This is a genomic window from Photobacterium panuliri (assembly GCF_059920555.1).
On sequence record NZ_CP197192.1, the window covers coordinates 2,589,436 to 3,050,808 of the forward strand.

388 protein-coding genes, 11 tRNA genes, 1 other RNA gene, 2 riboswitches and 2 other annotated features (1 of these 404 only partly in view) are annotated in these 461,373 nt (G+C 50.0%); of the genes, 171 read left to right on the top strand and 229 right to left on the bottom strand.

Features of this window, described 5'->3' with window-relative positions; translation table 11 throughout:
• The 4 genes from ACSF8X_RS11860 to ACSF8X_RS11875 form a co-directional block, all read right to left on the bottom strand.
• A protein-coding gene (locus ACSF8X_RS11860) for a methyl-accepting chemotaxis protein (RefSeq protein WP_240478233.1) crosses the window boundary here: on the bottom strand, nucleotides 1-104 show its beginning. Its footprint begins 1,681 nt before the window's first position; the window shows 104 of its 1,785 coding nt (coding positions 1-104); the start codon lies at nucleotides 102-104; its stop codon lies beyond the left edge, outside the window.
• Between the two features lie 527 nt (nucleotides 105-631).
• Complete coding sequence (locus ACSF8X_RS11865) at nucleotides 632-2,566, bottom strand: methyl-accepting chemotaxis protein (RefSeq protein ID WP_500850053.1); 1,935 nt, start codon at nucleotides 2,564-2,566, stop codon at nucleotides 632-634.
• Nucleotides 2,567-2,736: 170 nt separating this feature from the next.
• A complete protein-coding gene (locus ACSF8X_RS11870) occupies nucleotides 2,737-5,790 on the bottom strand; it encodes an efflux RND transporter permease subunit (RefSeq protein ID WP_500850055.1) in 3,054 nt (1,017 codons plus the stop codon).
• A 3-nt stretch (nucleotides 5,791-5,793) separates the two neighbouring features.
• Nucleotides 5,794-6,906, bottom strand: a complete 1,113-nt coding sequence (locus ACSF8X_RS11875; RefSeq protein ID WP_500850056.1) for an efflux RND transporter periplasmic adaptor subunit — start codon at nucleotides 6,904-6,906, stop codon at nucleotides 5,794-5,796.
• Between the two features lie 212 nt (nucleotides 6,907-7,118).
• Here ACSF8X_RS11875 and ACSF8X_RS11880 point away from each other — a divergent pair, with 212 nt between their 5' ends.
• Complete coding sequence (locus ACSF8X_RS11880; RefSeq protein ID WP_047877060.1) at nucleotides 7,119-7,730, top strand: TetR/AcrR family transcriptional regulator; 612 nt, start codon at nucleotides 7,119-7,121, stop codon at nucleotides 7,728-7,730.
• Between the two features lie 117 nt (nucleotides 7,731-7,847).
• Here ACSF8X_RS11880 and ACSF8X_RS11885 read toward each other — a convergent pair whose 3' ends face one another.
• Both ACSF8X_RS11885 and amrS read right to left on the bottom strand, forming a co-directional pair.
• Nucleotides 7,848-8,156 carry a glutaredoxin domain-containing protein gene (locus ACSF8X_RS11885; RefSeq protein WP_500850057.1) on the bottom strand — a complete coding sequence of 103 codons (309 nt, stop codon included), beginning with the start codon at nucleotides 8,154-8,156 and terminating at the stop codon, nucleotides 7,848-7,850.
• Between the two features lie 100 nt (nucleotides 8,157-8,256).
• Nucleotides 8,257-9,345 (bottom strand): AmmeMemoRadiSam system radical SAM enzyme, encoded by a 1,089-nt coding sequence (amrS, locus tag ACSF8X_RS11890; protein WP_500850058.1) that lies wholly within the window; start codon nucleotides 9,343-9,345, stop codon nucleotides 8,257-8,259.
• 90 nt (nucleotides 9,346-9,435) lie between these two features.
• Between amrS and amrB the strand changes: the two genes are divergently transcribed.
• Both amrB and amrA read left to right on the top strand, forming a co-directional pair.
• A complete protein-coding gene (gene amrB / locus ACSF8X_RS11895; RefSeq protein ID WP_500850059.1) occupies nucleotides 9,436-10,230 on the top strand; it encodes an AmmeMemoRadiSam system protein B in 795 nt (264 codons plus the stop codon).
• A complete protein-coding gene (gene amrA, locus ACSF8X_RS11900; protein WP_047877064.1) occupies nucleotides 10,199-10,789 on the top strand; it encodes an AmmeMemoRadiSam system protein A in 591 nt (196 codons plus the stop codon). The genes amrB and amrA overlap by 32 nt, the downstream gene beginning before the upstream one ends.
• A gap of 69 nt (nucleotides 10,790-10,858) precedes the next feature.
• On the opposite strand, the gene ACSF8X_RS11905 is transcribed toward amrA, so the two are convergent.
• On the bottom strand, nucleotides 10,859-11,149 hold the full coding sequence (locus tag ACSF8X_RS11905) for a putative quinol monooxygenase (RefSeq protein ID WP_500850060.1): 291 nt from the start codon (nucleotides 11,147-11,149) through the stop codon (nucleotides 10,859-10,861).
• Between the two features lie 361 nt (nucleotides 11,150-11,510).
• Here ACSF8X_RS11905 and katG point away from each other — a divergent pair, with 361 nt between their 5' ends.
• Both katG and nfsB read left to right on the top strand, forming a co-directional pair.
• Nucleotides 11,511-13,718, top strand: coding sequence for a catalase/peroxidase HPI (gene katG / locus ACSF8X_RS11910; RefSeq protein ID WP_500850061.1), 2,208 nt, complete (start codon nucleotides 11,511-11,513; stop codon nucleotides 13,716-13,718).
• A 178-nt stretch (nucleotides 13,719-13,896) separates the two neighbouring features.
• Nucleotides 13,897-14,550: an oxygen-insensitive NAD(P)H nitroreductase gene (gene nfsB, locus ACSF8X_RS11915; RefSeq protein WP_500850062.1), complete on the top strand. Its 654-nt coding sequence runs from the start codon at nucleotides 13,897-13,899 to the stop codon at nucleotides 14,548-14,550.
• 69 nt (nucleotides 14,551-14,619) lie between these two features.
• On the opposite strand, the gene ACSF8X_RS11920 is transcribed toward nfsB, so the two are convergent.
• From ACSF8X_RS11920 to ACSF8X_RS11940, 5 genes are all read right to left on the bottom strand, one after another.
• A complete protein-coding gene (locus ACSF8X_RS11920; RefSeq protein WP_500850063.1) occupies nucleotides 14,620-15,765 on the bottom strand; it encodes a DUF3541 domain-containing protein in 1,146 nt (381 codons plus the stop codon).
• A gap of 155 nt (nucleotides 15,766-15,920) precedes the next feature.
• A complete protein-coding gene (locus ACSF8X_RS11925) occupies nucleotides 15,921-16,541 on the bottom strand; it encodes an alpha-ketoglutarate-dependent dioxygenase AlkB family protein (RefSeq protein ID WP_500851186.1) in 621 nt (206 codons plus the stop codon).
• Nucleotides 16,531-17,703 carry a bifunctional 2-methylcitrate synthase/citrate synthase gene (prpC, locus tag ACSF8X_RS11930; RefSeq protein ID WP_500850064.1) on the bottom strand — a complete coding sequence of 391 codons (1,173 nt, stop codon included), beginning with the start codon at nucleotides 17,701-17,703 and terminating at the stop codon, nucleotides 16,531-16,533. The genes ACSF8X_RS11925 and prpC overlap by 11 nt, the downstream gene beginning before the upstream one ends.
• A 76-nt stretch (nucleotides 17,704-17,779) precedes the next feature.
• Nucleotides 17,780-18,913: an endonuclease/exonuclease/phosphatase family protein gene (locus ACSF8X_RS11935; protein ID WP_500850065.1), complete on the bottom strand. Its 1,134-nt coding sequence runs from the start codon at nucleotides 18,911-18,913 to the stop codon at nucleotides 17,780-17,782.
• A gap of 109 nt (nucleotides 18,914-19,022) precedes the next feature.
• Entirely contained in the window at nucleotides 19,023-19,508 is a 486-nt protein-coding gene (locus tag ACSF8X_RS11940) for a hypothetical protein (protein WP_047877071.1), read from the bottom strand.
• A 298-nt stretch (nucleotides 19,509-19,806) separates the two neighbouring features.
• On the opposite strand from ACSF8X_RS11940, the gene mobB reads away from it, so the two are divergent.
• Together mobB and ACSF8X_RS11950 are read left to right on the top strand one after the other, a co-directional pair.
• On the top strand, nucleotides 19,807-20,337 hold the full coding sequence (mobB, locus tag ACSF8X_RS11945) for a molybdopterin-guanine dinucleotide biosynthesis protein B (protein ID WP_500850066.1): 531 nt from the start codon (nucleotides 19,807-19,809) through the stop codon (nucleotides 20,335-20,337).
• Between the two features lie 178 nt (nucleotides 20,338-20,515).
• Nucleotides 20,516-20,995, top strand: a complete 480-nt coding sequence (locus ACSF8X_RS11950) for a MauE/DoxX family redox-associated membrane protein (RefSeq protein ID WP_500850067.1) — start codon at nucleotides 20,516-20,518, stop codon at nucleotides 20,993-20,995.
• A 14-nt stretch (nucleotides 20,996-21,009) separates the two neighbouring features.
• Here ACSF8X_RS11950 and ACSF8X_RS11955 read toward each other — a convergent pair whose 3' ends face one another.
• The 4 genes from ACSF8X_RS11955 to ACSF8X_RS11970 form a co-directional block, all read right to left on the bottom strand.
• Nucleotides 21,010-21,666 carry a DUF3157 family protein gene (locus tag ACSF8X_RS11955; protein WP_500850068.1) on the bottom strand — a complete coding sequence of 219 codons (657 nt, stop codon included), beginning with the start codon at nucleotides 21,664-21,666 and terminating at the stop codon, nucleotides 21,010-21,012.
• A gap of 161 nt (nucleotides 21,667-21,827) precedes the next feature.
• The gene (locus ACSF8X_RS11960) at nucleotides 21,828-22,379 is read right to left on the bottom strand and encodes an MliC family protein (protein ID WP_500850069.1); all 552 of its coding nucleotides are present in this window, start codon (nucleotides 22,377-22,379) and stop codon (nucleotides 21,828-21,830) included.
• Nucleotides 22,380-22,588: 209 nt separating this feature from the next.
• Complete coding sequence (locus ACSF8X_RS11965; protein WP_053062353.1) at nucleotides 22,589-23,575, bottom strand: arginase family protein; 987 nt, start codon at nucleotides 23,573-23,575, stop codon at nucleotides 22,589-22,591.
• A gap of 22 nt (nucleotides 23,576-23,597) precedes the next feature.
• A complete protein-coding gene (locus ACSF8X_RS11970; RefSeq protein ID WP_047877076.1) occupies nucleotides 23,598-24,332 on the bottom strand; it encodes an IclR family transcriptional regulator in 735 nt (244 codons plus the stop codon).
• A gap of 710 nt (nucleotides 24,333-25,042) precedes the next feature.
• On the opposite strand from ACSF8X_RS11970, the gene ACSF8X_RS11975 reads away from it, so the two are divergent.
• Nucleotides 25,043-26,671 (top strand): methyl-accepting chemotaxis protein, encoded by a 1,629-nt coding sequence (locus tag ACSF8X_RS11975; protein WP_500850070.1) that lies wholly within the window; start codon nucleotides 25,043-25,045, stop codon nucleotides 26,669-26,671.
• A 231-nt stretch (nucleotides 26,672-26,902) separates the two neighbouring features.
• Nucleotides 26,903-28,030: a M28 family metallopeptidase gene (locus tag ACSF8X_RS11980; protein ID WP_047877078.1), complete on the top strand. Its 1,128-nt coding sequence runs from the start codon at nucleotides 26,903-26,905 to the stop codon at nucleotides 28,028-28,030.
• Between the two features lie 90 nt (nucleotides 28,031-28,120).
• On the opposite strand, the gene ACSF8X_RS11985 is transcribed toward ACSF8X_RS11980, so the two are convergent.
• Nucleotides 28,121-30,217, bottom strand: coding sequence for a methyl-accepting chemotaxis protein (locus ACSF8X_RS11985; protein WP_047877079.1), 2,097 nt, complete (start codon nucleotides 30,215-30,217; stop codon nucleotides 28,121-28,123).
• Nucleotides 30,218-30,811: 594 nt separating this feature from the next.
• Nucleotides 30,812-31,288: an RNA-binding S4 domain-containing protein gene (locus ACSF8X_RS11990; RefSeq protein ID WP_047877080.1), complete on the bottom strand. Its 477-nt coding sequence runs from the start codon at nucleotides 31,286-31,288 to the stop codon at nucleotides 30,812-30,814.
• Between the two features lie 167 nt (nucleotides 31,289-31,455).
• Here ACSF8X_RS11990 and ACSF8X_RS11995 point away from each other — a divergent pair, with 167 nt between their 5' ends.
• The 4 genes from ACSF8X_RS11995 to ACSF8X_RS12010 all read left to right on the top strand — a co-directional run bounded on the left by ACSF8X_RS11995 (nucleotide 31,456) and on the right by ACSF8X_RS12010 (nucleotide 34,776).
• The gene (locus ACSF8X_RS11995; protein WP_500850071.1) at nucleotides 31,456-31,953 is read left to right on the top strand and encodes an NUDIX hydrolase; all 498 of its coding nucleotides are present in this window, start codon (nucleotides 31,456-31,458) and stop codon (nucleotides 31,951-31,953) included.
• Between the two features lie 205 nt (nucleotides 31,954-32,158).
• On the top strand, nucleotides 32,159-32,320 hold the full coding sequence (locus ACSF8X_RS12000; RefSeq protein WP_157037763.1) for a hypothetical protein: 162 nt from the start codon (nucleotides 32,159-32,161) through the stop codon (nucleotides 32,318-32,320).
• Nucleotides 32,321-32,540: 220 nt separating this feature from the next.
• A complete protein-coding gene (locus tag ACSF8X_RS12005) occupies nucleotides 32,541-33,389 on the top strand; it encodes a TPR end-of-group domain-containing protein (RefSeq protein WP_500850072.1) in 849 nt (282 codons plus the stop codon).
• 79 nt (nucleotides 33,390-33,468) lie between these two features.
• Nucleotides 33,469-34,776, top strand: coding sequence for a rhodanese-like domain-containing protein (locus ACSF8X_RS12010; RefSeq protein WP_500850073.1), 1,308 nt, complete (start codon nucleotides 33,469-33,471; stop codon nucleotides 34,774-34,776).
• Nucleotides 34,777-34,866: 90 nt separating this feature from the next.
• Here the strand turns inward: ACSF8X_RS12010 and torS are convergent, their stop codons facing one another.
• Nucleotides 34,867-37,815 (bottom strand): TMAO reductase system sensor histidine kinase/response regulator TorS, encoded by a 2,949-nt coding sequence (gene torS, locus ACSF8X_RS12015; RefSeq protein ID WP_500850074.1) that lies wholly within the window; start codon nucleotides 37,813-37,815, stop codon nucleotides 34,867-34,869.
• 132 nt (nucleotides 37,816-37,947) lie between these two features.
• On the opposite strand from torS, the gene torT reads away from it, so the two are divergent.
• The 3 genes from torT (at nucleotide 37,948) to ACSF8X_RS12030 (ending at nucleotide 40,755) form a co-directional block, all read left to right on the top strand.
• Nucleotides 37,948-39,015, top strand: a complete 1,068-nt coding sequence (gene torT / locus ACSF8X_RS12020; protein ID WP_500850075.1) for a TMAO reductase system periplasmic protein TorT — start codon at nucleotides 37,948-37,950, stop codon at nucleotides 39,013-39,015.
• A gap of 143 nt (nucleotides 39,016-39,158) precedes the next feature.
• On the top strand, nucleotides 39,159-39,617 hold the full coding sequence (locus ACSF8X_RS12025; protein WP_500850076.1) for a methylglyoxal synthase: 459 nt from the start codon (nucleotides 39,159-39,161) through the stop codon (nucleotides 39,615-39,617).
• A gap of 151 nt (nucleotides 39,618-39,768) precedes the next feature.
• Entirely contained in the window at nucleotides 39,769-40,755 is a 987-nt protein-coding gene (locus ACSF8X_RS12030) for a zinc-binding dehydrogenase (RefSeq protein WP_500850077.1), read from the top strand.
• Nucleotides 40,756-40,810: 55 nt separating this feature from the next.
• On the opposite strand, the gene helD is transcribed toward ACSF8X_RS12030, so the two are convergent.
• A complete protein-coding gene (gene helD, locus ACSF8X_RS12035; protein ID WP_500850078.1) occupies nucleotides 40,811-42,904 on the bottom strand; it encodes a DNA helicase IV in 2,094 nt (697 codons plus the stop codon).
• Nucleotides 42,905-43,261: 357 nt separating this feature from the next.
• On the opposite strand from helD, the gene yccS reads away from it, so the two are divergent.
• The 3 genes from yccS (at nucleotide 43,262) to ACSF8X_RS12050 (ending at nucleotide 48,219) form a co-directional block, all read left to right on the top strand.
• Complete coding sequence (gene yccS / locus ACSF8X_RS12040) at nucleotides 43,262-45,439, top strand: YccS family putative transporter (protein WP_047877089.1); 2,178 nt, start codon at nucleotides 43,262-43,264, stop codon at nucleotides 45,437-45,439.
• Between the two features lie 297 nt (nucleotides 45,440-45,736).
• Nucleotides 45,737-47,350 carry a methyl-accepting chemotaxis protein gene (locus ACSF8X_RS12045; RefSeq protein ID WP_500850079.1) on the top strand — a complete coding sequence of 538 codons (1,614 nt, stop codon included), beginning with the start codon at nucleotides 45,737-45,739 and terminating at the stop codon, nucleotides 47,348-47,350.
• Between the two features lie 92 nt (nucleotides 47,351-47,442).
• The gene (locus tag ACSF8X_RS12050) at nucleotides 47,443-48,219 is read left to right on the top strand and encodes a hypothetical protein (RefSeq protein ID WP_500850080.1); all 777 of its coding nucleotides are present in this window, start codon (nucleotides 47,443-47,445) and stop codon (nucleotides 48,217-48,219) included.
• Between the two features lie 69 nt (nucleotides 48,220-48,288).
• Here the strand turns inward: ACSF8X_RS12050 and ACSF8X_RS12055 are convergent, their stop codons facing one another.
• Nucleotides 48,289-49,350 (bottom strand): succinylglutamate desuccinylase/aspartoacylase family protein, encoded by a 1,062-nt coding sequence (locus ACSF8X_RS12055; protein WP_500850081.1) that lies wholly within the window; start codon nucleotides 49,348-49,350, stop codon nucleotides 48,289-48,291.
• A gap of 281 nt (nucleotides 49,351-49,631) precedes the next feature.
• Between ACSF8X_RS12055 and mltC the strand changes: the two genes are divergently transcribed.
• Together mltC and ACSF8X_RS12065 are read left to right on the top strand one after the other, a co-directional pair.
• A complete protein-coding gene (gene mltC, locus ACSF8X_RS12060; protein WP_047877498.1) occupies nucleotides 49,632-50,789 on the top strand; it encodes a membrane-bound lytic murein transglycosylase MltC in 1,158 nt (385 codons plus the stop codon).
• A gap of 264 nt (nucleotides 50,790-51,053) precedes the next feature.
• Nucleotides 51,054-51,695, top strand: a complete 642-nt coding sequence (locus ACSF8X_RS12065; RefSeq protein WP_047877093.1) for a LysE family translocator — start codon at nucleotides 51,054-51,056, stop codon at nucleotides 51,693-51,695.
• 101 nt (nucleotides 51,696-51,796) lie between these two features.
• On the opposite strand, the gene ACSF8X_RS12070 is transcribed toward ACSF8X_RS12065, so the two are convergent.
• The 5 genes from ACSF8X_RS12070 to ACSF8X_RS12090 all read right to left on the bottom strand — a co-directional run bounded on the left by ACSF8X_RS12070 (nucleotide 51,797) and on the right by ACSF8X_RS12090 (nucleotide 61,437).
• Entirely contained in the window at nucleotides 51,797-52,858 is a 1,062-nt protein-coding gene (locus tag ACSF8X_RS12070; protein ID WP_500851187.1) for a toxic anion resistance protein, read from the bottom strand.
• Nucleotides 52,859-52,887: 29 nt separating this feature from the next.
• Nucleotides 52,888-53,613, bottom strand: coding sequence for a phospholipase D-like domain-containing protein (locus ACSF8X_RS12075; protein ID WP_047877094.1), 726 nt, complete (start codon nucleotides 53,611-53,613; stop codon nucleotides 52,888-52,890).
• The gene (locus ACSF8X_RS12080; protein WP_500850082.1) at nucleotides 53,594-58,576 is read right to left on the bottom strand and encodes a DNA repair ATPase; all 4,983 of its coding nucleotides are present in this window, start codon (nucleotides 58,574-58,576) and stop codon (nucleotides 53,594-53,596) included. The genes ACSF8X_RS12075 and ACSF8X_RS12080 overlap by 20 nt, the downstream gene beginning before the upstream one ends.
• Nucleotides 58,577-58,649: 73 nt before the next feature.
• On the bottom strand, nucleotides 58,650-60,746 hold the full coding sequence (locus tag ACSF8X_RS12085) for a flotillin family protein (RefSeq protein WP_047877095.1): 2,097 nt from the start codon (nucleotides 60,744-60,746) through the stop codon (nucleotides 58,650-58,652).
• Nucleotides 60,747-60,825: 79 nt separating this feature from the next.
• Nucleotides 60,826-61,437: a DUF1449 domain-containing protein gene (locus ACSF8X_RS12090; RefSeq protein ID WP_500850083.1), complete on the bottom strand. Its 612-nt coding sequence runs from the start codon at nucleotides 61,435-61,437 to the stop codon at nucleotides 60,826-60,828.
• Between the two features lie 570 nt (nucleotides 61,438-62,007).
• On the opposite strand from ACSF8X_RS12090, the gene ACSF8X_RS12095 reads away from it, so the two are divergent.
• Complete coding sequence (locus ACSF8X_RS12095) at nucleotides 62,008-63,174, top strand: Card1-like endonuclease domain-containing protein (RefSeq protein ID WP_500850084.1); 1,167 nt, start codon at nucleotides 62,008-62,010, stop codon at nucleotides 63,172-63,174.
• 643 nt (nucleotides 63,175-63,817) lie between these two features.
• Here ACSF8X_RS12095 and ACSF8X_RS12100 read toward each other — a convergent pair.
• The 14 genes from ACSF8X_RS12100 to ACSF8X_RS12165 all read right to left on the bottom strand — a co-directional run bounded on the left by ACSF8X_RS12100 (nucleotide 63,818) and on the right by ACSF8X_RS12165 (nucleotide 74,507).
• Entirely contained in the window at nucleotides 63,818-64,465 is a 648-nt protein-coding gene (locus tag ACSF8X_RS12100) for an OmpA family protein (RefSeq protein WP_500850085.1), read from the bottom strand.
• Between the two features lie 63 nt (nucleotides 64,466-64,528).
• Nucleotides 64,529-64,993: a TadE/TadG family type IV pilus assembly protein gene (locus ACSF8X_RS12105; RefSeq protein WP_500850086.1), complete on the bottom strand. Its 465-nt coding sequence runs from the start codon at nucleotides 64,991-64,993 to the stop codon at nucleotides 64,529-64,531.
• A 1-nt stretch (nucleotide 64,994) separates the two neighbouring features.
• Nucleotides 64,995-65,543 (bottom strand): tight adherence pilus pseudopilin TadF, encoded by a 549-nt coding sequence (gene tadF, locus ACSF8X_RS12110; protein WP_500850087.1) that lies wholly within the window; start codon nucleotides 65,541-65,543, stop codon nucleotides 64,995-64,997.
• Nucleotides 65,543-66,043 (bottom strand): TadE/TadG family type IV pilus assembly protein, encoded by a 501-nt coding sequence (locus ACSF8X_RS12115; protein ID WP_500850088.1) that lies wholly within the window; start codon nucleotides 66,041-66,043, stop codon nucleotides 65,543-65,545. Before ACSF8X_RS12115 ends, tadF begins: the two co-directional genes overlap by 1 nt.
• A 36-nt stretch (nucleotides 66,044-66,079) precedes the next feature.
• Nucleotides 66,080-66,790 (bottom strand): tetratricopeptide repeat protein, encoded by a 711-nt coding sequence (locus tag ACSF8X_RS12120; RefSeq protein WP_500850089.1) that lies wholly within the window; start codon nucleotides 66,788-66,790, stop codon nucleotides 66,080-66,082.
• A gap of 3 nt (nucleotides 66,791-66,793) precedes the next feature.
• The gene (locus tag ACSF8X_RS12125; protein WP_500850090.1) at nucleotides 66,794-67,642 is read right to left on the bottom strand and encodes a type II secretion system F family protein; all 849 of its coding nucleotides are present in this window, start codon (nucleotides 67,640-67,642) and stop codon (nucleotides 66,794-66,796) included.
• Nucleotides 67,642-68,550: a type II secretion system F family protein gene (locus ACSF8X_RS12130; protein WP_500850091.1), complete on the bottom strand. Its 909-nt coding sequence runs from the start codon at nucleotides 68,548-68,550 to the stop codon at nucleotides 67,642-67,644. Before ACSF8X_RS12130 ends, ACSF8X_RS12125 begins: the two co-directional genes overlap by 1 nt.
• A gap of 14 nt (nucleotides 68,551-68,564) precedes the next feature.
• Nucleotides 68,565-69,836: a TadA family conjugal transfer-associated ATPase gene (locus ACSF8X_RS12135; protein WP_047877106.1), complete on the bottom strand. Its 1,272-nt coding sequence runs from the start codon at nucleotides 69,834-69,836 to the stop codon at nucleotides 68,565-68,567.
• Complete coding sequence (locus ACSF8X_RS12140) at nucleotides 69,833-71,074, bottom strand: CpaE/TadZ family protein (protein WP_500850092.1); 1,242 nt, start codon at nucleotides 71,072-71,074, stop codon at nucleotides 69,833-69,835. Before ACSF8X_RS12140 ends, ACSF8X_RS12135 begins: the two co-directional genes overlap by 4 nt.
• Entirely contained in the window at nucleotides 71,075-71,590 is a 516-nt protein-coding gene (locus tag ACSF8X_RS12145; protein ID WP_047877108.1) for a hypothetical protein, read from the bottom strand.
• Nucleotides 71,587-72,930 carry a type II and III secretion system protein family protein gene (locus ACSF8X_RS12150; protein WP_500850093.1) on the bottom strand — a complete coding sequence of 448 codons (1,344 nt, stop codon included), beginning with the start codon at nucleotides 72,928-72,930 and terminating at the stop codon, nucleotides 71,587-71,589. Before ACSF8X_RS12150 ends, ACSF8X_RS12145 begins: the two co-directional genes overlap by 4 nt.
• A 2-nt stretch (nucleotides 72,931-72,932) precedes the next feature.
• The gene (gene cpaB / locus ACSF8X_RS12155) at nucleotides 72,933-73,844 is read right to left on the bottom strand and encodes a Flp pilus assembly protein CpaB (RefSeq protein WP_500850094.1); all 912 of its coding nucleotides are present in this window, start codon (nucleotides 73,842-73,844) and stop codon (nucleotides 72,933-72,935) included.
• A gap of 15 nt (nucleotides 73,845-73,859) precedes the next feature.
• Nucleotides 73,860-74,285 (bottom strand): A24 family peptidase, encoded by a 426-nt coding sequence (locus ACSF8X_RS12160; RefSeq protein ID WP_500850095.1) that lies wholly within the window; start codon nucleotides 74,283-74,285, stop codon nucleotides 73,860-73,862.
• A 6-nt stretch (nucleotides 74,286-74,291) separates the two neighbouring features.
• Nucleotides 74,292-74,507 (bottom strand): Flp family type IVb pilin, encoded by a 216-nt coding sequence (locus tag ACSF8X_RS12165; RefSeq protein WP_047877110.1) that lies wholly within the window; start codon nucleotides 74,505-74,507, stop codon nucleotides 74,292-74,294.
• Nucleotides 74,508-74,856: 349 nt separating this feature from the next.
• Between ACSF8X_RS12165 and ACSF8X_RS12170 the strand changes: the two genes are divergently transcribed.
• Nucleotides 74,857-75,711: a LysR family transcriptional regulator gene (locus ACSF8X_RS12170; RefSeq protein WP_500850096.1), complete on the top strand. Its 855-nt coding sequence runs from the start codon at nucleotides 74,857-74,859 to the stop codon at nucleotides 75,709-75,711.
• 60 nt (nucleotides 75,712-75,771) lie between these two features.
• Here ACSF8X_RS12170 and udp read toward each other — a convergent pair whose 3' ends face one another.
• Both udp and ACSF8X_RS12180 read right to left on the bottom strand, forming a co-directional pair.
• Nucleotides 75,772-76,539, bottom strand: a complete 768-nt coding sequence (gene udp / locus ACSF8X_RS12175) for a uridine phosphorylase (RefSeq protein ID WP_047877112.1) — start codon at nucleotides 76,537-76,539, stop codon at nucleotides 75,772-75,774.
• A 191-nt stretch (nucleotides 76,540-76,730) separates the two neighbouring features.
• Nucleotides 76,731-76,892 carry a hypothetical protein gene (locus tag ACSF8X_RS12180; RefSeq protein WP_500850097.1) on the bottom strand — a complete coding sequence of 54 codons (162 nt, stop codon included), beginning with the start codon at nucleotides 76,890-76,892 and terminating at the stop codon, nucleotides 76,731-76,733.
• A 139-nt stretch (nucleotides 76,893-77,031) separates the two neighbouring features.
• Between ACSF8X_RS12180 and ACSF8X_RS12185 the strand changes: the two genes are divergently transcribed.
• The 4 genes from ACSF8X_RS12185 to ACSF8X_RS12200 all read left to right on the top strand — a co-directional run bounded on the left by ACSF8X_RS12185 (nucleotide 77,032) and on the right by ACSF8X_RS12200 (nucleotide 81,561).
• The gene (locus tag ACSF8X_RS12185; RefSeq protein ID WP_500850098.1) at nucleotides 77,032-77,280 is read left to right on the top strand and encodes a hypothetical protein; all 249 of its coding nucleotides are present in this window, start codon (nucleotides 77,032-77,034) and stop codon (nucleotides 77,278-77,280) included.
• Between the two features lie 135 nt (nucleotides 77,281-77,415).
• Nucleotides 77,416-77,889 (top strand): peroxiredoxin, encoded by a 474-nt coding sequence (locus ACSF8X_RS12190; protein WP_500850099.1) that lies wholly within the window; start codon nucleotides 77,416-77,418, stop codon nucleotides 77,887-77,889.
• A gap of 383 nt (nucleotides 77,890-78,272) precedes the next feature.
• Entirely contained in the window at nucleotides 78,273-80,246 is a 1,974-nt protein-coding gene (locus ACSF8X_RS12195) for a methyl-accepting chemotaxis protein (protein WP_500850100.1), read from the top strand.
• 10 nt (nucleotides 80,247-80,256) lie between these two features.
• Nucleotides 80,257-81,561 carry an ABC transporter substrate-binding protein gene (locus tag ACSF8X_RS12200; RefSeq protein WP_500850101.1) on the top strand — a complete coding sequence of 435 codons (1,305 nt, stop codon included), beginning with the start codon at nucleotides 80,257-80,259 and terminating at the stop codon, nucleotides 81,559-81,561.
• 79 nt (nucleotides 81,562-81,640) lie between these two features.
• Here ACSF8X_RS12200 and ACSF8X_RS12205 read toward each other — a convergent pair whose 3' ends face one another.
• The 7 genes from ACSF8X_RS12205 to ACSF8X_RS12235 all read right to left on the bottom strand — a co-directional run bounded on the left by ACSF8X_RS12205 (nucleotide 81,641) and on the right by ACSF8X_RS12235 (nucleotide 90,792).
• Entirely contained in the window at nucleotides 81,641-84,130 is a 2,490-nt protein-coding gene (locus ACSF8X_RS12205; RefSeq protein ID WP_500850102.1) for a zinc/cadmium/mercury/lead-transporting ATPase, read from the bottom strand.
• A 154-nt stretch (nucleotides 84,131-84,284) separates the two neighbouring features.
• Nucleotides 84,285-84,869 (bottom strand): hypothetical protein, encoded by a 585-nt coding sequence (locus ACSF8X_RS12210; RefSeq protein ID WP_047877118.1) that lies wholly within the window; start codon nucleotides 84,867-84,869, stop codon nucleotides 84,285-84,287.
• A gap of 198 nt (nucleotides 84,870-85,067) precedes the next feature.
• Nucleotides 85,068-85,541, bottom strand: coding sequence for a response regulator (locus ACSF8X_RS12215; protein ID WP_047877119.1), 474 nt, complete (start codon nucleotides 85,539-85,541; stop codon nucleotides 85,068-85,070).
• A gap of 9 nt (nucleotides 85,542-85,550) precedes the next feature.
• On the bottom strand, nucleotides 85,551-86,870 hold the full coding sequence (locus tag ACSF8X_RS12220; RefSeq protein WP_047877120.1) for an ATP-binding protein: 1,320 nt from the start codon (nucleotides 86,868-86,870) through the stop codon (nucleotides 85,551-85,553).
• Between the two features lie 10 nt (nucleotides 86,871-86,880).
• The gene (locus ACSF8X_RS12225; protein WP_500850103.1) at nucleotides 86,881-88,296 is read right to left on the bottom strand and encodes an SLC13 family permease; all 1,416 of its coding nucleotides are present in this window, start codon (nucleotides 88,294-88,296) and stop codon (nucleotides 86,881-86,883) included.
• A 506-nt stretch (nucleotides 88,297-88,802) separates the two neighbouring features.
• A complete protein-coding gene (locus tag ACSF8X_RS12230; RefSeq protein WP_047877122.1) occupies nucleotides 88,803-89,219 on the bottom strand; it encodes a CBS domain-containing protein in 417 nt (138 codons plus the stop codon).
• 274 nt (nucleotides 89,220-89,493) lie between these two features.
• Entirely contained in the window at nucleotides 89,494-90,792 is a 1,299-nt protein-coding gene (locus ACSF8X_RS12235; RefSeq protein WP_500850104.1) for a DUF945 family protein, read from the bottom strand.
• A gap of 190 nt (nucleotides 90,793-90,982) precedes the next feature.
• Here ACSF8X_RS12235 and ACSF8X_RS12240 point away from each other — a divergent pair, with 190 nt between their 5' ends.
• The 4 genes from ACSF8X_RS12240 (at nucleotide 90,983) to ACSF8X_RS12255 (ending at nucleotide 95,551) form a co-directional block, all read left to right on the top strand.
• Nucleotides 90,983-92,923 (top strand): ATP-binding protein, encoded by a 1,941-nt coding sequence (locus ACSF8X_RS12240; protein ID WP_500850105.1) that lies wholly within the window; start codon nucleotides 90,983-90,985, stop codon nucleotides 92,921-92,923.
• A 10-nt stretch (nucleotides 92,924-92,933) separates the two neighbouring features.
• Complete coding sequence (locus ACSF8X_RS12245) at nucleotides 92,934-93,434, top strand: response regulator (RefSeq protein ID WP_047877125.1); 501 nt, start codon at nucleotides 92,934-92,936, stop codon at nucleotides 93,432-93,434.
• A 199-nt stretch (nucleotides 93,435-93,633) separates the two neighbouring features.
• Nucleotides 93,634-94,626 carry a 2-hydroxyacid dehydrogenase gene (locus ACSF8X_RS12250; protein WP_500850106.1) on the top strand — a complete coding sequence of 331 codons (993 nt, stop codon included), beginning with the start codon at nucleotides 93,634-93,636 and terminating at the stop codon, nucleotides 94,624-94,626.
• 376 nt (nucleotides 94,627-95,002) lie between these two features.
• Complete coding sequence (locus ACSF8X_RS12255) at nucleotides 95,003-95,551, top strand: hypothetical protein (RefSeq protein ID WP_047877127.1); 549 nt, start codon at nucleotides 95,003-95,005, stop codon at nucleotides 95,549-95,551.
• A gap of 73 nt (nucleotides 95,552-95,624) precedes the next feature.
• Here the strand turns inward: ACSF8X_RS12255 and dsdC are convergent, their stop codons facing one another.
• Nucleotides 95,625-96,539, bottom strand: coding sequence for a DNA-binding transcriptional regulator DsdC (gene dsdC, locus ACSF8X_RS12260; protein WP_500850107.1), 915 nt, complete (start codon nucleotides 96,537-96,539; stop codon nucleotides 95,625-95,627).
• Between the two features lie 145 nt (nucleotides 96,540-96,684).
• Complete coding sequence (locus ACSF8X_RS12265; RefSeq protein WP_047877129.1) at nucleotides 96,685-97,272, bottom strand: TfoX/Sxy family DNA transformation protein; 588 nt, start codon at nucleotides 97,270-97,272, stop codon at nucleotides 96,685-96,687.
• A 252-nt stretch (nucleotides 97,273-97,524) separates the two neighbouring features.
• Here ACSF8X_RS12265 and ACSF8X_RS12270 point away from each other — a divergent pair, with 252 nt between their 5' ends.
• The 3 genes from ACSF8X_RS12270 to ACSF8X_RS12280 all read left to right on the top strand — a co-directional run bounded on the left by ACSF8X_RS12270 (nucleotide 97,525) and on the right by ACSF8X_RS12280 (nucleotide 100,301).
• Nucleotides 97,525-98,118 (top strand): LON peptidase substrate-binding domain-containing protein, encoded by a 594-nt coding sequence (locus tag ACSF8X_RS12270; protein ID WP_500850108.1) that lies wholly within the window; start codon nucleotides 97,525-97,527, stop codon nucleotides 98,116-98,118.
• Nucleotides 98,119-98,233: 115 nt separating this feature from the next.
• Nucleotides 98,234-99,157: an HDOD domain-containing protein gene (locus ACSF8X_RS12275; RefSeq protein WP_047877131.1), complete on the top strand. Its 924-nt coding sequence runs from the start codon at nucleotides 98,234-98,236 to the stop codon at nucleotides 99,155-99,157.
• A 244-nt stretch (nucleotides 99,158-99,401) separates the two neighbouring features.
• The gene (locus ACSF8X_RS12280; protein ID WP_500850109.1) at nucleotides 99,402-100,301 is read left to right on the top strand and encodes a LysO family transporter; all 900 of its coding nucleotides are present in this window, start codon (nucleotides 99,402-99,404) and stop codon (nucleotides 100,299-100,301) included.
• A 499-nt stretch (nucleotides 100,302-100,800) separates the two neighbouring features.
• Here ACSF8X_RS12280 and ptsG read toward each other — a convergent pair whose 3' ends face one another.
• From ptsG to yceD, 14 genes are all read right to left on the bottom strand, one after another.
• Nucleotides 100,801-102,231, bottom strand: a complete 1,431-nt coding sequence (gene ptsG / locus ACSF8X_RS12285; protein WP_047877133.1) for a PTS glucose transporter subunit IIBC — start codon at nucleotides 102,229-102,231, stop codon at nucleotides 100,801-100,803.
• A gap of 454 nt (nucleotides 102,232-102,685) precedes the next feature.
• Nucleotides 102,686-103,465 (bottom strand): TatD family hydrolase, encoded by a 780-nt coding sequence (locus ACSF8X_RS12290; protein WP_047877134.1) that lies wholly within the window; start codon nucleotides 103,463-103,465, stop codon nucleotides 102,686-102,688.
• A 66-nt stretch (nucleotides 103,466-103,531) separates the two neighbouring features.
• The gene (gene holB / locus ACSF8X_RS12295) at nucleotides 103,532-104,503 is read right to left on the bottom strand and encodes a DNA polymerase III subunit delta' (RefSeq protein WP_500850110.1); all 972 of its coding nucleotides are present in this window, start codon (nucleotides 104,501-104,503) and stop codon (nucleotides 103,532-103,534) included.
• Nucleotides 104,503-105,132, bottom strand: coding sequence for a dTMP kinase (tmk, locus tag ACSF8X_RS12300; RefSeq protein WP_047877136.1), 630 nt, complete (start codon nucleotides 105,130-105,132; stop codon nucleotides 104,503-104,505). The genes holB and tmk overlap by 1 nt, the downstream gene beginning before the upstream one ends.
• A 1-nt stretch (nucleotide 105,133) precedes the next feature.
• Nucleotides 105,134-106,144: an endolytic transglycosylase MltG gene (gene mltG, locus ACSF8X_RS12305; protein ID WP_500850111.1), complete on the bottom strand. Its 1,011-nt coding sequence runs from the start codon at nucleotides 106,142-106,144 to the stop codon at nucleotides 105,134-105,136.
• Nucleotides 106,138-106,974 (bottom strand): aminodeoxychorismate lyase, encoded by an 837-nt coding sequence (gene pabC, locus ACSF8X_RS12310; RefSeq protein ID WP_047877138.1) that lies wholly within the window; start codon nucleotides 106,972-106,974, stop codon nucleotides 106,138-106,140. The genes mltG and pabC overlap by 7 nt, the downstream gene beginning before the upstream one ends.
• Nucleotides 106,975-107,153: 179 nt before the next feature.
• Nucleotides 107,154-108,395 (bottom strand): beta-ketoacyl-ACP synthase II, encoded by a 1,242-nt coding sequence (gene fabF, locus ACSF8X_RS12315; protein ID WP_047877139.1) that lies wholly within the window; start codon nucleotides 108,393-108,395, stop codon nucleotides 107,154-107,156.
• Nucleotides 108,396-108,480: 85 nt separating this feature from the next.
• Nucleotides 108,481-108,717: an acyl carrier protein gene (gene acpP / locus ACSF8X_RS12320; protein WP_007467184.1), complete on the bottom strand. Its 237-nt coding sequence runs from the start codon at nucleotides 108,715-108,717 to the stop codon at nucleotides 108,481-108,483.
• 157 nt (nucleotides 108,718-108,874) lie between these two features.
• Nucleotides 108,875-109,609 (bottom strand): 3-oxoacyl-ACP reductase FabG, encoded by a 735-nt coding sequence (fabG, locus tag ACSF8X_RS12325; RefSeq protein WP_500850112.1) that lies wholly within the window; start codon nucleotides 109,607-109,609, stop codon nucleotides 108,875-108,877.
• Nucleotides 109,610-109,679: 70 nt separating this feature from the next.
• A complete protein-coding gene (fabD, locus tag ACSF8X_RS12330; protein WP_047877141.1) occupies nucleotides 109,680-110,603 on the bottom strand; it encodes an ACP S-malonyltransferase in 924 nt (307 codons plus the stop codon).
• Nucleotides 110,604-110,688: 85 nt separating this feature from the next.
• On the bottom strand, nucleotides 110,689-111,645 hold the full coding sequence (locus ACSF8X_RS12335) for a beta-ketoacyl-ACP synthase III (protein WP_047877142.1): 957 nt from the start codon (nucleotides 111,643-111,645) through the stop codon (nucleotides 110,689-110,691).
• A gap of 5 nt (nucleotides 111,646-111,650) precedes the next feature.
• Nucleotides 111,651-112,673 carry a phosphate acyltransferase PlsX gene (gene plsX, locus ACSF8X_RS12340; RefSeq protein WP_047877143.1) on the bottom strand — a complete coding sequence of 341 codons (1,023 nt, stop codon included), beginning with the start codon at nucleotides 112,671-112,673 and terminating at the stop codon, nucleotides 111,651-111,653.
• Nucleotides 112,674-112,682: 9 nt separating this feature from the next.
• Nucleotides 112,683-112,853 (bottom strand): 50S ribosomal protein L32, encoded by a 171-nt coding sequence (gene rpmF, locus ACSF8X_RS12345; RefSeq protein ID WP_039468809.1) that lies wholly within the window; start codon nucleotides 112,851-112,853, stop codon nucleotides 112,683-112,685.
• A gap of 20 nt (nucleotides 112,854-112,873) precedes the next feature.
• Nucleotides 112,874-113,389, bottom strand: a complete 516-nt coding sequence (gene yceD / locus ACSF8X_RS12350) for a 23S rRNA accumulation protein YceD (protein WP_047877144.1) — start codon at nucleotides 113,387-113,389, stop codon at nucleotides 112,874-112,876.
• A gap of 301 nt (nucleotides 113,390-113,690) precedes the next feature.
• Between yceD and ACSF8X_RS12355 the strand changes: the two genes are divergently transcribed.
• Entirely contained in the window at nucleotides 113,691-114,272 is a 582-nt protein-coding gene (locus ACSF8X_RS12355; protein WP_500850114.1) for a Maf family protein, read from the top strand.
• A 68-nt stretch (nucleotides 114,273-114,340) separates the two neighbouring features.
• On the opposite strand, the gene rluC is transcribed toward ACSF8X_RS12355, so the two are convergent.
• Entirely contained in the window at nucleotides 114,341-115,288 is a 948-nt protein-coding gene (gene rluC / locus ACSF8X_RS12360; RefSeq protein WP_047877146.1) for a 23S rRNA pseudouridine(955/2504/2580) synthase RluC, read from the bottom strand.
• A gap of 619 nt (nucleotides 115,289-115,907) precedes the next feature.
• Here rluC and rne point away from each other — a divergent pair.
• Together rne and ACSF8X_RS12370 are read left to right on the top strand one after the other, a co-directional pair.
• Nucleotides 115,908-119,177 (top strand): ribonuclease E, encoded by a 3,270-nt coding sequence (rne, locus tag ACSF8X_RS12365; protein WP_500850115.1) that lies wholly within the window; start codon nucleotides 115,908-115,910, stop codon nucleotides 119,175-119,177.
• A 331-nt stretch (nucleotides 119,178-119,508) separates the two neighbouring features.
• Nucleotides 119,509-121,065 carry a SulP family inorganic anion transporter gene (locus tag ACSF8X_RS12370; RefSeq protein ID WP_047877148.1) on the top strand — a complete coding sequence of 519 codons (1,557 nt, stop codon included), beginning with the start codon at nucleotides 119,509-119,511 and terminating at the stop codon, nucleotides 121,063-121,065.
• Nucleotides 121,066-121,130: 65 nt separating this feature from the next.
• Here ACSF8X_RS12370 and ACSF8X_RS12375 read toward each other — a convergent pair whose 3' ends face one another.
• Nucleotides 121,131-121,826 (bottom strand): DUF3313 domain-containing protein, encoded by a 696-nt coding sequence (locus tag ACSF8X_RS12375; protein ID WP_047877149.1) that lies wholly within the window; start codon nucleotides 121,824-121,826, stop codon nucleotides 121,131-121,133.
• 135 nt (nucleotides 121,827-121,961) lie between these two features.
• On the opposite strand from ACSF8X_RS12375, the gene ACSF8X_RS12380 reads away from it, so the two are divergent.
• From ACSF8X_RS12380 to ACSF8X_RS12390, 3 genes are all read left to right on the top strand, one after another.
• Nucleotides 121,962-122,729: an adenosylcobinamide-GDP ribazoletransferase gene (locus ACSF8X_RS12380; RefSeq protein ID WP_047877150.1), complete on the top strand. Its 768-nt coding sequence runs from the start codon at nucleotides 121,962-121,964 to the stop codon at nucleotides 122,727-122,729.
• Nucleotides 122,730-122,773: 44 nt separating this feature from the next.
• A complete protein-coding gene (gene cobO, locus ACSF8X_RS12385) occupies nucleotides 122,774-123,379 on the top strand; it encodes a cob(I)yrinic acid a,c-diamide adenosyltransferase (protein WP_047877151.1) in 606 nt (201 codons plus the stop codon).
• Nucleotides 123,380-123,485: 106 nt separating this feature from the next.
• Complete coding sequence (locus ACSF8X_RS12390) at nucleotides 123,486-123,920, top strand: phosphate-starvation-inducible protein PsiE (protein ID WP_047877152.1); 435 nt, start codon at nucleotides 123,486-123,488, stop codon at nucleotides 123,918-123,920.
• 460 nt (nucleotides 123,921-124,380) lie between these two features.
• On the opposite strand, the gene ACSF8X_RS12395 is transcribed toward ACSF8X_RS12390, so the two are convergent.
• Nucleotides 124,381-125,703, bottom strand: a complete 1,323-nt coding sequence (locus tag ACSF8X_RS12395) for an anaerobic C4-dicarboxylate transporter (protein ID WP_500850116.1) — start codon at nucleotides 125,701-125,703, stop codon at nucleotides 124,381-124,383.
• A gap of 319 nt (nucleotides 125,704-126,022) precedes the next feature.
• Nucleotides 126,023-127,072 (bottom strand): metal-dependent hydrolase, encoded by a 1,050-nt coding sequence (locus ACSF8X_RS12400; protein WP_500850117.1) that lies wholly within the window; start codon nucleotides 127,070-127,072, stop codon nucleotides 126,023-126,025.
• A gap of 246 nt (nucleotides 127,073-127,318) precedes the next feature.
• On the opposite strand from ACSF8X_RS12400, the gene ACSF8X_RS12405 reads away from it, so the two are divergent.
• Complete coding sequence (locus ACSF8X_RS12405; RefSeq protein ID WP_500850118.1) at nucleotides 127,319-127,771, top strand: CBS domain-containing protein; 453 nt, start codon at nucleotides 127,319-127,321, stop codon at nucleotides 127,769-127,771.
• A gap of 93 nt (nucleotides 127,772-127,864) precedes the next feature.
• Here ACSF8X_RS12405 and ACSF8X_RS12410 read toward each other — a convergent pair whose 3' ends face one another.
• The 3 genes from ACSF8X_RS12410 to apbC form a co-directional block, all read right to left on the bottom strand.
• Complete coding sequence (locus ACSF8X_RS12410; protein WP_500850119.1) at nucleotides 127,865-130,009, bottom strand: AsmA family protein; 2,145 nt, start codon at nucleotides 130,007-130,009, stop codon at nucleotides 127,865-127,867.
• Nucleotides 130,010-130,157: 148 nt separating this feature from the next.
• A complete protein-coding gene (gene udk / locus ACSF8X_RS12415; RefSeq protein WP_047877157.1) occupies nucleotides 130,158-130,802 on the bottom strand; it encodes a uridine kinase in 645 nt (214 codons plus the stop codon).
• A gap of 210 nt (nucleotides 130,803-131,012) precedes the next feature.
• Entirely contained in the window at nucleotides 131,013-132,104 is a 1,092-nt protein-coding gene (gene apbC / locus ACSF8X_RS12420) for an iron-sulfur cluster carrier protein ApbC (protein ID WP_500850120.1), read from the bottom strand.
• A gap of 164 nt (nucleotides 132,105-132,268) precedes the next feature.
• Between apbC and metG the strand changes: the two genes are divergently transcribed.
• From metG to ACSF8X_RS12440, 4 genes are all read left to right on the top strand, one after another.
• Nucleotides 132,269-134,320 (top strand): methionine--tRNA ligase, encoded by a 2,052-nt coding sequence (gene metG / locus ACSF8X_RS12425; protein ID WP_500850121.1) that lies wholly within the window; start codon nucleotides 132,269-132,271, stop codon nucleotides 134,318-134,320.
• 541 nt (nucleotides 134,321-134,861) lie between these two features.
• The gene (locus ACSF8X_RS12430) at nucleotides 134,862-136,172 is read left to right on the top strand and encodes a dicarboxylate/amino acid:cation symporter (protein ID WP_047877159.1); all 1,311 of its coding nucleotides are present in this window, start codon (nucleotides 134,862-134,864) and stop codon (nucleotides 136,170-136,172) included.
• 267 nt (nucleotides 136,173-136,439) lie between these two features.
• Nucleotides 136,440-137,336, top strand: coding sequence for a hypothetical protein (locus ACSF8X_RS12435; RefSeq protein ID WP_500850122.1), 897 nt, complete (start codon nucleotides 136,440-136,442; stop codon nucleotides 137,334-137,336).
• A gap of 130 nt (nucleotides 137,337-137,466) precedes the next feature.
• A complete protein-coding gene (locus ACSF8X_RS12440) occupies nucleotides 137,467-138,633 on the top strand; it encodes a DUF3103 family protein (RefSeq protein WP_500850123.1) in 1,167 nt (388 codons plus the stop codon).
• 65 nt (nucleotides 138,634-138,698) lie between these two features.
• On the opposite strand, the gene ACSF8X_RS12445 is transcribed toward ACSF8X_RS12440, so the two are convergent.
• From ACSF8X_RS12445 to lrp, 6 genes are all read right to left on the bottom strand, one after another.
• Complete coding sequence (locus tag ACSF8X_RS12445; protein WP_047877162.1) at nucleotides 138,699-140,072, bottom strand: YjiH family protein; 1,374 nt, start codon at nucleotides 140,070-140,072, stop codon at nucleotides 138,699-138,701.
• Between the two features lie 363 nt (nucleotides 140,073-140,435).
• Nucleotides 140,436-141,743, bottom strand: coding sequence for a serine--tRNA ligase (gene serS / locus ACSF8X_RS12450; protein WP_047877163.1), 1,308 nt, complete (start codon nucleotides 141,741-141,743; stop codon nucleotides 140,436-140,438).
• Nucleotides 141,744-141,869: 126 nt separating this feature from the next.
• Nucleotides 141,870-143,210: a replication-associated recombination protein A gene (locus tag ACSF8X_RS12455; protein ID WP_047877164.1), complete on the bottom strand. Its 1,341-nt coding sequence runs from the start codon at nucleotides 143,208-143,210 to the stop codon at nucleotides 141,870-141,872.
• Nucleotides 143,211-143,286: 76 nt separating this feature from the next.
• Nucleotides 143,287-143,901 (bottom strand): outer membrane lipoprotein periplasmic chaperone LolA, encoded by a 615-nt coding sequence (gene lolA / locus ACSF8X_RS12460; protein WP_047877165.1) that lies wholly within the window; start codon nucleotides 143,899-143,901, stop codon nucleotides 143,287-143,289.
• Nucleotides 143,902-144,000: 99 nt separating this feature from the next.
• A complete protein-coding gene (locus ACSF8X_RS12465; protein WP_500850124.1) occupies nucleotides 144,001-147,405 on the bottom strand; it encodes a DNA translocase FtsK 4TM domain-containing protein in 3,405 nt (1,134 codons plus the stop codon).
• Nucleotides 147,406-147,692: 287 nt separating this feature from the next.
• Entirely contained in the window at nucleotides 147,693-148,187 is a 495-nt protein-coding gene (lrp, locus tag ACSF8X_RS12470; RefSeq protein ID WP_047877167.1) for a leucine-responsive transcriptional regulator Lrp, read from the bottom strand.
• 157 nt (nucleotides 148,188-148,344) lie between these two features.
• Here lrp and ald point away from each other — a divergent pair, with 157 nt between their 5' ends.
• From ald to cydC, 4 genes are all read left to right on the top strand, one after another.
• The gene (gene ald / locus ACSF8X_RS12475; RefSeq protein WP_500850125.1) at nucleotides 148,345-149,466 is read left to right on the top strand and encodes an alanine dehydrogenase; all 1,122 of its coding nucleotides are present in this window, start codon (nucleotides 148,345-148,347) and stop codon (nucleotides 149,464-149,466) included.
• Nucleotides 149,467-149,774: 308 nt separating this feature from the next.
• Nucleotides 149,775-150,734, top strand: a complete 960-nt coding sequence (gene trxB, locus ACSF8X_RS12480; RefSeq protein ID WP_047877169.1) for a thioredoxin-disulfide reductase — start codon at nucleotides 149,775-149,777, stop codon at nucleotides 150,732-150,734.
• An 80-nt stretch (nucleotides 150,735-150,814) separates the two neighbouring features.
• On the top strand, nucleotides 150,815-152,587 hold the full coding sequence (gene cydD / locus ACSF8X_RS12485; RefSeq protein ID WP_500850126.1) for a heme ABC transporter permease/ATP-binding protein CydD: 1,773 nt from the start codon (nucleotides 150,815-150,817) through the stop codon (nucleotides 152,585-152,587).
• Nucleotides 152,580-154,301 carry a heme ABC transporter ATP-binding protein/permease CydC gene (cydC, locus tag ACSF8X_RS12490; protein WP_500850127.1) on the top strand — a complete coding sequence of 574 codons (1,722 nt, stop codon included), beginning with the start codon at nucleotides 152,580-152,582 and terminating at the stop codon, nucleotides 154,299-154,301. Before cydD ends, cydC begins: the two co-directional genes overlap by 8 nt.
• Before the next feature lie 88 nt (nucleotides 154,302-154,389).
• Here the strand turns inward: cydC and rimJ are convergent, their stop codons facing one another.
• The gene (rimJ, locus tag ACSF8X_RS12495; RefSeq protein ID WP_500851188.1) at nucleotides 154,390-154,974 is read right to left on the bottom strand and encodes a ribosomal protein S5-alanine N-acetyltransferase; all 585 of its coding nucleotides are present in this window, start codon (nucleotides 154,972-154,974) and stop codon (nucleotides 154,390-154,392) included.
• 169 nt (nucleotides 154,975-155,143) lie between these two features.
• On the opposite strand from rimJ, the gene ACSF8X_RS12500 reads away from it, so the two are divergent.
• Nucleotides 155,144-155,632, top strand: coding sequence for a methylated-DNA--[protein]-cysteine S-methyltransferase (locus ACSF8X_RS12500; RefSeq protein WP_047877172.1), 489 nt, complete (start codon nucleotides 155,144-155,146; stop codon nucleotides 155,630-155,632).
• Nucleotides 155,633-155,707: 75 nt separating this feature from the next.
• Here the strand turns inward: ACSF8X_RS12500 and tyrR are convergent, their stop codons facing one another.
• The 6 genes from tyrR to pspA form a co-directional block, all read right to left on the bottom strand.
• On the bottom strand, nucleotides 155,708-157,243 hold the full coding sequence (tyrR, locus tag ACSF8X_RS12505; protein WP_500850128.1) for a transcriptional regulator TyrR: 1,536 nt from the start codon (nucleotides 157,241-157,243) through the stop codon (nucleotides 155,708-155,710).
• 101 nt (nucleotides 157,244-157,344) lie between these two features.
• On the bottom strand, nucleotides 157,345-158,385 hold the full coding sequence (locus ACSF8X_RS12510) for a YcjF family protein (protein WP_500850129.1): 1,041 nt from the start codon (nucleotides 158,383-158,385) through the stop codon (nucleotides 157,345-157,347).
• On the bottom strand, nucleotides 158,382-159,779 hold the full coding sequence (locus ACSF8X_RS12515; protein ID WP_047877175.1) for a YcjX family GTP-binding protein: 1,398 nt from the start codon (nucleotides 159,777-159,779) through the stop codon (nucleotides 158,382-158,384). The genes ACSF8X_RS12510 and ACSF8X_RS12515 overlap by 4 nt, the downstream gene beginning before the upstream one ends.
• Nucleotides 159,780-159,912: 133 nt before the next feature.
• Nucleotides 159,913-160,299 carry an envelope stress response membrane protein PspC gene (pspC, locus tag ACSF8X_RS12520; RefSeq protein WP_047877176.1) on the bottom strand — a complete coding sequence of 129 codons (387 nt, stop codon included), beginning with the start codon at nucleotides 160,297-160,299 and terminating at the stop codon, nucleotides 159,913-159,915.
• Entirely contained in the window at nucleotides 160,296-160,526 is a 231-nt protein-coding gene (gene pspB, locus ACSF8X_RS12525; protein ID WP_500850130.1) for an envelope stress response membrane protein PspB, read from the bottom strand. The genes pspC and pspB overlap by 4 nt, the downstream gene beginning before the upstream one ends.
• A gap of 72 nt (nucleotides 160,527-160,598) precedes the next feature.
• A complete protein-coding gene (gene pspA, locus ACSF8X_RS12530) occupies nucleotides 160,599-161,264 on the bottom strand; it encodes a phage shock protein PspA (protein WP_047877178.1) in 666 nt (221 codons plus the stop codon).
• A 202-nt stretch (nucleotides 161,265-161,466) separates the two neighbouring features.
• Here pspA and pspF point away from each other — a divergent pair, with 202 nt between their 5' ends.
• From pspF to ACSF8X_RS12560, 6 genes are all read left to right on the top strand, one after another.
• A complete protein-coding gene (gene pspF, locus ACSF8X_RS12535; RefSeq protein ID WP_500850131.1) occupies nucleotides 161,467-162,477 on the top strand; it encodes a phage shock protein operon transcriptional activator in 1,011 nt (336 codons plus the stop codon).
• Nucleotides 162,478-162,610: 133 nt separating this feature from the next.
• Nucleotides 162,611-164,233 carry an ABC transporter substrate-binding protein SapA gene (sapA, locus tag ACSF8X_RS12540; RefSeq protein ID WP_047877180.1) on the top strand — a complete coding sequence of 541 codons (1,623 nt, stop codon included), beginning with the start codon at nucleotides 162,611-162,613 and terminating at the stop codon, nucleotides 164,231-164,233.
• A 1-nt stretch (nucleotide 164,234) separates the two neighbouring features.
• Nucleotides 164,235-165,197: an ABC transporter permease gene (locus ACSF8X_RS12545; RefSeq protein ID WP_047877181.1), complete on the top strand. Its 963-nt coding sequence runs from the start codon at nucleotides 164,235-164,237 to the stop codon at nucleotides 165,195-165,197.
• Nucleotides 165,184-166,071 carry a putrescine export ABC transporter permease SapC gene (sapC, locus tag ACSF8X_RS12550; RefSeq protein WP_500850132.1) on the top strand — a complete coding sequence of 296 codons (888 nt, stop codon included), beginning with the start codon at nucleotides 165,184-165,186 and terminating at the stop codon, nucleotides 166,069-166,071. Before ACSF8X_RS12545 ends, sapC begins: the two co-directional genes overlap by 14 nt.
• Nucleotides 166,071-167,072, top strand: a complete 1,002-nt coding sequence (locus tag ACSF8X_RS12555; protein WP_047877183.1) for a peptide ABC transporter ATP-binding protein — start codon at nucleotides 166,071-166,073, stop codon at nucleotides 167,070-167,072. The genes sapC and ACSF8X_RS12555 overlap by 1 nt, the downstream gene beginning before the upstream one ends.
• A complete protein-coding gene (locus ACSF8X_RS12560) occupies nucleotides 167,069-167,878 on the top strand; it encodes a peptide ABC transporter ATP-binding protein (RefSeq protein WP_047877184.1) in 810 nt (269 codons plus the stop codon). The genes ACSF8X_RS12555 and ACSF8X_RS12560 overlap by 4 nt, the downstream gene beginning before the upstream one ends.
• A 53-nt stretch (nucleotides 167,879-167,931) precedes the next feature.
• Here the strand turns inward: ACSF8X_RS12560 and ACSF8X_RS12565 are convergent, their stop codons facing one another.
• Entirely contained in the window at nucleotides 167,932-169,200 is a 1,269-nt protein-coding gene (locus ACSF8X_RS12565) for an MgtC/SapB family protein (RefSeq protein WP_500850133.1), read from the bottom strand.
• A 276-nt stretch (nucleotides 169,201-169,476) separates the two neighbouring features.
• On the opposite strand from ACSF8X_RS12565, the gene ACSF8X_RS12570 reads away from it, so the two are divergent.
• The gene (locus ACSF8X_RS12570) at nucleotides 169,477-170,235 is read left to right on the top strand and encodes a PhzF family phenazine biosynthesis protein (protein WP_500850134.1); all 759 of its coding nucleotides are present in this window, start codon (nucleotides 169,477-169,479) and stop codon (nucleotides 170,233-170,235) included.
• Nucleotides 170,236-170,303: 68 nt separating this feature from the next.
• Here ACSF8X_RS12570 and ACSF8X_RS12575 read toward each other — a convergent pair whose 3' ends face one another.
• From ACSF8X_RS12575 to ACSF8X_RS12620, 10 genes are all read right to left on the bottom strand, one after another.
• Nucleotides 170,304-171,203 carry an AraC family transcriptional regulator gene (locus ACSF8X_RS12575; RefSeq protein ID WP_500851189.1) on the bottom strand — a complete coding sequence of 300 codons (900 nt, stop codon included), beginning with the start codon at nucleotides 171,201-171,203 and terminating at the stop codon, nucleotides 170,304-170,306.
• Nucleotides 171,204-172,000: 797 nt separating this feature from the next.
• Nucleotides 172,001-172,696 carry an orotidine-5'-phosphate decarboxylase gene (gene pyrF, locus ACSF8X_RS12580; protein WP_047877188.1) on the bottom strand — a complete coding sequence of 232 codons (696 nt, stop codon included), beginning with the start codon at nucleotides 172,694-172,696 and terminating at the stop codon, nucleotides 172,001-172,003.
• Between the two features lie 236 nt (nucleotides 172,697-172,932).
• Entirely contained in the window at nucleotides 172,933-174,102 is a 1,170-nt protein-coding gene (gene lapB / locus ACSF8X_RS12585; protein ID WP_047877189.1) for a lipopolysaccharide assembly protein LapB, read from the bottom strand.
• A gap of 6 nt (nucleotides 174,103-174,108) precedes the next feature.
• Complete coding sequence (locus ACSF8X_RS12590) at nucleotides 174,109-174,393, bottom strand: LapA family protein (protein ID WP_047877190.1); 285 nt, start codon at nucleotides 174,391-174,393, stop codon at nucleotides 174,109-174,111.
• A gap of 199 nt (nucleotides 174,394-174,592) precedes the next feature.
• The gene (gene ihfB, locus ACSF8X_RS12595; RefSeq protein ID WP_047877191.1) at nucleotides 174,593-174,883 is read right to left on the bottom strand and encodes an integration host factor subunit beta; all 291 of its coding nucleotides are present in this window, start codon (nucleotides 174,881-174,883) and stop codon (nucleotides 174,593-174,595) included.
• Nucleotides 174,884-174,957: 74 nt separating this feature from the next.
• Nucleotides 174,958-176,628 carry a 30S ribosomal protein S1 gene (gene rpsA, locus ACSF8X_RS12600; RefSeq protein WP_047877192.1) on the bottom strand — a complete coding sequence of 557 codons (1,671 nt, stop codon included), beginning with the start codon at nucleotides 176,626-176,628 and terminating at the stop codon, nucleotides 174,958-174,960.
• A gap of 101 nt (nucleotides 176,629-176,729) precedes the next feature.
• Nucleotides 176,730-177,413 carry a (d)CMP kinase gene (gene cmk, locus ACSF8X_RS12605; protein WP_047877193.1) on the bottom strand — a complete coding sequence of 228 codons (684 nt, stop codon included), beginning with the start codon at nucleotides 177,411-177,413 and terminating at the stop codon, nucleotides 176,730-176,732.
• Between the two features lie 212 nt (nucleotides 177,414-177,625).
• Nucleotides 177,626-178,906, bottom strand: coding sequence for a 3-phosphoshikimate 1-carboxyvinyltransferase (gene aroA, locus ACSF8X_RS12610; protein WP_500850135.1), 1,281 nt, complete (start codon nucleotides 178,904-178,906; stop codon nucleotides 177,626-177,628).
• 143 nt (nucleotides 178,907-179,049) lie between these two features.
• Nucleotides 179,050-179,733: a DUF5666 domain-containing protein gene (locus tag ACSF8X_RS12615; protein ID WP_500850136.1), complete on the bottom strand. Its 684-nt coding sequence runs from the start codon at nucleotides 179,731-179,733 to the stop codon at nucleotides 179,050-179,052.
• 121 nt (nucleotides 179,734-179,854) lie between these two features.
• Complete coding sequence (locus tag ACSF8X_RS12620) at nucleotides 179,855-181,009, bottom strand: DUF5666 domain-containing protein (protein ID WP_047877196.1); 1,155 nt, start codon at nucleotides 181,007-181,009, stop codon at nucleotides 179,855-179,857.
• Between the two features lie 91 nt (nucleotides 181,010-181,100).
• Here ACSF8X_RS12620 and ACSF8X_RS12625 point away from each other — a divergent pair, with 91 nt between their 5' ends.
• Together ACSF8X_RS12625 and ACSF8X_RS12630 are read left to right on the top strand one after the other, a co-directional pair.
• A complete protein-coding gene (locus ACSF8X_RS12625; protein ID WP_500850137.1) occupies nucleotides 181,101-181,769 on the top strand; it encodes a response regulator transcription factor in 669 nt (222 codons plus the stop codon).
• Nucleotides 181,741-183,018: a sensor histidine kinase gene (locus ACSF8X_RS12630; RefSeq protein WP_500850138.1), complete on the top strand. Its 1,278-nt coding sequence runs from the start codon at nucleotides 181,741-181,743 to the stop codon at nucleotides 183,016-183,018. The genes ACSF8X_RS12625 and ACSF8X_RS12630 overlap by 29 nt, the downstream gene beginning before the upstream one ends.
• A 105-nt stretch (nucleotides 183,019-183,123) precedes the next feature.
• Here ACSF8X_RS12630 and serC read toward each other — a convergent pair whose 3' ends face one another.
• Both serC and gyrA read right to left on the bottom strand, forming a co-directional pair.
• Entirely contained in the window at nucleotides 183,124-184,206 is a 1,083-nt protein-coding gene (serC, locus tag ACSF8X_RS12635) for a 3-phosphoserine/phosphohydroxythreonine transaminase (protein ID WP_500850139.1), read from the bottom strand.
• 209 nt (nucleotides 184,207-184,415) lie between these two features.
• On the bottom strand, nucleotides 184,416-187,043 hold the full coding sequence (gene gyrA, locus ACSF8X_RS12640; protein ID WP_047877200.1) for a DNA topoisomerase (ATP-hydrolyzing) subunit A: 2,628 nt from the start codon (nucleotides 187,041-187,043) through the stop codon (nucleotides 184,416-184,418).
• Between the two features lie 539 nt (nucleotides 187,044-187,582).
• Between gyrA and ACSF8X_RS12645 the strand changes: the two genes are divergently transcribed.
• The 5 genes from ACSF8X_RS12645 (at nucleotide 187,583) to yfaE (ending at nucleotide 192,866) form a co-directional block, all read left to right on the top strand.
• The gene (locus ACSF8X_RS12645; protein ID WP_169753875.1) at nucleotides 187,583-187,729 is read left to right on the top strand and encodes a hypothetical protein; all 147 of its coding nucleotides are present in this window, start codon (nucleotides 187,583-187,585) and stop codon (nucleotides 187,727-187,729) included.
• Between the two features lie 200 nt (nucleotides 187,730-187,929).
• Nucleotides 187,930-188,640, top strand: coding sequence for a bifunctional 2-polyprenyl-6-hydroxyphenol methylase/3-demethylubiquinol 3-O-methyltransferase UbiG (ubiG, locus tag ACSF8X_RS12650; protein WP_047877201.1), 711 nt, complete (start codon nucleotides 187,930-187,932; stop codon nucleotides 188,638-188,640).
• A gap of 478 nt (nucleotides 188,641-189,118) precedes the next feature.
• Nucleotides 189,119-191,386 carry a class 1a ribonucleoside-diphosphate reductase subunit alpha gene (gene nrdA / locus ACSF8X_RS12655; RefSeq protein ID WP_500850140.1) on the top strand — a complete coding sequence of 756 codons (2,268 nt, stop codon included), beginning with the start codon at nucleotides 189,119-189,121 and terminating at the stop codon, nucleotides 191,384-191,386.
• Between the two features lie 53 nt (nucleotides 191,387-191,439).
• A complete protein-coding gene (gene nrdB / locus ACSF8X_RS12660) occupies nucleotides 191,440-192,573 on the top strand; it encodes a class Ia ribonucleoside-diphosphate reductase subunit beta (RefSeq protein ID WP_047877203.1) in 1,134 nt (377 codons plus the stop codon).
• Nucleotides 192,570-192,866: a class I ribonucleotide reductase maintenance protein YfaE gene (yfaE, locus tag ACSF8X_RS12665; protein ID WP_500850141.1), complete on the top strand. Its 297-nt coding sequence runs from the start codon at nucleotides 192,570-192,572 to the stop codon at nucleotides 192,864-192,866. Before nrdB ends, yfaE begins: the two co-directional genes overlap by 4 nt.
• Before the next feature lie 11 nt (nucleotides 192,867-192,877).
• Here the strand turns inward: yfaE and adiA are convergent, their stop codons facing one another.
• The 3 genes from adiA to ACSF8X_RS12680 form a co-directional block, all read right to left on the bottom strand.
• Entirely contained in the window at nucleotides 192,878-195,169 is a 2,292-nt protein-coding gene (adiA, locus tag ACSF8X_RS12670) for an arginine decarboxylase (protein WP_500850142.1), read from the bottom strand.
• Between the two features lie 64 nt (nucleotides 195,170-195,233).
• Nucleotides 195,234-196,544 (bottom strand): putrescine-ornithine antiporter, encoded by a 1,311-nt coding sequence (gene potE / locus ACSF8X_RS12675; RefSeq protein ID WP_500850143.1) that lies wholly within the window; start codon nucleotides 196,542-196,544, stop codon nucleotides 195,234-195,236.
• Between the two features lie 190 nt (nucleotides 196,545-196,734).
• On the bottom strand, nucleotides 196,735-198,024 hold the full coding sequence (locus ACSF8X_RS12680) for a CinA family nicotinamide mononucleotide deamidase-related protein (protein WP_500850144.1): 1,290 nt from the start codon (nucleotides 198,022-198,024) through the stop codon (nucleotides 196,735-196,737).
• Nucleotides 198,025-198,367: 343 nt separating this feature from the next.
• Between ACSF8X_RS12680 and tyrP the strand changes: the two genes are divergently transcribed.
• From tyrP to ACSF8X_RS12695, 3 genes are all read left to right on the top strand, one after another.
• Nucleotides 198,368-199,576 (top strand): tyrosine transporter TyrP, encoded by a 1,209-nt coding sequence (gene tyrP / locus ACSF8X_RS12685; RefSeq protein WP_047877205.1) that lies wholly within the window; start codon nucleotides 198,368-198,370, stop codon nucleotides 199,574-199,576.
• Between the two features lie 200 nt (nucleotides 199,577-199,776).
• The gene (locus ACSF8X_RS12690; protein ID WP_500850145.1) at nucleotides 199,777-200,688 is read left to right on the top strand and encodes a DUF3943 domain-containing protein; all 912 of its coding nucleotides are present in this window, start codon (nucleotides 199,777-199,779) and stop codon (nucleotides 200,686-200,688) included.
• Nucleotides 200,689-200,866: 178 nt separating this feature from the next.
• Nucleotides 200,867-202,837 (top strand): putative bifunctional diguanylate cyclase/phosphodiesterase, encoded by a 1,971-nt coding sequence (locus ACSF8X_RS12695; protein ID WP_500850146.1) that lies wholly within the window; start codon nucleotides 200,867-200,869, stop codon nucleotides 202,835-202,837.
• Between the two features lie 118 nt (nucleotides 202,838-202,955).
• On the opposite strand, the gene ACSF8X_RS12700 is transcribed toward ACSF8X_RS12695, so the two are convergent.
• The 3 genes from ACSF8X_RS12700 to cysB form a co-directional block, all read right to left on the bottom strand.
• A complete protein-coding gene (locus tag ACSF8X_RS12700; RefSeq protein WP_338048455.1) occupies nucleotides 202,956-203,687 on the bottom strand; it encodes a sulfite exporter TauE/SafE family protein in 732 nt (243 codons plus the stop codon).
• On the bottom strand, nucleotides 203,680-204,876 hold the full coding sequence (locus tag ACSF8X_RS12705) for a methyltransferase (RefSeq protein WP_500850147.1): 1,197 nt from the start codon (nucleotides 204,874-204,876) through the stop codon (nucleotides 203,680-203,682). Before ACSF8X_RS12705 ends, ACSF8X_RS12700 begins: the two co-directional genes overlap by 8 nt.
• Before the next feature lie 137 nt (nucleotides 204,877-205,013).
• A complete protein-coding gene (cysB, locus tag ACSF8X_RS12710) occupies nucleotides 205,014-205,988 on the bottom strand; it encodes an HTH-type transcriptional regulator CysB (protein ID WP_047877209.1) in 975 nt (324 codons plus the stop codon).
• Nucleotides 205,989-206,362: 374 nt separating this feature from the next.
• On the opposite strand from cysB, the gene ACSF8X_RS12715 reads away from it, so the two are divergent.
• Together ACSF8X_RS12715 and miaE are read left to right on the top strand one after the other, a co-directional pair.
• The gene (locus ACSF8X_RS12715) at nucleotides 206,363-207,124 is read left to right on the top strand and encodes a hypothetical protein (RefSeq protein ID WP_047877210.1); all 762 of its coding nucleotides are present in this window, start codon (nucleotides 206,363-206,365) and stop codon (nucleotides 207,122-207,124) included.
• A gap of 128 nt (nucleotides 207,125-207,252) precedes the next feature.
• Entirely contained in the window at nucleotides 207,253-208,050 is a 798-nt protein-coding gene (gene miaE / locus ACSF8X_RS12720; RefSeq protein ID WP_047877211.1) for a tRNA isopentenyl-2-thiomethyl-A-37 hydroxylase MiaE, read from the top strand.
• A 52-nt stretch (nucleotides 208,051-208,102) separates the two neighbouring features.
• On the opposite strand, the gene topA is transcribed toward miaE, so the two are convergent.
• Nucleotides 208,103-210,751, bottom strand: a complete 2,649-nt coding sequence (gene topA / locus ACSF8X_RS12725) for a type I DNA topoisomerase (protein WP_047877212.1) — start codon at nucleotides 210,749-210,751, stop codon at nucleotides 208,103-208,105.
• Nucleotides 210,752-211,292: 541 nt separating this feature from the next.
• Between topA and ACSF8X_RS12730 the strand changes: the two genes are divergently transcribed.
• Nucleotides 211,293-211,544: a DUF2498 family protein gene (locus ACSF8X_RS12730; RefSeq protein ID WP_047877213.1), complete on the top strand. Its 252-nt coding sequence runs from the start codon at nucleotides 211,293-211,295 to the stop codon at nucleotides 211,542-211,544.
• A 51-nt stretch (nucleotides 211,545-211,595) separates the two neighbouring features.
• Here the strand turns inward: ACSF8X_RS12730 and ACSF8X_RS12735 are convergent, their stop codons facing one another.
• Nucleotides 211,596-212,015, bottom strand: a complete 420-nt coding sequence (locus tag ACSF8X_RS12735; RefSeq protein ID WP_500850148.1) for a DUF805 domain-containing protein — start codon at nucleotides 212,013-212,015, stop codon at nucleotides 211,596-211,598.
• Nucleotides 212,016-212,027: 12 nt separating this feature from the next.
• A complete protein-coding gene (gene sohB, locus ACSF8X_RS12740; RefSeq protein WP_047877215.1) occupies nucleotides 212,028-213,086 on the bottom strand; it encodes a protease SohB in 1,059 nt (352 codons plus the stop codon).
• Nucleotides 213,087-213,287: 201 nt separating this feature from the next.
• On the opposite strand from sohB, the gene ACSF8X_RS12745 reads away from it, so the two are divergent.
• Nucleotides 213,288-214,049: a YciK family oxidoreductase gene (locus ACSF8X_RS12745; RefSeq protein WP_500850149.1), complete on the top strand. Its 762-nt coding sequence runs from the start codon at nucleotides 213,288-213,290 to the stop codon at nucleotides 214,047-214,049.
• Nucleotides 214,050-214,119: 70 nt separating this feature from the next.
• Here the strand turns inward: ACSF8X_RS12745 and rluB are convergent, their stop codons facing one another.
• The 3 genes from rluB to rnm form a co-directional block, all read right to left on the bottom strand.
• Nucleotides 214,120-215,199 (bottom strand): 23S rRNA pseudouridine(2605) synthase RluB, encoded by a 1,080-nt coding sequence (gene rluB / locus ACSF8X_RS12750; protein WP_047877217.1) that lies wholly within the window; start codon nucleotides 215,197-215,199, stop codon nucleotides 214,120-214,122.
• Nucleotides 215,200-215,416: 217 nt separating this feature from the next.
• Complete coding sequence (locus tag ACSF8X_RS12755) at nucleotides 215,417-216,040, bottom strand: L-threonylcarbamoyladenylate synthase (protein WP_047877218.1); 624 nt, start codon at nucleotides 216,038-216,040, stop codon at nucleotides 215,417-215,419.
• A gap of 25 nt (nucleotides 216,041-216,065) precedes the next feature.
• Nucleotides 216,066-216,929: an RNase RNM gene (rnm, locus tag ACSF8X_RS12760; RefSeq protein WP_047877219.1), complete on the bottom strand. Its 864-nt coding sequence runs from the start codon at nucleotides 216,927-216,929 to the stop codon at nucleotides 216,066-216,068.
• A 115-nt stretch (nucleotides 216,930-217,044) separates the two neighbouring features.
• Nucleotides 217,045-217,138, top strand: a sequence feature (Trp leader region).
• A 77-nt stretch (nucleotides 217,139-217,215) separates the two neighbouring features.
• Here rnm and aroF point away from each other — a divergent pair.
• The 8 genes from aroF (at nucleotide 217,216) to ACSF8X_RS12800 (ending at nucleotide 226,417) form a co-directional block, all read left to right on the top strand.
• Complete coding sequence (gene aroF, locus ACSF8X_RS12765; protein WP_047877220.1) at nucleotides 217,216-218,229, top strand: 3-deoxy-7-phosphoheptulonate synthase; 1,014 nt, start codon at nucleotides 217,216-217,218, stop codon at nucleotides 218,227-218,229.
• Nucleotides 218,226-219,818 (top strand): anthranilate synthase component 1, encoded by a 1,593-nt coding sequence (locus ACSF8X_RS12770; RefSeq protein ID WP_500850150.1) that lies wholly within the window; start codon nucleotides 218,226-218,228, stop codon nucleotides 219,816-219,818. The genes aroF and ACSF8X_RS12770 overlap by 4 nt, the downstream gene beginning before the upstream one ends.
• Nucleotides 219,815-220,435: an aminodeoxychorismate/anthranilate synthase component II gene (locus ACSF8X_RS12775; RefSeq protein WP_500850151.1), complete on the top strand. Its 621-nt coding sequence runs from the start codon at nucleotides 219,815-219,817 to the stop codon at nucleotides 220,433-220,435. The genes ACSF8X_RS12770 and ACSF8X_RS12775 overlap by 4 nt, the downstream gene beginning before the upstream one ends.
• A 13-nt stretch (nucleotides 220,436-220,448) precedes the next feature.
• A complete protein-coding gene (gene trpD / locus ACSF8X_RS12780; RefSeq protein WP_500850152.1) occupies nucleotides 220,449-221,459 on the top strand; it encodes an anthranilate phosphoribosyltransferase in 1,011 nt (336 codons plus the stop codon).
• Nucleotides 221,460-221,461: 2 nt separating this feature from the next.
• Nucleotides 221,462-222,832 (top strand): bifunctional indole-3-glycerol-phosphate synthase TrpC/phosphoribosylanthranilate isomerase TrpF, encoded by a 1,371-nt coding sequence (gene trpCF / locus ACSF8X_RS12785; RefSeq protein WP_500851190.1) that lies wholly within the window; start codon nucleotides 221,462-221,464, stop codon nucleotides 222,830-222,832.
• A 10-nt stretch (nucleotides 222,833-222,842) separates the two neighbouring features.
• Nucleotides 222,843-224,033 (top strand): tryptophan synthase subunit beta, encoded by a 1,191-nt coding sequence (gene trpB, locus ACSF8X_RS12790; protein WP_047877224.1) that lies wholly within the window; start codon nucleotides 222,843-222,845, stop codon nucleotides 224,031-224,033.
• Complete coding sequence (trpA, locus tag ACSF8X_RS12795) at nucleotides 224,033-224,842, top strand: tryptophan synthase subunit alpha (protein ID WP_500850153.1); 810 nt, start codon at nucleotides 224,033-224,035, stop codon at nucleotides 224,840-224,842. Before trpB ends, trpA begins: the two co-directional genes overlap by 1 nt.
• 375 nt (nucleotides 224,843-225,217) lie before the next feature.
• On the top strand, nucleotides 225,218-226,417 hold the full coding sequence (locus tag ACSF8X_RS12800) for a dicarboxylate/amino acid:cation symporter (RefSeq protein ID WP_047877226.1): 1,200 nt from the start codon (nucleotides 225,218-225,220) through the stop codon (nucleotides 226,415-226,417).
• A gap of 44 nt (nucleotides 226,418-226,461) precedes the next feature.
• Here the strand turns inward: ACSF8X_RS12800 and ACSF8X_RS12805 are convergent, their stop codons facing one another.
• Nucleotides 226,462-226,812, bottom strand: coding sequence for a hypothetical protein (locus ACSF8X_RS12805; RefSeq protein WP_500850154.1), 351 nt, complete (start codon nucleotides 226,810-226,812; stop codon nucleotides 226,462-226,464).
• Nucleotides 226,813-227,054: 242 nt separating this feature from the next.
• Here ACSF8X_RS12805 and ACSF8X_RS12810 point away from each other — a divergent pair, with 242 nt between their 5' ends.
• The 4 genes from ACSF8X_RS12810 (at nucleotide 227,055) to gspS2 (ending at nucleotide 228,878) form a co-directional block, all read left to right on the top strand.
• The gene (locus tag ACSF8X_RS12810; RefSeq protein ID WP_047877228.1) at nucleotides 227,055-227,642 is read left to right on the top strand and encodes a septation protein A; all 588 of its coding nucleotides are present in this window, start codon (nucleotides 227,055-227,057) and stop codon (nucleotides 227,640-227,642) included.
• A gap of 14 nt (nucleotides 227,643-227,656) precedes the next feature.
• Nucleotides 227,657-228,055, top strand: coding sequence for an acyl-CoA thioester hydrolase YciA (gene yciA, locus ACSF8X_RS12815; protein WP_047877229.1), 399 nt, complete (start codon nucleotides 227,657-227,659; stop codon nucleotides 228,053-228,055).
• 102 nt (nucleotides 228,056-228,157) lie between these two features.
• Nucleotides 228,158-228,457, top strand: a complete 300-nt coding sequence (locus ACSF8X_RS12820) for a YciI family protein (RefSeq protein WP_047877230.1) — start codon at nucleotides 228,158-228,160, stop codon at nucleotides 228,455-228,457.
• 28 nt (nucleotides 228,458-228,485) lie between these two features.
• Nucleotides 228,486-228,878 (top strand): type II secretion system pilot lipoprotein GspS-beta, encoded by a 393-nt coding sequence (gspS2, locus tag ACSF8X_RS12825; RefSeq protein WP_047877231.1) that lies wholly within the window; start codon nucleotides 228,486-228,488, stop codon nucleotides 228,876-228,878.
• A gap of 75 nt (nucleotides 228,879-228,953) precedes the next feature.
• On the opposite strand, the gene ACSF8X_RS12830 is transcribed toward gspS2, so the two are convergent.
• From ACSF8X_RS12830 to ACSF8X_RS12860, 7 genes are all read right to left on the bottom strand, one after another.
• Nucleotides 228,954-229,349, bottom strand: a complete 396-nt coding sequence (locus tag ACSF8X_RS12830; protein ID WP_500850155.1) for a hypothetical protein — start codon at nucleotides 229,347-229,349, stop codon at nucleotides 228,954-228,956.
• Nucleotides 229,349-229,573, bottom strand: a complete 225-nt coding sequence (gene yidD, locus ACSF8X_RS12835) for a membrane protein insertion efficiency factor YidD (RefSeq protein WP_084722134.1) — start codon at nucleotides 229,571-229,573, stop codon at nucleotides 229,349-229,351. The genes ACSF8X_RS12830 and yidD overlap by 1 nt, the downstream gene beginning before the upstream one ends.
• Before the next feature lie 2 nt (nucleotides 229,574-229,575).
• A complete protein-coding gene (locus tag ACSF8X_RS12840; protein WP_047877233.1) occupies nucleotides 229,576-229,791 on the bottom strand; it encodes a DUF4177 domain-containing protein in 216 nt (71 codons plus the stop codon).
• A 228-nt stretch (nucleotides 229,792-230,019) separates the two neighbouring features.
• The gene (locus tag ACSF8X_RS12845) at nucleotides 230,020-230,964 is read right to left on the bottom strand and encodes a class I SAM-dependent methyltransferase (protein WP_500850157.1); all 945 of its coding nucleotides are present in this window, start codon (nucleotides 230,962-230,964) and stop codon (nucleotides 230,020-230,022) included.
• 61 nt (nucleotides 230,965-231,025) lie between these two features.
• A complete protein-coding gene (locus ACSF8X_RS12850; protein ID WP_084722135.1) occupies nucleotides 231,026-231,238 on the bottom strand; it encodes a hypothetical protein in 213 nt (70 codons plus the stop codon).
• A 152-nt stretch (nucleotides 231,239-231,390) separates the two neighbouring features.
• Complete coding sequence (locus ACSF8X_RS12855; protein WP_500850158.1) at nucleotides 231,391-232,080, bottom strand: TIGR01621 family pseudouridine synthase; 690 nt, start codon at nucleotides 232,078-232,080, stop codon at nucleotides 231,391-231,393.
• A 69-nt stretch (nucleotides 232,081-232,149) separates the two neighbouring features.
• Entirely contained in the window at nucleotides 232,150-233,490 is a 1,341-nt protein-coding gene (locus tag ACSF8X_RS12860; RefSeq protein ID WP_047877236.1) for a sodium-dependent transporter, read from the bottom strand.
• Between the two features lie 363 nt (nucleotides 233,491-233,853).
• On the opposite strand from ACSF8X_RS12860, the gene cls reads away from it, so the two are divergent.
• The gene (gene cls / locus ACSF8X_RS12865; protein ID WP_500850159.1) at nucleotides 233,854-235,314 is read left to right on the top strand and encodes a cardiolipin synthase; all 1,461 of its coding nucleotides are present in this window, start codon (nucleotides 233,854-233,856) and stop codon (nucleotides 235,312-235,314) included.
• A 41-nt stretch (nucleotides 235,315-235,355) separates the two neighbouring features.
• Here the strand turns inward: cls and ACSF8X_RS12870 are convergent, their stop codons facing one another.
• On the bottom strand, nucleotides 235,356-237,119 hold the full coding sequence (locus ACSF8X_RS12870; RefSeq protein ID WP_500850160.1) for an alkaline phosphatase D family protein: 1,764 nt from the start codon (nucleotides 237,117-237,119) through the stop codon (nucleotides 235,356-235,358).
• Between the two features lie 609 nt (nucleotides 237,120-237,728).
• On the opposite strand from ACSF8X_RS12870, the gene ACSF8X_RS12875 reads away from it, so the two are divergent.
• Both ACSF8X_RS12875 and ACSF8X_RS12880 read left to right on the top strand, forming a co-directional pair.
• Nucleotides 237,729-238,157 (top strand): putative pterin-binding protein, encoded by a 429-nt coding sequence (locus ACSF8X_RS12875; protein WP_500850161.1) that lies wholly within the window; start codon nucleotides 237,729-237,731, stop codon nucleotides 238,155-238,157.
• A gap of 22 nt (nucleotides 238,158-238,179) precedes the next feature.
• Entirely contained in the window at nucleotides 238,180-239,292 is a 1,113-nt protein-coding gene (locus ACSF8X_RS12880) for a diguanylate cyclase domain-containing protein (RefSeq protein ID WP_500850162.1), read from the top strand.
• Between the two features lie 61 nt (nucleotides 239,293-239,353).
• On the opposite strand, the gene yiaY is transcribed toward ACSF8X_RS12880, so the two are convergent.
• The 3 genes from yiaY to ACSF8X_RS12895 form a co-directional block, all read right to left on the bottom strand.
• Complete coding sequence (gene yiaY / locus ACSF8X_RS12885) at nucleotides 239,354-240,502, bottom strand: L-threonine dehydrogenase (protein WP_047877240.1); 1,149 nt, start codon at nucleotides 240,500-240,502, stop codon at nucleotides 239,354-239,356.
• Nucleotides 240,503-240,860: 358 nt separating this feature from the next.
• Complete coding sequence (locus tag ACSF8X_RS12890) at nucleotides 240,861-242,102, bottom strand: lytic polysaccharide monooxygenase auxiliary activity family 9 protein (protein WP_500850163.1); 1,242 nt, start codon at nucleotides 242,100-242,102, stop codon at nucleotides 240,861-240,863.
• A 291-nt stretch (nucleotides 242,103-242,393) separates the two neighbouring features.
• On the bottom strand, nucleotides 242,394-243,899 hold the full coding sequence (locus ACSF8X_RS12895) for a lytic polysaccharide monooxygenase (protein ID WP_500850164.1): 1,506 nt from the start codon (nucleotides 243,897-243,899) through the stop codon (nucleotides 242,394-242,396).
• Nucleotides 243,900-243,978: 79 nt separating this feature from the next.
• A riboswitch (cyclic di-GMP riboswitch) is annotated at nucleotides 243,979-244,083 on the bottom strand.
• 629 nt (nucleotides 244,084-244,712) lie between these two features.
• Here ACSF8X_RS12895 and ACSF8X_RS12900 point away from each other — a divergent pair.
• Nucleotides 244,713-245,978 carry a RidA family protein gene (locus ACSF8X_RS12900; RefSeq protein WP_500850165.1) on the top strand — a complete coding sequence of 422 codons (1,266 nt, stop codon included), beginning with the start codon at nucleotides 244,713-244,715 and terminating at the stop codon, nucleotides 245,976-245,978.
• A gap of 290 nt (nucleotides 245,979-246,268) precedes the next feature.
• Here the strand turns inward: ACSF8X_RS12900 and ACSF8X_RS12905 are convergent, their stop codons facing one another.
• Nucleotides 246,269-246,919, bottom strand: a complete 651-nt coding sequence (locus ACSF8X_RS12905) for a GntR family transcriptional regulator (RefSeq protein WP_047877242.1) — start codon at nucleotides 246,917-246,919, stop codon at nucleotides 246,269-246,271.
• Between the two features lie 153 nt (nucleotides 246,920-247,072).
• Here ACSF8X_RS12905 and ACSF8X_RS12910 point away from each other — a divergent pair, with 153 nt between their 5' ends.
• The 4 genes from ACSF8X_RS12910 to ACSF8X_RS12925 all read left to right on the top strand — a co-directional run bounded on the left by ACSF8X_RS12910 (nucleotide 247,073) and on the right by ACSF8X_RS12925 (nucleotide 250,846).
• A complete protein-coding gene (locus ACSF8X_RS12910) occupies nucleotides 247,073-247,402 on the top strand; it encodes a UxaA family hydrolase (RefSeq protein ID WP_047877243.1) in 330 nt (109 codons plus the stop codon).
• Complete coding sequence (locus ACSF8X_RS12915) at nucleotides 247,402-248,577, top strand: UxaA family hydrolase (protein WP_047877244.1); 1,176 nt, start codon at nucleotides 247,402-247,404, stop codon at nucleotides 248,575-248,577. Before ACSF8X_RS12910 ends, ACSF8X_RS12915 begins: the two co-directional genes overlap by 1 nt.
• Before the next feature lie 53 nt (nucleotides 248,578-248,630).
• On the top strand, nucleotides 248,631-249,587 hold the full coding sequence (locus ACSF8X_RS12920) for a DMT family transporter (protein WP_047877245.1): 957 nt from the start codon (nucleotides 248,631-248,633) through the stop codon (nucleotides 249,585-249,587).
• A 116-nt stretch (nucleotides 249,588-249,703) separates the two neighbouring features.
• Nucleotides 249,704-250,846, top strand: coding sequence for a mandelate racemase/muconate lactonizing enzyme family protein (locus ACSF8X_RS12925; protein WP_047877246.1), 1,143 nt, complete (start codon nucleotides 249,704-249,706; stop codon nucleotides 250,844-250,846).
• Nucleotides 250,847-250,926: 80 nt separating this feature from the next.
• Here the strand turns inward: ACSF8X_RS12925 and ACSF8X_RS12930 are convergent, their stop codons facing one another.
• From ACSF8X_RS12930 to ACSF8X_RS12960, 7 genes are all read right to left on the bottom strand, one after another.
• Nucleotides 250,927-251,592: a Bax inhibitor-1 family protein gene (locus ACSF8X_RS12930; RefSeq protein WP_500850166.1), complete on the bottom strand. Its 666-nt coding sequence runs from the start codon at nucleotides 251,590-251,592 to the stop codon at nucleotides 250,927-250,929.
• Nucleotides 251,593-251,946: 354 nt separating this feature from the next.
• Nucleotides 251,947-252,456 carry a general stress protein gene (locus ACSF8X_RS12935; protein WP_240478237.1) on the bottom strand — a complete coding sequence of 170 codons (510 nt, stop codon included), beginning with the start codon at nucleotides 252,454-252,456 and terminating at the stop codon, nucleotides 251,947-251,949.
• A 278-nt stretch (nucleotides 252,457-252,734) separates the two neighbouring features.
• Nucleotides 252,735-252,881: a FeoB-associated Cys-rich membrane protein gene (locus ACSF8X_RS12940; protein WP_084722136.1), complete on the bottom strand. Its 147-nt coding sequence runs from the start codon at nucleotides 252,879-252,881 to the stop codon at nucleotides 252,735-252,737.
• A gap of 9 nt (nucleotides 252,882-252,890) precedes the next feature.
• Nucleotides 252,891-254,894 carry a ferrous iron transport protein B gene (gene feoB, locus ACSF8X_RS12945; RefSeq protein WP_500850167.1) on the bottom strand — a complete coding sequence of 668 codons (2,004 nt, stop codon included), beginning with the start codon at nucleotides 254,892-254,894 and terminating at the stop codon, nucleotides 252,891-252,893.
• A gap of 198 nt (nucleotides 254,895-255,092) precedes the next feature.
• Nucleotides 255,093-255,353, bottom strand: a complete 261-nt coding sequence (locus tag ACSF8X_RS12950; RefSeq protein ID WP_047877250.1) for a FeoA family protein — start codon at nucleotides 255,351-255,353, stop codon at nucleotides 255,093-255,095.
• 1,059 nt (nucleotides 255,354-256,412) lie between these two features.
• Nucleotides 256,413-256,503: transfer RNA gene (locus ACSF8X_RS12955), tRNA-Ser, on the bottom strand.
• Nucleotides 256,504-256,528: 25 nt separating this feature from the next.
• A tRNA-Ser gene (locus ACSF8X_RS12960) sits at nucleotides 256,529-256,616 on the bottom strand.
• Nucleotides 256,617-256,840: 224 nt separating this feature from the next.
• On the opposite strand from ACSF8X_RS12960, the gene mscM reads away from it, so the two are divergent.
• Complete coding sequence (mscM, locus tag ACSF8X_RS12965) at nucleotides 256,841-260,149, top strand: miniconductance mechanosensitive channel MscM (protein ID WP_500850168.1); 3,309 nt, start codon at nucleotides 256,841-256,843, stop codon at nucleotides 260,147-260,149.
• Nucleotides 260,150-260,211: 62 nt separating this feature from the next.
• On the opposite strand, the gene ACSF8X_RS12970 is transcribed toward mscM, so the two are convergent.
• The 4 genes from ACSF8X_RS12970 to ACSF8X_RS12985 all read right to left on the bottom strand — a co-directional run bounded on the left by ACSF8X_RS12970 (nucleotide 260,212) and on the right by ACSF8X_RS12985 (nucleotide 263,738).
• Complete coding sequence (locus ACSF8X_RS12970) at nucleotides 260,212-260,661, bottom strand: L-alanine exporter AlaE (protein ID WP_047877252.1); 450 nt, start codon at nucleotides 260,659-260,661, stop codon at nucleotides 260,212-260,214.
• A 729-nt stretch (nucleotides 260,662-261,390) separates the two neighbouring features.
• Nucleotides 261,391-262,767, bottom strand: coding sequence for a polysaccharide deacetylase family protein (locus tag ACSF8X_RS12975; protein WP_047877253.1), 1,377 nt, complete (start codon nucleotides 262,765-262,767; stop codon nucleotides 261,391-261,393).
• Nucleotides 262,768-263,534: 767 nt separating this feature from the next.
• Nucleotides 263,535-263,625: transfer RNA gene (locus ACSF8X_RS12980), tRNA-Ser, on the bottom strand.
• Between the two features lie 25 nt (nucleotides 263,626-263,650).
• Nucleotides 263,651-263,738 (bottom strand) — tRNA-Ser (locus ACSF8X_RS12985).
• A 232-nt stretch (nucleotides 263,739-263,970) separates the two neighbouring features.
• Here ACSF8X_RS12985 and ACSF8X_RS12990 point away from each other — a divergent pair.
• The gene (locus tag ACSF8X_RS12990) at nucleotides 263,971-264,552 is read left to right on the top strand and encodes a UPF0149 family protein (RefSeq protein ID WP_500850169.1); all 582 of its coding nucleotides are present in this window, start codon (nucleotides 263,971-263,973) and stop codon (nucleotides 264,550-264,552) included.
• 74 nt (nucleotides 264,553-264,626) lie between these two features.
• Here the strand turns inward: ACSF8X_RS12990 and nadA are convergent, their stop codons facing one another.
• Nucleotides 264,627-265,688 (bottom strand): quinolinate synthase NadA, encoded by a 1,062-nt coding sequence (gene nadA, locus ACSF8X_RS12995; RefSeq protein WP_500850170.1) that lies wholly within the window; start codon nucleotides 265,686-265,688, stop codon nucleotides 264,627-264,629.
• A gap of 203 nt (nucleotides 265,689-265,891) precedes the next feature.
• Between nadA and ACSF8X_RS13000 the strand changes: the two genes are divergently transcribed.
• The 3 genes from ACSF8X_RS13000 to ACSF8X_RS13010 are packed head-to-tail and all read left to right on the top strand — an operon-like array spanning nucleotide 265,892 to nucleotide 269,030.
• Nucleotides 265,892-266,767 (top strand): hypothetical protein, encoded by an 876-nt coding sequence (locus ACSF8X_RS13000; RefSeq protein WP_047877258.1) that lies wholly within the window; start codon nucleotides 265,892-265,894, stop codon nucleotides 266,765-266,767.
• An 8-nt stretch (nucleotides 266,768-266,775) separates the two neighbouring features.
• Nucleotides 266,776-267,897, top strand: coding sequence for a BamA/TamA family outer membrane protein (locus ACSF8X_RS13005; protein WP_500850171.1), 1,122 nt, complete (start codon nucleotides 266,776-266,778; stop codon nucleotides 267,895-267,897).
• Nucleotides 267,898-267,917: 20 nt separating this feature from the next.
• Nucleotides 267,918-269,030 carry a DUF4056 domain-containing protein gene (locus ACSF8X_RS13010; protein ID WP_500850172.1) on the top strand — a complete coding sequence of 371 codons (1,113 nt, stop codon included), beginning with the start codon at nucleotides 267,918-267,920 and terminating at the stop codon, nucleotides 269,028-269,030.
• A gap of 123 nt (nucleotides 269,031-269,153) precedes the next feature.
• Here ACSF8X_RS13010 and ybgF read toward each other — a convergent pair whose 3' ends face one another.
• The 18 genes from ybgF to aspS form a co-directional block, all read right to left on the bottom strand.
• Nucleotides 269,154-269,906 (bottom strand): tol-pal system protein YbgF, encoded by a 753-nt coding sequence (gene ybgF / locus ACSF8X_RS13015; RefSeq protein ID WP_047877260.1) that lies wholly within the window; start codon nucleotides 269,904-269,906, stop codon nucleotides 269,154-269,156.
• Between the two features lie 17 nt (nucleotides 269,907-269,923).
• Nucleotides 269,924-270,457: a peptidoglycan-associated lipoprotein Pal gene (gene pal / locus ACSF8X_RS13020; RefSeq protein WP_047877261.1), complete on the bottom strand. Its 534-nt coding sequence runs from the start codon at nucleotides 270,455-270,457 to the stop codon at nucleotides 269,924-269,926.
• Between the two features lie 37 nt (nucleotides 270,458-270,494).
• Nucleotides 270,495-271,841, bottom strand: a complete 1,347-nt coding sequence (gene tolB, locus ACSF8X_RS13025; protein ID WP_500850173.1) for a Tol-Pal system beta propeller repeat protein TolB — start codon at nucleotides 271,839-271,841, stop codon at nucleotides 270,495-270,497.
• An 11-nt stretch (nucleotides 271,842-271,852) separates the two neighbouring features.
• The gene (gene tolA / locus ACSF8X_RS13030) at nucleotides 271,853-272,917 is read right to left on the bottom strand and encodes a cell envelope integrity protein TolA (protein ID WP_500850174.1); all 1,065 of its coding nucleotides are present in this window, start codon (nucleotides 272,915-272,917) and stop codon (nucleotides 271,853-271,855) included.
• A 14-nt stretch (nucleotides 272,918-272,931) separates the two neighbouring features.
• Entirely contained in the window at nucleotides 272,932-273,378 is a 447-nt protein-coding gene (gene tolR, locus ACSF8X_RS13035; RefSeq protein WP_047877264.1) for a protein TolR, read from the bottom strand.
• A gap of 3 nt (nucleotides 273,379-273,381) precedes the next feature.
• On the bottom strand, nucleotides 273,382-274,068 hold the full coding sequence (gene tolQ / locus ACSF8X_RS13040) for a protein TolQ (RefSeq protein WP_047877265.1): 687 nt from the start codon (nucleotides 274,066-274,068) through the stop codon (nucleotides 273,382-273,384).
• Nucleotides 274,065-274,472, bottom strand: a complete 408-nt coding sequence (ybgC, locus tag ACSF8X_RS13045; protein ID WP_047877266.1) for a tol-pal system-associated acyl-CoA thioesterase — start codon at nucleotides 274,470-274,472, stop codon at nucleotides 274,065-274,067. The genes tolQ and ybgC overlap by 4 nt, the downstream gene beginning before the upstream one ends.
• 301 nt (nucleotides 274,473-274,773) lie before the next feature.
• A complete protein-coding gene (gene ybgE, locus ACSF8X_RS13050; protein WP_047877267.1) occupies nucleotides 274,774-275,076 on the bottom strand; it encodes a cyd operon protein YbgE in 303 nt (100 codons plus the stop codon).
• Nucleotides 275,069-275,179 carry a cytochrome bd-I oxidase subunit CydX gene (gene cydX, locus ACSF8X_RS13055; RefSeq protein WP_047877268.1) on the bottom strand — a complete coding sequence of 37 codons (111 nt, stop codon included), beginning with the start codon at nucleotides 275,177-275,179 and terminating at the stop codon, nucleotides 275,069-275,071. The genes ybgE and cydX overlap by 8 nt, the downstream gene beginning before the upstream one ends.
• Before the next feature lie 11 nt (nucleotides 275,180-275,190).
• Nucleotides 275,191-276,327 carry a cytochrome d ubiquinol oxidase subunit II gene (cydB, locus tag ACSF8X_RS13060; protein ID WP_500850175.1) on the bottom strand — a complete coding sequence of 379 codons (1,137 nt, stop codon included), beginning with the start codon at nucleotides 276,325-276,327 and terminating at the stop codon, nucleotides 275,191-275,193.
• Between the two features lie 15 nt (nucleotides 276,328-276,342).
• Entirely contained in the window at nucleotides 276,343-277,926 is a 1,584-nt protein-coding gene (gene cydA / locus ACSF8X_RS13065) for a cytochrome ubiquinol oxidase subunit I (RefSeq protein ID WP_047877270.1), read from the bottom strand.
• A 1,065-nt stretch (nucleotides 277,927-278,991) separates the two neighbouring features.
• Nucleotides 278,992-280,002 (bottom strand): Holliday junction branch migration DNA helicase RuvB, encoded by a 1,011-nt coding sequence (gene ruvB / locus ACSF8X_RS13070; protein ID WP_047877271.1) that lies wholly within the window; start codon nucleotides 280,000-280,002, stop codon nucleotides 278,992-278,994.
• A gap of 11 nt (nucleotides 280,003-280,013) precedes the next feature.
• On the bottom strand, nucleotides 280,014-280,637 hold the full coding sequence (gene ruvA, locus ACSF8X_RS13075; RefSeq protein WP_047877272.1) for a Holliday junction branch migration protein RuvA: 624 nt from the start codon (nucleotides 280,635-280,637) through the stop codon (nucleotides 280,014-280,016).
• Between the two features lie 145 nt (nucleotides 280,638-280,782).
• Nucleotides 280,783-281,304: a crossover junction endodeoxyribonuclease RuvC gene (gene ruvC / locus ACSF8X_RS13080; RefSeq protein WP_047877273.1), complete on the bottom strand. Its 522-nt coding sequence runs from the start codon at nucleotides 281,302-281,304 to the stop codon at nucleotides 280,783-280,785.
• A 175-nt stretch (nucleotides 281,305-281,479) separates the two neighbouring features.
• Nucleotides 281,480-282,394 carry a hypothetical protein gene (locus ACSF8X_RS13085; RefSeq protein WP_500850176.1) on the bottom strand — a complete coding sequence of 305 codons (915 nt, stop codon included), beginning with the start codon at nucleotides 282,392-282,394 and terminating at the stop codon, nucleotides 281,480-281,482.
• Nucleotides 282,391-285,999: a hypothetical protein gene (locus tag ACSF8X_RS13090; RefSeq protein WP_500850177.1), complete on the bottom strand. Its 3,609-nt coding sequence runs from the start codon at nucleotides 285,997-285,999 to the stop codon at nucleotides 282,391-282,393. The genes ACSF8X_RS13085 and ACSF8X_RS13090 overlap by 4 nt, the downstream gene beginning before the upstream one ends.
• 240 nt (nucleotides 286,000-286,239) lie before the next feature.
• A complete protein-coding gene (locus ACSF8X_RS13095) occupies nucleotides 286,240-286,983 on the bottom strand; it encodes a YebC/PmpR family DNA-binding transcriptional regulator (RefSeq protein ID WP_047877276.1) in 744 nt (247 codons plus the stop codon).
• A gap of 116 nt (nucleotides 286,984-287,099) precedes the next feature.
• On the bottom strand, nucleotides 287,100-288,887 hold the full coding sequence (gene aspS, locus ACSF8X_RS13100) for an aspartate--tRNA ligase (RefSeq protein ID WP_500850178.1): 1,788 nt from the start codon (nucleotides 288,885-288,887) through the stop codon (nucleotides 287,100-287,102).
• Between the two features lie 400 nt (nucleotides 288,888-289,287).
• Between aspS and ACSF8X_RS13105 the strand changes: the two genes are divergently transcribed.
• The 9 genes from ACSF8X_RS13105 (at nucleotide 289,288) to ACSF8X_RS13145 (ending at nucleotide 298,333) form a co-directional block, all read left to right on the top strand.
• Complete coding sequence (locus ACSF8X_RS13105; protein ID WP_500850179.1) at nucleotides 289,288-290,202, top strand: DUF72 domain-containing protein; 915 nt, start codon at nucleotides 289,288-289,290, stop codon at nucleotides 290,200-290,202.
• A gap of 183 nt (nucleotides 290,203-290,385) precedes the next feature.
• Entirely contained in the window at nucleotides 290,386-291,114 is a 729-nt protein-coding gene (cmoA, locus tag ACSF8X_RS13110; protein WP_047877279.1) for a carboxy-S-adenosyl-L-methionine synthase CmoA, read from the top strand.
• Nucleotides 291,115-291,129: 15 nt separating this feature from the next.
• Nucleotides 291,130-292,104: a tRNA 5-methoxyuridine(34)/uridine 5-oxyacetic acid(34) synthase CmoB gene (gene cmoB / locus ACSF8X_RS13115; RefSeq protein WP_047877280.1), complete on the top strand. Its 975-nt coding sequence runs from the start codon at nucleotides 291,130-291,132 to the stop codon at nucleotides 292,102-292,104.
• A gap of 88 nt (nucleotides 292,105-292,192) precedes the next feature.
• Complete coding sequence (locus ACSF8X_RS13120; RefSeq protein WP_047877281.1) at nucleotides 292,193-292,966, top strand: ATP-dependent zinc protease family protein; 774 nt, start codon at nucleotides 292,193-292,195, stop codon at nucleotides 292,964-292,966.
• A 21-nt stretch (nucleotides 292,967-292,987) separates the two neighbouring features.
• Nucleotides 292,988-294,493, top strand: coding sequence for an inactive transglutaminase family protein (locus ACSF8X_RS13125; protein WP_047877282.1), 1,506 nt, complete (start codon nucleotides 292,988-292,990; stop codon nucleotides 294,491-294,493).
• Nucleotides 294,494-294,496: 3 nt separating this feature from the next.
• Complete coding sequence (locus ACSF8X_RS13130; RefSeq protein ID WP_047877283.1) at nucleotides 294,497-295,471, top strand: alpha-L-glutamate ligase-like protein; 975 nt, start codon at nucleotides 294,497-294,499, stop codon at nucleotides 295,469-295,471.
• A gap of 75 nt (nucleotides 295,472-295,546) precedes the next feature.
• Nucleotides 295,547-296,704: a MalY/PatB family protein gene (locus ACSF8X_RS13135; RefSeq protein WP_500850180.1), complete on the top strand. Its 1,158-nt coding sequence runs from the start codon at nucleotides 295,547-295,549 to the stop codon at nucleotides 296,702-296,704.
• Nucleotides 296,705-296,836: 132 nt separating this feature from the next.
• The gene (locus ACSF8X_RS13140; protein WP_047877285.1) at nucleotides 296,837-297,364 is read left to right on the top strand and encodes a VC2046/SO_2500 family protein; all 528 of its coding nucleotides are present in this window, start codon (nucleotides 296,837-296,839) and stop codon (nucleotides 297,362-297,364) included.
• A 285-nt stretch (nucleotides 297,365-297,649) separates the two neighbouring features.
• A complete protein-coding gene (locus ACSF8X_RS13145; protein WP_047877286.1) occupies nucleotides 297,650-298,333 on the top strand; it encodes an SDR family oxidoreductase in 684 nt (227 codons plus the stop codon).
• A 114-nt stretch (nucleotides 298,334-298,447) separates the two neighbouring features.
• Here ACSF8X_RS13145 and adhE read toward each other — a convergent pair whose 3' ends face one another.
• Nucleotides 298,448-301,147, bottom strand: a complete 2,700-nt coding sequence (adhE, locus tag ACSF8X_RS13150) for a bifunctional acetaldehyde-CoA/alcohol dehydrogenase (protein WP_500850181.1) — start codon at nucleotides 301,145-301,147, stop codon at nucleotides 298,448-298,450.
• Nucleotides 301,148-301,848: 701 nt separating this feature from the next.
• On the opposite strand from adhE, the gene ACSF8X_RS13155 reads away from it, so the two are divergent.
• From ACSF8X_RS13155 to ACSF8X_RS13165, 3 genes are all read left to right on the top strand, one after another.
• Nucleotides 301,849-302,487, top strand: a complete 639-nt coding sequence (locus ACSF8X_RS13155) for a YchE family NAAT transporter (protein WP_500850182.1) — start codon at nucleotides 301,849-301,851, stop codon at nucleotides 302,485-302,487.
• A gap of 144 nt (nucleotides 302,488-302,631) precedes the next feature.
• Nucleotides 302,632-303,450 carry an ion transporter gene (locus ACSF8X_RS13160; RefSeq protein WP_047877289.1) on the top strand — a complete coding sequence of 273 codons (819 nt, stop codon included), beginning with the start codon at nucleotides 302,632-302,634 and terminating at the stop codon, nucleotides 303,448-303,450.
• A 282-nt stretch (nucleotides 303,451-303,732) separates the two neighbouring features.
• Nucleotides 303,733-306,837 (top strand): cadherin repeat domain-containing protein, encoded by a 3,105-nt coding sequence (locus tag ACSF8X_RS13165; protein ID WP_500850183.1) that lies wholly within the window; start codon nucleotides 303,733-303,735, stop codon nucleotides 306,835-306,837.
• 54 nt (nucleotides 306,838-306,891) lie between these two features.
• Here ACSF8X_RS13165 and glpQ read toward each other — a convergent pair whose 3' ends face one another.
• Both glpQ and cysS read right to left on the bottom strand, forming a co-directional pair.
• Entirely contained in the window at nucleotides 306,892-307,974 is a 1,083-nt protein-coding gene (glpQ, locus tag ACSF8X_RS13170) for a glycerophosphodiester phosphodiesterase (RefSeq protein WP_047877291.1), read from the bottom strand.
• 254 nt (nucleotides 307,975-308,228) lie between these two features.
• Nucleotides 308,229-309,614 (bottom strand): cysteine--tRNA ligase, encoded by a 1,386-nt coding sequence (gene cysS / locus ACSF8X_RS13175; RefSeq protein WP_500850184.1) that lies wholly within the window; start codon nucleotides 309,612-309,614, stop codon nucleotides 308,229-308,231.
• 286 nt (nucleotides 309,615-309,900) lie between these two features.
• Between cysS and ACSF8X_RS13180 the strand changes: the two genes are divergently transcribed.
• Complete coding sequence (locus ACSF8X_RS13180; RefSeq protein WP_047877293.1) at nucleotides 309,901-310,398, top strand: peptidylprolyl isomerase; 498 nt, start codon at nucleotides 309,901-309,903, stop codon at nucleotides 310,396-310,398.
• 41 nt (nucleotides 310,399-310,439) lie between these two features.
• Nucleotides 310,440-311,195 (top strand): UDP-2,3-diacylglucosamine diphosphatase, encoded by a 756-nt coding sequence (lpxH, locus tag ACSF8X_RS13185; RefSeq protein ID WP_500850185.1) that lies wholly within the window; start codon nucleotides 310,440-310,442, stop codon nucleotides 311,193-311,195.
• Nucleotides 311,196-311,259: 64 nt separating this feature from the next.
• Here the strand turns inward: lpxH and ACSF8X_RS13190 are convergent, their stop codons facing one another.
• Nucleotides 311,260-312,159, bottom strand: a complete 900-nt coding sequence (locus ACSF8X_RS13190) for a sulfite exporter TauE/SafE family protein (RefSeq protein ID WP_500850186.1) — start codon at nucleotides 312,157-312,159, stop codon at nucleotides 311,260-311,262.
• 367 nt (nucleotides 312,160-312,526) lie between these two features.
• On the opposite strand from ACSF8X_RS13190, the gene ACSF8X_RS13195 reads away from it, so the two are divergent.
• The 10 genes from ACSF8X_RS13195 to hisIE all read left to right on the top strand — a co-directional run bounded on the left by ACSF8X_RS13195 (nucleotide 312,527) and on the right by hisIE (nucleotide 321,984).
• Nucleotides 312,527-313,750, top strand: a complete 1,224-nt coding sequence (locus tag ACSF8X_RS13195; RefSeq protein WP_500850187.1) for an EAL and HDOD domain-containing protein — start codon at nucleotides 312,527-312,529, stop codon at nucleotides 313,748-313,750.
• A gap of 2 nt (nucleotides 313,751-313,752) precedes the next feature.
• On the top strand, nucleotides 313,753-314,265 hold the full coding sequence (locus ACSF8X_RS13200) for a YchJ family metal-binding protein (RefSeq protein ID WP_047877296.1): 513 nt from the start codon (nucleotides 313,753-313,755) through the stop codon (nucleotides 314,263-314,265).
• Nucleotides 314,266-314,664: 399 nt separating this feature from the next.
• Nucleotides 314,665-314,802 (top strand) — a sequence feature (His leader region).
• Nucleotides 314,803-314,836: 34 nt separating this feature from the next.
• Complete coding sequence (gene hisG / locus ACSF8X_RS13205) at nucleotides 314,837-315,733, top strand: ATP phosphoribosyltransferase (protein ID WP_047877297.1); 897 nt, start codon at nucleotides 314,837-314,839, stop codon at nucleotides 315,731-315,733.
• A 3-nt stretch (nucleotides 315,734-315,736) separates the two neighbouring features.
• A complete protein-coding gene (gene hisD / locus ACSF8X_RS13210; RefSeq protein ID WP_500850188.1) occupies nucleotides 315,737-317,053 on the top strand; it encodes a histidinol dehydrogenase in 1,317 nt (438 codons plus the stop codon).
• A 1-nt stretch (nucleotide 317,054) separates the two neighbouring features.
• A complete protein-coding gene (hisC, locus tag ACSF8X_RS13215) occupies nucleotides 317,055-318,128 on the top strand; it encodes a histidinol-phosphate transaminase (RefSeq protein ID WP_500850189.1) in 1,074 nt (357 codons plus the stop codon).
• On the top strand, nucleotides 318,125-319,195 hold the full coding sequence (gene hisB / locus ACSF8X_RS13220; RefSeq protein ID WP_500850190.1) for a bifunctional histidinol-phosphatase/imidazoleglycerol-phosphate dehydratase HisB: 1,071 nt from the start codon (nucleotides 318,125-318,127) through the stop codon (nucleotides 319,193-319,195). Before hisC ends, hisB begins: the two co-directional genes overlap by 4 nt.
• Nucleotides 319,195-319,830, top strand: coding sequence for an imidazole glycerol phosphate synthase subunit HisH (gene hisH / locus ACSF8X_RS13225; RefSeq protein WP_500850191.1), 636 nt, complete (start codon nucleotides 319,195-319,197; stop codon nucleotides 319,828-319,830). The genes hisB and hisH overlap by 1 nt, the downstream gene beginning before the upstream one ends.
• Nucleotides 319,831-319,847: 17 nt before the next feature.
• Nucleotides 319,848-320,582, top strand: a complete 735-nt coding sequence (hisA, locus tag ACSF8X_RS13230) for a 1-(5-phosphoribosyl)-5-[(5-phosphoribosylamino)methylideneamino]imidazole-4-carboxamide isomerase (protein WP_500850192.1) — start codon at nucleotides 319,848-319,850, stop codon at nucleotides 320,580-320,582.
• 14 nt (nucleotides 320,583-320,596) lie between these two features.
• The gene (hisF, locus tag ACSF8X_RS13235; RefSeq protein WP_047877302.1) at nucleotides 320,597-321,370 is read left to right on the top strand and encodes an imidazole glycerol phosphate synthase subunit HisF; all 774 of its coding nucleotides are present in this window, start codon (nucleotides 320,597-320,599) and stop codon (nucleotides 321,368-321,370) included.
• Entirely contained in the window at nucleotides 321,367-321,984 is a 618-nt protein-coding gene (gene hisIE, locus ACSF8X_RS13240; protein WP_500850193.1) for a bifunctional phosphoribosyl-AMP cyclohydrolase/phosphoribosyl-ATP diphosphatase HisIE, read from the top strand. Before hisF ends, hisIE begins: the two co-directional genes overlap by 4 nt.
• Before the next feature lie 73 nt (nucleotides 321,985-322,057).
• On the opposite strand, the gene ACSF8X_RS13245 is transcribed toward hisIE, so the two are convergent.
• Together ACSF8X_RS13245 and ACSF8X_RS13250 are read right to left on the bottom strand one after the other, a co-directional pair.
• The gene (locus ACSF8X_RS13245; protein WP_047877304.1) at nucleotides 322,058-322,636 is read right to left on the bottom strand and encodes a thymidine kinase; all 579 of its coding nucleotides are present in this window, start codon (nucleotides 322,634-322,636) and stop codon (nucleotides 322,058-322,060) included.
• A gap of 150 nt (nucleotides 322,637-322,786) precedes the next feature.
• Nucleotides 322,787-324,382, bottom strand: a complete 1,596-nt coding sequence (locus tag ACSF8X_RS13250; protein ID WP_047877305.1) for a Na+/H+ antiporter NhaC family protein — start codon at nucleotides 324,380-324,382, stop codon at nucleotides 322,787-322,789.
• Between the two features lie 101 nt (nucleotides 324,383-324,483).
• Nucleotides 324,484-324,668: riboswitch (Lysine riboswitch) on the bottom strand.
• A gap of 360 nt (nucleotides 324,669-325,028) precedes the next feature.
• Between ACSF8X_RS13250 and ACSF8X_RS13255 the strand changes: the two genes are divergently transcribed.
• Entirely contained in the window at nucleotides 325,029-325,427 is a 399-nt protein-coding gene (locus ACSF8X_RS13255; protein ID WP_047877306.1) for an H-NS family histone-like protein, read from the top strand.
• 186 nt (nucleotides 325,428-325,613) lie between these two features.
• Here ACSF8X_RS13255 and ACSF8X_RS13260 read toward each other — a convergent pair whose 3' ends face one another.
• A complete protein-coding gene (locus ACSF8X_RS13260) occupies nucleotides 325,614-326,585 on the bottom strand; it encodes a lytic murein transglycosylase (RefSeq protein WP_500850194.1) in 972 nt (323 codons plus the stop codon).
• Nucleotides 326,586-326,588: 3 nt separating this feature from the next.
• A complete protein-coding gene (locus ACSF8X_RS13265) occupies nucleotides 326,589-326,873 on the bottom strand; it encodes a YcgL domain-containing protein (RefSeq protein WP_047877519.1) in 285 nt (94 codons plus the stop codon).
• A 232-nt stretch (nucleotides 326,874-327,105) separates the two neighbouring features.
• On the opposite strand from ACSF8X_RS13265, the gene minC reads away from it, so the two are divergent.
• Genes minC through minE form a run of 3 tightly spaced genes read left to right on the top strand, consistent with a single transcriptional unit; the run spans nucleotide 327,106 to nucleotide 328,883 of the window.
• Entirely contained in the window at nucleotides 327,106-327,780 is a 675-nt protein-coding gene (gene minC, locus ACSF8X_RS13270) for a septum site-determining protein MinC (RefSeq protein WP_047877308.1), read from the top strand.
• A 20-nt stretch (nucleotides 327,781-327,800) separates the two neighbouring features.
• On the top strand, nucleotides 327,801-328,613 hold the full coding sequence (minD, locus tag ACSF8X_RS13275; protein ID WP_047877309.1) for a septum site-determining protein MinD: 813 nt from the start codon (nucleotides 327,801-327,803) through the stop codon (nucleotides 328,611-328,613).
• Nucleotides 328,614-328,619: 6 nt separating this feature from the next.
• Nucleotides 328,620-328,883: a cell division topological specificity factor MinE gene (gene minE, locus ACSF8X_RS13280; protein WP_047877310.1), complete on the top strand. Its 264-nt coding sequence runs from the start codon at nucleotides 328,620-328,622 to the stop codon at nucleotides 328,881-328,883.
• 62 nt (nucleotides 328,884-328,945) lie between these two features.
• Here minE and rnd read toward each other — a convergent pair whose 3' ends face one another.
• The 7 genes from rnd to yoaA form a co-directional block, all read right to left on the bottom strand.
• Nucleotides 328,946-330,073 (bottom strand): ribonuclease D, encoded by a 1,128-nt coding sequence (gene rnd / locus ACSF8X_RS13285; RefSeq protein WP_500850195.1) that lies wholly within the window; start codon nucleotides 330,071-330,073, stop codon nucleotides 328,946-328,948.
• Nucleotides 330,074-330,134: 61 nt separating this feature from the next.
• Complete coding sequence (gene fadD, locus ACSF8X_RS13290) at nucleotides 330,135-331,823, bottom strand: long-chain-fatty-acid--CoA ligase FadD (RefSeq protein WP_500850196.1); 1,689 nt, start codon at nucleotides 331,821-331,823, stop codon at nucleotides 330,135-330,137.
• Between the two features lie 96 nt (nucleotides 331,824-331,919).
• Nucleotides 331,920-332,840: an alpha/beta fold hydrolase gene (locus ACSF8X_RS13295; protein ID WP_500850197.1), complete on the bottom strand. Its 921-nt coding sequence runs from the start codon at nucleotides 332,838-332,840 to the stop codon at nucleotides 331,920-331,922.
• Nucleotides 332,841-332,854: 14 nt separating this feature from the next.
• Nucleotides 332,855-333,409, bottom strand: a complete 555-nt coding sequence (locus tag ACSF8X_RS13300) for a Slp family lipoprotein (RefSeq protein ID WP_500850198.1) — start codon at nucleotides 333,407-333,409, stop codon at nucleotides 332,855-332,857.
• A 79-nt stretch (nucleotides 333,410-333,488) separates the two neighbouring features.
• The gene (locus tag ACSF8X_RS13305; protein WP_047877314.1) at nucleotides 333,489-333,767 is read right to left on the bottom strand and encodes a hypothetical protein; all 279 of its coding nucleotides are present in this window, start codon (nucleotides 333,765-333,767) and stop codon (nucleotides 333,489-333,491) included.
• 135 nt (nucleotides 333,768-333,902) lie between these two features.
• Nucleotides 333,903-334,604 (bottom strand): tRNA (adenosine(37)-N6)-threonylcarbamoyltransferase complex dimerization subunit type 1 TsaB, encoded by a 702-nt coding sequence (gene tsaB, locus ACSF8X_RS13310; RefSeq protein ID WP_047877315.1) that lies wholly within the window; start codon nucleotides 334,602-334,604, stop codon nucleotides 333,903-333,905.
• Nucleotides 334,605-336,563, bottom strand: coding sequence for a DNA repair helicase YoaA (yoaA, locus tag ACSF8X_RS13315; RefSeq protein WP_500851191.1), 1,959 nt, complete (start codon nucleotides 336,561-336,563; stop codon nucleotides 334,605-334,607). It abuts the gene before it with no gap.
• A gap of 210 nt (nucleotides 336,564-336,773) precedes the next feature.
• Between yoaA and purU the strand changes: the two genes are divergently transcribed.
• Complete coding sequence (purU, locus tag ACSF8X_RS13320; RefSeq protein ID WP_047877316.1) at nucleotides 336,774-337,607, top strand: formyltetrahydrofolate deformylase; 834 nt, start codon at nucleotides 336,774-336,776, stop codon at nucleotides 337,605-337,607.
• Nucleotides 337,608-337,686: 79 nt separating this feature from the next.
• Here the strand turns inward: purU and ACSF8X_RS13325 are convergent, their stop codons facing one another.
• The gene (locus ACSF8X_RS13325) at nucleotides 337,687-338,277 is read right to left on the bottom strand and encodes a VOC family protein (protein ID WP_500850199.1); all 591 of its coding nucleotides are present in this window, start codon (nucleotides 338,275-338,277) and stop codon (nucleotides 337,687-337,689) included.
• Nucleotides 338,278-338,686: 409 nt separating this feature from the next.
• On the opposite strand from ACSF8X_RS13325, the gene argS reads away from it, so the two are divergent.
• Entirely contained in the window at nucleotides 338,687-340,417 is a 1,731-nt protein-coding gene (gene argS / locus ACSF8X_RS13330; protein ID WP_047877318.1) for an arginine--tRNA ligase, read from the top strand.
• 127 nt (nucleotides 340,418-340,544) lie between these two features.
• Here argS and ACSF8X_RS13335 read toward each other — a convergent pair whose 3' ends face one another.
• Entirely contained in the window at nucleotides 340,545-341,150 is a 606-nt protein-coding gene (locus ACSF8X_RS13335; RefSeq protein ID WP_047877319.1) for a DUF924 family protein, read from the bottom strand.
• 189 nt (nucleotides 341,151-341,339) lie between these two features.
• Here ACSF8X_RS13335 and ACSF8X_RS13340 point away from each other — a divergent pair, with 189 nt between their 5' ends.
• Nucleotides 341,340-341,771, top strand: coding sequence for an HIT domain-containing protein (locus ACSF8X_RS13340; protein ID WP_047877320.1), 432 nt, complete (start codon nucleotides 341,340-341,342; stop codon nucleotides 341,769-341,771).
• A gap of 91 nt (nucleotides 341,772-341,862) precedes the next feature.
• Here ACSF8X_RS13340 and ACSF8X_RS13345 read toward each other — a convergent pair whose 3' ends face one another.
• The 6 genes from ACSF8X_RS13345 to znuA form a co-directional block, all read right to left on the bottom strand.
• The gene (locus ACSF8X_RS13345) at nucleotides 341,863-342,108 is read right to left on the bottom strand and encodes a FeoC-like transcriptional regulator (protein WP_047877321.1); all 246 of its coding nucleotides are present in this window, start codon (nucleotides 342,106-342,108) and stop codon (nucleotides 341,863-341,865) included.
• Complete coding sequence (feoB, locus tag ACSF8X_RS13350) at nucleotides 342,105-344,384, bottom strand: Fe(2+) transporter permease subunit FeoB (protein ID WP_047877322.1); 2,280 nt, start codon at nucleotides 344,382-344,384, stop codon at nucleotides 342,105-342,107. Before feoB (ACSF8X_RS13350) ends, ACSF8X_RS13345 begins: the two co-directional genes overlap by 4 nt.
• Nucleotides 344,384-344,611 carry a FeoA family protein gene (locus ACSF8X_RS13355; protein WP_500850200.1) on the bottom strand — a complete coding sequence of 76 codons (228 nt, stop codon included), beginning with the start codon at nucleotides 344,609-344,611 and terminating at the stop codon, nucleotides 344,384-344,386. Before ACSF8X_RS13355 ends, feoB (ACSF8X_RS13350) begins: the two co-directional genes overlap by 1 nt.
• 176 nt (nucleotides 344,612-344,787) lie before the next feature.
• Nucleotides 344,788-348,348, bottom strand: a complete 3,561-nt coding sequence (locus ACSF8X_RS13360) for a hybrid sensor histidine kinase/response regulator transcription factor (RefSeq protein WP_500850201.1) — start codon at nucleotides 348,346-348,348, stop codon at nucleotides 344,788-344,790.
• A gap of 416 nt (nucleotides 348,349-348,764) precedes the next feature.
• Nucleotides 348,765-350,117, bottom strand: coding sequence for a murein DD-endopeptidase MepM (gene mepM / locus ACSF8X_RS13365; RefSeq protein WP_500850202.1), 1,353 nt, complete (start codon nucleotides 350,115-350,117; stop codon nucleotides 348,765-348,767).
• Nucleotides 350,118-350,125: 8 nt separating this feature from the next.
• Nucleotides 350,126-351,088 (bottom strand): zinc ABC transporter substrate-binding protein ZnuA, encoded by a 963-nt coding sequence (gene znuA / locus ACSF8X_RS13370; RefSeq protein WP_500850203.1) that lies wholly within the window; start codon nucleotides 351,086-351,088, stop codon nucleotides 350,126-350,128.
• Nucleotides 351,089-351,181: 93 nt separating this feature from the next.
• Between znuA and znuC the strand changes: the two genes are divergently transcribed.
• Together znuC and znuB are read left to right on the top strand one after the other, a co-directional pair.
• Nucleotides 351,182-351,964 (top strand): zinc ABC transporter ATP-binding protein ZnuC, encoded by a 783-nt coding sequence (gene znuC, locus ACSF8X_RS13375; protein WP_047877327.1) that lies wholly within the window; start codon nucleotides 351,182-351,184, stop codon nucleotides 351,962-351,964.
• Nucleotides 351,957-352,742: a zinc ABC transporter permease subunit ZnuB gene (gene znuB / locus ACSF8X_RS13380; RefSeq protein WP_047877328.1), complete on the top strand. Its 786-nt coding sequence runs from the start codon at nucleotides 351,957-351,959 to the stop codon at nucleotides 352,740-352,742. Before znuC ends, znuB begins: the two co-directional genes overlap by 8 nt.
• Before the next feature lie 64 nt (nucleotides 352,743-352,806).
• On the opposite strand, the gene ACSF8X_RS13385 is transcribed toward znuB, so the two are convergent.
• The 9 genes from ACSF8X_RS13385 to sdhC form a co-directional block, all read right to left on the bottom strand.
• Nucleotides 352,807-353,118 carry a VF_A0006 family four-cysteine protein gene (locus ACSF8X_RS13385; protein WP_047877329.1) on the bottom strand — a complete coding sequence of 104 codons (312 nt, stop codon included), beginning with the start codon at nucleotides 353,116-353,118 and terminating at the stop codon, nucleotides 352,807-352,809.
• 93 nt (nucleotides 353,119-353,211) lie between these two features.
• A complete protein-coding gene (gene sucD / locus ACSF8X_RS13390) occupies nucleotides 353,212-354,084 on the bottom strand; it encodes a succinate--CoA ligase subunit alpha (RefSeq protein WP_047877330.1) in 873 nt (290 codons plus the stop codon).
• Nucleotides 354,084-355,250, bottom strand: a complete 1,167-nt coding sequence (gene sucC, locus ACSF8X_RS13395; protein WP_500850204.1) for an ADP-forming succinate--CoA ligase subunit beta — start codon at nucleotides 355,248-355,250, stop codon at nucleotides 354,084-354,086. Before sucC ends, sucD begins: the two co-directional genes overlap by 1 nt.
• A gap of 127 nt (nucleotides 355,251-355,377) precedes the next feature.
• Entirely contained in the window at nucleotides 355,378-356,595 is a 1,218-nt protein-coding gene (odhB, locus tag ACSF8X_RS13400) for a 2-oxoglutarate dehydrogenase complex dihydrolipoyllysine-residue succinyltransferase (RefSeq protein ID WP_500850205.1), read from the bottom strand.
• Nucleotides 356,596-356,622: 27 nt separating this feature from the next.
• Nucleotides 356,623-359,436: a 2-oxoglutarate dehydrogenase E1 component gene (sucA, locus tag ACSF8X_RS13405; RefSeq protein WP_500850206.1), complete on the bottom strand. Its 2,814-nt coding sequence runs from the start codon at nucleotides 359,434-359,436 to the stop codon at nucleotides 356,623-356,625.
• A 109-nt stretch (nucleotides 359,437-359,545) separates the two neighbouring features.
• Nucleotides 359,546-360,256, bottom strand: a complete 711-nt coding sequence (locus ACSF8X_RS13410) for a succinate dehydrogenase iron-sulfur subunit (RefSeq protein WP_047877334.1) — start codon at nucleotides 360,254-360,256, stop codon at nucleotides 359,546-359,548.
• 14 nt (nucleotides 360,257-360,270) lie between these two features.
• Nucleotides 360,271-362,037: a succinate dehydrogenase flavoprotein subunit gene (sdhA, locus tag ACSF8X_RS13415; protein WP_500850207.1), complete on the bottom strand. Its 1,767-nt coding sequence runs from the start codon at nucleotides 362,035-362,037 to the stop codon at nucleotides 360,271-360,273.
• A complete protein-coding gene (gene sdhD, locus ACSF8X_RS13420; RefSeq protein ID WP_047877336.1) occupies nucleotides 362,038-362,385 on the bottom strand; it encodes a succinate dehydrogenase, hydrophobic membrane anchor protein in 348 nt (115 codons plus the stop codon).
• Nucleotides 362,379-362,759 carry a succinate dehydrogenase cytochrome b556 subunit gene (gene sdhC, locus ACSF8X_RS13425; RefSeq protein ID WP_047877337.1) on the bottom strand — a complete coding sequence of 127 codons (381 nt, stop codon included), beginning with the start codon at nucleotides 362,757-362,759 and terminating at the stop codon, nucleotides 362,379-362,381. The genes sdhD and sdhC overlap by 7 nt, the downstream gene beginning before the upstream one ends.
• A gap of 407 nt (nucleotides 362,760-363,166) precedes the next feature.
• On the opposite strand from sdhC, the gene ACSF8X_RS13430 reads away from it, so the two are divergent.
• Complete coding sequence (locus tag ACSF8X_RS13430; RefSeq protein ID WP_047877338.1) at nucleotides 363,167-364,456, top strand: citrate synthase; 1,290 nt, start codon at nucleotides 363,167-363,169, stop codon at nucleotides 364,454-364,456.
• Between the two features lie 78 nt (nucleotides 364,457-364,534).
• On the opposite strand, the gene ACSF8X_RS13435 is transcribed toward ACSF8X_RS13430, so the two are convergent.
• From ACSF8X_RS13435 to ACSF8X_RS13445, 3 genes are all read right to left on the bottom strand, one after another.
• Complete coding sequence (locus ACSF8X_RS13435) at nucleotides 364,535-367,288, bottom strand: cation-translocating P-type ATPase (RefSeq protein ID WP_500850208.1); 2,754 nt, start codon at nucleotides 367,286-367,288, stop codon at nucleotides 364,535-364,537.
• 445 nt (nucleotides 367,289-367,733) lie between these two features.
• Nucleotides 367,734-368,492, bottom strand: coding sequence for a Nif3-like dinuclear metal center hexameric protein (locus ACSF8X_RS13440; RefSeq protein WP_047877340.1), 759 nt, complete (start codon nucleotides 368,490-368,492; stop codon nucleotides 367,734-367,736).
• A 162-nt stretch (nucleotides 368,493-368,654) separates the two neighbouring features.
• A complete protein-coding gene (locus ACSF8X_RS13445) occupies nucleotides 368,655-368,867 on the bottom strand; it encodes a DUF2517 family protein (protein ID WP_047877341.1) in 213 nt (70 codons plus the stop codon).
• Between the two features lie 141 nt (nucleotides 368,868-369,008).
• Between ACSF8X_RS13445 and ACSF8X_RS13450 the strand changes: the two genes are divergently transcribed.
• Entirely contained in the window at nucleotides 369,009-369,797 is a 789-nt protein-coding gene (locus tag ACSF8X_RS13450) for a DUF1853 family protein (RefSeq protein ID WP_500850209.1), read from the top strand.
• 64 nt (nucleotides 369,798-369,861) lie between these two features.
• Here the strand turns inward: ACSF8X_RS13450 and pgm are convergent, their stop codons facing one another.
• On the bottom strand, nucleotides 369,862-371,508 hold the full coding sequence (gene pgm / locus ACSF8X_RS13455) for a phosphoglucomutase (alpha-D-glucose-1,6-bisphosphate-dependent) (protein WP_047877343.1): 1,647 nt from the start codon (nucleotides 371,506-371,508) through the stop codon (nucleotides 369,862-369,864).
• A 36-nt stretch (nucleotides 371,509-371,544) separates the two neighbouring features.
• Nucleotides 371,545-372,093, bottom strand: a complete 549-nt coding sequence (seqA, locus tag ACSF8X_RS13460) for a replication initiation negative regulator SeqA (protein WP_047877344.1) — start codon at nucleotides 372,091-372,093, stop codon at nucleotides 371,545-371,547.
• A 102-nt stretch (nucleotides 372,094-372,195) separates the two neighbouring features.
• On the opposite strand from seqA, the gene ACSF8X_RS13465 reads away from it, so the two are divergent.
• From ACSF8X_RS13465 to fldA, 3 genes are all read left to right on the top strand, one after another.
• Nucleotides 372,196-372,963, top strand: a complete 768-nt coding sequence (locus ACSF8X_RS13465; RefSeq protein WP_500850210.1) for an alpha/beta fold hydrolase — start codon at nucleotides 372,196-372,198, stop codon at nucleotides 372,961-372,963.
• A 77-nt stretch (nucleotides 372,964-373,040) separates the two neighbouring features.
• Complete coding sequence (locus ACSF8X_RS13470) at nucleotides 373,041-373,262, top strand: DUF2788 domain-containing protein (RefSeq protein WP_047877346.1); 222 nt, start codon at nucleotides 373,041-373,043, stop codon at nucleotides 373,260-373,262.
• 142 nt (nucleotides 373,263-373,404) lie between these two features.
• Nucleotides 373,405-373,932 carry a flavodoxin FldA gene (gene fldA / locus ACSF8X_RS13475; RefSeq protein ID WP_047877347.1) on the top strand — a complete coding sequence of 176 codons (528 nt, stop codon included), beginning with the start codon at nucleotides 373,405-373,407 and terminating at the stop codon, nucleotides 373,930-373,932.
• Between the two features lie 70 nt (nucleotides 373,933-374,002).
• On the opposite strand, the gene ACSF8X_RS13480 is transcribed toward fldA, so the two are convergent.
• Entirely contained in the window at nucleotides 374,003-374,521 is a 519-nt protein-coding gene (locus ACSF8X_RS13480) for a DUF4442 domain-containing protein (protein ID WP_500850211.1), read from the bottom strand.
• 216 nt (nucleotides 374,522-374,737) lie between these two features.
• Between ACSF8X_RS13480 and fur the strand changes: the two genes are divergently transcribed.
• On the top strand, nucleotides 374,738-375,184 hold the full coding sequence (gene fur, locus ACSF8X_RS13485; protein WP_047877349.1) for a ferric iron uptake transcriptional regulator: 447 nt from the start codon (nucleotides 374,738-374,740) through the stop codon (nucleotides 375,182-375,184).
• Nucleotides 375,185-375,287: 103 nt separating this feature from the next.
• Here the strand turns inward: fur and glnS are convergent, their stop codons facing one another.
• The 3 genes from glnS to nagE all read right to left on the bottom strand — a co-directional run bounded on the left by glnS (nucleotide 375,288) and on the right by nagE (nucleotide 381,697).
• The gene (glnS, locus tag ACSF8X_RS13490; protein WP_500850212.1) at nucleotides 375,288-376,952 is read right to left on the bottom strand and encodes a glutamine--tRNA ligase; all 1,665 of its coding nucleotides are present in this window, start codon (nucleotides 376,950-376,952) and stop codon (nucleotides 375,288-375,290) included.
• Nucleotides 376,953-377,298: 346 nt separating this feature from the next.
• Complete coding sequence (locus tag ACSF8X_RS13495) at nucleotides 377,299-379,965, bottom strand: beta-N-acetylhexosaminidase (protein WP_500850213.1); 2,667 nt, start codon at nucleotides 379,963-379,965, stop codon at nucleotides 377,299-377,301.
• A gap of 241 nt (nucleotides 379,966-380,206) precedes the next feature.
• Nucleotides 380,207-381,697 carry an N-acetylglucosamine-specific PTS transporter subunit IIBC gene (gene nagE / locus ACSF8X_RS13500; RefSeq protein WP_047877352.1) on the bottom strand — a complete coding sequence of 497 codons (1,491 nt, stop codon included), beginning with the start codon at nucleotides 381,695-381,697 and terminating at the stop codon, nucleotides 380,207-380,209.
• A gap of 251 nt (nucleotides 381,698-381,948) precedes the next feature.
• Between nagE and nagB the strand changes: the two genes are divergently transcribed.
• From nagB to asnB, 5 genes are all read left to right on the top strand, one after another.
• Nucleotides 381,949-382,749: a glucosamine-6-phosphate deaminase gene (gene nagB, locus ACSF8X_RS13505; RefSeq protein ID WP_047877353.1), complete on the top strand. Its 801-nt coding sequence runs from the start codon at nucleotides 381,949-381,951 to the stop codon at nucleotides 382,747-382,749.
• 14 nt (nucleotides 382,750-382,763) lie between these two features.
• Nucleotides 382,764-383,900: an N-acetylglucosamine-6-phosphate deacetylase gene (nagA, locus tag ACSF8X_RS13510; RefSeq protein ID WP_047877354.1), complete on the top strand. Its 1,137-nt coding sequence runs from the start codon at nucleotides 382,764-382,766 to the stop codon at nucleotides 383,898-383,900.
• A gap of 2 nt (nucleotides 383,901-383,902) precedes the next feature.
• Nucleotides 383,903-385,120 carry a DNA-binding transcriptional regulator NagC gene (nagC, locus tag ACSF8X_RS13515; RefSeq protein ID WP_047877355.1) on the top strand — a complete coding sequence of 406 codons (1,218 nt, stop codon included), beginning with the start codon at nucleotides 383,903-383,905 and terminating at the stop codon, nucleotides 385,118-385,120.
• Nucleotides 385,121-385,312: 192 nt separating this feature from the next.
• Nucleotides 385,313-386,902 carry a cation:proton antiporter domain-containing protein gene (locus ACSF8X_RS13520; protein WP_500850214.1) on the top strand — a complete coding sequence of 530 codons (1,590 nt, stop codon included), beginning with the start codon at nucleotides 385,313-385,315 and terminating at the stop codon, nucleotides 386,900-386,902.
• A 308-nt stretch (nucleotides 386,903-387,210) separates the two neighbouring features.
• A complete protein-coding gene (gene asnB, locus ACSF8X_RS13525; RefSeq protein ID WP_500850215.1) occupies nucleotides 387,211-388,884 on the top strand; it encodes an asparagine synthase B in 1,674 nt (557 codons plus the stop codon).
• A 72-nt stretch (nucleotides 388,885-388,956) separates the two neighbouring features.
• On the opposite strand, the gene ACSF8X_RS13530 is transcribed toward asnB, so the two are convergent.
• The 5 genes from ACSF8X_RS13530 to htpG all read right to left on the bottom strand — a co-directional run bounded on the left by ACSF8X_RS13530 (nucleotide 388,957) and on the right by htpG (nucleotide 395,036).
• Nucleotides 388,957-389,496 (bottom strand): outer membrane beta-barrel protein, encoded by a 540-nt coding sequence (locus ACSF8X_RS13530; protein ID WP_500850216.1) that lies wholly within the window; start codon nucleotides 389,494-389,496, stop codon nucleotides 388,957-388,959.
• A gap of 219 nt (nucleotides 389,497-389,715) precedes the next feature.
• The gene (locus ACSF8X_RS13535) at nucleotides 389,716-391,020 is read right to left on the bottom strand and encodes an inosine/guanosine kinase (RefSeq protein ID WP_047877358.1); all 1,305 of its coding nucleotides are present in this window, start codon (nucleotides 391,018-391,020) and stop codon (nucleotides 389,716-389,718) included.
• 155 nt (nucleotides 391,021-391,175) lie between these two features.
• Nucleotides 391,176-392,171 carry a ferrochelatase gene (hemH, locus tag ACSF8X_RS13540; RefSeq protein ID WP_047877359.1) on the bottom strand — a complete coding sequence of 332 codons (996 nt, stop codon included), beginning with the start codon at nucleotides 392,169-392,171 and terminating at the stop codon, nucleotides 391,176-391,178.
• A gap of 142 nt (nucleotides 392,172-392,313) precedes the next feature.
• Nucleotides 392,314-392,958 (bottom strand): adenylate kinase, encoded by a 645-nt coding sequence (adk, locus tag ACSF8X_RS13545; RefSeq protein WP_047877360.1) that lies wholly within the window; start codon nucleotides 392,956-392,958, stop codon nucleotides 392,314-392,316.
• Between the two features lie 179 nt (nucleotides 392,959-393,137).
• Entirely contained in the window at nucleotides 393,138-395,036 is a 1,899-nt protein-coding gene (htpG, locus tag ACSF8X_RS13550) for a molecular chaperone HtpG (protein WP_047877361.1), read from the bottom strand.
• Between the two features lie 236 nt (nucleotides 395,037-395,272).
• On the opposite strand from htpG, the gene ACSF8X_RS13555 reads away from it, so the two are divergent.
• Together ACSF8X_RS13555 and ACSF8X_RS13560 are read left to right on the top strand one after the other, a co-directional pair.
• Nucleotides 395,273-396,148 carry a winged helix-turn-helix domain-containing protein gene (locus ACSF8X_RS13555; protein ID WP_500850217.1) on the top strand — a complete coding sequence of 292 codons (876 nt, stop codon included), beginning with the start codon at nucleotides 395,273-395,275 and terminating at the stop codon, nucleotides 396,146-396,148.
• Entirely contained in the window at nucleotides 396,139-396,687 is a 549-nt protein-coding gene (locus ACSF8X_RS13560; RefSeq protein ID WP_053062364.1) for a regulatory protein ToxS, read from the top strand. The genes ACSF8X_RS13555 and ACSF8X_RS13560 overlap by 10 nt, the downstream gene beginning before the upstream one ends.
• A 148-nt stretch (nucleotides 396,688-396,835) precedes the next feature.
• On the opposite strand, the gene ACSF8X_RS13565 is transcribed toward ACSF8X_RS13560, so the two are convergent.
• The 6 genes from ACSF8X_RS13565 to ACSF8X_RS13590 form a co-directional block, all read right to left on the bottom strand.
• Entirely contained in the window at nucleotides 396,836-397,879 is a 1,044-nt protein-coding gene (locus tag ACSF8X_RS13565; RefSeq protein WP_500850218.1) for a porin, read from the bottom strand.
• A 402-nt stretch (nucleotides 397,880-398,281) separates the two neighbouring features.
• A complete protein-coding gene (gene recR / locus ACSF8X_RS13570; protein ID WP_500850219.1) occupies nucleotides 398,282-398,884 on the bottom strand; it encodes a recombination mediator RecR in 603 nt (200 codons plus the stop codon).
• 3 nt (nucleotides 398,885-398,887) lie between these two features.
• Nucleotides 398,888-399,217: a YbaB/EbfC family nucleoid-associated protein gene (locus ACSF8X_RS13575; protein WP_047877366.1), complete on the bottom strand. Its 330-nt coding sequence runs from the start codon at nucleotides 399,215-399,217 to the stop codon at nucleotides 398,888-398,890.
• 27 nt (nucleotides 399,218-399,244) lie between these two features.
• The gene (gene dnaX / locus ACSF8X_RS13580; protein WP_500850220.1) at nucleotides 399,245-401,542 is read right to left on the bottom strand and encodes a DNA polymerase III subunit gamma/tau; all 2,298 of its coding nucleotides are present in this window, start codon (nucleotides 401,540-401,542) and stop codon (nucleotides 399,245-399,247) included.
• Between the two features lie 116 nt (nucleotides 401,543-401,658).
• Nucleotides 401,659-402,204, bottom strand: a complete 546-nt coding sequence (gene apt, locus ACSF8X_RS13585) for an adenine phosphoribosyltransferase (protein WP_047877368.1) — start codon at nucleotides 402,202-402,204, stop codon at nucleotides 401,659-401,661.
• A 161-nt stretch (nucleotides 402,205-402,365) separates the two neighbouring features.
• Nucleotides 402,366-402,752: a YbaN family protein gene (locus ACSF8X_RS13590; RefSeq protein ID WP_047877369.1), complete on the bottom strand. Its 387-nt coding sequence runs from the start codon at nucleotides 402,750-402,752 to the stop codon at nucleotides 402,366-402,368.
• Nucleotides 402,753-403,244: 492 nt separating this feature from the next.
• On the opposite strand from ACSF8X_RS13590, the gene ACSF8X_RS13595 reads away from it, so the two are divergent.
• Nucleotides 403,245-403,607, top strand: coding sequence for a TraR/DksA C4-type zinc finger protein (locus ACSF8X_RS13595; protein WP_047877370.1), 363 nt, complete (start codon nucleotides 403,245-403,247; stop codon nucleotides 403,605-403,607).
• A 115-nt stretch (nucleotides 403,608-403,722) separates the two neighbouring features.
• Here the strand turns inward: ACSF8X_RS13595 and ACSF8X_RS13600 are convergent, their stop codons facing one another.
• Nucleotides 403,723-404,364, bottom strand: a complete 642-nt coding sequence (locus ACSF8X_RS13600; protein ID WP_047877371.1) for a YccT family protein — start codon at nucleotides 404,362-404,364, stop codon at nucleotides 403,723-403,725.
• A gap of 196 nt (nucleotides 404,365-404,560) precedes the next feature.
• Nucleotides 404,561-405,547 carry a porin gene (locus tag ACSF8X_RS13605; RefSeq protein WP_500850221.1) on the bottom strand — a complete coding sequence of 329 codons (987 nt, stop codon included), beginning with the start codon at nucleotides 405,545-405,547 and terminating at the stop codon, nucleotides 404,561-404,563.
• Nucleotides 405,548-406,088: 541 nt separating this feature from the next.
• Between ACSF8X_RS13605 and dinG the strand changes: the two genes are divergently transcribed.
• From dinG to rsmS, 5 genes are read left to right on the top strand one after another with little or no spacing between them, the layout of a single operon-like run.
• Nucleotides 406,089-408,161 (top strand): ATP-dependent DNA helicase DinG, encoded by a 2,073-nt coding sequence (gene dinG, locus ACSF8X_RS13610; protein WP_500850222.1) that lies wholly within the window; start codon nucleotides 406,089-406,091, stop codon nucleotides 408,159-408,161.
• A gap of 31 nt (nucleotides 408,162-408,192) precedes the next feature.
• The gene (locus ACSF8X_RS13615; RefSeq protein ID WP_500850223.1) at nucleotides 408,193-408,966 is read left to right on the top strand and encodes a sulfite exporter TauE/SafE family protein; all 774 of its coding nucleotides are present in this window, start codon (nucleotides 408,193-408,195) and stop codon (nucleotides 408,964-408,966) included.
• Nucleotides 408,967-408,984: 18 nt separating this feature from the next.
• A complete protein-coding gene (locus tag ACSF8X_RS13620) occupies nucleotides 408,985-409,536 on the top strand; it encodes a primosomal replication protein (RefSeq protein ID WP_047877375.1) in 552 nt (183 codons plus the stop codon).
• On the top strand, nucleotides 409,536-410,471 hold the full coding sequence (locus ACSF8X_RS13625; RefSeq protein WP_500850224.1) for a histone deacetylase family protein: 936 nt from the start codon (nucleotides 409,536-409,538) through the stop codon (nucleotides 410,469-410,471). The genes ACSF8X_RS13620 and ACSF8X_RS13625 overlap by 1 nt, the downstream gene beginning before the upstream one ends.
• 10 nt (nucleotides 410,472-410,481) lie before the next feature.
• Nucleotides 410,482-410,643, top strand: coding sequence for a pleiotropic regulatory protein RsmS (rsmS, locus tag ACSF8X_RS13630; protein ID WP_047877377.1), 162 nt, complete (start codon nucleotides 410,482-410,484; stop codon nucleotides 410,641-410,643).
• Between the two features lie 97 nt (nucleotides 410,644-410,740).
• On the opposite strand, the gene ACSF8X_RS13635 is transcribed toward rsmS, so the two are convergent.
• The 5 genes from ACSF8X_RS13635 to copM all read right to left on the bottom strand — a co-directional run bounded on the left by ACSF8X_RS13635 (nucleotide 410,741) and on the right by copM (nucleotide 418,223).
• The gene (locus tag ACSF8X_RS13635; RefSeq protein WP_047877378.1) at nucleotides 410,741-411,229 is read right to left on the bottom strand and encodes a hypothetical protein; all 489 of its coding nucleotides are present in this window, start codon (nucleotides 411,227-411,229) and stop codon (nucleotides 410,741-410,743) included.
• A 354-nt stretch (nucleotides 411,230-411,583) separates the two neighbouring features.
• The gene (locus tag ACSF8X_RS13640; RefSeq protein WP_500850225.1) at nucleotides 411,584-413,548 is read right to left on the bottom strand and encodes a methyl-accepting chemotaxis protein; all 1,965 of its coding nucleotides are present in this window, start codon (nucleotides 413,546-413,548) and stop codon (nucleotides 411,584-411,586) included.
• Nucleotides 413,549-414,092: 544 nt separating this feature from the next.
• Nucleotides 414,093-416,069 carry a methyl-accepting chemotaxis protein gene (locus ACSF8X_RS13645; RefSeq protein ID WP_500850226.1) on the bottom strand — a complete coding sequence of 659 codons (1,977 nt, stop codon included), beginning with the start codon at nucleotides 416,067-416,069 and terminating at the stop codon, nucleotides 414,093-414,095.
• A 591-nt stretch (nucleotides 416,070-416,660) separates the two neighbouring features.
• Complete coding sequence (locus tag ACSF8X_RS13650; protein ID WP_500851192.1) at nucleotides 416,661-417,260, bottom strand: sugar O-acetyltransferase; 600 nt, start codon at nucleotides 417,258-417,260, stop codon at nucleotides 416,661-416,663.
• Nucleotides 417,261-417,608: 348 nt separating this feature from the next.
• Complete coding sequence (gene copM, locus ACSF8X_RS13655) at nucleotides 417,609-418,223, bottom strand: CopM family metallochaperone (RefSeq protein ID WP_500850227.1); 615 nt, start codon at nucleotides 418,221-418,223, stop codon at nucleotides 417,609-417,611.
• A gap of 199 nt (nucleotides 418,224-418,422) precedes the next feature.
• Between copM and ACSF8X_RS13660 the strand changes: the two genes are divergently transcribed.
• The 3 genes from ACSF8X_RS13660 to ACSF8X_RS13670 all read left to right on the top strand — a co-directional run bounded on the left by ACSF8X_RS13660 (nucleotide 418,423) and on the right by ACSF8X_RS13670 (nucleotide 423,296).
• Nucleotides 418,423-419,559, top strand: coding sequence for an efflux RND transporter periplasmic adaptor subunit (locus ACSF8X_RS13660; protein WP_047877381.1), 1,137 nt, complete (start codon nucleotides 418,423-418,425; stop codon nucleotides 419,557-419,559).
• Between the two features lies 1 nt (nucleotide 419,560).
• The gene (locus tag ACSF8X_RS13665; RefSeq protein ID WP_047877382.1) at nucleotides 419,561-422,710 is read left to right on the top strand and encodes an efflux RND transporter permease subunit; all 3,150 of its coding nucleotides are present in this window, start codon (nucleotides 419,561-419,563) and stop codon (nucleotides 422,708-422,710) included.
• 136 nt (nucleotides 422,711-422,846) lie between these two features.
• Nucleotides 422,847-423,296: a MarR family winged helix-turn-helix transcriptional regulator gene (locus tag ACSF8X_RS13670; RefSeq protein WP_047877383.1), complete on the top strand. Its 450-nt coding sequence runs from the start codon at nucleotides 422,847-422,849 to the stop codon at nucleotides 423,294-423,296.
• 507 nt (nucleotides 423,297-423,803) lie between these two features.
• Here ACSF8X_RS13670 and ACSF8X_RS13675 read toward each other — a convergent pair.
• From ACSF8X_RS13675 to ACSF8X_RS13690, 4 genes are all read right to left on the bottom strand, one after another.
• The gene (locus tag ACSF8X_RS13675) at nucleotides 423,804-424,574 is read right to left on the bottom strand and encodes a hypothetical protein (protein WP_053062367.1); all 771 of its coding nucleotides are present in this window, start codon (nucleotides 424,572-424,574) and stop codon (nucleotides 423,804-423,806) included.
• A gap of 312 nt (nucleotides 424,575-424,886) precedes the next feature.
• Nucleotides 424,887-426,377: an SNIPE associated domain-containing protein gene (locus ACSF8X_RS13680; protein WP_500850228.1), complete on the bottom strand. Its 1,491-nt coding sequence runs from the start codon at nucleotides 426,375-426,377 to the stop codon at nucleotides 424,887-424,889.
• A gap of 442 nt (nucleotides 426,378-426,819) precedes the next feature.
• Nucleotides 426,820-426,916: signal recognition particle sRNA small type (gene ffs / locus ACSF8X_RS13685), an RNA gene on the bottom strand.
• A 149-nt stretch (nucleotides 426,917-427,065) separates the two neighbouring features.
• Nucleotides 427,066-427,800, bottom strand: coding sequence for a VP0952 family biofilm-associated protein (locus ACSF8X_RS13690; protein WP_047877401.1), 735 nt, complete (start codon nucleotides 427,798-427,800; stop codon nucleotides 427,066-427,068).
• A gap of 100 nt (nucleotides 427,801-427,900) precedes the next feature.
• Between ACSF8X_RS13690 and ACSF8X_RS13695 the strand changes: the two genes are divergently transcribed.
• The gene (locus ACSF8X_RS13695; RefSeq protein WP_047877526.1) at nucleotides 427,901-428,206 is read left to right on the top strand and encodes an MGMT family protein; all 306 of its coding nucleotides are present in this window, start codon (nucleotides 427,901-427,903) and stop codon (nucleotides 428,204-428,206) included.
• Between the two features lie 22 nt (nucleotides 428,207-428,228).
• Here ACSF8X_RS13695 and ACSF8X_RS13700 read toward each other — a convergent pair whose 3' ends face one another.
• Nucleotides 428,229-428,648: a YbaY family lipoprotein gene (locus ACSF8X_RS13700; RefSeq protein ID WP_047877402.1), complete on the bottom strand. Its 420-nt coding sequence runs from the start codon at nucleotides 428,646-428,648 to the stop codon at nucleotides 428,229-428,231.
• A gap of 170 nt (nucleotides 428,649-428,818) precedes the next feature.
• Here ACSF8X_RS13700 and tesB point away from each other — a divergent pair, with 170 nt between their 5' ends.
• Nucleotides 428,819-429,694, top strand: a complete 876-nt coding sequence (gene tesB, locus ACSF8X_RS13705) for an acyl-CoA thioesterase II (RefSeq protein ID WP_500850229.1) — start codon at nucleotides 428,819-428,821, stop codon at nucleotides 429,692-429,694.
• A gap of 91 nt (nucleotides 429,695-429,785) precedes the next feature.
• Here tesB and ACSF8X_RS13710 read toward each other — a convergent pair whose 3' ends face one another.
• The 3 genes from ACSF8X_RS13710 to ACSF8X_RS13720 all read right to left on the bottom strand — a co-directional run bounded on the left by ACSF8X_RS13710 (nucleotide 429,786) and on the right by ACSF8X_RS13720 (nucleotide 433,946).
• Complete coding sequence (locus tag ACSF8X_RS13710; protein ID WP_500850231.1) at nucleotides 429,786-431,582, bottom strand: ABC transporter transmembrane domain-containing protein; 1,797 nt, start codon at nucleotides 431,580-431,582, stop codon at nucleotides 429,786-429,788.
• Nucleotides 431,582-433,321 carry an ABC transporter transmembrane domain-containing protein gene (locus tag ACSF8X_RS13715; RefSeq protein WP_500850232.1) on the bottom strand — a complete coding sequence of 580 codons (1,740 nt, stop codon included), beginning with the start codon at nucleotides 433,319-433,321 and terminating at the stop codon, nucleotides 431,582-431,584. The genes ACSF8X_RS13710 and ACSF8X_RS13715 overlap by 1 nt, the downstream gene beginning before the upstream one ends.
• A 151-nt stretch (nucleotides 433,322-433,472) precedes the next feature.
• On the bottom strand, nucleotides 433,473-433,946 hold the full coding sequence (locus ACSF8X_RS13720) for an Lrp/AsnC family transcriptional regulator (RefSeq protein ID WP_500850233.1): 474 nt from the start codon (nucleotides 433,944-433,946) through the stop codon (nucleotides 433,473-433,475).
• 130 nt (nucleotides 433,947-434,076) lie between these two features.
• On the opposite strand from ACSF8X_RS13720, the gene ACSF8X_RS13725 reads away from it, so the two are divergent.
• Both ACSF8X_RS13725 and queC read left to right on the top strand, forming a co-directional pair.
• Nucleotides 434,077-435,144 carry a PLP-dependent cysteine synthase family protein gene (locus ACSF8X_RS13725; RefSeq protein WP_500850234.1) on the top strand — a complete coding sequence of 356 codons (1,068 nt, stop codon included), beginning with the start codon at nucleotides 434,077-434,079 and terminating at the stop codon, nucleotides 435,142-435,144.
• A gap of 260 nt (nucleotides 435,145-435,404) precedes the next feature.
• Complete coding sequence (gene queC, locus ACSF8X_RS13730; protein ID WP_047877408.1) at nucleotides 435,405-436,103, top strand: 7-cyano-7-deazaguanine synthase QueC; 699 nt, start codon at nucleotides 435,405-435,407, stop codon at nucleotides 436,101-436,103.
• Between the two features lie 82 nt (nucleotides 436,104-436,185).
• On the opposite strand, the gene prmB is transcribed toward queC, so the two are convergent.
• A complete protein-coding gene (prmB, locus tag ACSF8X_RS13735; protein WP_047877409.1) occupies nucleotides 436,186-437,118 on the bottom strand; it encodes a 50S ribosomal protein L3 N(5)-glutamine methyltransferase in 933 nt (310 codons plus the stop codon).
• A gap of 54 nt (nucleotides 437,119-437,172) precedes the next feature.
• Between prmB and smrB the strand changes: the two genes are divergently transcribed.
• Entirely contained in the window at nucleotides 437,173-437,703 is a 531-nt protein-coding gene (smrB, locus tag ACSF8X_RS13740) for an endonuclease SmrB (RefSeq protein WP_047877410.1), read from the top strand.
• Between the two features lie 72 nt (nucleotides 437,704-437,775).
• Here smrB and ACSF8X_RS13745 read toward each other — a convergent pair whose 3' ends face one another.
• Both ACSF8X_RS13745 and sixA read right to left on the bottom strand, forming a co-directional pair.
• Entirely contained in the window at nucleotides 437,776-438,129 is a 354-nt protein-coding gene (locus ACSF8X_RS13745; RefSeq protein WP_240478239.1) for a hypothetical protein, read from the bottom strand.
• 82 nt (nucleotides 438,130-438,211) lie between these two features.
• A complete protein-coding gene (gene sixA / locus ACSF8X_RS13750; protein WP_500850235.1) occupies nucleotides 438,212-438,685 on the bottom strand; it encodes a phosphohistidine phosphatase SixA in 474 nt (157 codons plus the stop codon).
• A gap of 346 nt (nucleotides 438,686-439,031) precedes the next feature.
• Between sixA and ACSF8X_RS13755 the strand changes: the two genes are divergently transcribed.
• Nucleotides 439,032-441,794, top strand: a complete 2,763-nt coding sequence (locus tag ACSF8X_RS13755) for an insulinase family protein (RefSeq protein ID WP_500850237.1) — start codon at nucleotides 439,032-439,034, stop codon at nucleotides 441,792-441,794.
• Nucleotides 441,795-442,055: 261 nt separating this feature from the next.
• Nucleotides 442,056-442,340 carry a hypothetical protein gene (locus ACSF8X_RS13760; RefSeq protein WP_500850238.1) on the top strand — a complete coding sequence of 95 codons (285 nt, stop codon included), beginning with the start codon at nucleotides 442,056-442,058 and terminating at the stop codon, nucleotides 442,338-442,340.
• A gap of 45 nt (nucleotides 442,341-442,385) precedes the next feature.
• On the opposite strand, the gene fadJ is transcribed toward ACSF8X_RS13760, so the two are convergent.
• Together fadJ and fadI are read right to left on the bottom strand one after the other, a co-directional pair.
• Nucleotides 442,386-444,515: a fatty acid oxidation complex subunit alpha FadJ gene (gene fadJ / locus ACSF8X_RS13765; RefSeq protein WP_500850239.1), complete on the bottom strand. Its 2,130-nt coding sequence runs from the start codon at nucleotides 444,513-444,515 to the stop codon at nucleotides 442,386-442,388.
• On the bottom strand, nucleotides 444,515-445,825 hold the full coding sequence (gene fadI, locus ACSF8X_RS13770) for an acetyl-CoA C-acyltransferase FadI (protein ID WP_500850240.1): 1,311 nt from the start codon (nucleotides 445,823-445,825) through the stop codon (nucleotides 444,515-444,517). Before fadI ends, fadJ begins: the two co-directional genes overlap by 1 nt.
• A gap of 533 nt (nucleotides 445,826-446,358) precedes the next feature.
• Here fadI and ACSF8X_RS13775 point away from each other — a divergent pair.
• The 5 genes from ACSF8X_RS13775 to ACSF8X_RS13795 all read left to right on the top strand — a co-directional run bounded on the left by ACSF8X_RS13775 (nucleotide 446,359) and on the right by ACSF8X_RS13795 (nucleotide 451,753).
• The gene (locus tag ACSF8X_RS13775) at nucleotides 446,359-446,931 is read left to right on the top strand and encodes a sigma-70 family RNA polymerase sigma factor (RefSeq protein ID WP_500850241.1); all 573 of its coding nucleotides are present in this window, start codon (nucleotides 446,359-446,361) and stop codon (nucleotides 446,929-446,931) included.
• On the top strand, nucleotides 446,924-447,640 hold the full coding sequence (locus ACSF8X_RS13780; RefSeq protein WP_047877415.1) for a DUF3379 domain-containing protein: 717 nt from the start codon (nucleotides 446,924-446,926) through the stop codon (nucleotides 447,638-447,640). The genes ACSF8X_RS13775 and ACSF8X_RS13780 overlap by 8 nt, the downstream gene beginning before the upstream one ends.
• A gap of 303 nt (nucleotides 447,641-447,943) precedes the next feature.
• On the top strand, nucleotides 447,944-449,209 hold the full coding sequence (locus ACSF8X_RS13785; RefSeq protein WP_500850242.1) for an outer membrane protein transport protein: 1,266 nt from the start codon (nucleotides 447,944-447,946) through the stop codon (nucleotides 449,207-449,209).
• A 349-nt stretch (nucleotides 449,210-449,558) separates the two neighbouring features.
• Nucleotides 449,559-450,863 carry an outer membrane protein transport protein gene (locus ACSF8X_RS13790; RefSeq protein ID WP_047877417.1) on the top strand — a complete coding sequence of 435 codons (1,305 nt, stop codon included), beginning with the start codon at nucleotides 449,559-449,561 and terminating at the stop codon, nucleotides 450,861-450,863.
• 245 nt (nucleotides 450,864-451,108) lie between these two features.
• On the top strand, nucleotides 451,109-451,753 hold the full coding sequence (locus tag ACSF8X_RS13795; protein ID WP_047877418.1) for a trimeric intracellular cation channel family protein: 645 nt from the start codon (nucleotides 451,109-451,111) through the stop codon (nucleotides 451,751-451,753).
• 73 nt (nucleotides 451,754-451,826) lie between these two features.
• Here the strand turns inward: ACSF8X_RS13795 and aroC are convergent, their stop codons facing one another.
• The gene (gene aroC / locus ACSF8X_RS13800; RefSeq protein ID WP_047877419.1) at nucleotides 451,827-452,912 is read right to left on the bottom strand and encodes a chorismate synthase; all 1,086 of its coding nucleotides are present in this window, start codon (nucleotides 452,910-452,912) and stop codon (nucleotides 451,827-451,829) included.
• Nucleotides 452,913-453,171: 259 nt separating this feature from the next.
• Between aroC and ACSF8X_RS13805 the strand changes: the two genes are divergently transcribed.
• Nucleotides 453,172-453,789, top strand: coding sequence for a DedA family protein (locus ACSF8X_RS13805; protein ID WP_047877420.1), 618 nt, complete (start codon nucleotides 453,172-453,174; stop codon nucleotides 453,787-453,789).
• A 58-nt stretch (nucleotides 453,790-453,847) separates the two neighbouring features.
• Here ACSF8X_RS13805 and rluF read toward each other — a convergent pair whose 3' ends face one another.
• From rluF to ACSF8X_RS13820, 3 genes are all read right to left on the bottom strand, one after another.
• Complete coding sequence (gene rluF, locus ACSF8X_RS13810) at nucleotides 453,848-455,014, bottom strand: 23S rRNA pseudouridine(2604) synthase RluF (RefSeq protein ID WP_500850243.1); 1,167 nt, start codon at nucleotides 455,012-455,014, stop codon at nucleotides 453,848-453,850.
• 207 nt (nucleotides 455,015-455,221) lie between these two features.
• Nucleotides 455,222-458,350, bottom strand: coding sequence for a multidrug efflux RND transporter permease subunit (locus ACSF8X_RS13815; RefSeq protein WP_047877422.1), 3,129 nt, complete (start codon nucleotides 458,348-458,350; stop codon nucleotides 455,222-455,224).
• A complete protein-coding gene (locus ACSF8X_RS13820; RefSeq protein WP_047877423.1) occupies nucleotides 458,350-459,435 on the bottom strand; it encodes an efflux RND transporter periplasmic adaptor subunit in 1,086 nt (361 codons plus the stop codon). The genes ACSF8X_RS13815 and ACSF8X_RS13820 overlap by 1 nt, the downstream gene beginning before the upstream one ends.
• A 234-nt stretch (nucleotides 459,436-459,669) precedes the next feature.
• On the opposite strand from ACSF8X_RS13820, the gene ACSF8X_RS13825 reads away from it, so the two are divergent.
• The 7 genes from ACSF8X_RS13825 to ACSF8X_RS13855 all read left to right on the top strand — a co-directional run bounded on the left by ACSF8X_RS13825 (nucleotide 459,670) and on the right by ACSF8X_RS13855 (nucleotide 460,680).
• Nucleotides 459,670-459,754, top strand: a tRNA-Tyr gene (locus tag ACSF8X_RS13825).
• An 81-nt stretch (nucleotides 459,755-459,835) separates the two neighbouring features.
• A tRNA-Tyr gene (locus ACSF8X_RS13830) sits at nucleotides 459,836-459,920 on the top strand.
• Between the two features lie 67 nt (nucleotides 459,921-459,987).
• Nucleotides 459,988-460,072, top strand: a tRNA-Tyr gene (locus ACSF8X_RS13835).
• Between the two features lie 67 nt (nucleotides 460,073-460,139).
• Nucleotides 460,140-460,224: transfer RNA gene (locus ACSF8X_RS13840), tRNA-Tyr, on the top strand.
• Nucleotides 460,225-460,291: 67 nt separating this feature from the next.
• Nucleotides 460,292-460,376 (top strand) — tRNA-Tyr (locus tag ACSF8X_RS13845).
• Between the two features lie 67 nt (nucleotides 460,377-460,443).
• Nucleotides 460,444-460,528, top strand: a tRNA-Tyr gene (locus ACSF8X_RS13850).
• 67 nt (nucleotides 460,529-460,595) lie between these two features.
• Nucleotides 460,596-460,680 (top strand) — tRNA-Tyr (locus ACSF8X_RS13855).
• Nucleotides 460,681-461,373: the final 693 nt, after the last annotated feature.

Genomic DNA, 461,373 nt, shown 5'->3' on the forward strand with positions numbered 1-461,373 from the left:
TTGGCACGATTCGCTTCCACCATTGGATTAAGGCGGCTATCAAAACCTAATCCATAAATCGTTTCAACACGACTGCTATCTATGCTCTCCTGAAATGCACGCATATGACGGTTAAATTCAATATAATCGTTTACATGATTAGTGTTATCCCTAACACCAGCAAGCATGTTTTGATTTACCAATATCACTATGATGAAACACAGGATGGCAAAACAAGATGAAAGCGAAAGCAATACTTTAAGCGGGATGTTTTTTATGGCTTTATTTACTTTTTTTATCATTATCATTTACTGCACAAATCAACATATGAGTCTGTTTTTTTGGGCAGCGGATTATATTCACAAAAAGCATAAATGGCTACAAATAATAACCTCGATGGAATAACTTAAAGCAAAATAAATAAAAAACCCTTTAAATCATAAACATATAAACAAGATAGCACTCTGCATATAACGTAACCGCCATTTTCCAACCAACAAAAACAGTCACTAGCGAATAACAACCTCGAGAGAACTTAAAAGGATTCTAAATATATAGACACGATAGGCTTTTTTAATTTTTAAACAAATACAAAAAAGCCCGCCACATTCCTGTGGCAGGCTCACTTACCGATCTTTATTGGGATATACGATTATCTTGGTTCAGCTACCGTTACTTTAAAGTAACTCACTTCGCCTTTTAGTTCGTCCACCAATTGGGCCATTTCAGAGTTAGATTCTATTGCTTCTTTGGCCCCCATAAGGTTATCGCCAACCATCACTTTAATCTCATCAACACTGCGAGATACTTCTTGGTTAACGATATATTGCTCTTCAGAAGCCCGAGCCATCGCTGAGTTGATATCTGACAGCTGAGAAACTTTTAACGATATTTCATTAAATGCCACTTCAATTTCTTCAGAATTGCTAGATAGTCGGCTTGCCAGCTGTAAATTGCCGTTCATCGCTTCAACCGCACTCTGCGTACTCGCCTGCAAGGTCGTAATAATACTCTGAATACTGACTGTTGATTCTTGAGTTTTTACTGCCAGTGCTCTGACTTCATCCGCAACTACCGCAAAACCACGCCCCTGCTCACCAGCTCGTGCGGCTTCAATCGCCGCATTCAGTGCTAACAAATTCGTTTGGTCTGAAATATTACCAATGACTTCAACTACCGAGCTAATATTGTCTGAAAGCCCTTTTAACTCGTTTAGAACCCTTGATGACTCTTTAATCGATAGAGTTACCTGATCTACGATGCTTGTAGAGCGCTTCAATGTCTCAAGACTAGCTGAAGATAGCTTCAGTGTTGATGACGTTTCTACATCAGCAGCTTGTGCACTTTCTGCAATATCATTGGCTGTTGAAGCCATTTGAGAGATAGCATTGGCAACTTGTTCAATATTCGCCAATTCAGATTCTGAACGAATAACATGCTGCGATGAAATATCCGAAATCTGTTGCTGATGCTCAGATAGGCTTTTCATTATTACCTGTGCTGAATTCAGCACATTACTAATACGCGCCTGCATGGTAACCAGCGACCCAGATATGTTATCAAGTTCATTGCTGGCCTTTGGTATATTGACTAAATGAAATTCGCCCTCAGCCATATTACCGATCGTACTCACGACTCTCGGAATATTTGCCAACTCACGTCGTACGATCATATAGATTGTTGCTGTCAGCACCAATCCAATCGTGACCAGCAAGACGATCAATGCAGATAAGATATTTTGCGCATTTTCGACTGTTTGTTTTTGATTAGTAAACACATACGCATAATAATCAGCACCAATTGATTCTCGAGACATGCTAAAGACACTTCCTGCTGGGCTGACAATAATCGACGGCTCTTCAGTAATGCTTCTGTATGTCGGACGTACATCGAAAAGATTTTGGTTCAACCAGTCAATCGACTGACTATCAACCGCAACAATCATCCCGTCTTTCGTTGTAATTGCAAACTCAACACCGAGTTCTGGCATAATCTGATTTAAATCAACATCGATTGCCACAACACCCACCGTCCTATCGTTAAGGGTCAGCGGGGCGCTCACTGTAATCGTCGTTGTCCCATCTATTGACTGGTACGGTGCGGTAGCATGCCCGACTTTATGATCCACAATAATCGCCGTAAACCATTCGCGACCACTTTCTTTGGCATTCAGATCTTTCGACCAACCATTAGTGGCTGTAGAAAAAAAACGTCCATCAGGGGCGGCTACTGTCATCGCCTTATATGTATCGTTTGTATTAACGATATTCATCATATTTTGTAAAACAGATTTCTCATCAAATGGCTTAACGGGATCCAATAGCATTGCATGACCCAGCGATTCAGTAGAAGAAATCAATTCATTAATGGCAGCATTAAAACTACCTGTGATGGTTTTAGTGGCGAAATTATCTGCATATAGGATATTTTCATGTCGAAACTTATCCAAAAAATGATTCGAAACTAAAACAGTAATAGCGAGAATAGAAAGAATAACAAGTAAAAATACGAGACTGATTTTCTTTAGCATGTGAGAAAGTACAGGTAATAATTTGCGCCAATTATATTCACAATTAGAATTCAGCATGATGAAATTTATTTATTACATGCATTTACAATACACCATAAACATAGAGTCACTATTGCATAATTCGCAAACCTACCCGAGACCGACTCCGGAAATAGAAAACCCATTTCAAACAAAAAGCCCGCCACTTTTCAGCGGCGGGCTTTTACAGCAAATAAACATGCTTTGCTTTAGTTTACGGCATCCAATTTGACCCTGAAGAACATCGCATAAAACAATGGAATCACTACCAAGGTCAGGATTGTGGCAAACAACAAACCAAACATGATGGTTACAGCCATGCTCTTGAAGAAGGGATCAATCAAAAGCGGGGCAACCCCCAGTATCGTAGTCAATGCCCCAAGCAGAACCGGACGAGCTCGACTCAAAGCCGCGTCAATAATAGCTTGATACGGCGATTTACCGTCTCTAATTTCAACATCGGCCTGATCCACCAGCACGATGGCGTTTTTCACCATCATCCCGATCAAACTGAGGAAACCGAGAATTGCCATGAACTCGAACGGGGTCTGGAAAATAATCAACCCCACGGTTACCCCGATCAACGCCAATGGTGCCGTCAACCAAATCACCAAAGGCTGGCGCAACGCATTGAACATGAAGATCACCGACAATATCATCGCCGCAAAGCCGTATGGCGCAGAAATCACCAGCCCTTCGTTGGCGTCCTTCGAAGCTTTGTATTCACCGTACCAAATCAGTTCGTACCCTGGTGGCAAGTCAATCGCCTCAATCTTGCTACGCACAGAGGCAAATGCATCGGCGGTTAGCACACCAGGGGCCGGATCGGCTTGAACCAAAATCGTCGGCATCCGGTCGATACGACGTAAAATCGCATCTTCCCATACCACGTCGACCGACTCGACCAACTGACTTACCGGAATGAAACCGCCCACGGTGTGGCTGTACACTTCAGTATTCTCAATGGCGCGCTGATGGTTGCGCTCATTTTCCGGCGAACGAACCACAATCGGGATAAGATCATCACCTTCACGGTAAACGCCCACATTACGCCCCGAGAGTGTCTGGGCAATCGCCTGATTGATCTCCTGAGTAGTCAAACCAAAACGCTGGGCTTCCTGCGCCGAGTATACTGGACGTAGTACCGGCACTTGCTGGCGCCAATCATCCTGTACCGCAATCAGTTGATCGTCACTGAGCATGATGGCCTTAGCCTGCTCAGCCAACTGGCGCAAAACATGGCTATCCGGCCCTTTAAAGCCAGCTTCAATCTTCTTGCCGCCCCCACGACCTAGCATGAACTTCCACACTTTAATTGAAGCATCGGGGTACTTGGCATCCAACTCAGCCTGCAACTCACCCAGTAATGGGGCGATCTTGGTGTAGTCATCAATATCAATCAATAACTGGCCATAGCTTGGGTTACGCGCTTCCGGTGAATAGGTCAGCATGAAACGAAGGCCGCCACCACCAATAAAGCTAGCAATATTCGTTACCCCTTCTTTGGCTTTCACATCCTGCTCGATGCTGGCGACAACCTGCTCAGTACGCTTAATGTCCGAACCTTGCGGCAAGTAAACATCCACCACAAACTGCGGGCGTTGCGAATCTGGCATGAAGCCCGGCGGGACAAACTTAACTCCCCACATGGCGGTCGCCAAAGTCGCGAGCAGCAGACCACAGCTAATAAGGCGGTACTTCAGAACCCAAGTCAGCAGGCCTTTGTACGCCGTCACCATAAAACCAGGTTTGCGATCGGCTGGCACCGCTTTAACTTTCATAAAGTCATAGCAGAGCATCGGGGTGACAGTAACCGCAAATACCCAGCTCAAAAACATCGAGTACAAGATCACCCAGAACAGCGAACCAGCATATTCCCCCATGTCCGAAGGCGAAAGACCGATAGCACTGAATGCACAGATCCCCACCACGGTACCGCCCAGCAATGGCCACTTGGTAGCATTCACCACCTCAGAGACAATCACTTCGCGATCTTCCTCTGGGTTAGTCTGCATCCTGACCAAAATGCCATCAGTTACCACAATGGCGTTATCCACCAGCATGCCGAGCGCGATGATCAGCGCCCCCAGAGAAATCCGCTGCATGGCAATGTCTTCAATCAGCATGATGCATAACGTACCAGCAACGGTCAGCAGCAACACAAAGCCGATAATTACCCCGGAGCGGACACCCATAAACAGCAGCAAGACCACGAAAACAATAGCAACAGCGGCAATCAGGTTATCAATGAAGTTCGCCACCGATGCTCGCACCGAATCTGACTGCATCGAAATAACATGGAGCTCAATACCCAAAGGACGCTGGCCTTCCAGCTCGGCAATCCGCGCCTTGACCGCATCCCCCATATCCACCACGTTGCCGCCAGTGACATTGGAAATACCAAAACCAATTGCCCGCTCGCCGTTATAACGCATCATCATGGACGCCGGTTCTTGATAACCGCGGGTCACGTTGGCTATATCACCCAACCGCAAAACAGTATTGTTGCTGCCAACCCCCACCTGCAGGTTCTTCAGATCATTGAACGAACGGATGCTCGCACTCGGAATAACAGGGATCCTCATAGCATCAGTTTCAATGCTCCCCGCCACCGTTACCAAGTTCTGCTTTTGCAGTACTTTGAACACGTTCTCTGCTGAAACACCAAACTTGGCTAGCTTCTCACTGGAGATTTCAACAAAGATTGTCTCTTGCTGTTCAGCCAATGTTGCTGTCTTCGCCACACCCGATACAAGAACCAGATCGCGGCGCAAGCTATCGACATAGTCTTGCAGCTGCTTATCGGTAAACCCTTCTCCGGTTACCGCAAAGAACAACGCATAAACATCCGAAAAGTCATCATTGACAATCGACGGACCCGCCCCTGGTGGCAATTGGCGCTGAACATCACCGATTTTACGCCGCAGTTTGTCCCAAACTTGCTGGAGATCGGCCGAGCTTTTCGCAAACTCCAGCTTGATCTCCACAGTAACCTCAGACATTCCCTGCTTCGAAACCGACTTCACTTCCTTAAGCTCTTGCAGCGACTGGACAGCCCCTTCAATCACATCGGTCACTTCGTCCGACACTTCCTGAGCCGTCGCACCGGCATAAGGGGTGTTGATCACCGCCTGGCGGATCACAAACTCCGGGTCTTCAAAGCGCCCCAACTTCAGGTAACTGATATAGCCACCTAACAGTACCAACGCGATCATCACCCAAACACTGGTTCGCTTGGCGATTGTATAACGTGCAATATCCATCGATTATGCTCCGTTGTTATCGCTATAAGGACGTACTTCCATGCCCTCACGCACACTCGACACGCCAGCAATGATCACTCGCTCACCCGGCTTAAGATGCTGTTCAATCACAATACGATTCTTCACCAACGCACCGACTTCAACGTAGCGTTTCTCCGCCTTGTTCCCTTCACCAATCACCCAAACAAACTGCTTGCCTTGGTTATCAGGGACAATGGCAGTCAACGGCACAGTAATTGTCGACGATGATGCCATTTGCTCATTCTCTGCATGTGCGGCAACAGGCAGCACTTTCACAGCCATACCCGGCAGAACACGAAAACCCTTCAGGTCATCAAAACCCAGCACCACCGCATACGTCTGAGTCACCGGATCGGCTTGGGTGGCATAGGTCCGCAATGCCAACGGAAACAGCTGCCCCGGAATAGCCGACAGTTCGGCCTGTGCCTGAGTACCACGCAGCGGTGACAGCATCACGCTGTCCGGGATATTAATCACGACCTCGAGATCACTAAGATCATGCAAGGTAAGCACAGGGGAATTAGCTTGGATCTGAACGTGGTTATCCACCATTTTTCGACCAATGATGCCATCGAACGGTGCTTTTAGCTGGGTGTACTCCAGCTGGCGCTTGGCCTCTGCCAAACGGTTTTTTGCCAAGTTATAACGCGTTGCCAACGTATCGAGATCGCTCTTGGCTATCGCCTGGCTCTTCTCATAAATCGCCTTTGCCCGTGAATACTCAGCTTTGGTGTTATCCAACTCCAAAGAAGCAGACGCAAGGGCAGTTTGAGCATCGCGAGGATCCAGCTTGGCAAGCAACTGCCCCTGTTTCACTTCATCCCCTTCTTTGACAAGGATCTCAGTGAGGCGCCCCCCGACCCGAAATGCCAAATCAGCACGTTCCGCCGCGCGAACCACACCGTTGAAACTCAAATCGGCACTGGTTTGGGTTGATACCACCTCCGTTAATGCCGGTTTTACAACTGGCGCCACGGTTTGCTGCGGCTGCTCTTCACCACAACCACTCAGCAGCAACACGGCCACAGACAGGCTGGCAGCAATGGCGCTTTGTTTAAATGACGCAAATGCAGGCTTGCTCGAATACGTTTTCACCTTGTTCTCCATTAAAAGATTGGTCAGGCGCGACCCGTGTTGTTCAGACATGGCATGGGTGCCGGTTCATTGCTAATACGTGCGGGGATGCATAAAGTAAACTCGCAAGTTTATTTTATAGCAGCGCAAAACCGAAAGTAAACTCGCGCGTGTACTTTTTGACAGAGATTTGATAAAGTTCAAACAAGGCAAATAGAAAAGAACGAACACCGATGACACGTTCAGAAAGAAAACGCTTGGCAATCATCGAAGCCGCAAAAGAAGAATTCATTCAGCACGGCTTTATTGCCGCCAATATGGATAGAGTCAGTGCTACCGCCGAAGTCTCCAAACGGACGCTCTACCGCCACTTCGAAAGCAAAGAATGCCTATTCGAATCCGTCCTGACGATCATCCAGCAATCTGTCGACAGCCACGTTCAGTATCCCTTTGACGAAAAACGCAGTCTCCACGAACAACTGACAGACATCACCTACCAAGAAGTCGATGTGCTATATAACACTTACGGTATCGACCTATCTCGCACCATCGTCATGGAATTTCTCCGCCAACCAGAAATGGCACAGAACCTAATAACCACCCTATACAGCACCAAGGCGGTTACCCAATGGTTCAAAGCGGCTATGGAGGCAGGAAAACTCAAACACACCGATCTCAAAACACTGACCAATATCTATGTCAGCCTTTTCCAAGGATTATTGTTTTGGCCGCAAGTCATGCACCTTGCCCCAACGTTTGATGGAAAGATTCTTGAAGAAAAGATTGAAACTGTCGTCTCGGTACTACTGGCATCCTACGGACAAGCAAACCAACCGGCAGCCTAAGTCCCTGCAGACTCAAGACTGATACCCCATAATGAATAACGGGTCATTCTAGCCAGTTAAAAAACACGCATAAAAAAAGCAACCAACAGGCTGCTTTTTCTATGCATTAACAAGACATTATAGCTCGAAGTCACCGAACGCATCGTTCTCGACCTGACGCTCGAGAAATGCGACAAGATCGTCATGCCCACCAATGTATTGGCCATCAAGGATAATTTGCGGCACCGTACGTACTTGGTTGCCCGTCGCTTGCTCAATGAAATCAACCATTGTTGTCTTCGCAAGATCGGTACCCAACACCAAAGTGGTGTATTCCGTACCACGCTCGTCCAAGATCGCCTTGGCCTTTACGCAATATGGGCAATTAGACTGGGTAATTACAAGGTTCTGGTAGCTTGCCAACTGTTCCATTGTCATATCAGACATGTTTTCTATCTCATGGTATCAAAATCACTCAGGCCGCTAAGATATCGGATCGCCCTTATCCCTGACAAGGACTGTCTGTCATAATCGCCCGCAGCCAATCCTAGGCACTGGTAATTTGCACGGGAATGCGACGCCGGCCAAAGGCATGCGCTATACGCTTAAAGCGTCCGGCCAATTGGTAGCCGCAATAATGGCAAGCCCCCTTGGCAGTTAAATGGCACTCCCCAAGCTGGTACCAATTCCGAGACAACACCTTGTGACCGCACCCCGGACAATAAGTGCTGTCTCCTGCCTCATCGAATACATTACCGACATAGGCATAGTGCAGACCGTTGGCGATGGCAATCTCCCTAGCCTTAATCACTGTCTCCGACGGCGTGCGGGGCTTGTCCAACATTTTGAAATCCGGGTGAAACGCACTGAAATGAATAGGTATATCTGGGCCAAGTTGGGTATAGATCCAACGTGTCATCGCATCCAGCTCGCGATGGCTATCATTCTCCCCAGGGATCAACAAGGTGGTAATCTCAAACCACACCGTCGTCTCATGGCGCAAATAGAGCAAAGTATCGAGCACCGGTGCCAAATGACCACTGCAAACCTTGCGATAAAAACGCTCGGTAAACGCCTTGAGATCAATATTGGCGGCATCCATATGATGGAAAAACGCGCGCCGGGGCGCATCACACAAATAACCGGCACTAACCGCAACACTGTTTATCCCCTCAGCCCGACAGGCAATTGCGGCATCAATGGCGTACTCCATGAATATCACCGGATCATTATAAGTGAAGGCAATACTGTCACAGCCATAACGCTTGGCCGCTGCTGCCAATTGCTCGGGCATGGCTACCGCTCCCAAGGTATCAATTTCGCGAGATTTGCTAATGTCCCAGTTCTGGCAAAACTTACACCCCAAATTACAACCCGCAGTTCCAAATGAAAGCACCGATGAACCGGGATAGAAATGATTAAGCGGTTTCTTTTCAATAGGATCGATGCAAAATCCGCTCGATCGTCCGTAACTGGTCAGCACAATCTCGCCGTTTTTCGCCATACGAATGAAGCAAGCTCCTAATTTCCCTTCCCGTAACTGACAGTGGCGCGGACAGACATCACACTGCACCCGTCCATCATCGAGTTGATGCCAGTAGCGAGTGGGATAATACCGAGGGGGCTTTTCCATCATAGTCACCTGAGTGAGTATTTATTCCTATAATGAGTATATAAGCTCGTATTCGGCAAGGCTTGCCGATTACACGACCTCAGGGAAATAGTTATGAACATCCGACCGCCGGCCGTTGCCGGGCGCTTCTACCCCCATTCTCCAGAACAACTACAAGGCCAACTCGATCAATGGCTGGATACACCCGTTCCATCTTGCCGATCTAGCATTCGCGCTATTATTGTCCCCCATGCCGGCTATATATTTTCCGGCGAGGTAGCGGCTCAAGCCTACCGCGAAATCAAAATGCAGGCTGCACATATCCGCAAAGTGATCCTCATAGGACCAAGCCACCGCTACTATTTCAAAGGCTGCGCCGTACCTGATGCTGAATATTTCGCCACTCCGCTAGGCAAGATAAAAATTGACCGACAATCTATTGAAATACTCAGGGAAATGAATGATATTGAGGTATCAGATCAGGTACATGCTCAGGAACACAGTCTTGAAGTCCAGCTGCCTTTTCTGCAGTCATGCCTGCATGACTTCACCCTGTTACCGCTCTTAACCAGTAATGTATCCTCAGGTACTGTCGCCACGCTGCTCGACCAGCTGTGGCGCGATGAAGACTGCCTGCTTGTCATCAGTAGTGATCTCAGCCATTTTCACAACTATGACCAAGCCTGCAGCCTCGATAATGCAACCTGTTCGCTTATCGAAAGCTTCGAACCAGTCCTGACCCCCGAACAAGCCTGCGGCTCAACCGGTATCAATACATTACTTTTGCTAGCCAAACAGAGGGGATACCAACTTACCCGTAAAACACTAATAAATTCCGGCGATACCCAAGCCGGAGATAAGGAGAGAGTCGTAGGATATGTCAGTTACCTCGTGTCAGAGCCTCAATAAAGGCGAATTAACCCAACTACTGGATGTGGCACGTGATGCTATTCATGGCCATTTTTCGTCAGGCTGCCCTCAGCCCCCACAGCTCGATCTTTATACACGCCGCCTTCTTCAGCCAGGCGCTTGTTTTGTTACCCTTACCGTCAACGGCCAACTGCAAGGCTGTCTGGGCACGATCATCGCACGCTCACCGTTAGTGATGGAGGTGTACAACCGTGCCCGTGCCAGTGCATACCAAGATCGCCGCTTCATGCCATTAACAGAAGACCAGTTGGACGACCTGCAAATCGAGGTCTCCGTTCTGTGCCAACCAGAAACCTTAACGGTCAGCTCAGAGCAGGAGCTCATCAATTATCTCGGCAATAACAAAGTGGGCCTGATCTTATCTGATGGTCACCAACAAGCACTATTCCTCCCGCAAGTGTGGCAAAGCCTGCCAAAAGCCGAACATTTTGTTCGCCAATTAAAACTCAAAGCAGGCTGGAATGCGTCTTACTGGTCGCCGACCATGAAAGTGCAAACCTTCACGGTCAATAGCATCAAGGGCAAGTACTACTTCTAAATCCCATTACTGTTCTCAAAAAAAACGGCAAGCGATACATCGCCTGCCGTTTTTATAGATACCTGTATTTCAGCTATTCAATGGCGCCAAATCAACTATCTCGATAGGCGCAGCCAGCACATCCGGCAGCATCGCCAACATGGCTTGGGTATAAGGCTGTGCCATATGGGCCTCGAATGCTATCTGATCCTGCCAGTGCTCAATAGCAATAAAGGTATCCGGATGCTCACCATCTGTATAAAGATGCATTCCACAACTGCCCGGCTCCGACTGTGTTCCCTCAAAATTACGCTGCAATGCGTCTTGAAACGCTTCTTTCTGCTCTGGCTTCACTGTGAATTTGACAATTTTACTGATCATTTCCAACCCATATCGTTATATGCGGCAAACACAGGTTAGGTACCTGCGGCTCACAACTCACTGTTCAATATGTATTATCATGACACCCCTTCCTTCGCCGAAACATCCCCCTAGCCTCCATGCATTATGGAGCTATTCGTCCATAATCAGTGTCGCAATCAAGGGGCATTTATCTCATGCGCGCTCACTACTCCCTTCCCTACAACACCGACAAAATCAAAAAACCGATAAATAAACACACAATCAACCGAAAAATACGATTGTAGATATTGATAAATCCATCGGTGAAAGCCTGCAAGCCCGTCTATATTCATAACGTGTCCATTTTCTGCGATAACGCATGACCTGATAGGAGTGATCCATGAGCAATGACAGTAACTCTGCAGGAAAATGTCCGTTTCTGCACGGCAGCCATACCCACCTCGGTGGCAGCGGGACCAAGAATGTTGACTGGTGGCCAAACCAACTCAATCTAAAAATCCTTCACCAGAACGACACCAAAGCCAATCCAATGGCAAGCGACTTCAACTATAAAGACGCTTTCAACAAACTGGACCTCACCGCCGTCAAGAATGATATCGAACATGTATTAACCCATTCCCAAGACTGGTGGCCCGCTGACTACGGCCATTACGGACCGTTAATGATCAGGATGGCTTGGCATGTTGCCGGCACCTACCGTACCGGTGACGGGCGCGGCGGTGCAGGCACAGGCAACCAACGTTTTGCCCCCCTCAATAGTTGGCCCGATAACGGCAACCTCGATAAGGCACGTCGCTTGTTGTGGCCGGTGAAACAAAAATACGGCGACAACCTGTCATGGGCCGATCTCTTTATGCTCACGGGCAACGTGGCTCTTGAATCAATGGGCTTCAAGACATTCGGATTCGGTGGCGGCCGTGCGGATATCTGGGAGCCAGAAGAGGATATCTACTGGGGCGCGGAAGACGAATGGCTCGGCAACAACCGTTATTCCGGCGAGCGCGATCTTGAAAACCCATTAGCTGCAGTACAAATGGGGCTGATATACGTCAATCCCGAAGGCCCAGATGGCAACCCCGACCCGTTGGCATCTGGCCGCGACGTCCGCGAAACATTCGCAAGAATGGCAATGAATGACTACGAAACCGTTGCTTTAACCGCGGGGGGACATACTTTCGGTAAATGCCACGGTGCCGGAGATGCCGCCCTTGTAGGGGCCGAGCCCGAAGCGGCTCCGATCGAACAGATGGGGCTTGGTTGGAAAAGTAGCTATGGCAGCGGTAAAGGGCGAGATGCGATTACCAGTGGACTGGAAGGCGCATGGACCCCGACACCAACGCAGTGGGATGACAGTTATTTCAACATGCTACTGGGCTATGAGTGGGAACTAACTAAAAGTCCGGCTGGCGCCCACCAGTGGGCTCCGAAAAATCTGGCGGGCGAGAACCATGCCCCGGATCCAGAAGACAGCGCCAAACGGGTTAGCATTATGATGACCACCGCTGACATGTCGATGCGCGAGGATCCCGAATACCGCAAAATCTCTGAGCACTTTCGAGCCAATCCCGATGAGTTTGCCGATGCCTTTGCCCGTGCATGGTTCAAACTGACCCACCGTGATATGGGGCCAAAATCCCGTTACCTTGGGCCTGAAGTACCCGACGAAGATCTGATCTGGCAAGATCCCGTTCCCCCAGTAAATCATGGTTTAATCGATAGCAACGATGCCGATGATCTCAAACGTATCATTTTGGCATCAGATCTCAGCGTCTCTGAACTGGTCTACACCGCATGGTCTTCGGCGGCGACCTTCCGTGGCTCTGATAACCGTGGGGGCGCTAACGGTGCGCGAATAAGGCTTGCGCCGCAAAACAGCTGGGAGGTCAACCAACCCGATCAATTACGTGCGGTATTGAGTACCCTTGAAGGCATCAAAAATGACTTCAATAACGGTCAATCGAGTAACAAGCGCGTTTCCCTTGCCGATGTTATCGTCCTCGGCGGCTGTGCTGCCATAGAAAAAGCCGCCAACGATGCTGGCCTCTCGGTAGATGTGCCATTCTCGCCAGGCCGAACCGATGCGACCAACGAACAGACCGATGCCAACTCTTTCGGGGTACTGGAACCCCTTGCTGACGGCTTCCGTAACTACAGCAAGCAAACCTATGCCGTATCCGCCGAGGAAATGCTCATTGACCGCGCCCAACTACTCACCCTAACCGCACCGGAAATGACCGTGCTTATCGGTGGGATGCGGGCACTCAACGCCAATTTCGGCCAATCGCAACATGGTGTATTTACAGACAAACCCGGTACATTGAGCAACGACTTCTTCGTCAACCTGCTCGATATGGGAATAGAATGGTCCCCAACCTCGCCAGAAGCCCAGACCTTTGAAGGCCGTGATCGCAACAGCGGCGCCGTAAAATGGACCGCAACCCGGGTTGATTTGGTCTTCGGCTCCAATTCCCAATTACGGGCAATCGCCGAGGTATACGGCAGCAATGATGCCAAAGAAAAATTCGTCCATGACTTTGTCGCCGCATGGTCGAAAGTAATGCATGCGGACCGCTTTGATCTCTCATGATTTTGCGGTGATCAACTTACCACCGACTCATCGAGGATTCAGAGAATTCGAGACTTCAGTCTGATAGCACCCCTCGGGGTGCTATCTATCGCTAAGGCCATCGCGCTATCCCCCCTTGCCATCTTCCACCAGCGTTCTATGATACCCTCAGCCTTTGCATTCCATGGAGACGCCTGCAATGAACCTGAATGATATTGCACAAACTCGTTATTCCACCAAAGAGTTTGATGCAACCAAAACCATTCCTGCCGAGTTGTTCGAGCAAATAAAAGCCCTACTGCGTTTTAGCCCATCCAGTGTCAACTCCCAGCCTTGGCACTTTATTCTGGCTGATAACGACGAAGCCAAACAACGAATCGCCACAGGAACTCAGGGACTTTTTATCTTCAACACTCCCAAGGTACTCAATGCCTCCCATGTGATCCTGTTCTGCGCCAAAACCGACATCAACGAAGACTACATCCGCCATTTGCTTGAAACCGAAGAGCAAGACGGCCGCTTCCCGGATCCGGCATTCAAAGAGACGGTCAACAAAGGACGGACGATGTTCGTCAACATGCACCGCTTTGATCTCAAAGATGCCCAACATTGGATGGAAAAACAGCTCTATCTCAATATGGGTACGGTACTGCTCGGAGCCGGAGCGTTAGGAATTGATGCCGTGCCGATCGAAGGGATTGATACCAAGGCTCTTAACCAAGAATTTGGTCTACTTGAAAAAGGTTACAGCGCAGTAGCCCTCGTGGCCTTGGGCTATCGCAAAGAGACGGACTTCAACGCCTCCCTGCCCAAGTCCCGCCTGCGTGAAGAAGAGATTTTCACGATTCTCTAACCCTAGCTACACCACAAAGCAGAACAGGGCTACATGATGTAGCCCTGTTCTATCATTGGTATCGTACGCCTATTGGCTTACCAAACCATATGGCAAGTTATCGAATATTTCAGGATCTTGCTGAATAGTCGGCCCCTCTTTGGCCCCCCGCCAGTCAAGCAGCATCACAGCCAAAACATTACGGTGCTCACCATCGAGTAGATCTGTACTTCCTGTCGTTGATGGCACCAACCCAGCTTTGCGATCCATTGCTTGCTGAATATCCTTGCGAGCCATGCCCACAACAGGATCGTGCTCAAGCCCTGCCAATAAAAAGTTAATGCCCACCTCAGCAACCACATCCTCTTTCGCTCGGGTCAATATCATATTGATATTTTTACGGTAATAATCGTAAATCCACTGAAAATCAGATTCCTTCACCGGGTGCTGGTAGTACTCCGCCGCAGCAAAGATAATATGGGTCATCCCATAAATCTTATTCATGAACTGCTGGTCCGTCAGCTCTCCATCCTTACTGTCGGGATATGTTTTACGAAATGCCTCAATAAAATTATCAACAACATCTTGCTCGCCCAATTGACGCAACCAATATACTTGGTTTGCCAACTGCGCGGCCCAGGCGCGAATCATAGCCGGATTGGTTGCATAGACATTAAAGTCATAACGGCGTAACACATCGCGTAATTTACTATCTTCTCGATGCTTTAGGCCGTACTCGTTGGCACGAGCCATCGAACCGAGCAAATCCACCCCAAGGTAAAAGTACTCAGGGGTAGCCTTGGTTGCCTCATAGCGCAAATCACTACGAATATCGTCTTTGTGATCGTAGCGAGACAAGCGGTCGGCTGAATATGCTTGTATCTGCGCAGGTGTATAGACTTCAGTTGCGAAATAATTCAGACGGCTGGCAACCCGCGCCATATCAGACCATATCGCTGCATGATATTTAGGATCGTGAGTTTGACGATACATGCGCAGGCCATAATGGCCCATCTTGAAAGCCGGCAGGGTAAAAAGTCGACTCTCGTATGTATGACGGATAGTTGCCGCGTCTTGCTGGTAACTCGTAACAGCAACAGCCAAAGATGGCTGTGCTGTTTTTGATGCCGCTTGCGATGACGACTGATCAGGCAATGGCTCTCCCAGTAATGGGGCGGACAACAACAAGCTGGCAACCAAAGCGGATGTACCAAAGCCTTTCCAAACCCTTATCATTCCTTACTCCATGTGGTTGGCTATCACATGCTAGATACGTCAGCGTATTTAGCGATTGCGGGGGTATATCATACTCCTGAATATGCCACCACATTAACAAAAGCAACTATACGCTCAGTCAAATTACAGTAAGAAAGCCTACCGCCCCAGACTATCTAGCTCTGCTGCCCTCCACCATCAATCCAACGATACGTCAGGTTGATACGAGGTTGCTTATCTTGCCGGGTCTTAGGAATAGTGTGCTGCCAATATTGCTGCAAATCCCCCGCCATCACCAACAAAGAGCCGGGGGTCAACTCAAATTCACGTTTCTGCCTGGAATGTAAATGCCTGAGCACAAACCGACGCGTTTCCCCCAAGCTAACCGAAGCGATGATCGGCTGATGACCAAGCTCCGTTTCGTTATCTTGGTGCCAGCCCATATAGTCGCTCCCATCACGGTATTTATTGGCCAATACCGTGTTGAACCGGCAGCCCAACAATCGATGTAACTTATCCCTTATCTGTTTTAGGCCCGGAGTCCAAGACGCAGGCTCCATCCTCAGGCCTGAATAGGTGTATGCCTCCTCGCCGCACCAAGCCTGAAGACGGGGTTGCAGCACCTTGCGACCATACATGAAAATAGCCTTTTGCTGCCATTCCAACTCGGCTTCCAATTGATCGTAGAGCCTATCCGCCTCATCGCGACTCAGAAAATTAGGCAACCAACACAACTGCCCTTGGGGAATATTCTCCCAAGCATTGCTTTCCATGGCAGGAACGATATTAACGTTCATCAATAGGCAGCCACTCCTGGTGTTCAGGCCCGATATAATCGGCACTCGGACGAATAATCCGATTATGTTCTCGCTGTTCGAAGACATGGGCCGCCCATCCGGTCAGGCGGCTCATCACAAAGATCGGAGTAAACAACTTGGTCGGAATTCCCATGAAATGATAGGCAGAAGCATGGAAAAAATCAGCATTACAAAACAGGTTCTTCTCCCGCTTCATCACCGCCTCAACCCGTTCTGATATCGCGTAGAGCATGGGGTCATCAGCCTGCTCGGCCAGTTTTTCCGACCAGCTTTTAATGAGCGCATTACGTGGATCCGACTCTCGGTACACTGCATGGCCAAACCCCATGATCTTTTCTTTGTCAGCCAGCATCTTCAATATGCCCGCTTCCGCTTCATCGGGGGTTTGCCATTGTTCAATCATCTCCATTGCCGCCTCATTGGCACCACCATGCAGCGGCCCCCGCAGCGTACCGATCGCCGCACACACACATGAATAGATATCGGAGAGCGTAGAGGCACAAACTCTAGCGGCGAATGTCGAGGCATTGAACTCATGCTCGGCATAGAGGATCAAGGAGCAGTGCATCACTTGCTTGTGAAGTTCACTGGGCGGACTGCCCGTGAGCATATGCAGGAAATAACCGCCTATTGTGTCTTCCTCACAATAAGTTTCAATACGAACGCCATGATGGCTGTATCGGTACCAATAGCAAATAATGGCTGGAAACAAAGCCAGCAGGCGATCGGCTTTGTCATATTCCTCGGAGAACCCCTGCTCCTGCTCCAAATTGCCCAACATAGAACAGGCCGTACGCATCACATCCATAGGATGAGCATCCGCAGGGATCTGCTCCAGCATCATCTTCAAAGCCAAAGGCAGCCCACGAAACGAAACCAATTTATCTTTGTAGGCTAACAGTTCGGCCTGCGTCGGCAACTTGCCCTTGAGCAACAGGTAAGCGACTTCTTCAAACTCAGCATGATAGGCAAGATCCGAAATGTCGTAGCCTCTGTAGGTCAGCCCCGTTCCGGATTTGCCCACCGTACACAGCGCCGTTGTACCTGCCGACTGCCCTCGCAGACCCTCCCCACCCAGTGGTTTGGGATTTGAATGATGATCATGTTGGGGGGGATTGAGTTCTGGGGCTGTTATTTTCATCTCAGGCATCTTGCCTTCTCCATATTGCGTCCTGTTCTACAAGCGTAGGACACAAAAGGCCAGATACCCAAGCACCTCAATTCACGGCGATATCAACCCATACTAGGCGGTGATCCGATCCCGCCTGCGCACGCTCACGGCCACGCTCATCGGTAATCAACATGCGCAGTGGATCCTTCCTGTCTGGCCAAAATACACCGCTTCCCACGACATTCAAGCTTGCCGATGGCAACACATAATCTAACCGCAAACCGGCAATATGAGTCCATTCCGATGCTCTGCCTGTCCTCGTCTGCCACGGGCGTACAAATCGCCCCCCTAGACTTTTGGGGGTCTTACGGCCACTGGCAACCGCACGGTTGATCCTAGAATCCAGCAATAACTGGGAAATGGCCGATTTCATGCCGTCACCGTCAACCCGGTCAGCATTGAGATCCCCCATCACCACAAAATCAGATCCCGACTTGAGCCCGCCTCGGCATCCCGTATCGTCATACAACCAATCGGCGTCATCAATAATGCCGCGCACCATTCTCAGCTCATCGTGGTTACGACGGGCATTGCGTTTTTCTTCACCATCAAACACCGGAGGGGTCGGATGACAACCAATCACATGCAAGGTTTTTCCTTGCAACCGGATCGGTACAAGCACATGATTTTTCGATGACAACCTGAGAACTTGACGAGCTTGAGGCGAAAAATACCCTTCGGGCAACAAATTGTCTGGCATGTCCTGCCATAAAAACTGCTGCCAAGAACGAATACCAGCCGTATCAATCGGATATCGAGAGAGCAACACAAAACCAAACTGCCCATGATGAGAACCAAAGCCCTGGGCATCGCCCGGCAGGCTGACCACACCATCACCATCGAGATCATGCTCTACCGCCAAACCGGTATTGGATGGCGGACAATAACGGTATGGATAATCAATCGGCGGCTGACCATACTGTGAGTTAGCTAAATAGTATTCACAAAAACGGGCAAGAGCACCATCATCACCACCCTCGCCGGGGTGGTCAAACTCACACAACATCAAAATATCAGGAGCGGCCTGCTGGATAATGGCTGCCAGCTTAGAAAAACGGGTATTTTCATCTTTCATTAACTGATGAAAAATAGCGCCAGACTCAGGCTCAGACATAGAAATATTGAACATTGCCAAACGCGCAGTATTAACAGATGGTAATGAAGGTGAAGGTGAAGTCAAATGAGGTTCCGGACGGCATTCAGAAAAAGGCAAGGTCTTGACCGGTAGAGAAAACAGGCTGCAAGTATACCACATCGCGGGGACTCGCAGCCTTAATATATACAGCAGGCTATTCCATCAACTGATTGAGTGCCTTGCGAATTTGACGGGCATCTGACTCTGCGCGGTGCTTAACAGGGCCTAGTGCGTCCATTGTCTGGTGAAAGTGCGCCCGCTCCATTCCGTTTTCCTGTACCAGCCAAGAGCCGATCTCGGTCAACATAAACGATGGCCGCATATGGGCGGCGTGGTACAACCGACCAAGCCAAAACAAATCCCACTGGCTATCGCAAAATACCCGTTCAAATTTACCCAATACCGCATTGAGATGCTGGCAGACCTCAACGACTGGGATACCGTGAGTACACAGTTCCTGTCGGGTGATCTGATGGATTTCATTCTCTGCAAATTCATCCCAATACTGCCAGACATCACTGGCGGTTAGAGGATTAATCAACAGGCTGTTTCCGGTTCCATCGGGTAATGAATACCCAACTTCAATAGGATAAGACTGATCAGATAAACCTGATGCTTCAAAATCTAACGTTGCCCACATTGTACTCTCCCTGCTGTGGTTATAGGGTGCCCTCTTTCGGAACAACGACTTCCTGTCAAACTTCACCGAAAGTGGAATGCGATATATTCATATGTACATACTGGTAGTAACAGATACCGTTGGTACACACAATAAATGTAGTCGGAAACATGACCTTGGTGGGGAAAATATCCTCTCCCCTCAGTTTTAATACAAATAGACCTCGGCAAGATCCCCCTATCCTTAGGGACTCATTTCTTTGACAATCAAAGCGCAGGTATAATACGACACCTCAATCCCCCAATAGGATCAGCCTCCAATGAGACATCTTCATATGCCCGCAATGCTAGGGTTTGCAGGTTACAGCGGTTCCGGCAAAACCACCTTGCTAGAACAGATTATTCCACGCCTCAAAGCTCACGGATTACGACTCGGCATCATTAAGCACAGCCACCATTCCATCGATCCCGACAAACCGGGCAAGGATAGCTATCGTTTAAGGCATGCAGGCTGCGCCCAAACCTTGCTGGCAACTAAAGAACGCCACATGCTTTATTTCGAATACGATCACGTCGAACGTCAGGAACCCACACTGGATGAGTGCCTAGAGCAACTGAAGCTCAACGAATTAGATCTTGTATTAGTAGAAGGGTTTCGTGACCAGCCTTTTTCAAAAATTGAAGTTTTCCGCCCTAGTTATGGCAAACCACTGCTTTTCCCCAATGATCCCCATATCATTGCCGTTGCCACTGACGGTGAGCTAAATCAAGAGCATTCACTCCCGCAGCTGGATCTTAACCAACCGGAGGCTATTACCCGTTACATTTTAAACTGGATGGATAACCAATAATCACAGGAATGAAAAAGGCCAGCTACTGAAGGATTGATATCTTAGATACAAGATAAAATAATGCGAGCTAGTCGTGGTATCAGCTTAGAAAAAGGTGATATTTCGCACTGAATATTATCTCTGGGTCTCATAGCATGACGGTGCAAGCAACTGGATGCATTTTCTAGGAATACAACGGATGAAGACCCAAGGCCCTATTCACCATTTCAGCACCTACTTGGTATTCGCCTACTCCGGTACGCTGATGTTCAAAGGGTTAGTTTTCCCTGAACAGCATAGCCGCTTGCTCAATGATACCAACCTCGCGCCTTGCTATATCATTGAACCTCTGGCCTTTTTACTACCAATGATGCTGGGCGTAACTCTTTTACTCAACGGCTTGGCATTGACCAGCTTACGTCCTGTGATTGCCAGCCTAGCCTGCCACCTACTGCTGCCAGGTATCGCACTCACCCAAGGCTTGCACCTCGACCGTGCAAACCTCTTGCCCGGCTCTCTATCATCCAACCTCTACAGCACCATAGAACCACAATTTTTCATCATGTTAACCGTGTTTATTATTGCCAACATGCTGCACATCAATAATAAAAGCCGCGCAACTACATGCGATCATAATTCAGCAACGGTTCCCCCCATAAAACGGCGTAACCCCCAATAACCACCTCTTTGAACTTAACGGTGCTCAACCTCTGATATTTCCATTTGGAGGTAATATTTATCGCTAGGTGGAACCGTAAAGGCGATGTCTTTACCTTCTTTCTCTACACCTGAACGCAGATAGGTTTCAGGCATACGCTTAATTGACGTCCATACCGTTTGATTGTCATTAAGCAGCAAGTGACCGTTATGATCATAGAGTGATAGCTTTAACGAAACCAAAATAACCGCTTCACTGCCATTGTTGCTCATTCTGGTTGGCAACCTAAGCTGACCAGCAACAAACTGCGGAGCCAATACTGTTAGCGTTACCCCTCCGTATTCATACATACCCACATCTTGCTGTTGTCCCATTTCAATCACATCACTAGCAGGTACAAGCAATGTTGGCTTGGCTTGCTGAGTTGAAACAATATTCGAGGACACATCAGCAGGTGCCGGTAAGGGAGCAGCAGGAAGGATAGATTGAGAATGGGTAGAAGGAGTAACAGGTTGGCGATGTTTGAGATCTGCAGGCCCATCGACTGGCTCCCAAGTCATGTCATCATTCAAAATGGCTTTGCGCCCATCAGGCAGGATGACTTCAACAGGTTTGGCCTGAACAAATTGAATAAAGCCAAACACCATCCCCACAATGATCACATGGATCACCGTCTCTTTGTTTACTTGCATAACCAACCCCTAGCGTGATGGCCAAGTACACCCCAAATGCTTGTGTCAGCACAGCTCTATATCAAATACGTTTAAAATACGTATCATTTCATCAGGTAATTCCCATCTCCTAAACATACTGATGTCACTGTGCATCCTGCATATGAAAACTTGGCCTTATATTATTGCCTCGTCCGGCATAGTAATTTACGATCCTGCCATGTGATCGTGATCTCCCCTTGATGCTCAATAAACCTGACATTTTGGCCCAAATATTTACTGCCACTTGCCGTCGGTTTAGCCAACGTAATTTGTTGTTGGTTTCCCCATGTCAATACCATACTCGCCGGATCTGTTTGGTTATAAAATACCGCGGTAACGGGCTCTTTATTGTCTTGGCAATCAAGAGAAACCGGCTGTGGTACTTCAAGCTGCCCACTGATAATCTGTAATTCAGCAATCCGGCTTTTATAGGCAAACTCCGTACACTTCCTCACATCATTGGCTTTCCAACAATCATTTCGCCCCTTTATCCACCCTCGCTGGATAGCCTTTTGTAGCTTAGCATCATCAAATGGCAACGCTGGCAAGGCTGTTTCAAACACCCGTTGCATCTCATGATCCAGTGCCGCCAAACCACTATCATTACAAATTAATTTTTCAACTTCTCCTTGGGCTTTTTTGCAATCAAAAGCGGGTTTTCCAGCACTGGCAACCGTTGATAAGCCAATCAATCCGATAGCGACTATCCATGTATAATTGGGCATTGCCTGTCTCCTTTACATTAGTCCACCCCACCCCTTACTTCTTTTTCAAATGTAAGAGGCAACATCGCAATTATAGTCAAGTAATTGGTTTCGATGTGTTTTTACTAAATAGCAGGCAAAAATGAAAAAGGCCTCATAACGAGGCCATAGACATGATAATAAGGAAGACGCGGGGATCAGATATTTTTGAGGCTGTGCTGAATCAGCTTCGCGGCGAGTCTTGCAGTCTGGCCTTGATAATCATATTCGGTATAAAGACCAGCAACATCCATAATTCTCACTTTTCCGCTAGCCATTAACTGTTTGAGAACCATCTCAATCACCGGCAGGCTAACACCATAGACTCGAGACATATTGACCCCTTCGGCTACCGCTGATGAAAACACGGCCAAGTCCAAACTTAAATGAATATGATCAACCTGCTCAACAAAGGCATCAACCGTAGCTTGAATTTTCCGCCGATATTTCATCTTCATTTCGCTATCTAGCAACCACTTTGCCCCTAATTCGCTGGCATAGGCAAAACTGGATTGAGAATTAGTATGGTCACAAATTCCCAACCCCAAATAGCGAAATTCACGCTGCTGTGACTGACAAAAGCTAGCAACAGAATGAAATGCCGATCCCGATCTTACGGCAAGAGAACGGCGTAACTGGAAATTAGCGTCAATATTGACAATACCCACACGTGACGCGCAAGGGTTAGGAAGTGGCGCAATCACTTCAGGCTGAGCGGCATCATTTACCCGGTTTACCGTATCAGACAACGCCCGGTAACTCGCAATTGCCACTTCGTGGCCTCCACCTAATACCACGGGGAAATGACCTGCTTGCAAAATTTCACGTACTTTCTGGTACTGCATCGACTGCAACACATCAAACGATGACCATTCCATCGATTGCTCATCGATAACACCAGCATCATAGAGCGGTACATTAAGCGTCAACGGATACTTGGCTAACATCCGACGAATACTGTCTGGCCCTTCCTTCGCGCCAATTTGTACATCATAGGCATTGAGACTCAAATCTGTCGCTACGCCAACCAATACCGCCCCTGATTTACGCTGTTCGGCGTAAGGCTCAATCATTGCTGGAAGCGGATTGATTTCATTCTGTGTGGTTAGGCGGGTAAATGAAAACCAACGTTTGAAATCCAGCATGCTTGCTCCTTATCTATCAAAATCAGGCAGCGGGTGGTAACCCTCGAGCCGCCTGCAGAACACTAAAAATAATGGCGTGTTTACGCTTTTGAACCCGGTCTTCCGGCGCCATAATACTCACGGCTCCGACAATTTTATTGCCGGAAAAAACAGGTGCTGCAACCCCAGACACACCTGGGTCATACTCAGAAGTACTGATGGCATAGCCCTCTTCTTTTATCTGGGCAAGCTCTTTCAACCACTGCTCAACAGCATCGGGCTCGGTGATCCCAAAATGATAGAGAGTACCGAGAATCCGAGACTCGGGCAGATGCGCCAAAATAACCTTGGCTGACGCCCCTCGCACCAACGGCTGGCTTTGGCCTTCTTCATAGGCACAACGCAAGGCATGGGGACTATCAATCCTAGCCATACACAGCGCCCTAAAACCTACTGGCACCAAATAAGCCGCCATTTCTCCCGTCTGCTGCTGTAAACGCTGCAAGACTTGATGGACACCACTTGATAATGGCGAGAAACGCTGAAAATTACGAAGCAACTGCAATGCGGCAGGTCCGATGGAATAGCAGCTTTGACGAGGGCTTTCTTCAATTAAGTTCCAGTTTTTCAAAATGACCAAGTAACGATAAACACTGCTTGACGGCATTCCTGTTTGCTCGCTGAGCACATGCGCTGTCAGTGGCTCGTCTGCCGATGCGATGTGCATCAATAACTGAATCAGCTTTTCATTCGCATTGGGTTTAAATTTCGTTGTCATGCTTTCATCCTCTGCTGCCCCTATTTACCCACTAAGCGTCAATACACACAAGGGCAATTTCCATAATGTGATAACAACCGCAAATTAAAACACATTAATTATCACATTACGAGAATCGAAAGGAGAATACTGAGAATCAAGGACTTTCTTTCGGTAACATTTTTCACCAAAATAACGAACTTAAACATACACAAAATAAGACAACACCTGCATTAAACCTCTACTTTTTAGGATAAATTCCCATTGAATCAGAGAGTTATTCTGTATTGATTTTCAGACTAATCATAAATGATGCAGGTAGATAAATATTTCTTGTAAAAACAAAGATTACCAACCCAAATGCGTATAAAGAAGTCGTCAATAAAATGGCGTGGGATTATTATTGCTGTCATAAAAACACCAGTATTGATATATATCCTAAAGAATAAATATTGCTTTTAAATAATGTTTTTAATTGAAGACTGTTCTTTTAGATAAAGATCTTCACCTGCCTAACCAATGAGTCAAAATCCACCCAAAAATAGACAAACAACACGTACCGTTTAGAAAAAATGCTTAAATGGCACTCGTTTTTCCGTAAAAATGTGCCATAAACGGATAATTTTGCATGGAACCAGCCACATCTCGCTTAAATAATAATATTGTTAATTTATAAATTTAATAGTACATTACTACCCTACCGTTTTTCTTTAGTGATTGAATACCTCGCCATGTTTAAAAATCTTTCTGTCGGAAAGAAAATCGCTTTTATATTTTCTATTATTGCCGCTCTACTGATCGCATTTGCTATATTCCTACGTTCAGAAGTGCAAGTAGTTAGAAGCACCATCTATAACCTGACCGACTCAACAATTCCAAGTGTGTTGCAAGTTGAAGACATGCGTTACGAAATGTCGTACGCGCGACGCACCCTGTATGCGCTGATTACCTACGCTGATATTGAGCAAATCCGCTCTCGAATCGACAAAGTAGATCGTCAACACCAAAACATAAAATCAATGCTAGATGCCTACGGCGCAACCGTCGCATCACCAAGTGAACAGCAGGTATTTGACCGCGTTAATAACGGTTGGAATAAATATATCCAAGACCTTAAAGCTTTTGAGCAGGCAGCATATCAAGGCGATATGAAAACAGCTCAGCCAATTCTGGTTCGTACACTTGGCGTGTACAGCCAAATTGAAACGGCGCTGGATGACCTACGCAAGATGAATACGGGTTTTGTTACCAAGAACCGTACTGACATTCTGAGCAGCGTATCCATCATGATGGACATGGCGATTGGAGCTATCGTTGCAATCATTGCCTTTATGATTGCGATGACTATCTTCCTGACCAATCAGATCTGCCGTCCGCTTAATCTGGTAATGGAACAATCTGTTCAAATTGCTGCCGGTAACCTGACTCACTACTTAGACCGTGATCAAATCGGCAATGACGAACTAGGTAAACTGGCTGACAGCAGCATCACCATGCAATCTGACCTGCGTGCTTTGATCGAACAGATTATTGCTGCGGTAACTCAGTTGAGCTCCGCTGTTGAAGAAGTCAGTGCCGTTGCAAACCAGACATCGGGTGGTATGGAAATCCAACAGTCGGAAATCACTACCGTTGCAACCGCTATGGACCAAATGCGAGCAACTGTTGCCGAAGTCGCCAACAATACCGAGACAGCGTCAACTGCGGCGCAAGAGGCCAACCAAGAAGCACAGCAAGGCGCACAGGAAGTCAACCAAACGATTGACCAGATCCAGCGAGCTTCCAACGAAATCGAAAATGCCGGCGTATTGGTTGCCCAACTTGAAAAAGAATCCGCTAACATCAGCATGGTTGTAGATGTGATCCGCGATATCGCAGAGCAAACAAACCTGTTGGCGCTAAACGCGGCGATCGAAGCAGCCCGTGCCGGCGAGCAAGGCCGCGGATTTGCCGTTGTTGCTGATGAAGTTCGCACATTGGCAGGTCGTACCCAGCACTCAACAGGCGAAATCATCACTATCATCGACAAGCTACAGCAAAGTGCCAACGAAGCACGCGAGGCGACCACGGTCAGCTGCAGCTTGATTAACTCCTGTGTTCAGCAGAGCCAAGAGACGGGTGAAAAAATCCGTTCGATCGAATCGACGGTTAGCCAAATTGCCGATATGAGTGTGCAAATTGCCAGCGCATGCAGCGAGCAGGATTCGGTTACCGAAGAACTGCAATGCAGCGTAACGCGTATCAACGAATCATCAACTGAAGTTGCACAGGGCTCGAACCATACCACTCAGGCTTGTAATGAGCTAAGTCAATTGGCGGCGAACCTACAGCAAACCATGATGCAGTTCCGCCTGACCTAAAACGGCGTGCAATCAACATCATTCGAATGAAAAGCCAGCATACCCATGCTGGCTTTTTTATGCTTCATCAATACCCTGCCCTTCTTCATCTCTATTGATCCTTGCCGCAAAATCACCCGAAATAAAACGCCCATCACCTTATCTAGATATAGATCACTGTTCCAATCCCTCCTTGTTCGATACAAAAGACCGGAAATAAACTCATCATTAACAAATACGCAGGATGTTTTAATGAAACACGGAATTTTCCACCTCGGGCTAGCCGTTACGCTTACGCTCACAGGATGCAACATAAACATAGGTGGCAGTGACGACGATGAAAACCAAGGAACCAGCGGTAAGGCAACACAATATTTAGTCGAAATAGCCAGCGCCACCGAAGGAATTGGCGCACGTGAAGCAAGCACAGAACAAGAAGTGAGAGCCGGAAACTGGATCTACGACAAACTAACCGGATTTGGCTACGACGTCACTGTTCAGCCATTTTCATACCAACAGAATGGCATGATGCTGTCATCAAAAAACTACATCATCGAGAAAAAAGGCAAGATAGATAAAACTATCATCCTCGCGGCACATTATGACTCTACCGGTTCCGAACATGATTCACTGGGCGCAACAGATAATGGGGCCGGGCTTGCTGCGGCAATTTCTCTTGCCGAGCAATTAAAAGGGAAATCCCTACCGTACAATGTTCGTATCCTATTGCCGGGGGCCGAAGAAAACGGACTAAACGGCTCACTCCATTACGTGAAACAAGCACTGAAAACAGGCGAACTTGAAAATGTCATCGGAATGATCAATTACGATACCATCGGTGGGGGGGACATTGTTTACGTTCATGCTGCCCACTCTGATTATGATGAATATGATGGTATCTGTAAAAAACTCTCACTAGATAAAACCGATTACAGTGCGGCAACAACAATGCGAGATGCCATGCTAGAAGCCTCTATCGCAGTCAAAGGTGAATCGGGCAAGTTTGTAGTTCATCCCGCTTTTCCTGGCTACCCTGAGGGAGAAACGGGTTCTTGGTCCGACCATGCTGGCTTCGCTTGTGCCGGGATCCCGATTGCCTATGTCGAAGCCACCAACTTCAATATCAACGGCAAAGGGGGATATGACGGCTATTCTCAAACCACCCATCCTGACACATGGGATTGCTATGAAACCTGGACAGCTTCAGCCTGTGATAGAAAGACCGAAACACAATGGGGACGCATTTGGCATACTGGCTATGACCGCCTCGAAAAACTCGAAGAGCTCTTCCCTGGTCGAGTAAACGAGCAGCTGAATAACAATGTGGCTATCGCCCTTGAGTTACTCACCAACGAGAAATACATCAAGACCGCCCCATAATCTAAACTTCCTTCGATCGAGACATAGATAGAGACATAAAAAAAGGGGCGGAATATATCCGCCCCTACTGACTCTATTTAGGATTATCGCTTATCGTGTTTTGAACTGTTCCAGTTCATCACGCAACTGAGCGGCCTGACCGGCAAGCTCATCGCTCATAGCGACAGATGCCTGCATGGTTTGCATCACACCGTTAGTCGCTTCATTAATATTCACGACATTGCGGTTAACCTCTTCGGTCACCGAGCTCTGCTCTTCTGCAGCGGAAGCAATCTGATTGTTCATGTCATTGATCACATTAATCGCTTCGTTTACCTCTTCCAGTGCCAGCTGAGCAGCCTGCGTTTCCTCACAAGTATCGCGAGCCTGTTGCTGACTCTGGGCCATCAATGCAACGATAGACTGTGTTTCTTCCTCTAGTCGACTCAGCATGTTACGGATTTCCTCCGTTGAGCTCTGGGTCCGGTTTGCCAGATTACGTACCTCGTCGGCAACAACGGCAAAACCACGTCCCTGCTCACCAGCGCGTGCCGCCTCGATGGCCGCATTCAGTGCCAGCAAATTGGTTTGCTCTGCGATACCGCCAATTTCAGAGAGGATCCCCTGAATCGCCGCACTTGAATCAACAAGCGTCTGAGTCTGTGCTTGAGCCGAGTTGATCTGTCCTGCAAGCTCCGTCACAGCCTTGGCGGCATGGCCCATCTTTTCGGTACCATCCAGGCTACTATTTTGCACCTGAGCAGCAGCGGCTGCAGCCTGCACTGCCGAACTGGCCACCTCTTGAGCCGTAGCGCTCATCTCGTTAATCGCGGTTGCCAGCGAGCTCACTTCATTTAACTGCCCCAGCAATTGGTTAGACACATCCTCTGCCTGCCCACGACCAGCCGTCGCATGGCTGTCGACCTGCTCAGCCGCATCAGTCGCGGTACGCAATGTCCCCTGAATACGTTCCAAGAAAGTATTGAACCAAAATGCAAGCTGACCCGTTTCGTCTTGGCTATCCAGTTGGATACGGCGAGTCAGATCACCCTCTCCTTGTGCGATATCCTGCATGCGATCGACCAATTGTTTTAACGATGCGCCAATACGGGCCGCGAGTAGGAACATTGCAGCAAGGCCGGCCAACGCGGCAAACAAGCCCGCCATGATCCCTTCACCAATCGCTTCCTCGCTGAGTGATTCACTCCATTGCGTAAAGTCTGTCACGTCTTTTGTCACAACAGCTGATGGAATAGAAACCAATACTACCCAAGGCTTACCGCTTGTTTCTACCGTAGACACGGCAACCATCTCTGAACCAATAGTCAACAAACGCTGGTTGTCACCGCGAGCCATCGACACAATCTCAGACCAACGGCTCGACAGTTCACCTGTCACCTTCTTGCCGATATTGGCGCCGTTACGGCTGTCAGCCATCACCATTCCACTACTGGTTAGGATCATGACATGGCCTTGACCATTGTACAGTTGACGGGCCAATTGTTCCGACTGCCCCTGAAATGCCACCAACGACCAGTCAAAACCCAACGAACCAACAATTTTGCCATTCACTTTCAATGGCTGGCTAATCGTTGTAATCAGCTCCTGATTACCCCTAACGTTGTAGTAATAAGGCTCCATAACGAAGGTACGTCCGTTTTCGAACGGCGCAAGATGCCATTCATCAATACGCTCACCATTATTGTTGAGGTTTTGATTTCGAAATGAGGCCATCGCCGTTGGATCAAACGAACCATTTGGCAGAGGTGAGAAAAACGGAGCCAAGATCCCCTCAGGGGTCACAGACTTAATCCCATTGGCCGTTACTGGCGTTGTCCACGGCGAGGATTCCCACACCATATAACCCGCAAATACCGTTTTATCTTGGATTTCCAGCGCATTGATAAACTGCTGTACCAGTACATCCGCACTGACATGCTGCTCGCCGCCCAGTTCCAAGATTGAACGTAACAAAGAAAGGTTCGCTAGTACCGGGGCTAATTGCCCATTTAACTGTTGGCTCTGCTCGTTGGCAACTGCCAGCAAGTTCTGTGTCGTAGATTCTTTCAACTGTGCAGACACCTCTTGGGCTGTCATGGTCTGCACCTGAGTAAACGAATTAGTCGTAAACCCCATTGCGATTACTAATGTGAATACCAGTGCGACCCCTGCACTTAAGGCAATTCTGGTCTTAATCGTTTTGAACACGCCACCCTCTCTACAGATAAAATTTTAATATGTTACACGTTGCTATGACTTTTTTAATTCTATTAACAACATCCATTTTCAGAATCAGAGTCAAATAAAATCGACTTGTTCTAGCCGGTTGCAATCATCACCCTCGACCTAAGTACAACCTTATCAACGTAACATTATCTAGTTATGTCATTTAATTATCGGTCAAACCCGACCTAGACTTAAGCAGATTTCAAAAGATTTTAACTTGTGAAATATAGTGAACAAAAAATAGCACTTATTTACTTCTGAACTGTTACTAATTAATCAACAAGGGGAAATGAAAGCAATTTAATATGACTGAGACCCTATAAAACAATAATAAGATTAAGTAAAAGAATATCGAAAGCCAGGGTAGCCTTCACTTAATAATGAAAAATGAAACGGGCACATTCTCAATTGTCTTTATTTTTAGTGAACGATTTAATATATATTCACAAGCGCATACACCAATGTTAACTCAAGATACAATATTCAGATGGATTCAATCCAAGATCATTACAAATAAAAAACCGCTGTTTTTTACAACAGCGGTTTTCTTTTCCAAGGATTCTATCTTTAACGACATTAGAAGCTAAGCAGTTTACGGCCTGTCGTTTTATCTGCTGGCCCAGAAACAGGCTTACCCTGTTTATTCCCACCTCGGGATTTGGCCGGTTTCGCCGCTTTGTTCGTATTCTTATTCTTTGCCTTATTCGTCGCAGAACCTTTTGCCCCACCCTTCGCTTTATTTGACGCTTTAGGCTGTGGGCTGACCGATGGTTTCACCGTTGGTTTTTCTACCGCTTCAGTAACGGGCTTATCGCAGATGACCAAATAATACTCTTCGTTGAACTCAATAACATCGCCATCATACACCTTGCGGCGCTTACGCTGTTCAAGCTCACCATTAACCGCGACATAACCCTCGGCAATGGCAAGCTTTGCTTCCCCACCGCCGCTCACTGCATTGGCAATTTTCAGCACCTTGTACAACTCAATCGGCTGACAATCAACCTCAATACCCAGTGCTTCTACTTCATACTCTTCGTGTTCTTGCGACATCTTGTACCCACCACGGGTTATATAATATTACCGTGATTTTAACCCAATGCCCGAGAGTATTCACCATATAGCCTCGTTATCCCCTTCTCGGAGGTTTTATCTACCTTGAGGCTACCTGACTAACAGTATATTCTCGCAAGCATTACTCACCGAGATGCTTAATAACCATGACAGCTATCCAATATTGCCCATCATGTGGGTCATCAGCACTAAGGCATCATGAAAAACACGTCAAATGCGACCAGTGCGATTTTGTCTACTACCACAATACCGCCTCTGCCGTAATGGCAATTATTCGTTGTAACGATGAAGTGCTCATTGCTATTCGTGGACGAGAACCCGGTTTAGGAATGTGGGATTTCCCCGGAGGCTTTGTCGACTACGATGAATCACTTGAACAAGCCCTATACCGCGAACTTAACGAAGAACTGGGCTTCACACCGTCCCACTGCCGTTATGTCGGCTCATCGCCAAATACCTACTTATACAAAAATATCACTTATAAAACATGCGATTGCATTTTTATCATCGATCTTGTGAACAAGCCTAACCTTATTGCCGCCGATGACGTTGCCGAAATTTTGTGGGTACCGGTTACTGACATTTCCCCTGATCGTTTTGCATTTGACTCTACCCGTCAAGCTCTTAACTTCTTACAAAAATAACCAATCTTATTTTTCGCACCGTGACATTCATAATGAACCAAGAGACAATGCACCAATATTGATATCAATTCCAACGGAGGGGAGTAGCCAGATCTACGCCTTAGCACTCCGCCCTAAATTACCACACCAAGGATGATGATTTTTTAACCGACCCGATACAGGATGTCCTCTAGAAACGACATGATGACTTCGAGGGTATAACGTCATGCTTATTTTTGATAAAGACTATGCTTTTAGCGCTGAATCACAGTGGGTTACCGAAAATTCGGCACCAACAACCCATGCTGACACTGACAACGAATATGCACAAAAACGCAAGGCACTTGTCGCAGCAGCCCAAAAGAACGGTGGCCTAGTCGCCGACTAATCGCCTCTCCGCACTGGTGGAACAAGGGGCCGGGCCGCCAACTCGCCCCCTCCTAGTACATCACTAAGCAATCATTAGATGTACTAGGCCATCAGTGCACCTTTTATTCTTCTTGCCATCGTTCAACCCAACCAAATAACACTTGTTCTTCGTGCAATGCCTTTTCTTCTGCTATCTCTTAATGGGTAACCATAATTGACTTGTCAATAAGGATGATGCCATGTTCAAACGCCTGCTCACCCTACTCATTGTCCTGCTCCCCTTGCAACTTGTCGCCGAAGAACCACCATACAGCCGAATGGATATGTTCGACAGGCCTCTGATGGAGCGCTATGTTCTCGACGAACTCAAAGCCCTACGAACCGAACAGCAAGATCTCGAACGCAGAATGACAGTCGCAATCACCGACCGAGAACTGTCAGTCGCCGACAAATCAATGAATTATGCCAATGTCACCGTCACCTACTTCTTCTACTTAATTGCCGGTGCTGCCTCGCTTTTTGCCCTAATTGGCTGGCAGTCATTGCGTGAACTGCGTGACAACACAAAAAAAATGGCAGACCAACAGCTCCAGGAAATTACCGATCAATACGAAAGTAAATTCCGCCAACTAGAACAAGACCTCAAGCGCAAGACCCGGATCATCGCCCAAAATAACCGCGAAATTGAAACGATTAACGAAATCCACAACCTCTGGCTACGTTCGCAGAGCCTGCAAACCCCAGAGCAGCGGATCGAAGTGTACGATGAAATATTAAAAATCCGCCCCGGTGATTTAGAAGCACTGACCTACAAAGCCGATGCGGCAATGGAAATCCGCGAGTTCCATTGGTCACTGAGCCTCTGCAACCGAGTCCTTGAACTGGATGTCAATAACGCTCATGCCCTCTACCAGCGCGCCTGTGCCTATGCTTGTTTAGGCTCTGAAGAGTTAGCCATCAATGATCTTGAACAAGCGATTGCAGGCAGTGCCTCGCTAAGAGAGCTAGCTGCCGAAGAGAACGACTTCGAATCTCTATGGGGTAATGACCGTTTCGAAGCGCTAATCACCCAAAACGAACAACCATAGGCATTACACATTTAAATCAAGGAAAAGATATGCAAGTGATATACAATGCCGTGCAATAATCACATAAGCTAGTAATCAAATGAAAACACTACTAAATGCAGCTTTTTGTACTGCAATCGCCTTTACTCCCAAACTTTCGGCGGCTACCTTTGATCAGTTAGTCGCCGATAAACAACCCGACCGACAGATCATTGACTGCCGCTCGAGCAATTATTACAACGGCTGGCCAGAGGCCGGACAGCACAAGGGTGGGCATATCCCAGGAGCGATCAATTTCGATAGCGACTGGCTCAGCACACTCCGACCGCAAGTCGTACGAAGCGAGCTCGAAAGCCGTGGCATCGATTTCAAGCAACGAACAACCCTTTACTGCAGCACCACCAAAGCTGCAGCCTTAAAATCTCAGCTCAATGCACTCGGCAAATATGATGTCGAGGTGATCACTCAGCCAGTTGAACAGTACCCTGGCAAACTGGTTGCCCTCGAGAACTACCAACAATTGGTTCCGGCCAGCTGGTTACATCAGCTTATTGAAGGCCAATCCGTAAGCCACGCCCCCGCCAAAGGGTTCAAAGTCGTGGAAGTCGCATGGGGGCCTCCAGCAAAATACCTCGCCTCACACATACCGACAGCCTTGTATCTCAATACAAACAATATTGAGTCAGAGCCATGGTGGAATCGCGTTGATAACGATCAACTCGGCGAATTACTGCGTGAGCTAGGCATTAGCCACGACACCACCGTGATCCTGTACGGTCGTGACAATACCGCAGCAGCACGAGCGGCCAATATCATGATGTACGCTGGCGTCGAAGATGTTCGCCTGCTCAATGGTGGGTGGAAATCTTGGATCAATGCTGGCTACCCAACCCAAGCCTTGCTGAACAGCACCGAGCCTGTCGATTTCGGGCGCCCGATCCCGGCTCATCCGGAGTATATTATTGATATACAGGAAGCCAAAGAGATTCTGGCTGATCAGGATAACCAGTCACTGGTCAGCATCCGCAGTTGGGCCGAATACATCGGCGAAACCAGCGGATATAAATATATCGATCCCAAAGGTCGCATAAGCGGTTCAAAATGGGGACACGCAGGCTCTGATGCCTACAGCCTAGAAGACTTCCGCAATCCGGACGACACCATGATCAGCGAAGATTTGATCACCAAATTCTGGAAAGATTGGAATATCCATAAAAGCCAAAATGTCTCATTTTATTGTGGCACCGGCTGGCGAGCCTCTGAAGTCTTCTTTTATGCCCATGTCATGGGCTGGAAGCACATCAGCGTATTTGATGGCGGCTGGTTTGAATGGAGCGGAGACCCTGCCAACCCAGTAGAACACGGCGAGATCCCTAATGCGCCAATCTCAACGCATCATACTCGCTAACCCATACCGTACCTCCTCTACTTAAGTGTGAGATATAAAAAAGGCTGCGATTAACGCAGCCTTTTTACCGAATATATAACCTCTTCGTGTCTATGCGTCTGAACCACCAAAAGACTGGTTCAGGGCCTCAATTGACGCACGATAGACAGACTCCAGCTGCTCAACGGAAAGATCGCCAATATCACCCTCTTTGGCTGATTTCTCAAATGCCTGACAAACCTGATGAAGTCTCGTCAACCCCATTGTACCCGCAGCCCCCTTCAGGGTATGTGCCAAGTTGGCAACATCAGCCAACTGCACGTCCTCAATCGCCGGGATCAACTTCGCCATCGTGTCTGCCGACGAGTCGCTGAACAGACCGATCATCTTATTGACCAGTTCCGCACCCAGTACCTGCAAATCACTGCCAAGCACCTTTTCATCCAAAATCGGCATATCACTATTCACCACTTTCTGCTCCGCATTATCAATAGCTTGTTCCAAATCGACGTTCTCATCACCACACGCAAGGCATGATAGATTCACCCTTTCTCGCCCAGCCAGAACCTTAGCTATGGTATCAACCAACTGGTGCTCCACCAGCGGTTTCGGCAAGAAACCAGAGAATCCCGCATTGAGGTAAAGCTCCACCTCTTCATTAAAGACATGGGCCGAAAATGCCACCATCGGGGTCTCATGGGATGTTGAGCTATCCTGTTCTATCTGCTTGAGATCCCCTAGCAAGGTCACCCCATCGGTATCTGGCAAGTTAATATCCAACAAGGCCACATCAAAACGCTGCTCAGCAAACACGACCTTGGCCTGCGCGCCATCCTCTGCCACTATGACCCGATGGCCCAGACGACGCAAAAAGCCCTCAGCAACCAAGCTATTAACCGGATTATCTTCGACCAGTAACACACAGGCCGAAGGAATGTCATCTTGAGCCACGGCTTCGGCGGCGACTTCGCATTCACCAGAGGCCAAGTTCAGACTGAACCAGAAACAGCTCCCTTCACCCGGCGTAGAGTCCAGCCCAATCTCACCGCCCATTGCTTCCACAATTCGTCGGCTAATCGCCAGGCCAAGCCCGGTTCCGCCCATGGTCTGGCGGCCATCGCTAGACTGCTGGAAAGCATCGAACATACTGTCCTGCTCATCGTACGGAATACCTATGCCAGTATCTTCAACCTGAAAATCCAAGCGTCCAGGATGCAACGGGGAAGAGGATACCCAGACACTGACTTGGCCCTCATTGGTAAACTTGATTGCGTTACCCACTAAATTCACCAGTATCTGGCGAATACGGGTCGCATCACCCACCCAGAACTCCTCCAGTTGCTCGTCAATTTCAGTGACCAAGACAATTCCCTTGGTGGCGGCCCGATTATTCAACAAGCTGTAGACATCCTGGACCAACTCACGCAACGAGAAATTGGAAGGGCGAATATCCAAATGCCCAGCTTCAATTTTCGAATAATCCAAAACATCATTGAGGATATCAAGCAGCGTTTCGCCACTACGGTTAATCACCGCAAGGTACTCAGCCTGCTGCTTGTTCAGACCAGTATCGGCCAGCAGCGAAGCTGTACCCAATACCCCATTCATTGGCGTCCTAATTTCATGACTCATTGTCGCCAGGAAGGCAGACTTGGCGCGGTTGGCGCGCTCGGCTTCAGTACGCGCCTCTGCGTGCTTTTTCACCTCTTGGTTCAGTTGGCTGTTAGCCTCTTTCAACTGGCTGGTACGTTCTGCGACCAAGCGTTCAAGACTGGTCTTATGCTGTTGCAACTCTGAACGGATTTTCGATTCAACCTGTGCCAAGCGGTGACGCTCATAGGCGGTGTCGCGAGCCACCATGATCGCCCGCCCCATCTGTGCCAGTTCATCGTCGCCATGAGAAATTAGGCGAATTTCCAAATCCCCTCTTGCCAGTGACATCAGCGCCTGACTGTAGTCGTTAATCCTGCGGATAACCCTCGCGTAGACGAAACGCCACATGATCAGCACCAAAGCGATCATCCCCAACGCAGAAATCGCAATCAAGCTATTACGGGCTACGGTCAGTGTTTGATCAACCTGCGTCACGGCCTGCTGGGTACCAAGGTTGGCAGCTTGGATAATTTCATCCACTGTCTGATTCAGTTGCTGGAACATCACCAAGTTCTGTTGTTCCATCCGCTCAACGTCCTGCCGCGCATGGATCAAGGCCTCCAACTTATGGAAAAAGTCCCCGCTTTGGTTGAGTACCTCGCCCAATTCAACCAATTGCGCCGAACGACTCGGATCCTCAACCGACTTGACCCGTTGCTGGATCACGGTCACCGCATAGGTATAGCGCTTTTTTAAATTATGAAGTTCATCAATTCGGTTTATCTGGATACTGTCATCCAGCATGTTGATCACTTGCAATGACAGAAAACGAAGCTCGAACAAGCGCTCGCTCAAATCCATGTCCACTTCAACCAAGCTATCAAGGGCCTTGAACACCGCACTGGTATTGCCCTTCTCAACCAAGTCATAAATGCGTGACACATTCGCCACCGCAATAGTATTGGCGTTGGAAACCTGCGATTGCGACAGTGAGTCAATCTGCATCGTCGCCGATGTCATCTGCTCATTCATTGACTCAACCTTATCGGTCAACTCTAATTTTCGCCCAACCAAAATACCGAGCATGGCCAAATTATTAATGATGTTTTCAACATCTTTGGTCAACTGCTTAACCAATGCCGGCTTAAAGGAGTACCGCTCAAGTGATTTAAGGCTGCTGTGCAGAGCCTGAATATGAATCGTCAGTGACTTACCTTGCCGTTCACGCTCCTGCTCGTCCTTGGACTTTGCCAAAACCTGGGCATTGAAAATAATACGGGAGCTAAGATCCGACAGCTGCCGAGCCTCAACCAGGGCAGGTACTGCCGAATTGATCACATTGCGCTCGGTTTTGGCAACCAACGAAAAACCTGCAACGCCAATCACAACCGCGATAATCATCAAACCGGCCATCATCGAGAAGGCAATCAGCAGCTTTTGGCCAATTCCACTGGGGGTAAACGTCATAATTTATCAACCATCGTGCAGGCTTTAGCTATATATAAAGAGAAAACAGCCTGATAGACGCAAAAAATGGTATTATACCCAAACACCATATTTTCACCCAGCCTTAAGCAGGCGAATCAGTACAGATTGAACATGATAAATAAATGGCTCCTCCCTTTGCTGCTTTGCGCCAGCGTCACCCAGCCGGTACAGGCCATCGACGTATTAGCAGGCAAACCCGGCCAGAGCATGGAAAAAATAAATTATCAGCCTCTGAGCCATGCAACAAAGCCGTGGAAACTCTGTACTGTTTATCCCCACCTCAAAGACTCCTACTGGCTCTCCATTGACTATGGAATGGTCGAGCACGCCCGCAAACTAGGGGTCCAGCTCAAAGTCCTTGAGGCAGGCGGCTACCCCAACCTTGCAAAACAAAAAGCACAACTGACCGATTGCCGAGAATGGGGAGCAGACGCCATTATCCTCGGCACTGTGGATAGCCATGCCTATGAAAACCAACTCACTGAGCTTACCGGTAATATCCCGGTATTCGCGACGATCAATGAACTGGATACATCCACAACCGACAGCGCCAAGAAGATCATTGCTCGAGTAGGCATCGACTGGTATTACATGGGTCAGGCCGCTGGCGAGTATCTTGCCAAGCGTCATCCAAGGGGCAGTGGCATCGTCAATATTGCGCTACTGCCAGGCCCGCTAAAACGCGGTGGGACAAAACCGGTTGTCCAAGGCTTCATGGATGCCATTGCCGATAGTGATATCAATGTCGTCACCAAACTCTGGGCCGACAACAGCAAAGAACTGCAACGCAATCTTATCCAGCAACTGTTCACCAGCGGCCACCATATTGATTACATCGTTGGTGGAGCCGTGGCGGCAGAAGTGGCTATCAGCGAATTGCGCACCAATGGCAAGAGCAACGACATTAAGCTCGTCTCGACCTATCTCAGTCATGGCGTATACCGTGGATTGCTACGCAACAAAATCCTGTTTGCCCCTACCGACAAAATGGCTCAGCAGGCAATGTTGTCTGTCGATCAGGCCGTTCGCTACTTGGAACATAAACCGATCGAGTTGGAACTGGCCCCTATTGTTGAAGGCCTGACCCCGACACACCTGCCCGACAACGTGATTATGGAATCGCTCTCTCCGGCGGAGTTTCGTCCTGTATTCAACGTACCGGCGCCGCCCCGCCCGTAATACGTACAAACCATGTTGATTGTTTAACCTAAGCAAATGAAATGGGGTGACTTACTTACAAGTTTCACCATTTTCCTTTGTACATCATGCTGCGGCTCTGGTTTGATATAGCCAGCTTCGTTCTCACCTTTTTGGAGCATGACATGCACGCAACAACTCGTACTATGGCTAAGGCCAAACATATCGCCCTTGTTGCCCACGACAACTGCAAGCAGCAACTGTTACGATGGGTAATGGAACACAAGGAAAAACTGGCAGGCCATATTCTGTATGCCACAGGAACCACCGGTCATATGATCGCCAAGGCCTCTGGCCTTGAAGTCAATTGCCTACTAAGCGGCCCAATGGGGGGCGACCAGCAGCTTGGCGCTCAGATCTCCGAAGGCAATATCGACATGATGATCTTCTTCTGGGATCCACTCAATGCCGTTCCGCACGACCCTGATGTCAAGGCTCTACTGCGGATCTCAGCGGTATGGAATATACCGGTAGCCACCAACCGTGCCAGTGCCAATTTTATGATTTCATCTCCGATGCTCGATGAAGAGGTGGAAATCGAAATCCCCGATTATGACGCCTATATCAAAGAACGTTTAGGCTGACAGAAAGAACCTAGCCCCCAGCCACCGCGCAGGGGGTTAGGTTATCCAAAATCCAACAATGCAACATTCCCTTCCCCTTACCACTTGGGTATAAATCGCAACTTGGGTATATAGTTATCTAAAAATAACGATAATTTACTCGGTGGCGATAATGAAAGCATGGAAACTGACACAAGCAGAGGGCATAGACAGCCTCTCTCTGAGCAAGGCTGCCAAGCCAACACCTGCAGCAGATGAAATCTGTATCCGCGTCCATGCCGTTGGCCTAAATCCCATCGATTACAAACTCGCTCACTGGGGGTATGCCACCTGGCACTATCCGCAGATTATCGGGCTGGATATCGCAGGCACCGTCTCGTTCGTCGGCAAAGATGTCAAACATTTCCACCCCGGAGACCGGGTCATGGTCTTTGTCGATCCCCGCTATGCCGGTGGATTTGCCGAATATGCCGTTGCCAAAGCCTACGCCGTCAGCCGCCTCCCGGATAATGTCAGCTTCACCGATGCTGCCGCCCTTCCTTGCGCAGGCTATTCGGCCTGGATAGCCCTGTACGACAAACTGAGGGTAACCGCAGGACAAAGCATAGCGATCACCGGCGCAGGAGGTGGTGTCGGCGGCTATGCGGTCCAGTTGGCAAAATTAGCCGGTGCGACCGTCTATGCGATTGCCCACCAGCAACACCATGAACGGCTTCGGCGCTACGGGGCCGACGCGGTCACCGATCCCGAACGCGATAATCCGGCAATGCGCCTTATCGAACTGACTGAGGACAAATTGGTCGACGCCGCCATCGACTGTGTTTCGGCCAAATCCGGCAGTATTCTTAGTGCCTTAATCCGCTACAACGGCCATATCGTAATGGTTGCCGACCAGTTCAATCAGGTTCCCCTGCTTGCTTCAACCAAAGCCATCAGCATCCACGAGGTCGCATTGCACGGCACCTATGCCCACGGACACATCGAGCATATTCAGCACCTTGCCGATATCGGCAACCAACTGGCAACGTTAGTCAGCGAAGGCCGCCTCGACCCGATGGTCGAACAGGTACTCCCTTTTGCGCAGCTAACCGAGGGATTGCGAATTCTCAAGGCAGGGAGCCACAGCGGCAAAATTGTCAGCAGCATAAAAGAAGAATAAAAAAGCCCAGCCAATAAACAGGGCTGGGCTTGGGTGGTAGCGTTACCAAGGTCGTTTATTTTGCCTTGGCCTTGCTCTTAACTCGCTTAATCTTATTCATAACCGGGTACGCCTCATCGATGAGCTCATTGACAAACGGCGAGGTCTTCTCAGGATCAGCACACACCCATACATGCTGCTTGGCACGCGTCAAAGCGACATAAAACAAACGGCGCTCCTCGGCATCGGCGTATGATTCCGTTTTAGCCTGCAAGGCCGCAGCCAGCCCTGTATCACGATCAGGCGCAGGGAAGACACCACGGTTTACGTCCAATATAAACACGTAATCTGCTTCGCGTCCCTTGCTGGCATGGCAAGTCATAAACGTTAAACCCAACTGTGGCCATTTATCCTGCCACTGCTTGAGTTTCTCTGGCCGCTGGTTGTTATTACGCCCCAACAATAGCGTTGTCGACGAATCCTTTACCTGTGCCGCCAACTGCGCCAACTCTTGATCGATTAAATCCTGACACAACAAAGTAACGGCTTTGCGCTTTTGTTTTTTGAAGCTATTAAGCGTTTTCGGTAACTGTGCTGGGTTTTGCTGAATAAAGTGATTGGCAACCTCACCAATCATACTGTTGAAACGGTAAGTCGTGTCTAGCTCGGTGATATGACAAGCGCCGAACCGCTGTTCAAAGCCCGTCGTCAAATTCAAATCAGCACCGGCGAAACGGTATATCGCCTGCCAATCATCACCCACGGCAAACAAAGTTGGGCGCGCCCCATCCTTGCCATCTCGACATAGTGCCTCTATCAATGCCAAACGATGCGGTGAGATATCCTGATATTCATCGACCATCACGAAGCGCCACGGCGATACGAATTTATTCTCCCTCACGTACTCAGTCGCTCGCTGGATCATCGAATTGAAATCGATATGCTTACTGGCTTTGAGATGCTGTTCATACGCTCGGTAACACGGCCAAAGCAACGCGAGTTCGCTCTTCATCCGAGCCTTTGCCGTATCCAGATGGTAGTTCTCAATACTGGCAACTAACTGCGACTTATTGCCGCCCCGCTGCCCGATCAATTCAATATGTCGCCATACCCAACTGGCCAGTTGTTCGTTACGGGCCTGTTTTTCCTGCGAGTTATCGGTTTTAACGCCGGGGATCCGCCACTGGGACAAATGCCGCTGCCAACGCTTGGCCGATGCTTCATTGCTCCACTGCTCAGTCAACACGGTAGCAATCCAATCAGCCCGGGCCTTTTCATCCAAGGTCAATGGCGATACGCTGGGCATTTCGCCCTCAACCGCTTTAATAATCTGGGTGCCAAGGCTATGGAACGTTGCCACCTTGATTTGACGGCTCACTTTTTCAGCCATCCGCTCGCCCATTTCCTGCGCCGCTTTTCGACCAAACGCCAACATCAGGATCTGCTCGGGTTGAGCCGTCTGGCTCGATAACAGATAACCGGCGCGAGCCACAAGTACGCTGGTCTTACCGCTACCTGCACCGGCAAGCACCAGATTATGATCCTGATTGAGCAAAATAGATTCCCGCTGGGAGGTATTCAGTGGCGATGACTCAAACGTATCGAACCAGGAGGCCCACTTTTCCTTTTCCTTCTCGAGCCAAAGCTGGTTGGCATTATCAATCCACTCGCTATTGTCACCCAGCCACGGGGTGATCTGCTCAAATGCCATCGGACGGAATGATGCGGCCAATTCGTTCGTCAACCCAGTAGAGACCAGCGACTGCTCAAGATAATGGCACAGATCCCGGTGATCGGATTCTCGCAAGTATGCGTCTTTTTCGGTCAGAGTTCGAATCTGGCCCAGCATCTCTGGCAACAGACCATCGAGTTTCTCTACCCGTCCCTGCGCCCAACTCCGGTAAGCGTCAAGCAATACATTGGCAAAAGCCTTGCACTGCTGCCAAGGCAGGCCGTGAACCGTCCAGCAATACTTCTGATCTGCCGATGTCAGCTCAAAGCTGCCCCAAAGGACACCCCGTTGCACATTGATCGCACCGTCCCAGTCATCAAAGGGGATCTCTTCTGTCTCAAGCTGACTATCCAAAATCAGGGCGTTGTCACCAAGCGCAATACTGCAATAATCACCTTGGGCAAGCCACTGGGCCAACCACCCCGCTGTCAAACGCATCACATCACCAAATAAAAATTAAACGCTGTATAGAGCCAAGTTGCCTAACAATACAAGATTCATGCCTGTATATATACCCAGTCATATAGAGAAACTGGATACAAAAAGTGCATTCTCGCTCAAACAAGCTGCTCGAAGCGGCTTGGGTATCAAAATCACTGTCGCCCAAAGAGTATCAAGAACTGTATTTTGACCATAGCGGCAACGACCTATTTTGCGTAAAATTTCTGCTAAAAAATTCCTATACGTGTCATTTTTAAAGGGTTTTATATCCAACAGGTAACGAGTTTGTTATCTTTGGTGGCTAACGCATATTTTCTGTATTTCTGTTGATCCCCTCGGAACAGACTTTTCATCATGCAAACCAATCGACTTATGCTTCGCCGTTACTGGGCCAACGACCGTATCAACTACAGCATTCGTGTATTCATCGCTTTAGTTGGTGTCGCCCTGCCTTGCTGGTATCTAGATGCCAAATCAGAAATCACCCCCTTAGTTCTTGGTATCATTGCTTCTGCCTTGGCCGAAACCGATGACAGCTTCAGCGGCCGAATAAAAGCCCTGCTCATGACCCTGCTCTGCTTCTTTATTGCTGCATTGTCCATTGAGTTGCTGTTCCCCTATCCGCCACTGTTCGCCATCGGGCTGTTTGTCTCGACATTCGGCTTTATCATGCTCGGTGCCATGGGGGCCCGTTACGCCAGCATCGCTTTCGCCTCACTCTTGCTGGCGGTCTATACCATGCTGGGAGCGGCAGAAAGCCCGAATCTATGGTACCAACCGACACTGTTATTGGGCGGAGCCGCTTGGTACGGGCTGCTATCGTTAACCTGGCACTTACTGTGGCCAAATCAGCCGGTTCAGCAAAGCCTTGCCGCCGTGTTTACGGAATTCGCCTGCTACCTCGATTGCAAAAGCCAGTTATTTGAGCCCGTTGCCAACCTCAACCCGCAACCACTGCGACTGGCTGCGGCGAGTCAAAATGCCCGAGTGGTCAACGCATTGAATAATGCAAAATCGACGTTGCTGCACCGTGCCCGACGCGGCCACCCAAACCATACTGGCGACAAATTCCTCAAGATTTATTTCCTTGCCCAAGATATCCATGAACGAGCAAGCTCGTCACATTACCGCTACCAAATTTTGGCCAAGGAATTCCAACGCAGTGATGTTCTGTTCCGGTTCCAGCGCCTCCTTGCCCGTCAGGCTAATGCCTGCCGAGAAATTTCACACGCACTGGCCATGGGCAAGCCCTATCAACACGGCGCCCAAAGCGTACTCGCTCTGGATGAACTTCAAGAATCACTGCTGTACCTTAAAACCCAAAGTAATCCGCAGCTTCGCAGTTATGTCAGCCAGCTGGAATACCTATTCAACAACCTCGCGACTGTTGAAAGGCAACTGTCCAACGTCAGCAACCCCGACGTCGCTGCCACCAGCAACGAAACCGAACTGGCCGACAACGAGGCACGCAGCATCAAAGACCATTGGCAGCGTATAGCCAGCCAATTTACACCGCAATCGATCCTCTTCCGCCACGCTTTGCGCATGGCTATTGCCCTGACTGCCGGCTACGGCTGTATCCAAGCGCTGGATCTCGAGCGGGGATTCTGGATACTGCTGACCACCCTGTTTGTCTGCCAACCTAACTATAGTGCGACCCGCCAGCGCCTAAAACAGCGCGTGATCGGCACATTGGCAGGCCTGCTCATCGGGATGCCGCTACTGTACCTCTTTCCCGGACAAGAAGGGCAACTGGTGTTGATGGTACTGGCAGGCGTCTTGTTCTTTGCCTTTCGGATGGCTAACTACGGTTTGGCAACCATGTTCATTACCTTGCTGGTCCTATTTTGTTTCAACCAGCTCGGCGAGGGCTTCGCGGTGATCCTGCCTCGACTGGGCGATACACTTTTGGGCTGCCTGCTGGCAGTATTGGCCGTTAGCTATATTCTTCCCGACTGGCAAGCAAAACGCCTCCACAAAGTGATGGCAGCAGCCATTCAAACCAACCGCGACTATCTGGCTCAAATTATCGGCCAGTACCGCATCGGCAAAAGAGACAGCCTGAGCTATCGTATTGCCCGGCGCGAAGCACACAATACCGATGCCCAACTCAGTACCGCCATCAGTAACATGCTGTCGGAACCTGGTCGCTACCGAATGGCAACAGATGAATGCTTCCGCTTTCTAACCATCAACCACGCCATGCTAGGCTATATCTCGGCCTTGGGGGCACACCGTACCCAACTAGACGATGAATATACCCACCATCTGGTCGCTCAAGCCCATAGGCTGATCCACAGCCATCTCGATTGTCTGGCCGCTCAGCTCGATGGCAATCAGTGCGCTCAAGCACCGGAGTCTGACAGTGAACTGGAGCAGCGCTTGGCCCAATGGCGAGACGAAGACTGTACCTCTGCCAAAATGGTGCTCCAACAGCTCCATCTGATCCAACGGATGCTGCCAGAACTACACTCGCTAGCCAACAAACTGGCAGCCCGTACCAACCGTCCGCAACCATCATCGGCGCAATAGCCTTCCAGCAGAGAACAAAAAGGCCAACGCAGTGCGTTGGCCTTTGTTTTTCTGACAACTGAAAAACACTTAATACAGAGCATTTTATCACCACATGAGAGGCAATCTGCTCAAACTGCGCCCACCAAACATACGCAAAAGGAATTAATTAAAATCTATTAATGACAACAATGAATAAATTTAATTAAATTTTTCAAGCATATGGTCGCATTAATACATATTGCATGTGCGCATATTTACAACCAAAAAGCACATAGCAATACCTCTAACTCTCTTTTATCAGCCTTCGGAGCGTCAATGAAAACCAAAACCACAGCACGGTATATCCAGGTTTACCTACTGTTTGTGCTTATCATGACTGGTGCCGCCTTCTTTTCAGCACAAAGCGTTAAAAACACGATGGAAATCAAGAACATCGATCGCTTAACCAACCTTCTTACTAATGCACTGGCCACCGTCACTTACTTCGAAAAGCAAGCCCAAGAAGGCAAACTGCCTCTGGCTGTTGCCCAGCAACATGCGATGGATGTCTTGCAAAGCTACAACTACGCCCCTGATGAATATATTTGGGCGACCAATGCACAAATGACCTTTGTCGCCGCCCCACTTGATCCGCAAATCATCGGACAAGAGTTCGCAGCAGTGGTCGGCCAGCAAGCTCTTAGTGCCGTCAAATCTGAACTGCAGGGGAAAAGTGGCCAAGTCGTACATTACATCTGGTCCACAACCCGTGGTGACGTAACAACCGACGTTCAATCCATTGCCGTAAAAAGTCCGGATTGGGGCTGGTATCTGGGAAGCGGTGTACAAAATCGCAAAGTTGAACAAGCTTTCTACCAAATTCTTATCGAAAACCTCTCTGTTGCCTTGTTCGCCTGCCTTTTTGTCGGCGTGGGGATGTTCATCGCGCTGAAGCGCTACCAGCAGATCGTTGGCCATGAGCCATCAGAAATCCTGACTATCCTCGAACAGCTGTCAAGAGGCGATCTTAACCGAAGCTTCGAGCTAAACGGCAAAGAAACGGGGATCTACAAAGGCGTGTTGGAAACTGGTGGTGCATTGAAACACATGGTCGCCGAAATCAAGCAAGTCACTGTCGAGCTCAACAACAGCTGCGCCCAGATGGCCCAGTCAACGGAAACGGTATCTGGCAATACTGCGGTACAGGCCGACAAACTCAGCCAAGCCGCAACCGCTATGTCGCAAATTATGACCAGCGTCGAAGAAGTTGCGGAAAAGGCCAACTCCACCTCAAGCAATACCCAGGATGTAGAGGCAAATACCCAAACCTGCGCGGCAACAATGAGCCACGTCAATGAACAAATGGGGCTACTGACCGTTAACCTTGCCGAAAACCAGCAGCAGCTTGACCACCTACAAACTCAAGCAAACCGAATCTCCTCTCTGGTCGAAGAAATTCGGGCGATTTCAGAGCAAACCAACCTATTGGCGCTCAATGCTGCCATCGAAGCGGCACGAGCGGGCGAAGTAGGACGCGGGTTTGCCGTCGTTGCCGACGAAGTACGGGCACTGGCCGATAGAACCCAAAAGAGCACCGTTGAAATCGATAATCTCGTTTCGTCGCTGCGCAACGATACCCAGCTATCGGTCAAGATGCTGCAGGCAAACAATGACAATATCAGCCAGATCCACCAGCAGAACAGCCAGAGCCTGAACGATGTTAACTCCGTTTTCTCAACACTGGGCAACATCAATCATGATTGCGAACAAATTGCCGTGGTGACGGAAGAACAATTCGCAGCAACCGTATCGATGAACACCATCATCGAGAACTTGCTCGTCACGGCCGAAAGTACCAATCAGGAGATGGCATCAGCCAATGCGGTCCGCCATGATTTACTGCTAAAAGCCAACGGGCTATCAGAAATTGTTGCCGGTTTTAAGATCTAAGGCACAGGAAGCGAACCGCACACCGCGGTTCGCTTCACCTTCATCTGTAGTTGCTGTATACCTGCCTCATCAATCAGATTCGGGTATGCCTCATGGATGACTATTGTGACAAACGTAGCCTCGCCGCCTATTTCGAAGCACAGTGGCTAGACAAAATCAGGGAAATGGGTGATTCCACCCTCCTAAATTCGGCTTCACGTACGATTCCCGATAATTTCGTACAGTCCCCTTTCTACCTTCAGGTATGTGATTTTATCCATAGCTGCATTGCACAAACAGGCTCTTCTCCGCGCAGTTTCCTTGAGGTTGGCCCAGCACTTGGCCGAGTGAGTTACGAGCTCGCCCGCAGCTATCCTAGCCTAGAAGATGGATGGGTTGTCGAACCCTCTCACCGACTGATGACCCACTTTCGCCGACTGCTGCTAAATGCAGAGGGCTATTATTTCCCGTTTATCGAAAGCCTCCACCGACAAGGAAGCATCCACCTCAACACTGCCCCCTTGGTTCGTGATTGTCAGCACGTTTCCTTCCATTGCATCGAATCTCGCTATGATCACAACAGCATTCCAACGCCTGTTGATATAACCCTTTGCCTCAATGTGATCGACCAATGCGAATCACCCTCTCTCATTGTCGATGCCCTCAAAGAGGATACCCGGCATGGCGGCATTGTTTTTCTGGCCAATACCTACCAGTGGCAGAAGAAACACCTCAAAGAGGCCTGCGAAGCCGTCAACGATATCAACCAGTATTTCACCGAAGATGGCTGGCAGCCGTTGGGAGAAGCCGAAATCCCCTATCACTTCCGTTTCAACGAACGCTTCTCCAAGCTCTTCCTATCACACGTCGTTGCCTACCGTAAGCGATAACCTCCCCCGATTTTGGGATAAAAAAACGGGTAGCCAAGCTACCCGTTTGTATTCGGTCTCAAACCAATATTATGATGAAGCCATGCCCCACTTAAGGTCATCATCAAGCACTTCGATCGCATCATCCAGATAAGATTCAACATGCTCTTCGACCAAATCATCCGGTTCTTCAAAGAAGGCAATATGGAAAATAGCATCCCCTTCATTTACCAACGGCAACGTCTGCTGGCCGATCACAATCCCCCCTTGGGGAGCGACCACGCTTTGCTCGGCGCTACCGGACGGGTCACTGATTGTCGCGATAACCTGATTTTTGGACACTCTCGCCCCCAATGCGACATGGGAGCGCAGCAAACCATCAAAATCAGCCCGTACCCAGCGTGTTGCTCGTGGCACCATTGGCTCAGGCAGTTTCTTGCTATGGCCAGTACGCAACATTTCGAGATGGCGCATCACACGCAGCACGCCGCTAACCCCAGCCCCAACAGCATGAGGATCAAGGCGCAGAGCCTCACCGGCTTCCATCGTGATTACCGGAATATCAAATTCCTCAGCGGCCGCGCGCAGTGACCCGTCACGCAGGGTCGCGTCAACGACCACCGGCGAACCAAATGCCATCGCCATCTCTCTAGCGGCAGGATTCTCCAAATTCGCCCGGATTTGCGGCAAATTGGTGCGATAGATTGCTGCGGTGTGCAAATCAACCACATGAGTACAGCGGCGCACAACCTGATTGAAATACTGATAAGCCATCCGCCCGGCAATCGAACCACGCTCAGATCCCGGGAAACAACGGTTTAGATCCCGACGATCAGGAAGATAACGTGATTTATGGATAAAGCCGAATACGTTAACCACCGGCACAGCAACCACAGTGCCATGCAGCTTCTTAAGATCAATCTTGTCAATCACCTGACGGGTAATTTCAATCCCGTTGAGCTCATCACCATGAATGGCTGCATTCACCAACAATACCGGCCCGGGATGCTTGCCGTGAAGGATTTCCACCGTTACCGACAATGGCGAGTGAGTGTACAAACGGGCAATCTCAAGCTCGCAGCTTTTGCGTTCACCCGGACTAACCGTCACACCGCCTAGCTCAAAATCGACATTCATTGATTTCTTAGGCATGTAAAAATCCTTTTGTCATCGTTCTATTGGTTCGCAGGGTATGAAAAAAAACGTTGCCAAAACCCAACCCACATCACAAAATCACAGTCACTAACGTGAGTTAAACCAGAAAGCCACGATTTTCCACAACGTATTGATTAAATTATTAAAAACAATAAAATACTCTCATCGTCACCATGAAAACATTGGTTTCTAACGCTTAAACGCATCTCTTATTATCAGTGCTATCAGCAAAACCGCACCCATTCATGGTTTACTCACGCAGCACTTTCTGGTTCATTATGAAAACTATACCGCTTTTGTTCGTCAGCTTGTTGCTAACGGCATGTTCCATCGCTCCGCCGCCACCGCCGCCGCCATGCGATTGCAGCACGGTTAACCGCCCGCCTGTGGTTACTTTGCCACCAGCAGTGGTTATCCCACCACCGTCCACTGGCTCATCTAACACCCAGAACGAAAACCTCAACAAGCTGTTTGTCCTTCTCGCCCAGCACGTTAAAAAACAATGGGGGGATGACGAATACCTCGAGGCCGGCAAGCACCGTTACGTAAAATACCTTGATGGCTATAAAACTCGCGCCCATATCGACTTCGATACCGGCAAGATTTATGTTTCCACCATTGCTCGTAACCTGCCGATGGAAAAACTCCAGCACGGTATCGTACAAACCTTGCTAATGCCTGCCGATCCACAGCATGCAGAGCTCTTCAGTGACAAAGAAGCGGTACTGAATGGAAAACCCTTCCTACTTGGCCAGGTTTTAGATCAAGATGGCAAACCAATAGAGTGGCAATGGCGTGCCAACCGCTATGCCGAGTACCTGATTGAGAACAAGCTTCAGAAAAAAGCACTCAAACGTGGAACGGCCTACTATGTTGAAATCAACATGGCAAAGGATCACCTTAGCCAGCGTGAATACCAGTATGCCCACTTAATCCGTGACGCGGCAAAACGCTACGATCTACCAGAAGATTTACTCTACTCGATAATCAAGACCGAAAGTAGCTTCAACCCTTATGCTGTCAGCCATGCCGGCGCCTACGGCTTGATGCAGGTGATCCCAAAAACCGCAGGGGCCGATGTCTTTAAGCTCGTTAAAAACAAACCGGGAATTCCGACAAAAGACTACCTATTTGATCCGGCAAACAATATCGATACCGGTGCGGCCTATTTCTATATTTTGAAAAACCGCTACCTGCGGGAAGTTAAGAATCCAACATCCTTGCATTTCAGTATGGTGTCGGCCTACAACGGTGGTACGGGGGGCGTATTAAGCACCTTTGACTCTGATCGCAAACGCGCCATGACAAAACTGAACAGTCTGAAGCCGACTCAGGTCTACGATGCTCTGACCACTAAACACCCGAAAGCAGAAGCCCGACGCTACCTGCAAAAAGTGCTTTATTTCCAAAAGGACTTCAACAACGGCAAACTATAGCCATTTCAGGTTGTAGCCTGGCAAAGGTGGGATCTGAACACCACCTTTGCCAGCCGCGTCATCTTTAGCAGCTCTTCTCCTACAAGAAGCAGCTGCTACATTAATTCAACAATCCCCTTTAAACAGAAACATTACGCCATAAATCACCCACAACTTGGCGTAAGTTATCGCCACAAGCACAAATTTAAGTTCAACTTACCAACAAGAACCGCTAGAATCCGCCCCTCTATAGACATTTCCACCCGAATTCAATAGCCAAACATCATGATTGATCTATCCATATTGCCTGTTTACCTTACTGCCGTACTGGCCCTGTTGTTGATCCCTGGTCCAGACATGTTGCTGATTGCCAGTTCTAGCTTAAGCTATGGAAAAAAAGTAGGGGTTTTTGCTAGTCTCGGCAACGCTACATCTGGCCTGATCCTGACAATGCTCGCAGCTATGGGTGTATCTGCACTGATTGCAATGAATCCAATCGCACTTGAGGTACTCCGTATTATGGGCGGTGCCTATTTGCTGAAAATGGGCTGGGACTGCATGCGCACCAAACCTTCCGATGCGCCAGAAGTCGAGCAGAGCAACAGCCTTGCCGCAACACTCTACCGCCGTGCCGTAATCAGTAACTTGCTCAATCCCAAGGCTCTGATCTTCTTTGTTCTGTTCCTGCCACAATTTGTCTCTACCCAGATACAAGCCACTTCTGGCGAGCAAATGCTGGTACTTGGCCTGCTATTGAACGTACTCGGGCTTCTGTTCAACCTATTTCTAGTCACAACTGTCGGCAGTCTGGGGCAATCGCTACTGAAGAACGAAAAGTTCCGTACCAACCAGCACAAATTCATGGGCTTGGTGTTTTTCCTACTGGCTATCTGGCTATTGGCCTCGCAAGTACCCAGCGTAAACTAACAGATAAAAAAGGCCGCAGTTCTCTGCGGCCTTTTCGTTATTGTCCTCTATATCGCCAACCAGTGCCTTTTTTTGCACGCACAGCAGCACGAATATCACAGCTAACTATCAAATGTGTCCTGCAACGCAAGCTTGAGCTCCTGCTCGGCCTGTGCCAGTGCTTTGTCAGCCTGCTGGCGCTTAAGGCGACCTTCCTTAACATGCTTGAGCGTATTGTTGAGCGTCTCAATCGTTAGCTGGTTCACTGTCTGAAGAGACTCAACATCCAGAATACCCCGTTGATAGTTTTCGGCGATCTGCTCTTCCAATGCCTTGAGCTTCTCGGCATTTTGCACATACTGCTTGTTGGTGTAGTCCTTCACCGCGCGCGTGACTTTCAATGCCTTTTCTTTCTCGTAATTGGAAATCGCAATCAGGAACTGGCGTTTCCATAGCGGCAAAGTGTTGTGCACAATATCTTGAATGTCCTCCATCAACATCTTGTTGCCTTCTTGCGACAACCGGATCTGCGGAGCGGCCTGAATTGCCGCCATTCTAGCCAAAGCCAAATTATGCACCCGCTTTTCCAAGCGCCCCATTACCTGCACCGCATCGCGGTAAGCCTGGCTATCAAGCGGATCATCGCTTTGCTCTGCCTTCAATCTCAACGCCACCAGCTCCTGATCCTTCAGCACCGCCAGCCGCAACTGCCCCGCATAAATATAGATATCCAGCTGTTGCAGCAACGTCAGGTTTTCCTCATACAGCCCATCAAGCTGATGGATATCTATGGCAAGTTTTACCTCTTGGGCTTCAAGCCTGCTCGCCAGCTCATCTAGATGGCTTTTGACTGAATCAAACCCTTTGACAAATTTTCCAAAGGACTGAAACAGCTCACCGATCAACGGAAGCCGCGATAAAAAGCTCGATTTACCCAGCTCATCAAAGCTGGCGCTGCTCATATTAGAGACCATCGCGTGGAGTATATCCCCGGCCTCCCCTGTGTCTTTCGCCCTAACACCGGCGAGTACCCGATCCGAAAAATCGGTAATGCCCTGCAGTGCCTCCTTGCCGAAAACCAACGTCGACACGGTATCAAACGGATTGAACGCCTCAGCAATCTGCTTTGCCTGCGCCTGCTCGCTCTCGCTAAGACGGCTGGCGACGTTCAGTTCTTCCGACATTTGTCTTTCTGGTATGCTGACATCCTGTTTCATAACGTCTCTCCCAAAGCTGACTCTCGACCATAAAGCGGGAAATCCCGCCAAAGTTGGTCAAAATGCTGGGTAAACGCCGCCAAGTGGCGGCTGTCATTAGTCATGGTCAAATCTTCAGAATTGAATTTAGATGCACTACGGGTCCAGTTGAAACTACCGTTTATCAATCGAGAATTGTCAAAAATCGCAAACTTGTGGTGCATGTGATACTGCGTTTCATCAACCTTCACCATCACACCGTGACGAGCCAGATAATCAATATCACTCCCCGAGTCATTCACCTTATCGTTATCGGTAATAATCCTGACTTTAACCCCGCGATGATGGGCGGCAAGAATAGCGTCAGTCAAGTTGTCATCGGCAATAGTAAACACGCAGATATCCACGCTATTACGGGCAAATTTCAACTGATTACGAATTCCATCAATACAGCAGTTACCCGGCGAAAACCATGACTCGGCAACCACAACCTCATTCCCTCCTCGCGCCTTGTCTAACTGCTTCATGACCTGCTCAAGCCACTTGAGTCCTTTCTGCCCGTCATCCCCATCACGGATACTCTGCTGTACCAGCGAAAAGGCCCGGTTGCGCAGGTAAGAAATACCATCAGCCTTGAGATCCGCCTCTTCGAGAGCGTCGGCCAAATCGCGACGCTCGTGGTTATCAAGTTTGGCATCGTCAAAACTGCGTACCAGCAACGTTTCAATATCCCTTTTTGCCATTATTACTCTCCTTGTCTAGCTCTGTATGCCCTTCGTTAGAGATCGCATACCGGTGTCCCTGGGTTAAGCTCTTTGCTACCGACGCGACGCTCTGGTTCAGTACCAGCATCTGCTGGACAACCTGTCCAGCCCGGTCTTCCCCATCGCCCAGTTGCTGGCGACGGCGGTAGCCCTCGGTAATTTCATGCCACCTCGCTTGCTGATCGCTATCCATCGCATTGCGCAGCTGTGACAGTTTGAGCAGGTTCTCCTCGGTACCGGCCGTCAAGGTCTGGGCCTCCCCTTGGTAATGGTCAACTAACAAGGTCTGGAGCTCATCGTCAGTCATTACCGGCGAGATCTTCTCACAGAGCTTATTCATGTTCCGGTAAGAACCTTGCAGCTTGAACGGCGGCTCAACCCGGTATTCGTCGGCCATCGCTGCCGAGGCAATATATTGCTGGTTGACCCTGAGCACTGTCTGTTGGACCTTCATCAACTTATCGAGGGTTGCGGTGATCTCCCCCGCTTCAGTGGCCGAATAAGGGTGGGTCAAATCACTGAGCGCAATCTCTTCGCCGCGAGCCATAGCAATCAACTTGTACAAATCACCGAGGTCACGGGTTGCCAGAGGAGCCAGTACCGGATTAGACGTCAACGAGTTCTCAATAAATGACAATTCGAAGGCCTCTCGCTGGTCCGACAGCATATCGCCCAAGTTGTAGATATCCGCACGGTTGGCCAACATATCCGGGATCTTGAACACTTCGCCCGACTCGGTATACGGGTTACCCGCCATCACGATGGCAAACTTCTTGCCCCGCATATCGTAGGTCTTGCTCTTGCCTTTCCAGCTACCCTCAACGCGACGGGTACCGTCACAGAGTGATATGAACTTCTGCAAGAACTCCGGATGGGTATGCTGGATATCATCAAGGTAAAGCAACACGTTGTTGCCCATCTCAAAGGCCTGGTTGATCTTCTCTACTTCGCGGGCAGCATTCTGGTCCGGCGCATCTGCCGGATCAAGCGAGGTCACCTCATGACCAATCGACGGCCCATTGATCTTCATAAAGACCAAGCCGAGTTTATGGGCAACGTATTCGATCAACGTCGTTTTACCGTAACCCGGAGGTGATATCAGCAATAGCATCCCCATCAAGTCGGTACGCTTGGCATCCCCCATCGCGCCCATTTGCTTCGCCAAGTTATCACCGATTAACGGCAAGTAGCTCTCGGAGATCAGCTTGTTCCGCACAAATGATGTTAATGGCCTAGCCTTGAAATCACCCAAGCGCAACGTTTGCTTGGCCTGCTCCAGCAAGGACGCACGCTGAGTAATGTACGCCTCATAATTTGGCAAGGTATGGTTATTATGGTGATACCCTCGCAGCAAGAAGGTATCTAGCGTCAGCGTCAGGCTGCCCTGCTCAACAAGCGGGTGCTCCCCCAACAAGCCATTAACCGTTAACTGCAGAGAAAAATCCACCGGATTGAGCAATAACATGCCGTTATCCCGCATTGTCGCCAAAGCCGCCGCCTCGATCACAAATGGCTGCCCCTCTCCCTGCTTGGCCGTATATGCCCCCAGCCAGAGCAGATGATCCGTGAATTGGGCTCGCCACTCCTCCCCTTCCGGCTGCCAGCCCAAGCTGCGCCGGAAGCTCAGGTAACTGTCACATAATTCAACGGCATCTCGGCTGGTTTCTGCCTGCAAACGTTCCTGTCCGAGCAAATGAATCGCATATTCGGCACAAACATCGGCAGCTTCATCACCGCCCAGCAAGCTCTCGCAACCTTCAAGGCTCACACTCTCTATTTGCAGAGCAAGCTGCTGCTTTAGGGCATCAAAAGCAACCTGCGAAGCCAAATGCTGCAACATAAGCAATGCATTACGAGCCTGTTTGCGCCATTGTTCCAATGTATCTTGCGGCTGAACTATCAACCATAACCACACACTGGCCCGTACTGCCTGCGAATAACGCAACAACCCAGCCTGTTCGAAACACGGTAAGAGTGCCCTCAATAACCGCTCGGCATCATGGTCATGAACCCCTTTTACATAGCCCTCGCGGTATTTCGGGGCGGCGTAGTCCTGAACCAACTTGAGCAAGGTTCCCTTTTGACTCGCGTCAACAAGTGCTGCCAGCGTGATCCCCTCCCGCTGCTGCTCAGCGGCATGCAATAGGCTGAAGGCCAAGTATTCAGCGCGGTATAGGGTGTCTGTTTCCGAGGCGACATCAAGCCGGGAGGCACTTTGCAAAGCCAGAAATTCATCATCTGTTACTGGCTCGTAAAAGTCCGTCCCGCCAATGTGCAAACTCAGCTGGCTGGCGTGTTCAACCAGACTGACCTCCAACGGCTGCTGGTTGACGCTGAAACGGTGCTTGCCAAGACGCAGTACTTTGCCGCCCTGCTCAAAAATATCCTGATTATCACGCAATGCGCGCAATGCCTGATCCTGAGCAGCTTTGATCCGACCGTCTAGGGCATCAGCCTTGACGCTATCCCCCAGCTCACGAATCGTACCCGACAGCTTTTTAAGTTTGTGCACCATGTTGTCGGTAGCAAAATAGCTGTTAAGCTCAGCGACATTCTCAAACCGGGCCACCCGCTTTTCGATACTCTTGAATGTCACATCGGCCGCTTGGTACAGATTCTGGATCCGGCGCTGCTGGGCGGTGACCAATTGCTGCTTGTGACCTTCAAGGGTCGACTGTATTTCTTCCCGCTTGGCATAGATCTCAGCAAGGAACTCGTCGTAATCGGCAAACCTGGATTCCAACTTCTCCAACTGCCCAATCAGCTTGGCCAGCTGCTCATCGCACTGTTCGGGGGTTGTGGCCTGCTCCATCGCACTGTTAACCGACTGTGCCAACAACTTGAACTGGGCGCTGAACTCGGCCTTTGCCTCGCCCCCACGCAGGGACTGGAACTGCTGCCGCAGCCTTGCCGACAATGCATTGAGCTTGGCGGTAACCTCAGTTGTCAGGTCGAGAATACGTGTCGACATCGTCGGATCGTCTGTCTCGATATCCGCCACTTCTTCAGTAACCAGCGCAATCGCTGTACGCACCGACTCAGCTTTGTTCTGCAACAACGCCAAATCGGTCGTTTTCTCTATCGAGCCTAACTGCTCTTCGATGGCCGCGATATCTTGCTTGTAAGGCAAATAAGCCTTTTCGTTCTGCAATAAATTAAGCAATACTCTGTTAAGCTCAACCCGCTGCTCATCGAGTGATTGCTGAAGCGTATCGACCGCAGCCTCTTCCATGTAACGGTACTGACGAAGCGCCATCACATTACCGATCTCAGCCTTCACCTTGGCCAGTAACGACAGCAATACGGTCGCATCATCCTTCGATGCGAGTTTCAGCTCGCTTACCACCGCCTGAACAACACTCTGCTGCTGCTCTAACGCACTTTCTGCATGCAGTTGAAGCTGGCGAACCTTAGCAAACTCATCGATGATCAGGTTGGCCGTTTCCATCAACTGATTGACGGCAGCCCCCATCTTCAATGCCGATGGATGCATCAGCCAATCATAATGATCAAGCGTGGTCTGGCATGTTTTCAGCAAGGACTCGTAGATCGCTTGACTTACTTCTTCGGTACGAGACAACTGGCAAATAGACAGCAAGGCCGACAACGCCCTGACCAGCTCGGTATTGCCTAAATTAGAAAGAAATGAATCTGCTCCGGGCCTGTCTTGCCGGGCATAATGCTCCGCATCGGTAAACGGGGTCTGCCAAATGCGTAGAGGATGGATTGTTGCTGCTTCGGCATTTTCCGACACCCGGAACATCAGCATTCGGCCATCAGGATACAGGCTATAGCCATGGCTATGAATTGGGGCAGAAAAGGCCTTGTCGATCAAGTTATAGGTGTAGATGACATAGGAGCCTTTATCGACATCAAAAAAGAAATAAAGCTGGTCTTCACCGTTTGGCGATGATACCTGTTTGAAAAAACGCAGCCCCTGCCAAGGCTCATCAAATTGTTTGTCCTCTCCATGAGCCAACACATAACCATGCGAGTATAAGATACCGTGCTCTTCAGGCAACAGCTTGGCACAATGACCAATAGCATCAGCACGAACAACCTGATCATTCAGTGAGTTATAGATAAAATAACGATACTGCTTCTCGCGATTCGGCAGTACCTTCAGCACAATTAAATCCCCAAGATCGGCATAGGCAATCTCAGCGTCAATAATGGTCTGGTAGGGGTCATCGACTAACTCCCGGTAAATACCCAGTCCTTCATCAGTATTGTTTTCGACCTTGATCGTGAGATCACCGCCGATACATTCAACAAACAGGCGATCTTTCACCGAGACGTGTGAATGGGTACCAATAACATGGTCGGCGCGCGTGGTCGACACCCACTCAAAGTCATGCTGGACGGCACCGATGAGATCCTGATTACCCAGGGCGTCGAGATAGCGAACGGAGGTCTTGCCAATATCAAACCGGAATACCTTTCGGTCCTCGGCACGCATGCCGATCTGAAAAGCGATATAAAGCATGCTTTCGCGTCGGGAAATCTGCGAGAGACGCGCATCTTTATAATATGTAAACAGCTCATTGAATTCATGCACGAACTGGGGGTCATTAAGGAACGAACCTTCCAAGCCCACTGGATCCATGCGATAAGTCCCGTCATTTTCTGACAGGCTGTACAAGCCAAACACATCATCAAGCGACGGCTGGCTCTTTAATCCGATATAGACCTGATAGCCAAACAGCAGCTGGCCGTTGACCTGGGCCATATCAACAGGCATGCACCGAGTATCTGTCTGGACATTCGCTTTGCCAATCAGGGTAAACTCACTGCCGCCGAATGTCTCCTTGCGTGACTGGTTAAAAGTATCTGCCAGTCCTCTCAGGGCTTCACCCTGCTGGTAAAGCCGAGACTTGAGAACCTCATAGGCTCCACCCTCGCTGACTGCTTTGTCGACCGTATTTTCTGTAATCTCTGTCATTCTATGCCCTCCTCAATCAAACACCCCCGTGCCAATGCAATGACACAGGGGTGCTTAATGGTTTACCTACCCATCAACTATCCAGTGTTTCGCTATCATCACCAGACAGTGTCCGTTTCAGTTTGGAAAGCACATCATTGCCAGATCCCGCCGCTGAATTCAGCAAGTTGGCCAGTGCAATATTGCTAACGTCCCCTGATTTAAGATCCGTTTTCTCTAAAATATCCTTGATATCCTGTGGCAGGCTGCGACTACCATTGCGGTACTCATTGACCAGTGGTGCTAGGATCTCCGAATCAGTAAAGCGGCTATCCAGCATCTCGGTATTCAGAACAGTACGGCGCAACTGCTCCATACCCTCACCACCAAATAGTTTGATATCCGCAGCCGCCAGTGCCTGGGCCAACGCCTTGGCACTTTCGCTATTCACTGTACGCTGGGCGTCAATACGGGCAATCTCCAGCTCTTTCTGCTGCTGAAGCTGCATAACCCACTTATCGTGCTCTCGTGTTTGGTCATCGTACTGACGGGCAGCTTCAAAGCGTGCTGTTTGTGCTTCAGCTTCCGCCAGCCCCTTGGCACGCATTGCATTGGCTTCAGCTTCACCGGCAGCCTGCAACGTGAAGGCTTCGGCCTCACCACGCTCGCGAATCACTTGAGTCTGCTCGCGGTCCACCTCTATTTGAGCCAAGCCAGTTGCACTGATGTGCTCTTTCTCAGCCTGAGCCATCCGCTCTTTCGCTGCCGCCTCACGCTCAAGACGGAAAAATTCCGCCTCAGCTTCCTTGGATTTCTGCGCATATTCTGCTTCGGCCAAACGGCTCTTCACCGCAAGCTCGTTCTCTGCATCTCGAGTACGCACCTTCATCTGCGCTTCATTCTCAATCAGCATTCTCTCGGCACGCTCTTTGGCTGCTTCTTTCTCAGCCTTGGCCGCAACAATCAATTCAAGCTGCTTGGCTTCCGCATCTGCCTCGGCCTCGATCATCCGAACTTTCTTGGCACGGTTTACTTGCTCGGCCGTACGCAGGTTCTCGGTTTCTTCTTCTTCGCGCGCAATCTTACGCTCAATTTCCACCCGCTGAGAGCGGCTTTCAGCCAACGATTTACGAGAATCTTCAATCGTGGTTTCTTTTGCCATATCACGCTGGGCAACTTCAGAAGCCGTACGTACTTTCTCAATCTCGATACTGCGTGTAAGCTCTTCATCCTGAATTGCAATCTGGCGCTGGTTGGCAATTCGGATCAGCTCAACTTCCATATTGACGCTTTCTTGCTTCTTACGAACCTCTTCTTCTGTCTCCAACTCAGCCAGACGAGCCACTCGCTCATACTCATGGCGCTTCTCTTCAGACAGGGCATGCTCTTGTGCCTTGATGATAGAGACTTCACGCTCAGTACGCGCGATACTTTCCTGCTCTTGCTTCTCTAGCTGCAGGCGGTTGGCTTCAGCTTCGACATTTTTCTTCTTGATAGACGTCTGCTCATCCTGGCGGATTGCATTAGTCTCGGTATTTTTCAGCGAAGTAATTGAGGAAATTTTACGGATCCCCTCAACGTCGAGGATGTTGTTCGGATCGTGGGCATCAAGCTGTGTTTGATCAACTTTATCGATAACCACATCGTAGATCTTGAAGCCATCCATCTCGCTGCCAATAACATCAACGACAGCATCACGGAAAGCACGGCGATTAGTCAGCAACTCTTCAAAATCAAATTGCTTTACAGCCGTCTTCAATGCTTCTGAAAATTTTGGCTGGAAGTGTTCACGAAGGCGCTCCTGATCCGAAGCCCCTAACGTTGTGAATAACTTTGCAACCCTGACAATATCGTCTTCTTCATGGTTCACCCCGATATAGAAATCAACCTTGAGGTCAGCTCGGATATTATCCTTGCAGTGCAGGCCCTCGTACTCTTCACCCTCCTGATCCTTGCGGCCACTGCGAATAACTGAAATCTTTTTACGGGTGATATCCATGTATTCGGCGCGGTTAACAATCGGCCATACAAACGTACCGGTTAAGGAAGCACGGGTTCGGTCAACGCCATTAACAATCAGCGCCTCACCTTCATTTCTTACTTTTTTATACCGAGATGTCAGGAACAACAAAATAATCAACGAAATTCCGACACCCGCAAGAATAAATATCATGCTTGGTGATATAGCCATTACATAACTCCTTAACGTTTAAATAGCAGAAGTGACGTTGATAGCCACTCTGCAAAATCTGATAAACAATGCGTATTTTTTATAACTTGGCAACAAGAAACTTATTTTCATCGGGATGTTTGGCTACAATAATTACCTCATCGCCATAATTAATATCTTCATCCCCACAACTATATACATCCAGTTGTATTTCACTCGCGCCTTGATATAAAACGACTTCCCCTTTCTCTGAAGAAACCTTACTGCTCCTGACTGTAGCTCGCATTCCTTCATAGTTAATCGTCACAAAGGCTTTATTGGTATCGAAAACGACGGCGAGTGGCTTCAATGTCAATGCCGCTATATATAAAGCACTATAGAAAACGACAAAAAGAGAAGGAATCGTCACAAGATAGGAAAAACTTTCAGGAAGAATGCTAAATAGGTATATTTCCAGATAATAGGCAATTATTGTGGCAAAAAACGTGGTAATAGTCAGTGCAATAAAGATAGGAACCTGAGAGACAATCGGGGGCAGAAACAACCTTGTCGCCCAACCTGCATCGACATCAACAGCATCCGTATCTCCTAAACTTCCATCAGAAAGATCAAACATTAAATCGATGATCATCAATAGAGAAAATATACAAAACGGAGCAAAAAAAACAATAACCGGAAATCCGGTCAATACCGCAAAAAAATCAATCAACATTGACATCCTTGATTATATTTACAGCTTGATGTTAAGCCATATTAATATGATTCCTTTTGTAACATAACGCCTAAAATAAAACAATTGAACAATTGCGGTTCACATCACACCCATAATGCTATGGATAAACAAAATAAACCTATACTCTTTCACTGAAGCTCCTTTGATATTGAGTTGATTTCATTGAAAACAATGCAAGCGACGCATAATTACTCAAAACAAGCCACTAGTGTTGTTTTTTGAACCACCTGATACATGCTTAACCCTCTCGAGGGGAACATTTGTCTTGTTATGCTGACAAAGTATGACAGAACACAGACATTCACACGGGCAGATTAGTGTTATATATCCAAGTTGCTTCAAAAAATGGATTAAGCATGTGTACAGCATACTGAAGTCCAACCGTTATCAGTGATAACTGTAATCGGAACCTTGAATTACAATTTCACTGTCCATATATAGTTATAAAGACAACTGACAGCGTGTACACAAAGACGTTGTTGCCCGGGCCCGACTTTTGAATACACTTTTAATGAGCTGGCACGAGTCACACACACGCTAAGGATAATTATGATTACTCATGTTGGCATCATCGATCAGGACCCAGTAAGACTGATCACCCCGCTTCTTGACCATGGTATCCCTGCGGACAAGATGATTTTTCTAGGTACAGAATCACAGCGCGAGCAATACGATCGACTGGCATCCATTCTGACCCCCCGCGATATTGACGCAGAGTTCTTCGTTATTCCGGATTCAATCAATATCAGCTGTATTCGTAGCAAAGTCATGGCGCTAGCTGAACACCTTAAGCAGCAAGAAGGTGACGTGTGGTTCAATGCCAGCTGTGGCCTTCGCCACCGTCTGCTCTCTGCCTACGAAATTTTCCGAACCTACCACTGGCCGATTTACGTCATTGAGCCGTTTAGCGACGAGATGTGCTGGCTTTACCCGGCTGACCGCAAACAACAACAGGTTGAAGACCGCATCCAACTGACTGACTATCTCACCATCTTCGGTGCGCGCTGCGAGTTCCCGGAATCAGAAGTCCCTGAATCACTCAACGAACAGCTTTGGGAACTAGGCCAACGCTGGGCAAGCTCTGCGCTTGAACTTGGCCCTGGCCTTGCGACGCTCAACTACCTTGCTACAACCTGCCGCAAAGAACAAAAACTCGATGTCGAACTAAGTGACAAGCAGCAAGGCTACAAAGAGCTTGCGATGCTAATCAATGATCTCGAGGAGACTGGCCTAGCCACCTACAACAACGGGGTGCTTACCTTCAAACATGAAGAAGCCCGCCGTTTTGCCAATGGTGAATGGTTGGAAAACCTTGTCCACAGTACGGTTCGAGCTATTCAAAATGACCTACCGACAATTCAGGACCACTCTCTAGGCGTTCAGGTCTACCGCAAAATTGGTGACCGTGAGGTGCGCAACGAGCTTGATGTGGCAACGGTGGTAAACAACAAGCTCCATATCATTGAATGCAAAACCAAAGGTATGAGAGACGATGGCGATGACACTCTGTACAAGCTCGAATCTCTGCGAGACCTTCTGGGCGGACTGCAGGCACGTGCTATGCTCGTTAGTTTCCGCCCTCTACGCCATCACGACCTGATGCGGGCACAAGATCTTGGACTCGCCATCATCGGCCCAGATCAACTTGGGGAGCTGCAATCCTACCTACACGATTGGTTTATTGGTGCCGGCGGCCAAAGTCATAATATTGCATAGACAATAAACTAACCATCTAGAAACAGGAGCCGCTTTATGGCTCCTGTTTATTATTCCAAAGACCTTCTTACACCACATTTCCACTCTCATCTATATACTAAGAAAATAATAGATTTATCAACTATTGCCCTTTACCCTGTTAACCTTCGCTGACCGTTACATTGTCATTATTTATCCGTCGCATTTTCACCATATCTCGCTACCATACATATGACACTCATTACCACTACATGTAAGATGATCTAATTCCCCCCTCTCTTTGGAATATGTAATGACAACAAGGATGATTATATTTCTGTTATTCCTATCTATAAATTACACCATAGTCCAAGTGATATTGAATACCAATGGCGAAGTCGTATCAGATACATCTGATAGCCTCTGGGGATTTATATTCGCTATCAGTATCGCGATATGGGCGAAAAAAGAGGCCGCTATAAAGAATTATGGGCCTCCATTCAATTTTGGTGCTTTTATGTTTTTTGTATGGCCAATAATTTTGCCACACTACTTGATAAAAACCAGAGGCAGCGATGGCATTATTATGTACCTCGGTTTTTTAGGCATATACTTAATGCCATTCCTCTCCGGCCTTGTCGCATATGTTTATCTCGCACATTAGCGTATTCTTATACCCTTATTGCTACTTATCGTTCCCAAATGAAACATCAACACGCCGATTTAACTGCCGTCCTTGCTCACTAGAGTTAGTCGCAATGGGATGAGTCTCGCCATAGCTTTCAATATGTAACTGCGGCCCATCAACGCCCGCTTTCTTCAAATAGATCGCAGCACTGTTCGCTCGCCTTAAACCTAGCGCATAGTTATACTGTAATGATCCCACGCTATCGGTATGTCCATCTAGCGAAATAATCCTCGGGGACTGTCGTAACCTTTCAGCGACTCGAGAAAGAATAGTTTCTGAAGCCGGAGTTAAGCTTACCCTATCAAAATCAAAATATATACGAGCCAATAGTGATGCAGGAATTCCATCCTGATCAATAGTCAAAAGCTGTTTGCCATTAAGATATTCAAGGCATTTATTCGGTAATCCAAGCTCTTCAGATAAAGATAATAAGTATACAGCAATATCAGGATCATCAGATTCTTGGCTTACTAACAAAAAACCATTGCGATGATGACCTAATCCCACCACATCATCAATTATTACTTCGTGCTGAACGGAATAAGTAGATGTGTTGCAGTATTCAACCAACGTTTGTTCCATGCTCTCTTCAGCAAAAGCATAGAGAGCAAAGCAAGTTGTCAATATCAATATTAATGTCTTCATCGTACTGTCATCCCTATTATTAAGTTTTACAGTTTCGTACCCTCATACCTATCTTATTCATTCCTATTTGGTTATGGATACGCTCTTTATGGCTTGTGAAGACCCTTTCACGGTTTGTTTTTCCGGAAAAGATGGAATGATGTCACTATGAAACCACGACTGGTGCATCGTTTGTGCTGTCACTGTGTATCGCACCCTTGAAGATGCTTGCAATCCAGGATTAGCCGGCAACACATCACGCTCTATCACCACCTTCAGATCATCAATATCACGTACATAAGCTCGAATATATTCCTGAGCCATCTTCGGAGCAGATTGCACGTTATCTTCAAGAATCAGCGCAAATGCTGCCATTTCCGTAGCATCTTCAATACGACTTTTTTCATGAATATACCTTGTGCCCTCCACCGCTAAAATCACAAATCCCATAATGGGTACTAACAACAAGATTAACCATATAACCGCAATACCCCGTTGATAACACCTTAATGCTCGGCTAATCCTCTGTTTATGAATGTATATTTTCATTTCACCATCCTGCACTAACCGCACTTGAGGTAATAATCTTCGAATCCTTTTGGCCACTGACAAAAGGCAGGTACCACCCATCATGACGCACACACAAAGTTAGCTGATAAAGCGGAAAGTAAGAGCCATCATCTTTTCGAGGTCTTAATGCATCATGTTCATTGATCAAGATTGCTGGCTGACACCCCCAACGATCAAAAACATCATTACTTAGCTGCTGAATATCATTATCAACGTTGGATTCAAGGCTTAATGCAACGTTTTGCTCGGGAACATGCAGTACTCGTGATGCTAATAACTGCATTTCTTTCAAATCATTGTTATTCAATATGTAACGAACAAATTGAGTATTACCTGAAACAACCGAATAATAACGCGTCCGTTCTTTTAATATATTGACTAAAGAAAAAGCCGCACTATCTAACTGCGAGCGTAGTAAGAGCCGTTGACTCAAATCGGTAGCAAAAAAGCATATCGAGCACAGAGCTATCAAGACAAAAACAAACTCGATGACAAAAGATCCTCGTGCTCGATAGTTATGACGATTCATCACTTCCCCCTTCCACTGTCGGCTAAATTCACAACCACTGTACGCATAATGGAGGATGGTGAACTTTCTGATAGCGATAACATGGGTTGATATTGATACGTTAATGTTACCTCAGCTAAAGGAGAACTTGGGTTTTGAGATTGGTAATCATTAATAAAATCTGGATACGAATAAAAATAGTCAATCTGGATGTCATAATTATTTTTATCAATCATGAAGTGCCAAAGCCTACTTTCATCTAAAAAGACTTTGTTGATGCTATCATGAAAGAGATTATTTTCATTATATGGTTCTCCTTTTTGTATTGGCTCTAATATCTTCTGTTTTGCTTCCCTGACCGTTTCACGTAATGCATGTTCGGTTAGTGTTGTAAGAAAAATTTGATAGCATACTTCAAAGATAAAAAAAGTTGTAAAAACAAGGATAAGAAAACACAAAGAAACCTCTATGGCAATCACTCCCTTCTGTAGTGCCCGTTTCTTCGCGACTTCCTTAACCATAACGACTAACCTCATTATTAAAATGACATTATTTGATCACACATTTTTCATCTCTTTAATCATACGAAATAGTACTCGTAATTGCTCGTCACTATATAATGGCTTCAATATATCGTATGCTTGCTTGTCTTGTCCTTGCTTAATCAAAGCAATAGACAAATTAATTTTCACTTTGTTATTGTCTCTAGCTTGAGACAGCAATGGTAACAATATCTCAATAGCATCCTGGTATTTCGCTTGCATCAAATACAGTACAGCAAGATTATTCTTTATTGTAATGTCATCATCCCCTCGTAATCTAGCAATATTAAATTGCTTCTCTGCTTCGGAATACTTACCAAATTTACTTAAAACTATACCATAGCGAATATAGAATTCGGGTGTTCCCTCTCCCAATGCCTCTGCTTGCTCAAAAAACCTAATAGACATCGAATAATCACCTAAGTCATCATGAATTCTCCCTTTCAAATACAGGATATCTTTATCTTCACTTACAATACTGTCATAATGATTGGCATAAAACATCGAAGATTCGAGGTCGTCTGATTTATAATAGAGTTCTGCCAACATTTTCAATAAATGATAATTATCCGGTTGAGATTGCAACTGCTCTTTATAAGAGGCTATCATACCCGTCACATTCCCGGCCTTTTCCATTTTTTCTAAGAATAACTGATTGTCACTCACTCCCGATTGACTACATCCAGACAAAAAAACGAACAACATAATTAAAATTTGTTTTTTCATTTTTCATTGTCCTATACCAAGAGATAATTGCATCACTTCCGGAGCTAATATAATGATCACAATTGGAAACATAATCAGCAAGATAAGTGGTATACTGATTTTAGCCGAAAGTTTTCCCATCTTTTCTTCTAATGTCAGCAATTGCATTTTCCGCATATCTTCTGCAAGATCGCCTAATATCATTGCTATTGATGTACCATGCTGCAGATTCTGTATAAGGGTTAGCGCAAAGCTACGCACTTCGGGAGTCGGAAGCCGGTGGCTAAAATCATTTAATGCTTTTTCTAATCCATGAACTTTGGCTGAATCAGATGTTTTTCTGATATGAAAGCATAAATCTCGGTCAAATGCCTCTAGCTCCTCACCCAGAAAACCTAATGCAGCCTCTAATGTCATACCGGTTTGCACACACACTGCCATCATGTCCAACATGTATGGTAACTGACGAGACGTTTTCTTTACCAACGCCCTTTTCCTTGCTGTTAGGTACATATCTGGAATAATAATAACGGCAATCAATATACAGAGTGCTACTATCATTTTAGTCATCATGACGTAGTCACTAAATACAATCATCAACCAACATATACATACAACACCAACTTTAAATGGGAAATAAAAACGTACTAATTGTGTATTGTATATACCTGCATCTAGCATTTTATCTTTAAGGTCTTTATGATAACGCCTTCCAAACCCCATTAACATTTTGTTTATCTTATCAAATTGTGTGCTGTATTTCTTATTGAGTAAATTGGCAACAGTTTTTTCTCTGCGCTTATAATTATAATGGATCATAATTAACGCAGACAGTAAAACACAACATAATAAAAGAGATAATAATGCCAACATTAGCGAACCCCTCTCATTATCAGCCAAATAATAATAAACCCCAAACATTCACTCCCCAACGCATAATAGAGAATGAATCTACCATCTTGATGATTAAGAATGAAATCCACATTTTGTGGTTTAATTTCATTAATAATGATCAAAAATATCAATGGTATTGCTGCAACTATCTTTGCAGAAATTCGAGATTCCGATGTGATTGCCATCTTCTTTTTTTCCAGTTTTCTGGCATCGATCAATACGCGTATTAAACGTGCTAATACATTTTTTAATGAGCCACCTCGGCTGATATTGGCTCGTATCGTTACAACAAAAAATAAAAAGGCGGGATAAGGATAGTTTTTACACGCACGTTCAAATATAATGTCTGGACTCTCACCGAGTTTAAATCTTTCTCCCATCGTTTTGAATTCTTTACCAATACGATTTTCGACATTATCGCCGACATAGCAAATCGCCTGCATGAGGCTATCACCCGCTGTAATCGCACTCATCATAATATTCAAAACATCAGGAAATGTCTGTTCAAAATCACTTCTACGTTTGTTTACCAGCCAACACCAGCCTAACCAATAGAATATACATGGCACCAGAATACTCACCCACTGTGAGTCAATATCCAATAGCGTATAATTTACGTACCATACAACTAGCAATACGGCAGTCACATATGAAAAAACAACCCATTTTGCTCTCTCCCCTAACATTGCCAATACTGGCCTTACCTGATTTTGCACCCTTTGCCACAACGTAGGCTGCTGAAAGGCTTTTACATTAACGGCTTGACGCATGTTTTTTAATTCAACAATGCTCATCTGCTGAAAATATGCACGCTTGTTGTCTTCCGCTTTCTCGTCCAGAAAAAATAACGCAAGACAAAACAGGAAAAATGATAATGCAATCCACATAGTTGGCTCCTGCCTTAGTGCTGAAATGCCGCCATCAATTCACCGTATAAACCACAAAATTGCGCCTTTTGAACAATAACAGAACGCTGCATGATACCCTGTGTGACAAATTGGCCTTGCAACGGATTACCTGCCATTTCTGATTCTCTCTGTTGATAATGGAATAGCTCTTCCATAACAACCTGATCCCCTTCCAAACCTATAATTTCAGAGATATGGGTGATCTTCCGCGTTCCATCACGCATCCGGCTCACCTGAATAATGATATTCACTGCACTCACAATAGTTCGGCGTATGGCATCAATCGGCTGATTCAAGTTTGCCATCATCACCATCGACTCAACACGCGAAATCGCATCTCGTGGAGAATTAGCATGCAGCGTCGACATCGACCCATCATGCCCTGTATTCATGGCCTGCAGCATCTCAAAGGCTTCAGCGCCACGGCACTCACCAACAATGATACGATCCGGACGCATACGTAATGCGTTAATCACCAAATCCCTTGGAGTAACCTCCCCGGTCTGCTCGATACTTGCGTGGCGCGTTTCTAGTCGCACCACATGCGGTTGCAATAAGCGCAACTCCGCAGCATCTTCAATGGTGATCACTCGCTCATCATCCTCAATATACTGAGACAAAGCGTTTAACAGCGTCGTTTTACCTGACCCTGTCCCTCCGGAAATGAGGATATTAAGTCGGCAACGAGCAGCTATCATCAGCACTCTCGCCATGTCTACTGACATCGAGCCTAAGCCGACCCATTCCTCTAACCCCATCTTTTGTGAACGGAATTTGCGAATAGAAATCGTGGTGCCATCAAGAGAAATAGGCGGAATGACAATATTAACCCGACTCCCATCTTCAAGGCGGGCATCCACCATCGGAGACAACTCATCCACCCTGCGGCCCACCCGCGAAGCAATCCGTTTGGCGACTTCCAATAATTGGTACTCACTAACGAACGAGATCTCGGAGCGTTGCAACTTACCATTGCGTTCAAAGAAGATATGTTCAGGACCATTGACCATGATATCGGTGATCGTCGGGTCATCGATTAATGGCTGTAAAGGACCTAAGCCGAGCAACTCATCCAACAGGCCTTTCACCAGTCCCTCACGTATCATCTTCGTCATTGGCTGGGTCCGGCTACGAGCAAGAATATCAACCGCATTGGATATTTGTTCCTGCAATTCCTCACGGTTCATTTCCTGGATAGCTTCTACGTCCAGCGCTTCGAAGATGTGCTGACGAAAATCCATATATATTGATTTTTTAGCACTCATCGCATCATCAACCTCTTCAGCCAATTCGTTGTCTTCGCTTTGGCTTTACCATTAATGAGTAAAACTAAATCATTAAATGCCCGTCCCATGGATTTATCACATTGGCTAACACGCCTTCCCTCTATAATCCAATGTGAGACCTGTTTGCTAAATGCTAACGATATAGGCACCTTCGTTTCCAAATAATGCTCAACTTCCTTGTGATCCAATTCATAGGAGTCCACTGCACGGTGGCGATTAACAATAGGGATAATGCGAATTTTACGCCCTCCTGCCATTGACATATTCTGAAGTGATTCAATGAGATAACGAGCATTTCTGACCGAAGAGATCGAGGGTTCAATAACCAGAATTACGACATCGCTATGCTCCAACAGCTGCATAGCATCGACCCAGAAACTGATACTGGCGGAATAATCCTCAACGATAAAGTTGGTCTGCCGATCCAACATTTGGCATAAATACTGACATACTTCCAATACATCCGTATCGGCCTGCTGGCTTTCCATCGCGAGGAGACGCAAGTGGCTCTTCACTGGCTGCAGATATAGGCTTGCACTCTCATCATCCAATTCAAGCAAAGGTGTTGCCATTTCACTTATGTTGTAACGCTGTAATGTCTCCATACCCAGCATCACATCGATATTGCTGCCTCGATATTGGTGATCAACCAATATGGTGTCGGCACCTTGGTTTGAAAGAATAAACGCCAACTCACAAGCGATGAAGGTTGTTCCAATCCCCCCCTTAGAGCCGACGACAGCAACACGTTTTGCTTTGCGGCTTTTATACAACCCGGATATATCACTGACGTTTTTATTCACATGAAGGATAAATTCAGCCAAATCCTGTTTTTCAGTCGGCCAAAATAAATAGTAAAACCCCATCTCTTTAAGCGTACGCAAGGTGGATATCGCATCTTCCTTCGCTATCACTATCACGCCTTTGTGAGGCGGGATCTGGCTGGCAAAATACCTCGCATCCTCAACCACATCATCAGAATGATTCAGCTCTAACAAGACGATATTATTCAGATCAGCATGATCTATCTGGTTGGAGTATATCGACTCTTTTATGATGGTCGGCTCTGGCCACCCTTCGAAAAGGAACACTTCTTCAATAAGCGTACGAAAATCCTCTGACTGATAAATCAGCGTACAGCTTGCTGGCCCTTTATTGATCGCGTAGGCCGGTTCAGCGGCCGATGGCGAATTCACCGCTTTTGCTAGGTCAAACATTTAATGCTCTCCCCATTTATTGTTGCCCGGATAGTGCGCAGGCCGGGCCACTTGTTTCATTCGTAGGGTGTCAACAAAACACCCTATACGATGGGCAGGTTGCTCAATCTCTCTGGGGTAACACGTTTCGGTCATGAAGCGGGTCAATTCGATATCCAGCATCACGTCGCTCGGCAATGAGGACTGATACTCCGCCCGATACTGTTGGGGAGAAAGCCCCCACCACTTCCACGTAGCCAGCTGCCGCTTCACAAAAGCTTGCCCTTGCTGGGAGCGGTAACGGATAGTAATACTTGCATCAAAATCTAGCTGCCTCGCCTCCCTGACAATACGCTCAATCTCATCCTCTGCGGGCTTTGAATTAGGTGTCAGCGTAAATTGGTAGGAATGAGAGACGGTGTACAGTAAGGCTTCTGCCCCCTTGGGAGTGCTAACATCTTGCGCGCAGCCATTACCCCAAAGTAATACACTCACTACACACGCGTTAATAACGCTGCCATGCATCCATTCTTTCATTGCATGAACCCTCCCTGAGACAATAAATCAATCCCCAAAGCCTGCTCTGCATCCGTGGTCTTATCCCGATTAATATTGAACCAACGTTCAAGTGTCGCCGTTTTATTGATGTAGGGAAGTTGCACCTCTTGAGGTGAGGTTGGACGCACCAAATTCACCGTAGCAACAATCACCAGTTCAGATTTTTTCCGTTCTGTCACCGATTTTCTAAATAAAGCCCCCAGTACAGGAACATCACCCAATAATGGGATTTTCTGCAATTGTTCAAAGTCATGATTGTTCATCAACCCAGCGAGAATAAAGCTCTGCCCATCTGCTAGCTCAACGGTTGTCATCGCTTTTCGTGACGCAAACTGTGGCACTTCTAATCCGGCGGATTTGATATATTGCTCAACCTCACTCACTTCCGGCGCAATAAGCATACGTACTTTTTCATTGCTCATGACTTTCGCCGTTAGATCTAGTTTGATCCCGAATTCTTTGAAGGAAATATTCACATTATTATTAGTTGAAACAATAACGGGTACCTCCCCCCCAACCAAGAAACTAGCAGACTCTCCGGATAACACCGTTAAATTGGGTTCAGCTAACACTTCCGCCATGGTCTCATCACCCAATGCGGTAATTAAGGTTGTTAAATCAGCGGCTTTCAATTCGGCAAAAGCAAACTGACCAATACCAACACCGACGGTTCCCCAATCAACACCTATGGTATTGGCAAAAGATTCCGTTACTTGTGCAACAGAAATCTTCACATTCACTTGCTGGACAGACAGCACCTCAATGTTTTCAACAATACCCTTCCAGCGATTATTTCGTGCAAAAATCAAACCTTCAGGTTCTTCTAAGTCACTATCAGGAAAGGTAAATTTATCTATTTCTTGATATCGAGCTACTGTTTCACGGTTAAGCAAGGTGGCAACCAGGCGATAGACATCATCACGTTGTTGTTCTGACTCCACCTGACCACTGACCGAGACCTGCTCGCCGACTGATTCCAATTTGATATCAAGTTGGGGGAAATGTAGTTTCACCTGGCGGCGAATTTGGCTGAGATCGATATCAACCAATATCCGCTGAGACAATAGAACCTGATTATCTAACCCATAAACGATCAAACGAGCTTGACCCACTTCTTTGGCAAAGACGACCAACGTTTGATCATCTATCACCTGGTAGTCAGCAATATCCGGCGTACTAATAAACACCGTACTGATTGGCGCAGGGAAATTAAAATGGCGCGCATCATTCAACGTTATATAGGTATCTCCTGCCTGACAATAAGCAGCGAAATAACCACTTATGAGAACCACTATTATTTTCAAATATTCCTTTATCATTGTTAGCGTTCCTCTTTGTATCCCAAAAGTTTTTCGATACTAAGAATGCCATCATCGCCATCATGACTTTCATCCGCTAAATTCGATGATACTTTGCTACTGCCTCGCAACTCTTCAACATCAGTATAATTATTAATAATACTGCGTAGATCCGCATGAAGAGGTGACTGGTACTCATAGCTACGATACATTTCAATATGCATAGCCCGTTGTGCCAATGATAAACGGGCTATATCAGAAGGCTTCACTTCAAGTACAACTGTCATTTTTTGTTCATTATTAACAGCATGTTGTGCATTGACATTTTCACCTATGTCATTTTTTGAAAATATCTGCTTGCTCCCTGATGCAATACTCATCACTTTGACATGATGAAGAAAAATTGTTGCTTCTGTACCAGCAAAATACGGTAATACTTCTTTGACTGTTGCGAGATTTATCTTTGGTGAGCTAATAGAAAGAATATCGACATAATCACCAGGATGAATAAAGTTAGTGATTAAATTTTTGGCGCTGACTTGCAGAGGAAATAACGTCATTCCTTCTGTAATCATCAAATCAATATAACCGGGCTCTCCAGGCTTGGTCTGGTATTCTTCCCATATCCATTCTCCTTTCTTAATTGGGCTATTAAGCAATACAGTAGGAGAAAAATCGAGTTTAACATCACTCTTAAAACCCAGAGCAGCAGCCTCCTGCAACTCGACTTGTTCACGAACAACCTGTGCAGGTGTTATCGCCATCCCTTTGGCCAAATTAGTATTTGAACGCCAAAGTGTGACATATTGCAGAGCTGGGGCTTGCGGTAAGTTAGCCGTCGATTCTGAGACAGCTGGGCGTAAAATATCAATCACTCCATATACGCCTGAAATTACTGCCATCAAGGCTATCACGAATACTTTTTTTCCATTCATAACCGCCCCTTAACCCTACAGAAGTTGAACAATAATCGGGATATAAAATCCAATTGCTATTGCTAAACCATAAGGCAAGCCAGGATCCATCCCTTTCAATTTTCTTTTTATCAAACGGTATTTCAGCCAATAAAAAACAGCGAGCCCCCCCCCAACCATTACTGTTAACCAAAGCGCAAATGGTAGACTTGACAACGGTAATGCCAAGGCCAATACCGTTGCCAATTTACTATCCCCTGCACCAAATACATTAACCTCAACCAAGATCGCAGTCATACCAAACACAACCAAGGCTGTTAGCCAACCGCTATATATGCCCATTACAATATTAATGATTAGCGTATTCCCTAATAGAACAAGTAGCCATCTATTAGGGATACGTCTAACAGTCACATCGCAATAGCAAATATAAACAAGACAACAGGTTAATATTAATAACATTTGAGGCTAAGGTGTAAACACACCAATTTTCGCAGCAATGGTTGCGAATGCAGCTCTCAACTCACCCAAAAATGTAGTTGGTTCAGAAACATTTAAAACTATGGCCAACATCGATGCCATTGCGACACCAATCAAACCATACTCAATCGCCGTTACCCCGCGTTCATCTTTCTTATAAGTAGAAAGGAATGCATCGGTTTTTGCATACATTGAACGTAACATTGTAACCTCCAAATCCATTTTAAATGTTGTAGGCACCGCGCCTTACAATGCAAGATTACTTGGCGAGTTTAATAGATACAAAATAGTCAATATTGAAAAAATCAATAATGGGATTATTTTATAAAACCTTGAAGAATAGAATAAATTTCAAAAATAAGAGTAAATATACTAACTTTCAGCCAGATAGATGAAGACAAGGTACAACGTATAACTCTTATTGCTAACTTAAATGACGAAAAAACATGTTCACTGCTCATGATGTATCTTTGATCCGACTCACAATATTTTATTTGCCACCTGCCACACTAGATATGAAACAGTATGAAAATTAATCACTGAGCATAAGGATATGATAAAACTACATTTAGACAGTATCGCTGCATTTGTCTTGGTTGCTGACGAAGGATCATTCAGTGCCGCAGCGAGAAAGCTCAATAAGTCGCAATCCACGGTCAGTATTGCAGTTCGGCACTTGGAGGATGAAATTGGCGAACTTTTATTTTCGAGGGAAAGAAAACAACCGCAACTAACAGAGAAAGGGAAAATACTCTACCAAACGGCAAAAACATTCATGGATAAATACCATGAGATAGTTTCTATCGCGAGCACCATAAATAATGACAAGCCTATTACTATACGGCTTGGTATCGATCCGTTGTTATACAGCCGCCACGTCTTAAGTTTACTTTCAGAATTATCACTATCATTTCCCAATATTGATGTGATTTTAGAGCATGCATCAAGCAACATCCTGTGTGAAAAAATAGTCAACGGAAATCTAGATCTTGCTTTTGGTTTTCTCAGTAATTCAAAGGTTTTGGATATTGAATACAGTGATATTTTTTCTGTTAATTATTCATGGGTAAAATCACCAACTTATAACTTACACTCTTCACTACTACGACTTTTGCTTTTGAATAATGATATTGAACCTACCTGTATTTCAAAAGGTGTTAACTTTAGTATCTGGAAGTTTGATGACGTCACAACATTAATCATGATGTGTCTTCAAGATAAAGGGATTGCGCTACTCTCAGAGGAGATTCAGTCGACCTATCTCGATACCGGACAACTAGAACCCGTCAAAAATGATCAGCGATTCTTCGGGCAGCAACGTAAAGCCAGCCTATTTTGGCGTACCGCCCCCTACTATCCGCCCGCAGTTAAATGGTTACTGGAAAAAGCCAACCAGCAGGATATATAGATACAAAAAACCAGCGCCTCGGCACTGGTTTTTTATGTCTATCACTAACGAGTCAGTGAATTATTCAGCAAGCATACGGCGAGCAGCATCTACAACCACTTTGATTGAACGAGCTTCTGTCTCTTTCAGCGTTGCGTGATCTGGGATCTCTTTTTGTGTGCGGTTGATGATAACGCCTGCAACACAACCTGCGCGTAGGCCAGAACTTGCACACATGGTCAGCAATGTTGCTGATTCCATTTCAAAGTTCAATACGCCCATTTCCTGCCACTCTTTCATTGAGCCTTGGAAACGACGAACAACACGACCAGTGAATGTATCGTGACGCTCCTGACCTGGGTAGAAGGTATCACTTGATGCAGTTACACCCGTGTGAACTGTTGCACCGTCAGCATCACAAGCCGCTTTCATCGCTGTTGCCACAGTGAAATCTGCTACCGCAGGGAATTCCATTGGAGCAAAGTGCAGGCTTGCACCGTCAAGACGCACAGAACCGGTTGTTACGATCATATCACCTACGTTGATATGTGGCTGAATAGCACCTGTTGTACCTACACGCAAGAAAGTACGTACGCCTAGTTGCGCCAACTCTTCTACTGCGATAGACGTAGACGGACCACCGATACCGGTAGAACAAACAACGACAGATTTACCATCCAACTTGGCGCGGTACACAGTGTACTCACGAGAACTTGCCAAGAATTCAGGGTTATCCATTAGGTTAGCGATTTTCTCAACACGAGCTGGATCACCAGGGATAATCGCCAACTCGGCACCATTTAGATCCGCTTTATTTACACCAAGATGGAAAACTGCGTTGTCTGACATAATGAGTTCCTTACTATTTGTCCGCCGATTAGGGTTTATGAGGTTCGACGGCTAATTATCAATTATTGTTTTATAAATGTACTCGATCCACACCGAACATCATTTGTAAAACACAAACTAACGATAGCGGATCGAAAAACACTTTTAAGTGATGACTGTCACACCGCAGGGAAAATTATAAATTTCAATTCTCATAAAAAAGTGACCAACATCACAGGAAATGGTTTGCTTTTGCGGTTTGTCACAATAATTCTTACAGTTATGCCTGCTTTATCAAGCGACATTTTATCGGATTTAGCCCTTTCAACATCAACCATTCCCCCTTGATAACGAAACTGTACTTGCTCATTCACACTCTTGTCCCATCTCCATTTCGCGCAAATATACAAGCCAAGACATCGAGTAACTATACTCAGTCAAAGTTCTCAGCCCGAGCATACTTTCACTTAACAATATAGAAAGAACGCTCGGTAAGTTAACGGCAGCTATCCTATGTCTTATTCAATTAACGCAGAATCAGTCAGGAGGCAGGCAGTCGAAATTTTCATCAATTTCGAGATTGCCATCAACTCAGGGAACGATCGTGAAGTTAGAGCCTCTTGGCGTGAATTAATGGATTTTCGCGCCACCATAAGTGCCATTGAGCCTCCCCCACAACCACTTACAGAGCAGCTTGAAGGTTATATCCAGCAATTACAGCCAGCCTATGACTTCTGGTGTACCAACCACCCGGTGCACTAACCACATATTTTAGCCACGAGTGATAATCAAGTAATCGGTAAAGACCAGCTAGACTTGTAAAACCCGTGGCTCCTTTTGCTCTCCACCAGCAGCTCGTAAACGGGGCACTTCGCACTCAAACAACAAGGGCATACCATGATCAAACAAGGCGACACTCTACCCGATGCAACGCTGAACCAACTGACATCTGATGGCATGGTCACTCATAGCACACATGAATTATTTGCTAACAAAAAAGCCATTCTTTTCGCTGTTCCCGGCGCTTTTACCCCAACCTGCTCCGAAGCCCACTTGCCAGGATTCGTTGTACTGGCTGATCAACTCAAAGCCAAAGGTGTCGATCTGATTTGCTGCATTGCCGTCAACGATGCATTTGTCATGGATGCATGGGGCGATGCCCAGAATGCCAGCGAGATCATGATGCTGGCTGATGGTGATGCCAGTTTTACCAAAGCCATCGGCCTTGAAATGGATACCGATAAATTTGGGGGAATACGCTCCCAGCGCTACGCGATGGTGCTCGACAACGGCACCGTGACAACACTCAACATCGAAAAAGGCGGCGAGTTCGATGTCAGCAAAGCGGAAACAATCCTAAGCACCCTTTAACCACTATTACCAGCACATCAAAATCGGAAGAGAGGCTTCCGGTTTTGATGCACATCGTTATTTATCCCCCCTGCGACTCTCACCCTTACGAAAAGCCAAAATGCCTAAAAAACCATACAGGAATACATAAAAACCCAAAAATACAGCCAAGGAATTTAATGAAATTTCATGTTCATACCGATTATTTCTCATCCCGAAATATTTGTGCGCCGGATAGCAATTTTCCAATAACAATCTTATAGATAAGATGCCAATATCTTCGATTGATGTCACAATCCCTCAAACAATTGGGCTTACTATGACTCATTATTTCATGGAGTGAAAATAGAAGCCTCTGCACCGCACTGCCTAATTATCGCAACACAGTTGTAGAGTAAAAAATAATGACGTTGTCAGTTGTACAAAAAACCGTTGTCGGTTTTGCCATCATGTTTGCCCTTATGGCATCGCTTAGCGGTGTCAGTCTATTCAATGCCACAACCTTACAAAGCAAAGTTGAGCAAATTACCGACCAATCCACCCCGATGGTTGTCGCCTCCGGCAACCTGATAACCCAACTAATGCAGAGCAACTTGCTGGTCAGCACGTTCCATACCGATCCTACGTCGGCATCGCAGATCGACACGACGTTCAAGCAACAGAAACAGCAATTTTTCCAGATTCTGAACGAGACAGAACAGCATGTGCGCCAACCCGCCGAGCAGCAACGGATCAACGCACTAAGACAAAACTCAAGGCAATATTTCATCCAGGCCGAAGCATTGATCCAGCTCCAGCAGCAGTCACTCAACCTGATTACCCAACGGCAGGCATTGGCGCTCCAGTTCCTACGCCTTGAAGATACTTACCAATGGGCAGCAAACTTGTTGCTCCAGAAAGCCTCGGCTAAGCGCTCTCTGCACAACCGCGCAGAGCTTATCACCAGTGGCATCGCCCGCGATCTCAAATCGCTTCGCCGGGCAGATCAGCACACGGATCTTGCCAAGCTGCGTGCGGTTCTGTCCAAAGACATTGAAATGGCATTCAAACGTCTTGAACGCATTGCTGTCGAAGACGATGTGAAAGCCCGCTATTCGCGCAACCTCAACAAAGTGAAATCACTCACTCTTGGCAATAACGGTCTACTTGATGTTTTGGTTAAACAACAGGAGATCAACCAACAGCTGGTAGAGGCTAAAACACAAACCTCGAAGCAGCTCAATAATATCCAAAACCAGCTTGTCAGCTATGCTGAACATGCTCAGCAAATTGCCCACTCAAGCCGAGCCGATGCGGAATCTGCGGTTAGCAAGGCGTTCTTTTACGTCGTCATTATGATCGCAGTCTCCGCCAGCGTCAGCCTTTGGGTCGGGTTCAGCACAACCCGAAGCATTCAAAAGCCCCTCGGCCTCATCAACGCCATGCTGGTAAAAATGGCCGACGGTGACATGAGAAACCGCGCCAACTACCAGGCTGACGACGAATTCGGTGAACTTAGCCGCTCTATCGACATGCTGGCCGATACCATGTCACACACCCTCGACAAATTCGGCAACGGCGCACAACACCTGCTCGAACAAGCGAGTCGTTCAGCATCGGTCAGCGAGCTGGCAATGAGCCGTGTCGAAGATCAGAAAAACCGTACCGATCAAGTCTCCGCCGCTATTTTAGAAATGGAAATCAGTGCCAAAGAAATTGCACGCTCAACCGAAATGACCGTCACCGAAGTTGACAGTACCAATCAAGCCGCCAACGACGGGCGCAGCCAAGTCTCCCGTAGCCGTCAGCTCACAGAGCTGCTGTCAGAGAACATCGAAGAAGCCGTTTCCAATACTCAGCAACTCAACCAGTATTCCAACAATATTGATTCGATCTTGCATGTTATTCAGGATATTGCCGAGCAAACCAACTTGCTGGCGCTCAATGCTGCCATCGAAGCCGCCCGAGCCGGAGACCACGGTCGAGGGTTTGCCGTTGTCGCCGATGAGGTTCGTGCATTGGCAACCCGCACCCAAAGCTCAACCGAAGAAATCCAACAAATGATCAGCAATTTGCAAAACAACGCATCAAGCATGGCCAGCACCATGAGCATCAGCCAGAAACAAATGGAGGATTGCCTCATCCAAACCCGCCTGACTGATGACATCCTTCAGGATATTGCCGGCCGAATGGCCTCTATCCAACAAATGACAATGCATGTTGCCCACGCCACCGAAGAACAAATCAAAGTTTGCCATGACGTTGCCGAACATATCCATGACATTGCCAATGTAGCAAGCCAAGCGGAGCAAGATGCCCGTGAGTCTGCCTCAAGCAGCGACTCGCTAGCTTCTCTTGCCCAAGAACAACAACGCCTGATCGCCAACTTCCGTGTGTGAGAATGTAACAATGATAAAGTCGACTGTTTTCCCTATTGCTGCATTATTACTGGCAGCCACTTCATACGCTCATGCACAGCAAACCGTGGTTATTGAATCATGGCGCGCAGACAATGCCATCTGGGATCAGAAAATCATCCCGGCATTCAACAAGCACTACCCCGACATCACGGTGAAGTATGTCGCTCCCCCTGAGGCTGAAATTGCCCAGTGGAACGCCAACCCGGTCGGATACCTCAAGCAGCGGATCGAAAGCGGCAAGGCTGGCGATCTGCTGGCATGTCGCCCGTTCGACGGCGCGCTGCCGCTGTTCAAAGACGGTTTACTCAAGGAAGTAACCGAAATGGAAGGGATCGAAAACTTCCCGAGCTTCGCCCTCGCCCCGTGGCAGACAGACTCCGGTGCACAGACCTTCTGCCTGCCGATGGCGTCGGTCATCCATGGTTTCTTCTACAACAAAGATATTTTCAAAACATTAGGGGTCAATGAGCCTGTCACTCGGGCTGATTTCTACTGGGTGCTGGAAAAGGCCAAGCGCGCCGGTTATTTGCCACTGGCACTTGGGCTCAAAGATCGCTGGGAGACCGATGCTTTGGCATTTCAGAATATCGGCCCAACCTATTGGCAGGGCGAAGATGGCCGCAGCGCCCTTATTTCCGGCGAGGAACGGATGGACAGCCAGGCTTACCGCGATACCTTTGCCGAGCTAGCCAAATGGGCAACATATATGGGAGATGATGCCACTCAACGTGGCTACGGTGACTCACGCCAGCTTTTTGCCGAGGGCAAGGCCGCCGTCTTTCCGGCCGGCTCATGGGATATCATGACCTTCAAAGGCAAGCTGAATATGGGCGCCTTCCCTCCACCAGTGAAGAACAAAGGCGATGCCTGCTACTTCAGCGACCATACCGATCTGGGGATGGGGATCAACGCCAAGGCCAAGAACCCTGAGGCGGCACAAATCTTCCTGACCTGGATGGCTTCCGCAGAATTTGCCGAGTTGCTCACCAATGAACTATCCGGCTTCTTCTCCCTATCCAACCACTTCTTCGAGGTCAACGATCCTATCGCCCAGAAAATGATGTCATGGCGTGATCAGTGCGACTCGACCATTCGCAGCTCCACCCAGATCCTGTCTCGCGGCACCCCTAATCTCGAACAAGAGATATGGAGCACCAGTGTCTCCGTCATGGAAGGTAAGATGACACCGAAACAAGCAGCAAGCCGTCTCCAGCAAGGCCTTGAGGCATGGTATCCACCACAGCAGAATAGCAACAAGAACAGCGCCGAAAACTGCGACTGCCAGGCTCAATAACCCTACAGCCACACGCAGATAGAAAGCCCCAAACGGCACAAAAAAAGCACCCGAAGGTGCTTTTTTTATACTCACAAGATTAGTCCTTGTAATCGAACTTGAGTAACCGAAGCGCATTGAGTGTCACCAACGCCGTCGCACCACTGTCTGCCATAACGGCTACCCACAGGCCCGTCATACCCAGCAAGGTGGTTACAAGGAAGACCCCTTTCAGGCCCAGCGCAATCACAATATTCTGCTTGATATTGAACAATGTCGCCCGTGACAGCGCAATCATCATCGGCAGCTCAGCAACCCGATTATGGGTCAGTGCGGCATCGGCCGTTTCCAACGCCACGTCGGAGCCGCCCCCCATCGCAATACCAATCGACGCCGTTTTCATCGCAGGGGCATCGTTGATCCCATCACCGACCATCGCCACATGGCGGTTCTGGTTGGCCAGCTCCACCTCGCGCACCTTGTCTTCAGGTAACAAACCTGCGCGGAAATCAATGCCGATTTCGCCAGCAATCGCGGCTGCCGCACGTGGGTTGTCACCCGTCAACATCACGGCATGGATCCCCATTTTTTTCAGGTTGGATACGGCCTTGGCACTGTCTTCGCGCAAATTATCACGCCACGCCAGCAGACCAACCGGTTGGTTGTTACGCAATACCACTACTAGCGTCTTGCCCTGATCCTCAAGAGCAAAGACCGCTTCGCGCTGGACATCATCCAACACAACCCCTTCTGGCAACCGGTCAGCAGCAAGCAGCATCACGGTATCCCCTTCGATCTCCCCTTTGATCCCTCGTCCCGGCAGAGCCTCACGATGCATCGCATCCACAACAGTAAGCCCTTGCTCCTGCGCAGCCGAGATAACGGCCTGTGCCAACGGGTGAGCCGAGCCCATTTCAACCGCAGCACTCTGGCGTAGCATGCGGGATGTATCGTTATCCCAGCACACGGTATCCGTCAGCACGGGCTTGCCCTGAGTCAAGGTGCCTGTTTTATCAAATGCAACGGTCTGAATCCGTCCCAACTGCTCTAGGGCCGCACCGCCTTTGATCAAGGCACCACGGCGAGTCGCAGCCGCCAAACCAGAGGTAATCGCTGCCGGAATAGAGATAACCAAGGCACAAGGACAAGCAATCAACAACAACGTCAACCCCTTGTAGAGCCACTCATCCCAGCTTTGAGCGAACAACAGCGGCGGGATCACCACCACCATTGCTGCCAACACAATCATGGCAGGCGTATACCAACGACTAAAGCGATCAACAAAGCGTTCAAGCGGCGCCTTACGGGACTCTGCATCCTCAATCAGATGCAAAATACGATCAATCGCATTCTCGCCCTGCTGGGACACGATACGCAACCGCACCACCTTATCCGCCACCAACGCTCCTGCCATTACCTGCTCACCAGGCTGACGCTCAACGGGAACCGATTCACCGGTCAGCGCGCTTTCGTCAAAACTGGCGGCAATATCAAGCAATTCCACATCGGCTGGCAATCTGCCACCAGGGGCAACCTCGATAACATCACCCGGTTGCAACGCGCTGGCCGCCACCAATTCCTTGCTGCCATCAGCCAAAATGCGTGAAGCTTTTTCCGGCACCAATGCCATCAAAGCCTTCACCCCACTGCGTGCCTTGGCCGAGGCAAAACCCTCTAGCTGCTCACCGATCAAAAACAGCAGCAGCACCATCGCAGCCTCGGCGGTTTCGCCCAGATACAGCGCACCAATCGCGGCGACACTCATCAAGGTCTCGATAGAGAACGGTGAACCGTTCTTGGCAAGGCGCACAGCCTTACGGGCAATAGGCAGCAGGCCAACCAGGGTCGTTGCCGTAAAGGCGGCAAACCCAAGTGACTCAGAATGTTTGCTAAGCAAAAACGACACCAGCATCAGCGCCGAAATCAACAAAACCGATAGGTGCTCCCGCCAAAAACTCTGCGGCTTCACCTGCTCATCCTGACTGTCGGAGGTGATCAGCAAGAAACCCGTTTCGCGAGTCTTGGCAATAATGGCATCAGACAATGCCGTTGAATCACAATTAACCACCAACTTTTCGGTGGCAAACATCACTTTCGCCGAAACAACCCCCTCAAGCGAGGCAATCGCCGTTTCCAGCTTCTTAGCACAGCTCGGGCAATCCATCCCGCCGACTTTCCAGCTCAAAGTCGTACTATAGCTCCCCGGTGCTATCTCTGGCTCGCCTTCATCATGGGATACAGAGCTACAACAATGGCCACCATCACACGCGGGGCTCTCTGCCGACGGCGGTAATGGTTCTGAAGATAAATGGATGTTGGATGTATTAGCTGCCTCTGCGGAAGTGATTTTATTTATCGAAAATCCATGGCGTGGGCGGGAGGCAGGATCATCATCACCGGAGAGCTCGCCATCAGTCGTAGGCCCATGAGTCGCCACGGCGGATGCCGAGGACGTCGAGGCTTGGCAACTGCCTGTGGCGCAACAAGCCTCTGTATGGGTGTTATTCTCGACAACGACAGAGGCGGATGAAGCCGCCTGTGACGCTGCCGCATGAACGTGGAACTTCTTGTTATTGCATTGTGCACACATGGGCACGCTCCTTGTAGTGAATACTGATGAGACATTTCATCATTACAATCACTATAAACCTTGGAGCTATATCCAAGGTCAAGGCCCAAATGCGAATTTTTCTCTGTTAGCTTCTATGAATCAGCATGGTTACGAGGGATGCTTGCTGACACAATTAAGCGGCTAATGCGCGCTTTTTCTTTTTGGCTTCTTTTTCCAAGTAATCAATGTAACGAATATTGATTGCATTTTTCACATCGCTACTTTTACATTCCAGCCAATTTAAATCAATAATTACTGACTTGCCATGAATAAGCCTATGGCAAAAAGAGCATTTAATTTTTTCCTTAAACTCCGAGTCATTAAAGTAGATAACAATATAATTCGCTCTATCCGCTGATCTGACCGATCCAACAATATCGCCGTCTTCATCATGAAGTAGATTGAAGTTTGCAAAATTAAAATGCTTGAATCTACTCACAGCAGACCACGGAATAAACTTCACACCATGGGCTTTTTCTATCGATTCATAATAGATACCATCTTTATTGATCGTTAAAGGAGACGCGTTTTGAGTTATTCGCCGAAGCAAATATAAGCTGAGAAGGAACAGCGGCACCGACATGATTAAAGTTAAGAACCAAAGCTTATCTTCAAGTAAGCCCATAAAAAATACAATAATAGAGGCTAAGCCTAAACACACACAGTTTAGCTTCGCTTGTCCGTATACTTTCGGTTTGAATTTGATACTACTCGACATGGTTTATAGTTTTATTATTAAAAAGTAAAATGTATTTTACCCGCAAACATCTTCTTGTCTATCAATCATAAATGGAGGCAAGAAGCGGCAGGTAACAGATAATCTCGTCACCAACAAAAGCAGAACGAGTAAAAAAACAAAAAAGCAGGCCGAGGCCTGCTTTGCTATCTGTATGCTCTTTCTGTCACACCGTGTTGTTTAGCTCAAACGGCGAAACACCACGCTATTGTCGAGAATGTCGATCCAAGGCTGGTAATCCAACCCCATATCGAACACGTACTCAGTGATCAAACTACGGGCTGCCGTCAGCAGGCTCTCCGCCTTCCACGGCTTTTCGAAATAACTTTCAATACGGGCACGATTAATCGCCGCAATCGTATCTTGGTGGGTCGCCTGCCCTGTCAGCAACACTTTCTTTGTTTTAATAAAACGGGGATCTTGGGAGATTTCTGTCAGCAGTTCTACACCGGTCTTGCCCGGCATCACATGGTCTGAAATCACTAAGGCAATATGCTCACCCTCAGCATCCAGTTCGTCCATCAGCTCCAACGCCTCATCCGCTGACTCGCAGTCTTCAACATGGAAGAAATCGTTCAGCGGAGCCAAATCCTTCAATACCGCACTGAGCACTTCCCTTTGATCATCGACACAGATGATATTTAGTTTTTCCATAACCATCCCTTACGCGATTGGCAGTTTAATACGAAACTTGGTTTTCTCGGGGTCACTCTTCAATGCAATTGTACCGCCGTAGCTATGCACAATACGCTGCACGATAGAGAGCCCGAGCCCGAGGCCAAACGACAGGCCCCCCTTTTTGGTGGTGAAGTTTGGCTGGAACACCTTGCGCCGCGTCGCTTCGTCAATCATCGGCCCGTTATTGCTAATCGTAATCAGCAAACGGTTCTTGGAATGGCGCGTAATGATCTCTATCTGGGGATCATCAGTTCGCTCCATTGCATCGCAGGCATTCTTGATTATATTCACCCAGACCTGCACCAACTCAGTGGCACTGGCCGTAATGCACGGCAATACTGCCGGGCGCAATACCACGTTCACTCGACGCAGGTTGCTTTGCAGCAAGGCCAACGACTTATGAATAGTATCATTGACATCGACATCCGGCTGACGAGCCGTATCGGTTCCCCCCAATTGCTTGACTGAACGCACAATACTGGCGGCATGCTTGGCAGCAATACGCATATCATGAATATCACGGCCAATATCCCAGTATTGCAACGCCTCATCGAGGTTATCCAACCAATAAGCCGGCACCTCCCCTTCGGGCAGCGCCCGCGCCAATTGCCGAGCCTGCTCCCGTTCAAGAGAATGCGCTAATTGCAATTCCTTAGCTCGGGCTCGAACCTCGGCAGACGTCGCCGACTGGCCGGTATAAATCCCCAAATCAATGAATGGGCTGACATGGGGCTTGCTCTCCTCAAGCAACCGACAAATCCCCTGCTGTAACCCTTCGGTCTTGCTGCTGATCACACCGACAGCGTTATTCAGCTCGTGGGCAATACCGGCCGCCAACTGGCCAAGCGTCGTCATCTGCTCTGCCGCATAGAGCTTCTGCAACGCCTTTTCTTTTTCAATGGCCTGCAAGCCGGTCATCATCTGGCGCTGAGCCAGCTCATGAACCATGACCGGCATAAACTGCTCGGCCAACGAGCCGTATACCTCTGGCTCTACGGGACGGGTTTCCAAATCAATCCAAGCCAGTTCGCTGTCTTTTTCGGCCACCACCGTGGTCGAGGCCATCAAAGTCTGGGCAAAGAAGCTATGGACACCGAAGAACATCCCCTGACTTACCTGAAACACCTTGGTTTTCATCCCGCCATTGTCCAGATAGCCATAGAGCTCCCCTTTTTTTACCCAGTAAAGCCTGTCGTTATGGCCATCTTGTACCAGTACTTGCGTTCCCGCCTTCACCAACGTGGTTCGGGCAGGATCACGAAAGTAAACATCAATAATACGTTGCATGGCCTTTGGCTGGTGCATAGCGGCTCTCTTAAATATGATCAATCAGGTGTAGCAGCCAAATCATTGCAAAGCTCAATGCCACACCGACGACACCAATAATAACGCCGACTCGGGCCATCTGATTACTTTCAACATGTCCGGTAGCATGAGCAAGGGCGTTCGGCGGCGTACTGATCGGCAGCGACATACCAAGCGAAGCCGCAAAGGTAACCACCAGAATCAAGGTAATTTCCCCCCCCAACGGCACCAGCGATGCCATCGACGTACCCAAGGCCGCCATTATCGGCATCAACAAGTTGGCAGTGGCGGTATGAGACATAAAGTTAGCCATCAACAAGCACAGAGTTGCCGCCCCCACCAGCACCACATACGGTGAATAACTGTCAAAAGGAATGCTGTGTACCATCAGCTTCGCCAGTCCCGTCTGATCAAGGGCCAGACCAAGCGCAATACCGCCAGAGACCAACCACAACACATCCCATGAAATTTTCTTCAAGTCTTCTTTGTTGATGATGCCGGTCAGTGAAAAAACAGCCACTGGGATCAATGCAACGGTATACGAGTTCATGCCATGCGTTGAGCCCATCAGCCACAAGATAATCGTCAGGGCAAATGTCACATACACGGTGATCGCCTTTGGCGTTTTCAGGAACTTCCCTTTGATACTCAGCTCGATCTTCTCTTGCTGGGCCGGATACAGGGCGTTAATCAAAAACCAAGCAAAAACCAGCAGCACCGCAACAAACGGTACCCCAAAGAACATCCACTCACCGAACGTAATCAGGTTCTCGCCAGTCAGGTATTTCAACGCGATGGCATTGGGAGGGGTACCGATTGGGGTACCAATACCACCAATGTTGGCCGCGACAGGAATACACAGCGCAAAAGCTATCTTGCCGGGATCCTTGGCTCCGAACAGTGCAATCACGGGGGCCAGAATCGACAGCATCATCGCCGTCGTAGCGGTATTGGACATGAACATCGAGAAAATCGCCGTGATCAGCATCAAACCGAACATGACGTATTTGGGCTGGTTGCCAAACGGCTTTAGCAGCACCCGTGCCAAGTTGACATCCAACCGGTATTTGGTTGCGGCCATCGCCAGAAAGAAACCGCCGAGGAACAGCATGATGATCGGACTGGCAAAGGTTGCCATGATATCGCTGTAATTAAGCAACTCACCAAAATGCGGCTCTCCCTCCTCAGCACGAAACAGAAAAAAGCCCTTATTGGAAAGCAGTAGCAATTCAAGCACGATAATCACCACCGATGTGGCGTAGATCGGAATGGGTTCGAGCACCCAACACAAGGCAGCCAACAGGAAGATCGCAATCACCCGCTGCTGGATCACCGTTAGCCCCTCAACGGGAAACGCACTTGCCGGTAGCAAGATGATAATGAGTGGAATGAGGATAGGCACTATGTACCTGATATATTGACGCATGCTGACATTATTCCCTTAAAACACAAAAACTGGCGTCTGCTACCACCGGCAAGCAATGTCAATGAAAGGAGCACCGCAAACCCGTTGGAACAGGGGGATCCAGAAGCGCGCTATCCTGCCTTCCGGATTGATTCCGATTTGGGCAATTCTGCTAACAAAAGGGTGTAATTTCACCGAGTTAGATCAATAAAGCAGTCAAATATCAATATTTTTATGAATAATCAGAGCCCGATCTTATAACGGACAGAACCGCTTAATGCCGGCATTATTTGGCACAAAATATCGAGGATTATCACAGATGATGCCATGATATTCTACACCAAAGGGATGGTGCAATAGAGTGAATCTGCCAACTAACGCCAAGAGAGAGGGTTGTATTGCAACGACTTAGCTAAACAAAATACCGCCACTGAGCAATACAAAGCAAAAAGGCGCATAATGCGCCTTTTTATCTTATTAATCTCAATGAGCAAACGGGGATGACCCGTTATTTACGATGCGTAGTATTACACTGGGTGTTTAAAACAATCCCCAATCTGGTTGCTAATCGCCGTCAGCACATCGCGACGGGTGATCACACCCACTAACTGGCCGCGTTCTACTACCGGATAGATTTTGGGCTTTTGCCCTGCCATCGTATCAGCCAACTCAATGATCGAATCCTCGGGTGATACTGTTAACACGTCAGGGCGCATTACCTCCTCGACGGTGTAGGTATCTTGGCAATAGTAACCAACCTTGAGCAATTTATGGATCATGTCCTGCTCGGACAAGAACCCAACGACCGCTCGGCTCTCATCAACCACCGGCCCACCAATTTGCTTGGAAGTAAGCAGCTTATCCAAAGCTTTCGAAAGCGACATTTTAGGTTCAAATGTCACTGGGCGCGCATTCATGTAATCTTTAACTTTTAACGACTCCATGCATCCCCCTAACTTCACGAGTTTTGGCCAGAGCAAGCATTGACTCTATTAATGCCACACTAACCTTTGGATTCAATTCTAGCCACTCTCACCGTGACTACCTTTTGATTTAAGTGTCGTCTATTTCGTTGAAATTACTAAATTGAAATTGCCAATTTCATCAATAGGCCGTTTCGATAACGCGACAGCCAATAGCAGAATGTCACAAGCACAGGCCAAACATAATAAAAAAAGCCGCCTTTACTGGCGGCTTTCATTGCAACAATCTATCAAGTTACATGAACAGCATGAAAAGCATGTGCAGCGGCAATTGATCGCCAGAGGCCAAAATGATCTTGTCCCCGTCGATCTTCATATTAAGCAAATAATGACTCGCATTTCGCTCGGCAATTGCACTTTGCTCCAATATCGTAGCTCGTTCATGCAACGCCGGATTGCTCTCAACAAGCTCAACGGGCAGCTTAATACTGATCTCGCCAGCCAGTTGCTCGGCCAATCGTTCGATATTATTAGATACCCCTGTCATGCCCGGCTCGATAGTAAGACGCAGGTGGCTGTCGATATCACCTTGTGGTGTATCGACACTCAGATCGCCGATCGAAAAGGTCAGCCCTTTCTCAACGAGCATATCCAGCGCCTGTGTCGCGGCCTCAATCTGTTGCGGGTCCAGGGTATCATCCAACTTATCGGCCATGCTACCCAGCGTTGACATTGACGGATAATCCAAACCGGAAAACGACATGGCAAAATTGAAATTATTAAACTCACCACCATCCAGTGACACCAGCTGCTTAATTTTAATGCTATTGCTATTGGTCAATAGCGTTGCTGGCGATGCTCCCGGCTCAGTCAGTTTATTTTCCATGCCTACCGACAAGCCATTAATAGATACCTGCTGATCGGACGACGCATCTTTGAATGTCAGGCTATTTACATCAAATGTTTGCGTACCAATCCAATATTGACCATCTAGGTGGCCCTTGCCGCCGCCGCTCAAGCCTTTAACCACCATCGCTTCTTGCGCGACTGTCGTAACAACGGCTGACGGTAACTGGTAAGCAAATTCTCCTGCGCCATCAGCATCCACGTTACCGCTCATGCTAAAGCCAGCAAAATCCATTTCCGTGCCATCAGCATTCTCTGCTTTTGCTGGTAGCACTTCAAAGGTGAAATCAGTCTTGCGGGTCAGTGCGGTATCAGTCGTAAATACCACCGGAGACACGCCCTGCCCCCACATTTTAGCAACAATAGGCTGCAGAGCAGGATCAACCACCAACTCGCTGTCTGTCGATACACCAAACAAACCATGCTGAATGTGGTGTCGGACTTCCCATACCGTTGGCAGGCCTTCATCTTCAAAATACAGTTTGAGCTCATCTTTGAGCGTGATCTTAGACAGGGCTTCCGACGACAAATAGCCCCGCTGGTAGCTCTCGTTGGTCACGGCCAGATATGGGTTATCATATTTGGCCACGGTATCTAAATAAATTCGCTCACCGATCTGACCGGTTGCAAATGGCCAACATAACGCAATAGCTACTGCACCACCAGCAGCACCGAGTTGTTTCAGCATGATCCTATCACCCTAATTCCTTTGCATATTTCGGCTATTCTACCACAGCTCTACCGACACGCATTGACTATCATGGATTTATCGCGATCTGCGCCCAGCAATGCCAAGATGCTAGCCGCTTCTCAGTCTGAAACGGATGATTACTATACACTCGAATTTGCTAAGGTCTTGGATTAAAGAAGGAATAAGGGTGAATAATTTTGCCATTGTCTGTCTCGACGACGATCCACTCGTTGTAGAATGCCTGAACAATGAATTGGCTCCTTTCGCCGAGCTATTCGACATCTACAGCGCCTTCAGTACCGATGACGCACAACGCGTTTTGGCCGATATCAGCACTCAACATCAGCGAGTGGCAATGGTGATATGCGACCATGAGCTCGGCACCGATAGCGGGGTCGAATTTCTGATCAGCCTTGACCAGTATCCCGTTACCCAACAAGCCCGCACGGTACTAATCAACGACAAACCCCAGCTCGACAGCATTGTTCAGGCTGTCAACGAAGGCCGACTGCATTACTGTTTGACCAAACCTTGGAATCCCCACGAACTCCAGCAGGTACTCATCAAAGAGCTGACCAACTTCATTCTCAAGTACCCCGATGAAGACTGGCTCAGATACAGCCAACTACTTGACCACCGAAGAATTCTCAACGCCCATATCGAAAACCAGATGTCACGTTTTCGCTCGGGGTTTATACGCGATACCAGCACCCTTGACGACGCCACCCTCGCCAAACAGGTTTCCGATGCGTTGCACGAGTTTTTCGCCCTCAATGATGAAAGCCAGGCCTGCCGAACCTACAGCAAGCAACATGTCTTGACCCAAGAAGGGGAAGCCAATCACTTTCTGTGGTTTATCACCGAAGGTGAAGTGGCGCTCTACAAGAATGATGAGCACCAATGCCAACACGAGGTCGTCAAAGTTGGCCCGGGGCATCTCGTTGGCGGCATGTCCTTTGTCACCGGCGAGCGCTCGTTCTCAACCGGGATCACTCTGTGCAAAACCTCAGTGATCAAGCTGGACCGTACCCTGTTCAACCGGGTGATGAACTCCAAAACCGATCTCCTGCCCTTGTTCACCAACCTGCTGCTGCGCAACTTCAACCGTCGGCTGCAGGGCAGTATCCAAACCGAACTCCGGCTGCAGCAAACCCTAACGTCACTCGACAACGCCTACCATCAGCTGATCGAAAAAGAAAAAATGGCCATGCTCGGCCAACTGGTGGCAGGGGTCGCCCATGAACTCAACAACCCCGTTTCGGCTATCCTGCGCGGCAGCGATACATTGAAGCAGACCATCAGCAAGCTCACCAATACCCCGCTTAGCCATGAAAACCAAATCCGGGGCAACCATATCCTCGAACAGGCGATGGAGTCGCGACCGCTTTCAACCTCTGAAGCCCGCCAGCGTGCCCGCCAGTTGGAATCGATCCTGGGTGATCGCCAGCAGGCCCGCAAAGTCGTTCAAATGGGTATCGACTCGGCGGATTACCTCGAAAACTGGTTGCTCCCCCAGAAAAAGCAACTCGGGCCACTGCTCAACGAGTGGGACAACTACTATCAGATGGGTAACTTCCTGCGATCAATTAATGTCTGCGCCCAGCGAATTGCCGATCTGGTCAAGAGCCTGAAAAGCTACGCCCGACAAGATGATGAAACCCTGCATTGCGTCGATATCCATGAAGGGCTGGAAGACACACTGGTCATTTTCGAGAACAAGCTCAAGCGGCACCGGCTGATCAAAGATTATGCGCCTCTCCCCGAGCTATGCTGCCAGCCCATCGCCCTACAGCAGGTATGGACCAATCTAATTTCAAACGCCCTTGATGCCATCGATCAGGAACCCGGTGAAATAAGGGTGACGACACGCCTCGTCTCAACCAGCAATAACGCACCGGCCATCGAGGTCGAAGTGAAAGACAACGGCAAGGGGATCCAGCCCGACCAGCAGAAGAAAATATTCGAACTCAATTTCACTACTAAACGCGAAGGTAATTTTGGTTTGGGTATCGGCCTGTCGGTTTGCCAGCAGATCATCCACCAGCATCACGGCAACATCCGGGTGGACTCAGAGCCCAACCGCTACACCAAAATGATCGTCACATTACCTTTGGACAACGCCATATAAGGAGGCGCCGATGAACAAATATCTGATCCTATGCGTGGACGATGAGCGGGAGGTCCTCGACAGTGTCATCAACGATCTCAGCAGCCTCGAGGAATATTTTATTATTGAAGCAGCCGAGTCGGTCGACGAAGCCAAAGAGGTACTGGCGGAATCTATCGGTGATCATATCCCTCTCGCCTTGATCCTGTGTGACCACATCATGCCGGGCGAAACGGGCATCGAATTTCTGATCGAGCTAAAACAGCAAGACGAAACTACCCATGCCCGCAAGGTTTTGCTTACCGGCCAAGCCGGACTTGAAGAAACGGTCAAAGCCGTCAACAATGCCAGCCTTGATTACTATATCGCCAAGCCGTGGAATGGCGATGAGCTCAAACAGATTGTCATCGAACAACTCACAAGCTACATCATCGACAATGAGCAAGATTTAATGCCGTGGATCCAAGTTCTCGATACCACTCGAATCATGGAAGCATTAAGCGACAGGCGGCTTTCGTTGTCAGATATCTAACCGCTCGGCTGGTCTGCTTTTACAAAACCGACCAGCCCAATTTATCACACAATTAACTTTCCGCTTGCCCGTTAAAATGTTATCTTGATCACAAATTAAAATGATTCAACGATACTATCGTGCGGCAGCCCGTCCAGGGGCATATGGAAAATTGCCTCTTTATATCGGTGTCGCCGATGGCAAACCGGAAAGGTGACCGATGAAAGTTGCAGTCTTCAGTACCAAAAAGTACGACCAAAAATCCTTCGAGCTGATCAACCAGCACTATGGCCACCAGCTTGATTTCTTCGACTTCCGCTTGACCGAACAAACAGCAAAAATGGCCCACGGCTACGATGCGGTTTGTGCCTTCGTCAATGATGATCTCAGCCGTTCAGTCTTGGAAAAGCTCGCCGCCAGTAATGTACGTCTGGTTGCCATGCGTTGTGCTGGTTTTGACAAGGTGGATATTGATGCCGCACAGGATCTAGGTATCCAAGTCGTCCGTGTACCCGCCTACTCACCGGAAGCCATTGCGGAACATACCCTTGGCTTGATGCTAAGCCTAAACCGACGAATCCACCGAGCATACCAGCGTACCCGTGATGCCAACTTCTCCCTTGAAGGGCTGACGGGCTTCAACTTCCACGGACGTACTGTCGGCGTTATCGGCACCGGGAAAATCGGGATCGCAACCATCCGGATCCTCAAAGGTTTGGGCATGAATATCCTCGCCTTCGACCCGTTCGAAAATCCACTGGCCATCGAACTGGGTGTTACCTATACCTCCTTGGAAGAGATCTACCGCCAGGCTGATGTCATCACCCTGCACTGCCCAATGACACAGGAAAACTTCCACATGCTTAACGCCAATGCCTTCGCGCAAATGCGTGATGGGGTGATGATCATCAATACCAGCCGTGGCGAGCTGCTCAACTCCAAAGATGCGATTGAAGCCCTAAAAGTGGGCAAAATTGGTTCGTTGGGGATCGACGTTTACGAAAATGAAAAAGACCTGTTCTTCGAAGACAAATCAAACGACGTCATCACCGATGATGTCTTCCGCCGCTTGTCTTCCTGTCATAACGTACTATTTACCGGCCATCAAGCATTCCTGACCGAAGAGGCATTGGGTAATATTGCCGATACAACGTTAAACAATATTGCACAGTTCGAAGCAGGCAAGACCTCTGGTAACGAGCTGATCAAGTAATTCACATACAGGCCGCACCATCAGTGGCTACCTTTCAATCTTTCAACAATAAGGCAGGTACTCAACCTGCCTTATTCCCCCCTCATATCCCGCACGCTTTTGAGGTCACCTCTGCAAAGACACTGCTTGAGATAATGCAGAAATATGACCCTTTGGCCTTACCGGTTTTTGTCTTTATTTGTCATGATATGTTTCCCCGTATAACCAAGAATCACATTTAAAAACTTGCTTATCATTGCTGTGAAAGGGATTAAAAAAGAATGCACTAATAACTTTTTTACACACAAAAAAGCACTAGTGACCGCAAATTTCTATGCTAATAGGCTATTGTCCAGTAAAATACGCCCATTATTTTAAGACCTTCATGGATTCTATGATGCGTAAAATTCTTCTTGCGACTAGCTTAATGCTAGCGTCAATTTCTGCAGCCCACGCTGACACATCATCAACAATGAGCAACTTCAGCTACGATTATGCTGAGGCTCGTATTGGTATCAGCCCACTGACTTATGGTGCGGGCTTTAGCAAATCAATCCACCCTAACGCACACATCATCGGTAGCATTGATACAGAGTTCGACAGTGACTGGGACGCGGCACTAGGTGTGGGTTTCCATGCGCCTATCAATAACTGGGCCGATATCACCGGTGAGCTGAAAGCACGCAATGCCAAAGACAGCGGCCGCTTTGATACCTCAGCAGGCAGACTCGGTATGGAAGTTAACCTAGGCGTTCGCCAATGGTTGGGTCCACAGCTAGAAGTCGGCGGCCAGATCGGCCACCTGAACATTGATGACTACGAAAAAACTATCGGTAACGTCTACGCACGTTTCCACGCCACCGAGCTATTCTCAATTGGCGTAACAGGCCGATTCAACGAAATCTACGGCGATCAAATGTTAGTAACAACACGCTTCAAGTTCTAATTAACGCGCACCGAAATCCAAATACTCAACGCCCCGCGATATTCGCGGGGCGTTTTTGTATGGGAAACCAAAATCAGCTCACTTTTTTCATCTCTTCCAGCCAATCGATAAATGCCTTAATCCGTGGTGACGTCGCCATCTCCTTGCGGCAAACCAAATAGTACGTCAAAGGCGATGGCACCGATAAGGTAAACGGTGCGACTAAACGACCGCTCTCGAGCTGCTCGGCGATAAAAGAAGCACGCCCCATCGCCACCCCAATCCCCCGCTCTGCCGCCTGCAGCGACAAATCTGCACGGTCAAAGGTACAACCGGTCCCATCAGGCAGCAAAACCCCATTTTGCTGTGCCCAGTACTGCCATTCGTCATTGCGGCCGGCCTTGGCCCAAGGGGCGGCATCATGAAGCAGCATACAAGCGGTTAAATTTGCCGGATTGCCATACAAATGATGACGCTGCGCATAATCATGGCTGCAGACCGGCATCATGCTCTCGTCCATCAGCTTGACCACATGCAAACCACTGTGCTTACCGTTACCAAAGTAGATTGCGCAGTCAAACGACTCAGTCTGGAAATCCACCAGCTCGTTGCGGGTACGTAAATGAATACGCAAAGAAGGGTATTTATCAATAAAACGCTTCAGGCGCGGCAACAACCAGCGCTGGGCGAATGTCGGCGGTACCGAGATATTGAGATCGCCGCAAAGTTCTTGGGTACGCAACTCGCGCAGCTCATTGGCCAAATCGCCAAAATTCTGGGCAACGACCTCTTTGAGGCGCTTCCCATCATCCGTCAGGCTCAAGCGTCTTGGCTGACGAATAAAAAGCGTAACCCCCAAAGCTTCTTCGAGGTTTTTGATTTTATGACTGACCGCACTTTGTGTCAGGCATAAAATTTCGGCAGCACGGGTAAAACTCATTTGATCCGCTGCAATAAGAAAACAGTGGAGTCCTGAAAGGATTGAGCCGGTTAGTCGAGGTAATTGCATGGCAAGTTCAGAAAGTGGGTCTGTAAGTTATGAGAGGGATCATACAACAAAAACACCACCAAGAGGATCGGAGCTAGGGCCTATTACGCTGATCTCCACCAAACGTTTTAGACCCTAATACTCTGCAAAAAATATGTGCTACCTCTTATTCAAGAGCACGTAATAACTTTTGCTTATCGTCGTCTTTAAGCAAAGACCAATGACAACCGTCAATCGCCCCTGCAAACATCCAAAGTAATTTTACATCCAAATCTTTACCTTGGCTTTGGCGAACCTTGCGGTACACCTCTGCAGCCCCCAATGAAAGGAAACTGCTTACATCAGGAATGCCGGCCTTTTTAACCATGCGCTCCAATGTTAGGCGCATATTTGGCAAGTCCCTGATCCTTTTACTTTTATCTGATAATTTATCAGCTTTTTCTAAGACTGATACATTAATTGATTGATTAATTAGATCTGATGAGAGAGCCTTATCACTGACGTACAAGGTAGTAATGTCGTAGTAGTTAACGACAGCCGTTGTACTGCGTTTGATATGCCTGAATTTCTCGCAGCCTAACTCAACCAGTTGATGATCCAACTCATCGCCACCGCGAAGGTAAATAGCCTTATCGGTGATAATCGCATACATGGCACCGTTCAGGAAAATACCTGTTCCGCCAAACATCGAGCGTTTGTCAAACTCACCAAATTTTTGAAGAAAATTAAATAACTCTTCCTTGAATAAATGCACAATATTTCTCCTGTTAAACGTTATTGGTTGATTTTCCAGTAACGCCAAACACCAAGCGTCAACAAATTGACAATGACACACCCCGGAAATAATTGCTACATATGAAACAATGAACATGCCAAAGTGAGATTTCAGACATATTATGGATTGCGAATTAAGCGTTTTGTGACAAAAGCGACCTTAATGTGAGCAATAGATTCTGGAGCAAAATCACCTAAACTGATCTTAGAAATCCACGATATTTGCGAAAATATGCCTAAAGAGAATGCAAGTGACAGAGTTTCCCTCTTTCCTTCTGCCAGTCATTTATTGCCAGAGGGGAAGACCGAAATAAATATTGTCGAAGAGCGGCACATCAGAATGATGAAGATGTCGCTGGCTCAAATACGTCCTTTTGCTTTATGCATGCTCAACGAAGAGGCCATTAATAACGAAATCGCCAAAATTCCGGCTATTGCGACTCTCTGCACTATTACCGATTTCGACCAAAATGATAATGGCGGCCTGAAACTCCAGATCATAGGCACTCAAAAAGTTCGTCTTACCCAAATCCATGTCGAATATGACGACTTACTCAGTGCTGAGTACACGGAATATCCCAACTGGCCAACCAGCCCCGTCGAAGAAGAAGACTGTGAGTTAGCGGATAAACTCCAGCTGTTTTTTGAAACCATGCCAGAAATCGGTGCTTTGTACCCAGATCCCCACTATCAGAACCTCAGCTGGATCTGCCAACGATGGATAGAGGTCTTACCGCTAGAGGTTCATTACAAACAATTGCTAATTACCCAAGATGGTCCAAAACTCACATGCCGATTCCTTCATAGACTTTTTTTCGAAGAATAAGTAACCAATTCTGAATAAATCTAACAAAATTTACTGTTTATAGAACTACCTTTACGCTTCATGACTAGTTAAACTAGCCCCGTCATCTTACTGTAAGAGTATGTATCTATTACTCATGTCTCATGTTTCATTTTTTTGGCTCAAACCTGAGCACGATAAGCTTGTTAAAGGGCTAGAATCCGAATTTTGCACCTTGGTTAAGTCTGCGATAACTAAAAATCGCCTGACCTTACCCCCGGTGCCAAAAGTTCTCAATCAATTGCATAAATTATGCAACCGAGACGATACGACGATTCATAAAGTCGCCGCGCTCCTATTGGAAGATCCGGGTATGGCAGCCTATATCCTGAAAATTTCCAATACGATGCTGTTTAATCGCCGTAATGTCATTTGCCACGATATCCATACCGCCGTAGGCCGGCTTGGTATTGTTCGAGTCAGGGATATTGTCACCGCCAAGGCTATCGAAGACCTCAAAACACGGCATAACTTTAGCCAGCATTGCAATCAGCTACTAATGCAAAGTGCTGTCCGCTCTCGTCAGCTCGCGGCAACAATGGGGCTTATTGCGGCCGGTCTGGCCAAACATGATGAATTTCCCAAGGCCATCGAACCGGAAAAGGCATTACTGGCAGGCTTGTTTGCCGATATCGGCCTATTTAGCCTTGTCCACGAATACCAGCTCTATCTCGATAGCGGTAATTTCCTCGATATCGAAATTGCAAAGTACGTTTTCGAGCACTGCTGCCAACAGGCGAGCCTGCTGGTTCTGCAGCACTGGGGATTTGACGATGACTATCTAGAGGTCGCGTCCAATATGCCGGTACCGTTCCGCTCTGCGCTATGCGAGCACCTGTATCTTGACACCGCACGAATGGCTCACCATCTGCTGATGTACAAAAACAACGATGAGGCCATCGAAGAGCACCATGTCGAAATGGATCTGGCAGCCGCGGAGGTTATGTACGATCTGACTAACCTTCCCGATGACGTATTCAATCAGCACCTCAAGGCAGTATTTAAAACAGGAGAACTCTGATCATACCGTATCGACCAACAGAAGATTGACACACCGATAGAATCTGCGATAAACACTATAGACTCAAGACCCCTCAAGATGCTCGTCACAACGAGCCATCGAGAATGCAAGACCACCGTGCCGGAGTCACTCTGTGCACGGGCACGCCCTATATACGCACCACATATACAATAGGTAGTCTCACCCTAGGTAAGACAGCAAGGTAACAGGACATATACCGCGGTAACGCTGTTTAAGGATGATTATGTTTTCAGGCATGCTCTATATTTTCCTCCCGCTGGTGATCGGCTATCTGATCCCGATAAATAAACCCTCGGTACTGAATTTTATCAATACCCAAACCAGCCGCTTAGTACTGGTTATCTTGGCCTTAATGGGATTGAGTCTGGCGGGGCTTGATAATATTGGCCAGAATCTCAATCAGATTGTAATTTACACCTTGGTCTTCTTCTCGCTGATCAGTGGCTGTAATTTGCTGGCTCTGCCACTTTTAGACAAGCTACTACCAACAGAAACCGCTCAACAAAACCAAAAGCTCCCCTTCCTCACCATGATGATGGAATCAGTCAAACTCATTTTCGTCGTTGCTGGCGGCCTTGTTGTCGGTCTGATCGCGGGCATCGATCTTGGATGGGTCGACAAGGCCAGCGAAGCCATTTTGCTACTCCTGCTGTTCATGATCGGGATACAGCTGCGAAACAGCGGTATGACCCTAAAGCAAATCCTGCTCAACAAGAAAGGGATGCTCATTGCTTTGACAATTGTTACGACATCGCTACCTGGCGGCCTCATTGCCGCTTGGCTGCTTGACCTGCCTTACCAACACGGTCTAGCGATGGCTTCCGGCTTTGGCTGGTACTCGTTGGCCGGTATTCTGATTGGTGACAGTCTCGGCCCTGTGATGGGCGGGGTGGCTTTCCTCAACGAATTAATGCGCGAGCTCATTGCATTGAGCCTGATCCCGATGATCATTGCACGCTACCCCAGCACCGCTATCGGCTATGCCGGAGCCACTGCTATGGACTTCACCCTACCGATCATCCAAAGCTGTGGCGGTATCCGCTGTGTGCCTATCGCCATTGTCAGTGGGTTTATCCTTAGCTTGCTAGTACCGGTACTTATCTTGTTTTTCCTTTCGCTGTAACGCCAGCAGGTGGGCGATACCAGTGCCAGATATGCTCGTATCAGCGAGCATATCTGGCTACTAAGCATCACTAACCATACTTACTACAGTGATACCGAACAGCCTTTTTCTTCCGATTCCTCCCCCCAATTGAACGCACTGAGCTCGCTCTGTATACGCCATCTTCCAATAGCACCTATCTATCAAGAGCACCTATCTATCAAGACCGCTTCTCTAACAAGGCCATTACTCTATCGAGACAAAGAGTTGGAATCCCCGACACGCCCAGCATCGAACACTGCTCTTCGGATAAGCGTTGGGAGTCGCTCAAATACGTCATAGGATTCCCGACACAGCCTTTAATCAGTCTCTGGTGATCTATACAAGGAACTTACACTCTTTGCCATATTCACCTCAGCGTGCACTGTAACTTGGCTGACCGATCATTTCTCCGTATCGCCCTAACGCAAAAAGGGGGAGCCGAAGCTCCCCCTTTGATAACACAGTTCAGTAATTCGTATTAGTTGTTACGAATCCACTCATCCATGTCAGATTTCAGGTTGTCAGACTTAGTACCGAAGATAGCCTGTACACCGCTACCCGCGACAACAACACCTGCTGCACCTAGTTGCTTCAGACCAGACTGGTCAACTTTCTCAACGTCGGCTACTGATACACGTAGACGAGTGATACAAGCGTCAAGACCAGTGATGTTGTCTTTACCACCGAATGCCATTACTAGGTTTTTCGCTAGCTCAGAACCTTCAACGGCTGCGCCTGCGTTCTTATCTTCTTCTTCACGACCAGGAGTCTTCAGGTTCATCGCTTTGATAACTGCGCGGAATACCACGTAGTAAACAACAGCGTAAACAAGACCTAGGCCAACAAGCAGAAGCATGTTTTCAGCGCGTGGAGACTGTACGATAAAGTCAATGAAACCATTCGAGAATGTGTGACCGTGAACGATACCCAGTGCGTTAGTCAGCATGTATGCCACACCAGCCAGTACAGCGTGGATAGCGTACAGAACAGGCGCTACGAATAGGAATGCGAACTCGATTGGCTCAGTGATACCTGTTAGGAAAGACGTCAACGCAGCTGATGCCATGATACCCATTACTTTTGCACGGTTCTCAGGTTTTGCTGAGTGAGCAATCGCGATTGCAGCAGCAGGAAGACCGAACATCTTGAATAGGTAACCACCCGCAAGCTGACCGAAACCATTACCCGCTGCGCGAGAAGCGTCATCAGCAGTTAGGAAACAAGTCATGATACCGTTTACGTGCTCACCAGCATTGTTCACACAAGAACCAGCTTCGTAGAAGAACGGTACGTTCCAGATATGGTGAAGACCAAAAGGAATTAGAGAACGTTCAATAACACCGTAGATACCGAATGCAGCTACAGGGTTCTGGTGTGCAGCCCAGTCAGAGAATGCTGCAATTGCGCTACCGATTGGAGGCCATACAACAGACAGGATTAGACCTAGTGCGATAGATGCGAAACCCGTTACGATTGGCACAGCACGCTTACCAGCGAAGAAGCCTAGGTATTCTGGAAGCTGAATACGGTAGAACTTGTTAAATGCCCAACCCGCGATACCACCAGCAAGGATACCACCAAGAACGCCTGTCTCGATGCCATCAACGCCCATTACGGTTGCCATTACTTTTAGCGTAGCAACCATGATGCCGTAACCAACAACGGCTGCAAGACCCGCTACACCGTCATTCTTAGTAAAGCCAAGTGCTGTACCTACCGCAAATAGCAGAGCCATTTGACCGAAAACAGAGCCACCAGCTTGCTCCATTAGGTGAGAAACTACGTCAGGGAGGAAGCTAAAGTTAGCAGCACCAACCCCCAATAGAATACCGGCTACCGGCAAAACCGATACAGGCAACATCAGCGCCTTACCGACTTTTTGCAGGTTTGCAAAAAGGTTCTTGAACATAATCAGCTCCTGAGTGAGAGATATAATTAGATTTATATTGTCAGTATCAACGACCTACCCCCGTAGCCTGTTGCCGATACCAACCGTTTTAATACAGCATAAGTATAAGATGCGGGGCTAAATATAACTTGATGGCTATCAAAATTACCAATAGCGAGTGAAATAAAATTTCAAATTTCAATATAGATCACAATTGACTTTTGTATTAAACACCGCCAGAAACACACCTAAGCAATTGAATAAGATGGGTTTTAATCTAAGCAACTAGCCAGTGAATAACGTGTAATTATCTTACATTACTGTAAGCAACGTTACTTAACGTTACAAAATTAGAATTCAACTTTTTATTATGTTTTTTATTTTTACATTGCAGAAAAAGTTGATATGGATATTTAGGCAGAGGGATAAATAATCAAGTTGATAAAAAAAAGGAGCTTTCGCTCCTTTTTTGTACTTATTTTTGTTTGGCCTGCGAAAAAAGCCTAAAGAAGTTCTCAGTGGTCGCTTGTTCAACCTCCTGCACCGAAACGCCTTTAAGCAAGGCAATATAATCAGCAACTTCACGCACATAAGCTGGCTGGTTCTGCTTGCCGCGGTAAGGCACTGGCGCCAAATACGGGGAGTCAGTCTCAATCAACAAACGCTCTAATGGCACTTTGCTAACCACATTTTTCAACTCACTCGCCTTGTTGAACGTAACGATACCTGAAATTGAAATGTAGAACCCCAGCTCCATTGCTGCCTGAGCCATTTCCAAGCTCTCGGTGAAGCAATGCAACACGCCACCACATTTCTCTGCACCTTCTTCACGCAAGATTTGCAGGGTATCCTCGCGAGCCATTCGGGTATGGATGATCAGCGGTTTATTGAGCTCTACCGCCAAACGCACCTGCTGGCGGAAAATCTCTTTTTGCTGCTCGGCCAATTCGGGCTGGTAATGATAATCAAGCCCCGTCTCACCGATCGCCACAACGCGATCATGCTGGGCATACTGCTTCAGCAGCTCAAAATCAAAACCTTCCTCGATATCGAGCGGGTGAACGCCGCATGACGCAAATACGTTTTCATGCGGCTCAATCATCGCCATCATTGACGGAAAGCTCTTTAAGGTCACCCCTACAGACAAGAAATATTCGACACCACGGGCCTTCGCCTTAGCCAGTACATCATCGATCCCTGTATGCAGCTGTTCATAATCCAATTTATCCAGGTGACAATGTGAATCAACTAACACGTTAACATCCTCGGTTTTTCAATCGACACCGATTTCACGGTGTTCAGTACAGTTTAACGATTGGCTTTACAACTTCGGCTGGGGCATAAACCCCATCAGCCAATCCATGATCAACAGCTCGGTATTCAAGCCGGTATGGGTATCCAATTGACGATGCAAAGCATTTGCCTTGCGGATCTGATTCATCAACAAAGGGGATGTCACAGCCGCCGCAGCCTGCTGAACAAGCGGCAGCGACTCGCTATGTACCAAGAAAGAACCGGCCCCTTGCTGGAGTTTCAGGCAATCCACCAAAAAGTAGCTGACCCATGACAGGCTATGATGCCCCTCTTTGGCAAACATACCCACCAGTTCTTGCAATCCCAAATGAGGCGGCTGCAAAAAAGCCGCAAAAGCTGACAGCAAATTACCGTAACGAATATCCTGCCCTTGCTCGATAAACGCTTGCGTTGCCAATGGCGCGCAACCATTGATCCGCACAATTTCAAGCTTAACATCCTGCATCAACTGCCGGCCGACCCAACGGCGGGTATCCTGTTCATCAGGCATAGCCAAACGCCATTTGTTACAACGACTGTTAATCGTCGGCAACAATTTGTCCAACGACTCGGCCATCAGTATAAACTGGCATCCGGCTGACGGTTCTTCCAAGGTTTTCAACAAGGCATTGGCAGCCGCCTCCCCCATCGCATCGGCAAAATCAATTTGCATGATCCGCTGCCCCCCTAACTGGGAGGTTTCCACAGCCAGACGGGTGCATTTACGGATGGTATCAACGCCAATCTGTTTACCGGCTTGCTCGGGGGCGACTTGATGGTAATCAGGGTGATTGCCTGCCTCGAAAAGTCGGCAACTATGACAGACCCCGCATGGTTCGGTAATACCATTGCTACACAGCAAGGTTTTTGACAATTGCTGGGCTAGGGCCTCTCGGCCGCTGCCTGCCGGGGCAAGCAACAAAATCGCGTGGTGCAGGCGCTCTTGATCCAAAAGCTGCTGCCATTGTTGCCATAAGGATTCTTGCCACGGATACAGCATTATTGCTGCTCCAACCATTGCTTGACGGCCTGACGCACGTCAGCAGTGACGGCTTCCAGCGATTGCCCAGCGTCAACGATCACCACGCTTGGATCAGCCTCGGACAATTCAAGAAAACGGGCACGGGCACGGTGGAAAAAATCAATATTCATCTGCTCGATACGGTCCAGCTCACCGCGGCCGCGGGCACGCTCGAGACCTAGCACTGGGTCGATGTCCATATAAATAGTTAAGTCCGGTCGAAAATCACCTAACACCGTATCACGCAGGCTCGCCATTACTTGCTTGTCAAAGCCCCGGCCACCGCCCTGATAGGCCTGTGACGACATGTCATGACGGTCGCCAACCACCCAGCTATCACGCGCCAGGGCCGGCTTAATCACGTTTTCCACCAGTTGCGATCGTGCCGCGTACAGTAGCAGCAACTCAGCCATATCGGTTAACGGCTCATCGGGATGGCCTTCTTTGACCAAAGTACGCATCTGCTCAGCCAGAGGTGTTCCTCCCGGCTCACGGGTCGCCGTAATATTTTCAATACCGTGAAGTAGCAGCTCCTCGGTCACCTGCTTGATAGCCGTGCTTTTCCCTGCCCCTTCAAGCCCTTCAATTACAATAAATTTACCAGTCATCTTATTTTCTTAGCGATTTTAGGTACACCCGAACGGCACGATTATGCTCAGCCAGTGTACGTGAAAAAGTATGGCCACCCTTGCCATCGGCAACAAAGTAAAAGTAGCTGCTCTGATCAGGCTTCACCGCAGCCAGCACAGAAGCCTTGCTCGGCATGGCAATCGGCGTTGGCGGCAAACCGAAAATGGTATAGGTGTTGTATGGGGTCGGTGTACGCAAATCGCGCTTACGAATATTGCCATCGTACTTGTCACCCATACCGTAAATCACCGTAGGATCGGTTTGCAGGCGCATCCCCTTGTCCAAACGGTTCATGAATACAGATGATACCACCCCGCGCTCACCGTCCACGGCGGTTTCTTTTTCGATAATAGACGCCATGATCAATGCCTCGTAAGGCGTCTTGAGCGGAATCGACTGATCTCGGCTCTTCCAAGCGCTATCAAGCAGCTCTGCCATATCACGGTAGGCCCGGCGCAACACATCCAGATCACTGGTTCCCGCCGTGTAGTGGTAGGTTTCAGGCAGCAGGTAGCCTTCTAGCTTATTCACATTGGCACCGATTGCCTTAGCGACCTCGGCCTCACTCATCCCTTCACTGGCGTGAGTAATAAACGGGGCCTCGGCAAGCTGCGCGCGCCAGTCAGTGAAGCGGTCACCTTCAACCAAGGTAATAGAGAACTGGTGTTCCCGACCAGATGCCACCAGCGCCAATACATCGCGCAGCGTCATTCCAGGTGCAACAAGATAAGTACCACTTTTCAGACGGGTCAACTGAGGCTCCAACTTGGGAATCCAACGCGTCCAAGGTGATACGGGTATGATATCATCGCTGTCTAATTGAGCCAGCAGCCCCCGAAACGAGGTACCTGACTTGACCGCCAACAAAACCGGTTCGCTGTTCGCAACCGGGTCATTCAGTGATGATTTGACTTGCTGATATGACCAGCCCAACGCTCCGGCCGCCATAACCCCCAGCAAGACGACTAGGATCACCAACTTCTTTAGCACGTATACAACCTCTTGTTCAGCTCAACCAGCGCACTGCGCTCGCGAAAAGATATTCCATTGATTTCATTAATCGGCACCAAGGCCATCAGGGCATTGGTAATAAACACCTCATCGGCCGCTAATACGGTTTCAATCGGCGCTTTAACCAGCCGCGTATGATACCCCATTGCCTCCAGCAATTCGATAACATGGCGGCGCATTACTCCTTCAACGCCCGACGTATCAAGCGCCGGCGAATACACCTGATCACCTTTGCGCCAAAAAATATTCGAGGCGACGGTTTCCACTACATACCCGTCCACATCACACACTAGGGCATCGACCCAGCCATGCTGTTCTACCTCACGCTTAAGCATTACCTGCTCCAAACGGTTGAGGTGCTTTAATCCGGCCAGCATCGGCGCTTTAGCCAATGACTGCCGACACACCCCCAGTGCAATTCCATCATGTTGCCATTGAGTATAATGGGCAGGCCACGCAAACGTCGAAATCACCACCTGCGTATCGTTGCAACCAGCTGCGCTGTAACCACGCCCACCACTGCCACGGCTGATAAGAATTTTGATACCCGCTTTACTACTGCTATTAACCGCCTCTTGCGGAGGGCACAGATCGGCAGCCAACTGATGGACACTCTCCGTTAGTGCCCCCCAATCAGGAGCGCTAATCGCCAGCCTTTCCAGAGCAGTCTGCAAACGCGCCAAATGATACGGCCATAATCGAACCTTGCCTTGTTCCACCAGCATCGTGGTGAAACACCCATCACCATATTGCATCGCCCTGTCGCTCACCGCGACCGATGACGCTTTCACACCATTGATTAGGATCATCCACCACCCTATTTGCGACATTTGCGAAAGACCAGCCAGTGAGGCCAGCTCGGCAAAAAATAAGACCTATCACCGCCTGTGTTCAGACATAGCACAGAGATAAAAAAACGGCCCAACGCAATGCGTTGGGCCGTCTATCATAACAGGTCACATAAAAGATTATGATAACCGGTTATCCATTAGATTTTCTTGAATAGCAAAGAGCCGTTGGTTCCACCGAAACCGAACGAGTTACACAGTGCGTATTCCATATTTTTCACTTGGCGTGCTTCGCCTGGAACGTAATCCAGATCACAACCTTCATCCGGGTTATCCAGGTTGATTGTCGGCGGTACCGCCTGCTCGCACAGTGACAGAGCTGTGATGATCGCTTCAACTGAACCCGCAGCACCCAATAGGTGGCCGGTCATAGACTTAGTAGAAGAAACCATAACCTTGCTGGCAGCCGCGCCCATTGCGCGCTTGATGCCAAGTGTTTCTGCAACGTCACCAGCAGGTGTCGATGTACCGTGAGCATTCACATAGCCGATTTGGTCAGCATTGATACCCGCATCACGGATAGCCGCTTCCATTGCCAGTGCGCCACCAGAACCATCGGCACTTGGTGAAGTCATGTGATAAGCATCACCACTCATACCAAAGCCAACAACTTCTGCATAAATTTTCGCACCACGTGCTTTCGCATGCTCGTATTCTTCAAGCATCATCATACCGGCGCCATCGCCTAGTACGAAACCATCGCGGTCTTTGTCCCAAGGGCGAGATGCCGCCTGTGGGTCATCATTGCGAGTAGACAGTGCCTTCGCAGCAGCGAAACCACCCATACCCAATGGAGTTGATGCTTTTTCAGCACCACCGGCCAGCATGGCGTCTGCATCGCCGTATGCAATCATACGTGCGGCATGGCCAATATTGTGCAGACCCGTTGTACAAGCAGTCGAAATAGCAATATTCGGACCACGCATACCGTGCATGATAGACAGGTGACCAGCGATCATGTTCACGATTGTAGACGGAACAAAGAATGGGCTGATCTTGCGCGGGCCTTTTTCAAGAAGTGCCTGATGGTTTGTCTCGATAAGACCTAGACCACCAATACCAGAACCAATTGCCACGCCTACGCGCGGGCCGTTCTCTTCAGTAATTTCAAGACCAGAGTCTTTAATTGCTTGTACGCCTGCTGCGATACCGTACTGGATAAATAGATCCATTTTACGGGCATCTTTCTTGGACATGTAGTCTTCACAGTTGAAGTCTTTGACCAATCCAGCAAAACGGGTAGCAAATGCGCTAGCATCAAAATGTTCAATAGTGCAGATACCGCTGGTGCCGGCAAGTAGAGCATTCCAAGAAGACTCAACTGTATTGCCTACCGGTGATAGCATACCCATGCCAGTAACAACAACGCGACGCTTAGACACGATTCATTTCTCCGGGACTTGAGGATAAAACAGATTGCAAAAGAAATCAGGCGGTCATGGAGACCGCCTGGAGGGAGTTCGTCAATTACTCAGATGCGCCAACAACGTAGTCGATTGCAGCTTGAACTGTAGTAATTTTTTCAGCTTCTTCGTCAGGAATCTCAGTGTCGAATTCTTCTTCAAGAGCCATTACTAGTTCAACTGTATCTAGAGAGTCTGCGCCTAGATCGTCAACGAAAGATGCTTCGTTCTTAACTTCTGCTTCGTCTACACCTAGTTGCTCAACGATGATTTTCTTTACGCGTTCTTCGATGTTGCTCATTAATCTATTTCCTTAAAACAAGAATTCGCTAATGCGATTTGCTGTAGTTTATTCAATACTGCAAAAGTTGCAATACTCAACTCGCTGGTCAAACCACGATTTACCGTTAAATCAAGTTGAGTTTGACTTGCATCAGCAAGTTATGCAACTTTTTTGATTAAATCATATACATGCCGCCATTGACATGTAGGGTCTCACCGGTCACATAACCAGCATCATTAGAGGCTAAGAAAGCAACAGCTGCTGCAATTTCACGCGGATCACCCAAACGGCCAGCCGGAACATTAGCCAATGTCGCGGCACGCTGATCGTCATTTAGGGCTTTGGTCATATCTGTTTCAATGAAACCAGGCGCTACTGTGTTCACAGTAATACCACGAGAAGCCACTTCACGAGCCATCGACTTGGTAAAACCAACCAAGCCCGCTTTCGCAGCCGCATAGTTAGTCTGACCAGCATTGCCCATTGTACCAACAACAGAGCCGATGTTGATGATACGGCCGTAACGCTTCTTCATCATGGAACGCAGTACCGCTTTTGACAAACGGAATACAGAGGTCAGGTTGGTATCAAGGATATCCTGCCACTCATCATCTTTCATGCGCATCAGCAGATTGTCGCGAGTAATACCTGCATTGTTAATCAGAATATCGATATCGCCGAATTCTTCTTTGATTTGCTTAAGTACTGACTCGACAGACTCAGGGTCAGTCACGTTCAATGCCAAGCCCTTGCCGTTGCCGCCAAGATATGCACTGATCGCTTCAGCGCCGCTTTCAGAGGTTGCAGTACCAATAACGGTTGCGCCACGCTCAACAAGAATTTCAGCAATCGCACGGCCGATACCACGGCTAGCGCCCGTTACCAGAGCAATTTTACCTTCCAGGCTCATTGTTATTCCTCTCAAATGGGTATGGAGTCCCTGCCAGAATGCCTTGTGGCTCCCCTAGCAGGTCACATTATTATTTTGCCGCTTCTAGGCTAGCAGGATCGTTCACTGCAGCACCGCCCAGCGAGCGCTCGATACGCTTGGTCAGGCCAGTCAGCACTTTACCCGGGCCAAACTCAAGCAGAGATTCGATACCCTCGCCAGCCATGCGCTCAACAGACTCAGTCCAACGTACTGGGCCGTATAGTTGCTTAACCAGTGCCAACTTAATAGCAGCAGGATCAGTCTCCGTCGCCACATCGGCGTTGTTGATCACAGGGATCGCAGGCGCATTGAACTCAATGGCTTCCAATGCAACAGCTAGCTTCTCGGCAGCAGGCTTCATCAGCTCACAGTGAGATGGCACAGAAACCGGCAGCGGCAATGCACGCTTGGCACCCGCTTCCTTACATAGCGCGTTAGCACGCTCTACCGCTTCTTTGTTACCGGCGATAACCACCTGACCAGGTGAGTTAAAGTTAACCGGCGAACAAACCTGATCCTGAGCAGCTTCCGCACACGCCTTGGCAATCGCGTCGTTGTCCAAACCGATAATGGCAGACATTGCGCCAACACCGGCAGGAACCGCTTCTTGCATCAGCTGACCACGAAGCTCAACAAGCTTCACAGCCTCTTTGAAATCAATCACACCAGCACAAACCAGTGCTGAGTACTCACCGAGGCTGTGACCAGCAAGAACCGCTGGCTGAGCGCCGCCCTGCTCTTGCCATACACGCCAAATCGCCACTGAAGAAGTCAGTAGTGCAGGCTGGGTACGGTGAGTTTGGTTCAGATCTTCGACTGGGCCATTTTGTACCAGTGCCCACAGGTCGTAGCCTAGGGCATCAGACGCTTCAGCAAAAGTCTGCTTAACAACGTCAAACTGCTCGGCCAGCTCAGCCAGCATACCTACTGTCTGAGAACCCTGACCCGGGAAAACAACTGCGAACTTAGACATTCGAGAATCCTTATTCTGTTTCTGGCACCCGCCAGATTTAGGGGGAGTCAATAACACTCCCCAAATAACACAATGATAAAATTCGTTAGAACTTCACCAGGGCAGAACCCCAAGTGAAACCGCCGCCAAAGGCTTCCAGAAGAAGCGTCTGGCCACGTTGGATGCGACCGTCACGAACGGCTTCGTCCAATGCTGTCGGCACGGTGGCCGCCGATGTGTTGCCGTGGCGGTCAAGCGTCACAACCACCTGATCCATCGACATAGACAACTTTTTGGCCGTCGCGGTAATAATACGCATATTGGCCTGATGGGGAACCAGCCAGTCTAGTTCTGACTTGTCCATATTATTGGCGGCCAATGTGTCCTTCACAAGGTTAGACAGTTGGGTAACCGCCACTTTGAACACTTCGTTACCCGCCATATACAGCCACTTGTCGTCGCTGAACGCTTGACCGTGATCAGGCACGGCAAGGCTTAGCAAGCCACCGAAATGACCATCAGCATGAAGATGGGTGGAAATAATGCCAGGCTCTTCGCTCGCCCCCACAACTACGGCACCCGCAGCGTCACCGAACAAAATGATCGTGGAACGATCATCTGGGGCACATTTATGAGAAAGCGCATCAGCACCAATAACCAGTACATTTTTCGCCATACCGGTTTTGATGTGCTGATCGGCAATACTCAAGGCGTACACAAAGCCTGAACACGCCGCGGCAATATCGAAGGCTGGGCAGCCCTTAATATCCAGCATTCCCTGCACCTGACAGGCAGCCGAAGGGAATGAATGGCTGGCGCTGGTTGTCGCGACAATGATCAGATCAATGTCTTCCTTATTAATGCCAGCCATCTCGATGGCATTAAGGGAGGCCTGATAGCCCATCACAGCCACGCTTTCGTCAGCATTGGCAATGCGGCGCTCACGAATACCGGTGCGTGCAACGATCCACTCATCGCTAGTGTCAACCATTTGCTCTAGGTCGGCATTAGTACGGATTTGTTCCGGCAGGTAACTGCCAGTACCTAAAATTTTGCTATACATGAAGACTAATAATGCCTCTCGAGTAAGACTTCTTCCAAACGGTCACTGATTTTAGTCGGTATTTGCCGCTTGACCTCGTTCACAGCCTCGCCAATCGCATTGGTAAATGCTGTGATGTCAGCACTTCCATGGCTTTTTACCACGATACCGCGCAATCCTAACAGACTCGCGCCATTATACTGGTCGGGTTTCAGCTGGTTTACCGTCTCAAATAGGTCACGAAACAGCCATTTGGCGACAAGTCGCTTAACTGGATGCTCCGCAATCGCTTTTTTCAAGCTCGCGATAAACAGGTTGGCGACGCCTTCGCTGGTTTTCAGGCTAACATTGCCGACAAAACCATCGCAGACGATAACATCCGCTTTGCCCGTATAAATTTGGTCACCTTCCAAGAAGCCAACGTAGTTGATATCGTCCAAATCTGCCAACATTTCAGCACAACGACGAACTTGATCGTTCCCCTTGATGTGCTCCTCACCGATATTCAGCAAGGCCACGGTAGGATTCGGTGTGCCTTGCTCGGCCAGCACCGCCCCCATCACCGCAAACTGAAACAACGTATCAGCATCGCAAGATACATTGGCACCAAGATCAAGTAGCCAAGTTCGCTTGCTGCCCAACGTCGGGATTGCAGAGACCAACGCCGGACGATCAACACCAGGAAGTTGCTTGAGAATATAACGGGACAATGCCATCAACGCACCGGTATTGCCCGCACTCACGCAAGCATCTGCCGTTCCGTCTGAAACTGCATCAAGAGCAGCACGCATCGAGGAGCCTTGACTTCGGCGCAGAGCCTGAGAAGGACGCGTATCGTTTGCGATAACGTTATCGCAATGGACGATCTGGATTCGAGGGTGATTCGTTTGGTTCAGGAGAGATAATTGGGATGTGATCGCACTTAGATCACCGAATAGGACTACTTTTAGCTCAGGGAATTGCAACAGTGCCTGCACGGAGGCAGGCACTGTTACTTGAGGACCGAAGTCCCCGCCCATTGCATCAAGTGCAACGGTTAGACCACTCAAGGCTCAACCTTACTTGTTGATAACCTTACGGCCACGGTAGAAACCGTCAGCAGTTACGTGGTGACGTAGGTGAGTTTCACCACTTGCAGAATCTACAGATACAGCTGCAGTTGTTAGTGCATCGTGTGAACGACGCATACCACGTGCTGAACGTGATTTTTTGCTCTTTTGTACGGCCATTAACCCTACTCCTGTTAAAATTACTTACTTAGATTTTTCAATACTGCAAACGGATTTGGACGCTCATCAGCAACGGGGATCTCACCAAAAGTCATGTTTCCACTGGCTTTACAGTCAGCGTCATCATGCATAGCGACTTGAGGTAATTCCAGAATCAACTCGTCTTCAACGATTTGAATCAGGTTGATCTCACCATTTTCGTCGACGTCAGCCGGCTCATAAGCTTCCGGTAAATCATCTGCTTCTTCAGGCTTGAAGAGCGGACTATAGCAGAACTCAACACTGTATTCGTGATTGAATTCTTCCTGGCATCGCTGACAGGTTAGCACCACTTCAACATCCGCGCGTCCGCGCACGAACGCGACATGGCGCTGGTCCAAGTCAAATGATAAGGTGACGTTTGCATCACGTGTTACGCTCTGCGTTGATTCAGCCAGACGCTCAAGAAGCTCGGCCTTGATGATACCATCATAATCGAGTTTTTTCTGAGCTGCGCGGACCGGATCAACCGTACGCGGCAATTTTACCTTTTGCATAGGGCGCGAATATTAGCCTTCTAATCAGTGTGAGTCAAAGGAAATGTGTGCGAATTAACAGCATTTAGCCATTTCGTCGCCTCCTAACCAGAGACAGACGAGTTCACACAGCTACTTCCACCATTTTGTCTGCTATCTGTTTGTTCAGCAACACAATGATAACACTGCTTACACCGCACAAATAACGCACAAAAAATGGCGAAAAGGCCACCAACCCCATCACATCAGCTACCAGTATAACGTAGCCATCGCAAACCCGGACGCGTAGACTACCACAACCCTAATTTAATCGGAAAGCACCATGAACCAACCTTTGCTGCTGGCCTCGACCTCTCCGTATCGCCAAATGCTCCTCAACAAACTGGAATTAACCTTCTCCACCGCCAGCCCCAATACCGATGAAAGTGTCTACCCTGGGGAATCTGCCGAACAACTGGTATGCCGCCTTGCAGAAGCCAAAGCCAAAGCGTGTGCCGACCAGCATCCCGAACACCTCATTATCGGTTCAGACCAAGTCTGCGTTATCAACAATGAGATTGTCGGCAAGCCGCATACCACGGAAAACGCCTGCAAGCAGCTTGAGGCAGCCAGTGGCCAAACTGTCACCTTCTATACAGGCCTATGTCTTCACAACGCCAAGACCGGCCACAGCCAAGTTATTTGCGAGCCCTTCCACGTCCATTTCCGCCAGCTAACCAGCGAGGCTATTCGTCGCTATGTCGAACGAGAGCAACCCCTCAACTGCGCCGGTAGCTTCAAAAGTGAAGGGTTGGGGATCGCCCTGTTCGACCGCTTGGAAGGCCGTGACCCCAATACCCTTGTTGGCCTACCGCTGATAACACTGTGCGAGATGCTCGCCGCCGAAGGCATCGACATACTTTAACCGGCACCAGATACAAAAACGGCAGTCATGATGACTGCCGTTTTTGTCTTGTAGTACGACGAACCTTGTTAGCCTTTAAGGCGCAGTTGCTCAATGGCCTTATTGAGCATCGGTTCCATCGGTGCCGATATATCCATAGCCTCATCGGTATTCGGATGGGCAAATTTAATATTGGCCGCATGGAGGAACAAGCGATTCAAGCCCACCTTTTTAGTAAAGGCATCAAAACGCGGATCGCCATAACGATCGTCCCACGCAATCGGGTGTCCAGCGTACTGGCAGTGAACCCTGATCTGGTGGGTACGACCTGTCACCGGACTTGCTTGGATCAACGTGGCCTGTTGCAAACGCTCAATGATCTTAAAGCGGGTATCTGACGGCTTACCGTTCGGGTTAACCCGAACAATGCTATTCACCTCATTTTTCAAAAGCGGGGCCGTCACTTTCTTGCAGCTGGCTTTCCACTCGCCCATTACCAACGCAAAATAATATTTCTGCACGGTCTTGTTACGAAACTGCTCTTGAAGCTTGCGCAACGCAGAACGCTTCTTGGCCACCAGCAAAATCCCCGATGTATCGCGGTCAATGCGGTGTACCAATTCAAGGAAACGGGCATCAGGACGCAGAGCACGCAATGCTTCGATAGCACCAAACTTCAGGCCGCTACCACCATGCACCGCGGTACCCGATGGCTTGTTCAGAATCAGCATGTGGTCATCTTCATAGATGATGCACGACTCCAGCTCAGCAACCTTGTCCAGCTTGGTGCTAACAGGTGCCTGCTCGTCCTTTTCAGGTAGCGTTACCGGCGGCACACGCACCAAATCGCCGTCTTGCAGCTTGTACTCTGGTTTTATACGCTTTTTGTTTACCCGTACCTCACCTTTGCGCAAAATACGGTAAATCATACTTTTTGGTACATTTTTAAGCCGCGCCCGAAGGAAATTATCGATTCGCTGGCCTGCAAAATCATCAGAAATCTCGATGAACTGCACTTTTGGTTTATCATCTTTCATGGGCGGCATTCTAACACGCCTCTATAACCAAGTAACCTCAAGATACTCGTAGCACAGTGATTTTCCCTCCTCGCCCCATACGGGCTCTTTTATCTCGGCAAATTTGTCAATACCGCTTTGGTAACATATCTTTCCCGAGCACAAAACCTGACTATTGCCTCCAAGAATACGGCATCTTGCGCCCACTAAGAGATAAAGCAGATTGCCGCAAAAAAGTCACCCTGCTATGATTGGCGTGCAAGAGTAGAAAAAATTGCCTACCTTGCCAGCGAGGCGAGCAAAAGACCGCCTGCTTGATTGTTTTACATGCAACTCTGACGAGAAACGCAGCACGTGGCGTAAGACGTTAACTTCCTCAGAGTGATTTTTAGTGCATTCCAGTTTTGTTTTTATCACTGATGTGAAAGATACCGCCGCAGAAAGTCGGTGTGCCAGCTGTACAGAATAAGATCTAACCATCTTGGTACAGTTGGATGATATGTGTTGCCAAAAAGCACCCCTGAATTCCAGCCGTGAGGCTGCATCTTCGATCAGACTTGGGGTCAGGCACCATCAGGACGAACACATTACCGGAGGCACTTGCTGACTATAAAAAACGAGTACAATAGAAATGAAGAGAATGTTGATTAACGCAACTCAAAAGGAAGAGTTGCGCGTCGCATTGGTTGATGGGCAGAAGCTCTTTGATCTTGATATCGAAAGCCCTGGCCACGAATCTAAAAAAGCAAACATCTACAAAGGACGCATCACACGTATCGAACCAAGTCTGGAAGCAGCGTTCGTTGACTACGGTGCAGAGCGCCACGGTTTCCTCCCTCTTAAAGAAATCGCCCGTGACTATTTCCCTTCTGATTATTCTTACCAAGGCCGCCCTAACATTAAGGAAGTGCTGAAAGAAGGTCAGGAAGTAATTGTTCAGGTTGACAAAGAAGAACGAGGCAACAAAGGCGCAGCCCTTACCACTTTCATCTCCCTTGCGGGCAGCTACTTGGTTCTGATGCCAAACAACCCTCGTGCAGGCGGTATCTCCCGTCGTATCGAAGGTGAAGAACGCACCCAACTGAAAGCCGCACTAAGCACTCTGGAACTGCCTCAAGGCATGGGCCTAATCGTGCGTACCGCAGGTGTTGGCAAGTCAGCCGAAGATCTGAAATATGACCTAGACTACCTGCTAAACCATTGGGAACGCGTAAAACACGCATCAGATTCAGCGCCAGCACCTTTCCTAATCCATCAGGAAAGTAACGTCATTGCTCGTGCTATCCGTGACTACCTTCGCCGCGATATTGGCGAAATCGTCATCGACAGCAAGAAGATTTATGACCGTGCACGCAGCCATATCGAACAAGTACGCCCTGACTTCCTAAGCCGCGTAAAACTTTACGAAAACAACGATACCCCGCTGTTCAATCACTACCAGATCGAAAACCAGATCGAATCCGCCTTCCAGCGTGAAGTTCGTCTGCCATCCGGTGGCTCTATCGTTATCGACCCGACCGAAGCACTTACCTCTATCGATATCAACTCAGCCCGCGCAACCAAAGGCGGCGACATCGAAGAGACAGCGCTTCAGACTAACCTTGAAGCAGCCGATGAAATCGCTCGCCAGCTACGTCTTCGTGACCTTGGCGGCCTAGTCGTTATCGACTTCATCGACATGACACCAGTACGTCACCAGCGCGAAGTAGAAAACCGCCTGCGCGAAGCTGTCCGCATGGACCGTGCCCGCGTTCAGATCGGTCGTATTTCTCGCTTCGGCCTGTTGGAAATGTCTCGTCAGCGCCTGAGCCCGTCTCTGGCAGAAGCGAGCCACCACGTATGTCCACGCTGTACCGGTACCGGCGTGATCCGTGATAGCGAATCACTGTCGCTGTCTATCTTGCGTCTGATCGAAGAAGAAGCACTGAAAGACAACACCTCTCAAGTACTAGCGGTTGTACCTGTCGCGATTGCTTCGTACCTGCTTAACGAAAAACGTCGTTCGGTACAGTACATCGAAAAATCACACGATGTACGCGTTATCATCGTACCTAATGCCAACATGGAAACTCCGCATTTTGAGGTTGTCCGTGTTCGCGCCGGTGATGAATTCGACGCCCTGTCCTACCATTTGCCTAACGCACTTGAAGCGCTTCGCGAAGCTGAATCCGGTGAGACAGCACAAGAGCGAGTGCCGACCAGAAAACGTGAAGAACCTGTACTTCAAGGTTTTGCCACACCGCCAGCACAACCTGCAGCAGCGGCACAGCCAGCCAAGGCCAAGCCACAATCTGCAAACGTTGCTGCTAGCAATGAAAAGCCAGGCTTCTTTAGCCGTATTTTCTCTGCCATTGCGAACTTCTTCTCAGGCAACAAGCCAGAAGTAGAAACCAAGCAAGAAGAGAAGAAAGAAGGCAACAAGCGTAACCGCCGTGATCGTCGCGACACCCGTCGTAATGGCGAACGTCAAGACAACCGTCGTGGTGAGCGCCAAGAAGGCAACCGCCGTGGTGAACGTCAGGAACGTGGCGAACGTCAAGAGCGTGGTGAGCGCCAGGACAACCGCCGCAATGCGAAAGACAACCGCCGTGGTCGTCAAGATCGCCAAGAGTCTGAAGCAAAGCAAAACACCGAGCAGCAGCGCGAACAACGTGAACAGCGTCAGTCTCGCCGCCGCGGTGAGCGCAACGAAAAAGCCAAAGACAATGCCGAGCAGCATGCTGAGAAGCAGAGCCAGCAGCCTCGCAAAGAGAAAGAGCAAAAGCGCCAATCTCGCCGCGAAGACGTTCAGGTTCAAAAGCAGCGCCGCAACGAAGAGCAGCCAGCCAAAGCTGAAAAGCCAACTGTAGCCGTTGAGGAAAAGCAAGAGCAGGAAAAAACAACCAAAGTGAAACAGCGCCGCCAACGCCGTGATCTTCGCAAGAAAATCCGCGTGACCGACGATGCAGAGCTAATGGCTGTAGCACCTGTAGATGCTCCAGTAGCAGAAGAGACAACAACCCCTTCTCCACTGGCCGAAATGGGTACAGCAATGGCAATGGCTGCCAAAGCGGAAGCCTCTGACCAAGACGTAGAGAACAAAGACGACAAGCAAGCCGAGCAAGACGGTAACCAGCGTCGTAACCGCCGTTCTCCTCGTCACCTTCGTGCCAGCGGCCAGCGCCGTCGCCGCATCCGTGACACACGTCCGGAGCAACAGGGCGATGTTGAGCAGCTTGTTACCGATGCTGTTGGTCAGGCCGTAGAGGAAGCAACCGATGTACTAAACGACATCGAGAATGTTGTGACTATCGTTGAGAAGCCAAAGGCTGCACCACGCCAACTAACAGGTGTTGCATCACCTGAGATGGCAATGGGCAAAGTATGGCCGTCAGCGCCTAAGTTGCCGGTTGAAGCACCTGTTGAAACAGCAGATGCTGAAGCAAGCGATACAGCAGTAGAAGCACCAGCAAGCAATACTCTTGGTGGCGTTGCAATGCCTGAAATCGCAATGGGTAAAGCATTCCCGCTGCGTGAGCGTGCACCTAGCCAAGAAACGGCTGCAGTTGCTGCCGACAACGCACCTGTTGTTGATGGCGAAGCTGAGCAAGTTGCCCAAGCCGTTGCGGCAGCCCAAGCAGCTATGACAGCAATGAATGTCAGTGAAGAGCCTGCTCAAGATGCAGAGATCGTAGTGGAAGCCCCAGCGAAAGCTGCGGTTGCAGCAACGACAGCGCCAGTAACAGCAACTAGCCCTCGCGGCAACCATGCTGTTGCCCAAATGGCTAAAGCACCTGCACCTGCATCATCAGCAGCTCCGATTGTGGTAGCAGTTGCACCGATGCGCGAACAGCGTCTTACTGCACGCCAAGCTGGCAGCCAAACAGCAACCAGCCTTGCTACAGCGCCAATGACCAAGCCTACAATGTAATGTAAGCGGGTTATTCCACGCTAAAAAAAGCCATGCAGTTTCTGCATGGCTTTTTCTTTATCTATACTAATACCCATCTAAACGCCTCAATAAACGCGCAGCTAGTCACATTCAAAATGCGGCAATCTATGCATCCTCATTAACGTCGCCATGAAACATCCATAATCATTGTTTTTTCATGATTCATGTTACTTTCATCAAATTTATTTATACTCATAAACAAATTTGACGAAATCAAGCGATTGAAAGTTGAACTAAATCACATATTTCTGTAGGATGCGCAACTTTATATCTACACCCATCCATCATCACCGGAAGATAACTGAGTAAAATGTTTGAGTTCCCACAATTTTCGAAGCAATCCGTCAAAAATGACGTTCTTTCCGGGCTTACGGTGGCCCTCGCCCTGGTTCCAGAAGCCGTGGCGTTCGCCTTCGTAGCAGGTGTTGACCCAATGGTTGGCCTGTATGCGGCCTTTATCGTCGGATTTGTAACTGCCGTTCTTGGCGGCCGTCCGGGCATGATTTCTGGTGCCACCGGTGCTATGGCTGTCGTCATGGTTAGCCTTGTTGCTGAACACGGTATCCAATACCTCTTCGCTGCTATCATGCTTGCAGGCGTCATCCAAATTTTGGCTGGGATATTTAAGCTGGGCAAATTCATCCGGATGGTTCCCCACCCGGTGATGATCGGTTTCGTCAATGGTCTGGCTATCGTCATCTTTCTGGCCCAGCTCGGCCAGTTCAAAGTCCCTGACGCCACCGGCGCATTGGTATGGATGCAGGGCCCTCAGCTCTACATCATGCTTGGGCTGGTACTGCTGACAATGGCGATTATTCATTTCTTGCCTAAGTTGACCAAGGCCGTTCCGTCATCGCTGGTTGCTATTATCACCGTAACCTTGCTGGTTCATGGCCTCGGCCTTGATACCCGTACCGTGGTAGATTTCGTCCGCACTATGAGCGGTGATGCCAACGCTACTCTCGCAGGCTCATTGCCGACCTTTGCTCTACCTGAGGTTGGCTTCAATATGGAAACCCTGCGCATCATCCTACCTTACTCAGTGATCCTCGCCGCTGTCGGCTTGATTGAGTCCCTGTTGACCCTAACTGTTATCGATGAAATGACGGGTACTCGAGGCCAAGGTAACCGAGAGTGTGTTGGCCAAGGTATTGCCAACATGACCTGTTCGGTATTTGGCGCTATGGGTGGCTGTGCGATGATCGGCCAGTCGATGATCAACATCAACTCGGGTGGCCGAGGCCGCCTGTCCGGCATCACGGGGGCCGTTGGCCTGCTGCTGTTTATCCTGTTCGGCTCATCACTAATTGAGATGATTCCGCTGGCTGCCCTAGTTGGGGTAATGTTCATGGTTGTTATCGGCACCTTTGAGTGGGCAACTTTCAAGCTAGCTCGTAAAGTTCCAACCCATGATTTCTTTGCGATCTTGCTGGTTACAGGCGTGACTGTGGCCTTCGACCTTGCTCTGGCCGTTATCGTCGGTGTGATTTACTCAGCGCTTGTCTTTGCCTGGGAACATGCCAAGCGTATCTACGCCACCAGCCATACCGATCAAAACGGCTCGAAAATTTATGTCGTCAATGGCCCGCTATTCTTCGGCTCGGCATCGCACTTCCTTGAGCTATTCGATGCCAAAAACGATCCGGCCAATGTCATTATTGATTTCGCCAATTCGCGTGTTGCCGATCACTCCGCCATCGAAGCGATTGATACCGTTGCCGAACGTTACACCAACCAAGGCAAGACCCTGCATATTCGCCATTTGAGCCCTGAATGTCGCTCTTTGCTGAAAAAAGCCGGCAACTTAGTGGAAATTAACATGCTAGAAGATCCAACCTACAAGGTTGCGACCGATACGCTAGGCTAACTACACCCTAGACTTACCGACAAAAACGCCCGCAACTGCGGGCGTTTTGTTTTTGGTCTCGGGGCTCAGCCCAAATGACGAGGCTTGGTGTTCTTTTCTGCCTCATAAACAGTGAGCCGAATGAAATGGACAATATCTTGGGTAAACTGATCGACTATCTCTTTGATTTGCTGATATTTGAGCAGCTCGGTGTCGTTTTCCAAAATATCTTCAGCCAGCAGGACACTCACCCGTTCGGCAAGTACCTCCCCACTTTGGCTGTCCAGCAATTGCGATTCCACCAACAAACGAACATTCCGATCACGCGTTCCAAGCAGCGCTTTGGTAGCACCAATCAAAGCCCCATATGGTAGCACCTCGGTGATTTTCAAATCCTCCATGTCGGTACTGGCCCGGCTGATTTCAACCTGCAACCGTGCCGCCTTCGGCCGAGAAGAATCAACAATATCAATCCCCTTACCCAGCTCATCATGAAGAATTTGGGTCAGGCGCAGCGATACCCTATCCAACACGCCCGCCGGCACTTGCGCGACATTTTTGGCCTGAGGGTGCACACCAACCGGATCGATCATCAACGTGTCATAGTGCGCTACCGTCAACGCCGGAGAAACCCATTGCAACCCAGTCGCATCCTCAATATAAGCAACTTCGCTTAATGCATTCGGGTTGGCAATCCGGCTGAAATTCTGCTCTTCCTCAGTCGGTAATCGGCTTGAGCACCCAGCCAACAAAACTAACAATCCACATATTATAATTCGCATAGCAACCTCCCTCACTTAAATGAAATGGTATACCGTATAAAACGGTATTACCAGAGTGGTTATAGCTTTATCGTCGAATATTGAGTAACTTATACCCACTTTGCGATTTGTCTCCCGTCCTGACCCGGAATCATTATGTTCAAGCACCAATGGCACCTCTTTCTTATCGCCCTCGCTTTCTTTACCCGGATCCCCATTCCGGCTTCCGTACCCTACTCCCCCGAACTGCTCAACAGTGCCAATCGTTATTTTGCTCTGGTCGGTATTATCGTCGGGGGGATTTGTGCTGCTGTCTTTGGCGTGAGCCAATGGCTGCTCCCAACCGAAATCGCCATCTTGCTATCCATGGTTGCAGGGTTATTGATCACAGGTGCTTTTCACGAAGACGGGCTAGCCGATGTCTTTGACGGGTTCGGCGGTGGTTGGGAGACAGAGCAAAAGCTCAAGATCATGAAAGATTCCCGCCTCGGCACCTACGGGGCTGCCGCCCTCATTCTGGCCTTGCTGCTAAAGTGGACCAGCCTCTCGGCATTGGCCGGGCATTCTGTCACACAAACCATGCTGGCCATTGTTTGCCTGCACGGCCTGAGCCGCGCCGTTGCAGCTAGTCTTATCTTCAGCTATCCCTATGTCAGGCTTGATGCAGAAAGCAAGGTCAAGCCGCTGGCCAACCAACAAAGCCCGCAGGATTTGTGGGTTTTAATTTTCACCAGTTTGATTATATTGCTGGTTCTACCCATGACGACAGCCGTGCTCCTCGCCGTTACTCTGGTTATTGTTCGCTACCTCTGCGCGCGGTGGTTCGTTCGCCAGCTCGGCGGCTACACCGGTGACTGCCTTGGCGCTGCCCAACAGCTCTCGGAGCTTAGCGGCTATCTGGTACTGCTTGCGTTATGGCATTAAATCACGGTCAAAAGATCCAGCTACCAAAGAGAACAAGGAAACCTATGGCAGAACAAAACCCAAAAAACGAACGTTACAAAGCCAGACAGGAAAAAGTGAAAGCTGAAATCGATGCCCGTATCGATGCCGCTCAGGAAGAAAAAGGCCTATTCCTTATCATTACCGGCAACGGCAAGGGAAAATCGACGTCGGGGTTTGGCACTATTGCCCGCGCCGTTGGCCACGGCCAGCAATGCGGCGTCGGCCAGTTCATCAAGGGGACGTGGGACTGTGGCGAACGATCTCTGCTTGAACAGCATGGTGTTGACTTTGCCGTTATGGCTACGGGTTTTACTTGGGAGACCCAAAACAAAGAGGCCGACACAGTCGCCGCCCAAACCACTTGGACTGAATGCAAACGCATGCTGGCCGATCAGCGTTACGATGTCGTCCTGCTCGACGAGTTGACCTACATGATCACCTACGGCTATATCGAGCTTGAGGAAGTACTCAGCGCCATCACTAACCGACCGCCGATGCAGTCCGTGATCGTCACTGGCCGAGGCGCCCACCGCGCTTTGATCGAGCTGGCCGATACCGTATCAGAAGTGCGCAATGTCAAACACGCTTTCGAAAGCGGCGTCAAAGCACGCAAAGGCATCGACTGGTAAGATTCCGATGCCCAATCCTATTGGGCATCACCCCTTGGCATATCCCTTCATAACAACCACGCTTAAGGTTATAATTCGCAAAATTTTATTCCTATAAGGGTTAAGTATGCCTTCACATTTACCCAAAAAATTCAGTCAGCCATTTTTAAAACTTTTCCACGTCATGGAAGCCGTCCTGCTTGTAGCCATTACGATGGCGACCCTCGCGGCGATGATCACCGAATTTATTCATGTCTGGACCAACAAGCAAATCCTGCTGACCGATATCCTGCTCATGTTTATCTACCTCGAGGTCTTAGCTATGGTGCAGCAATTCGTCACCAACGGTAAGATCCCGGTGCGCTACCCGATTTACATTGCCATCATGGCCATTGCCCGCTATATCACTCTGGGCATGAAAGAACTAGATGGAATCTACGTTGTATGGCTATCAACGGCGGCATTTATTCTTGCTGCCGCAACACTGATCATCCGTATCGGCCACCATTACTGGCCCTATGAAGAAGTCAATATTCCTGGCCGACGCCAGTCTGATGACTAACGGCCCTGCTGGCGCTAAATATAAAAAAGGAGCGGTTACCCGCTCCTTTTTCTCTTTTCGCAACGGCTTAAGCCAATGCATCAACTTATCGTTTTCGGACGACTAAACTTCTTTTTGTAATACGCCACTGCTTTTTTCAAAGCCTTGCCATGCATTCGCATTCTGAGTTCGTCAAAATCAACTTTAATCATTACACCCTCAGTAAAAAATAAAACTATCTAATGCCTTACTGATATGCAGAGATGCTATTTCAAAAAACAATAATATCTTTAATCACAAAAATGAGTCGTGCTTTCCCAGCGCCACACCTTGCGACCCGGCAAATCATACCGGCCAATATCGCCAATGCCGCTTCAGTTTCTAGTAATAAAAGCCAATAGCTATGAGCTATTGGCTTTACCATCACAACATACTGATTCTGTGACTATTCTAAAGAAGATAGTACAATCACTAATGATCTTTATACGATAATTTGCGCAATCGTGTAACCTATCGCACAAGCAGATACCACACCGATCAAACCAGGCATCATGAAACTGTGATTAAAGTACCACTTACCTATTTTAGTCGTTCCTGTGACATCGAAGTTGCAAGTTGCAATATCCGATGGGTAATTAGGGATAAAGAAGTAACCGTATGTCGCAGGCATCAGACCAATTAGCAACGCCGGGCTCAGCCCCATTGCCATACCGACCGGTAGCATCATACGTGCAGTCGCAGCCTGGCTGTTAACCACCACAGAAACGGTGAACAGAGCCAGTGCGAATGTCCACGGGTACTGCTGAACCATATCAGTGATCCCAGACTTGAACGATGGCATCGCATACTGGAAATAAGTGTCACTCATCCATGCAATACCAAAGATAGCAATAGCAGCCACCATGCCTGATTTGAACACGACGCCTTCTGGCACCTTCTGAACATTGGTACGGGTCACCAGCAAAATCAAGCCACCGAAAGCCAGCATCATCATCTGGATAACGACAGACATTGAGATTGGCTTACCTTCACCAATAGTGCGAATTTCCGGCACCATTGCCACAATCACAATGACAACCAATGCCATGATAAATAGCAAAACAGCATGCTTGGCTGACTGCGGCAGTTTTTCATCCAGCGAGGTAGAGGTTGTATGCAGAATTTTATCTTTCCACAACGGATCATTCAGACGGCACTGGTATTCAGGATCTTCGCTCAAATCAGCACCACGGCGCAAACTGTATAGAGAAAGCAGCAAGGTACCCAACAACGTTGACGGCACAGTCACCATCAGGATCGTCATCAGGCTAATACTTTCCTGCACGCCAGACAGCTGTGACAAGTAGTACACAACGGCCGCTGAAATTGGGCTGGCAGTAATCGCCAACTGCGATGACACCGAAGAGGCCGCCATCGGACGTTCAGGACGAATACCGTTCTTCAGCGCGACATCACCGATAATCGGCATGATTGAGTAAACCGCATGGCCGGTACCTAGCATAAATGTCATGACGTAAGTGACCAATGGACCAAGGAAAGTGACACGCTTAGGATTGCTACGCAAAATACGTTCAGCAATTTGAAGCATGTATTTCAAGCCACCCGCAGCTTCCAGAATAGAGGCACATGTCACCACAGCCAAAATGATCAGCATCACCGTGATCGGTGGCGAAGTCGGAGGCATTCTGAAAATAAATACTTCAACTAACAAGCCAAGGCCAGAAACAACCCCTAGACCAATACCACCAAATCGGCTTCCTGCATATAAAACGAGTAAGAGGAAGAGAAATTCCAAGTACAGCATTTTGCTATCTCCCTATATCAATAATGTATTCCGGTGTCGGAATGAGAAATGAAACTGTGAGCAGAGTGCCAGTATGCTAATAACCAAAATTTGATACCTGTCAATTTCTCCAAGCCTAATTTTACTGGTATAGCGAACTGTGAGTTGCCACTTGAAAACGCCGTACTATAAACAATGAAGCACTACATCAAAGACACTATTAACAAACCCGTTTTTTACACCAAAATTACATACGTTTGAAAAACAAGCAAATAAAAGCCCCGTAGTAAGATAACCACAGGGCGAAAAATAAAGCCAAGCCAAACACCAACAATATGTGCTACATATTCACAACACTCGCCGTGATGTCGGGGCACTCAGATATATGACAAAGGTTGGCGTCGATATCTTGATTACCCAACAGCCTCAGCCATAAGGCGGGTAAATGCTTCGGCTGTACATTTGGGCTTTCAAGCTGTCGGGGATCCCTCCACTGCCAATCCCCCTGTGCGCTTTGAGTCGCCAACGCAAATTGAAATGGCAAGTAATCCACCATTCCCAGCCGAAGATCAGAAACTACCAAGATATTGTCGCGCTGTTCATACTTGATAAATCCAGACGTAAAATGATCCAACATGTTTATATGCTTCGACGGTTGGAGTCCTTCTGGAAACGTCCCTTTAGGCTTGGCGATCAACGCTATCTCGTTGCTCTCGTCAAACAACGAAACCAACCCTTCCCAGTAAGTATGATCACCTTTCACAACCACACGCCACAATACCGTATTCAACGGCGTGGGGGCGATAAATACCGGCTTCCCCTCCAAATCGGTCGAGGCGGTATACTGTTCTACCCGCTGTTCAATCATCTGATACGCAATCAATGACCACGAGAGATAGATCGTCGATAACCCTAAGCCCACCATACATAACTTCGCCGCCCGTCCACGCCAGAGCAATGCTGCCACGACAGTCAGCAGCAACGGCAACGTATATAGCGGGTCAATAATGAAGATACTTGAAATAGAGACCGGATAAGGGATCGGCCAAAACAGCTGGGTACCATAGGTTGTGCATGCGTCAAGCAATGGGTGGGTGATCAGACATGCCGCCACCAGCAACCATAACCTCATAAACGAAAAAGGGATCGGGCGCCATCTCTGCCATAGCCAGCTCAGCAACAACGAAAATGGCAAAAGCACGAACAAAGAGTGACTGAATCCCCGGTGCTTGACCATATCGGAAACAGGATCACCATAACTGATCAACACATCCAGATCCGGCAGTGTGCCCAATGCCGCCCCGGCCAACAAAACTTTCGGCGAACATTGCCTACCGGCTATGGCCCCGGCGACCGCCGCTCCCAATGCAGCTTGTGTTACTGAATCCACATCCTACTCCTCTCGTCCATCGAACTGCCGCCACACATTAACAAAAAATGCTTTGGTAAGTTAACGCATTTTGCCCCCCTACGTTGAGGCGACTCGAAGATAAAAACATACAATAATTGTTACCATTTTGTTTTGGGCATCCTCTATATACTGGCCAAAACACGGAGCAGATCGCAGCGGGATCCGCCAAGATCCGCTAGGGTAGAAAAGAGACAGAGCCATTCATATACAAAAAAGGATGATGCGATGCCCCAAAAAGTGTCAGAGTACATGACCCAGAAAGTCATCACGATAGCCCCCGATGCCGGGATTCGAGAAGCTTTTTTCCTGATGAAAGACGAAACCATCCGCCACCTCCCGGTCGTTGACGGTAGTGGCGAACTGGTAGGAATTGTCAGCGATAGAGAGCTAAGACGGCCTGGCTGGGTCGATGAGTCCCCAGATGTAGGCCATGAGTACCACCTCACCGATGACCTCCACATTAGCGATGTCATGTGCAAAGATGTTATCCACGTTCGCACCTACGATACTCTCACCAAAGCCATTGGCACCATTCTCGACAACCATATTGGCGCGGCTCCGGTGCTCAACAAAGCCGGGGAACTGGTCGGAATGCTCTCGGCTATCGACCTTCTCGCTGCTTACCGGGATAGTCTGGAACGGCAAAAATCCCTGAAGAAGAAAAAGTCAGCCGCCTAAGAAAGTCCTCTCGGCAAGCTAAGTAGCTGAGTATCAGGCATAAAAAAGCCCGCACACAATGTTGCGGGCTTTAACGTTCGCACCAGTTCAACCTTAGTTAAACAGGCCCTTTAGCAACTTGTCGGCTGCATTTTTGATATTCTCGTCATCAGCCTTGTCGCCGAACAACTTCTTCAACCCGCGCTCAACCTCACGCTGAGCCTTCTCTTCCAGCTCATTGTTCTGCTTGAGCAGCTGTGCAATATTAAGAGCGAACTTAGGCTCATTCCAGTTGCCGGTTACATTAATAGGAACCGTAAGATCTGCCACTTCATCAATTTCCTTGCCACCTTGGCCTTTGCTGGTTGCAACTACCGAGGTATTGATCAGAAATGCCAATTTCTCCGACACCAAATTGGTCTCACCTTGGCCGCCAATACGCAGCAGCGGCGAATTGATATCCAAATCACTGGTCGATGCAATACCGTTGCCCAGCTTCATTGTCGCCTTCATGGAAGAGAAATCGGTTTTCTTTTCTTCCTTGATATACTCCGCCTTGTGGCCTTTTAACGTCGCCTTAGCTTCACGGATCATCTCGGGAATATTCACGCCATACACCGCACCATCGGCAAAATTCACTGCAATCGTACCGTTAACGTTCTTGCGGATCCTTGATTCGGTCAACCCCTTACCAGACAGTGCGATATCGATACTCCCCGTACCAGCAAGAACATCGTTACCCGCAATATCAACAAGCATAGGTTGGATCTGAACTCCGTTGAGATGCTTGCTGACACGATAAGTCGGCAACGCCCCCCGTGCATCAATCGTCGCCGATGCGTTCAGGTGGCCTTGATAAAGATCGGCATCGAGGCCCTTCAGCTTCAACACCCCGTCTTTCACGGTAACCGACAAGACGACATTGCTCAGCTTGGCATTGGCGGCCTTCAGCTCACCGATAGCGACCTTGCCTGCCACATCCACTGTCTTAAATACCGATAGGTCAGGTTCTTGCTCTTCAACAGCAACCGACGGATCACTCCCCTCCGCCTTGGTGCTGGTAGTGCTCTCGCTACCCGACTTTGGTGCCGGCTGCTCGTCTTTCCCCATAAAGGCATCAACATCAATCCTGTCGGACGCCAAATCAAAGCGAATGACGGGAATATCAGCAGATTTAAACGACATTGAACCAGACACCGCAAGCTCATCGGCACTGGTTGCAAAAGCCGATACCGTCGCTAATGCAGCCGGAATATCATACGTTGCATCGGCTTTTACTGATACCTTCATTGACGGGCGAGGCAAAGCCGAACCGCTAAGGGCCGCATCAAGCGACAGCCCGTCAAGACTAACCATCTTCACATCAGATGATACATTAAGGCGGGTGTTGCCTTTGCTGTCAAAAGCCAGCTCAGGCAACTGCCCCTTGGCAGAAAACTCAATGGTCGACCACTCGCCCAACTTGAAGCTGTCCAGCGATAGGCTTGCAGACTTAATCTCAGTATTGCCGTCATTGGCCGACAGATCCAGCGCAAGCTGCTTGAGCTCGGCACCGTCTAACTTCTTGTTTATCAGTAACTGAGTCTGGCCCTTTGCGGCAAACACCATCTTGTCAGCTTGACCATTAATGTCGAATTTGGCCTCGGTCCACTCCCCTGGCGCAAAACGGCTCAACGAGAAATCAAACTGAGAGATGTCCGTTTTATTGCCACTACGATCGTCTCTAATCACCGCACTGGCATCGACAATCTCAATGCCATCAAGGCTCATCGCCCAAGGCTGAGCAGGTGTTGACGACTCTGGCTGCTGGTTATCCGTTTTTTTAGCAATATCCGCCGGCTGTTGTTCCCCGGTGGAATCTCCAGCCTGCTTGCCCAAGCCGTCAAGGTTGCTCACACCAGAAGGTAAGGTTTGGACAAAAATCCGTCCACCTTGCAGGCTGACCTTGCCGACATGCAGTTCGCGGGAAAAAAGAGGCATTACAGACACTGACAGCTCGGCATTGTCAAACTGTACCAAATTTGGCTCGGCGAACCCCTGAGGGTTGCGAAACGCCGTCTGACCAATGTCAAAACCAATACTAGGGAAGAACCGCCAACCGATGTCCCCCTCAATCACCAAATCACGGCCCGTCGCCTTTTTGACTTGTTCGGCAATCATGGGTTTGAACTGATTTGGATCAACCAAGGCCAGTAGAGCTGCGATAGCTATAACCACGGCAATTACGACGCCCAGCAGGGCAAAGGCTATCTTTTTCATTGAGTCCCCAATTTCTTCATGCTCCGATAAGCATATCCTATCAAACAGGCCGCTATAAATTCGAGCGGTGATCACCCGTTTACAGTCATAGGCCTATAAAAAAAATAGGCAGCTTACGCTGCCTATTCTGTCATTCGGTTTTCGCGGCTTAAGCGCGAAGCAATTTGGCAATATGCGCCTTTAGAACGTCAATCGCAATTCGGTTCTTACCGCCTCGAGGAACGATAATATCGGCATACTGCTTAGACGGCTCAATAAACTGCATGAACATTGGGCGTACGGTTTTCTGGTACTGACCCAGTACAGATTCCATAGTACGACCGCGCTCTGCAACGTCACGCTGTAGACGGCGCAGCAGGCAAATATCCAGTGGAGTGTCCATAAATACACTCGCGTGCATCAGTTCACGCAGGCGTGGATCAGTCAACAGCAGAATACCCTCAAGGATAATCACCTTCTTAGGTGTCAGCGTTGATGTTTCAGTCATACGCGTGTGTTCGCTGTAGCTGTACTGAGGAACCTCAACTGCTTCGCCACGCATTAGTTTTTCTAGATGATCACAAAGCAAGTCGTGATCAAGGGCATTTGGGTGATCGTAGTTCGTCTTAACCCGCTCTTCCATGCTTAGGTGACTTTGATCGTTGTAGTAACAATCTTCCGTGATGACACCGATCTGATGATCGCCGACTTTTTCTTTTAGCTCTTTGTAAACAGTACTGGCAATCAAGCTTTTACCGGATGCAGAAGCACCTGCAATACCGATAATTACGCATTGGTGTGAGTTTTCAGACATATCAGAAAGCACCTGTAAAACAACGTGGCGAGGTGGATCCCATTATTGATGTCAACCACAGGCTTACCCTTAACCCGGCAGACAACAAAATGGATAATTAGGCTTAAATAAACCGCCTGATTATAGGCAGATGTATAGGCAGATGCCAGTAAAAATGAGGCATCTGCCCTATTTGTCTAAATCCTCTGCGATTTAGCCTAACGCAATGGTTTACATTGTACGAATTGTGATCTGCTCTACAACGGGAGTGCCGTGCCAGAATAGACGACTCGCAACGGAACCGGCCAATTCAATATAAGCCTGACCATGATCCGATTCGGGCGCGGAGGCCACGGTAGGCTGCCCGTTGTCGATATCCTCGCGGATCTGGATATGCAGCGGAAGCTGGGCGAGCAACGGTACCGCGTACTCGTGCGCCATCTTCTCAGCTCCCCCCGTGCCGAAAATAGCTTCGTGATGACCACAGTTACTACAGATGTGGTAGCTCATGTTTTCGACCACCCCCAATACGGGAACATCGACTTTATTGAACATATTCACACCCTTAATCGCATCCGCCAGAGCCAGATCTTGCGGGGTGGTCACCACTACCGCCCCGGTAACAGGGATTTGCTGGGCCAGGGTTAGTTGGATATCACCCGTGCCCGGCGGCATGTCGATCACCAAATAGTCCAAATCCGGCCACCAAGTCTCGGTGATGATCTGCGACAGAGCCTTGGAGGCCATCGGACCGCGCCAAATAGTGGCACTGTCAGCGGGCACCAAATACCCGACAGAATTGGTATATAGGCCGTGGGCTTCGATTGGCAACATCATTTTACCGTCGGCCGAGCTCGGCTTTTCGTCCACCGTCCCCAGCATCATCGGAACAGACGGGCCGTAAATATCGGCATCGAGCAAGCCGACCTTGGCCCCCTGTGCTCGCAGACCCAACGCCAAATTGACCGATGTCGTTGATTTGCCAACGCCCCCCTTGGCCGAGGAAACAACGATAATATTCTTCACGCCGCGCAACGGCGATTTGTCACCTGTAGCCAGCGGGGCGACCCGAATCTTGACATCAAAACGACTGTCGCTCGGAATATGGTGCAGCTGTTTCTGGGTCGCGATCCACTGCTCAAGCAACTCGGCCATGGTCGCTGCGGCAAAGGGCAAATTAACCGATACCGTTCCATCGGCCGACACCGACACCAAATGAGGGGTATCTGCCCATTCTTCATGCAGCCAAGGATGTTCGAACTGATTCAACCAGCGGGTTATATCGGCAACACTTTCGAAGCGGGTCATCGCATCACTACTCATGTTTTAGCGCTCCATTTTTGTACTTTCTTTTCATCCTATCACCAATGCCCGTTTATCGCTTTCTATTTACCTTGATAAACAACAGATCCTCCTAGGCAATGCCGACTCCATCAGGTAGTATCTAACCTTACGTTTTTTTACCCATCATGAGCGAAACAAGACATATGGCTGCAAATCCAAGAAAAATTCTGGTGACCTGCGCCCTACCGTACGCTAACGGTTCGATCCACCTTGGACACATGCTTGAGCATATCCAAGCGGATATCTGGGTGCGCTATCAGCGCCTTCGCGGCAACGAAGTTCATTTCATCTGTGCAGACGATGCACACGGCACTCCAATCATGCTTAAGGCCCAGCAGATGGGTATGGAACCTGAGCAGATGATTGCGGAAGTGAGCAAAGAGCACCAAGCTGACTTTGCTGGCTTCGATATTAGTTTCGACAACTACCACAGCACACATTCCGACGAGAACCGTGAGCTGGCTTCTTTTGTCTACAACCAGCTAAAAGAAAAAGGCTTCATTACCAGCCGCACCATTTCTCAGCTGTTTGACCCAGAAAAAGAAATGTTCCTGCCTGACCGTTTCGTAAAAGGCACCTGCCCGAAATGTAAAGCGGAAGACCAGTACGGCGACAACTGCGACAACTGTGGCGAAACCTACAGCCCAACGGATCTAATCAACCCGAAATCTGCCGTATCTGGTGCGACGCCGGTGATGAAGGATTCCGAGCACTTCTTCTTCGACCTGCCTCAGTTCGAAACCATGCTGAAAGAGTGGACCACATCAGGTGCCCTTCAGGATGAGACCGCCAACAAGATGCAAGAGTGGTTCGAGTCTGGCCTACAACAGTGGGACATCTCTCGTGACGCACCTTACTTCGGCTTCGAGATCCCAGGCGAGACCAACAAGTACTTCTACGTTTGGCTAGATGCCCCTATCGGCTACATGGGTTCATTCAAGAACCTGTGCGACAAGCGCGATGACCTGAACTTCGACGAGTTCTGGAACAAAGACAGCCAAACTGAACTTTACCACTTCATCGGTAAAGACATTGTTTACTTCCACAGCCTATTCTGGCCAGCAATGCTGGATGGCGCAGGCCTACGCAAGCCAAGCAACGTATTCGTACATGGCTACGTAACCGTAAACGGCGCGAAAATGTCCAAGTCAAAAGGTACGTTCGTGAAAGCCGGTACTTACCTGCAGCACTTGGATCCAGAATGCCTGCGTTACTACTACGCAGCCAAGCTGAACAACCGTATCGACGACCTTGACCTGAACTTGGAAGACTTCACCCAGCGCGTAAACAGCGACGTGGTGAACAAGATCGTTAACTTGGCATCTCGCAACGCCGGCTTTATCGCCAAGCGTTTTGACGGCATGCTATCCGAGCACTGTGCAGAGCCTGAGCTATACGCAGAGTTCGTTGCCGCTGCAGATCGTATTGCCCAGCTTTACGAAAACCGCGAGTTCGGCCGTGCTATCCGTGAAATTACGGCTCTGGCTGACAAAGCCAACCAGTACGTGGACGAGAAAGCACCGTGGGTTGTGGCGAAAGAAGAAGGCAAAGATCAAGAACTACAGGATATCTGCTCAATGGGCATCAACCTGTTCCGCGTTCTGATCACCTACCTCAAGCCAGTTATGCCTCAGCTTACCGAGCGTACTGAAGCATTCCTGAACGAAACCCTGACTTGGGAAGGTATCGCACAGCCGCTAACTGGCCACGAAGTGACTAAGTTCAAGGCGCTGTTCAACCGTATCGATCCAAAGCACGTAGAAGCCATGATTGAAACATCTAAAGAAGACGCTGCAGCTGAAATGGCAGCAAAAGAGAAGGCTGAAGCGGCGAAGACCGAAACTGAGCTAAGCAAAGAGCCAATCGAAGCAGAGATCGAATTTGACGATTTTGCCAAGGTTGATCTGCGTATCGCCAAGATCGTGTCATGCGAATCTGTGCCAAAAGCTGACAAACTGCTGAAGTTCCAGCTGGATATCGGTGGCGAGATGCGTCAGGTATTCTCAGGTATCAAAGCGGCATACACCCCAGAAGAGCTTGTAGGCAAACTGACGGTTGTTGTTGCTAACCTAAAACCACGCAAGATGAAGTTCGGCATGTCTGAAGGCATGATCCTAGCTGCTGGCCCCGGTGGCAAAGATCTGTGGATCCTTGAGCCACACGAAGGTGCACAGCCAGGTATGCGTGTAATGTAAGTCCTCTTACAACGACACTTCAAAAGGGGCCTCTCGGCTCCTTTTTTATTGCCGCCACATTCTATCCCTTCCTATTATTTCCAATCACACCAGTGAGTTATTCATCATTTATTCAACAATATGAATTATGGGGAAACCATAGAATACGAACAAAAACACCCTCCAAGCAAAAAGAATCAACAAAATCATTACACGCAATATCACGCACCCCTGCCTCCCATCGAATATGCCAACTTTCAATATGTTAACAAGCATTATTCTCTTTATTTGATAACTGCCATTTTCAATAGGAAAAAACCGATATATCACTACATGCGCAATTCAACCAGTATAAAAATCACTCGCAAACATGGTGATTAGTTAATGGAAGGTTAATTTTATTGTTTTCAGAATATCATCCTGTCTAAAAAAACGTGATCTGAAACATAACTTTGACCATCGAACACTATTTTACTTCGCATTAACACCAAAGAGACTGATAACCTGCTCCGCACTCGGACAATGAATATCCGAGTGAATAATTATATGGAGTGTTTTATTCATGCAAGCACAGCAGAAGAAAATGTCGCTCACCGGCCGAGTTATTCTCGGAATGGTACTCGGCATCCTAACAGGGTTTATTATTCGCTCTCTTTTTGCGGAATCCTCTTTTGTCCACGAATACATCGTCAACGGCCTGTTTGAAGTTGGCGGGAAAATCTTTATTGCCAGCCTGAAAATGCTGGTTGTCCCTCTCGTATTCGTCTCACTGGTGTGTGGTACCAGTACCCTGAAAGACATCAGTACACTTGGACGCCTAGGTGGTAAAACCCTAGCCTTCTACCTGACCACCACGGCCATCGCCATTACCCTAGCGCTGAGCATGGGTAACCTGTTCAAGCCCGGTGCAGGGGCCGACCTGTCCGCCGCGACAACCTTTGCAGCCAAAGAAGCACCATCGCTAGGTCAGGTTATCATCGACATGTTCCCGACCAACCCGATCAGCTCAATGGCCAACGGCAATACCCTTCAGATCATCGTGTTTGCGATTTTGTTCGGCATCGCTATCAGCGCCGCAGGCAAACCCGGCGAGCGCATCGCCGCTGTGTTTGCTGATCTCAATGACGTGATAATGAAATTAGTTGCGCTGCTCATGAACATTGCCCCGTACGGCGTGTTCTTCCTAATGGCGAAGCTATTTACCGGGCTGGGGTTGGATGCCATTTTCAACCTATTGGGCTATTTCCTTGTCCTTAGTGCCGCACTATTGCTCCACGGCCTTGTCGTCTACGGTGCCATGTTCAAGCTATTTACCGGACTGAGCGTCAAAACCTTCTTCCGTAAAATGGAAGACGCGGTAATGTTCGCCTTCTCGACCGCATCATCCAACGCAACGATCCCAGTGACTATGGAAACGGCCACAAAACGCCTTGGGTCAAACAACCGCATCGCATCATTCACAATCCCTCTGGGAGCCACCATTAATATGGACGGAACGGCGATCATGCAAGGCGTAGCGACAGCTTTCATCGCCCAAGCCTTCAATATCGACCTGACTATGGGGGACTACCTGACGGTGATCCTGACCGCAACCCTGGCTTCTATCGGCACTGCAGGTGTACCGGGCGTCGGACTTATCATGCTGGCAATGGTACTGAACCAAGTTGGCCTGCCGGTTGAGGGGATCGCACTGATTATGGGCGTCGACCGCCTGCTGGACATGATCCGCACCGCCGTGAATATCACCGGTGACAGTTGCGTAACCTGTATTGTCGCCAAATCCGAAGGGGAGCTGGACGTGAACCGCTTCAATGACCCACATGCTGGCGAAAAAGACGAGGAAGTACACCTACACCCAGCCACCAACCACTAACCCCGGCGTCTCAAAAACAAAAAGCTCCCACTGGGAGCTTTTTGTCTATCTACTCTCTACCCTCTCCCTCAGAGCTGCTCCTGCACATTAATGGCGCATTCATGCACCATAAACAGGCACACCCTATTAGCTACTTCTTGGGCATAGATGTAATACATTGGTAATTAATAACTTTTAAACCTAAATATATAACCAACAAAACGGCCTGACACTTGCAGATTAAACCTATACCCAAACATCCTACATTCACTTGGGTAGGAATGTTCTATGACTGGAGGGATTCCTATGACCGCATCGGTTACGCTTATCGTCCTTTCGCTAGTGGCACTGGCTACTTACTTGCACTATCGCCACCAACAACGTCTCACTCTAAATAACCGGTTCACTATCATTATCGGCTTACGGCAGCTTATTTTTTTACTGCGCTTTCACCGCCGACATACTCACGAACTCCTACTAAACGGGAATAAAACGGCTAATCACAATGACATCCCAACGCCTCTGACCGAATCGATAGCCATCGAAGCTCTCGGACACAGCTTGCTCAATCAAGCAGAAACCTGTAACAAGCCAATGTATCGCATCACTCTCAAGCAATTTAAAACCTTAACCAAAGAATGGCAGCGCTACTCATTACAGCGAAATCAAGCTGCGCATGGTAAAGCTATTCGCCATGTGATGTACCTCATTGACGATACCTTGACCCAGTGCCTGCTCAGCAACGACAACAACCAGCTCTTCCAACGCTATCAATCAATATGGCCAGTTACCCTCAATGCCCTCGATAGCCTTAGCCGCTTTAGATTTGCTATCCAGCAGTTCAGCCACAAAAGTCCAGCCATGCAGCGTGAGCTGACGCACCAGATGGATATTCTGAAACGACGGATGAATCATCTGGCGATAACGGCAGAGCACCATGAAGCAGTGCCTCTTCTCGATACTTTGTTTGATCAGGTCAGCCACATTGAGAATTCAAACAACAACGACCAACAAACGCAGTCAATGCTTTACCATTTCTCGCTAGAGGTCTCGGATACTCTGTTCATGCTGTTTGATGAAATACTCCAACAACTCGGCGATGAACTTGCGATCAAACTGCCCGAAATGAAGCACAAGCACTGCGCAACCATCGTCCCTATTCAGCAAATGCGTTCGGGGCATTAATTGATCCAAGACAAAACACATGCAATCACAAGCGATTGCTCTCTCAAAGTTGCATAATGTTTTTAAGTGATTGATATTTTAGACGCTTATTAAAAGTGAACACTTTCGTTCACTTTGATAAGGGATTCTCATGAAACACTTCAAAGCATGCGGCCTACTGCTCGCAATCTGTCTAGGGCTTATTGGTTGCCAAGAGCAACATAGCCAATCAGACACCACAACGAAAAACGATACTGGCTCACTGAATATCGAAGCGCAAAACCAGCGTCAGATTGCCCAGCAACTGGGGGCAAACTATGCGCAGATCTCAAGCCAATTACAACACCAGATCAACGTTGAAAATACCCATGTGCCATTAACGATGCTCGTCGATACAATTGATATCCCAGAGCTCACAACCCAAGTGGCCAACACTGAAAAAATGATCATTGCCAAGCATGGTCTGTCTGTACAACCAGAGAAACTACTCACGGTTTCTCTTGCTAACCCTGCCATGTTGCCGGGTGTCGAAGCAGGCCAGCAGCCCCTGTTTACCTATCAGCAAGACAACGTAAAAGCCGGCGATAGCATCGATCTCTTTGATAGCCACGGTGAGTTAGTCATCGGATCAGCCGATATCATGCCTGATCAGCCCGTATTTATCGTCGGGGTCGATGAGCAAAAAGCAATGCGGGCAGGTCTTGCCACCATGCAATCAATCTTCAACAACCAAGATATGGTGACTACTGGCTTCCAGCCTAAACTGGCCAGTGCACCCAAAGCTAGCGAAGATTTCCTTTCAACGACGGTTCTGAAGAAATTCAGCGTACAAGATGACCAAGAACCTTGGATCTCAGGCAAAGCCGAGATGTATGCCTTTGTGAGCAGGGTCAACCCAAGCCGCGACGAGCCGACCATCGATGTCGTTGAAATGCCTTACGCGCACTACCAGGAACAAGTCTACTACCCGAACCAAATCATGATTTACTGGCCGCGCTACCGCTGGGGAGCCGCAAATATCATCATTATGGAGCATGATAGCAACACCAACTACCGTGAGCTGGCAGAAAGCATTATCAAGGCAGCAACAGGCCTTATCACCAGCCAAATTGACGGTGGCGCAGCGAGCCTGCCAATCGTTAACCAACTGGTTGATGCGATTCTAAAAGCTATTCCGGATGAAGCCTTCACCAACAACGATGACATCGTCGACTTTTACTACACCATCATGCAAAACGATGAATTGATTGACCAACCGGGTGCTTCAAACAACGCGACCGCAACATTCGCGCCGTTGGAAATTCCAATGACCCAATAGCACAAACCCTTACATAAAAAAGGCCACCCTTCGGGGTGGCCAGCAGAGAGTGAGATAGATAATTATTAGAATATGAGATGTGCTACCATGACGATAATCGGCAAGGTAATCAAAGTCCTTAGCAAGAAAATAGCCACCAACTCAAAGAAGTTAACCGGTACTTTACTGCTTAAAATAACAGAGCCTGTTTCTGACATGAAAATTAGCTGAGTTACCGATAACGCTGCGACAACAAACTTCGTCATCTCGGTATCGATTGTCGAAGCGGCAATGATTGACGGTACATACATATCAGTAAAACCAACTAGCATCGTCTGGGCTGCTGCCTGAGCTTCTGCAACATGGAGCAACTCCAATAGCGGTACAAATGGCGCACCAAGCATCGAGAACAACGGCGTTGTTTCGGCAACAATCAATCCCAAAGTACCAATCGCCATCACTACCGGCAAGACACCGATCACCATATCCAATGCATTATGGATACCTTCTTTGGCAACTGCCCCCAAACTGTCGATTTTACTCGCCCGCTTAAGCGCCAGATGCATACCATACTGCATCGATGACTGGCCTTCTGGCACCAATTCTTCATCACGGTTTGGCGCCGATCCGTCAATATACAGATCCTTTTTGTAACTCAGTGGCGGCAAGTACTGAATCACCACAGCAGCAGCAACACCTGACAAACAAACTGACAGATAAAAAGGAACAAAGTAATTCGCCAAACCCACCTGAGTCAGTACCACCAGCGAAAACGAGATCCCGACAGGCGAGAACATAGTCGCCACAACTGCCGCCTCACGAGCGGTATACTTCTTCTGCTCGTACTGCTTGCTAGTAAGAATCACGCCCACGGTTCCGTCACCCAGCCATGATGAAATACAGTCAATGGCAGCACGGCCCGGTAAGCGGAATACCGGCCGCATGAATTTGCTCATCATGGTTCCGAGAAGCTCCAGCAGGCCAAAATTGAGCAGCAACGGTAATAGCAAGCCAGCAAAGAAGAAAGTCACAAAGAGCGAAGGCAGCAAATCATTCAGCACCAACCCACCGGTATTGCCATTCCACACCACCTCTGGGCCCACTTGATATAGAGCCAGCACGGTAAATGCCGCACCAATACCACGGATCGCCAACCATGTCGGAGATAGCACAAACAAACGAACCAACAATGGTGAGTTTGTTACAAAGCGCGGCTTAGCAATACTGGCCGCCAACGACAACAGCGACGACGCACAAATCACGACAGCCACTGTCGGTAACAAAGCCTCCCCCATCAGACTCTTAAAGCCTTTCGCCATCAGGGCCAAGGGAAACGTAAAGTCGCCATTCACCGTCAACGGGGCAAGAAAAAAGAACAATCCCAACAATGATGGGATCGCGAACATCAGCATATTCCGGCTGGTTTTATGGTTATCCTGGGCTAGTACTGTATCCGTCATCCTACTACTCTCTGAATGATTAAATCCAAACGACTAAAAAATCGATAAAAGTGCATAATTCCTTAATAAGGCCATTATATCGACAATCGTATACGACGCAACCATGAAAGCAAAAACAATCACAAAAAACGAATATCAATTCACAATTTATAATTCTAATCTAATTTATTCATTGAGATAGAAGCACCAGTGACAATAAACATACATTTAGCACACCAGTAAACCATGCCATACTCATCCAATCCCCAATGAAAAAAAGTACAATTCCAGCCCCCTTCTATGAAAGGCAACGAGAAGGCGATCAGTTTACGGCAGACATAAAAAAACCCGGCCGAGGCCGGGTTTCAAAACAAATAGCGGTGATTAACCGATGTGAGTCACGCCACCCATGTACTTACGCAGTACTACAGGAATGCGGATACGGCCATCTGCTTCTTGGTTGTTCTCAAGAATAGCAACCATTGTACGGCCTACAGCCAAACCTGAACCGTTCAGGGTGTGAACCAATTCTGGCTTCTTCTCGCCTTTACGACGGAAACGCGCTTGCATACGGCGAGCCTGGAAATCCCACATGTTAGAGCATGAAGAAATTTCACGGTACGTCTCTTGTGCTGGTACCCAGACTTCCAGATCGTAAGTCTTCGCAGAGCCGAAGCCCATATCACCAGTACACAGTACAACCTTACGGTATGGCAGTTCTAGCAACTGAAGTACTTTCTCGGCATGACCGGTTAGTTCTTCCAATGCCGCCATTGAGTCTTCAGGGCGAGTGATCTGAACAAGCTCAACTTTGTCAAACTGGTGCATACGGATAAGACCACGAGTATCACGGCCGTATGAACCCGCTTCAGAACGGAAACATGGCGTGTGAGCTGTCATCTTAACAGGCAGATCAGCTTCTTCTGTGATCGTATCACGTAGCAAGTTAGTCACAGGGACTTCTGCCGTTGGGATCAGAGACAGGGTACGAGGCTCTTCATCGTTCACTTTCTCAGTCAGCGGCTGAGTGTGGAACAGATCAGCACCAAACTTAGGTAGCTGGCCAGTACCGAACAGGCTGTCTGAGTTCACAAGGTACGGTACGTACATTTCTGTATAACCGTGCTCGTCTGTGTGAAGATCCAGCATAAACTGGGCAATCGCACGGTGTAGACGTGCAAACTTGCCTTTCATCACGATGAAACGTGCGCCAGTGATCTTCACCGCACTTGCAAAGTCCAGTCCGCCGCTCAGCTCACCCAAATCAACATGGTCTTTGATTTCGAAGTCGTAAGTCTGAGGCTGGCCCCAACGTGAAACCTCAACGTTCTCGTTTTCATCTTTGCCTACAGGCACAGAGTCATCAGGAAGGTTTGGAATCGTCTGGATGATCGCATCCAATTCTGCCTGCAATGCAGCAAGCGCTTTCTTCGCATCGTCCAGTTCAGAGCCCAGATTACCGACTTCGGCAAGGATACGCTCAGCTTCTTCGTGATCGCCCTTCGCTTTCGCTTGGCCAATGGACTTCGATCGGGAGTTACGCAGTGCCTGTAGCTCTTCAGTTTTAACCTGAAGTGACTTACGTTGCTCTTCCAGGGAGCGGAGTGCTTCTACATCAAGAGTAAAACCACGGCGCGCTAATTTTTCGGCTGTTGCGTCCAGCTCAGTTCGAAGTAATTTAGAATCTAGCATGCTAATCCTGTGCTCGTTATGTTCTAAAGTGCACATTATTTAGCCAACTTGCTGGCTAAATAATTTTAATTCAGAAAGCGTTAGGCAACCTAACGCCGATTGCTCAACAATACCCAAAAAGCCCTATTATTGATAGCGTTTTGACGCGCTTTTTGCATCTAAAGAAGCAAGATACTCTAACTTTTCTGCAATTTTTGTTTCCAAGCCCCGGTTTGTTGGGTTGTAGTAACGCGTACCGGCCAATTCCGGCGGGAAATAGCATTCCCCGGCAGCATAGGCCCCAGGCTCATCATGGGCATAGCGGTACTCCTGCCCGTACCCCAACTCTTTCATCAGCTTGGTCGGGGCATTGCGCAGGTGAGGCGGCACTTCGTAATCCGGATAGTTGGCCGCATCGAGCTTGGCCTGTTTGAACGCGGTATAAACCGCATTGCTTTTCGGGGCGCTGGCCAAATAGACAATCGCCTGAGCAATGGCCCGCTCGCCTTCGTAAGCGCCGACCCGGGTGTAGCAATCCCATGCCGATACGGCAACCTGCATCGCCCTCGGATCGGCATTGCCGATATCCTCAGAGGCAATGGCCAGCAACCGGCGCGCGACATATAGCGGGTCACAGCCGGCATGCAGCATTCGGGCAAACCAATACAGCGCGCCATCCGGGCTCGAACCGCGAATCGACTTATGAACCGCCGATATCATGTCATACCAGAGATCACCCTTGTTATCGAAACGGGCAATCTTCTCGCCGGCTACCTCAGCCAGCAAGGCAAGATCAATACGCTTGTAACCCTGCCCGTCCTCGTCGGCCATATCGATCAACTGCTCGAGGTAATTGAGCGACATCCGGGCATCACCGCCAACCAGTTCGGCCAAACGCGCCTTGACATCATCAACAAAGACCAGCTTTTCGGCGTCAACGCCACGCTCTTTGTCCGTCAGCGCCTGCTCGATCACCGCCAGAATATCAGTGGTGTCTAACGATTTAAGCTTGTAGACCCGCGCCCGGGATAACAGTGCGTTGTTGAGCTCAAACGATGGGTTCTCGGTCGTCGCACCGATAAAGGTCACAGTGCCATCTTCGATATGCGGCAAAAATGCATCCTGCTGGCTCTTGTTGAAACGGTGGACCTCATCGACAAACAGAATTGTCCGTCGCCCGGCCATCTTGTTCTCACGAGCCTTGTCGATCGCCAACCGGATATCCTTGACCCCCGAAGTCACCGCGGAAACCCGCTCAACCTCGGCATTGGCGTAATAAGCTGCCACTTCGGCCAAGGTGGTTTTACCTGTCCCCGGCGGCCCCCACAGGATCATCGAATGCAAATGCCCGGCCTCAAGCGCTCGACGCAGCGGCTTGCCCTCGCCGAGGATATGGGTCTGGCCAATATATTCCGCCACCGTACGCGGCCGCATACGGGCAGCCAGCGGACGGAAATCAGATGAAAAATCCAGGCTGAAGTTATTCAAACTCACCGCTCCTTAAACAAAAATAGGTGGTACTCGCGTACCACCTAAAAAATACATCTCGCTGGGTGTTCCCGGCTTAGTTGCGCTGATCATCCAACTCCACGCCTTTAGGCGGGGTGAAAGTGAACGCACTGGCTGCCGGTGCCTTGCGGGCAAACGAAGAAAAACGGAAATTGCTACGCTGGCCGTCCTGCTCAACGACTGAGAAACTACGCACCTCGCCGCCCTTGTCTACCGTAACCACAAACTTACCGGCCGACGACGTCCCCGCCTTCGGGGTCAGGGTAAAGGTATCTGCCGTCTGGGATACATTGTAGTTCTGCCAATCACTTGGGCTATTGCGGGTCAGCAGTACGAACGGCGTCTGATCGGTCGCATCATTGAGCCACATCGCAGTTACCTGCTCGATAAACGGGCTGTAGTACCACAATGTCCGGCCATCTGAAATCAGCACGTTTTCATCCGGGGTCTTGGTATTCCAACGGAACAAGTTAGGGCGCTTAATCGCCACATCGCCATCGCCCTCAACCAGTACATCGCCATCAGGGCTGATCACCGTTTGCTTGAAATCCGCAGTAAACGCATTCACTTTGCCTAATCGGGCGCTGAGTTCCTGCTGGGGGTTAGCCAAAGCCTGCCCCGCCCACAACAACGGAGCGGCAACCAATACACCCAGAAGCATCTTCTTCATCATTCTCTCAAACCTTTTGCTCACGGCCTGCCCTAGAGCGTAGCAGGCCTATTGATTCCTATCTGTCTCGGAACAGCGTCCGAATCGTATAATCTTTGACTAGTCACGCGGTGGCGGCGGTGCCAACACTTCCCGATTGCCGTTATGACCCGGCGCGCTGACAATACCGTGCGCTTCCAGCTGTTCAACAATACGGGCAGCCCGGTTATAACCAATCTTAAACCGACGCTGGACACCGGAAACAGAGCCCCGACGGGACTCGGCAACAAATGCCGCCACTTCGTCAAACAACTGGTCGAGATCATCATCACCGCCCACCGGTGCTTCACCCGGCAGCAAACCGTCACTGCCCTGATCGGCTTCGAGGATCCCCTCGATATATTGCGGCTTACCACGCGCCTTCCAGTCATTTACCACGTTGTGGACGTCATCATCCGAGGCAAAGGCACCGTGCACTCGCACCGGATGGTTCTGACCTGCAGGCAAGTAAAGCATGTCACCCATACCCAGCAATGATTCTGCACCGCCCTGATCGAGAATGGTACGCGAGTCTGTCTTGGTCGATACCGTGAACGCCATTCGGCTTGGAATATTCGCCTTGATCAAGCCGGTAATAACATCCACCGACGGTCGCTGGGTCGCTAGCACCAAGTGAATACCTGCCGCTCGCGCTTTCTGCGCCAGACGAGCAATCAACTCTTCAACCTTCTTACCGACAACCATCATCAAATCGGCAAATTCATCAACGATGACCACAATGCTTGGCATTTTTTCCAGACGAGGCGGGAACTCGTCCATGCTGTCTCCCGGGCGCCACAACGGATCGTAGATCGGGTGGCCGGCTGCGGCGGCTTCTTCAAGCTTGGCATTGAAGCCTGCAAGGTTACGCACCCCGCACGCAGCCATCAGCTTGTATCGGCGTTCCATTTCGCCCACACACCAACGCAATGCGTTGCTGGCGTCTTTCATGTCAGTAACCACTTCGGTCAAAAGATGCGGTATACCTTCGTAAATCGACAGTTCCAGCATTTTCGGGTCAATCATGATAAAGCGACAGTCTTCGGGCTTACACTTATAGAGCAAGCTGAGGATCATCACGTTAACACCGACCGACTTACCCGAACCCGTTGTACCGGCCACCAAGAGGTGCGGCATCTTGCTCAAATCGGCAACCACTGCCTCACCGGCAATGTCATAACCCAATACGATAGGCAATGGGCTCTTCTTATTCTGGAAGTTATCGCTCGCAACCACCTGCGACATATAGACCGTTTCACGGTTGACGTTCGGTAGCTCCAAACCAATGTACGGCTTACCCGGAATAACCTCTAGCACTCGAACCGCCGAGGCTGACAGCGCACGCGCCAAATCTTTTGCCAGACCGGAAATTCTGCTCGCCTTCACCCCAGGGGCAAGGTCAAGCTCATAACGGGTAATCACCGGGCCAGGGTAAACCCCAACGACCTTGGCCTTGATCTTGTAATCAGCAAGGCGGGCTTCCACCAGCCTTGCTGTCTGTTTTAATTCTTCCTCACTGGCCGGTTCAACGTTTTGCTTGGCCGGGGCCAGCAAATCCACCGTCGGCATCGGTGAGGTTGGTTTCGGCAAATCGGCATCTTTCTTCATCAGGAACGGATTATCAAGACCAGCTGCATGAGCCTGCGCCTTCTGAGCATCACGAATCTTCTTGAGGAAGGCCTCTTCGTCGCTCAGGCCGTCGTCGCCATCAACCAATCCTGCATCCTGCTCGGCGCGCTCAAGTTCTGACATGCCGTCCTGAACACCTATTTCGAAATCACTCTCCGGCGCTGGTGACGCTGGTTCGAAAGCGTACGGCTCAGCCGCAGCTCGCTCATGGCGAAGGTTATTTTCTTCCTGTTGCCACGGCAGTGTCTCCACGTTATCTTCTGGCTCCGTTGTATCAACCCCAGCATGAACAGACGATGAATAGTCATATTCATCTTCCTCGGATAGGCTTTCATCCGCTTCTGCTCCAGCCTGATGCTCTGCAGGCCACGCGTCTGCTATAGGTTCTGGATCGGCGTGACTTTGCACGGCACCGTACATCGTTGAAGCAGCGTTACGCACCTCAGAACGGCTTTCCTGCTCGCTGGCATAATCAGACAAAGACTGCTCATGATCGGCTAACCCTGCCGGATCATCCATGTGCATGGTAAAGTCTTCGTCCTTTTCCAGTTCGCGCTCAAGATCGGCAATAGACATTCCCTTCATCTGGCGCGGCAGCTCCACGTCTTCAACAGCCACACGGGTATTTACAGGCTCAGGCTCAGGCTCAGGCTCAGGCTCAGGCTCAGGCTCAGGCTCAGGCTCAGCGTCATGGTATTCAGGCATTGATGCCACCGACACTATTTCAACTGGCTCGATATCCGCGGTCACCAGTTTTATCGTTGTTTCTTCCTGCAGTTCTGGCTCACTCGCCGTCGAAACCAAGGTCTCGATGTTAGATTGTGGCTGAATGTCGGAAACCGGCTCAACCACCGTCTCAACGACCGGCGAAGTTGTCGCCGTTTCAACCAGTGAAGCCACTGTTGGCGCAGCAACTACTGCAGCAGCGGCCACCACCGGCTCAACCACCGGTTCAGGCGTACTCACAGAACGCTCCTGATGGCGCTGAGGCATAACAATCTTCATTTCCGGCTCTGGTTCAGAGACCGGTTCAGGCACGCTGACCGCCGGTTCACGGCGAGCAAACGCACTGCGGTCATTGGCAACCGGAGCCGCAACCCGGCTGCTGGATGCCAGCAATACGTCATCGGCATCTGGCTCCTGCTCAAACTGGGCGGATTGCTCAGCCAAGCGACGGCCAAATTCTGTTTGGTGCTCATCTGGAATATCGGCGGCAAACGGAGTCAGTACCTCGGACTTGTCCGAACGTACCTTGTTCATCAACCAGCCCAGAGCCCCGAGAGTTTTCTCACCAAGGGTATCGACAATCGTCAACCATGAGATGCCGGTAAACAGTGTAAAACCGATAGCCCAGACAAACATCATCACCAATGTCGTGCCGAGCAGGTTAAATAACGGCAAGGCCATGTTTGACACCACATCGCCGATCACCCCGCCTGACGAGAAATACCAAATATCGTCAAAGTTCAGATCGGCAAGACCGCAACTGGTCACAAACAGTATCAGCAGGCCAAGCAAGCGGGTGCCGTAGATCATGTAGTCAAACTTCAACGGCTGTGAACGGCGACGGAACAAGAACCAAGCGCCAAGGATAATAATCGCCGGCAAAGGATAGGCCAACGATCCGAAGGTGAACAATAAGGTATCGGCGACCAACGCCCCTAGCGAACCGGCCTTGTTTTGCACCGGCCCTTCCCAAGCCGTTTGCGACCATGACGGGTCCGCAGGGTTAAAGCTCAGCAATGCCACCATGGAAAAAATCGCGGCCAATATGCCGATAATCAAAAAGCTTTCCAGTAAGCGCTGCCCCCCGGAAAGACGCAATGTAGGCTGCCTGTTGCCCTTTAGCTTTCTCAAAAAAACACTCCGATGTAACCAACTAGCCAGCGTCTGGGCCGTATTTTTGTATTATGGGTGCCAATGGCCCGTCAGACGCATTAAAAACGAATGCCTTATCTTATACTAAATGCGACCTATTTTTGCTATTTTGGCTCGGTGTAAGCGTAAAGAGTTGGTGAAATTTTTAATGGATGTGCTGAAAATCTCACCCCCCGCCTGAAAAACTGCCGCCAAGCCCAAAAACAAATCAAGCGGCACTAGGCCGCTTGATGAAAGACTGCTTGTTCTACACGTCAAATAAAGAACTAGCGGGTCTTGATAACCAGATTGTTGGTCTGCTTCACTTCTTCCATAACCACGTATGTACGAGTATCGTTCACCCCTGGCAGGCGCAGCAAGGTCTCACCCAGCAACTTACGGTATGCAGACATATCCGATACACGCGTCTTCAACAAGTAGTCGAAATCACCGGATACCAGATGACACTCTTGAATGTCTTCCAGCTCTTGCACTGATTTGTTGAACTGCTCAAACACATCAGGTGCACCACGGTTTAGTGTAATTTCAACAAACACCAGCAGTGAGGCATCAAGGTATTGAGGATTCAGCAGGGCGGTATAGCCACTGATGTACCCCTGACGCTCCAAGCGACGAACACGCTCAAGACAGGGTGTAGGAGAAAGACCAACACGTTTTGAAAGTTCTACGTTCGAGATACGACCATCTTTCTGTAGTTCATTCAAAATATTGCGATCTATACGATCCAGGTCCTTGGAGGGTTTTTTCTTGGTATCTACCATTTTTTATTCCACCTTCTTACTTCCTTGCAAAAAAATATACTACAACTTTAGCTTATTTAGAATCAAATACTCTAAAAGTCCAACTATACTGCCAATAGTTCTGTAATTACATCCTTGTCAATAGCCTTCACTGCTGGATGCCAAGGGAGGGAGCGGAATGATTATTGGGGTACCCAAAGAAATCAAAAATCACGAATACCGAGTCGGTTTAGTAACCAGCAGTGTTCGTGAACTCACTTCACTCGGTCATCAAGTCTTGGTCGAAACCCAAGCAGGTGCAGGTATTGGGCTGTCAGACGCAGACTACGAAAACGCAGGTGCTGAAATTATTTCTGACGCTAAAGAAGTTTTTACCAGATCAGAGATGATTGTCAAAGTAAAAGAACCACAAGCAGCAGAAAGATCCGCACTTCGAGAAGGACAAATTTTATTCACCTATCTTCACCTTGCACCGGATTTTCAACAAACAAAATCCCTCATCGACAGTAAAGCCATCTGCATTGCCTACGAAACAGTGACCGATACCCTAGGCAAATTACCCCTACTGGCTCCTATGTCGGAGGTCGCTGGCAGAATGTCCATCCAAGCCGCAGCCCAAACCCTAGAGAATTCTTATGGCGGGCGGGGCCTGCTTCTGAGCGGAGTTCCCGGTGTTGAGCCCGCCAATATCGTGATCCTCGGCGGTGGGGTCGTCGGCTCCAATGCAGCCCGCATGGCTGTAGGAATGCGGGCAGATGTCACCCTACTCGATAACAACATCGATACCCTACGCCAGCTAGATCGCGAATTCAGAGGCGCGGTGAAGTTACGTTACGCCACCCGCGAGGCCATTGCCCAACTCGTCCCCCGCGCCGATGCGATTATCGGTGCAGTCCTGATCCCCGGGGCAGCGGCCCCTAAACTGATCACAGCAGAACACGTCCGCCAAATGAAGCCAGGCTCAGCACTGATTGATGTCGCCATCGACCAAGGTGGCTGCTTTGAAACGTCACACCCAACTACCCATGCACAACCCACTTATATTATGGACAATATTGTGCACTATTGTGTTGCCAACATGCCCGGAGCCGTTGCTCGAACCTCGGCATTCGCCCTTAACAACGCCACCTTGCCCTACGTAACTAAAATTGCCAATTTGGGATACAAAAAGGCACTGCTGGATGACGAAGGATTCCTCTCGGGAATGAATATCATGCATGGCAAGGTAACCTGCAAGGAAGTCGCCACCACATTCGACCTTCACTATACGGTTCCCACCGTCGCCCTGAGCATGCACTAGGTAGAACGTGAACCCTATATTGCATATAACTATTTGATATTTATTATAATTAAATAATCTTAAAAATTTTAACCTCAGTGTCCTTGATCAAGGACAGTACGCCGTTTTATTTATCCCACCCTACATACCACAAACGCCAGCTGAACGACAAAATAACCACCTACCAACAGGCAGAAAATCACGCTGAGCATCACTCGAACAAGAAGCAGAATGCGCTGGCCAATCAGGAAATATCCTTTTCTTGGCGCAGCAATTTACCTACAATCACCCATCACATGATAATAATCTCATTTCAGCCTGGAGAAGTAATGAGTAACGTAAGACATAGTAAACTGCTCATCCTTGGTTCTGGTCCTGCTGGTTATACCGCAGCCGTTTATGCTGCACGCGCCAACCTAAACCCTGTCATGATCACTGGTATGCAGCAAGGTGGTCAGCTCACCACCACCACTGAAGTTGAGAACTGGCCGGGCGATGCTGATGGCCTAACTGGCCCTGGCCTGATGGAACGAATGAAAGCCCACGCTGAAAAGTTCGAGACTGAAATCATTTTCGACCATATCAACGAAACAGACTTCACCCAGCGCCCTTACCGCCTGAAAGGCGACAACGCCGAATACACCTGCGATGCGCTCATCATCGCTACCGGTGCATCTGCCAAGTACTTAGGCCTTGAGTCCGAAGAGCTATTCAAAGGCCGTGGCGTTTCTGCTTGCGCAACCTGTGACGGCTTTTTCTACCGCAACCAGAAAGTTGCTGTTGTCGGTGGTGGTAACACGGCCGTCGAAGAGGCGCTTTACTTATCGAATATCGCATCTGAAGTTCACCTGATCCACCGTCGCGAGACCTTCCGCTCAGAGAAGATCCTTCTCAAGCGCCTGATGGACAAGGTCGAAAACGGCAACATTATTCTTCACACTAATCGCACCCTCGATGAAGTACTGGGTGACGACATGGGTGTGACCGCCGTGCGTATCAAAGATACCGCGTCTGAAGCCACCGAAACGATCGAAGTGATGGGTGCATTCATCGCTATCGGCCACCAGCCAAACACAGCTATTTTCGAAGGTCAGCTGGAAATGCACAACGGCTACATCAAGGTACAGTCAGGAACTGACGGCAACGCGACCCAGACCAGCATCGAAGGCATCTTTGCCGCCGGTGATGTTATGGATCACACCTACCGCCAAGCAATTACCTCAGCAGGTACCGGCTGTATGGCAGCGCTCGATGCAGAGCGTTACCTTGATGCCATCGAAGAACAATAATCATCACTACCGGCCACCCTCAAGGTGGCCGTTTTTGCCTTCAGCTCCTGCTGCAATTACCTGCAACTCAAGAAAGCTATATGGATAAACAATTACAACGAGATTTGACCAACTGGTTGAGATCACAGAGCAAACTTGCGAAACGCTGGTTGATGCTCAGTGTCGGCCTTGGTTTTTTATCGGGATTGCTGCTGGTGGGACAAGCTGCGCTGCTTGCCCATATCCTCCACCAACTCATCATTGAGCATACCGACAAGTACCAATTGGTCGATAGTTTCATCGGCCTGTTTGTTATCGTCGGCCTCCGCGCGGCCTGCAGTTGGGGACGCGAGATATTCGGCTACCGCTGCGGGGAGCAAATACGGCTCCATATCCGCCAACTGATCCTCGAAAAGCTGCAACAGCTTGGCCCGGCCTATATCAAAGGGAAACCAGCCGGTGTCTGGGCAAGCTTAGTACTCGAGCAAGTCGAGGAAATGCAAGATTTCTTCTCGCGCTATATCCCACAAATGTCAATTGCGGTACTGGTGCCGCTGGTCATTCTGTTTGCGGTCTTCCCACTTAACTGGGCTGCGGGCCTGATCTTCCTGATCACAGCACCACTAGTGCCTCTTTTCATGGCACTAGTCGGACTCGGAGCCGCCGATGCCAACCGCCGCAACTTCAAGGCACTCCAGCGCCTATCCGGGCATTTCTATGACCGCCTTCGGGGACTCCCGACCCTGCGTCTATTTAACCGTGCCGAAGCTGAAGCCGAAAACCTCCATGCCGCCTCGCATGTACTGCGCAAGCGAACAATGGAAGTATTGCGGATGGCTTTCCTCTCCTCGGCCGTGCTCGAGTTCTTCTCTGCTATCTCGGTAGCAATCGTTGCGGTCTACTTCGGTTTTGCCTTTATCGGCGAACTGAATTTCGGCCACTACGGCGTACCGATTTCACTCTTCACTGGCCTGTTTGTTCTGATCCTTGCTCCTGAATTCTATCAGCCACTCCGTGATCTCGGCACTTTCTATCACGCCAAGGCACAAGCAATCGGGGCTGCGGAATCCATTGTCGAGTTCCTCAATACCGAAGCCGATGGGATGGATAAAGGCTGCGCCAACCTGCCATCACCAGAAACTATCACTATCGAGGCCAGCGAGCTGGAAGTACTCAGCCCCGAAGGCCAAGTTCTGGCTGGGCCGCTCAGCTTCACCCTAGCCCCGCATGAGCAGGTCGCCCTTGTTGGCCCCAGCGGTGCCGGCAAGACCAGTTTGCTCAATGCCCTACTCGGCTTCCTGCCCTACCGTGGCAGTCTTAAAATTAATGGCGTTGAACTGCGCAGCCTAGATGCCAGCCAATGGCGGCAAGCCATCAGCTGGGTAGGCCAAAACCCACTGCTACTGCATGGTACGGTGCGCGACAATATTGCCCTTGGCAACCCGTTAGCGACCGATGAGCACATCCTGCAAGTTGCCGAGAATGCCTACGCCAAAGAGTTCCTCGACCGACTGGAACTGGGCTTTGCCCATCAGGTTGGCGACCGCTCAGGCGGCTTGTCTGTTGGGCAGGCGCAACGTATTGCCGTTGCCCGTGCTATGTTGCAAAGCGGTAGCTTCTGGCTGCTCGACGAACCAACAGCCAGTCTCGACGCCAACAGCGAACATCTCGTGCTAGACAGCCTAAAAACCGCCACCGCCGGCCAGTCGACCTTGATGGTCAGCCACCGCCTCGACCAACTCGCGTCGATGGATCGCGTTATGGTGCTGGAAAACGGCAAACTGGTTCAAAACGGTCACTTTGACCAAATTCGCCAACACGGCCTGCTGGCCGATATGCTGGCCCATACTGACAAGAGGGATCTCGATGCGTGATTTAATCCCTTATCTGAAACTCTACCGCAAGCACTGGTTCGGCCTGACCCTAGGTACGCTGCTGGGCCTTGCCACCCTGCTTGCCGCCATGAGCCTGCTGACGCTATCAGGATGGTTTATCGCCGCCTCGGCCGTTGCCGGGCTGACCATTGCCCGCGAAACGTTCAACTACATGCTGCCGGGTGCCGGTGTCCGAGGTTTCTCAATGGCCCGTACCGCTGGCCGTTGGGGCGAACGCGTTGTCAGCCATAATGCGACATTCAAGCTACTGGCCGATTTGCGCCTGTTCTTCTTCCGCAAATTGACCCCGCTGATCCCGGGCCGTCAGGCCAACCTCCGCGATGCCGACTTGCTCAACCGCTTGGTTGCCGATGTCGATGCAATGGATCACGTGTACCTGCGCTTGGTCAGCCCACTGACCATCGGGATTATCGGCCTGATTGCCATTACCGGCTTCCTTGCTTGGTTTGATCTGACTATCGGCCTGACCCTTGGTGGGATCCTACTGGTACTAATGCTCAGTCTGCCGGTTATCTTCTACCGCTTGGGCAAGGCCAACGGCGAAGCCCTGACACTGGCAAAGGCCAACTACCGAATCAAATTGCTTGATTGGATTCAAGGCAACGCCGAGCTGCTACTGTTCAATGCCGACGACCGTTACTATCAAGCGGCACTGCATGAACAGCAGTCGCTGCTTAATGCCCAGCGCAAGATGGCAAACCTGACCGGCCTTGCCAATGCTATCCTGATGGCGGCGACAGGCTGGGCTTTGGTCCTCATTACATGGATTGCCGCTGACGGCGTCGGCGGCAATGCCCCAGACCCGTTCATCGCGATGGTAGCCTTTGCCACAATGGCCAGCTTCGAGTTAATGATGCCAGTCGCTGGAGCATTCCAGTACCTCGGCCAAACGTTAACTTCAGCCCGCCGCTTGAATGAAATCATCGAAGCCGAGCCGGATACGCCATTCAATCCTGACGGCCATCAGGCCAACGTCAGCGGGAATATTGATATCGATGGGATTAGCTATACCTATTACGGCAGTGACCAACCCGTGCTTAAGTCGATCAGCCTATCGATCAAGGCCGGAGAGAAAGTCGCCCTGCTGGGCCGGACCGGTTGTGGCAAGTCCACCCTGCTCCAGCTGCTGACCCGTAACTGGGATCCGCAGCAGGGCCAAATTAGCCTAGATGGCATCGCACTGCCAAAATGGCAGGAGGCATCACTGCGCAAGGCCATCACCGTGGTCAGCCAGCGGGTTGATGTATTCAATGGCTCACTGCGTGAGAACCTGCTGCTTGCCAAACCTGACGGCAGCGACAGCGAGCTCGAACAGGTATTGCAACAGGTGGGGCTCAACAGCCTGCTTGAAGGCAAAGGACTGGATACATGGCTGGGTGAAGGCGGCCGCCAGATCTCCGGTGGCGAACGCCGCCGAATCGGCATCGCCCGCGCCTTGCTCCACGATGCCCCTATCCTGCTGATGGACGAGCCGACCGAAGGCCTTGACCGCCGTACCGAGCAACAAATCATGGATCTATTGCTGGAACATGCCAAAGACAAGACAGTGCTGTTTATCACCCACCGTCTGGTCGGCCTCAACGCAATGGACCAAATTTGCCTGATGGACGAAGGTTCGATCACCGAGCAAGGCACCCATGAATCGCTGCTGGCCGAGCGCGGCCGTTACAGCGAGTTGTGGCAACGGATCTAACCCCGAGCCACTCGGCCTAACAAAACGGGAGCCATTGGCTCCCGTTTCTGTCTTTTCGCTTCAACAAACCTGTATTAACTGTCCCTGACTACCCCAACGGGGGAGCCCAATCGGGGTTGATTCTGGCCGTCAGAATATGGTCTTCCCAGTTGCCGTTAATCAGCAAATAATCTTTCGCCCGACCTTCGATAGCAAAGCCGCTTTTCTTCAATACCGCTGCGCTCTTGGCGTTTCTTGGCATATAGGCGGCCATTATTCGATGAAAGCCCTTATCGAACATCCATTGATTGGTCGCTTCCAGTGCCCGCCCCATCATGCCCTGGCCTTGATAATCTTCATCAATCGAATAACCGACATGACACGCATAAAACGGATGGCGCACCAAATTGCTATAGTTAACCACGCCACAAATTTGTAGGGGATCCTGCTTAGGTACGATAACAAAATAATAGGCCATTTCATGCTTGTGCAACTTCATCAGCTGCTCAAGCCGCCGCTCCCATCCCCTCGCAGTAAAAAACGTATCTTCCCTGAGTGGCTCCCACGGTTCGAGAAACTGGCGATTTTTTTGATAATAAGCCGTAATCGCAGCCGTATCCCGAGAAGTGATCAGCCGTACCGTTATATCTCCCAGATCAATGACCTGCGAGCGTGTAATAAAAGAGTGGAACAACAATATCCATCCCCTTGCTATCCATGATGTTCAAACGTTAGCATACGCAAGTAATGCTAAGCCAGCCCCATTTGCCAAAGACAGAACCGAAACTAATTTCAGTCAAAGATTTACCCAGCCAGTTAGACTATGATAATCCCATTACCTATACCAAACCACAGTGGGAACTATGTATTACGACTATCTCGATTCGGTTCTGGGCCGGTTCTACCTGCTCGCCGATGAGCAAGGGCTAAGGCAGCTCACCCTTGCCAGTTCTGGTTACAGCGTCAATGACTGCTGGCAACGCAACCCTGACTTCATGGCCCCTTTCACCACCCAACTCAGCGAATACCTCGCTGGCACTCGAAAAGAGTTCTCCCTTCCCCTTGCACCACAAGGTACCGATTTCCAGAAACAAGTGTGGCAAGCACTCACCGAAATCCCCTACAACAGCCAACGCTCATTCCAACAAATCGCTTCATACATCGCCCATCCCTGTGCATTCCAGGCTATCGGCATGGCCAGAAACGTCAACCCCATCCCTATTATCATCCCTTGTCACCGGGTCGCTACCGATAACGAATCCTCGCTCAGCAGCCGTTATGACAAACCGCTCATCACCCTGCTGCGCCAGCTCGAAAACGGCGAGATCACCCTCTTCCCGGCAGACGGGTAATTAGCGAGAAGCCAAACGCAAACAGGGAAGCCGAAGCTTCCCTGTTGATATGATTTAATTGGGTGGCCGAAACCACTAGCGCTTGTTGATACCGTACTCTCGCAACTTGTTAGCCACTGCGGTATGCGATACTCCCAGTCGCTTGGCTAGCTTACGCGTCGACGGGTAGCTTTGGTACAAACTGGTCAGAATACCGGACTCATATCGCTTCATGATGTCGTCAAGCGAGCCGTCGAGCGTTTCCTCGCTGATCACCGTGGCCGACTCGTTCTCTGGCAACTGAATATCATCGACGGTCATCTGGGTAGATTCCAGCTGGGTCATTGCCCGGAACAGAACATTGCGCAGTTGGCGGATATTACCCGGCCATGCATACTGACTCAAAAATTGGGCGACTTCTGGCGAAATCACCGGCTTGGGCTGCTGAAGCTCTTGGGCAAACTGCGACAAGAACAGATCAGCCAATGGAACGATATCGGCTGTGCGCTCGCGCAACGGCGGCACAACCAACGACAGAACATTAAGGCGATAGTAAAGATCTTCACGGAACTGGTTCGCCGCTACCAAGTCAGGCAGCTTCTTCTGGGTTGAACAAATAACCCGGACATTGACCCGCATCTCTTGCTCTTCGCCAACACGACGGAACGTGCCGTCCTGAAGGAAACGCAGTAGCTTGATCTGCAAGTGCTCGGACATCTCGCCCACTTCGTAAAGGAAAACGGTACCGCCATCAGCCTGCTCGAAGATCCCCTTCTTGCCGGCTTCTGTCGCCGTTGCCGCCATACCGAACAACTCCGTTTCTGCCGCGCTATCTGGCATCGATATACAATTCACCAGCAAAAATGGCTGTTCGCGGCGCAATGACCGCTGGTGGCAAGCACGCGCCAGCATCTCTTTACCAGAGCCAGTTTCACCCTGAATCAACAGCGGCGCATCAAGCATTGCCAACTTCTTGGCCTGCGAAACCAACTGCTTAAAACGGGATGACTGACCAACAAGGTGTTCGAAACCGTTGTCACCACTTAGCTTGCGCATCGCCAGCGGCATCTTGGCCTCAGACAGAGACTTAAGCAAAATAACCACACTGGCCAGTACCTGCTCGTAGCTCTCGTCGGCCACGTATACCGGCAGGATCTCCATGATGTAATCCAGCCCGGCGATAACCACCAACTCGCTGCGCTTGGCGGCCTGCTCCTTTTCCAGCCAATTTTGAATATTGAATCCGACGAAGGTCTGGATATATTCACCGACAATTTCGCTGCGCGCCTTGCCCAACAAGGTTTCGGCCGCATCATTGGCAAGATCGATTTTCCCCTGCAAATTGATGGAGAAGAACGGGTCAGGCAATGCTTCGAGCAGAGCCTTGAGTTCCTTGTGCTCACGTTCGGTCGGCATAAACTGAATCTTACGAACATCAGTCACCCCATCCAGCTGACGAATTTGCGACATCAGCTGGCTGAATTGATCGAACGCCACTTCGGGGCAATTAAGGTAAATGATACCGACACGGTCAATCTCAATACCCCGCAAATCGATCTGGCGGCTGGCCAGAATATCGAGCAACTCGCGGGTAATCCCCAAGCGGTCCTCGCAAAAGACTTGTAGCCTCATATTCTTCTCTTCCAAAGTGTCAGGAATTGTTGACACTCGAAGTTTGCGCCTTCACTGCCATTCAGTCAAGCCACCAGCCCCTCAGGGTGTGCCCTAAGGCACTATTTTTTTTCAACCATTTCCTTATGGCCGGTCAGACGCTTAAGCAAATCTTTACGCACATCACCCAATTTAGGCTGCTGATCCGGCTGCCACGGTAGCGGACGCATCAAGCTAATCGCTTTTAGCCCCAAACGCCCGGTCAGCAAGCCGACACCGACACCTTGGGCAACTCGGGTTGACATCCTTCCGGCCAGATCCATCGACAGCATATCCATCCCGTTGTCGATAATTACCTCACTGGCACCGGCAAGGGCCATATTGGCCAGCACTAGTTTCACCAGCCTGATCCGCGACCAATAACCCAACTCAACCCCGTACACTGCCGAAATTTGCTCGATCAAACGGAAGTTTCGCCAAGCCACCAGCAGCATATCCGCCACGGCCAATGGGCTAACTGCCACCATCACGGCAGCCTCGCTGGCATATTTGGTCACCAACTGACGCGCCTGCTTATCCTGAGAGCCCAGTACCATTTGGTCGTACAGCTGCATCACTTCGCGGTCGTTATGGGTTGCCGCCAAGGCATGTTGCCAGCGGTCATAACCCGCATTGTCCTCTCGGATATTGCCCTTACGGGCAAGCTTGGTACAAAACGCCTTGGCCTGACCGATCCCATCGGCTTCCAACAATGCCTGCGCTTGTTCTCGTTCACCCTGACGTTGCTTCAAACGACGCAGACTAAGCAATTCTCGTCCCAGCGCCCCGATCCCAGCTGTCGCCAAGCCGGCAACAATCACGCTCCAGCCCAAAGCCAGCCAGTCACCGCCCTGAAATGCAGTAACCACATAATCCACGCTCTGCCATGCCACCATGGCTGCACCGCCAATCAGTAACCCTTTGAGCCAACCACGACCGCGTTTTGGCTTGACCGCCAACGTCTGGGCCAACTCTGCTTCGACATCCTTCTCATCGGAATTCACCGGCTCGGGCAGAAAATCCGCCTGCTCGGCAAACTGCAACTGACTGGTCAGCTCCTGCTCGTCTTTGCCCGCAGGCTGCGGTTCCTCAAATTCGATTTTGGTTTTGAACTGCTCATTCATCGTAATTTATCTCCAAGCAGATAATCGAGCGCCTTGTCCATTCGGATATGCGGCAAGGGCTCATCACTTTGTATATTCAAAGGTCGGAAATTCATAAAATCAAACCCGGACTGCTGCCAAAAGTCGTCCCCGGGCAAGCGGCGCGGTACTTCACCGGGAAAAAGCGTTTTCGTTTCCCCACTCATCGTCACACCGCGCAGGGCTGGCACTTGCTTGCCCTGATATTCAACAAAACCCGGGGCTGTGGCCTGAATCGACGACAAGCTGATGCAATCCATCTTGATCCCTTCAAACGAGGCTGTCTGCCACGCTTCGTTAACCAACTGCTGCATCAGGCTAACCAAATTCGGGTGCTGCTCCGGGGTGACATGGTCGGCCTTGGTCGCGGCAAACAGCACCTTGTCGATACGGGGCGAGAACAACCGACGCAGCAATGAGCTCCGGCCATAGCGGAAACTCTGCATCAGTTGATCCAGCGCCTGCCGCATATCATTGAACGACTCCGGCCCGGCATTCAGTGGCTGCAGGCAGTCCACAAGGATGATCTGGCGGTCAAACTTAGAAAAATGCTCTTTGTAAAACGCCTTGACCACATGTTGCTGGTAATAACGATAGCGGCTCTTGAGCATCCCGATATTGGTATCATCACCGGCTGCGGCCAATTCTTGTTCTGACAGCTTATCGAGCCAAACCAGCGGGAAGAACTGCAGAACCGGCGCGCCCGCCAGCTCACCCGGTAACACGAAACGCCCCGGCTGAACCCAGTGCAAACCACCTTCGGCCTTACACTTGAACAAATACTCGGTAAACCGGGCCGAGAGGCGCTCAATCGCCGCCTCGTCGGCAGGGGCCAGAGGGTCAAAGGTCTCACCTTCTTCCAACCACTGTTGGGCCAATTCCTCTCGCTTGCCCTTCAGGGCCTTGGCCTGCTGGCGGGACCATGTCAGAAAATCCATCTCAAGCAACGGTAAATCAAGCAGCCACTCCCCGGGATAGTCGATAATATCAAGGTATAACGTGGCACTGTCTTGCAGCAATTTCAGAGGGCCTTTCTGGGGCTTATAGCGCAAGGCAATTCGGGTCTGGCTGACATCCTTGGTTGGCGTCGGCCAATCGGGCGGTGTTGCCAGCAAGGCACTGATCCCTTCTTCGTACCCAAACTTAGGAACATGCATATCCAATTGCGGTACTCGCTTGGCACCGAGCAAATGGCCATCACGCACCGCCCCGAACAGCGGCAGACGTGGATTGGTGCTGACATGCATCAGCTGGTTGACCAACGAGGTAATGAATGCGGTTTTGCCCGCACGAGACAATCCGGTGACAGCCAAGCGAACGTGGCGGTCCAGACTGCGGTTGACTAACTTGTTCAGTTCATTGCCCAATCGGTTCATGGTGGTTCCTAACTATCGTCAATAATGTTCACTGTAACGAATGCCAGATTAACCCACGATGAATCCGACATTCAGGGTATTGAATACAAAAACAAAAGCAGGCCGAAGCCTGCTTTCAGATAATACGCCGAAATTATAAGTTACGGAATTCCCGGTCGACCTTGAAGGCGGAAGAGGTAATGTACGCTTCCATCTTGCGCAGGTCTTGCTCCATCCCGTCCAGCTCCGACTCGACATTATCAAGAATTTGCTGGGCAGTCTGACCCGCCTGCCAGGGTTTCTGCTTTACGTTATGATCACGGTATACCGACTGCTGGTAGAAGCGTTCTTCCGGCATTTTGTCGAGGAACAACCAAGCCGCAATATAGGCCAAGGTGACAAAGAAACCGACACCGAGCAGGAATGCCGATACGGTTAAGATCCGAACCAGCCAAATTTCCATGCCGAAATACTCGGCAACACCGGCACAGACCCCACCGAGTTTGCCGTTATGCGGGTCACGGTAAAGGGTTTTGTTCATTGACGTCCCCTCCACTGTGGTGCTTCGGCATCCAAGATGCGCTCCAATGTCATGATCCGCTGCTGCATTTGCTCTGCGCGTACCACCAGATCCTGTAGTTTCTGGTGATCCTCCCCACTGAGTCCTTCACTTGACAGCTTCTTGCTGCGGTAGTGCAGGATCAACCACAATGGGGCAACAAAAATCATAAATACCACCAGCGGCCCAACTATAAACCCCATAGACATTTCATTCTCCTTATTCGCGCAGATTCAATAACTTGTTCTAGCCAGCTTGTCACATCACACAACGTAAGTGAATTAGTCTTTATCCTTGAGGTTCGCTTTCATGCGCTCCAGCTCTTTCTCGATATCATCCTGCGCCTGCAGGTTGGCAAACTCGTCATGCAGATTCTTGCCTCGGCCCATGCTGTAACTGTCAGCTTCGGCTTCCATCTCATCAATACGGCGCTCGTACTGCTCGAACTTCGACAATGCTTCGTCCACCTTGCCGGTGTCCAGCTGGCGGCGTACATCACGACGGGTATCAGCGGCCTTGTGGCGCATCACCAACGCTTGCTGGCGGGCACGGGTTTCCTGCAACTTGCGCTCAAGCTCGGCAACCTCAGTCGCAAGCTTCTCGATGCTCGCCTCCACCAATTTGAACTCTTCGTTCAGGGTCAGCGCGACATCGTTGAGCTTCTGTTTCTCAATCAGGGCTGCACGGGCCAAATCCTCACGGCCTTTTTGCAGGGCTAGGCTGGCTTTTTGCTGCCAATCGGCACTTTGCGCTTCAATCGCGTTAATGCGGCGCTGAAGCTCTTTTTTATCCGCAAGGGCGCGGGCTGACGAGGTGCGCACTTCTACCAAGGTGTCTTCCATTTCCTGGATGATAAGACGGATCATTTTCTGTGGATCTTCTGCCTTGTCCAGCAGCGAGTTCACGTTGGCGTTTACAATGTCAGCGAAGCGAGAAAAGATACCCATAATTACATCTCCATCGTTTGAGAACCTTGGTTTCAGGTTCATCAGTTTGTTTTTGCAGCAAACATTTTGCCGCGCTACGTTGTTACTAATACAACTAGTGTGCCAACTTTTTGTTTTTTAAATATCATACACTTAGCTTTACACCCACAGAACCACCCTGCTATGGTGTGGACAAATACGCCAACAGTTAGCGAGATTAACCATGCGAAAAACGGACAATTTAATCGGTGAGTCTGAAGCATTCCTTACGGTACTCGATCAGACATCTCGCCTCGCTCCACTTGACCGCCCGGTACTGATCCTAGGGGAACGCGGTACTGGCAAAGAGCTCATCGCCCAGCGCCTGCACTACCTATCACGCCGCTGGGACCATCCTCTGATCTCACTCAACTGCGCAGCACTCAGTGACGGGGTGATTGATTCCGAACTGTTCGGCCATGAAGCTGGATCATTTACCGGTGCCAAAGGACGCCATCAAGGCCGTTTCGAACGGGCAGAAAACGGGACCTTGTTCCTCGACGAGCTGGCCACTGCACCGCTTGGGGTCCAAGAAAAATTGCTACGGGTGATTGAATATGGCGAATATGAGCGAGTGGGCGGCAGCAAGACCTGTCAGGCCAACGTCCGTCTTGTCTGCGCAACCAATGAAAACCTCCCGGCACTGGCGGCCGACGGAAAGTTTCGGGCCGATCTGCTCGATCGCCTGGCGTTCGATATCATCCACCTGCCCCCGCTTCGAGAGCGAAGAGAAGATATCCTGCCATTGGCAGAGTATTACGCCGTCAGAATGTGCCGCGAACTGGGCTTCGGTTACTTTGCTGGTTTCACCCCGGCTGCCACTGAACAGCTTCTGGCTTACCAGTGGCCGGGAAACATCCGCGAACTGAAAAACGTGGTGGAGCGCTCGGTATTTCGCAACAACAACGAAGATCTGCCCATCGACGACATCATCCTTGACCCGTTCCGAGCCCCTTGGGATAACAGCCATGCATCAAGCCTCCCCGTAGAACAGGCAGACGACGCGGTCGCACCGATGCCGTCCCTGCCGATGGATTTTCGCCAATGGCAACAGGATCAGGAAATCACCGTCATCGAGCAGGCCCTAAAACAAGCCCAGTTCAACCAGCGCAAAGCGGCTGACTTGCTCGGCCTAAGCTACCACCAGCTACGTGGACTGCTGCGCAAATACCAACTGGCTGGCAATAACGAATAAAAACATAAACGGCAAAATACCGTACGATCTGGAAAAAATCCTTTAAGTTTGCAGGTATTTGCCGCTTATTGCTTGGTGGCGAACTATGATAGTGGTAAATTTGTAATCTTGTTTTCAAAAAATTACCTATTCTATGAGTGCCTATACCCGTTTCCTTCTTGCGTGTATCAGCCTTGCCAGCCTTGTTGGCTGTACTGATCCGCAGCTGGACAGCAGTATTCGTCGCCAAGGCTTCGTCTATTGTGGGCAAGATACCCCTACCACCTTCAATCCACAGCTTGTCGAAGGCGGACTGACCGCAGATACCCTCGCGGCTCAGGTATTTGACCGCTTACTGATGCTTGACCCCGTCAGCCACCAGCCGCAGCCCTCGCTGGCCAAGAGCTGGACTGTCAGCGGCGATGGCTTGAGCTACACTTTCAAGTTGCAAACCGGTATCGAGTTCCAAACCACTGACTGGTTTACACCTACACGCCCGTTCAATGCCCAGGACGTCGTGTTTAGCTTCAAGCGAGTCATTGACGATAACCACCCGTTCCATGCTATTTCGGGCGGCCGTTATCCGTGGTTTGAAAGCCAAAACTTTGCAGGACTCATCGAGGATGTTCGGGTTATCGATCCGGAGACGGTCGAGTTTACCCTGTCGCGCCCAGACAACGCGTTTTTAGCCAACTTGGCGACAGCCTATGCGGTCATTCATTCGCAGGAATACGCCGACATCCTGCTACGCGCCGGCAAGCCAGATCAAATCGACAAACTGCCCGTTGGAACAGGTCCTTTCCACATAGAGCAATACCAGCCCAACGATTTTGTCCGCCTGAGCCGCCACTGGGGCTACTGGCAGGGCACGGCCCCGATGGATCAGGTGGTATTTGACATTTCCTCTCGCGGTACAGGGACGCTTGCCAAGCTGCTGAGCCATGAGTGCGATGTACTGTCATCCCCCGTTGCCAGCCAGTTGCCGGTGATCAACGAAGACGAGAACTTCAATCTCACCGCGCAAACCGGTATGAACGTGGCCTACCTCGCACTAGACACCAAGCAGCCTGAACTGGCCGATATTCGTGTTCGCAAGGCCATCAACCATGCCATCAACCGCGACAACCTGCTGAGTTCGGTCTACTACGGCACCGGCACGCAAGCCCGCAGCCTGCTTCCACCAATGTCTTGGGCCTACAACCATAACAGTCAGGCTCTCGACTATGACCCAGCCAAGGCTCTGCAATTGCTCAAAGAAGCCGGCTTCGACAAGAATCTGCACCTGACTATGTGGGTTCCGCTTGAGCCAAGGCCGTACAACCCAAGCCCGCGCAAAACAGCCGAGTTGATCCAAGCCGATCTCAATGCGGTTGGCGTTCAGGTAACCATCATCGCCCAAGATAACGTCAACCGGTTTAGCAAAATCGACCAAGACAACAGCGATCTGATCCTAACAGGTTGGGTGGCTGATAACGGCGATCCGGATAATTTCCTGCGCCCGTTACTGTCTTGCGATGCCATAGGTGCCGGGCTCAATGCCTCGAAATGGTGTGATCTTGATTTCGAAAACTTGCTGGAACTGGCCTCGCGCACCACACAGCTTGACCAGCGCCTGAATTATTATTTCCTTGCCCAGGATATTCTTGATCAGCAGGTTCCAATCATTCCGCTAGCCCACGGTGTGCATTTCCAAGTCCATCACCGTTCGCTACGTGGCCTGCAAATGAGTCCTTTTGGTACCCGTTCTTTCTCAACGGTATATCGGAACGAAAACTGATATGTTTATTTATACGATTCGACGCCTGAACCTGTTCCTGATCACCTTGCTGATCCTGACGGTAATTGGTTACAGCCTCCTTCGGCTCGATAGCGGTTCGCTTTGGGCCAGCCAGCCATTTTGGACTGGTTGGATGGCCTACCTCAGCAACCTTCTCAGCGGCAACCTTGGACTCAATGCCTTGGGAGAACCCGTTCTGCTTGAAATCATCCAAGTGTTTCCGGCCACACTGGAGTTGAGCTTTTTCGCCTTCCTGCTCTCCTTGCTGGTGGGTATCCCACTTGGTACATGGGCCGGCGTAAAGCGCGGTAGCTATACCGATACCGCAATATCCTCGATCACCCTTGTCGGGTACTCGATTCCGCTATTCTGGCTGGCAATGCTGCTGATCATGCTGTTTTCGCTTAATCTTGGCTGGCTGCCGGTTTCCGGCCGCTATAGTCTGCTGTACGAAATCGATCATGTCACCGGCATCGCCATTGTGGACGTCATGCTCTCTAACAAGCCTTACCGGGCAGAAGCCCTGCTTGATGTCATCCGCCACCTTATCCTGCCAACACTCGTGCTGGCGATGGCACCGACCACAGAAGTCATACGCCTGACCCGCGCCTCGGTGTCAGACGTCATGGAGCAGAACTTTATCAAGGTTGCCCAAACCAAAGGTTTGTCGATGTTCGAAATCATTGCCCGCCATGTGCTGCGCAATGCCATACCACCAATTATCCCAAAGCTGGGGATGCAGTTTTCGACCATGATGACCTTCGCCATGCTGACCGAGTCCATTTTCAACTGGCCGGGTATCGGGCGCTGGCTGCTTGATGCTATTTCTCGCCAAGACTTTGTTGCCATCCAAGCAGGTGTGATCACCGTCGGCGGTTTCATCTTGCTAGCCAACATCTTGTCTGAATTGGCCGGTGCATTCGTCAACCCGCTTGTACGGAAGGAATGGTATGCTCTCAAATAACATCTATCAGGAAACCAAAATCCCGACCCAGTGGGAACGCGCATGGCAGAACTTCCGGGCCAACTCGCTGGCGTTCTTTGGCTTTTGGTGCCTGCTGCTGCTGGTGATCGTCACCCTGCTTTCTCCTTGGCTTGCCCCTTATGAGCCTATTAGCCAAGTGGGCGAACTCCTGATGCCACCATCATGGGATTCGGCCGGACAAGTTGACTACTTCTTCGGTACCGACGACCTTGGCCGGGATATTCTCAGCCGCCTGTTGATCGGCACCCAGCTAACTTTCGGCTACGCGGTCCTGATCGCCATTGCCTCAGCCGCCATCGGTATTCTGATCGGGGTACTGGCAGGTATGAGTAGCGGCTTGAAGTCCAGCTTCCTCAACCATGTGCTTGATACCATCCTGTCGATCCCCTCTCTGCTGCTGGCTATTATTGTGGTGGCATACATGGGACCGGGCGAAACCAATATTCTGCTGGCCATTTGGCTGGCTCTGATCCCTCGATTTATCCGGGCAGTCTACACCGCGGTCCATACCGAGGTAGAAAAAGACTACATCATCGCAGCAAGGCTAGACGGCGCAAATAACGTCTACCTGCTCTACCACTCTATTTTGCCGAACATTCTAACTGTGCTGACCAATGAGCTAACCCGTGCTATTTCGATTGCCATTTTGGACATCGCGGCACTGGGCTTCCTTGGCCTCGGCGCGCAGGCGCCGCACCCTGAATGGGGAGCGATGCTGGGGGACTTCATCGAGCTAATCTATTTGGCTCCGTGGACGGTGACCTTACCGGGATTGGCCATCACTTTCAGTGTTCTGGTTGTAAACTTAGTTGGAGAAGGACTCCGCCAGGCTATCAATGCGGGGATTGACTAATGCCTTTACTCGATATTCGAAACCTCACCATTGAGATTGACACGCCGCAAGGCATGGTCAAGGCCGTCGATCGCATGAGCCTGACCATCAACGAAGGGGAAATTCGCGGTTTAGTTGGCGAATCCGGCTCGGGCAAGAGCTTGGTCGCCAAGGCCATTGCAGGTGCAACCAAGAAGAACTGGCGGGTCAGCGCCGATCGCCTGCGCCTTGGTGATATCGATTTGCTGACCCTGTCGCCGCGAGAGCGACGCAGGGTTGTAGGCCGCGAAATCGCGATGATCTTCCAAGAACCGTCAGCCTGTCTGGATCCTTCCGAACGCGTCGGCGAACAACTGGAAGAAGCCATTCCGTCCTCGTCGTTCACGGGACGCTTCTGGCAACGCCTGCACTGGCGCCAGAAGCAGGCCATTGCCCTGCTCCACAAGGTCGGGATCAAAGAGCACAAGCGGGTAATGCGCAGCTACCCTTACGAGTTGACCGACGGCGAGTGCCAGAAGGTCATGATCGCCATGGCCATAGCCAACCGCCCCCGCCTGTTGATTGCCGATGAGCCAACGAACGATCTGGATGCCATTACCCAAGCCCAGATTTTCCGCTTGCTGAGCCGAATGAACCAGCTGGGCAACACCACAATCCTGCTGGTCAGCCATGACCTGACTACGGTTACCCAATGGGCCGACCGGATTACGGTAATGTACTGTGGCCAGTCGGTTGAATCGGCCAGCCGCCAGCAATTGCTCGAATCGCCTCACCATCCGTATACAGAGGCGCTGCTGCGGGCGATGCCCGATTTCAACATGGACATGCTGCCACACAAAAGCAAGCTGGAAACCCTACCGGGCTCGATTCCCCCGCTCCAGCACCTGCCGATTGGCTGCCGCCTAGGCCCGCGCTGCCCACATGCCCAGCGCAAATGTGTTGAAGTACCGAAACGCCAGAAGATTAAAACCCATAAGTTCAGCTGCCACTTCCCGCTGAACATGGAGGAAACCAGCAAGTGAGCGCACTGCTTGAAGTCGAAAACCTGAAAAAAGACTACCACTACCGCTCCGGCCTGTTTCGACGCCGGACCATCGAGGCGGTAAAACCGGTCTCTTTCTCTCTGGAAGCAGGCGAAACCATCGCTTTCATGGGGGAAAACGGTTCAGGCAAATCTACCTTGGCCAGAATGCTAGCCGGGGTGGTCGAGCCAACCGAGGGGATAATCCGGGTTAACGGCGAGCCGCTGGCCCACCGCGACTACCTGACCCGCTGCAAGCTGATCCGGATGATCTTCCAAGATCCCAATACCTCGCTCAACCCGCGCCTGCAAATTGGCAAAATACTGGAAGGGCCGCTCAAGCGAAATACCGACATGACCCCGCACGCACGCGAGCGCCGGATCATGGAGACCTTAAAACGAGTCGGCCTGCTGCCCGAGCACGCCTATTTCTACCCGCAGATGCTGGCAACCGGGCAGAAGCAGCGCGTCTCTCTCGCGCGCGCGCTGATCCTCCAGCCGTGTATTATCGTCGCCGACGAGGCCCTGAACGGCCTTGATATGTCAATGCGCTCGCAGATCATCAACCTGCTGCTCGAACTGCAGGAAGAGATGGGACTGTCGTATATCTACGTCTCGCAGCATATGGGGGTGATCAAGCATTTCACCGACAAGGTGATGGTGATGCAAAATGGTGAAGTGGTCGAAAAAGGCCTGACTTCCGAGGTATTCAGCAACCCTCAGCATCCGCTGACCCAAAAGCTGCTCGACAGCCATTTCGCCGCACCGGCTCATGACCGCAGCAGCCGCAACGTGAGTCCCGCCTAACTGGCTTATCCGGCGTGCTCCCGCAATCCCCATCCATCACACGGGAAACGGGATCACGCCATTGCCATCACTGCTGCCCCGCCCAGAGACACCGACAACAAGACCGGCCAAATAATATAGTTACGCATCCCAGCATGGCCTATTACGCACGCCATCCCCATCTTAACCAAACTGTTTACCGAAGCCGCAATCACGATCCCCAACGCCGCCGTGGACAGCAGCAGACTCGCCGTACTCTGCCGGCCCAGTGCCAGTGTTATGGCATCGACATCAGTGATCCCGGAAATCGCGGCAAGGATCAGAATCCCGGTCTCGCCAAACCACGCCTGCAAGGCGCTCGACAGCAGCATAATCAGTAACAGGATAATCCCAAACCACAGAGCCGCAGAAAGCGCCAGTGGGTTTTGTTTCATATCAGGCTCAGTGGTGGCATCACCACGGTGGCGATACCAGATCCACACCGCAGGCAGGTAAAACGCCACCATCATCACCCCGAGCGGTAACGCCAGCAGTTTCAGCAACGGCATATTAATCACCGAGCAGACAAACAGGATCCGTGGAAACATGGTGCCGCAACTAAGTAGTATGCCGCTAGCCAGCAATCCGCTTAAGCCCGGTTGATTTTTCGACAAATGGGAAAACTGGAGGGTCAGTGCCGTTGAAGAGCTCAAACCGGCAAACAGGCAGGTCAGCAAAATCCCCTTCTCCGCCCCGCCGAGTTTCATCGCGAAATAGCCAATAAAGGAGATACTGGCGATCAACACCACCATCCACCAGATTTCATACGGATTAATCGCCTGCCAAGGCCCCATCGCCTGATTGGGCAGCAATGGCAGCATCACCACTGAAATCAGCAACAACCGCAGCGCGGCATCCAGCTCGTACTCCTGCAGACGCTGCAAGGCGGTATGCATCTCCTGCTTATTATCCAAAATAATCGCCGTGATCACCGCGACAGACGCCGCCAGTACAGGCTCGCCAATCACCACAAGCACCCCGAGCGAGAAGGTGATCAACATGCCCACCAAGCCTGTAATGCTCAGGTTAACATTGAACTGCTGGCGGGTTTTATAGGCCACTGTTACCACAACGGCCATCGCGACAAAGGCCAGCCCAAGGAACAGCTCTGAAAAATGGCTGGCTATCAGCCCGCAAATCCCGCCCAGCAGGCCCACCAAGGAATAGGTCCGGATCCCGGCAATACGAGTTCCCGCCGCTTCATTGCGATCCACCCATCCACGCTGAATCCCAATAATCGCCCCAAGCAGCAAGGCAATCGCTAACCGTATGTAAGGGGAAGAGAAATCGAATTCCGTATCCATAACGCTCTCCACTGGCCAGTGATAGTTTCAGTGTAGAGGGAGTCGCAAGCTGTGAATGCTGAGTGGGTCACGGATTTTGGCGCTGGCAAATTCAAAGGTATAAAACATGTCACACATTGACTTTCATTTGAAAATTCAGACTCACTACATAACTGGTCGTTATTACTAACAAAAACACATGCAAACCACTGATAATTAATCTAAATTATTGCCCATACACCATGTTATCCAATACCATCAGCCGAGTAGGCTGTTACATGTCATAGAGGACATTAGATGCAAAAAACTCTTATTTACGATGTATTTGTCAGTGACTCTGCGGCAGGTAATCCATGTGGGGTCGTGTTATTGGATGACTGGCTCAGTGATACAGAACTTCAACGCATCACCTGTAACATCGGCCAACCTGTAACGAGCTTTGTTAAACAAGCTGATGGGAAATATCATATTCGCTGGTTTTCATTAGACAGTGAGATTAATCTGTGTGGGCATGGCAGCCTAGGGGCGGGGGCTGCGTTGATTGAAGAATATCAGTTAGAAGGTGTGACCTTACACAGCCCGTATGCAACGGTCGCAATCACCAAGCAATCAGACTTGTACACCATTACCCTACCCAGTTGGCAAGCCAACGTAGGAAATGTAACCGAATCTATCCGTGAGCTTACTCAAGATACTACCGAGATATTTACAACTCGCGATATTATTCTGGTCTTGAACTCTGAGGCAGCAGTAGCAGCATTTACTCCCAATTTTGACCAACTCGCTGCCATTGAACATCACCATGCGGTAATTATCACAGCCCAAAGCGAGAACGATCCTTATGGCTACGTAGTGCGCTACTTCGCACCTAAAATAGGTATTCCTGAGGACCGAGCCACTGGCTCAGCTCATTGCTCCCTCGCCCCATACTGGTTTGAGAAATTAGGCACAAACAAACTAACTGCGCGCCAACTGTCAGACGCTGGCGGCTACTTTGAAATCGAGAAACAATCCGATTCCGCTATCACAGTACGGGCAAAAGTTCGAATCCAGTAAAACAAACTCGCCACATATAAATGTGGCGAGTCTTCTTATTAACCGTTTTCCAGCCTTTCTCAATTCTCTTACTTAATAGCAGTACAGAAGCTCACATCTGCATGCTGGGTCTGCGGATCAAAACTATGGTACAGCTCAAAACAAGGGCGGTTGTCGTTCTCTATCCCAGTGGCAACCACCTCACTCATTAGAGTATCCCATGCCTTTCCGTACTGGCTAACATCAGTCACCATTTGCCGCATCACCGCATACTGGCCACCGGGAAAATCTTGAAGTTCAAGCCCTACGGGAACATCTGTACCATCCGGTACCATCAGACAGATATCGGTTCGGCACTTATCATCAGGGGTAATCTCTGGGTTATCGTGGTAAATGAATATACAGCTATTGCCGGCCAACCCTTTCATTCCAGCCCATTGGTACAAACGAGTACTCGGTTCTTCATAACCTTTCCCGTAAGGCCCGGTAACACGGATATAAGCCAGTTTAGTCGGCTCGAAGTATTGTGTTTCCATTGTCCTGCTCCATATTGAAGGTTCTTGACCAGTATATGGGGCATCCATGGTTACTTCGTTTCCGATCTTGCGCAACGTGTGTCCAATCTTGCTGTTTCGCATCATCTGTCTGAAAGCATCGTAATCCTGACAGTCGCGAAATGTGGTTGGGGTCTCACCAAAATGCTGCTTGAACGCCTTGGCGAAACTTTGAGAGGAAGAAAAACCGTATTCCAATGCGATATGTAAAACCGCAGGCTTAGACTTGAACAGCTCATTGGCGGCGGCTTCTAACCGCAACCTGCGAATATAATCGGCCAAGGTCTCGCCTTGCACGGCCCTGAAAGTGCGATGAAAATGGTATGGGGAAATATTGGCTAACGCGGCAACCTCAACCAAGTTCAAGTGCTCGTTAAAATGGGCCTCAAGGTAACGGATAACGGGTAGCAGCCGCTTGTGGTAGTCAACAACCATGATACTCCTCACCATTTCATCGTTGAACATGCAGCCTACCGCTTTCATACAGAGTTTCAATCACTATTCTGCCAAGTTGGGATAAACCGCGTTAACTATCTGCCCTATATTATTCACCCTATATGCCGCAAACTTAATGATTGCTCACTGCAACACATTGAAAATGTTTCACCTGTTGAGGATGATACCTTTAACGTAGAGCCACGATGGTTCGAACCCTGCGCCTGATTAAAAGGCCAATGCATTTTCACGAAAGCAAGCAGTTAGAGGTCGCTTGGGTATAAGGTTAACGATGGAATTCATTTCAGCAACACCAGAATCTGAACTATATGCTTTGAGCCTTTATAAACTTTTGGGCTCAGTGTCTTGCTTGGTACTTTTTACCATTAGCATTTTAAATAAAAAGTCGCTATTTAACGCCACGGTAAAGACCACTGTTCTAGCTACATTTTTTATGTTTCTCAGCTACTCCGTTGCTGAACGATTTCACACAATGACGATTGTAAACACTCATATTTCGTTCAATTTCATATGGTCAGTATTAGACGAAACTATTGAGGCGGATGATATTTCAGCGGTCACTTTCGGTATCAGAGGGAAAGGAAAACACTGCTACATTAGTGTTAACACGCATTCTGGAGACAAGTATCAAAGTGTCACACTCGCAAAAGATACGGACATTTGCAAAACGACAAGAACAGCATTAATAGAACGGTTAGGACTATAACAAATGAAAAACAGGCACTAGATCTTTCATCATAGTGCCTGTTTTTTATTCATGTTTTCGGGGTTACCCGTTATGCCAGCGTCTTGTTAATGGCCGCCAATACCGCCGCTGGATCTTCCGCTTGAGTAATTGGGCGGCCTATCACCAAATAATCAGACCCTGCAGCCACCGCTTCCACTGGCGTCATTACACGGCGCTGATCGCCAGCTGCACTGCCCGCAGGACGAATACCCGGTGTCACCAGCTTGAATGACTGGCCTAGCTCACCTTTTAGCAGGCTAGCCTCCTGAGCCGAACACACTACCCCATCCAAGCCGCTGTTCTTGGTCAGGCGTGCCAAATTCAGCACCTGCTCTTGCGGCTCGCATTGAATACCGATACCGCGCAGATCCGAGGCTTCCATACTGGTTAGCACGGTAACGCCAATCAGCAGCGGACGATCTTTGCCATATGGCTCAAGAATTTCACGCGACGCAGTCATCATCCGCTCGCCGCCAGAGGCATGAACGTTCACCATCCATACACCCATTTCGGCCGCAGCGCGTACCGCATGGGAGCAAGTATTCGGGATATCGTGGAATTTCAAATCTAGAAATACAGAATGGCCCCGATCATGCAGTTTACGCACGAAGTCAGGGCCAAAATAAGTAAACATCTCTTTACCAACTTTGAGGCGGCAGCTTCCCGGCTCAATACGGTCAACAAAGGCCAGCGCCTCGTCTTGGCTTGGGTAATCGAGCGCAACAATCACTTTTGGGTCTAACATGGCATCTCCTGCTTCGCTATCATTTTCATCCTCCCCCGGCTAGCGGAGGCGGTCAGGATTGTACAGCAAATATCTATTTTTGCGAGTATTTTTTAATTACTGTCACGTAGCGCGTAAAACAACAACTCTTCGTGAGCAGCCAATCGTTTGTTATTACCACTTAATTACAAATCGGTTGATATGTATCCAGCTAGTGGCGAAAAAAAACCGCTCTGATAAAGAGCGGTCTTCTCTGTCTATTCACCATCAAGGCCGCGGATCGGCTTGATGGTTCCCCAGCTTTTACACGACGGACACTGCCAGTAGAGAGAATGGGTGGCAAAACCACATTGACGGCAACGGTAATGGGGCTTCATCTTCAACTGCTCCCCCACCAAGCCACGCAAGGTAGCAAGGCTATCTTTGGCTCGCCCCTCTTCAGCTTCGTCAAGGTGGTAATCCATCAACTGATAGAAGCCTTTCATGGTTGGGTTTTTCTGCAGCTGGCGCATCATGAAGCTCTGTGCCATATTTGCGCCCTCGCGCTTGGCAATTTCATCCGCCAACATTAATTCGGCAGTAGAACCTGCTTTATGCTCAACACAATACTGCAAGTACTTGAGCCAGCCACTTTCATTGTTCAATGCTTCATAGCAATTCAACAACAATGGCAGCGCCTCGCCTGTAAAATCAATATCTTGGTCAACAACCTTCTCAAGATACTTGGCCGCTGCCTTGTAATCCTCTTCGCTGATCAGGATTTTCGCGGTCATGATCGATGCACGAACACACTGCTTATCCGCAGAAAGGGCCTTTTTTAGAATCGACTTGGCTTTATCCGGGCTCTGCGCACTGAGTTCCAGCATCGCCATTTCACACCAATAATGGGCAATATCGTGCTTGAGCTGGCTCTTACCCAACTTGACCAACTGGGAAGCGCTATCTATCGCTTTCTCCCATTCGCGGGTCTGCTGGTAAATCGTCAGTAGCTGCTTCAATGCCCCTTTACGATGATCGGGCTCATCAAGCAACTGATGGAAAATTTTCTCTGCGCGGTCGAAAAAGCCTGCGGCCATGTAATCCTGAGCTAACTGCTGCAAGGCCAAGTTACGCTGGTCGATGGTCAAATTAGGACGGGCAATCAAATTTTGGTGGATACGAATAGCGCGATCAACCTCTCCCCGGCTGCGGAACAAGTTCCCCAGGGCCAGGTGAGTATCAATAGTTTCACTATCAACTTGGAGCAGCTCGATGAATACATCCACCGCTTTGTCTGACTGATCAGACAACAGCAAGTTCAGACCCGTCACGTACTGACGTGACATATGGTGAGACTGCTCCTGTTGTTTGTTACTAGCGCTCCTGTTACCCATGTACCAACCGTAAGCGGCGGCAACAGGCAATAGCAGGAACAACAGCTCTAGCATTAACGATTATTCCTTAACAGGCTCGGCACGTAGCTGATCCAATTCTTTCTGCTGTTTTTCGACTTTCTTCATCAAACGATTTCGAGTGAAACGCGTTTTCAGGTACAAGGTACCACAAATTAGCCAGCCAAGGGCAAAACCACCACCGAAGGCAATCCCTAACAGGGTGGACAACTGGAAGTCACCTTGGGCAATCAGAAAATCAAAATTTACCAGCTGCTGGTTCTGGGCACCTAAGGCAAGGGTAATTAAAAAGCAGGCAACCAATACAAGAACAGTCAGTATCTTCATCGTGAATCCTTCTCACTTGAATGTAAACAGATGTGCTACCTATCCGTGAATGTCAAAGTGCTATATTTAACAAAAGCCTTTTTCTAAGGACAGATCGGTATGGGCTGATTATGCAGGATTTTGGCTCATCAGACCATGATCAATAGATATAAAAAAACGGCATACCAAGTAGTATGCCGTTTTTTTGATCTATACGCGGTTAACCGGCAAGAGCCAAGTTAACACGGTCGCGCAGTTCCTTGCCCGGTTTGAAGTGGGGAACGTACTTGCCGTCCAATTCCACTTTGTCGCCAGTTTTAGGGTTGCGACCTACACGCGGAGCACGGTAATGCAAAGAGAAGCTGCCAAAGCCGCGGATTTCAATACGGTCGCCATCAGCAAGTGTTGACGCCATATGCTCAAGGATTTCCTTGATCGCATCTTCTACCTGTTTGGCAGAAAGATGTGTTTGTTGACTACATAGCCTTTCAATTAATTCAGACTTTGTCATAAACACTCCGGTTTTTTAGTATGTTTCTCAGTAGTATAACCGCTTAGGGGGAAAAATGTTCCCCCTATGCTCAATTATTCGCCTTTAGCCGCTTTGAATGCGTCAGCCATAGCGTTACCGAACGCAGCATCATCTTGCTTGTTCAGTGTAGCCATTGCTTCTTGCTCTTCAGCAACGTCTTTAGCACGTACAGATAGGTTGATTACGCGGTTCTTACGGTCAACGCCAGTGAACTTAGATTCAACTGAATCGCCAACAGAAAGAATTAGAGTAGCGTCTTCAACACGGTCAACTGATGCTTCAGAAGCACGTAGGTAACCTTCAACACCTTCAGCTAGCTCGATAGTTGCGCCTTTAGCGTCAACTGCAGTAACTGTACCAGTTACTAGAGCGCCTTTCTTGTTAAGAGCTACGAAGCCGTTGAACGGGTCTTCTTCGATCTGCTTGATGCCTAGAGAGATGCGCTCACGCTCAGCGTCAACTGCTAGTACAACTGCAGAGATTTCGTCGCCTTTCTTGAAGTCACGAACTGCGTCTTCACCAGCAACATTCCAAGAAATGTCAGATAGGTGAACTAGACCGTCGATGCCGCCTTCAAGACCGATGAAGATACCGAAGTCAGTGATAGACTTGATCTTACCAGTTACTTTGTCGCCCTTAGCTTGCATTTCTGCAAATGACTGCCATGGGTTTGCTTTGCACTGCTTAAGACCTAGGCTGATACGACGACGTTCTTCGTCGATATCAAGAACCATAACTTCAACTTCGTCGCCCACGTTAACAACTTTAGATGGGTGGATGTTCTTGTTAGTCCAATCCATCTCAGAAACGTGTACAAGACCTTCAACGCCTTCTTCGATTTCAACGAAGCAGCCGTAGTCAGTTAGGTTAGTTACGCGACCAGAAAGCTTAGTACCTTCTGGGTAACGCTTAGCGATAGCTACCCATGGATCTTCGCCTAGCTGCTTAAGACCTAGTGATACGCGAGTACGCTCACGATCGAACTTAAGAACTTTAACGTTGATCTCGTCGCCAACATTAACGATTTCAGATGGGTGCTTAACGCGTTTCCAAGCCATGTCAGTGATGTGTAGAAGACCATCAACACCACCCAGGTCAACGAACGCACCGTAGTCAGTAAGGTTCTTAACGATACCTTTAACTTCCATGCCTTCCTGTAGAGAAGCAAGAAGTTCATCACGCTCAACGCTGTTTTCAGATTCGATAACTGCGCGACGAGAAACAACTACGTTGTTACGCTTCTGGTCTAGCTTGATTACTTTGAACTCAAGCTCTTTGTTTTCTAGGTGAGCAGTGTCACGAACTGGGCGTACGTCTACTAGTGAACCTGGTAGGAACGCACGGATGCCGTTAAGTTCAACTGTGAAGCCGCCTTTAACTTTACCGTTGATGATACCAACAACAGTTTCAGCATCTTCGTAAGCTTTCTCAAGAACGATCCATGCTTCGTGGCGCTTCGCTTTCTCACGAGAAAGTTTAGTTTCACCAAAACCGTCTTCAACAGCGTCTAGAGCTACGTCTACTTCTGCGCCAACTTCGATTTCAATTTCGCCAGCAGCGTTCTTGAATTCTTCAGCAGGGATAGAAGACTCAGACTTAAGGCCTGCGTCAACAAGTACATAACCGTTTTCGATCGCAACAACAGTACCTTTAACGATGGCACCTTGACGCGTTTCAACTTCTTTTAGTGACTCTTCGAATAGCTGAGCAAAAGATTCAATCATTTTTCAATCTTCAAAGTAATTAACAACCACGGGTATCCTACCTCGTGGGGTTGGAAATAAAGTCGGACATCATCCTTGAAACCGACGCACCATCAGACTAATTATTTAGCCGATAATATCTTTTCAATATAAGCCAATGCCTGTTCGGTCACCTGCTCAATGGACATCTCCGTTGAGTCTAGCACCACAGCATCATCAGCGGGACGCAACGGTGCAACCGCTCGGTTGCGATCGCGATCGTCGCGCTCTTGAATTTCTTTCAAAAGGTGGTCAAAGTTAACATCTAAGCCTTTCTGTTGCAACTGTTTCATGCGACGGTTCGCACGTTCTTCAGCACTGGCATCTAGAAAGATCTTTACTTCGGCCTGAGGAAAGACCACAGTTCCCATGTCTCGCCCATCGGCTACTAGCCCAGGCTCTTCGCTAAAAGCACGCTGACGGCGCAGCAAGGCCTCACGTACGCGTGGCAACGCAGCTACCTTAGACGCAGCCATACCCGTCTCTTCTTTACGAAGCTCACCGGATACATCTTCGCCTTCAAGAATAACCTTAACCAACTCACCTTCGGCAACAAACTGTACATCCAGATGAGCAGCCAACGGAACCAAGGCATCTTCAGACTCAAGGTCTACCCCGTGGTGGATTGCCGCCAGGGCAAGCACACGGTAAATAGCGCCAGAATCCAGCAGCTTCCAGCCCAGTTTTTCTGCCAACAGCATACACAGGGTGCCTTTGCCGGCACCGCTCGGGCCATCAACAGTAATCACTGGTGCGTGAATAGACATAGGTTCTCTCCAAACTCGTTCTAACGTAAGCAGTAATACGCGTAAGCACGACAATTTTGCCCATGCGTATTACCACTCAAAATCGGTTGCGCATTATACGGGAAAATGGCTGTGATACCAATCAGTAAAAATTATCTTTACCATATATCAGCATGACCGAAAACAGCCCACCGTTGCCAGCAGGCTGTCAGTAAAAGGACGAGATACCCGAGTTACTGGCTCAAAATAGCCAATTTTTCGAAATAATCGGGAAATGTCTTTGATGTGCACTTGGGATCGTTAATTGTCACCGACGTGTCACTCAACGCCACCAGCGAGAAACACATTGCCATCCGGTGATCGTCATAAGTATCGATCGCCGCATGTTTGAGCTGAGACGGCGGGGTGATCATAATATAATCCTCCCCTTCTTCTACCTCTGCCCCTACTTTGCGCAGCTCGGTCGCCATCGCGCTCAGACGGTCGGTCTCTTTGACCCGCCAATTGTACACATTGCGGATAGCCGTTGTCCCTTGGGCAAACAGCGCCGCAGTCGCAATAGTCATCGCCGCATCCGGAATATGGTTGAAATCCATATCGACCGCATTGAGCTCGCCGCGACGGGCAATCACATAGTCATCACCCCATTCGATCTCTGCGCCCATTGCCGCCAGTGCATCGGCAAACTGAATATCACCCTGAATGCTATTGCGGCCAATACCGGTCACTTTTACTTCACCGCCACGGATCGCAGCCGCCGCAAGGAAGTAAGATGCGGAAGACGCATCGCCTTCTACCAGCAAATCTCCCGGCGAGACATAGCTCTGTCCGCCTTTGACAATAAACGTCTGGTAATTTTGGTTTTCGACCGTAACCCCAAACTGGGCCATGATATGCAGGGTAATATCAATATAAGGCTTGGATACCAAGTCGCCCTTGATAGCTATCGTGGTATCCGTATCGGCCAATGGTGCTGCCATCAAGAATGCCGTCAAAAACTGGCTGGAAATAGAACCATCAATCTCGACATTCCCTCCCGCCAGGCCCGTACCGTTAATTTTCAACGGCGGATAATGCTCATTCTCAAGGTAGGAAATCTCTGCCCCTGCGGTGCGCAAGGCATCCACCAAATGGCCAATGGGCCGCTCTTTCATGCGCGGCTCTCCGGTGAGAACGTACTCACCATGGCCAAGGCACAAAGCCGCAACCAACGGACGCATCGCGGTTCCCGCATTACCCAAGAACAGTTCCAGTGGCTTATCGGTATGAAATGCACCGCCCAAGCCCGTTACTTCACACTCGGTCTTGTCTTCCGACAGCGTATAGGCCACACCAAGCTGGCCTAGGGCGGTAAGCATGTGGCGAATATCGTCGCTATCGAGCAAGTTGGTCAGCCGAGTCGTGCCTTTGGCCAGCGCCGCCAGCAATAATGCTCGGTTCGATACACTTTTCGAGCCCGGTAAATTCACGGTGCCACTAATCGTCGTGATTGGCTGTAAGGTTAAACTTTCCATCTGTTAGGTCATCAATCCTGTTTGGTCGCAGTTATTGCAGAGTAACCAATAATATCATTGTGATCTATACCCACTTTTGAATGAGGCCTCTCCTTACTGGCCCATCACGAATATTGACGCGATAACCCTGTCGCAACCGAAGACTATTCTTTGATATCCACCCGATTCGCTGTAAATAAGCCATTGGTGAATTGGCCGAACGCCTGTACATACATACCATTAGCCAGCGTCGCGCTACCGGCTACTGCCGATGGCATATAATCAATTTTCTCACCAGACAGCAGGAACTGCTTATCCGTCAGCCCGCTCACCCGGCCTTCCACCTCGGCACTCGACATGGCATTAACCGGTGATACATTGGTCACCACCCATTGATTCTGCGAATCCAGACGCGCGAAGACCATCACCCAGCCAAGGCTTCCACCACCGAATTTGTAATCCAGATTGAATACATCAGGATCAGGAATACTCAGCACCATACCGTTGATAAGCAGTTGATTATCTAGATTCAGTTCTGCTATCCCCACAAAGGCCGGTTCCAGTACCATTTCCGTCACGTTGCCGTTGGTCAACGTTGCCGTCACGGCCATGCCTTTTTGCTCCATAGAGACATTAAATGCCTGGCCCTCATAGGAGACGTCTGCCATCTGTGCCGTGTATGTTTTACCTGCCAGAGTGATAGCGTTACCAGACACCGCATCGATGACACCCGACACCTTGCTCGAGGCAGCCACGCTCGGTGCCCCCGCCTCTGCTGGAGGCGAGGCTTGTTCACCGCACCCGCCCAACAATACGCTCAGTGCCACCGCGATACACAATGTCTTCATAAACCCTTCTTAACTCATTAGTACCATTGATAATCGAATAGATAGACCATACGCCTGAGGCATATAAAAATAAAGCGCCCCGAAGGGCGCTATACTCAACAAATCGTAATTAGCTCAATGATTAGCCACGGTAGTCTCGTTCGATTTCGCGGGCAACGTTCTTACCGTCAATCACAACGGCCTCAACTTCAACGTACTCACCGTCAAGGGTCAGCATCGTCACCCCTTCGAAAACCGTGTTGCTATCTGTGGTAAAGTTAACTGTTTTATATGTTTCTTCATCCCATACAGAAAACGTACCAGCAACAGAATCAATCACCTTGGCGTTGCCTTCCGCTTCCACTTCTTGCCAGTTACCACCCGGTACATAGTCGTTATCATTGTCGAACTCGACTTCGGTTGCTACCTGCTGGCCATTGCGCAGAGCTGACTGCACTTCAACTAGCGCACCTTGCTTCAAATGGCTCTTGTTACCGTCTTCAAAACGGGTGCTCGCATTCACAGCAAAACGGCCACGGTAGCTAAGCTCAAACGATGACAGATCATTGGCAACCCAGGTCACTACGCCTTCTACTTCATTGCCCTCATCCAGATCGTCATAGTTGTCGATCTCAACTTCACGAGCGTCAAGTTCAGCACCGTTCATCGTGCCCTCAACTTCTACCCACTGACCAACTTGCAAATGAGATAGATTGGCATAGTTCACAGTCAGGTTAGCGCCCAACTTAAATGAGCCGGTATTCTCATCTTTACTTGAGATTCGACCTTCCACTTCAACTTGATTACCCAGTTTGTCGGCTTCAAACTCAACCACAGACAATACCTTGTAACCCATTGTTGCCGATGGCAATGAAGACACCATCACCCAATCATTCAGGTCAATTTCGGCACTCAATCCAGCAAAGGTCAGGTTAATACCATTGACTGTAAAAGTCTTCGCTACGTGATCGACCGCGGTCACAGCACCAACAAGAGTCGGCTCGACATCAACTTGAACACCAGCCTTAGTACCCGACAATACCTGAACCATCATGTCTTTTTGCAGGTCAGCAATCGATAGCGCATTGTTGCCATAGCCTACGCTAGCCACGTCGTAACGGTAGCCATTCACCACGATTTGGTTAGATGGTGCGTCCACTGAATCAATCGTACCCAGTACAGCCCTCGGCGAAGTCTCTGGTTTAGTCGGTGTCGTAGGCGTACTACCACCATCGCTACCGCCACCACAACCAGCCAGAGCCATACCCAATGCAATAACCAGTGCCGCTTTTTTCATCTAACCACCTCAAAGTAAAGGAATAAAATGTTCTTTAGAGGTATATTACACCTACCAACGTGAAGCAGACGTGAAATTCAGGAAAGAAATCGTGAAAGTATTGATTGTTGATGACAACCACAATGTGGTCGAGACTATCGCTGATTACCTTGAGCTAGAGGGGTTTCAAGTTGATTGTGCCTACCACGGCGAAGCAGCTCTGACCCTTATTCAGCAAAATTATTATGATGTCATCATCATGGATATCATGATGCCCAAGATCGACGGCATCTCCACAGTCCGAAAATTGCGTGAGGAATTCAGCTGTCAAATCCCGATCCTATTTTTAACCGCCAAAGACAGCCTAGAAGACAAACTGGCCGCTTTCGGCGCGGGAGGTGATGACTACCTGCTAAAGCCCTTTGCCATGCAAGAGCTGAGTATGCGCCTGAAGGCGCTGAGTAGCCGAGGTCCACGCCGCGATATCGGCGCTATCAGCTTTGAAGATATCCGTATTGATACCGGCACCGAACAGGCTTACCGCGATGGCCAACCCATCAAGCTCAGCCGAATTCAGTACCGAATTCTAAAATTGCTTGTCCGCCGAGCACCTGCCATCGTCACTCGGCAAGAGGTCACAGACACCGTTTGGGGCGATGATGCACCGCCAAGCGATGCCCTACGCAGTCATATTTACGGGCTGCGCAATGCTATCGACAAGGGTTTTACCACTTCACGACTAGAGACTGTTCATGGACAAGGCTACCGCATTAAACCCTAACCCGTATCCAAGCATCTACCGCCAGATCAAGATCGGCTTTCTTTTCATGACACTGTGCACTTTCGTGCTATTTTGGAAGCTGATCTATATTGCTGAAAACCAACTGGAGATCATCAGCCTCCATCACTGGCTTGATACCGAGGCCAGCCGCTACGTCAACGACTATGCCCATTATGGTCAGGACACGCTGTTGCCCAACCCCAATGAATTTAATACCTATAGCCTTTTCCCGGCAAACACCCATATGGAGAATGTACAGCTGGAACCTCCAGCGTGGCTGAAACACTACCGTGAACCCGGCTTCTACGAGCAGATGATCGGCACTGAAGACAAGCACTTTATCGTCCTCAAGCACCCGTCCGGAGAGGGGCTGATGTATATCGTCTTCCAAGATGATGCCGACGACTACCTGGATGCATACGAGAAAAATCTCCATCTGGCTACCGTTGGGTTTGGTCTCTTCCTCTCTCTTTGCGTAGTTTTGTACGGTATTTATTTTATCCGTATCCTGTCAAAGCCGCTGGCAAGCATCGCCCAGAAAATCACCCAGATGTCACCAGAACATGAGGCGTTCAAAATCGAGACCAAGTTTGAGGAAACTCGCCAGATCGAACAGACGCTTCTTGACAGCAAACAGGAAATCGCCCGCTACTTCCAACGCGAAAAAGATTTCAGCCGATTTGCCTCACATGAACTGCGTACCCCCATCATGGTGATCCAAGGCTCGGCCGAGCTGCTGGAAAAAGTCCCCAACCAACCCAAAGTGGCGCTAAAAGCCATTGGCAGGGTACAAGATGCCAGTCAGGAGATGCGAGTATTGACTGAAGCCTTCTTGCTACTCGGAAAGGAAAGCATCGACGATCACCACCTTGGTCGTCAACCACTGGCCCTTCATCTGCGGCACCAGTTAGAAGTACTTGAACCGCTATTCGCCAAGCAAAATGCCGGCTATGATCTTACAATCACCGAACCTGGCTTCGTTATTGCCCCAGAGAGCTTTATAACCATAATAATCAACAATTTAATTAAGAATGCATTTAGCTACAGTGTAGGTAATATTCATATAGCCCTCGATAATAACCAGCTGACCATTACCAACTGCCATGATGGCAATTCTACGTTCAATGCGGGATATGGCTGCGGCTTAGTGATTGTTGAGCGGATCTGCGAGCGAATGGGGTGGAGCTTCAAAGTCCACAACGACAGCACCCATTTTCAAACGATGGTGTATTTCACCCCTACCGCATAGTGATCGCAGAATGATGGGGGCCAATCGACTCGCGTTAATTCTGTATAACTTACAAAAAAACCGCCGGAAGGCGGTTTTTTTACTAGCGTTACGTGAGGCACAATATTAACTGTTTTCCAGTTCAAAACGGCGCATGAAATCAACCAACGCCTGAACACCTTCAAGCGGCATAGCATTGTAGATGGATGCACGCATCCCACCGACCACGCGGTGACCCTTAAGGGCTTTAAGGCCAGCAGTGTCAGCCTGCTCCAAGAACAAGGCATCCAATGACGGATCCTTGAGCTGAAACGGCACGTTCATCAGCGAGCGGTTGTCGGCATGGACATCGTTGCGATAGAAATCAGAATGATCAATGTAGTCGTACAGCACCTTGGCCTTGGTCATATTGCGCTTTTCCATCTCGGCAACACCACCGATAGACTTGAGCCACTTGAAAACCTCGCCTGCCAAATACCAAGCAAAGGTCGGTGGTGTATTGAACATCGACTCCTTATCAACCTGCACGCTGTAATCCAGAATACTCGGCAGTTCTTTGCGAGCCTTGCCCAACAAGTCATCACGCACAATCACAATGGTCAAGCCTGCTGGGCCGATATTCTTCTGCGCGCCAGCATAAATCACACCGTATTGCGACACATCGATTTCACGGGACAAAATGGTAGAAGACAAATCAGCCACGATAGGCTTATCGGTTTTCGGCAAGTCGCGAATTTCAATCCCATCGATGGTTTCGTTAGGGCAGAAATGCACAAAGGCCGCCTCGTCAGACAGCGCCCACTCGGAGGCTGGCAATACCGCTTTCTTACCATCACGCTCACACGCAATACCAACAATATTAGGCTGACAGTATTTCTCAGCCTCTTCTGCCGCACTGTGCGCCCAATAACCACCGTCAATATAATCAGCCGTATCGGCCTCGCCCAACAAGTTCAGCGGCACTGCGGCAAACTGAGCGCGCGCACCGCCATGGCAGAACAGTACATGGTAATTATCGGGAATTGCCAGTAAATCACGCAAATCCTGCTCGGACTGCTTGGCAACGGCAATAAATTCCTTGCCGCGGTGACTAATTTCCATCACGGATGTTCCAAGCCCGTTCCAGTTGATCAGCTCCTGTTGGGCTTTTTTCATGACGTCTGCCGGGATCATTGCCGGTCCGGCGCAAAAATTATAAACCTGCTCCATGATGAAAGACTTGCTCCTGCTTATAACATGGGATTACGACCTATCCGCAGCCATCGTCATTTGACAGCCCGAATGTGATGACGACCAGATATACACCTTTATGAAGGAGCTGAAAAGAGTCGCAGGAAAATTTGTCATCCCATTCACTACAAACAAAAAAAAGCGCAGCCTGAGGGCTGCGCTTCTATCAGTCAATCATACTACTAGGCTTATTCTTGCTCAGAAGAGTCTTCTGCGCCGGCGTCAGCTGCTGGCTGATCTGCCGTGTTTTCGCCCTCGACGATTTCAGCGTCTTCGATCAGCTCATCTTCTTCTGGCTCATCGATACGCTGTAGGCCAACAACCTGCTCGTCTGCGGAAGTACGAATCAAGGTAACACCTTGGGTGTTACGGCCGACACGGCTTACTTCGCCAACGCGAGTACGAACCAAGATACCACCGTTGGTGATCATCATGAATTCATCGCCGTCTTCAACCTGGATGGCACCGACAACGCTACCGTTACGCTCAGAGACCTTGATAGACACAACACCTTGTGTCGCACGGCTCTTCGCCGGGTACTCTGTCAATTCGGTACGCTTACCGTAACCGTTTTCAGTGACAGTCAGTACATCGCCACCGTTGTGCGGTACGATCAACGATACCACTTTGTCGCTTTCGGCTAGCTTGATACCGCGAACACCTGCCGCTGTACGGCCCATGCCGCGTACCTGCTCTTCACAGAAGCGTACCACCTTGCCGTCTTTCGAGAACAGCATGATGTCGTCGTTACCGTTGGTAATATCCACACCGATCAGTGAGTCACCGTCGCGTAGGTTCACCGCAATGATACCGGCACTACGTGGACGACTGAAGTCAGTCAATGGTGTCTTCTTCACCGTACCGTCAGCGGTTGCCATGAAGATGAACTTGTCTTCGGTGTATTCCTTCACTGGTAGGATCGCGGTAATACGCTCGCCTTCTTCCAGCGGTAGGATATTAACAATCGGCTTACCACGCGCAGTACGGCTTGCCAACGGCAATTGGTACACCTTCAGCCAGTACATACGGCCACGGCTTGAGAAGCAGAGGATCGTATCATGGGTATTGGCAACCAGCAGACGCTCGATGAAGTCTTCTTCCTTCATGCGGGTTGCCGCTTTGCCCTTACCGCCACGGCGCTGAGCTTCGTAGTCGCTCAGTACCTGGTATTTCACGTAACCTTCGTGAGACAGGGTAACCACAACGTCTTCTTGGTTGATCAGATCTTCCAAGTCGATATCGTGTGATGCCGCCGTGATCTCAGTACGACGAGGATCGTTGAACTGCTCCTTCACCGCTTCAAGCTCTTCACGGATCACTTCCATCAAGCGCTCGGAGCTAGCAAGGATGTACATCAGCTCTGCGATTTCTTCTAGCAGTGCCTTGTATTCATCAAGGATCTTTTCGTGCTCAAGGCCAGTTAGCTTGTGCAGGCGAAGATCAAGGATCGCCTGAGCCTGCTGCTCGGTCAGGAAGTACTTGCCGTCACGGATACCGTACTGCTCTTCCAGCCACTCTGGACGGGCTGCATCGGTACCTGCGCGCTCAAGCATCGCAGCAACGTTGCCAAGATCCCAACCACGAGAAATCAGACCAGCACGAGCCTCTGCAGGCGTCGATGCATTCTTGATCAACTCGATGATTTCATCGATGTTGGCCAGTGCCAGTGCCAAACCTTCAAGGATATGGGCACGTTCACGGGCTTTGCGCAGTTCAAAGATAGTACGGCGTGTTACCACTTCACGGCGGTGGTTCACGAAGCACTTCAGCATGTCTTTCAGGTTGAAGGTCTTTGGCTGGCCATTGTCCAGCGCAACCATGTTGATACCGAATGTTGTTTGAAGCTGAGTCTGGGCATACAGGTTGTTCAGTACAACCTCGCCAACTGCATCACGCTTACATTCGATAACAATGCGCATACCGTCTTTGTCAGACTCGTCGCGCAGGGCACTGATACCCTCAACTTTCTTCTCTTTGACCAGTTCGGCAATCTTTTCGATCAGGCGAGCTTTGTTCACCTGGTACGGGATCTCAGTAACAATAATGGTCTCTTTACCATTCTTGTCAGCTTCGATATCCGCCTTCGAACGCATGTATACCTTACCTCGACCGGTATGGTACGCATCGATGATCCCCTTGCGGCCGCTGATCATGGCTGCCGTCGGGAAATCTGGCCCAGGGATGTATTCCATCAACTGGTCAATAGTGATGCTTTCGTCGTTGATATAAGCCAAACACCCGTCAATCACCTCACCCAAGTTGTGAGGCGGGATGTTGGTTGCCATACCTACGGCAATACCCGACGAGCCGTTAACCAGCAGGTTCGGGATTTTAGTCGGAAGTACCGCTGGGATTTGTTCCGTACCGTCATAGTTAGGTACGTAATCTACGGTGTCTTTATCGAGATCAGCCAACAACTCGTGGGCAATCTTCGACATACGTACTTCGGTATAACGCATCGCCGCCGCGGAGTCGCCATCAATCGAACCGAAGTTACCTTGACCGTCTACCAGCATGTAACGTAGCGAAAACGGCTGCGCCATACGAACGATTGTGTCGTAGACTGCACTGTCACCATGTGGGTGGTATTTACCGATTACGTCACCGACCACACGGGCAGATTTTTTGTATGCTTTATTCCAGTCATTGCCAAGTACATTCATTGCGAACAAGACGCGGCGGTGTACAGGCTTAAGGCCATCACGCACATCAGGAAGCGCTCGACCCACGATGACAGACATCGCGTAATCGAGGTACGAGCCTTTCAGCTCTTCTTCAATGTTTACGGGCGTGATCTCTTTTGCAAGATCGCTCATGGAGCCAATATCCCTCAGGTAATTTCTGTCGTATACGTATACCAAACGGCATAGCTATCACGGGCAAAATTAAAACCCTTGAAACGTGATACCTATAGCGTTTGGAGCTAAGCCTATATTCATGTCAAACGCCATAAAAATACATCGTTTAACATAAGCTCAGCAGATACGTGCAAGGTGCGAAAATATAGCATATTCGAGCCAAGATAGGCACACCTTTCGCTATCATGTTGTGAGTAATTTAGCGTATAAGCAGAAAACCGCAGACAAAATACCGTCATCCATCCCCTGTTCGCCTGTTTTTTGCCCAAGCATCGCTTTTCTGCTGCTAGTTGCATCCCACCTTTGTACCTGTACAAAGTGCAACCAATTGTAAAAAGTAGACCCAATTACCAATTCTCAAATCTCATCGCCAAGCCACTAGAAAGGCTGAACCAAAACTGATCTCTATCAATTCCGCTCCTTACCAGCACCGTACAATAACACTGCAAGAACAAAAACTAAGATTTCAAAAATCGACATAGATAAGTGAGGTCAATATGTTTGGACAAGCAATCAACACCATCGGCATGTGTATCATCGGCGGCAAATACCTTTTAATGTTCATTCTAGCTGCAATCACACTGACTACCGGTGCGGTGCAGGCAGATATCGCGCAATTGGCAATGGTTGAACCTGCTGAATGATCACAAGATAACAAGCAATGGGCAGAGCCTGCATCGCATAAATGGAGTGACATCCCCGCCCAAACGCCTTGCAGGCTATTGTTTTAAAATAATAAAAAATCATCACTCCAACTTTACCCAGCCAGAGTTCAGGTTCCGCTTACCTCACGGCATGATTTCGCTATAATGCTGTGATTGTTTATGGAAATGGCTAACTACATATGGCAAAGCAGTTGAATGTCGATCCGGCAGAAATCAGTAAATTCGAAGACATGGCTTCCCGCTGGTGGGATCTCGAAGGCGAGTTCAAGCCACTACACCAGATAAACCCCCTGCGCCTTAATTTTGTCATGGACAACGCTGAAGGGCTGTTTGGCAAAAAAGTGCTAGATGTCGGCTGCGGCGGTGGCATTCTTGCCGAGAGCATGGCCATAGAAGGGGCTGACGTGACAGGCTTAGATATGGGCAAAGAGCCTTTGACCGTTGCCCGCCTGCACGCGCTGGAAACCGGCACCAAGCTTGAGTATGTCCAACGTACCGCAGAAGAGCACGCCGAACTGCACCCGCAAACCTACGATGTCATCACCTGCATGGAAATGCTCGAGCACGTTCCCGATCCGGCTTCAATCATTGCCGCCTGTGCCAAAATGGTTAAACCCGGCGGCCATGTGTTCTTCTCAACCCTCAACCGCAACATCAAATCTTATCTGTTTGCTATTGTCGGCGCAGAGCAACTGCTCAAGCTCGTACCCAAAGGTACTCACGACCACGAAAAATTCATCCGTCCGTCAGAACTACTAGCCATGATTGACGCAACCCCGCTCCAAGAGCGCCATATTACCGGCCTCCATTACAACCCGCTGACAGACAACTACTGGCTAGGCAACAATGTAGACGTCAACTATATCGTCCACACCACCAAGCCTGAATAACCATATTTACCGAAGGCCCCATATTGCGGGCCTTTCTTTTATTCATAACTGTGTGTAATGCGAGCAGTTACCCTCCCCCCGAAACATTGCTAACTAGCCAATAAATAACCACAAAAACACTTGTGTTTTGACCTGTCTAATACACATTAAAAATCAAGATTTTTTTTTTACCGACGCAAAATTTCAGGCTAAATTTCTTTTGCAATTTTCTATGATATTGTCACACTTGGGCAAATAGGTTAGTAGGCACTAACTATGATTTATGAATCCCCATGTTATCCACAGCCGGTCAAAAAATACCACCTTGCAATACCCCACCTTCATCACTATCTTGTAACTCAAACAGCTCAACACCCCAATATGTAGTGTTTGATGCATGAGCAGGAAATCGAACAAAGATCGCCCGCGTCACTGAGCTTGTTAGTGAAACTTGCAAAAAACACGATTATTGATGGCTATCTGGGAAAAAGACTAAAAAATGACTCAACAACTCACTGTTACCAAGCGTGATGGACGCAACGAAAATATCGATCTGGAAAAAATCCACCGCGTGATCACTTGGGCCGCCGAAGGCCTAGAAAACGTATCGGTCTCACAGGTCGAACTCAAGTCACATATTCAGTTTTACGACGGAATCAAAACTGAAGACATCCATGAAACCATCATCAAGGCAGCAGCAGATCTGATCTCTGAAGAGTCTCCAGATTACCAATACCTGGCTGCACGTTTGGCTATCTTCCACCTACGCAAGAAAGCCTACGGCCAGTTTGAGCCACCTAAACTTTACGACCATGTGACAAACTTGGTTGAAAAAGGCAAGTACGACCAACACCTGCTCGAAGACTACAGCAAAGAAGAATTCGACGTTATGGATCAGTTCATCGATCACTGGCGTGATATGAACTTCTCCTACGCAGCCGTTAAGCAGCTAGAAGGTAAATACTTGGTACAGAACCGCGTCAGCGGCGAAATTTTCGAAAGTGCCCAGTTCCTTTACGTCATGATCGCGGCCTGCCTGTTCAGCAAATACCCTCGCGAGACACGCCTTGACTACATCAAGCGTTTCTACGACGCGGTTTCGCAGTTCAAGATCTCACTGCCTACGCCGATTATGTCTGGTGTGCGCACGCCTACCCGTCAGTTCAGCTCTTGCGTTCTGATCGAGTGTGACGACAGCCTAGATTCTATCAACGCGACTGCAAGCTCTATTGTACGCTACGTATCCCAGCGTGCTGGCATCGGCATCAACGCGGGCCGTATCCGTGCTCTTGGCTCTGAGATCCGTGGTGGCGAAGCCTTCCATACTGGTTGTATCCCATTCTACAAATACTTCCAGACTGCCGTTAAATGCTGCTCGCAGGGCGGTGTTCGTGGCGGTGCCGCTACCCTTTTCTACCCAATTTGGCACGGCGAAGTTGAATCTCTTCTAGTACTGAAAAACAACCGTGGTGTTGAAGAAAACCGTGTCCGTCATATGGACTACGGCGTACAGATCAACAAACTGATGTATACCCGCCTAATCAAAGGTGAAAACATCAGCCTGTTCTCACCATCAGATGTCCCTGGCCTATACGATGCCTTCTTCGCAGACCAAGCTGAATTTGAACGCCTATATGTCAAGTACGAGCAAGATGAAAGCATCAAGCGCAAGACGATCAAGGCGATTGACCTATTCTCGCTTCTGATGCAAGAACGTGCGTCTACTGGCCGTATCTATATCCAGAACGTTGACCACTGTAATACCCACAGCCCGTTTGACCCAAGCGTTGCGCCAATCCGCCAGTCTAACCTGTGCCTGGAAATCGCACTGCCAACCAAACCGCTGAACAACGTTGAAGACGAAAACGGCGAGATCGCCCTATGTACGCTGTCTGCGTTCAACCTAGGTGCCATTGACTCGCTTGACGATCTGGAAGGACTGGCCGAACTGACGGTTCGTGCGCTAGATGCCCTGCTTGATTACCAAGACTACCCGTTGCCTGCGGCCTACCGTTCAACCATGAACCGCCGTACGCTGGGTGTAGGTGTGATCAACTTTGCCTACTATCTGGCCAAGCACGGTGTTCGCTACTCTGACGGCAGCGCCAACAACCTGACTCACGAAGCCTTCGAAGCCATTCAGTACTACCTACTGAAAGCCTCTGTCGGCTTGGCAAAAGAGCAAGGTGCCTGCCCGGCATTCAACGAAACCACGTACGCACAAGGTATTTTGCCTATCGATACCTATAAGAAGGATATCGACAATATCTGCAGTGCCGAACTGCGCTACGACTGGGAAGCGCTGCGCGAGGAAATCAAGACCCACGGCCTGCGCAACTCAACACTGTCTGCCCTGATGCCTTCAGAGACATCATCGCAGATCTCGAATGCGACCAACGGCATCGAGCCGCCACGCGGCTATGTCTCGGTGAAAGCATCGAAAGACGGTATTCTGAAACAAGTCGTACCGGAATACAGCAAGTACAAAAATAATTACGAGCTACTCTGGAACATTGGCAGCAATGACGGTTACCTTCAGCTAGTCGGTATCATGCAGAAATTCATTGACCAGGCGATCTCCGCCAACACCAACTACGACCCAAGCAGTCAGCCGGGCGGAAAGGTACCAATGAAACTCTTGCTAAAAGACCTGCTAACGGCGTATAAACTCGGCGTGAAAACCTTGTACTACCACAACACCCGTGATGGTGCCTCGGATGCACAAGGCGATGTGGGCGCAGACGACTGCACAAGCTGCAAGATTTAATTTACGACATTATGGCAATGGGAGCTTCGGCTCCCATTGATATTGAGGATACGATGGCATACAGCACTTTCTGTCAAATCAATAACGACCAACTAAAAGAGCCAATGTTTTTTGGCCAGCCTGTCAATGTTGCCCGTTATGACCAGCAAAAATTCGAAATTTTCGAGAAGCTCATTGAAAAGCAGCTTTCTTTCTTCTGGCGTCCAGAAGAAGTGGACGTATCTGGCGACCGCATTGACTACAACAATCTGCCGGACCACGAGCGACACATCTTCATCAGCAACCTGAAATACCAGACCCTGCTTGATTCAATCCAAGGCCGTAGCCCGAACGTGGCTCTGCTGCCTATCGTATCGATCCCTGAGCTGGAAACCTGGATCGAGACGTGGTCGTTTTCCGAGACGATCCATTCTCGCTCGTACACCCATATCATTCGCAATATCGTCAACAACCCGTCAGTGGTGTTCGATGACATCGTGGACAACGAGCATATCCTTAAACGTGCTGGTGATATTTCAAAATACTACGATGATCTGATCAGCGCGACCAACGACTACCACCGCTACGGTGAAGGTTCGCACACGGCAAACGGCGAAGCGTTTACCGTAAGCCTGCGTGAAATCAAGAAAAAGCTTTACCTGTGCCTGATGTCAGTCAACGCACTGGAAGCGATTCGTTTCTACGTCAGCTTTGCCTGCTCTTTCGCTTTCGCCGAGCGCGAACTAATGGAAGGCAACGCGAAAATCATCAAGCTGATTGCCCGCGACGAAGCCCTGCACCTTACTGGCACCCAGCATATCCTCAACCTGCTTCGTACCGGTCAGGACGATCCTGAAATGGTCGAAATTGCCGAAGAGTGCAAAGAAGAGTGCTTCAATATCTTCAAAGATGCTGCCGAGCAGGAAAAAGAATGGGCGGAATACCTGTTTAAAGACGGTTCGATGATCGGTCTGAACAAGAGCATCCTGTGCCAGTACGTTGAGTACATCAGCAACCTGCGCATGGCGGCTGTTGGCCTTGAACATGCCTACCCTGGTGCAACCCAAAACCCAATCCCTTGGATCAATGCGTGGCTGTCTTCTGACAACGTGCAGGTTGCCCCTCAGGAAGCCGAGATCAGCTCCTACCTTGTTGGCCAGATTGACAACGATGTCAGCGCCGATGATCTGGGTGACTTCGAGCTATGAGCCAACTCACCTTCACGGTGAACGGTATTAAGGTACGCGGCAATAGCCGCGAACCTTTGCTGATTCAATTGGAACGAGCAGGCCTGCAACCGGAATACCAATGCCGAAACGGCATGTGCGGCGCTTGCCGCTGCAAGCTTCAGGCTGGCGCAGTCGACCAGCAAGACAGCATGGCGTTCGTTGCGCCCAACGAAGTACTCTCCTGCTGCTCAATCCCTAAATCCGACCTCACCATTGAGTTTGCTTACCAACTCCAGCCATTGCCGCAGACGTTGCAAGTCAACAGCAAATAATACTTGGCGGTTTATTGCTTGATACACATAACGTAATACACGCCATCTTCCACTTCGGTGCCTTCCGTTTCATGCTCAAAGCCCGGGAACTCTTTGTCCCAAACTTCCAAGCACCGCAAATAACCAATCTGCGGGCTCTTACTGTCACCGAAGCTCTCACCTGACATCAGCATCGGAATGCCCGGTGGATAAGGAATAACAGCATTAGCTGCCACCCTCCCCTTGAGCTTATGCGACGGCACCATCTCGACGTGATTATCCACAATTGCTTCGAAAGCCTTACGCGGCGACACTATCGCCTCCGGCAGCATAGAATAGGCGGCATTGAGTTTGTCTGACGGGGTGTGGGTACGCAGATACTGAAACATCCGGTCACCCAAATCTTTCAGGCCAATATCATCGTAAGTATCAGGATAGTCCGCCACCAGCGTAGGTAAAACCTGCTTGAGTGACGTATTGTTATCGTAGTGCTTTTTGAAACTGAGCAGGGTATTAACCAAAGTCGCCCATTTACCCTTGGTGATCCCCATAGAGAACAAAAACATGATCTGAAAATCAGTGGTACGGGTGGGAACAATACCAAAGCGAGTCAGATATTGGGTGACCAACGCAGCTGGCACCCCGCAGTCAAGCAATGTACCATCTTCGCCCATCCCGGGGGCAAGAATACTCACCTTGATCGGATCGAGCATGCACCAATTCTCGGGCATATCCACAAAGCCATGCCACGCATCTCCCGGTTTCATCACCCAAAAGTCTTGAGTGGTCGCCAACAGGTTTGGATCAGCGTCTTCAAACGACACCGATTTACCCGTTTGCGGATCCACAAACGTTTCTGCGTTCCAAGGTTTGAAAAACCAATCGCCATCCATCTCGAATTCACGGTATAACCGCCCCATTGCCTGACGGTAATCCACCGCTTCTTTGATCACCTCTTGTGTCAAAGAATGCCCTCGATTACCGGCCATCTGCGATACGGCAATATCATTGGAGGCACTAATTGCATACAGCGGAGAGGTCGTGGCATGCATCATGTATGCTTGGTTGAAGCGCTGGAAATCAATCTTATCTTTCCCATAACGGACATGGATCCACGAGGCCTGCGACAAAGCATTAAGCAGCTTATGCGTCGAGTGAGTTGCAAATACCGTCGGCCCCTCCCCGTCGTCAGAGGGCTCACCACGCATGGCATAATGATCCTCGTAAATAGGATTGAAACGCGCATAACCGTACCATGCCTCATCGAAATGAAGCCGATTGCTACTTTCACCGAGGATCGCCTGTACTCGCTTGGCGTTATAACACAGGCCATCATAGGTGCAGTTGGTTATCACCGCATAGACCGCCGACTGTTCCGCAAAGCCCTTGGTCAAAGTACTGGCCTCTACCCGCTTGCAAATGGCTTCTGGCTCCATCTGTTCCGGATGAATAGGGCCAATAATACCGTAGCGGTTACGGGTGGGAAGCAAATAAACGGGCAAGGCACCGGTCAACATCAACCCTTGTTCTATCGACTTGTGACAGTTGCGATCGCATATCGCAAGGTCGTTTTCCTTCATGCAGATCTGCATAATGGTTCGATTAGATCCCGACGTTCCCGTCACCAAAGAATAAGACTTATCCGCACCAAAAACACGGGCAGCAAAGGCCTCACTATCACCAAAATACCCGGTATGATCGAGCAGCGAACCCAGTGATCCCCGCTCAATCCCCATGTCAGAACGAAATAGCCCTTCGCCATAGTAACTGTAAAACCGCTGTCCGGCTGGCGTTTTGGTAAACCCCACTCCGCCCTGATGCCCCGGCGCTGCCCATGAGTATTCGTGGACATCATCATACTTCATCATTGCCGACATCAACGGCGGCAAAAGTTGCTCGCGGTAACGCCGCATTGCGGCAACAGCCCGGCCAACAATAAAATCAGCGGTATCTTCTAAAATCCAGGCAAACTCATCAACCCGTGACATCAACTCGCGGCTGACAGACAGAGTGGTGACTTTCCGCTCTGCCAACAGGAAGACAGGCACATTTTGCTGGCGGTGGTTAAGCTTATCGATCAACTGATAGAACTTCTCGTTTTCTTCTGCCTGCTGCCCGGTCATTAACGATGTCAGCATGAAACAATCAATCGCAATATTGGCATTGAGGATCGAAAAACAGTCATCAAACGACTCAGCGGTGGTGATACTTATCCCCTCTTTAGTGAATTCATCGTTCAACCGCTCCAAGGCATTTTCAAGCACACCGGCCTTCAATGTTTCATTGAAAATGAGTACACGCATCTGCTTGCCGTAATTTTTCATAGATTCAAACCCTGTTTATCAGACACAGCACTACCAAGCCGATCGCCATAACCAGCCCGTCTATTTAATGTTTCGCTTGATCGCGGCTTGCGATAAACCCATAAAAGAAATAACCGAGCAGCATAATAATGGCACCGTAATAGACCGAGTCCTTACCGGTGGCATAAGCCCCATAAATACTGTAGAGCACAGCAACAGAACCCAATGCAATGCTGACACTATATTCACGCTGGCCGACATTGCTGCTGCGCAATATAACGCCGAGTGCGGTGAGCGATAAGATATAGGGGATCATGTTAATGAAGACGGCCAAATCAACCAGAATATTGAATTGTTTGAGCAAAGTCGGGGAAATAGTCATTACAGCAAGGGTGATTTCCAACCCAAGCATGATTAACATGCCTTTAAGCGGAGCATCGTATTTGTTCACATCGGCAAATATCTTGGGAAACAGGTGATGTTCAGCAGCTGACTTGGAAACTTGGGCATTAGTGAACTGCCATCCCAACAGCGACCCGACAGAGGCGATAATCGCCATCACTGTGATGATATCGCCGACCATTGGCGAGAACATTTTGGAAAACACCAAACCAAACGGGGCATCTGACTTGGCGAGCTCCGCATTGGGGACTATTCCTTGGATCACTGTGGTCGACGCCACATAGGTAACAGCCGAAAATATAGTTGCCAGCATACAGGCCAATGGAACATTACGCTTCGGGTTCTCTACCGCCCCCGAATTAACCCCTGCCGACTCGATGCCGAGAAACGCCCACAACGTCAATGCGATACCCGATGACATCGCCGTCATTGTCGGCACGTCATGGGGATTCCATGCCTCGGCAAACAACCGGGGATCAAACCAATACCAACCCATGATCGACACCCCGAGTACCGGGATGATCACCCCCCACACCGTTACCGACGATATTCGCCCTGTGATCTTCGCACCGCGAACATTGGCCATCAATGTCAGAATTAAAATAGCCACCACACCGACAAAATTATGAAACGGGGTCAGCTTCAACCACGGTATGAACGTTTCTAGATACCCCACCGTCGAGACAGAAATAGCAACGGCACTGATCACGAGACAAACATAATACGTGTAAGAGGCAATAAAATAGCTGGATTTCCCGTGAGCTCGCTGAGCATAGGCAGACATACCACCGTTTTCTGTACAATACATTCCGCACTTAGAAAACGCATAGGCAATACACAATGCCCCCACTGCGGTGATCCCCCACGCCAGTAGAGCAATTCCCCCTGTTGCCGCCAAGCTAGAAGGCAATAAAATAATTCCAGACCCCATCATATTGACGGTGACTATCGTGGTTAAACCCACCAACCCCATTTTATTGCTTTCAGAACTCATCACTTACCACCCAATCATCAGCTTGAGGCGCAAAGAATATTTCCGCGCCTGATATTCAATCTTGCCGATCAGGAGCACAAAAATAAGTTCCACTAATCTTAGTTAGTAAATTCAACTTCGCCATCTTGAAAAAATGACAGGGGAAATACATAGACCCAAGCAACCTCATTGTTACTTGGGTATGGCTCTTTTACTCGTTATCGATGGCACCTGAAGAATCAAAAGAGGCTATCTGTTGGAGAGATTCATAACGACCAAATACAGGCATACCACACAGATAACGCCGTAGCATGTCTAACGCCAGTGTCGCTATCACAGTACGATAGGATGACTGAGAATATTGACGCTTGCTCGCAACCTGCTGGACCCAGACCGCATCCTTACCCGCCAAGGCAACCGAAACGGCCTCGTGGCGTTTACCGCCAACCACCAAAACAACATCCGCATTAGTCTCTCTTCGGTGAGCTTCTGCCAAGCTAGCGAGATCTTTATCTGTCTTGGCAAAATCGCGTGCAAACCGGCCATCTTTCAGCAATGCAGCACAGGCTTCATCACGATGTAGTTCATTCACCAAGGCACCACCGGTAAACTCTTCGATAACAGACACCGTAATGGCATTTTCCTGCAGCAACCCAGAAATCTCTGACAACATAGGTTGGCCAATACCAACCACATTATCGCCAAGCATTTCAATGATTGTTCGATAAAACGCAGAGACATTTGGGCAATGCTGTGGGGCAAAAACCTTAACCTCGATAAACGGCAGCGCAGATCGGTAGCCAATCACCACGCCTTCCGGTAGCACCAGCGATGACAGAGTCTGGCTGATCCCCGATTCGGACAGACCAAAGGTATAAAGCCGCTGGCAGACTTGGCTCACCACCGAAGGGAACAATGCTTTGAGATAAGGCAGCACCTGATCTTGAACCATTATCTTGAATTCGCTCGGTACACCGGGCGTAAACAGGACAATAGCTCGATTGATCCGCATCACGAACCCACATGCCGTCCCGACAGGGTTGTCCAAGATCTCCGCCCCCTGTGGCAACAATGCCTGCTTGAGATTGGTCTCCGGCATCTCACGTCCCATACGGGCATACTTGGCCTCCATTTCGGCCACCCAATGTTCCGACAGCTCCAGCCCGGTATTGGCTGCCATTGCAGCAGCCTGCGCCGTCAAATCATCGCTGGTGGGGCCCAGCCCGCCATTAACCACAACGATATCGGCTGTCAGGCTACAGTGCTCTATTTCCCGTGCCAGCCCATCTAGCTGATCGCCGACGGTTGTCCTGCGGCTCAGCGCATAGCCTTGTTCGAAAAAGAGCCGGGACAGCCAGGCTGCATTAGTATCGGTAATATCCCCGTGCAATACCTCTTCGCCGGTACTGATCATCGCCACGTTCAGCATACGATTTCCTTTGTCATTATCCTCCCCCCCATCATACCCACTCATCACACGCAGGACACCCACTGGTTTCATCTCGTTTCCGAACCACTGAATTCAAACACCTTACAACTAAAAATGTAAACTTATGATTACACCAAAATAAACATAAGTTGACAGTGAAAAATGATGCAGTTAATGTAGCAAACCAGAGGCAGCAAGGATTAGCGCCGCCAATCACAATCATCTGACTATAGAAGTAGTATAAGTATGGAAAAATACACTGTTAACACCTGCTATCGATAGCCGCAATGGCTACCGAGTGTAAACATTAAATTACACATATCGTGCCATTGTGGCCTTAGTTTCTCAGCGGGAGTTATCACAGGTATCTGCACATCCTCCCAAAACCACCTATTTATATCGGGAACCTATTTCCATGGCGATGAACAAAACCTTCGGCAGTATGCTTATTATTGCCGGCACCACTATCGGCGCGGGCATGCTAGCCCTGCCTCTTGCCTCGGCCGGGCTCGGCTTCGGTACTGCGACACTTATCATGGTTGGCCTATGGCTGCTGATGACCTACACCGCCCTGCTGATGCTTGAGCTCCACCAGCACGCCGAGCAAACCGCAACGCTCAACTCGCTGGCCTATAAACTGCTTGGCCGCAAAGGTCAGAGCCTTGCCAGTTTTGCTGTTGCCTTTTTGATGTACTCGCTGTGTGCCGCCTACATTGCCGGTGGTGGCGACCAGCTCAATGACAAGCTCACCCATTGGGCAGGCCTTTCAGTAACCCCGCAGTTCAGCGCCCTGCTGTTCACCGTGATCATCGCCACGATTGTCGCGGTTGGCACCCACTCGGTAGATATCGTCAACCGGATCCTCTTCAGCCTCAAACTTATTGCTTTGGTGGTGATGCTGACGTTGATGATCCCCAACGTAGATGGCCAACATCTGGTTAGCATGCCTGTTGAGAAAGGCCTGGTGATCTCAGCCCTGCCTGTGATTTTTACCTCATTTGGTTTTCACGGCAGTATCCCGTCAATTGTTCGTTATGTCGGGCTAGATATGCGCGCACTGCGGAAAATTATGATTGTCGGCTCATCAATGCCATTGATCATCTACATTTTCTGGCAACTCGCCAGTCAAGGTTCCATGAGCCAATCTGCATTGATGGCCAGTGGCAACCTGGGGAGCTTTATAGCGACTCTGAGCCAAGTGCTGCACAACCCCATGATTAGCAAGTCGGTATCGATCTTTGCCGATCTGGCACTGGCAACCTCGTTCCTCGGCGTAAGCCTTGGCCTGTTCGATTTCATTTCTGACAGCTTCAAGCGCGATGCCCACAAGCATGGCCGTATTCACACTGCCCTGATCACCTTTGTACCGCCACTGGCATTTGCCCTGTTCTACCCACAAGGCTTTATCATGGCACTGGGGTTCGCAGCCATCGCCCTCGTTATACTGGCTATCTTCCTGCCAGTAGCTATGGTCAGGGTTCAGCGAAAAACGTTTTCAGAGCACCAGCAAAACTATCAGGTGTTCGGTGGTACAGCGGCACTTATCGTCGCCGTCGGATTTGGTATTGTGATCATTTCTGCACAGCTGCTGCAAATGGCTGGCCTAATCCCTGCAATTGGATAAAAAAACAGCCTCCAAACGATATTAAGTCATAGGAAGCTGCTTATTGATTACATACAAAACACATTAAATATATTCACTTACGATAAAACAAAATAATTTATGATTCCTAGCGATTAAAATCACTAGGAATCATATTATTTTTCAGTGATACTCTCCGCCTTTCTTTTTCTGTCCACCCCTGAACAACTGCGGAGCGTATTTTGCGCACTTCTTTTCTGTCATCTTTTTTTGTCAGCTGTGCAACCCTTAGCGCACCAGCTTACGCCTGGCACGGTGAAACCGATTTCTATCAATATGAGAGTCAAGGCACTTTCCTAAACTATTACGCACCAGACTCTTTATTAGTATCGTCTCACTCGGACATAACAAGTCGCTCTGCTGCCAATAGTGACCGACAGGCCGACAGCCACTCGATCAATACACTTCCGATGCACTTATCTGTCGCACCGGAAAAAGACTGGGATTACCTGCTCAGCCAGTCATATACCATTCTTGGGCTCAGTTTTGCTACGGTTGGCATGATGACCCTGCTCCCAGAAAGCGTGACCAATTGGACGGATGAAGATCGCAATCTAGGCAACCTTGGCAGCAAGTGGTGGGATAACGTCAGCGCGGGGCCGGTCTGGGACCATGATGACCACTACCTCAACTACGTCATGCACCCTTACTTCGGTGGTGTGTACTACACTGCCGCACGTCACTCTGGTTTCAACGAATGGGAGTCATTCCTGTACTCGGCGACCATGTCGACCTTTTTCTGGGAATATGGCGTAGAGTCTTTCGCCGAAGTGCCGTCTATTCAAGATATCATCGTCACACCACTGTTTGGCGCTGCCGTCGGTGAATGGATGTTCCAGACCGAGTTGGAAATCACAGCCCGTGGCGGAGAGGTAATGGGTTCAAAAGCCCTCGGGGATGTCAGCCTGTTTCTGCTCAACCCTGTCGGCCATATCCATTACTGGGTCACTGACTGGTGGGCTGGCGATGCCGATGTCAGCTTTACTTACAAACCATGGTTCGGCAACACAACAGCGGCCAACTTCGCCACAGACGCAGGTATCCCCTACGACAGGCAATTTATTGGCCTAGAGTTGAAGCTCGCTCTGCAGTAATACCACTTATCGACTGCCGGTCGGATTAACCCCTTGTTTCACCGGCAGTCAACAACATTATTTACCTTTTTAAGCATTCGTGAATTGGCTTCACGATTCCCCCACTTTTATAAACAACCTACACCGTTTTTTACTTATAATAATTATAATTATGACAATAAGTTAATAAGCGTTGGTCATGAATCATACCTTTTCTCCCTTCGAGTATTTACAAGCTCCGATATGGGTCTTTGATGTTCACCATAAGCGCATACTTTGGGCAAATTCCGCAGCATTACCGCTGTGGGAGGCAAAAACCAAAGAAGAGCTATTGTCCCGCGACCTCAGCCTTGATATGTCTGAAGCCGTGAATGCCTTGCTGCACAGTTACCTAAACCGGTTCGATGCTGGAGAAAGCATTCGTACTTGGTGGTACTTTTCGCCAGAAAATATCCTTAAAAAAACACTCTGCCATTTTTCCGGCTACCCGCTTGACGATGGCCGCAAGGCGATGTTGGTCGAAGTCATAGCCGAAGAATCAACCCTGCGCCGGGATCTTGCCTTCTCCAGCTCATCAAACCTTGCCTTACTGTTTGGCGAAAACGGCAAGCTAATTAGTACCAACCGCACATATCAACACAATTTCGGCGATCAGCTGACCGATCTCAGCACTTTTCTCGGTGACCATGAACTGGCCTGGCAATGGCTAGACGAAATCCGACATGGAACCCCCATCACCACCCAGAAGCTATGCTGGACTGGCAGCAACCACAATTGGTTCGATATAGAGGGAAAGTGGCTGGAAGACAAAAACCAACTACTGCTCAATCTGGTCAATATCAGCAAAGACCGGGAGAAACTACAAAAGGCAACCTACAATGCCGAGCATGACTACCTAACTGGCCTACTTAACCGCCGCGGCCTGACAAATGCCATCTTGGAACAACAGCACATTCAACGAGGCTACAGCCTGCTATTCCTCGATATCGACGGTTTCAAATTGGTCAATGATACCTACGGCCATGCCATCGGCGACAAACTGCTTCGAGCCATTGCCATCCGCCTCAAAAACGAAATCAAAAGCCGGGGCTTGCTGGCGCGCTTCGGCGGCGATGAGTTCATTGTCCAAATCGAACACCGCTACAGCAGCGATACAGCCCTATTTGCCAAGCAGCTGATCCGAGCCCTCAATCGACCTTTTCACATCAAAGAAGTTGGCGAGCTCTCTATCGGTTGCAGCATCGGGATGTCAGACTATCCGACCGATACCAAAGATATCGAAACCCTCATCACCCAGGCTGACATGGCCATGCACCGGGCGAAATTACGCGGCCGCAACCGCAGCCATTATTTCTCACCGGATATGGCCGATGCCCTTTACCGGAAGATGACCCTGCGCCACCATTTGTCACTCGCCCTTGAGGCCGAATCCTTCGAGCTCTACTACCAGCCTATCGTTGATCTCAAGCACGGCAAGCTCAAGGGCTTCGAAGCGCTGATCCGCTGGCATGACGAAGTGCTGGGACAAATATCCCCCTCGGAATTTATCCCGCTGGCTGAAGAAACCGGCCAAATCGTCCCGCTTGGGCGCTGGATAATGAAGACAGCCTGCAAACAGCTAGCCAAATGGCGCAAGCGGTATCCTGAGCTGCCGCCTTATATAATGAGCGTCAACCTTTCCCGGGCTCAACTGCAATCCAGCCTTGCCCCAACTATCGAGAGCATTCTCCGTCGCTACTGCATTCCCCCAGCGCAGCTGGCCATCGAGTTGACGGAATCGGCGATGCTGCAAGAATTCGATGATGCCAAGCAGTGCCTTGAAGATCTCGCCTCGCTCGGGCTAGAGTTGTATCTGGATGACTTCGGCACGGGGTATTCGTCACTCTCGCAGTTGCAGGATCTGCCAATCAGCACGGTGAAGCTAGACAAGAGCTTCGTTCAGGGGGAGCACAAAAGCAGTCAGGCCATCGTCGAGGCCACTCAGGCCATCTGTGAGAAACTCGGCTTGAAGGTCGTCGCCGAAGGTGTCGAGACCCTCGAACAGCTCCATTACCTGCAACGCAACCACTTTGACTACTGCCAAGGCTATTACCTCGGACGGCCGATGCCAGCGGCGATCCTCGAGGAGCGCCAGTTTCAGTTGCTCAACTCTGTAATAGCATTCGAATAAATGTGCCCATTTATCCTATAAATCATCCTATGGATAAAGGGTGAACCCTCACACCAACCAAACAAAAGGCCCGATTCATGACTGAACCGGGCCTTTTGTTTGCGAGCATCACTCTGTCTCAAACCCAATAAGGGGAAACACCCTGCCAAATAGCAATCACTCCGGAAACCGAACACAAGAGCAACAAGGCATAGCGCAGCCATTCAGCTTTGATGAGATGCTGAATACGGTAGGCAAACAGCGTTGCAAGAACCGGTGCGGGCATAATCAACATCCCATATTTGAAATGCCACCAACTAAAATGGCCAGTAAACGTCAACGCCACCAACGACAATACGCAGCTAAAGGCAAAGTATCCGGCCAAATTAGCACGCAGCTTCGCCGCCTCGGCATGCTGCAGTACCAATGCCATTGGCGGCCCGCCGATAGACGTTGAGGTCCCCATCAAGCCTGAAGCAAAACCGGCCCAAAATAGCGAGGTGTTCGTCGGCTTGATCCGTATATTGAGTAAACTAATCGCCACCGCCAGCAAAACGCCAATCCCCAACACAAGTGCTAGCGACTGCGAGGAAATATAGAGCAGCAACCATCCGGCAATCATCGTTCCGGGCACCCGCCCGACAAATGCCGCTCCAAGACCTTTAATTGAAAGCATCGCTCGGTACTGCCACATGTTAATCAAAGCCAGTACCAACCCAACCAAGGTAATTGTCCCGGGAACAAAGCGCGGTTCGAAGAAATACACTATCGGCGCGGCGACAATCGCCATGCCAAAGCCAACCGTACTCTGAACAAAACAACCGGCGGCTAACGCCAGGGCACAAAAAACCAAGGTTTGGGTATCAATCACTCAATTGCTTCCGTTCTGCGTGAATCATAATATTGCGAGGTGTCATCGGCTTATCGCAAAATGTTCCGATCGTGACTGCATATCCGGCATCCTCCAGAAAACAGGCCCGATCATACACCAACCACATTTCCAGTGGCCGGCGGAAAACCTGACGCAACAGCTCCAGGCGCTCAACCCAATGGTAACGCTGCTCGCCGCACTGTTGCCAATAACGGTAATCAAGGGATTGTGGCAGTGTTATGCCCTTCTTCTCAGCCGCCCAGCGGCAGAAACCTTCAAATCCGTCGTTAAACAACGCTTTCTGGCAATTGGGGACCGGCAAATAGCGCTCTTCGCCCAGAAGATCACGCTGGAGGCTATCAAACCCCAAACGATAGCTCACCTCGACAAAGCGGAGGTTGCGTACCCGGTTCCCTGCCGTTACCGTTTCTTGAAGCGGCAATTTGAGATCGAGCTTAGATAATCGCAACACGCTCTGCTGGCCCAAGGCTGACATCGGCTGGTACTCTTTATCGCGGATCAAATGATAACAGCACGGCGAGATACTCACCGCCTGCCCCTGCTTGGCCGCGACTTGCTTGAGCAAGGAAACGTGCAGGTCACCACAGGCATGGAGGGCAACGGCATGTTGGCGAGAAACGATATAGGCACTGCTCTCCTCGGCAAACGCATCGCCTTGGACAAAGGTCATCGGCAACCCCAAGCGCTTGGCCGCCACAGCACCGTCATCACACAATGCCTGCTGCCATTCAAGGCTGGTCACCGGGGTCTGGTGTGTCGCCGACAGCACCCGGCCAAGATAGCCTTTGCCCGAGCACCATTCCAACCACGGCAAACCCAGCTGGGGCATCACGCCATTAAACGCCAATAATTGCTGCCATTTGCGGCCGGGGATCCCGGTATCGATTCCCCTTGGCGGCAAGCGATCCACTTTCTCGAGCATGGTAAGCTGACTCGCTGCCTGCAAATCCACGACCTGCGGGATCCACTGGGACAGCTTATCAGCCAAGGCTTCGGTATCAGCCAAGTAACCGGCCAGCGCGTGCTCATCCAGCCCCATCAGCCATTGGCACAACTCTGGATACTGCGCCTCCCAGTTAGCATAGTCGGCAGAAAACGGCATAAACTGCCAGAACTCACGGGTTTCGGCCAGTAAACGGTCAAGGTGGCTAAATTGCTCGGAATACATCTGGGACTCTTGATGATATGGGAAAACACGCCATTCTATCGCCAAGAACCAAAGAACACATCCGAAATTGGCACAATCAACAAGCCCTCACCGCAGGGCACCGTTCTTGCCCCTCCCTGACTGAGCGCACGACACGGCTATTTTACCGGCAACTCCATATCGGCAAACATCGCCTCAATATCGGCATTGGATTTAAGCATCAAAGCCTGATCGACCACATTGCGCGTTAGATGCGGGGCAAAACGCTCCATGAAGTCATACATATACGTACGAAGGAATGACCCCTTCTTAAAGCCAATCTTGGTCGTGCTGGCTTCGAAAATATGGCTGGCATCGATTGCGACCAAGTCACTGTCGGTTTCGGGATCCATCGCCATGCTGGCAATGACCCCCACACCCATGCCAAGCCGGACATAGGTTTTGATCACATCGGCATCCGTTGCGGTGAAAACGATGCGTGGCGTCAGCCCCGAGCGGTTGAAGGCACTATCCAGCTCGGAGCGGCCGGTAAAACCGAACACATAAGTCACCAGTGGGTAGGCGGCCAAATCATGGATGGTAATTTCTGATTTCTGGGCAAGAGGATGATCGGCCTTAACCACAATAGAACGGTTCCAGTGGTAGCACGGCAACATCAGCATATCCTGATAAAGATGCAAAGCCTCGGTGGCGATGGCAAAGTCCGTCGTCCCCTTGGCAACGGCGTCAGCAAGCTGGGACGGCGTCCCTTGATGCATGTGCAGGGTGACCTTTGGATAGCGAGCGGTAAAGCCCTGAATAACTGAAGGAAGTGCATATCGAGCTTGGGTATGGGTGGTCGCAATATTCAGCGTCCCCATTTCGGGATGGGTATGCTCTCCGGCAACGGATTTGATACTTTCGACCCGGGATAGAATATCACGAGAAATTTTTACGATCTCTTCACCGGCAGGCGTCACCTTGGTTAAGTGTTTACCGCTACGTTCGAAAATCTGAATACCGAGTTCATCTTCAAGCAACCGAACCTGTTTACTGATCCCCGGTTGCGAGGTATAGAGACTTTCGGCCGTTGAAGAAACGTTCAGATTGTGATTAACAACCTCAACGATGTATCGTAATTGCTGTAATTTCATGGTACCGCCTGCTATTAATCCCTTATACCTTAAATACAGCAGCGCAGTGAATCCTACCGCTATATAGAATGTATATGTAATCCTCCATGTATAATTTTATGTTATATATTTTCTACCGCTGTTTTCATAGTCTTTCTTGAAAATAATCCCCCGAGCAAGCCATCATTTGGGCAGGCATTCCCCCTTCTTTCTTCCATCAAATATCCTTAATAGAGAATAGGTTCCCTTTTAGTATTATTTTTTCGAGGAATGCGCGAAAAGTATTCTAAAATTACTTGAACAGGAGTCATAAAAAGCTTTGCAACACTGTTGCAAACAAAGCATATGGTGTATCTTATAAGACTAAATATCAGTACGGATGGTCAATACCTGACATGAGCATGCCACTTATCATTGGCTTGATCGGCTTACTACTGGTCCTTATCGTTGGTTACAACGTTATTATCCAGTATCGCCAGAAACTAGAAAGTGCCAAACAGCAAGAACTCGCCAAATACATTGCGATTATCGATGCAACCGAAGAGCTTATCGGTAATGCCCACCTTCTACCGTATAGCAAAGAATTGCTAGTTTGCCTCAATAGACGCGTACTGCACTCATTAGAAGGGATGCAGCAGGCAGATCCGCAAGATCGAAACATGCCTGTTCGTATCAGCCAAGTTAGCGAACAAATTCGTCAGCTGCAAGAAAACTATTCCAATGCGGACGCTACCGCATTCAAAGTACCAAGCACTGACCGTCAAGCGATTGGTATGCTGCAGCTGGTAAAACGCCTAAAAGCGGTCATCAAGAGCGAACACAGCCGTGGCCGTATGGCGACTCAGGCCTTTGTCGCTGAAAATGCGCGTCTTGAAAGCATCCAGTTGCGAATTAATATCGAGAACGTCATCAAGCGTGCCAGTGACGCGGCTCAAAAACGTCAGCTTGGTACGTCAAAACAGCTTTTGCAAAAAGGCTTGGATGCCCTTTCAAGCAAAAATGACAATTATGCGAATCAGGCAAGGGAAAAGCTGCAAAAAATGCTCAGTGAAATTGATATCAACCAGAGCAGTCAGCACGAAAAAGAACGCCAGCAAATGCTTGCCAAAGAGCAAGACGAGCTTGACGTGCTATTCCAGCCAAAACGCAAATGGTAATAACAAGAAGGGCCACCCAAGGGTGGCCTTTTTTATTATTGCATTCTTGCTAAAACTGCCGCCTCTTGGGTATAGCCCACTTGCACGGGTATAATGGCGCAACTATTTCAATCATAAAAAGTTAGCCCATGAGTACATCCCAACAGCAGATGATCGATGAGCTGCTTACCCCGGTAAAGCAATTCCTTCACTGTGAAACCCCCGATGCCTGGATTAATCAGGCAAAGCAGCCAGGCAATCTTACTACCCTGCTGGTAGATCACTGCAACTGTGAACTGAAAGCCAGCCAGACGGCGATATTCCTGATCCGCCGCTATGCCATCGACAAAGCCAGCGGCCAAGCACTGCTCGACTGGGCCAAACCGTACGAAGAGTTCGTCTATGGTCAGCATCGCGATACCCGCCATTTCCACGGTAAGAAAAACGGGCTCAGTGCACCGCTCACTCCCCGCAGCGACTTTCCTCACGGCCAACCGCTGATCGACAAAATGGTGCGGCTAATAAAAGAAGAATTCCATCATTTCGAGCAAGTGCTCGAGATCATGGAAAATCGCGGCATCCCATACTCCAACCTCAATGCCGGCCGCTATGCCAAGGGGCTGATGAAAATCGTCCGCACCCACGAACCCGCCACGCTAATCGACAAACTGATCATCGGGGCATACATTGAGGCCCGTTCATGCGAGCGTTTTGCCAAACTCGCCCCTTACCTCGATGACGATCTGCGTAAGTTCTATATTTCGCTGCTACGCTCCGAAGCACGCCACTACCAAGACTACCTGATCCTTGCCGAGCAAATCGCCGGTGGCGATATCAGTGACAGAATCCAGGCCATCGGGGCCCGCGAGGCGGAGCTTATCAATGCCCCCGACGATAACTTCCGTTTCCACAGCGGGGTTCCCTGCGAAACCTTGGCAATCGCCTGATCCGCTACAGAATACTTACGGCAATAAAAAACCGCCTTTCGGCGGTTTTTTATTATTCTTCTTCCGACTTGCTCGCTTTTGGCTTCTTGCGCTTGTCGGTGATTTCCCACTTGCCGTCAATGTGCAAGCCAGTCCAACCCGATGGCTTGCCATCAATTTCAGAGCGAACGTAGTTTTCTTTAGTCTTACGGCTAAAGCGAACCACTGTCGGACGGCCATCCGGATCGTGGGTCGGAGCTTCCGTTAGATACAGGAACTTAGGCGACAGACGATCTTTGAAACGTACCAGTTCTTCCACCAACGGAGCACGGGTTTCCCGTGACTTAGGGAAGGTACTCGCGGCCATAAACAGACCCGATGCGCCATCACGCAACACAAAGTAGGCATCCGAATCCTGGGTGCATGGCAGCTCAGGAAAATGTACCGGATCTTCTTTTGGCGGTGCGATTTCACCGTTCTTAAGGATCTTACGGGTGTTCTTACATGACTCGCTGGTACAACCCATGTACTTGCCGAAACGGCCGTTCTTCAGTTCCATATCGGAACCACACTTGTCACACTCAATCACCGGACCATCATAGCCCTTGAGCATGAACTCGCCTTTCTCGACAATGTAGCCGTCACAACCTGGGTTGTTACCACACACATGCAGCTTACGCTCAGCATCGATCAAGTAGGCATCCATCGCCGTACTACATTTCGGACAACGCTTCTTGGCACGCAGAGCTGCCGTTTCAACGTCTTCTTCCAAAACGTTAACAATACCGTCCTCGTCACCGAGGTTGATTGTCGTCTTACAACGCTCTTTCGGCGGCAGGGCATAACCCGAACAACCCAAGAACACACCGGTCGATGCGGTACGGATCCCCATTGGGCGGCCACACGTCGGACACTCGATGTCTGTCAGCACGATATTGTTCGGCTTCATCCCGCCTTCGCTTTCATCCAGCTCTGCCTTTTCCAGCTCGCCAGTGAAATCGCTGAAGAAATTGTCGAGTACCGCTTTCCAGTTCGCTTCGCCTTCGGCAATCTTATCGAGATTGCCTTCCATGCGGGCGGTGAAATCGTAGTCCATCAGATCCGCAAAACTTTCGTCCAGACGATCGGTGACAATCTCACCCATCTTCTCAGCGTAGAAACGGCGTTGATCAACACGTACGTAGCCGCGATCCTGAATGGTCGAGATGATTGACGCGTAGGTCGACGGACGGCCAATACCGCGCTTTTCAAGTTCTTTAACCAATGCAGCTTCGGTAAAACGAGCTGGTGGCTTGGTGAAATGCTGCTTCGGATCCAGCGCTTCTAGCGTCAGGGTATCACCCACCTGCACCATTGGCAGGGTGGTATCTTCGTTCTTTCCAGTCGGGCGCTGGACATGAGTCCAACCGTCAAAGCGCAGGGTTCGGCCCTTGGCTTTCAGGGTAAACTCACCCGCCGTCACGGTAATCGTGCTCGAGTCATATTTTGCCGGAACCATCTGGCAGGAAACGAACTGGCGCCAAATCAAGTCATACAGCTTGATCGCATCCTGATCCATGCCTTCAAGATTTTCTGCACGCACCAACACATCCGACGGACGGATCGCTTCGTGGGCTTCCTGGGCATTTTGCTTGCTGCCGTAAGTATTCGGACTTGCTGGCAAGTACTGCTCACCGTACTCGCTGCCAATATATTCACGCGCCGCTTCAACCGCTTCTTTCGACAGGTTAGTCGAGTCTGTACGCATATAGGTAATATAACCCGCCTCGTACAAACGCTGAGCCAAGCCCATTGTGCGCTTAACGCCGTAGCCCAAACGGGTACTCGCAGCTTGTTGCAAGGTCGACGTAATATACGGCGCTGATGGCTTACTGGTCGTCGGGCGGTCTTCACGCTCGGCCACAGTGTAAACCGCACTGTCAAGCAGCGACTTGGCAGCCATAGTCTGGCTTTCATTGACCGGACGGAATGCCTTGCCAGCCTGCTGGGCAACCATCAGACGCAATGCGTCTTTGCCACCCGTCAGCGTATCGGCATGGATATCCCAGTACTCTTCCGGATCAAACGCCTTGATTTCACGTTCGCGGCCAACGATTAGCTTCACCGCGACAGACTGTACGCGTCCAGCAGATAGGCCTCGTGCCACTTTTTTCCACAGCAGCGGCGACACCATGAAGCCAACCACGCGGTCAAGGAAGCGGCGCGCCTGCTGCGCATTGACACCGTCAATATTCAACTCACCCGGCTGCTCAAAAGCCTGCTGAATGGCATTTTTGGTAATCTCGTTGAAAACCACTCGTTTGTAGCGCTCATCATCGCCGCCGATGATCTCACGAAGGTGCCACGCAATGGCCTCTCCTTCGCGGTCCAAATCGGTCGCGAGATAAACAAAGTCAGCGTCTTCGGCCAGCTTTTGCAGTTCGTTGACTACCTTCTCTTTGCCCGGTAGTACTTCGTAATGGGCTTCCCAATTGTTGTAGGGATCCACACCCATCTTGTTGATCAGCGCTTTTTTTTCTTTTTCTTTCTTAATGCGCGCTTTTTCTTCTGCATCCAAGCCTTTCGTGGTCGTCGCAGCCGCCTTCTTACCGGTGCTGCGGGCGCCCGTCGGCAGGTCACGGACATGACCTACGCTTGACTTTACGATGAAGTCCTTGCCCAAGTACTTATTAATCGTCTTGGCCTTGGCTGGGGACTCCACAATAACGAGAGATTTGCCCATAATCGTTCTTTTACGTCCTCGTGCTCAAACTTAAAAATAAACAAATAGTTGCACGTTCAAATAACCCACTGAAAGCACGGCAACGGCAATACGCCAAACTGATTACGTAACTTTTCACGCCTCCTGAAAACCGCCATTTATGCTGGTTAGGCAGGTAACGAGTTACGTAATGCGTTTAGTATTTACATATTGGGCTACATTCTTAGAAGGTCAACTGCTTTTTGCCAAATCGCAGCCGTTTGCTTGTCCCTTCCCCACATGTTAATGAAACGTTGCGGCAAATACATTATCAATGACAAGAACTTGCTCAGTGCACCGTTTCGCCCCTGTAACGGGCGGTAATGATTACCACCTAGGCTGAAAATTTACTATCAAAAACAACGATTTTTTGTCGTCGCTCACAGAATTTCATCGATTAGGGCAGCAACCAGACAGTACGCCGACCAATAACCACTCACTTGATTTTTCTTACCTGTCTTCAATACACTAATGACAACCGGCTGGTATCCACCAGTCCCGAGACTATGCAAAGAGACTGACCATGAGCGACAAAACAAGCATTTCAACGTCCGATCTTCTAATGATTGCCAACCAAATCATCCAAGATCATGACAGCTATATCGATGGCATGCGCGCGACTGCAGTGGAAGAGCGTGACGAAGTACTGATCTTCAAGGGTGAAAACTACTTCCTTGATGACAAAGGCTTACCGACAGAAAAAACCACACTGGTTTTTAATATGTTCAAGTTTCTTGCCCATAAACTTTCACCGGAGTTTACTCTGGCCAACTAACAAAATAATAGCCCCGCATCGCGGGGCTATTTATGCTATCCGGTAGTGAACTCAAATATCAATAGTCATCGTGTCTTTATTGTTCTCCTGACCATCCTGAGGGGGCAACGGTGGCTCTCCCCGCCCCTTCGGATCCGGGCCATATGCATTATCGCCCTTGGTGCCATCAAGGCAGCCCAGTTCAATAATGACAAACACCGGCCCCACCAATGGCACAAATGTCAGAATCAGCCACCATGCACTCTTGCCACGGTCGTGCAAACGCTTGGCGTTAAGCGCCATTGACGCCCACATCGCAAAGCCCGTAATTAACAACGACAGAATCGACTGCAGATCATTTTCCGCAGCCATATCCATTGGTGAATAGATAATAACGGGCATCATTACCAAAAGCACAGGAAGACTATAAAGCCAGTAGTCACGGCGACGCATACGCCCTTGGAAGGAAAACAACGCCCACATCTGGTTCATACGCTACCCGCCTTAAACAATCGGACGCTGGCCACGGCTAATCCACTTCAACAGTAGATTATCAGCAGCATCACCGGTTGCCCCAGCTAGCTTTTCAGCCAGTTTCTTACGCTGGACATAGCGAACCTGCAACACCTCGCGATCTTTGCATGCATGGCTAATAAAATCATCACTGGTGCCGATCTCATCAACCAATCCTAAACCTAGAGCCTGCTTGCCAAACCAGTGCTCGCCCGTAGCCACTTTTTCAAGATCCAGCTCAGGACGGTGCTCTGCGATAAAGTCTTTGAACAATCCGTGGGTCTCTTCAATTTCAGACTGGAATTTCTCACGTGCCTTGTCGGTATTCTCACCAAACATGGTCAGGGTACGCTTGAACTCACCAGCAGTAATCTGCTCAAACTCAATATCGTTCTTTTTCAGAAGTTTATTGAAGTTTGGTAGCTGAGCAATCACCCCGATAGAACCAACAACCGCGAACGGCGCAGAGATGATCTTATCAGCCACGCACGCCATCATATAACCGCCACTGGCCGCGACTTTATCCACTGAAATGGTCAACGTAATACCGGCCGCTTTGAGGCGGTCAAGCTGCGATGAAGCCAAGCCGTAGCCATGCACCATGCCGCCGCCCGTCTCAAGACGCAGCAACACCTCATCGCCTTCAATCGCGACAGCCAAAATAGCCGTCACTTCCTCGCGCAGCGAAGCCACTTCTTTGGCATCGATACTGCCATGAAAATCAAGAACAAAGAGACGAGGCTCACGGGAATGGCTCAAATCCCCTTCCTTCGCCGCTTTCTTTACTTCATTCTGGCGTGCCTTGTGTTTCTCTTTTTCAGCCTTTTTCTCAGCCTTGTCACGCGCTTTGAGCAATGGCTTGTCAAACAAGTGGGATTCCAGCTGCTCGACCGTCTCCTTGTACTGCTCGGTCAAGTCAGTGACTTCCAGCTCCCCTTTGGCGCCGTGGTGGCCTTTAAGTCCCTTAACGATAACAAGAATACTGATAATCGCGATCACCACCGTGGCAATCTTGGCTAGAAACAGCCCATAATCAAACAAAAAATCCAATGTCGAGTCCTCATTCTCTTGTTTGAATTCATTGTAACCACGTTGTCATCGATTCGGCTACGCCAATATTCATCACCAACGGCAAAGGGCGAGCAACTGCTCAAAACAGCGGCTATTCCCGATTGTCGAGGAGCGATCATGTCATCGCCAATTTGACAGTGTTACACTACGCCAATGATAACAACGAAAAGGAAGTATTGAGTGGATTATCAAGTGGATGAGAAGACACTGAAGGATAACGTTATTCTGGTAACCGGAGCCGGTGACGGTATCGGACGCCAGGCAGCTATTAGCTATGCCGCTCACGGTGCTACCGTGGTCCTGCTCGGCCGCACCGTTGCCAAGCTCGAAGCGGTCTATGACGAAATCGAAAACCTTGGCTATCCGCAGCCAGCCATCATCCCCATGGATATGATGGGCGCAACCAGACAAAACTACCTCGACATGGTCGATACCATTGAAGGACAATTCGGCCGCCTTGACGGCGTGCTGCACAATGCCGGTTTATTGGGCGTACTCAGCCCCTTCGAGCAACTCGGCGAAGAGGTCTTCGATGATGTCATGCAGGTCAACGTCAAGGCCCAATTCCTGCTGACACAAGCTGTCCTGCCACTGATCAAACAGTCGCCACACGGCCGTATCATCTTCACCTCCTCGACAGTCGGCCACGAAGGCAGGGCTTTCTGGGGAACGTACTCGATATCAAAGTTCGCCACTGAAGGGATGATGCAAGTACTGGCCGACGAACTCAACAACACTCAGGTTAGGGTCAATGCTATCAACCCCGGCGGCACCCGCACGGCAATGCGCGCCCAGGCCTTCCCCGCTGAAGATGCCCGCTTGCTGAAAACACCCGCCGAGATTATGCCGCTGTATGTTTATCTGATGAGCAAAGAGAGCGATAGCGTCCACGGCCAATGTATTGACGCTCAACCCAAGAGAAAACCCGGGGCTGCCAGCTAAAACACCAACAATGAAAAAGCCAGGCTCAAGAGCCTGGCTTTTAAAATGTCCGATTTAACGAAAGGCAGTATTATTTGCGCACGCGCGGCTTTGCCGGTTTCGTCTTCAAAGGATTGCGACGGTTAGCCGCATTGCCAGAAGGCTTACGACGAGAACCATTCGATTCAGAACCGAACTGCTCTTGGCTGTTGCGGTTAGCACCGCGACGCTTGTCCTGACGGCGAGAACCGCTGTTCTCCTGTACAGGCATCTCTTGGCCATTGCGGTTTGAGCCACGGCGCTTGTCTTGACGGCGGTTACCACGAGTATCATCGCTCAGGCGCTCTTCATGGCGGCGTACCGCACGACGGATCTGACGAACACCACGCTTACGCTTCTGGCCTTCAACCGTCAGTGCTGTTTCGGTTTCAGCAGGAAGTTCTACTTTCTCGCGAAGGTAGTTAACTTCTTTTAGCTCCAGCTCCATCCAACCGCCGCGAGGCAGATCTTTGGTCAGGAAGATATCACCGTAACGTACACGCTTAAGACGGCTTACCGTCACACCCTGCGAGTCCCACAGACGACGAACCTCACGGTTACGACCTTCGGTGATCACCACGTAGAACGTGTGGTTCATGCCTTCGCCACCAGCGTAGACAACGTCTTCGAAGCGGGCCATACCGTCTTCAAGCTCAACACCACGAACTAGGTTGCGAACCATATCTTCGCTCACTTCGCCGAATACACGTACCATGTATTCACGCTCGATACTGCGGCTCGGGTGCATCAGGCGGTTAGCCAGCTCACCATCTGTTGTGAACAGCAGCAAACCTGCAGTGTTCGCATCAAGACGGCCAACAGATACCCAGCGGCCATCTTTCAGGCGAGGCAGGCGATCAAAAACGGTACGACGACCTTCAGGATCATGGCGAGTACATAGCTCACCTTCCGGTTTGTTATAAGCCAGTACTCGACAAATTTCGTCCGACGATGACACCAGTTGGATTTTATGACCGTCGATACGTACGTTAACGCTCAAATCTTCCAGGCGATCACCCAGTTTAGCCACGATACCATCAACACTGACGCGCCCGTTCTGGATCATCAGTTCGATTTCGCGGCGAGAACCCTGGCCAGAACGCGCCAGTACTTTCTGTAATTTTTCACTCATTAGACAAACCTTTGTCGCCTTCACAGGCGTCGAAATATCATCACGCTTCGACCTATTCAAAGCGACGGCGAATTATGCCAAAAGCTTAACCCACTTACCACCTAAAACGCAGTTTGGTAGTAAGGAATTGTTACCGTTTCTAGCTCGACCCAGCGCGCCGTGAACGCCCGTCGGTGATAATATTTACGCACCCAGTGTGAATAAGGCGCTATATTGGCTAGGATTCAAACGGAGATGGGTCACCCGCTCCAACGCGAGCAATCTCAATCTCGTCATTGCTAAAATCAACCACCGTCGTCGGCTGCTCGCCAAGGTAGCCACCACTGATAATCAGGTCGACTGCATGCTCAATCTTATCGCGGATCTCCTCAGGATCAGACTCGGTCACTTCGTTACCCGGCAAGATCAAAGACGTTGACATCATCGGCTCGCCCAATGCTTCCAGCAGAGCCAAGGCAATAGCATTGTCCGGAACCCGGATACCAATCGTCTTGCGCTTCGGATTCATCAAACGACGCGGCACTTCCTTGGTACCCTTGAAGATAAAAGTATAGGCACCCGGTGTGTTGTTGCGTAGCAGGCGGAACGCACTGTTATCCACCCTGGCGTAGAGCGAAAGCTCGGAAAGATCACGACACAGCAAGGTAAAATTATGCTTGTCGTTAAGGCGGCGGATCTGGCAAATGCGCTCCAATGCCGATTTGTTTTCCAGCTGGCAGCCCAACGCATATCCCGAATCAGTCGGGTACACGATCACACCACCATTACGGATAATCGCCACAGCCTGATTAATCAGACGGGTTTGTGGTGTTTCCGGATGAACATAAAAAAACTGACTCATTCTTCCTCCACGGGAAGGCCCTCACTCAGGACGCTTCACCTTCTTCACGTAGCTTCTCAACACCCCAGTCATGCCAGACCTCAGTCACGCCCTTCGGTAACCATAAGTTACGTCCAAGATCGGTCCATGGAGAGACATAGTGAAAATCAGAGCCCTGCGAAGCCATCAGATTATAATCAATTGCATAATCCCCCAGCACGCGTCTATCTTGCGGAGCCTGCTGCGGTTGAGCCACCTCCATTGCATCGCCACCAGCGTCGACGAATGCAGCGAGCAGCCGCTTGATCCATTTAGCCGTCATATTGTAACTACCCGGATGCGCCAGTACGGCAATGCCCCCGGCCTGATGAATAGCCGTCACAGCTTCAGCCATCGAACACCAATTAGGCGGGACATAACCCGGGTTATTGCGGGTCATGTACTTCTTGAAGACGGCCTGCATATTCTTGGCATACCCTTGCTCGACAATCCACTGGGCAAAATGAGCTCGAGTCAGGGTTGCGCCATCGGCAATGGCCTTTGCGCCAGCCAGCGCCCCCGGCATCCGGTTTTTCTCTAGCCGCTCACCAATCAGCTCGGCCCGGGCCTCTCGCCGCGCGGCCTGCTGTTCGATAATCTGCACCATTGCCGGATGCTCAGAATCAATCTGCAAGCCAACAATGTGAATATCAAAGTTTTGCCAAAGTGTCGATATTTCAATGCCTTTGACCAGTGTTATTGGCAAATTCTGTGCTGCAATCGTCATCTCGGCCTCTGCCAACCCGGCCACGGTATCGTGGTCCGTAATCGCAAGCACATCCACCCGGCGTTCTACCGCCCTCATCACTAGCTCTTGTGGCGACAACCGACCATCAGACGCAGTCGTATGACTATGTAAATCAAATAACATAAATTTTATTCTTGACTTCAATTCAATGAACTAGTTTACTAGTACGCAGTTACCCCGAACTAGGTTACAGGACATTTACATGTTACAGCAATTTCATCATCAGCTCTGCGCTTTCTTCTCTTGGTGGTGGCACTTCCCTCTGCGGGTGGTGTGAGTCGCTGTGCCTAGAGCCAGATAACACAAGCCCGCCCGAGAGCGGGTTTTTTTATATCTATAGCTAAACTAAACGAAGCCGAATATGCAGCCCCCGGCCCCAAATACGCTGGGTAAGTAAAGGAATAAAACGATGATTATTGTACTAAAACCCAATGCCACCGAAGCCCAAGCACAAGAAATACTGACCCGCATCGAAACGGCCGGACTCAAGCCTCTGTATATGCCGGGAGTTGAGCGTATTGTTCTCGGTGCGCTGGGCGACGAACGTATCTTGCAGCAGCTCCATTTCGATTCTTACCCATGCGTTGAGACCGTCAAGCCAATCCTAACCAAGTACAAGATGGTCAGCCGCGAAGTACAAGCCCACGATACCGTCGTCCGCTTCGGCAATGCCTCGGTAGGCGGCGACAAATTTGCCGTTATTGCAGGACCTTGCTCAGTAGAGTCTGAAGACCAGTTGATGGCTGTCGCCGAAGTGGTCAAACAGTATGGTGCCGTCGCCCTACGCGGCGGGGCCTACAAACCCCGCACCAGCCCTTATGATTTTCAAGGAATGGGCATTGACGGCCTGAAGCTACTCAAACAGGCCAACGAACAACTAGGGCTGCCTACCGTTTCGGAAGTGATGGAAGTAAGCCAGATGGAGGCTATGTGCCAGTATATCGACTGCCTCCAAATCGGCGCGCGCAACATGCAAAACTATGCCCTGCTCAAAGCCGTCGGTGAAAGCCAAAAACCGGTCTTGCTCAAACGCGGACTTTCCGCCACTATCGAGGAGTTGCTGCTGGCGGCGGAATACATCTACGATGCCGGTAATCCGAACATCATCCTGTGCGAGCGGGGGATCCGTACCTACGAAACAGCAACACGCAATACGTTGGACCTCAATGCCGTCGCCTACCTGAAACAACGAACCCACCTGCCGGTGGTGGTAGACCCAAGCCACGGTACCGGTGTTCGCGAACTGGTGATCCCACTATCGCGGGCAGCCGCAGCCGTTGGCGCTGACGGTATCATCGTCGAATCGCACCTTAACCCGTGTGAGGCATTGTCTGACGGACATCAGGCACTGACGGGTCCAATGTTCGAACAGCTCATGCAAGAGCTGAAACCTTTTGTAGAAGCGGCAGGGAGAACGCTGTGAATACGAACCCGCTAGGCGTCGGCGAGCTGGAGTTGCTCAGCCTGGATGTCCCCTATGTGGCGGATCCCACCGAGCTCTATTACTCGGTGTGTGACGGCCGCCCCCATAACCTGCTGTTGGAATCGGCAGAAATCGACTCCAAGCAGGATCTGAAAAGCCTAATGCTGATTGATGCCGCCGTGCGCATCGTCTGCCGGGGCAAGGAAGTCAGGCTTGAAGCCCTGACCGACAACGGCCTCAATGTACTGCAAACCCTGTCCGGCAAACTTCCGGCAGATATCCAGAGCCAGCGTGAACCCCGCACACTGGTGCTGACCTTTGCCGAGTCCGGTCGGGCTCTGGACGAAGACAGCCGCCTACGCCAAACGTCCAGTTTCGATGCCTTGCGTTTGATCCAGCAGGCTTTTGATATAGCGGGGCATCCGCGCGAGGCCCTGTTTCTGGGCGGCCTGTTTGCCTATGACGTCGTCGATAGTTTCGAGCCGCTCCCGGCAGTCAAGCAGGACAACCGCTGCCCAGACTACCTGTTCTATATTGCCGAAACCCTGTTGGTTATCGACCACCAGCGCCGCAAAGGCAAATTGCAGGCAACCCTGTTCGGAGGGGACACCTATACCGCGAGCTACTTCGAACTGAGCCGCCGCCTGCAGCATATAAAAGAAGCTTGCCTAGTGCCGACACCACTGCCGGCCGCGCCGATACTCGATGATGTCACACCGACAGTTACCGTCAGTGACGAGGCATTCTGCCAACAAGTGCAAGACCTCAAGCAACACGTTATCAATGGGGATGTCTTTCAGGTTGTTCCATCACGCCAGTTTATCCTGCCGTGCCCATCCCCACTCAACGCCTACAAAGAACTGAAAATCGGCAATCCCAGTCCTTACATGTTCTACCTGCAAGACGCGGATTTCACCCTATTCGGCGCCTCACCGGAAAGCGCCCTCAAATATTGTACCGAAAGCAACCAGATCGAGATCTACCCGATAGCTGGCACCCGCCATCGGGGCAAAAACCCGGACGGGACGATAAACCTGGATCTAGACGGGCGTATCGAACTCGATCTGCGCAGTGATATGAAAGAAAACGCGGAACACATGATGCTGGTGGATCTTGCCCGCAATGACGTGGCGCGCATCAGCGAGGCAGGAAGCCGCTACGTTGCCGACCTCCTCAAAGTCGACCGCTACAGCCATGTGATGCATTTGGTTTCTCGCGTGGTTGGCCAGCTACGCAATGATCTCGATGCCCTCCATGCCTATCAGGCCTGCATGAACATGGGGACGTTGACCGGCGCGCCGAAAATCCGCGCCATGCAACTGATCCGAGAGGTCGAACAACGCCGTCGAGGTAGCTATGGCGGTGCCGTCGGCTACCTGACCGGCCAAGGCGACATGGATACCTGTATCGTGATCCGCTCGGCCTATGTCGAAGATGGTACGGCCAGCGTGCAGGCTGGAGCTGGGGTGGTCTACGACTCACAGCCACAGGCCGAAGCCGATGAGACACGCGGCAAGGCACAAGCCGTCATCACCGCCATCTGCAAGGCACACAGCGCCTCGGCCAAATTACGAGGAGCCGCATCATGAACCAGCCTCATATTGTTCTGATCGACAATTTCGACTCCTTTACCTACAACTTGGTAGACCAGTTCCGCTCACTGGGCTGTCTTGTCACTGTCTACCGCAACAGCCTCGATGCTGCCGATATCGAACAGGCCATTGCCGAGAAAAACAATCCGGTACTGGTACTCTCGCCGGGCCCCGGCTCCCCAGCGGATGCGGGCTGCATGCCCGAGCTTATCCTGCGGTTACGCGGAAAAGTGCCGATGATCGGCATTTGTCTCGGCCACCAAGCTATTGTCGAGGCCTACGGCGGCAGAGTTGCCGGAGCCGGTCAAATCGTCCACGGCAAGCCAGCCATGATGGCCCATGGCAGCCATGCCGTCTTCGACAGCCTTCCCAACCCACTGACGGTTGCCCGCTACCACTCGCTGGTGGCGACCTCAGTACCAGACAATCTGGCAGTGATCGCCGAAGTCGACGACCTTGTTATGGCTGTAGCCAACGAACAAGACCGGGTTTGCGGATTTCAGTTCCATCCCGAATCGATTCTGACGACCCAAGGTGCCCAGCTACTGACCAACACATTGGATTGGGTCACAACCAAACCGCGGGCTGACGAACAGAGAAACAATCAAATTTAAGGGAGAATCTAGGATGGATACGACCATTTATACCATTGCCGACAAGCTGTATGACCAACAAGCACTGAGCGAGCGGGAAAGCCAAATTCTGTTCGATGCCATTATCAAAGGCGACATCGAACCTATCCTGCTATCAGCACTGCTAACCGCCCTTAAAATCAAAGGCGAAAGCCCGGCCGAAATAGCAGGGGCAGCCAAGGCGCTGCTGGCCAATGCCAATCCGTTTCCTCGCCCGGAGTACGACTTTGCCGATATCGTCGGAACTGGCGGTGACGGCCATGACACCATCAATATTTCCACCACTGCGGCCTTCGTGGCGGCAGCCTGCGGGGTCAAAGTCGCCAAACACGGTAACCGCGGTGTTTCGAGCAAATCAGGCTCTTCAGATCTGCTCGACAAGTTCGGGATCAATCTGGCCATGACACCGGAAACCGCTCGGGCAGCCCTTGACGAGCTCGGCGTCTGTTTTCTGTTTGCGCCGGAATACCACGGCGGCGTTCGCCATGCGATGCCAGTACGCCAAACCATGAAAACCCGAACCGTATTCAACCTGCTCGGCCCGCTTATCAACCCGGCCAGACCGAATATCGAACTGATGGGCGTCTATGATGAAGCATTGGTTCGGCCCATTGCCGAAACCATGAAGGCAATGGGCATGAAGCGCGCCGCTGTCGTTCACGGCAGCGGGCTTGACGAGGTGGCAATCCACGGCCCGACCACCGTCGCCGAGATTGTCAACGGCGAGATCAGGGAATACTCCCTGACTCCAGCAGATTTCGGGGTAGAGAGCTACCCGCTAGAAGCAATCAAAGGTGGCGAGCCGGAAGAAAACCGAGCCATTATTACTAACATCCTGACCGGCAGTGGCACCCCGGCACAAAACGCGGCAGTTGCTGTCAACGTTGCCCTGCTCCTCCGCCTGTTCGGCCAAGAGGATCTACAAGCCAATACGCAGCAAGCACTTGCCGTCATGGCATCCGGCAAAGCCTTCGACCTGGTCAGAAAACTGGCACAGAGGGATTAATGATGGAAACCGTATTAGCAAAAATTGTGGCTGACAAACGGCTGTGGGTCGAGGCACGCAAAGCCGACCAGCCTTTGGCTTCGTTCAAAGAGGCACTGGTGCCTAGCGATCGCAGTTTCTATGATGCGCTGTCCGGCGAGCATGTAGCGTTTATCCTCGAATGCAAAAAAGCCTCGCCATCAAAAGGGCTGATCCGCGATGATTTCAATCTCGATTACATCGCGCAGGTCTACAACAACCATGCCAGCGCAATATCCGTGCTGACCGACGAAAAGTATTTTCAAGGCAGTTTTGACTTCCTGCCACGCGTTCGCGGCCAAGTTCGCCAACCGGTACTGTGCAAGGATTTCATGATAGATCCTTATCAGGTCTACCTCGCACGGCACTACCAGGCCGATGCGATCCTGCTGATGCTGTCGGTACTTGACGACGAACAATACCAAACACTCGCCGCTGTAGCCGAGTCGCTCAATCTCGGGATCCTGACCGAAGTCAGCAACGAAGATGAACTCGAAAGGGCCATTGCACTCAAGGCCAAGGTCGTCGGGATAAACAACCGTAACCTGCGCGATCTCAGCATCGATCTCGACCGCACCAAACATCTGGCGCCAAAGCTGCCGGAAGGCACTATCGTGATCTCCGAATCAGGGATCTATACCCACCAGCAGGTGCGTGATCTCGCCGCTTATGCCAACGGCTTTTTGATCGGCAGCTCACTGATGTCCGAAGACAATCTAGAACAAGCCGTCCGCAAGGTTATCCTTGGCGAAAATAAGGTATGCGGGCTGACCCACGCCGATGATGCAGCGTCGGCCTACCAGCATGGTGCGGTCTACGGCGGATTGATTTTCGTATCCAGCTCACCGCGCCAAATTGATATCGAACAGGCAAGAATGGTAATGAGTGGTGCCCCGCTCAAGTACGTCGGTGTTTTCCGCAATGCCGATCCCGATGCCGTAACCAAAGCCGCCAAAGCACTATCACTGGCCGCCGTCCAGCTCCACGGTGACGAAGATCCGGACTACGTGCGCACCCTCAAGGCACAGCTACCCGCAGATTGCGAAATTTGGAAAGCACACGGCGTAGACAGCCAATCTCCCGAGCTAGCCTTATGGGATGCTGACCGCCACCTGCTAGATAGCCGAGCAGGTAGCCAAAGCGGTGGTACCGGTGTCGCCTTTGACTGGCGACTGATCCCAGACGAACAAAAACAGATCACCATGCTAGCTGGCGGGCTGACCCCTGAAAATGTCTGTGAGGCAGCCAAACTGGGCTGTCGCGGACTGGATCTCAACTCCGGCGTTGAAAGCGCCCCTGGCAAGAAAGACCCGAACAAATTGAAAGCGGCCTTTGCGGCTATCAGGAAATATTAAGGAAATAATGATGAGCAAGATTAACGCCTATTTCGGCGAATTTGGCGGTCAATATGTACCGCAAATTCTGGTTCCGGCCCTCGACCAGCTGGAAGCTGCCTTTGTTGAGGCCCAACAGGACCCAGTATTCCGCGATGAGTTCATGTCCCTCTTGAAAGAATATGCCGGCCGCCCGACAGCCCTGACCTTGTGCCAGAACCTGACCAAGGGCACCAAAACCAAACTCTACCTCAAGCGCGAGGATCTGCTACACGGCGGGGCCCATAAAACCAATCAGGTTCTTGGCCAGGCCCTGCTTGCCAAGCGGATGGGCAAAACCGAGATTATAGCCGAAACCGGCGCGGGCCAGCATGGGGTTGCAACCGCTTTGGCCTGTGCCCTGCTCGGCCTTAAATGCCGGGTATACATGGGCGCCAAGGACGTTGAGCGCCAAAGTCCCAATGTTTTCCGAATGAAACTGATGGGGGCGACCGTCATCCCCGTTCACTCGGGCTCTGCCACCCTTAAAGATGCCTGCAACGAAGCCATGCGTGACTGGTCTGCCAGCTACGACACTGCCCATTACCTGCTCGGCACAGCCGCTGGCCCTCACCCATTCCCGACTATCGTGCGCGAGTTCCAGCATATTATCGGCGAGGAAACCAAAGCCCAGATCCTCGAAAAAGAAGGCCGCCTGCCAGATGCCGTGATTGCCTGCGTCGGCGGCGGATCGAATGCCATCGGTATGTTTGCCGATTTTATTGACGAGAGCGACGTCGGCCTAATCGGGGTAGAGCCCGCAGGCAAAGGGCTGGATACCGACATGCACGGCGCACCGTTGAAACACGGTAAGCTGGGGATCTTCTTCGGCATGAAAGCACCACTGATGCAAGACGAGTATGGACAAGTCGAGGAGTCTTACTCTGTTTCGGCGGGGCTGGATTTCCCCTCTGTTGGTCCTCAGCATGCTCACCTTAATGCCATCGGCCGAGCCGACTACGTGGCCGTCACCGATGACGAGGCTCTCGATGCCTTTCAGGCACTAGCCCGCCATGAAGGGATTATCCCTGCGCTAGAGTCTGCCCATGCTCTGGCCCATGCCCTGAAGATGGTCAATGACAACCCGAACCAAGAACAGTTGCTGGTGGTTAACCTTTCCGGCCGCGGCGACAAAGATATTTTCACCGTCCACGATATTCTAGATGCCAAAGGAGTGCTGTAATGGATCGTTACCAAGCCCTATTTGACCGCCTTGCGGCCCGCAACGAAGGGGCATTTGTCCCGTTTGTGACTATCGGCGATCCCACCCCGGCACAGTCGCTGGATATCATCGACACCCTGATCGCCTCTGGTGCCGATGCACTGGAGCTCGGCATCCCATTTTCCGATCCGCTCGCTGACGGGCCGACAATCCAAGGGGCAACCATTCGCGCCCTTGAGGCAGGCACAACACCTACCGTCTGCTTTGAGCTGATAACCACAATCCGGAGCAAATACCCTGATACCCCGATTGGCCTGCTGATGTATGCCAACCTCGTTTTTGCCAATGGCATCGATAACTTCTATGCCCAGTGCGCCAAGGCCGGTGTCGACTCGGTGCTGGTAGCCGATGTCCCCATCAATGAATCCGCCGAATTCAGGGCTTCCGCCGAAAAGTACGGTATTCACCCCATTTTCATCGCCCCGCCTAACGCCACAGAAGCTACCCTCAAAAAGGTATCCGAACTGGGGGGCGGTTACACCTACCTCCTTTCCCGTGCCGGTGTGACCGGGGCCGAAACTAAAGCCGGTATGCCTATCGGCCACCTGCTTGAGAGCCTCAATGCCTTCAATGCACCACCTGCACTTCTTGGTTTTGGTATCTCAGAGCCTGCGCAAGTAAAAGAGGCCATCGACGCTGGCGCCGCGGGGGCAATTTCAGGCTCTGCGGTGGTCAAAGTGATCGAAAACAACCTCGGAGATCACGATGGCACACTGACAGCGATGGCGGCATTTATCCGTTCAATGAAAGCCGCTACCCTCTCAGAATAAGCCCTCTCCAATATCACACAAAGCCGCCCCCGAGGCGGCTTTGTCGTCTAGTACCAATCACCGTAAGTCCCCAGAAACAGCGCAGGGATCAATGCATCACAACCCCGCCACCTATACCGCAAGCAAGTTGTTAACAAACACGATAGAGTTATCATTAATGTTGCACATTATGATGAGAATATAAATTTATCCGCACTATTATTGATAAGTGATATGTTTCCATGTAAAACCACAATTGCAAATATCAAGTTAACAAAAATTACACATCCGAAATAAAAGGCTACTAGCCCACCTTGATATTCATGCTGTAACAAAAATCACACATGCAGGACAAACACAACTGAGGAATACAAGGTGTTGAAAGAAAAAGGACTAATGGGCAACATCGGGATCCAGGTGGTCATCGCCATGGTGGCCGGGACACTCGTCGGGGCAATGATGGGGCACTCTGCCAGTATGTTCGCACCGCTAGGCAGCATCTTCATTCACCTGATCAAAATGCTGGTCATCCCTCTGGTTGCTGTAGCCATCATCGCTGGGGCCGCCAGTCTCGGCGGCAGCCAATCAGCAGGCAAGGTTGGCTTAGCCACACTAGGCTTCTTTGGCCTGACATCGGCAGTCGCTGTTGCGCTTGCTCTGTTCATGGGCGAATTATTCCAGCCAGGAAAAGGCGTCGACCTTACCGGTGTTGAGGGCATGTTTTCCAATGTCTACGCGAACAAAGGCGACCTCCCCGGTTTCTGGGCAACCGTCCTCGGTATGATCCCCACCAATGTCTTTCAATCCCTCAACGAAGCGAACATTCTCCAGATTTTGGTCTTCTGCCTCTTTTTCGGTATTGCCGTATCAAAACTGGAAAAACAGCGCCGAGAGCCGCTGGTCAACGGAGTCAACGCCATCGTCGATGCAATGGTGTGGATGATTAACGTGGTAATGAAAATCGCGCCACTGGGGGTCTTCGGCCTGATGGCTGATGCCGTCGGCACCTTTGGGTTTGGCGCTTTGATGGTGGTCTTCAAGCTCTTTATCGTCTACATCGTAGCTATTCTGATTTATGGGTTTATCTTCTATCCGGCTTTGATCAAAATATTCAGCAAAACCTCACCGCTCAAGTTTTTATCTGCCATGATAAAGCCGCAAACGGTCGCACTCTCAACCGCCTCTTCAATGGCCACGCTGCCCGTTACGATGGAAACCTGTGAGGAAGAGCTAGGCGTTAAAAATTCCACGGCATCGTTCGTCCTGCCTCTGGGTGCGACCATCAATATGAGTGGCAACGCCATCTACTATGGACTAGTTGCCGTATTCTTTGCCCAGATGTTCACTATTGATCTCGGGATGGGGGCATATATCGCGATTATTGTCACCTCCACCTTGGGAGCTGTCGGTCAAGCCGGTGTACCGGGCCCTTCATTCTTGGTTGTCGCCGTATTACTGGCAGCGGGTATTCCAATAGAAGGCTTGCCGCTACTGTTTGCCCTCGACCGAATATTCGATATGATCCGCACCGCACTAAATATCACTGGCGATGCTGCCTGTGCGGTGATTGTCGATAATATGACCGACAGCAAGTAAGCAAAGCAATGACCACATCCAAGCAACCGCCCTACTGGGCGGTTCTATAACTGCCCCATCGAGATCATCCCCACCGATAATCCCAATATCGTCATTGCAAACATCGATGCGAATTGAATAACCATGGCGACAAAAGCCAGTACGAAGCCCACCACCGTATTAACCCCGAAAACCAAGGTATAGACTCCCCCTGTCACAAATAAGGAAACCACGAAGGCGAGGAAACCGTCCCCGACAAATGCAAGCAAAATGCCGGAAATGACAGCCGACAGAATAGTCGCCAGCACACAGACCCCAGCACCAGGACTTTCCAAACCCAAAAGCTTGGCCGCCAACTTAATCGTTAGAACGGTAAAAAATAGTATTCCCAATAAAAAAAGAACGAGAAGTTCCATATCAATACCCATCTTCCATAACAGAAACCCGCCTAAGTAGAGCAAAAAACGTTCAAGAAAACACTTCAGAAACAGCTTATCTTCTAGAATATGGACGCATCTTGCTTATATCGTGCACACCATTGCAACAGTGGTAGCTTCTCCATATCTCTTACGCCATCTCGGCAGCCGCCTCCTCCGAGTTGGCATTGTAGAAATTAGGGGTATGATGGCACTACTTTTTCGTGCTAGTGGCTATCACCATGAAACAACTGATTGACTTTATTCCCCTGCTCATATTCTTCGTTCTCTACAAAACCCATGATATCTACGTGGCTACGGCCGCCTTGATTGCCGCCACCGCTATTCAGGTCGCTATTGCCTGGTTCAAGCACCGAAAAGTCGAGACTATGCAACTGGTGACTTTTGTCATCGTAACCATTTTTGGCAGCCTCACAATTTTTCTCCATGATGAAAACTTCATCAAATGGAAAGTCACTATCATCTACATCCTTTTCGCGGGTGGGCTTGCCGTCAGCCAATGGCTCGGCAAACCCTTTATCAAAAACATGCTCGGTAAGGAAATCACCCTGCCTGATACAGCTTGGCGCAAGCTCAATACCGCATGGGTCTTATTTTTCGTTGTATGCGCGGTAGTGAATGTCTATATTGCCTTTACGCTCCCGCTCGATGTATGGGTCAGCTTCAAGGTCTTTGGGCTTTTAGCCCTGACTTTGATTTTCTCCCTTGCCAGCGGTGGATATATCTACCACCATATGCGTAGTATCCCCGAGCAGACAGAGGACTCCTCTGATCAGCACGGTGCAAATAACCATTCCGATTCCAAGTAGTACAGAGTCGCAACATGACAACAGAAAACAATATCCCGCGCGGGCAGCTACTGCTCCGCACCCTTGCCATGCCAGCCGACACCAATGCCAACGGTGATATCTTTGGTGGCTGGATTATGTCCCAGCTTGATCTGGCTGGAGCCATCTTGGCCAAAGAAATTTGCGGCGGTCGCGTTGTTACCGTCTCAGTTGACAGCATCGCATTCAAAGCACCAGTTAGCGTTGGTGATGTCGTATGCTGCTACGGTGAATGCAGCCGTATCGGCAACACCTCGATGAGTGTGGCCCTCGAAGTTTGGGTTAAGCCAATCTGCGTAGAAGGCGTTGGCGAGCGCTACCGAGTCTGTGAAGCGACTTTCAACTATGTGGCCATCGACAGCAACGGCCGTCCCCGCCCTGTTAGCCGCGGTTAGTGAAATCCCTACAAAAAAAGCCCATAGCTAATGCTTGGGCTTTTTTTTTGCATTAATATACAAACCGATACCATCGACCTCAGACTAACAAGGAGATAACAAATGTGGTATGTCATTTTTTCCCAAGACGTTGAAAATAGCCTAGAGCGTCGAATGAGTGTTCGTGAAAAGCACCTTGCTCGCCTGCAAGAATTACAAGAACAAGGTCGACTGCTAGTCGCTGGGCCAATGCCAGCCATTGACAGTGACAACCCTGGCGAGGCGGGTTTTACCGGCTCGACCGTTATCGCCGAGTTTGACTCTCTGACCGATGCCCAACGCTGGGCCGATGCTGATCCGTATATCGATGCCGGCGTCTACCAGAATGTCATCGTCAAACCATTCAAGAAAGTGCTGCCATAACCGAGCATTGGCCACAAGAGAATACACTATGATCAAACGAACGCTTGCTTTGCTGGCTACGGTATTACTGGCAGGTTGCGCATCAAACTCAGACGAAAAAGTATTGGCAGAATTAGCCAAGGCCCGTGCTGCCGCCATCAACCAACAAGCACCGTACCACAAGATCGATCAATATCAGGTTATGAAGGCCCACGCCAAAGAGTCAATGGTAGAAATCACCATTCTCTATGGGGGTGGTGGCAAGATCCCACCAACGATGGCCGCCAAGAGCGCCGCCATCAACTATTGTAACAATGACGAATTGAGCCCATTGGTCAATGACGGGATCAATTACAATATTGTCATTATGGATATGCGGGGCCGGCCAATGGTTAACCAACCAATCACAGCCCAAACTTGCAACGATCTCACTGCCAAATAGACAAATATCACTAAGATAAACACAACCTAAAGGCTCAACCGCATTGCGGAAGGGCCTTTTTATTGTAAATTAGTTTTACCGTTTATTGGCATACACATCCTGATAGATCTGCATCGACAGGTTGTAATTATACTGGCGGGCGATTTTCTGAGAAAAGAACAGCTGCGGTAACTCATACACCGTCAAAGCAATCAAAATGATCCCCGCGTAATAAATGCCCATCACCAAGGCAATAATGGCGATGATCAGCAGCGTAAACTCCACCGCAAAAATCGCGTATTTGCGTAAGTAGAGATGATGAAAACCGCCCAGAAACAGCCAATTGAGCGCTGCATACGTATCAGGATCTTTCAGCTGCTTTGCTTGCTCCGCAAAAAAGCGTTTTCTCTGCTCCTGCGGTAGGCCTGCGACCAAGGAACGTAATTGCTCTTCCTTGGCTTCCAATGCTTCTATTGACTCAGATCGTGACATTACGGCACCTCATCTCGAATTTTTTCAACCAAATCGGGTTGGTTGCAGCGTCGGATACGAGCAAGCCCTAACCTCCACCCCTTGATTGCCCCATATTTGATGATGCATTGCTTGGTATACTCCGAACACGAAGGCTCGAAATTACACTCAATATTAAAAAGCACTTTTGACCCGCCCTTACTCTGATAAAAGCGGATCAATTTCAGCGATGTAGCCTTAAACAAAATTAACGGCCTAACGTGATGATCACCGCTTCACGCTGCCAAAACAGCATATAGCGCTTACTTTCGATGGTTTGGAACACCAACTGCCAGCCATCTTGGGCATATTTGTTCAACTCGGCTTCCATTTTCTGCAACGGCAAACCACTGGCCCCTAATAGCAAGGTACCACAGCCACCTTCCGCTATATGAATCACTTTATATTCAGAAAAATTTGCCATCCTGACTCTCTCTTATTACCAAAAGTAAATATAAAACAAATTATTAGCGATTCATCATACATGATGTGCAATAACAACGGCTATACCCTATAACCCAAGATCACCTGCCGCCATCCACTTTCCGGAACTAGCCGCATTCAGCATCGGGGTATCCTCCGCAACAAAAAGGCCCGAACGCTGAGCGTTCGGGCCTTCTGGAAAATTCTATTAGCCGCAACGCGGTTCTAATCAAACGTTTTGCTGTTCGAAAATCAGCACTTTCAAACCACCTTCCGGCTCGATATCAGCAAATTCCGGTGGATTCTCCAAACGCTCTCTATAAACAAGCTGAGGCGCTTCTGCCGCCATCCCGTCAATCAGGAATGATGAGGATACACCCGGATCATTCACACATGCCATCACCTGCCCTTCTGCGGTTAGCAACTCAGGCAGACGGCGCAAGATTTTCTGGTAATCTCGAGTCAAGGCAAAGCTACCTTTCTGGAATGATGGCGGATCGATAATGATCAGATCATAAGGCCCAAGCTTGCGCACCTTGCCCCATGACTTGAACAGTTCGTGGCCGAGGAAACTCACTTGCTTAAGATCATGCTGGTTAAGGTGATGGTTGTCACGACCGCGGGACAATGCCGCTTTGGCCATATCCAGGTTCACCACATGTTCTGCGCCACCCGCAATAGCCGCCACCGAAAAACCACAGGTATAAGCAAAAAGATTGAGTACCCGCTTGCCCTTGGCATGCTGCATCACCCATTCGCGGCCATAGCGCATATCAAGGAACAAACCGTTATTTTGCTTACGCCCCAAGTCCAACTTGAACGTCAGGCCGTTTTCCACGATATCTTGATACTCGCGACCTTCACCCCACAACAAATCGGTTGGAGCCCCAGGACGGTCTCGGTGCTGGAGCAATAGCGCACGCGCACCAGATGCCTGCCATGATGGCAATGCCGTCATACGATTCAGCATTAGTTCCAACTCAGCCAAGAACGCTTCCGACGGTTCTTTGAACAAGGAAACCAAGACCTGATCGCCCAGCCAGTCTACCGTCAACTGCTCCAGTCCCGGCCAGCAACGACCACGGCCATGAAAGATACGGCGAGCTTCGTGCGGCGGCGATTGCAGAGCTGCTGTTAAATGTTCTTCAAGAAGAGTAAGTGCACTAATTTCCATAATTCTACTGTGTGGGATAAGTCTACGCTGATAATGATAACAAATTTATCATCCGATATGGCTAGGCCACGAGTTTTAGATTTTCTTGTTCTGGAAGGCGATGGCTGGCCAGATGGACGTATTCAGCCTGAAGGTGGAATCCGTGCTGGCGACGGAGGCGTTGCTGTTTGAACAGTTTACGTTGTCGACGGAATGACGCCAGCCCCCAAAATCGTGATTTGGATTTCTTCTTTTTTAGTCGCATTCTCAGCGACACAGAGCGGGTAAGGCGCATTTTGTTCCTCGGTCTAGGGGTTATCCTAGACCGATATTATAAGTGAAGTTGCTATAAGATGATATCTACAGTGGCTAATTTTCAGGCACTCGAAAAGAAAACCTAATAATTAATACCGTTCCTGTTGAAAACAAATACTAATAGCCATTTTCTTATTTTTTGCTCTTTGCCAACGATGGCCAGCTCAATCCCCACGGCTCAGCCCATTCCGCCAATGCCAACTGGGTTTCCTCCCGCTGCCACAAGCTGCCGTTATCCGGCGGGCAGACAAAAGTTAGCCATTGCCCTTGATAGGGGAAGCGCAACGCATATGCGTGAAGGTATCCACGATCCGAGGCTTCGCAGCCGTAGATATCATCCCCTGCAATACCCGACCCAACACTTCGCAACGCTACTCTGATCTGATGGGTTTTACCCGTATGCGGCTTACACAGAAATAAGCGTCTTCCCTCGCCAGCCGCGGTAGAGAAAAACTGGGTAATAGCAGGGTTTTCACGACTGTTTTCCAGCTTCCAGCTACTGCGGCGCGAGCGCACCATATCACCAATTACCACACCCTGCTTTTTCTTTGGCTTCTTGGTACCTATCGCAAGATAATATTTTTCAACCTCTCGCTTGGCAAAATTGGTCGATAACGCAGAAGCCGCCTCGCGGTTACGTCCCAGCAGCAAAATTCCTGATGTCATCTTATCAAGACGATGAATAAGGTACAGTTTCTCATCCCCAGTCTGGGCCGCCACTGCCGCCAGTAGCGGCTGATCATTGTCATCTTTGTGGACACTGATGCCAGGATGTTTATTAATGATAAGAAAATCAGAGTGCTGGTGTAGCAAGGTGAACATAACGGTACCGTCAAATAATAAAGTCGGCTAATTATATACCCAAGCAGTACCCGAATGCATTGACCGACCTTATTTGGCAAAGAAGACGTAAAGCATCAGCAGCGGGCAGACAATTCGCACATAGGCAGGCCATACTCGCCAAAACAAGCCTTGTGCAATGTGCGGATTGCCTTCTCGCAACTCAGCCAATACCTTGTCGCGATGCCAGACCCAACCGACTAGCAAGGCAAAAACTAAACCCAGTATCGGCTGGGCATACTCGGTCGCGGCCACTACGATCAAGTCAAACAAACTACCGAAATTGAAAATAATCAGAACCGACAGCACGCTGATCGCCAAACCGATAATCCACGAGGCCACTTTCCGGGTTTGCCCCAGCTCCTCGACTGCCGCCGCGACAGGTACCTCAAGCAATGAAATCGAGGAGGTAAGCGCCGCTATCACCATCAGGGCAAAAAATATAACCGAAACCACATACCCCGCATTTCCCATCGTCTCAAATGTTGCTGGCAGCACGTCAAACACCAAGGTACCTGAACTGGCCAATTGGCCAGATTCGTTATAAATTTCCACCCCGTTCTTTTGGGCCACAAACATTGCAGGCAATACCAACAACCCTGCGACAATGGCAATCCCTGTATCGATCATCGCCACCTGAGCCGCCGTTTTCGGTAAATTTGCCTCTTTTTTCAAATAAGAGCCGTAGACCATCATGGTGCAGACCCCGAGCGAAAGCGAAAAGAAGGCTTGCCCCATGGCGCTATGAATTAACGATGCGTCTATTTGGCTAAAATCAGGCACCAAAAACAAATGCAGGCCATCACTCGCCCCTTCTTGGGTAAAGATGTAACCAATCAAGATCACAAACAGTAGCACCAACACTGGCATCAACCGACTTGACCACCGTTCAATACCCTCTGCCACCCCATTTTTCACCACGTAAATCGTTGCTAGCATAAACGCGGCCATCAGCAGCAAATTGCGTCCTACCGAAAATGTCTCCAACCACACTGCGACATTATCCATTCCCAGCATGACCAACAGCGGGCTGACGAAAAAACCCACCAGCCATCCCGCCAATATGGCGTAGAAACTAAGAATACATGACGCCGCAATCAGGCCGACCATTGCCAGCACAGAGCCTATATTCTTAGCTGCATCCGGCAGTATGGCCTGTAAAGACCGGATAGGATTCGCCTGTCCATAGCGGCCAATAGTCAGCTCTGCCACCAGTAATGGGTAGGCAAGAACAACGACCATAAGGATATATACCAACAAAAATGCGCCGCCGCCGTTACTCGCAGCTTGAGTCGGAAACCCCCAAATATTTCCCAATCCAACCGCAGAACCTGCTGCGGCTAAGATAAAACCCATCCTCGAACTAAACTGCGCCCTAGATGCACTTGCCATACGACTACTCTTTATTATGTTTTGATTGATAGGGTGTCTGACGTTCCCTGTAACGTGCGACTGTAAAAATAGTAGTACAAAAGTACTTTATTTATTCACAACAACTATATTGGCAAGCAAACTCGCTTGTGGTGGAGAGAGTGAAAGCAACAGTATGCTTTTGACGTATCGGCCTAATTTTGCGCAAAAACAAACCACAAGGCGCACAAAACAATCCATTGCGAACGATTTTTATCACAAATGTGAATATGGGTATTAGCACATCCCAATGAAATGACTGTATTTTAGTTTCTGAAATTTCACTGGTATTCCCACTATTTCAATGCAAAATAGAACACAATTACGGTTAACTTATTGAGCAAAATGGAACAGTTTTACCAGATCCTTGCTTGGGCAAGCGTCTTTCTTTACTGGCTGACAATTGCAGTTGTCACCGTACGGGTTGTCTTCAAACGGCGGGTCGTCGGGGTATCGCTTGCATGGCTGATGATAATCTACATCATCCCGGTTGGTGGCGTTATCGCCTACTTTATGTTCGGCGAGCTCAACCTTGGAAAAAAACGAGCTGAACGTGCCCGAGATATGTTCCAGCCCTTCGAGGACTGGTTCCAACGCCTCAACGACTGCCCAGTTCACCAACCTGAATTATTGAACGACCACTCTCGCCCACTGAACGACCTGTGCGAAAACCGGCTGAGGATCCCGGCCCTAAGCGGCAACACCCTGTCCCTGCAAGACGCTCCGCATACGATCCTGCGATCGCTCGTTGAAGACATCAACAGTGCAGAGCATATGATACATATGGAGTTCTATATCTGGCATCCAGGCGGAATGGCCGACGAAGTCGCTTCAGCATTGATATTGGCGGCCAAACGAGGCGTAAAAGTCCGAGTGTTGCTTGATGCGGCAGGCAGCATGCGTTTCTTCCGCTCACACTGGCCAAAAATGATGCGCCATGCGGGTATCGAGCTCATCGAAGCATTGGCCGTCTCCCCGCTTCGCTTATTCCTGCGCCGTATGGATCTACGCCTGCACCGTAAGATCGTGGTGATTGACGAACGCATTGCCTATACCGGCTCAATGAACCTGGTTGACCCGGCCTTTTTCAAAACCGATGCGGGCGTCGGCCAGTGGATTGACGTCATGGTTCGGGTTACCGGCCCTACCGTCTCCGTCTTGCACGGCATCCAGTCATGGGATTGGGAGGTCGAAACAGGCCAGCGCTTTTTACCAAGCTTACCCGAATGCCGTTTGCCAAACACCGAAGATGATAGCATCGACATGGTTCAGGTCATCCCTTCTGGCCCCGGAATGCCCGATGAAATCATCCATCAGGTACTGCTACTGAGCATCTACCAAGCCAAAGATAGCGTGGTGATCACCACCCCTTACTTCATCCCGAGTGAAAACCTGCTTCATGCGATGAAAGGGGCGGCCCAGCGTGGCGTGTCGGTCGATATTATCATCCCGGACAAGAACGACTCGCTGATGGTTGAATGGGCCAGCCGATCTTTCTTTACCGAGCTATTGACTGCTGGCGTAAAAATACACCGCTTCCATGGCGGTCTGCTCCATACCAAGTCCGTTGTCATCGACAAAACCCACTGCCTGATTGGCACCGTGAACTTGGATATGCGCAGCTTATGGCTAAACTTCGAGGTTACTCTGGCGGTCGACAACGAAGAATTCACCCGCCAGTTAAGCTGGCTACAACAGGAATACATCAAAAACTCCAGCCAAGTCGATCCCAAAACATGGCAGCAACGGCATATTACCAATAAGCTGTTCGAACAATTTTTCTACATGTTCAGCCCGTTGCTATAAAAAAAACGGTTGGCGTAAAGCCAACCGTTTTATCTCAATAATCAATCATCCCAGCTATCATCGAAATCGAAGATGTCGTCCCAATCAGGACCATCCGCTTCTTCGATATCCAGCTCTAGGGCATCTTCGCTCGTCGCTCGGGTAATCGGCAGCACCTTGTAATCACGCGACAAAATCCGATCAACGAAAATCCAATCACAGTCGATCTCATCATGGGTGAATGTCACCGCCATGAAGCCACGATCAACAATATTGGCCCACTTCAGATCTTTGACCAACTCAGGGAACAACTTTTGCAGCTCGCGCATCAGTACCGGAGGCAATGGCAGATAGTGCTCGATACCCGGAGAACCAACTGACGAGGCCGCAAATTCGATACCACAAGTATTGTCATACTTATTGACCAGCTCGCCTGCCCATGCATTGTGAGTATCACCGGCAAAGCTTACAAATGACTTGCCGTATTTCTCCATCTGGCGGTACACCCAGTCACGGTCACGCGGATAACCGTCCCATGCATCAAGGTTGTACGGCGACTTGAGGAAACTCGGATTACGGGCAGCCTCCATGATCAGGTTGCCGTCATATGCGCTACGGGTACGGTGAGCCTCTTTGGCTCCCATAATCGCCAGCAACAGGTTAAACGGCACTTCCATTTTGGTCATCAGTACCTGCTGACCCAATGCCGTCCAGCGGGTATGGTGGTTTTGCAGCTCACTGGCAATCCACTGCTTCTGCTTTTTGCCAAGCAGTTGATGTTCCGGCGCATAAAGGTCTTTTTGCAGTTGATCGTAAGCAGCCTGCGGATCGCTGACACTGTAATTGCCGTAATCCAGTTGTTCGGTACGGCCTGTCACGCGGGTATCCAGCATCAGCAGGTGGACAAGATCGCCGTACACGAAGCTACGGTAAATCTCGCCATCCGCGACCATGTTGTCACGAATTGGCAGCCACTCGTGAAATGCCTGCACAGCAGCCTTGCGACGGGCATGGAAATCGCCGTCTTGCGGCTGATGGTTGAATGCACCATCTTTCCATGTATTGTCAGCAATTTCATGGTCATCCCAAATATGGATAAACGGCATGCTGGCATGCAGAGCCTGCAAATCTGCATCTGAACGGTACTGAGCATAACGCTTGCGGTAATCAGCCAGCGTAATGCACTCGTGGGCCGGAGAAGGCACACGGTCAAGCTCAATGGCATGATCCGATGCATACTCACCCATGCCATACTCGTAGATGTAATCACCGATATGCAGCAATGCATCAAACGGCTTGCGATCGTGCTGGCGGATAATTTCGCGGTAGACGTTGAAATACCCCGCCGGATGGTTAGCACAAGTCGCAATCGCAAAGCGAACCTGTTCAACATTACGCTCAGGCAATGTGCGAGTAATACCGGCTGCCGATACAATCACACCGACGGCAAAGCGGTAGTAATACTGTTTGTCGGCTTTCAGGCCATCGGCATCAACTTTGACAATATAGTCATTGTCTTTGCTTGCCTGCGCCTCGCCAGCCGCAACGATACGAGCAAAATCCTTGCGGGTGGACACTTCCCAACGCAGAGTTACCGAATCCAATGCCAATGAGGCATCAGGCACGAAACGAGTCCACAAAATCACACGATCGGCAAGTGGGTCACCACTCGCGACACCGTGAGTGAAACTGCCGTATACCGGCATTGCGTCAGCTGAAACTAAACTATTCTCAAGCGTTTTGTCTGCTTGACCAGCCAAAGCACTGGATACCATCCCAGCACTAGAACCAATCGTCAGGCAACGAATAAAATCACGTCTTTTCATTGTTTTTAGTGTTATATCAAACGGGATGCGGAGTATTGAGAAAAGATCGTCTGCCATCAATCACGCAGAAACATTTTGTTACACCCATTGCGTTCGATGATACTCCAAAAGCATTCTTTGGCATCGAGCGCACACTGTTGTTCTTCTTCTGTGAAGAATATTTAACGGATGACTGGCATCTATTAATGCGATAGAGCCTGATTTATATACTATTCATAGATACGCACTAACATGCACTTAATATGAGATCTCCTATCCAACTATCTGTACATATTCAAAAAATACATTACGTAATTTATTCATAATAGCGCCTCCCCCTGCCAACTGATGCTGGCCTACGACAACACTATAATGACAAGAAAATCACGGTTGCTGACATATACACGCCATAACCCCATGAATTAAAAGAAATCATAAACATATATTTAAATGACTAATTTTGTCTTCGTTTAGCCATATTGTGCTATTTATCATCTACACTATTAATGATATTCCCTGAAGGTAGTTATGAGCATGGCGTATTTTCATCAGGCAGTTCGAGATAGAATCAGGACTGTGCTAATCACATTACCCTTATTTTTCAACCTATTGTGGTTACCCGCAGATGTGATGGCAGACAGCTTTCCACCCCCTCTTATCCTGCAAGGGGTATCCTCTACGGGAGAACACATCAAGTTCGAACTAAGCCGCAACGAACTCGAACAGCTGCCACAGAACAAAATCACAACGCCCCTACCGTGGATCCCCCAGCCAAGCACCTTCAAAGGAGTACGCTTGCAAACGTTACTGGATCATTTCCACCTCTCTGGCCAGCGGTTCACCCTATCAGCCCTCAATGACTATTCCGTCACTTTGTCTCGTCATTACATAGACAAATATGATCCCCTACTGGCCATCACGCAGGATGGTCACTACATGAAGGTCAGAGACTACGGCCCATACTGGCTAGTGATGTCGATACACGACCACCCTGAAGTCGCCGAACACCACCACCTAGCAAAAATGATCTGGCAGTTAACAACCATTGAAGCCCATTGAGCACCGTTGACGTAGCGTAGTGATGACCAAAAAAAATAAAACAATCCGATTGTGTTTAATCTTCCTTATCCCCCTTTTGATCCTTAGTATTCTGGTTGCTGTTGGCGCCCTGAAACGCAATTCAGATATCATCAACCAAAGCCAAAACGAAACCGCTTGGTATGTCATGCAACTCACCAAAGAGTTTGCCGAGTTCAATTACCAACTAAAGAGCTACCAAGCAGGAAGCAGCGATCACAATGACGTTATGCTCCAGTACGAAATCCTCTGGAGCCGGTTTAAGACAATCCTGAACAATTCAATGATTGTGCACCTCAATCATCATAGTGGGGTAATACAGGAAATAAGCCTTCAATTTGAAAACTTAAAAGGAATGGAATCACAACTGATGCAGCGTCCAAACGGCAAACAAATTACGCCGTTGCTGTCATTCAGCCGAAATAACTACGATGAACTGACCCTATTTCTGCACCATAAATTCCGCCTAACCAACAGTGATCTTGCCGCTGCAATCAAAGCAACGACAACCATGAAGTACCTGATCAACTATATGCTGATCATTGCCCTTCTGCTTGGCGCCACCCTGTTTATTACCTTGCTACGAGAGTCGCGCAATCTCCATCGCCTTGCGATGTACGATGGCCTGACCCAAATTCACAATCGTTTTTGGCTAAACCAGAAATTAGATGAATTGGCCAAGGCCAATCATGCTTTTCGCTTTTACCTGATTGATCTTGATGAATTCAAAAACATCAACGATACCCTTGGCCACCAAGCGGGTGATGATCTCTTGATTACCATCGCCAAACGCCTGAAAAAACTCATTCCTCAAGGCTGTGAAGTGGCAAGACTGGGAGGTGATGAATTTGCCGTTATCGAGAAACTGTCTGCGGAAGTGCGCCAGCCTATAGACCAGCAAATTTTATCTCTGCTTGCAGAACCGGCTATCTATGCCGATCAACCACGCCAAATCTCAGCCAGTATCGGTTGTAGCGAGTACCCCAAGGATGCCAAGACGATATCAACGCTACTTCAATTGGCCGATTTCGCTATGTACGAAGTAAAACAACAAGGCAAGAATGGACTGAAAATCTATACCCCTACCGCACCGTCTTACCGAATAGCTGAGGAGTAAAAACGAAAAAGCGGCCAACAAAGTGGCCGCTTTTCATTTTTATTCTGCGATGGCTACTATGTTATAGCGCCGCTGCAAAGATAGCTGAAATTTCTTCGTGAGTAGCCTGCTTAGGGTTAGTAAAGCCACAAGCATCTTTCAGTGCGTTATCAGCCAATACTGGGATATCTTCCGCTTTCGCGCCAAGCTCGCTCAGACCTGCAGGGATACCCACATCTTTTGATAGTGCCTGAATCGCTTCAAGTGCAGCTTCTGCACCTTGCTCTGCAGTCATGCCTTCAACGTTAACGCCCATTGCCTTGGCAACGTCTTTTAGGCGCTCAGGGCAAACCTGTGCATTGTAACGCTGAACGTGAGGTAGCAATACTGCGTTGCAAACACCGTGAGGTAGGTCGTAGAAGCCACCTAGCTGGTGTGCCATCGCATGAACATAACCCAAAGACGCATTGTTAAATGCCATACCCGCCATGAACTGAGCGTAAGCCATCTGCTCACGAGCCTCGATGTTCTGGCCTTCATTCACTGCCGTACGCAAGTGCTGCTGAATCAGCTCGATAGCTTTGATTGCTACTGCATCAGTAATTGGTGTTGCCGCGATAGAAACATACGCTTCGATAGCGTGGGTCAGGGCATCCATACCTGTCGCCGCTGTTAGCGAAGCCGGCTTAGCTAGCATCAACTCAGGATCGTTAACCGACATCAATGGCGTAGTGTGCTTGTCTACAATAGCCATCTTGATGTGACGCTCTTCGTCAGTGATGATACAGAAGCGAGTCATCTCAGACGCCGTACCCGCTGTCGTGTTAATGGCGATTAGCGGAAGCTGTGGTTTTGCAGAACGGTCAACGCCTTCGTAGTCAGCGATCTCACCGCCATTTGAAGCAACCAGTGCAATACCCTTCGCACAGTCGTGTGGTGAACCGCCGCCTAGAGAAATAACGAAGTCACACTGGCCTTCTTTCAATAGCGCAAGACCCGCATTCACGTTACCGATAGTTGGGTTTGGTTGTGTCCCATCAAAAACAACGGCAGCCACATCGCGCTCAGCCAGCATATCAACTACCTGCTGAACCATACCAATCTGGCTTAGAATTTTGTCTGTTACGATCAAGGCTTTCTTATAACCCTGAGCTTTAATTGCATCAGCCGCCTCAGTAAGACAACCTGCACCCATCAAGTTAACTGTAGGAATAAAGAATGCGCTAGCCATGATTAAATCTCCATAATTATCAAAAACTTATTACTTTAGGCAACATCTGTCTTCTGTCATGGCACACCATGATATGTCAACAAAGGCATACTACCTGTAATAGGTTTCTTGCCGATGTGCTAAACCTACCACCAGAAAAGTGTGCAACAAATTGATCTCGAACAATATTTCTGTTGCACATATAAATCGAACAACCGGAACATGAAGTGGATCACCAATTCAACATTTCCCAACATAACTTTGTTTATATACGGAAACATTAATTTTCATTACGTCACTAAAGGCAACCTTGATATGTGAGTAAACACGCAAAAAAAAACGCCAGCTTATGCTGACGCTTTCCATAAAACTCATAACGTTACAACTTTGTCCAAGCATCCTGCCAGACCGAACCAAATCCCGGTTCATAATGTGTGGCCGAATTGACGTTGCACCACCCCCCTTCGGGAAAAGGACGGCACTGGTACGTATTACCGTCACGCCCTAGCACAACCGTTTCGCCAACCACATAACTGCCTATCCCATCCGGATAGGTATAATCATGTTCCTGAGTCGGTTTATCTTTGCCGATCACCCGAACGGAATGGCTGACCACCGTAGGTTTACCATTACTTTGTAATGGCGTCACTTTGATCCTAACCGTAAATTTGCCCGCTTCGTCGGCAAGCAATGCCAGTGCCGCCTGCCCCCGCGATAACTTACTGGAATCACGAGCTATAATTCGCCCATTACCACTGAGCATCACCATCTCAGCCTTAAACTTCCCATCGGCACGCACAATGGCCGAAATCACCGAATGGCCTTCCTTGCCTACCTGATACTGATCTTGAATGCCGGTAACGGTAAAGAGAAAACCTCCCGAGCTCACGCTATCATCACCGTGGTCACCATCGGGAACCGGCTTCCCACTGACGATACCGCCACTCCCCGAACCAATACGGATATCACTGCAATTGTAAAAACCTTCACCCGCCGGATCTTCCCGCTGCCAGCGTGTCACCAAGGTCGCATCACCACGACGATCCCGCGGTAGTGTCACATCAAATACGAAGTACTGGCCTTCTCCTTCATTTCTGGGTTTGATATTGCCAGCGGTGCCGATGAGTTCCAGGTCACGCCAACGCAATGATGTTCGCGCAGCATCATAGCCGGGCTTGCTCAGGTAGACCTGCCAAAAACCCGGCACATGCGGTGCTGTCGCCCGGTAGCGCAAACTAAAGGTTTCCCCTGGCTGCATCTTGGTCCGCTGCCAAAACCCAGATGGAATACTCATTCCACGCTTACGCTCATCACCGCCCGAGCATATAAGGCCGTCGCCCACAGCCTGTTTGACCGCTGCCATGCTGTTATAATCCCGCACCATAGCAGCAAACTCATTATGCTGAGTGAACTGATACGTTCCAGAAGCCTTAAATGCCTCCCTGCAGGCTCGATTGGCTATCCCCGCTCCGTCAGCACCGCCCCAGTAACCACCACCCTCATGACAAAACACCTGCCTTGCCTTGGGGTAATCGGCCCAACCATGCGCCTTGGCCTGTCCGGTCGGCCCCAGTACTGCGGCCACAGCCATTAACGATAAAAGCATCCCTTCTTTATTCATTGTGCTTAACCTATCTTCCTTATATTAAGTAGCAAGACTCCCTCGCGCGACAGGATAGGAACTATTCATCTGCCATGCAGAGCCTCCAGATATGGCTGTTATAGGGTGCATGCGAGCCAATTCAAAGAAGGTAATAATAAGGTGGGAGTCATCTCTCAACACTTCAGGCAACGCAGTTTCGATTGCAGAAGAGCACAGCTCAATCGGTTTGTATTGCAGCACCAAAACACAGGCATAAAAAAACCCCGCTTATTCAGCGGGGTTCTGGGCATTATCTATAGTGTGTCGTGATTACTGCTTGATCCAAGCGTCTTTCCACGCAGAACCAAAGCCTGGCTCATAATGAGCGGCTGAATCAATGTTACACCAACCGCCTTCAGGGAACGGACGGCACTGGTATGTGTTGCCGTCGCGGCCTAGAACCACTGTTTCACCCTGTACGTAGCTACCAACACCCTGTGGGTACTCGAAATCATACTCACCGCCGCCAGTTGACTCGGCTTTCACTGTTACAGCTTGGCTTGCAACCACTTTCGCTTCATGGCTGCCTTTAGCCATTGCTGTCACTTCTACGGTATACTCACCCGCTTTGGCAGCAACGACTTCCAGTGATGCAGAGCCGTTGTTAATCATCTCGCTCGCCAGAGATACAGGGGTACCAGAGGCATCAAGCAGAGACATATTAATAATGTACTGCCCTTCTGAACGTACTGTCGCTGCAATAGCTGCTGAACCGCCCGCCAATGAGTACTCAGGTTTCAGGCCATCAACCATCACAGGTGCAGGCTCAACAACCGCATCACGAACATCCAGCGCATAGCTGTAATCGCCATTGGTCACAAATACTTGGTTCGCATACAAATCTGCAGCATTGTAGGCAATCTCGCCCGATGCCTGCTGAATACCCACTTTCGTAATCGTCGGGTACTTGGCATTCACCAGCTCGGCCAAATCATAAGACCATGCGTGAACATCTTCATTTGCAGCAGTGATAGCCAGTTTTTCAAAAGCAATTTCATTACCCTGTGCCGAGAAGATACGGAACCACACCGAATCACCCTGTTCAGCGGTGATACCCGGCTTCACGTAAGCGCCTTTGCTGGTCCACTCTGCTGGCTGAACTTCACCATCGAAACGGATATCGCTACAGTTGTAGAAACCTTCGCCTGCTGGATCCTCACGCTGCCAACGGCTTACCAGCGTTGCATCTCCCACGCGATCGGCCGGAAGAGTAAGCTCGATGTGGTAATATTTACCGTCGTTCTCTTGGGTAACAGCAATGTTGCCCGCCGTATCAAACAGCTCTAGGTCATCCCAGGTAATGCGGCCATGAGCAGCATCATAACCTGGCTTAGTCATGTAAAACTGCCAGTAGCTTGGGTTGTGCGGGGCCGTCGCACGGTAGCGGAACGTAAAGGTTTCGCCTGCTTTCATCTCTGTACGCTGCCAGTTCGCAGACGCTACTGCCATACCACTTTTCTTGGTATCACCACCAGCACAGATAAGACCGTCTTTAACCGTATTCTTTACCGCGTCCATATCTGTATGGTTCGGTACAAGAGAAGCAAATTCATTGGTCTGAATAAATGGGTAGGTACCCGACTCCAAAAAGGCTGCACGACACGCCTCGTTAGGAATAGTCGAACCGTCTGCCGATCCCCAGTAACCGCCATCTTCATTACAGATAACCTGACGCGCTTTAGGATAATCAGCCCAGCCGTGAGCATTGGCCAGTTGAGGTAGCATAGCCGTAACAACCGACGCGGCTGCTACAGAAAGTGTGAATACGTTTTTCATTGTTGAGCTTCCAAATTAATTATTATTTGTGGAAGCCAGCTACTGGAAGATAACCACTACTTGCGCTGTTTCATTCCAATCAGGTAACCCCGCTACCCTAGAACCTCTGGGACTCCTGTCCACCGGTTTCCTTAGGCCGGAAGCTTTGCGTCAAAACCTTTCGATTTCTTTGCCATTAGCTGACTAAGCATATTTATAGAGGTTCTTTGATTTTCCGCAAAAAGATCAGAAATACATATGGGATAAAGATCACATATATTGTGATTTTGGTATGCATAAAGTTCAATAATGACAGTGGGGTATACGAAGAACCGGTTACTTTGTTGTGACCACTGATTGCTATCTCACTGATATAAAATAATAAATTAGAAAGGCACACGTCAGTACCTTAAATATCAGGCTTAACAAATAAAAGCCTTGAGAGAATTTATGCTGTAATAACGGCATATCCGGCGCACAAAATGAGTCGATGAATAAATTTGAATGGCATTATTGTGAACAATTTATCAGAATTGAATGAAACTTGGATTTTTTGTAATAAAACTCTCTGGAATTATATTCACAATTGACGAATCGTTCGCAAAAAAAATAGTTACCACAACTACAGAACCAGCATAAATCTGGATAATTAATCGTAAAATGATTATTTATCCCCGCCGCCTAGCCATTTCAGCAAAATAATACTTTGAGATTCATCACAATTATCCTGAATATTTTACCTTACCATTGCCCCTACTTTAACGATTCTTACAAATACGATCACCTAAAAATACATACGTATTTTCTGTACTCTATAACAAGGATAAATTTCAAATGCCTGGCGATATCATCAAGGTTTCAAGAAACACTGAAAACGCACCTCAAAGCACACTGTCTTCTCAAACTGTTGCTTTCTCTCATTACAATAACTTTTCTGCACAATTGCCTGTAGATCCTAAAACTGGTGCAATCGTCGTTGGTGATGTAAAAGACCAAGCAAAACAGTGCCTAGCGAATATTCAAGCTATCGTAGAAAGCATCGGCCACGTAATGGATGACGTTGTTAAAATCAACGTATTCCTAAAAGACATCAAAGATATGGAAGCAGTAGACGCAGTTTACGCAACATTCTTCGATAACCTACTTCCAACTCGCACTGTTGTTCAGGTGAACGCACTGCCAATGGGCGATGCATTGGTACAAATGGATGCACTGATCTCTAACGGTGAAGGTACTGCACCACAAGCGCCTTGCCCACTGATCAAGCTATCTCGCAACACTGAAAATGCACCGCAAAGTGCACTATCTACTCAAACTGTAGCTTTCTCTCACTACAACAACATTTCAGCTCAACTACCTGTCGACCCTAAAACGGGCGCACTAGTAGAAGGCGGTGTAAAAGAGCAAACAGCACAATGTCTTAAGAATATGAAGGCTGTGCTAGAAAGCATCGACGTACCATTCGATGATATCGTGCGCGTCAACCTGTACCTAACAGACCTAGCAAATCTTGATGCAGTTAACGAAGCATACTCAACCTTCTTCCCTGACTCATCTATTGCTCGTGCAGTGGCTTACGTACCAGCACGTTCAGTGATTGCTGCTGACGCACTGCCTATGGGCGCACTTGTTCAGATTGATGCGTCAGTTTCTCACGGCGACGGCACACCTCCACAGGAAGTTGAAGATCGCCACAACATCGTGATCCGCGCCCACAATACTGATGCGGCACCACGTAACCCGCTGCACACTCAAACAGTGGCTTTCTCTCACTACAACCACATTGCCGCTCAACTTCCAGTTGACGTTAACACCAACGCAATCATCGCTGGCGGTGCAAAAGAGCAAGCTGAGCAGTGCCTGAAGAACATCAAAGCTATCGTAGAAAGTGTTGACCATGTAATGGACGACATCGTTAAAATCAACATCCACCTAAAAGATGTTGCGGATATCGATGCGATCAACGAAGTGTACACCACATTCTTCAACGGTGAGCTTCCTGCACGTACCGTTGTAGGTGTATCTCAGATTGAAATGGGTGCCCTAGTACAAATCGACGCAGTTGTTTCTAACGGTGAAGGTACGCTTCCACAGGCATAATATGCCTATATGCAGCTTATTGTTATCAATGCGATAAGCTATATTCCATACCCAATACAAAGGGTCGGCTTTATTATTTTATTGTGTGTATGACGATGAAATAATAAAACCGACCTTTTTTCTTTCAGAGCAAATATCCCCAAGAAACGAACATTCCAGCTTATAAGGAATACCTCCTATCAGCTCACATGAGGATATTTAACGCCATCATTCACACTCAATACACAGCACATCCACAACCGTTGACTACGGCTGCTCACCCAAAATAAGTGTTACTTAAACTTTGTATGTTATGACGTTGCTTGATGGCGGCAAAGATCCGTAAACGTGGTGATATTTTGCTTAGACTCCAACCAAGCGCGGTTGGCATCCCCTTCGATAATCGCTTCAACGATACCCGTATGACTAATACCGCTTTGCGACAAGTCATAATCATGATGGGTCAACTTGATATAGCTCTTGAGCTGATTGGAAATCTGCTCGTAGATCTTAATGAACTTGTTGCTCTTGCTGATTTCAACCACCTTCCGGTGTAGCTCGAAATCTTTGTGGCATACTTCCACAATATCCAACGCTTCATTGGAGCAAAATTCACAGAACTCGTTGTAGATACGGCGAAGCTCATCCTTGTCTTCTTGCGTAGCCCTTTCCGCAGCCATCACTGCCGCCTGGGATTCAATCGCCACCCGTAGGTTGTATAGCTCCCACAGGTCATCATCCGACAACGTAAAAACATGCCATCCCACATAAGGCTTCTGCACAACCAGCCCCTCATGTGAAAGTGAGTTCAATGCCATACGGACAGTACTGCGCGAAAGCTCAAGATCTTTTGACAGCGTACTTTCAACGATCTTCTCACCCATTGCCAACTGACCGGAAACGATCATATTTCTAATAAATTCAGTAGCTTGCTCTTCTAAGCTCTGTTTATTGATCTTCATTTCCCTGACTCGTTCTTAGTGCACGATTTAAGTAATTGAAAAATATAACACGAACTTGTGACATTTGTCATATTTTGTCATCTGTAGATCTGTATACTGCCGATTGTCGGACAATAGACAATTAACTGTTAACGGTAGACAGAGAATATAAGAATGAAAGCAATAAAACTTTCACCTACGGATAACGTAGCGACACTGCTGGGTGACGTTGAAAAACACGACGCTGTTGAAATTATTTCAGCTGACAACGAAGTGATCGCTGAGATCAAAGCACTGCAAAAAATCACGTTCGGCAACAAAATTGCGCTGGGCGATATCGCCAATGGTGAACACATTCTGAAATGCGGCCACTCTATTGGTAAATCGATTGTTGAAATCCCACTTGGTCAGCTTGTGCATGTCCAAAACGTTCGCAGCGAACGTCTAGACATTCCTGAGTCAATCATCGAAGAAATCATCAAACAAATGGGGATCGAGCAATAATGAGCGCAACATTCAAAGGCTACCCGCGTCCAAACGGGACTTTCGGTATTCGCAACAACATCATGGTTGTTGCAATTGACGAGTGTTGCGAGGGCATTGCGCGTAACATCAGCAAAGAGATTGAGAATTCTGTCGTTGTGACCAACCACTACACCTGTATGTATGGTGGCAACGAAGAAATGATCGATACCATCATCCATACCGCAACCAACCCGAATATTGCCGGCGTACTGGTTATCGCGATGGGTTGTGGCTCGATCGACCCGCAGATGATAGCGGAGCCTGTTCGCAAGGAAGGCCTACCGGTTCATACCCTAACGGTTATCAAGAACAAAGGCACAATCGAAACCATTAAGGACGGTATCGCACTGGCTAAAGAGCTGGAGTCTTACGCCAACAGCATCGAGCGTGTAGATGCACCTGTCTCAGCCCTGCGGATCGGTATCAAGTGCGGCGGTTCAGACACGTCAAGCGGTCTGGCATCGAACCCGTCAGTGGGTGCCGCCTCTGACAAGCTGGTCGACATGGGCGCGACCACTATGGCCGGTGAACTACTTGAACTGCTGGGCTGCGAAGATATCCTAAAAGCCCGTTCTGTCACGCCAGAAGTCGGCGAGAAGATCGAGCGCCTGATCGCTGAGGATCTGAAGCGCTGGCACGTGATCGAAGGCACGGAAACAATGTCTATCGGTAACAGCGTTGGCGGCCTGACGACCATTGACGAAAAATCACAAGGTGCAATGCACAAAACAGGTACTCGCCCTATCCAAGACTGCCTGCGCATTAACCATATTCACCGTGAAAAGCCGACCAAACCCGGTTTCTACCTGACCGAAACCACCATGCTATGTGGCGGTGCGGCCATGCATTTTGCGTCTCTGGGCTGCCAGCTAATTATCTGGACCGCTGGTGCCGCAGGCTTCAACAACTCGATTGTTCCTGTTATCCGCGTATCGGGCAACACCTCGCTGATCACCGCTGACATGGACATCAACGCCTGCGGTATCATGGATGCCACAGACACCATCGACAACGTATCGAACAAGATTATCGACAAGGTCTTCACTGTGGCCAATGGTGCCCCGACCAACCTTGAAGGTGTTGGCTACGCCTACGCATCCCTATACCAGAAAGACCAGCGTCTAGAACACGTTATCGGTATTTGCCCTCAGTAATCATCGTTGCTTTCAAAGGGGCGAGGACAGCCCCTTCATATGAGATTAAGAAAATGAGTAAAACAGCGCCAAATAAATCATTGGGTCTGACCCTTGCGCTCGTCTGTGCGGCCCTATGGGGAGCATCATTCCCTCTGGGCGGCGTTCTGGCTGGTAAGCTAGATCCCGTGGTACTTGCGATTGCCCGCTACGCAATCGCTACCCTGTGTTTCGTTGCCGTGTTTATTTTCTCCAAAAAACACACCCTGAAAAAAATCCAAAGCAAGAAAGACGCCGTGCTTCTTATGGCTGCCGGAATCTCTGCCCAGGCGGTGTTCTTCTACTTCACCATTCTGGCGTACGAATACACCTCATCCGGTGAGATCGGCGTTATCAACGGCATGGCTCCGTTCCTGACGATGGCTGCTGTTTTTATCATCGATAAAATCAAGCCAACCGCTCCGAAAGTCTTCGCTGTCGTATTGTCTCTGATCGGTGCCGCCGTTATCGCCTACGACCCATCGAACAAAATTCAGGGCTTGAACCTCGGCCATCTGTTCGCACTGTGCGGGGTGCTGGGCTTTGTTACCTACAACTACATTCTGGGCAAGTTCGGGCCAGATCTGAACTCGCGTTACGATTTGTACTCAAGCAGCTTCTACCAGTTCGCCTCAGCCACCGTGGCACTGCTGATTCTTGGCGTGATCACTGGCGCTGACTTCAGCTCTGCAACCGTACTGGTTGAAAACGGCAAACACCTTGGCAGTATTCTGGCACTTGGCCTGCTATGTTCTGGCTTCGCCTACGCCTTGTGGGAACTGGCTACACTGAAAACCCAAGATGCAGTTATCACCACAATGGCCCTGAACGTCCTGCCGCTGTTTGCGATGATCGTTGCCTACTTCCTGCTAGGTGAAACCATCACCCTGCAGAAACTGGCCGGTGTTGTCACGGTAGTTATCGCGCTGTGCATCTACACCGTGGGTGACAAGTTCAAGAAAGCACCTGTTGCTCAAGAAGCCGCCGCTTAATGAGAACCCGCTGCTCATTCGCTGTCAGTACCTAGACTGGCAGCGAATTTTGAACGGGGCCTAATAGCTCCACGATTGGGCTCCGTACTGAATATATTTAGCATCAGAGAAACAACATGTTATTTAACGAATTGAAAATCACTGAAGTAGAAGTTATTCACCTGCGTGTTCCGGCTCTTGACGAGGCTTGCGAATGGGGTGAAGACGGTGTTCTTATTCGCGTTCACACAAATGCAGGCATCACGGGTGTGGGTGAATCTGATAGCTCACCAATGATGATTCAAGCGTGTATTAAGGCTACTCAGAGCCACGGCTCTTCGCAGGGTCTTGAGCGTCTTCTTATTGGCGAAAACCCATTAGACATCGAGCGCCTATACACAAAGATGTACAACGGCACTCATTATGCAGGCCGTCGTTCAACCATGATCCACGCTATCTCTGCTATTGATATGGCGCTATGGGACATCGCGGGCAAATTCTTCAAAGTACCGGTATGGCAGCTTCTTGGTGGTAAATTCCGAGACAAGATCCGTGCATACGGGACGTTTATCCCATCGGCAATCAAAGAAGAAAACATTGCCCGCACAACGGAATTGCTCGCTCAGGGCTTTACGTCGTTGAAGTTCGGCGGCGGTCCGCTGGGTAAAAATGCAGAGACTGATTACGAAATCATTAAGACCGTGTGCGAAACCGCTCGTGGTATCAACAAAGACGTTGAAATTGCCATCGACCTCGCAAGCGCATGGCGCACAGCCGGTCACACTATTGAAATGGCTAAGAAGCTAGAGGAATTCAATCTCCTATGGATTGAAGAGCCAATTACTGATGATGTTTTGGCTGGCTACCGAAAGGTGTCTCAATCAACATCACAGAAACTGGCTGGCGGTGAAACGTTGACCACCCGTTACGAATTTGCGAACTTCATCGAACAGTCGGGCGCTGACTTTGTACAACCGGACGTGACGCGTTGTGGTGGTATTAGCGAGATGGTGAAGATCTATGACATGGCGCATATGGCAGGCATGAAGCTAGTCCCTCACGGTTTCTCAACCGGCATCCTGATCGCAGCAACGGTACATTTCCTCGCTTCTCGTGAACATGGCGATCTGATTGAATACTCTCAGAGCACAAGCCCGCTGTTTACGTCACTGGTCAAAAACCAGATCCAGTTCAACAACGGCTATGTTGACGTCCCCAACACCATTGGTTTGGGCGTGGAGCTAGATGAAGAGCTGATTGCCAAGTACCGTATTGATTAACGGAAGTCATTTACGGGAAACGGAAAATTAAGGTTCATGACGGCTTTCTTCGGAAAGCCGTTGTCATTGTAAACTGAAGACTAATCCTGACGCCCCAGAATACGGAGAATCCGCAAAAACAAGCCGATAATATCCATATACAGTGCAGCGGCACTGTCCACCGCATTATCGAATGTTTTGGGGATCTGATTCGCCCGCCCCCAGTCATAGCCAATATAGCCACAAAAAATAAGTGCCACCGCCCAATCGATCCATCCCCGGTGAGCGGTACCAAAAATAAAAAACTGAAGAATCCCCACCAGCAACACGGTAAGCAGAGAAATGCACAATGCCCCCGCAATACGCTGGAAGAACTGCGGGAACAAGGTGCCCAGCAGCATCATGCATCCCGTCACTAGCCCCGTGATTTGAATGGCTTCCAGCACTAGGTCCGGATCATAGGCAGAAACAACAACATTGATAACCAGGCCAATAGGCAACACAACAAAATTGTACCCAATAAAGCTCACTAGCGGGTTATCAGACGAGCTGAACAGGTAGACCCCAAAAAGACAACTGGCAAAATAACCGACAAAGAACATCCACCATGGTATCTGCATCACGTTCTCCGTCGGGATCGCCGACACCATCCACCCATTCACCGCGAACCCCCAGCACAATACCGCCCCTATAATTAGGTTATACAATCTGGCACTGATCTCTGGGTCATAAGACTCCGTACGTTCAAAAACACTTGATTCCATCATTGCATGTGCACTCCTTTGCAAAACTTCGCGGGAAAACGAAAATTTTACCACCGCCACACTGGCTAATTTCGGTCAGGAACCCAATCTCATCGCTACATTGTCAATCTGCGAGACAAACCTCAAATGTTTCTGTATGTGAAAAAGCCCAGCGTTGTCAGACTGGGCTTCGCACAAAATACCAATATTAGCCAAATATAAAAAAAAGCCGAAATAATTCGGCTTTTTATAGAGAATGAACAGACAAATAAATTAAATGCAGACGGTCGAAAAGAGACAAGCACTGTTGAGAGAAGACAGAAGACGCCTGTCCCTTTTCGTTTTATTTAACTATTGATGGCAAGAATAACGACGGCATTACACTGTGAGATGTTCAAGCTCACGATCGGCAAGAATCGCTTTGGCTTTTACCATTGCTTCTGCATCACCATGAACAATCACGAGGTATTTGTCAGCTTTAATCGCCGCGTTGTATTTCACAATGCTGTCTTTTGGAATACCGATACTCGCCAGAGCACCACCCACAGCGCCCAAACCACCTGTCACGACTGCACCTTCAATCGCACCTACTACGCTAGATACGATTGGACCTGCAACCATCAAAGCACCAACGCCTGGTAGCCAGAACATACCAGCACCAATCAATGCGCCCCAAACACCGCCCCACAACGCACCGGTCTTACCCCATGATTTTACGCGGTCGCCTGTATTGTAAAAGCCAGCGACGTTTTCTTCGCTGTGGTAGCCCTTACCCAAAATTGAGATTTTAGAAACATCAAACTCTGCATTTTGCAGTGTTTTAATTACAGCTTCAGCCTCTGCATGTGTATTAACTATGGTGATTATTTTTTCATGGTCTTTCATCATACATCTCCATTTTGAATACTGATTTGCTTATTTTTATTAACTGATTTGATGGTAAGTCATAAAATTTTGTCTCGCTATCGCCATAATTGGATAATAGGTTTACCTTTTTGAGGAATAAAAACACAAACAACAATTCCCTTTGCAAATAAACCAGCATTCATCATTCGCGCTGAAGACCGCTAATCTAAATCCATGTTTAGTACACTTGGTGTACCCGACATAAAAAAACGTGAGCCATAGGGCTCACGTTTCGTTTCAGTCAATAAGCGTCATTTAGGCTAACACTTACCATTATTCTTCGCCGAACATCCGCTACTTTGCGAACATCCTGCGCACGCCCCACCCTTTTTCTTCATTACAACCAATTTGTAAATCGCTAGAGCAAGAATGATCAAGATGCACAGCGAGACAAGTATGTTCGTCATATTCACTCCTTACTGCAGGCTCAAGCCTAGTTTCTGCTGCTCTTTCACCGCCCCTTTTCTCAGAAGGCTGAAGAGGAAACCAATCAAGGCAACACACACAACAAGACCGTAGACAAAACCGTCACCCAACGCACCGGTTGTCGCCAGAGTACCGCCTTGGTAGATAGCAAACGCCGCCACGTAAGCAATACCCAGCTGCAGACTAATACCACCAAGCAACCACTTCTTGTTTTCCAGCTCCGCATTCATGGCACCGATAGCGGCAAAGCATGGTGGAGTAAACAGGTTAAAGACCAAGTATGCCAGCGCTGCTACAGATGATAGTCCCATCACCGTTGCAACATCCGCACTACCCGATACCAACGCCAGCTCTTCGGTATCGATAAAGTTAGTGATACCGTAAACCACGGCCAATGTACCGACCACGTTCTCTTTGGCGATAAAGCCTGTAATCGCAGCGGCAGCCAACTGCCATACGCCAAAACCAAGCGGAATGAGTACGAAGGCAAACGGCGATGCCAAGCCAGCCAGGATACTTGTGCTCTCTGCGCCTTCAGCCACGATGTCAAACTGCCATGTGAACGTCTGCATAATTTGCACCGCTGCGTTACAAAGCAAAATAATAGTACCGGCTTTGATAACGAACGCTTTACCACGAGAGAATGTCGAGTTCAGTGCCAATTTCAGGCTTGGTACACGGTATTCAGGAAGCTCAAGAATAAAGAATGAACGTGTGCTCTTTTCGCCGGTAATACGAACGATAAGCAGCGCGCCAAGGATAATCAGGCCAATACCGGCGAAGTACATGCTTGTACCTACCCACGCCGCGTCTTGGAAGAAAACGCCAGCAAACAGAGCAATAACAGGTAGTTTTGCGCCACACGGCATAAATGGCGTCAGCATGGCCGTAGTACGGCGCTGCCTTTCATTTTGAATGGTACGTGTCGCCATGATGCCAGGGATAGCACAGCCAGTACCAATAATCATTGGAATGATTGATTTACCTGACAGGCCCACTTTTTTGAAGAAGCGATCCATAATAACCGCAACACGTGCCATGTAACCGCTGTCTTCCAATAGTGCCAAAAGGAAAAACAGCACCATAATCAATGGCAGGAAGCCGACGACGGCACCGACACCACCGATAATGCCATCCAACAACAGCGCGCTGAGAAGTGGCGAAACGTCCTCGCCCATTGCGCCTTGTACCATAGCGTAGAAACTGTCAATCCAGCCCACTAGTGTATCAGCAAACAGCGGACCGACATGGGTTTGCGAAATAGAGAACACCGCCCACATAATGACGGCAAAAATCGGCAAACCAAACCACTTGTGCGCTAGTACTGTATCCACTTTGTCATGGATAGTTTGTTCCGCGCTGCTTACTTGGCGAGTTTCAATTTTCGCCACTAGCTGCTTAACGAAGGCGAAACGCTCGGCATCAAATGCCTGAACAGATTCGGCATCCGTAATTTCAGTGTACTTTTGCGTAAACGGGGCGTTTTGTGATTGTCCTTTCACTTCCGCCGCTTTCGCCAGCAACGCTGACAGAGATTCACTACGTACGTCTGATGCTGTCGTCTCAACCACTGGACAACCCAGTAACTGGCTCAATTGGGGCGCATCAATGGTTAGTTTTTTGCTATTGTTCAAGTCGCTCTTATTCAAGGCGACAACGACCGGAATACCCAATTCTAAAAGTTGTGTCGTAAAAAATAGGCTTCGATTCAGGTTAGTCGCATCGACAACGTTCAAAATAACATCAGGATTTTCGCTTTTCACGTAATCTCGGGTGATCGTCTCTTCCAAGGTGAAAGGCGACATAGAGTATGCCCCCGGCAAGTCAACGACCGTCATCTCACCGTATGAACCACTCAGTTCCTTCTTTAGCGGAGCTTCTTTTTTGCTAATGGTAACGCCCGCCCAGTTTCCCACGCGCTCAAGTTTGCCGGTCAACGCATTAAATAGGGTTGTTTTACCGCTATTGGGGTTACCTGCTAATGAAATTTTCACTGCTATCTCTCCATGCAAAAGACACCCTCGTGACTTGAAATTACGAGCGAGATTAACCATCAAAAGCCCAAACAATGCCTGCACTGTTTAAGCGATGTCGTTTTCGCCACGCAATAAAATTTCACACCGTCCCGAGGTATAAAGGTTGTAATTAAAACAGCCCCAAGCTACCTCACGTTGCTTGGGTATGAAGTCGGCTTAATTGAGGAGTACGGTTTTTGCCAAATCAGAATCGATGCTATAACGTGCATCTTTGATTGAAATGACATAAGTATCTGATAATACAGAAACAAGCGTAATTGACTCCCCTGCATAACATCCCAATGTATTGAGGAAATACGCCATTTCTTTGTCATCTTCTACAATGCTTTTAATCGTATACTCTTTGTTGATTTCAGCACCAATCAGCGAGCCATTGTTTATTTGCTGTGTTTTATTTTTTCTAAAGAATCCAAACATCAGTCCACTTTCCTCAATGCATCAAGGCGTAATAAAAGTCCTCGAAGGGAAAATTACGCACAATGAATAATAATCATTACTACTTTTAGATAATCACATCGGAGCATTCATAGCACCACCCAAAGAATGACTGGCAACGCTTTCACTAAAAACCCCAATGATATCTTAAAAAACAAAGAGTAACATTTATACGCACTGCAATTACACTGATAAAAAATACTCTCAGCGATTAGAACCTCGACAGCAACCAGTGACCATTCTAGCCATTCACTTAGCGCATAATAAGTATCGTTCTAAACGAGAGCATAAAAATGATAATCATTGTTATTATGCTTTAATTTTCTCTGATTCTTGCTTTGTAAAAATTGAGCAAAATCAATTAACCACAAAAAAAGTATGAGAAATAAGCGGAGTGCGTTGAATATCATGTTTTGCACAGCCTCATGCTTAAATATTGGTATATAAATATTTTTCTTTATCTCGAAATAGCATATTCACAATCATTAATTTATTGGCACTGACTTGTTTTAAACAAACACCATTAAATTAATGCAACCCAAACTCATATTAACGTATGAAATTTGAGCCCATTAGCTGCTCGTATGAGTGCAAGTGGATGTAATAGATAATTTGCACGAGGTATGAGGCATTAAAGTGCGGGGGGGACGGGCAATGTACTTTCGCTTCGCTCAGGTGAACCCTGTCTAGGGGTCTGCACCCTATCTCGATATCACAACATTCAGACGTAAAAAACCGCTGTAAAAACAGCGGTTTTTTTGAATGTGGTGGAGCCAGATCAAGGTATAGGGGGATTTGAAATCCCGGGTCTGCCCATCCATCGATAAGATATACGAAAAAGCCCCAGCATTGCTGCTGGGGCTTTGAATGTGGCGGAGAGATAGGGATTTACTGCTCGCAAGCTCGCGCCCTCCGGGCTATTGCCTTTTCGTCCCTTCGGGACGGGCAATGTGCTTTCGCTTCGCTCAGGTGAACCCTGTCTCGATATCACAATATTCAGACGTAAAAAAACCGCTGTAAAAACAGCGGTTTTTTTGAATGTGGCGGAGAGATAGGGATTTGAACCCTAGATACGCTATAAACGTATGCCGGTTTTCAAGACCGGTGCTTTCAACCACTCAGCCATCTCTCCGAAGTTTTACATCCCAAAGTAGGGATGGCGGTGAGGGAGGGATTCGAACCCTCGATACGTTGCCGTATACACACTTTCCAGGCGTGCTCCTTCAGCCACTCGGACACCTCACCATATTGTTATCTCGACGCCCTGCGTCTCGATGGCGTGTAATGTAACGGCAAGCGCCCGATGGGTCAAGCGCCTTTCCTGCGTTTTTTCGCAATTCGCAGTCAAGTGGTGATGAATGGGCCAATTTGTGGCAATCTACATCAACCAAGCCCGTTTTCATGCGCTTAGCTGAATTGATAGATTAGACTAATTACGATAAAAACACTTTCAATTTCCACGGAGCCTTATGTTTATCAGGATCTTCCCCCTACTGTTATTTCTTCTGGTTGCCCTCAGCACCCAAGCTGCCGATACCGACAAATACACGGAACGCGAGCTGCAACTTACCAACCGGATAGAAACCCTGCAGGCTCAGGCCAACACACCTGAAACCTTAAAAGATCTCGATACCCTACTCACGGCTCGTAGCCAGCTAGAAAAAACCCGCGAATTCGAACAGCAAATCCTGAACTACCAACAACTGGTTGATGACTTCCCTTCATTAACCGCCAAACTCAGAACACAAATAAAAGATTTCACCAGTACCGAGTTTCCCAGCTTCAATCAGCTTGATTATGACGGCCTCCATCAAGCGATCAGCGAGCAGGATCTGAAACTGAACCAACTCGAACAAAGCCGTAGCAACAGCAAAAACGAATTACAGGATATTGAGCGCGGAATCGATGAATTCTCGACCCGTTCAGCCCAACTTCGCGATCGCATCAAAAAAGAGGAACAAACGCTTACCCAGCTCCAAAACCAAAGCCACGTTGCCGACGAGTTGGTACTGCTCCACCAAGTGGCCCACCAATACTACACCAGCCAACTCAGTATGCTGGAAGCCAAACAGCTCAGTGCCGGCAACCGCCGTACCTTGGTCAAACAGCACATCCAGCTAGCCAACCTTGAAATCGACGCAAGGCAAGCCTATCGCAATAATTTACAGCGCGAGCTGAATCGCCAGCTCCGGCTCGAGACCAGCAACGCATCGGAATCCACCACCCTTGCGCCACCTGCCAATCACGACCAACCCGAAGCTCTGCGGATACTGGCTATCAACCACCAGCGCTATACCACCTCGTTAACAAATATTGCAACCAAAAACGAGCAGGTTCAGCAACAGCTCAAATCAACCCACGAGCAGACCAAGATAGTCGACCGCACGGCCGATGATCTCACCAGCATGGCAGAATGGCTCAAGCTAAGCCCTGCCTTCAGCGAAAACCTCAGAACCCGCATCAACCGGCTGCCCAATAACCCGCCAATCAAGGCGCTAGACAAAGACATCGCACAAAACCAGCTTAAGAAGTACGAATACCAGCAGCTACTCAGTAGCCTGAAAGAGCGAGCGAACCAACCGGCTCCCCCGGTGCTTACCGCCGAGCAAAAAAAGCAAGAACGCGCCTTAATCAAGGACAATCTCAACTTGCTAGAAAGACTGGTTGATAGCTTAGACTCACTGATCTATCAGCAAGCCACCCTAAAAGTGGCCTACGAGCGGCTCAACAGCAACCTCAATGATCTCCGCACCCAAGCCAGCAAGCAGTTATTCTGGGCGCCGGATACCAATCCGATCAGCCTCAACATGCTGACATCGAGTGTCGAGATGCTGAAATGGTTTTTCTCGCCTTTCCAATGGGTCGGCTTTGTCAAATTCCCCACATCTGTTGATCAGTGGCCGCTCTTCATTGGCCTTTTCGCCGTTGCCATTTTGCTCGTAGGGCTCAACTGGTGCCGCAAATACTGGAAACGCTATCTTGAGGACACCAGCAAAAAGATTGGTAAAGTCACCCAAGACAAGTTCCGTTACAGCTACGGCAACGTCTTCTTCTCTTTCTGCCTGGCTTGGCCAGTACCGCTTGCCATCGCCATCATCGGCCTGATCTTCACCGCAGCTTGGCAATACCCCTTTGTTCACCATTTCGGTCAGGCACTCTCGCTCCCGATGGCGCTGGTCATGTACTGCTTCATGCGTGAGCTAGTTCGTCAGGATGGGCTGCTGATCAGCCATTTCGAGTGGGACGAATCCTTGGTCAGACGCTGTTTCCGCCATTACCAACAACTGCTGGTGCTATACCTGCCGATGATGGTGATCCAAAACTTTGCCCACCTGTATAGCGATATCGAGGTCAATGCCACCCTTGGCCGGCTCGCCTTTGTGATGAGCAATATCGCAATCAGCTACTTCTTGTGGCAAATGTACCAAGAGAAGCTGCCGATGACATACGGTGATATCCCCGAAGGCAAAGCTCACCTTGGTCACCACCTTTTCTGGTGGGGTCTGATCCTGCTGCCACAGGCCCTTAACTACACCGCCCTCAAGGGCTACCTATCGTCATCCCAGTCAGTCATGGGCAAGCTAGAATTCTCGGCGGTAATTGGGGTGATCACCTTGCTGGTGTACTACTTGACCAAACGCCTGATGCTGATCCAGAAACGGCGACTGGCTTTCGAGCGAGCCAAGGCCAAACGGCAGGAAATCATCGCCCAGCGTATTGCCGAGGTGGAAGAAGACAAGGACGATCTCGTCACCAGCAGCGAGATGCAAATAGAAGTGGAGGAGCCAGAGGTCGACTTGGACAAAATCAGCGCCCAATCCCTGCGCTTGTTACGTTCATTGCTGCTGCTGATCTACCTCGCTTGCCTATCGGTGGTATGGTCTGACTTTTATCAGGCCATTTCCTACCTCGGTGACATCACATTATGGGACGTTACCAGCACCATTGACGGGATAGATGTACTCAGTGCTATTTCGATCAAAGACGTCCTACTGGCTATCCTCGCCTTCTGGCTCACAGCCATACTGGCGCGCGACCTACCCGGCGCAATGGAACTGCTGATATTGCAACATATCGACCTGAGCCCCGGTACGGGTTACGCTATCACCTCATTGACCCGCTATGTGGCGATCTTCCTCGGTATCGTCATCGGATCGGGGCTGATCGGGTTTGATTGGTCGAAAATGCAGTGGCTCATCGCGGCTCTCGGTGTCGGCTTGGGGTTTGGCCTGCAAGAGATATTCGCCAACTTCATCTCCGGTTTGATCATCTTGTTCGAAAAGCCGATCCGGATCGGCGATACCGTCACAATCCGCAACCTCACCGGGGTGATCGCCAAGATCCAAACTCGGGCCACCACCATCGTCGACTTCGACCGCAAAGAAGTGATCATGCCCAACAAGGCCTTTGTGACCGAGCAGTTCATCAACTGGTCACTGTCTAATCCGATTACCCGAGTAACCCTGTCGATCAGTGTCCATTACGCGGCCAATACCGACTTGGTCACCAAGCTCTTGTTCGAAGCGACCGAAGAATGTGATCTGGTGCTCGACAACCCAGCTCCCGAAGTGTTCTTCCTAACATTAACCACAGACAGCCAGAACTTCGAGGTTCGCGCCTATGCCGCTGAAACCGCACACCGGCTAAGCCTGACCCATGACCTCCACAACCGGATCAAAGACAAGTTCATCGCCCACGGCATTGAAATTGCCAGCCCGCAGTTGGAGGTGCAGATGAAACGCCCCCGTAAGGCCGCTACCAAGCGCAGCCATTATTAGAAAACAAAAAGCCCCGGAATAACCTCCGGGGCTTTTTGTCGAAATCGGATCGGTAAGGGGTATTATGCGTGCTGGTAGTATCCCGGTACTCGGAACATACGGCGGACACGGTCCAAAAACTGGCCGTAAACAACACCCAACACCCCGGTCACAACCGCATTACTTGCTACCGCCGTCATGATCTGATCGATGTCAGCGCCAACCACGAACAGAATCCCTGCATAGGCAGGAGACTGGAAAGAAACATACGCCACCATATCAGAACAACCACGCATCCACTTGTTCGCAGACAGCTTTGCCCCCTGGCGCAACATCATGTCTCGGTACAGGCCATACGGCCATGCAATCGCAATATTTACCGGAATCGACAACATTCGCGAAGCCAATGATTGGTCGAATGTCATCCCTGAGATAAAAATTTCGATCATCATGCCTGTAATAAAACTAAAAACTACCATAGCAAAGATATCAGCAGCGGCACTTCTTACGTTAAATGGTCCTTTGGCAGACATAGTGGATACCTCAAATCACAGTAAATAAAACTAAAGGGATAAATTAAGTTAGTCAGAAAAACTGGATATGAAATACAGGCCAGTTGATATGGGTATTAAAACAACTTTTATGCAGAATTACCCGCTAAATATTTATTCTGTTTGTAATTTTACAACTGAATTCAGGCAGAAAATTGGCATGATTGACTACTTTGGCAGCATTTTCGTGCCACACCCGAAAAACACAAGATCTTCGACAGACATAAAAACAACTTAAACCACCCCAAAAAGCCAATATCACCAAAGTTATCATGCCATTTTGATCGTTCCATCTACGCTGCTTACCCTCATTGCTTTATTTACATTTCCGCCAAAGATAAACAGCAGTTATAGCAAGCAACAATAAAACTAATGCAACAGTTAAATTAATTAAAAATCAAACATTTAAATACATGCAAACACAAATAAAGCCATCAGTGCCAAGCCAAATAAAATGATCATCCTCTACCACAAGTAAACGTTATATTTAGTAACTAACAGTCAAATAACGCTAATGACAGATAGAAATAGTGACTTTACGCACAAAAATCACCGTTTACTTTATATTTAACTAAATTTGTCAGACAAATAGAGCGAAGGGAATGAACACAACAAGAGGCTGAATAATGATATGCAAAGGAAAAAAAGAAGAGTAATACCAAGCAGCCCCGGCTCGGTAGGGGCTGCTGCTAGCTAGTCAAGACATCTGATTTAACGCTCGGTACACGCGCTAATCTCTTCCCAAGGGGAGTAAGCCGTCAGCCCAGGGATCTCAAGCTGAGTCCACCATTTCGCTTGCCACAATTTGCCCTGGTAGTCTGCAGTTTGCCCTTTAAGGTAAACCACATGAGGTTGCCAAGGCCCGCTCGGGCAAAGCGTCAGTGGTTCAGGCTCTACCATCCAGTCAATCAACTGCTCATGGCTAACAAAACGCACCTGCGGCTTGCTCAGGGCATAATCTATAAACCGCTTGAGTACATTCTGGCGAGAGGCCACCGTCGTTTCTGGCATGCCCCAATGCTCCCCCCCGTTAAGCAGGCCGTAGAACGCTGAATGTAGCCCCAATACCAATGGCGCTCGGTTCCCTGCCAGTCTCAGGTCGAGGTTATAGCTATAAATAGCTACCACATCATCTTCACTCAACCCTGCCGCTCCCCAATCGGGCGTAGAATAAAGGTTCCAGTCAAAGTTATCCCCCTTTCCTGAAACTGGGTCAAAATAACTGATCCGGCTGGCTATCTTGTCGCGCAGCGAATAGTCCAAGCCAAACCTATCCATCTCACTGTCTGGCGGCACAATCAACGTATGAAGGGGAACTTCCCATAAGCCGGGATAGTTATTGATAGCGGGCTTCCAACCACCCGCTACGGCCATTTGATGAGACGGGCTGCCGTTATCAAGGGTAAATGGCCAATAGTTATTTGTGCCCGTTTGCTCGGCCGTGCTGCCGGCCGGAAAACTCACATCATAGCGAATACCGCTCTCGACAACGGCTTTCAAGGTATTGTCGTTATACGTCATGAAAGGCGCGCGAAAGCCACTGACCTCATCGACACCAATCCCGCCATCCTCCACATCAGCAGTCAGCAAGGCGTCACATCTATTGACCTCTTCTTGCCACTGCTCGGCAGTCATCCAAGACTGGAGCGGATTATAGTTAACCTTATCATCTGGGTGAGTGTAAGTATGGTTACCAATATCATGCCCCTGTGCCACTAGCTTGCGCCACAACGCTTTGACCGGCTCGTTAGCCTCAACAGGCTGGCAATGCATGAAAAAACTAGCCTTGAGTGGCTGGGAGGCAAATTGATCCATGCCCGGCGGATTTTGATAACTCTCTAGCAACGCCATCACCCACTCCAGCCCAGCAACTTCGGTATTGTCATCAAAACCAAAGCTGACAAACATCGGTGTTACATGGGTCGCCAACGGCGAAGCCGCTGACGGTGGCATATTGACGGCCGAGGCATGGCTGGAAAGCTCATTACTATGGGCTGCAGAGCTGGCAAAAACCAGTGCCCCACCCAATAATGCCGCAGAGCACGCAGTGGCGACACGCGATTTCGCATTTCTATGATCATCTTTCACGGTGACTTCCTTATTGTCATCAACACAATTTCCTGCACACTAATCTAGTCGCCACTGAGGACTTTCATATTACCGATGACCAACTATGCTGGTATGCAATAGTTTTTATGCAACAAGCCTTTCAGACATACCTAACTATCTGGATCGAGTTGGCAGTTGGCTTTAGTGCAAGCTATCCGGAGTAGACATTGAATAAATAGAGGTGGGCTAATTCTCACGTAGCGATTCAATAAATGAGAGCAGCAGAGCGATGTATGAAAGGATGATGGCTCGTAAGCTTAATGATGACGGGATCTGCTTAGAAAATGCATTGATATGGTGCTCTTGGCAAAACTCAGCGGTAAGATATACGAAAAAGCCCCTGCATTACTGCTGGGGCTTTGAATGTGGCGGAGAGATAGGGATTTACTGCTCGCAAGCTCGCGCCCTCCGGGCTATTGCCTTTTCGTCCCTTCGGGACGGGCAATGTGCTTTCGCTTCGCTCAGGTGAACCCTGTCTAGGGTTCTGCACCCTATCTCGATATCACAATATTCAGACGTAAAAAAACCGCTGTGAAAACAGCGGTTTTTTTGAATGTGGCGGAGAGATAGGGATTTACTGCTCGCAAGCTCGCGCCCTCCGGGCTATTGCCTTTTCGCCCCTTCGGGACGGGCAATGTGCTTTCGCTTCGCTCAGGTGAACCCTGTCTAGGGTTCTGCACCCTATCTCGATATCACAATATTCAGACGTAAAAAAACCGCTGTAAAAACAGCGGTTTTTTTGAATGTGGCGGAGAGATAGGGATTTGAACCCTAGATACGCTATAAACGTATGCCGGTTTTCAAGACCGGTGCTTTCAACCACTCAGCCATCTCTCCGAAGTTTTACATCCCAAAGCAGGGATGGCGGTGAGGGAGGGATTCGAACCCTCGATACGTTGCCGTATACACACTTTCCAGGCGTGCTCCTTCAGCCACTCGGACACCTCACCATATTGTTCTGCCAAGGCTATCGCCTCAACAGGGTCGCTACTATAGGGGCTTGAGATACAAAGGTCAACAAAAAATACCTGCAGAACAATCAAGTGGTCATAATTGCAACGACTAGCGACTATTTACGCTTAGCGATGCCGACATAGCAGTTGCCCTGCTACAATAGCCATCAACAGCCTGCCCGATGGGCAGTTAAAACAAACGAACCGCCTTTTAGTTGAGTAAAGAATTATGTCTTCATCCCTGCGTTCGCTGCTTGAAAACCCACAACTTGCCCAACAGCTGCTTTCTGAAGCCCAAACTCGTGGCTTCGTCACTGCCATGGCCGCAGCCCCTTACCTGATCAACCCATCCGAATGGCTGGCGTTCCTATGGGGCGGCGAGGAAACCTCTCCGTTCAACTCACAAGAAGAGCTGGAAGCCTATGCCAACGCCGTCGTTGAGCTTTGGAACGAAAGCCGCGAAGCCCTTCTGAATGGTAGTTGGCAGTGGCCAGAAGAGTGTGCCCTTGAAGATCGTGAAATTGTCACCCCACAAACTCGCGAATTTTCGGAAGGCCTTCTACAAGGCTGGCAACTGGCCCGTGACGATTGGGAAACGATTATGCCGGAAGACAGCGAGAACAGCGCCCTGCTTGGCGGTGTCCTGCTGTGCTTTAGCCTGCTTTACGATCCAGAAAATGCCATGGATGCCCTATCGGCCGAAGGGGCTGACAGCCTTGCCCAGTTCGAGGAAATCTTCGCCTCTGTGCCGACCATGCTATGCGGCCTAACTATCCGAGCCCACGAACTCGCCAGTGACGACGACGAGTAATTGCGCTTGATACAAAAAAGCGACCTAGGGTCGCTTTTTTTATTTTCAATCTATGTCGCTTCGACGGAACGTTATTACGCGTTGCCCTTCACCTTGAGTTGTAGCTCGGCGGCAAAATCCAACATACGGTTCAACGGGATCAGTGATTTTTCACGCAACTCATCGTCCACAAAAATCTCATGCAAATCACCGCCCTCACGCAGGCCCGCTTCAATGGCTTTTAACCCGTTCATTGCCATCCACGGGCAATGAGCACAACTGCGACAAGTTGCCCCTGCGCCGGCAGTCGGAGCTTCGATAAGTTCTTTTTCCGGCACCATTTGCTGCATCTTGAAGAAAATTCCCTTGTCGGTCGCAACGATCAGCTTTGTCTGCGGCAATGTCTTGGCCGCTTTGATCAACTGACTGGTAGAGCCAACTGCATCCGCCAGTGCCACCACACTCGCCGGAGATTCTGGGTGCACCAAGATAGCGGCATCCGGGTGCAGGTGCTTCATATCCCGCAGCGCCTTGGCCGAGAACTCATCGTGCACGACACATTCGCCCTGCCATAGCAGCATCTCTGCCCCCGTCTGCTTCTGGATATACGAACCCAGGTGACGATCCGGTCCCCAGATAATTTTCTTATCTTCGCTATCAAGGTGCTCGACAATTTCCAGCGCGATGCTGGAAGTCACGACCCAATCGGCACGGGCCTTGACGGCAGCGGAGGTATTGGCGTAAACCACCACGGTATGATCGGGGTGAGCGTCACAAAAATCGGTGAACTTATCTGCCGGACACCCGAGATCTAGCGAACACTCCGCCTCCAGCGTTGGCATCAACACTGTTTTTTCTGGGGTCAGGATCTTGGCCGATTCGCCCATGAAGCGAACACCGCAGACCACCAGCGTGCTTGCAGGATGCTGGTTGCCAAACTTGGCCATTTCCAGCGAATCACCAACAAAACCACCAGTTTCTTCTGCCAATGCCTGAATTTCAGGGTCGGTATAATAATGTGCGACCAGTACCGCATTCTTTTCCTTGAGTAGGGTCTGGATCTTGGCCTTGTATGCCAGTTTCTCGTCGGCCGTCAATGGGATCGGCTTGGGCGGAAATGGGTATACCATCTGTGAAGGATCAAATGTAATACTCATGGCTCAATTGCTCTGTTGCTGTCCTTGTTCGAATCTCGCCATTATACACCGCAAACGATTAAATATCATGCTAGCCGCCAAGCACCGTTTTACCGGCACCACACTCCATCAAAACCAAAAGTATACATTACCGTTTACTTTGAATAAAAAGTGGGTATGATGCGCATTCTCCATATCCGTATGCTCAAAGACTTATAATAAAAATGAAAAAAATACTTTTTTCCACCATGCTGCTGGGGCTATTTGCCAACTCGGTATTGGCCAATGACTTTTCCCTTCCAATCTGGAAAGACAAAGCTGAAGCCTTGGGCTACGTCCTACCTGAACCTATCGGGATCAGTGTGGGCTATATGACCATGGAGCAAGGGATCGAGGTCGACTCCATTGCTCTTACCGGGCTACCAAAATCAAACATCTTCAAGCTTGGTATGGATGCCAAACCGGGAATTCAGAAGACCGACGTGCTGTCATTGCGTGCAGACACCTGGATATTCCCATTCCTCAATGTCTATGCCATGGCCGGGGTACTCAAAGGCTATTCAAAAACAGACGTTGATGCATCTGTATCAGTCAACCTTGATCTTCCGTGGCCGCTTCCCTCTATCGATAAAACCTATACCGGCACCATCAAGGACTTCACTCTCGATCTTGACGGATACACAACAGGATTTGGTATGGTGCTTGCCGGTGGCTACGGCAACTGGTTCAGCCTGGTCGATGCCAGCTTCACCCAAAGCAGCCTGACCGTGATTGACGGCCAGATTGACGCCATCGTTATCTCCCCTCGTCTGGGTTACGATTTTGCCTCACACGGCGCGCCAATCCGAGTCTGGGTTGGGGCCATGTATCAGGATGTCGAACAAAACCTTTCCGGCAACCTCTCGGATCTCGGCCTTCCGCCACAACTCAGCGCCCTGATGCCAGAAGATGCCCGCTTCGAGGTCAAACAGCACCTGACCACCCAATGGAACCCTTTGCTCGGGATGCAATATCAAGTCAACAAACACTGGTATCTCCTTGGCGAAGCCGGACTCGGAGAGCGCCAGAGCCTATTCGTTTCTCTTGAGCACCGTTTTTGAGGCCCTATATGCGTTCACTGCTCCCTCTTAGCATGGCTTTATTAAGTGCATCAGCCATGGCCGATACCACAACGGGTGAACATGGTTGGATTGACCAGCTGCTGGCCGAACTCGGTGCCAGCGAAACCGTCGACACATCAAAGCTGATCGACTGGGGGGTATTGCCCGGGCCGTTCGTCAATCCCGAGCAAGGATTCGGGATTGGCGTGGCAGCCATTGGCCTCTATACCCCGACCGGCTGGCAACAAGACGATCCGCTATCGACACTCAAGTTGACTTCTTACGCCTCAACATCCGGCTCGTTTGGCCTCGGGGTTGAAAACCGCACCTACCTTGCCGGTGACAGCTTACGCCTGCTTGCCAACGCGGGGATCAGCTTCAGCCCGAGCTACTACTGGGGAATCGGTAAGCAGGCCGCCGAAAACGAACAGGCAAAGACCGCCTACGATGCCCAGATTTTGCGCTTCGAGCCCAAACTGGCTGTTGAGATCTTCCCCAATGGCTACCTGATAGGCGGCTGGAGCTACCAGCAGCTCAGCAGTATCGATGCCGATCCGGGAGCATTTACCGAAGCCGATCAAGCTGATAGCCAAGCTAGCGGGCTACTTATCGGTCTGGAATATGACAGCCGGGATTTCGAGCCCAATCCGGCATCAGGCCATTTACTGACCCTCGAATGGATTGGTTACGACAAGACGCTGGGGAGTGATCACGACTACCAGCGACTCACCGCCAATGCCCGTACCTACTGGCAGCTGGATAGCCAATCACTGTTGGCTATCGATGCCTTCGGCCAATTCCTCGACGGCGACATCCCATGGTATGGCTACTCGGAAATGGGAAATGCCAGTCGAATGCGTGGCTATTACGAAGGCCAGTACCGCGATCGCACTCAACTCGCCGCCCAGATCGAGTGGCGCAGGCAGCTCAGCGGCCGCCACGGCATGGTTGCCTGGGCAGGTGCAGGCAACATCGCGCCGAGCGCCAGTAAGCTATTTTCGGATAGTTGGCTACCAACCGTCGGCGTCGGCTACCGGTTCGCCTTCAAAGCCCGAGTCAATATTCGGGTTGATCTCGGCGTAGGCAAAGACAGTACCGGCTTTTATTTTCAGGTTAACGAAGCCTTCTGAGAACACGCAGGAGTTTAACGATGAAGCTATTATTCTCAGCCTTACTCGCTATTATCCTAGGCAGCTCGGCACTCCCGACCATGGCCGCACAGGCACCCACGGGGGTCCGCCCCTGCTGTGCGTTCGGTTATGATCTCAAAGCTGAACTCGGCGGCGTTGCTGTACCGTTTTTCTCGCTCAATAACGTACTGGACAGCCATACGCTTGGCCGCCATCGCTATAATGACGGCTCAGGCTCGGTCGCCCTGAATCTGGCAGGGCTGGACAAGGAAAAAAATGGGCTGATCTTCACTACGCTCGGTGGTTTTATCGATACAGCCCACGTCCGCGATACCGCAGACTACACCTACTACCTTTACCAGCTGATGCAGAAGAATTTAGGGAGCAATACCCATTATGATTTCCCGCCGGAGCTCAAGCTTCGCAGGATTCAGTGGCTGCCACACCGTGTATCGCTAACTGACGAGCAGAAACAAGCGCTGAGTCTCGACAGTGCCGCTCTTATCGCATTTCGCCTTGCTCAGTGGCATGAAATCGCCCAATGGTTCGGAATGGAATCTGTCGGCGGCTTCAAGGAGTATGCCTCTGCATTCTCTTCTGAGGATCTGTACTCAAACATGCTAGGTGCTCTGCTCGCAAAACAAATTCTGGCAGATGAGCCTAAGCTGGATATAAACGGTTTCAACCATGCCATGGATAAGGCATTTACCGATGCGATCATTGCATTGGAAGGCCAACCGGCGGCAATTACAGAAGCGAAGATAAAGCACCTTGATGGGATCTGGTGGGACAGCAGTAAGCGCCTTCCCAATAAATGGGTGGTACTGTTCCGTGACTACCATTTTGGGCTGGCACTCACCCCCAACTATCCAACGGCCACCCACAGGCAAGACCTGCCATCGACCGTTAACGGGCTGGCAATTGAACAGTGGGTCAGGCTGGAGCTGCATCCAGACCAGCACGAGCAGGATTTCGCAGCACTGCCCGCCTCCCTGAATGACAAACCATACTGGACGGCGAGTGATTTCCAGCCCATTGCCAATTACGCCCAGCAGCAAGACGGCAAAGAGCTCAAAGCCCGCCACCTCGACGGACTACTACCCAAACACTCACTCAGCGAGCAGCGTCAATAGCACCGCGTAGATGTAAAGAACGGGGATGTAAAGAGCGGGTATTCTCGACATTCACGCAAAAAAATACCGCCGGCGGTCTCCCTCGGCGGTATCCTATTTTTCGCAGCACCCGATAACCCGGGATTATAACTGCTTCAGATTCTTTTCAGCCTGCTTGGCGCTAGTCGAACCAGGGTACGCTTTAATCACGTCCTGAAAATACTTCTTGGCCTCGTCCGCTTTCTTGCTACGCTGGGCGATAACGCCCAACTTCAACAAAGCATCAGCACGCTTGTTTGAATCGGCAAAGCTTGCCACTGCCGTGAACTGCTCTGCCGCCTCAGGTAACTGATTCTGGGTAAAATAGAGCTGACCAAGCCAGTAATGGGCATTAGGCCTATAGACCGATTTAGGGTAGGTTTTCAAAAAACCATTGAAAGCAGAGATTGCACCGCTGTAGTCCTTCTCTTTTAGGATCAGGTTAACGGCATTCTCGTAGGCTTCGTTCTCGCTGACATTGCCGCTATAGGCTTCTGTCGGCTCTGTACTGCCCTCGCTGGTTGCGGCGGTTTCTGCCGCGGCTTTAGGCTGACGGCTCAATGCATCTACTTCGCGGTACAGCTCGCGCTGCCGCTCCAGCATTTGGCCCAAATCATAAGAATTTTTCTCTACGATGCCTCGTAGCTCGTCCATCTCGGTTGCCAGCTGATCCAGTTGCCGCTGCATATCCAATTGCAACTGGTTGCGTGCCTCAATCATCCTTTCCAGACGTTCCAGGCTAACGCCCTGCGCACTGTTACCACCCAGTTCAGTAACAGGAGCAGGTGCGGCGACCACCTGGGTCGCCGCACCAACCAGCAACGTTAATGCGAGTTTTCGCATTGTGTTACTGTTCATAATGTTTACCTATTGTATTAGTAAACAAGAACCGAACGACGGTTCTTTGCGTAGTCAGCATCAGTGTGGCCAAGCACTAGAGGCTTTTCCTCACCGTAGCTAACGATTGAGATTTGGCTTGCAGATACGCCAAGTGCCTGTAGGTACTTAGCTACCGCGTTTGCACGACGCTCACCCAGAGCAATGTTGTACTCAGGTGTGCCGCGCTCGTCAGCGTGACCTTCAACGATCACTTTCACGTCAGCATTATCACGTAGGTACTCTGCGTGAGCAGTCAGCATATCCTGGTAATCAGGCTGGATTTCTGCATTGTCAAACATGAAGTATACGGTCTGCTGCTGGCGAAGCTGCTGGTTACGCAGCTCTTGCTCAGTCAGTGCAGGTGTTGCTGGCTCAACAGGAGTCACAACCGTAGTTTGCTCAGTTTGTGTGCCCGTGTTGGTTGTTTCAGACGCCGCTGAGCTATCAGTGCTGTCTGTCGAACTACATGCCGCAAGAGTGAACATTGGCAGCGCAATTGCCAGTCCCTTCAAAACTTTGTTCAGTTGCATTTCATTTTCCTTATTTTATTTCTAAGTGCGACTCACGTTAGAGGAATGGTCCCCAGGAAGGAGCCCGAACTCGCCCGTTCGTTGCGGGTAATCGTGCTTTAAAGCGCCCGTCAATGGACACCAATGACAACTCATTAGATTTATTATTCACTGAGCTGTAAATCACCATGCTGCCATTTGGAGCAATGCTTGGAGATTCATCCAAGAATGTCTTGGTCAATATTTGCACTGCACCTGTTTCTAGATCCTGCTTAGCAATGTTGTAGCCACTATCTGACTTATTCACCATTACCAAGAACCGACCATCAGGTGTCAATTGGCCGCCCAGGTTCTGACTACCTTGCCAAGTCAATCGCTTGGTTGAGCCGTCAGCTAAATTTACTCGATATATCTGAGGTTTACCACCTCTGTCTGACGTGAAGATCAGGGAGTCTCCTTTCGGATCCCAAAATGCTTCAGTATTGTTTGAGCGGCCTCGGGTCACTTGGGCCAGCTTCTTGGTTGCCAGATCCATCACGTAAACCTGCAGGCTACCGCTTTTCGACAATACCATCGCCAACTTCTTGCCATCTGGCGAGAAGCGAGGGTTACCATTGTGACGCGGATACGAAGCCACCATCTCACGGGTGCCTTTGTAAATATCCATGATAAAGATCTGGGCCTGCTTATTCTCGAAGCTCACATAGGCCAGCTTGCTGCCATCAGGCGACCACGATGGAGACATCAATGGCTGTTGCGACTTCAGTACTAACTGCTCATTAAAACCATCATAATCAGCAATACGCAACTGGTACGGGTACTTCGCCTTGTCGTCAATCACCACATAGGCGATTCGGGTCAAAAAGGCCCCTCGCTCCCCGGTCAGCTTCTCGTATACCAAATCGGCAATACGGTGACCGTTCTGACGAAGACGTCTTCCTTCGGCGACAGTACGATTGGTGAATAGAACGTGGTCTTTTGTCAGCACCAACTCGCCATTTTGCAGCCCCTTGCTTTGGCCGCTGGTCAACTGACCGCGAACGACATCAATCAGCTGATAAATAATTTCATAGTTACCATCTGGGGTCTTAGTGATTTTCCCCGTCACCAAGGCATCAACCCCCATTGATGTCCAGGCGTTGTAATCCACCTGCTCATCGCTGTATGGCGTCTGCGGCATCTTACTGATCTCCACAGGCGAAAACTTACCGCTGCGGCGCAAATCCGAGGCAACTACCGCCGCTATATCTGCAGGCAACTCGCCCGGCCCTTCCCAGTGGAAAGGCACCACACCGATAGGACGTGCCGAGTCGATACCCTCTGTAATAACCAATTCCAATTCGGCCCGTGCCAACTGGCTAAAGCCCAGTAGTACGACACACAAACCCACTAACCAACGCTTCATGCTTTCTCCTTTCACTGTGGGATCACCGTCAGACGAATGTCACGCAGCCGCTCAACCACAGCCGGATCTTCCGGCATCGGGAACTGGCTCACCTTGACGACCGCCGCTTTGGCCGCCCGGCACACGTTGCGGTCACCACCGGCCTCTGAAGCATCCAGCACTAAGCCGTTGCTAGAAAGACGCATGCGGATCACACACTCTTTACCGACAAAACTTTGTTCAATCAGCAGATTCTGCTGAATCATCTGAGTATAGATAGCACCATAACGCTGGGTCTCATCATCCACGAACTGACCGCGGACACCGCCGCGCTGCTCCGTTTCAGCTTCCAACCCAGCAAACATGTCATTAAGTGCCGCTTCTTGCTGACGCTGCTGCTCACGCGCTTCGGCAGCCTTGCGCTCTGCTTCTTTGCGCGCAGCCTCGGCTTTGCGAGCCTCTTCCTCAGCTTTCTTCTTCGCCGCAATCTTGGCCTGACGCTCTTCCTCAGCGCGCTTGGCTTCAGCCTCCGCCTTGCGTTTGGCTTCTTCTGCCTGACGCTTGGCTTCTTCGGCCTTGCGCTGCTCGGCAACTTGACGCTGTCGCTCGACCTCTGCCTTACGCGCCGCTTCCTGCTTCAACTTACGCTCTGCCTCGGCTTTCGCCGCCTGCTCGCGCGCTACCTTGGCAGCCTCGTCAGCCTTGCGCTTTTCCTCCGCAGCCTTGGCTCGCTCTGCCGCAACCCGCTTGCGCTCGACTTCCGCCTCACGCGCCGCCTTTTCGGCTTTTAGCTTCTCGGACTTGAGCTCGCGCAACCGCCGCTCTTCAGCCTGACGTTCTTTCTCCAGAGCCTGAGTTTGCTGCTCAAGACGTCGCAAACGATCTTGCTCGGCTTTCTTGGCTGCTTCACGCTGTTGGCGGATCTGCTTTGCCTGCTGGTTCACCAGAGCCGGATCAACCACCACCGCTTTGATGGTATTGCCCGCGGTCTTGGGCTTATCCATAGAAAAATCCGCGCCCCACAGCAATGCCGCTATAAGCAAGCCATGCAGCAGCAACGAGATAATGACGGCAACAGTATAGTCATTCTGTTTCATTCAGCGCCCGCCGTTCAGTTTTCCAAAGGCTCAGTCATCAACCCCACCGAGCCAACACCGGCCTGATTGAGCGCATCCAGAGTCTCGATAATATAGGCATAGCGCGCCGAACGATCCCCACCGACCAGCACGGCCGATTGTGGATTGAGCTCGATTTCAGCGCGAACACGGGTCAACAACTCGTTCAGCGTCAAGCCGCGCACCATGTCCTTATTGTCGACACTCAGCCCCAGCTCGCCGTCCTTCGACACCTCGACAATAATCGGGGCGCTAGGATTGTTATCGCCGCTCAGCTCAGCCGCCGTTTTGGCCGAAACCGTCCCCGGCAAGTCAACATCCACCCCCTGGGTCACGAAAGGTGCCGTTACCATAAAGATAATCAATAGCACTAGCATGACGTCGATATATGGTACGACATTGATTTCCGCGGTTAGTTTGCGTTTCTTCGGTTGATAGGCCATGCCTTACTCCTGATTAGCCGCAAACGCCTGACGGTGCAAGATGCTGGAAAACTCTTCCATAAATGTCGCGTAGTTATGCTCTAGCTTGGCAACCTGGTTGGTCAGCTTGTTGTAGAACATAACCGCAGGGATCGCAGCGAACAGGCCCATCGCCGTAGCCACCAGAGCCTCGGCAATACCCGGGGCAACCATTGCCAGCGTCGCCTGCTTCACCGCACCCAGTGCGATAAATGCGTGCATAATGCCCCATACCGTACCGAACAGACCGATGTACGGCGTAATCGAGCCAACGGTTGCGAGAAACGGAAGGCTAGTTTCCAGCTCTTCAACTTCGCGAGATAGGGCCACGCGCATGGCACGGCTTGTCCCGTCCATCACCGCTTCCGGCGCCTTGCCGTTGCTGCGATGCAAACGGGCAAACTCACCGAAACCTGCATAGAAGATTTGCTCAGTACCGGTCAGGCTATCTTTGCGGGCTTGCACTTCCTGATACAGCTGAGACAAATCGATCCCCGACCAGAAACGATCCTCGAACCGTTCCGCTTTCCCCTTGGCGTAAGCCAGTACTTGCGAACGCTTGAAAATCATCGCCCACGACATCACTGACATACCGAGCAGGATGAGCATTACGATCTTTACCAGCAGGCTGGCCTGTAGAAAAAGATCTAAAATCGATAGTTCAGCTGTCACTTAGTTATCTCCGACAAAATGTTCTCTGGGATCTTAATGGGTTTGAGTGTATCAGGGTGTACACAGGCTACCTGAACCTCGGCTTTACACAATATTTGACCGGTAGTGTTTACTAAAACCTGACAAAATTCGATAGAAGCCCGACGCACAGTCATCGGCCAAGTACGTACCGTCAGCTGATCATCAAGCTGGGCACCTTTGAGAAAGTCGATATCCATATGGCGCACCACAAAGCTGACTTTCTCTGCAAATAAATCGCTAAGACTGACACCGGCGTGCCGGAAGAGTTCCGTGCGAGCCCGTTCAAAAAATTTAAGGTAATTGGCATGGTAAACGATACCACCCAAGTCCGTATCTTCGTAATAGACCGTAATGGGCCATTCAAAGGCGTTCTGCTCGGTCATTGCTGTTATCTCTGCAAATTAAACATAACGGCCAAGGCTGTACCTTGCCTTTCCAAAGCACATCAACAATTTACTTGATAATACTGTGGAATTTAAACCACATACTATACCCAAGTTGCCTGACAGAATGAAATCACACATCAAATTCCGCTGTTCCTCAGTCCAGATTTTGATCACATTCTCATTTGCCCAGCCCTATCGATACCTCTTCGCGCAAAGAATATAAAAAAACAGCCCAGTACATAATTGCACTGGGCTGTTTCATTTGTTTCGTTTTGTTTCAGCTTTCAGAAATAGAAACCTATAACAGACGAAGCATCAGGATGTAAGCCAAAATAGGCAGCGACAGGTATGGCGTGAAAAACAGCTGCCAGTACCATCGGTGCGGGATAAACCCGACACCGAATACCATCGCGGCACAAGTGGCCCAAATCATCGCGGGCGAAATTATCGGTCCGAATCCGCCAATCGACTGGGCAAAGAGCGTTGGTTCCCATACCACCAGACATGCAGTGACCAGTGACATCACCAGCCCCAGCACTCGCAGCAGACCGAAGTCTAGCCACTGGTGGATACGCTTCACCCAGTGATTGATATTACTCACCGTCTTTAGCATCCATGTTCTCTGTCGCTTCTAGCCACAGAGCATTGATGATACCGAACGAGCAAGCCAGCAGCACACCCAGAATCCAAGCGAAATACCACATAGTCTGTCTCCTTAGTACAGTGAGTTCTTGTTGTCTTCGATAAATTTAGTATCAAGACGGCCAAACATCTTGTAGTAACACCATGTGGTGTACATCAGGATAATAGGCACCATCACGGCCGCAACAACCGTCATGATCTGCAACGTCAGCTCAGACGATGTAGAGTCCCACATGGTCAGACTGTGGTTTGGGGTTTCGCTTGAAGGCATGATGAACGGGAACAAAGAGAAACCGAACGTCAGGATAACACCCGCCATTGTCAGGCTCGAGCTGATGAACGCCAATGCGCCACGCTTCGCGCGAGAAGCCATTGCGGTTAGCAGCGGCATAATCACAGCCAGTGCCGGAGCAATCCACATTAGCGGGTACTCATTAAAGTTATTGAACAGAGCACCAGACTTACGCAACACTTCTTTGCCCAGCGGGTTAGATGGTGCGTTGTGCAACAACTCAGAGGTAATCACATAGCCCTCTAGGCCTTTAGCCCAGAAACCAGCGATGACAAAGCACGCAGCCGTACCTAGCGCAGTGATCACAGCAACATTGCGTGAACGCTCAAGGACTGCATCGGTTGTTTTCATCTGCAGGTATGCCGCACCTTGGGTAACAATCATCAGCAAGCTAACCACACCACACAGCAGTGCAAATGGGTTAAGCAAACCAAAGAACGTGCCCTTATAGGTAGGAACCATCAAATCACTCAATACAAACGGTACGCCCTGTAGCAAGTTACCGAATGCAACACCGAAGATCACTGGCGGTACAAAGCTACCGATGAAAATAGCGTTGTCCCATAGTGCGCGCCATTTTGGTTCTTCGATCTTCGAACGGTAATCGAAGCCAAGTGGGCGCAGCCAAAGTGCCGCCAGTGTTACGATCATCGCTAGGTAGAAACCTGAAAACGACGTTGCGTACACTAGAGGCCACGCAGCAAACAAGGCACCACCTGCGGTGATAAGCCATACTTGGTTACCGTCCCAGTGCGGGGCGATAGAGTTGATCATGACACGGCGCTCGTTATCTGTCTTGCCAATCACTTTTGACAACACACCCACACCCATGTCGAAACCATCAGTGATTGCGAAACCGATGCACAATACACCGATCAGCACCCACCAGATAAATCGCAAACCTTCGTAATCAAACATTGCTCTTCTCCCTGCTTATGCTTCTACCTGACGCGATACCACGTTCTGTGGTGCATCGGTGGTTTCAAAGTGATAGCGGCCAGTTTTCAGGCTGCTAGGACCCAGACGAGCAAACTTGATCATCAAGTACATTTCGGCAATCAGGAACGCTGTGTATAGTGCGATAATTGCCAGCATAGATGTAATGATTTCTGATGCTGCAAGATTAGATGCTGCCATTGATACCGGCAGGATCTCACCTACCGCCCACGGCTGACGACCGTACTCGGCAACAAACCAACCTGCTTCGATCGCAATCCAAGGTAGTGGAATACCGTAAAGTGCAGCTTTCAGTACCCAAGGCTTATCAGTGATCTTATGACGGCAAGACTGAACGAATGCCGCACCAATGATACCTAGCATCAGGAAGCCACAGCCAACCATGATACGGAAGCTCCAGAATAGCGGCCATACGGTAGGGATTGAGTCGTCGGCAGCTTTAGCAATGTCTTCTTCGCTCGCATCCACAACTTTGTCTGTGTAAGGCTTAAGAAGCAGACCGTAGCCCAAATCGTGCTTAACCGCATCGAACGCAGCAATGTTCTCTGCACTCTTGTCACCGGCACGCAGTTTCTCAAGCAAGCCGTAAGCGATCATACCGTTGCGAATACGCTCTGCGTGCTCAACTTTAAGATCACGTAGACCCGTTACCTGAGTATCAAGCGAGCGCGTCGCGATAATACCCATCAGATAAGGGATCTTAATCGCGTACTCTGTTTCCATCTTTTCTTGGCTAGGGAAACCGACAACCGTAAAGGCCGCAGGTGCTTCCTCGGTATGCCATTCAGCTTCGATAGCCGCAAGCTTGGTCTTCTGAACGTCACCTAGCTCGTAGCCTGATTCATCACCAAGGATGATTACAGAGATGATTGATGCCATACCGAAAGCAGCGGCAATAGCAAACGAACGGCGAGCAAACGGAATGTCACGGCCTTTCAGCATGTAGTAAGAGCTGATGCCCAGAATGAACATCGCGCCGGTTACGTAACCAGATGCCACAGTGTGAACGAATTTCACCTGTGCTACCGGGTTAAGTACCACTTCGGCGAAGCTCACCATTTCCATACGCATGGTTTCGAAGTTGAACTCAGCACCTACAGGGTTCTGCATCCAACCATTCGCAACCAGAATCCACAACGCCGAAAAGTTTGAGCCAAGGGCAACCAACCAAGTGACAGCAAGGTGCTGACGCTTAGATAGGCGATCCCAGCCAAAAAAGAACATACCGACAAGCGTAGATTCAAGGAAGAAGGCAATCAGTGCCTCGATCGCCAATGGCGCACCGAAGATATCACCTACATAGTGGGAGTAGTACGCCCAGTTTGTACCAAACTGGAACTCCATGGTTAGGCCCGTGGCGACACCTAGGGCAAAGTTGATGGCGAAAAGCTTACCCCAGAACTTTGTCATGTCCTTGTAGATTTGCTTTCCAGTCATTACGTATACCGACTCCATAATGGCAAGCAGGAATGCCATACCAAGAGTCAGAGGGACGAACAAAAAGTGATACATCGCTGTTAATGCGAACTGTAACCGCGATAGTTCGACAATATCAAACATTAAGAACTCCTTTTTCGCCAGGCTGACTGACGACAGTACTTCACAGTGTACCGGTGGTTGGGCTTAGCACATGTAGCCAAACATTAACGCAAGCTTGTCACCTTCCTGGCTGCCATTAGATAAATAACGGCATCCTTGATTTGTTGCTTTTATGTGCCAAATTAGTTAATTTATTGTTAAGCCACAGCTAATAAAGTCATTGCTAATATTACTGATAATCGTCCCTGCGCTCAATGGATTTATCGCACAATTTGCTTTGATAAATATCAAGAAAGATTGCTCAATTTTTCATCGCGAGCCCTTTAATTGATCTGGATCATCAGATTTCACCGCTAACGGGCACATTGGTAAACTTTTAAAACTAGATATTTATCACATCGCTCAGTTCACCATTCAAGCTACTTCACATTCTTTTTTAATCCGTCATATCACGTACAATTTGAAATAGAAAAAAGCGCACCTGAACTGCTTGACATGTTAAGCAACCCGCCTTGAATTCACCTTCTATACTGATAATTCAATAGCTACGAAGCGTATCCCTGGTAAATAATGATTAGATAAACTAATCCGAAAAATAAATTATTATCGCTTTTGAGTTTTCCGTAAATATCTATAATCAGCATCAGAAACAGAGAAGACCTCCCAGAGAGTAAAAGACGTCTTTTTGGCGGGTTGTAGATTGTTTCCCCATCTGTTTAAAGATAAGAATGAGGAAGTGGATATGGCTCGTATTTTTCAAAAGATCATTAACTTGTACCAACCTAGCTTTGCTGAAATGTTCAAAAGCCAGTGCTAAAAAGCGTACACAAAGCATCCGTTTGCATGTTTCACTAGGTTTTATTCAATACAGATAAGCGCCCACCGATGGCGTCATTGTCATAAAGATGTAAACACATAACGGATGTTCCAGCCCCAAAATGGGCTAATTTGGACTAAAGATCAAAAAAAGCGAGGCCACTAGCCTCGCTTTTTTACATTTAAACAACACGAAATGACAGCCGGTTTGCCATAAACAAAAACGAGGCCATAAGCCCCGTTTTTCGTCATTCGCTACACGTTAGCCCCTTATTCTGGTGCATCAAGCCCAAAATGCAGGTAAGCACGATGGGTGGCAATACGGCCACGCGGGGTGCGTTGCAGGTAGCCTTGCTGAATTAGGTACGGTTCGAGCACATCCTCAATAGTATCGCGCTCCTCGCCGATTGCCGCAGCCAAGTTGTCGATACCCACTGGCCCGCCCATAAACTTGTCGATAATTGCCATCAGCAATTTGCGATCCATATAGTCAAAGCCACTGCTATCAACATCAAGCATATCTAGAGCCTGACCCGCAATGTCTGGGCAGATATGGCCATTGCCTTTTACCTCGGCAAAATCACGCACCCGGCGCAACAGCCGGTTGGCAATACGCGGCGTACCGCGTGAACGCATCGCCACTTCCATAGCCCCCTGCTTGTCCATCGACAAACCAAGACAGTCAGCGCTGCGCTGGACGATCCCGCACAGATCATCCACCTTGTAGTATTCCAACCGCTGAGTGATCCCGAAACGGTCGCGCAGCGGTGAGGTCAGGGATCCGGCTCGGGTTGTCGCGCCAATCAGGGTAAATGGCGGCAAATCAATTTTAATCGAACGAGCTGCGGGCCCTTCGCCAATCATGATATCGAGCTGGTAGTCTTCCATCGCCGGATACAACACCTCTTCCACCTGTGGGCTGAGGCGATGGATTTCATCGATGAACAACACATCGTTTTCTTCGAGATTGGTCAACAAGGCGGCCAAATCACCGGCTTTTTCCAATACCGGACCCGATGTGGTGCGAATATTCACACCCATTTCATTAGCAACGATATTGGCCAATGTGGTTTTACCCAAGCCCGGAGGACCAAAGATCAACAAATGATCCAGCGCTTCATCGCGCAACTTGGCCGCCTGAATGAAGATCTCCATCTGGCTACGGACATGGTCCTGCCCCTTGTAGTCTTCAAGCAGCTTCGGGCGGATCGCGCGGTCGATAACATCTTCCTCACGGCTCGGCACATAATCACTGGAGATCAGACGATCGGCTTCAATCATGGTTGGCTACCTTATACCATCGAACGCAGGGCATCGCGGATGATCATCTCGCTGGTCATTTCCGGCTGGGCAACCTGAGCAACCACCTTCGTGGCCTGCTGCGGTTTATAGCCCAAAGCAATCAGCGCACTGACCGCTTCATCTTCGGCGCGAGCCTGTGACATGGTGTCCTGAACCGGTGCATTCGATGCGGCCGTATCCAGCGCAGGCGTAAACAGATCCCCTTCGCCCCAGCCTTTAAGACGATCTTTCATCTCTACGACCAAACGCTCAGCGGTTTTCTTGCCGACACCCGGTATTTTAACCAAGGTAGTGATATCTTCATGCTCGACACTGAGGACAAACTGACTGGCCGTCATCGCTGATAAAATAGCCAGACCCAGCTTAGGACCGACACCATTGGCCTTGATCACCTCGCGGAACAGATCCCGCTCGCTTTTTTTGTTGAAACCGTACAATAACTGGGCATCTTCACGTACCACAAAATGGGTCGCAATCACCGCCTCCTGGCCAACTTCCGGCAGCTCATAGAAACAGCTCATCGGCATCTGGACTTCATAGCCAATCCCCGCCACCTCAAGCAATACTTCAGGCGGTTGTTTTTCAATGATAATTCCACGCAGTCGGCCAATCACAGCAAGATCTCTTCCAGTCATTTACAAAAAGTGGAACTAGGATAGTAAAGGACTGGATGTATATCCAGCTTTTTTTCACGGTTTGGCGACGGCCAAAAACAAAAAAAGCAGCCTTGCGCTGCTTTTCAAATCATTCATTGTAAACTCAGCGATAACGCCCTCGCCGTGCACCGCTCGCCTTACCGGCCATCGCCACCAAGGTCTTATGGGTATGGGCATGACAAATGGCAACAGCCAGAGCATCGGCAGCATCGGCCTGCGGCTTACCCGGCAGTTTCAACACGCTGCACACCATATGCTGTACTTGTGATTTATCGGCACCACCGTTTCCCACCACAGCCTGCTTAATCAAACGGGCAGCATATTCATGAACTGGCAGCCCGACATTCACCGCTGCAACAATGGCACTGCCGCGCGCCTGCCCCAACTTGATCGCCGAGCTGGCATTTTTGCCCATGAACACTTCTTCGATTGCAAAAACGTCCGGCTGAAACTGGGTAATAACTTCTGATACTCCGGCGTAAATCTGTCTCAAGCGACCGGGAATAGCAGCCTCCGAGGTACGGATGCACCCACTTCCCAAATACTCAAGGTTGCGCCCAACCTGGCGGATCACCCCGTAGCCCGTAATTCTGGAGCCAGGGTCAATCCCTAAAATAATCGACATAGATGAACCGTTGCACCTGATTAAATATACAGTTGTTTATTCTATGGTGGATAGCCGCCATACTGCAAACCTTTCGCAGCCAGACGCTGACAAAGCACTCAACATCGTCTGTTGATGAAAAAACGCGGGCAAGCCCGCGTTATCCTCTCTTTGGTTCACAAAACGGAGGGATCCCTCAATCCTCAGCTTCCGCCTGTTTGCTTTGTGCAATCAACGGCTCAAGCACTACGGTCAACTGCTCGAGAGCGTCTTCATCCTGCAACACCGGACGAATAAAGGTATTAAGGTACTCGTCAGGCTGCGACATAATAAAATCAGCCCCCCAGCGCACCAACGCTTCCTTTAATGCCATCACTAACTGGACATTTCCAACTAATTTTGCCGTCTCGATATCTTCGATCTTAGTCGACCAACGGGAGTCTGGATAACACATAAAACTCGCCAGGTGGTTGGCAAACACATCACAGGCAACATCATCATAACCACGCTCTTTATACAGCCGCACCAGCAGCGCGCCTGCAAAACGATCGCTGTATGAACCATCGCGGAATTTACCCAGCGCATTGAACAAGGCGATAGCCGAGTCTTTTTCCTCAGGCGCATAGAGCAAGATTGCCACGGCAGACATTAATCCCACGCTCACCAGATCGGAATAACTCAGCAACTTCCCCTCAGGCATCGAGCTGAAAATAGTGATCCTATCGACAAAGTCCACCAGCTTATCCACCAACTCGGGATGGCTCAGCGCAGCATGGGCAAAGATAAACTCTGACACCGCCTGCTCTTTGCCCGACAACCGGACATTGAGTGACGATAAGTCGCTGCGCACCTTCTCGGCCCACGCAATATCCAGCTGATTATTCAGCATCCGCTTGCTCAGCAGGTCTCCTCGGTGGACAAATCGCAGCTTAAGCAATTTATTTCTGGCAGTCCCCTGCAGGCAGAATTCCCGGGTGGATTTCACGTCACCCAGCAATTCACCGTTAAGATAATCCAACGCCTGCTCTAGCGAGGTCTTGTCGTTGACATCAACATCAATATTAAAAACCGCTTTGTGCGATGCCAAATAGCGCATCAACCGAATGATCATGCCTCGACCTCCTTTTCGGCGTGGAAATCATGCAGCATCGGCGATGCCACCGGGCCATGGCGAAGTATAATCCGGCTCATGTCATGAAATACCTCGAACTCTTCCGCAATTGTCCAGCTGGCAAGGTAAGTCTCGCCTTTCTGGGCCAAGAAATGGTATCGCTTATAGCGCGCATTACCGTCGTCGGCACAGACCCATTTCTGGCCTGTCGCCCACTGCTCTACCGTCACGCGATAAACCGCATCAGGAGATTCATCACTGATGACAAAGCGAAAACCATACAGAATCCCAGCTTCGGGTTTCACTACCGAGGTTTGTTCAAGCAGCACCAACTCACGGGCTTCAGCCAAATGGCGCTGAGTCAAATCAAACCCTTCCGGTGGCTGGTAGATACCGTGGTCAATCATCTCGACCCGCAGCACCTTGCACTCCTCGAAATTCTTGTCTTTTGGATAGATCTCCATCGTGTCGCTAAACAACACGTTTCCACTGTTTGCGTCCGCCAGTTCAAATACCCACTTGCCCTCGATATAGCCATTACTGTCATCACCACGAATGGTCAGATCGACAATCGACCCATCAGACACATTGATCGATCGGGCAAGCTCGAAAGGCTTAAACAACAAATCATCATTACTCGGCACCTCATCAGCCCGGTAAATCCTTGATTTCAAGGCAACTACCGCCTGTTCACCACCGCAATTCACACGCAAGTGGTAACCAATACTGCAATAGTCATAATTGACAGCCGCTTTTTTGTTCGCCACATGCGTGTCACCAAAGAAGCTGCCGTATTTGACCGCCTCAACACTGCAATCAACCGCTTTATAACACTCAAGATCTATCACCTGCCGGCTAAACAACAAGGTTTCATCCAGGCTATACACCTCGAACACATAACGTCCGGGCACCCGCTGCTCAGCAGTAAACGGGTCGGTAATCTGCAACGGGCGGTTACGCTTGCCTATCACCTGCCATTCCGTTTGAGTCGCGCCATCAATCATTGGGTGAGTCAGTTTGACCACGAAACCAAATACCCGCCCCATCCCATCGCAATTGACATCGAAACTACAGCCGAGTGCGCGAGAACTCTCAGCGATACCTTGCGGACGCACAAATCGACCACCCTCACTCTGACAGCCATAGCTAACCAGTTTGAGCTCGATACCATGCTCCTTGGTACTGAAGCTCCCTTCCCGACGCTTCACCTTAGGGCCAAAAGGCTTATCCCATACGGTGGCATTCTGAAATTCCGGAGCAACCAGAGGGTCACGCTCTAGGCCGAGCATCTCGCCGATATCATAGAAATTCACACTGTAATCGACGAAGCTATAGAGAATGCCTTTCTCGTGATCGACAAAGCTCTGGTACAGACTCGGCCCTTCCTCGCAGTAAATAGTACCGAGACGGCGGGCTGTCTCCAGCTCATAGAGCTCTTTTTCTGTTTCGGAAAAAAGATGGGCAATCACAAACTTATCATCACCGACGAACTCGTAGCGGCTGACAAACTCATCACCCGGCAAGGTCAGCAATACCTGGCCCAGATCAATATCGATAAGCTGCTGCTTATAGATGATCCGGCTGCCATCATGGTTGATTGCAAATTCATCGCTCCCCAAATGGAACTGACTCGGCACGGTCAAACTTTCAGCTACCCCCGTGCGCAGGTCGATCCGGGTAAAGATATCACCACGATCGCTGCTTCCCCCCTGACACATCAGGGCAACCGAGCCATCACCGCTCATCCTAAGCGCGGCGCGCTCATTCACTTCAAAACGACACAGCTCCTTGCCCTTTTCAAGATCAATCACCACAGCCATATTCTTGTGATCAACCACCAGTTCAAGCACGTCAGGATCGATCTCACTATCGGAATCAATCTCATTTCCTACCCCCATCAGCAGGACTCGCCCATCATCGGATAGCTGAGAATCTATGCAACGTTCGAAGGCATTCGCCCTAAGGGTGTAAACCGGTGCGGTCTGACCAAAGTGCCACGCTTCCACCAGCCCTTTTTGCATATTGAAAGTGACGAAATGCGCTGGACTTTCCGGGGTTGGCCTTGCCGCGAAAATCGCTTGGTAAAGGCTGTCCTCCTCAAACGGACGGAACGAAACCGGCGTCATTTTTGCTAGGTCATAAATATAAACATTATCGTCTTCCTGCCCCAGCAAGTATTCGTTGCCCTCATAAGTCACACAACAGAATTCATTGATATTATGAAGGGCAAAGAGCGGCTCAGTCTGGCGCTTGCGCTCACTCTCATCGCGGGACTCATGGCATGACTTGTAGCCATAGCATGGTTCAAAGGCGGGTTCTAAATGCCCGGCAAGGATCCCGCGCATATTTTTGCCAACCCTGACCTTGAGCTTGTAAATTTCTGCACACAAGGCCTCAAGATTGTCCTGGTTAACCTCTCCGCCAATCATTTGCACCGCTAAATGATGAAAAAAGTCCTCTTCAAAGAAATGGATTGCCCCATCTTCGCTGTGATAGCCACCCCATCCCTCCTCTTTTTCTTCCAGATCCTCAGCTAAATCCAGCAAATCCTCGACAAAGGATTCATCGCTGCGCAACTCGTCAAGCGAAGAATAACTTTCGCTGGAATGACATACCTGAGCGCTACGGATTGCGTCCGTTGCACAAATCAACAACAGCTCTTCGATAAATTCCGGACTTTTAACCTGCTCGGAAAACCAAGGCGTAAACGGCGGGCACTCCTTATCATTACCGCTCAGACGATACCCTGTTGCCGGATAAAAATACTTCAGGTACGTTGACTGAGGATGGGCTTCCAACAGGTAGGATACCGTCGCGTTCTCGGGCAGATGGTTATACCAACGGTATGTCAGGCTATAGCTATCAACGAAGTCTGCTATGTAGCGATCGCTGTGTTCCAGCAACGCCTGATAGGGTGCCTCGAATAACAATTCCTGATCAGAGATATAGCGCAGATCTGATTCACTGCCGAGGTTCATATTACGCTCGTCGATCAGCTTGATAAGCTGCTCGACCATCGGCCGCAGTTCATCATCGGCCACCGCGCAACGAAACAGGCCCAAACGGCGTTCATGCTGCCACTGGTGGTAAAAATAACTCGGTGTATATTTGCTTTCCCGCGACTTGAAATAATGCGCTTCGTTTCGTCCGGCAAACTGCCCCGCCTCATCAAAAGCCAGATCGAAAAAGGTATAGACAATCTCGCGCTTGGTCGCTTTACCGATCTTCCAAGTGTCGACATCACTAATCAGCTTTTGCAATGCAAGGCGGATACTATTGCGATCTTGCGAATGATACTCGACCTTGTGGATGCTATTACGCCCATAATGCTGCTCGAGGAAATTCAAAAAGTTATCGCAAATCGGTTCAAGAACCGGATCCTGCTTAATCAGCTCGCACAGCAAGTCATAATATTTTTTGACCTGCTTGTAAGAGCGACACATTGCCGAGGCAAAGTCCCACAAGTCCGCCGTTGACGATCCCTCACCGATCCCATGGAGGCATTTATGAAGCTGGTAGAGTGTTTTGAAATTCTCGGGCAGGTATTCTGGGCTCTCCTGCAACTCATAGAGGCAGGCTTTGATCTTTACGGTGTAATCGGTCATTTTGATAGTGGGCCAGTTAAAGAAGTCTAAATATACAACTCTGTTTTATAAGGATTTTCAAACTAACACAGTATTTGACAAAAGCAACAATAAGCAGGTATTTCGGAAGGCGGTATATAACAGAAGCAAAAAGATAATGGATGCAAGGTGATAGATAAAAGATGAACGCTGAGAAATAGCTGGGGAGAGGTAATATACGAAACGAAAAAAACGGGTGCGTTAGCCACACCCGTGGTCGATCTACAGGGTTGCCGCCACCTCATCGGACATATCGCCGTTGTGGTAGACCTCCTGCACATCATCGAGATCATCAAGCGCATCGATCAGGCGCATCAGCTTCGGTGCCGTTGTCGCGTCCAGTTCCGCCTTGGTCGATGGTACCAGAGTCACTTCGGCATTGGCGGCTTCGAAACCGGCGGCGTCCAGCGCATCCTTCACCGCACCAAACTCCTCTGGCGCCGTGTAGACATCGATAGAACCATCATCATTGGTTTCGACATCATCCGCACCGCCTTCAAGCGCCGCTTCCATTACCGCGTCTTCATCAAGACCCGGCGCATAAGAAATAACGCCTTTCTTGTCGAACAGGTAGCTCACACTACCGTCGGTACCCAAGTTGCCACCAGCCTTGGAAAATGCATGGCGAACACCCGATACGGTACGGTTGCGGTTGTCGGTCATGCACTCGACCATCACTGCCGTACCGGCTGGACCATAACCTTCGTAGATCACGGTCTCCATGTTCTCTTCGCCTTCGCCGCCAGCCCCTCGGCTCACAGCGCGGTTAACCGTATCGCGCGTCATGTTATTCGACAGTGCCTTGTCAATCGCGGCACGCAGACGCGGGTTGTTCTCCGGCTCGGCCCCGCCTTCTTTGGCTGCAACCACGATTTCACGGATCAGCTTGGTAAAGATTTTACCGCGCTTGGCATCCTGGGCTGCTTTACGGTGTTTGATATTGGCGAATTTACTATGACCTGCCATATTTCACTCCTCTGCCAGCGGCCGACACACCGCTGAGTTTGTTACATGTAGTTTTGGGGTATACAAACAAATAAGGCCAGAATAATCTGGCCTTATTGTTAACGATTCAGTCTGACTTACGCGTCAGCTTCTTCGTTTTTCTTCGCCGCAGCGGTAACTGCAATCGCAAGCTCCTCAAGCGCAGCCGGGTTGGCAAGACTTGGAGCATCAGTCAACAGACACGCTGCAGCTGTTGTTTTAGGGAACGCGATAACGTCACGGATGTTCTCGGTACCACATAGCAGCATCACCAAACGGTCAAGACCAAATGCAAGGCCTGCGTGTGGTGGCGTACCGTACTTCAGCGCTTCAAGCAGGAAGCCAAACTTCAGTTTCTGCTCGTCAGCATCGATACCTAGGATATCGAATACCGCTGATTGCATTTCTGAGTTGTGGATACGCACAGAACCACCGCCCACTTCGTAGCCGTTTAGAACCATATCGTAAGCGTTTGAGTTTGCTGATGCTGGGTTAGCTTTCAGCTCTTCCGCAGTCATGCCTAGTGGAGACGTGAATGGGTGGTGCATCGCGTGCAGGTTGCCCTCTTCGTCTTCTTCGAACATTGGGAAGTCAACAACCCATAGCGGTGCCCACTTGGCAGTATCTGTCAGACCAAGATCTGTACCTAGCTTCAGACGCAGTGCGCCCATTGCCTCGGTAACCACTTTCTTACTGTCTGCGCCGAATAGGATGATATCGCCAGATTCTGCGCCAGTACGGTCCAAGATGCCGTTAACCACGTCTTCGTTAAGGAACTTAGCAACTGGAGACTGGATACCTTCCAGACCCGCAGCGCGGTCGTTAACCTTCAGCCATGCCAGGCCTTTCGCACCGTAGATGCCAACAAACTTAGTGTAGTCATCGATCTGCTTGCGAGACAGCTCAGCACCACCCGGTACGCGGATAACCGCAACACGACCTTTCGGATCGTTAGCTGGGCCAGAGAATACTTTGAACTCAACATCTTTCAGAAGATCAGCGACATCAACCATCTCCAGCGGGTTACGCAGGTCTGGCTTGTCTGAACCGAAACGGCGCATTGCCTCTTCGAATGTCATTGTTGGGAATACACCCAGATCCACGTTTAGCAGCTCTTGCCACATATCGCGAACCATCTTCTCGGTCACTTCACGTACCTGATCAGCACTCATGAACGAGGTTTCGATATCGATTTGGGTAAATTCAGGCTGACGGTCAGCACGCAAGTCTTCATCGCGGAAACACTTAACGATCTGGTAGTAGCGATCGAAGCCAGACATCATCAGCAACTGCTTGAATAGCTGAGGTGACTGAGGCAGTGCATAGAAGCTACCCTTGTGAACACGGCTCGGTACTAGGTAGTCACGAGCACCTTCTGGCGTCGCTTTGGTCAATACTGGCGTTTCGATATCCAAGAAGCCGTTGTCATCAAGGAAACGACGAACGAAGCTCGATGCCTTTGCACGCAGCTTGATACGGTCGCTCATCTCTGGGCGACGAAGATCCAGGTAACGGTGCTTCAGGCGCTGCTCTTCAGAGTTGTTCTGGTTGAAATCCAGCGGCAGCGGCGCTGCACGGTTGATGATTTCCAGACCGGTCGCCAGTACTTCTACTTCGCCTGTTGCCATGTCTTTGTTAACTTGGCTGTCAGGACGAACACGTACTTCACCAGTCAGTTTGATACAGAATTCGTTACGCAGCTGGTTGGCAACCTCGAATACGTCTTTCATATCCGGATCAACCACAACCTGAACCACACCTTCACGGTCACGCATATCGATGAAGATAAGACCGCCCAAATCACGGCGGCGATTTACCCAGCCGCAAAGTTCTACAGTTTGCCCTTCGAGGGCTTTGTTCAGGTGACCACAATATTGGGTGCGCATATGAAATTCCCGATCTGTTTACTAACTATTCCTGGGCACACAACCTTCGACGATAGCGCACGATTGTGTACCGGCTGAATCCTTCCCGGCCAAGTAGGCCAAACATCACCCAGTTTGGTGACGGCCCCTACCGAGAGAGAAAAATAACACGCTATTATATACCCAACAGCCCGCAAGATGCATGTTTGACACGCACTTTATCGCGATAATCCGCTCCAGAATGCTACCCGGAAGAGAATAAACCTTGTGAAACGGTACCGGAGGATATAGAGCACTCCTGCCACTGTAGAAAATAAAGTGCCCTAAGATCAAGCGATAAAACAAGGTTTGTCCCATTGACCTCCCCCTCATGTGCTGTTCACAATACGAAATGAGTGCCGTCGCAGGCCAAGGAGATATCATGCCACAACCCCAGAGCCCTTCCCCATCAGGACGCAAATTACCCCAAGCCGGATGCCAGCTCAGGCTTGGATTGGCGATGTGGTCGCATGCGCCGTGGCAGCAGAGCCTCTATGGCCGAGGCTGCAAAAGCGGGGATCGGCTTGCCCGCTATGCCGAAACATTCAATACCGTAGAGGGCAATACCACCTTCTATGCCACCCCGAGCCCGCAGACCGTAAAAAACTGGCACGCGGCAACAACCGATGATTTCCGCTTTACCTTCAAGCTGCCGCAAACCATCACCCATCAACACCAGCTCAGGCACTGCAATGCCCTGCTGGCTGATTTTATTTCCACCTTGGAACCACTGTGTGGGCGCACCGGACTGTGGAAAATCCAGCTCCCGGCGCAGTTTGGCCCCGATGGACTACCGGCTCTTGCCGCTTTCCTAACAAAGTTCCCCGCGCATTTCCCGCTTGGGGTCGAAGTTCGCCACCCGGCTTTTTTTGCCAAAGGCCATGAAGAACAGCAGCTCAACCGCCTGCTGGCCGAACGGGGCGCCAACCGGATCATCATGGATAGCCGCCCGGTATTCTCGGCCGCCCCAACAACCGACGCCGTCATCGAAGCGCACCGCAACAAGCCCAGAGTGCCTGTCCACGCCGTTTGTACCGCCGCTAACCCGATGGTCCGCTTTATCGGCCATCCCGATCTCGCAGCCAACGATGCGTTCTTCGCCAACTGGCTACAACGGCTACCCGCGTGGCTGGAGCAAGGCAAAGAACCCTACTTGTTCATTCACACCCCTGACAATAATCTCGGCCCTGAATTGGCCATGCGCCTCTACCGCCAACTGCAGGCAGCCTGCCCGCTGCCGCTCGCCGACATCACGCTGCCGCAATCCGAGCCAGACCCGCAGTTCAGGCTGCTTTGAACCCGTTGCAATTTATTGCCACGACAAAAATGGATAAAGACAAATGGCCGCAGATTCTCTACAATACGCGACCTTTCAAGCAGGTGACGGAACACCTGGGGCAACGGATATAACGGCTCGATCCGCTACCGTGCCTTCCCATTTTGGATCCTGTTCTTTGACTAATTTAAGAGGTTCGTGAGAATGGCCGGTCACGACAATATTTTTGCGGCTCCGATTGACAAAATCGGCGACTTTACCTTCGACGAGCGCGTTGCGGAAGTGTTCCCTGACATGATCCAGCGCTCAGTACCGGGTTACAGCAATATCATTTCGGCAATTGGTATGCTGGCCGAGCGCTTTGCCAAACCGCATTCAAAAATCTACGACCTAGGCTGCTCTCTCGGCGCGGCAACCCTGTCTATGCGTCGCCACATCCAGCAAGAAGGCTGTGAGATCATCGCCGTGGACAACTCCAGCGCGATGGTTGAACGCTGTCGACTGCATGTTAACGCCTACCGCTCTGACACCCCCGTGCAAGTTATCGAAGCCGATATCCGCGAAATCGACCTGCACGATGCATCTGTCGTGGTTTTGAACTTTACCCTCCAGTTTCTGGCACCGGCAGACCGCCAAACCCTACTGGAAAAAATCTACGCAGGCCTGCGCCCGGGCGGGATTCTGATTTTGTCAGAGAAATACATCTTCGACGATGAGCAAGCACACGAGCTACTTATCGATCTCCACCACGATTTCAAGCGAGCCAATGGCTACAGCGAACTGGAAATCAGCCAAAAGCGCAGTGCCATTGAAAACGTTATGCGCCCAGACAGCATCGACACCCACCGCCAGCGCCTGGCCGATATCGGCTTCAGCAGCAGCGAGGTCTGGTTCCAGTGCTTCAATTTCGGCTCTATGTTCGCGATAAAATAAGGTCACCTGTCCGTTATGTTTAGTTTTACCGACTTCTACAAGATCCTTGCCCAGCATGACACCCTGCGTCCTTGGCTCAACACCCTGCCGCAGCAGATGAGCGACTGGGAAGAAAAAGCCCACGGCGATATGGGTCGCTGGATCCGTGCCCTGAATAAATTCCCGACCGACAAGCCAGACAACATCGACCTCAAAACATCGGTGACCGTCAGCAACAACGGCGGCATTGCCGAAGGCGAACAAAAACGCCTCGAGAGCCTGCTGCGACTGCTGCATCCTTGGCGCAAGGGGCCATTTACCGTACACGGCATTCATATTGATACCGAATGGCGCTCGGACTGGAAATGGGACCGCGTGCTGCCGCATATCTCACCACTGAAAAACCGCACCGTACTGGATGTAGGCTGCGGCAACGGCTACCACATGTGGCGTATGCTGGGCGAAGAGGCCAAAATGGTTGTCGGTATCGACCCGTCTAACCTGTTCCTGATCCAGTTCGAGGCGATCAAGCGCCTGATGGGCAACGACGAGCGCGCTTTCTTGCTACCTTTGGGCATCGAGCAACTCCCTGAGCTACGCGCTTTCGACACCGTATTCAGCATGGGTGTGCTCTACCACCGTCGCTCGCCGCTCGACCACCTGATCCAACTCAAGAACCAGCTACGCAAAGACGGCGAGCTGATCCTAGAGACCTTGGTTATCGACGGTGACGAAAATGCCGTATTGGTACCAACCCACCGCTACGCCCAGATGCACAACGTCTACTTCTTCCCGTCTGCCAAGGCGCTGAAAGTATGGCTGGAAAAATGCGGCTTCGTTGATGTCAAAATCGTTGACGAAAATGTCACTACCACCGGTGAACAACGTTCAACAGAGTGGATGACCAACAACTCGCTACCCGAATACCTTGATCCGAACGACCCAAGCAAGACGGTCGAAGGATACCCGGCACCTAAACGTGCCGTGCTTATTGCGCGCAATCCTGACTAACTGTTGACAAGGGATGCTGTTCGCATCCCTTTTTGTCAGTTAAAATACTGCCGCTTAAAGAAAAAGAAGTACTGAACTAGGAGATACAATGCTTCGCCGCTGTGTGCCATTACTCACCCTTGCTATTCTTTCCGGTTGTTCCCTGACCCAGCCAGCCCAGCCCAATGACACGACGATGGCGGCTATCAACACCATGGAAAACCGCGTCAATTTTCAGCTAGCCACCATGATCAAGTTGATTGATGACCAAAATGGCCAAATTACCCAGCTTGAAAAGCAGCTTGCAACCGTCTCTACGGAAATGGGCCAGCTAAACCGACTCACAAAAGACAGCCTCGCCAACCAAGCCGATAAAGACGCATCGATTGCTGCAGCCCCGGTAATGGCCAACGACGATGTCCGTACTGCGCACGGCAAGGTCATTCTTGGTGAAGAGGAGTGGGTGTGGCTCGATTCCATTAAGGCCTTCTTCAAAGCCCGTGTCGATACGGGCGCGACAACCTCTTCCCTCAGCGCCACCGATGTCCAGATTTTCGAGCGTGACGGCAAAGAATGGGCCCGTTTTTATCTCAACCATACGACTTACGAACGACCAGAAGATGCCGATGTCATCGAAGCGCCAGTCGTGCGTTGGGTGAAGATTCGCCAAGCCAATAGTGAAGAAGCCGAACGCCGCCCAGTCATCGAAGCGTGGATAAAATTGGGGCAGCTTCATGAAAAAGCACAATTTACGTTGGCAGATCGCACTCAAATGACCTATCCAGTATTATTAGGCCGTGAGTTTTTCAAAGACATAGCACTTGTTGATGTAGGCAAGAAATTTGTTCAAGGAATGAACGAACAGCAAGTACAAAACAAATAATAACACGTTGATGGGGATGTCATGACATCAAGAATACCGTTCTATTTTCTCATTACCCTGCTGCTCATTGCCGGTACTGCACTTAGTCTGTATCGCCATGATGTCTACGGGGTGCCATGGACACCGGGCGAAGAACGCGCCCTGTGGGAACTGGAAGCCCGCATCGAATTTGATGCCATCGGCGATCCGGTCAAAGTTTCAATGGCGGCACCTGAAACCCAGCAGGGTTTTACCCAAATTGACGAGAGCACCTCTTCGCCAGGCTACGGCGTCGCATTGATTGACACCAACAAAGGCCGCCGGGCTGAATGGTCTATTCGCGAAGCCACCGGCAAGCAGATCCTGTATTACAAAACCCAGATGCTGGTTGATGAGCAGGCCTCCTACAACACAGTACCGCCTAAAGGCGACACCCCGGCAGTGAGTTTGGATAACCCACAGCAAACTGCTGCCGATGCCCTGCTAGCCCAAGCCCGCAGCCTTTCTTCGGACAATACCACCCTTACCCGCGAGCTAATCAAGCAGTTCAATGACCGCAATAACCAAAACTCCGCCCTGCTGTTAAACAGCCTCAGCCGAGAAAAAGCGATCATCAACCTGCTGTCACTGGAGAAAATCCATGCCCGCATCGTAGGCGGCCTCCAGCTTGAAGACGGTCGCCGACGCCAGAGCATCACCTCGATGGTAGAGGTATGGGACGGCGGTAAATGGGAGCTGTTCAACCTGCAGACGGGCCAAGAAGGCAAGCCTGACAACATCCTGCTATGGAATCAACAGGGCCACTCGCTACTGGATGTCGTTGGCGGCCGCAACTCGACCATCAGCTTCTCGATCATTGCCCAGGATATCACCCCGCAACAGGCAACCCGCGAGAAGGTTCAGGCCGAAGATCTGCTGAACTTCTCGATCCACAGCCTGCCTGTCGAAGAGCAGGCCATGTTCAAGACCATCATGCTGATCCCTATCGGGGCATTGGTTGTGGTCTTCCTGCGGATCATCATCGGCCTGAAAACCTCCGGTACCTTCATGCCGGTTCTGATCGCGGTGGCATTCGTCCAGACCCAGTTGGTAACAGGTATTATCGGCTTCCTGCTGATTGTCGGCACCGGCCTGATCATTCGAAGTTACCTGTCGAAACTCAACCTGTTGCTGGTCGCGCGAATATCGGCGGTGATCATCACGGTTATCATGATTATCTCCGTCTTCACCGTGGTTGCCTTTAAGATCGGCTTGGTGGAAGGCCTGTCTATCACCTTCTTCCCAATGATTATCCTCTCGTGGACAATCGAGCGTATGTCGATCCTATGGGAAGAGGAAGGCGCGAAAGAAGTACTGATCCAGGGCGGCGGCTCGCTGCTGACCGCGGTATTGGTTTATCTTGCCATGACTAACCCACTGGTTCGTCACCTGACCTTCAACTTCATCGGCATCCAGCTGATTGTTCTGGCCGTTATCCTGATGCTGGGTAACTACACCGGTTACCGCCTGAGCGAGCTACGCCGCTTCAAGCCACTGGTGGAGGACTAAGTTATGTCACTGCTGTCGAGGTTTACCTCCCCGTTCAAGCTACGCAGCCGTGGCATCATGGGGATGAACAAGCGCAACCATAGCTATATTGGACGCTACAACGACCGTGGGCTCTATCCGTTGGTTGACGACAAGCTGAAGACCAAGTTAATTGCCCAGCAGGCCGGGGCCACCGTGCCAGAGCTGATCGGGGTCATTGACAGCCAAGGCAACGTCAAGCGGGTTCACGAGATGGTCAAAAACTGGCCCGGTTTTGTGATCAAACCGGCTCAGGGCTCGGGCGGCAAGGGGATCCTTGTGATCGTCAAGCACAAGGACGGGGTCTACGTAAAACCGTCCGGTGCCGAGATCAACAAGCAAGATGTCGAACGTCACATTACCAATACCCTTGCTGGCCTGTTCTCGCTCGGCGGCAAGAATGACGTCGCGATGATCGAAAACCTGATCCAGTTCGACGACGTCTTCGATGGCTTCAGCTACGAAGGGGTGCCCGATGTCCGAGTCATCGTTTTCAAGGGCTACCCTGTCATGGCGATGATGCGCTGTTCAACATCGGCATCAGACGGCAAGGCCAACCTCCACCAAGGCGCTGTCGGTGTCGGCATCGATATCGCGACCGGCAAGGCAATTCGCGCGGTTCAGTTCAACCAGCCCGTCGAACGCCACCCCGATACCGACAGGCTGCTCAGCGAGCTGACGGTACCCAACTGGAACAAACTGCTAACGCTAGCCGCCAGCGCATGGGAGATGACCGGGCTTGGCTATATGGGCACCGACATGGTGCTGGACAAGGAAAAAGGCCCGATGGTGCTCGAACTCAACGCCCGCCCAGGCTTGGCGATCCAAATCGCCAACGGCTGCGGGCTGCTGCCAAGGCTGCACCATATCGAAAACCTCGGCGTCCCAGCCACCCAGCCGACACCGGAAGAGCGTGTTGCCTATGCAGCAAAGCAGTTTGGTTCAAAATCACAGTTCTAACCGATAACCACCCCAAAGCCCCGGCTCTCACGCCGGGGCTTTTTTTGACCTCGGAAGGCATAACAAGGATCACGCATGCACAGTTCGTCGTTCAATCCCCTATTTGATCAAGCTATCGACCGCAACCAGAGCAACAGCATCAAATGGAAAAAATACCAAGGGCAGGACATCTTGCCTATGTGGGTGGCGGACAGTGACTTTAAAGTCCCCTCAGCAATTACCGACGCATTGCAGCACCATGTAGAGCATGGCGTTTTCGGTTATGGCCAAGCACCTGATAGCCTGAGTGCGCTAATCGTCGAACGAATGGCCCAGCGTTACGACTGGCAGATAGAGCCAGAATGGATTGTCTACCTGCCCGGCTTAGTCTGCGGCCTCAACCTTGCAGTACGGTCGGCAACCGACGATGATCAAGGCGTGCTGTGCCCGACCCCAATCTATCCGCCATTCAGATCATCAGCAAAACTGGCCAAGCGCCCTTTGACGACGTTGCCTGTTACTCTTAGCGATGAGAAACGCTGGATGATGGCACTGGAGGATACATGGGTTGCCCCCAACAGCCGCCTGTTGCTATTTTGCAATCCGCTCAATCCTGGCGGGACAGTCTACCGCCGCAACGAGCTAGAGGCCGTGGCCGACTTTGCCCAACGCCATGATCTTGTAGTCTGCTCGGATGAGATACATTGCGATCTTATCCTCGACCCAAGCTGCCACCATATTCCTTTTGCCAGCCTCAATGATGATGCCGCACAGCGCTCAATTACGTTGATCGCACCGAGCAAGACCTTCAATATCGCAGGGCTTGGCGCTTCGATGGCAATTATTCCCAACCCGGCATTGCGACGCGCCTTTCTCCACGCCAAGGCCGGCATCGTGCCAGACGTGAATGTCCTCGCCTACACCGCCGCCGAAGCCGCCTACGCCGATGGCCAAGCATGGCTCGACCAGCAACTAGCGTATCTGCGCCGCAACAAGCAAAGGCTGGAAGCCGAAATTAATGCCCTGCCATACTTGACCCTTCACCCGATAGAAGGCACCTATCTGGCATGGATTGATGCATCTGCGCTGCCTGTAAGCTCACCGTTCAAGTTCTTCGAACAAGCCGGAGTTGGGGTCTCTCCCGGCGCGGATTTCGGCGATTCTCACTTTGTCAGGCTCAACTTCGCCTGCCGGTATGAGTTGCTTGAGGAGGCCCTGAGGAGAATTGATATTGCCGTTAAGCGCTTGAGGTAGCCGAACACGTATCAAATAAGGAAGAAGAAGGCCGTTCTCAGAAAATAATTTGAGAAATTTCCTAAAGTTATAGCAATATGTGCCGATAAGGCTATCATACCCTGATATTTTGCTCATTCGGCACAGCGTTACATGCAAATCCATACCATCGACAAAGCACAGCTGATCCATGAAGGCCAGCTCGGAAACCAGCTCAACCACGCGGTTGAACATGGTCGCCGTGCTGATTTTGCCTTGATGCTCGCTATGCTGTCGCCGGATCGCTTAGAAACAACGCCGATTGATATCCATCAGGATCCTGTCCACACTGATGAGACAATGCGGGCATACTTTGAACTGCAGCCACCGAAACCGCTGACAACCAGCGAGAACTGTTACAACCACAGCGCAAGGCAGGCAAAAGCCTTCCATGAGAGTGGCTTGGCTGATGTTCGCCTGCTTGATGGCCTAAAACCCATTGCCCTGACTTTCCCGCCACAAGGGACTAAAGGTATGCCGGAAGAGCTGTACCACAACCTGTCAGGCCACGAGCGCCGCCTACTGCCGCCTACAGAAACGACTCCGCTTAAAGTTTCACCACAGTCTCTTTACCGTTCTCTGATCGAAGCCAAGCGCTTTGACGAAATGTACGGCAGCCAGCGCTTATCTGTCGCAGCATAATCTTCTGCAGCTAGTCCCTTATCAACGTACTTTTTTCGTGACTCCCCTCATAGCTTTGTTCTCCCGTTGCGGCACGATGATCACACTTCACTAACATTCTATTACGTGTCTTGACGGATTGGGCGACCATTCACAGAACACCTGTTCGATACACGCTATCGTCAAATAAAATCACAAACAAAACTGCATTGGCACAAACAAAAATTTTTTAATACAAAGACTTAAACTATAAACATAAAGCCGCCATGCAATTATCATAGCCAGTAACAGAAGGCAGCAAGGATCATGAACATTTCTGAGTCAGTCATCCTTATCACCGCAGCAGGCAGTCCGTTAGGCAAAGCTATCTCTCTGCATTTTGCCTCACTCGGAGCAAGCCTCGCCTTGGTCGATACCCACAACAAAGCTCTGCAGCAAACCCTACGTGCCTGCCAAGCTATCGGAAGCCAGTGTCAATCGTACCTCATTACCAGCCAGGACGAACACTCGGTTGCCAGCATGATCAATAGCGTTCACCACCGCTATGGTAAAATCGATGTATTAGTCAATTGCTGGCTTGGGATGAAAATGCCACCGCTGCTAGGTCCCGAAGCCGTCGATCAATTCCGCCATACTATGAACGAGGCCGCTACCCCGTTTTTTATCTTCGGCAAGCACGCTGCACAGTACATGTGCGATCACCACCACCCAGGTGTGATCATCAATCTAGCAACCCACAACGACAGCGAACAGTACGCCATCAATGCCGGCTGCAAGGCCATGATTACCGGGCTAACCCAAAGCTGGGCCAAAGAGCTGGCGGCATTTAACATCCGGGTTGGTGGGGTCGTCCCGCTGACCATTGACCAAGGCGAACAGCCGATAGCCGCCGCGGGCCAGCCGATGCAGTACGAGATCGTGAGAAGTGCCGAGTATATTGTCGCCAATGACTATTTTAACGGACGAATGATTGAAGCTGAGGTGATATAAGCCTTCAGGCATAGCTACACCGCTATCCCCTTCTACCAAATACACCATATACACCGAATACAAAAAGCCCGCCAAAATGGCGGGCTAAAGATTTTGCGCTAGCTAAAACAATAATTATGCTTCGGCTTTATCTGATTTCTTAGCTTTGGCTGGTTTAGCTTCAACTGGCTCAGACTTCTTGATAACTGTTGTGCCTTCGAACGTCTCGCCTTCAACAAACGCCTTACCGTAGTAAGAAGCAAGCAGTACGTCTTTCAGCTCAGAAATCAATGGGTAACGTGGGTTCGCACCAGTACACTGGTCATCGAATGCTTCCACGGCCAACTCGTCAACTTTCGCTAGGAAGTCAGCTTCTGGTACGCCTGCAGCCTGAATAGACATCGGGATTTCCAGATTAACCTTCAGCTCATCCAACCAGCCTAGTAGGCGCTCGATTTTCTGTGCTGTACGGTCACCAGCTTGGCTCAGGCCTAGGTGGTCTGCCACTTCTGCGTAACGACGACGTGCTTGCGGACGGTCATACTGAGAGAATGCTGTCTGCTTAGTTGGGTTGTCGTTCGCGTTGTAACGTACCACGTTAGAAATCAACAATGCGTTAGCCAAGCCGTGTGGAACATGGAACTCTGCACCTAGCTTGTGAGCCATTGAGTGACAAGCACCCAAGAAGGCGTTAGCAAACGCGATACCCGCGATAGTTGCCGCATTGTGTACTTTTTCGCGAGCGATTGGGTCGTTAGCACCATTCGCGTAGCTTGATGGTAGGTACTCTTTCAGCATCTTAAGTGCCTGAAGAGCCTGGCCGTCAGAGTATTCGTTCGCAAGAACAGATACGTAGGCTTCCAATGCGTGAGTCACGGCATCGTAACCACCGAATGCAGTCAGAGACTTAGGCATGTTCATCACCAAGTTGGCATCAACGATTGCCATCTGTGGTGTTAGCTCGTAGTCAGCCAATGGGTACTTAGCACCAGTCTTGTCATCGGTAACAACCGCAAATGGTGTTACTTCAGAACCTGTACCTGAAGTGGTTGTGATACATACCAACTCAGCTTTCTGACCCATTTTAGGGAACTTGTAGATACGCTTACGGATGTCCATAAAGCGCATTGCCAGTTCTTCGAAGTGAGTTTCTGGGTGCTCGTACAGAACCCACATGATCTTCGCCGCATCCATAGGTGAACCACCACCTAGTGCAAGGATTACGTCAGGCTGGAAGCTCTTCATTGCTTCAGCGCCCTTCTCAACCACAGAAAGTGTTGGATCCGCTTCTACATCGAAGAACGTCTGTACTTCCATGCCCTGTGCTTTAAGCAGGCGAACAACTTCATCACTGTAACCGTTGTTGAATAGGAAACGGTCAGTAACCAGGAATGCACGCTTCTTGCCTTCCAAATCGCCCAGTGCCACTGGCAGGCTGCCGCGACGGAAGTAGATAGACTTAGGTAGTTTATGCCACAACATGTTCTCAGCTCGCTTCGCTACAGTTTTCTTGTTGATCAGGTGTTTTGGACCTACGTTCTCAGAGATAGAGTTACCCCCCCAAGAACCACAACCTAGCGTTAGAGACGGAGCCACGTTGAAGTTATACAAGTCACCGATACCACCGTGGGTTGTCGGGATATTGATAAGGATACGAGCCGTTTTCAGCTTATCGCCAAAGTACTTGATACGGTCAGCGTTAACGTCTTGGTTAGTGTATAGACCAGACGTGTGGCCGATACCGCCGATTTCAACCATTGTCACAGCTTGGGCAACAGCGTCTTCGAAATCAGTCGCACGGAACATACCTAGCGTAGGTGACAGTTTCTCGTGAGCAAATGCATCATCGTAAGATACTTTACCTAGGCCTTCACCAATCAGTACCTTGGTATCAGCAGGAACAGTAACACCCGCCATTTCAGCAATAGCAGTTGCTGGCTGACCTACGATATTTGCGTTCAGGTTACCGTCGATAAGCAATACTTTACGTACTTTGTCAGCCTCAGGCTTGCTTAGTACATAACCTTTGTGCGTTGCAAAACGCTGTTTCACTTCCTCGTAAACTGCATCTACAACGATAACAGCCTGCTCAGACGCACATACAACACCGTTATCGAATGTCTTAGACATAAGAACAGAAGCAACCGCACGTTTAACGTCAGCCGTTTCGTCGATAACAACAGGTACGTTACCCGCACCAACACCGATTGCAGGCTTACCAGAAGAGTATGCAGCCTTAACCATGCCTGGACCACCAGTAGCAAGGATCAATGCAATGTCATCGTGCTTCATCAGGGCGTTAGACAGCTCAACTGATGGCTCATCAATCCAGCCAATGATGTCTTTTGGCGCACCGGCTGCAATTGCAGCATCAAGTACTAGCTTGGCAGCATCGTTAGTTGAGTTTTTCGCACGAGGGTGTGGCGAGAAGATGATCGCGTTACGCGTTTTAAGAGAGATGAGAGATTTGAAGATGGCAGTAGATGTTGGGTTAGTCGTTGGGACGATACCGCAGATGATGCCGACAGGCTCAGCGATAGTCATCGTGCCCATGTTGTCATCTTCATCAAGAATGCCACAGGTCTTTTCGTCTTTGTACTTGTTGTAGATGTACTCTGACGCGAAGTGGTTTTTGATAACCTTATCTTCAACGATACCCATACCTGATTCCGCTACCGCTTGCTGGGCTAGAGGAATACGAGCTTGGTTAGCGGCCAGTGAAGCAGCACGGAAGATCTTGTCAACTTGCTCTTGAGAGTAAGTTGCAAACTCTTTTTGAGCCGCTTTTACGCGTGCAATCATTGCATCAAGTTCAGCCACATTAGTTACAGGCATAGTTAACTCCTAACTTAAGATTGAAAACTTTTTAGTAAGGACGCGTTCCACATCCTTTTCGTTACCTTCCGAGCATCCTGCGCAAACAATTCGGTAACACACACACTTAGTAAATTGCTTTCAAAACTGATTATATTCTTTCACACCGCGAAAAAAATTGATTTAGATCACTTGTTAATGTTGCTAATTACATTTTGTCAAAATTAGAACTTCATCATATAAAAACAGTAAGTTATACGAAGAAAATGTGAAGTTTTCTATTTTAAATGCAACCAAGCGATTATGACCGCGGTAACTAACCGCCCTGATTATTACGTAATAAAGCTACACAATCACTCATAAGTAGAAAGAAACTGTGATAGCACTCACGTAAAGATTTCATTACAGGCATCAAATTTCAGCTTCGAAAGTAGCACAGAATTCCCCCTTAGAGGGTACGCCAAAAAGCTTGCACTTTACAGTGGTGCAACATGAAATTCATAATTAACCGTTGCTATGTAGTACGGATGGCTATTTTTTATTGGTTAAAAGCAAACGATTAGCTTAAAGTAACGTCAACTTACGCTATCCAACAGTATTACTCGGTTTAGCCATGCGGTACGGCCTCTCGGCAACGCCCGCGTAACTCACCTCAGAATATGCGCAGGAATACGGGTAAGGATTAACACAGTGTCCACTCTCTAAATGTCCAGAATAATAAAATGCAAACATTTGACATCGCCATCTTCTTGCAGTTTTTTGTCGGCCTGATCGCCGCCGTCAACCCCATCGGCATTATGCCTATATTTGTCTCGTTAACCGGACATATGCCAGAGGAAGAGCGTAACAAGACCGCGTTAACCGCTAATGTCGGTGTGGCAGTCATCCTCACCGTCTCCCTATTAGCGGGCCAATTATTGCTCGATATGTTTAGCATATCCCTTGACTCGTTTCGTGTCGCCGGCGGCCTACTGCTACTCACCATTGCCTTCTCGATGATGAGCGGCAAGCTCGGTGAAGATAAACAGAACAAACAAGAAAAATCAGAATCCATCAGCCGCGAGCAAATTGGTGTCGTTCCTCTTGCCATGCCCCTGATGGCCGGCCCCGGTGCCATCAGTTCAACGATTGTCTACGGCTCGCGCTACCCAGATCTCGGCAATACCCTCGGCATTGCTGCCACCATTCTCGCCTTTGCGTTCTGCTGTTGGATGTTGTTCCGTGCCGCACCGATCATTGTACGCGTCCTCGGCCAGACCGGGATCAACGTTATCACCCGTATCATGGGCCTGATCCTAGCAGCACTGGGGATCGAGTTTATCGCCAACGGCCTCCGCGCCCTGTTCCCCGGATTGGCATAATCCCGTCAAGTTAACCAGAATATCACCATCAGGCGGCAGGAAACCCCTGCCGCCGTTGCCTCGCCTTGCTATCTTTTATATGCTCATGCCTGCAAATTTACACTCCCCAGCCAAGACAACACCGAGCCTCAGGAGCCAAACAGGTTGAACCACCCTAACATCAGAAAAAAACTCTATAACATCATCTTCGGAACCCAGAGCAAGGCCGGGCAGTATTTTGATATCGCCCTGATTATCGCCATTCTGAGCTCCGAGCTGATCTTGATCCTCTCTTCCGTCCAAGATGTTGAATCCCAATTCAGCCGAGTGCTGTATGTCCTCGAATGGACATTCACCATTTTGTTCACAATTGAGTATTTGCTTCGGTTGTATTGCTCACCCAAACCCTGGGCCTACGTACGCAGTTTTTATGGGGTCATCGATTTGATCGCCGTTTTGCCGAGTTACCTAGCGTTCTTGTTCCCTGGATCCAACTACCTGCTCATCGTTCGGCTTATCCGAGTAATGAGGATATTCCGAATCCTCAAACTGGCTAGATACTTACAAGACTCCAACATCTTGCTGCGCTCTTTACTGATGGCCCAGCGGAAAATTCTGGTCTTCTTCAGCACCGTTGCGATTTTGGTCACCGTGCTCGGCTCAATGCTGTATGCCATCGAAGGGCCTGAAAATGGCTTCACCAGTATTCCGACAAGTATTTACTGGGCCATTGTCACCATTACCACCGTAGGTTACGGCGATATCGTGCCGCAAACCGACCTTGGCAAAGCGATAGCTGCCTTTACTATGTTGTTGGGCTATTCCATCTTGGCGGTTCCAACCGGCATCATCACAGCAGAACTCAATCAGGAGATGAAGCACCACCGCAACCTGATCCGCTGCCCGAACTGCGCCACCAGCGGCCACGATACCGACGCGAACTACTGCCGAGAATGCGGAACCGAGCTTCCCGAACACCTCTAATACATGGCGATAAGCCTGCAAAACTGAAAACATAACTTACGTTATTATTCCATCTACCAATACCAGCCATACCCATGGGTATGGCTATCCTCCCGCCCAGTAACAATTTTTTACTTTTTTGCGATATTCATTCATCTAAAGATGCAAGCAATATGCATTTTTCTTTATTTTTCAGCCCATTGCACTTATCGCAACACCCCCATAGAATCGCCAAAAGGAATACCCCTTCACAAAACTTCAGGATTGAAGATCCATTTGTTATAACCATCCCAAAAGAAATCTATGAAAAAATTCAAATATTCTATGCTGACTGCCCTAGTCTGTGGCAGCCTGACACTATTCGGCTGCGGTGGCGGCGGTGATGACGGCGGAAGCTCTTCTACCCCAGCAGGCTCTCTTCAGCCTACCAAGCAGGCACGAGAACCACTCACTAGTGAGGATACTACTCTCAACTATACCGATAATCTCACCTTCACCCCCGCATTGGGCAACCATTATGGTTACATCAAACTGCGCATTATCGACAGTCAACCTGCAGGAATGGCGACTCTATCACCCGACGCCACATCTATATCAGTCCTAAAACCTGGCATTCTAACTATCACAGCCACCGACCATAGCAGTGACTACCAAGATTCTGATACGACCTTTACCTTGTATGTCAACAAAGGCATCAACCCCGTTTTCCATGGTCAGGATCTCTCGGTTCACCTTCACGATGGCGACAAGCAGCGTATTACCGTCAACAATGCCCACGGCGAGCTCTTTTTCTCGGTCGATCCTGCCAGCCAAAACCTGATTGATGTCGACCCAGTCACTGGTGAAATCACACCTTATGCTGCAGGGATCGCTACCGTCCATGTCACAGACCAAGGCAACGATCGCTTTGAGCCGGCCACAACCACTATCAATGTCACCGTCTCGGCCCTTAATGCCCCTAGTCTGGGATTTGCCCCGCTGAGCGAACCCTACGCTCCCCAATATGAAATGCTGCCATGGCGAATTTATGGTAATGAAAATGCCATATATCACTACAGCTTGAGTGACGACAGCCCTGACAATGTCATCAATATTGATAACGATTCCGGCTTGATCACTGTACTCAATGTCGGAGAGGTGACCGTTAATGTCACTGCGACCAACGGTGAAAGCTATGATCACCCGGTACAAACGACCTCATTTCCGGTAACGATCACCCAAGGAAACCGCCTTCCTATCACGGTCGATCCCGTCTCAGTAATCTTCCAGCCCGATGCGCTAATCGAGCCCAACGTTCGTTCTGTCATTGCACCTCCACGCTATGTTTTAGAAGGCAACAGCGACGCGGTCATGATCAACCCACTCAGCGGCCTGCCTCAAATTATCGGTACAGGCTCCGCCAGCATTACCGCCATTGACGATCGCGACCCGAACTACCCATCCTCTAATTACACCTTCAGCGTCGTCATAAACAAAGGTGAACACCCTGGGATAACCAAAACTGCAGCAATAGACGTCCCCTTCAATGATGGGCAGATCCTAAGCCCCCGTCTTGAGGGACAATTCGGAACCCTGACATTTAAGCCCGATCCAGCCAGCAGCGACAATCCAGTGGCAATCAACGGCGATAAGCTGATTATCCAGCATGCCGGAAAAACAACCTTGCGGGTGACAGATTCCGGCGGTACAAACTACCGAGAATCCACCCCGGTGCCGGTGGCGATCAACATCGAAAAGATTCCCCATCCAGGATGGGCAGTCAAGGATCTCAAGCAACCCTATCAGGCCATGTGTTACCCACTATCAAACCTTGTCAGCGGTAACCAGGCAGCGTTGGATATCACGGCCAATAGCAACCCTAATGTTGCCGATTACGACAGCGCCCTAAATTGCCTGAATATCAAAAATACAGGTACCACGACACTGACCCTGAATGTCAAGGAGAGCCAAAATTACCTCGCCTCGAAGAGCCAATCGCTCTCAGTGATCATGACCCCAGCCGACACCCAGCTCTCGGCATCCAGTGTCAAAGCCATCTACAAGGCTGGCAATGCCTCTCTCGCACCACCAGCCATCATAGGGAAACACGGCACCCTTCGCTATGCACTTGCCGACGGTGCCGACAACAGCGTTGTCCGTATTGATCCCGCCAACGGCCAAATGACTATTCTGAATGCAGGCAAGACAACCGTGGCAGTCAAGGACAGCGGATCGGCACTGTACAAACCGGCAGAGACTTTCTTCAACGTCGAGATAACCCCGTCGGTAGCGGTTGTCGAAGCCCACTATCCCGACACTACCTATACGCCCGGCAAATTGATTCTTCCTGTCGTTGAAGGACTCCCTAGCGATACCGTGCTGCGTTATAGCCTAGTGGACAAAGGCGATACGCCCGTCAAGCAGATCAGCTCAACATCCGGCGCTCTTGAAATCCAAAGCGCAGGTAACTTCACCGTGATGATCAATGCCGACTCGCGCAACTACACCGTCGATCCTTTCTCCGCCAACGGTAACATTGCCAAAGCTGAGCACCCTGGACTGAGCGTCAAACCGCTTCAGGTAACCTATGCACCGGGCAAACAGGTAACCCTGCCGATCGAGCAAGCGCCTATCGGCACCCGCCATTTTTCTGAAAGTGGCTCTAGCTACCTTGTTGATATAGATAATAATACCGGCCTGATTTCACTACTGGATTACACCTATCTCTACTCCTCGGCCAGCCTGTATATCAGTGAAAGCGGTAATGAAAACTACTACCCGCTCAGTGACAACGCACAAACCAAAGTCACGGTTCTACCACCGCCAACGGGCAGCTCGAACCGTGATATCACCTTGGATCATGTCGGCACCCTGTTCGAAAGCCGACTCAACCCGACAGCAGACAATGACAGTTTCAAGAACCTTCAAGAAACCAAAGTCATGTTTGCAGGTACCCGATACGCCCCAGCTAGCGGGGAACTGCTAAAAAAACATGGCGCAGGGGAAATGGTCGTCGTCAGGATGGTGCCGGAGGGCGAGAGCCCAACACCGAGCAATATCAAGCCGGTCATGTTCCTTGTCCAGCGCTTTGATGGCTGCCCGTCACAAGTCAACCGTGATTCAGTGGCCGCCAAACGCGCAACACCGCAGCCAATGGACGAATACATCCGCTGTGACGGCGGTACGACTAACCGTTTTCTGACCTTCACCCTGATTGACGACAGCGCGCTCAATGCCGGCAACTGGCAAGCCGCCGTCCCGTTTGTGGCCTACCGCCAGTCACCCATGCCGTTCAAACCAACAGCAAACGGCGGCTGCAACGAAGGCACAACGGCAAACGGGGATATTGAATACTGTTCAGACAAAGGTCTCGAATCCCCTTCTACAATCAATGAATGGAACCGGATCGATATACGCCTGAGCAAGTAACCCGTACAAAAAAGCCAGCCTAATGGCTGGCTTTTTCATACCTATATAAACGCTTTATTTCTTCTGCTCTGACAGATAATCAACGGCTTTGTCTGGGAAGTCAGTAAAGACCCCGTCAACACCGGCAGTCTTGTAGAACACATCGAGCATCCCATTAAAATCATCGGCATAAGCTGGAATACGGCCTTCGTCAGCTCGGAAGGTATACGGATGAACCTGCATGCCCTGTTCATGGGCCGCTTCAACCAGACCTGTCAGCTTGATATTCCCCTTGGTCGATGCATCGGATACCACCATTGGTTTCCATGGGCCAATACCGTCAGCATACTTCGCCACGGTTGCCATACCGCCCGGCTTGAACATCCAATCATAGTTGTATGGGGTCGCCTTACCATCCTTGCCGTAAACCATGGTCTCGTTCCAATCGGTGTAGGCCATTAGCTGAACCAATTTAACGTCCATCCCCATCTTGGGCATCAGCTCATCGTGAATGCGTTTTAGTTCATCAAAATCAAAAGTTTGAAGATATACCTTGCTGTCTTTGCTGGTATAGCCGTAATCTTTAAGCACTTTCAATACGGCAGCACTGATATCTTTGCCTTCATGGCGATGGAACCACGGGGCCTTGATCTCAGGGTAAATACCGATCCCGTAGCCTAGCGACTTGTTCAGACCTTGGATCATTTCGATCTCTTCTTGGAAGGTCGGCACTTTAAAGTCTGACTTCCACATCGGGAAGCGCTGCGGGAACCCCTGTACCTGCTTACCGTCTTTGATATTGAAGCCTTCCGTCACACTCATCTGCTTAATTTCATCCAAAGTGAAATCAATCGCGTAGTAACGGCCGTCTTTACGGGCACGATCAGGGAAGAGTTCGGCCACATTGGTGACGCGATCCAGATAATGATCATGCAGCACCACCAGCTGGTTGTCCTTGGTCATCACGACATCCTGCTCAATGTAGTCTGGCTTCATCGCATAGGCCATCGCCTTGGCTGGCAAAGTATGCTCAGGCAAATAGCCTGACGCGCCACGGTGGGCAACCACAATTTTGTCGTCCATCGACTGGGCTGCAAACGATGCAGTCGCAGACAAACAAGCACAGCCAATCATTGTCGCAAGATAAATCTTATTCATTATTATCGTCCTGATGTGAATGTAGAGTTATTGGAAATATGATGCAGAATAATAGTCCAATAAATTTCCTTTTCAGCCACTTAAGTCACTGTTTACGAAAATCATCAGGGAAATAAGACAAAATAATATTCGAATGGTGATCTTTAGCCCGCGTTCAACAAGTTAGGTATATATCCAGCCACCATATCCAAACCATAAAAAAACCGGAGCCAAAGCTCCGGTTTTCTATTCTTTAATAACTTATCTTGCGGCGATTACTTACGACGCCAAGTTGTACCCTGTGGGCCATCCTCTAGGATAATCCCCATTTCCGTCAACTTGTCGCGCGCCTCATCGGCTGCCGCCCAATCTTTTGCCGCACGGGCATCAAGACGCTGCTGAATCAATGCTTCAATTTCTGCAACGTCATCATCCTGACCGCTTGCACCCGCTTGCAAGAACGCCTCTGGCTCCTGACCCAAAAGACCAAGAACATCCGCCAGCTCACGCATACGCGCACCCAATACCGATGCTGCTGCCATATCTTCAGCTTTAAGACGGTTTACTTCACGAGCCATGTCAAACAGCGCCGAGTAAGCTTCTGGGGTGTTGAAGTCGTCATCCATCGCTTCTTTGAAGCGCGCAACAAACTCATCGCCGCCAGCGGCAATTGCTGTCGTATCCAAACCGCGTAGTGCGGTGTACAGACGCTCAAGAGCCGAACGCGCCTGCTTGAGGTTGTCTTCGCTGTAGTTCAGCTGGCTACGGTAATGGCCAGACATCAGGAAGTAACGCACGGTTTCAGGATCGAAGTACGCCAGGACATCACGGATGGTAAAGAAGTTACCCAGTGATTTAGACATCTTCTCACGATCCACCATCACCATGCCGCTATGCATCCAAGTGTTCACATACTGTGTACCGGTTGCGCAGCAAGATTGGGCAATTTCGTTTTCGTGGTGCGGGAACATCAGATCCGAACCACCACCGTGAATATCGAAATGGTCACCAAGAATCGCGGAATTCATCGCAGAACATTCGATATGCCAACCTGGACGGCCAGCGCCCCATGGCGATTCCCAAGTCGGCTCGCCCGGCTTAGACATTTTCCACAGTACGAAATCAAGTGGGCTACGCTTGGCTGCCTCGATATCCACACGGGCACCCGCCTGCAACTGCTCAAGATCCTGCTTGGACAGCTTGCCGTACTCGTTGAACTTGCTCACTTCGAACATCACGTCGCCGTTGTCGGCAACATAGGCAAAGCCACGTTCGATAAGACGCTCGCACAGGGAGATAATTTCAGCGATAAACTGTGTTGCACGCGGCTCGATATCAGGGCGCTTCAAACCCAGTGCATCAAAATCGGCATGCATTTCGCTGATCAGGCGCTCAGTCAATGACTCGCACGTTTCGCCGTTCTCTGCCGCTCGCTTGATAATTTTATCATCGATGTCAGTAATGTTACGGACGAATGTCAGATCATAGCCGCTGTAACGCAGGTAGCGAGAAACCACATCAAACGAAACAAAGGTACGCCCGTGGCCAATGTGACACAAATCGTAAATGGTAACCCCACAGACATACATGCCTACTTTGCCAGGCTGGATGGGTTTGAATTCCTCTTTCTGTCTTGTCAGTGAGTTATAAATCTTCAACATGTCTCTTTTATACTCATGTGGTGGGATTACTGAATTTAGTCGGTTATTACACCTTTAATGACTATATATAGCAAGGAAAATCATGGATATTCCACCTTGCGGCAAACAGGTGACAGATACAATCGTACCGAACAATGGCCTGCGCTCATCTATAATTATGCAAGCGGTTAATATCTCACCGATTTACTATCAACGGCACTCTCACGGGCTATCATTATTGACGCTTGATGCGGATAAGATAGAATTCAGTATTCAAAGCAATAGATATCCATTAAAGGACAAGCTCATGGTAACGCTTCACACTACTTTTGGTGACATCAAAATCAAGCTGAACACGGAACAAGCGCCTGAAACTTGCGCGAACTTCCTACAGTACTGCCGTGACGGTTTCTACAACGGTACTCTGTTCCACCGTGTTATCGACGGTTTCATGATCCAAGGCGGCGGTATGGCCTCTGGCATGGAAGAGAAAGAAACACGCACACCAATCAAGAACGAAGCAAACAACGGCCTAAGCAACAAAGTCGGCACGCTAGCAATGGCACGTACGATGGAACCGCATTCAGCTAGCTCGCAGTTCTTTATCAACGTGAACGACAACGACTTCCTTAACTTCAAGTCTGAAACACCTAATGGCTGGGGCTACTGCGTGTTTGCTGAAGTTGTCGAAGGTATGGACGTAGTCAACAAGATCAAAGCCGTTCCAACAGGCAACTGGGGTTATGTACACCAGGACGTACCGGTTGAAGAAGTGCTGATCAACAGCGTAACTATCGAAGACTAATCGTCGCGAAGGGTGGCCACTGAGCCGCCCTTTTTCCTTCTATGATTCTATTTATCTCTGATCTGCACCTAAGTGCCGAGCGCCATGATATTACGGCCTGTTTCCTTAATTTCATGGCCAACGAAGCCAGCCAGGCCGATGCCCTGTACGTTCTTGGGGATTTGTTTGAAATGTGGGTTGGCGATGACGACGATTCCCCTTTCCACCAGCAAATCAAGACGGCCTTTCGCACGCTGACCGACAGTGGTGTCCCATGCTATTTCATTCATGGCAATCGTGACTTCCTTATTGGCCAACAATTTGCACGCGAAACCGGGGTGGAATTACTTGCCGAGCACACGGTGATCGACCTATACGGCACCCCGGCCTTGATCCTCCATGGCGATACGCTGTGCACTCTGGATCTGGACTATCAGCGCTACCGGAAGAAAGTCCACAACCGCTTTATCCAGTGGTTGTATTTCTGTCTTCCGCTGAGCTACCGCCAAAAAATCGGTGACAAGCTGCGAAGCAATAGCAGCAATACCAACCAAACCAAAAGCAATACCATCATGGATGTCACGCCCGACGAAGTCGTCAGCCAATTGCGTCAACATCAGGTCGCCCTGATGATCCACGGCCACACCCACCGACCAGCCGTTCACGAGCTCGACATGGATGGCTCGCCGGCCACCCGGATCGTCCTCGGCGACTGGTATGAACATGGCTCGGTGCTAGTTTGTACGCCCGATGGCAACATGCTAGAAACTCGGGAGTTCGCGACACCGGAACTATCAACAAGGCATTGCGAACAATAAAAACAAAAAAGGTACGCCGTGGCGTACCTTTCTTTTTACTCGTCGAACTGTATCGCTGTCTTACTCAGCTTTCTGTCGCGACAACTACGGCAGGGGCAACCCGGCGCTCTTTAGACCACGAGCGGTACATGGTCAGTGATGTATACAACACCACGCCAATCACCAGCCACGCCAACAGATGCATATCCAGCGACTTCACCAGATACGCCGCAATCACCACCCCTATCGGTCCGGTAACGGCAACCACCAGCGCCGCACGGGCATTCACCCGGTTACGAATAATAAAACCACCGGCCGAGAAGAAGCTCAAAAATGCGCATGAGCACATCATGATCGGAAAGGCGGCCAGCGGATTCATGCCCAGCAGGTAGACCATCGTCATGCACGGGGCATACAAGCCGATCCCGACAGTCATCAAGGCCCCAAACAAGAAGTTGCCAGCAATGGCCAGCGCCAGTTTCCAGCCAGTCAGTCCCAAGGCCAATCCCCCTAGTGGAAATAGCTTCAGTTGCCCGGCCAGCATCAAACTCGCCACCACCAGTAAAGCAAGGCACATCACCAAACGGATGACCTGACGATCCCAGCTTGATACCAACTTCGCCCCGACAGTTGCCCCCAAGCAGGCAGCAACGACCATACTGACTAGGGTGACAGGGTCGACATCCACAGCGGTAAGGAAGATCAATGACTGGACAACCGTCGCCAACACAGCTTGGCTATTTAAGGTACCGGGGAGCAATTGATCGTCGACCAAGTTAAATTGCTTATACCCTGCGGTTTTGATGGCAAAACTGCCGATACCCAAGGTATCGCAAAAATTTGCCAAACCACCAATAATACCGATTGGGATGATCTTGGTATGCGCTTCCTGCTTTCGGTTTTTTTGCCAAGCCATTAAAAGCATAACAATAAAAACACCGCCACCTACAAGCAATCCCGCTTGTATGAATGTGAATACGGTCATGAGCAACACAGATTTTTTTACGGAAGGATTGACGATTATCCTCCATTGCGGCTGTTTTTTCTATAATTTATGCAAATTACGACGGTTCGTCGTTCTAAACTGAATAAGCAAGCGCATATATCCAGGCTATTTCGTAAGGCAGAATTCAAAGTAGCAAAATCTTTACTGCAAGTGAGTTGTCTTGAAATAGCCGAGGTATATACTGCTACGATATGTCGGGACAAATTTAAAATGTATAATTGCTATTAAGTTATCCTGTTTATAGTCGTTATATTTTGCGATACTAGCAGCTAAGTACAGACGGGAGCTTTTCCTGCCTCTTTCACTGGCTTATATTTTCATCGATGCCCAACTAACTTCATTATCCATGAACTCATATCTCGCTAGACAACCGATTCTAAATAAAAACAAAGAGACCATTGGTTATGAACTGCTCTTCAGGGATGGGCCGAATAACTGCTTTCCCGAAGTGGAAGATGAACACGCTACGCATCGCCTGCTTGCTGATAATTTTCTAACCTCGAGCACCGCAGAAGTGACGGCGGGCAAACGTGCGTTTGTTAATTTTCCCTATAGCAGCCTCATTAAACGCACTCCCCTGCTATTCCCTAAGCACTGTTTTATTATCGAAATATTGGAGTCATGCCAACCCAGCGATGAATTACTCGAGGCGATTATTGAACTCAATCGCAAGGGCTATACCCTCGCGCTAGACGATTTCATCCCATCGCCGGAATGGCTGCGTTTCTTGCCGTATATCCACATCATCAAATTCGATATCAAGCTAACGCCAATCGCTAAGGCCGGATTCTTTATCCGCCGCCAGCGTATACTCAACCGGCATTTGCAATTTCTGGCCGAAAAAGTTGAAACATACGAAGAATTTATCACCGCATGCGATAACGACTTCGATTTTTTCCAAGGTTTTTTCTTCAGTCGCCCAGAACTGGTTACCCGCAAGGCATTAACACCATCAGCTCTAACGACCCTGCAACTGTATCGGGAGATCACCAAGCCCGAGGTCAACTTCAATACCGTTGAGGCCATTATTGCCACCGACGTTTCGCTTTCGTACAAACTTCTACGTCATGTCAACAACATGACCGTGACTCTGGCCAAGCCGATATCGTCATTCAAACAGGCTCTCGTTTATCTGGGTGAAGAAAAGCTACGCCGCTTCATTACCTTTGTCGCTACCTCGCATGCAGCTGAAAATAAACCCCTTTCGCTCTACCTTCTTTCTCTGCAGCGAGCCCGGTTCTGCGAGCAGGTTAGTAATCACTTACCGGATATCGACAACAGTCAGGCCTTTCTCGTAGGCTTGTTTTCGCTACTGGATTCCATTCTCGATCAGCCAATTGAGCTATTGCTGGAACAACTGCCGCTAGACAGCCATATCCACCATGCCCTGATCAACCGCCAAGGTGACTTAGGCGCCCTGCTAGAGCTTATCTGCTCCTACGAAGAGGCCAACTGGACACGGATCCAACAAATAAGCGAGACGCTCGGCGTGAGTGAATCTGTTGTTGGCGATCTGTACTTGGAGTCTATAAAATGGGCGACAATTTTTGAAAAAAGAAACGCGGAATAACCATGGCCAAGCCTGATAATGCCTGCCCGTGCGGTAGCACACTGACCCTGGCGCAATGCTGCCAGCCGATCCACCACGATCCAAGTCTTGCCATTCAACCGGCACAGCTCATGCGCGCCCGCTATTGTGCCCATGTCCTCGGACTGGTCGATTTCGTGGTCGACACCTACCATCCAAGCTGCCACGCCGAGCAGCACCGTGAAGCCATTGCCGAATCTGTCGACAGCGAATGGCTGGGGCTAGAAGTGATCAGCAACGAAATCGCGCCAAGCGGTGAAGGCTTCGTCGAGTTCAATGCCTACTACCGCGACGGCAAAGAAGAATACTGCCTTCACGAACGCTCCCGCTTCCTGCACGAAGAACATAACGGCAAAGCACAATGGTTCTACATTGACGGTGAATACCCGGAGCCTGCCGAACCAGAAGCACCACAGCCAGCAACCAGCAACAAGGTTGGCCGCAACGATCCTTGCCCATGTGGTAGCGGTAAAAAACACAAGAAGTGCTGCGGGTAATACCGGCTAACAACCGCCCCCCAGTAAAAGCCCCGGGATACCGACAATAACGTTGTCCCGGCGGCCATCTCTTTACTATCCCTCGGCAAGAAAAAAGTGCCCCCAACAAGAAAAAGCTAGCTACTGCACCACAATAGATATTCCCACCACCTCGTAACGCCGTTGCAACGTTCAATACCACCGTCGATTTGTTCACACAACCATTGGCGTACAAAATCACACCGCAAAACTGAAATATGACCAATTTCCACCCGCGCTTGTTAGCATAATGAAATTTTAATATTTCTTTAATTTTGTTATTGCAAAATAAATTCAGCTTAGTTAGTGTAAATATCAGACACGACATCAAATAAAGACTTACAAAGAGCACATAATTATGCGTATCGCTATGGCTAACATTCATCATCACCATCATCCTGATTAGTCTTTCGGGAGGATAAGCCTCGGCCGGGAAGACTTAACACATCTCTTCCAACGGTCAGCGATAGCACAGTTTCAAAGACCCTCGGAAGCAAAGACTTCCGAGGGTTTTTTGTTTTCAGGGTAAAACATCAAGTACAGGGATCAGACAATGCAAACACAACGACTTCGAATTGCCATACAAAAAAAAGGGCGGCTGAGCAAAGAGTGCCAAGAACTGCTCAAACGCTGCGGGGTAAAGTTCAACATGATCGGCGAGCGTCTGGTGGTCCATGCCGAGAATATGCCTATCGACCTGTTACTGGTACGCGATGATGACATCCCCGGCCTGATTATGGACGGCGTGGTTGATCTTGGCGTGATTGGCGAAAACGAGCTTGAGGAAGTTAGCCTTGAGCGCATGGCTCGTGGCGAGCCAGCCGAGTACATCAAACTCCGTCGCCTTGATTTTGGTGGCTGCCGCCTGTCAATCGCCATCGACAAGGATACCGAATACAACGGACCGCAAGATCTCCAAGGCAAGCGCATCGCCACCACCTACCCCCAGTTGGTGAAACGCTACATGGACACCCTCGGGGTAAGCTTCAGTACCTGTATGCTCAATGGGTCGGTCGAAGTCGCTCCCCGGGCAGGATTGGCTGATGCGATCTGCGATCTGGTTTCAACCGGAGCAACCCTCGAGGCAAACGGCTTGAAAGAGGCCGAGGTGATCCTGCGTTCCAAGGCTGTCCTCATCCAGCAATCAGGGACATTGCCAAACGAGAAACAAGCACTGATCGGGCGGCTGCTAACCCGAATGCAAGGGGTTATCCAAGCCAAAGAATCAAAATACATCATGCTGCATGCTCCTACAGACCGACTGGAACAAATCAAAGACCTGTTACCCGGCGCAGAAGATCCGACCGTAATGCCATTGTCCCAAGACAAAAACCGGGTGGCTGTGCACCTTGTTAGTGCCGAGAACCTCTTTTGGGAAACGATGGAACAGCTAAAAGAGCTCGGGGCAAGCTCGATTCTGGTCCTGCCAATCGAAAAGATGATGGAGTAAGCGATGAAAACTGTTGTATGGCAATCCCTTAGCCGCAACCAGCAAGAAAGCCTGCTGGAGCGTCCGGCCATTACCGAGGGAGCCAATATCACCACGATTGTCGAGACGGTGATCCGCGATGTACGCCAGCGGGGCGATGAAGCCCTGCTTGAACTCACGGAAAAGTTTGATGGCATAAAACCCGACAATATCAAGGTCAGCAATGAGGAGGTCACCGCCGCCTCAGCGCGCCTCAGTGACGAGATGAAGCAGGCACTCCAGCACGCTTACCGCAATATCGCCACCTTCCACAAGTCTCAGCAGCTCCCCCCGCTAAAAATTGAAACGCAGCCGGGCGTGGTATGTGAGCAGGTCACCCGGCCAATCAACTCGGTCGGCCTGTATATCCCCGGAGGCAGCGCACCGCTACCGTCGACTGTCCTAATGCTTGGTGTCCCGGCACAAATCGCCGGCTGCCGCCAAATCATACTGTGCTCGCCACCACCCATTGCCGATGAAATCTTGTACGTGGCACAACTGTGCGGAATCACCGAGATCTTCAATGTTGGCGGCTCTCAGGCAATTGCTGCTATGGCATACGGGACCCAGAGCGTGGCGAAAGTCGACAAGATTTTCGGACCGGGCAATGCGTTCGTCACCGAAGCCAAACGCCAAGTCAGCAACGACTTCCGCGGTGCTGCCATTGACATGCCAGCCGGCCCGTCGGAAGTACTGGTGATCGCCGATGCTAGCGCCGATCCGGATTTCATTGCTGCCGATTTGCTCAGCCAAGCCGAACACGGCCCCGATTCACAAGTCGTTCTGGTTACCCCGGACCCCGCTATAGCCGAGCGCACGGCCGATGCGATCCAACGCCAACTCAAAGCCCTTCCCCGGGCAGACACTGCCCGTAAAGCATTGGGGGCCAGCCAGTTGATTGTGACCGATGACCTTTCTCAATGTGTTGAAATTTCGAACCTTTATGGCCCAGAACACCTTATCGTTCAGACCCGCAACCCACGAGATCTTGTCCCGCAACTCGACAATGCCGGTTCGATATTCCTCGGTGACTGGTCCCCCGAGTCAGTGGGTGACTACGCATCAGGGACTAACCATGTCCTGCCAACGTACGGCTACACCCGCACCTACTCCAGCCTCGGCCTTGCCGATTTCAGCAAGCGGATGACGGTGCAGGAGCTCAGTGCACAAGGCCTGCAAGAACTGGCGCCTACCGTGGTCGCCATCGCCGATGCAGAGGGACTCGGCGCCCACAAGCGAGCCGTCACTATTCGCGTCGAAAAACTGGCAGCCCAACAACAAACGCCAAGGAACGAGGCCTGATATGAGCATCAAACAACTGGCACGGAAAACCGTGCGCAACCTAACACCTTACCAATCGGCACGGAGACTGGGGGGGAACGGCGATATCTGGCTCAATGCCAATGAATCCCCATTCTCCAACGAGTACAGCGTTAGCGGCGAGCGCCTCAACCGCTACAGCACCTGCCAGCCGACAGAGCTGATCGCCGCCTACGCCGACTATGCGGGTGTACGCTACGAGCAGGTGCTGACCTCACGAGGTGCTGACGAGGGGATTGAACTGCTGATCAGGGCGTTCTGTGAACCCAACCAAGACAGCATCATCTATTGCCCTCCAACCTATGGCATGTATGCCATCAGTGCTGAGATCTTCGATGTGAAGACCAAAACGGTCCCTCTCACCGAGCAATGGCAACTTGATCTGCCCGCGATAGCTAATAACCTAGAGGGCTGCAAACTCGTTTTCGTCTGCAGCCCCAACAACCCGACCGGGAACCTGATCGACCGGGACGATATCGAAGCGCTGCTGGAGATGACCGCAGGTAACGCTCTGGTCGTCGTCGACGAGGCTTATATCGATTTTTGCCCTGAAGCGACCACCGCCGACTTGCTCGGTCGCTATCCAAACTTGGTGATCCTGCGAACGCTGTCCAAAGCCTTTGCCCTTGCAGGGCTACGCTGTGGTTTCACCCTCGCTCACCCCGATATTATCGAGCTACTACTCAAAATCATCGCACCGTATCCGGTTCCGGTGCCGGTCACGGAAATTGCAGTCCAAGCCCTGTCGGAATCAGGACGGGCAAAAACCAAGTTTCAGGTACTGGACATCAGTGCCAACCGCGCCTATCTCCAGGCCGGCCTTGGAATGCTTGACGGCGTAACCGTTTTCGATGGCTACGGCAATTACCTGCTGGTTCACTTCCCTGACAGCGACGAACTGTTCAAGGCACTCTGGGAGCACGGCATTATCCTGCGCCGTTCACCGATAGAAAACTGTATCCGCATCAGCATTGGAAGCCGCGATGAGTGCGAAAAAACCCTCGCCTTTATCCGAGAGCAACTGACACAAAACAGCGAGAAAAGGACGGCATTGTGAGCAAGGAAAAAATCTTATTTATCGACCGTGACGGCACCCTGATCGTCGAACCTCCCGTTGACTTCCAAGTCGACCGTCTCGACAAACTACAACTGGAGCCCTTCGTGATCCCTGCACTGCTCAAGCTACAAGATGCGGGCTACCGGCTAGTCATGGTCACCAATCAGGACGGTCTTGGTACCGACAGCTACCCACAAGCGGATTTCGATGCCCCGCACAATATGATGATGGCGATATTCGAATCCCAAGGCATCACCTTTGACGATGTACTGATTTGCCCGCACTTCGAAGCCGACAACTGCAGTTGCCGCAAGCCCAAGCTCGGATTGGTCAAAGAATACCTCCAGCAAGGCAAGGTCGATTTCGAAACATCTGCCGTGATTGGCGATCGCCAAACAGATTTGACCCTTGCCGAAAACATGGCGATTAGGGGTATCCAGTACCACCCACAAAATATGGGCTGGCAACAAATCGCCACCGATCTCACTACCCGCCCGCGTATCGCCGAGGTTGTGCGCACCACCAAAGAAACCGATATCCGCGTCAGGGTAAACCTCGATCAAAGCGGCGGGAACAAGATTGAAACTGGTCTTGGCTTTTTCGACCACATGCTTGATCAGATCGCAACCCACGGCGGTTTTCGCCTCGAACTGAGCGTCGCCGGCGATCTCCATATCGATGACCACCACAGTGTCGAAGATGCCGCTCTGGCGCTGGGCGAAGCACTGAAAACAGCACTGGGAGACAAGCGCGGGATCGGCCGTTTCGGCTTCAGCCTGCCGATGGATGAATGTTTGGCCCAGTGTGCGCTTGATCTCTCAGGACGCCCTTACCTCAAATTCGAGGCAAAATTCAGCCGTGATCGTGTTGGCGACCTGTCCACCGAAATGGTGCCGCATTTTTTCCGCTCACTGACCGATGCGCTGGCTTGCACCCTTCACCTGAGTTCGACAGGCAATAACGACCACCACATCATCGAAAGCCTGTTCAAGGCCTTTGGCCGTACACTGCGCCAAGCCATCAAGGTCGAAGGCAACGAGCTACCAAGCAGCAAGGGAGTACTCTAATGAACGCGACCAGCCAGAAGATCGTGATCATCGATACCGGCTGTGCCAACGTCTCTTCGGTGAGGTTCGCTATCGAGCGGCTTGGCTACCGCGTTGAGATCAGCCGAGAGCCGACTGTCGTGCTAGCGGCAGACAAACTCTTCCTGCCAGGCGTCGGCACAGCCAGCGAGGCCATGAAAAACCTCGCCGAACGCGATCTGATCAACTTGGTCAGGCAGGTCGAAAAACCTCTGCTTGGCATCTGCCTCGGAATGCAGCTCCTTGGCAAAGAATCAGACGAGCAAGGGCAAGATGGCCAGCAGCAGGTCCCTTGCTTGGCACTGTGTGAGGCCTCTGTCCATAAAATGAAAACAGGGACGCTGCCACTGCCGCATATGGGATGGAACACCATCACCCCTGAACAAGCTCACCCGCTATTTAGGGGGATCCCTGCTGGCAGCTACTTTTACTTCGTCCATAGCTATGCGATGCCTATTTTCAATCAGGGTGCGGGAGGCAGAACCATCGCCCGCTGTGACTATGGCGATGCCTTTACCGCCGCCGTACAACGCGGTAACTACTACGGCGTCCAGTTCCATCCCGAACGGTCCAGCAAAGCCGGCTCCCAGTTGATCAAGAACTTTCTTGAATTGTAAGGACACTAAGGACAAACATGATTATTCCCGCATTAGATTTGATTGATGGGCAGGTAGTCCGCCTCTTTCAAGGCGACTATGGCAAGGTCACCGAATACAAGGTCAACCCCGCAGAGCAGTTCAACCTTTACCAACAAGCCGGGGCCGACTGGCTCCACTTGGTTGATCTTACGGGGGCCAAGGATACCAAAGCCCGCCAACTTGACCTGATCCGCAACTTGCTTGCCAGTACTCCGGCCAATATCCAGATCGGGGGGGGCGTACGCTGTGAGCAGGACGTTGCCGATCTGCTTGCCGCAGGGGCGCAGCGCGTGGTGATCGGCTCGACAGCCGTCAAGCAGCCAGACATGGTCAAGGGTTGGATAGAAAAATACGGCCCGGCGCATATCGTGCTCGCTCTTGACGTGAACATTGACCGCGATGGGCAACGAAGGGTCGCCATTTCCGGTTGGCAGGAAGATTCGGGGGTAACCATCGAAGCACTGCTGGATGACTTTCTCACCGTCGGCCTTGAACATGTATTGTGTACCGATATTTCACGCGACGGCACGCTCACCGGATCGAATGTCGCCTTGTACCGTGATCTTTGCGATCGCTACCCACAGGTACAATTCCAGTCATCGGGCGGCATAGGCTCGTTGGATGATATTGCTGCACTCAAAGGCAGCGGGGTCGCCGGCGTGATTGTCGGCCGGGCCCTACTCGATGGCAAATTTAGCGCCGAGCAAGCCTTTGCTTGCTGGGCAGAATAAGGCGGAGGTTCATCATGCTCGCCAAACGCATCATCCCCTGCCTTGACGTCCGTGACGGTCAGGTTGTCAAAGGGGTACAGTTTCGCAATCACGAAATCATCGGTGATATTGTCCCGCTGGCCAAACGCTATGCCGAAGAAGGCGCAGATGAGCTGGTCTTTTATGATATCACCGCCTCAAGTGACGGCCGGGTGGTCGACAAAAGCTGGGTCGCCCGCGTCGCAGAGGTGATTGATATTCCGTTCTGTGTTGCCGGCGGGATCCGCTCTGCCGACGATGCCAGCCGGATCCTCCAGTACGGAGCCGACAAGGTCTCCATCAACTCACCAGCACTGGCCGACCCAAGCCTGATCACCCTGTTAGCCGACAAATTCGGGGTACAGTGTATCGTCGTCGGTATCGACTCCTACTTCGATTCGCAAACCGGAAAATATCAGGTCTACCAGTTTACCGGCGATGAAAAGCGCACTCAGGCCACCCGCTGGGAAACCTGCGACTGGGTCAAGGAGGTTCAGCGCCGGGGCGCAGGGGAAATCGTTCTCAATATGATGAACCAAGACGGCGTTCGCAACGGCTATGACCTCGACCAGCTCAATATGGTGCGGGCCGTCTGCCATGTACCACTCATCGCCTCTGGCGGTGCCGGCGAAATGTCCCACTTTGCCGACGCCTTCAATCAAGCCAATGTCGACGGGGCACTGGCGGCTTCGGTGTTCCACAAGCAAATTATCAATATCGGCGAACTGAAACACTACCTGAAACAACAAGACGTGGAGATCCGACTATGAGCCTTGCCAGCCAGATCAATTGGGAAAAAGTCGGCGGATTAGTGCCGGCCATCATTCAGGACAACACCAGCGGCCAAGTCCTGATGCTCGGCTATATGAACGAACAAGCTCTGAGCCAAACACTCGAAGCCAAGCAGGTTACCTTCTGGTCTCGAACCAAAAACCGCCTCTGGACCAAAGGGGAAACCTCTGGCAATGTCCTTGCGCTTGAAAGCATCAGTCTTGACTGTGACCAGGATACCCTGCTGGTCACGGTGACGCCGGCAGGGCCAACCTGCCACCTCGGTACCGAAACCTGTTTCGACCACGGCGATACGGACGCCGCTCAGCCCGCGTTGGTTTTCCTTCATCAACTTGAACAGCTCCTCGCTAGCCGGACAGAAGCCGATCCCGACTCGTCCTATACCGCAAGCCTCTACGCTCGTGGCACCAAGCGGATTTCGCAGAAGGTTGGCGAAGAAGGCGTTGAAGTCGCGCTGGCGGCAACGTCAGGTGATAAGGCGGAGCTAGTTAGCGAATCTGCCGATTTGATCTACCACTTGCTGGTATTGCTGCAAGATCAGGGATTGTCACTCGCCGATGTCACGGCCAAGCTACAATCCCGCCATCGCTAGACAATCGCGAAACAAAACAGCCCGGCCAAATGGCCGGGCTGTCAATCATCTTCACAAGGCGCTTACACTGCCATTAACGGCCCAGCGCATCTTTGTAGTGAGTACGACAAACGGAGACATAACGATCGTTACCGCCGATCTCAACCTGATCGCCATCAGCAATAGCACGGCCGGTCTCATCTTGACGGATCACCATATTCGCCTTGCGGCCACAGTGGCAGATTGTCTTTAGCTCGACCAATTTATCAGCCCAAGCCAACAGATACTGACTCCCTTCGAAAAGCTCACCACGGAAATCAGAACGCAGCCCGTAACACAATACTGGAATATCTAGCTTATCAACTACTTCCGTTAGCTGGTAAACCTGAGTCTTGGTCAAGAACTGGCATTCGTCAATCAATACGCAGTCAATCTTGCCATCTGCAGCCATACTCTGTAGGCGAACATACAAATCGTCACTATCGCCAAATAATTCGGCTTCTTCTTCCAAACCGATCCGAGAGCTTACCTTGCCCTTGCCAAAACGATCATCAATTGCTGCAGTAAAAATCACCGGTGTCATGCCGCGCTCGCGGTAATTAAACGATGACTGCAACAAGGTGGTCGATTTACCCGCATTCATTGCCGAGTAATAGAAATACATCTGGGCCATTAAGCTTTCCTAGTCGAAGTAGGTTGAGTCAAAAAAACTGCCGTGATGCTACAGAAATCGCCCCAAGATTAAAAGCCGCCGTCTCAAAATCACAGGCATAAAAAAGAGTCTGTATCGCAAATACAGACTCTTTGTCGTTGGTATGTCCAATTATGCTTTGGCTGTTAAATCAGAAGATCTCCGGGATATCCAATACAACACGCTACACATGATGATAAAGGCAACCGTCGCGGCCAAGAAAGCGACCGCCAATGAGTCCGTCGCACCCAGTACAAGAAAACCTATGGTCGATACCAAAGCAATTGACAGCGCATAAGGCAACTGGGTGGAAACGTGGTCGATATGGTGACACCGGGCACCGGTCGAGGACAAAATCGTGGTATCGGATATCGGCGAGCAGTGGTCACCAAATACGGAACCAGCCAATACCGCGCCAAGCATTGGCAGCATCAACATAATATCTGTTGCCGCAGCCAAATCCCCAGCGATTGGCAACATAATACCAAACGTCCCCCACGATGTACCCGTCGCAAACGCCATCACGCCAGCGAGCAAAAATAAAATAGCGGGCAACAACATCGGATCTAGGCTGCCTTCAACCAAGGTCGACAAATATTTGCCTGTTGCCATATCACCGATCACGCTACCAATACTCCACGCAAAGAGTAGGATCAATATTGCACCAAACATCGACTTAGCCCCAATCCACATTGTTGAGACCACATCCCCCATTGCGATACGCTGGCGAAAAATAGGAATTAAGGCAGAGACCAGACCAATAAGTCCACCATATACCAATGACATCCCCACATCGGTATTTTCAAATGCTCCCAATAAGGTAAACGGCAAATCATCGGCGGAAAGTGCTTGGCTACCGGTATAAATCATAAAGAAGAAGGTGGCGATAATCAGAGCAATAATTGGCATCACCAAATCGGAAACTTTACCATTAGCGCTTTCGACAATTTCCAACTCTTCATTTAAATCCTTGGCTCGCTTATCCGCATCCCCTTCATCGAAGCCACGGCAATGACTCGCCTCTAGTTCGTGCTTCTTCATTGGGCCAATATCCAATTGAAACCATGCCACCACAAAAACCATTAACAGGGCAAAAACGGCATAGAAGTTCATTGGGGCCAACTGAAGGAACGCACCTAACGGGGTGTACTCTGTCACACCGTGAGACACTAATATTCCACCAATCAAGGTAATAATATAAGCCCCCCAGCTTGAAGCTGGCATCAATACACACATCGGTGCAGCGGTAGAGTCAAGAATATACGCCAATTTTGCGCGGGATACGTAAAAACGGTCAGTAACAGGGCGAGAAATCGACCCCACGGCAAGACTATTGAAATAATCGTCGACAAAAATGAAGACGCCCAAGAATGCTGCGAGTAGCTTTGCCCCCCGTTTTGTTTTTATCTTGGTTTGTGCCCACTCGGCAAAAGCACGGGTACCGCCTGACAGCGTCAACAACGCCGTTGTCATACCCAATAAAATAAGAAAGGCAACAATGCTCATATTCCAGCTATTAATGCTGCCATCATCGATAAACAACCCTTTTACCGTTGTACCTATATACGATGCGGCCTGTAATGGAGCAAAATCGCTTAACAGTAAGGCACCTAACACAATGCCTACCCCAAGAGAAAACAGGACATGGCGAGTTAATATTGCCAACCCCAACGCAACCAGAGGGGGAATAATCGATACTACCGAATGGGAAAAATCTACTATATTCATGATCTCTACTACAACCGTTCCTGGTTGGAGACCTACTGCGAAACACAACGTCATGTCATGCGTAAAGAGTATAAGGAAGGGAGGGCTATACCCTCGTCCGACTCCACAGTAGCGCTCCATAGTTAATGTCATTATATACTATGGCAGTGTTGCCCCTATTCGGCGACAACCCCAGCAAGCTGGCTTGATAACCCAAAACTCACTTCGGCACTGGCTCCTTTCGTTATCCCTCTTTGGTATCACCCTAAGGCTAACTACTATTAGACAATGCTCCTCTACCTATGGTCTAGGTAAAGTCAATAATACGGAATGGAAATCCAATTGCAACAACGAAGCGTGAAAGATTTAACAATATTGGTGAATAGTTTTGCAGTGGCGATTAAAAAAACATCACACCAGTTCAATCACAACCATGCGATAAGCAACATGTAGCACCGCTTCTTTGGGATCTTGATAACAATTAAGTGGGGTTTACAATTAGCAACAGAATATTACTAATGAGAGTTATCCCCTATTAATAATCATTTTTTTAATTGAAGTATTAAATTTCTATTTGGCTTATCAAGTTCAAAGTATTAATATTGCAATTATAGAATTATTACTGCTATTCTTTTTTTACAGTATTTAGCCAACAGGAAATAACAACATGTCTGATCTAATGAAAGTGCTAACGAATCTTCGTAGTCTTCGCGCACTATCTCGTGAATATACTCTTGAACAACTACAAGAAGCGCTAGAAAAACTAACTACCGTTGTTGAAGAGCGTGCAGAGCAAGAACAAGAAGTTCGCGCTAAAGAAGAAGAGCGCAATGAAAAGTTGGCTCAATATCGTGAAATGCTACTTGCTGACGGTATTGACCCAGAAGAACTTCTAGCAACACTATCTAAAGCACCAAAAGCAAAACGCGCTCAGCGTCCTGCTAAATACCGCTTTATTGATGAAAACGGTGAAGAGAAAACTTGGACTGGCCAAGGCCGTACACCAAGTGCACTTAAAAAAGCACTTGATGAAGGTAAATCTCTAGAAGAGTTCGAAATCAAATAATCGACTAATTTATTAAAAACCCGACACATGGTCGGGTTTTTTATTTGCACTATTTAAAATCTATTTCTAAACCTTTGAATTAAAAAGCCAATACGTTAAAGGGATAGCGAATAGATATATATAGCAAAAACTTATCCATATTGAGTAAAAAGCCAGACATCAATGCTGGCTTTTTTTGTTTGAGCTCTAACGAATACTATCAGCCAAGTGACTTACCGCTAAAGCAAAATAGTGTGAGCGATTCCAATGGAGCAGTACTTGGTAATTACCATACACCAAATATGCTCTACCATGTCTATCATCTGGTTGAATAAGCCAGGCTTTTATATCTACCTTCGGCAAATCCGTTCCATTTAAACGACGAACACCTAGCGATTCCCATTCGGCAAGAGAACGTCCTTTCTCTTTATCGATTCCCATAAGGGCACTATCAATGTTCTCAGGCAATTTAACCTGTCGGCCCCAGGTATATTGATCGTTCCATCCTTCCTGATGAAGATAATTAGCTGCAGAAGCAAATACATCGGCTTGGGTTTTCCAAATATCAATCTTATCATCGCTATTACCATCAACGGCATAGGTCAGAAAAGAGGTTGGCATGAACTGTGGTTGTCCCATTGCCCCCGCCCATGAGCCTTTCATCTCTTGTGGTTCGATATGGCCGGCATCCAATATTTCCAAGGCTGCCATTACCTGCTTGCGGAAAAATGCTTCCCGGCGGCCTTCATAAGCCATCGTTGATAATGCTTCAATCACATTATAATTTCCGGTTAAGCGTCCGAAATTACTTTCCACACCCCACAAAGCAACAATAAAACGTGGCTGCACACCGTATTTCTTTCCGATGTCATCAAGCACACTTTTATGCTTCTGGTATAAATCGCGAGCCTGCTTCACTTTCCAAGCTGGTACTGCACGAGGAATATATTCATCGAGCGTTAATTTTTTCTCCGGCTGATTTTTATCCGCCTTGACTGCGCGCTCTACAAACTCAATGCCATCAAAAGCCGTATTGAGGATTGGTTCTGAAATTCCATTTTCCCGGGCTTCGGCTTTTAGCCCTTCAACATATTGATCAAATTCAGTATCTGCCGCCGAAGCAACAGATGTCAGTCCTAATCCTAAGGCCACTAAGGCCGATACCAATCGCTTTTGCATAATTTACCCTTGGCTTTTGGCAGCCTTGTCAGCCTTGTACATCTCAAGCAAGTTCGGTACCGGCGGCGGTACTTGCAAGTAATAACCCGGCGCAACCAATGCTGCTCTTACTTTCTCTATATCCGCTTGTGCCAGTTTCCGTCTTTCGTCTAGCTTAATCACCATCACGAACTGCGGGGTTCCAAATGTCGACATCAACGCATCCGGCACAGACGAAAAGTCATCCTTCTTACTGATATATAAGTAGGTACTGTCTTTTTTCGGACTTCTATAAATTGCACACAACATGCTTTGCATAACCTTTACGATAATTATCTATTATGACCGCAGAATCCATCAATCATTCCCAGCCAGCCCTATTCCCGCTTCCAAACTCGCAAAACACGATGAGATACGGCTCCGAATTTGCAACCTTAGGGCAAGGATAGCTTGCTGATATACGGTTTGGAATATAACATGCTAGGTATCTCGAGATAACGTACCCAACCGGCTAATTTAGCGACAGTCATCCTGATACCTCATGACAAAAACAGCAGAACTAAAGGGAGGCTCCTTTACCCTCTCTGCCCTCCACTTGGTGGATGGTGACATCCAAAAAGCCGCCGACTTCCTAAAACAGAAAGTTGAGCAGGCACCTCATTTTTTCACGGCAGCTCCGGTTGTCATTGACGTCAGCCAAGCTGGCGAAAATATCGATTTTAATGAATTAAATCAACGTATTCGTCAAGCTGGTGTCATTCCTGTCGGTATTAGTGGCTGCAAAGGCAACATTCAGCGCGAACAGGCCAAAGAGGCGGGCTTCGCAATTATGAATGCCGCACGCCATACCAAAGCGACAGAAACCGCAGAAACCGTTACCATGGAACCGACACGGATCATTACCAATCCCGTGCGTTCAGGCCAACAAGTGTATGCCAAGAACTGTGATCTTGTTGTCATGAGCCATATTAGTGCAGGGGCAGAAATTATCGCTGATGGCTGCATCCATATCTATGGCACCTTACGCGGACGTGCGATTGCCGGGGCCAATGGGCAACCCAATGCGAAAATTTTTTGCCATAACCTACAACCAGAACTAATCTCGATTGCTGGGAATTACTGGTTAAGTGACAATATTCAGGACGAATTTTGGGGTAAGCAAGTCGTTATCTCACTCGCTGACAGTAATTTGAACATAGAGCCTCTCGCTCTATAACGTTTAATAAGGAATTAATGATGGCACGTATTATCGTTGTTACCTCAGGAAAAGGTGGCGTTGGTAAGACTACCTCTAGTGCAGCCATTGCTTCGGGCCTGGCCATTCTTGGCAAAAAGACCGCTGTAATTGACTTTGATATCGGCTTGCGCAACCTCGATTTAATCATGGGTTGTGAACGCCGTGTCGTTTATGATTTTGTTAACGTGATCAATGGTGAAGCTACGCTGAACCAGGCCATGATCAAAGATAAGCGTGTTGACAACCTCTATGTTCTGCCTGCATCTCAAACCCGAGATAAAGAAGCGCTGAACAAAGAAGGGGTCGGCCGTATTCTTGATGAACTAAAAGAAATGGACTTCGAGTTCATTATCTGTGACTCACCAGCCGGTATCGAAACCGGTGCCCTGATGGCACTGTACTTTGCCGATGAAGCCATCGTTACAACCAATCCGGAAGTGTCTTCTGTACGCGACTCAGATCGTATCCTTGGCATTCTTGATTCTAAGTCACGCCGGGCCGAACAATCCTTGGATCCAGTAAAGACTCATCTTCTACTTACCCGCTACAACCCAGCCCGCGTGACACTGGGTGAAATGCTGAGTGTTGGCGATGTAGAAGAAATCCTACGCATACCGCTAGTAGGGGTTATCCCTGAGAGCCAAGCCGTACTCAACGCCTCCAACAAAGGCGAGCCAGTCATCTTCGACAAAGAGTCAGATGCTGGTATGGCTTATGCAGATATGGTCGCCCGCCTACTTGGCGAGGAGCGTCCTTTCCGTTTTCTTGAAGAAGAGAAAAAAGGGTTCCTTAAACGACTGTTCGGAGGGTAATACAATATGGCACTGTTAGAGTTTTTCCGTCCCAAGAAACCGACGACAGCCAGTGTTGCCAAAGAGCGGCTGCAAATTATTGTTGCGGAACGCCGCTCTGCCAATCAGGGTGCACCAAGCTATTTGCCTCAGCTGAAGCAAGACATACTGGAAGTCATTCAAAAGTATGTTGCTATCAGCCCGGATCAGGTTACGGTCAACCTAGACCAGCGAGAAGAAGATCTCTCGGTACTAGAGTTAAACGTCACCCTGCCCGATGACGACAAATAAAACAAAGCCCCGCTTCTGCGGGGCTGTGTTTATCTGATGCGGCGAACTGACATATCTGTCAGTTACTGGCTATTGTCCAGTAATGGCAGTACCTTTGCCTCGAACAACGGTTGACGCCAGTTTTTGAGCATCTCCGGGCGAAGGGCTTCCGCACGGTCTTTGTTCCATGCCCAACTGATCAGCTGGTTAATCTGTTTTTTTGATGCCAACAGTTCTGGCAACAGGCCTGTTTGCTCCTGTACTTCCGCCACAACATCTTTGAGTGCCTTAACCGTCTGCTTATAACGCGGGTGATCAACCAAACGGGTGATCTTCTCCGGGTAGTGTTCGGCAGCCATGTCCTCGACATCAAACACCATCTTGATCAAACGGCTTCCATGGCGCTGTATTTCCATGCTGTCAAAGCCTTCTTTTTCCATAACGGCTTTGGACTTGATGCCCAACCGAGCCAGCTTCCAAATATTCAGCTCCTTAACGACGAAGTTCAAAGCCAAGTCACGCTTGCGCGCCTCAAGCATCCGCCACTTTGCTGCCTGCTGCAGCACAGCCAGTTGCTTCGGGTTGAGCATCCAGGCGTTCTTCACGTCCAAATAAGCACGCTCAGGATCAGCCGACTTCATCCGCTTTAGCATCTGGCTGGCGCATTCCTGCTCAAGAGCCTCGGCCCACCCACGCGCTTCAACCTGCGGCAACAAAGCCTCGTAAAGCGGCATCAGGTAAAATACATCGGCTGCGGCATAATCAAGCTGCTTGTCAGTCAACGGACGAGCCAACCAGTTGGTTCTCGCTTCGCCCTTGTCGAGCTCTACGCCAAGAAAATCCTTCACCAAGGTGCCAAATCCAGCCGAAACACCATAGCCTAAAAATGCCGCCATGATCTGAGTATCAACCATAGGCACAGGCAGGCAGCCCGCATAATGCTGGAACACCTCAAGATCTTCACCACAAGCGTGAAGCACCTTCACCACCGACTGATCGCGAAGCAAATCCCATAGCGGCTCAAGATCATCAATAGCCAGCGGGTCAATCAGAGCGAGGTTATCGCCATCAAACAGCTGTACCAATCCCAATTTTGGATACAAGGTACGGGTACGGACAAATTCGGTATCCAGCATCACTACCGGCTTCTTTCTAGCCTGGCCACAAACGGTTTCCAAGCGCGCTGCGCTGGTAATAATTTCAAAATTCACGGTTATCTCACCAATAAAATGCCGGCTTACTGCCGGCATTAGTTATTCAAATTCCAGTTCGTTAGGCCTGCTCGGACGACGTCTTGTCAGCTTCCTCGCGCAAGGCTCGGCGAAGGATCTTACCCACATTGGTCTTTGGCAGTTCCTCGCGGAACTCGATAATTTTAGGCACCTTGTAGCCTGTCAGGTGTTCGCGGCAGTGCTCCAGCAAGTCCTCACGAGTCAAGCTGATATCGCGTTTAACCACACAAATCTTCACAATTTCGCCAGACACTTCATGCGGCTCACCAATCGCGGCCACTTCCAGTACCTTGTCGTGCAACGCAACCACATCTTCGATCTCGTTCGGGTACACATTGAAGCCCGACACCAAGATCATGTCCTTCTTGCGATCGACGATATGCAAGAAGCCCTCGTCGTCAAAGCGGACAATATCACCCGTCGACAACCAGCCTTCGTCATTCAGGACTTCCTTGGTTGCCTCCGGACGCTGCCAGTAACCACGCATCACTTGAGGACCACGAACCTGTAGTTCGCCTGTCTGGTCATTGCCTAGGACGTTGCCTTCATCATCAACCATACGAACTTCGGTCGATGGAACTGGCAAGCCAATAGAGCCATTATAGTCAACCAAGTCGTAAGGGTAAGCGGCCACCAGCGGCGAACACTCGGTCAAGCCGTAGCCTTCCAGCAGGTAGTTACCGGTGATCTGCTTCCATTTTTCGGCCACGACACGCTGTACCGCCATGCCACCGCCAACAGAAAGGCGGAGATTGCTAAAATCAATCTCGTGGAAATCCTCGTTGTTCACCAAGGCATTGAACAGGGTATTAACCCCAGTGATCGCGGTGAATGGGTAACGCTGAAGTTCTTTGACAAACGTTGGGATATCGCGCGGGTTGGTGATCAGCAGGTTGCGACCGCCCATTTCGATAAACAACAGGCAGTTTACGGTCAAGGCAAAGACATGATATAGCGGCAATGCCGTTACGATCATTTCACGCCCCTCGGTCAGCACAGGGCCATAAGCCCCTTTGGCCTGCATCAAGTTAGCCAGCATGTTGCGATGACTAAGAACGGCACCTTTGGCTACACCGGTTGTTCCGCCCGTATACTGCAAGAACGCCATGTCATCGCCAGACATGAACGGTTTCACATACTGCATGCGACGGCCCTTGCGCAGTGCCATTCGCAATGAGGTGGCATGCGGAAGATTGTATTTCGGCACCATCTTTTTGATGTATTTCACCACGAAGTTCACCAAAGTGCCCTTCGGACGAGACAGCTGATCACCCAGACTGGTCAGAACAACGTGCTCGACGCCGGTGTTCTTAACAACGGTTTCAAGGGTATGGGCAAAGTTAGAGACAATCACAATCGCTTTGGCGCCGGAGTCATTCAACTGATGCTCAAGCTCGCGCGGCGTGTACAGCGGATTGACGTTAACCACCACACAGCCAGCACGCAAAATACCAAACAGCGCAATCGGATATTGCAACAAATTCGGCATCATCACGGCAACACGGTCGCCCTTTTGCAGATTCAGCTCATTTTGCAGGTAGGCGGCGAATGCACGGCTACGCTCTTCCAGCTTACGGAAGGTCATTACCTGACCCATATTGATGAACGCCGTTTGGTCAGCATACTTCTGAACAGACTGCTCAAACATTTCAACCAAAGACGGATAGAGATCCGGGTTGATCTCAGCCGGTACATCTTCCGGATAGCGGTTAAGCCAAACCTTATCCACTTGCACTCTCCTTATATATCATGGCGCAAGGCCAATACTGCATGGCAACGGTCAGGCACAAGGACATGCCGACAACAATTACCACACAGTCAACAATTAACTTACATTCGGTTCAAAAACCGAATTCTTCATATTCGAACGAAACAATATAATCTGCTCGGCCACCCGTTCAGGGCTTTCCAGATGGCAATGGTGGCCGCCCGGCACCTCATGCTGGATCAACGTCGGCCAATCCGGCAAGCGGCCAGACTGCCCCTTCAACGATGCAAAGCCGCTTTGCCCAACAATAGACAAAACCGGGCATGACAGTGATGAGACATAAGCCGCTGCCTGCTCCTCTCCCATTCGATACAGAGAATCGCAACGCAGACGCGGATCATGACGCCAGAACCAACGCCCCCCATCACTGTATGTGCCCCGTTCAACCAACGGCCGCACTTGCTCCGGTGACAGGCCATTGATCTGACAACGCAACCGCACAGCCAGCTCAAGGTCGGGCATGGTTCGAGGGAGTCTTGCTTGCCGAAGGCGAAAGCGCTGTCGGCTCTCGATCCCCTGCCTTAACCTCAATACCGCATTCTGTGGTGATTCAGATAACGGAGCCAATCCTTCAAGCAGCACAGCCCCATCCACCCGCTCAGGAAACGCCGCAGCATAGCAAACTGAGACCAATGCGCCCAATGAATGCCCGAGCAATACCACACGGTTGCTCGGCAGCGCGTCAACAACCTGTGCCAGATCATCGATATAGTCAACAAAATGGTAATAGTTGTCCGAGCTCCGGTGCGAGGACAAACCATGCCCAGGCCAATCCAGTGCTACAAGGTAGTAGTCATCAACCAGTAACGGAAAGAGCGGAGTAAAACTGGCTGCATTATCCTGCCAGCCATGCAGCAGCAAAAGAACCGGTTTATCGAGCCCTCGTGGGGCCCCGCCGCCATCAGTCAGCCAGCTTGGAGGAAATGAGCACAACCCATGTAGGGATGCTCCCGCCAATCCTAGCGTGAACGGTGACATTGTGCCTCCGTTACTCAAGGCGTGACCCGCTCGCGTACTTCACCTCGGGAATAACCGCCATACCAGGTATTTTGGCGACAGTGAACCCCAAAGCAAGGCGGGAAACGGTCAAAATCATCAATCCATATTTCCTGCTTCACAGTCCACAGCTTAGTGCCTGTGGCAGAGACGACCGGATAGGTATAGTCGTACTCCCCGACTTTCCCTTGCTCCTTACCCTGCACTTTACCGGCAACCGTGATCAGCCTGCCGGGCTGGTACTCCATCGGCTCAAGAAAGCCATCGACATAAGCTACAAACCTCGACTGAGGCTGGCTTTTTATCTTAGGGCGAGCATCACTGCCAATCGGTACGGCAACGATTTCAAGCCGTGTTTGACTCTGACCGTTACTGATAGCCGCAATAATACCGCCAAGGCGTACATCCTGGCCGGCAGATTGTTGAATCTGGCCTTCAAGGTCACGAATATCACTGATTGGGGCCGGTGATTCTGTTACCAGCGCCTCTGGGATCGAGGCGCAGCCTACCATAAACGTACTAACCAGCCCAACAATAAGCTTTCTAAACATCCTTATCTCCTTGGTAATTGGCGAAGATCCAAGCAGCCCAGCGACTAGCAACAAATTATCGATTTATTCCCCTACCGCATCAAACATAGACATCCACCCCAACCATAGCCGAAAGCTCATCCCGTCGCTGCTGGTTCATCACCCCAAGATAAGAGGAGACGGCCTCGTGGCCTTTTCCTTGCGGCTGATCATACTGAATATGCCCGCGGGCTTCTTCAATAAGCGAGGGATCCCTCACTGTCTGGGCGACAGCACGGGCGACCTCTGTCGGCTGGCTGGGCGTTTGCGACGACGACACCGGCTTCGAGCGCGGTGATGACTGCGGAAGAGTAACGGGGAGGCGATGAATCGAGACCATATGAAATTCCAGTGTCAAATGGACCAATGCCGCCTCAGCGGGGCTGGGCCGGCGACTCGTATGGCAAACGGCATCATAAGATGCCGTTTTCTTGCCTGACTATATATGACAGGTACCTAACCGAGATAAAGGGGATTACTCACGTCCCGGCAGCTTTTTCCATGTTACGGTATCGCGCAGGTAAACCGGGCTTGCAAGTTCGGCCGCAACGGTTTCTCCACGCGCCAGTGCATATTTAGCCAAGTGTACCATATCCGCAGAATCTGGATACAGAACAGTACCTTGCTCCATTTTTGCAGGAATACTCGCTAATGCCTCGGCATAACTTTCCCAGCCCGTACCGGCACAGGTCCAAATACCCTCTGCCGCACCAAGCTGCTCGGCCAATGTGGCAGGCTTGATCACCTGCTCGGCACCGATAACCTGCCAATCACCGTCAGCCTGACGAAGGTATTGCCCCCAGTAGATTTCATCCATCCGCGCATCAATGGCGGTGAATACCTGTTCTGACTGATGGATCCGATACGTACCTTGGGCCATTGCCGCCAAGGTTGAAATGCCCAGCATTGGCAGATCGGCACCAAATGCCAAGCCCTGCGCAATACCAATTCCAATACGCACCCCGGTAAAGCTACCAGGGCCACGGCCAAACGCCAGAGCATCCAGCTGACTCAGGGTCAAACCGCCCTCGGCCAGAACCTCATCGACCATTGGTAGGATCTTGGTGGTATGCTCGCGCGGTGCATATTCGCAACGAGAAATCACATCATCGCCCACAAGCAGGGCAACGGAACAATTTTCAGTAGCAGTATCAACTGCAAGGATTTTGTTGCTCATTCAAGCCTCAGTGTGCTGTTCCTCAGTGTCCTCGGGCTCTTGTTGGCCATTCACTGAAGATAGAAACTGCCCGACACGCCCCACGTCACGAGTACGGGGGATCGCTGGCAGGCTTTGTAAAAACACCGACCCGTACGGGCGGGTGACTAAACGGTTGTCGCAGATCACCAATGCCCCTTTATCCTGCGTATCGCGGATCAATCGGCCAACCCCCTGTTTGAGGGTGATCACCGCGTCAGGGATCTGGACCTGCGAGAAGGGATCACCACCACGCAGGCGGCAATCTTCTATTCGTGCTTTCAGCAGCGGGTCATCCGGTGCTGTAAACGGTAATTTATCAATGATAACACAGCTTAGGGCCTGTCCTCTAACATCGACCCCCTCCCAGAACGCACTGGTCGCAATAAGCAGCGCATCCCCTAAGGCCAGGTATTCTTCCAGAAGTTTCTGCTTGGTCGTTTCGCCCTGGGCCAGCACCGGCAACGCCAATGCCGCCCGGAACCCTTCTGCCAGCTCACGTACCATCTGGTGCGAAGTACACAAAAAGAAACAGCGCCCGTTGTTGGCCGTGATCACCGGAGCCAGCAATGCCACCAGCCGGTCAGCTATCCCAAAGCTATTGGGTTCAGGAAGAAAACGGGGGACGCAGAGCAATGCCTGCTGCTGGTAATCGAACGGGCTGTCCAACGAAAACTGTCGTTTGGGCGCCAACCCAAGACGCTCACTAAAATGGCTGAAGTCATCATTGACCGCCAGCGTCGCCGAGGTAAAGATCCATGCCCCGCCCTGCTCGCTGATCTGCTCGTGAAATTTATCGGCAACTGACAGCGGCGTAATATGTAAGCTGAAATGGCGCGGCGTGCATTCGTACCAATAGGAATACCCGGTAATGGTGGTATCACACACCCGCTCGAGCCTCGCCTTGAGCAGGGTCGCCCGCTCGAAGGCCGCATCCAGCAACTGGCTACGCCCCAGCGCCAACTTGAGCACCTCATGGGTCAGCTCTAAGGCATCTTGCAGGCGGATGATCTCGCGCTGGATGGCCGGGCTATTAACCACCTCGCGCCAATTGCCGCGGAACCCCGGCTCGCCAAGCACAATACGCATATCCGACGCCGACTGGTGCAACCGCTCGGCCGTCTTTTGCAGCTGGCGCATATCCTTGGCTTCCGTCCGGTAGCCAATCTCAATATCCTTGGCCAGATCCTGGAGCTGGCGACTCGACAAACTCTGGCCAAAATACTGGCTGGCAATATCCGGCAACTGATGGGCTTCGTCAAAAATGAACACATCGGCTTCGGGGATCAGCTCGCCAAAACCGGTCTCCTTGATGGCCAAATCGGCCAAGAACAAATGGTGGTTGACGACAACCACATCGGCTTCCATCGCCCGGCGCCGAGCCTTGACGACAAAGCAGTCCTCATAGGACGGGCATTCCCGGCCCAGGCAGTTATCATTGTTCGAGGTGATCAACGGGATAACCGGGCTATCCTCGGCAATATCGGCGCACTCGCCCAAATCGCCCGTCTTGGTCGAAGATGACCAGCTACGCACTTGCACCATCTGGCCAAGCTGCTTGGGATCCGTATGCACACCGTGGCTTTCGGTGATCTGGCGGCTCATCCGGTCGAGGCACAGATAGTTGCTCCGCCCCTTGAGCAAGGCGACCCGGCCACTGAAGCCCAACGCATCTTTCATCAAAGGGAGATCACGATGGAACAGCTGATCCTGAAGGTTCTTAGAACCGGTGGAAATGATGGTTTTCTTGCCGCTGACCAGCGCCGGCACCAAGTACGCAAAGGTTTTGCCCGTACCCGTACCGGCCTCTACGACCAACTGGCCGTCGGACTGAATAGCATCGGCGACCGCTTCGGCCATGTCTATCTGGGGCTGGCGGGCCTGAAAACCAGGAATGGCTTTGTCCAACGCACCGCCGGCGGCAAAAAACTTCGCAATCATCATTCTAAGACTATGGGGTTATCGAACCGTTCATTATGCCAATATTCCATCAGGGCGACCATGTTTAATTGCCAGTCCTCCTGAAGGGCATTTAGGCTTTGACCCCGCTTCCAATCCGCGGTAAATAACTAGTTCCCCCCGATGCGCCGACGATGGACACACTCGCTCGGATCAGTAACGGTAACGATATACGTTCAAGGAAGATCATTTATGGAAAAGAAAACCCTGTTGACAGATTGCCCGGATGCGATGGGACTGATCAGCAAAATCACCAACATTTGCTACAAGCACCAGCTCAACATCATCCACAACCGCGAATTTGTCGACAATACCTACAATCGGTTCTTCATGCGTACCGAACTTGAAGGGTATTTCAATGACAAGACCTTCCTGCTGGATCTCGACCACGCCCTGCCAACAGGCAGTCGACGCCACCTGATAGGCCCGGAACGCAAGCGGGTTGTTATCATGGTCACCAAGGAAGCCCATTGCCTCGGCGATATTCTTGTCAAGGTTCTCGACGGCACCCTCAACATCGATATTGCCGCCATTGTCGGAAACTACGATGACCTGTCCGATCTTTCAGAGAAGTTTGGCGTTCCCTACCACTTCGTCAGCCACGATGGCCTCACCCGCGAGGAACACGAAGAAGCCCTGCTAGCAGTCATTGAGCCCTACCAGCCCCACTACGTGGTTCTGGCAAAGTACATGCGGATTCTGTCGCCATCTTTTGTCAGCAAGTTCCCCAATAAAATCATCAATATCCACCATAGCTTCCTCCCTGCTTTCATCGGTGCCAAACCATACCAGCAAGCCTACGAGCGCGGGGTGAAAATCATTGGGGCAACCGCCCACTTCGTCACCAACGATCTCGACGAAGGACCGATCATTACTCAGAATGTCATCCCGGTTGATCACAACTTCAATGCCGCAGACATGGCCAAGGCCGGGCGAGATGTCGAAAAATCTGTCCTCAGCAAGGCGCTAGGACTGGTCACCGACGACAAAGTCTTTGTCTACGCCAACCGGACTGTAGTGCTGTAAGCAGATAGATAGACAGAAGGAAACAGCAGGTATTCATGCTCGTCCCAGCCAGCGGCGGGACAAGCATGATCGAAAGAGATTATTCGGCTTCGCTCGCAATCACGTCCTTGAGCGAGCAAGGGTGGAGCTTGATACAAACACCATCGTGCTTGAATGCAAATGTCGGGTTGGCCAACCGCTCTTTTTCACCCGCCGGACTGCTTGCCTTTATTTTAACGTTCAGAGCATCCAATTCGTTCCAATACTGTGCCAACGACGGAAAAGTCTCTTCCAAATCTACCTTGAGCCCATCTGTCGTGCCTGCCGTCGATGGCACGACAAACTCCAGGTGTTCCCAGCCTTCTGAGGGATATTGCTTGCTTCCCGGATAAGGCAATTCCAGAGCTTCGACTTGCCAAGGCCCAACTTGCAATGGCTCGCGCAGGCCAATCACCACTATCGGTCGGCCGTTGATTTCGGTGTTCGACCACTCTTCGCCATAGGCCAACCAAGCCTTGTGAAGCCGCTCAGCACAGTCCCAGTCATTGACCCTCAAGGCAATGTGGTCGGCCTGATAGTCATCCAGTGTCAGCCCAAGTTTTTCAGCTAAAGCCTCAATTCTCGCCGCAAAATCCGGCAATGCATCGATCATCAGCTCAGGAAGCAACCCTTTTTCTTCGAGCTTCTGCATGTATTTTCTCCAGTTTTTACTGCCTAGCGGTTGAACGCATAATTATCCACAGTTTAACTATTTGTGACAGCCCTTATTGATGGTGGCAAAGGCCTTGTACTCTCTTGGATTGTGCATATTTTTCGAGCTACGATACTTATTTAAAAAAAAACGCAATCTATCGCCTTTACACCTTGCCAAATGCCCTAAGTTTGTGGGTATTATTAGGGCAATACACGTTATGTATTCAAGATGTTTTCTCTCCAAATGGGGAGATTAACCCGTCAAAAATACTCACGTTCCTATCTTTTCCCGAAACTATCTCTACTTTCGGGGGGACGTGACTATTGTTGATGGCAAAGACTTTTGAATACACAGCGATTGTGGCCTCGCCATTTACCGGCGTATCAATGATTTGAAGGATAAGCGTGTGAACATTCAAGCACTTATTAATGACAAAGTTTCCCAGGCGCTAGAAGCCGCAGGTGCTCCTGCCGGTAGCCCTGCCGCAGTTCGCCAGTCGGCGAAAATTCAGTTTGGTGATTACCAGGCCAACGGTGTAATGGGCGTTGCCAAAAAACTTGGCACCAACCCTCGCGAGTTCGCACAGAAAGTTATCGAGCAACTAGACCTAGACGGCATTGCCGAGAAAGTTGAGATTGCTGGCCCTGGCTTCATCAATATCTTCCTGAACAAAGAATGGCTGGCCGAGCAAGCTGAAACTGCCCTTCGCAGCCCACGCCTTGCTGTAGAGACAGAAGAGAAGAAAAACATCGTTGTTGACTACTCTGCGCCAAACGTTGCCAAAGAGATGCACGTGGGCCACCTGCGCTCTACTATCATCGGTGATGCCGTAGTACGTACCCTTGAATTCCTGGGTCACAACGTGATCCGTGCTAACCACCTTGGTGACTGGGGTACCCAGTTCGGTATGCTTATCGCCAACATGGTTCGCAAGGAGCAAGAAGGCGCTGACGTATCAATGAACATCAGCGATCTTGAAGGTTTCTACCGCGAATCAAAAGTCCTATACGATGAAGATGCCGAGTTTGCCGAGACTGCGCGTAACTACGTTGTTCGCCTACAGAGCGGTGACGAGTACTGCCTAGAGAAGTGGAAGCAACTGGTTGAGATCACCCTGAAGCAAAACCAGCGCAACTACGACCGCCTAAACGTGTCTCTGACTGACGAGAACGTAATGGGTGAGTCAATGTACAACGAAATGCTGCCAGGCATCGTGGCTGACCTGAAAGAAAAAGGTCTGGCTGTAGAAGATGACGGCGCGATGGTTGTCTACCTTGACGAGTACAAGAACAAAGACGGCGAGCCTATGGGTGTTATCATCCAGAAGCGTGACGGCGGCTTCCTGTACACCACTACCGATATCGCCTGTGCCAAGTACCGCTACGAGAAACTAGGCGCAGACCGCGTGCTTTACTTCATCGACTCACGCCAGCACCAGCACCTGATGATGGCTTGGTCTATCGTTCGTAAAGCCGGCTACGTGCCAGAGAGCGTTTCTCTTGAGCACCACGCATTCGGTATGATGCTGGGCAAAGACGGTCGTCCGTTCAAGACCCGTGCCGGTGGTACTGTTCGCCTTGCTGATCTGCTGGACGAAGCAGAAGAGCGCGCTGCGAAACTAATCGAAATGAAAAACCCAGAGTTGGATGCTGCAGAGAAAGACAACATCGCGAAAACTGTTGCTATGGCAGCGGTTAAGTACGCGGATCTTTCTAAGCACCGTACCACTGACTACATCTTCGACTGGGACAACATGCTGGCATTCGAAGGCAACACTGCACCGTACATGCAGTATGCCTACACCCGTGTTGCCTCTATCTTCAAGCGTGCCGGTGTTGAGCTCTCTGATCTGACTCACCCAATCGTGATCAACGAAGAGAAAGAGCAGGCATTGCTATCTAAGCTGCTTCAGTTCGAAGAAGCCGTACAGACAGTTGCTCGCGAAGGCCACCCACACGTAATGTGTGCATACCTGTTCGAGCTTGCAGGCCTATTCTCAAGCTTCTACGAAGCGTGCCCAATTCTGAACGCAGAAGAAGCCGTGAAGCAGAGCCGCCTGAAGCTGGCCAACCTGACAGCGAAGACCATCAAGCAAGGTCTGGATCTGCTAGGTATCGAAACACTAGAGCGCATGTAATTCGCCTTAGGCCAAGATGCACACTACGGTGTGCAATCTTGAGCACAGCAAAAAGCCTTCCGTTATCGCGGAAGGCTTTTTTATTGCTTGCAACCAAGCTAAACAAGAATGACCCACCTCTCATCCGCTACTGGCCAAAGCGCTGCCCGCCATGATGGAGCCAGCTCAACTCATCCTGAGTCGATAGCCTCCCAAGCACGGCATTTCGGTGAGGAAAGCGGCCGAATCGCTTTATCACATCAAGATGGCTTACCGCATAGCGATAGAAGTGATCAAACTGGGCATAATGCAATGGTGTCACTGACTGACGCAAGCGGTCAAAACGAAACACGGCTTCTTCCTGATCTTCCAATGCCTCCGAGTGTTCAAGCGGCATGTAGAAAAAGACCCGCTCAATAGGTGTCAACTGCAAGTCCTGATCCAGAGCCAGCCCCCGTTTGCACATTGCTAAGGCCATCGAGTCATAACGAAATGCCGCGCCCAACCCGCGATAGATATTGCGGGTAAACTGATCGAGCAAAATGATCAGAGCCAGTGTCCCCCTCGGATGTTCCGTCCAATGGCTCAATTCACCGACTCCACCCTTGCTGACCAAAGCACGAAATTGTTCGGCTATCGCAAGATCAACCTCTTCTCCGCCCTGAAACCAAAGCTTGTTGCGGTTTTCGAGTGTGACTTCTTCGTCGATTTCGCCAAACCAATAGTCCAATACCTGTTGATAGTCAGCCATCATGAGCCCCCTTTGGATTTATACCCCAGTCACATAGCACCTTAACCAGGTATACTGACTGTTCTGACAACAACCCGCATAGCCAGCGGTAACTTATTGCCAGTTATATGACTTTATCCTAACCTAGTCACCATCGACAGCCGTACTTATTCTCTCAGCCTGTGAGCTGGACAATACATTTAAGGTATAACCATGACACAATTTTCACTCCATCCGAGACTAGCAGCAGATACCACTGTGCTGGGTGATCTGCCGCTAAGCCGTGTCCTCCTATCCAAAGAATCGCTCGGGCCGTGGTTAATCCTGGTACCACGCAAAGAGGATCTTCGTGAGATCCACCACCTTCCAGAGCAAGAACAGCAACAGCTGATGCGCGAATCCAGTGCCGTTGCCGCTATTTTGGAAAGCGACTACAAAGCCGACAAAATCAATGTCGGAGCACTGGGCAATCTGGTTCCCCAGCTCCACGTCCACCATATTGCCCGCTTCGAAGGGGATATCGCATGGCCAGGACCTATCTGGGGCAATACCGATGGCACCCAGCGCAGCGAAGATCTGCAGCAGGCGCTGGCTGAAGAATTGCGCGCCGAGCTATCCTCTATCGATGGATTCACCGCCGCCTAACCACGGATAATTGCTGAGCATACGCTTATCGCAGGTAACAAAAAGGCAGCCAATTGGCTGCCTTCTTTATTGATTGGACTCGCAATATTTGTCAGCTGCGCATGACCGTCACGGCCAGCTCATCGCTGCGAAGCGGGCGGTACCAGATCTCCTGCGCCCCTTGGCAACAGGCATCACTACTGCAACCAACCAGCTCCCTGCCGACTTTCCCCTTGCGGATCCATACGTCAAGCATTGCTTCGACACCGTCTTCCGACATCCCGAAATGACGGGCTATCGACTGGCGGCTCGCACGGCCATGCTGTTCAAGATACTGTTTTAGCTGCTGTAGGATCATTGTGTTGCCCACTCTTTGGCTTGTTGGCTGCCTTTACGCTTGAAGTATACAAACAAACCGCCGTTCAGCAGGGTAAACACACCTATCCACATCATGCTGGTCGCCGGATGATCGCTAAAGTGTGCAATCTGATACCAGTAAGTTGCAAAGGTATATGCCAAAAGCATGGTGTAGCTTGCAATGAACACCGAGTATTTCTGGCCAAATTCACGAACATAGGCACCCATTGCAGCCGCACAAGGCGTATACAGCAAGATGAAGATCAGATAAGCCATCGCCGCTGCCGAGCTCACAAAATGCGCCTGGATATTACCAAAGATAGATGCATCAACTTCCTGCTCTTCTGCCGCGATGCTCTGATTTTCCAGCTCGCCGACGGTAATACCCAGCGGATCGCTATAGCTCAAATCAGACAGATTGGCTGGAATAGACATCACCGCCTCGTTAAGGCTGCCCAGCAGGTCATACTCGGCTTCGCCCTCATCTCCCGCAGCGGGTGCATATAGGTTGTTCAAAGTACCCACTACGGCTTCTTTGGCAAAAATACCCGTCAGGATACCGACTGTCGCTGGCCAGTTATCTTCATTGATACCGATAGGCGCCAATACCGGAGTGACGATTTGTGCCGTCTTGGCCAACACAGAGTTTGGCGTGTCTTCATTACCGAATGAACCATCAACGCCCAATGAGTTGAAGAAGCTCAAAATAGCAACCACAACCACGATGGTCTTGCCTGCACCCATCACGAACTTGTTCAACTTCTGCCAAGTCTTGATACCCACATTACGCAGCGTTGGCAGCTCGTAATCCGGCAGCTCCATAATAAAACTGTCGCTTGTACCCGGGTAGATCGTATGGCGCAAAACCAAACCGGTCATCACCGCTGCGGCAATCCCCAGAATATATAGGCCGAACACCACATTCTGGCCGCTCTCAGGGAAGAATGCAGCAGCAAACAGCGCATACACCGGCAAGCGAGCACCACAAGACATGAACGGAGCCATCGCAGCTGCCAGCTTACGCTCGCGCTCCTGCTCAAGGGTACGGGTTGCCATGATAGCCGGCACGTTACAGCCAAAACCCAATACCAAAGGAACAAATGCTTTACCCGGCAAGCCGATTTTCTGCATGACCTTGTCAAGCACAAAGGCTGCACGAGCCATGTAACCTGAGCTCTCAAGCATTGCCAAAAACAGATACAGGCAGGCGATAACCGGAATAAAGGTCGCGACAGTCTGAATACCACCACCAATGCCATCGGCAATCACTGTTACCAGCCAAACCGGCAAATGGCCATCAAGCAGGTAATGCCCCCCGTCAACCAGCACCGCTCCAACACTAATATCAAAGAAATCGATGAAGGAACTGCCGATGTTGATGGAGAACATAAACATCAGGTACATCACCACAAAGAAAAACGGGATCCCGAAGAGACGGTTGAGCAACACGCTGTCAATCTTGTCGCTCATGCTGCGGCTCAACTTACCTTCCTGGCGGCGAACCTGCTGGCAAAGTGTGTGCAAAAAGCTATAGCGGGTATCAGCCACCTGAATATCCGGATCAACGTCAACTTGAAGCTTGTTACGGATATTACAAGCAAGATCTTTCTGCTCGTCATGCAGGGTATTGATGATCAGAGTGTCATTTTCCAGCGCGCGAATCGCCTGTGCACGAACATTCAGATGCTCATCTGAAAATAGCGGCATCAACGCAGCAACAGCCTTCTCGAACGGGACACCGTAGTCAAGATGCATATCCGCCATCGCAATGCCTTGCGCCAGCATCTTATGCAGCTTGGTTTTGAATTCGGCAACTTGTGATTGGTTATTGGCAGATAAGCAAAGTACCGGACAACCCAGTGCTTTTTCCAGCCCTTTGACATCCAATACCTGACGCTGACGATCGAGTACATCCATCTTGTTGAGGACAACGACCATCGGTCGGCCTAGCTCACGGAGCTGCAATGTCATGTACAAGCTACGCTCAAGGCACGAAGCATCAACAACATTAATAATCACGTCAGCCGGAGTGGTCAAAATAGCACGCGATGCAATGGCTTCATCCAAGCTGTTAGCATCATTGGCACTATCTAGGCTATAGATACCCGGAAGATCGGTCAGGGCAAAGCTGTCACCTGCGCAATCATAGCGGCCGGTTTTCTTCTCTACTGTTACCCCAGCCCAGTTACCGACTTGCTGCTTAGCACCGGTCAGGCCATTGAAAAGTGTCGTCTTACCACTGTTCGGGTTACCAACTGTCAAAATACTGTATTGCATTAATCCAACTCCACTTCAATGTTCTCAGCCAACGTTTTACGCAGTGCAATATCAACACCGCGTACTCGTACTTGCAGAGGATCACCCAAGGGAGCGACTCGCACGACACTGATAGGGGTATTAGGCAATACCCCCATCACCATCAGCTTCTTGCGAGTGTCAGGTGCTAAACGCGACATCCCAGTCACGCGCCCTTTTGTTCCGCACACCATTTCTGACAGTTTCATATAAACCGATACCTTAATAAGAACAATTAGCATTTACCGGTATTATGTTACATTCTGAAACACATTTAAATTTGTTTTGAGTCAATAAAGACTCGCGCAAAGTGAAATCTTTTATTCCAAAAATGAAACATGACGTAATACACTCGGTAAAATAGAGCTGGATAAACAAGAATCATCTAGCCTACCACTGATTCTTCGGCCTCTGATGATACAAATTGGCTTGGTGTCAAACCGGTGTGACTTTTAAAGCGAGCCGTAAAATATGAAGGATCGTTAAATCCACAGGCCAAAGCGACATCAGCCACCTTATCACCTTGTTTAAGCATGATAACTGCCTGTTCGAAGCGGAGCTGATCGATATAGTCTTTAAATGTCATGCCAAATTGGAGTTGGAACTGACGTTGTAGGCTTCGCTCCGGCATACCAAGCGCCTTCGCAGCCATTGTCAAATCAAACTCCAGTTCATGAAAATGCTTAACGACCAATACCTTGACTCGATCTTGCCACGCAAAATCGTTCATATCATAAAACTCGGAGTGTCCTGCCGCCTTACTCACGGGAAGCAGGTGGGTGATGTGTTCTAGCAGCTGGCTGGCATCTACAGGTTTAAGCAACACGCGGTGAAGCCAACCCGCAGAGAGGTATTCACGGTGGCTATCCCTTGATTCCACATCAACAAGTAACCGCTTCGGCTGATAATCATCAGGGCATTCTTCCGCAACCCGCTGCAATAGCTGGCTCCCCGTTAATCCCGGTAATGACTGATCGGCAATCAACATATCAGGCAACTGTTCAAACATTGTGATCAGGGCCTCGTAACCATCGCTTACCGTCGTCAAGGCGTAATCCTGACCGAGCAGCATTTCCCAACACTCAATCGCTGCCTTATCGGTACTGGCAATCAAAATATGTGGCAGGCTACCTGGCCGTCGCAAAACAGTGCCGTTCTCGCACTTATTGCCATTGTTGCTACGATAAATTGGCAGCCTAACAATAAACTCACTGCCTAGCCCCTGATAACTGATCACTGAGATGTCACCGCCATACACTTCTAGCAGTTGCTTCACTGTGCTCAAACCGAGACCATACCCGGTCTCTTTCCCTTGCTGATAGCTTTCTTGGTAGTAACTCTCGAATAAATGCGCTTTGGTTTCTTCCGACATCCCCTTGCCGGTATCACTCACCGACATCACAATCTGCGACTGTAGCGATTTGATCGTAACGGTGATCCCACCTTTGCTGTCGGTATACTTCAACGCATTAGATAACAGGTTTCCAAGGATAATTTCCAAATGGTACGGCGCCATGAAGACGCTCACCCCCGAGGTAGTATCCTCAAGGCACAGCGCAATCTGCTTTTTGTCTGCCTCAATCTGCCAGCTCAGGCACGTCGCCTGAATAATCGGACTGACAAGCTGCTCGCACTGCCTTTCAGGTTCATTGAGCGCAAGGGCATCTTTAGACAACATCTGCTCAGCCACATGCAATGCATGGGCAATATGCCCCTCGAGCATTGCCAGTTTGCTGCCAGCCTCGACACTCCCTCGAGATCCATTAATAAGCCCCATTGCCAAACGCAGCGGCATCCTGAGCTCATTGGACAACTGAGCCATGATAGTCTGGCGAACCTCTAGGATCCGCTGCAGCTGAATATTACTGGCATTAAGCTGCTTCTTATGCAGTTCTATCTTGGCAGTTTTTTGAAAAACAGCCTGCTTAAGCTGCATATTTTGCTCAGTATAATGACGCGAACGCCAATACAGCCCACCAAGGACAATAACACCGGCTAAACTCAGGACCACAAAGGTCAAGCCGGCTGACATATACCAAGGCTTATCAACGACGATGGGAAAACGCAATACTGTCGAAGGCGGCAACCCAGGCTGATTTATCCGAGCTTCAAGGACAAAGCCACCAGGCATCAACCGGTCAAGCGACAAACTCGGGCTACCCATTTCATGCCATGGGCCATTCCCCTGCAAATCCCGAACCAAACGATATTCAACCTTTGGATTCAATATTCCCGGCATAATGCTGAATTCAACGTTAATCGCCGAACCGTACGGCAAAACGAAGTTACCCCCGCTACCGCCACCAATCTGGTAGAGTTGATTATCAACCCTCACTTCACTGATGGTCAGACGCAGAGGCTCACGAGGAGCATTAAGCAAGCGATCTGCCGAAATCTCGACAATACCTTCGCGGCTCCCCAGCAAAATATTGCCCAACAGGGAATGCTGGCACGCGGATACATTAAATTCATTGGGAACAATGGCATCGGTTTGGGCAAACAATCGCTTCAGGGTTGCATCAAACGACAGATACGCCAGCCCATGACTGGACGCAGCCCACACCCCGCTACTATTGCCCACCAGACACACTGGGCGTGCTCGGGTACTACCCAGATCAACCCCTTGCAATGCCAAGGGGTTCAGCCCCTGCGAATAAGAGAGTCCATATTGGCCAGCGACCCAAAGCTGCCCCATCCGGTCTTCATAGATATCAATGATGCCGCCATTGGCCAGTGAGCTTTCTTCAAGATAAAGATGACCAGAATCAAATAGATAAAGACCATAATTGGTCCCAATCCAAATTTGGTGCTCACTATCTTCATAAATCACATTAATAGATTCATCACCCAACGGATCTTTCTGCCAGTGGCTACCAAACACCATCCACTCTGCGGTATCTGGCCAATAGCGATAAAGGCTCGCGCCAGCCGCTACCCACAGCGAACCATACTGGTCGAGCTTGATTGCCGTTACCGACATATCCAGCGTAGGGATGGCGAGCTTCCGCCACTTGTGAGTCAGAGGGGAATAGCGATAAATCCCTTTTTCTGCCGCCAGCCACAGCCCTTCGGCCGACATCGCCAATTGGCGAATAGAACCAAAGCGAGGTTCATGATGACGGACGTCCAAAAACGGAGAGAGTTCGAATAACCCATTATCCGTTGCCAGCCAATAATTGCCATTGCTGCTATAAGCCATATCATTGACGACTGATGCATCAATCTGACCTGGCAAGTCACCAAAGCGCCGCCGCTTTAGGTTCTTCCCCATCTGTGGCAAATAACGCAGCCCCTTGACCGTCGAGACCCAGAGCGCGCCATAAGAATCACCTTGTAACGACAAAATATGATCACTTGGCAGCGAAAAGTCATTGTGCAGTTCGTATTGAGATACCGTTAAACGCCTATCGTCACGGTCAAACTGGTACAAGCCAAATTTCGTCCCAACCCAAAATCCTTGGCTGTTCTCGACGATGCTCGTCACCGCTTTGTTTAACGCTTTTCCGTTGCTAAAAACAACCTGCTGACCATTGCGCCCTTTTAGCAAACCGTTGTGGGTGCCAAACCACCACTCTCCCGAGCTATCTTCATAGGCTGCCGTTACCCGGTGCTGACTAAGCAGCGTGCCCTTGGGCTCTGGCACCAAATGATTATCTGCGATTGTATATTCCGTCACGCCTTGCATCGAAGCCACCAGCAATGCGTGCTTGGTACGGTACAGCCCCGATAGGTTCATCGGGTAAGGGAATGCGGTAAACCGGGGAGATTGTTCAGAGGTCGCGACATGGTAAATACCACGACGGTTGGCAAACCAAGCACCGTCATCGGCAGGGGCGACAAACTCGATTTCTACCATGCTGATATTCAGCTTGGTCAACATTGTTCTATGTGGGTGATAGCGGTAAGCAAAGCCGTCTTTTACCAACCAAAGATAACGGCCTACCATAACAGCATCCGTTACCCCGATTATAGGCGCTCCGGACTGGTCCAAGGCGGGACGTAGATTGCGGCCATCGTAAAAATTGAGGTACCCCCTCGCCCCAACCAACCACAAGCCATTATATTCATCTTGTATGATTTTCTTGGCAGCAATAACATTACCCGCCTCCTGATAAGGAAGCGGAAAGAAGAGGTTGTTGGAAGCTAGGGCAGGAAAAAGAGTTCCGGCGGCTATGACCAAGCACAAAGAAAACAAAGAGATAAATCTAGCCATACGGCAGGGGGAATACTCGGATTCATTCAAGTCAACACATCGCTATTATGCTACATCCCCCACATGATTATAAGTTGGCATTTATAAAATGAGGCAGAATGCATAAAAAAACGCACTAATGTGCGTTTTTTCATTACAAATATTACGTGCTACCCCGGCATCACATCCGCAAGGGCGGCTTTCTCTTTCTGCGCCTGCTGCTTGAATGCTCCTCGCTGCGAAGACGGTATCGGAGCTGCCTGTGGCAATGGAACTTTCATTGCGTTCACAGGGCGGTTTTTCTTGATCAATTCATAATGAAGATGAGGCCCCGTTGAGCGTCCTGTATTACCACTCAAAGCGATCCTCTGCCCCATTTCAACCCGGTCACCAACCTTGACGAGCAACCGATGCAAATGCAAGTAACGCGTCGTATATTCGCGGCCATGCTTGATAACAATGTAATTGCCAGCCAGAGGGTGTTTACGCGCCTTAACCACCACGCCATCCCCTGCGGCAAGAACCGGTGTGCCAATTGGCGTTGCGAAATCGGTCCCGTTATGGGGAGATATTCGGCCGGTGATCGGGTGCTTACGGTGCGGATTAAATGAAGAACTGATCCGATAACGTTTATCCAACGGAATACGGCGTAGGGCACGGTTAAGGCTCTGCCCGCTCTCGTCATAGAACTGGCCGTCGCTATATCGCATCACAAACACATCACGGCTACCTGACAGGTAGTGCAATGCCTTGACTGTTCCTCGGCTAACGGCCTTGCCATCGATAAACTCCCGCTCGACAGCAACGGCAAAACGATCCCCTTTGCGCGCATCACGGCCGAAATCAAAACGCCACTGCAATGCCTGCACCAGCGTCTGGATTTGGCTAGGCGTCAGCCCTGCAGCCAATGCCGAGTTATAAAAACTGCCAGATACCCGCCCCGTCAGCATCACCGGTTTTAGCACGCCCGTCTCTTCATGCTGCCGGTACTGATAGCCAGAGGCACCCAATTTATACTCGTCTCGGATCTTGGCCGATCGCTTTATCTGCAACTCGGCCACCCGCCCGCTATCATCCAAGGTCCATGTCAGCGTCTGGCCAACACCCAAATTCTGGATAGATCGATCCGCAGCGACCAATTGATACATATCGGCCAATGGCAAGCCATATTGCTGGAAAATAGCACTCAGATTCTCGCCAGCTGCCACCTGATGACTATGGGCAACCGTCACATTCTCTGCCAGCTGTTGATCCAATTCATCTTTTGGCGCTTGAAAATCAGGGTCTTGTGGATCAATTGCGGCCCCAAGCGGTTCACTGTTCTGCTCAGAAAGAATATCAAGATCCGTCAGTGGAATGGCCACCGTCTTGCGCAAAGGCTCCCCGACAACCTGGCCCGAAGAATCTGGCTCTGGTTGCCAGAGAAATACAGCAAGCAGGAAAAACGATATTGATCCAAGCGCAAAACGATGTTGGCGAGGCAGCTCACGCAAGGCCGCCACCGCCCCCTTAACTTTATTCATTTATCTTATCAATTGGTTAAACATTGCGCGAAGGTATTACCAAGCTGACGCAAGAAGCGGGTATAGCCCCCCTGCCCTTCAGCGATATCAGTTGCCATCGGATCCAGAGTCTCAATTTTCACGCCGGTTCCACGAACAACACTATCAACGACAGCAGGGGAAAATTGCGGCTCGCTAAAGACACATGTAGCCTTGGCATCCTTTAGCGAAGAGCGGATAGCAATCAAGGTTTTAGCCCCTGGGCGACGATCTGGCTCTACGGTAAAATGACCCAACTGGTTCAGACCGAAGCTCTGCTCAAAATAGCCATAGCCGTCGTGGAAAACGAAATAGCCGTGATCGACGACAGGCTCAAGCTGCTTGGTAATATCTGCACGTGCTGATTTGACATCAGCAGCAAAGCGCGAAAGGTTAGCCTCATATTGCTGTTTGTGCAACGGGTCAATCTCGATCAGCTTTTGCGCCACTGCACTGGCAGCCTGAACGGCTTGGTTTGGCCCTAGCCACAAATGCGGATCGATCCCCTCATGGCTGTGGCCATGGTGCTCATCGTGGTGCTCCCCCTCGTGGTGGGCATGGGTATCGTGATCATGATGAGTATCATGTTCATGTTCATGTTCATCATGAGCCTCATCAGTGTAATGACGGAAATCAATGCCCTCGCTGCGAGTCAGCGCAAGCGCATTCTCTTTGCCATCGAGGATCTTGGTCAGGAACATTTCCAATTCCGGGCCACCCCACACCACAAGATCCGCCTCATGGAGTTTTTTGGCATCAGATGGACGCAAAGCGTAATCATGCGGAGATACCCCCGGCGGCAACAAGGTCTCGCTCGTTGCTACACCCTGTGTAATTTCCTGGACAATCATATTGAGCGGTTTCACTGTCGTGACAATATTGAGCTCATCAGCCTGTGCATATGAAGAAATCATTAGCGCGAAGGAGCTGCAGGAAAGTAATAAACGGCGCATAATATGTGTCCCTAAAATTTTAGTAATACAACAACCAGACGAAATGTTATATTATAACATCTCACTTTGGCAAATACCTTTAGCAAAGAAATCATGACAACTCTAGTTGAATTACAGACGGTCACAGTCACCTTTGGCGAACGCCATGTACTGGATCAGGTATCCTTGAAAGTTGAAAGGGGCCAGATCACGACCTTAATCGGCCCGAACGGGGCCGGCAAGTCGACTCTTGTCAAAGTCATTACCGGCCTGCGTAAAGTCAGTGCCGGTAAAGTTATACGCCAAAAGGGATTGCGTATTGGTTATGTTCCACAAAAACTGGCACTTAATAGCTCGCTGCCACTGACTGTCGACCGCTTTATGCGGCTTGCGGGTCGCTACAGTGAAACCGACCGCGTTCATGCACTTGAACTTGTGGGCGGCCAGCATCTCCACCACAGTAACATGCATTCGCTATCTGGCGGTGAAATGCAGCGCGTACTGCTTTCCCGTGCCTTGTTGCAAAAACCGGACTTGCTGGTGTTAGATGAACCGGTGCAGGGCGTTGACGTCAACGGCCAACTTGAGCTCTACAGCCTGATTCAGTCACTACGCGACAAACTCAACTGCGCGATATTGATGGTGTCGCACGACCTGCATCTGGTAATGGCCAAAACAGACAACGTGATTTGTCTCCACCACCATGTATGCTGCTCCGGTGCCCCGGAATCCATTACCAACCATCCGTCGTACGTCGCATTGTTCGGTCGCCAACAAAGCGAACAACTGGCGCTGTACCAGCACCACCACAACCATGAGCATGACCTGGCGGGCAGCCCGATCGGCCCATGCCAACACCATCATCACCCAGAACAGCACGAGAAAAACAATGCTTGAGTTTCTGCTCCCAGCCCTGATCGCAGGGATCGGTATCGCCGTATTGGCCGGCCCACTAGGCTCATTTGTGGTATGGCGAAAAATGGCCTATTTCGGCGATACGCTCTCGCACGCCTCACTGCTGGGGATCGCCCTCGGGTTCCTGTTCGATATCAACCTGAATTTAGCCTTGATCATCTGCTGCTTGGCCCTCGCCGTGATTTTGGTGAGCTTGCAAAAACAAAAAGTCGTGGCGACAGATACCCTGCTCGGGATATTGGCACACAGCGCCTTGTCGCTCGGTCTGGTTGCCGTCAGCTTTCTCGATCACGTTCGAATTGACCTGATGTCATACCTATTTGGTGATCTGCTCGCCGTGACCCCGCTCGACCTATATTGGATCTACGGTGGCGGGCTGGTTGTCATCGCCATGCTGGTTTATCTATGGCGCCCACTGCTCTCCATGACCATCAACGAGGATCTGGCCCAAGTGGAAGGCGTCAATGTCGATCTAATGCGTTTGCTACTAATGCTAATGGTCGGCTTGGTGATTGCTGTGGCCATGAAGTTTGTCGGCGCCTTGATCATCACATCACTACTGATCATCCCAGCAGCTACGGCACGCCGTTTCTCGCAAAGCCCAGAAATGATGGCCGGGCTAGCGTCTCTGATCGGCTCCATTGCCGTTGTTATGGGACTGGCTATGTCATGGCACTATGACACACCGGCAGGCCCGTCAGTGGTTGTCTCTGCGGCAATACTCTTCCTTGTGAGCCAGCTAAGACGCTCGGAAGCTTAACGGCTAATAAAAAAAACAGCCCACCTCGGGCTGTTTTTTTATAGCTATCATTCGCGGTCCCAAACTAGTTAAACAAACTGCGATGCCGCTTGTTGCAAGTCGCCTTCACCTGAAAAGCGGCCTGATCATTTTTCACTACAGGCAAATATTGCAGCTGGCACTCAAAGTAAGCCCGATCCTTGTCAGAGAGCATAAAATTATCGATAAACAGCCGATGGCAGGCATTTGTCATGAGGTTGGTGGCCACGGCATTTTCTGAAGGCGGCACATGCTCAAGAATGCATGTTTCGTACCCCTCCTTATCTTCTTTCGCGACAGCGGGCACAGCCGCTGCCATCATCCCGATCACAACTATCGCATATAACCTAATCATCATGGGGCTTACCTATCATCCAAAGGTATCCCTATAATTTATCATAAAAAAACCCGCCAAGCGGCGGGTTGTTAATTTTTGACTCTAAGCCGGCATTTACCAACCGGTCACATCACGGAGCGCCTTGCCGATATCAGCCAGGCTTTTAACAGTTTTCACACCTGCTGCCTCAAGAGCCTGAAACTTGTCTTCAGCCGTCCCCTTGCCGCCAGAAATAATTGCACCGGCATGACCCATACGCTTACCGGGAGGGGCTGTCACGCCTGCAATATATGAGACAACGGGTTTGGTAACATGCTCCTTGATATAGGCGGCAGCTTCTTCTTCTGCCGTACCGCCTATCTCACCGATCATTACAATCGCCTCAGTCGCCGGATCCTGCTCAAACATTGCCAAAATATCGATAAAGTTTGAACCGGGGATCGGATCGCCACCGATACCGACACAGCTCGACTGGCCAAAACCTTCATCCGTCGTCTGCTTCACCGCCTCATAGGTCAAGGTGCCCGAGCGCGAAACAATACCGACCTTACCTGCTTTGTGAATATGGCCAGGCATAATACCTATTTTACACTCATCAGGAGTGATCACCCCTGGACAGTTCGGGCCGATCATCCGCACACCCGCCTCATCAAGGCGAACCTTCACGTCGAGCATATCCAACGTCGGAATACCCTCGGTAATGGTCACGATCAGCTGAATGCCGGCATCAATCGCCTCCAAGATCGCGTCTTTGCAAAATGGGGCCGGAACGTAAATCACCGTCGCTGTTGCGCCTGTTGCCTCTACGGCCTCACGCACGGTATTGAAAACCGGCAAACCTAGATGCATGGTGCCGCCCTTACCCGGCGACACCCCACCGACCATCTGGGTACCGTAAGCAATGGCCTGCTCTGAATGAAAAGTACCCTGACCACCAGTAAACCCTTGGCAAATCACTTTGGTGTCTTTATTAATTAGAATTGACATTATTGACCCTCCGCTGCTGCTACTACTTTCTCCGCGGCTTCCGTCAGGGAGGTCGCTGCAATAATGTTCAAGCCGCTTTCGGCCAGTGTCTTGGCGCCCAACTCTGCGTTATTGCCTTCGAGGCGAACCACAACCGGCACTTTGACGCCAACCTCTTCCACTGCCCCAATAATGCCTTCGGCAATCAGGTCACAACGGACTATGCCACCGAAAATATTCACCAAAACCGCTTTCACGTTGCTGTCGGAGAGAATAATTTTGAACGCCTCGGTAACGCGCTCTTTGGTTGCACCGCCACCGACATCAAGGAAGTTGGCAGGCTTACCACCATGCAAATTGACGATATCCATCGTCCCCATTGCCAAACCCGCACCGTTGACCATACAGCCGATACTGCCATCGAGGGCAACATAGTTCAGCTCCCACAGTGCAGCATGGGCTTCGCGCTCGTCTTCCTGAGAAGGGTCATGCATTTCACGCAGCTTTGGCTGGCGATAGAGCGCATTGGCATCAATATTGATTTTGCCATCAAGGCAAAGGAGGTTGTCATCGCCAGTGATCACCAGCGGATTAATTTCAAGAAGGGCTAAATCATAGTCTGAGAACATCTGTCCCAAACCGAGGAATATCTTGGTGAACTGCTTAATCTGTTCGCCTTTGAGGCCAAGTTTGAAAGCCAGCTCACGGCCTTGATAAGGCTGCGGGCCGACAAGAGGATCAATAGCTGCCTTGTGGATTTTTTCTGGTGTTTCTTCGGCAACCTTTTCTATTTCAACCCCACCTTCAGTCGATGCCATAAACACAATACGACGTGTGCCACGATCAACAACAGCCCCGAGATACAGCTCGCTGGCAATATTCGATGCCTCTTCAACCAAAATTTTGGAAACAGGCTGACCATTACTATCGGTCTGATAAGTGACTAAATTCTTGCCCAGCCACTTTTGGGCAAATGCTTTCACACCCTCTTTGGTATCATGTAGTTCAACGCCGCCGGCTTTACCTCTGCCTCCCGCGTGAACTTGGCATTTGACGACCCACTTGTCGCCGCCAATTTTTCCCGCCGCTTCCGCCGCTTCCTGTGGCGTGTCGCAAGCATAACCTTCTGGAACTGGCAGACCGTATTCGGCGAACAGCTGTTTAGCCTGATATTCATGCAAATTCATGATGTTCTATCCGTTGTCATATCCCTTGGGGAATCATTATATCCATATGGAACACTCTGGGGTATTCCTTCGTTGTCGCTCAAACTGCCCCGGTACGATGTGAGCCGATCTTACCGGGGCAAAAGCGTTACACGTCCAAAAGCAGGCGTGTTGGGTCTTCGAGAAGCTCTTTGATGGTCACTAGGTAACCCACAGATTCGCGGCCATCAATCAAGCGGTGGTCGTAAGACAGGGCTAGGTACATCATCGGCAAGATTTCGACCTTACCATCAACGGCCATCGGGCGGTCCTGGATCTTATGCATACCCAAGATGGCAGCCTGAGGCGGGTTGATGATCGGGGTCGACATCAGCGAACCGAATACCCCGCCGTTGGTAATGGTGAAGTTACCGCCGGTCAACTCATCAACCGTCAGCTTGCCGTCTCGGCCCTTAATCGCAAGATCACGGATCCCTTTTTCAATTTCAGCCAGACTCAGCTTATCGCAGTCGCGCAGCACAGGGGTCACCAGGCCGCGAGGTGTCGATACCGCAATGCTGACATCGAAGTAGTTGTGGTAAACAATATCATCGCCATCGAGCGATGCGTTCACCTCAGGGTAGCGCTTGAGTGCCTCAACCACAGCCTTAACGTAGAAGGACATAAACCCAAGACGGATACCGTGGCGCTCCTCGAACACGTCTTTGTACTGCTTGCGCAAATCCATGATTGGCTTCATGTTGACTTCGTTAAACGTTGTCAGCATCGCAGTACTGTTTTTCGCTTCCAGCAATCGCTCTGCAACTCGCTTGCGAAGACGGGTCATCGGAACGCGTTTCTCACTGCGGTGAGCCAATGGCATTTCAGGTTTCACTTCTGCCGCTGCTACCGTTGGTGCAGGCGCCGCATTCCCTTCTTTGAGGTAGGCCTCAACATCTTCACGGGTAATACGTCCACCAACCCCAGAGCCTTTAACATCAGACGGGCTAATACCGTGTTCGCCCAACAGACGTCGTACCGCTGGACTTAGGGCCTCATTGGTTTCCTCAGCAAGTGCCGCGGTATTGCGCTTGTTTGGTGATGCCTCCGCTTCCGTAGGAATATCCAGCGTTGGCTCGCCGGCAACCGCGCCCGCTTTGATTTTGCCCAAAAGCTGCTTGGTCAGTACCGTAGTGCCCTCCTGTTCAAGGATGGCTTCAAGAATACCGTCTTCCGGCGCTGGCACTTCCAGCACTACTTTATCTGTTTCGATATCAACCAGAACTTCATCACGCGTCACGGCATCACCAGGCTGTTTGTGCCAAGTTGCTACCGTTGCGTCTGCAACTGATTCAGGTAGATCGGGAACCAGAATTTCGATCGTCATATCGGTGTGTCCTTTTTGTTCCAGTTCTTATTTGTCTATTGTTAGTGCGTCGTCAACCAACGCTTTTTGCTGTTTCAGGTGAACCGACATATAGCCGACAGCCGGTGACGCAGAAGCCGGACGGCCTGCATATTCCAACTGGGCGCCGGCAGGGAGCACCGAACGGAAATTGTGCTGGCTAGAATACCACGCACCTTGGTTCTGGGGCTCTTCCTGGCACCATACGAAATTGGTAACATGCTGATAGCCAGCCAAGGCAGCTTCAACATCTTCTTTAGGGAATGGGTAGAGCTGCTCGATACGGATGATTGCCACATCGTTCTGCTCGTTCTTGCGACGCTGCTCAAGCAAGTCGTAGTACACCTTACCGGAACACATCACCACGCGCTTGACCTGTTTAGGATCAAGCTCATCCACCTCGCCAATCGCTGGCTGGAAAGTACCGTTTGCCAGCTCATCAAGGGTTGAGGTACATAGAGGGTGACGCAGCAACGACTTGGGTGACATCACCACCAGCGGACGGCGCATCGGGCGTACAACCTGACGGCGGAGCATATGGTAGACCTGAGCAGGCGTCGACGGTATCACCACCTGCATATTCTGCTCGGCACACAGCTGGAGATAACGCTCAAGGCGGGCCGATGAGTGCTCGGGACCTTGCCCTTCGTAACCGTGTGGCAGCAGCATGGTCAAGCCACACATCCGTCCCCACTTTTGCTCACCAGAACTGATGAACTGGTCAATCACCACCTGTGCCCCGTTCGCGAAATCACCGAACTGAGCTTCCCAGATAGTCAGGCCCCCCGGTTCTGCGGTGGCGTAACCGTATTCGAATGCCAGTACTGCCTCTTCCGACAACACGGAGTCAAATACCTGAAATGGCCCTTGCTTATCATGAATGTTGGCCAACGGGATATACGTGCTCGCATCATTCTGATTGTGCAACACTGAATGGCGATGGAAGAATGTGCCCCGGCCAGAGTCCTGCCCGGTAATTCGGATCCGGTTACCCTCGTCAACCAAGGTAGCATAAGCCAATGTTTCCGCCATGCCCCAGTCGATCGCCTTCTCGCCAGCAGCCATCGCTAGACGATCATTGTAAAGCTTCTGAACACGGCTTTGCAGCTTATGGCTTTCAGGGAACTGACACACACGGTTGGCAAGTTCAATCAGACGCTTAGCATCAACCTTGTTGTTCCAGTCAACGGTCCAGTCATGCCCAAGATAAGGTGCCCAATCAACCGAGTGGAGTTTCATCGGCCGCCATTCCTTGACGACACATTCGCCGCGATCTAGCGAATCACGATACTCGTTGATCAGCACGGTTGCCGTCTCCAGATCTACCGTCCCCTCATCGGTCAAGGTATCGGCGTAGATCTTGCGAGGTGTCGGGTGCTTCTTGATTTTCTGGTACATCAGCGGCTGAGTCGCATTAGGCTCATCGGCCTCGTTGTGACCATGGCGACGGTAACACACCAAATCGATCACCACGTCGCGCTTGAAGGTATTGCGGTAGTCAAGGGCAATACGGGTCACGAAGGCAACAGCTTCGGGATCATCCGCGTTTACATGGAAAATAGGTGCCTGCACCATTTTCGCAATGTCAGTACAGTACTGGGTTGAACGGGTATCGTGCGGGTTTGAGGTGGTAAAACCGATCTGGTTGTTCACCACGATGCGAACCGTACCGCCAACACGGTAGCCTCGCGACTGAGACATATTGAAGGTCTCGGCCACAACACCCTGCCCTGCCACCGCAGAGTCGCCATGAATGGTGATCGGCAATACTTGCGAGCCATCTTTATCGCCAAGGCGATCCTGACGGGCGCGAACCGACCCCACAACCACAGGGTTGACGATTTCAAGGTGAGACGGGTTGAAGGCCAGCACCAAATGCACATCGCCGCCCGGGGTGGCAAAGTCCGCCGAGAACCCCTGATGGTATTTCACATCACCGGTACCCCAAGACTCACCGTGCTTGCCGGCAAACTCATCGAACAAGTCTTGTGGCTTCTTGCCCAGTACGTTGACCAGCATATTCAAACGGCCACGGTGGGCCATGCCGATCACAACCTCACGAGCCCCATTACAGCCCGCATGGCGGATCAGTTCCTTGACCATTGGGATCAGAGCGTCACCACCTTCCAATGAGAATCGCTTGGCCCCCGGGAATTTAGCCCCAAGATAACGCTCAAGCCCCTCGGCAGCCGTCAGTTCATCAAGAAACGCCAGCTTCTCTTCCTTGGTGAACAAGCCCCTGCCTACCACCGACTCCAAACGCTGCTGGATCCAGCGTTTCTCTTCAGTATTAGTGATATGCATGTACTCGGCACCAATCGAACCACAATAGGTCTTCTTCAGCGCGTCGTACAATTCTGTCAGTTGCATCGTCTCCTGACCAATGGCAAAGGAGCCGACATTAAACGTTTCGTTGAAGTCATCCGCCGTCAGGTTATGGAATTCAGGATCAAGATCCGGAACTCGCTCCTGCTGCCATAACCCCAAAGGATCAAGATTTGCATGCTGATGCCCACGGAAGCGATAGGCATTAATAAGCTGCAATACCCTTACCTGCTTGGCATCAACATCAGGATCATTGACGGTAGCACTTTGATAGGTTGTTTCTTTTGCCAAACGCCGGAAATAGTCACGCACGCGCGAATGCGGTTGTTCCACAACTGTCGCATTCACAACTGGCAGATCATCAAATACATGACGCCATGCCTCGTCGACTAATTCTGGGTCGCTGAGATACAACTCGTAGAGATCCTCTACATAAGTTGCATTGGCGCCAGCCAGGTGTGAAGACTCTAACCAAGTCTTCATAACGCCGTTCTGCATTGTTTTCCCTTAACCACTAGTTATCGCCATATTGCCGGTCTCAACGCCGGCCTTGAGGCTGACAGCACCGCCTTGGCAATGGCTGCCAGCATATCGATAATTCTTTTCCCTAAACTGCTCGCTTGAGCAACATCGATTTGATGTGACCAATTGCTTTGGTCGGATTTAGTCCCTTAGGACAAACATTTACACAGTTCATGATGCCATGGCAACGAAAAACACTAAAAGCATCGTCAAGATCGGATAAACGCTCATCAGTCGCGGTATCGCGGCTATCAATCAACCAACGGTAGGCGGCAAGCAAGCCAGCGGGCCCAACAAACTTATCAGGGTTCCACCAAAATGACGGGCACGACGTCGAGCAACATGCACACATGATGCACTCATACAAGCCGTCAAGATGCGCCCTTTCTTCCGGTGACTGCAAATTTTCGCGCGCCGGGGGCTGACCATCATTAATCAAGAAAGGCTTCACCTTGGCATAATTGATATAGAACTGCTCCATATCGATGATCAAATCACGGATCACCGGTAACCCCGGCAACGGACGGATAACAATAGTACTTTGTCCGGCAAGAGCTGACAGCGGGGTAATACAAGCAAGGCCATTCTTTCCGTTCATGTTGACGCCATCTGAGCCGCATACCCCTTCGCGGCAAGAACGGCGAAATGCCAAGCTCGGATCCTGCTCTTTGAGTAGAATGAGTGCATCAAGTACCATCATGTCCGAACCTTCAGGCACATCAAGCGTATAACCCTTCATGTGCGGGGCATTGTCTACGTCCGGGTTATAGCGATAAATCGAGAAATTCAACTTCATATTCTTTCCCTCCCTCAGTAGGTACGTGCCTTCGGCGGAAATGCCTCACGATAAACCGGTGCCATATTCACATTACGCTTCGACATCGCTTCTGTCTCAGGATCATAAATGGAATGGCACAACCAGTTTTCATCGTCACGCTCAGGGAAGTCAAAACGGGCATGCGCGCCCCGGCTTTCGGTCCGGTAGTTTGCCGCAACCGCTGTCGCAAAGGCCGTTTCCATCAAGTTATCGAGTTCTAGACACTCGATACGCTGGGTGTTGAATTCGCTCGAAGTGTCATCAAGGCGAGCGTCTTTGAGGCGGTCACGGATCACTTTCAGCTCGTCAAGCCCCTTGGCCATCGCCTCACCTTCGCGAAAGACCGAGAAATTGTTCTGCATACAGGTCTGCAAATCCTTGCGGATCTGAACAGGGTCTTCCCCTTTCTGGGTATTGTTCCAACGGTTCAGGCGTTCCAATGATGCTTCAATATCCGACTCCGTCGCCGGACTAGCTTCCGCCTGGGCCAGCAATGTCTCGCCAAGATGCAAGCCAGTCGCACGGCCAAATACCACAAGGTCAAGCAAGGAGTTACCCCCCAGACGATTGGCGCCATGAACAGAAACCGAGGCAATTTCACCACAGGCAAACAAACCCTGAACCTCCACGTCTCCCCCCGTGGCATTTTGTCTAATCGCCTGGCCAGATACCTGAGTCGGCACACCGCCCATCATATAGTGGCAAGTCGGGATCACCGGGATCGGCTCTTTGACCGGATCGACATGGGCAAACGTTCTGGACAGCTCGCAGATACCCGGCAGACGCGATTCCAGAACCTCTTTACCAAGGTGATCCATCTTGAGCTTAATATGCGGCCCCCATGGCCCATCACAACCACGCCCTTCGCGGATCTCTACCATCATCGAGCGTGCAACCACATCACGACCGGCCAGATCCTTGGCATTCGGCGCATAGCGCTCCATGAAACGCTCACCGTCTTTGTTCAGCAAATAGCCCCCTTCGCCTCGGCAGCCTTCGGTTACCAGCACCCCGGCCCCGGCAATGCCCGTCGGGTGGAATTGCCACATTTCCATATCCTGCATCGGCACACCTGCTCGTAGCGCCATGCCGACACCGTCTCCGGTATTGATATGGGCATTGGTAGTCGATGCATAGATACGTCCGGCCCCACCTGTTGCCAAAATCGTCGCTTTCGATTTGAAGTAACAGATTTCCCCCGTTTCCATGCACAGTGCCGTACAACCTAGAATCGCACCATCTTGGTTCTTGACCAGATCCAAGGCGTACCACTCGGAGAAAATCGTCGTTCGGTGCTTGATATTTTGCTGGTAAAGGGTATGCAACAGGGCGTGCCCTGTTCGGTCTGCCGCCGCTGCGGTACGGGCAGCCTGCTCTCCGCCGAACTCTTTGGACTGGCCGCCGAAAGGTCGCTGGTAAATAGAGCCATTATCAAAACGGGAAAACGGCAGCCCCATCTTCTCCAGCTCGATCACCGATTGCGGCCCGGTCTTGCACATATACTCAATGGCATCCTGATCACCAATGTAATCCGACCCCTTCACGGTGTCGTACATGTGCCACTGCCAGTTGTCTGGGTGTGAATTCCCCAGTGCAACCGTAATCCCCCCCTGGGCCGAAACCGTATGGGAGCGGGTTGGAAAAACTTTGGACAACAGAGCGCATTTCAGGCCCTGCTCAGAAATTTGTAGGGCGGCACGCATACCCGCACCGCCAGCGCCGATCACAACGGCATCAAACTCACGAATTGCAATGCTCACTTACGCACCCCACACGATAAAGAAACCTGAAAATAGGTAGACCAATAAAATGGCCACTACCACAAACTGAAGCCCGGCACGCAAAGCCGCCGGTTTGATGTAATCGGTTAGCACCTGCCAGAGGCCAATCCAGGCATGAACCAATACCGACAGCAGAGCCAGCATGGTAAAGACTTTGGTGCTCAGCCTGCCAAAAAAGGCCGACCAGGTTTCGAAGTTCAGCTCCGGCCCGAAGGCGAAAAAACCGACCATGTAGAGGGTATAAAGGGTGAGGATGATCGCTGTGGCACGGACCAGAATAAAATCGTGCACGCCATTGCGACCCACTGTAGAAACGTTGTTTACCATACTAAGCCTCCCGCAAAGAGCGACAGGACAGCCACGATACCAAAGCTCACTTTGGCACTGAGAATGCCCGATTCCATCTCTTCGAAATATCCCATATCCATCAGCAAGTGCCGAATACCAACAACCATATGGTAAAACAGGGCGGTCAGTATTCCCCAAAGCACAAACTTGATGAAGAAGCTATCGACGACGCCGGCTGCCGTATCGAAACCTTCAGGGGAGGACAAGGAAAGGCCTAGCAGCCATAGCAAGATAGCCACGGCAACAAAGGTAATCACGCCGGAGACGCGATGTAGGATCGACGCTATCGCTGTCAAGGGAAAGCGAATCGTCTGCAGGTCGAGGTTTACAGGTCTTGGCTTATTTACTTTCACGGTGATTGCTCACTCAGCTCCATTGAAGCAATGTTATTGTTATCACTCTCCGTTTCCGCTTCAGCCCAACACCGTCGTTAACGATTGCGTAACCTGAGGTTGCAAAAATGTTCCACGTAAAAGGTAGAACAGAGTTAAACCTAACTTACTAATTTTTATTGATAACTTCCGTATTTCTTCTGGCGGCGGCAGAACCAGAGGCCTGCCGCGAGTATACGCCCCGCAACAACCAATTACAAACTTGGTAACATGACCTCTAACACGCTTTTAGAAATTCGCACTTTTTTAGCCAAAGTTTTTAACATGAGCACACAAGCAAGTACAAAAATTGACATTTACCAGCGCTGACGGTACAACAATTGTACATCCATCTCGGATTTGGATAATAAAATACAAAGGAGATTGTTATGGCAGACAAGAAAGCTACTCTTCATATTGAAGGGAACGCACCCGTGGAACTGCCGATCATCGGGGGCACTGAAGGGCCTGAAGTGATTGATGTACGTCAGCTTGGCGCTAACGGTTACTTTACATTCGACCCTGGTTTTCTAGCCACTGCATCATGTGAATCTCAAATTACCTATATCGACGGTGACAAGGGTATCTTGCTGCATCGTGGCTTCCCAATTGACCAGCTAGCCAATAATGCCGATTACCTTGAGGTGTGCTATATCCTGCTTTACGGCGAAGCACCTACCCGCGAACAGTACGAGACATTCCGTACCACGGTAACACGCCATACTATGGTGCATGAGCAGATCTCCAGCTTCTTCCACGGCTTCCGCCGCGATGCTCACCCAATGGCCGTAATGTGCGGGGTGGTTGGTGCGCTGGCGGCCTTCTACCACGACTCTCTGGATATCAACAACGATACGCACCGTGAAATCACGGCGTTCCGCCTACTATCGAAGATGCCAACGCTTGCCGCGATGTGTTACAAATATTCCATTGGCCAACCGTTTATCTTCCCTCGCAACGATTTGGACTACGCCGAAAATTTCCTCCATATGATGTTTGCTACCCCTTGTGAGGAATACGAAGTCAGCCCTGTTGTCGCCCGAGCCATGGACAAAATTTTCACCCTGCACGCCGACCATGAGCAGAATGCCTCGACCTCGACTGTGCGCTTGGCCGGTTCATCGGGTGCCAACCCATTCGCCTGTATTGCCGCCGGTATCGCCTCGCTATGGGGACCAGCCCATGGCGGCGCCAACGAAGCCTGCCTCAAGATGCTCGAAGAAATTGGCAGCGTAGACAAGATCCCTGAGTTCATCGAGCGCGCCAAGGACAAAGACGACCCGTTCCGCCTGATGGGCTTTGGTCACCGTGTTTACAAGAACTACGACCCACGCGCGACAGTCATGCGCGAAGCCTGCCATGATGTCTTGGACGAACTCCGTATTCAGGACCCACTGCTTGATGTCGCCATGGAACTTGAGCGTATCGCCCTATCGGACGAATACTTCATTGAGAAGAAGCTCTACCCTAACGTCGACTTCTACTCGGGTATCATCCTGAAGGCCATCGGTATTCCGGTCTCCATGTTTACCGTGATCTTCGCGATGTCACGTACCATTGGCTGGATTGCTCATTGGAATGAGATGCACAACGATCCGGGCAACCGTATCGGTCGACCTCGCCAGCTTTATACCGGCTACACCCAGCGCGAGTTCAGCCCGTTGCACGAACGCGAATAACAGCGCCGGCAGCGCTTTACAAACTAACCAAACTAAAAAAGGGCCTTACGGCCCTTTTTGTCTTTATTGGATTCGCCATCAAACAAACTTGATCTTGGTAAGCTCTTTGATCCCTGATAGCACCAAGGTCGGCAATGAAGAGAGCAAGATCACCCCGAACAGATGCGCCCCGCTCAGAGCTTCGGTGTTGAAAATCAACTGGCCGATACCCGTATAGATAACCCCCAGCGAGAGGGTAGCTGACAACGCAACCGCCCCCAGCAAATAACGGTTCGTAAACGGGTTCTTTCGATACAAAGTAGTGAATGTACGCGAGTCGAACAGATGCCATAGCTGGGCGAAAACCAGCATGGCAAAGGCCATCGTCTGGGCATACGCAGCACTCTGCCCTGCCTCCAGCGCCCAGCTGAATGCTACATAGCTCATGCTACCCAAGGCCAAGCCACGGGCAACAATACGGGCCCCGAGGTAGTCACTGAAGAAACCTTCATTGCGCTTGCGCGGTTTGCGATCCATCAAGTCCTTCTCTTCCGGCTCAACGCCCAGCGCCAAGGCCGGCAGGCCATCAGAGACCAGGTTGATCCAGAGGATCATCAGCGGCGTCAGCGGCAATATCGCCTCCGGCCCCATTAGCAGGAAGGCAAACAAAATGACCGATACCTCCCCTACGTTCGCGGTCAGAGCCTGACGGATAAACTTACGCAGGTTGTCGAAGATCTGGCGCCCTTGACGCACAGCCTTGACGATGGTGCTGAAATTGTCATCCAGCAAGATCAGGTCACCGGAGTCCTTCGCCACCGATGTACCCGCGATCCCCATAGCGACGCCTATATCCGCTCGACGCAAGGCCGGTGCATCATTGACCCCATCTCCTGTCATCGCGGCAACCTCGTTGTTGTACTGCTGTGCCTGCACTATCCGCAGCTTATGCTCAGGTGTCACCCGGGCAAACACCGCCACTTTCGGGCAAATCCGGTGTAGCTCGTCATCGTCCATGTCATCGAGTTCGCTGCCTGTCACGACACGGTCACCCTCCGAGCGGATAATCCCTATATCTTTGGCAATAGCGGCAGCGGTAAGGGCATGATCACCGGTGATCATGACCGTCCGTACCCCTGCCTGATAGCAACTCTCAACGGCATCGCGCACTTCGGGGCGCGGCGGATCCATAATACCGTACAGGCCAAGGATAGTGACATCCTGTTCCAACTCCTGATGATCCCGCTTGAGATCTTCCGCCGACAGCTCCCTAAACCCTACAGCCAGTGTACGCAGAGCCTGCTCGGCAAAGTTCTGGATGGCAGCCTCATAGTCTGCAACCTGCTGCTGGGCTGATGCGTTCGCAACAACTAGGTTCCCTTGCACAGCAGCTTGCTGATGAGCCACAACCTCGCCATTGACCATAAAGCCAGAGGCATTGCGAAGAACCACATCTGGTGCACCTTTTATCGCAAGGAAGTGCTTGCCTTCCGGATCTCGGACAATCACCGAGGCCATCTTGCGCGCTGAGTCAAACGGGAATTTCTCGACGATATGGTACCCGCCTCCCGCCAGCATCTTGCCCTGCTCCAAACCAGCCTTAGCCGCTGCAACAATCAACGCCCCCTCCGTCGGGTTCCCGCGGACGCTGTATTGACCATCGTTCTGGATATACTCGGCCTCATTACACAGTGTCGCGACAACCAAGCCTTTCATCATTTCCGGACTGCCCGTCACCGCCGTACCATGCGCCAGAGGCTTGAACTCCCCATGAGGGTCAAACCCTTTGCCAGACACTTCCCAGTAACGGCCCGATGCATCATAGGCCTTCATCACCTGCATCTGGTTCTGGGTCAGGGTGCCGGTCTTGTCCGAACAAATGACCGTCGTCGATCCTAGCGTCTCAATGGCTGAAAGCTGCTTTGCCAACGCATTGTTCTTGACCATCCGCGTCGACCCCATCGTCAGGACAATGGAGACCACGGTCGGCAAGCCCTCAGGGATAGCTGCCACAGACAACGAAATCCCGGTATTTAGCAGCTCAAGCCACGGCATACCGTGGTATAGCCCGATCGCACACACAACAGCCACTACCCCCAGTGCCGCAACCATCAAGGTTTTGGCGATGGTGTCCATCCGCACCTGCATCGGCGTTTTGGTTTCTTCGGTGTTCGCCATCATATCGGCAATATGGCCGACTTCGGTTTTCATTCCCGTGCCAACGACAATCCCCAGCCCGGTCCCCGAGGTGACAATGGTGGTCATAAACCCCATATTGACCTGATCGCCCAAGCCAATATGGCTGTCAGCCAGGGCCTCAACCGACTTGTCGACAGGCTCTGATTCCCCAGTCAATGCCGCCTCGTCTATCGCAAGGCGGTTCGCCTCGATAATCCGCACATCTGCCGCCAGAATGTCACCGGTACTGATCTTCAGAATATCCCCCGGCACTATCTCGCGCGCCGGGATATCAACCCACACACCGTCACGCTTAACCTGTGCCGTCGGTGCCGCCATTTCGCGCAATGCTTCCATCCCTTTCTGGGCCTTGTATTCTTGCCAGAAGGCAATAAGCGCATTGATGAAGATAATCACGGTAATGGCAACGGCATCCACCATATGGCCAGTCACGAAGGATACGATGGCACCAATACCGAGAATAAATATCAAGGGGTTCTTAAACTGATGCACGAAGAGTTCAAGCGCGGACTTGCCCGCCTGCTCTTGCAACTCATTGGCCCCATACTGCGCGCGGCGTGCATCCACATCCCCTTGCCTCAAACCCGACTCGACCGATGTCTCCAGCATGGACACGGTCTTGTCAGTCGTTTCGGTAAACCACTTTCTGCTCATTGGACAATCTCCATTCAATATATATTCAGCCAACATCAGAAAATAAAGCGCTGATAAAAAGTAATGACTGAACAGATAAATTAATAAACACTCGTGATTATTGGGAATTAATATCCCACTAATTTATTAACATCCCTGAATAGTTTCTGAATAAATAAAAATCATTAATTCATACGAGTATTTTTAAATTATCGAATGAGAATTCAGCTGTAATTATATTTCGATAGCAAATTTGCGATTCAGGATGCTTCATTGACAAGTATCAATCATTAAACCGGTTAATACCGACAACCAACAAAGATACTGAAACAAAATATGAATAAGACCGCGTTATAACAGAGTTCACCCCTCTATTTTCCCGAATAATGAAATTTCACAACAAAAAATAAAGGCCCTGCATAGCCATGCAGAGCCTTTTATTGCTCATGTTTTTGTTAATTTTTATTTAAACCGGATTATCAATATCAATATAGGTAATATCAAACTGATATTTTTCAGCAAGGTACTGACCTAATGATTTAATGCCGTAACGTTCTGTAGCATGGTGACCGGCACTATAATAATGAATTCCTAATTCTCGCGAAATATGTACAGTCCGCTCTGATATTTCACCAGAAATAAAGGCATCCAATCCTTTTTGAGCCGCTAATTCAATAAAATCCTGACCGCCCCCCGTACACCAACCGACCGTTTTTATTTCAGCCGGCGCATTATCACCGATATGAAGTGGCTCGCGCTGTAGGGTCATCGAAATACGGGCGGCAAGCTCCTCACCACTCAACGGCTCGGCAAACTGGCCGTAAATAGCCACAGAATGAGGATTACCGGCTTCAAGCCCGCCAAGAACCTCGATATCCAGCAATTCGGCCAACTTGGCGTTGTTGCCCAGCGTAGGGTGGATATCAAGCGGCAGATGGTAGGCATACAGGTTGATACCGTTTTCGATCAATGCCTTGATCCGACGGTATTTCATCCCACGGATCTCTGCTGGCTCCCCCTTCCAGAAAAAACCGTGATGGACCAAAATCGCGTCAGCCTGCTCCTCGATGGCTCGCTCTATCAATGCCTGACAGGCTGTAACACCGGTGATGATCTTCTTCACTTCAGACTTACCTTCGACCTGCAAGCCATTCGGACAGTAATCTTTGATGAGGTGCGGGCTCAACAATTCGTTGAGCAGGGATTCCAATTTGATATTGTTCATTTTCGCTTCCTTCCCAGCGGTCTTATGGGGTGATTATACCCAAGTTCACTTAAAATGTAGGAATGGGAATAGCCCCTTGAGGGAAAAGGGAAAGCTGGAGCAGAGGAAAATATGGCAACAACGGACAGTGGCCCACCGAAATAAATCGCCAGGCCTACTCATCTAGGCTATCAATAAAGAGCGTGCGGCCTCTTCTGTCTGCGTCAACCAGACAGGCTTGGTGCTCGTCTTCAGCCAAACTTTGTGCAGATAGCTATACAGGCGGGCCCGAGTTGCAACCGGGGTGAAGATCATAACCGGAAAAGTCACCACCCCGACGAGGACAACATAAGTACGGCGCAGCAGAATTCTAAAAGGTGAATAGAGCGTATACATATAGCCTCCTTTGCACGTATCGGCATTGGCCTAAAACTGGTCTAACCTCTTTATAATGTATTGATTTAAGCTAGATTAGACCACCTAATTTCAATCAGTTATTAGCATTTATCATTATAAAAAGTGTGGGGTTATAACCAAATGACTAGGCCAGTGATCCATATTGACTCCGAGTCATACATTCAGCACCACTTTGCCGCCATTTTGCATCATCCCCCGCTCCTTGGCGGCCACCCTTTCGTTGCCGACGCTTCTTGGCTAGCCCATTTCAGGCAACGGGCAAGACTTCCACGCCATAGCCATTACCACGGCAGCAGGCGGTTAGGTTTCTATTATCAATGGCTCTGGCGAGAGTTGATTATCCACCATCCCGATTACCATCTAATTGCAGAAGAAATTCAGGTTAGTGAGGAAGGCAGAACCATCGGTGCCGTGGATTTTCTGGTCAAAAACCGGGTCGCAAACACGCTTGAGCACTGGGAGGTAGCAATAAAATTCTACCTTGCCCACCAAGGACGCTGGCCCGGTCCCAATGCCAGAGATGAACTGGACAAGAAATCGGCACGGATGCTTGAGCACCAGCTCCCACTTTCTGGACATAGCACCATAAGCACGAAATATGGCCAAATCGACACGCGGCGACTCATCATGCAAGGCCGATTATTTTATCCAGCATTCGACCATGGAAAAGGATCCGGTATCATCACCAACCCTGCCGCCCCGCATGGGAAATGGTGCTACGCCGAGCAGATCCCGGCGCTCGAACTTCGTCCGATCTCCAAGTTCGACTGGCTTGCCCCTCCCGATTTCAACACGCTGGCCCCATGCCCAGCATCCGAACTCCGGGCTGTGGGACGACCTCGCATGGCCGTCGCTCCGGACCAATCGGTGTGGTTCATCATGCCGGGAAGCTGGCCCAATTACCGCTGATCGACAAGCATAAAAAAACGCCCGCATAATGCGGGCGTTTCTTCGGAAGCGAGACGAAAAACGCTTACAGACCTGCGTCAGCAAATACCTTGCTGACGATCTCTTGTGCTTCTGTTTCAATCAATGCCAAGTGTTCGGCACCCTTGAAGCTCTCGCAATAGATCTTGTAAATATCTTCCGTACCTGACGGACGAGCCGCAAACCAACCGTTTTCAGTTGTCACTTTCAGGCCACCGATAGCCGCCCCATTGCCCGGCGCATGGGTCAAGCGGGCAGTGATTGCATCACCGGCCAACATGTCTGCAGAGACCATCTCAGGCGACAGCTTACTCAGCACCGCCTTCTGTGCTCCGTTTGCCACCGCTTGCAGGCGGTTGTAGGCTGACGCACCGTGCTTAGCGGCCAGCTCCTCGTAGTATTGCTGCGGGTTCTTGCCCGTCACCGCCGTAATTTCGGCTGCCAGCAAACATAGCAGGATGCCGTCTTTATCTGTCGACCATGGCGTGCCATTCATTCGCAGGAACGATGCCCCGGCACTCTCTTCGCCACCGAAGCCCAGCTCACCGCTGTATAGCCCGTCAACAAACCACTTGAAGCCAACCGGTACTTCGCAAAGCGTACGGCCGAGATCAGCCACGACACGGTCAATCAATGCACTGGAAACCAGCGTCTTGCCGACAGCAACGTCTTGTGACCAGTCCGGACGGTGGCGGTACAGATAATCAATACATACCGCCAAGAAGTGGTTCGGATTCATCAAGCCAGCCGGCGTCACGATACCGTGGCGGTCGTAGTCCGGATCGTTGCCGAATGCCAAATCATACTTGTCTTTGTGGGCCAGCAGACCTGCCATCGCGTAAGGCGACGAGCAGTCCATACGCACCACGCCGTCTTTGTCGAGTGACATAAAGCGGAACGATGGGTCGATAGACTCATCCACCAGCGTAAGATCGAGGCCGTAATGGCTGGCAATCTGCCGCCAGTATTCAATACCCGAACCGCCCAGCGGATCGACACCAATCTTCAGGTTGGCTTTCTGAATCGCAGCCATATCGATGACGTTGACCAGATCATCAACATAAGGCGCAACAAGATCACGCTCTTGAACCAACTCGCTCGCCAGCGCCGCATCAATGGAGACGCGCTTAACGTCCACCAAACCTGCCGCGATAATTTCATTGGCACGAGTCTCAATGGCTGTCGTCAGAGCCCCTTCTGCCGGACCACCATGGACAGGGTTGTATTTGATACCCCCGTCCTGTGGCGGGTTGTGCGATGGGGTAATAACGATACCATCAGCTTTTGCCGCATTGAATTTGTTATGGCAAAGGATAGCGTGTGAAACACCTGGGGTTGGCGTATAGCCACGATCCTGCTGGATAACCACCTCAACGCCATTGGCCACTAGCACCTCGAGCGTTGAAGAGAAAGCCGGCTCAGACAGCGCATGGGTATCTTTACCCAAGAACAGCGGCCCAGTCACACCATTGGCGGCACGGACTTCAGCCACAGCCTGGGCGATTGCCCAGATGTGATGCTGGTTGAAGGTCCCTTTGTCGGCAGTACCTCGGTGTCCCGAAGTACCAAATGCCACTTTCTGATCTGGATTTTGCGCATCAGGCTCAATCAAGAAATAATTAGCCACCAACGCAGGAATATTGTGCATATCTTCTTGCTGGGCGCGCTGCCCTGCACGAGGATGAATTGCCATTAACCTATCCTTGTAATTTATAAGGCGTTATGCCGATTAGATTTCACCGCAAACTTTTTCGATGATGTCCATACCGAAGCTCATCTTGCTCATCAGCTGCTCGACCATCTGACGCTTACGGTCCGTATTCGTATTGGTGATAACCCAGAACGGCGTCTGTGGAATCGCCTTTGGCTTGGTCGTTTTACCGCTGGCCAGCAGTGTCTCTTCACTGTCGGCGAAATATACGCGAGTTCGGCCTTTAATGGCTGCTGCGTCTGCAAATCCTTGCGGATCGATACGATAAAGCGAGGACAGAACCAGCATGAAACGGCCAATCGCTTTTTCCTGCGCAGCAAACTCATCAGAGATCAGCAGTGAACGCATTTCCTTCACGCGATCGGTTTGAACCAGATTACCCGCATCTTTGCTAACCACGATGCCTTTCGGCATAACCGGCATGACAACATCGTTTGGCAGGCTAACCGATGATTGATCCGGCATCATCAGCAAACGCCGCAGAATATCAGACGCACTCTCGCCAATATGCTGGGTTTGGCTGGCGATATAGCGATATAGCTCTTCGTCTACCTCAATAGTCTTCATCGTAGTGTTCATTGTTGTTCCGTTTAAAAATCACCGAGAGATTATAACGTGATCCGAGGTTATACTCTACGGTAAAGCGTTAACTACAAGAGAAAATAGTCAGTGAATCTTCATTACCAAGTGGAGGGTGACGGTGACACGATCGTCCTGATCCACGGCCTATTTGGCAGTGCCGACAACCTCGGTCTAATCGCTAGATCCTTGAAAGACCAATACAAAGTGATCAGCGTTGATCTACGAAATCATGGCCGATCCCCCCACTGCGACCAATTCACCTACCGCGACATGGCCGCCGACATACTGGCTGTACTCGATAGTCTGAATATCGACCGCTTTTCCCTTGTCGGCCACTCCATGGGCGGAAAAGTAGCGATGGCAGCCACCGATCTAGCAGCATCGCGAATCCAGCGCCTATTGGTACTTGATATGGCTCCGGTTCACTACTTTGTCCACCGCCATGAAAACGTGTTCAACGGACTGCGCGAAGTCACCAAGCACACCGTAGAAAAGCGCAGCGACGCCGAACAATACCTTGCCCGCCACGTCATGGATCCCGGGGTACGCCAATTCCTACTCAAATCCTTTGCCAAACAGGAAGACGGGCACTACGGCTGGCGCTTCAATGTCGAAGGGCTGATTGCCAATTACAATACCATCATGGGCTGGGAAGAGATTCCGGCATACACTGGCCAGACTCTGTTTATCAAGGGCCAGGAATCCGACTACATTCTGCCAGAGCACCGCGAGGCGATCAGCCGCCAGTTTCCCAATGCCAAGGCGTATTTAGTGGCCAATACCGGCCACTGGCTCCATGCAGAAAAACCCGATACGGTGAATCGTATTATTTTGAACTTCTTGCAGGCGGCATAACGTTAACAGCCCCCTATTGTCTATGTTATAGTGCGCGGCTAGCACTGCATTAACGATAGAGCGGTAAGGAGACACTGATGCTTTACGAGCACATGGAATTGCTTGAATCGATCGGGCTGGATTTACTGTTTGCTGCGATTTTCTTCTTTATCGGCATGGCCATTAAAGATGTACTAAAACAAGGTAATGTACCGCCTTTTGGTCAAAAAATCGTCTGGCTTGTACTGTTTCTTGGCTGTGCCGGCTTTGTTGCCAAAGGTCTGATCCAGCTTAGCTGGGAAGGAGCCGGCATCAGTTAATTGATGTGCCAATCGTGACCATGGCGACACGCCATGTACTCCCGCTGAGCACAATTGGCAAGGGGCCTTGCCCCTCTAAATGAATGATGGATACCGTAGGCACTATGCTAAGCGGTCAACAATTAACAGGGTAATCTCTACTATGGCGAGTGTAGGACTCTTCTTTGGTAGCGACACAGGTAATACAGAAGCCGTCGCTAAAATGATCCAAAAACGACTAGGCGATAAGCTAGTTGAAGTGAAAGATATCGCTAAATGCAGCAAAGAAGATATCGACAATTTTGACCTACTACTACTGGGTATCCCAACCTGGTATTACGGCGAACCACAGTGTGACTGGGACGACTTTTTCCCAGAACTAGAACAAATTGACTTCTCGACCAAGCTAGTCGCTATCTTCGGCTGTGGCGATCAGGAAGACTATGCAGAATACTTCTGTGATGCGATGGGTACCGTACGTGAAATCGTTGAAGGTCGCGGCGCAACCGTTGTTGGCCACTTCTCAACCGAAGGTTTTGAGTTCGAAGCGTCCAAAGCCCTTGTCGACGACAACCACTTCGTCGGCCTGTGTATCGACGAAGACCGCCAGCCAGAGCTGACGGAAGAGCGCGTCGAAAAATGGGTTAACCAGATTTACGAAGAAATGTGCCTGGCCGAACTGGCTGACTAATCTCTCGTGGAACACCGACACGCCGGGCCCTTTGGTCCGGCGTGTTATTTTTAAGAACGACACTGATGTCCTAAGGCATCACCGAACGCTGATTGTCCTCAGCATCCCCACAACCATCCTGCCCCACCCTATACTGCGGCTTCTTGCGCACATACAAAGTTCGCTTAACCTGAGACACCACCTCGCCATTGAGATCCTTAACCTGTACGACAAATTCGGGCAGATATTTATCCCCAGTAGCCGTCGCCGACATAATTTCGCTGATCATGGCATCTGAAATAACAAAATCAGCGAACAAGTCCGTACATCCCGGCTTGATGAAATTAATTTCAGCCTGTTTATCCCAAATAAAGTATTCCTTGCCCAAAATGCCGATCAACATCAGCGCATAGACAGGATCAGTCAAGGAGAAAATACTGCCGCCGTATTGAGTACGATTAGCATTTTTATTCCACCATCTTAACTTTAGCTTGATCCTTACCTGCCGAAAATCATCGGAAATTGACACGATCCGAATTCCCGCCCCCCAAAATGGCGGCCACAAATTCAGAGCCAGCTTGACAAGAGACGGGGTATAGATTTTATCCACAAGCAAACTTCCCTTTCACTGGTACGATGAGCCCATAGTAACCACGTTTTGCACGCGTGTACATTTTAATAACAAGTAAACAACAAAAAGAAAAGTTAGATATCAGCAAGATTGACCCGTTTTATAGTTTATTGTTACCTTGTGCTCACTTATAATGATGAATAGAAGAGAAGACTACCGCACCATGAGGGTACGGCTAGCCAATAGGAAATTCCAATGTCAGACAACAACCAAGCGCTTAAACAAGCTGGCCTAAAGGTGACACTTCCACGTCTCAAGATTCTGGAAGTTCTCCAGCAACCGGATTGCCAGCACATCAGTGCTGAAGACCTATACAAGAAGCTCATCGACATCGGTGAAGAGATTGGCCTTGCTACCGTTTACCGAGTATTGAACCAATTTGATGATGCCGGTATCGTGACCCGTCACCACTTTGAAGGCGGCAAATCTGTATTTGAACTGGCGACACAGCACCACCACGACCACCTTGTATGTCTTGACTGCGGCAAGGTCATCGAATTTTCTGATGAAGTCATTGAAAAGCGCCAGAAAGAAATTGCGGCCAGCTTTAATGTTCGCCTGACCAACCACAGCCTGTACCTTTACGGCCACTGCATGGAAGGCAACTGCAACGAAGACGAATCGCTGCACGACCGCAAGTAACCCGCTTCCTGTTGGCTTGCATTCATCCTTTAAGTCAGCACAGCGCATAAAAAAACCAGCCGAATGGCTGGTTTTTTATTTATCAGAGACTCAATCTGCGACGTTAGTCTGCGATTTTTGCCCAAGTATCACGTAGGCCAACAGTACGGTTGAACACCAGTTTCTCTTTAGAAGAGTCTTTGTTGTCCGCACAGAAGTAACCCATGCGCTCGAACTGGTATGCCTGCTCAACTTCGGCTTCAACCAAAGACGGCTCGACAAAACCGTTCATCACGGTCAGTGACTCAGGGTTGATCACTGATACGAAATCATCTGCCGCACCAGGGTTCGGTACAGTAAACAGACGATCGTACAGGCGGATTTCAGCCGGTACACCAGCATCTGCTGATACCCAGTGGATAACGCCTTTCACCTTACGGCCATCCGTTGGGTTCTGACCCAGCGTCTCGTTATCGTAAGTACAGTAGATAGTAGTAACGTTACCCGCTTCGTCTTTCTCGATGCGCTCAGCTTTGATCACGTAAGCACCGCGCAGGCGGACTTCTTTGCCCAGAACCAGACGCTTGTACTTCTTGTTCGCTTCTTCGCGGAAATCTTCAGCTTCAATGTACAATTCACGCGTGAACGGTACTTGGCGGCTACCCATCTCAGGTTTGTTAGGGTGGTTAGCCACTTCTAGCATTTCGACGTCAGCGTCAAAGTTTTCGATCACGACTTTAATCGGATCCAAAACAGCCATCGCACGTGGTGCGTTTTCGTTCAGGTCATCACGGATACAAGACTCCAGCGAGCTCATCTCGATAGTGTTGTCTTGCTTGGTCACGCCGATACGCTTACAGAACTCACGAATTGACGCAGAGGTGAAACCACGGCGGCGCAGGCCAGAAATCGTTGGCATACGTGGGTCGTCCCAGCCGTCAACCAACTTCTCAGTAACAAGCTGGTTAAGCTTACGCTTGGACATGACAGTGTATTCCAAGTTCAGACGGCTGAACTCGTACTGGTGTGGCTGGCAATCAATCGTGATATTTTCCAGAACCCAGTCATACAGACGACGGTTGTCCATGAATTCCAACGTACAGATAGAGTGCGTAATACCCTCTAGCGCATCAGAAATACAGTGGGTGAAGTCGTACATCGGGTAGATGCACCACTTGTCGCCGGTCTGGTGGTGGGTTGCGAAACGAACTCGGTAAAGAACCGGATCACGCATAACCATGAAAGGTGAAGCCATATCGATCTTGGCGCGAAGGCACATCTTGCCCTCTTCAACCTCGCCGTTCTTCATTTTTTCGAACAGCTCAAGGTTTTCTTCTACGCTACGATCACGGTACGGGCTGTGCTTACCCGGCTCAGTCAATGTGCCGCGGTATTCACGCATCTGCTCTGGACTTAGCTCATCAATGTACGCTAAGCCTTTATTAATCAATTCAATAGCAAACCCGTATAGCTTATCGAAGTAGTCAGATGAATAGCAAATCTCACCGTCCCACTTAAAGCCCAACCAGTTAACATCGTTCTTAATAGACTCAACGTATTCGATGTCTTCTTTCTCAGGGTTTGTGTCGTCGAAACGTAGGTTACACTGACCCTGATAGTCCTGAGCAATACCGAAGTTCAAACAAATAGATTTCGCATGGCCGATATGCAGGTAGCCGTTCGGCTCCGGCGGGAATCGGGTATGTACGCTTGTATGTTTGCCACTCGCTAAATCCGCATCAATAATTTGACGGATAAAGTTTGATGGACGAGCTTCAGATTCACTCATCTATTTACACCTCGTGTGCTGACAGGATTTTTAAGTTCTCTATCATCCATAAATATGGGGTACTACTCAACAAATAGTATGCATTGTTTGACGATATGGATAAAAAAACCCCGCAATATCACAGCAATCCCAGAATTCCTCCTGAAGACGCGTATAACGGTGCGGGGCGCAGAAGCACGGCTCTTCAAACTCGAGCCAGGAAAGAACATTCTATTCAGGTTCCCGTCATGGGATAACCATCAACTGAACCAAAGCAGCAAGACAGCTTCTTTGTGGGCACTCAAGTCGCCCCCACAAAGAAGCTGGCGGGGATTTCCCGCCAGCTGAGGTTATATCACAGGCAAACTTACAGGGCGATCACTCGGCTGTAGCGCTTACCATCAGCACTTACCGCACGGACCTGAACCTTGCCTTTCACCTTCGGCTGGTTCTCCGCCTGATAGCGCTTCCACGTCTCGCCGTTGTCAGTTGAATACTCAAGAGCCAGACCTGGCATGCTGATGTTCATTGCCAGCACACCGTTCTTCACTGTCGCACCCGGAACCGGTACACGGTACTGGATACCTGCAGCATCAAGCTTGGCAAGTTCGCGCTGGCCCAGGATATTGGCAAAACGTGCCCACTCCTGCTGCAGTGCGGTCTTGTCGACCATCTGGGTTGACTGCGAGTACTCGACACCTGGCTGGTAGTCACGCTCCCAATCAGCCTTGTGCCATGCACGCTCTGCCGCCGCCAAGACGCGAGGGAAAACCATGTACTCAAACTGGTCGTCCGTACGAACCGTCTCACTCCACAACTGTGCTGACAGACCGTAGAAGTCTTTGCCTTTCGCCGTGCCCTTACTGGTGAATCCGTTACCATCGCGATCTACCGATGTCTCGGCATTCTGCGGCAAGTTCTCAGGCGCGAAAGCAAACATCTTGCGGGTATCGGTTGCACGGGTTGCCCAGTAATAGCCACGCTCTTCCGGATCCACCTCATATGGCATGTCCATGTAAACATAATCAGGGTTGGAGATGATCATGTCATAGCCTTTCGCAGCCCAGTCATACGCAGATGCACCGCCGCCCCAGTACAGGGTATCCCAGAAGTTAACGCGTACATTGTCAGTCGCGAACGACGAAGCGTCTTTCGAGTACTTCAAGCCATCCTGCCATGCCTGGAAGCTAGGGATCCCCTTGGCAGCCACGACCTTGCTCACCTTCTCAGCGAAGTAGCTTGGCAGATGGGCGTAATCTGATACCACACCGCTGGCAATCGCCTTCTGACACATCGGCGACTTGGCAAATGGCTTATCCTGCTGGCTTAGGTCCAAATCGCCCTTCCAGTCAACCTTATCTGCCGCATTGATGTCCTGGAAACCCGCACCTAGCTTAATATTCTTCGCTTCGTCACCACCAAAGTGCCATGTGCTCAGCGGCATGCCTGCCTGCTGGTGCATCGCAGCGACTTCGGTGATTACCTTGTTAACGAAGTTCAGTGACGAGTCCATGCACGGGTTGATGAAGCTACGCTTGTCATAGAACTGTACCGTGGTCACGTTTGAGGTATCATTTGGATCCATCAAACGGTACTGGTTCGCCCCAGCCAAGTCACCGGCTTCGCTCAAGCGCTTATGGCGCGCTTCCATTGCCACAACCGCAGCACGAGAGTGCGCTGGCATGTCAATTTCAGGGATCACTTCGATACCACGAGCCTTGGCATAAGCAAGGATATCTAGGTAGTCTTGCTTGGTGTAGAAACCCGAACCGAAGTTGTCGCTATTAGGGCCAGAACCCAGCTGCGGCAACAGGCAAGACGTTTCAGATAGATCGTGACAGCGCTTGCCGCCCACCTCGGTCAGCTCTGGCAAACCAGGGATCTGCAAACGCCAGCCTTCATCGTCAGTCAGGTGGAAGTGGAATTTGTTCATCTTGTACGCGGCCATTTGATCCAGCGTACGCAAAATAGCATCCTTAGAGTGGAAGTTACGGCCAACATCCACCATCACACCACGGTAATCGAAGCGCGGTGCATCGGTAACTTTCAACGTCGGGATCTGCTTCTCGCTACCCGTGCTCGCCAAAGACATCAGCGACTGCAGACCGTAAAACGCACCTTCAGCGTCATAGCCAACGATGGTTGTCTTGCCGTTGGTCACGTCTAGCTCATAGGCACCTGATACCTGATTCGCCTTGCTAAAACGCGCAGGGTCAAGGATCAATGTCACCGGGTATGTACCGTCAGTATCAATGCCCAGCATTTCCATACGCTTGGTCGCCGCGTCTAGCATTGAAGGAAGCAGGGCCTTATTGTCGATACTTACGCCGTTTGCCAGCGATACCGAGCCACCAGTCAGCTTAGTGCTCAACGGGGTTGGGACGATAGTACCGGCCAGCTCTTCCTTGGCGATCAAATTAACATCACGGTTCTTCTCGAAACGAGACTGGGCAGTAGCCAGGATATTGTTGTCGGTCGGGGTACGTTTCCAGTTGTTGCCGCTGATCGGGTCAAGGTATGCTGATGGATCTTCAAAATCCATGCTCTCTAGGGTTTTAGGCTCAGAGGTGCCAGCCACGACATAAGCTCGCGGCATATAGTCGTTCTCGAACAGCGTCCAGTATTCACCGATATACGGGATAACCACGCTCTCACCAGCATCGAAGCCCTCGAACTTATCGGTCGGCTCCAGCGAGTGCAGGTCACCCGTGATGTGGGTCACTTTGAACTGATCGTTCTGCACATCCAGGATCATACGGATGCTATGGAAGTAGATCTTCCAATCTTTGCTTGACACTGCCGGGCCATTATTGGTCAGCGTCATATTGATCAAGTCACACGATGCCCACTCGGCTGCCAATTCGCGGCACTGCAGCCCTTCGTTGGCACCATGGTTAGTCACCAACTGATAATTAACACCCAAATTTTCTGCCAGCGTATCTGCAATTTGCTGATCAGTCATTGATGGTGATGTCGTACAACCGGTTGCCAATGCAACAACCGATGCCATTAGGCTCAATTTAAATGTTTTCATGAGTAAATCCGTCTCCCGAGTAGCCTTGGTGAGTGCCGAACACCGGTCTCTTCCCTTGGCAAAACATAATAATGATCTGAAACCGCAGACACCCGTCCCCCTTCCCGGACATCAGGCACAGCCTGAAAGGAATAGAAAAAGAGCAAAGTCAAAAATTGAGATTTCAGATGATTATTGAGTCGGTGGGTATCGGCCCCCTAGCGGAGGCCGATATTCTTAGTCAAAGACTTAGTGTCAGTGATTAAGGTAGTTTGACTGCAGATAGGTCTTCGTTCGGAGAGACTTTCTTCATCTCGCCAGCTACGATTTCGGCTAGTGGGCCAAGGATAACTTGTAGGTTGTTAGAACCCAGTTTAACCACACCCATCGCACCTAGTGCTTTCAATGTCTTCTCGTCAGCTAGGCTGCTGTCTTTCAGCGTCAGACGTAGACGAGTGATACATGCGTCGATGTTTTCTAGGTTAGACACACCACCCAACGCCTTGATGTATTGCTTAGCTAGTTCGCCAGTTTCTTTAGAACCTGTCACACCGCTTTCTTCTACGTCGTCGTCTTCACGGCCAGGCGTCTTAAGATTGAACTTAATGATAACTGCGCGGAAGATGAAGTAGTACAGTGCAAAGAACACCAGACCCTGAACAATCAGCATGTACCAGTTAACCGCCAGTGGGTTACGCGTTGACAACACAAGGTCAACAAGACCGGCAGAGAAACCGAAGCCCGCAATCCACTGCATAGATGCTGCGATGTATACAGAGATACCCGCTAGCAATGCGTGTAGAACGTATAGGCCAGGTGCTAGGAACATGAATGCGAACTCTAGAGGCTCTGTCACACCAGTGAAGAACGATGCGAAACCAGCAGCGATCATGATAGATGCCACTTTCTCTTTGTTCTTCGCTTTAGCAGTGTGGTAGATAGCCAGTGCCGCACCAGGTAGACCGAACATCATGATTGGGAAGAAGCCCGCTTGGTACATACCAGTAACACCTGGAGTTGCAGTACCTTCAGCAATTGACTTCGCACCGCCTAGGAAGTTAGGAATATCGTTAATACCCGCAACGTCGAACCAGAACACTGAGTTAAGTGCGTGGTGTAGACCAACAGGGATCAATAGACGGTTGAAGAATGCGTAGATACCAGCACCTAGCTCACCCATGCTCTGAATGCCTTCACCAAACGATACTAGACCGCCGTAGATTGCAGGCCAGATGTACATCAGTACGAAGGCAATAAGGATACCGGTGAAAGACGTCAAGATTGGGACTAGACGCTTACCAGAGAAGAACGCAAGGGCTTTGTGCAGCTCAACATGTGAAAAACGGTTGTAAATTTCAGCTGACACGATACCCACAAGGATACCAACAAACTGGTTGTTGATTTTACCAAAGGCCGCTGGCACTTCACCGGCTGCAATACCTTGGATTTGTGCAACTGCTCCCGGAGAAAGCAGCGTGGTTACCACTAGGAAACCAACAAAACCAGACAGCGCGGCTGCACCGTCTTTGTCTTTAGACATACCGTAAGCCACACCAACAGCAAACAGTACAGACATGTTATCGATAATGGCAGCACCAGCTTTGATCAAAAACGCAGCCAGTGCACTGTTTGCACCCCAGCCGTTTGGATCAATCCAGTACCCCACACCCATTAAGATTGCAGCGGCAGGCAACGTGGCGACTGGCACCATCAATGCTTTACCTACTTTTTGAAAGTATCCAAGAATATTCACCCTTAGTTCCCCCTATGGTTTTCTTAGATAAGAAGACAACTTATTTTAGTTATCCGATTAAGTCCCCTGCAGTTTAAAAAATTAATTTCACCCCGCAAATTAAAACCTTGCCATTTGTGATCTTTATCACCTGTAAGGCTAATTACCAGACGATTTTGCTAGCTCGATCATAAAACTTATTTTATTATCCAAAACAAAGGCGACTTCGCGCTAGAATTTACCCGAAATTACTACAGGAATGAGGTGTCACCGTGAGACTTATCCCACTGAATGAAGCTAAAGACGTAGGTTTGTGGTCCGCTCGCTATATCGTTGATCGTATTAACAAATTCCAGCCAACAGCGGAACGTCCTTTTGTGCTAGGCCTACCTACAGGCGGCACTCCTCTGGCGACCTACAAACGTCTGATTGAGCTTTATCAAGCAGGCGAAGTAAGCTTCAAGCATGTTGTGACATTCAACATGGACGAATACATCGGACTGCCTGCTGACCACCCTGAGTCATACCGCAGTTTCATGTTCAACAACTTCTTCAATCATATTGATATTCAAGAAGAAAACATCAATCTACTTGACGGCAACACGGCTGATCACGATGCAGAATGCAAGCGCTACGAAGACAAAATCAAGTCTTTTGGCCGCATCAATCTGTTCATGGGCGGTGTAGGCAACGACGGCCATATCGCATTCAACGAGCCGGCATCTTCGCTTTCTTCTCGTACCCGTATCAAGACCCTGACTGAAGACACTCGTATCGCCAACTCTCGATTCTTCGATGGCGATATGGCCCAAGTACCTAAATACTCCCTGACTATCGGTGTGGGTACTTTGCTTGATGCCGAAGAAATCATGATTCTGGTTACAGGCCACAGCAAAGCCCAGGCGCTAGAAGCCGCCGTTGAAGGTTCCGTGAACCATCTATGGACCGTTTCAGCCCTTCAGCTACACCCGAAATCACTGATCGTATGCGATGAAGCCTCTACCCAAGAGCTAAAAGTTAAAACGGTTAAGTATTTCAAAGAGCTTGAAGCAGAAAATATCAAACACCTATAACAAAGGAACTATTCATGTACGCGCTTACCAATTGCCGAATTTTCACCGGTAGCGATGTGCTGAATAACCACGCCGTCATTGTTGACGGCGTGAACATTCGCGCTGTATGCCCAGAAACTGAGCTACCTTCCGATATTCAAAAACTCGACCTTGACGGTGCCAACCTGACTCCAGGTTTCATCGACCTACAGCTTAACGGCTGTGGCGGTGTGATGCTAAACGACGAAATCAACGCCGATACCATCCACACCATGCACCGTGCCAACCTGAAATCCGGTTGTACCAGCTTCCTACCGACGCTGATCACCTCGTCTGACGAGGACATGAAGGCTGCTATCGCTGCCGCCCGTGAGTACCAAGGCAAATACCAGAACCATTCGCTCGGCCTGCACCTTGAAGGTCCGTACCTGAATGTGATGAAAAAAGGTATCCACTCTGTTGACCATATCCGCCGTTCTGACAGCGATATGATCCAGACCATCTGCGATAACGCCGATGTAGTGACCAAAGTAACACTGGCTCCAGAGCAAAACGACCACGCCCATATCGAACGACTAGTCGACGCAGGCATCGTTGTTTCAGCGGGCCACACCAATGCCACCTACGCAGAAGCACGCAAAGGCTTCGCCTCTGGCATCACGTTTGCGACCCACCTGTTCAACGCCATGACCCCAATCGCGGGCCGCGAACCGGGTATGGTTGGCGCCATTTATGATACACCGGAAGTATATACCGGTATTATCGCTGATGGCTTCCACGTTGATTATGCCAATATCCGCATGGCCCATCGCATGAAGGGCGACAAACTTGTTTTGGTCACAGACGCAACTGCACCTGCAGGAGCAGACATTGATCACTTTATTTTTGTCGGTAAGAAAGTATATTACCGTGATGGCAAGTGTGTGGACGAGAATGGCACACTTGGCGGTTCGGCACTGACTATGATTGAAGCAGTTCAAAATAGTGTCGAGCATGCAGGTATCGCCCTGGACGAAGCGATTCGCATGGCAACCCTGTATCCTGCTCGCGCTATCGGTGTCGACAAGGAACTGGGGGCCATCAAAAAAGGCATGGTAGCTAACCTGACTGTTTTTGATCGCGATTTTAATGTTCGGGCGACTGTTGTTAACGGTGAATACGAGCAGAACTAACTATGACAGGCGGACAAATTGGTAATGTCGATCTGGTAAAGCAGCTAAATAGCGCTGCCGTTTACCGGCTCATTGACTTGCAAGGACCCATTTCGCGTATCCAGGTTGCTGACGTCAGTCAGCTGGCACCTGCAAGCGTTACTAAGATCACCCGCCAACTGCTAGAGCGCGGCCTCATTAAAGAGGTCGCGCAGCAAGCTTCCACCGGAGGCCGGCGCGCAATATCCCTGACCACCGAGTCAACCCCTTTCCACTCGATTGCAATTCGCTTAGGGCGTAATTATATCGAGCTAACCCTTTACGATCTGAGCGGCAAATTTATTGCCGGTACCGGTCACCCTTTCAGCTATACCACCCAGCAGGAACTCATCGAAGGATTGCTTAGCCATATCCAGCAGTTCATCGGAGAGAACCAAAATGTCATGCGAGAGCTGGTCGCTTTCGGTATCACCCTTCCGGGTTTGATCGACCCTGAAAACGGCATTATCGAATATATGCCGCACATCGACGTCGACCGACTACCGCTGGCTGACATCATCAGCGACAAGTATGGCGTGGCTTGCTTTGTCGGCAACGATATCCGTGGCCTGGCTCTTGCCGAGCACTACTTCGGAGCCAGCCGAGACTGCAAAGATTCTATTCTGGTCAGCGTACACCATGGTACGGGTGCGGGTATTATCGTCAACGGACAGGTTTTCCTTGGTACCAACCGTAACGTAGGTGAGATCGGCCATATCCAAATTGACCCGCTCGGTGACAAATGCCAGTGCGGCAATTTCGGCTGCCTAGAAACCGTGGCTGCCGATCCTGCGATTATCAAGCATGTACGCTCGTTGCTTGCCCAAGGTTATCCAAGTTCGTTGCAGGAGCTTGAAGATATCACCATGCCAGCCATCTGTGATGCGGCCAACAAAGGTGATGAGCTTGCTACCCAGTCACTGATCAAAGTCGGCAACCAACTAGGCAAGGCACTGGCCATGACGATCAACCTGTTCAATCCGCAAAAAATTGTGGTGGCAGGTAATATCACCCATGCCAAAGACATCCTCTTCCCGGCCATCCGCCGCTGCGTGGAAACCCAGTCTCTGTCTACCTTCAACCGCGGGCTGCCGATTGTCCCATCAGAGCTTTACACCCAACCAACTATTGGCGCTTTCTCTATGATCAAGCGCGCCATGCTCAACGGCGTATTGCTCCAGCGCCTGCTTGAAGAGCAATAAACCGCCAAATTTGGTGTAAGTCACTCATTTAGTAACAAAATACAAAGGCCATGTTTCAGACAGGAACATGGCCTTTGTGTTATATTCCGTCCCCAAAATAATCACGACCGCTTACGGTTAACGATAAGCCAAGCCTCAGATCCACTGTGTGCACATGGCATGATCAGCAATACAAAAGGAACTCAGCCAAGTATGGAACTCATCTATATCATCGCGGCCTTTCTGGCAGGCTTCATCGCACTGCGCTGCAAGCTCCCCCCGTTGGTGGGCTTCCTTGTCGCAGGTTTCGCCCTCAACAGTGCCGGCTACACCTCAACCGATGCCCTGACCACGCTCGCTGACCTCGGGGTCACCCTACTGTTGTTCACCATCGGTCTCAAGCTCGATGTCAGGACCCTGCTGACCAAGGAGATCTGGGGCGGCGCCACGCTACATAACGTACTAACAACCGGCCTGTTTACCCTTGTCCTACTGGTTCTCAAGCAATTGGGTATCGGCATGATGGCTGATCTCGATATTACCCAATTGGCCCTTCTCGGTTTTGCACTTTCATTTTCCAGCACCGTTTTTGCCATCAAGGCATTGCAAGAGAAAGGCGAACTCAATGCGACCTACGGTACACTGGCGATCGGTATTCTGGTTATGCAGGATATCTTCGCCGTTATCTTCCTGACTGTCTCTACCGGAAAAATCCCGGAGATTACAGCACTGGGACTGTTTGCCCTGCCACTGCTGCGCCCGTCTCTGTTCAAGATCCTTGACCGTGCCGGCCACGGCGAAATGCTGGTTCTCTACGGGATATTTCTTGCCCTTGTCGCCGGTGCCGGTCTGTTCGAAGTCGTTGGTATGAAAGCTGATTTGGGAGCCCTGATCCTAGGGATGATGCTAGCTGCCCATCCAAAATCATCAGAGTTGTCCAAGTCATTGTTTAACATAAAAGAGTTACTGTTAGTCTGCTTCTTCCTCAATATTGGCCTCGCCGAAGAGCCAACCATAGAAGGGCTACTCATGGCGTTGCTACTTCTGGTGATGCTGCCGCTCAAAGGCGTTCTCTACTATGTTATCTTCAATATGTTCCATTATCGGGTTCGCACCTCCCTGCTAGGGACGCTCACCCTGTTCAACTACAGCGAGTTCGGACTAATTGTCGGTGGCCTAGCCTATAAAATGGGCATGCTCCCAGGCAGCTTCCTTGTCGCTATCGCCATCGCGGTATCACTTTCCTTTCTGATTGCAGCACCGTTAAATACGCTTGGTCACCGCCTGTACAAAGATGCCTCTAAATGGCTCAAAGAGTTTGAACCGGAAAAACTGAACCCGGGCGATCGTCTGATTGATCTTGGCAACAAGGAAATCTTAATCCTTGGAATGGGACGAATCGGGAGTGGTGCCTATGATGAATTAGTGTCGCGCTACGGTAATCAGGTCATTGGTGTCGAAACCCGTGAAGAGTCTGTCGCCCTCCACCGGGAACAAGGGCGCAACGTGATCCAAGGCGATGCCACCGACCCCGACTTCTGGGCTCGGGTTATTTCAAAACGAAATACACGCTTGATTTTGTTGGCAATGCCCCACAGCCAAGCAAATAGTTTTGCCCTCGAACAAATTCGGGAACGTAACTATCAAGGGCAAATTGCCGCTATTGCCAAATATCCCGAAGATACGACGGAGCTGATCGAGCTCGGGGTCGATGCCGCCTTCAATATTTACAACGAAGCCGGCGGTGGCTTTGCCCGCCATGTCTGCGAGCACCTATCGCCGAACATTTCGCCACGCCCCTAACCGACAATATTCAGCAACGATCACAAACGGCAGCTTCGGCTGCCGTTTGTATTTTCCGAACAAATATTACCCGCGAGTAGATAAAATTCATTTATTTTCAAAATAAATGGAAAATATTCATCACATGGCTATTTTGTTTATCGAATTAATCCCATGGGTTGCATTTCACTGACGAATACGCAATTTTAACAATTAACAGCAAACCGGCGCAGTACGGGCCGGGATCTATCAACATCATGGATCCCCTACCGCCTGTAGCTGGTCATGAAATTGACGATTTGCAGAATTTGACGATTGGGGAAGCAAGTATGTGTTCAGTATTTGGGATTCTAGATATAAAAACCGATGCCACCGCGCTGCGTGAAACCGCACTGGAGATGTCGAAAAAAATGCGCCACCGCGGCCCGGACTGGTCTGGGATTTATTCATCAGACAAAGCCATCCTGGTGCATGAGCGTCTGGCCATTGTCGACCTGAACAGCGGTGAACAGCCCCTGTACAACGCCGACAAATCCCACGCCCTTGCCGTCAATGGTGAAATCTACAACCATAAAGAACTGCGCGCGGAATTCGCACCAGACTACCCTTTCCAGACGGAGTCAGACTGTGAAATCATCTTGGCTCTCTATAAAGAGAAAGGCCCGGAGCTACTTGACTACCTCAACGGTATCTTCGGTTTTATTCTCTATGACGAGGCTGAAGACGCATACCTGATCGGCCGAGATCATATTGGTATCATCCCGCTTTACCATGGCCACGATGAACATGGTAACTACTATGTCGCCTCGGAGATGAAGGCTCTGGTACCAGTATGCAAAACCATTTCAGAGTTCCCTCCTGGCCATTTCCTATGGAGCAAGAAAGGCGAGCCGGTGCGTTACTACAAGCGCGATTGGATGGATTTCGATACAGTGGCCGATGCCAAGACTGACAAAATTGCACTTACCGATGCCTTAGAAAGTGCGGTGAAACGCCAGTTGATGACTGATGTCCCATACGGCGTATTGCTCTCCGGTGGCCTTGATTCCTCGGTAATTTCAGCCATTACCAAGAAATTTGCAGCCCGTCGTATCGAAGATGATGAAAAAACCCAGGCATGGTGGCCGACGCTACACTCGTTTGCTATTGGTCTCGAAGGTGCCCCGGATCTAAAAGCGGCCAAGGTCGTGGCCGATCACATCGGCACCGTCCACCATGAGCTGACGTATACCATCCAAGAAGGTCTGGATGCTATCCGTGATGTGATCTACCACATCGAGACCTATGATGTGACAACTATCCGCGCCTCGACCCCGATGTACTTGATGTCGCGCAAGATCCGCGCGATGGGGATCAAAATGGTACTGTCTGGCGAAGGGGCTGACGAGGTCTTCGGCGGTTACCTGTATTTCCACAAGGCGCCGAATGCCAAGGAGTTCCATGAGGAAACCGTACGCAAGCTACTGGCGCTGAACATGTTCGACTGTGCCCGCGCCAACAAGTCAATGGCAGCTTGGGGGATCGAAGCGCGCGTTCCTTTCCTTGACAAGGAGTTCTTGGAAGTCGCTATGCGCCTCAACCCCGAGGACAAGATGTGCGGCAACGGCAAGATGGAAAAACATATTATCCGCGAATGCTTCGGCCATTATCTGCCAGAATCCGTTGCATGGCGCCAAAAGGAGCAGTTCTCGGACGGTGTAGGTTACAGCTGGATCGATACACTCAAAGAGGTGGCAGCCGCCAAAGTCAGTGACCAGCAGCTTGAGACGGCCAAGTTCCGTTTCCCTTACAACACGCCGACAACCAAAGAGGCTTATGTCTATCGTGAAATCTTCGAAGAACTGTTCCCGTTAGAAGATGCCGCAAAATGCGTACCAGGCGGGCCCTCGATTGCCTGTTCAAGTGCCAAGGCCATAGAATGGGATGAGAGCTTCAAGAACAGTGCCGATCCGTCCGGACGTGCGATTGCCGCAGTTCACAACGAGGCATATCAAAAATCCTAAGCAATACCGGTTAATCCATAACAGAAGCGAGAGCCTTGGCTCTCGCTTTCTCGTTCGATATAAGGGGATAACTTAAAAGTAAAAGCGCGTACCAAAGATAAACCGGGTAAAGCTGTCTTCCACCCCGTCTTTGGTCACATTGATATCATCGGTCGAGATGTTGTAATTCACCTCGGCACTGATCGCCACATGAGGATTAATGAAGTATTTTACCCCGGCGGCTAATTTGATATTGAGCGCGGTAACATCCTCGAAATCAAAATCGAAATCACCGTCATCACCAGACAAGTTGGCCAATTGGGCTGCCGCCCCGACATACGGTACCCAATCTGTCGAATTGGTGAAGTTATATTCGGTAAAGCCCCCTATCTGGAACTGCTGGGTGCTATCGCTCATATTAATATCCAGCACCGCACCAATTTCCCAATCATCATAGATAAAGTAACCGTATGATGTATTGAGAACAAACAGGTAATCATCCACATAGTCCAAGTCCAAACTACCCTGCAAGCCAAATTCCTGAGTCCCCTCAGGCAATTCTGCTTTTGCCTGTACCTGCGTTGACCCCAAAGCGGCCAACAAACATGCCATTACCACTGCATAATTTCGCATATACAACGTCTCCTTATTGTAAATACTGCCAATTAAGCGTAGGAAAAAAATGCCACCACGACAGGATTTTTTGCTAAAAAGTCACCACAATATTTTACTAAAACTCAGAAAACAAAATTTACCATTGAAAATCAGAAAGTTAAGCTGATAACACTGATATTACAGGCATAAAAAAACCACCTTTCGGTGGTTTTTGACATAGATACAACAGAGCGTCGCTTAACGCTCCCAGTATGCCTCTTCCAGGCTGTCTTCGCGCTCAGGCAAGCCGCGTGACAGACGAGGTGAATGCTGGGCAAGCACTTCGTAACTTACACGGTTTGAGTACAGACAAATCTGTGAGAACGACGAATAAGTCAGGAAGTTGTAATGATGCTTGCTCGACTTCGGTACATTCTCTCTGTGGTAACGGTTAGCAGACATGTCATGCAACAGAGCTGACAATGCACCATCACCCGCGCCATTGGTGTTCTTAATACGCTCAGGGCCACCCATATAAGGTGCAATGTGAGAGTAAACCTTCAGCGGAGTCTCACACTCGCTCTTCAGCATTGGTCGGCTGAATTCGTAGCGGTTGAACTCTGGAATTTCACCCGGCAGCAGCGGCAGACTTGTTTCGCGCTTGGCGCCATCGTCAGTATAACCCGCCGTGTAAAGGCCAACAGGACCCGCCGTACACAGAACCAAGTCAACCCAGTCAAGCGTCTTGGTTGCCGCTAGCAGCGGATCGGTTTCACCGGTCAGCGCCTCTGCTTCGTCCTCGTTCATGGCCACAACGGTCACGTTGTCGCGAAGGAAGTCGCGCCACCACTGCGGATCATCTGCAATCACGAACTTGGTGCCCAGAGTCAGAACAACCGGCACATCGTACTTCTTAGCAAATTCAATCGCGCGCATGGTTGCTTCCGGCATTGGGTCGCCTTCCTTGCAACGAACCAAGTAGGCTGTCAGCACCAATGCTGATGCATTTTCGAAAACAGACTCTGGAATGCTATCGGGATGAAGCTGGTTCATCAAACCTTCGTTGATTGCGAAAGTACGCTCACCATCTTTGGTGATCAGCGCGAAGCAACGACCGATTGGACCATGCACTGGCTGCAGGAAGTTCATATCCATGCGGCTTGATGTATTGCATAGATAACGGTAGGCATAGCTGCCAATCTCGATATCCTTGCTCATTACGCCTAGCAGTACAGATTTGTCGTCAGCCAGCACTGAATAGTTGTGTAGGGTATTACCGATGGTGCCACCAGCAAACTCATGGCTAACCAAGGCTTTTTCCTTCAGCTCCTGATACAGGGCTTCGGCTTTCTCATCAGTGATCACCAAAGAGTGACCTTTGCTGAGCTCATAGCGCTCCAGGAATTCATCTTCCACGCACGCCTCAATATCAACCAGAGTCTGGTCAATACCGACAATGTGGGTACGGGCAAGTCGCTTTTCTTGTTTGAATTGACTCAAAAGTGGATCGCGTGCATGTACTGGAAAGTAATGCTTTGATTTACGTTGGCCTGGAAATTTCATGTCAATGAGCTTTCTGTAGAGAAATTTTTGCGAATTCTATCACAGAATATAGAACAGAAAAGCAAAAGCTCTCACATGCAGTGAGAGCTTTTTCAAATTAGAGGAAACTTATACGTACAGCGCGCCAAACCTGTGCCACACCGCCCGCAGGATACTCACCATCCTTGCGAATGCTGAGCCACTAGCTTTTCCATCACGGTTATGTGGGCAGGGCTGTCATTGAGGCATGGGATCAAATTAAATGCCTCTCCCCCAGCCTCAAGGAACACTTCCCGACATCCTTCCGCGATCTCCTCGAGTGTTTCAAGGCAATCAACTGAAAAAGCAGGGCAAATCACATCAAGTCGCTTGATGCCTTTTTGTGCTAGCTCGCGAATCGTCGCTTCGGTATAGGGCTTGAGCCACTCCTCTCGACCGAAGATCGACTGGTAGCTCATACTCATCTTGTCCTGCGGTATTGCCAATGCCTCGGCCAGCATCGCCGTTGTCGCCTCACAATGATGCGGATACGGGTCACCATTGTCAGCATAACGTTTCGGGATCCCATGGTAAGAGCACAGCAAATAATCCGGCTCACCGTGCTGCTGCCAAAAATCAGTCACCGAACCGGCCAACGCGGCAATATACTCAGGGTGATCATAGTACTGGTTAACAAACCGCAGCTCTGGCAGATCCGCCCTAGCCTTGAGCACCTTGGCTACCTTATCGAATACCGCGGCCGTGGTGGTACGCGAATACTGCGGATATAGCGGCAATACCAGCACCCGCTGGCAGCCTTGCTGCCTCAGTTGATCGAGGCCAGCTTCAATCGACGGACTGCCATAGGTCATTCCCAATGCCACCGGTACGCCTAAGGCCTTTGCAAGTTGTTGTTGCTGGCGCAGTGAATAGACCATCAGCGGCGAGCCGCCATCCATCCATACTGACTGGTACAACTTGGCCACCTTCGGTGCCCGAACGGGCAAAATAACCCCGTGTAATATAGGGCACCATAGCCACCGCGTCATATCGACCACCCGGTGATCATGGAGAAATTCAGACAAAAAACGCTTCACCCCGGCAGGCGTCGCCTCATCCGGCGTACCGAGGTTGACCAACAACACTCCGAACGGCGGCTTATTGTTATCATGTAATGTGCTTGCTTCGCTCATAGTCATCCTTCGCTGTCGGCTCTACCTAGAGACAATAGCCCTAATGACAATAGTAATCAATCAATTATGTCTTGGTATCTGCGCAATAAAAAACGGGCTGCCCCAAGGGACAGCCCGCTTCTCATCATATTGCCAGCTTATATTAAGCTAGGGCTTTTTCCAGCTCTGCGCTTACCGCTGCAACAGGCTGAGTACCGTCAAATTTCAGGTACTTAGTCTTGCCAGCTTCAGCTTCTTTGCCGTAGTAAGCAATCAGCGGAGCAGTCTGGTTGTGGTATACACCTAGGCGTGCACGTACTGTCTCTTCTTTGTCATCTTCACGGATAACAAGGTCTTCGCCAGTCACGTCATCTTTGCCTTCAACCTTAGGTGGGTTGTAAACAGTGTGGTAAGTACGGCCTGAAGGCAGGTGAGCACGACGGCCCGCCATGCGCTCAACGATCACATCGTCGGCAACATCGAATTCGATAACGTAATCAACGTCTACACCGATCTCTTTTAGGCCATCAGCCTGAGGGATCGTACGAGGGAAACCGTCTAGCAGGAAGCCTTTAGCACAGTCGTCTTCAGCAATACGCTCTTTAACCAAGCCTAGGATGATGTCGTCAGACACTAGTTGGCCAGCATCGATAACGGATTTAGCTTGTTTGCCTAGCTCAGTACCCGCCTTGATTGCTGCACGTAGCATGTCGCCAGTAGAAATTTGTGGAATACCAAATTTCTCCATGATGAATTGTGCCTGAGTACCTTTACCTGCACCTGGAGCGCCCAGAAGAATGATGCGCATCTTGTTCCCCTTAGATTTGAATGGAGTGTTCAAAGAAGTGAAAAATACACTGATTAGCCATGCGCCGCAACCCCGGCACTGCTGCCAAGAGACATTGCATGCGTTATCAGCATACCTTTTGATTCAAACAGGCGGGTACCGGATATAACCGGAAGCCCGCCTGCTCGTTTCGTACGATTTTACGCTAGAAGCTTATTCACCGCAGCCAAGAATTGAGAAGGATCGTCCATGCTGCCCTTCTCAGCCAGCATTGCCTGACCCAGCAGCATTTCAACCCACTGGCCAAACACCACCTCGTCGGCCTCGTCGGCCATCTTGCTCACCAATGGGTGCTGTGGGTTCAACTCGAAAATATAATTCACTTCCGGTGCATCGTGACCGGCAGCCGCCAGCAACTTCGCCATCTGAGTGCCCATTTCGTTTTCATCGGTCACCACAACCGCTGGCGTATCTTTCAGCTTGAACGTCGTACGTACTTCCTTCACACGATCGCCAAGGTAAGTGGCGGTGCGTTCAACAACCGATTTAAAGGCCTCTTCTGTTTCCTTTTGCTTTTCTTTCTCTGCCTCGTCTTCAAACTGAGTCAGATCCAGATCTGCCTTGGTGATCGCCTGGAAGGCCTTGCCATCAAATTCTGGCAGGTGGCCCATCAGCCACTCATCGATGCGATCAAACATCAACAGTACTTCAATGCCCTTGCTGCGGAATTGCTCAAGGTGCGGGCTATTCTTCGCCGCGGTGAAGCTATCGGCAGTCAGGAAGTAAATCTTATCCTGACCTTCTTTCATTCGACCGATATAGTCAGCCAACGAAACCGTCTGCTCTTGAGTCTCGTTGTGGGTCGAGCTGAAACGCAACAGCTTGGCGACTTTCTCGCGGTTGGCAAAATCTTCTACCGGACCTTCTTTCAGCACTTGGCCAAACTCGTTCCACAGCGTCTGGTACTTCTCGGCATCATTATTGGCAAGACGCTCCATCATGCTCAGCGCACGCTTGGTACAGGCCTTGCGCAGCGACTGGGTGACCTTGTTGTCCTGCAGGATTTCGCGGGAAACGTTCAATGGCAGATCGTTTGAGTCAATCAGGCCGCGCATGAAACGCAGGTATGACGGCATGAACTGCTCTGCATCGTCCATAATGAAGACGCGCTGTACGTACAATTTCAGACCGTGCTTGGCATCGCGGTTGTACAAATCCCAAGGTGCTTTCGACGGGATATAAAGAAGGCTGGTGTAGTCCTGCTTACCTTCGACGCGGTTATGGCTCCATACCAGTGGCTCAGCAAAATCGTGCGAGACATGATTATAGAATTCTTTGTACTCTTCATCGCTGATATCGGCCTTGTTGCGGGTCCACAGGGCTTGTGCCTTGTTGATCTGCTCCCACTTGCGCCCGGTTTCCTTGCCGTCCTCATCACGTTCGATGGTCTGGATATGCACTGGGATACCAATGTGATCAGAATACTTACCGACGATATCTCGCAGGCGGTACTCGCTCAGGAACTCTTTCTCGTCCTCGCGCAGGTGAAGGGTAATGTCGGTACCGCGACCGGCTTTCTCAACGTCCTCTAGGGTGTACTCACCTTCACCGGTCGATTCCCAGCTGACAGCTTGTTCAGCTGGCGCACCGGCCGCGCGGGTCACAACGGTGACTTTGTCGGCAACGATGAAGGCAGAATAGAAGCCAACACCAAACTGGCCAATCAGCTGCGAATCTTTGGACTCTTCTTCGCTCAGCTTGGCAAAGAAATCTTTCGTTCCCGACTTAGCAATAGTACCAAGGTGCTCGATAACATCCTCACGGCTCATCCCGATACCGTTGTCGCTGATCGTCAAGGTGCCAGCTTCGGCATTGAATGATAGTTTAACCCCGAGATCTGCATCGCCCTGATACAAGTCAGGCTGGGACAACGCACGGAATCGCAGCTTGTCCGCCGCATCCGATGCGTTAGAAATCAATTCGCGAAGAAAAATCTCCTTGTTCGAATAGAGAGAATGGATCATCAGTTGCAGCAGCTGTTTTACTTCTGACTGAAAACCACGGGTTTCCTTATTCTTGTGGATAGCTTGTTCGCTCATTTCGACTCCGAAACTATATCAACCAATTTAACGAGAAGCCTCGCAGCACACGTTGGCGGGCTTCCCTGTATGTTCTTTGATATACATATGGCCTAGATTTATGATTTCAACCTAAAAAGGTCAATTTAGCTTTTCCCGCCTTTTTTCAGCGTATTTTTTAATTTTTAATATTCAGAGGATATTCAGGCAGAAAATGCTATAAAGGCATTCGATTTTAGACCTTTGACGCTAAAACAATGAACAAGTTAGAAAATAAATTTTTGATTGGTCAGCGCTTTTTGTTTGACCCCTATGACAACAGCCTCATTGACCAATTGGAAAATGACGAACTGACGCGCCTTGGCAGCAACGAAAGCCGAGCCCTTAGCCTGCTTATCGAAGATCCCGGTGCCATTATTAGCCGCTCTCGCCTCCACGATTTTGTCTGGCGCGAACAAGGGTTCGAAGTCGACGACTCAAGCCTGACCCAGGCGATCTCCACACTGCGCAAAGCCCTCAAAGATTCAACGAAATCGCCAGAGTTCATCAAAACCGTGCCAAAACGCGGCTACCAGATGATCGCCACCGTGGTGCAGCAGTCCACCCCAGCCGCTACGGATACCGAGATCGGCCCGCAGGATGAATATACCCCTGACAACAAACAACCGGAGGCTGAGCCCTGCCACACCAGCGAGGCCGAACCGACCGCAACAGCACCAGTGACCCCAACGCCAACAGGACGTCCGAAAGTCAGCCCCAAGGCACCGTCGTCGCTCTCAGCCATGCTCAACGGCATAGCACTGATCCTGGCCTTGGTTATCCCGCTTAGCGTCAATTTCATGATGCCCAAAACATCGCAGGCCTTCACCCAGCTGGCAACCATAAAAGGCGTACCCGTTGAGATCCCACAAAGCCATCCTGATGTTTTCCAATGGGAAAATCTGGTCTCGCAGTGTATTCACTCATATATCCAGAATCATCCAAACGAAAAACGGCCGGTAAAAGTGATTGCGACCGGAGGCCAAAACAGTCAGCTGTGGCTGAACTACGTTCACTCCGCCGCCGCCCCGAATGAAAATGTCACGCTACGCCTGTTGACCAGCGATAAGGATCATACCGAACTATGTCAGTAATGAGCTCATCACGCCCTATCAAGCAGTTCATCGCCAAATATTGGGCATTTATCCTGCTAGGCGTCTCTATCATTTTCAGTCTCTGGCTCTATAACTACAGCGACTACAAACAAGCGCAGCTGCTAATGTCCCGCGAATGGCAATCCAATACCATCAGCCGTATCAAACCCACCGAACTAGAAGAGCTTGGTATGCTGCGCAAGGTGGAACAAACCAGCCATGTCGTCTACCTACCAAACAACACCTATTCCCGCGTCACCCTGATGAAGCTCTACAGCGATGAGAACCAACCGCTGACCCTGCATATTTCCGAGTCGGGAAACTGGGATATCAGCGGTAGTTACCTGCAGACCGAACCCAAAGAATTCAAAGACATCACCTCAGGGCAAAATAAGGACTTCAAGCCCAATGACCTGAACCTGATCAAGCAAGTATTCAGGATGGATGCCCAACAGAGCCGCCGTGTCGATATCCTTAACCAGAAATCCATTCTGCTCACCGGCCTAACTTACGGCTCAACCATTCTCTATTCGCTATAGCGCCCCCTTTGCTCGCCAAACATAAAAAAGGGGGGAAACCATACGGTTTCCCCCCAACACAATGAACAATCTAGCAAGTTTATTTCATTAAAACACAAGCGATTTCTAACACCTGCTAACAGGCGGCACAGATATCGAAATACAACGATTAGAAGTACAGACGCATACCGATAGTAAAGGCGTTGTCATCTAGCATTTTCTCGCCATCCAGCGCCGTCTTCTCGTCATCAAAGCTCATGTCGGCGTATTCAACATAAGAGACAACCTGGTTGGTCAGCCAGTAATCGGCACCAATGGTGTACTGGTTCAGCTTGTTGTCTTTGGTATCGTAATCGACATAGTCGTAGACACCGTACAGGCCGACACCCATTGGCAGATCATAGCGGGCCGTTGCACCAATACCGGTCTTCTCATCACCGGCAAAGTCATAGTCGGCATACATCGCCGCCAAGGACAGCGCTTTGTACTCATAAGTGGCGTTCAGCGTCCAAGACGTATCGGTATCATCACCGTAAATACTTCTCTCAGTACGCTCGGATTGGGTGTAAGTACCAGACAAACCAAGACCGAAATCAGCATTCCATGCCACACCGAGGGCATAAGCCTGATCAATGCCGAGTTCGCCTTTGTCTGGGTTCGCCGCACCCGAGGCATCAATACCCTCATCACCGGTGTGGTACTGAGCCATAATCGTGAAGTTCTGCACGTCAATCTTGTATTGAAGACCGTTGGTCAGGCGATCGGTCGCAGCCCAGTCCTCTTTAATGTTCGCCGTGCCGCCGTACTCCCAGGTAATATCATACTGACCAGCCAGGGTATCCTGTACCGCAGACATACGACCGATACGGAACTCACCGAAATCACCACCGATCGCGACCGATCCAAACTTCAAGAAGTCAGAGTCGTCAAAACCATCGCCATCTTCAGGAATGATATTAAACTCTTTGAGCACATCACCGTTGACATACATGTTATTCGGCATGAAATAGGTCATGTTAAGGCCGAGCTCCGTACCTTCCCCCGTAAATGTGCTATCCGCGCCCATGACACCGTTGTCCGTGGTTTCATAGCGGGCACGCAAGTTACCGTAAACACTCACGGACATATCATCAGACTTATAGACCTCGGCGGCCATTGCTGATGCACTGGCGATCACAGAACCGATAACGGCTGCTACTACTGTTTTTTTCATGTTCACTCCTAATTGTTTCCTTTGCTCGTCACTGAGCGGGAAACGCTATATTGTTTATTTTTGTTTCCTCTACGGCGGCCTCATCGACAAATAAAAAACGCCCGTAAAAGCGAAATCATTCATTTAAATTGACCAATCCGAGATGGCCAACACCGTGGCCTTAACAATATTTAAGACATGAAAACAAACAGTTAGAAACAAAAGTTTCATTAAAGAATATTTAAATAGTTATTATTAGAAAACAACTGATTATAAAATCTAAATTACCCTCTAAATTTCCAAAACATCTAAAAATCACACGGACAAATAAAAACAAACAACAACATAGAAATAAAAAACAAAAAAACGCCAGCAATATTATTTGCTGGCGTTTTAGAAAATATATCAGCCTAAACGGAACACTCAATAGAGTTTGTGTCGCCCGGCCAGAGAATGAGACAAGGTTGTACCGTCTACCAGTTCCAATTCCCCACCGACCGGAACGCCGTGGGCGATCCGGGTCGCTTCAACATCATATTCCTGGCATAGCTCAGCAATATAATGCGCGGTTGCCTCGCCTTCTACCGTTGGGTTTGTGGCAAGGATCACCTCACTGATCAGCTCGTTCTGCATCCGGAACTCAAGGGTATCGAGCCCGATATCAGACGGGCCAATGCCATCAAGCGGCGACAGGTGTCCCATCAATACGAAATAACGGCCGGAAAACTGCCCTGTCGCTTCCACCGCGACAATATCTGCCGGTGATTCCACCACACAGATCTGGCCATTCTCCTGACGACGCGGGTTGGCACAGATTGCGCAAACCTCTTCTTCGGTAAACGTACGACAGTCGCGGCAATGACCAATATCCGTCATAGCCCGATTCAAGGCCTCGGCCAATTGCAGCCCGCCCTGACGATTTCGCTGCAACAAACTGAAGGCCATGCGCTGCGCCGACTTGGGGCCAACCCCAGTCAGGCAACGCAAGGCCTCCATTAATTGTTCCAGTAAGTGACTGGTCCGCATTTATTAGAATGGCATCTTAAAGCCAGCAGGCAGGTTCATACCGCCTGTTACGCTCGCCATCTTTTCCTTCTGCGCTTCTTCAATACGACGTGCCGCGTCATTGAAAGCCGCAGCAATCAAATCTTCTAGCATATCTTTGTCGTCTTCCATCAAGCTGTCATCCAGCTCAACACGACGCACGCTGTGGCTACCAGTCAAAGTCACTTTTACCAGGCCTGCGCCAGACTCGCCAGTTACTTCCATGTTTGCAATTTCTTCTTGCATCTTCTGCATGCGCTCTTGCATCTGCTGCGCTTGCTTCATCATGTTAGCCATGCCGCCTTTACCAAACATATCTTCTCTCTCTGTGGTCTGGTTAATCTATAAGGGTCTTACGCTATCTTCATCGAGTACAGCAGCAAAGCGCTGACAGATAAAGTTCACGTTAGAATCAGACTTGAGGCTAGCCCGAGCCTGATCCAGTTTCTCTTGATAGAGAGCCTCGCGCCATTCCAGCGGCGAGCGCCCCCTATCACTTAATTCAATCTCAACAGTTACAGCCTCGCCAAGCAAATCAGCCAGAGCCTGTGTCAAATGCTCGCGGGCTTTCGGGGTGTCCAGATGCTTCTGAGACGGTCTCAGACACAATGTCACCTGCCCACCATTTCGCTCAAAGGACGAGTTCAGCGCCAATTGCTGTACCATTCGCCCTACATTGAGCTTAGTTACCCAATCCGACCAACTATCCTGATTTGCCGCTTCATTGACAAGCACTTTCACCATTTCAGGTGTCTTTTCATGCTCAAGCGCCTGTTTCAGTTCAGCCGGAGCCACATCGGCCACGATGTCCTCTTCCACGGCCAGCATCGGTCGCCATTGGTACTCCTCTGACTGATCCGTTGCCGCACAATTCTCTGACTCAGGCACGATGGATCCCGGTACTGGCATCGCAGGGTTAACTGTACCCGGACGCGTACTTTGCCGAGTGGCAATACGGTCTAGGACACTGCTGGCGACTTTTTTAGCCGGTACCGGTTCAGACTTTTTTGGGCTCTGCGGCTCTGCGCCACCATCACGCTTGGTTTGGCTGCGCAGTTTGTTTCGAGCGGCAAGCAATCCTGATGCCGCAGAAGCCGGGCGCGCCTCTGGTTGCGCCGGACTTACATCCGATGGAGCATGTGGCTGCTGCATGGGTGGTTGTTGCGGCTGTTGCTGTTGCAACGGCTGCTGATACTGGGGTTGCGCGGGCGAAACCTGATAACCCGCCTCATGGCCGGCTGGCTGCGAAAGGGGTGGCTCACCATAGCCCGAACCAGCCATCGGCTGCGGTGCCGGCTCCGAATAACCGCCATTCTGGTGCGGCGCACTATTTGCCGGAACATTATTGGCTGTAGCACCATTTGCTGTAGCACTACTAACCGGAGCACCCTGTACTTGGCCATTGTTCATCTGAGCCTTGAGCGCCTGAACCCGTTGCATCCCCTGTCCTGCCGGAACTTGAGATGGCTGGGTGGGCGCAGATACAGCGCCCATAGCGGTCGGCGGAGGCTGTACAGCAGGGACATCAACCGGCTGCGGGCTGATTGCAGATACCGCTACCGGACGGAAAGCCAGCATTCGCAGCAGCACCATTTCAAGTCCGGTACGGCCATCTGGAGCAAAGGCCAAATCCTGACGCCCTTGCAAGGCAATCTGGTAATGCAACTGCACTTCCTGCGGCGAGATCTGGCTGCCAAGCAAGCTGATCCGCTCGGCATCAGGGGCTGACTCATCCAGCGTTGCTGGCAGGGCCTGGAACATAGCCACACGGTGCAACTGGGTGGCCAACTCACGTAGCAGGCTATCCCACTCCACTCCAACCTCGGCCAGCTCACGCAAACATGCCATTGCCGGCTCAGCCTGCCCCTGCGCGATAGACTCGAGCAAATACAGCGCCTGTTCGGTATTGAGCGTACCCAGCATCTCGGATACGGCCTGAACACCAACCTGACCATTACCCAAGGCGATGGCCTGATCAGCGAGGCTAAGGGCATCACGCATGCTGCCCTCGGCAGCACGGGCAAGCAACCCCAACGCACGAGGCTCAAAAGTAACCTGCTCCTGTGTCAGAACTCGCTCAAGCTGCGACTGGATCTGACCACTATCAAGGTGCTTGAGGTGGAACTGCAAACAGCGCGACAAAATAGTCACCGGCAGTTTTTGCGGATCGGTCGTTGCCAGTATGAACTTCACATACTCCGGCGGCTCTTCGAGCGTCTTCAGCAAGGCGTTGAAACTATGACGCGACAACATGTGGACTTCGTCGATCAAGTAAACTTTGAATCGACCACGGGTTGGCTTGTACTGAACGTTATCAAGCAGCTCGCGCGTATCCTCAACCTTGGTGCGAGAGGCGGCATCGATCTCTAACAGATCGACAAATCGACCTTCGTCGATCTCTTTGCAGGTTTCGCACTGACCGCAAGGTGACGCAGTGATCCCCTGCTCACAGTTCAGGCCTTTTGCAAAAATACGGGCAATGGTTGTTTTACCCACACCGCGCGTACCGCTGAACAAATAGGCATGGTGCAGGCGATTATGGGCCAAGGCATTTTCCAATGCCGTTAACACATGGGATTGGCCGACGACATCCCCAAACTGGTGCGGTCGCCATTTACGAGCCAGAACCTGATAACTCATGTTTTCTAACCTTACAGAATCAAGAACTCAATGCTAGCACAGGGAGGGATCGGGGGCGAGAGGGCGCCCCAACGAGCGCCCAATGATTAGCCAGCAGTTACTGGGGGATACGACGATTAGTGGCCGTCAAAATCACAAATGCTGAAAACGTTCAGGCCAAGACCTTGTAGACGAGCTTCGCCACCGATATCAGGCAGGTTAATAACAAACGCCGCATCTTCTACGATACCGCCCAGACGGCGAACCAGTTTAGTCGTTGCCTCAATCGTACCGCCAGTCGCCAGCAGATCATCAACCAATAGAACCTTATCACCCTCACTGATAGCGTCAGTGTGAATTTCAAGCGTATCTTCACCATATTCAAGTGCATAGCTCTCGCCAATCACTTCGCGAGGCAGCTTACCCGGCTTACGAACAGGTACAAAGCCAACACCCAGTTCAAGTGCTAACGGGGCACCGAACAGGAAACCACGCGCTTCAGTACCAATCACCTTAGTGATGCCCTTGTCTTTGTACTGCTCGACCAACACTTGCATTGTCGCACGGTACGCAGCCGGATCTTCCATCAGGCTGGTCACATCACGGAACAGGATGCCAGGTTTTGGGTAGTCAGGGATTGATTTGATACTGTTTTTAATTAACGCGAGCTTTTCTTGAGTCATTATCGTTTTCCGTGCCCTCTAATCGTCCGGGCATAGTGAGTGAAACGGCGCCTGCACGACAGCACAGCATGGCCGTTAAAAAAACCGGTTCAAATAGTAGTGACTTTCACGCCTCGGAGCAAGAATCAGCACCGGATAGCATGATCAAAAACAAGCAAGAGCTAAGAAGAATAGTTATTTTCAGGATTATCCCGCACAGGAAGGCGGTTGAACCATACCAGCAGTATCGTCATGACAACGCATAACAACCCTTTGTGCCAAAGTTGAGGAACAAGACAAATGGAAATAAAAAAACTCAGCACAATCATTACATTGGCTCGTTTTTTGACCATTGGTGATATTGCACCGTGCTGATGCCAATTTTGCAACACCGGCCCAAAGCGCGGATGGTGATTAAGCCAATGGTTCAACCTTGGCGAGCCTCGCATAAAACAACCACTTGCCAGTAACAAAAAGGGAGTGGTCGGCAGCAAGGGTAAAAAGGCGCCGAGTGCACCCAAAGCAATACATAACCAGCCACAACATATCAATGCCGTTTTTTTCAGCATATTATCACTCGCCAACCAATGTCTTTCATCACGTCCATTTCCAAGAGAGCTCTATATCTTGAGATAACCTGCGTACTATAAATTATACCCTATCTCAAGATGGGCACCGAAAAGAACGAGCCTGTACAGGCAGGGGGAAATGACCCGAACAGGCTTTGAATGAGAAATCAGTTAGGAGAGAAGCCCCAGCCATGTCAAGCTGGCCGGTAAGGTTGGCAGGCAGAGAACCAGCAGAAACCCCAAAAAGTATTTAACGCTATACGGGTCTTTAAAATCCTTATCCATTACATGCATCCTTTCATTGTGACTTTTAGCGGGCTCTACCAGCCCCAGAGATACCTTCAGAACAACTATAACGGATAAAACAGTGCGCAAAAACCGATAGAAATTACGGGTATTCTGCAACAACCCCAACTTTATTTGATTCAAATCACTGCCAAATGCAAGAATCGTCATAGACTTGATTGAATCGACAATTGAAAAGATGACTTTATGACTACATCAGACATTGCTTACAGCGAATTTCAGCAACGACTAGAACAAGAGCATCTCTCCTTGTCGCAAGAGATCAAACAAGAGTTGCTGCTCAATACCTTAGTTCCGTCTTCTGCGGCTATCGACAAGGCAGAACTCAGTGAGTTGATCCTGATGGCAAAATCGTCCTTTATTCCAAACCTGTTCGATCTGGCAGTGAGGATGGAGCGCGTTGATGCTGCCGTATGCTCTGGCAAACTCGGCATGTACGGCCTTTGTGCTGACTGCGAAGAGGAAATTGCCCATGCAGATCTAGAACAAGATCCGGCTCAGCCCCGCTGTCACGATTGCCGTGAACACAACCGCTACCACCATAACTAAGTCGCGGGTACAAAAACAATAAGCGGGATAACCCGCCTATTGTCTGTTATTACGCCCAGCCAATGAAAAGCGGCCAGTGCATCACGGTCCATTCTGCCGTGTGTGAGAGCTTGGCTTATAGCCCAGCCTGAGTTTTCACCCACTGTTCAAAGGCTGCTTTCTCTTCGGCATTAGCTTTGCTGTACCACAATTTAAGCTGGGCCAACGCATCACCGGTAATATTGACTTCGCCTTTCTCGGTCACTTCCACAACGGTTTCTTCCAGATCCACCGCATAACCTTCTTCAAAGGTAATGCCATGCTCCCGATTGTAATCAGCCACCAAGGCTTCCATATCACTGTACGCTGCCAGCCCTTTGCCTTGTAGCTCAACATAATCCAAAGTGCGAGACGTTCCGTCAGCCAGCTCTAATGACCACTCAGGGCCTCGCTGGAAATAGGCCTTGGCCTGAGAAATCGTCGACAGGCGTGGCAAAGTAATCGTCGCATCCTGCTTAGGTACATCAAGCTCAAACAGATAAGGACGTGTAGTGAAAATGCGGGTTTTCGAACCGTCTTTCACTTCACCGTCAAACTGGACGACAACCTGATGCTTGCCAGCAGGCAGGTTAACTGTGCTGGTTTCAGACCAGAACGACGATTGTACTTTCTTGCCATCAACAACCAATAGCTTGATATTGTTTCCAGCCGCCAACTCGCCTGCTTGCGTCATTACCGGCAATGCCAGCAATCCCATCGTCATCAGCCATTTGTTCATTATCGCTTCCCCTACTCTTTCAATGTGTGCCTGATCTATTAATACCGATTCAATCAATCATCTAACGACAGCATTTAAACCAGCCGCTCAAATCATTCATGGAATCGCAATTTGCTCTATACAAGCTCGGCCAGAATAGCAAAAAGCCGCCCAAACGGGCGGCTTTTTAGAAGTATTTAGCCAATTGCAACAGCAATTAGAACTTAACTTCCATACCTACTAGGTAACCTAGGTCTAGGTCAGCGCCGTCTTGGTCAGCCCAGCCTAGTTCACCGTATACTTTCACGTTGCTGTGAAGCTGGTGAGTTACGTTAGCGTATACGTTGTCAGTAGTGCCGTTGTTAGTGATGTACTGGCCACCGTTCTTAACGTCAGCATCTGCACGGTTGTAACCTAGAGCAAAAGTGTTCTTGCCTAGAGTGTAAGCACCGTTGATTTCAAATACGTCAACGTCAGTTTCTACTGCGCTGTTTGCAGAGTTAGTGTACTCAACGTTACCGTAAGACGCAGCGAATGCGAATGCACCCATTACGTACTCAGCTTCTAGGTTGAATGCATCAACGTCAGTAGTGCCAAGATCGTCAGCAGTGTAGTAGTAACCACGTACGTCGAAGTCACCGAAACGTGCGCCTAGACGTGCGTCAGTTACAGTACCGTCGCCGTTTAGGAAGTCAGAAGCATTGTCTTTTGCAATTTCAGCAGCCGCATCGATATCGTGAGTCAAACCGAAGTAGAACTGACCGTTGTCGAATACGTATTTGATTGCTTCGTTACCTTCAGTTTGAACGAAGTCGATCTGGCTGAAGCCTAGCTCGTAGTCTTTACCGATACCCATATCATCAGAGATGTATAGCTGACGACCGAAAGTCATAGTACCGAAATCACCACCTAGACCAACGAATAGCTTGTCGCTAGTTACATCAGAATCTTCAAACTTGAAACCGATACCAGCAACAGCGTTTAGGCCGTCAGCGATAGCGATAGTAGTGTTTAGTTGTAGATCACCATCATCAAGGTGAATACCAGCATCATCGCCGCTGTTCTTGTCTTGAATTGGTTGTAGGTACTGAACTTCTGCTGCACCAGATAGGTCAACAGTTACGCCGTTTGCATCGTATAGGTTGATGCCAGCTTGTGCAGAACCTGCTGCTAGTACAGATAGTGCTAGAAGAGTCTTTTTCATGATATCCACTGCCTTTTCTTATTTAGACTGGAATCCCTGTTTCCAGAATTCCTTTTTCTTTGTTACTTCGGGTTACCTTCAATACTTTATAAACATAAAGATCAATAAATAATCCCAAAAGCCAGAAATTTGTGGAGCTCATCCTGACAGAAGAATCCTCTACATGTCAAATTATCTAAACCGAAAATAAAAAAACATCAAAAAAATTACAAATCAATGAGTTAGGTCACACTCGGCTTATCAATTGAGCACTGTTTTAATGGAGTGAGTAACTCAATATATTTTTTAACAACATGAAATAACAGAATTAAATATTACATCTGAAATCAAAAACAGAGCAAAAAACCACTTTACTAATACCTTTTAGAGCATTAGCAAACTTATGTAGAAAAGTGCCTCCGTAAGTAGCAATGAAAAAGAGTTCAATATGATTTCGTGAGTTATTTCTCATTTTTGCGCAAAAAAATGCCAGAATCTGCCCGACATCACATTCAGAAGTTCGTGCTATAATGCCGCTCCTTGCCCTTATGATGTTTCAGATATGTTACAAGACCAGATAAAGCGTGATATCAAGCAATGCTACGAAAACCTCAGCAACCAGCTCGATAACTTTATTCCCAGACGGGCTCAGAACTATCTGGTCGCCGAAATAGCCAAGACATTGGGGGGCGAGTACGATCCGAAACACCGAATGTTGGTGGCTGAGGCAGGCACCGGTATCGGCAAATCCCTTTCCTATTTGATTGGGGCCATCCCGTATGCTGTTTTCAACAATAAAAAAGTGTTGATCTCTACGGCAACCGTTGCCCTTCAAGAACAGCTGATCAACAAAGACCTGCCGTTGTTCAATCGTATCTATCCCAAAGAATTCAGTTTTATTCTGGCAAAGGGCCGCCAACGTTATTGCTGCAACCATAAACTGGAAGCAAGCTGCAGCAACGAGGAAAATCAGCAGGTTGGGTTATGGGAAGAAAAACCTAAAAAGTCTGATTTAGAACTTTTAAGGCGTATGCTGAAGGCCAAAGAAAGCCAGAAATGGGACGGTGACCGCGACAGCTGGCCAACCGCTATCCCCGACCGGGTGTGGGGCCAAATCGTGGCCGATAAACACAGCTGCCACGCTGGTATGCCGAAACATCGTGATTGCCCGTTCGCCAAGGCCCGTGAACACCTCGAAAAAGCCGATGTCATTATTGCCAACCACGCCCTGCTGATGGCAGACCTAGAGCTCGGCGGCGGGGTCATCTTACCTGAACCCGAAAAAACCATCTACGTCATCGACGAGGCCCATCACCTGCCTCAAGTTGCCCGTGACTTTTCGTCCGCGGCGGCCAGCCTGAAAGGGGCTGCCAACTGGCTCGAAAAGCTCAACCAATCCGTCGGCAAGCTGGCCGAAGTGGCTGACTACAAAAAGTCAGGCCGCTTCCAGACCAGCCTCAACGAAAACATTGCCGTGCTGATCCCGGCGCTACGGCAAATGGCTGGGGCAATCGATCCTGCCATGTTCAACCAAGACGGTATCTACCGCTTCGAACACGGCGAATTACCGGCATGGTTGGAAGAAGAAGCCAAAGGACTCAAAGAAGCCAGCAAGAAGGCCCTGCAGTCACTGGGAAAAATCCATGATCTGATCAGCGAGCGCCACAAAGACAACGAAGTACCCGCCCGCCTTGCCGAACCGGCACTGGCCGAATCTGGGTTCTACCTCCAGCGCTTGGAAAACCTTGAAAAGGTCTGGAACCTAATGGCCCAACCAAACAAGGACAAAGGCGCCCCGCTGGCACGCTGGCTGGAGAAAAGCCCCGAACGCGACAACGACTACATTGTCGAGGTATCACCATTGGAAGTCGGCCATCGCCTTGACCAGCTCTTGTGGAGCCGGGCGGTAGGTTCAATCTTGGTATCGGCAACCATGCGCGCCCTCAACCAGTTTGACTACTTCTGTCGTCAAGCTGGCATTTTCGAAAAACAGGCAACCCGCTTCCTTGCTCTTGCATCACCGTTCGATTACCAGAACAATGCGAGGCTGGTGATCCCCGCGATGCCATTAGAGCCTCAGGCCGAACGCTTTACCGATCTGCTTATCGACAAGCTACCCGAATACCTTGAAGACGAGACAGCCAGCTTAGTGCTGTTTTCCTCTTATTGGCAAATGAACCAAGTTGCCGACAAGCTGCGTCCGTTAGCGGTCAAGAACCGCTGGGAGCTGCTGGTCCAAGGGGATGAATCCCGTCACATTATTCTAAAAAAACATAAAGAGAACTGTGAAAACGGCAAAACCAGTATACTATTTGGCACGGGAAGCTTCTCTGAAGGACTTGATTTACCGGGTAATTTATTAACCAACCTTATTATCACTAAGATCCCTTTTGCGGTTCCGACCTCACCGGTAGAAGAAGCGCATGCCGAATATATCGAAAGCCGTGGGGGCAATCCATTCCTGCAGATTTCAGTTCCCGAAGCCAGTAAGAAGCTGATCCAGTCGGTAGGACGACTACTGCGAAAAGAAGAAGATTCTGGTAGAGTCGTACTGCTTGATCGGCGGATACTCACCCGTCGATATGGCAAGGCATTGCTAGATTCACTGCCCCCTTTCAAACGCGTCATTGAATAGACCGCAATAGGACCGAGACAAAACAACAACCATGATTGAGATGATTGAACCGAGCATGCTAATCGTGCTCGGCCTCGTGGCGTTACTGGCCGGTTTCATTGATGCCGTCGCAGGCGGGGGCGGAATGCTGACCGTCCCGGCCCTGTTATCTATCGGTCTGCCACCGCATATTGCCCTAGGTACTAATAAACTCGCGGCAACCTTTGCTTCGTCTACCGCCGCTTGGACTTACTACCGCAAACAACTTTTCTCTCCGCGTTTTTGGCTCTATTCATTTATAGCCACTTTGCTAGGTGCCATAATCGGCACCTTGGTGGTGAACTGGATCAGCACAGAATGGCTAGAAAAAGCCCTGCCACTTGTGATTCTTGCTGCCGCTATCTATACCATCTGGCATCCCCATCCCAAAGGAGAAAGCCACCAGCTACCAGAGGTATGTCCGAAGCTTGTGCGTAAGCAATGCCTGCAAGGAACCGTGCTAGGGTTCTATGATGGCCTCGCCGGCCCAGGCACAGGCGCATTCTGGACCGTATCGAATATGATACTTTACCGACTTGATATTCTGATGGCATCAGGCTTGGCCAAAGCGATGAATTTCACCAGCAACCTGACATCACTGGTAACATTTGCCATACTCGGCCATATCAATATCACTCTGGGCCTGACGATGGGGATCTGCCTGATGCTAGGTGCCTATATCGGCGCGCACTCTGCGATTCGATTCGGGGCAAAATTCATCAGGCCAGTATTCGTTACCGTGGTTATCATCCTTGCCGCCAAACTGGCTTGGCAAGCCTGGTTCTGATCCTCAGCAGGAGCAACAATGAAAGATCTACAGCGCCTGGAGGCATTGGTTGCCGACCTTTCCGCCCAAGCCACCCTCGTTGACAAAACGCGGGGAGAAGCCGCCCGGCCACTTTTCGACGAACACCTCTTCCGCAGCAGGAGCAAGCTGCTAGCACCTTGTGTGAATGAAATCCGCAATGAAATCCAAGCTCTGAACCGAGAGCAGCTTACCGGTCACCTGCTGGCAAGCCGCACCCAGCATGTCTGTGAGAAAATCGTTGCCCAAATTCAAGCTATTCAGCGTGAGTTGGCGACCCAGCAAATCCGCAAAAATGAACCCAAGCCCCGCCAGGGCTGGCGCAAACCCGTGCAGCAGCTCTATCAGGATTTAGCACAGCACCAAGAGTGGGAACGACGCCTGGCCGATACCCTGCGTGACAAGGAAATGCTGCTAAGCCGCACGACCAGCCCATCAGAACGCCAACAGCTCCAGCAAGCCGTACTGGCATACGAAGGGCGACTTAACCGCTGCCGCGCAGCATTAGTAAAAATTGAGAAGGCGATTGGCCAGCAAGAGAGAAAACACTAGTGCTGCCACTCGTCTACCACCCTATTTATTCCGATCTCGAGCTCCCTCCCGAGCATCGTTATCCGATCACCAAGTATCGACGCCTATACCAGTTCCTGTGCGAGCAACTCCAAATTGCCCAGCGGCAGGATATCCGCCTGTACGAGCCTGAGCCTATTGCCGTTGCGGAGATCAAACAACTCCACTGCCCCGACTATATCGATGCGTTATTCGGCAACCAGCTACCCGCCGCAAAAATGCGCCGGATCGGCTTTCCGTGGAGCCAGCAACTCATAACACGAACACAATTATCATCGGGGGGAACTCGGCTGGCTATCGAGAAGGCGATGCAGCACGGGCTATGCATACATCTTAGCGGTGGCTACCATCACGCCCATCGTGATTTTGGCAGTGGCTTCTGCCTTATTAACGACTTAGCGCTAGCCGCCAGACACGCACTGACCCTTGAAGGTATCGACAGGGTGATGATCGTCGACTGCGATGTACACCACGGCGACGGTACGGCTACCTTGCTGGCAGACGATCCACAGATCATTACCTTTTCCGTTCACGGTGAAAAAAACTTTCCAGCCCGCAAGCCAAGCTCAACCTTGGACTTAGCCCTTCCGAGCCATACCAATAGCGACGATTACCTCACCGCCTTCGGCAGCCTGCTCAAGCTAGCCATCGCGCAATACCAGCCTGATCTCGTCATCTACGATGCAGGGGTCGATATCCACCGCGACGACGAACTCGGCTATCTCGATGTCTGCCAGGCAGGGATCTATCAGCGTGATCTCCTGGTGCTGGGCCAATGTTTCGATGAAAGCATCCCTGTCGCAGCAGTTATCGGCGGCGGCTACCGCCACGACCATCAGCAGTTGGTCAGCTTACATGCCCAACTCGTCTATGCAGCCATGAATGTGCTTGGCATTCCAGTTACACCAACCTTATAAAGGCTCTACTATGAATTCTGATTCCACTTCACCATTAGACAACGCGCCAGAAGACATCAAACTGGCCGTGGATCTCATCTATCTGTTGGAAAGCAATGAAATCGATCCGAAAGTTGCCCTATCTGCACTTGAGATGGTCAAAAAAGATCTCGAAGCCAAGCTGAAGCAATAACCCTGTCCGCGGGTTCCGGTTTCATTACTCGCTGCATAAAAAAACGGTGCTGTCCAAAGGACAACACCGTTTTTGTAATTTAGCATCAAACGAAACGTTAGATACCCGCACGCTTTAGCAGACCAGCCATCAACGGCGAGCTTGCTTTAACCTGCTTGGATTTATTCTTGAACTCACGAGCAAGAGAGGCATCTTTGATTTCATTGGCAATGTAAATCATTGCCTGATACATATCGCGAGCCGTTTTAATGCGCTTGCTGTCATTCATTGGTGCTAGCAGCTTAATTACATCACCGCCGTTTTTGCCATTCTCGTTGGCGAATTCCAAAACGGAATCTAGTAGCTTATCAAGATCAACCACGAAGTCTGAGTTTTCAATACCCAGCTTCTTGATTTCTTTCATATTGCGTTTACGTACCTGATTAATAATAAACGCAGGTTTGTTGATCTTCTTATAGCCCCAGATACCAGCAAGCACCAACAAGGCAATACCCCCTGCCACATAGCCCCAGATAGAGCCAGACGATTCAGCAACAGGCTGAACAACCTCTGCAGCAGCGGTAACAGAAACTGGTACATCAGACATATTTGTAACCTTAAACTTCTATGGAACAGAACACCCCGACATTATGCACTCCTGACGCCAATAACTATGCGATTCATCAATTTTTCATGCAAAGACGGTGACACAGTTCAAGGTTTTGCCAATTTGAACCATGTCACTGCTTTCAAAATGAACCACTCATCGCATATCACAGCGCCAGAAGCCGCATTCTCTCAACGCTGATAACACATAGCATATATGCTGAACCGCGTGATCCTGTGAGGTGAAACTAACAAAAAGCCCGACATTTCACAGGTGCCGGGCTTGGATTATTCATTCAAGCAAAGCATGCTGTTGCTATACATACCACAACGAGGCACCTTGCTCATATTCAGCTTAACGAGCCAGATTGAACGAATTAAGTACCTGGCTCTGGCGTTCAGCCAATTCAGACAGGAAGGTCGATGCTTGGCTTGACTGATCAATACCCGCAACATTCTGCTCGATCGCTTCCTTGATACCATTTAACGATTCGCTGATCTCTTCAGCTGCACGGGACTGCTGATCAGCGGCAACCGACATCTCAGCCGCGCTGCTATTGATATCGCTGATTGCACCATTGATTGCTGACAATTTCCCTACGGCACTATGCGACGACTCATAAACACTAGACACTTTTTGCAAACAGTCATCAACTTTGGTCTGTGCCAGATCAGACTGTGACTGCAACTCGGTAATAATTGTCTGAATATGGCCCGTTGAGTCCTGCGTCTTCGCAGCCAGTGCGCGCACTTCATCCGCAACCACGGCAAAGCCACGTCCCAACTCACCAGCTCGCGCCGCCTCAATCGCCGCGTTCAGTGCTAGCAGGTTGGTCTGCTCAGAGATGTTATTAATAACATTGGCCACTTCATTAATACTGTGGCAACGCTGCTTAAGATTGCCGACCACGGCTGCCGTTTCATCTAGCTCTACTGTCAATTGCTCGGCACTGATCTTATTTTCCTCAACGATAGCTTGGCCATCATTACAGGCCGCCATTGCTGAAACCGCTTTGGTTTCCGTCGTTTTCGCCGAGGCTGCCACCAACTCAGACGAGCTCGACATTTCGGTTACCGCCGTGGCAATTTGATCAACTTGCATGCTCTGCTCTTCAGCATTAGCCGCACTCTGTACCATCACTGCCGCTAATTCAGTCGACGACGAAGACACCTCACTACTCTGATCCCTTACCCCTTCAAGTACTGATGACATAGTCGCAATGGTAGCATCCATATCAAAGGCAAGCTTCGCCAGCTCATTGCTACCGGTTATACCAGTACGATGTGATAAGTCTTTGCTTGCCATCGCATGAAGTGACGATGACAATCGAGAGAAAATCGCAATCACGTTATGGATAATATACAGCGTAAATAACACAGCAATTGTGATGGCAACTAACAAGGCGGCTGTCTGAGTCTGGATGACATCATCAATCATCTTCAGACTCGATTCCGTGGCCTCTTGACGACGCTCACGGTTATAGTCAATAACATCAGAAATACTCTCACGAATATCTTCAGCAACCTTGTCTCGTTGCTGTGACACCATCGTATTTTTCTGCAGCGCACCGACAATAACCTGTGCGGAGGTTACCCAAGTCTGGAATACCGTCTCCTGAAACGATTTAACTTCAGGCAAATAACTGTATTTATTAAAAATAGCTTGCGCACTATGCTGAGCCGCCAACATGTCATCATCTTGCTCCAATAAACGGATAGAGACGATTTGAGCCAATAGCGCATTAAACTTACCAACATCTGCAACTAACTGAGAGCTAGCTGGCTGCCATTCCTGCTGATTAAGGTCGACTTTTTGATCCAGCGAGCTGTTCATCTCGAACAGCGGGCCCCACAAATAAGGCGTTTGCTCCCACCACTGACGATCAATCACCGTGATGTTATTAACATTCTGCCCCAGCAAATTACGGTATTGCTGTATGTTCTGAGCAATATCCTGCATATCTTGCTTCACACGCTGGGAGGTCCCCGGGCTGTTCAAGAACTCACGGTTAATAATTTCAAGCAAACGTGCCACTTCGACATCAAGTTGATCCATTTGCTTCGGAATATCCTTAACACTGCTGTTAAGTAGATCTCGGGTCATGATCCGCACTTGGTTCCAACTATATTGGACCTGTGCTGCTGCCTCCGTACGGTCTACTCGCTGTACAACAAATTCCGATTTAGCTTTTACGTCATCCAATTTGTGGTAGATAAAAAACGAAGCAAACGAAAACAACACCAATGTCACGGCCACGGGTGAAAGCAATAGGGTTCTCAACGAAAATGTCGATACCCAACTCGGTATATGTTTATTCATAACGTGAAGATAACCATCTAAAAATTAACGCCAACACTGCACACTGACTCTATTAGCGTGCATTTATTATTCGATTTCACACCAATTCTATAAAATTAGAAGATGTTTTATAAAAATTATTTCGCCCCAAAAATGACACAAAACGAATGATACACGGCGACATTAATTTCAGTAAGGTATTTATTGATAATTATGCTTTGCTATGCTGCATCGCCTTTCCATAATAGTTGCTGATTACCACTAAACCTGTGCTCTCAACTATAGTGAGTGTAATTTCTAGCTGAAGACTCATCATGGCTAAAAATATTAAGTAAGCACTCAGATGAGTGCCATTCATAAATCTATCTTTAACACAGATAATAGGCACAATACCCAACGTAGCTACTTGATATACGAAGGCAAACGGACTATTGATACGGAAATTGTAGCAATGAGGAATATAGTGAATTGAAGTAAAAATTCATCTACATAAGTAGGTGGTTTAAGACTGGCAATAAAAAACCCAGCATACGCTGGGTTTTCATATTCAAATCAACGAAAAGTATTAACGGGTCAAGTTGAACGAATTCAGTACCTGACTCTGACGCTCTGCCAATTCAGACAGGAAGGTCGATGCCTGGCTTGACTGATCAATACCCGCAACATTCTGCTCGATCGCTTCCTTGATACCATTCAACGACTCGCTGATCTCCTCCGCAGCACGAGATTGCTGCTCGGCAGCTACCGACATCTCTGCCGCACTGCTGTTGATATCAGTAATAGCACCGTTAATCGCTGACAGTTTGCCCACGGCACTGTTAGAAGACTCATGAACACTGGCGACTTTCTGCAAGCAGTCATCAACTTTCGACTGGGCCAATTCTGACTGTGATTGCAGCTCAGAGATAATCGTCTGGATATGACCCGTCGAGTCCTGTGTCTTCGCTGCCAGCGCGCGAACTTCATCTGCTACCACGGCAAAGCCTCGGCCCAGCTCGCCAGCTCGCGCCGCTTCAATCGCCGCGTTCAGTGCTAGCAGGTTGGTCTGCTCAGAGATGTTATTAATAACATTGGCGACTTCATTGATACTGTGACAACGCTGCTTGAGGTTTCCGACCACGGCAGCAGTTTCATCCAACTCTACAGTCAGCTGCTCTGCACTGATCTTGTTTTCTTCAACGATAGCCTGACCATCATTACAAGCAGCCATTGCCGAAACAGCCATTGTCTCGGTTGTTTTCGCCGACACCGCCACCAGCTCAGCCGAGCTAGACATTTCTGTCACCGCCGTCGCAATCTGATCAACCTGCATGCTTTGCTCTTCGGCATTGGCGGCACTTTGCACCATTACCGCAGCTAGCTCTGTTGAAGACGAAGAAACTTCGCTACTCTGATCACGCACACCCTCTAGCACCGCCGACATAGTTACCATTGTGGTATCCATATCCTGAGCCAATACAGCAAGCTCATTAGTCCCGCTAATTCCTGTACGGTTGCTCATGTCTTTGGCCGCCATACCGCTCAACGATGAGGACAAACGACCAAAAATAGCAATCACGTTGTGGGCAATATATAGGGTAAAGAGAATAGCAATAACCGATGCTACCAATAGCGAAGCGACTTGAGTTTGAATCACATTATTGATCAAAGACAAGCTAGTTTCAGTCGCTGCCTCACGACGAGTTCGGTTATGTTCAACAACATCTTCAATCTTGGTACGAATATCAGCTGCAATATTCGTACGGTTGCTTGCTATTGCTTGGTTATTCTTCAGTGTCTGAATAACAAACTCAGAAGACTCAACCCAACGATTGAATACATCTCTCTGATAAGCCGCAACTTCAGGCACATTGTTGTATTTATTCAAAATAGACTGAATGTTACTTTGCTTCTCCAGCACATCTGCATCTTGAATCAATAGTCGGATCGACACCAACTGAGCCAACAGCGCATTATAAGTGCCCGTATCAGAAACCAGACGCTCACTGTCTCGCTCCCACTGGCCCATATCAAAACCAGGGATGCTCGCAGCTCGCTTATCAACAGCATGGATCATATCGAATAGCGGCCCCCACAAATATGGGGTTTTCTCCCACCACTGGCTGTCAATCTTAATCAGGTTATCCATGTTTTGCTGAAGCGTCACAAGATACTGGTCCATATTGACAGAGACACTCTGCATATCTTGCTTAACGCGCTGGCTAGTGCCAGAGCGATTCAAAAACTCACGGTTGATAACATCATGCAAACGAGAAACCTGTTCTTTCATGTTCTCCAGTTGCTTTGGCATGACTTTTACGCTGCTATTAATCATATCGCGGGTCATGATCCGCACCTGGTTCCAACCATACTGAACCTGTGCCGCAGCTTCGGTACGGTTAACACGCTGTGCAACAAATTCCGATTCGGACTTCACACCATTAAGGCTGTGATAGATAAAAAATGATGCGACTGCAAACAAGATCAGCGTAACAGCGACAGGGGTTAATAAAAGGCTTTTGAGCGAGAATGTTGAGACCCAACGAGGTATATGCTTATTCATAAGTAAGAGGCTACTTTCAACTTCAATCAAGGCTAACAACCCACAACAGTGTGAGTTGAGAATTTATAATGGCAACTGACAATTCGTCTTCTACATATCGCCAGCAAAGGCAATGTAAACCCACATCATTTACCTGCCTATATCTTAGAGATGCGGATAATACACGGATTGATCTAATGCCAATAGAGCATTCAATGATGAAATAATTACTTCAATAGCATATAAAAAATTAATTAAAGATAATTAGTCACCACTTTGCATTGATGACAAAACAACCATTACCGCCACCGCTTTCGGCGCATTCGTGCCATTTATGACTCAAAACCAGAAAGAGCGGGATGTAATAAGGAATGGTTATCACACTGGATTCACTATAGATGTTAACTCACCCCACTGCACCGCAGTCAGCAAAATCACATAAGTATGCACACAAGAGCAATTTAACGCACCTGTCATTTAAACAAGGTCTTGCGACAAGTAGATGTAATACCAACAAAACATTACAAATAAAACGAGAAACGAGACAATTACTAAAATTTCATAACCGCGAACTTAACACTTATTCTGACTAATTAGGCCATCCGATAACCGTCAAAAAGCTATTTTTCTATCTTTGTAATAGTACATCTTGTCATGATCACTGATCGACCTTAGCACCCGACAGGGGTTGCCCACCGCCACGACATTGGCAGGAATATCCTTGGTCACAACACTCCCAGCACCAATTACACTGTTCTCACCAATCGTCACTCCCGGAAGCACGACAGTATTTGCACCAATCCAAACATTGTTGCCAATCATCACCGGAATATTGAACTGCCCGACTTTTTGCCGTAGCACCGGATCAATCGGATGCCCAGCCGTAGCAATAGTGACATTGGGGCCAATCATGACATGGTCGCCAATATAGATATGCGTGTCATCCACTAGGGTCAAATTGAAATTGGCATAAACACATTTACCCAAATGAGTATGAATCCCCCAGTTGGCATGCAACGGCGGTTCGATATAGCATTGCTCTCCCACTTCGGCAAAAATCTGCCCCATCAAGGCTTTTCTTTTCTCTACCTCGCTTGGTCGAGAATGATTGAAATCATACAGAACCTCCATGCAACGGGCCTGCTCGGCTATCAATGCCTCGTCATTGCTAAAATACAGTTGCTGGCCATGCATCGGATGGTCTAAGTCCATCATCCTTCCTCCAAAAATTCTTGTTAACAAACAGCGATTGCTCAAAGTTAATAGCTCAGGCGTTATCGGTACAGCCTCCGCTATCTTTCGATTTAGTATCAGAACCTTAGATAGTGATAACAATCCCTTCGCAACAGGAAATTTTGCTATTGGGCACTACGGCACATTTCCGACATATCGTTAGACAAGCTCTCTATACAACAGCAACAGCAACAGCCACATAAAGGAGCCACTATATTGGCCGCCACAACGAAAAAGCCGCCGCTATTTGTAGTAATAGCGGCGGCCAATTCAAGCTCGACGGTTCTTCAATAGCCGTCGATATTACTTACCAATATGACCGGGGACTTATGCCTTTTGCCCTGCAAGCCAAGAGGTCATGAAGGCCACCTCATGCTTCTGCGCTGCGATAATATTCTTGGCAAACGTTCTGATTTGCTGATCTTTCAGGTACGGCATCACCACTTCAGCCATCTTAATGGCCGCTTCATGGTGCGGGATCATGCCTTTGACAAAATCCACGTCTGGATTACCAGTGAGCTTTACTGTCATCATGCCATGCATCACAGCCATTGACTGGCTCATCATGGCTTCGGACGCCTTCATGTCCACATCTTTTGGATTAATGGTTTTGTGCGCCGCCAGCCACTGCTTCATGAAGCGCACTTCTTCTTTCTGGCTCTTAATGATGTTTTCCGCCAACTGCTTGATTTGCGGATCATTCAGCGTTGGTAGGATCTTCTCGCTCATCACAATCGCGCCTTCATGGTGAGGGAGCATCCCCGCCACGAAATCGTACGAAGGCATACCCGTTAGCTTCAGGGTGTGCATACCGTGCATTGCTGCCATCGAGTCTTTCATCATGGCCTGTGATGCTGCTACATCATGGTGGTTTTCATGGGCAAACACCGCTGAAGACGACAGTAGTGCTGCAACAAGAAGAGATAGGCTGACTTTTTTCATTATGTGGATCTCATTATATGTGGATTGCCCGCACGATAAGGTATCCAGTAACGGGAAGGTCAAGCACTGATAAGGCGTATTTGCTTTGTAAAGATATGTAAGTGTGTTGTATGTACAACATAGATACAATTATCATAAGAGCAAATATCCGTGACTTTTTTGTAAGGTCATTTTTTTCGTTAGGAACGAGAGATTATTCATGATACGTAGAACCACGCTGTCTCTTTTGATTGCGTCGAGCCTCCTTTTGGTTGGATGCGAACAAAACCAACAGGCACAAGCCCAAAGTGGTCCCGCTCCTGTCCCGGAAGTTACAGTCATGACTGTAAAACCGGCCCGCCAGACACTAACGGTTGAGCTGCCAGGCCGCAGCCGTGCATACATGGAAGCCGAGGTACGCCCGCAGGTAACCGGCATTATCTCTGAGCGTAACTTCACCGAGGGCGGCGTCGTCAAAAAAGGACAATCCCTGTACCAGATTGATGACTCAACCATCCAGGCCGAGCTACTGAGTGCAGAAGCCGAGCTGATCCGAGCGCGGGCAGCCGAAGAGTCCACACGTTCTACGGTGAATCGTTTCCGTACCCTGATCACCAAGAAGTCGATCAGCCAGCAAGATCTCGATGACGCTGAAGCTGCTTACAAAGAAGCTAAAGCCCAAGTCCTTGTCGCCAAGGCGAAGATCAACACCGCGAAGATCAACCTGTCTTACGCGAAAGTCGAAGCACCGATCAGCGGTGTGATCAGCAAGTCGAACGTGACTGCCGGTGCGCTGGTAACCGCCAACCAAGCCGCGACGCTAACCACTATCCAGCAGCTCGACCCAATCAATGTCGACATCGTGCAATCTTCTGCACAACTTTTGCGTTTGAAAGCCGCGATGTCACAAGGCCAGTTGCAAAAAGACGAGTCTGCACAAGTCACCCTAAAGCTTGAGGACGGCTCAACCTACGCACACAAAGGCACCCTGAAGTTTACCGAAGTAAACGTTGACGAGAGCACCGGTAGCGTGACGCTACGCGCTGAGTTCGCCAACCCTGACGGCCTTCTCCTCCCGGGCATGTTCGTGCGCGCCACGGTTACCGTGGGTGTCGATCCTGCCGCGATCCTGATCCCGCAGAACACCGTAACCCGTGATGCAACGGGCAAAGCCTCTGTGATGACCGTTGATGCAGACAACAAAGTGTCTGTTCGCCCTGTTACCACGGCAGAAGCAATCAACAACCAATGGCGTATCACCGATGGCCTAAAGCCAGGTGACAAGGTGATCACTACCGGGTTGCAGATGATTCGCCCGGGTAATCCTGTGACTATCCAACAAGGTGAGCAGGCATAACATGGCACGATTTTTTATCGATCGTCCGGTGTTTGCTTGGGTACTGGCGATCCTGACCATGTTGGCGGGCGTGATGTCCCTGTTCAACTTGCCGGTGTCGCAATACCCGACCATTTCCCCGACCACGATCTCGATCAACGCCCGTTACCCGGGTGCCTCTGCCAAAACGGTAGAAGACTCGGTGACACAGGTTATCGAACAGAACATGACCGGTCTGGACTACCTGCGCTACCTCAACTCCAGCAGTGATGCATTTGGTAACGCCACCATCACCCTGACGTTTGACAGCGAAGCGGATCCGGATATCGCCCAGGTTCAGGTGCAGAACAAACTGCAGCTGGCGATGACCTCGCTGCCTATGGAAGTACAAAGCCAGGGTATCGTCGTCAACAAGTCGAACACCTCGTTCCTGATGGTTGTGGCGGTGTACTCCGAGAACCCGGAATTCACGGAAAACGATATCGGTGACTTCGTCGTTACCAATATTCAAGATCCGATCAGCCGTCTCAGCGGTGTCGGTCAGGTACAGGCATTTGGTTCGCAGTACGCCATGCGTGTGTGGCTGGATCCGTTCAAGCTGACTCAGTTCAACCTGACAGCCATTGATGTGATGAACGCGATCCGTGAGCAGAATGCGCAAGTATCTTCCGGTCAGTTGGGCGCGGCACCGGCACAAAAAGGCCAGTTGCTGAACGCGACTATCTCGTCTGCCAGCCGTTTGACCAGTGTGGCCGAGTTCAGAAATATCATTCTGAAATCAGAAGCCAACGGCTCGAATGTCTACCTGAAAGATGTGGCGAACGTTGAGCGCGGCGCGGAAAGCTACGACATCAAGGGCCAGTACAACGGTTTCCCGGCGGCAGGTTTGGGTATCTCGCTAGGTACCGGTGCAAACGCACTGGAGACAGCCGAAGCGGTGAAGACGCGTCTGGCACAACTGAGCGAAACCTTCCCGGAAGGCTTGAAGATTGCCTACCCGTTTGAAACCACGCCATTCGTCGAAGCGTCGATTTCAGAAGTCGTAAAAACCCTGCTTGAAGCGGTATTTTTGGTCTTCCTGATCATGTACCTGTTCTTGCAGAACTTCCGTGCGACCTTGATCCCGACCATTGCTGTACCGGTCGTCTTGCTGGGCACCTTTGCCGTGCTGTACGCAACGGGCTTTAGCGTCAACACCCTCACCATGTTTGCAATGGTTCTGGCTATCGGCCTGCTGGTCGATGACGCCATCGTGGTGGTGGAGAACGTTGAGCGCGTGATGCACGAAGACGGCTTGGAGCCAAAGGAAGCAACCAAGAAATCCATGGGCCAGATCACCGGCGCCTTGATCGGTGTCGGCCTGACGCTGTCAGCGGTATTTGTCCCAATGGCCTTCATGTCCGGCTCAACCGGTGTGATTTACCGCCAGTTCTCCATCACGATTGTGGCGGCGATGACCCTGTCGGTACTGGTGGCGATCATCCTGACCCCTGCCCTGTGTGCGAGCTTGCTCAAAAAAGGCGACGCGGAATTTGGCGAGAAGACCGGCTTCTTTGGTTGGTTCAACCGCAAGTTCGACGCGATGACCGCAGGTTACGAAGCAGGCGTGGCGAAGATGCTAAAGCGTACCGGCCGCATGCTGATGGTGTTCCTTGCAATGAGCGCGGGTACCGGCTGGCTGTTTATGAACATGCCGACCTCATTCCTGCCTGATGAAGATCAGGGCACCGTGTTCTCGATGGCGATTCTGCCACCGACCTCGACCCAAGAGCAGACCGAGAAGACACTGGATAAAGTCCGCACCTATTTCTTGGAGCAAGAAAAAGACAACGTGGAATCCGTATTCTCCGTCTCCGGCTTTAGCTTTGCCGGTCAGGGCCAGAACATGGGTATGGCGTTCATCGGCCTGAAAGACTGGTCTGAGCGTGAAGCGCCGGGCTCTGACGCAGCATCGCTGACAGGCCGTGCGATGGGCTACTTCTCGACTATCAAAGAAGCGATGGTGTTTGCCTTTGCACCGCCTGCCATTCAGGAACTGGGCAACGCGACCGGTTTCGACTTCTACCTGCAAGACTCACTGGGTCTGGGCCATGATGCCCTTGTTGCCGCCCAATACCAACTGCTTGGTATGGCTGCACAAAACCCTAAACTGGTAGGTGTACGTCCAAACGGCCAGGCTGACGCGCCGATGTACCAAGTGAACATCGACCACAGCAAACTGCGCGCACTGGGTGTGAGCATCAATGATGTGAACCAGATCCTGTCATCGGCATGGGGCGGCGCTTACATCAACGATTACATCGACCGCGGCCGCGTGAAGAAAGTGCTGATGCAGAGTGATTCTGCACACCGTATGCAACCTGAAGACTTTGATTCATGGTACGTACGCAACGCACAAGGTGAGATGGTGCCGTTCTCGGCCTTCGCCACTGGCGAATGGAGCTATGGCTCACCGCTGCTACAGCGTTTCAACGGCCTGCCTGCGATGAACATCCAAGGCGGTGCTGCGCCGGGCGTGAGTACCGGTGAGGCGATGGCAGAAATCGAAGCGATGGTGAAACAGTTGCCTGCGGGCTTTACGGTGAACTGGAACGGTATCTCTTACGAGGAACGCCTATCGGGCAACCAAGCGCCGATGCTGTACGCATTGTCGATTCTGGTGGTCTTCCTGGTACTGGCAGCCCTGTACGAGAGCTGGTCAGTCCCTCTTGCCGTTGTGCTTGTGGTACCGCTGGGCGTACTGGGTGCAGTACTGGCGGTAATGGGCCGCGGCATGGATAACGACGTATTCTTCCAGGTCAGCCTGTTGACCACCGTCGGCCTGGCGACCAAGAACGCCATCCTGATCGTAGAATTTGCCAAAGAGTACTACGAAAAAGGTGCGGGCCTGATTGAGGCAACGCTGCATGCGGTACGTGTGCGTCTGCGCCCTATCATCATGACATCGCTGGCATTTGGTCTGGGTGTTGTGCCGCTGGCAATCAGTTCGGGCGTAGGCTCGGCGGGTCAGAACGCGGTAGGTACCGGCGTACTGGGCGGCATGGTCAGTGCCACCTTGCTAGGTATCTTCTTCGTGCCGGTCTTCTTCGTGGTAGTTGAACGCCTGTTCGATCGCCATACCAAGAAAGACGACCAAGCCAAACCGGTAGATTCTGCGCCACTGGCCGATTAAGCCTTTGCCGCGAATACCTAAAAACGCCGTCTAGGTTATACTAGCGTCGTGTACCACGGAAAAAGAGCGCTGCTAAGTTCAGCGCTCTTTGTTTTTGTACAACCCAAGCAATGGCATTTACCCTAAGCAGGCCAAGATGAAAGAACTGAAAATCTCGCCCATTTCAACGCTGGATCAAAGCCCAATGTACGTGTGCAGTGTCATGCAGCGCATGTACCGCAACCGCGCATCAGTTGAGCTGTCTGAGCCGCACCAGATGACACTGGAAATGGCGAGTGCATTGGCGGCCTTGGAAGAGTTTCAGCCCATGAGCCAGCAGGAATTGGCCGACGCGGTCATGACCGAGCGCAGCGTCGCCAAGCGCATGGTGGATAATCTGGAGAAACGCGGCTTTGTGCAAGTATCCAAATGCGAGACCAACCACAGGCTCAAAATGCTGACCCTGACCGCAGAAGGCATGGAAGCGATACAAGACGCCCACCAAACCATGGATGACTTGCAGAACGACTTTTTCTCCTGCCTATCTGACGAAGAATCGCAAGAATTCTCCCGCTTGGTACGCAAGCTGACGCAAGCGAACCTTTAGCATTCTGTTGAAGGCTTTATTGTGAACACCCAAGCTGAAATGTTTCTGGTGAGTATTACGCTCAATAAATAGGTCTTTCTGAATATAAAGACCTAGAAGGATCATATTCAAAATTTAAACTGGCGCTCATTCTAAATACTGAACAATATCGTTCATTTGAAATCTGAACTGAGGATAGATTTGGATGTATAGTGAAGATTACCAAGCGTATTGCTTGCACCTCCTTATGGCATAAGCGCTAATTTCACAACAGATAGTTAGCGCTCCTTTTGCATCATAAGTAGACATACAAATGAACCATAAGATGACATACGACCACTTCAACAAGGCCTCTGCATTTCGCCCGTAAGATACTTTCTTACAGTGAGGCTTTCACACAACAATCTATGTCACTTCAATTCAGCTCATTTTTGGACATGAAACGAGTTAGAGAATTATCGCAAACCGTTGCTATCAGATTAGTAAAAGTATCTTGAAACCTTAGACGCTTGTTAGCACTCTTTTTTGTCATACGTTGCTTAAACCTTGATGCTCTTTTCTAAGACTACTAACCATTAAATCAAAAACCTCTGGTATTTCAGTAATCTCAATGTAAGGGGTGATATAGGTTGTTCGGCTACTGCCTAAAGCAAACTTAGACACTTTATCAGAAGAACGTATAGGACTATAAAAAATCTCAAAGTAAAAACCTAAGAATATCATACTGATAGAGCTATAAAACTGACCACGAACTTCATATTTTCTAGGGAATGGTGAAACAACAAAATTTCTAAGATTGCTTTCGTCAAAGCCACCCTCAGTTGTATCCATCAATCTCTGAACAATAACAGTACATGAATTCTTTGAGACATTATCCTTCCTAACCAAGCTGGATCGAATTAGCTCTAAAAAACGTGGGGCAACTTGAATTGTTCTATAATTCTCATGTTCTGAAACAGCACCTCGCCAGAAAATAGACAACACGAAACTTTTAAATTTTAAAGAGTCAATATTGGAAAAATGGACACCGTCCTCATGCCGAACAACCTTTCCAACCTTACCTCTTAATAAGTTCAAACCGTACTGATCATAGGTAATATTTAACTTCACCTCACACTCACTACACAACTGAGCAGTAGCCCAACTGTCCTGCGACTTCCTGTTAGGAATGAACTCACCGGAAGAAAGTTCGATAGCCTGACCGTTGCCTTGTTTAAACAAGGATCTAAATACTGAATCAGGTATTGCATGTGAATTACATAACTCAGATTTACAAAGGCACAACTGACACTTTTTCAACAAATACCTCCTTGGTGCTAACGCTACTTAGGCGACTAACGGTCGTCTTCCATGTTCATATGATGCCGTCTTTCATATACCCATTCAATTTGTAATCAATAAGTTGGTGGTTATATTGCGAGCTTAAACATTTGAGTGATGTTTAATTTCATTGTCGTCAAAATTCGAATAACTTTTGGTTCGGTAAAAGTATCCCCCCCTCAAAATGTGGGGGAGTATTTAATCTAAGCGATTATGGGGCAGAACTGAGCTAACTGTATTAGCTAGCTCAATAATGCCGACGCTAAATATTTCTACGATGACCCTATATCTTTAAATGCACTCGGCAAATTCAGGTTGCTTTGTCTTAGTTATATCTGTGATAGCACCAAGCTCCATTGCTTCTTTTAACTCAGCTTGCTTACGCATTGCTTTAGTTTCATTAAAGTCCTGTGCTACAACAGTTTCAATGAATTCAGCATCATCAATATCGAAATTTTTAACAGCTTGCTTGATGTCAGACAGGCCTACTTGGAAAAACTCTTTACGACGATTCACCATGTTCAGACGATTATTATCGAATATACGGTGCAACTCTTTCTCAAGAGAAGGGGCATCATTGGTGTGAATCATGGCGTGAACATCAAAACTAAATGGTACGGAAGCGTCACCCAACTCCTTCACCCTATCCATTGGTTCAAGTCGACGAGTCATACCAATCTTATAAACATTTTCTCCAAACGAGCCAATATTACTAATAACATAAACGTGACCTTGCTTAGTTTGCTCTGCCATGCTCTGTGCTCGTTGATGTTTTTGCTCTGCGGCTTCAAGATCAGCCTGTAGCTGTGCAATCTGCTCTTCCAGTTTACTGCGGGCTTCATCATTCGCTGACTCAAGCTGTTTTCTGGCGGCCACAAGAGCTTTAGAAAAGCGAGCTTCTTCTTTGATGGCTTCTTGTTCCGCTTTCTTGATTTCAGCTTCAACCTTCGCTTCTTCACGCATTTGAGCCTTAATTTCAGCCTGCTCTTCTTTCTCTCGTTGTTTCTTCTCTTTGTACTCGTGAGTCAGGCGAAGTTCCTCAATTTTAAATTGCAGATACTTATTTGAAATGATAATCATATTGGACTCATTCAGCTTATTAATTGCTTCAAAGGCCTTATTGATTCGCTCCTCCATCTTGATGGCATTTTTCCATGTACAGTTGGCGATGGCGGCTTCACATTCATTATTGAATGCGCGAGCTGTGAGCCTAATGCCTCGTTCAGTCATCTTCTTACCTTCGACTATTGAGTTACCTACCGTCCACTCAGTAGTGCAGTAAATAGCTCCAGAAGCATCCTTCATACGAAGAAGGTCTTTTTGACGCTCTTTGCACTCGCGGATTTTCTCTTTAAATTGCTCTGCGGTGTCAAAGTCAAAGTGTGGTTCATAGAAGCCTAGCTCCAACAACTCAACGTCATCATCATAAATACCTATCTGATGAATGAGTGAGTCATATATGCCTTTCTTCTCTTTGTAACTCGACTGGAGCTGCTCAATATCATTTGTGACCTTAAGAAAAACTGCATTAGCTTCATCTTGGCGTAATTTGGATGCTTGGTTTCGAATCTTAATCTCTTTATCCACGTTAATGATGCCAGAATATTTCTTCTCGTAGTCAGCAAGTGCTTGAGAAGCCTTTACGGTTTCTTGTTTGGAATCTTCGAGTTCTCGCTTTGTGGATTTCAGTCGCGAAATAAAGATAAAAAGCACCACTGCTAGTAGTGCTGAAATCACTATAAATGGTAGTGGGGGTAAATTTTCGAATGCTGATAGAGGCATTATCACTCCTGATTAAAAAATCTATGGCGTAGTGTAATAGGATAATTAGGAGGTGTTATGTCACTTTGCGCCATTGTATTTTTTGAGATTTGAAAATAAAAGATAAGGCAATAATACTTTGGGTATGCATATAGTGTCATTATTATCGTAACACTTTGTTACTTTTAAGATAGATAGCAAAGAGCAATGTTAAAGTCATAAAAAAACTAATCCAAAACCACGTTAACATGATATGAATGAGTATTTGATATAAGCAACTTTGAGGCAGATCTGAGCTGGAATAGACAACTCAATCAACACGCAAGAAGCACTCTTCAAGAAAGAAATGTTATTGACTAACGAAATTAAATGACTATGTCAGCTTATAGTGCAATTTATGTCAGGAACGAGGGAATATATGCGGAGATATGGTGCAGATTACCAAACGCCAGATGGGTGGAAGCCCCACCAGCCACATCCCGGCACACACGTCGCTCGCTGCGGCTGCTCCCTTCCAGGCCTGACCGGGTTCACGAGTTAGTGTTGCGGGAGGACCAGCAGGGCCTCCATAGATTCTTTGTGTCTCTTGCGAGAACGGGATGGATTATCCGTCATGCCCGTTGTGATTGCAAGTGCCTTGCTCGCTTCATGAAGCCAACTGCTGTTTTCTTACTCAAATCTGTGTATTCCCAGCAATTTCACCCGTCTGTCAGACTTCTTCTTCCATATCCTCAAGCAGGTACTCGCCTAGCAGTGCCCCACCGAGCACCAACAGCCAAGCCACCAGCACCGGGTTGGGAACCTCAAGCCACGGAACCAAAACCATAGTGGCAAAACCTACCGCTGGCAGGATCCATACCATTCTCGGCACCATCTCGTTGAGCTTGCCCTTGAGCAGCTCCTGAATTGTGGCAATCAACCCGGTGACACACAGCGCCACCAAGGCGGCGTGCTCCATGCCGCCGACCCATAGCGGCACCACCAAGAACAGCGGCCACCAGGTATTCCCGTCAACGGGCCGCCAGCTGCGCAGGGCAACCCAAATCACGCCGACAGCCATAATCTGAACGATGGTTGCACCGGGGCTACCGGGTAGCTTCCCCTCGCCCTGCAATGCCATCAAGCCAACATCCATCGCCAGCACAACGGAAATAAGCAACGCGGCCATCTGCCAGGTACTTTTGGTCGAGAAACTGACGGCAAAAATGGGTAACATCATAAAGATGCTTATCGACAAGGCCAAAGACTGCTCCGGCAACACAAAACCGTATGCACCCAAGCCAATCAAGAGAAGCCAAGCAGAAACGCCCCCCTGAGGCAGCAGCCACAAGGCGGGAATGGCGAGCGCCAACGCGGGAAGCTCTCCTTGGCTCTGCCCGAGTGCACTGACACCAACAACGGTCAACACTATGCTGACCACAACAAGCAACGCGGCATACAACATGGCAGCACCTCCTTGCGTTTGTAATGGTTGCACGCTAAGCAAACGACACGAGTCGTGAATGCGCAACCATCAGCTTTTTATGGTTCTAATAGGTATAAATATGGACGATTTTACAGCTCAGATCTATAGCCAAGTTCACCAAATTCCCCAAGGAAAAGTGTCAACCTATGGCGATATTGCAAAATTTGCAGGCTTCCCGGGCTATGCCCGGCAGGTGGGGAAATTACTCGGCAAACTGCCAGAGGGATCATCGCTGCCATGGCACAGGGTGATTAACGCAAAAGGTGAAATTTCGCTTACTGGCAATGACTTAGAACGCCAACGCAGCAAACTTATTGCAGAGGGAATAGAGGTGTCAGACGTCGGTCGGATCCGGCTGGGACGCTATCGCTGGGACGGACTTTAAAAACCGCCCCAGCAAGGGAAGATTACTGCACCTTCACCAGCATCAGATCTTTCACCAAAGTCTGGTTAGGATCGGTGATCACAGGGTTGGCGGTATCGGTAATGAATACCAGCTTGTCGCCAATCTCAATGCGCGCACTTACCGCATAAGTATGGTTAGGTTTGATTTCATCACGTACGAAATTCAGCGAGTAAGCAAAAGGTACCTGCTTGCCCTCAGCCAAAAACGAATGACGGCTAATCACCTCGGCTGCCGCGTCCATTTTCGAAACGTCAGACAAAGTCACCGTGATACGGGCATTCTCCGGCAGGGCAATACGTTCACGATAGGCCACGTTCCCGGTCACTTTTTCCATATCTGCATCCTTATCGACTAGATTTGTACAAGCGGAAACTACCAACGCTACTGCTAACGCAGACAACAGCGCAAAAACCTTTTTCATGCGAACTCCTATGACTTAACGCTCAATATTGTGAGTGAACAAGCACTTAACACATTGATATAAAATGAGGCACTTCCAATCTGCCCAGAACACAGACAAACTAAGATGGAAAGTGGCATCCTGCCAGGATGCTTTAGGGCGATATCATAGCATTTTTTTATGGAATTCCGATGAGCAAAGAACTGAATGAACTTCTCACTCTGTTACATCTGGAACAACTTGAGCAAGGATTGTTCCGGGGCCAAAGTGAACACTTGGGGCTACCACAGGTCTATGGTGGACAGGTTATGGGGCAAGCTCTCTCAGCGTCCAAGGAAACCGTGGATGAAGGGCGGTTTCTGCATTCGTTCCACAGCTACTTCCTGCGCCCGGGCGATCCGCTAAAACCGATTATCTACGATGTCGAAACCCTGCGTGATGGCACGAGCTTCAGTACCCGCAGAGTCAAGGCGATTCAATTTGGACGCCCCATCTTCTACCTAACAGCCTCATACCAGACAGAGGAAGAAGGCTTCGAGCATCAATCCGCCATGCCGGAAGTGCCCCCTGTGGAAACCCTGCTCAACGAGCAGCAACTCATTGGCTCTATTGCCGACAGATTGCCAAAGGCCACCGTTGAAGTCTTCGGCCGGGAACGGCCCATTGAAGTGCGGCCGGTTACCGTCGTCAACCCGCTGCGGCCGGAAATCAATCCGCCCAAGCAGCATTTCTGGATCAAGGCCAACGGCAGCATGCCGGACGATCTGCGCATCCATCAATATTTGCTGGCCTACGCCGCCGACTGGGGATTCCTGACCACCGCCATGCAACCCCATGGGGTCAGCCTGCTCACCCCTAACAGCAAGGTGGCGACCGTCGACCATTCCATGTGGTTCCACCGGCCGTTCAAAATGGATGAATGGCTGCTCTACGCCATAGACAGCCCCTCAGCCAGCGGTGCTCGCGGCTTTGTCCGGGGAGAGATCTACAACCAGCAAGGGGAACTGGTTGCCTCTGCCGTTCAGGAAGGGCTGATGCGCTATCGCGGCAAGCCAACGAGAAAATAAGCTCTGTTATCCTCGCCTCACTACAGCAAAGGCAACGACAGAAGCAACAATGGGCAAGCGGAGCACAATGCTCCTCTTGCCCCTCTCTTATCTAACTGGCACTGCACCCTTCTGTTTCGAGCCGATGAAGCTGTTCTCCGGCCTGTTGCAGCTGATACATCTGCCAATAGTGCCCCTGTACCGTGAGCAATCCATTATGATCACCGCGCTCAAGCACCTCGCCATGACTCAGTACCAGAATTTCATCGGCATCGACAATCGTCGACAGGCGATGGGCAATCACGACAATGCTCATGTCCTGCCGCAAACGCCCAAGGGCCTGCTGGATATGGCGCTCGGTCCCCGAATCAATATTGGCCGTCGCCTCATCGAGGATCAAAATTCGCGGCTTGGCCACCAACACCCGGGCCAATGCCAGCAGCTGCTTCTGCCCCGCTGACAGATTCGCCCCACCGCTGCCCAGCCGCATATCCAACCCGCCGTCGAACCTTCGGATCTGCTCCGCCAACCCCACGGCTTCAAGCGCCTGCCAGCACAACGCATCACTCTCCGCATGGCTACCGGCCACTGTCCGGCCAAGGGTTATATTCTCTCGCACACTATCACTGAGCACATGGGGATCCTGCTGAACCATCGCAATCCCGCTACGCAGAACATCTTGCGACAATGACGACAGCGGCCGCCCATCAAGCCGTACCTCGCCCTCGGTCGCCGGGTAGAACCCCATCAGCAACGACGCCAAGGTACTCTTGCCGCTCCCCGTATGGCCCACCAAGGCCAAGAAGCCCCGATGAGGCAAGTTGATATCAATCTGCCCCAGTACGTTCTGCTTGCCATCATAGCTAAACCCGACCCCGTTGCAGGCCAATTGCCCGGAAGCTAGCGGGTGATTATCATCGCCATATTGCTGCTGGGCGGCATCAATAAAACCAAAAATCCGCTCGCTGGCCACAAGAGCCTGCTGCAACAGCGATAGCTGCTGGGTGAGCTCGATCAGGGGCTCGCTTACCCTGCCGAGATAGCTGATAAAAGCATACAATACCCCCACCCCGATCAGCTCAAGCCCGCTGACCCCAAACAGCGCCACCAGCGAGAGCAGCGCCACACCGGAAAGGAAGTCGATCAGCGGCCGCAGCAAAAAGCCGTTCAGCTTTGTCACCCCAATCTGAGCCTGAAGGTGGTTGCCGGTCAATACGGAAAACTGACGGTAAAACGCCTCTTCCTGGCGCATCAACTGCACCAGGCTCATTCCCTGAATAGACTCGCTCATCGAGGCATTGATATCAGCCAGCAGATCGCGCATCTGGCGGTAGGCCCCCGAGCTCCGGCGCTGGTAGACCACCATCACGGCCACGACTGCGGGCAACAGAACCAACACAACCAGCGTCAGCCGCCAGCTGATCAGGCTCATCACAGTCAGCATGGCGATGATCAAGGTGATATTTTTCAGGACCGAGCCGATAACATGGACATAAAAATCCTTGATCGACTCGGTATCATTGGTGATCCGTGAAATCAAAGTACCTGACGGAACATAATCGAATGCCGACAGGGGCTGGTTCAAAATTCTACCGAACAGCTGCTTGCGGATCGTCTGCACCACACCGATAGCAATCTCGTTAAAACGCATCGCCTGCAGATAACGAAACAGGGCGGTGGCCACCATCAGGCCGAGGTAGGCTACGGCCAACATCGCCAGTTCATCCGCGGGGAAATGATCCTTGGCGATGTTATTGTCGATGAAATGCTGGATCAGCCACGGACCAGCAACGTCCGTCAATGATGCCAACAACAGAAACCCCAGCGCTACCGACAGCTTTTTCCTATCAGCCAAGGCATAACCCAGCAAACGCCTAACGATGGCCTTGTTGAATGTCTTGTTTTCCATTATGCCCCCTCGATAGCCTGTTCCAGTTTCTGATATCGGTACATCTCGGCATACCAGTTGTTCTGTGTCACCAAGGTTCGGTGATCCCCTTGCTCAGCAATGCTCCCTTGCTGCAACACGATGATCTCGTCAGCCTCTTCCAGCGCTGTCAGGCGATGGGCAATCACAATCACTGTTTTGTCACGGTGCTGACGCAAATTACTGAGGATATTGTGCTCGGTCTTGCCGTCGACCGCCGACAGGGCATCGTCCAGCACCAGTATCTCGGCATCAAGCAACAACGCACGGGCAATCGCAATACGCTGCTTCTGCCCGCCCGACAGGGTGATCCCCTTCTCGCCTACCATAGTCCGGTAGCCTGCGGGAAACTGCATGATGTCCTCATCAATACAGGCAGCCCGGGCGGCCTCTCGGATCATCTCAAGGCTGGCTTCTGGGCGACCCAAGGCAATGTTATCGGCAATACTTCGCGAAAAAAGGAAGGGGGCTTGGCTAACCACCGCAAAACGGCTGCGCCACTGCGGCAGATCCGCCTCTTTCAGCGGCACGTTGCCATAAAGGATCTGCCCCTGTTCCAGTTCATGCTGACGTAGCAACAGTGCCAGCAAGGTCGACTTGCCACTGCCTATCGGCCCGGCAAGGCCCAGCATCTGACCGCTGGCAAGGGTAAAGTGCACCGCTTCCAACGCGGGTTTTGACTGCCCGGGCCAAGCGAACGCATCAATGGACACAGACAACGGCTGATGCGTCCTCTCCAACGGAGTCTGGCCGCTGACAATCTGCGGCTCTTGCTCGAAGATAGCCTGCAGGCGGTTCCAGGCCGCCGAGCCACGCTCAAGGATATTGAACAGCCAAGCCATTGCCAGCATCGGCCAGATCATCAAGCCCTGATAGAGGGTGAACGCCGTCAGATCCCCCAGCGTCAAACGGCCAATGTGCACCAGATAGGCACCACCGCCAATGCTGAGGAAAAACGACAGGCCGATGGCCAACTGGATCACCGGATCGAACTTGGCATCGACTTGAGCCACCGCAAGATTCTTGTCCCCGGCCTGATCGACCACCTCGGAGAAATCGGCCTGCTGGCGTTGCTCCAAACCAAACGCACGGATCATCCTCACGCCATTGAGGGTTTCCTGAGCCTTGTCGGTAAGATCGGAAAAAGCAGCCTGAGAGGCAGAAAAACGGTGATGAAGCTGGCGACCGAGGAAGAACACCGCGATCGCCATCAGTGGCATTGGCAACAGAGCCAACAGGGTCAGCTCCCAGCTAATGAAAGCCGTCATCACGATGAATACCGTCAACCCGGTGATCAAGGAGTCGGCCGCTGTTAGCACGCCTTCACCTGCCGTCATTACTACGGCATTAACGTCATTCGTCGAGCGGGCCATCAGGTCGCCTGTTTTATGACGCTCGAAAAAAATAGGGGGATGGGATGAGAAATGGCGGTAAAGCCGGTTGCGCAGCACGGTGCCGAGTTCGGCCGCCGCGCCGAATAGCCACACCCGCCACACAATGCGCAGGCCGTAAACGCAGAACCACAACAGAGCCAGCGTAACCAGCCAGCCGAACATCATCGGCAACGTCATCTCGCCGGCCACCACGCCATCGACAATCCAGCCAATCGCACGGGGCGGAAGCAGTTCAAAAAGGGAGACTACAACCAAAATGGCAATGGCACCGCCATAACGTCGCCATTGCTGCAAAAAATACCATCTAAGTTGCCAGAATACCTGCATGGGCTCCCTCCTCACACGCCTCATTACCATCCCAACAACTTGCATGATTACCTTTAGTAAATCAAACGCTTGTCTTGAGCAAGGGCGTATTCAGAAGATAGTGCTAAATTTTATCTTTTAGCCCATAAATGTATGGCTGGCAACGAGAGCGCTATACCGGTAGTGCTGTCGTATACTTGAGCGGCTCCATCGCAAAGGTCGACGTCACATTGGTCAGCCCCTCGATGCTATTGACCAACTTCTTGTAGAACGAGTCAAACGCCTGCATGTCGGCCACCTGCACCTTCATCATGTAATCGTATTCGCCCGCCATCCGGTAGAACTCCATCACTTCGGGGAACTCCGACACCGTCGCCACAAAACAGTGGTACCACTCCTTGGAATGGTTGCTGGTCTTGATCTGGACGAAGGCGATAAAAGAGAGCCCGATCTTGGCCGGATCCAGCAGCGCCACCCGCTGCCGCAATACCCCACTTTCCTCCAGCCGTTTGAGGCGCTTCCAGCACGGGGTCGTGGTCAGGTTGACGGCATCGGCCAACTCGGCCAGCGACAAGGTCGCATCATGCTGCAGCAGGCGAAGCAGAGTACGGTCGGTTTTGTCCAAATCAGCGATCTTATTGCTCATAGAATTCAGAATAGGAGAAAAATTTCCTCCATTCTATCGATTTGGCAGTAAACAATGCAAAGTCTTTCTTGGTAATACGGGCTACATTACCTCTATACCTTGTTCCGGCTATCACCATAAGGATCCAACCATGAACCGTGACCCGCACTGGATTAGCACTGCCATCCGTAAAATTGAGGCCGATTACCAACGTTCTGCCGATACCCATCTGATCAAACTGGATATTCCGGTACTGGACGGGGTCGACATCTACCTCAAGGACGAAAGCACCCATCCAACCGGTAGCCTCAAGCACCGTCTGGCCCGCTCACTGTTCCTCTACGCGCTATGCAATGGCTGGATTGGTGAAGACACCACCATCATCGAATCGTCATCGGGCAGCACGGCGGTTTCCGAAGCCTATTTCGCCCGGTTACTGGGACTGCCGTTTATCGCCGTCGTCCCCCGCCATACCGCCCGCAAGAAAATCGAGCAGATCGAGTTCTACGGCGGCAAGGCGCATTTCGTCGATAGCCCGGCTGCCATCTACGACGAATCACGCAAGCTGGCCTCGGCGCTCAACGGCCATTATATGGATCAATTCACATACGCCGAGCGGGCCACTGACTGGCGCGGCAACAACAATATTGCCAACAGTATATTCGAGCAAATGAAGCTCGAGGCCCATCCCGTCCCCCGCTGGATTGTGATGAGTGCGGGCACGGGCGGCACATCCGCGACTATTGGCCGCTATATCCGCTACCAGATGCACGATACCAAGCTATGCGTCGTCGATCCGGAAAACTCGGTGTTCCATGCCTTCTACCAGACTCGAGACCCAAATATTGTCGGCAATTGCGGCAGCCGGATCGAGGGGATCGGCAGGCCGCGCGTCGAACCGAGCTTCATTCCCGACGTGGTCGATGAAATGCACACGATTCCAGATGCCGCCAGCATTGCCACGATCTACTGGCTCGAAAAGCTGCTCGGCCGCAAAGCCGGGGCATCAACCGGCACCAACCTGTACGGGGTGCTGCAACTGGCCAGCGAAATGCGGGCCCGTGGTGAACAAGGTTCTATCGTGACCCTGCTGTGCGACAGCGGCGAGCGCTATCTCGATACCTATTACGACCCGGCATGGATCAGCGCCAACATCGGGGATATTTCCGGCTACCTCGAACAGCTCAACACCTTTGAACACAGCGGGATTCTGGCCTAGCTCCTGTTTATGCTTACCAGCCTGTCCTGCCTCTATTTGTACCTCGACAGCGTCGCCGCAGCCCGTGCTGCGGCTTTTCCATTTACGCCCTGCTTTTTTGCCCCTATCTTTCAACTTCCCTCATCCGGCACACTGCGGTAGCATTGCCGAGCCAAGGGAGAACCTGCCTTTGGCCTACCATAAGATAAATATCGAGAGTGATATTTAGGTAGTCCCCTACCGACTGTTTTTCGGTACGAAAAGAATATAGGAAGACTTTTATGCGCAAAGCCGTAGTTGTATTTAGTGGCGGCCAGGACTCCACCACCTGCCTGATCCAAGCCATGGCCCACTATGATGAGGTGCACTGTATTACGTTCGATTATGGCCAGCGCCACAAGCTGGAAATCGAAGTGGCCGAGTCAATTTGCCAAGAACTGGGTGTTGCCGCCCACAAAGTGATGGACGTCGGCCTGCTCAACGAACTGGCAATCAGCTCCTTGACCCGCGACAACATCCCTGTCTCCCACGAGTTGCAGGAGAACGGCCTGCCGAATTCGTTTGTGCCTGGCCGCAATATCCTTTTCCTCACCCTCGCCGGGATCTACGCCTACCAGATCGGTGCCGAAGCAGTGATCACCGGTGTATGCGAAACCGACTTCTCCGGCTACCCGGATTGCCGCGACGAGTTCGTCAAATCCCTCAACCAATCGCTGGTTCTGGGAATGGATCGCCCACTGCGGATCGACACGCCATTGATGTGGCTCAACAAGGCCGAAACCTGGGCGCTGGCCGACCAATACGGTAAACTCGACTTCGTACGCGAGAAAACCCTGACCTGCTACAACGGGGTGATCGGCGACGGCTGTGGCGACTGCCCGTCTTGTGATCTTCGCAAAGCAGGCTTGGACAGCTACCTAGCCAACCGCACGACGATCATGGCCGAGTTGGAAAGCAAGCAACAAGCTGGCAAAGCCTAACCCAAGAGCCTCCCCGGCATGAAACAGCCATAAAAAAACCGAAGCCTTGGCTTCGGTTTTTTGTCTTTGCAACCGTGGTGGATTAATCGCGGTACAGGGCGAAATCCTCGGCACAGTCCACTAGCTGCTCACGGGTTAGCATGAACACGCCGTGGCCGCCGTTCTCGAACTCGATCCAAGTAAACGGAATATGCGGGTACTGCTCTTCCATATGGATCATCGAGTTGCCCACTTCACAGATCAACACACCGTCTTCTTTCAGGTAATCAGGTGCATTAGCCAGAATACGGCGAACCAGTTTCAGGCCGTCACTGCCCGCAGCCAAGCCCAGCTCAGGCTCATGGCGGAACTCTTCCGGTAGGTTGTCCATATCTTCTTGGTCAACATACGGCGGATTAGTTACGATCAGGTCGTATTTGTCCTTCGGTACATCTCGCAGAAGATCCGAACGCAGCGGGATCACCTGCTGCTCAAGACCATGGTCCTGAATGTTCTGCTCGGCAACAGCCAGAGCATCGACAGAGATATCAACGATATCCACTTCAGCTTCAGGGAAAGCATGGGCACAGGCAATACCGATACAGCCAGAGCCCGTACACAGATCCATGATGCGAGTCGGACGCTCTTTCAGGAACGGTTCGAAGAAATTATCGATCAGCTCACCGATTGGCGAGCGCGGCACAAGCACGCGTTCGTCGACAAAGAACTCCATGCCGCAGAAGTATGCCTTGTTGGTCAGATAAGAGACCGGCGTGCGCTCGTTGATACGGCGGATAACACGCTCTACAATACGGTGGCGCTCGCTGCTAGTCAGGCGAGAGAAACGTACCTCGGACGGAACGTCCAAAGGAAGGTATAGGGTTGGCAAAACAAGCTGTACGGCCTCGTCCCACGCATTATCGGTTCCATGACCGTAAAAAAGACCCGCAGCATTGAAACGGCTTACCGTCCAGCGCAACATGTCTTGTAATGTATGAAGTTCGTTGACAGCTTCGTCGACAAAAATCTTATCCAAAATAGCCTCCGAATGGCGCTACAATACCGCTAATAAGTTGTTGGATTGTTAACTATGAGCAAAAAAGATCATATCCTGGATGAAGACTTTAGCCTCTTCCAGGAAGCGGTTAAGGGCGTAAAAAAGATCTCGCATGATACCATAATCGCGCCCCGCCGACAGAGCACAAAAGCAGATACCCCTAAACTCTTGGCAAAAGAGCGACAAAACCATGAGTTTTATTTCTCGGACGAGTTCGAGCCGCACCTCAATGAAAACGGCCCGACCCACTATGCCCGTACCGGGGTATCCAAGTACGAAGTCAAAAAACTCCGCCGTGGCGTCTATGTTCCTGATATGTACCTGGACATGCACGGCATGACCCAGCAAGAGGCCAAACGCGAATTAGCCGCGATGATTGCCGCTTGCCTAAAAGAAGGCGTGGCATGCTGTTGCGTCATGCACGGTATCGGCAAGCATATCCTCAAGCAAAAGGCCCCGTTGTGGCTGGCCCAGCACCCTGATGTCATGGCCTTCCACCAAGCGCCGCTCGAATTCGGCGGCGACGGTGCTCTGCTGGTATTGCTCGATATTCCCGAACGATAATCAGCCTCGTTCATGCGCGGTACTGGCTCTGCAGTGCCGCCGCCCTTACTTTAACCGATGTAAAACGGCTAGTTACTCTTCAAATTTTGCCAGCATACCGACATTGGCAACCTTACCGCCAACAATCAGTGTCACTTCGCCATTTTCGCAAACCTGTATCCGTGTCTTAACGGACTGCTCACTGTAGTAGTACTCACAGCTACCGTTGCGGGCACTGTCAATGCGCGAAAAAATGGTAATGTCACTTTTCGACGAGGCAAAGGTCAACGTACTGCCTGAAGGAGAAATATGCATATTCTCATTGCGTCCGTTAACCCACTCGATCGCCGCATTGGCACTGATGTTGGTTACCTGTTCCTGTTGCGGCATCTGCATACAGCCTGACAGCAACAAAACGCCCAACAGCACTGATAGTAAATTTTTCATCAAGGTATCTATTCATGTAAACGAGCTGGAGATATTGCTATCGGCCAGCCCGCGCGAAACCTTAATGCCAATTTAACACGCATTATCCTTCCGGGTTGGCTTGCCAAAGGTATGCGGCCTGCTCGGTCTCCAAATCATAATCGATCGCCAGTACCGAGGAAGTAATGAACATCGGCGGTTGCATCCCTGCCACCAGTTCGGCAGACAGGTAGCCAACCAACGGCAAATGAGAAATGACCAGTAGGGTCTCGGGACGCTCAATGGCAACCATCGCCTTAACATAAGCAGCGACCTGCTCGGCATCACCGTAAGGGGTAATGTCTTCGACCTCCATCAGCCGCTGGGGCGATGGCAAATGCGGGGCCATCGCCTGCCATGTCTGCTGGGCACGCAAATACGGGCTGACCCATACCATATCTAACCCCTGATCAAGCTGCTGGCTGAGCTGGGCAGCCATTTGAGCTGAATATCGCTCACCGCGCTCTGTAAGGGGGCGTTCGGCATCAGTGGCTGCAAAGGTTGCTGCTTCACCATGACGCATGATGTAAATTCGCATATATTTTCCAATTTCGCAGGCAGGTATCCGCACTGCATAGCCCTTAATCTACATACAGGGCCAACGGAGTGAAGGATCAAGCCTAGCGAGCTAGCATGTCTCCCGATTATGCTAGCAAGTGACCTATTCTGAAAACAGAATTTAGGCAAAACGTGTGCCCATTATGTGATACCTGATCACAGTCTCAAATTGACACAATATATCGTCCAGCCGGATACCTTCCCTATTCTTACCGCTTACTAAACCTAAGCTTTTGTTTAGCTAACAATTACTCTTCGTTATATTTGCCACCCTCGGTAATGAACGTCATAATTACCCTACTTCCCAAAAGAAATAGGCGTCCCCCGTGCATAAAAGTCCAAATGACCCGAAGCAATACCGCTACCTCACCTTGGCAAACGAGCTGAAGGTATTACTGGTTCATGATGCCGAGGCCCCCCGCTCAGCAGCAGCCTTGTCGGTCAAGGTCGGTCATTTTGACGATCCGAACGACCGCGAGGGAATGGCGCACTTTCTCGAGCACATGCTCTTTCTGGGAACAGAAAAATACCCGCGTGTTGGTGAGTTTCAAACCTTCATCAACCAAAACGGCGGCAGCAACAATGCCTGGACCGGCACCGAGAACACAACCTTTTTCTTCGAGGTCTCTCCCCATGCTTTTTGCGAGGGACTAGACCGTTTCGGCCAGTTCTTCACCGCCCCGCTGTTTAACGAAGAGGCCGTGGACAAAGAGCGCAATGCGGTCGATTCGGAATATAAGCTCAAACTCAAAGACGACGTCCGCCGCCTGTATCAGGTCCACAAAGAAACGATCAATCAGGCCCACCCATTTTCTAAGTTTTCGGTTGGCGACCTGACGACCTTGGCCGATCGTCAAAGATCCGTTCGCGATGAGCTCATTGAGTTCTACCGCAGCCATTACTCTGCCAACCTAATGGGGCTAGTCTTGCTCGGGCCGCAAAGCCTTGATGAGCAACAGGCATTTGCCGAGACATTCTTCAGAGATATCGCCAACCACGGCGAAGTCAAACCCGAGATCACCGCGCCGCTGGTGACCGATGCCGAAAATGGCCGGATGATCACCATCGAGCCGATCAAGGAAGTCCGTAAACTAACCCTATCATTCTCGCTGCCAGCCGTTGATAGCTACTATCGCGAAAAGCCCCTTTCCTACATAGCCAACCTACTTGGCAACGAAGGTAGCGGCAGCCTAATGTCCGTCTTGAAGGGCCAGGGCCTGATCAATACCCTCGCGGCTGGTGGCGGGGTGAGCGGCAGCAACTTCCGTGAGTTCACAATCAGCCTGAATCTCACCCCAGCCGGTATGGACAAAATCGACGATATCGTCGCGGCAGTGTTCCGCTATATCAATATCATCCGTCAAAAAGGCCTTGATGAGTGGCGCTACGAAGAGAAAAAAGCGGTGCTTGAAATGGCTTTTCGTTATCAGGAAAAAAGCCGGCCGCTCGATACCGTCAGCTACCTAGTCATGAACTTGCTTCACTATGCGCCAGAAGACCTTATCTATGGCGACTATATGATGTCTGGTTACAACGAAGCACTTATTACCGGCCTGCTAGATCAATTGGTGCCAGACAACATGCGGCTGGTGCTTATCGCCCAAGGGCAGGATTACGATCAGGTGGCCAACTGGTACCACACACCGTATAAGGTCGTTCCTTTTAGCAACGAGCAACTGGCACAATGGCAACAGCCAGGCCATGACGATGCGCTTAAACTGCCTGAGCCAAACCCTTTCCTATGCGAGAAATTCGAGCCGCACGCACTGGCTGACGATGCCGACCAGCCACCCCAGCTCCTTCAGGATCTACCGGGATTTCGCCTGTGGTTCAAACAGGAGCATGAATTCCGCGTGCCCAAAGGGGTGGTTTACGTGGCGATCGACAGCCCGCATGCTGTCAGCTCACCGCGCAATATCGTCAAAACGCGGCTGTGTGTTGAAATGCTGCTCGACGCGATCAACGAAGCGGCCTATCCGGCTGAAATTGCCGGTATGTCTTATAATTTGTATGCTCACCAAGGCGGGGTCACACTTCAGCTTTCAGGCTTTAGCGAAAAACAACCGCTACTACTCCAGCTATTGCTGGATCAGTTTGCCAACCGCCAGTTCAACCTTGAGCGATTCAATAATATCAAGGCTCAGATGCTCCGCAGCTGGCGCAATGCCGCACAGGACAAGCCTATATCCCAACTGTTCAACGAACTAACCGGACTGTTGCAGCCCAACAACCCGCCATACCCCGTGCTGCTCGAAGCCCTCGAGAGCATTGAGGTGGACGAGCTGCCAGCTTTTGTCGAGGCGATGTTTGCCGAGCTGCACATCGATACCTTTATCTACGGCAACTGGTTGAAAGAAGATGCCCTTGCCCTGGCTGAAATCCTCAAGGATGCTTTCCGGGTCACGGACCAATTGTACGGCGAATCCCAGCGACCACTCGTTCACCTTGGCAAATCAGGCACCCTTCGCCACGAAGTTCGCTGTAGCCACGCCGATTCCGCCTTGCTGATGTATTACCAATCACGCGCGACCACGCCGCGCAAGATTGCCATCTACACGCTGGCCAACCATTTAATGTCTACCACCTTCTTCCATGAACTGCGGACCCGTCAGCAACTGGGCTACATGGTTGGCACCGCCAACCTACCGTTGAACCGCCACCCGGGATTGATCTTGTATATTCAGTCACCGGTCGCGGCGCCGACCCAACTTCTGGATGCGATGGACGAGTTCACTAATGCCTTTTCCCTTGTGCTCCTAGAGCTCAACGACGCCCAGTGGCAGGCCAGCAAACAGGGGCTCATTGCTCAGATTTCAGAGCCGGATACTAACCTACGAGCTCGGGCCCAGCGCTTCTGGGTCAGCATAGGTAACAAGGATACTGACTTCAATCAACGACAAAAAGTCGTTGAAGCGCTGGAAGCCCTAAGCCGCGCCGACATGGTGAAATTCATTGTCGATATCATCAAGCCACGCACGGCAAACCGGATTGTGATGCACTGCCAAGGCCAAGCACACAAAGATCTGGAACCATTGCTAATCGGCAGCGAAATCGAGTCGGTTAATGAGTTTCAAAGCAAGGCTTATTAACACCAGTTTGACATAGTCTCTGGTGCACGAGAGATCGTTGAAGCCCATTCTGTCCCAGCAAGGCCCGTCTAATTAACGGGCCTCCTTCTTCTGGCTCGCTTATTCTTTAACCTTACTAATCAATATATAAGCAAACAAACTCATATCAATAAAAAATACCGTTCACAAATAGAACAATATCTATGGAAAAGGTTATTATTTTAGCTCATTATGTCTACCAGCTATGCAATTTTTAGCATTTCAATACATAATTCAGCGATAATGAAAAAAACATGCCCAATGTGCTCAACCGCACTAGATGTACCGCGCCTAAAAGATTACGACGAACATTTCAGCTGCCCGCACTGCAAAACAGCTTTGGTACATAGCGAAACGGATATCATTATGTACGCACTTGGCTTTATTGTACTGCTAAGCCTGCCCCTGACCTTTTTGCTCGGGGTCAATGCTATCGTCGCTCTGCTCATCACCATGACAGGGTATCATTTTTTACGGCCGCGTTTTTTTGAACCCCGTTTCCGTATCAAATGTGTTAAATCCAAATAATAAAAAGGGCCTTATCGGCCCTTTTTCATCACAAACCTACAAACGCTACGCTTCTGCCCCTTCCTGCGGATAGAAACACTGGCCCTCCTGTGCCATTACCACCAGACGCTCGCAAGGCCTGAAACGTTCACCATAGCGATCGGTATGCTCATTGAGCAAAGCGACAATCTTGTCAATGCCCAGCTGATCCATATAGCGGAACGGCCCACCAAGGAATGGCGGGAAGCCAATACCGAATATCGCACCGATATCACCGTCGCGGGCACTGCGCACCACGCCTTCATCCAGACAGCGCGCCGCCTCGTTAAGCATCATAAGCGCACAGCGCAGCGCGATATCCTCCGCATTGGCTTTCGTTTCTGGCTTGAGATCCAATAATTTATAGACGCTCTTATCCACCTCTTTTTTCTTGGTATCGTAACGGTAGAACCCCTTGCCGCTCTTGCGCCCCTTACGGCCATCTTTGAGTAAAACATCAAAAACGTCAGGTCCCTGAAAACGCTCACCAAGCTCTGCGATCAATATAGGCATGATCTTGGCGCCGATATCGACACCGACCTCATCAAGCAAAGTGATCGGCCCAACCGGGAAACCGAAATCAAGCAAGGCATTATCCAAGTGCTCTATCGGTTCGCCGCTTAGCAGGATAAACGCCGCTTCGTTCATATAGGGGGCCAGAATACGGTTAACATAGAACCCAGCGCTATCACCAACGACTATCGGTGTCTTGCCCTGCTTTTTGGCCAATGAAACGACGGTGGCTATTGTCTCTTCCGAAGTGCCTTGATGGGGGATGACCTCTGCCAGCGGCATCTTCTCTACCGGGCTGAAATAGTGAAGTCCCACCACATTTTCCGGGCGCTGGGCGGCCTCTGCGATCTGATGTATCGGCAATGATGAGGTATTAGTGGCAAAAATCGTATCGGGCTTGGCGTTTGCCTCAATCTCCGCCACCATCTGGTGCTTAAGCTTAAGATCTTCAAACACCGCCTCGATGACAACATCCAAATGATCGAAGCCGCTGTAGTCAACGCCTGCCGATATCGACAGCATATTTTGCTGGAGCTGAGCTTTGGAGATAATTCGGCGCTTGCGCTTCTTGTCGAGCAGGCGGTAGTTGTATGACAGTGCGTTGAGCAGCCCCTCATTGGCAATATCTTTGATCCTGACAGGATAGCCGGCTTTTATTGCTGTGACATGGCTGATCCCGCCGCCCATCAAGCCGCCTCCCAGCACGCCCACTTTGTTGATCGGGCGTGGTTCAGCACTGGATCCCGTCTCTTTTTTCATCGCAGTGGTGGCAAAGAATATGCTACGCAGCGCTGCTGACTCCGGTGTCATCACCAAGTCGCCGAACAATTTTGCCTCGCGCTCCAATCCCTTCTCCATGCCGCGCTCAAGGCCGTATTTTACCACCTCAAGGATTGCCTCCGTTGCCGGATAATTACCGCGAGTTTTGGCTCGGGTAGCCTTGCCAGCCTGGTCAAACACCAACGAACGCCCCAGCAGGTTGCCCCCCATTGCTCGATCTTTCAGTGCCAGCTTACGTTTGGGTTTAGGTTGCAATGCGTACTGCTCGGCAACCGTCAGCAGAATACTAACAGGCACCACCTCGTCGACAACACCCAGCTTCTTGGCTTTTTTGGCACGCAACTGCTTGCCGGTAAGAATCATATCCAGCGCACCAGCAACCCCTATCAGACGCGGCAAGCGCTGTGTGCCTCCCGATCCCGGTAACAAACCCAACTGGACTTCCGGTAACCCGAGACGAGTCTTATCGTCATCGGAACAAATCCGGCTATGGCAGGCTAGCGCCAACTCCAAACCACCACCGAGACACGGCCCGTGGATCGCAGCAACAATGTGGAAAGGCAGGCTTTCAAGCTCGGCAAACAGCTGCTGACCTTGGCTCGCTAGCTCCCTTGCCTCATCGGCGGTCCGGCAGGCATCGAGCATTCGAATATCTGCCCCCGCAACAAAATTATCGGGCTTGCCGGAATGAACCACCATTCCCTTGATATCCGAACGCCCCTTCAGCTCCGCCAATACTGCGCCAACTTGTTCGCCAAAAGCAGCCTGTAGGGTATTCATCTTTTCGTCTGGCACATCAATTTTTAGCCAGGCAATACCATTATCAGCCACTGACAGGCTGAATGCAGATTGATGATCAGTCATTATTCTGCCTCCAAAATCATGGCAGCCCCAAGGCCACCAGCCGCACAGGCGGTATTGAGTGCCAAGCCGCCACCGCGGCGCTTGAGCTCCCGCAAGGTCTGGGTAATCATCCTTGCCCCGGTCGCCGCAAACGGGTGGCCATAGGCAATTGAACCGCCGAGCACATTGAACTTATCCATATCTATCTCGCCAATGGCCTCGCTCCGCCCCAGCTTCTCGCGGGCAAACGAGGCAGAGCCGAACATTTTCACATTGGCAAGAGTCTGGGCAGCGAACGCCTCATGCATATCAATCAAGGTAAGATCAGACAGAGTGATACCGGCGCGGTCTAGGGCCAGCGGCGTAGCATAAGAGGGGCCCATCAACATATCTTGCTCGACCCCAATAGCAGAAAACGCAAATGAGCGGATAAAGCCCAGCGGTTCGAGTCCAAGCTCCTTGGCCCGCCCTTCACGCATCAGCATAATAGCAGCGGCTCCATCGGTAAGCGGGGTCGCATTGGCTGCCGTCACCGAGCCGAACTTGCGATCGAAAGCAGGACGCAGTTTGGCGTAAGATTCAAGGCTTGAATCCTCGCGGATATTGTTATCCATGTCGATCCACTGGCGGTAAGGTTCGGGGAAGGCCGTCATCACCTCGCCCTGAATCAAGCCATCACGCCAAGCCTGTGCGGCAAGGGTGTGCGAGCGATGGGCAAAAGCATCTTGTGCTTCTCGGCTGATACTATGACTCTTGGCCATCTGCTCTGCCGTCTGCCCCATACTCAATCCGGTGGAGTACTCCGCAACGGCAGGAGGCACAGGCATGAGATCTTTGACGCTGAGCTTGCTCAATAATTTCAACCGCTTGCTCATTATCTTGGCTTTACTGAGCGCCAACAGTGTCGAGGCCATCTTCTTAGATACACCTATCGGCACCACCGACGATGAATCCGCCCCCCCTGCGATACCGATATCAATTGTGCCGGCCATAATACTTTCAGCCACATTGGCCGCGGCCTGAAAACTGGTCGCACAGGCGCGGGTAACGCTGTAGGCATCTGTTCCGACATTCATCCCGGTGCCTAGCACTATCTCGCGGGCGATGTTCGGAGCTTCGGGCATAAGCACCACCTGACCAAAGACCACCTGCTCTATCAGCTTGGGATCGATATCGACCCGGCGGATCATTTCACTGACAACCATCTTGCCCATATCCAGGGCTGATACACCATCAAAAGCCGTTGCCTGACGGGCAAACGGGGTTCGTAATCCACCGACAACCGCGATGCGCTCACCGCTGTGAGTGGTGAGATTCTGGAGACGTGCCATCGCAACTCCTTATGCTTTTAAGTCATTTATATGAGGTCTGACCACAATGAATTGTAATTCAGTTGTTATCATAATCAAACAAATGTTTAAAAAATGAGAACTATGCGATAGTAGAATAAAAAGAAGGGAATAAAAGTGCGGTCAGTTTTTAGCCAACTGGAATGCTAAGATAAAAAAAAACCATACCGATTTGGTATGGTTCGAAATAACTACACGGAAAGCAATCCATGTATAGCATAAGTCAATTAACGTAAAGCCAATTGCAAATCAGGCAAGCCTGATAGGAGAAAGTAAAGTCAGCCTTCAAAAGGAAGTTGTCATCTTGCTCAACAGATACTAAGCCTTAGTTTCGCTGCAAAATCCTAGCAACGGCACCAACACTTACTATCAGATGACGGTGTCTACTATAACTTGCTGGAGAAGACACAATTTGAACCAGATCAATTTTAGCGCGGTTTATTGGATCAATTGTCACAACAAGATCCGAAACACCAGAAATATGGGACGTATTCGACACATTGATGGGCGATTTTATGATTAAGCATTTTTTCCGAAAGAAAAAGTCCGATGCCTCGGTCACAGTAGACATGAACAAACAAAGACGATACGAAGCCCTCGTCAGGGCTTGGCACCGAGATTTATACCGCTATGCCTACTGGTTATGCCATGATCCCCATATTGCCGAAGATCTGGTTCAGGAAACCTGCTTGCGAGCATGGCGGTCGCTCGATAGCCTACAAGATGACAAGGCAGCAAAATCTTGGCTGATCACAATATTACGCCGGGAAAACGCACGCCGATTCGAACGCAAACAATTGGATCTGGTCGATATCGACGATTATGCCATCGCAGATAGCCAGCATATGGGAAGTGATAGTGACAACAACCTTGAACAGCAGATGTTACGCCAACAGATCATGAAATTGGCCCCGGAATACCGCGAACCACTTGTGCTTCAGGTCATGGCCGGTTTCAACGGCGATGAAATTGCCAATATCCTAGGCCTAAACCGCAACACGGTGATGACTCGCCTCTTCCGAGCCAGAAATCAATTGAAAGAACAGTTAGAAAAGCAATCTGAACAGAGGGGCCAACACAATGGATGATTTAGAATTCCGCCGACGCCTCTTGGCTGATCCCAATGATGCCAGTCCTGAAATGATCGAGAGCCGCAACGCCTCGCTGGCCAACCGCAAATTAGCCGATGAACTCCAAATGCTCGACAGCAAACTAGAGCAGGCCATGAAAGTCGACGTTCCCGATGATCTCGTTGACCGGATCCTGTTCAACCAATCCGGCCAACCCGAAAAAAACCGTTTTGGCACTAAAGGATGGGTGGCACTCGCAGCGTCTGTCGCCTTTGTGGTAGGGATTTCTATCGGGCAGTTTCGTTTAGGGTTATCCCCTGTCTCCGAGCATCCTGTAGGGATCGCCCAGATAGCTCTCGATCACGTACAGGCCGAAGCCCCCTTCATAGATGGGATTGACGAGGGGGTCACCCTGTCGCAGGTCAATGCCAAGCTCATCCCATTCGGCTCCAAGCTCGCCCAGCTTCCGGGTCATGTTTACTACGTCAACCACTGTGGCTTTGGCAATAGCAATGCGCTCCATATGGTCATGGAAAGCTCGGCAGGGAAGGTAACTATCTTTGTCGTACCGGAAACCACCCAGGGCATCAACCAGTTTAGCGGCGACAACATGCAGGGTGTACTCCTTCCCGTGCGCGATGCCAGCCTCATCGTTGTTGGCGAACCCGGGCAGAATCTGGCCCCTGTAGCCAAAGAGCTCAAAGCGGAACTAAACTGGGAAATTTGAACAACTCAACAAAATTAATGCAACAGCTCCGGCTTATTCAAAAATAGAATGCCGGAGCCCTTTCTCATACCGAACTAAGATACTGAAAGTAAAGTGTTACCCCTCTAGCATAATTGTATCTTTGTGCTGCCATATTCCCTTCTTTTGTGATTACACTCTGCCCAAGCGGTCAATAAAAACACAATACCGCTGGTGCCTTACAACTGGTCTGATTTGCTGGTGATAAGGACACCAATACAATCTGCGCATCCTGCAGGAATTAGCAGAGATAAACATAAAAAATAATTAGGAATAACTATAAATATGAATAAGAAGCGTCTGTTTACAAAGTCTATGGTTGCCTTGGCCGTAACCGTAGCATCACAGCAAGCCATGGCAGCTGGCTTTCAGCTAAACGCACAATCTGCAACAGGCCTTGGCCGTGCATTTGCCGGTGATGCCGTGATCGCAGACAACGCCTCAGTAATGGCGCGTAACGCAGCAGCAATGTCATTGTTCGACAAGCCTGCTCTTTCTCTGGGTATCAATGCTATTGATACGGATATCCAGGTCAAAAATATCAAATACACCAACCCATTGTCAGGCAACCTAAACAGCAGCCAAGATAACCAGTCTATCGGTGATATTTCCCTTGTTCCTAACATCTACTACATTCACCCACTTAACGAAAAGTGGACTGTGGGTGCTGGCCTGTACTCTAACTTCGGTACCAAAACCGAATTCGGCGACGACTTCGCAGGTAACGAGTACGGCGGTCTGACAGATGTAAAAAGCGTCAACCTAGCCCTGAGCACCTCATACCGCATCAACCAGCAATGGAGTGTCGGTGGTGGCCTGGATGTTATCTACGGTACAGGTAAACTACAGCGTTCTAACAAGAGCATTGAAGGCGCGCTTGATTTCATCAGCGGCGGCAAGGCCCCTAAAGGCCAACTTCTGGATGTTGATGCTGATGGTATTGCCCTTGGCTGGAACGTTGGTACAGTGTTCGAACTGAACGAAAACAACCGTTTCGGTCTTTCATACCGCTACAGCCCAGAACTAGAAGCTGAAGGCGATATGTTCTTCAAAACCGACGGCGGCAATATCAGCGACGAGAAGCTGAAAATGCCACTGCCTGATATGGCTGAGTTTTCTGGCTACCACCGCCTGAACCAGCAATTCGCGGTTCACTACAGCGTACAGTGGATTGGCTGGAGCGCATTCGACAAGCTGGAAACAACGGGCGGCCGCGAACTAAACTCCTACAACTGGAAAGACGGCTGGCACTACGCGCTGGGCGGTACTTACTACATGAACAACGACTGGACCCTACGTGCCGGTTATATGTATGACACCAGCGCTCAGGACGAAAAGACATCTATCTCTGTGCCTGACTCAGATCGCCAGTGGTTCTCCGGTGGTTTCACCTACCACCTAGACAGCAAGTCGAACATTGATTTTGGTGTGACTTACCTCGTCGGCAAAGATGTTGAAGTTGTAGAAAACAGCACGGGCCTAAGCCAAGTGTCTGCAACCACTCGCGCCAACGCTTGGCTATACGGTGTTCAGTACAGCCGTTCGTTCTAATTCAGCGAACAAAAAGCAAATTCTATAATCCAAGAGGGTGCCAACGGCGCCCTCTTTTTTTACAAAAATAAACCATTGATATTTAATGGTTATAGTCTAATACCTATAGATTAACTCGCTAATTCCAGCTAACACACCGTCGCCGAAAGTCACCTCACCTCGTACACATGTACGCTGAAATCTCATCCGACCAGATCGTAGTGAACAATATTCACCAGATAAAACACCATATAAATAGATAAAAATAGAATTTAAGACCTATTTGTATTTAAATCACAAGAAAAACTTAAAGCTTTTACTCTAAGGCGTATGATTTGCGCCACGTAATTTCAGCGAACAAAACAGACTGATGAACAAGAACAAAATCACACTTTCTTTGGCAGCGGCACTAGCACTGGGTATGAGTGCAAACACCATGGCAGCAGGCTTCCAGCTAGCTGAATATTCTGCGACAGGCCTTGGCCGTGCCTTTGCCGGTGAAGCGGCAATGGCTGACAACGCCAGTGCCCAGTTCCGTAACCCAGCCATGCTGGCTTACCTAGAGGGTACTCAGGTATCTACTGGTGCGATCTATGTTGACCCTAACATCGATGTTAAGGGCAATATCACCAGCCCATACCTGCCAGGTGCAAGCATCCCTACCGAAGCAAAAGACATTGCCCATGATGCTGTGGTTCCTAACTTCTATCTGTCGCACCGCATCAACGAACAGTGGGCGGTTGGTCTGGCCATCGCAACTAACTATGGGATGGAAACCGAACTAGGCGGCGATTTCCTGGGCACCATGTTTGGCGATCAGGCTAATGTTTTCTCCGTTGAGATCAACCCGAACGTTGCTTACAAAATCAACGAGCAGTTCAGCATTGGCGGTGGTGTTCGCTATGTGATGGGCGAAGGCCATATCGGCGCATCAATCCCAGCTAACCTGCCACCGAAACTGGATGCACTGGTCAATAAACTTGGCATGAGCGCACTGAAAGGCCAAGACCTGAAATACATGAAAGGCGATGATACTGCATGGGGCTGGCAGCTTGGTGGCGCATGGCAGATCAACACTGACAACCGTATCGGTGTAAACTACCGCTCAGCCGTTGACCTTAACCTAGAAGGCAATGCCTCAGGCCTAGGATACGGCAAGACACGTCCTGGCAGCATGGCTCTCAGCCTACCGGCTACTGCTGAAATTGCCAGCTTCCACCAGCTATCAGACAAACTTGCCATGCACGCAAGTTTCAACTGGACCGATTGGAGCAGCTTCGACAAACTGGAAGCCAATATCCCTAGCTTCGGTACAGGCACCGATCTGATCAAAGAAGAAAACTGGGAAGACAGCTACCGCTTTGCCGTAGGTACAACTTACCAATACAGCAACAAGCTGGCTCTGCGTACCGGTGTGGCTTACGACATGTCAGCGGTAAGCGACGAGCACCGCACCCAAACCATCCCAGAGACAGACCGTCTATGGCTGAGCCTAGGTGCAGGTTACCAGTGGTCACAGAACCTAAGCTTTGATGCCGGTTTCACATATATCTTCGCCAAAGATGCACCAATGACCGAAGAACTTGAAATCCAAGGCAAGAAAATTGCGGAAATCAAAGGTGAAACTACCGGCAGCGTATGGCTGATCGGTGTTCAGGCCAACTACCGCTTCTAAGCTGTAGGACAGAGCCATTAGGCCAATCCCCTAATCCCAAAAGGGCTGCAATATGCAGCCCTTTTTGTATCCACAGCTCGCCACCATATCAAGATTCATTCTGCCCAGTTACCCTACCTCTTCACAGCATATTACTGACAATGCATGAATTGAATTCATCCATAAGCCGAAACATTTCATTCGACCGCCAACTACTTGATTACTAGAATCACCCGTATTCCTAGCGCATTCAAAGTTATATCATCATGCTTTTAACGACTCTTTATATTATTGGTATTACTGCTGAAGCCATGACAGGGGCTCTCGCTGCAGGCAAACGTCACATGGATTGGTTCGGTGTTATGCTGGTTGCCAGTGCTACCGCTATCGGCGGTGGTACGGTTCGTGACATTCTACTTGGACACTATCCACTTGGCTGGGTTGCCAATCCTCAATACCTCGCCATTACCTGCCTTGCTGGCCTGTTTACCACCATGGTGGCCCCACTTGTGGTTCGCTTCCATAAAGTCTTCGTGATGCTAGACTCGTTAGGATTAATTGTATTCAGTATTATCGGTTGCCGCGTGGCGATGGATATGGGCCTGTCGCCATTGATCTGCATTGTCGCCGCAGTCGTGACGGGGGTGTTCGGTGGCCTGCTGCGTGACTTGATCTGCCGTCGCCAACCATTGGTACTGCACAAAGAGCTCTATGCATCCGTGTCGTTCCTTGCCGGTGCAATGTACTACGGAATGCTCTATGTGGGCATTGACAGTAATATTGTGACCGTCAGCACCCTTGTTGTTGGCTTCTGTATTCGAATGGCTGCGGTACAGTTTAGCTGGAGCCTACCGGTCTTTCACTTTGAAGAAAACGATACAGGCACTGCCGAAGCCAAACCCAAAGCATAAAAAAACGAGGAGCAAAGCTCCTCGTTTTCGTCTCTGTCTACAGCAACGCCCCTTTACAAACAGGCTTCACCCATTATATCTGAGGGGTCGCCGTGACGACTCCAGCATTCTGTCCCCGGTGACGCAACAGGTGATCCATCAGGGTAATCGCCATCATCGCTTCAGCAATCGGCACGGCGCGAATTCCGACACAAGGATCATGGCGGCCCTTGGTGACCACTTCGGCACGCTCACCCTGTGCGGTAATCGTCTCACCCGGCACGGTAATACTTGATGTCGGCTTCATCGCAATATGGGCGACAATATCTTGGCCAGAAGATATCCCGCCCAAGATGCCGCCCGCATGGTTAGAAAGGAAACCATCAGGAGTCATGGCATCTCGGTGCTCGCTGCCTCGCTGGGCAACGACATCAAAGCCATCACCGATCTCTACCCCTTTCACCGCGTTAATGCTCATCAACGAGTGAGCCAAATCGGCATCCAGTCGATCAAAAACCGGCTCGCCCAACCCAACCGGAACCCGCTTTGCGACCACCGTCACCTTGGCACCAATCGAATCGCCTTCTTTTTTCAGCTTACGGATCAACTCGTCGAATGCCTCAACTTTATTGGCATCCGGACAGAAAAAGGCATTCTGCTCAATTTGATCCCAGTCGACCGAGTCAATGGCAATATCTCCCATCTGCGAAAGGTAAGCACGCACTTCGATACCATGCACTTGCTGTAGGTACTTCTTCGCCACAGCACCTGCGGCAACGCGCATTGCCGTTTCCCTCGCCGAAGAACGACCACCACCACGATAATCACGGATACCATACTTCTGGTGGTAGGTATAATCGGCATGGCCCGGACGGAAAAGATCCTTGATATCCGAATAGTCTTTGGAACGCTGATCGGTATTCTCAATCAACAAGCCAATCGACGTCCCCGTCGTCCGGCCGTCAAACACCCCGGACAAAATCTTTACTTCGTCAGGCTCTCGGCGCTGAGTGGTATATTTTGACGTCCCTGGTCGACGACGATCCAGATCATGCTGCATGTCTGCTTCGGTCAGTGCCAACCCCGGCGGGCAACCATCTATGATACAGCCCAATGCCAAACCGTGACTTTCACCAAATGTGGTGACTCGAAATAATTGTCCAATCGTGTTGCCTGCCATGACTTCCTCTGTATTGTTCTAAGACTCGCCCTTGGGCAAAAAAGCCGCCCTAACTACATGCACCCTGTCCCTCTGTGCCGGCCAGTAGCAACTGCTTTCATCAATGAGTACATACTCTACATTCGCGCCAGCGATTGCAAGTAGGAATCGTCCCAACCACTTTCAGTAAAACACCCAGACAATTCCAAGGAGGCATATTCTGTTCCGGAAATATTGAGCGTATACTGATTTTTTTGACATCAATCACAAAATTCAAACTATGCTCGAGACCCTGCAGCACATCATCAATGAACTGGCCCCTTATCTTCACCAATATGGTTACGCGATTCTTGCGCTCACCATTGCGCTAGAGGGTATCGGGATCCCCACTCCCGGCCAGTCATTTCTGATTGTATCCAGTATTCTTGCCGCCAACGGTGAAATGTCCATCGAAGGCGTCTTGCTTGTCGGGGCATCAAGTGCCTTTTTCGGCAATATGCTGGGTTACCTTACAGGCCTTAAATTCGGCAACCTCCTTCTGAAAAAAGGCTGGCTAAAACCTCAGACCGAAACCAAGCTACACCAGTTCATTGGGCGATTCGGCCTTGTCGCCCTTCTCATCAGCCGCTTTGTCGAAGGGCTTAAACAGACCATGAGCCTTGGCTGCGGCATTGCCAAGATGCCTTTCAATACGTTTATTGCCAGCAATGCTCTGGCTACCACCATCTGGGTTACGGTATTCGGGATCGGCCCTGTCGTTCTTATGCACGAGCTTTCCCCATTCCTGAATTTCTACCACACACACCGAATGACAGTATGGTGTGCAGGAACCGGGGTTGTTGCCGCCTGCATTCTGAGCATAATCTGGTGGCAATATCGCGAACGACCACAGGCATAAAAAAACGGGAACCTTGAGGTTCCCGTTTCTGTCTATTCACGTAAGCAAGCGGCCTACTTTATTTACCCGGCACCCACTTCTGGATCCGGCTAGAACCACCGCTGCGTGGTTTGTCGTCACGGCCCGCCGGGCGATCATCACGCTGACCACGCTTGCCCTGACCCGCTTGCTCATCACGGTTACGGAAATGGCCTGGTTGTGGCCCACGGCCCGGACGAGGGCTACGGCGCTGTTCATCACGATTGCCGCCGAAGCTACCACCGCGACGCTCATTTCGCTCATTGCGATCACCGCGGCCATGACGCTCGCCGCTTTCGCCACGATGGCGCGGCGCATCACCCTTGCCTTTGTAGGTCTTGTATTGAATCTTACCGGACGCCTCGCCATTGCCTTGCTGGCGGCTGTCGAACAACTTGGCATCGGTCGCCTTCTGAATCGCCTTGCCCTCGGCATCAACACGAGAGGCTTCTTCGGTTTTGCTCGAATCGGCAATCAAGCTGTGGATATCGGCGATCTCTGCATCGGTCAAATAACGCCACTTGCCGTTTGGCAGGCCGTCAATGCTGACGTTCATGATCCGCACTCGGCGCAGCTTGAATACGTCATAGCCCAATGCCTCGCACATCCGGCGGATCTGGCGGTTAAGGCCCTGCGTCAACACAATCCGGAACGAAAATGGGGTTTCCTGGGTCACTTTACAAGGCAGGGTAACGGTATCAAGGATCTCAACCCCAGAGGCCATCTTGTCGATAAACTCCTGAGTGATCGGCTTGTCGACACGCACCACATACTCTTTCTCGTGGTTGTTACCCGCACGCAGGATCTTGTTGACGATATCACCGTCATTAGTCAGGAAAATAAGACCGTCTGACGGTTTGTCCAAGCGGCCAATAGGGAAAATACGCTTACGGTGGCCAATGTAGTCAACGATATTGTCTTTGATATGACGCTCGGTGGTACAGGTGATCCCGGCTGGTTTGTTCAACGCGATATAAATCGGCTGCTCTTTCGCACGCAGAGGCTTGTCATCCACCAGCACTTCATCGCCCGGCATGACCTTGGTGCCCATTTCCGGCAACTTGCCGTTGATCGTTACACGTTCTTGGTCAATCAACTTATCGGCTTCTCGTCGTGAGCAATACCCGGTATCGCTGATATATTTGTTCAAACGAACGCCGTTGGCGTTACCGCCCTGAGCTGCGGATTGAGGCTGTTTATTTGGCATGGTGTTCTTCTATTCTCTGCGTTTCGCAACGCGATGTAAGGTTGGTGACTAATGCACTTTCCGGGCTATCGTACATCGACGTTCCCGGGTTGGCGCTATTCTAGCAATCCCCTTCAATTTTAGAAAAGAAAAGCTGCAAACAAAAAGCCGGCATCTATAAATAGAGACCGGCCTTATTCTACGGATTGGCAGAAATGCTTACATAAATTAAGCCGTTGCTCCCTTGTCCTCCCCGGCTCCATGGGCAGAGTCGTCCTGCAGTGCTTTTTCCAGCTGCTCGGCAACATACCCCGGAGACTTGGTGTTTGCCGCCATCAGACGGTACATTGCAGGAATCACAATCAGGGTCACGAAAGTGGCGAACGCCATCCCGAAGAACACCACAACCCCAACCGCAATGCGGCTCTCTGCGCCGGCGCCTGTCGAGAAGATCAACGGCACCGCGCCAAACAGGGTGGTAAATGCCGTCATCAGGATCGGCCGCAGGCGGCGCTCGGAGGCATCGATGATCGCCTGCTCAAACGCCACGCCCTTATCACGCAACTGGTTGGCAAACTCAACGATCAGGATCCCGTTCTTGGTTACCATTCCGATCAGCATGATCATACCGATCTGACTGAAAATATTGAGGCTTTGTCCCATCAGCAACAAACCGGCCAAGCCACCGAATATCCCCATAGGTACAGTTAGCATCACCACCATCGGGTTGATAAAGCTCTCGAACTGGGCAGCCAGAACCAAGTAGGCCACAAGCAATGCCAAGCCAAATACCATCAAGATACTGCTCTGGTTCTCTCGGAAATCCTTGGACTCACCGGCATAGTCAATCACGATATCGCTCGGCAACATCGACAATGCCTGCTCATCAAGAAAATCCAACGCCTCTCCTAGGGTATAGCCCGGGATCAAGTTCGCCTTGAGGGTGATCGATTTCTGCTTCTGGTTATGGCTAAGACGCTGAGCCGATGCAACTTCCTCGACCTCGGCCAGCGACTCCAGCGTAATTAGCTGGCCATCTCGGGTACGCACGTAAATCTGGCTCAAATCCGAGGCGTTGTTGAAGCTGTTTTCGTCACCACGCAAGTAGACATCATACTCCTCACCACGATCGACGAAGGTTGTTTCGCTCCGGCCACCCAGCATCACCTCCAACGTCTCGGCGATATCATTGACCGGGATTCCCAACTCCGCAGCGCGCTGACGGTTCACCGTCACCACCAGCTCAGGCGTGGTTTCCGCATAATCCAGATCGACGCCTTCCATCATCGGGCTGGCCTCGGCGATCACCTTCAACTCACTGGCCCATTTGAACAGCTCGGCATAATCCGCCCCATTAAGCACAAACTGAACAGGCTCCGATGAACCGCCCCGGAACCCCGGCATAAACGGCCATACCCTGATATCGGGGATCCCTTGCAGGGCCTTGCGCACCATACCCAGCGCCTCAGTGGCGCTCATGTCACGATCTTCCCAGTTCTCCAGCTGCATGATCACAAAGCCAGTCTGGTCGCCAGCTCGACCGCCGAAGGCCGGGGTCTGGATAGAGACCGATTTCAGAACGCCCTTGCCGACCATAGGCAGCAGGCGGCTTTCCACTTCTTCGATATTGCCCACCATCCGGTTGTAGCTGGTGCCCTCTGCACCTTTGACGAAGGCAAAGATCACACCGCGGTCTTCCTGCGGGGCCAACTGCGACGGAACAGCCTTCATCAACACCACACTCAAACCGATAAAACCCAGCACGATAAACGGCGCGACATAGCGATGGCGAACCGATACCGTCACGACTTTGCGGTAACCCTTCTCCATTCGACCAAACATCCGATCAATCAGAAGATTGAAACGGCTTGGCTTCACATTGGCCTTAAGCAGCTTACTACCCAATACCGGACTCAGCGTCAGTGCCACAATCGATGAGAAAATGACTGATACCGCCAGCAAGACCGAAAACTCGGTAAACAGCGGGCCGACCATACCGTCCATAAACGAAATCGGCAGGAAGACCATCACCAGCACCACGGTTGTCGCAACAACGGCGAAGCCCACTTCACGGGTTCCCTTGTAAGCGGCCAGCAATGGCGGCTCACCCTTTTCGATATGGTGGTAAATATTCTCAACCACCACAATGGCATCATCGACAACCAGCCCGATAGCCAGGATCAGCGCCATCAAGGTCAGCAGGTTGATCGAAAAGCCGAGGAAATAAGCCACCATAAAGGCTGAAATCAGCGATACGGGCACGGTTACTGCGGGGATCAGGGTTGCCCTTGCTTGGCCGATAAAGATGTAAAGCACCAATACCACCAGCAAACCCGTGACAAACAAGGTGCTGTAAACTTCCTGAATCGAACGGTCAATAAACACCGTCGAGTCATAGTCGACAAACAGAGAAGTCCCTTCCGGCAGGAAGCGCTGCATCCGCTCAACCTCGGCATAGACATCATCAGCCACATTCAGCGGGTTGGCATCGGTCATAGTCACGATACCCAAGCTCAGGTTGGCGATGCCGTTATTCTTGAACGTCGCATTCTCGTTCTGGGCGCCGATGGCAACGTCAGCCACATCTTTGAGGTAGATCGGCGAACCATCACTGGCCGTGCGCACCACCAGATATTCAAAATCGCTGGCATCACGATATAGGCGGGCAGTCCTGACAGACATAGTGGTCATATCATTGCGCACCTCGCCGCCAGGCAGCTCGACGTTCTCCTGATTGAGGGCATTGACAATATCTTTTGTCGTCACCCCACGTCCGGCCATCTGCTCAGGTTTCAACTTGACGTACATCACCCGGTATAGTGCACCGCTAAGATCCACCGAGCTCACCCCGTTGATCAGGCTGAAGCGATCCACCAGAACCCGTTCGGCATAGTCGGTCAGCTGGGTCCGGTCCATTGTCCCCGATGTCAGGTTGATATAGAGCGCCGATTCGCCGCTGCCGTTATCCTTGGAGACAATCGGATCATCCGCCTCATCCGGCAGACGACGCTGGGCGCGGGATACCGCATCACGCACATCGCTGACCCCTTCGGTCAGATTCCAGCCCAGTTCAAACTCCACCGTGATCCGCGACATGCCGTTACGGGTTGTCGAGGTAATGCTTTCGATACCACTGATCCCCGATAGCTGATCTTCAAGCACTGTGGTGATCCGGCTTTCCATAATAGAAGCCGATGCCCCTGAGTAACTGGTCGATACCGTCACCACCGGGTTTTCGACATCCGGCATCTCACGTACCGACAGCTTGGTAAACGATACGATACCAAATACACACAGCAACAGGCTCAGTACAATCGCCACAACAGGGCGCTTCACCGATACATCAGACAACCACATCAGACCTTATCCCCGTTGTTCGGTGATTTCCCCGCCGTCAGATCGTTCACCTGCACCCCATCGCGCATGTTCACCAGGCCCTGGACCACAATACGGTCGCCGACCGTGATACCAGACTCAATCATGACCTCGTTTTCCACCCGCGCCCCCAATTGGACTTCGGTGCGGTGGGCCTTACCCGCATCATCAACCAAGTAAACAAAACGCTTGGTACCTGAATACTCAAGAGCCTGAACAGGGATCACGGCAGCATCCTGCGGCGCAAATCCTAGCTTAGCCACCATCATCATCCCCGGCTTAAGTCTGGCTTCTGGATTATCCAACGCGACACGAATCCGAATATTGAGCGAATCGGGCTGTACCCGCGAATCAATCGCCGTCAGTACGCCGTCAAACTCACGCCCCGGCCATGCCTGACTTGTGGCAGTGACTTTCATCCCCTCGCGCAAAAACGACAAATATTGCTCGGGTACTTGGATATCAAGGCGCATCGTCGACAAATCATCAAGCGAGAACAGCTCGCTGCCCACCGTCAGCATGTGGCCTTCGCTGAAATCAACCAATCCGACCGTCCCGGCAAACGGGGCATGAATCGCATGATCGGCCAACTCCGCTTCAGCGGCTTTCAAACGTGCCTCGGCAATATTGACACTGGCCTGCTGGGCATCAATCTCCGTCTGGGTAATCGCACCCCGGGTAGCCAGGCGCTTATATTCGCCCAGCTTGCGCTTTTCATCGGTGAGGTAAGCATTTGCTTCGGCATAAGCCGCCTGAGCCTTGGCATCATCCAGTTGCACCAGCAGCTCACCTTTCTTAACCTGGCTGTTCACGCCAACTACGATACGCTCAACCTTTGCAGCGACCTCCGTCGCCAAGTTTACTGAACGTTGTGCCTCCAGCTTACCCACCAATGATAAGGACTGGCTCACCGGATGCGAGGAAACCACACCCGTCGTTACAGGGATCTCACGGGCAGCTCCGGGACGAGCCTTTGGCTCAGCGGCAACCGACTCACCGTGGAAGTACACATAACCGCCACCTGCTAACGCGGCGGTCACCAACGCCGCAACAAGGACTTTTTTCATTCTTGAATCCATTATTAGAAAACTGCGCAGATGATATCTGATGGAATAGCGAAACGGGGTAAAGAAGTGTAAAGATAAGCAATATTACGTTTACGTGTTGCGAACAAGAGTTGAAAAACAACCAAATCGTCAACCACACCAACAAGATGACGAAAATAACAGCAAGCAGTTAAGCTATTCGCAGAAAAAGGTTTACAGTAACGCTAAGTTTGCTAATATTCGCCCCGCACTTGTGGAGGGGTTCCCGAGTGGCCAAAGGGAGCAGACTGTAAATCTGCCGGCTCCGCCTTCGATGGTTCGAATCCGTCCCCCTCCACCATTATTCTTGAAAGCCGTTTATATCTTGTGTATGGTACGTCTTTCCGCTAGTTGAGATAACTCCTAGCACACTGAACCCTGTGGAGGGGTTCCCGAGTGGCCAAAGGGAGCAGACTGTAAATCTGCCGGCTCCGCCTTCGATGGTTCGAATCCGTCCCCCTCCACCATCATTCAAGAAAATTGCCAACGCGATTTTCGAGGTCGATAAGACCATAACAATTTGTAACACCCCGTGGAGGGGTTCCCGAGTGGCCAAAGGGAGCAGACTGTAAATCTGCCGGCTCCGCCTTCGATGGTTCGAATCCGTCCCCCTCCACCATCATTCAAGAAAATTGCCAACGCGATTTTCGAGGTCGATAAGACCATAACAATTTGCAACACCCCGTGGAGGGGTTCCCGAGTGGCCAAAGGGAGCAGACTGTAAATCTGCCGGCTCCGCCTTCGATGGTTCGAATCCGTCCCCCTCCACCATCATTCAAGAAAATTGCCAATGCGATTTTCGAGGTCGATAAGACCATAACAATTTGCAACACCCCGTGGAGGGGTTCCCGAGTGGCCAAAGGGAGCAGACTGTAAATCTGCCGGCTCCGCCTTCGATGGTTCGAATCCGTCCCCCTCCACCATCATTCAAGAAAATTGCCAATGCGATTTTCGAGGTCGATAAGACCATAACAATTTGCAACACCCCGTGGAGGGGTTCCCGAGTGGCCAAAGGGAGCAGACTGTAAATCTGCCGGCTCCGCCTTCGATGGTTCGAATCCGTCCCCCTCCACCATCATTCAAGAAAATTGCCAATGCGATTTTCGAGGTCGATAAGACCATAACAATTTGTAACACCCCGTGGAGGGGTTCCCGAGTGGCCAAAGGGAGCAGACTGTAAATCTGCCGGCTCCGCCTTCGATGGTTCGAATCCGTCCCCCTCCACCATCATTCAAAGCCAGTTGCGCAAGCAGCTGGCTTTTTCGTATCTATTACCACACGATAACCCTCATCACATCACCTCTTAGCCGCCATCGAACCTGTTTCTCTACGTTTCCAACGCGCTACAAACCCGCTCATTAAATTGAATATACACAGTCACCCACACTTACCCTAGCGCGAAATACCCACCTTCCAATCTGTTATGGTCCCGGCGAGATCCGCCTCTGTCCTCTTACAAAAACAGACGCATAAAAGAGGGTTGCGCATCGCCCTTCAGCAATAGTTATCACTTTTTAGAACACTGACGACTTTCGTCATAATAGATATTCGGCGCTATAAAAACCTCACCAACACGCACTAATATCATCAACTCAAATGCCACTAAGTGCATGTTTAAATTGAGATTAACATGCTTATTTACATTCATTTAGTGTCAATCTAAATGACAAATAAATTAACTAATCAAATGTAAGTTTGCCCAAATGCAATCGCAACGTATTCTGACTTCGAACTTGAGGTATCGCTTCAATGTTCGTTGGCTAATTTACTGTACTTTATTTATGAGCAATACACGCAATCACCTATCACTCAGGGGGAATGAACCGTCACTTTTGACAGTACCAGTTTACAATCCGACTATTGCTACCATTCTACATTGGCAATACACGGTTTTGGGAAGGAACGGTTGCAGTGAAGAAT

Bases quoted from the DNA above. Each gene is read 5' to 3' on its own strand.
- sucD (WP_047877330.1), bottom strand. From the start codon at position 354,084: ATGTCAATTCTAATTAATAAAGACACCAAAGTGATTTGCCAAGGGTTT.
- ACSF8X_RS13140 (WP_047877285.1), top strand. From the start codon at position 296,837: ATGCAAATCCATACCATCGACAAAGCACAGCTGATCCATGAAGGCCAG.
- ACSF8X_RS12140 (WP_500850092.1), bottom strand. From the start codon at position 71,074: ATGTTTGACCTAGCAAAAGCGGTGAATTCGCCATCGGCCGCTGAACCG.
- ACSF8X_RS12270 (WP_500850108.1), top strand. From the start codon at position 97,525: ATGCCTAAAGAGAATGCAAGTGACAGAGTTTCCCTCTTTCCTTCTGCC.
- ACSF8X_RS12905 (WP_047877242.1), bottom strand. From the start codon at position 246,919: ATGAAGATCAATAAACAGAGCTTAGAAGAGCAAGCTACTGAATTTATT.
- ACSF8X_RS11990 (WP_047877080.1), bottom strand. From the start codon at position 31,288: ATGTCGCAAGAACACGAAGAGTATGAAGTAGAAGCACTGGGTATTGAG.
- holB (WP_500850110.1), bottom strand. From the start codon at position 104,503: ATGCTGTATCCGTGGCAAGAATCCTTATGGCAACAATGGCAGCAGCTT.
- ACSF8X_RS13360 (WP_500850201.1), bottom strand. From the start codon at position 348,348: ATGGTAGGCCGTTATCTTTGGTTGGTAAAAGACGGCTTTGCTTACCGC.
- recR (WP_500850219.1), bottom strand. From the start codon at position 398,884: ATGCGGACCAGTCACTTACTGGAACAATTAATGGAGGCCTTGCGTTGC.
- cysB (WP_047877209.1), bottom strand. From the start codon at position 205,988: ATGAAATTACAGCAATTACGATACATCGTTGAGGTTGTTAATCACAAT.
- mscM (WP_500850168.1), top strand. From the start codon at position 256,841: ATGTTTATCAGGATCTTCCCCCTACTGTTATTTCTTCTGGTTGCCCTC.
- ACSF8X_RS13180 (WP_047877293.1), top strand. From the start codon at position 309,901: ATGGTAACGCTTCACACTACTTTTGGTGACATCAAAATCAAGCTGAAC.
- ACSF8X_RS12715 (WP_047877210.1), top strand. From the start codon at position 206,363: ATGAGCATGCCACTTATCATTGGCTTGATCGGCTTACTACTGGTCCTT.
- cydC (WP_500850127.1), top strand. From the start codon at position 152,580: ATGCGTGATTTAATCCCTTATCTGAAACTCTACCGCAAGCACTGGTTC.
- ACSF8X_RS13725 (WP_500850234.1), top strand. From the start codon at position 434,077: ATGAACCGTGACCCGCACTGGATTAGCACTGCCATCCGTAAAATTGAG.
- ACSF8X_RS12840 (WP_047877233.1), bottom strand. From the start codon at position 229,791: ATGGCAAATTTTTCTGAATATAAAGTGATTCATATAGCGGAAGGTGGC.
- ACSF8X_RS12680 (WP_500850144.1), bottom strand. From the start codon at position 198,024: ATGAAACCAGTGGGTGTCCTGCGTGTGATGAGTGGGTATGATGGGGGG.
- tolR (WP_047877264.1), bottom strand. From the start codon at position 273,378: ATGGCCTATCAACCGAAGAAACGCAAACTAACCGCGGAAATCAATGTC.
- cls (WP_500850159.1), top strand. From the start codon at position 233,854: ATGGAACAGTTTTACCAGATCCTTGCTTGGGCAAGCGTCTTTCTTTAC.
- ACSF8X_RS12095 (WP_500850084.1), top strand. From the start codon at position 62,008: ATGATTACTCATGTTGGCATCATCGATCAGGACCCAGTAAGACTGATC.
- ACSF8X_RS13305 (WP_047877314.1), bottom strand. From the start codon at position 333,767: ATGGTCTCGATTCATCGCCTCCCCGTTACTCTTCCGCAGTCATCACCG.
- copM (WP_500850227.1), bottom strand. From the start codon at position 418,223: ATGAAAAAAGTCAGCCTATCTCTTCTTGTTGCAGCACTACTGTCGTCT.
- hisA (WP_500850192.1), top strand. From the start codon at position 319,848: ATGATTATTCCCGCATTAGATTTGATTGATGGGCAGGTAGTCCGCCTC.
- ACSF8X_RS13010 (WP_500850172.1), top strand. From the start codon at position 267,918: ATGAAGCTATTATTCTCAGCCTTACTCGCTATTATCCTAGGCAGCTCG.
- ACSF8X_RS12025 (WP_500850076.1), top strand. From the start codon at position 39,159: ATGCACGCAACAACTCGTACTATGGCTAAGGCCAAACATATCGCCCTT.
- ACSF8X_RS12225 (WP_500850103.1), bottom strand. From the start codon at position 88,296: ATGCGTCAATATATCAGGTACATAGTGCCTATCCTCATTCCACTCATT.
- ACSF8X_RS11975 (WP_500850070.1), top strand. From the start codon at position 25,043: ATGTTTAAAAATCTTTCTGTCGGAAAGAAAATCGCTTTTATATTTTCT.
- ACSF8X_RS11880 (WP_047877060.1), top strand. From the start codon at position 7,119: ATGACACGTTCAGAAAGAAAACGCTTGGCAATCATCGAAGCCGCAAAA.
- mepM (WP_500850202.1), bottom strand. From the start codon at position 350,117: ATGAATAAAGTTAAGGGGGCGGTGGCGGCCTTGCGTGAGCTGCCTCGC.
- ACSF8X_RS13715 (WP_500850232.1), bottom strand. From the start codon at position 433,321: ATGCAGGTATTCTGGCAACTTAGATGGTATTTTTTGCAGCAATGGCGA.
- ACSF8X_RS12170 (WP_500850096.1), top strand. From the start codon at position 74,857: ATGATAAAACTACATTTAGACAGTATCGCTGCATTTGTCTTGGTTGCT.
- cmk (WP_047877193.1), bottom strand. From the start codon at position 177,413: ATGTCTATTCACGCACCAGTGATTACTGTTGATGGCCCGAGCGGTGCC.
- apbC (WP_500850120.1), bottom strand. From the start codon at position 132,104: ATGAGTAGTGATGCGATGACCCGCTTCGAAAGTGTTGCCGATATAACC.
- sdhD (WP_047877336.1), bottom strand. From the start codon at position 362,385: ATGGTAAACAACGTTTCTACAGTGGGTCGCAATGGCGTGCACGATTTT.
- ACSF8X_RS11885 (WP_500850057.1), bottom strand. From the start codon at position 8,156: ATGTCTGATATGACAATGGAACAGTTGGCAAGCTACCAGAACCTTGTA.
- minC (WP_047877308.1), top strand. From the start codon at position 327,106: ATGACAAAAACAGCAGAACTAAAGGGAGGCTCCTTTACCCTCTCTGCC.
- serS (WP_047877163.1), bottom strand. From the start codon at position 141,743: ATGCTAGATTCTAAATTACTTCGAACTGAGCTGGACGCAACAGCCGAA.
- ACSF8X_RS12435 (WP_500850122.1), top strand. From the start codon at position 136,440: ATGACTGGAGGGATTCCTATGACCGCATCGGTTACGCTTATCGTCCTT.
- yfaE (WP_500850141.1), top strand. From the start codon at position 192,570: ATGAGCCAACTCACCTTCACGGTGAACGGTATTAAGGTACGCGGCAAT.
- prpC (WP_500850064.1), bottom strand. From the start codon at position 17,703: ATGAAAATAACAGCCCCAGAACTCAATCCCCCCCAACATGATCATCAT.
- ruvC (WP_047877273.1), bottom strand. From the start codon at position 281,304: ATGTCGATTATTTTAGGGATTGACCCTGGCTCCAGAATTACGGGCTAC.
- cydB (WP_500850175.1), bottom strand. From the start codon at position 276,327: ATGTTTGATTACGAAGGTTTGCGATTTATCTGGTGGGTGCTGATCGGT.
- helD (WP_500850078.1), bottom strand. From the start codon at position 42,904: ATGCGTTTGACAGCGGGGTGGTTGGCCCAGTGGCTTGCCCAAGGTGAT.
- ACSF8X_RS13255 (WP_047877306.1), top strand. From the start codon at position 325,029: ATGTCTGATCTAATGAAAGTGCTAACGAATCTTCGTAGTCTTCGCGCA.
- ACSF8X_RS13615 (WP_500850223.1), top strand. From the start codon at position 408,193: ATGATTGAGATGATTGAACCGAGCATGCTAATCGTGCTCGGCCTCGTG.
- ACSF8X_RS12555 (WP_047877183.1), top strand. From the start codon at position 166,071: ATGCCTTTACTCGATATTCGAAACCTCACCATTGAGATTGACACGCCG.
- ACSF8X_RS13605 (WP_500850221.1), bottom strand. From the start codon at position 405,547: ATGAAAAAGACTCTTCTAGCACTATCTGTACTAGCAGCAGGTTCTGCA.
- tolA (WP_500850174.1), bottom strand. From the start codon at position 272,917: ATGAAACAGAATGACTATACTGTTGCCGTCATTATCTCGTTGCTGCTG.
- sucA (WP_500850206.1), bottom strand. From the start codon at position 359,436: ATGCAGAACGGCGTTATGAAGACTTGGTTAGAGTCTTCACACCTGGCT.
- ACSF8X_RS12935 (WP_240478237.1), bottom strand. From the start codon at position 252,456: ATGATGAAAGACCATGAAAAAATAATCACCATAGTTAATACACATGCA.
- ACSF8X_RS13120 (WP_047877281.1), top strand. From the start codon at position 292,193: ATGCTTCGCCGCTGTGTGCCATTACTCACCCTTGCTATTCTTTCCGGT.
- yciA (WP_047877229.1), top strand. From the start codon at position 227,657: ATGACAACAGAAAACAATATCCCGCGCGGGCAGCTACTGCTCCGCACC.
- nadA (WP_500850170.1), bottom strand. From the start codon at position 265,688: ATGAGTATTACATTTGATCCTTCACAGATGGTATACCCATTTCCGCCC.
- cmoB (WP_047877280.1), top strand. From the start codon at position 291,130: ATGTTTAGTTTTACCGACTTCTACAAGATCCTTGCCCAGCATGACACC.
- ACSF8X_RS12090 (WP_500850083.1), bottom strand. From the start codon at position 61,437: ATGTTGATTGATTTTTTTGCGGTATTGACCGGATTTCCGGTTATTGTT.
- ACSF8X_RS12805 (WP_500850154.1), bottom strand. From the start codon at position 226,812: ATGGAACTTCTCGTTCTTTTTTTATTGGGAATACTATTTTTTACCGTT.
- ybgC (WP_047877266.1), bottom strand. From the start codon at position 274,472: ATGACCGAGCAGAACGCCTTTGAATGGCCCATTACGGTCTATTACGAA.
- ACSF8X_RS12430 (WP_047877159.1), top strand. From the start codon at position 134,862: ATGCAAGCACAGCAGAAGAAAATGTCGCTCACCGGCCGAGTTATTCTC.
- trpD (WP_500850152.1), top strand. From the start codon at position 220,449: ATGGATACGACCATTTATACCATTGCCGACAAGCTGTATGACCAACAA.
- ACSF8X_RS13085 (WP_500850176.1), bottom strand. From the start codon at position 282,394: ATGATCATTCGGTTGATGCGCTATTTGGCATCGCACAAAGCGGTTTTT.
- ACSF8X_RS11965 (WP_053062353.1), bottom strand. From the start codon at position 23,575: ATGCTGGATTTCAAACGTTGGTTTTCATTTACCCGCCTAACCACACAG.
- sucC (WP_500850204.1), bottom strand. From the start codon at position 355,250: ATGAATTTGCATGAATATCAGGCTAAACAGCTGTTCGCCGAATACGGT.
- queC (WP_047877408.1), top strand. From the start codon at position 435,405: ATGCGCAAAGCCGTAGTTGTATTTAGTGGCGGCCAGGACTCCACCACC.
- trpCF (WP_500851190.1), top strand. From the start codon at position 221,462: ATGGAAACCGTATTAGCAAAAATTGTGGCTGACAAACGGCTGTGGGTC.
- acpP (WP_007467184.1), bottom strand. From the start codon at position 108,717: ATGAGCAACATCGAAGAACGCGTAAAGAAAATCATCGTTGAGCAACTA.
- ACSF8X_RS12615 (WP_500850136.1), bottom strand. From the start codon at position 179,733: ATGAAGACATTGTGTATCGCGGTGGCACTGAGCGTATTGTTGGGCGGG.
- ybgF (WP_047877260.1), bottom strand. From the start codon at position 269,906: ATGAACAGTAACACAATGCGAAAACTCGCATTAACGTTGCTGGTTGGT.
- ACSF8X_RS12445 (WP_047877162.1), bottom strand. From the start codon at position 140,072: ATGACGGATACAGTACTAGCCCAGGATAACCATAAAACCAGCCGGAAT.
- ACSF8X_RS12200 (WP_500850101.1), top strand. From the start codon at position 80,257: ATGATAAAGTCGACTGTTTTCCCTATTGCTGCATTATTACTGGCAGCC.
- gyrA (WP_047877200.1), bottom strand. From the start codon at position 187,043: ATGAGCGATCTTGCAAAAGAGATCACGCCCGTAAACATTGAAGAAGAG.
- ACSF8X_RS12695 (WP_500850146.1), top strand. From the start codon at position 200,867: ATGAATCATACCTTTTCTCCCTTCGAGTATTTACAAGCTCCGATATGG.
- ACSF8X_RS13105 (WP_500850179.1), top strand. From the start codon at position 289,288: ATGCCACAACCCCAGAGCCCTTCCCCATCAGGACGCAAATTACCCCAA.
- ACSF8X_RS12065 (WP_047877093.1), top strand. From the start codon at position 51,054: ATGATTGATCTATCCATATTGCCTGTTTACCTTACTGCCGTACTGGCC.
- ACSF8X_RS12890 (WP_500850163.1), bottom strand. From the start codon at position 242,102: ATGAATAAAGAAGGGATGCTTTTATCGTTAATGGCTGTGGCCGCAGTA.
- cpaB (WP_500850094.1), bottom strand. From the start codon at position 73,844: ATGAATGGAAAAAAAGTATTCGTGATAGCCTTGATGGCAGTAATTTCA.
- amrB (WP_500850059.1), top strand. From the start codon at position 9,436: ATGAACATCCGACCGCCGGCCGTTGCCGGGCGCTTCTACCCCCATTCT.
- aroF (WP_047877220.1), top strand. From the start codon at position 217,216: ATGATTATTGTACTAAAACCCAATGCCACCGAAGCCCAAGCACAAGAA.
- ACSF8X_RS13720 (WP_500850233.1), bottom strand. From the start codon at position 433,946: ATGAGCAATAAGATCGCTGATTTGGACAAAACCGACCGTACTCTGCTT.
- pal (WP_047877261.1), bottom strand. From the start codon at position 270,457: ATGCAACTGAACAAAGTTTTGAAGGGACTGGCAATTGCGCTGCCAATG.
- ACSF8X_RS11940 (WP_047877071.1), bottom strand. From the start codon at position 19,508: ATGTGGGCAACGTTAGATTTTGAAGCATCAGGTTTATCTGATCAGTCT.
- ACSF8X_RS12775 (WP_500850151.1), top strand. From the start codon at position 219,815: ATGAACCAGCCTCATATTGTTCTGATCGACAATTTCGACTCCTTTACC.
- ACSF8X_RS12705 (WP_500850147.1), bottom strand. From the start codon at position 204,876: ATGTATTCCGAGCAATTTAGCCACCTTGACCGTTTACTGGCCGAAACC.
- fabG (WP_500850112.1), bottom strand. From the start codon at position 109,609: ATGAGCCTGGAAGGTAAAATTGCTCTGGTAACGGGCGCTAGCCGTGGT.
- ACSF8X_RS12875 (WP_500850161.1), top strand. From the start codon at position 237,729: ATGGCAGACAGCTTTCCACCCCCTCTTATCCTGCAAGGGGTATCCTCT.
- trpA (WP_500850153.1), top strand. From the start codon at position 224,033: ATGGATCGTTACCAAGCCCTATTTGACCGCCTTGCGGCCCGCAACGAA.
- ACSF8X_RS12870 (WP_500850160.1), bottom strand. From the start codon at position 237,119: ATGAAAAGACGTGATTTTATTCGTTGCCTGACGATTGGTTCTAGTGCT.
- ACSF8X_RS11955 (WP_500850068.1), bottom strand. From the start codon at position 21,666: ATGCAAGTAAACAAAGAGACGGTGATCCATGTGATCATTGTGGGGATG.
- ACSF8X_RS13815 (WP_047877422.1), bottom strand. From the start codon at position 458,350: ATGTGGTTGTCTGATGTATCGGTGAAGCGCCCTGTTGTGGCGATTGTA.
- ACSF8X_RS12850 (WP_084722135.1), bottom strand. From the start codon at position 231,238: ATGCGCCTTACCCGCTCTGTGTCGCTGAGAATGCGACTAAAAAAGAAG.
- ACSF8X_RS13095 (WP_047877276.1), bottom strand. From the start codon at position 286,983: ATGGCAGGTCATAGTAAATTCGCCAATATCAAACACCGTAAAGCAGCC.
- ACSF8X_RS12055 (WP_500850081.1), bottom strand. From the start codon at position 49,350: ATGCCTAAGAAATCAATGAATGTCGATTTTGAGCTAGGCGGTGTGACG.
- cydX (WP_047877268.1), bottom strand. From the start codon at position 275,179: ATGTGGTATTTCGCTTGGATTCTGGGTGTGCTGCTGGCTTGCTCGTTC.
- ACSF8X_RS13790 (WP_047877417.1), top strand. From the start codon at position 449,559: ATGAACAAGAACAAAATCACACTTTCTTTGGCAGCGGCACTAGCACTG.
- cysS (WP_500850184.1), bottom strand. From the start codon at position 309,614: ATGTTGAAGATTTATAACTCACTGACAAGACAGAAAGAGGAATTCAAA.
- serC (WP_500850139.1), bottom strand. From the start codon at position 184,206: ATGGAGCAGGTTTATAATTTTTGCGCCGGACCGGCAATGATCCCGGCA.
- odhB (WP_500850205.1), bottom strand. From the start codon at position 356,595: ATGACGATCGAAATTCTGGTTCCCGATCTACCTGAATCAGTTGCAGAC.
- ACSF8X_RS13340 (WP_047877320.1), top strand. From the start codon at position 341,340: ATGACACAATTTTCACTCCATCCGAGACTAGCAGCAGATACCACTGTG.
- ACSF8X_RS12150 (WP_500850093.1), bottom strand. From the start codon at position 72,930: ATGATAAAGGAATATTTGAAAATAATAGTGGTTCTCATAAGTGGTTAT.
- ACSF8X_RS13600 (WP_047877371.1), bottom strand. From the start codon at position 404,364: ATGAACAAATGGCTGATGACGATGGGATTGCTGGCATTGCCGGTAATG.
- ACSF8X_RS13295 (WP_500850197.1), bottom strand. From the start codon at position 332,840: ATGTCACCGTTCACGCTAGGATTGGCGGGAGCATCCCTACATGGGTTG.
- ACSF8X_RS11870 (WP_500850055.1), bottom strand. From the start codon at position 5,790: ATGGATATTGCACGTTATACAATCGCCAAGCGAACCAGTGTTTGGGTG.
- nagA (WP_047877354.1), top strand. From the start codon at position 382,764: ATGTACGCGCTTACCAATTGCCGAATTTTCACCGGTAGCGATGTGCTG.
- mltC (WP_047877498.1), top strand. From the start codon at position 49,632: ATGAAAACTATACCGCTTTTGTTCGTCAGCTTGTTGCTAACGGCATGT.
- rluF (WP_500850243.1), bottom strand. From the start codon at position 455,014: ATGCCAAATAAACAGCCTCAATCCGCAGCTCAGGGCGGTAACGCCAAC.
- rluC (WP_047877146.1), bottom strand. From the start codon at position 115,288: ATGAAAGATGATAAACCAAAAGTGCAGTTCATCGAGATTTCTGATGAT.
- dinG (WP_500850222.1), top strand. From the start codon at position 406,089: ATGTTACAAGACCAGATAAAGCGTGATATCAAGCAATGCTACGAAAAC.
- ACSF8X_RS13780 (WP_047877415.1), top strand. From the start codon at position 446,924: ATGGATGATTTAGAATTCCGCCGACGCCTCTTGGCTGATCCCAATGAT.
- ACSF8X_RS13775 (WP_500850241.1), top strand. From the start codon at position 446,359: ATGATTAAGCATTTTTTCCGAAAGAAAAAGTCCGATGCCTCGGTCACA.
- ACSF8X_RS12920 (WP_047877245.1), top strand. From the start codon at position 248,631: ATGAGTAAAACAGCGCCAAATAAATCATTGGGTCTGACCCTTGCGCTC.
- seqA (WP_047877344.1), bottom strand. From the start codon at position 372,093: ATGAAGACTATTGAGGTAGACGAAGAGCTATATCGCTATATCGCCAGC.
- ACSF8X_RS13130 (WP_047877283.1), top strand. From the start codon at position 294,497: ATGTCACTGCTGTCGAGGTTTACCTCCCCGTTCAAGCTACGCAGCCGT.
- ACSF8X_RS12895 (WP_500850164.1), bottom strand. From the start codon at position 243,899: ATGAAAAACGTATTCACACTTTCTGTAGCAGCCGCGTCGGTTGTTACG.
- ACSF8X_RS12565 (WP_500850133.1), bottom strand. From the start codon at position 169,200: ATGGATACGGAATTCGATTTCTCTTCCCCTTACATACGGTTAGCGATT.
- pspB (WP_500850130.1), bottom strand. From the start codon at position 160,526: ATGTCTATGGGGTTTATAGTTGGGCCGCTGGTGGTATTTATGATTTTT.
- ACSF8X_RS13005 (WP_500850171.1), top strand. From the start codon at position 266,776: ATGCGTTCACTGCTCCCTCTTAGCATGGCTTTATTAAGTGCATCAGCC.
- ACSF8X_RS13135 (WP_500850180.1), top strand. From the start codon at position 295,547: ATGCACAGTTCGTCGTTCAATCCCCTATTTGATCAAGCTATCGACCGC.
- asnB (WP_500850215.1), top strand. From the start codon at position 387,211: ATGTGTTCAGTATTTGGGATTCTAGATATAAAAACCGATGCCACCGCG.
- ihfB (WP_047877191.1), bottom strand. From the start codon at position 174,883: ATGACAAAGTCTGAATTAATTGAAAGGCTATGTAGTCAACAAACACAT.
- yiaY (WP_047877240.1), bottom strand. From the start codon at position 240,502: ATGGCTAGCGCATTCTTTATTCCTACAGTTAACTTGATGGGTGCAGGT.
- amrS (WP_500850058.1), bottom strand. From the start codon at position 9,345: ATGATGGAAAAGCCCCCTCGGTATTATCCCACTCGCTACTGGCATCAA.
- sapC (WP_500850132.1), top strand. From the start codon at position 165,184: ATGCTCTCAAATAACATCTATCAGGAAACCAAAATCCCGACCCAGTGG.
- sapA (WP_047877180.1), top strand. From the start codon at position 162,611: ATGAGTGCCTATACCCGTTTCCTTCTTGCGTGTATCAGCCTTGCCAGC.
- nrdB (WP_047877203.1), top strand. From the start codon at position 191,440: ATGGCATACAGCACTTTCTGTCAAATCAATAACGACCAACTAAAAGAG.
- udp (WP_047877112.1), bottom strand. From the start codon at position 76,539: ATGTCAGACAACGCAGTTTTCCATCTTGGTGTAAATAAAGCGGATCTA.
- ACSF8X_RS13660 (WP_047877381.1), top strand. From the start codon at position 418,423: ATGATACGTAGAACCACGCTGTCTCTTTTGATTGCGTCGAGCCTCCTT.
- ACSF8X_RS12210 (WP_047877118.1), bottom strand. From the start codon at position 84,869: ATGTCGAGTAGTATCAAATTCAAACCGAAAGTATACGGACAAGCGAAG.
- ACSF8X_RS12620 (WP_047877196.1), bottom strand. From the start codon at position 181,009: ATGAAAAAAGCGGCACTGGTTATTGCATTGGGTATGGCTCTGGCTGGT.
- ACSF8X_RS12570 (WP_500850134.1), top strand. From the start codon at position 169,477: ATGCAAAAAACTCTTATTTACGATGTATTTGTCAGTGACTCTGCGGCA.
- ald (WP_500850125.1), top strand. From the start codon at position 148,345: ATGATTATTGGGGTACCCAAAGAAATCAAAAATCACGAATACCGAGTC.
- ACSF8X_RS12370 (WP_047877148.1), top strand. From the start codon at position 119,509: ATGTTTGAGTTCCCACAATTTTCGAAGCAATCCGTCAAAAATGACGTT.
- ACSF8X_RS12830 (WP_500850155.1), bottom strand. From the start codon at position 229,349: ATGTCACGATCTGAGTCAATAGAAGCATTGGAAGCCAAGGAAGAGCAA.
- ACSF8X_RS13145 (WP_047877286.1), top strand. From the start codon at position 297,650: ATGAACATTTCTGAGTCAGTCATCCTTATCACCGCAGCAGGCAGTCCG.
- yoaA (WP_500851191.1), bottom strand. From the start codon at position 336,563: ATGATTGCGAAGTTTTTTGCCGCCGGCGGTGCGTTGGACAAAGCCATT.
- hemH (WP_047877359.1), bottom strand. From the start codon at position 392,171: ATGAGCGAAGCAAGCACATTACATGATAACAATAAGCCGCCGTTCGGA.
- adhE (WP_500850181.1), bottom strand. From the start codon at position 301,147: ATGCCTGTAACTAATGTGGCTGAACTTGATGCAATGATTGCACGCGTA.
- lpxH (WP_500850185.1), top strand. From the start codon at position 310,440: ATGATTCTATTTATCTCTGATCTGCACCTAAGTGCCGAGCGCCATGAT.
- ACSF8X_RS11980 (WP_047877078.1), top strand. From the start codon at position 26,903: ATGAAACACGGAATTTTCCACCTCGGGCTAGCCGTTACGCTTACGCTC.
- ACSF8X_RS13700 (WP_047877402.1), bottom strand. From the start codon at position 428,648: ATGAAAAAGGTTTTTGCGCTGTTGTCTGCGTTAGCAGTAGCGTTGGTA.
- hisF (WP_047877302.1), top strand. From the start codon at position 320,597: ATGCTCGCCAAACGCATCATCCCCTGCCTTGACGTCCGTGACGGTCAG.
- ACSF8X_RS13565 (WP_500850218.1), bottom strand. From the start codon at position 397,879: ATGAAAAAAACAGTAGTAGCAGCCGTTATCGGTTCTGTGATCGCCAGT.
- lapB (WP_047877189.1), bottom strand. From the start codon at position 174,102: ATGCTAGAGCTGTTGTTCCTGCTATTGCCTGTTGCCGCCGCTTACGGT.
- ACSF8X_RS13200 (WP_047877296.1), top strand. From the start codon at position 313,753: ATGGCCAAGCCTGATAATGCCTGCCCGTGCGGTAGCACACTGACCCTG.
- fadI (WP_500850240.1), bottom strand. From the start codon at position 445,825: ATGGCACGTCTCCAGAATCTCACCACTCACAGCGGTGAGCGCATCGCG.
- nagC (WP_047877355.1), top strand. From the start codon at position 383,903: ATGACAGGCGGACAAATTGGTAATGTCGATCTGGTAAAGCAGCTAAAT.
- tolB (WP_500850173.1), bottom strand. From the start codon at position 271,841: ATGAAGCGTTGGTTAGTGGGTTTGTGTGTCGTACTACTGGGCTTTAGC.
- ACSF8X_RS12085 (WP_047877095.1), bottom strand. From the start codon at position 60,746: ATGGCTATATCACCAAGCATGATATTTATTCTTGCGGGTGTCGGAATT.
- ACSF8X_RS12500 (WP_047877172.1), top strand. From the start codon at position 155,144: ATGTATTACGACTATCTCGATTCGGTTCTGGGCCGGTTCTACCTGCTC.
- ACSF8X_RS12990 (WP_500850169.1), top strand. From the start codon at position 263,971: ATGTCTTCATCCCTGCGTTCGCTGCTTGAAAACCCACAACTTGCCCAA.
- ACSF8X_RS12375 (WP_047877149.1), bottom strand. From the start codon at position 121,826: ATGCGAATTATAATATGTGGATTGTTAGTTTTGTTGGCTGGGTGCTCA.
- ACSF8X_RS12115 (WP_500850088.1), bottom strand. From the start codon at position 66,043: ATGGTTAAGGAAGTCGCGAAGAAACGGGCACTACAGAAGGGAGTGATT.
- cydA (WP_047877270.1), bottom strand. From the start codon at position 277,926: ATGTTTGATATTGTCGAACTATCGCGGTTACAGTTCGCATTAACAGCG.
- ACSF8X_RS13325 (WP_500850199.1), bottom strand. From the start codon at position 338,277: ATGCAGAAGCTCGAAGAAAAAGGGTTGCTTCCTGAGCTGATGATCGAT.
- tmk (WP_047877136.1), bottom strand. From the start codon at position 105,132: ATGACTGGTAAATTTATTGTAATTGAAGGGCTTGAAGGGGCAGGGAAA.
- znuB (WP_047877328.1), top strand. From the start codon at position 351,957: ATGCTTGAGTTTCTGCTCCCAGCCCTGATCGCAGGGATCGGTATCGCC.
- hisC (WP_500850189.1), top strand. From the start codon at position 317,055: ATGAGCATCAAACAACTGGCACGGAAAACCGTGCGCAACCTAACACCT.
- aspS (WP_500850178.1), bottom strand. From the start codon at position 288,887: ATGCGCACCCAATATTGTGGTCACCTGAACAAAGCCCTCGAAGGGCAA.
- rpmF (WP_039468809.1), bottom strand. From the start codon at position 112,853: ATGGCCGTACAAAAGAGCAAAAAATCACGTTCAGCACGTGGTATGCGT.
- ACSF8X_RS13195 (WP_500850187.1), top strand. From the start codon at position 312,527: ATGAACTCATATCTCGCTAGACAACCGATTCTAAATAAAAACAAAGAG.
- ACSF8X_RS12410 (WP_500850119.1), bottom strand. From the start codon at position 130,009: ATGAAAAAGATAGCCTTTGCCCTGCTGGGCGTCGTAATTGCCGTGGTT.
- smrB (WP_047877410.1), top strand. From the start codon at position 437,173: ATGAGCAAAAAAGATCATATCCTGGATGAAGACTTTAGCCTCTTCCAG.
- ACSF8X_RS12205 (WP_500850102.1), bottom strand. From the start codon at position 84,130: ATGTGTGCACAATGCAATAACAAGAAGTTCCACGTTCATGCGGCAGCG.
- ACSF8X_RS12735 (WP_500850148.1), bottom strand. From the start codon at position 212,015: ATGAACCAGATGTGGGCGTTGTTTTCCTTCCAAGGGCGTATGCGTCGC.
- ACSF8X_RS13575 (WP_047877366.1), bottom strand. From the start codon at position 399,217: ATGTTTGGTAAAGGCGGCATGGCTAACATGATGAAGCAAGCGCAGCAG.
- cydD (WP_500850126.1), top strand. From the start codon at position 150,815: ATGGATAAACAATTACAACGAGATTTGACCAACTGGTTGAGATCACAG.
- ACSF8X_RS12255 (WP_047877127.1), top strand. From the start codon at position 95,003: ATGCGTAAAATTCTTCTTGCGACTAGCTTAATGCTAGCGTCAATTTCT.
- ACSF8X_RS11865 (WP_500850053.1), bottom strand. From the start codon at position 2,566: ATGCTGAATTCTAATTGTGAATATAATTGGCGCAAATTATTACCTGTA.
- ACSF8X_RS11970 (WP_047877076.1), bottom strand. From the start codon at position 24,332: ATGACAACGAAATTTAAACCCAATGCGAATGAAAAGCTGATTCAGTTA.
- ACSF8X_RS12050 (WP_500850080.1), top strand. From the start codon at position 47,443: ATGGATGACTATTGTGACAAACGTAGCCTCGCCGCCTATTTCGAAGCA.
- ACSF8X_RS12405 (WP_500850118.1), top strand. From the start codon at position 127,319: ATGCCCCAAAAAGTGTCAGAGTACATGACCCAGAAAGTCATCACGATA.
- ACSF8X_RS13300 (WP_500850198.1), bottom strand. From the start codon at position 333,409: ATGTTTAGAAAGCTTATTGTTGGGCTGGTTAGTACGTTTATGGTAGGC.
- sixA (WP_500850235.1), bottom strand. From the start codon at position 438,685: ATGCGAATTTACATCATGCGTCATGGTGAAGCAGCAACCTTTGCAGCC.
- ACSF8X_RS13535 (WP_047877358.1), bottom strand. From the start codon at position 391,020: ATGAAATTTCCAGGCCAACGTAAATCAAAGCATTACTTTCCAGTACAT.
- ACSF8X_RS13430 (WP_047877338.1), top strand. From the start codon at position 363,167: ATGGCAGACAAGAAAGCTACTCTTCATATTGAAGGGAACGCACCCGTG.
- ACSF8X_RS12515 (WP_047877175.1), bottom strand. From the start codon at position 159,779: ATGAACCGATTGGGCAATGAACTGAACAAGTTAGTCAACCGCAGTCTG.
- ACSF8X_RS12165 (WP_047877110.1), bottom strand. From the start codon at position 74,507: ATGTTACGTTCAATGTATGCAAAAACCGATGCATTCCTTTCTACTTAT.
- minD (WP_047877309.1), top strand. From the start codon at position 327,801: ATGGCACGTATTATCGTTGTTACCTCAGGAAAAGGTGGCGTTGGTAAG.
- ACSF8X_RS13265 (WP_047877519.1), bottom strand. From the start codon at position 326,873: ATGTTGTGTGCAATTTATAGAAGTCCGAAAAAAGACAGTACCTACTTA.
- ACSF8X_RS13440 (WP_047877340.1), bottom strand. From the start codon at position 368,492: ATGAACAATATCAAATTGGAATCCCTGCTCAACGAATTGTTGAGCCCG.
- ACSF8X_RS11920 (WP_500850063.1), bottom strand. From the start codon at position 15,765: ATGATAAGGGTTTGGAAAGGCTTTGGTACATCCGCTTTGGTTGCCAGC.
- hisG (WP_047877297.1), top strand. From the start codon at position 314,837: ATGCAAACACAACGACTTCGAATTGCCATACAAAAAAAAGGGCGGCTG.
- torS (WP_500850074.1), bottom strand. From the start codon at position 37,815: ATGACGTTTACCCCCAGTGGAATTGGCCAAAAGCTGCTGATTGCCTTC.
- ACSF8X_RS13250 (WP_047877305.1), bottom strand. From the start codon at position 324,382: ATGAATATAGTAGATTTTTCCCATTCGGTAGTATCGATTATTCCCCCT.
- ACSF8X_RS13260 (WP_500850194.1), bottom strand. From the start codon at position 326,585: ATGCAAAAGCGATTGGTATCGGCCTTAGTGGCCTTAGGATTAGGACTG.
- yceD (WP_047877144.1), bottom strand. From the start codon at position 113,389: ATGCAAAAGGTAAAATTGCCGCGTACGGTTGATCCGGTCCGCGCAGCT.
- ACSF8X_RS13345 (WP_047877321.1), bottom strand. From the start codon at position 342,108: ATGATCCTACAGCAGCTAAAACAGTATCTTGAACAGCATGGCCGTGCG.
- ACSF8X_RS12390 (WP_047877152.1), top strand. From the start codon at position 123,486: ATGCCTTCACATTTACCCAAAAAATTCAGTCAGCCATTTTTAAAACTT.
- ACSF8X_RS13670 (WP_047877383.1), top strand. From the start codon at position 422,847: ATGAAAGAACTGAAAATCTCGCCCATTTCAACGCTGGATCAAAGCCCA.
- ACSF8X_RS12135 (WP_047877106.1), bottom strand. From the start codon at position 69,836: ATGAGTGCTAAAAAATCAATATATATGGATTTTCGTCAGCACATCTTC.
- ACSF8X_RS13090 (WP_500850177.1), bottom strand. From the start codon at position 285,999: ATGACCGATTACACCGTAAAGATCAAAGCCTGCCTCTATGAGTTGCAG.
- ACSF8X_RS12235 (WP_500850104.1), bottom strand. From the start codon at position 90,792: ATGCTGAAACAACTCGGTGCTGCTGGTGGTGCAGTAGCTATTGCGTTA.
- potE (WP_500850143.1), bottom strand. From the start codon at position 196,544: ATGAGTTCTGAAAGCAATAAAATGGGGTTGGTGGGTTTAACCACGATA.
- znuA (WP_500850203.1), bottom strand. From the start codon at position 351,088: ATGCGCCGTTTATTACTTTCCTGCAGCTCCTTCGCGCTAATGATTTCT.
- ACSF8X_RS12280 (WP_500850109.1), top strand. From the start codon at position 99,402: ATGTTTTCAGGCATGCTCTATATTTTCCTCCCGCTGGTGATCGGCTAT.
- ACSF8X_RS13680 (WP_500850228.1), bottom strand. From the start codon at position 426,377: ATGCCTCTATCAGCATTCGAAAATTTACCCCCACTACCATTTATAGTG.
- ACSF8X_RS12335 (WP_047877142.1), bottom strand. From the start codon at position 111,645: ATGTATAGCAAAATTTTAGGTACTGGCAGTTACCTGCCGGAACAAATC.
- ACSF8X_RS13555 (WP_500850217.1), top strand. From the start codon at position 395,273: ATGAACAAGTTAGAAAATAAATTTTTGATTGGTCAGCGCTTTTTGTTT.
- hisIE (WP_500850193.1), top strand. From the start codon at position 321,367: ATGAGCCTTGCCAGCCAGATCAATTGGGAAAAAGTCGGCGGATTAGTG.
- trpB (WP_047877224.1), top strand. From the start codon at position 222,843: ATGAGCAAGATTAACGCCTATTTCGGCGAATTTGGCGGTCAATATGTA.
- ACSF8X_RS13820 (WP_047877423.1), bottom strand. From the start codon at position 459,435: ATGAAAAAAGTCCTTGTTGCGGCGTTGGTGACCGCCGCGTTAGCAGGT.
- ACSF8X_RS12880 (WP_500850162.1), top strand. From the start codon at position 238,180: ATGACCAAAAAAAATAAAACAATCCGATTGTGTTTAATCTTCCTTATC.
- ACSF8X_RS12355 (WP_500850114.1), top strand. From the start codon at position 113,691: ATGAACCAACCTTTGCTGCTGGCCTCGACCTCTCCGTATCGCCAAATG.
- ACSF8X_RS13445 (WP_047877341.1), bottom strand. From the start codon at position 368,867: ATGTATACGCTCTATTCACCTTTTAGAATTCTGCTGCGCCGTACTTAT.
- ACSF8X_RS13785 (WP_500850242.1), top strand. From the start codon at position 447,944: ATGAATAAGAAGCGTCTGTTTACAAAGTCTATGGTTGCCTTGGCCGTA.
- ACSF8X_RS13645 (WP_500850226.1), bottom strand. From the start codon at position 416,069: ATGAATAAGCATATACCTCGTTGGGTCTCAACATTCTCGCTCAAAAGC.
- ACSF8X_RS12800 (WP_047877226.1), top strand. From the start codon at position 225,218: ATGGGCAACATCGGGATCCAGGTGGTCATCGCCATGGTGGCCGGGACA.
- rsmS (WP_047877377.1), top strand. From the start codon at position 410,482: ATGAATTCTGATTCCACTTCACCATTAGACAACGCGCCAGAAGACATC.
- hisH (WP_500850191.1), top strand. From the start codon at position 319,195: ATGAACGCGACCAGCCAGAAGATCGTGATCATCGATACCGGCTGTGCC.
- ACSF8X_RS12940 (WP_084722136.1), bottom strand. From the start codon at position 252,881: ATGACGAACATACTTGTCTCGCTGTGCATCTTGATCATTCTTGCTCTA.
- ACSF8X_RS12070 (WP_500851187.1), bottom strand. From the start codon at position 52,858: ATGTCGGAAGAACTGAACGTCGCCAGCCGTCTTAGCGAGAGCGAGCAG.
- udk (WP_047877157.1), bottom strand. From the start codon at position 130,802: ATGTCTGAAAACTCACACCAATGCGTAATTATCGGTATTGCAGGTGCT.
- glpQ (WP_047877291.1), bottom strand. From the start codon at position 307,974: ATGAATAAGATTTATCTTGCGACAATGATTGGCTGTGCTTGTTTGTCT.
- ACSF8X_RS13155 (WP_500850182.1), top strand. From the start codon at position 301,849: ATGCAAACATTTGACATCGCCATCTTCTTGCAGTTTTTTGTCGGCCTG.
- ACSF8X_RS13125 (WP_047877282.1), top strand. From the start codon at position 292,988: ATGACATCAAGAATACCGTTCTATTTTCTCATTACCCTGCTGCTCATT.
- ACSF8X_RS13435 (WP_500850208.1), bottom strand. From the start codon at position 367,288: ATGAGCAGAAAGTGGTTTACCGAAACGACTGACAAGACCGTGTCCATG.
- dsdC (WP_500850107.1), bottom strand. From the start codon at position 96,539: ATGCAATTACCTCGACTAACCGGCTCAATCCTTTCAGGACTCCACTGT.
- minE (WP_047877310.1), top strand. From the start codon at position 328,620: ATGGCACTGTTAGAGTTTTTCCGTCCCAAGAAACCGACGACAGCCAGT.
- ACSF8X_RS12195 (WP_500850100.1), top strand. From the start codon at position 78,273: ATGACGTTGTCAGTTGTACAAAAAACCGTTGTCGGTTTTGCCATCATG.
- ruvB (WP_047877271.1), bottom strand. From the start codon at position 280,002: ATGATTGAAGCCGATCGTCTGATCTCCAGTGATTATGTGCCGAGCCGT.
- katG (WP_500850061.1), top strand. From the start codon at position 11,511: ATGAGCAATGACAGTAACTCTGCAGGAAAATGTCCGTTTCTGCACGGC.
- ACSF8X_RS12510 (WP_500850129.1), bottom strand. From the start codon at position 158,385: ATGAATGAGCAGTTCAAAACCAAAATCGAATTTGAGGAACCGCAGCCT.
- tyrP (WP_047877205.1), top strand. From the start codon at position 198,368: ATGGCGATGAACAAAACCTTCGGCAGTATGCTTATTATTGCCGGCACC.
- ACSF8X_RS12190 (WP_500850099.1), top strand. From the start codon at position 77,416: ATGATCAAACAAGGCGACACTCTACCCGATGCAACGCTGAACCAACTG.
- ACSF8X_RS12820 (WP_047877230.1), top strand. From the start codon at position 228,158: ATGTGGTATGTCATTTTTTCCCAAGACGTTGAAAATAGCCTAGAGCGT.
- ACSF8X_RS13695 (WP_047877526.1), top strand. From the start codon at position 427,901: ATGGACGATTTTACAGCTCAGATCTATAGCCAAGTTCACCAAATTCCC.
- adiA (WP_500850142.1), bottom strand. From the start codon at position 195,169: ATGAAAAATTACGGCAAGCAGATGCGTGTACTCATTTTCAATGAAACA.
- metG (WP_500850121.1), top strand. From the start codon at position 132,269: ATGGCTGCAAATCCAAGAAAAATTCTGGTGACCTGCGCCCTACCGTAC.
- dnaX (WP_500850220.1), bottom strand. From the start codon at position 401,542: ATGAGTTATCAGGTTCTGGCTCGTAAATGGCGACCGCACCAGTTTGGG.
- yccS (WP_047877089.1), top strand. From the start codon at position 43,262: ATGCAAACCAATCGACTTATGCTTCGCCGTTACTGGGCCAACGACCGT.
- ACSF8X_RS12105 (WP_500850086.1), bottom strand. From the start codon at position 64,993: ATGAAAATATACATTCATAAACAGAGGATTAGCCGAGCATTAAGGTGT.
- ACSF8X_RS12930 (WP_500850166.1), bottom strand. From the start codon at position 251,592: ATGATGGAATCAAGTGTTTTTGAACGTACGGAGTCTTATGACCCAGAG.
- amrA (WP_047877064.1), top strand. From the start codon at position 10,199: ATGTCAGTTACCTCGTGTCAGAGCCTCAATAAAGGCGAATTAACCCAA.
- ACSF8X_RS12030 (WP_500850077.1), top strand. From the start codon at position 39,769: ATGAAAGCATGGAAACTGACACAAGCAGAGGGCATAGACAGCCTCTCT.
- ACSF8X_RS12910 (WP_047877243.1), top strand. From the start codon at position 247,073: ATGAAAGCAATAAAACTTTCACCTACGGATAACGTAGCGACACTGCTG.
- pabC (WP_047877138.1), bottom strand. From the start codon at position 106,974: ATGATCCTAATCAATGGTGTGAAAGCGTCATCGGTCGCGGTGAGCGAC.
- ACSF8X_RS13805 (WP_047877420.1), top strand. From the start codon at position 453,172: ATGCTCGAGACCCTGCAGCACATCATCAATGAACTGGCCCCTTATCTT.
- ACSF8X_RS13560 (WP_053062364.1), top strand. From the start codon at position 396,139: ATGTCAGTAATGAGCTCATCACGCCCTATCAAGCAGTTCATCGCCAAA.
- feoB (WP_047877322.1), bottom strand. From the start codon at position 344,384: ATGCAATACAGTATTTTGACAGTTGGTAACCCGAACAGTGGTAAGACG.
- ACSF8X_RS12810 (WP_047877228.1), top strand. From the start codon at position 227,055: ATGAAACAACTGATTGACTTTATTCCCCTGCTCATATTCTTCGTTCTC.
- ACSF8X_RS13520 (WP_500850214.1), top strand. From the start codon at position 385,313: ATGGAACTCATCTATATCATCGCGGCCTTTCTGGCAGGCTTCATCGCA.
- cmoA (WP_047877279.1), top strand. From the start codon at position 290,386: ATGGCCGGTCACGACAATATTTTTGCGGCTCCGATTGACAAAATCGGC.
- lolA (WP_047877165.1), bottom strand. From the start codon at position 143,901: ATGAAGAAGATGCTTCTGGGTGTATTGGTTGCCGCTCCGTTGTTGTGG.
- znuC (WP_047877327.1), top strand. From the start codon at position 351,182: ATGACAACTCTAGTTGAATTACAGACGGTCACAGTCACCTTTGGCGAA.
- ACSF8X_RS13470 (WP_047877346.1), top strand. From the start codon at position 373,041: ATGCTTTACGAGCACATGGAATTGCTTGAATCGATCGGGCTGGATTTA.
- ACSF8X_RS12855 (WP_500850158.1), bottom strand. From the start codon at position 232,080: ATGTTCACCTTGCTACACCAGCACTCTGATTTTCTTATCATTAATAAA.
- ACSF8X_RS12245 (WP_047877125.1), top strand. From the start codon at position 92,934: ATGAACAAATATCTGATCCTATGCGTGGACGATGAGCGGGAGGTCCTC.
- ACSF8X_RS12900 (WP_500850165.1), top strand. From the start codon at position 244,713: ATGCCTGGCGATATCATCAAGGTTTCAAGAAACACTGAAAACGCACCT.
- ACSF8X_RS12845 (WP_500850157.1), bottom strand. From the start codon at position 230,964: ATGGAAATTAGTGCACTTACTCTTCTTGAAGAACATTTAACAGCAGCT.
- ACSF8X_RS13650 (WP_500851192.1), bottom strand. From the start codon at position 417,260: ATGGACTTAGACCATCCGATGCATGGCCAGCAACTGTATTTTAGCAAT.
- ACSF8X_RS12100 (WP_500850085.1), bottom strand. From the start codon at position 64,465: ATGAAGACATTAATATTGATATTGACAACTTGCTTTGCTCTCTATGCT.
- ptsG (WP_047877133.1), bottom strand. From the start codon at position 102,231: ATGTTCAAGAACCTTTTTGCAAACCTGCAAAAAGTCGGTAAGGCGCTG.
- ACSF8X_RS12925 (WP_047877246.1), top strand. From the start codon at position 249,704: ATGTTATTTAACGAATTGAAAATCACTGAAGTAGAAGTTATTCACCTG.
- torT (WP_500850075.1), top strand. From the start codon at position 37,948: ATGATAAATAAATGGCTCCTCCCTTTGCTGCTTTGCGCCAGCGTCACC.
- tesB (WP_500850229.1), top strand. From the start codon at position 428,819: ATGAGCAAAGAACTGAATGAACTTCTCACTCTGTTACATCTGGAACAA.
- ACSF8X_RS12075 (WP_047877094.1), bottom strand. From the start codon at position 53,613: ATGGCAAAAAGGGATATTGAAACGTTGCTGGTACGCAGTTTTGACGAT.
- pgm (WP_047877343.1), bottom strand. From the start codon at position 371,508: ATGGCAATTCATCCTCGTGCAGGGCAGCGCGCCCAGCAAGAAGATATG.
- ACSF8X_RS12380 (WP_047877150.1), top strand. From the start codon at position 121,962: ATGTTCAAGCACCAATGGCACCTCTTTCTTATCGCCCTCGCTTTCTTT.
- ACSF8X_RS12545 (WP_047877181.1), top strand. From the start codon at position 164,235: ATGTTTATTTATACGATTCGACGCCTGAACCTGTTCCTGATCACCTTG.
- rluB (WP_047877217.1), bottom strand. From the start codon at position 215,199: ATGAGTGAAAAATTACAGAAAGTACTGGCGCGTTCTGGCCAGGGTTCT.
- ACSF8X_RS12010 (WP_500850073.1), top strand. From the start codon at position 33,469: ATGAAAACACTACTAAATGCAGCTTTTTGTACTGCAATCGCCTTTACT.
- trxB (WP_047877169.1), top strand. From the start codon at position 149,775: ATGAGTAACGTAAGACATAGTAAACTGCTCATCCTTGGTTCTGGTCCT.
- nfsB (WP_500850062.1), top strand. From the start codon at position 13,897: ATGAACCTGAATGATATTGCACAAACTCGTTATTCCACCAAAGAGTTT.
- fadJ (WP_500850239.1), bottom strand. From the start codon at position 444,515: ATGACTGATCATCAATCTGCATTCAGCCTGTCAGTGGCTGATAATGGT.
- ACSF8X_RS12230 (WP_047877122.1), bottom strand. From the start codon at position 89,219: ATGGAGTCGTTAAAAGTTAAAGATTACATGAATGCGCGCCCAGTGACA.
- ACSF8X_RS12950 (WP_047877250.1), bottom strand. From the start codon at position 255,353: ATGTTTGGATTCTTTAGAAAAAATAAAACACAGCAAATAAACAATGGC.
- ACSF8X_RS12915 (WP_047877244.1), top strand. From the start codon at position 247,402: ATGAGCGCAACATTCAAAGGCTACCCGCGTCCAAACGGGACTTTCGGT.
- ACSF8X_RS12000 (WP_157037763.1), top strand. From the start codon at position 32,159: ATGCTTATTTTTGATAAAGACTATGCTTTTAGCGCTGAATCACAGTGG.
- ACSF8X_RS13190 (WP_500850186.1), bottom strand. From the start codon at position 312,159: ATGACCGTATTCACATTCATACAAGCGGGATTGCTTGTAGGTGGCGGT.
- pspC (WP_047877176.1), bottom strand. From the start codon at position 160,299: ATGAACAAAACCCTTTACCGTGACCCGCATAACGGCAAACTCGGTGGG.
- ubiG (WP_047877201.1), top strand. From the start codon at position 187,930: ATGGCAAAGCAGTTGAATGTCGATCCGGCAGAAATCAGTAAATTCGAA.
- ACSF8X_RS13595 (WP_047877370.1), top strand. From the start codon at position 403,245: ATGACTACATCAGACATTGCTTACAGCGAATTTCAGCAACGACTAGAA.
- ACSF8X_RS12160 (WP_500850095.1), bottom strand. From the start codon at position 74,285: ATGTTATTAATATTAACCTGTTGTCTTGTTTATATTTGCTATTGCGAT.
- ACSF8X_RS12125 (WP_500850090.1), bottom strand. From the start codon at position 67,642: ATGTTGGCATTATTATCTCTTTTATTATGTTGTGTTTTACTGTCTGCG.
- ACSF8X_RS13410 (WP_047877334.1), bottom strand. From the start codon at position 360,256: ATGAAGTTGAATTTCTCGATTTATCGCTATAACCCGGACGTAGACAAT.
- ACSF8X_RS12730 (WP_047877213.1), top strand. From the start codon at position 211,293: ATGAGCGACAAAACAAGCATTTCAACGTCCGATCTTCTAATGATTGCC.
- ACSF8X_RS13335 (WP_047877319.1), bottom strand. From the start codon at position 341,150: ATGATGGCTGACTATCAACAGGTATTGGACTATTGGTTTGGCGAAATC.
- ACSF8X_RS13590 (WP_047877369.1), bottom strand. From the start codon at position 402,752: ATGCTGAAAAAAACGGCATTGATATGTTGTGGCTGGTTATGTATTGCT.
- ACSF8X_RS12250 (WP_500850106.1), top strand. From the start codon at position 93,634: ATGAAAGTTGCAGTCTTCAGTACCAAAAAGTACGACCAAAAATCCTTC.
- ACSF8X_RS12630 (WP_500850138.1), top strand. From the start codon at position 181,741: ATGGACAAGGCTACCGCATTAAACCCTAACCCGTATCCAAGCATCTAC.
- pspF (WP_500850131.1), top strand. From the start codon at position 161,467: ATGCGAAAAACGGACAATTTAATCGGTGAGTCTGAAGCATTCCTTACG.
- htpG (WP_047877361.1), bottom strand. From the start codon at position 395,036: ATGAGCGAACAAGCTATCCACAAGAATAAGGAAACCCGTGGTTTTCAG.
- ACSF8X_RS12440 (WP_500850123.1), top strand. From the start codon at position 137,467: ATGAAACACTTCAAAGCATGCGGCCTACTGCTCGCAATCTGTCTAGGG.
- nrdA (WP_500850140.1), top strand. From the start codon at position 189,119: ATGACTCAACAACTCACTGTTACCAAGCGTGATGGACGCAACGAAAAT.
- ACSF8X_RS12005 (WP_500850072.1), top strand. From the start codon at position 32,541: ATGTTCAAACGCCTGCTCACCCTACTCATTGTCCTGCTCCCCTTGCAA.
- rpsA (WP_047877192.1), bottom strand. From the start codon at position 176,628: ATGATTGAATCTTTTGCTCAGCTATTCGAAGAGTCACTAAAAGAAGTT.
- ACSF8X_RS11995 (WP_500850071.1), top strand. From the start codon at position 31,456: ATGACAGCTATCCAATATTGCCCATCATGTGGGTCATCAGCACTAAGG.
- tadF (WP_500850087.1), bottom strand. From the start codon at position 65,543: ATGAATCGTCATAACTATCGAGCACGAGGATCTTTTGTCATCGAGTTT.
- ACSF8X_RS13760 (WP_500850238.1), top strand. From the start codon at position 442,056: ATGAAAAAAACATGCCCAATGTGCTCAACCGCACTAGATGTACCGCGC.
- ACSF8X_RS12220 (WP_047877120.1), bottom strand. From the start codon at position 86,870: ATGCACCAGCCAAAGGCCATGCAACGTATTATTGATGTTTACTTTCGT.
- ACSF8X_RS12395 (WP_500850116.1), bottom strand. From the start codon at position 125,703: ATGCTGTACTTGGAATTTCTCTTCCTCTTACTCGTTTTATATGCAGGA.
- ACSF8X_RS13690 (WP_047877401.1), bottom strand. From the start codon at position 427,800: ATGTTGTATGCCGCGTTGCTTGTTGTGGTCAGCATAGTGTTGACCGTT.
- ACSF8X_RS12970 (WP_047877252.1), bottom strand. From the start codon at position 260,661: ATGTCTGCCAAAGGACCATTTAACGTAAGAAGTGCCGCTGCTGATATC.
- fur (WP_047877349.1), top strand. From the start codon at position 374,738: ATGTCAGACAACAACCAAGCGCTTAAACAAGCTGGCCTAAAGGTGACA.
- ACSF8X_RS13245 (WP_047877304.1), bottom strand. From the start codon at position 322,636: ATGGCCCAGATGTATTTCTATTACTCGGCAATGAATGCGGGTAAATCG.
- ACSF8X_RS11950 (WP_500850067.1), top strand. From the start codon at position 20,516: ATGAAGACCCAAGGCCCTATTCACCATTTCAGCACCTACTTGGTATTC.
- ACSF8X_RS13530 (WP_500850216.1), bottom strand. From the start codon at position 389,496: ATGCGAAATTATGCAGTGGTAATGGCATGTTTGTTGGCCGCTTTGGGG.
- ACSF8X_RS12755 (WP_047877218.1), bottom strand. From the start codon at position 216,040: ATGAGTCAGTTTTTTTATGTTCATCCGGAAACACCACAAACCCGTCTG.
- ACSF8X_RS12215 (WP_047877119.1), bottom strand. From the start codon at position 85,541: ATGGAAAAACTAAATATCATCTGTGTCGATGATCAAAGGGAAGTGCTC.
- ACSF8X_RS12045 (WP_500850079.1), top strand. From the start codon at position 45,737: ATGAAAACCAAAACCACAGCACGGTATATCCAGGTTTACCTACTGTTT.
- hisD (WP_500850188.1), top strand. From the start codon at position 315,737: ATGAAAACTGTTGTATGGCAATCCCTTAGCCGCAACCAGCAAGAAAGC.
- ACSF8X_RS13385 (WP_047877329.1), bottom strand. From the start codon at position 353,118: ATGATGATTAGGTTATATGCGATAGTTGTGATCGGGATGATGGCAGCG.
- ACSF8X_RS12145 (WP_047877108.1), bottom strand. From the start codon at position 71,590: ATGAAAGAATGGATGCATGGCAGCGTTATTAACGCGTGTGTAGTGAGT.
- ACSF8X_RS12275 (WP_047877131.1), top strand. From the start codon at position 98,234: ATGTCTCATGTTTCATTTTTTTGGCTCAAACCTGAGCACGATAAGCTT.
- ACSF8X_RS12590 (WP_047877190.1), bottom strand. From the start codon at position 174,393: ATGAAGATACTGACTGTTCTTGTATTGGTTGCCTGCTTTTTAATTACC.
- ACSF8X_RS13355 (WP_500850200.1), bottom strand. From the start codon at position 344,611: ATGAAACTGTCAGAAATGGTGTGCGGAACAAAAGGGCGCGTGACTGGG.
- glnS (WP_500850212.1), bottom strand. From the start codon at position 376,952: ATGAGTGAATCTGAAGCTCGTCCATCAAACTTTATCCGTCAAATTATT.
- apt (WP_047877368.1), bottom strand. From the start codon at position 402,204: ATGACTCAAGAAAAGCTCGCGTTAATTAAAAACAGTATCAAATCAATC.
- aroC (WP_047877419.1), bottom strand. From the start codon at position 452,912: ATGGCAGGCAACACGATTGGACAATTATTTCGAGTCACCACATTTGGT.
- ACSF8X_RS12120 (WP_500850089.1), bottom strand. From the start codon at position 66,790: ATGAAAAAACAAATTTTAATTATGTTGTTCGTTTTTTTGTCTGGATGT.
- ACSF8X_RS13000 (WP_047877258.1), top strand. From the start codon at position 265,892: ATGAAAAAAATACTTTTTTCCACCATGCTGCTGGGGCTATTTGCCAAC.
- ACSF8X_RS12185 (WP_500850098.1), top strand. From the start codon at position 77,032: ATGTCTTATTCAATTAACGCAGAATCAGTCAGGAGGCAGGCAGTCGAA.
- aroA (WP_500850135.1), bottom strand. From the start codon at position 178,906: ATGGAAAGTTTAACCTTACAGCCAATCACGACGATTAGTGGCACCGTG.
- ACSF8X_RS13620 (WP_047877375.1), top strand. From the start codon at position 408,985: ATGAAAGATCTACAGCGCCTGGAGGCATTGGTTGCCGACCTTTCCGCC.
- fldA (WP_047877347.1), top strand. From the start codon at position 373,405: ATGGCGAGTGTAGGACTCTTCTTTGGTAGCGACACAGGTAATACAGAA.
- ACSF8X_RS12080 (WP_500850082.1), bottom strand. From the start codon at position 58,576: ATGACAGAGATTACAGAAAATACGGTCGACAAAGCAGTCAGCGAGGGT.
- ACSF8X_RS12575 (WP_500851189.1), bottom strand. From the start codon at position 171,203: ATGGTTGTTGACTACCACAAGCGGCTGCTACCCGTTATCCGTTACCTT.
- pyrF (WP_047877188.1), bottom strand. From the start codon at position 172,696: ATGTTAGACCCAAAAGTGATTGTTGCGCTCGATTACCCAAGCCAAGAC.
- purU (WP_047877316.1), top strand. From the start codon at position 336,774: ATGGAAAAGAAAACCCTGTTGACAGATTGCCCGGATGCGATGGGACTG.
- ACSF8X_RS13495 (WP_500850213.1), bottom strand. From the start codon at position 379,965: ATGAAAACATTTAAATTGAGCCTAATGGCATCGGTTGTTGCATTGGCA.
- ACSF8X_RS13665 (WP_047877382.1), top strand. From the start codon at position 419,561: ATGGCACGATTTTTTATCGATCGTCCGGTGTTTGCTTGGGTACTGGCG.
- tsaB (WP_047877315.1), bottom strand. From the start codon at position 334,604: ATGAGCAACAAAATCCTTGCAGTTGATACTGCTACTGAAAATTGTTCC.
- tyrR (WP_500850128.1), bottom strand. From the start codon at position 157,243: ATGAGGCTACAAGTCTTTTGCGAGGACCGCTTGGGGATTACCCGCGAG.
- rnm (WP_047877219.1), bottom strand. From the start codon at position 216,929: ATGTTATTTGATTTACATAGTCATACGACTGCGTCTGATGGTCGGTTG.
- ACSF8X_RS13165 (WP_500850183.1), top strand. From the start codon at position 303,733: ATGAAAAAATTCAAATATTCTATGCTGACTGCCCTAGTCTGTGGCAGC.
- pspA (WP_047877178.1), bottom strand. From the start codon at position 161,264: ATGGGTATCTTTTCTCGCTTCGCTGACATTGTAAACGCCAACGTGAAC.
- ACSF8X_RS13710 (WP_500850231.1), bottom strand. From the start codon at position 431,582: ATGGAAAACAAGACATTCAACAAGGCCATCGTTAGGCGTTTGCTGGGT.
- ACSF8X_RS12645 (WP_169753875.1), top strand. From the start codon at position 187,583: ATGTTTGGACAAGCAATCAACACCATCGGCATGTGTATCATCGGCGGC.
- ACSF8X_RS13795 (WP_047877418.1), top strand. From the start codon at position 451,109: ATGCTTTTAACGACTCTTTATATTATTGGTATTACTGCTGAAGCCATG.
- mobB (WP_500850066.1), top strand. From the start codon at position 19,807: ATGAGACATCTTCATATGCCCGCAATGCTAGGGTTTGCAGGTTACAGC.
- cobO (WP_047877151.1), top strand. From the start codon at position 122,774: ATGGCAGAACAAAACCCAAAAAACGAACGTTACAAAGCCAGACAGGAA.
- fabD (WP_047877141.1), bottom strand. From the start codon at position 110,603: ATGTCTAAGTTCGCAGTTGTTTTCCCGGGTCAGGGTTCTCAGACAGTA.
- ACSF8X_RS13745 (WP_240478239.1), bottom strand. From the start codon at position 438,129: ATGAAAAATTTACTATCAGTGCTGTTGGGCGTTTTGTTGCTGTCAGGC.
- ACSF8X_RS13640 (WP_500850225.1), bottom strand. From the start codon at position 413,548: ATGAATAAACATATACCGAGTTGGGTATCGACATTTTCGTTGAGAACC.
- ACSF8X_RS11925 (WP_500851186.1), bottom strand. From the start codon at position 16,541: ATGAACGTTAATATCGTTCCTGCCATGGAAAGCAATGCTTGGGAGAAT.
- ACSF8X_RS11905 (WP_500850060.1), bottom strand. From the start codon at position 11,149: ATGATCAGTAAAATTGTCAAATTCACAGTGAAGCCAGAGCAGAAAGAA.
- miaE (WP_047877211.1), top strand. From the start codon at position 207,253: ATGAGTACATCCCAACAGCAGATGATCGATGAGCTGCTTACCCCGGTA.
- gspS2 (WP_047877231.1), top strand. From the start codon at position 228,486: ATGATCAAACGAACGCTTGCTTTGCTGGCTACGGTATTACTGGCAGGT.
- adk (WP_047877360.1), bottom strand. From the start codon at position 392,958: ATGCGCATCATTCTTCTGGGCGCTCCAGGTGCAGGTAAAGGTACTCAG.
- ACSF8X_RS13635 (WP_047877378.1), bottom strand. From the start codon at position 411,229: ATGTCTGATGTACCAGTTTCTGTTACCGCTGCTGCAGAGGTTGTTCAG.
- lrp (WP_047877167.1), bottom strand. From the start codon at position 148,187: ATGGTAGATACCAAGAAAAAACCCTCCAAGGACCTGGATCGTATAGAT.
- ACSF8X_RS12860 (WP_047877236.1), bottom strand. From the start codon at position 233,490: ATGGCAAGTGCATCTAGGGCGCAGTTTAGTTCGAGGATGGGTTTTATC.
- rne (WP_500850115.1), top strand. From the start codon at position 115,908: ATGTTGATTAACGCAACTCAAAAGGAAGAGTTGCGCGTCGCATTGGTT.
- ACSF8X_RS13450 (WP_500850209.1), top strand. From the start codon at position 369,009: ATGACTAGGCCAGTGATCCATATTGACTCCGAGTCATACATTCAGCAC.
- ACSF8X_RS12130 (WP_500850091.1), bottom strand. From the start codon at position 68,550: ATGTGGATTGCATTATCATTTTTCCTGTTTTGTCTTGCGTTATTTTTT.
- topA (WP_047877212.1), bottom strand. From the start codon at position 210,751: ATGGGCAAATCTCTCGTTATTGTGGAGTCCCCAGCCAAGGCCAAGACG.